This window comes from Streptomyces asoensis, assembly GCF_013085465.1.
Classification (GTDB): Bacteria; Actinomycetota; Actinomycetes; order Streptomycetales; family Streptomycetaceae; genus Streptomyces; species Streptomyces cacaoi_A.
On sequence record NZ_CP049838.1, the window covers coordinates 1,825,099 to 2,279,043 of the forward strand.

The window sequence follows — 453,945 nt, forward strand, 5'->3', positions numbered from 1 at the left end:
TCAAGGACACCCACGGCTCGACGATCCGGCTGGCGCCGCCGCTGACCATCACCGGCGAGGAACTCGCCTCGGCGCTGGCCACCTTGGAGAGCGTGCTGACGCGCGACGCCTGAGGGACGCGCCCCGCGAGGGGCGCGGATTCCCGGCCGCGCCGGCGCGCGGCCCTCGCCTCCCGGGTGGCTCGGCCGCTGTCGTGCAGGCAGGGTGAAGATTGAGTCAGGAGGTGGTAGACCACTCTCAGCGACAGAGAGGTCGGCCGTGGGCACACACGACGAGGACGACGTTGCCCGCCGGTGGTTCGACGTGGCGGACACCGCCCCCCTGCTGCTCGACACGCGGGGGGTGGTGACGAGCTGGACCCGGGAAGCCGAGCGCTTGCTGGGGTATCCGGCAGCCGAGGCGGTGGGCAAGGATCTGGCCGGGCTGTTCGCCCACGGGGACGCCGGACGGCTGCCGGACGTCATGGACCGGTGCCGTCGGGACGGCGGCTGGGCGGGGCTGCTGTCCGCCCGCCGCCGGGACGGGCGGCCGGTGCCCGTCATGGCGCGGATCACCTCGGCCCACGAGCCCGGCGGCAGCGCGCGCTGGCTGGCCCTGCTGAACGAGATGGCCGACGCCCCCGGCTGGGACATGAGCCGCGCGGTGCTGGAGCAGATGATCGGCGGCTCCCCGATCGGCATCGCGATGGTCGACACCGACCTGCGTTTCGTGTGGTCGAACGCGGCCCTGACCCAGTTCGGCGGCGGTCCGCCCGAGAGCCGGCTGCGGCTTCGACTGGCCGAGGTCCAGCCGGGGCTGGACTCCGAGGGGATCGAGGCGCAGATGCGACGGGTGCTGGCGACCGGCGAGCCGGTCCTCGGCTACGAGCTCGTGGGGCGGGTGCGGGCGGCGCCGCACCGCGAGACGGCGCACATGCTGTCGTTCACCCGCCTGGACGACGAGCACGGCGGCCCGATGGGCGTCTATTACACGGTCGTGGACATGACCGAGCGGCACCGCGCCCGGCAGCGGCTCGCGCTGCTCGACCGGGCCGGCCGGCGCATCGGCCGCAGCCTGGACATCGCCCGGACCGCTCAGGAGCTGGCGGACGTGGCGGTGCCGGGGTTCGCCGACCTCGCCACCGTGGACCTGCTGGAGCCGGTGCTGCGGGGCGCGGAGCCCTCGCCCGGCCAGGCGTGGGACGGCGCGGACTGCTCCGTCACCCTGCGCAGGGCGGGACGGCGGGCGAACGGCGATCCCGGGGTCGCGACCGGCACCCGCGAGGTCGTGCACCGGGCCGGCTCGCCCGCGGTGCGCTGTCTGGTCGGCGGGCGGCCCTGGCGGGTCGAACGGCTCGACCCGCTCGACCCGCTCGATCCGCTCGCCGAGGAGTGGGTCGCGGGTCTGCCCGCCGGGTCCGAGCCGCCCAGTGCCCTGATCGTGCCGGTCCGGGCGCGTGGCGTCACCCTCGGCGTGGCCACGTTCCTGCGGCGCCACCGGCACGAGCCCTTCGGCGAGGACGATCTGGCCCTCGCCGAGGACCTCGTCTCCCGGGCGGCCGTCTGCGTGGACAACGCCCGCCGTTACACGCGCGAGCGCGACGCGGCCCTGGTGCTCCAGCGCAATCTGCTCCCCCGCCGACTGCCCGAACAGGACGCGGTCGAGGTGGCCGCCTGCTACCGGCCGGCCGACGAGCTGACCGGCCTCGGCGGCGACTGGTACGACCTGATCCCGCTGTCGGGGGCGCGGGTGGCGCTGGTCGTCGGCGAGGTGCCCGGGCACGGCATCGACGCCGCCGCGGCCATGGGACGCGTACGGACCGCCGTGCGCACCCTGGCCGCCCTGGACCTGCCGCCGGAGGAGATCCTCGCGCACCTCGACGACCTGGTCACCCGCATGGACGACGAGGAGGGCGTGGCGGCGGAGACGGAGCCGCCGGAACCGTGGCCGGGCGGTGCCCGGACGGTGGGGGCCGCGTGCGTGTACGTCGTCTACGACCCCATCGACGGGCGGTGCGTGATGGCCGCGGCCGGGCACCCCGCCCCGGCCGTCGTCCTGCCCGACGGCACCGTCACGTTCGTCGAGCTGCCCCAGGGGCCGCCGCTCGGCGCGGGCGGGCCGCCGTTCGAGTCGGCCGAGGTGACCCTGCCGGAGGGCAGCACGCTGGCGCTGCACACCGACGGTCTGCTGGCGCGGGGCGAGCGATGGGCGCTGGACACCGACCGGGAGCGGCTGCGGCAGGCCCTGGAGCAGTCGGCGGACACGCTCGAGCTGCGCTGCGGGACGGTGATCGACGCCCTGGTCCCGGCCCGTCCGTACGACGACGTGGCCCTGCTGATGGCCCGGACCCGGCGGCTGGCCGGCGACCGGGTCGCCGACTGGGAGCTGCCCGCCGACCCGGCGGCGGTGGCCGAGGCCCGCAAGACCGCGAGCCGCCGGCTGGCGGAGTGGGGTCTGACGGAGCTGTCGTTCACCACCGAGCTGGTCGTGAGCGAGCTGGTCACCAACGCCATCCGGTACGCCACCGGACCGATCCGGCTGCGGCTGATCCGCGAGCGCACCCTGGTCTGCGAGGTCTTCGACGGCGGCACCACCGCACCGCATCTGCGCCATCCGCGCGCCACCGACGAGGGCGGCCGCGGGCTGCTGCTGGTCTCGCAGGTCACGCAGCGGTGGGGCACCCGCTTTCTCCCCGAGGGCAAGATCATCTGGGCCGAGCAGTCCCTCACGGATCCCGACGTCTGACCGGCTCCGCGGCGCGACCCACCCACCCCATTCGTCACATCACATGAGAAAATGATGCAAGACCGGCGGATGGGGCGCGGCCATGAACGACACGGCGATCGACTACACGGCGGTGTTCCAGGCCCTGCCGGGCGCGGTGGCGCTGCTGACGCCCGAGCTGGTGTACGCGGACGCCAACCGGGAGTTCCTGCGTGTGTCCGGCCGTAAGCGCGAGCAGCTGATCGGCCGGCACGTCTTCGAGGTCTTCCCCGACAACCCGAACGACGGGGCCGCGAGCGGCATGCGCAACCTGGAGGCCTCGCTGCACCGGGTGCTGGCCACCGGCGAGCGGGAGGCCATGGCGCTCCAGCGTTACGACGTCGAGTCGAGCGAGCGGCCCGGCGAGTGGGAACAGCGCTACTGGAGTCCCGTCAACGCGCCCGTGTACGGGCCGGACGGCTCGGTGGTGCTGCTGGTGCACCGGGTCGAGGAGGTCACCGAGCTGATCCGGGCCCGGGGCCGCCGCGGGACGGGCGGGGGCGGAGCGCCGACGGGCAGCCGGGGCCGCGTCCTGGAGGCCGAGCTGTACACCCGTGCCCGTGAGCTCCAGGAACTCAACGAGCGGCTGCGGCTGGCCCACGCCCGCGAGCGCGAGGTGGCCCTCGCCCTCCAGGAGGCGATGCTGCCCGCCGGCCGGCAGGTCGGACACCACCGGGCCGCCGTGCGCTACCGGCCGGCGGTCGGCGCGCTCAACGTGTGCGGGGACTGGTACGACCTGGTGGACCTCGTAGGCGGCAACCGCATCGGTGTGTCGGTCGGCGACGTCGTCGGGCACGGCCTGGAGGCCGCCGGGGTGATGGGCCAGCTGCGCAGCGCGCTCAGCGCGGCCTCCCGGGTGGCCGCGGGCCCGGCCGAGGCGCTGAACGTCCTCGGGCGGTACGCGCATGTCGTGGACGGCGCCGAATCGGCCACCGCGGTCACCACGTTCATCGACTTCGACCACCACACCATCACCTACAGCAGCGCCGGGCACCCCCCGCCCGCGCTCGTCCACACCGACGGCCGGGTGGAGTTCCTCGACCGGGCCACCGACCCCCCGCTCGACGCCCGGCCCACGCCGCTCCCCCGGCCCCAGGCACGCACCGCCTACGACAGCGGCGCCACCCTCGCCCTGTACACCGACGGACTCGTGGAACGGCGGCGCGAGGACATCGACACGGGCCTGGCCCGCCTCGCCGACGCCCTCGCGCGCCACCGGGAGGCGGACCCGGAGTCCCTGGCCGACGCCGTCCTGCTGGAGCTGCTGCCGCCCGGGGGCGCGACCGACGACACGGCACTGGTGATCGTGCGACTGTGAGCTGTTCGAGAACCCCGAAGCAGGCGGCGCCTCGGACGCTCTCCAGGGAATGCGCCGTGAGCCGCTCCACGAAGTCCCGGCAACGTCGGAGCAGTTCTCCGATCCGAGGGGTTGCATCGAAATCAATGCGACATCTCCGACGTCTCGCCCTCGGTGGATGTGAGAACCGACATGGTTGCGGCAAGATCCGTGGGGATTCGACGAAAAAGCGCCGCGCGCGCCTCCCGACGGCCGCGCGATCGCTTCCCGCTGCTCCCTGCGGCTTGCTGCGCACCGTCCGGGAGCAGCACCCTGGTCAGGCGGCCATCCCACCGATCCGCCGGAGTGAGGAGCGACCCCTTGTTCTACTACGTGCTCAAGTACGTCTTGCTGGGCCCCCTGCTGAGACTGGTCTTCCGACCGCGGATCGAAGGCCTCGAGCACGTGCCGGAGTCGGGTCCGGCGATCGTCGCCGGGAACCATCTGTCGTTCTCGGACCACTTCCTGATGCCCGCGATCCTCAAGCGCCGCATCACCTTCCTCGCGAAGGCCGAGTACTTCACGGGGCCCGGCATCAAGGGCCGGCTGACCGCGGCCTTCTTCCGCAGCGCGGGCCAGATCCCGGTCGACCGCTCCGGCAAGGAGGCCGGCCAGGCCGCGATCCGCGAGGGCCTCGGTGTGCTCGGCAAGGACGAACTGCTCGGTATCTACCCGGAGGGCACCCGCTCGCACGACGGCCGCCTGTACAAGGGCAAGGTCGGGGTGGCGGTGATGGCGCTCAGGGCTCAGGTCCCCGTCATCCCCTGCGCGATGATCGGCACCTTCGAGGCACAGCCGCCCGGCAAGGTGATCCCGACCCTGCACCCCGTGGTGATCCGCTTCGGCAAGCCCCTCGACTTCTCCCGCTACCTCGGCATGGAGAACGAGAAGGCGGTGCTGCGCGCGATCACCGACGAGATCATGTACGCGATCCTGATGCTGTCCGAGCAGGAGTACGTGGACCAGTACGCGGCCGTCGCCAAGGCGGAGGAGGCCGCGGCGAAGGCGGCCAAGGCAGAGAAGGAGCGCAAGTTCCCGCGCCTGCCCTCGCGTTGACGCTCTGTCGGAGTTGATGCTCCGTCAAAATGCCTGAAAGGGCGGCCGGATCGCTCCGGCCGCCCTTCGCTGTCGTACAGGCGGTGTTACGGCTTGGGCGTGGCGTGCGGAGCGCAGGTCACGTCCGCGGTGTCCAGCTTGCCGGTGAGGAGGTAGGCGTCCACCCGGGTGTTGATGCAGGTGTTCACCAGGCCGGTCACTCCGTGGGAGCCGGCGTCCTTCTCGGTGATCAGGCGGGAGCCCTTGAAGCGCTTGTGCAGTTCGACGGCACCCTCGTACGGGGTGGCCGCGTCATCCGTGGACTGCACGATGAGCACCTGCGGCAGGCCCTTGTGGGTCTTGACGTCCACCGGGGTCTGCTGCTGGACCGGCCAGAAGGCGCACGGCAGGTTCATCCATGCGTTGGCCCAGGTCATGAACGGGTAGTCCTTGTTGAGCCGCGTGTTGTCGCTGTTCCACTTCCGCCAGCTGGTGGGCCACTTGGCGTCGGTGCACTCGACGGCGGTGTAGACGGCGTTGCCGTTCTCCGAGGAGATGTTGCCGGCCGTGTCGGTCAGGTCCGGGGCGGCCGCGTCGACGAGCGCCTGGGTGTCTCCCGCGAAGTACTTGCTGAAGACGGTGGCGACCGGGACCCACGAGGAGTCGTAGTACGGGGCGCTCTGGAAGAAGGAGATCAGTTCGGCCGGGCCGACGATCCCGCCGATGGGGTTCTTCTTCGCGGTGGCGCGCAGTTCGAGCCACTTGGCCTGGACGGCGGCGCGGGTGGTGCCGAGGTGGAAGGTGGCGTCGTTGGCGGCGACCCAGTCCTGCCAGTCCTTCCAGCGGCCCTCGAAGGCGACGTCCTGGTCGAGGTTGGCCTCGTACCAGATCTTCTCGCGGGAGGGGTTGACCACGCTGTCGACGATCATGCGACGCAGGTGGCCCGGGAACATGGTGCCGTAGACGGCTCCGATGTAGGTGCCGTAGGAGACACCCAGGAAGTTGAGCTTCTTCTCGCCCAGGGCGGCGCGGATGACGTCCAGGTCACGGACGGTGTTCGGGGTGGTCATCTGCGCCAGCACGGCCTTGCCGCTGCGCTCGGCGCACCCGTCCGCGTACTCACGGGCGAGCTTGATCTGGGCGAGCTTGTCGGCCTCGCTGTCCGGGACCGGGTCGGCCTTCGGCGCCTTGACGAACTCCTGCGGGTCGATGCAGGAGATGGGCGCGGAGTGGCCGACACCGCGCGGGTCGAAGCCCACGAAGTCGTAGGCCTTCGCCACGTTGGTCCAGACGGGCGCCTTGGTGGTGACGCGGCGCGGGAAGCGCAGACCCGAGCCACCGGGGCCGCCGGGGTTGTAGACGAGCGCGCCCTGGCGCTCCCCGGCCGTGCCCGTGTTGCCGATGCGGTCGACGGCGAGCTTGATCTGCTTGCCGTTCGGCTTGGCGTAGTCGAGCGGCACGGTGACCCAGCCGCACTGGATCGGCTTCTCCAGACCCCAGTCGGCGGGGCAGTCCTGCCAGTCGATGCCGGCCTTGCCGGCGCGCTCCGCGGCGATCGCGGCGCCGCGCGCCTCCCTGTCCTGACTCGGACGGCCGCTGGTCGCGCTGGCCGTGGGCGCCGCGAAAGCGCCGGCGAGCATCGTCGCGGCGACGAGTACGCCGGCCGAGCCGAGCGCCGTGGTGCGCTTGTTGGGTCGTATGTCCTTCAAGTGGGAACTCCCCCTACCTGGTTATGGCGGCAGGGGGATCCTTGCGGCTGTGAGGCACCTGAGAAAAGGTGTCGTTGACCTTCTTTGCCAATCCGATAACCGGAAAGGGATGCACCGCTCACCGGATGCCGAGATCGGCGAGCGCTTCGTCCAACGCCCGTCGCAGCCGCAGCGCGTCGGGCGCGACGGCGGTGACAAGAGCGGCCGGCCCGGCCAGCGGCATGACACAGGCGTGCTCGCCGACATTCCGGGCCGCCGTCGGCGTCTCAAGGAACTCCGGCCGTACGACGACGAGTTGGCCCACCGCACGATACCCCGCGAGGACGGCGGGCCCGTCCCAGCCGCCGGGCGCGCCGGGCCCGCAGGCCAGTTCCTGATCGAGGACGACCCGCCCGGCGACCCGCACGGTGAGTCGGCTGGTCAACCTCCCCGGCTCCTCCCCCACCCGGCCCAGCACCTGCTCCTCGCGCAGTACGAGCCGGGCGTCGGCCCCGAGCTCGGCCCGCGTGGTGACGAACAGGTCGCTCCCCTTCACCGAGATCAACTGCTCGGGCAGCCAGCACAGTTCGCCACCGTCGGCGACCGTGAGGCGCACGTCGTAGTGGGCTTCGTCCTTCGCCTGCCCAGGCAGGGCGATGGTGGCGGCGGCCGAACCGACGTGCAGCCGGGCGTCGCTCCCGACCTCGGCCTCGACGGCGAAGCGGTCACCGCCGAGAGGTCCGCTCATCGCGCCGACGAGCATGACGCGTGCCTCGCCGCCGGTGCCCCGGGTGCGCCGCAGGGCGAGCGGTCCGTCGCTCTCGAGGACGGGCAGGGAGGTCCCCCCGCGTCCGTCGGCCCTCGCCCCGATCCGCGCGGTGGCGTGCACTCCGCTCATGTCACGCCGTCCAGGCGGCGAACTGCGCCCGCACCCACGCGGCGACGTCGGTGACTCCGCTCTCGCTCCGCAACGACTGGAAGACGACCGGCAGTTCGGCCCGCTGGGCCTTGGCGTCGGCGGCCATCCGGGCGAGGTCGGAGCCGACGTACGGCGCCAGGTCGGTCTTGTTGACGACGAGCAGGTCGGCGGTGGTCACACCGGGCCCGCCCTTGCGGGGGATGTCGTCCCCACCCGCGACATCGATGACGAAGATCTGGGCGTCCACGAGGCCCTTGGAGAAGGTGGCGGTGAGATTGTCCCCACCGGACTCGACGAGGATCAGGTCCAGCGGCCCGACCTCGTCCTCCAGGTCCTCCACGGCCTCGAGGTTGGCGGAGATGTCGTCCCGGATCGCGGTGTGCGGACAGGCGCCCGTCTCGACGGCCGTGATCCGCTCGGGCGGCAGCACGGCTTCCCGGAGCAGGAACTCGGCGTCCTCCCGGGTGTAGATGTCGTTGGTGACGACAGCGAGCGAGAGCTCGTCCCGCAGCGTCCGGCAGAGCGCTGCGACGGTGGCGGTCTTCCCGGACCCGACGGGACCGCCGAGCCCGATACGGAGGGCGCGCCGCGATCCGTCCGTACGGTGCGCGTCGGCACTGACGGCGGCGGGACCGTGGGGGGTGTGGTCGAGATGCATGACTACGGCTCCTCGGATCAGCCCGTCCGGCGTTTGAGGACGAGGCCCTTTCAGGGCCGAACGGGGGTCTGGGGGCGGAGCCCCCAGGGTCGGGAAAGGGAAGGGGCGGCGGGGGCGGCTGCATCGGTCAGCGGCTCCGCCGCGGTAGCTAGGAGGCGAACAGCCGTACCGGCCAAGCGGCGTGAACCTCCGCCCCGATCTCCAGCAGCGGCGCCGAAGCCGCCGGCAGCACGTCGACACCCTCCGTCGGCACAGCCGCCCCGGCGGACACCGCCCGGTCGACCACCAGGTCCAGCTCCGGCGCCAGCCGAGCCAGCACCGCCGTCGCCTCGAAGGGGTCGAGGCTCAGCAACCGCACCACGGCGGTGGCCGGTCCGCTCACGCTCTCGTAGACCGAGCAGTACGCCGCGTCCTCCGCCCCGAGCCCGGCCGCCCGCGCGGTCAGCCCCAACACCACCGGCTGATGCGCCCCCTTGGGAAACTCCCGGGCCAGGGCGTCGAGTTCGGCGCTCGGCCAGGCCGCCCGGGCGGCCCGCATCAGCTGCCGGCCCAGCTTCCTGGCGGTCAGCCGCAGCGCCGGGGACGGGGTGCGGGCGTCCGCCGCCACGTCCAGCCGCGCCGGGTCCGCCCCGGCCGCGGCGGCGGCCGCCAGCGCCGCGGTCACCAGCCCCGCGGTGTGCAACCTCCCGCGGAGAAAGGCCTCCAGGCTCGTCGCGCCGGAGATCCGTCCCGCCTTGACAGCCTCCTCCGCCCCGCCGGAGTGCGCGTGGCCTCCGGCGGGGAAGCGGCCGTCGGCCAGGACGAGCAGTGCTGCCCTTGTCACATCGATGTCCTCAGAACCGGATCAGAACAGGATCAGAACAGGAAGTAACGCTGCGCCATGGGCAGTTCGGCGGCCGGAGTCGCCTCGACCAGCTCCCCGTCGATGTGCACGGCGAAACTGTCGGGGTCGACCTGGACGCGCGGCCGGGCGTCGTTCTCCCGCATGTCCGCCTTGGTCACACCGCGCGTGGACTCGATGGCGACGAACTTCTTACCCAGCTGCAAACGCTCCGGCAGTCCGTCCTCGATCGCGAGCGGCGCCACGAAGTTGAACGAGTTCGACGCGGGTGCCCGGCCGATCGCGCCGTACATCGGACGCGGCAGGATCGGCTGCGGCGTCGGGATCGAGGCGTTGGCGTCGCCCATCTGCGCGTACGCGATCTGCCCGCCCTTGATGACGAGGTGCGGCTTGACGCCGAAGAACGCCGGCTCCCACAGCACCAGATCGGCGAGCTTGCCGCCCTCGACCGAGCCGATCTCGCGGGCCAGGCCCTGAGCGAGCGCGGGGTTGATCGTGTACTTGGCGATGTAGCGGCGTACCCGGTGGTTGTCCGCCCGGCCGTCGCCCGGCAGGGAGCCCCTGCGCCGCTTCATGACGTGCGCCGTCTGCCAGGTCCGCAGGACGACCTCGCCGACCCGGCCCATGGCCTGCGCGTCGGAGGAGATGATCGAGATCGCCCCGAGGTCGTGCAGGACGTCCTCGGCCCCGATCGTCGACGGCCGGATCCGCGACTCGGCGAACGCCAGGTCCTCGGGGACCGCCGGGTTGAGGTGATGGCACACCATCAGCATGTCGAGGTGTTCCTCGGCGGTGTTCACCGTGTACGGCCGCGTCGGGTTCGTGGAGCTCGGCAGCACGTGCGGCTCGGAGACCACGGTCATGATGTCCGGCGCGTGCCCGCCGCCCGCACCCTCGGTGTGGTACGCGTGGATGCCGCGTCCGGCGATCGCGGCGAGCGTGTCGCCGACGAACCCGGCCTCGTTGAGGGTGTCCGTGTGGATCGCGACCTGGATGCCCGTCCGGTCGGCGACGTTCAGGGAGGCGTCGATGACGGCCGGCGTCGAGCCCCAGTCCTCGTGCAGCTTCAGGCCGAGCGCCCCGCCCCGGATCTGCGACAGCATCGCGTCCTGCGAGACGGTGTTGCCCTTGCCGAGGAAGCCGATGTTCAGCGGGTACTGCTCCATCGCCTCCAGCATCCGCGCGAGGTGCCACGGGCCGGGCGTCACGGTGGTCGCCTTCGAGCCCTCGGCCGGCCCGGTGCCCCCGCCGACCAGCGTGGTGACACCGGCGGACAGCGCCTCGTCGGCGATCTGCGGACAGATGAAGTGGACGTGCGCGTCGACCGCGCCGGCGGTCAGGATCCGTCCGTTGCCGGCGATGATCTCGGTCTCCGGGCCGATGACCAGGTCCGGGTGGACGCCGTCCATCGTGTCGGGGTTGCCGGCCTTGCCGATGCCGGTGATCCGCCCGTCGCGGATGCCGACGTCGGCCTTCACCACACCCCAGTGGTCGACGATGACCGCGCCCGTGATGACGGTGTCTGGCGTGCCGTCTGCGCGCGTAGCGCGCGACTGCCCCATGGACTCACGGATGACTTTGCCGCCACCGAAGACCGCCTCGTCACCGGCGAGCCCGGGGCCGCCGGAACGATCCTCCTCGATCTCGATCAGCAGGTCGGTGTCGGCGAGTCGGATGCGGTCGCCGGTCGTCGGGCCGAACAGGTCGGCGTACGCGGCACGCGAGATCTCAGGCATCGAGGGCACCTCCGGTCTCCCCGCGCAGACCGGGCACGACACGGGCGCCGGCGAGGGGGACGAGTTCGACGTCGACGGGGATCCCGGGCTCGAAGCGCACGGCGGTGCCGGCGGCGACGTTCAGCCGCCGGCCGCGCGCGGCGGCGCGGTCGAACTCCAGGCCCGGGTTGGCCTCGGCGAAGTGGTAGTGGGAGCCGACCTGGACGGGCCGGTCGGCGGCGTTGAGGACGGTGAGCCGGGTGACCTCGCGGCCCTCGTTGTAGACGACCGGGTCCGCGGCGAACAGGATCTCTCCGGGAATCATCGAGGCCCTCTCAGACGATCGGGTCGTGGACGGTGACGAGCTTGGTGCCGTCCGGGAAGGTGGCCTCGACCTGGACGTCGTGGATCATCTCGGGGATGCCCTCCATGACGTCGTCGCGGGTCAGCAGCTTGCGGCCGGAGGACATGAGCTCGGCCACCGTGCGGCCGTCACGCGCGCCTTCGAGGATGTGCGACGTGATGAGGGCCACGGCCTCCGGGTGGTTGAGCTTGAGCCCGCGGGCCCGGCGCTTCTCGGCGACGTCGGCCGCCACGTGGATCAGCAGCCTCTCCTGCTCGTGCGGGGTCAGTTGCACGTCCCACCTCACATCCTCGCTCCGGACCGTGCGGGGCCCGGTTGCCGCGGCCGCCGGGGAAAGACCCTGGTGGCATGGATCGGCAGGCTAGTTGGACCGCATTTCAAGCAAGTTAACCGACCTGTGATCGATTCAGGCCCCCGACAGCGGGGCCGACACGCTCATCAACGCGCGTAGGCCGTCACGCAGCACCTCGACCGGAGCGGGTCCGAACAGCGACTGCTGGACGAGGAAGCCCTGCACGGTGGCGATCATCGTGCGCGCCACATGGTCCGGCGACACATCGGACCGCATCATCCCGGCCTCCTGGTAGGCGACGACGATCCGCGCCCACGCCTCGCGCACCCCGCCGTAGCCCTCGCTCAGGATCGCCGCCAGTTCGGGGTTGCGCAGCGTCTCCGTCCAGACCTGGATCACCAGGCGGGGGAAGGCCGGCTGCCCGTCGACGGTCAGGGCCTCCCGGGAGGCGTGGACCCTGCCGAGGACCGAGGAGACCAGGATGTCGGGAGCCGGCGGCGGAATGTGCCGGCTCTCCTCCTCGAAGCTCTCGCGGACCTCGCCGAGCACCTCGCCGACGATCGCGGCGATGAGCTCCTCCTTGCCGCTGAAGTAGCGGTACACCGCCCCGGCGGACAGGTCGACCTCCTTCAGCACGTCCTGCATCGAGGTGGCGTGGAAGCCGTTGCGGGCGAAGCAGACCGACGCGCCGTCGAGGATCTGCCGGCGGCGGGCGTCGAGGTGTGCCTGGGATACACGGGCCATGGGGCCAAAAGTAAAACGAACATTCCTTCTTGACAAGACGCCGATTGCGGCGGGACGGTGTTGGCGAGCCTAAAACGAACGATCCTTCTTTTTACCGCTCACGCCAACCCGACCCGCCACCGACCCCACCCGCCCGAAACGCCGTCCCGTCCGCTCCAGGGAGAGCCCCATGTCCGCCACCCGGCGCCTGATCGCCGTCGTCCTGCTCGTCCCGAGCCTCGCCGCCGTCGCCCTCTGGGCCTTCGCCTGGCCGGCCGCCCGTACCGCGCCCCGCGAGCTGCCGCTCGGCGTGGCCGGCCCGCCCGCCGCTGCCGCGCAGCTGGAGAAGCAACTGACCCGGCACGAGGGCGCCTTCGAGATCCACCACTACGCCGACGGAACGGCCGCCCGGGAGGCCGTCGAGGACCGGACCGTATACGGCGCGGTGGTCGTCACGGCCGAGGGGTCCGAGCTGCTGACCGCCTCGGCCGCGAGCCCGCTCGTCGCCCAGTTGCTCCAGCAGACGGTCGCGCGGCAGGCGGCCGCCTCGGGCGCCCAGGTGAAGACGGTGGACGTGGTGGCGGCTCCGGCCGCCGACCCGCGCGGCTCGGCCCTCGGCGCGAGCGTGCTGCCGCTGGCCCTCGCCGGGATCGCGGCGGGCGCGGTGGTGTCCCTGCTGGGGCTGCGCGGGGTCCGTGCCGTGATCGGGCTGGTCGGCGCCGCCGCCCTGGTCGGGCTGGTCGCGGCGACGCTGGCGCACAGCTGGCTCGGGGTGCTCACCGGTGACTGGTGGGCGGAGGCCGCGGTGCTGGGGCTCTCGACGCTGGCGGTGAGCGCGGCGGTGGCGGGCTGCGCCGCGCTGCTCGGCACGCCGGGCATCGGAGCCGTGTCGTTCGTGGTGATGTTCCTCGGGAACCCGTTCTCCGGGGCGGCCTCGGCACCGCGGATGCTGCCGGAGCCGGTCGGGGCGATCGGCCAGTGGCTGCCGCCGGGCGCCGGTACGACGCTGCTGCGCTCGGTGTCGTTCTTCGACGGAGCGGCGGCGACCGGCCCCGCGCTCACGCTGGCCTGGTGGGCCGCGCTGGGCCTCGGGGCGGTGCTGCTGGGCGCCCAGCTGAAGCCGGGACCGGCCCGGGCCGAGCCGGCCACCGAGGCGCGGCAACCCGCGCTGGTCGCCTGACCCGTCCCGTCGCCCGACTCGTTCCACCGGCCGTGCACCCCGGATCCGGGGCTGCGCGGCCTTTCGCATGCCTACGGCCTGTGCGTCCTACGACGGATTCGGCCCCCGGTACTCCGCCGTGACCCCGAACCGGTGCTGTTCGCGAGGAGCGGACGCGACCTCGCGCACGGTGGTGACCGAGCTGATCACCGGCTCCTCCGCGGCCTTGTCGAGTTCGTCGAGTCGCTCCAGGTCAGCGGCGGAGACGAGGGCGACGAGAGGCTTGCCGTGGCGTGTCACGACGACACGTTCACCGCCGTACACCACGCGGTTGATCAGGTCGGCGAGTTCAGCCCTGGCTTGCGTCACCGGAATCTCGTAGGCCATACCCCCATTCTAACGTCACGTACGTCCTGTACATTTTTTACAGATACCGTCGGACGCAGAAGTCAGACGCAGAAAAAGGGGCTCCGATGAACCGACCGTCCGCCCGTCATGTCCTGCCCGAGTTCACCGAGCGCACGAGCTTCGGGCACCGGACCATGGATCCGTACTCGAAGCTGCTGGAGGAGCGGATCGTCTTCCTGGGGACGCAGATCGACGACATCTCGGCGAACGACGTGATGGCCCAGTTCATGTACCTCGAGCACAAGGACCCGGACCGGGACATCGCGCTGTACATCAACTCCCCCGGCGGCTCCTTCAGCGCGATGACGGCCCTCTACGACACGATCCGGTTCGTCACCTGCGACGTGGAGACCACCTGCCTGGGCCAGGCGGGTTCGTCCGCGGCGGTGCTGCTGGCGGCGGGCACGCCGGGCAAGCGGTACGCGCTGCCGGGCGCGCGGATGACGATCCGCCAGCCGTCCCTGCCCGAGCCCGTCGAGGGACAGGCGAGCGACCTGGCGATCCAGGCCGAGGAGCTGGCACGCACCCGCGCGAGCCTGGAGGAGATGCTCGTACGGCACACCGGGCGGACGCCGGAGCAGGTGACCGCGGACATCGAGCGGGACAAGTTCCTCAGCGCCCAGGAGGCCGTGGAGTACGGCCTGGTGGACGGGATCATCCCCAGCCGCAAGGCCTCGGCCGGCGCGTCCGGCGGGAGGTGAGCCGCCGATGGTGCCCGAGCTGCCGCCGCTGCCCGCGCTGACCCGCGCGGAGGCCGAGCTGATCGACGGCTACCTCGACGTGGTCGACATGCTCGGCCGGATCAACCCCGCCCACCACGGCGACACCTACCGCGGACTGCGCGCCGCCCAGGCGCTGGTGACCAAGGCGACGGCACTGCGCGACGCGCTGACGCTGATGCACCAGCGGGGCGAGAGCGAGCTGCACGCGCCGACGCTCGCGCGAGCGCTGCGCGTCCTCGACGGAGAGCGCCGCACCGCGCGCGTCACGCTGCCTCCGCTCTCCGACAGTTGACCCCACCGGTCCACCTCCGGTCCGGACCGCTCACGCCCAGGACGTGACGACCGGACCGGAGTTGAAACGGCCCAGAAGAGGTACCCCCGTTCAGCGGAGCGTCTACTGCTCCCCTGGACGCTCCGAGGTTGCGCAAAAGGGCGTTCCTCGGGCGGAATAACGGGCTCCACCGCAGGTGGGAGGCCCTGGGGCTCCTTGACACCTGATCACCCATCAGGGTGTCCACCCGAACGGGTGAGTGGTGAGTAACCCCACAAATCCCCGGTTCCGTTGGGATTTTCGGACATCGGTGAGCCAAGATCCCTGACTGACGACAAGCCCCCGCCACAAGCGGCGGGGCGGTCCGGGCGGACGCCGAGTCCTGCCGCCGCCCGGATGACCGGTCGACAGGAGTGCATCGGCAGGAGTGGAGGACCCAAGCACGACGGGTCGCCGGAACGGTCACGCCATGACCGGACCGAGCAGCCCTTGGGGTGAAGCCGCAGCAGCGGCCGGGCAACTTCGCCAGCCCGAATCCGACAGGTCATCCTTCACAGGCGGCTGACGAAGGGTTGCGCATGACTGCGCTCAATCGTGTCCCGTCGCTCATGGCCCGGGCCGGTACGGCCTCGGCTTTCGCCATCGCCGCCGTGGGCGGCTCGGTCGTGGTCCCGGGGCTCGCCCCCGACGCCGCGGCCGCCACACCGGCGACGAAGGCGCTCCAGATCGCGGCCTCCAAGAAAGGTGCCCCGTACAAGTACGGGGCCACCGGGCCGAAGAGGTTCGACTGCTCCGGGCTCACGCTGTACTCGTTCAAGAAGGCGGGCAAGAGCCTGCCCCGGACGGCGGCCCAGCAGTACAACAAGACGAAGCACATTTCCTCGTCGAGCCGCAAGGCGGGCGACCTCGTGTTCTTCCACTCGGGCTCGAACGTGTACCACGTCGGGATCTACGCGGGTAAGGGCAAGATCTGGCACTCGCCGAAGACCGGTGACGTGGTGAAGCTTCAGAAGATCTGGACCAAGAGCGTCTGGTACGGGCGGGTCCGCTAGGGCCTGCCCGGGTCACGGGCTGGTTTCCCGGGGTGGTGGGGGCGTCCTGACGCGCCTTCACCGCCCCGGGGCCTCACCCTCCGCCGGGGCCGCCAGGGCACCGGCCACCGGCTCCGTGGCCGGGACGGCCCACGGGAGCTGGACGATGACCGTCTTGCCGCCCTCCCGGGTGGGCCGCACTCTCAGCCTGCCGCCGCACTCCGCGGTCAGCCAGCGAATGATCACCATGCCTCGGCCGTTGTCCTGCTGGACGGCGGCCGGCAGTCGTTTGGGGAAGCGCGGGTGGCTGTCGGTGACCCCGACGCGCAGGTGTTCGTCACGGTCGAGGACCAGGTCCACCGTGAAGGTGGGTGACTGCCCGAAGGTGTGCTGTACGGCGTTGGTGGCGAGTTCCGAGACGATCAGCCGGACGGCGTCGGCCATCTCCGTGTCCGCCGGCAGACCCCATTCCCCGAGGACGCCGGCCACGAAGACACGGGCCGCGGAGACCGAGGCGGGATCGCTCCGCAGAGTGACGGATGCTTCCAGGTGATCTGCCATGGCGACGTCGACCCTTTCCCACGGGACCGGGAGCCCGACACGGTGCGGATGGTTCGAGTACGGTCCCGGACTGGTGCTTCTTCGCCAGACTGCCATTACCGCGCCGGTCACGGGTGGGATCCACCAGGATATGCATATATCTGTCGCCCAATGCGGTGAACTCTGCGACGGCAGAGCGTATTTGGTCGGCCCGATAGGAGTAAGGAGGAGCCCATGCAGCACGGTCCCGCGGTTCGCCGCCGAAAGCTGGGCGCCGAACTGCGCAATCTGCGCGCCCAGGCGGGCCTCACCAGTGGTGAGGCGGCCCGGCTCGTGGGCTGGCACCAGTCCAAGGTGAGCCGCATCGAGACCGGTATCAGTGGATCGAAACCGGCCGATGTGCGATTACTCCTCGACGCCTACGGTGTCACTGATCCGCAACTGCGGGAGCTGATGCTGGCGTTGGCGGGCACCAACGGCAGTGGCGGTCGGGACCACTGGTGGCACGCCTACCGCGGGGTGCTGCCGCCCACCTACCGGGACTTCATCAGCCTGGAGTCGCAGGCGAGCGCGATGCGCACCCTGGAGACGACGGTGGTACCGGGGCTGTTGCAGACGCCCGAGTACGCGCGCGCGGTGACCAGGGCATCCGTGGAGGGGGGCGACGAGGACCAGCTCGACACCCTGGTGGAGGTACGGCTGGCCCGCCAGGACGTACTGCGCGCGCAGCCGCCGCTGGAACTGTGCGCGGTACTGGACGAGGCGGTGCTCCGGCGGGAGGTGGGCGGGCCCGAGGTGATGACACGACAGCTGGGTCGGCTCGTGGAAGCCGCCCGATTGCCCCAAGTACGGCTCCAGGTGCTGCCGTTCGCCGCCGGAGCGCATATCGGGGTAACCGGCCCTTTCGTTATCTTCTCATTTTCGCGCACTTCTGATCTGGATGTGGTTGTTCTCGACCACTTGACGAGTAGCCTCTATCTCGAACGGAAAGAAGACCTCCAGGCCTACACCGAGGCCTTCAACGCCCTTCGGGCGCACGCCCTTTCGCCCGGGGACTCATCGGATTACATCGCCGCGATAGCAGACGGCGCGTAAGGAGGCACCATGTCCGCAGTACCGCGGAACGTACCTTCCAGTACCGATCCCGACCGTCTCCCGGATGTGCGGTGGCTGCGCAGCAGCTACAGCACGGGAGCGAACAACTGTGTGGAGACCGCCCGGCCGGCCTCCGGCCCCCTGGCCGGTCTGCTCGCCGTACGCGACTCCAAGGACCCGGCCGGACCCGCCCTGCTCTTCTCCCCCGAGAGCTGGTCGGGCTTCACGGCCGTGTTCACGCGGGTCCGCTGACCGGACCGTCATCGTCAGAGGCGGTCCACGGCCGTGTCACGCCGACTCATGGTCGTGTTTCGCCGATCACCTGTACAGCGCGTTCCAGCTCGGCCCCGGAGAGGTCCGCACGCGCGGTCAGCCTGAGGCGTGAGATGCCGTCGGGCACGGAGGGAGGACGGAAGCAGCCCACGGCCAGGCCTGCCGACCGGCAGTCCGCCGCCCAGCGCACGGCCCCCTCCGGGGACGGCGCACGCACGGAGACGACCGCGGCGTCCGGACGCACCGCTGCCAGGCCCGCGGCCGTCACGCGGGCGTGCAGCTCGCCCGCCACCGCACGCGCGCGTGCCGCGCGCTGCGGCTCCCGGCGCAGCAGCCTGAGGGCGGCCAACGCCGCGCCCGCCGCCGCCGGGGCCAGGCCCGTGTCGAAGATGAACGTCCGGGCCGCGTTCACCAGATGCTCGATCACCCGCGCGGGACCCAGCACCGCGCCGCCCTGGCTGCCCAGCGACTTGGACAGCGTGACCGTGACGACGACGTCGTCGGCGCCCGCCAGGCCCGCCGCGTACGGAGCGCCCTGTCCGCCCTCCCCGAGCACACCGAGCCCGTGGGCGTCGTCGACGACCAGTCCGGCGCCGTACTCGCGGCAGGCGGCCGCCAGGGCGGCCAGCGGGGCGGCGTCGCCGTCGACCGAGAAGACCGTGTCGGAGACGGCCACGGCCGGGCCGTCGTGCGTGCCGAGCGCCTTGCGCACCGCGTCCGGGTCGGCGTGCCCGACGACCTGGGTGGTGCCGCGGGCCAGCCGGCAGCCGTCGATCAGCGAGGCGTGGTTGCCCGCGTCGGAGACGATGAGCGACCCGTGCGGGGCCAGCGCGGTGACCGCGGCCAGGTTGGCCGCGTACCCGGAGGAGAAGACGAGGGCCGCCTCGAAGCCGCAGTGCTCGGCGAGCTCCCGCTCCAGCTCGCCGTGCAGCTCGGTGGTGCCGGTGACGAGCCGGGAGCCGGTCGCGCCGCCGCCCCAGGTCCTGGCCGCCGCCGCGGCCCCCTCCGTGACCTCGGGGTGACGGGCGAGGCCCAGGTAGTCGTTGCTCGCCAGGTCGAGGAGCGGCGAGTCGGCCGGGCGGGGCCGCAGGGTCCGTACGAGTCCGGCCCGGCGCCGCAGCTCCGCCTGCTCGTCGATCCAGCCGAACGCCATGGGTCCTCCGGGCTTTTGTAGGTAGCGGACAGACACTAGCGGCCCGACCGCCTACCCACGGTGTGGCAATACCCACACGTCGAACCCGGTGTGTTGTGTGATCCCTACCTTGGCCCGGAGCGGGTGCGTAGGACAGGATCGGCTCTCATGGACCTGCTGAACACGCTGGTGGACAAGGGGCTTCGGCGCGAGCTGCCGACCCGCGAGGAAGCGCTGGCCGTACTGGCCACTTCCGACGACGACGTGCTGGACGTGGTGGCCGCGGCCGGCCGGGTGCGCCGGCAGTGGTTCGGGCGACGGGTGAAACTCAACTACCTCGTCAACCTCAAGTCGGGGCTGTGCCCCGAGGACTGCTCCTACTGCTCCCAGCGGCTCGGCTCCACGGCCGGGATCCTGAAGTACACCTGGCTCAAGCCGGAAGAGGCCTCGCAGGCGGCGGCGGCCGGGCTGGCGGGCGGGGCCAAGCGGGTCTGTCTGGTGGCCTCCGGGCGTGGTCCGACGGACCGTGACGTCGACCGGGTCGCCGGCACCATCAAGGCGATCAAGGACCAGAACGAGGGCGTCGAGGTCTGCGCCTGTCTCGGCCTGCTCTCCGACGGCCAGGCCGAACGGCTGCGCGAGGCGGGCGCCGACGCCTACAACCACAACCTGAACACGTCCGAGGGCACGTACGGGGAGATCACGACCACGCACACGTACGCCGACCGGGTGGACACGGTGCAGAAGGCGCACGCGGCGGGTCTGTCGGCGTGCTCGGGTCTGATCGCCGGCATGGGAGAGTCCGACGAGGACCTGGTGGACGTCGTCTTCTCGCTGCGCGAGCTCGACCCGGACTCCGTTCCGGTCAACTTCCTCATCCCGGTCGAGGGCACCCCGCTCGCCAAGGAGTGGAACCTCACCCCGCAGCGCTGTCTGCGCATCCTGGCGATGGTGCGGTTCGTCTGCCCGGACGTCGAGGTGCGCATCGCGGGCGGCCGCGAGGTCCATCTGCGCACGATGCAGCCGCTCGCCCTGCACCTGGCCAACTCGATCTTCCTGGGCGACTACCTCACGACCGAGGGCCAGGCCGGCCAGGCCGACCTGGAGATGATCGCGGACGCCGGATTCGAGGTGGAGGGCGCGGAGCAGGTGACGCTGCCCGAGCACCGGGCGGCGGCGGGCGGTGGCTGCGGGTCCCACGAGGGCGGTGGCTGCGGCTCGCACGAGGGCGGTGGCTGCGGCTCGCACGAGAACTCCGGGTGCGGCTCGCACGAGGGGGGCGGTGTGTGCGGCTCCGCCCCGGCCGCGGCCCCCGCCCCGGCTCCGGCCGCTGCGGTCGGCGAGGCCCGTACGGACCTGGTCGCCGTGCGCCGGCGTGGCGCCGGTACCGATCTCGCGCCCAATGCCTGAGCTGCCCCCGCTCGGGGTGCCCGAGCTGCTGGAGCTCGACCGGCGGCACGTGTGGCATCCGTACGGTCCGATGCCCGGCCGGGTCGAACCGCTCGTCGTGGAGTCGGCGAGCGGGGTACGGCTGCGGCCGGCGGACGGCTCGGGTGACCTGGTCGACGGCATGGCGTCCTGGTGGTCGGCGATCCACGGCTACAACCACCCGGTGCTCAACGAGGCCGTACGCGAGCAGCTGGGCCGGATGAGTCATGTGATGTTCGGCGGGCTCACCCACGAGCCCGCCGTACGTCTGGCGAAGCTCCTTGTCGACATGTCGCCCGACGGTCTGGAGCATGTCTTCCTCGCCGACTCCGGCTCGGTGTCGGTCGAGGTCGCGGTGAAGATGTGCCTCCAGTACTGGCGCTCGCTGGGCCGCCCGGCCAAGGGACGCCTGCTGACCTGGCGCGGCGGTTACCACGGCGACACCTGGCAGCCGATGTCCGTGTGCGATCCCGAGGGCGGGATGCACGACCTGTGGACCGGGGTGCTGCCCCGGCAGGTCTTCGTGGACCCGCCTCCGGTGGAGTTCGAGGAGGCGTACGCCGACCTGTTGCGCGAGACGATCGGGCGGCACGCCGACGAGCTGGCCGCGGTCATCGTGGAGCCGGTGGTGCAGGGCGCGGGCGGGATGCGGTTCCACTCCCCCGGCTATCTGCGGGTGCTGCGCGAGGCGTGCGACGCGCACGACGTGCTGCTGGTGTTCGACGAGATCGCGACCGGGTTCGGGCGTACGGGCGCGCTGTTCGCGGCGGAGCACGCCGCGGTGACACCGGATGTGATGTGCGTCGGCAAGGCGTTGACCGGCGGTTATCTGACGATGGCGGCGACGCTGTGCACGTCCCGGGTGGCCGACGGGATCTCGCGGGGCGAGGTGCCGGTCCTGGCCCATGGGCCGACGTTCATGGGCAACCCGCTCGCCGCGGCCGTCGCCTGTGCCTCGATCGAGCTGCTGCTCGGGCAGGACTGGCTCGCGGAGGTCAAGCGGATCGAGGCGGGGCTGCGGGACGGCCTCGCCGCGGCGGCGGAGATTCCGGGCGTGCGGGACGTCCGGGTCCTCGGCGCGATCGGCGTCGTCCAGCTCGACCACCCGGTGGACATGGCGGCCGCCACCCGGGCCGCGGTGCGCGAGGGTGTCTGGCTGCGGCCGTTCCGCGACCTGATCTACACGATGCCGCCGTACGTCACCGGTGACGCGGACGTGGCACGGATCGCGCGCGCGGTGTGCGCCGCGGCGCGGGAGGGATGAACATGCCGATCCTGGTGATCACGGGGACGGGCACGGAGGTCGGCAAGACCGTCACGACGGCCGCGGTCGCCGCGTCGGCGCTCGCGGCGGGGCGGTCGGTGGCCGTCCTCAAGGCCGCGCAGACCGGCGTACGAGCGGACGAGCGCGGGGACGCCGACGAGGTGGCCCGGCTCGCGGGCGCGGTGACGACGGTCGAAGTGGCCCGCTATCCCGAGCCGTTGGCTCCGGCGACGGCGGCCCGCAGGGCGGGCCTGGCGGCGGTGCGGCCGCAGGACGTGGCGGATGCGGCGCAGAAGCTGGCCGCCGAGCACGACCTGGTGCTCGTCGAGGGGGCGGGCGGGCTGCTCGTACGGTTCGACGAGGCGGGTGGGACGCTGGCCGACGTGGCGCAGCTGCTGCGGGCGCCGGTGCTGATCGTGGCCTCGGCGGGCCTCGGCACGCTGAACACGACGGAACTGACGGCTCGTGAACTGCGGGCACGGGGGGTGGAGTTGCTGGGGGTCGTGATCGGCAGCTGGCCCGACTCCCCCGATCTGGCGTCCCGTTGCAATGTCGTGGATCTGCCGGAGGTGGCCGGGGCCCCGCTGCTGGGGGCGCTGCCGTCGGGGGCCGGTGCTCTTGCACCTGCCGATTTCCGTACCGTGGCGCCCGGTTGGCTGGCGCCACGGCTGGACGGGACGTGGGAGGCGGAGGCCTTCCGGGAGCGGACCGGTTCGGGGCTCTAGCCGTCGTCCGCGTCCGCGAGCAGCCGGACGAGTTCGATGCGGGAGCGGATGCCGAGGCGGGTGAAGACGCCTCGCAGATGGTGGTCGATGGTGCGGGGGCTGAGGGCGAGGCGGGCGGCGATCTCGCGGTTCGTGGCGCCGTCGGCCGCCATCCGGGCGACCAGAAGCTGCTGGGCGGTCAGGTGGATCGTCGGGCGCCGGTCGCCACGGGTGGGGGCGGCGGGGGCGCCGAGCGCGCGCAGTTCGGCGCGGGCGCTCTCGGCGCAGTGCGGGGCGTCGAAGGACTCGAACGCCTCCATGGCGCTGTGCAGCCGGTCGCGGGCCTCCGTGCGGAGGCGCAGCCTGCGCAGCGCGCTGCCGAACAGCAGTTCGGTGCGGGCCCGTTCGAAGACTCGGGTTCCTTCGGCGTGCAGCCGGAGGGCCGTGCGGTAGTGCTCGACGGCGTCGGCGCCCGGCGTGAGCAGGGCCCGGCAGCGGGCGCTGAGAGCCAGGTCGTCGGCGCTGCCGACGGCACGGGCCCAACGGTCGTAGTCGGCGTGCGCGGCGCGCGCCACGCGGGTCTCGCCGGTGCGGACGGCTGCCTCGACATAGTGCGGGGTGGCCAGGTGGCGGATGGCCCGGTGGCCGTGGCCCGGGCCCGAGGCGGCGAGTGCCCGCAGCCGGGCCGCGGCGGCGTCGAAGCGGCCGGAGCCGAGGTCGAGGAAGGCCAGCGCCCACTGCGCGAGGGCGGCGGGCAGGCCCAGGGCGTGGGCGAGGGCGTAGGAGCGGGCTGCCGCGGCCCGCTCCCGGCACAGGTCTTCGTCGCCGGTGAGCGCGGCGAACATCGCCAGGGCGGCCTGGAGATGGCAGGCGCCGTTGTCCTGTCCGGTGGCGTACGCCTGCCGCAGGGCGTCCAGCGTGGCGGCCTCGGCGGCGCGCGGGCGGCCGGTCCAGAAGTCGGCGTAGGCGCGGAACTCCATGGCCTGGGACACGGCGGCGGTGACGCCCCGGGCTCGGGCCGCGGCGGCCGCCCGGACCGTGGCGGTGGCGGCGCGGGTGTGGTCGCCGAGCATCAGGGCGGCGATGCCCGCGTGCAGGAGGAGGGTGGGGTCACCGCCCGGACCGCACCGTCCGGCGGTGGCCTCCAGCAGGTGGCGCGCGTCCTCGTACCGTCCGTCGACGGCCGCGGCGATCCCTCCGAGCACACCCGGCGGATCGATGCCCGACTGCCCTGCGACGAGCGTCGCTTCACGGCATCGACGGAGATCGCCGGTGTAGACGGCGGCTTCGGCGGCTCGGGCCAGGAAGTGGGTGACGGGGGCGGTGGGGGCTGAGCCCGCCGCCTCGCCGGACTCGCGCGAAGGGACGGCGGAAGGGCCGGAGGAGGCGGTGGTGTCGCTCCGTCCCGGTGGCGGGGCACCGGGCGCGGGTCGCGCCCCGGCCGCCCGTGCCGCCCCGGCCAGCAGCGCGTCGAACGCCTCCCCCGCGTGCCCGGTCCGCAGGGCGAGGATGCCGGTGAGGGCGTCGGCGTCGGTGCGGGCGGCCAGGGTGCGGGACCGGTCGCCGTCACCGCGGTGCCAGGCGTCGGTCGCCGCGTGGGCGAGGAGTCGGGACCGTTCGCCCGGGTCCGTGCAGAGCGCGGCGGCGCGTTCGGCGAGGGCGCCCGAGAGCGCCGGGTCGCCGGCGGCGCGCGCCCGGTCGGCCGCCGCCGTCAGTTCCGCGGTGAGCCGCGCGCTGGGCCCGAGCGCGCCCGCGCCCCGGTGCCAGGACCGCCGGGGCGTCTCCGCCGCGCCGTGCAGGACGCGGGCGAGCAGCCGGTGGGCGTCACGCCGGTCGGCCGGGGCGGCCGTCTCGTACGCGGCGATCCGGGTCCAGGCATCGCGGAAGCCGACCCCGCCGGCCGTGGCGTAGGCGATGCCGGCCGCCTCGGCCGCCTCGAGGGGCCGGGTGTCGAGGCGGGCGGCGGCGACGGCGCGCAGGAAGGCGTGGGTGGCGACCGGGTACTGGTCGGCGGCCGCCAGCAGGAGCACCAGCCGGGTGCCGTCGGGCAGCGCACGGACCTCGCGGCGGTGCGCGCGCAGCGTCTCGGGGGCGAGGTCGGCGGGGTCGGCGGGCAGCGGGTCGAGGCCGGCCGCCTGCCGTTCGGTCAGCCGCGCGACGAGTTCGGCGGCGGCACGCGGGTCGCCGTATACGAGGCGCAGCACGCGCACGCGGACGCCTTCGGACAGCGCCGGGGCCGGGCGCGGGCCCACGTCCGGCGGCGCCGGTGGCGAAGTGCGGTCCAAAGACGGGGGGTTCACTCGTGTCACCACACAACTGACGTTACTGGCGGGTTACTTGAACCGTAAAGACTGGCGATTTCACCGATGCGGCGCGCGTAGACCCGCCGGACACTCCTGGCAACCCCACACGTTTCAGGAGGCATCATGCAGCGCCACAAGCGTCGCATCGCCGCGGCACTCTCGGCCGTGGTCTCTTCGCTCCTTCTGTCACTCTCGTTCTCCGCCCCCACAGCCCACGCCGCGACCCACAATCCGATCGTCTTCGTGCACGGCATCAGCAGTTCCTCCAGCAGCTGGGACGACTGGGTCGCCGACTTCAAGGCCGACGGCTACACGGCCGCCGAGCTGGACGCCTGGACCTACAGCTGGTCCCAGTCGAACGCCACGACCGCCTCCCAACTGGCCACCGAGATCAAGAACGTGCTGGCGAGAACCGGCGCGTCCAAGGTCGACGTCGTCATCCACTCCATGGGCGCGCTCAGCTCCCGCTACTACCTCAAGAACCTCGGCGGCACCGCGTACGTGGACGACTTCGTCTCCGTCGCGGGCACCAACCACGGGACGTCGGTCGCCTCGTGGTGCAGCTGGCTCTACACCTCCTGCGCCGAGATGGTCACCGGCAGTTCGTTCCTCACCGCGCTCAACTCCGGTGACGAGACCCCGGGCAGCGTGAGCTACGCGACCTACTGGTCGAACTGCGACGCGGCCATCGACCCGGACTCCTCGGCACTGCTGAGCGGGGCCACCAACGTCGGCGTCGGGTGCATCTCGCACAACGACATGAACAACGATCACGGCGTGTACGAGCAGGTGCGCGACTTCATCCAGTGAGCCGTTCGCCCGAAGACCGTTGGTCCGGCGAGCCGTTTTCCATCCGGTGAGCCGCGCGACAGCGACAGCGTGGGTGCGGCGGGCCTGCACGGGGGAGAATCCCGGTAGGCCCGTCCTGCCCGGGAGGTCGCCATGCCCCTACGGTCCACCGGCTCCGGCAAGGTGCCCGGTGATCCCGTCCACCACCCGCTGTTCGCCCGCTGTTATGCCCGGCTCGGCACGGCCGCGGAGACCCGCGGCGGTCTGGCCGCCGTACGCGACCAACTGCTCACGGGGCTGTCCGGCCGGATCATCGAGATCGGTGCGGGCAACGGACTGAACTTCGCGCACTACCCGGCCGCCGTCTCGGAGGTCGTCGCGATCGAGCCGGAACGCCACCTGCGCACGCTGGCGCTGGAGGCGGCCCTGCGCGCGGAGGTGCCGGTGGATGTCGTGCCGGCCGTGGCGGAGGCGCTGCCGGTGAAGAGCGAGGCCTCCGACGCGGCGGTGGTCTCGCTGGTGCTGTGCAGTGTGCGGGACGTCCCCCGCGCGCTCGGGGAGTTGCTGCGGGTGCTGCGGCCCGGCGGCGAGCTGAGGTTCTTCGAGCACGGCCCGGGCGGCGGTCCGGTGATGCGGTTCACCCAGCGCGCGCTGGACCGCACGGTGTGGCCGACCCTGGCCGGCGGCTGTCACCTCACCCGGGACACCCTCGACGCCCTGCGCGAGGCAGGGTTCGAACCGGGCCCGTACCGCCGGCTCTCCGTGCCGGAGAAGGGCCCGAAACTCCCCTCCTCGTACTGCGTTCTCGGTAGGGCCCGTCGCCCCTCATAGGCTCCACCGGCGCAGTTCCCGCGCGATGTCGGACACCGACGCGTCCCCGGTCTTGACCAGGCGGGCCAGGTCGCGGACCTGTTCGGGCGAGGTGGCGACCTTCAGACCGCTGGCGACGAGATAGGCGTACGCGACGGCGCAGGCGAACAGGGCGTTGGAGCGCTCCAGCGCGGGGACGTGGATGAGGAGCTGGAGCAGCGCGGCGGCGCGGGCCGGCGCGTCGTCGTAGACGGGGACGTCGAATATCTCGGCCTGGTGGCGCGCCACGGCCGCCACCAGTGCCCCCCAGTCGGTGACCTGGGGGTCCCCCGGGGTCTTCTGTTCGGCGAGCATGAGAAGCCAGGCGAGATCGATGCGGAGGTCGCTCAAGGGATCAGCGGCGACCTTCGCGCGTGCCGCCCTCGCGGTCGGCGCCGAACTCCTCCACGAACACGGCCTCGTACTGCTTCATGAAGTCGCTGGCGGCCTCGACGAACGTGTGGCCGACTTCACCGGCGTCCTGTCTGACCAGCTCTTCTATGTAGCGGTTGACGCTCATGCCACGGGCCGTGGCGCGCTCGCGGGCGGCGCGGGCCGTGCCCTCGTCGACGCGTACGTTCAGCTGGGTCTTCGCCATACCTCGACGCTAGCGCCGCATTGCTAGCAACGGCAAGGGCGGCCGGGAGGCGAAAAGGGATACCGGGTGTGCGCCGGGTCACACTACGCTCGGCCGGACAGAAACATCACCACGCGGTCGGCACGTCCATTCGAGCGAGGAGGCAGCCTTGTCCACACCTGCTGCGGAGCACGCCCCCGGTCTGGCTTCGGCCGGCGGGATCGCGGCCCGCGCCCGCGGTCTGACCAAGGCGTACGGCTCGGGCGAGACCACGGTGCTCGCCCTGGACTCGGTGGACGTGGACATCGCGCGCGGCCGCTTTACCGCCGTCATGGGGCCGTCCGGCTCCGGGAAGTCCACCCTGATGCACTGCCTCGCGGGCCTCGACACGGTGTCGGCCGGCCAGGTGTGGATCGGCGACACCGAGATCACGGGGCTGAAGGACCGGGAACTGACCCGGCTGCGACGGGACCGGATCGGGTTCATGTTCCAGTCGTTCAACCTGATCCCGACGCTGAACGCGGCCGAGAACATCACCCTGCCCATGGACATCGCGGGGCAGAAGCCCGACCAGAAGTGGCTGGACCAGGTGATCGACACGCTCGGCCTGCGGGACCGGCTGAAGCACCGGCCGTCGCAGCTGTCCGGCGGCCAGCAGCAGCGCGTGGCCTGCGCCCGGGCGCTCGCCTCCCGCCCCGAGCTGATCTTCGCCGACGAGCCGACCGGCAACCTGGACTCGCGCGCCGGGCTCGAGGTCCTCGCGTTCCTGCGGGAGGCCGTCGACCAGCTGGGGCAGACCGTCGTCATGGTCACCCATGACCCCGGCGCCGCCGCCCACTCCGACCTGGTGCTCTTCCTCGCGGACGGGCGGATCGTGGACGAGATGGAGCGGCCGACGGCGGACGCGGTGCTGGAACGGATGAAGCGCTTCGACGTGATCCGCGCCCAGTCCGACGGCGAGAGCGGCGGCGCCGACATCCCGGCCACCGACGCGGACGCCACCGCCCCCGGCACCGACGCCAAGGAGAAGTGATCCGGTGCTGAAAGCCACCCTCAGGAGCTTCCTCGCGCACAAGGGGCGGCTGCTGCTGTCCGCGCTCGCCGTCGTCCTCTCGGTGGCGTTCGTCGCGGGCAGCCTGATCTTCTCCGACACGGTGACGCGCACCTTCGACCGGCTCTTCGCGTCCACATCGGCGGATGTGACGGTCGGGCCCAGCGACGACCTGAACGCCTCCGTGCCGACCGGCGCGGTACAGACCGTGCCCGCCTCCCTCGCCAAGGAGGTGGCCCGCGTCGACGGGGTCGCGTCGACCCACGCGGACGTGAGCGTGGAGAACATCACGGTCGTGGACGACGAGAACAAGTCCGTCGGGCCGACCACGGGCGCGCCCACCATCGCCACCGACTGGTACGTCACCGACCGCAGCCCGGTGAAGCTGACCTCCGGCCACGCCCCGCAGGGCGCGGGTGAGGCCATGCTCGACGCCGACACCGCCGACAAGAAGCACGTGAAGATCGGCGACACACTCACCGTGATGGCCCAGCCGGGCACGTTCAAGGTGAAGATCGTCGGCATCGCCACCTTCACCACCACCAACCCGGGCGCGGCCCTGGTCTTCCTCGACCCCGCGACCGCCGCCAGGCAGCTGCTCGGATCGCCGGACAAGGCCACGAGCATCTCCGTCGACGCGGCGCAGGGGGTGAGCGATTCGGCGCTCGAGCGGCGCGTCGCCGCCGCGGTCGGTACCGGGCCGTACGACGTGAAGACCGCCGACGAGCAGGCGAAGTCGTCGGCGGAGGCGCTGGGCGGGTTCCTCGACGTGATCAAGTACGTGATGCTCGGCTTCGCCGGGATCGCCGTCCTGGTCGGTGTGTTCCTGATCGTCAACACGTTCTCGATGCTGATCGCCCAGCGCACCCGTGAGCTGGGCCTGCTGCGCGCCCTGGGCGCCGACCGCCGTCAGGTGCGCCGCTCGGTGCTCACCGAGGCGGTGCTGCTCGGTCTCGTGGGCTCCACGCTCGGCCTCGCCGCCGGCATCGGCCTGGCGGCCGGGCTGATCAAGCTCATGAGCGCGTTCGGCATGAACCTCAAGACCACCGAGATGGTCGTCGGCTGGGCGACCCCGGTGGCGGCGTACGTCGTCGGCGTCGGCGTCACCTTCGTGGCGGCCTACCTCCCGGCCCGGCGCGCCGCGACCGTGTCGCCGATGGCGGCCCTCGCGGACGCGGACATCGCCGGAGTGGGGCGGCCGCTGAAGGTGCGCGCGGTGGTGGGCGCGGTCGTCGGCGCGCTGGGTGCGGCGGCGCTCGCCGGCTGTGTGAGCTCCTCGAAGACGGCGTCCGCGGCGTCCCTGCTGGGCCTGGGTGTCGTGCTCACGCTCATCGCCACCGTCATCGCGGGACCGCTGCTCGTCCGTCCGGTGATCCGCGTCCTCGGCGGTGCCTTCCCCGCGCTGTTCGGCTCGGTCGGCCGGATGAGCCAGCGCAACGCCCTGCGCAATCCGCGCCGTACCGGTGCCACGGCGGCCGCGTTGATGGTCGGCCTCGCCCTGGTGGGCGGGATGTCGGTGGCGAGCGCCTCGATGTCCAAGTCCTTCGACCAGCAGATCGACAAGACGCTGGGCGCCGACTTCGTCGTCCAGAACGCCAACTTCACGCCGTTCTCCCAAGAGGTCACGGACGCGGTGCGCGACACCGAGGGCGTCGGACTCGTCGTACGGCAGCGGTTCGCGCCGATCGCCGTACGGCTGCCCGACGGCAAGCGCGTCGAGACGACCGCCTCCGGTTACGACGACCGGGTCGACGACGTCGCGCACATCACGTACACCGAGGGCGACACGGCGGCCGCGCTGGCCGACGGCGCCATCGGCATGGACGTCGACTTCGCCAAGGACCACGGGGTGCGGCTGGGCAGCGTGCTCCCGGTGGAGTTCCCCGGCGACCGGACCACGTCGCTGAAGGTCGGCGCGCTCACCGACCAGGACGCCGGCGACGGGTTCGGCATGCAGGGCGGGCTGTTCCTCGGGATCGCCACCGTCGAGAAGTACGTGCCCGGCGGGCAGGACTCCGCGTTGTACGTGAACGCGGCCTCGGGCACGAGCGGCGACCAGCTGCGTCCCCGCCTGGAGAAGACGCTCGACGCGTATCCGCAGGTACAGGCGCGTGACCAGGCCGACTACAAGAAGCTGGTGCACGACCAGATCGCCGTGCTGCTGTACCTGGTGTACGCGCTGCTCGGGCTCGCGATCGTCATCGCGGTGCTCGGTGTGGTCAACACCCTGGCGCTGTCGGTGGTGGAACGGACCCGGGAGATCGGGCTGCTGCGTGCGATCGGGCTGGGCCGGCGTCAGTTGCGCCGGATGATCCGGCTGGAATCGGTCGTGATCGCGGTGTTCGGCGCGGTGCTGGGCCTGGCGCTCGGGCTGGTGTGGGGCGTGTGCATACAGCAGGTGCTGGAGCTTCAGGGCATGAAGGCCCTCGCCATCCCGTGGGGCACGATCGTCGCGGTCGTGGTGGGTTCCGCGGTCGTCGGTGTCGTGGCGGCGCTGCTGCCCGCCTTGCGCGCCTCCCGGATGAACGTGCTGGCCGCGATCGCGCACGAGTGACGCGAACCCGGCGCGGACTCGGATCACTTACCACTCAAGAGTGGCCATGTACCGGCGGCTGGCGTCGGGCCGCGAGGAGCCGGCCGAGCTCAACCTGCTCGTCCCGATGGTGACCATCACCGACGACCGCGAGGCCGGGCTCCAGCCGCTCGTCGACCACCTGCCGGACCTGACCATGGAGCAGGCGCTGGAGCTGCCCATGACCCTGGTCGGCACCCTGGACCAGATCACCGCACAGCTACGGGCGCAGCGCGAGCGGTACGGGTTCTCGTATCTGACCGTCATGGAACCGGAGATGGAGGCGTTCGCGCCGGTGATCGCCGAGCTGCGCGGCGAGTAGCGGTCCACGACCGCCCGCCCGCCGACCATGGAACGCCCGCCTGCCGTCCGCGGACCGTCGGCGGGCGTCCGCATGCTGGAAATTCGCGTTCCGTCCGGTTTCCCGCGTGGTGGGATCGATCCATGAGCGATCTACGGATACGGGCCGCCGGCCCCGAGGACCTGGACACCGTGCTGGCCTTCTGGAAGACCTCCGCCGAGGGCACCAGCATCAGCGACGACCGGAGCGGGGTGGAGCGGCTGGTCGCGCGCGATCCGGGGGCGCTGATCCTGGCCGAGCGGGGCGGTGAGCTGGCCGGGACGGTGATCGCCGGGTTCGACGGATGGCGGTGCCATCTGTACCGGCTGGCGGTGCACCCGGAGCGCCGCCGCCAGGGCATCGGATCGGCGCTGCTGGCCGCCGCGGAGGAGCGGTTCGTGCGGCTGGGCGGGCGCCGTGGGGACGCGATGGTGCTCACCCGCAACGAAACGGCACATCATGCCTGGCGCGCTGCGGGGTACGCGCCCGAGGAGAAGTGGCGGCGCTGGGTGAAGCCGCTCAGCGACTGACCGGAGCCCCGCAAGGGCTCTTTTGCCGATCCTTTACCATTGGGGGACTGTGCGGACGACCCGCGCAGTCCCCTGATGACTTCATGAAAGGTGTGAGCGTCCGCCCATGGGCGAGCCTCCCAGTACCCTCACGCGACATCGCGCGTCCCTCCCCGCCCTGCCCGATCATGGGACGGAGGTGACCCGATGACCGAAGTCCTGCTCCTCCTGGTCGCGATCCTGCTGTCGCTCGCGTGCGGCGCCTTCGTCGCCGCCGAGTTCTCGCTGACCACGGTCGAGCGCAGCGAACTGGAACGGGCGGTGGAGCGCGGCGAGCGCGGCGCTCCCGGAGCGCTCAAGGCCGTACGGAATCTCACCTTCCAGCTGTCCGGCGCCCAGCTCGGCATCACCGTCACCAACCTGGTGGTCGGCATGCTCTCCGAGCCGTCGATCGCCAAGCTGATCGCCGGGCCGCTGGAGTCGCTCGGCCTGTCGAGCAGCACGTCGAGCTCCGTCGCGCTGGTGCTGGGTACGGCCCTGTCGACCGTGTTCCTGATGGTCGTCGGCGAACTCGTGCCCAAGAACTGGGCGATCTCCTCCCCGCTGGCCGTCGCCAAGCGCGTGGGCAACGCGCAGCGCTGGTTCAGCGCCGCCTTCCGGCCCTTCATCACCCATCTCAACAACACCGCGAACCGCATCGTGCGCCGCTTCGGCGTGGAGCCCACCGAGGAACTCGCCGCCGCGCGCGGCCCCCAGGAGCTCGCGGCCCTGGCCCGGCACTCCGCGAAGGAGGGCGCCCTGGAGGCGGACACCGCGGAGTTGTTCGTGCGCACGCTGAACCTGGCCGATCTGACCGCGGAGAACGTGATGACCCCGCGCGTCCAGGTCATCGCCCTCGACGCGGCGGCGACCTGCGAGGACGTGGCGAACGCGACCCGGGCGACGGGCCTGTCCCGGTTCCCGGTGTACCGCGGCAACCTCGACTCGGTGGTCGGCACCGCGCACATCAAGGACGTGCTGGCGATCCCGGCGGAGCGCCGACCGCGCGTACCCGTCTCGGAGCTCATGCGTGAGCCGCTCCTCGTGCCCGAGTCGCTCACCGTGGACCGGCTGCTGGACCGGCTGTCCGGCAAGCGGACGATGGCCGTGGTCATCGACGAGTACGGCGGCACGGCGGGCGTGGCGACGCTGGAGGACATCGTCGAGGAGGTCGTCGGCGAGGTCCGCGACGAGCACGACCCGCACGAGACGTCCGACCTGGCCGCCGCGGGCAAGGACGACGAGGGCCGCGCGCTCTACTCGGCCGACGGCGCCGCCCGCACCGACCAGCTCGCGCGCGTGGGCCTGCACACCCCCGAGGGGCCGTACGAGACGCTCGCCGGCCTGCTCGCCACCGAGCTGGGCCGGATACCGGCGGTCGGCGACACCGTGGAGGTCGCGGGCTGGCGCATGGACGTGGTGGACGCCTCGGGCCGACGGGCCGCGCGCGTGCTGTTGCACGCGCCGCTCGCCCCGTCCGAGGGCTTTGAACAGGAGGCCGGGAAGTGATCGCCGTCCAGTTGCTGATCGCACTGGCGACCCTCGTCGTCAACGCGTTCTTCGTCGGCGCCGAGTTCGCGCTGATCTCCGTACGCCGCTCCCAGATCGAGCAGTACCTCGAAGGCGGCGCGAAGGGCGCGCAGGGCGACCGACGCGCCAAGAGCGTGCTGTGGGGCCTCCAGCACGTGTCCGCCCTGATGGCGGCCGCGCAGCTCGGCATCACGCTGTGCACGCTGATCCTCGGTGTGGTCGCCGAACCCGCCATCGCGCACCTGCTGGAACCGGTGTTCCACGCGGTGGGCGTGCCCGCGGGCGCGGGACACGCGGTGTCGTTCGTGATCGCGCTGGCCGTGGCGACCTATCTGCACATGCTGCTCGGCGAGATGGTGCCGAAGAACATCGCGCTCGCGGAGCCGGTGCGCAGCGCGCTGCTGCTGGGACCGCCGCTGGTCACGCTGGCCCGGGCGCTGCGCCCGGTGATCTTCGCGATCAACGCCTTCGCGAACGGCCTGCTGAAGCTGCTGCGGATCGAGACCAAGGACGAGGTCGCCGCGGCCTTCTCGGACGCCCAGCTCGCCCAGATCGTCAAGGACGCGGGTGAGGCGGGTCTCATCGACGACCGCGCCCTGGAGCGGCTGCACGACGCCCTGGAGCTGGGCCGGCGCCCGGTGCGGGATGTCGTCCTGCCGCTGGAAGGGGTCGTCTACGCGCGCGTGGGCGTCACTCCGGAGGAACTGGAGCGGCTGGCGGCGGAGTCCGGGTTCTCCCGGTTCCCCGTGGTGGACGAGGGGCGCCGGATCGTCGGTTACCTGCACGTGAAGGACGCGCTGGACGCCTCGCCACGGGACACGGCGTTCCGGCTGGGCGACATGCGGCCCATCGCGCGCGTGCGGGAGGCGACACCGCTGGACGACGTCCTCACCGCGATGCGGGGCACCCGTACGCATCTGGCGGCCGTGCTCGGCTCCGACGGGCGGCTGTCCGGTCTGGTGACCATGGAGGACGTGTTGCGGGAGCTGTTCGGGCAGCGGGCGTGAGGGCGCGGAGGGACCGTAGGTGACCGACCGCCGGGTATGAGACTCGGGCTACCATCGATGTCGCCATGCAGACGAATCCCACACACACCAGCCTGGTCGCCCTCGGCGACTCCTTCACCGAGGGCATGTCGGACCTGCTGCCCGACGGCTCCTACCGAGGGTGGGCGGACCTCCTCGCCGCGCGGATGGCCGCCCGCGCCCCCGGCTTCCGGTACGCCAACCTGGCGGTGCGCGGAAAGCTGATCGGGCAGATCGTCGAGGAGCAGGTGCCGGTGGCCACCGCGATGGGCGCCGACGTGATCACCCTGGTCGGCGGCCTCAACGACACCCTGCGCCCCAAGTGCGACATGGGCCGCGTGAAGGACCTGCTGACGGAGGCCGTGGAGCGCCTGACCCCCGCGTGCAGGGAGCTGGTGCTGATGCGCAGCCCGGGCCGGCAGGGGCCGGTCCTGGAGCGGTTCAGGCCGCGCATGGAGGAGCTGTTCGTGCATGTCGAGGAGCTGGCGCAGCGGCACGGCGCGCTCGTCGTCGACCTGTACGGCGCCCCGTCCCTCGGCGACCCGCGCATGTGGGACATCGACCGGCTGCACCTGACGGCGGAGGGCCACCGCCGGGTCGCGGAGGCGGTCTGGCAGAGCCTCGGGCACGACCCCGAGGACACCGAGTGGCACACGCCGATGGCGGCCACGCTGCCGCCGGGCTGGGCCGCCCGCCGCGTCGCGGACGCGCGGTTCGCCCGGCAGTACCTCCTCCCCTGGATAGGCCGCCGCCTGACCGGCCGGTCCTCCGGGGACGGCCTGCCGCCGAAACGGCCCGATCTGCTGCCGTACGAGGGTCAGGCGTAGGCGATTTCCGGCGGGGTGACGCCGGTCTCGTAGATTCCGCCGAACGAAACCTTGGCGCTGGCCTGCACGAATCGCCAGTAGAATCCGTACACGTGACTTCCGCTCCCGCCAAGCCCCGTATCCCCAACGTCCTCGCCGGACGCTACGCCTCCGCCGAGCTCGCCACGCTCTGGTCGCCCGAGCACAAGGTGAAGCTGGAGCGTCAGCTCTGGCTCGCCGTGCTGCGGGCTCAGAAGGACCTCGGGATCGAGGTGCCGGATTCGGCGATCTCCGACTACGAGCGTGTCCTGGACACCGTCGACCTGGCCTCCATCGCCGAGCGCGAGAAGGTCACCCGGCACGACGTGAAGGCCCGGATCGAGGAGTTCAACGACCTCGCCGGCCATGAGCAGGTCCACAAGGGCATGACGTCCCGTGACCTGACGGAGAACGTCGAGCAGCTCCAGATCCGGCTCTCGCTGGAGCTCGTCCGCGACCGCACGGTGGCCGTGCTGGCGCGTCTCGGCAAGCTGGCCGGCGAGTACGGCGAGCTCGTCATCGCCGGGCGCTCCCACAACGTGGCCGCGCAGGCCACGACCCTCGGCAAGCGGTTCGCGACCGCCGCCGACGAGCTGCTCGTCGCGTACGGACGGGTCGAGGAGCTGCTCGGGCGCTACCCGCTGCGCGGCATCAAGGGCCCGGTCGGCACCGCCCAGGACATGCTCGACCTGCTCGGGGGCGACGCCGCCAAGCTCAGCGAGCTGGAGGACCGGATCGCCGGTCACCTGGGCTTCTCGCAGGCGTTCACGTCCGTCGGCCAGGTCTACCCGCGGTCGCTGGACTACGAGGTCGTCACCGCGCTGGTGCAGCTCGCGGCGGCCCCCTCCTCGCTGGCGAAGACGATCCGGCTGATGGCCGGGCACGAGCTGGTGACCGAGGGGTTCAAGCCCGGCCAGGTCGGCTCCTCGGCGATGCCGCACAAGATGAACACCCGCTCCTGCGAGCGCGTCAACGGCCTGATGGTCATCCTGCGCGGCTACGCGTCGATGACCGGCGAGCTGGCGGGCGACCAGTGGAACGAGGGCGACGTGTCCTGCTCGGTGGTGCGCCGGGTCGCGCTGCCGGACGCGTTCTTCGCGCTCGACGGTCTGCTGGAGACGTTCCTGACGGTGCTCGACGAGTTCGGCGCCTTCCCGGCGGTCGTCGCCCGGGAGCTGGACCGCTACCTGCCGTTCCTCGCCACCACCAAGGTGCTGATGGGCGCGGTGCGCGCGGGCGTCGGCCGTGAGGTCGCGCACGAGGCGATCAAGGAGAACGCCGTCGCCTCGGCGCTGGCGATGCGCGAGCAGGGTGCCGAGCGCAACGAGCTGCTGGACAAGCTGGCCGCCGACGAGCGGCTCCCGCTCGACCGTGCCCAGCTGGATGCGCTGATGGCCGACAAGCTGTCCTTCACGGGTGCCGCGGCGGCCCAGGTGGCCACGGTCGTCGGCCGGGTCGAGGAGATCGTGAAGCAGCGTCCGGAGGCGGCCGGCTACACCCCGGGAGCGATCCTCTGACGCGCTTCACCCAGGCGGAGCTGGAGGCCGCCCGCGACCGTCTCGTACCGGACGTCGTCGCGGGCGGCCTGCGCGTGCTGTTCTGCGGCATCAACCCGGGCCTGATGACGGCGGCCACCGGCCACCACTTCGCCCGCCCGGGCAACCGCTTCTGGCCGGTGCTGCACCTGTCCGGCTTCACCCCGAGGCTGCTGAAGCCCGCCGAGCAGCAGGAACTGCTGTCCTACGGGCTCGGCATCACGAACGTGGTGGCGAGGGCGACCGCGCGGGCCGACGAGCTCACGGCGCGGGAGTACCAGGACGGCGGGCGGCTGCTGGCGGAGAAGGTGACCCGGCTGAAGCCCCACTGGCTGGCGGTGGTCGGCGTGACCGCGTACCGGGCGGCCTTCGACGACCGCAAGGCCGCGGTGGGCCCGCAGGAGCGGGTCATCGGGGACACCCGCGTGTGGGTGCTGCCGAATCCCAGCGGGCTGAACGCGCACTGGACGGCGGCGACGATGGCGGAGGAGTTCGCGCGGCTGCGGGTGGCGGCGGAGGACTGAGGGCCTCGTGCCGGGGCGTCCTGCCGGGGCCTCAGGGCGGGTCGGTCTCGGTGACGACCAGGAGGAGCTGGATCTCGTCGCACGGGTCGAGATCGGCGACGCCCAGGGCCACCCAGCGGCCGTGCTCCTCCGCCCGCCAGAGGTACACGTCCCCCACCCGGAGGCTCAGCTCGGCCCAGGGCTCGGGTATCTCCTCGGTCCCGGTCCGCAGCCGGACCGTCTGAAGCCCGACGTGGTCCGGATCCCCCCATCTCACCGTCAGTCTCCCGGCCAGGTGCTCCTTCTCCTCGTGGAACCGCTCCACCTCCGCGAGACGCACCGCGGCGTCGGCGACCGCGAGGCCGTGACTGGTCACCAAGGCCGTCGTACCGCGACCGGGCCCGAGGTACCTGTCGATGTCCATGAGCTCCAGTAAACCCGCCACCACTGACAATTGGCGGGCCGTCAGCCGGCCTACCGCTCAGGCATCCCTTCGCTGCACCCTCCACGCCCCTGCCGCGACCGCCGTCGCCGCCCACAGGGCCGTCACCGCGAGCCCCGTCCACGGGCCCAGAGCCCCCTCCCGCCTGCTGTGGAGCACGACTTGGCCGGCTCGGTCGGGCAGCAGGTCAGCGACGTTCCCGCTCATGTCGCCGACGACGAAGGACACGATCAGCAGGAACGGGACGAGGATGCTCAAGGCGGTCGTCCCGCTCCGCAGCACGGCCGTCAGGCCCGCCGCGAGCAGCGCCATCAGCGTCAGGTAGACGGCACAGCCCAGCGCGCCGCGCAGACAGTCGGCGGTGCTCAGCCCGTCGGCCTTCTCCCCCAGTACGGCGCTGCCCACGACCACGGTGATCAGGCCGGTGGTGAGACCGACGGTCAGTACCGGCAGGGCGATCGCCGTCAGCTTGGCGGCGAACCAGCGGCCCCGGTGCGGCACCGCGGCCAGGGACAGACGCAGTGCGCCGCCCTGGAACTCGCTCGCGACGGCCGTCGTCGCGAAGGCGATCGCCGCGATCTGACCGAAGCTCACGCCGAAGAAGACGGAGAAGAGTGGGTCGAGGTCCTCGGCATCCGTGCCGGTCGCGGCGTCCGCCGAGGACGCCGAGGACGCCGAGAACGCGGAGACCACCGAGAACGCGACGGTGGCCGACAGCACCGCGCACAGGCCGCCGACCAGCGAGCGCAGCGTACGGATCTTGATCCACTCGGCGTGGAGTGCGGGCGTGAATCCCATGGTCAGGCCTCCTGGGGCCGGGCCGCGAACTCTGCTTCGGCGGCGGTCAGGTCGAGGTAGGCCTGCTCCAGCGTGCCTTCCTCCGCGGTCAGTTCGAGCAGGGGGACGCCGGCGTCGGACAGGAGGCGGCCGATGTCGTCCACGCGCGCGTGGTGCACCGTCCAGTGCCCGTCCGCGTGTTCCTCCGCGTCGTGGCCGTGGCGGGCGAGGGCGCTCGTCAGCGCCGTGGGGTCGGTCGTACGGATGCGTACGCGGGGCCGCACGCGCGCGTCGATGAAGTCCCGCATGGGGGTGTCGGCCAGCAGGCGGCCCCGGCCGAGGACGACGAGGTGGTCGGCGAAGGAGGCGGTCTCGTTCATGAGGTGGCTGGAGACCAGTACGGTGCGGCCTTCCGCGGCGAGCCGCCTCAACAACCCGCGGATCCAGACGATGCCTTCGGGGTCCAGGCCGTTGGACGGCTCGTCGAGGAGCACCGATCCGGGGTCTCCGAGCAGCGCGGCGGCGATGCCGAGTCGTTGGCGCATGCCCAGGGAGTAGGTCCGCACCCGGCGCCGCGCGGCCGGGGCGAGGCCCGTCTCCGCCAGCACCTCCTCGACCCGGCGCACGGCGATGCGGTTGCTCGCCGCCAGGGCACGCAGGTGATCGCGCCCGGTCCGGGACCCGTGCGCGGCCTGTGCGTCGAGCAGAGCGCCGACGTGGCGCAGGGGTTGCCGCAGGGCGGTGTAGGCCTGGCCGCCGATGGTGGCGGTGCCCGAGGTGGGCCGGTCCAGGCCGAGGACGAGGCGCAGGGTGGTGGACTTGCCCGCGCCGTTGGGGCCGAGAAAGCCGGTGACACGGCCGGGCCGGACGCTGAACGTGAGGCGGTCCACGGCCCGTCGGGGGCCGTACTCCTTGGTGAGGTCTCGTACGTCGATGCTGGTCATGGCCATCACTCTCGCCACTGACCAAGGCCGGGTCCTCCCCCGCCGGTGGGGAGCGTCTCCCCCGCTCGGGGGAGGACCGTTGTCGGTGCCGCCTGCCACGATGGTCGGCATGGGCCGCTTCCTGCGCCCGCTGCTGCGGGGGACGACATACACACGACTGCTGCATCTGTGGGTGCCGATGCTGGTCGTGAGCGTCTGGATGTTCATCGACCCGTCGAGGCCGTGGGTGCCCGCGCTGCTGCTCGTTCCGGTGGGGCTGATCCCGGCGGTGCGGACGGGCGAGGGGGTCCAGGCCCGGCTGCTGCTCCTGCCGGGCGACGCTCACGCCGGCTTCTCCGTGGCGCCGTCGGCGACCTGGCGGGACCGGCTGCGTACGGTGCTGTGGCTGGAGGCGCGGATGGCCCTGGGCGCGGCGGCGATGTTCGCTTGCGTCTGGTTGCCCACCCTGGTCTACGACCTGGCCGCCGGCGCGGGCGGGCCGGTTCCGGACGACCTGCCCGGCCTGCACGGGGTGGCCCCGCACTGGTGGCCGGCCCTGCTCGTCCCGCTCCCCCTCCTCGCCCTGTACGGCGCCGTGGTGGGCCTGGGCGAGTTGGTGACCGTCGTCGCGCGCGGGCTGCTGGGTCCGTCCGCCGCCGAGCGGCTCGCCGCCCTGGAGGAACGCACGGAGCAGTTGCTCGAACGCAACCGCATCGCCCGGGAGTTGCACGACTCCATAGGGCACGCGTTGACGATCGCGGTGGTGCAGGCGGGCGCGGCGCGGGCGGCGGGCGACGCGGAGTTCACCGACCGGGCGCTTGCGGCCATCGAGGAGAGCGGCCGGTCGGCGCTCGCGGACCTGGAGCGGGTGCTCGGCGTGCTGCGGGAGCCGGGACGGCCGGTGAGCGACAGGCCGACGCTGGCGGAGGCCGACCGGCTGCTGGAGTCGGCGCGGGCGTCCGGGGCGAAGGTCGACGCCGAGGTGACCGGGCCGCTGGAGACGGTGCCGGGGCCGGTGTCCCGGGAGGGCTATCGCATCCTCCAGGAGTCGCTGACCAATGTGCTGCGGCACGCGGGGTCCGTTCCGGTGCGGGTCCGCGTGGGGGTCGCCGACGATCTGCTGCGCCTGGAGGTGCGCAACCCGCTGACGGCCCGCATACCCGGCCCGGGGCGTGGCAGCGGGCTGCGGGGCATACGGGAGCGGGCCGCCCTGCTCGGCGGGCGGGCGTCGACCGGGCCGGACGAGGGGGACTGGAGAGTGCGGGCGGAGTTGCCCCTGCGCTGATCTACGCTGGCCGGATGCCGGTCACCGTGCTCCTCGTCGACGATGAACCCCTGGTGCGGATGGGGCTGCGTGCCGTGCTGGAGGCGCAGTCCGACATCGAGGTCGTCGGGGAAGCGGCCGACGGGGCGGCGGTGATCCCGCTGGTGCGGCGACTGCGGCCGGACGTGGTCGCCATGGACGTACGCATGCCGCTGATGGACGGCATCGAGGCCACGCGCGCGGTGCTGCGGACGGTCGACGAGCCGCCGAAGATCCTCGTCGTGACGACCTTCGAGAGCGACGAGTACGTCTACGAGGCGCTGCGCGCGGGCGCGAACGGGTTCCTGCTGAAGCGGGCCCGGGCCGCCGAGATCGTGCACGCGGTGCGTCTGGTCGCCGAGGGCGAGTCGCTGCTGTTCCCGGCGTCGGTGCGGCGGCTGGCCGCCGAGTACGGCGACCGCGGAGGCAATCGGGCGGCCCGGGACACCCTGGAGCGGGCGGGGCTCACCGAGCGGGAGGCCGAGGTACTCCGGCTGATGGCGCGCGGGATGTCGAACGCGGAGATCGCCGCCCGGCTCGTCGTCGGGACGGAGACGGTCAAGTCGCATGCCGGCGCGGTGCTGGCGAAGCTGGGGGCGCGGAACCGGACGCAGGCGGTGATCACGGCGTACGAGTCGGGGTTCGTCGCACCGGGGTGAGCGCGCGCCGGTAGATATCGGTACGGATTCCTTACTCGCCGGGGTCCGTCCCGCCGAGTACGATCCGCCCAACACGCGCACGAGCTGGAAGGACGGACGTTGGGGCAGCTGACCGGCGGGGATCCCTCGCTGCTGCGAAGGATCAATTCCGCGGTGGTGCTGCACGCGCTGCGTGCCGCGGACTGCGCGACGCTCACGGAGATCACCCGCGTGACGGGCCTGTCCCGGCCGACCGTCGAGGGGGTCGTCGAGGACCTCATCGGGGCGGGGCTCGTCGTCGAGAAGGCGGCCGACGAGAGTGTCGCGCGGCGGCAGGGGCGGCCCGCGCGGCGGTTCCGGTTCCGGGCGGAGGCCGGGCACCTGCTGGGGCTGGAGATCGGCTCGCACCGGGTGGCCGCGCTGCTGTCCGACCTGGACGGCCGGGTACTGGGCGCGCAGGCCAAGGAGGTCGACGAGGCGGCACCGGCGGACGAACGGCTGGAGCGGCTGCGTACGGCCGTCGCCGAGCTGCTCCGCCGGGCGGGCGTCCCGCGCAGCTCGCTGCGGGCGGTGGGGGTCGGCACGCCCGGGATCGTGGAGGCGGACGGGACGGTACGCCTCGGCACCGCGCTGCCCGAGTGGACGGGGCTGCGGCTGGGTGAGCGGCTGAGCCGTTCCTTCAAGTGTCCGGTGCTGGTGGAGAACGACGCCAACGCGGCGGCCGTGGCCGAGCACTGGAAGGGGTCGGCCACCGAGTCCGACGACGTCGTCTTCGTGCTGGCCGGGCTGAGCCCGGGCGCCGGCTCGCTGATCGGGGGCCGGCTGCACCGGGGGTACGGCGGGGCGGCCGGGGAGATCGGCGCGCTGCATCTGCTGGGCCGGGAGGTGACGCCGGAGACGCTGCTGTCCATGACGGACGAACCGTTGCATCCGCTGGACGAGCAGGCGGTCGCCGAGGTGTTCGCGCAGGCCCGTGAGGGCGACGAGCAGGCCCGGGCGGCGGTGGACCGCTTCATCCAGCGGCTCGTGCACGACGTGGCCGCGCTGGTCCTTGCGCTGGATCCGGAGCTGGTCGTGGTGGGCGGCTGGGCGGCCGGTCTGGACGGTGTGCTGGAGCCGCTGCGGAACGAGTTGGCGCGCTACTGTCTGCGCCCGCCGAAGGTGGCCCTGTCGCTGCTGGGCGAGGCGGCGGTGGCGACGGGGGCGCTGCGGCTCGCCCTCGACCATGTCGAGGAGCAGCTGTTCGCGGTCGAGGGGACGGTGACGGCGCGGCGGTGACCGGTCGTCAGCGGTGAAACGCGCCGCGCCCCGGTGGAGTTCCGGGGCGCGGTGGAGGTGTCCGCCCGATGACCGGGTGCAGGCCGTTCAGGGAGCCTGCCGTATCCGGCCCGCGGCGGACGGGGTGTTCAGGAGGCCTGGCGCTCCGGACCGTGGTGTATCTCCACGCCGCCGGACGCGCCGAACGTCAGCCGGCAGGTGTCCGCGCGGTAGGTCGCGACGGAGAGCGCCGCGGTGCGTCCCCCGGCGAAGAAGCGGGTGGTGACGACGAGGACGGGGGCGCCGGGGAGGCGGTCGAGTTCCCGGGCGTCGTCCGCGCGGGCCGAGCCCAGCTCCACGGCGCGGTCCTGGCCCTCCAGTTCCAGGCGCTGGAGCTCGCGCAGCACCGCACGCGCGCGTGCCGCCTCGGAGGGGGTGTCGATCGCGGTGAGGTCGGGCACCGACGTCACGGGGACGTAGAGCAGTTCGGCGGCGACGGGCTGGCCGTGCGAGACGCGCGAGCGGCGCACGATGTGCACGGCCTGGTCGCGCGCGGTCTCCAGGGCGGTGGCGACGACCGCGGGCGGAGCCGCGAGCGTGCAGTCGACGGCCTGCCAGCCGTCGTCGCCCGTGCCCGGCCAGACCTGCTGGTCGCTGCCGACGGCGACGCCCATGCGCGGCGGCGCGACGGTGGTGCCGACGCCCCGGCGGCGCTGGAGCCGGCCCTCCAGTTCGAGCTGCTCCAGTGCCTGGCGGAGCGTGGCGCGGGCGACGCCGAAGCGGGCGGCCAGGTCACGCTCGTTGGGCAGGATCTCGCCGACGGTGAATTCCGAGTCGAGTGCCTCGCTGAGCACGGTCTTGAGATGCCAGTACTTCGGTTCCGGTACCGATTCCAGCTGCGTGGTCCCCACCCTGTCCTCCGCAATCGCCGTGGTCCGGCGGCGTTTTTCGCGCCCTTGTTTATTAAAGGTTGTTGTACTTCTCTGCGACCATAGGGCGGCCCCCACCCTTGGTCAAGACCAATCCTCGATCCCTCTCGAGGCCGACAGGCGTACGACAGAAAAGCGTTCACGGGGCGTTCGTACGGGCGCGTTTTCGTGACACTCCGGCAAGGTCCGCTTAGTAAAGGCCGCCCTGAGGCGGAGGGGGCCGCGCGGTTCATCCCCAGGGGCTACCCGTCGGTAGCTATTGCTGACAAGCTGTCTACGGCGTCCGCCGGCCGGTCCACGGCCAGTCCAGACGAGGAGCTCCCCATGTCCGCCACCGTCTCCTTCACGGTCCCCTCCCCCAGTGGCCCGCTGCCCGTCACCGTCTCCTACGCGCGCGTGGGCCGGGGCGAGCCGCTGCTCCTGCTGCACGGCATCGGACACCACCGGCAGGCCTGGGACCCGGTGGTGGACATCCTGGCCGCCGAGCGCGAGGTCATCGCCGTGGACCTGCCCGGCTTCGGCGTGTCCCCGCCCCTGCCGGACGGACTGGCCTACGACCTGCCCACGACGGCCGCCGTGTTCGCCGCCTTCTGCGAGGCGCTGGGGCTCGACCGACCCCACGTCGCGGGCAACTCCCTCGGCGGTCTCCTCGCCCTGGAACTGGGCCGCGAGAAGCTCGTACGGTCCGTCACCGCACTGTCGCCCGCCGGATTCTGGTCGCAGGCCGAGCGGCGCTACGCCTTCGGCGTCCTCCTCACCATGCGGCAGATCTCGCGCCGGATGCCGCTGCCCCTCGTCGAGCGGATGGCGAGCACGGCGGCCGGCCGTACGGCTCTCACCAGCACCATCTACGCCCGCCCGAGCCGCCGTTCACCCGAGGCCGTGGTCGCCGAGACGCTGGCCCTGGCCCGGGCGACCGGGTTCGACCAGACCCTGCGGGCCGGCGCCACCGTCCGGTTCACCGACGACCTCCCCGGTGTCCCGGTCACGCTCGGCTGGGGCACCCGCGACTGGCTGCTCGTGCGCCGCCAGGGCGTCCGGGCCAAGCGGATCATCCCCGCCGCGCGCCTGGTGCGCCTGCCCGGCTGCGGTCACTGCCCGATGAACGACGACCCGGCGCTCGTCGCGCGCGTGATTCTCGACGGCAGCCGCTGAGGTCCTGGGGGCACGCCTCAACACCCCGGCCCCCAGGGCGACTCCGGCCCCGACGAGGGCGCTCCCCACGCCCTGGGCGGGGCCGTAGGAGCCCGTTCCGACGAGCGGGGCGGTGCAGGCGGCCGCCACCGGGATGAGCCCGGAGAAGAGCGTGGCGCGCTCCGCGCCGATCCGCTGCATGCCCATGTACCAGCACACGAAGCCGACGACGGTGACGACGGCGGCCTGCCACAGGAGCGCGGCGGCCTCCGCGCCGTCCGGCCGCCGCAGCCACGCGCCGCCGTCGAGCAGCAGACCGGTCGCGGCGGCCTCGGCCGCGGCGATCCCGCACACCGTGGCGGACAGCAGCCGTGGCCCCAGAACCCGCAGGACGGGCACGGCCAGGACCGCGAAACCGACCTCTCCGGCCAGTGCGCAGACCGAGTAGGCGATGCCCGCGCCGTCCGTGCGGCCCCAGCCCTGCACCGTGAACGCGCCGACGGCGACCAGCGACGCCCCCATCAGCACCGGACGGCGGGGCCGCCGCCCCTCCAGCAGCGGGACGACGACCGCCACGACGACGGGCGCGCAGCCCACGAGGACGCCGGGGACGGCGGGTTCCGCCGAGCGCTCGGCGGCCAGTACGGCCACGTTGAAGCCGACCATCCCGACAGCCGCGAGCAGCGCAAGGCGCAGCCACAGACGGAGGGTGAGCGCGCGCAGCCGGGCCCCGGCCCCCGCCCCGGCCAGGGGTACGAGCAGCAGACCGGCGAGGCCGTAGCGCAGGGCCTGGCCGCCCGCGTACGGATAGGCGCCGAGGACGCTGTTGGCGGTGAATGACCCTCCGACGAGGAGACAGGCGAGCGCGGCGAGCAGGGACCCGCGCAGGGTGGTCGCGTTCATGCAGGTGACGCTAGGAACTGCGGCGGTCCCGGTTAAGGTCCACTTCCATGACGCCATCGGGGACCAATCCCGTCCCGCAGCCCGGGTCGGCGGCCTGGGAGCTGCTGCTGCCGGCCGCCTCGGCCCCGCCGCGCGCGCGTGGCCGTGCGCTCCAGGCCGCCCTGCGGGACGCGGTCCGCTCGGGGCGGCTCGCGCAGGACACCCGGCTGCCGTCGAGCCGGGATCTCGCCGCCGATCTCGGCGTCTCGCGCGGGCTGGTGACGGAGGCGTACGAGCAGTTGACGGCCGAGGGATACCTGCGCAGCGGCCGCGGAGCGGGAACCTGGGTGAGCGGTGCCGTCCGGGCGGCCCGGCCACGCGCGCGTGACCTCGCTCCGCGTCCCCCGGGCGTGAGGGCCGACTTCGTGCCGGGCACGCCGGACCTGTCGCTGTTCCCACGCGCCGCCTGGGCCGCCGCGCAGCGGGGTGTGCTCGCCGAGCTGCCCCATCACGCACTCGGCTATCCCGACCCGCGCGGGCTGCCCCGGCTGCGCACCGCGCTCGCCGAACTCCTCGCCCGCCGCCGGGGCGTGGTCGCCGATCCGGAGCGCCTCGTCGTCGTCTCCGGGGTGGCCCAGGCGACGGCGCTGCTCGGTCTCGCGCTGCACGCGCGCGGGACGGACGCCGTCGGCGTCGAGGACCCCGGGAGCCCCCAGCACAGCACCCTGTACGCGGCGGCGGGCGTCACCTCCGTACCGCTGGCGCTCGACGCCGAGGGGCTGGCCGTGGACCCGCTCAGGTCGTCCGGGGTACGTGCGGTGGTGACGACGCCGGCGCACCAGTTCCCCACCGGGATCGCGTACTCCGCGCGGCGGCGCGCCGAACTGCTCGACTGGGCGAGGTCCGTGGACGGCTTCGTGATCGAGGACGACTACGACGGCGACTTCCGTTACGACCGCGCTCCCGTGGGCGCGCTCCAGGGTCTGGACCCCGAGCGCGTGGCCTACACCGGGTCGGTCAGCAAGTCGCTCGCACCGGGACTGCGGCTCGGCTGGCTGCTCGTTCCCGAGGCGCTGGCCGAGGAGGTCGTCGAGCGCAAGCGGACGATGGACCTCGGCCATCCCACGCTCGACCAGGCGCTGTTCGCCCGGTTCGTGGAGCGCGGCGACTACGACCGTCAGCTGCGCCGCTGCCAGCGGGCCTACCGGGAGCGCCGGGACGCCCTGGTGGGCGCGCTCCGGGAGCACTTCCCCGGGACGCGGGTGTCCGGGATCGCGGCGGGACTGCATGTCATCGCCGAGTTTCCCGGGCGGTACGGGCCGCGGGAGCGGTTCCTCGCGCGGACGGCCGCGGCAAGTGTCGAGGTGCGTGCGCTGGCGGAGTACGCACACGCGCGTGCCGTGCGGGGCACGCACCTACGTCTCGTCCTCGGCTACGCGCAGATGTCGCCCGCGCGCATCCGGGACGGCGTGCGGCTGATGGCGGAGGCCGTCGCGGGCGGGTGACGCAAGCGGGTGACGCGGGTCGTGCGCATCGGGTCCCGTGTGCGTGCGGCCAGTTGTTCACCTGTGGTTTCCGTGTGCGCTGCGGCGCACCAGTAGTTGTGGCTGTGCACACCGGCCCGTTCCCGCCCCTGGAGGCCCTTCCATGTCACCCAGTCCGTTTCCCGGGCGCCGCGGCGTCCTGCGCGGCTCGCTCGCCGCTTCCGCGGCCCTGGCCCTGCCCGCCGCCGTCGGCGCGGCGCCCGCTTTCGCGTTGTCCGGGCGGCCCAGGGCGGGTTGGGGTGTGCAGGCCGGGGACGTGACCTCCGACTCCGGGCTGGTGTGGGTGCGCTCCGACCGCCCGGCGCGGATGATCGTCGAGACCGCGGCCACCGAGTCGTTCCGGGGTGCCCGCCGATGGCACGGTCCGCTGCTCGGCGCCGGTACGGACTTCACCGGCACGACCCGGCTGCACGGGCTGCCCGCCGGCGAGCAGATCCACTACCGCGTGCTGCTCGCCGACCCGGACGACCCGCGGCGCACCGGGGAGCCCGTGACCGGTACCTTCCGCACCGTGTCCGCGGGGCGTCGGCGCGGGGTGCGCTTCCTGTGGTCCGGGGACCTCGCGGGCCAGGGCTGGGGCATCAACCCCGAGCTGGGCGGCTACCGCATCTACGACGCGATGGCGAAGCTCGATCCCGACTTCTTCCTGTGCAGCGGCGACAACATCTACGCCGACGGCCCGATCACGCCGACCCAGGCGCTGCCCGACGGCACCCTCTGGCGCAATGTCACCACCGAGGAGAAGTCCAAGGTCGCCGAGACCCTCGCCGAGTTCCGCGGCAACTTCCGCTACAACCTGCTCGACGAGAACCTGCGCCGCTTCAACGCACAGGTGCCGTCCATCATCCAGTGGGACGACCACGAGGTCCGCAACAACTGGTACCCGGGCGAGGTGATCGCCGACTCCGACGCCCGGTACACGGAGAAGAGCGTCGACGTGCTCGCGGGGCGCGCCCGGCGGGCGTTCGGCGAGTACTTCCCGATCTCGACCCTGCGTCCGGGCGCCAGGGAGGGCCGGGTCCACCGGGTCGTGCGCCACGGGCCGCTGCTGGACGTGTTCGTGCTGGACATGCGGACGTACCGCAACGCCAACTCGCCGGACGACCAGACCGTGGACCCGCAGGGCATCCTCGGCGCCGAGCAGCTGGAGTGGCTGAAGCGGGAGCTCTCCCGGTCGCGCGCGGTGTGGAAGGTGATCGCCGCCGACATGCCGCTCGGCCTGGTGGTGCCCGACGCCACCGAGGGCAAGGCGAACATCGAGGCCGTCGCGCAGGGCGACCCGGGCGCACCGCTGGGCCGTGAGCTCCAGATCGCGGAGCTGCTGCGGTACATCAAGCACCGCCGGATCACCGGCACGGTGTGGCTGACGGCCGACGTCCACCACACCTCGGCGCAGCACTACCAGCCCTCGCGGGCCGCGTTCACCGACTTCGAGCCGTTCTGGGAGTTCGTCTCCGGTCCGCTCAACGCGGGCGCCTTCCCGGCCAGCGCGCTGGACAACACCTTCGGTCCGCAGCGGGTGTTCGTGAAGGCGCCGACCGCCTCGAACGTGTCGCCCGCAGGCGGCTACCAGTTCTTCGGCGAGGTCGACATCGACGGCGGCAGCGGGGAGCTGACGGTGCGTCTGCGCGAGCAGGACGGGACCGTGCTGTTCACACAGGTGCTCCAGCCGGGACGGGTCGGCCAGTAGTCCGCCGTCCCGTACCCTCGGACACGTGCCGCGCACCGGCGTCATCCCCCGGTGCGCGGCGCGGTCGTGACGCCTCGTACACGGCGTGATCGTAGAAGAATTAACAAATCGGGCATTGGTAACCTTTACCCATCAGTCACAAACCGTTCGTGATCACGCAACACCGTTCCTCCACAGTGGCTGCATGACTCGAGACATGTCTGATGTGACGCGTGCGAAACGCGGACGCCCGGTGCACCACTGGCGACGGGACGTGGTGGAACTCGCCGCGCTGTTCACAGCGGTCGCGGTGGCCGACGGGGTGGCGAACCTGGTGGGACACGGACCCGACGGTCCGGCGCTGCTGGCCGTCTCCGCTGCGGTGCTCGTCGCCACGGCCGGCTTCCACACCTGGTGGGCACGGCGCCACGGTCACGCGCCCCCGACGGGCGATACCGACGCCCGGCCGCGCTCCGAGGAGCCGCAGGCCGGGCCGTCCGAACTCCCCTCCCAGGTCACCGAGGAGAGCGCCCTGTGGCGGATGCGGACGACGGTGAAGGACGCCCCGGGGTCGCTGGCCGCGCTCTGCGCGGCGCTCGCCGGCCACCGGGTGGACATCCTGAGCCTCCAGACGCACCCGCTGGGCGAGGACACCGTGGACGAGTTCCTGCTGCGCGCCCCGGGCGCCCTGGCGGCGGCCGAGATCACCCGGGCCGTGGCACTGGCGGGCGGCAGCGGCACCTGGATCGAGCGGGCCGACGCCCACGACCTGGTGGACGCGCCGACCCGGGTCCTCGGCCTGGCCACCCGCACCGCCCTCGACGCGGCTGAACTACCCTTGGCGCTACGTCAGTTGCTGGGTCGCTGCACGATCCGTTCGCTGCCCGCCGCGTCGGGCGGCAGCGGTCGCGGGCCGGAGGGCGTGCCCGTGGAGGGCGTACTGGAGGACACCGTGATGCGCCTGCGGGCGCCGGAAGGCGGAGTGATCACCGTGGAGCGGCCGTACCTGCCGTTCACCCCGACCGAGTTCGCACGCGCGCGTGCACTGGTGGAGCTGGACGCCCGGCTCGGCCCGCGGGTGCCGAGCGGCCAGGACGTGCTGACGCTGCCCGAGGGCAACGCCATCACCGTGCGCCGGGCCGACACCGGTGACCTGGCGGCGGCGAAGGCCATGCATGAGCGGTGCTCCTCGCGCACGCTCGGGATGCGCTACCACGGGCCCGTCGGCGACGCCGACCGCTACCTCAGGCACCTGCTCAGCCCCCGCTTCGGCCGCACCCTCGCTGTGCAGACACCGTCGGGGCGCGTCGTCGGCCTCGGCCACCTGCTGTGGGACGGTGACGAGACGGAGGTCGCCCTGCTGATCGAGGACCGGTGGCAGCGGCGCGGCATCGGCGCCGAACTGCTCGGCCGGCTGGTGGCGATGGCCGTCGAGGCGGGCTGCGAGAGCGTCTACGCCGTGACACAGGCCTCCAACACCGGCATGGTCGCCGCCATGCGCGGTCTCGACCTGCCCCTCGACTACCAGATCGAGGAGGGCACCCTGGTCATCACCGCCCGCCTGGACGCCGCGAACCGGGCCCGGGCCGGATCCGGGCGGTACGACGAGCGCGTCGCACGCGACTGAGCCACGGGGCACCGCGCGGCCCGGCGGTTCGACAACACCGCCGGGCCGTCCGCACACGGTTCGCCGCACAAGGATCGCCGCTACGGTTCGCGGCCTACGGATCGCCGCGTACGGTCACACGACGGCGGCTCCGCGCTCGACCGGGTCGGCCGTGGCGCCCGCGCCGAGCGCGCCTCGCAGGTCCCCCCACAGGTCCTCGACGTCCTCCAGGCCGACCGAGAGCCGCAGCAGCCGATCGCTCACGCCCGCGCCCCGGCGCTCCTGCGCGTCCACGATGCGATGGCTGATGGACGCCGGGTGCTGGATGAGGGTGTCGACGCTGCCGAGGCTGACGGCCGGGGTGATCAGACGGACCCCCGCGATCACCTCGTGCGGGTCGCCGTGGACCTCGAAGGCGATCATCGCGCCGCCGATCCGCGGATAGTGGACGCGGGCCACCCGCGGGTCGGCGGCCAGCCGCCGGGCCAGATCGGCGGCGGTCGCGGAGGCGGCCCGCACCCGCACCGGGAGCGTCGACAGGCCCCGCAACAGCAGATAGCCGGCCAGCGGATGCAGGACGCCGCCGGTGGCGAACCGTATCTGCCGAAGCCGCCCGGCGAACTCCTCGTCGCAGGCCACCACGCCCCCCAGCACGTCCCCGTGTCCGCCCAGGTACTTGGTGGCGCTGTGCAGGACGAGCCGCGCGCCTCGCTCGGCGGGGCGCTGGAGCACGGGCGTCGCGAAGGTGTTGTCGGCGAGCAGCGGGACCGAGCCGCAGGCGTGGGCGACGGCCCGCAGGTCGACCTCGGCGAGCGTCGGGTTGGCCGGCGTCTCGACCATGACAAGACCGGTGTCCGGGCGCAGCGCGTCCGCGATCCCGGCCGGGTCGGTCCAGGTGACCTCCGAGCCGAGCAGCCCGGCGGTCAGCAGGTGGTCGCTGCAACCGTAGAGGGGGCGTACGGCGACGACGTGCCGCAGCCCCGTCGAGGCGCGCGCGAGCAGCACCGCGCTCAGCGCCGCCATCCCGCTGGCGAACGCGACCGCGCTGTCGGTGCCCTCGAGGCGGGCGAGGGCGGTCTCGAAGCGGGCGACCGTCGGGTTGCCCAGGCGGCCGTAGACGGGCGGCCCCTCCGGCTCCGCGCCCGTCGCGGCGAACGCGTCGATGCGGGCGGCCTCGGCGCGGCTGTCGAAGGAGGGGTAGGTGGTGGACAGGTCGATCGGCGGGGCGTGCAGGCCCTGGCGGGCCAGGTCGTCCCGCCCGGCGTGCACGGCCTCGGTGGCCAGTGCGCGGGGCGCTCTCGACGGGGTTCGGCGTACGTCGTCGTACGCGTGCGTGCTCGCTGAGGCTGAGTCCATGGACCGCAGGGTGAACATCGAACGGGGCGCGGTAATCGAACACCGTGCTACGTTCGGCCAATGGCTGAATCCGTCGTACTGGACCCGGTCGATCTCCAGCTGCTGCGGCTGCTCCAGAACGACGCCCGGACCACCTACCGCGACCTCGCGGCGCAGGTCGGGGTCGCGCCGTCGACCTGCCTGGACCGGGTGACGCGACTGCGCCGCTCGGGCGTGATCCTCGGTCATCAGCTGCGGCTCGATCCGGCCAAACTGGGGCGTGGCCTCCAGGCCCTGCTGTCGGTACAGGTCCGGCCGCACCGGCGGGAGCTGGTGGGGCCCTTCGTGGAGCGGATCCGGGGGCTCCCGGAGGCGCTCACCGTCTTCCACCTCACCGGACCCGACGACTATCTCGTCCATGTCGCCGTCGCGGACATGGCCGATCTACAGCGACTGGTGCTCGACGAGTTCACCTCGCAGCGGGAGGTGGCCCGGGTCGAGACGCGGCTGATCTTCCAGCAGTGGGAGTGCGGACCGCTGCTGCCGCCGACGACTTCGGGACAAAACGCGTGACGTGCGCCACCGCCTCGTACGAGGATGGAGCCCATGTCACAGACCAGCAGCCCGCTTCCCCGCGAGGTCGCCGACGCGTATGTCGACGACCTCATCGCCCTCGACCCGGTGACCGGTACCTATCTCGGCGTGCAGGAGAGTTCGAGCCGTCTGCCCGACTACTCGCCCACCGGCCAGGAGGCGCTCGTGCAGCTCGCGCGGGACACCCTGGCCAGGCTCGACGAGGCGGAGCGGCGGCCCGGCGCGGAAAGTGACATCGAGCGCCGGTGCGCGCGCCTGCTGCGCGAGCGCCTGACCGCGGAACTCGGTGTGCACGACGCCGACGAGGCACTGCGCGCCGTCGGCAACATGGCCACCCCTCCGCATCATGTGCGCGAGGTGTTCACCGTGACGCCCACACAGACCGACGCGGACTGGGCGGCGATCGCCGAGCGGCTGCGCGGGGTGCCGGCGGCCCTCGCGGGCTACCGCGAGTCCCTGGCGCTGGGTCTGGAGCGCAAGCTGTACGCCGCGCCGCGGCCGACCGTCACCTTCGTCGGACAGCTCACCGAGTGGTCGGACACGGACGGCGAGGGCCACGGCTGGTTCGAGGACTTCGTGTCCACCGGGCCGGACGCGCTGCGCGCGGAGCTGGACGAGGCCGCCCGTACGGCGACCGCGGCCGTCGTGGAGCTGCGGGACTGGATGCGCGACGTGTACGCGCCGACGATCGAGAGCGCGCCGAACACCGTCGGCCGGGAGCGGTACGCCCGCGCGTCCCGCTACTTCAACGGCACCGACCTCGACCTCGACGAGGCGTACGCGTACGGCTGGGCGGAGTACCACCGGCTGCTCGCCGAGATGAAGAAGGAGGCCGAGAAGATCCTGCCGGGCGCGGAGACCCCCTGGGTCGCTCTGGCCCATCTCGACGAGCACGGCAAGCACATCGAGGGCGTCGACGAGGTCCGCGACTGGCTCCAGGGCCTGATGGACCAGGCGATCGAGACGCTCGACGGCACGCACTTCGAACTCGCCGAGCGGGTACGGAAGGTGGAGTCGCGGATCGCCCCGCCCGGCGGCGCGGCCGCGCCGTACTACACGCCCCCGACGGAGGACTTCTCGCGGCCGGGCCGCACCTGGCTGCCGACGATGGGGCAGACCCGCTTCCCGGTCTACGACCTGGTCTCCACCTGGTACCACGAGGGCGTCCCCGGTCACCACCTCCAGCTGGCGCAGTGGGCGCACATCGCCGGGAACCTCTCCCGCTACCAGGCCTCCGTGGGGCTCGTCAGCGCCAACGTCGAGGGCTGGGCGCTGTACGCGGAACGGCTGATGGACGAGCTCGGCTTCCTCACCGACGCGGAGCAGCGGCTCGGTTACCTGGACGCGCAGATGATGCGGGCGGTGCGGGTCATCGTCGACATCGGCATGCACCTCGAGCTGGAGATCCCGGCGGACTCCCCCTTCCACCCGGGTGAGCGCTGGACCCCGGAGCTGGCCCAGGAGTTCTTCGGCGGGCACAGCAGCCGCACGGCGGACTTCGTGGAGAGCGAGCTGACCCGCTATCTGACCATCCCCGGCCAGGCGATCGGCTACAAGCTCGGCGAACGGGCGTGGCTGCTGGGCCGGGAGAAGGCCCGCGAGCGCCACGGCGACGCCTTCGACCTCAAGTCCTGGCACATGGCGGCCCTTTCGCAGGGTTCGCTGGGCCTGGACGACCTGGTGGACGAGCTGGCACAGCTCTGAGACACGCTTCGGGGCCGGGCGATGGCATGCCTCCGCCCGGCCCCGAACGGGCGGTCAGCAGCCGCAGTTCTCCGCGTCGACGGGCGCGGTGAGCGGATCGGCGCCGGCGCGCCGCTCGCGGCCCTCCCAGGTCTCGTACGCGAAGCCCTCCCGCGCCCAGTACTCGAAGCCACCGAGCATCTCCTTGACCCGGTAGCCGAGTTCGGCGAGCGCGAGGGCGGCGCGGGTGGCGCCGTTGCAGCCGGGCCCCCAGCAGTAGGTGACGACCGGCACCTCCCGGTCGAGGAGCTGCGCGGCCTGCTCGGCGATGAGCGCGGTGGGCAGGTGGACGGCGCCCGGGATGTGCCCCTGGTCCCAGGACTCGGTGGAGCGGGAGTCCAGGACGACGAAGCCGGGGTCACCACCGGCGGCGAGGGCGGCCGCCACGTCGGAGACGTCGGCGTGGAAGGCGAGGCTCGCCCGGAAGTGGGCGGCGGCCTCGGCCGGGGCCGCGGGGGCGACGCCCAGGACGGGGTTGATCGTGGTCGCGGCGGCCGTGCCGGTCGTGGCGGTGAGCGGGGTCATGGGGGTCATCGCGGGGCCCTCCCGAGGGGTTCCGGCTGGTCACTGCTTTCGATGACCAGAAATCTACGACCGGTGATCCCTCTCCCTGAAGAGACATTCCCCGGCCTGAACCTTGCCCCGCCGGGGATTCCCCTGCTATCTCTCGCTCATGACCGCGTATTCCCCGGACGCCACCGACTGGCGCATTCTCGAGGTCCTCCAGCGCGAGGGCCGGGCCAGTTTCGCCGAACTGGCACGTGCCGTGGCGATGTCGGCGAGCGCCGTCACCGAGCGGGTGCGGCGGCTGGAGGAGGCGGGCGTCATCCAGGGGTACGCGGCTGTGGTGGACCCCGAGCGGCTGGGGCTGCCGATCCTGGCCTTCGTGCGGCTGCGCTACCCCAACGGCAACTACAAGCCGTTCCACGACCTGGTGGCCGTCACCCCCGAGATCCTCGAGGCACACCATGTGACGGGCGACGACTGCTTCGTGATCAAGGTCACCGCCCGTTCGATGCGGCACCTCGAAGAGGTGTCGGGCAAGATCGGCGCGCTGGGGTCGGTGACGACCAGCGTCGTCTACTCGTCGCCGCTCCCCAGGCGCCCACTGGGCCGGTAGCCCCGCTGCCGCACCACCGACCCCGATCTCCCCTTGACGACCTCGAGCTGGGCGTGGATCCGCCGCCGCAGGTCGGCGACATGGCTGACGATGCCGACGCTGCGGTCGCGTTCGCGCAGCGAGTCGAGGACGTCGAGGACCTCGTCGAGCGTCTGGTCGTCGAGGCTGCCGAACCCCTCGTCGATGAAGAGGGTGTCGAGGCGGACCCCGCCCGCCTCGTCGGTCACGACGTCGGCGAGACCGAGGGCGAGGGCGAGCGAGGCGAAGAAGGTCTCGCCGCCCGACAGCGTGGCCGTGTCCCGCTCCCGCCCGGTCCAGGCGTCGACGACATGCAGTCCGAGCCCGCTGCGGCCGCGCCCGGCCCGGTCGTCGGAGTGCACGAGGGTGTAACGCCCCGAGGACATGCGCTGGAGACGGACGGTCGCGGCGGCGGCCACCTGCTCCAGGCGGGCGGCCAGGACGTACGCCTCCAGGCGCATCTTGCGCTCGTTGTCGGCGGAGGTGCCGGCGGTGAGACCGGCCAGGCGGGCCACCCGGTCGTACTCCTCGCGCAGCGGCCCGAGCCGGCGTACGCCGTCGCTCGCGCGCGCCGAGAGCTGATCGAGCTCGGCACAGCGGCGGGCGGCGGCGTCCTGGGCGGAAGCGGCCGTGCGCAGCCGCTCGGCCGCGGCGGCCGCCGACTGTTCCGCGGCCGCGAGGTCGGCGGGCGGCTGCTGGGCCGCCGCCACGGTGTCGGGTTCGGCGAGGACGGCCCGTACGGCGGCCTCCTCGGTCTGCCGGGCGTCGAGCCGCCGCTGGAGCTCACGGTGGGCGGTGTCGTCGAGGAGGGCGTCGGCGGCGGCCCGCGGGGTGTCGAAGCCGGCCCGGAACGCGGCTTCGTCGAGACGGCCGTCGGCTGCCTTGAGACGCTCGGCGCTCCCCTCGGCGACGCGGGCGGTGTCGGCCGCGTCGGTGAGCCGCGCCGCCAGCCCCTCCAGTTCGGCGGCCCGCGCTGCGACGCTCTCCGCGGACCCCCGGGCCAGCGTCAACTCCTCCTCCAGGTCGGCCCGTTCGCGCTCCAGGCGCTCCCGGTGGCCCACCCGGGACGCGGTCCGCACCGCGGCCTCGCGCTGCGCCGCCGTACGGCGCTCGTGCTCCTGCTCGGCCTGGCGCAGCTCCTCACGCGCGGGGTGCAGCGCGGAGGCTTCCCGGCGCGCCTGCGCGTAGCCCTCCTCCCCCTCCTGGGCTTCGGCGGCGAGCCGGTCCGTCGGGGTGTCGCCGGCCTCGGCGGTGGCGGCGGCGAGCGCCTCTCGTACGAGGCCCAGCTCGCGTTCGTCCTGGGCGTGCCGTTCCTCCGCGCGCCGGGAGGCGGTGAGCGCCCGTTCCTCGGTCTCGCGGTCGACGTGTCCCGCGATCCTGCGGGCGGGCGCGGGGTGCTCGGTGGCGCCGCAGACGGCGCACGGTGTCCCGTCGGCGAGGGTGGCGGCCAGTTCGGCGGCGATGCCGTTCAGGCGCTGTTCCTTGAGGTCGAGCCAGTGTGCGCGGGCCGTCTGTGCCTGCTCGCCGGAGGCGAGGGCCCTGTGCTGGGCAGCCTCCAGGTCGCGGGCCAGCTCGTCGCGCAGCCGGGCCGCCTTCAGGCGCCGTTGCATGGGCTCGCGCCGGCCGTCGAGCTGTTCGGCGCGGGCCGCGGCCTCCTGGGCGGCCTCGATGCGGGCCTGGAGACCCGCGCGGACGGCGTCCCAGTCCGCGAGCCAGGCCTCGGTCTCCGTCAGGACGTCCTCGTCGTCGCGCTCCCGCCGGTCCAGGTCGGCCCGCTCGGCCACGAGACCGGCCAGCCGTCGCTCGCCCCGGCGGGCCGACTCCAGCCCGCCCAGCTCCTCGGCGGCCCGGCGGGCGGCGGCGGCGAGCCCGGCGGCTCCGGCGTCCGCGAACCGCCGCGGAAGCAGGTCCCGCGCGCGTGCCGCCCGCGCGGACGCCCCGGTGTGCTCGATGTCGGCGGCCTCGCGCAGTTCCAGCACCGGCGCCACCGACTCGGCCTTCCGCGCCCGCTCCATCCGCGCCTGCGCTTCCCGATGGTCGCCCGCCCGCTCCTCCAGCACGGCGGCCCGCTCGCGCGCGTCGGCGAACCGCCGCTGGAGCCGCGCCCGTTCGCGTACGTCCTCCAGGGCACGCTCGGCGGCGGCCTGCGCGGACTCGGCGGCGAGGCGGCCGCAGTGGGCGGTCGTCAGCAGCTCACGGGAGGTGCTGCGAGCGACGGCGGCCGCGGCCAGCACCGCCTCGGCGAGCCCCGGGTCTCCCGGGGCGAACTCGGGCAGCTCCATGGCGTCCCCGGCGACCTGCTGCATCCGGTGCGCGTCGGCGAGCAGGGCGGAGTCGCCCTCACGCACGCGTGCCTCGGTGGTGCGGCGGCGCTCGACGAGCCGCTTCTCGACCTCGGCGAACCGCCGGGTGTCGAAGAGGCGGCCCAGCAGCCGGCCGCGCGCCTCGGCGTCGGCCCGCAGGAAACGGGCGAAGTCGCCCTGGGGCAGCAGCACGACCTGGCAGAACTGCTCGCGGCTCATGCCGAGCAGCTGGGTGATCTCCTCGCCGATCTCCTGGTGGGAGCGACTGAGGTCCTTCCAGGCGCCGGCGACCGCGTCGTACTCGCGCAGCCAACTCTGCGCCTTCTCGACCGTCGTGCCCGTGCCGCGCTTCTTGGGCCGCTCCCAGGGGGGCTGCCGGGTGACCTCGAGGCGGCGTCCCGCGACGGTGAGTTCGAGGGTGACCTCGGTGCGGGCGCCGGGCGCCGCGTGGTCGCTGCGCAGGGTCAGGCCCTGGCCGCTCTGCCGGGCGCCCGGCACGGAGCCGTACAGCGCGTAGCAGACGGCGTCCAGGACGGAGGTCTTGCCGGCGCCCGTCGGCCCGTGCAGCAGGAAGATTCCGGCGGCGGAGAGCTCGTCGAAGTCGACACTCTGAGGGTCGCCGAAGGGGCCGAAGGCCGTCAGGTCGAGCCGGTGCAGCCTCACCGCGCCACCTCCCGTACCGCGTCGTCCGCGCGCACCGCGTCGAAGGCGTCCCGCAGCACGCCCTGCTCGCGTGCGTCGGGGCCCGCCCCGCGCACATGGGCCACGAAGTCCTCGGCGATCTCCTGGTCGCTGCGGTCGGCGAGGCGCCGGGCGTACGACACGTCGGGGTCGTCGGGTGCGCGCTCGGGGGCGAAGACGAGGCTGAGCGTGTGCGGGAAGCGCTGGGTGAGCCGGGCCATGGGGTCGGCCGGGCGGGCGGCGTCGGTGAGCGTCGCCTCGACCCACGCCTCCTCGTGACGGGTGAGGGCGGGGTCGGCGAGCAGCTCCTCCAGGGGGCCGCGGACCCGGGCCAGCGCGCGCGGCACCGGGCAGTCGATCCGCTCGGCGTCGAGCTCCCCGTCGGCGCCGAGGTCGACGAGCCACATGGTCTTGCGGTGCTCGCTCTCCGAGAAGGAGTACGGCAGCGGGGAGCCCGAGTAGCGCACGCGCTCGGTGATGGCCTGGCAGCCGTGCAGGTGCCCCAGTGCGGTGTAGTCGACGCCGTCGAAGACCCCGGCGGGCACCGAGGCGACCCCGCCTACGGTGATGTCCCGCTCGCTCTCGCTGGGCTCACCGCCGGTGACGAAGGCATGGGCGAGGACGACGGAACGCGTCCCGCGCGCGCGTGCGGCGAGGTCGGCGCGGACCCGGTCCATCGCGGCGGCCAGCACGGTCTCATGGCCGGCCTTCTCCACGCCGAACTCGTCCTTGACCAGGGCGGGTTCGAGATAGGGCAGACCGTAGAACGCCACGTCCCCGTGGGCGTCGGCGAGCACCACGGGCGTCCCGGCGGCGGCCGGGTCGGTGCGCAGATGGATACCGGCCCGCCCGATCAGCCCGGCTCCGACCCCGAGCCGGCGGGCCGAGTCGTGGTTCCCGGAGATCATCACCGTGGGCACTCCGAGGCCGGCGAGCCGGTGCAGGGCGTCGTCGAACAGTTCGACCGCGGCGAGCGGGGGCACCGCGCGGTCGTACACGTCTCCCGACACGACCACCGCGTCGACCTCGCGCTCACGCACGGTCGCGACGAGGTGACCGATGAACTCGGCCTGGGCGCCGAGCATGTTCACCCGGTGGAACGCCCGGCCGAGATGCCAGTCGGAAGTGTGCAGGAGCCTCATGATCCCCGAGACTAACGGCCGGGTCTGACATCACGGGCGGTTACTCCCGTATCGCACCGTCATACCGACCGACATAAAGGGTTGTTACGGACATTTCGCCCGCACGTTCGCTCAACGCTTCACGAGTCGCCGCTTCACGAGTCGCCGCTTCACGAGTCGCCGCGTCACGAGTCGCCGCGTCATGTGCCGCGCGTCAGACCCCGGGGCGTCACGCGTCCCCGTAGGCCTCCCCGCCCAGCTCGAACCCCGCCGTCCCCGCCGTGGCGTCCGCGAGCCAGGCGCGGAAGGCGTCCACGTCGGCGTCCGGCAGGCCGATCTCGATGGTGACCTCCTCGCCGTAGCGGACGTCCCGTACCGCGCGTCCCGTCGAGTGCAGGTCGTTCTGGACCTTGCCGGCGCGCTGGTGGTCCACGGTCACCGTGGCCAGCCGGAAGCGGCGGCGGGTGAGGGTGCCGAGGGTGTCGAGGGCCTCGCCGACCGCGCCGCCGTAGGCCCGGATGAGACCGCCCGCGCCGAGCTTGACCCCGCCGTAGTAGCGGGTGACGACGGCGACGACGTACCGCATGTCGCGGCGCAGCAGCATCTGGAGCATCGGGACGCCCGCCGTGCCGCCGGGTTCACCGTCGTCGCTCGCCTTCTGGACGGAGGCGTCGGCGCCGATGACGTACGCCCAACAGTTGTGGGTGGCGTCGGCGTGCTCCTTGCGGACGGACGCGATGAAGTCCTGGGCCTCCTGCTCGGTGGCCGCCGGGGCGAGGGCGCACAGGAAGCGGGAGCGGTTGACCTCGGTCTCGTGCACGCCCGCGTGGGCGACCGTCCGGTACTCGTCCTGCATCCGGCCAGCCTATGCGGTGATCGCTGAGTCGCCGTCGCCGGAGGGGCGGGCGACGATGTGCGGGATGACCAAGGGTGGTGACCGTGGAACGTGGCCCGACCGATCGCAGGGAGCGCGCAGCATGACCGGCACCCGGGTGAAGGGCAGCAACGCGGGTCCGCCGTCCTCCCGGTGGCGGACCTGGCTCCTGGAGGGGCTCAGCGAGCAGACCGCCCGCCATCCGGGCCCGCACGCCGCCCCGCAGCCGGAGCAGAAGGGCCACCGCTGGTGGCGCGTGATGTGCCTGACCGGTGTCGACTACTTCTCCACGCTCGGCTACCAGCCGGGCATCGCCGCCCTCGCGGCCGGTCTGCTGTCCCCGCTCGCGACGCTCGTGCTGATCGTGCTGACGCTGCTCGGCGCGCTGCCGGTGTACCGCCGGGTGGCGCACGAGAGCCCGCACGGCGAGGGCTCGATCGCCATGCTGGAGCGACTGCTGCCGTGGTGGTCGGGGAAGATCCTGGTGCTGGTGCTGCTGGGGTTCGCGGCCACCGACTTCATGATCACGATCACCCTGTCGTCCGCGGACGCCGCCGCGCACGTCGTGGAGAACCCGTTCGCCCCGCACTGGATGGCCGACGGCAACGAGTGGATCACGCTGCTGCTGGTCGGCGCGCTGGGCGCGGTGTTCCTCAGGGGCTTCCGCGAGGCCATCGACATCGCGGTGCCGATGGTGGCTTCCTATCTCGCGCTCAATCTCGTGGTGCTCGGCGCCTCCGCCTGGGAGATCCTCACGCACCCCGTGCGGATCGGCGACTGGACCGATGCCATGACCGCCGAGCACTCCTCACCGTGGGCCATGGTCGGCGTGGCCGTGCTGGTCTTCCCGAAGCTGGCGCTCGGCATGTCCGGCTTCGAGACCGGAGTGGCGGTGATGCCGCAGGTCAAGGGTGATCCGACGGACACCTACGCGAAGCCGAGGGGGCGGGTGCGGGACACCCGCAAGCTGCTCACCACGGCCGCGCTGATCATGAGCTGCTTCCTGCTGCTGTCCAGTCTGGCGACGACGATCCTCATCCCGCAGGACGACTTCGAGAGCGGCGGCCCGGCGAACGGCCGGGCGCTGGCCTACCTCGCGCACGAGCACCTGGGCGAGGCCTTCGGCACGGTCTACGACATCTCCACGATCGCCATCCTGTGGTTCGCGGGCGCCTCCGCGCTGGCCGGTCTGCTGAACCTCGTCCCTCGCTATCTGCCCCGCTACGGCATGGCGCCCGAATGGACGCGCGCGGTACGCCCCCTGGTGCTGGTGTTCATGGCGGCCGCCGTCCTCATCACCCTGTGGTTCAACGCGAACGTCGACGACCAGAGCGGCGCCTACGCCACCGGAGTGCTGGTGCTGATGCTGTCGGCGGCGTTCGCGTCGACCGTGGCCGTGCACCGGCAGGGTCGCCGCCGGGCCGCGCTCGGTTTCGGCGCGATCACTGCCGTGTTCGCCTACACGCTCGTCGCGAACGTCATCGAGCGACCGGACGGCATCAGGATCGCGGCGATCTTCATCTTCGCCATCCTGGTCACGTCGTTCGCCTCCCGGTTGCGCCGCGCCTTCGAACTGCGCGTCGCCGAGATCACCTTCGACGAGGTGGCGGCCCGGTTCGTGGACCGGGCCGCGCGGCACGGCCCCCTCCAGCTCATCGCCCATGAGCCGCGGGAACACAGCACGCGCGCGTACCGCTCCAAGGAGTGGGAGCAGCGCGAGCACACCCCGATCCCCGGCGGCGGTCCGGTGCTCTTCCTGGAGGTGTTCGTGCGGGACTCCTCCGACTTCACGGCGGACGTCACCGTGCGCGGCGACGAGAAACACGGGGTCCGCCGGCTGCGCGTCTCCGGTCCCACGGTGCCCAATGCCATCGCCGCGGTCCTGCTGGAGCTGCGCGACCGCACCGGTCAGGTGCCGCACGCGTACTTCAGCTGGACCGAGGGCAACCCGGTCGGCCAGCTGATCCGGTTCCTCGTCTTCGGCGACGGCGAGGTCGCCCCGGTCACCCGCGAGGTGCTGCGCCGCGCGGAGCCCGATCCCGGGCGGCGGCCGCGCGTGCACGTCGGCTAGCCCTCCTGCGGCTTGCCGCCTCTCGGCACGGTCATCGACGTCAGCAGGGCCGTGCCCGGGGTCAGGGACCGCCAGCCGGGCCCGTACCAGGTCAGGACGGCGATCGCCGACGTCGGGAACTTCAGCCGCACCTCGTCCAGGGCGTCGGCAGGGCCGTCCCCGGCCAGGTCGAGGACCAGTTCCTCCAGGCCGGGGTTGTGCCCGACCAGCAGCAGTGTCCCGACCTCGGCGGGTGTCTCGTGGACGACCTCCAGGAGCTCGTGGACGTCGGCCCCGTAGAGCCGCGGGTCGAAGCGCACCGGGGCCGGGGTGTGCCACTCGGCGGCTGCCAGCTCCCAGGTCCCGCGGGCGCGGGCGGCGGTGGAGCACAGGGCGAGGTCCGGGACGCAGCCGGCCTCGGCGAGCGCGCGGCCCGCGGCCGGCGCGTCCCGTAGGCCGCGCGGGGCGAGCGGCCGCTCGTGGTCGGGGACGCCGTCCGGCCACGCCGACTTGGCGTGCCGCAGCACCACCAGCCGGCGCGGCGGTGTCCCCCCGCCGGGCCCGTTCACGCCGGGGCTCCGACGTCGCGGGTCAGTTCGAGGCCGAGGAGACGGTCGGCGTAGGCGTAGCTCTCGAAGCGGGCGCCGTCCGGCAGCTCGGGCCCGGCGTCCTCCACCCACCGCAGCACCCGCAGCACCTCGGGCAGGTCCAGGTCGTCCTCCCAGGCGGCGCGCAGCCGTCCGCGCACCTCGTCGGGAACCGGCCGCGAGGGCCGCCCTGCCCACCCGGCGACGGCTCGCCGCCAGCCTACGAGGCTGTGGCGGGCCTCGCCCAGCACGTCCGCGTCGAGCCGCAGAGGCTCGGTGCGGGGCCGGGAGAGAAGGGCGAGCCGCAGAACGGCGGGGTCGGTGTCCGCTCCCCCGAAGACCCGGCCCGACCCCGGTCCCCCGGGCACCGCGCCCTCCGCCGGCGCGACGGCGACGCATACCCCGTCGGGGGTTTGGCCGCCCTCCTCCACCACGTGCAGGATCTGCGCCTCGCCGACTCCGGCGCCCGCGCCGAGGTCGCGGCCGCCCTCGAAGGGGTGCATGCCGAGGGCGGTGGCGCCCGCCCGGAGTTCCGCCTGATCGCGTTCGCCGGACAGCAGCGCCCACACGGGCGTTCCGCCGAGTTCCAGCGCGCGGACGAGCAGATCGGCCACGAGGAGGATCCGGAGCGATCCGGCCCCGTACCCCGAGGCATGCGCCTCCACCCGGGTCAGGCCACGGCGGACGGGGGCGGCGACGACGGGTTCGCCGGTTCGGGTGTCGATGATGCTCAGCACGAGGCGAGCCTAGGCGGGCGGGCGCGACTTCGCAGGCAGGGGCCGGAATCAAGGCCCGGCGCGAGCTGTTGTAGGCGAGGACTGTTCCTTTCCGATCCCCAGGAGGCCGCCGGTGCACGGCGACGAGGCAACGATCCGCAAGATCCTCACCGGGCTCGGCGACACCTGGGCCGTCGTGGGCCTGTCGACGAACCGCGGGCGGGCGGCCTATGGAGTCGCCGAGGTGCTCCAGCGCTTCGGCAAGCGGGTCGTACCCGTCCACCCGAAGGCGGAGACGGTGCACGGGGAGCAGGGGTACGCCTCCCTCGCGGACATCCCCTTCGAGGTGGACGTCGTCGATGTCTTCGTCAACGGCGAACTCGCGGGTGCCGTCGCGGACGAGGCGGTCGCCAAGGGTGCGAAGGCGGTGTGGTTCCAGCTCGGCGTCGTCGACGAGGCGGCCTACGACCGTACCCGGGCCGCGGGCCTGGAGATGGTCATGGACCGCTGCCCGGCGATCGAGATCCCCCGGCTGGGCTGACCGGCCGGTGTCCTCCCGGCCGTGTCGGAGGGCCCGCCCATAATGTGCGGGTGACCACCAACTCCCCTTCCCCCCACCACACTCCCGTCGTCGTCGTGGGCGCGGGCCCCGCGGGTCTCACCGTCGGCAACATCCTGCGGGCCGCGTCCGTCGACTGCGTCGTACTGGAGACGGAGAGCCGTGAGTTCATCGAACGGCGGCCGCGCGCCGGAGTCATCGAGGAGTGGGCCGTCCACGGACTGCGGCAACGGGGCCTGGCGCAGAACCTGTTGGCGCGGGCCGAGCAGCACTCCGCGTGCGAGTTCCGCTTCGGCGGCGAGCGCTACCGCTTCTCCTACACCGAGCTGACAGGCCGTCACCACTGGGTGTATCCCCAGCCGTTGCTGGTGACGGATCTCGTCCACGCGTACGTCGACGTACGCGGCGGCGACGCCCGTTTCTCGGTGCGCGACGTCGAGCTGCACGACCTCGACACGGCCTGCCCCTCGGTGTCGTACACCTGCCCCGACACCGCTGAACGGCAGGTGCTGACCTGCGACTTCGTGGTCGGCGCCGACGGGGCGCGGGGGGTCAGCCGGGCCGTGCTGGTGCCGGAGCAGGCCCGGATCGCGCGGCACGACTACGGCATAGGCTGGCTGGCGCTGCTCGCCGAGGCGCCGCCGTCCTCCGACTGCGTCCTGTTCGGTGTCCATCCGAACGGGTTCGCCGGGCACATGGCCCGCAGTCCCGAGGTGACCCGGTACTACCTCCAGTGCCCGCCCGGCGACGACCCGGAGAACTGGTCCCACGACCGGGTCTGGTCCGAGCTGCACCAGCGGCTCGAAGGCGCGGGGGCCCCGCCGCTCACCGAGGGGCGGCTGATCGAGAAGCGCGTCCTCGACATGCACGACTACGTGGTCGAGCCGATGACGTACGGGCGGCTCTTCCTGGCCGGGGACTCGGCCCACCTCGTCGCGCCCATCGCCGCGAAGGGCATGAACCTCGCCCTGCACGACGCGTTCCTGCTGGGCGACGCGCTGGTCGCCTACCTCGACGGCGGTGACGGCGACGGCCTGGACGAGTACTCGCAGGCGTGTCTGCGCCGGGTGTGGGACTACCAGGAGTTCTCGCAGTGGCTGTCCGAGGTCTACCACGGGACCGCGGCCGGCGACCCGTTCCGCGCGGGCACGACGTTCGCCCGGCTGCGCCGTCTGTTCACGTCTCCCGCCGCCGCTGCCGCCTTCGCGGAGCAGTACCTGGGAACGGCCGAGCACTACTGAGTCAGTCGTGCAGCGGCTCGTCCCCGAGCCGGTGGTCCGCCACGTTCAGCGCCTCGTCCACCAGGCGGCGCAGATGGCCGTCGGAGAGCGAGTAGACCACCCGGCGGCCCTCCTTGCGGGTGCTCACGAGCCCGGCCAGCCGCAGCCGCGCCAGATGCTGGCTGACCGCCGGCCGGGCCGCTCCGACGCCCTCCGTCAGCGTCGTCACATCGGCCTCGCCGGCGGTCAGCGCGTGCAGCAGGGCGAGCCGGGTGCGGTCGCCGAGCAGGGCGAGAAGCTCGGCGGCGAGGGCGAACTGCTCCTCGCCGGGTGTGCGCGGATGCGCATGGTGTGCAGGTGACAGGTGCATGCGTGCGCTCATACGCACATAATGGCGGTGTGGGCGGACGCGCGTCCACCTCGGCGCACCGGAAGGAATCGACGTGAGCGAGCGGCACGACCACGAGCACGGACACCGGCACGACCGCGGGCACCATCACGACCACGCCCACGAGCACCCGCACCACCACTCCTCACCCGCCTCCCCTTCTCCCTCTTCCTCCCCGGGCCTGCGCCACCGAGTCGCCCACCTCCTCACCCCGCACTCGCACGAGAGTGCCGACAAACTGGACCCGGCACTGGAGTCCTCGGCCCGGGGCATGCGCGCGCTGTGGGTCTCGTTGGCGGTTCTGGGTGTGACGGCCGTCGCGCAGGCGGTCGTGGTCGCGCTGTCCGGGTCGGTGGCACTGCTCGGCGACACGGTGCACAACACGGCGGACGCACTGACGGCCGTACCCCTGGGCATCGCCTTCGTACTGGGCCGGCGGGCGGCCACCCGGCGCTTCACCTACGGCTACGGGCGGGCGGAGGACCTGGCGGGCATCGCGATCGTGCTGACGATCGCCGCGTCGGCGGCCTTCGCGGGGTGGACGGCGGTCGAGCGGCTGATGAACCCGCGCCCCGTCGAGCAGGTCGGCGCGGTCGCCGTGGCCGCGCTGGCCGGCTTCGCGGGCAACGAGTGGGTCGCGCGGTACCGCATCCGGGTCGGCCGCTCGATCGGCTCGGCGGCGCTGGTCGCGGACGGGCTGCACGCCCGCACGGACGGGTTCACCTCGCTGGCGGTGCTGCTGGGCGCGGGCGGCTCGGCGCTGGGGTGGCAACTCGCGGACCCGGTCGTGGGGTTGGCGATCACGGCGGCGATCGCGCTGGTGCTACGGGACGCGGCGCGTGAGGTGTTCCGCCGGGTGATGGACGCCGTCGACCCGGCGCTGGTCGACCGGGCCGAGCACGCGCTACGAAAGGTCGAAGGGGTCCGGGCGGTCGGCGAGTTGCGGCTGCGCTGGATCGGGCACCGGCTGCGGGCCGAGGTGGCGGTCGTCGTGGACGGCGAGGCGACGGTACGCCAGGCCCACGCGATCGCCGTGGCGGCCGAACACGCCCTGCTGCACGCCGTACCGCGACTGACGGCCGCGCTGGTCCACGCGGATCCGGCGCCGGTGCCGGGCGAGGACGACCCGCATCTGGCCCTCGCCCATCACTCGGCGGCCTGAGCTCAGGCCACACCGAGCCCCTCCAGCACCACCGCGCCCGGCAGTTCGGCGAACGCCTTGCCCGGCACCAGCAGCTTTCCGCGCCGACGGCCGCTGCCCACCAGGACGTACGGCAGGTCGACGACGGCGGAGTCCACCAACACCGGCCAGTCGGCGGGGAGTCCGATCGGCGTGATGCCGCCGTACTCCATGCCGGTCTCCCCCACCGCCGTGTCCATCGCCGCGAACGAGGCCTTACGGGCGCCGAGTTGACGGCGCACGACCCCGTTGACGTCGACCCGGGTGGTGGACAGCACGACGCACGCGGCGAGGGTCGTCTCGCCACCCCGCTTGCCGGCGACCACCACACAGTTGGCGGACTGCTCCAGCAGCTCCCGGCCGTAGTGCTCCACGAAGACGGCCGTGTCGGCCCACTGCGGGTCGGTGTCGACGTGGACGAACCGGTCGGCGGGCACGCTGCCGCTCCAGCGGCGTACGGCGTCGGCGACCGGGCCGACCAGCTCGTCGAGGCAGTCGGGGGCGGGCGTGGCGGTGTCGAAGTGTCCGATGGGTGCGCGCATGACCGCACGCTAACAAGAGCCGCCCGCCCGCAGGCACGACGTCTCACTGCACGGGCGGCACCGAGACGGCCATCACCATCTCCATCGGGACCGCGCCCCGGTTGCCGTAGACGTGCGGGACGTTGGCCTCGAACGAAGCACTCGCGCCGGTCGGGACGCGGTGCTCCTCGCCGTCCACGGTGAGCGTGAGTTCGCCCGCGGTGACATGGACGAGCTCGACGGTGCCGAGGGGGTGGGGTTCGGAGGGGCTGCTCTCCCCCGGCATCAGCAGCCAGTCCCACATCTCCAGCGGTCCGGGCGCCTCCGTGCCGGCGAGCAGCCTGTTGTAGCTGCCGGCGTCGGTGTGCCACAGCCGTACCGCCTGATCGGCCGGGACGATACGCACCTTCGCGCCTCGCTCGTAGTCGAGGAGGGTGGTGACGCTGATGCCGAGCGCGTCACCGATCTTGACGACCGTGCCGATGCTCGGATTGGTGCGGGCCTGTTCGATCTGGATGAGCATCCCGCGGCTGACACCGGCCCGTGCGGCGAGCACGTCCAGGGTGAAGCCGCGCACCGCGCGCCAGTGCTTGACGTTGCGCGCCAGGGACTGGGTCAGGAGTTCGAGGTCCGACACGTTCCGTCCACTTCGGGAGTCCAATATTCTGGATGCCAGGATTCACTTCCCTGTACTACGGTGGGGTGCACCTGATCGTGCACCGAACTGTACTGCGAGGGACCCCGTGACAGCACTTTTCGCCCTGGCCACCAGCCTCCTGTGGGGCCTGGCCGATTTCGGCGGCGGGCTGCTGACGCGCCGGGCCCCGGCGCTCACCGTGGTCGTGGTCTCGCAGTCGATCGCGGCCGCCGTCCTCGGGGCGATCGTGGTCGCCACCGGGGGCTGGAGCGAGGCCGGTCCCCGCCTGTGGTTCGCGGTCGCGGCCGGGCTGGTGGGCCCGGTCGCCCTGTTCTCCTTCTACAAGGCGCTGGCGCTCGGGCCCATGGGAGTCGTCTCCCCCCTGGCCACCCTCAGCGTGGCCGTGCCGGTCTCCGTCGGGCTGGTCCTCGGCGAGCGGCCGGGACTCGTCCAGGTGGCGGGCATCGCGGTCGGGGTGATCGGGGTCGTCCTGGCGGGCGGCCCGCAGCTGAGGGGCGCCCCGGTGCAGCGGCAGGCCGTCCTGCTCACGCTGGTCGCGGCGCTCGGCTTCGGCACGGTGTTCGTCCTGATCACCGAGGCGTCCACGACCGTCACCGGACTGTTCCTCGCCCTGTTCGTGCAGCGCGTGACCAATGTGGCCACCGGCGGCGCGGCGCTGTACCTGGCCGTCCGGCGCGGCGCGGCCGCGCTTCCCGAGGGCGGTCTCGCCCGGTCCTCGCTGCCGGCGTACGGGTTCGTCGGGCTGGCCGACGTCGCCGCGAACGGGACCTACGCCGTCGCCGCCCAGCACGGCCCGGTCACGGTGGCCGCGGTGCTCGCCTCGCTCTACCCCGTGGTGACCGCCCTCGCCGCGCGCGGCTTCCTGCGGGAGCGGCTGCGCGCGGTCCAGGCGGCGGGCGCGGGCCTTGCCCTGGTGGGCACACTGCTGCTGGCGACCGGGTGACCTAGGGTTCCGGCCGGGCCAACGCGGCCGCCGTCTCCTCGTCCAGTTCCGACAGCGCGACCAGCTGGTCCGAGGTGACCCCGTCCGGGATCGGCACCGGCGCCGGGGTGCGCAGCGGCGGCTGCCAGCCCTCGGCGGGCGTCCAGCGCCGTACGACCTTGGCGGGCGCCCCCGCGACGACGCTGTGGTCGGGCACCGTGCCGCGCACCACCGCACCGGCCGCGACGACGACGTTCCGTCCGATCCGCGCGCCCGGCAGGATCACGGCCCCCGTGCCGATCCAGCACCCCGGGCCGATCTCCACGGGCTCCATGCGGGGCCACTGCTTGCCGATGGGCTCGTGCGGATCGTCGTAGGAGTGGTTCGTGGACGTGACGTAGACATACGGACCGAAGTAGCAGTCGCTGCCGATGGTGACCGTGGTGTCGGCGATGACATGGCTGCCCCGGCCGAGCACCACGCCGTCGCCGAGACGCAGGATCGGGTCGGGGCCGAGATCCAGGTCGGGCATCAGACCGGCGGTCAGGGTGACCTGTTCACCGACGATGCAGTGCGCGCCGAGGTGGATCCAGGGCTCCCCGAAGACCGTGCCGAGCGGGAAGGCGAGCCGGGTGGCCGGGCCGATCGAGCCGAAGCGGAAACGTCCGGGGTGCTCTGCCGTGACGGAGCCCGTGCGCTGCACCCACGCCCAGCCCGAGTGGACGGCGCGCTGCACCAGTCGGCGCCGCCATGACGAGAACGTGTTCCAGGGCTTCGGCACCCGCTCACCGTACTCAGCGCGCGGTGCGGCCATACGCCCACAGCCCTGTGATCTTCGCCCCACCGGGTGGCGTACCGTGCGGTGGGACGACCGACACGAGGAGACGGTGATGACGCACAAGGCGCTGATCGTGGGCATCGGCGGCAGGGAACCGAAGATCGACGCCGAGGCGTTCGTGGCGCCGACGGCCTCGGTGATCGGGGACGTGACGCTGGAGGCGGGCGCGAGCGTCTGGTACGGGGCCGTCGTGCGGGGCGACGTGGAGCGGATCACCGTCCGGGCGAGCGCCAACATCCAGGACAACGTGACGCTGCACGCCGACCCCGGCTTCCCCGTGACGATCGGCGAGCGGGTGTCCGTCGGCCACAACGCCGTGGTGCACGGGGCGACGGTCGGGGACGACTGCCTCATCGGGATGGGGGCGACCGTGCTCAACGGGGCGGTGATCGGGGCGGGTTCGCTGGTCGCCGCGCAGGCGCTCGTGCCCCAGGGGATGGAGGTCCCGCCGGGATCGCTGGTCGCGGGGGTACCGGCCAAGGTCAGGCGGGAGTTGACCGAGGAGGAGCGGCAGGGTGTGACCCTGAACGGCACGCTGTACGCGGACCTGGCCAAGGCCCACGGGAAGGTGCACGAGTAGGGCGGCCCCGCCTACTCGGCGGCGGCGGGCACGGTCTCCGCTTCGGCCTCTCCTGAAGCGCTCTGCATCTTCTTCGCCTTGCGCTTGAGGATCAGCATCGACGTCAGGCCGATCAGCACCGCGAGCACCAGGCCCAGGTACGAGAACTTCTTCAGCCAGGACTCCGCCACGACACCCACGTAGTAGATGACCGCCGTCGTGCCGCCCGCCCAGACGATGCCGCCGAGGACGTTGGCGACGAGGAACTTCCAGTACGGCATGTGCAGCACGCCCGCGAGCGGGCCGGCGAAGATACGCAGCAGGGCGACGAAACGGCCGAAGAAGACGGCCCACATGCCCCACTTCTCGAAGGACCGCTCGGCGGTGGCGATATGCCCCTCGCCGAAGTGCCTGGGGAACTTCCCGCCGAGCCAGGCGAGCAGTGGACGTCCGCCCTTGCGGCCGATGGCGTAGCCGATGGAGTCGCCGATCACGGCGCCCGCGGTGGCGCACGCGCCGAGGACGACGGGGTTGATACCGCCGTGCTGGGACGACAGCAGCGCGGCCGAGACCAGGACGATCTCACCCGGCAGCGGGATGCCGAGGCTCTCGAGTCCGATGACCAGCCCGACCAGGGCGTAGACGGCGGCCGCGGGCACCGTGTCGAGCCATTCCTGCACGTGCACCGCGGGTTCCTCCCGTTTGACGTCCCTGGGCAGCCTTGCCTCTTCGGGAAGCCTACCGGGTCGGCCGGACCCGGCCCGTCGCGTGGTGTAGCCCGCTACACCACGGATCCGGGGGTGGGGTCCCTCGTGACGACGGCGCCGCCACGTGATCGTGGTGGAGGAAGAAGACACCGTGCCCCCAACGTTCCTGAAGGGACCCCGCCATGGCCGTGAACCGCCGACGCGGACGCCGTACTGCCGTCATCGCCACCGCCGCGGCAGCCTTCGTGCTGACCGCCGGCCTGCTCACCGGCTGCGAGTTCGACGACTCCGTCGACTGCCTCTCGAACGCCGACGACATCACGGACAGCATCACGGCGATCAACAAGGCCGGAGCCGAGGCCATCGAGGATCCGACGAGGACGGAGGACTCCATCGACACCATCGAGAAGAACCTGGACAAGATCAACGACAAGTCGGACGACAGCTCGTCCGACGACAGCAAGGTCGACAAGGCGGTCGACAACCTCCAGCAGGCCGTCGAGGACTACAACCAGGACATCCTCGACGGCGACCGGCCCGACTCCGCCGAGATCGACAAGGCGGCCTCGGAGTTGAGGGACGTCTGCACCTCGTAGCCGGTCGGTGCGGCCAGTCGGTCATCTCGGCGAGAAGTGAAGAAGGAAGGAGGGGCCACTCCCCTCGGGCGGCCCCTCCTTCCGGTTCCCGGCTCAGTGACCGAGGACCCCGGTCACGTCCGCGACGACGTTGCCCAGCGCGTCGGACACCTCGGCGGGCGCCGGGAGCGCGTCAAGGAGCGTCGCGGGGACCGGCGGCGCGGCCGGGCCGGCCGGCGGGTCGCAACACTGCACCTGGGCGACCCTCGTCTCGAACTCCGGCGCGGCCGGAGCCGTTTCGGCGGGCCCCGGTGCGGTGTCCGGGGCGAGGGGCCGGTCACCGCGCGGCGCCGGGAGGTCCGGGGAGCCGGGTGTGCCCGGACCGGGCGGCTCCGGCGTACTCCGCGGCTCCGGACCGGGCGCCCCCGGCGCCGCCCCGGCCGTGTCGAACACCCACCGCTGTCCGCCGGAACCGTCCCGCTCGGTGACGACGACGGCCGCTCCCGACGTGCCTGCGGCGCGCGCGACGACCAGCCCGTCGTCCCGCCGCAGCAGGAGTTCCCCGCGGACGGTCAGGTCGAAGAACGTCTCACCGGCGTGCACCAGACAGCTGACCAGGGCGGTCGTCCGGCGGCCGGGGTCCGCGGCCAGGCAGAGCGTCGGGTCGGCCGCGCTGCGCAGCAGCCCGTCGTCCTGGTACGACCACTGCTGGGACGCGGCCTGTGAGCACTCCGCGAGGACGATCCCCGCACCGGGCCGGGCCAGGCCGCGAGCGGCGTCGAGGCAGAGCTGCGTGTCCGGGCTGCGCAGCCTGCCGTGCGCGACCTCGGCGGACCGGGACGCGGAGGCGGCCGACGGGGATCCGGAGGGCGAGGGGTCGTCGGAGCCGCCGGGCAGACCCCGTGCGCCGGTGGCCGGGGTGCCGGTCCCGCCGGCGGGTGCGCCCCAGGTGGCCCCGGGGGCGGGGACACCGTTGTCGTCGGACCAGCCCTTGGCCACGAAGACGGTCGCGATCAGCGCGAGCGAGGTCAGACCCACGCCCACCAGGACGGCCTTGGGCCGCCGGCCCGGCAGGTCGAGCAGTCCCGCCGAGGTGGTGCGGTGCCGGCCGCCTGCGACGGGCGGGCGCTGCGCGGCGGGCCCGGCCGGCACCGCGGGCCCGGCCGACGCGTCGGCGGAGGCCGGGCGTCCGGGACGCGAGTCGAGGTAGCGGCGGGCGCCCCAGCCCAGCACGGTCTCGGCGAGCAGCACATCGAGGCCGTCGTCGAAATGGCTGAGCTGTTCGGCGGCGTGCCGGCAGAAGCGGCAGTGCGCGAGATGCTGCCGGACATCGGGCAGCAGGGTTCCGCCGCGGCGCAGCGGAATGTCGAGGAGACGGTTGTAGAAGCGGCATTCGCTCGTCGGCGCGAGTTCCCGGTGCGCGCGTACACAGCCCGCCCGGAATTGTTCCCTCGCCTGTTCCAGGGCGGCTGCCGCGGAGAGGGCGTCCACGCCCGACAGACCGGCCGGTACGGATATGGGTTCCGCCTCCACCTCCGTGTGCCACAACAGGCATTGGGAGGCGGCCGGGAGCAACTGGAAAGACCGCTCGGCGAGTTGCCGCCTTTCGGCGGTCACCGCCCGCGCGGCACGCAGTCCGCGGCCGCCGACGGTTTTCCGCAGCTCCGGCAGAACGTCGGCCACGCCCTCGGCGCCGGCCCATTTCCGGACCGTCTCCCGTACGGCGACGAGGAGTTGGGGACGCAGGGCGCCGCCGGTGCGCCCGTCCGCGAGCCGGCCCAGCACCTCGTGGAACGCGGCGGCGGCCACGAGCCGCGCCGTGTCCTCGGTACCGGCCAGGCAGACGGTCGCGTAGTCGTGGGCCGCCCGCCAGTGGCGGGCGAACAGCAGGGCGACCGCGCCGGCACGTCCGTCGTCACCGGCGGGCCGGTCGGCCAGCCGGGCGGCGAGTTGGGGGTCGGAATCCCCGGGGATCCAGCCGGGGCGGGGCGGGTAGGGCGGGCGTGGGGGGTTGGGGGATTGCACGGAACCATTTCCTTCCAAGCCGACGAACGGCACGGAAAAGCACGGTGTCGGAAAGCAGGTGCCCGATTGGTGCATACCTTTGGCCTGACCAGGCACGTTGGCCTGATCCGGCCCATCCGTAAGGGGAGGCTCACCTTCGCACACGCGCCTCACAGGAAACAAGGAGTTCGAGTGACCCAAGTTCAAAGCGCGGGAATTTCAGATAAGTTACCGGCGGTAGCCGTACCCGCATTCGAAAAAGCGCCCGGATCCACAGACTCAACTTGTGTAAGCGCAAAGCCGGATGACACACCGAATCTCCAACTTCCGGCCCCGGCATGACCCGCGCTCCGGCGCAGGGGCGGCCCACAGGAATCTCAGAGGTGACTCCCGGGGTACTCCCATCCCCGTGGGACACCATGATCCGTATGAGCGCCCCCCACTCCGCACCCAGTGTTCGCAAAGCGGTCGTCCCGGCCGCCGGACTCGGTACCCGCTTCCTGCCCGCCACCAAGGCGACGCCGAAGGAGATGCTGCCAGTGGTCGACAAGCCGGCCATCCAGTACGTCGTCGAGGAGGCGGCCGCCGCGGGTCTGGACGACGTCCTGATGGTCACGGGCCGGCACAAGCGGGCCATCGAGGACCACTTCGACCACGCCTTCGAACTCGAGCAGGCGCTCGCCGCCAAGGGGGACACCGTCCGGCTGGACGCGGTGCGCGATCCGGCCCGGCTCGCCGACATCCACCACATCCGGCAGGGCGACCCGCTCGGGCTCGGTCACGCGGTGCTCTGCGCCCGCAACCACGTCGGCGACCAGCCGTTCGCGGTGCTGCTCGGCGACGACCTCATCGACCCGCGGGAGACGCTGCTCAGCAGGATGCTCGAGATCCGCGACCGGTACGCCGGCAGCGTCGTCGCCCTGATGGAGGTCCCGCCGGAGCAGGTCCACCTCTACGGCTGCGCGGCCGTGGAGCCGTCCGGCGAGGACGGGGTGGTGCGCGTCACCGGTCTGGTGGAGAAGCCCGCGCGCGAGGACGCGCCCAGCCGGTACGCGGTCATCGGACGGTACGTCCTCGACCCGGCCGTCTTCGACGTCCTGGAGCGCACCGCACCAGGCCGCGGCGGTGAGATCCAGCTCACCGACGCCCTCCAGGAACTCGCCGCGGGCGGCACGGTGCACGGTGTGATCTTCTCGGGCCGCCGCTACGACACGGGCGACAAGGCGGACTATCTGCGCACGGTCGTCCGCCTGGCCTGCGACCGGCCCGATCTCGGGCCGGAGTTCGTCGCCTGGCTGAAGGAGTTCGTGGCGGGCCTGGAGGACGGCGACGCGGACCGGGAGCGGCCGGCGGCCTGACCGGCGCGTGGCGGACGGTGCCACAGGGGCCCCGGTGTCGCCGCGACCGGGGCCGTCGTCCTCGTAGGGCGCCGCTCGGCCGATCGGCCGATCAGCTGTTGGGACGCAGGGTCCAGGTCACCGTCATCTCGCCGGTGACGGCCCCGTCGGCGCGGCGGATCTCGATCGCGACCGGGAACTCGGGCCGCTCCCCCGCGTCGAGCTGCGCGACGACCTCGACGGCCGGGCGGCCCAGCGTGGCGGTGGCGGTGACCGCCCCCATGGCCAGCTTGCGGTACGCGATCTCGGCGCCGACGGCGAGCGGAACGGCACGGGAGAGCTGGTCGCCGAACGCGGCGAGGACGATCGCACCGCTGGCGGACTCGCCGAGCGTGAACATCGCCCCGGCGTGCGGCCCGCCCACGTGGTTGTGGAACTCACTCTGGTCGGGCAGGGCGACCACGGCCTTCTCCGGACCGGCCTCGAGGAACTCGAGGTTCAGGGTCCGGGCCATGGGCACCGTGGCGGCGAGCATCTCGCCGATGGACATCTGGTCTGCGCTCATGACCACGATGTTACCTGTGAGTAGCTTCGGCTGGCCAGACCGGCGTGCCGATCGCCGTACGACCTCGCGGTCCTCCGGCGCCGTGGGGGCCGCCGACGAGGTCCCGGATGCCGCAATCCGGAAGTTCAGGGGCACAGTTCGCGTGTTTCAGCCCTCCGCGTCCTGATTCGGTACGTCCCTGACAAGGGGCGGTGACCGAATCGTGTCCCGGACGGCACTAGGGTTTCTGGCCATGTGGCCAGGACAGCAGCCGCCCGGGGGAGAGCAGAACCCGCAGGCGCAGAACAATCCGTACCAGCAGCCGGGATACCAGCAGCCGAATCCGTATCAGCAGCCCGGCTACCAGCAACAGCCCGACCAGCAGCCCAACCCCTACGCGCAGCAACCGCAGTGGGGCGCCCCGTCGCCCGCCGGCGCGCCCACGCCGCCGCCCGGCGGAGGCGGCGGAGGCGGCAACCGGACGAAGCTGATCGCCGTCGTCGCGGCCTCGGCCGTCGTCGTGGCCGCCGGTGTCACCGGGTTCCTGGTGCTGGGCGGCGACGATGACGACCGGGTCGACGCGAGCAAGGGCAGCGCGAGCCCCACGGTCTCCACGTCCGGATCCGCCTCGGCTTCCGGCTCCTCCTCGACGGGCACGGACGACAACCCGCGCAGCAACGAGACCGCGAAGGCGACCATCGCCGGCTGGAAGGTCGTGGTGAACCCCAAGTGGGGCATCGCCTTCGACGTGCCGGCGGACTGGGAGGTCCAGTCGCCGGGGCTCAGCCAGGGCTTCGAGTGGGAGGACAAGGAGCAGTCCGACGGCTACGACCAGATCCTTCAGGGGGGCACGGCCGAGTTCAAGTCGAAGTGGTGCTCCACGGACGCCGACAAGGACGGCAAGACCGACGACACCCCGCTCGCCGTGGTCGGCAGCAAGGGCGCCGAAGGCGCCAAGAACACCGACGAGATCGCCATCAACACGCCCGCCTGGTGGGTCTTCGGCGGCTACACCGAGCCGGACAAGAAGAGCCTGACCTTCGACAAGAAGGCCACCGCCTTCACGACCGCCTCCGGGATCGTGGGCAGCTACGCCTGGGCCCAGTCGACGAACACGCCCCAGAAGGGCAAGTGCGACAGCGACGGCAAGGCGATCACGTTCGGCTTCAAGAACTCCAACGGCGACTACGTGTCGTGGAACCTGTACGGGGCCAAGGGCGTGAAGGACGAACTCCCGAAGGCCACGATCATGCAGATCCTCAGCACCGTACGGCTGAACGGGACACCGACGCAGAACTAGCCGCGACCGGATCACCGGCCGCGCACCGCGGAACCCCCGCGAGGACAGCCGGCCGGTGACCGGTCCGGCGGTTCTCGGCGGGGCGCTCGCGCCGCTGTGGCGGTACCCGCCGCTCAGCCGATGCCGAACGCGCCCTCGGGTGGTTCGGGGGACGGTACGGCGTCCTCGTCCCGCACCGGGCGGGCGTCGCCGATGAAGCGGCGCAGTCCGGGGCCGTGCTCGACCCGGGCCGGGAAGGCGTCGGAGGCGGTGCGGCGGGCCAGGGTGGTCACGTCGACCGGGTGGTGCGAGGCGACGAGCACCGCGTTGCCGAACCGGCGGCCGCGCAGCACGGCGGGCTCGGCGATGAGGGCGAGTTCCTCGAACACCGCCGCGAAGTTGGCGAGTTGGGACCGCAGGAAGCCGAACGGCGCCGCGTCGGCGAGGTTCGCCAGATAGACGCCGTCGCCGCGCAGGACCCGTCCGGCCTCCTGGGCGTAGGTCAGGGTCGTCAGATGGGCGGGGACGCGGGAGCCGCCGAAGACATCGGCGACGAGCGCGTCGGCGGAGCCGTCCGGGGCCGCTTCCAGCCAGTCCCGCGCGTCGGCGGCGTGCAGCGCGACGCCGGCTCCGGCCGGGACCGGCAGGTGCTCGGCGATCAGCTCCAGCAGACCGCGGTCGAACTCGACGACGTCCTGCCGGGAACCCGGCCGGGTCGCGGCCAGGTACCGGGGCAGGGTGAGCGCACCGCCACCGAGATGCAGGACGTCCAGGGGCCGCCCCGCCTCGGCGACGGTGTCCAGGACGTGCCCGAGGCGCCGCGCGTACTCGAACTCCAGGTACGTCGGCTCGTCCAGGTCGACGTACGACTGCGGCGCCCCGTCGACGGTCAGCAGCCAGGCCCGCTCCCGGTCGACGTCGGGCATCAGCTTGGCGGTGCCGTGGTCGACGACGCGGGAGACGGGTATGGGCTCGTCGTTCACCGTCCCATTGTGCCTGCGGGGTGCCTACGGGCCACGCCCCCGAAGGGACACGGCCCCAAGGCCCCGCGCGCACGTCGGCCACGGACACCGGCCGCCCTCACAGCACGGCTGTCACGGTCCCCGCCCCCACGGTCCGCCCACCCTCGCGGATGGCGAAGCCGAGACCGGGCTCCAGCGGAACCTCACGTCCCAGCTCGACGGTCATGCCGACCGTGTCCCCGGGCCGCGCGACCGGGATCTCGCCCAGATCCACGTCTCCGACGACGTCCGCCGTACGGATGTAGAACTGCGGCCGGTAGCCGGTCGAGACGGGCGTGGTCCGGCCGCCCTCCCGCCCGGACAGGACGTACACCCGCGCCGTGAACCGCCGACTGGGCACCACGCTCCCCGGCGCCACCACCACATGGCCCCGCCGGACGGCGTCCCGGGGCACGCCGCGCAGCAGCAGTGCCACGTTGTCCCCGGCCTGCGCCTCCTCCATCGGCTTCCCGAAGGTCTCGATCCCCGTCACCACCGTCTCGACACCGGCGCCCAGCACCTGCACCTGGTCCCCCAGGCGGAGCGTCCCGCGCTCCACGGCGCCGGTGACGACCGTCCCCCGGCCGGTGATGGTGAGCACGTTCTCCACCGGCAGCAGGAACGGCGCGTCCAGATACCGCTCGGGCATGGGCACATAGGTGTCCACCGCGTCGAGCAGCGCGTCGATCGACGTCGTCCAGCGGGGGTCGCCGGCCAGGGCCCGCAGCCCCGACACCCTGACGACGGGCGCGGAGTCGCCGCCGTAGCCGTGCTCGGTGAGCAGGTCGCGGACCTCCAGTTCGACGAGGTCGATGAGCTCCTCGTCACCCGCGTCGGCCTTGTTGAGCGCGACCACGATGTGGTCGACGCCCACCTGGCGGGCGAGCAGGACGTGTTCGGCGGTCTGCGGCATGATCCCGTCGAGCGCGGAGACGACGAGGATCGCCCCGTCGAGCTGCGCGGCCCCGGTGACCATGTTCTTGACGTAGTCGGCGTGGCCCGGCATGTCGACATGCGCGTAGTGCCGGGTGTCGGTCTCGTACTCGACGTGCGCGATGTTGATGGTGATACCGCGCGCGGCCTCCTCCGGGGCCCGGTCGATACGGTCGAACGGCACGAACGTTCCGGTGCCGCGGTCGGCGAGGACCTTGGTGATGGCGGCGGTCAGGGTGGTCTTGCCGTGGTCCACGTGCCCCATGGTGCCGATGTTGAGGTGTGGTTTGGTCCGCACGTAAGCGGTCTTGGGCATGGCTGTACCTCGAAGCGTGTCCGTAGGAAGTGGGGACCCCGGCGAACTGGCCGACCCTCCCCCTGCGGGGTCCGCCGGACGATCCGGAGAGGGTCAGCTTCGGGCGCCGTCGACAGCGGCCACGAGGAGTGGGACGGCAGCCTTCGGCGTATCCGCGACCGCGGATGCTGCGAGAAGGAAGGCGTACCGGAACATGGTGTCGATGATCGCCGACGGTTCGTGCGGCGTCGAATGGTTTTCGCCGGCGTCGGTGCGGACGAACCGCTAGGGCGCGTCCCCGATGTTCTTCAGTGCCTCACGTACCGTCAGCGGCGCGAAACGTCCCCGTTCGCGGGCGACGAAGGCGCGGACGGCCGCCGGATCGGTCTTGGCGTACTCGCGCAGGGACCAGCCGATGGCCTTGCGGACGAAGAAGTCCGGGTGGCCGGACTGGCGCCGGCAGTAGGCGAAGAGACGGTCGGTGTCGGTGCGTTCCTTGTAGCGGAGCTGGTGGAGCAGGGCGGTACGGGCGACCCACAGGTCCTCGTCGACGATCCAGACGTCCATGTCGGCGCCGAGCCGGGGGTCGGCCTCGACGAGCGTGCCGACCACGTGCGCGGCGAGCAGGTCGACCGTGTCCCACCAGGACGTCGTGGTCACCAGTCGGCGCGCCACGGGCAGGAACGCCGAGGACAGGCGTGGCGCGTACCGGCGCAGGTAGTCGACGGCGAAGTAGTGGTACTCGCGCTGCGGCAACGCCCAGCAGCGCAGCGCGATCGCCGTGCAGTCGGCCTCGTCGGGGCGGGGCGTGCCCGCCAGGACGGTGCGGGACAGGGCCCGGCGGGCGGGGGTGGGGAGGCCGAGGAAGGGGGCCACGTCCTTCATGTACGCGCGCATGGCCGCCGCCCGGCCCGGGTCGGCCGCGGCGCCGTACGCGGTCGTCAGCCGCTCCAGCACGAGGTCGGCGAGAACGCTGTCCGGCACGCCGATCGCGTCCGCACCTGTGACCGTCATGAGACGAACCATACGGCGATCACACATGTCCGTCGGTTAGTGTCGCGGGATGCTCGATGCCACCACCCGCTCTGGGGGCACCGCCACGGCCTCTCCCCGGGCCACCGCCACGGAGCTCGTCGTCCCCACGCTCGCTCCGGTGCCCGTCATCACGCCCGTCGCTCCGGCGGTCGACGCACCCGGCGGCCTCGCCGCGCGCTGCGCGAGAGTACTGCGCTCGCCCTGGTCCCGTTTCGCGCTGCTGGTCACGCTGCTGGCGGCGGCCGCGTCGAGCGTGCTGCTCTTCGAGCCGCAGAAGCTCCTCGCGGACGGCTGGCCACCCCAGTTGGGCGGTGTCACGGCGGCCGCGGTCTTCGCGGTGGCGTACGGACTGTGCACGGTGGCGTTCGTGCCCCGACCGCTGCTGAACCTGGCCGCGGGCGCGCTGTTCGGCTCGCAGTGGGGCATCACCGCGGCGCTGGCGGGCACGGTGCTGGGGGCCGGGATCGCCTTCGGGCTCGGTCGGATCCTCGGGCAGGACGCGCTACGACCGCTGCTGCGCGGTCGGCTTCTCAAGGCGGCGGACGGCCAGTTGAGCCGGCACGGCATGCGCTCGATGCTGGCGGCCCGGCTGTTCCCGGGGGTGCCGTTCTGGGCCGCGAACTACTGCGCCGCCGTCTCCCGCATGGGCTGGCTGTCCTTCCTGGTGGCGACCGCGCTGGGCTCGATCCCGAACACCGCCGCCTACGTCGTCGCCGGGGCCCGCGCCTCCTCCCCGACCTCGCCGGCCTTCCTCATCGCCATGGCCTGCATCGCCCTGCCGGCGCTGGCCGGCACGGTGGTGGCCTGGCGCAAGCGCCACCACCTGCGTCGCCCGTAGCCGCGTACAGCCGCCGGCAGCCACCGGCTCCAGCCCCTGTCCCCCGCCCGGTTACACGGATTCCAGCACCATCGCGTTGGCGAGCCCGCCCGCCTCGCACATCGTCTGAAGTGCGTAGCGGGCGCCGCGTTCCCGCATCGCGTGGACGAGCGTCGTCGTCAGCCGGGTGCCGCTCGCGCCGAGCGGGTGTCCGAGCGCGATCGCGCCGCCGTGCACATTGACCTTGGCGAGGTCGGCGCCGGTCTCCTGCCGCCAGGCCAGGACCACGCTGGAGAACGCCTCGTTGACCTCGAAGAGGTCGATGTCGTCGAGCCGTAGCCCCGCCCGGCGCAGCACCTTCTCGGTCGCCGGGATCACGCCGGTCAGCATCAGCAGCGGATCCGAGCCGGTGACGGCGAAGCTGTGCAGTCGGGCGAGCGGGCGCAGGCCCAGGCGGGCGGCGGTCTCGCCGGAGGTGATCAGCACGGCCGAGGCGCCGTCGTTGACCGGGCTCGCGTTGCCCGCGGTGACGTTCCACTCGATCTGCGGGAAGCGCTCGGCGAAGGCCGGGTCGTAGTAGGCGGGTTTGAGGCCGGCGAGGATCTCGGGGGTGCTCCCGGGCCGTACGCACTCGTCGCGCGAGACGCCGTCCAGGGGCGCCACCTCGGCGTCGAAGAGCCCCTGCGCCCAGGCCTCGGCGGCCTTGCGGTGCGAGGAGACGGCGAAGGCGTCCATCTGCTCCCGCGTGATCGACCACTTGGCGGCGATGAGCTCGGAGCTGATGCCCTGCGGGACGAGTCCCTCCGGGTAGCGCGCGGCGACGCCGGGGCCGAAGGGGTCCCTGCCGGGCGGCACGTTGGACCACATCGGCACCCGGCTCATCGACTCGACACCGCAGGCGACCACGAGGTCGTACGCGCCGGAGATGACGCCCTGGGCCGCGAAGTGCACGGCCTGCTGGGAGGAGCCGCACTGCCGGTCGACGGTGGTCGCGGGGACCGTTTCCGGGAAGCCCGCCGAGAGCAGCGCGTAGCGGGTGGTGTTCATGGCCTGCTCGCCGACCTGGTCGACGGTGCCGCCGATCACATCGTCGATCAGTGCGGGATCGACGCCGGAGCGGTCGACGAGGGTGCGCAGGGTGTGGGCGAGGAGTTCGACGGGGTGGACGTGGGCGAGGGAGCCGTTCGGCTTGCCCTTGCCGATCGGGGTGCGTACGGCTTCGACGATGACTGCGTCACGCATGTGCGGTGCCTCCATGACGAGCACGAGCGGGAAAACTACCGGTGAGTAGGAAATCCGAACTCACCATAACCCCGAGAGTTGGAAAATCCAACCGACCTAGATTTGCTTTTCCAACCCTCCCCTAGACTGGCCGTCATGGCCGCCTCCAAAGACCCGCGCCCCTGCTCGATGGCCGACGCCCTCGCCCTCGTCGGCGAGAAGTACTCCCTGCTCGTCCTGCGGGAGGTGTGCCTGGGCAACACCCGCTTCGAGCAGCTGGTGCGCAACATCGGCGCCCCGCGCGACATCCTGGCCACCCGGCTGCGCCGCCTCGTCGACGCCGGGATCCTGACCAGGCGTGCCTACAGCGAGCGTCCGCAGCGCTTCGAGTACCGGCCCACGCAGGCGGGGCTCGAACTGGAGCCGGTCCTGATGACACTCATGGCGTGGGGCGACCGCCATCTCCGTAAGGACGACGATCGCCCCATGGTGTTCGAGCACGTCTGCGGCAACGAGCTGGTCCCCGTGGTCACCTGCACGTCCTGCGGCGACCAGGTCCGCCACGAGGACGTACGCGCCCACCCGCAGGCTCCGGGCTGGACAGTGGCGGGCCCGTCGGCCGCCTGAAGCCGCACCGGCCGAACGCACGGACGCACGGACGCACGGACGACGATGGGAAGCCGGGTGGACAGGGGGCGCCGGCGGCATGCGCGGCCGGTCCTCGCGGGCTGTGTCGTCCAGGGAGCACAGGCGGCGCCGGAGCCGGGCCCCGCGGCGGTCGAAGTCACCGTGGTTCGCGGCGACCCGGCTCTCGAACGAGCACGCGCCCGCGGACACCGGTCACGTGTCCGCGGGTCATGGGACGGTCCTCAGGCTCCCAGCTTCCGGATCTGCGCGGTGACCAGTTCCGTCGGCACCTCCGCCGCGGAGCCGTTGCCGGCGGCGGTGTAGAAGAGGACGACCGTGGCGCCGCTGCGCACGACCACGAACGCGTCCGCGCTGTCCCCCTGGGTCTGGAGGCCGAAGGCGACGGCGTCGTCGCCCGTGTCGGGGGCGGTGGCGGCCTTGACGGTGGTGCGGGCGGGCACGCCTCCCTCGTAGGCGGTGCACTTCTTCAGGGCGGCGCGCAGGCCGTCGAGGATGCCCTCGGCGTCGGACTGGTCGTAGGCCATGAGGCCGATGGTGGTGGCGGAACCCGCGGTGGGGCCGGCTCCCCCGAAGGCGAGGAGTCCGACGAACGCCTTGGGGCCCGGGTCGGGCGAGGCGGTGCGCATGTTCTCCAGCGGCTGGCAGTCCGCGGGCCGGGCGGTGGAATCGCCGTCGGGTTTCACGGGGAAGTCGGTGATCTGGTAGCCGTCCACGTCCCCGCCGACCAGCGCGGCGGACTTCAGCTGAGCCTCGCCGAGCGGTTCGGCGGGCGCCTCCGACGCAGAAGCCGAAGCCGACCCCGATCCGGATCCCGATCCGGATGCGGATGCGGATGCGGACCCCTGTGCGGCCGCGGAATCGGTGGCTTTCGCATCGGAATCGCCGCTGCCTCCGCCCCCGCATCCGGCCACCAGAACCGCCGTGAAGAGGGCCGCCGCCATCACTCTGATCCGCACCTGCTGACTCCCCGCTCTCGACATCAGTCGATTGGATCATTCCGGCAGGGAAGCCGCAGGGGGATCACGGAATCTACGTCAGCCGATCCCCCGCGCGCTGATGACCCGGCACTACGGCAGCGCGTACACGTCCAGCCACCCGCACATCCCGAACTGCCCTTGGGACGAGGGCTGTTCGGCCCGGACGGCGGCCTCGGCGAGATAGGACACATCGCCGTCCGAGAGCCGGTCGAGCTGCTCCCCCGTGGCCAGCGCGGCCGCCCGCGCACCACGCAGCCAACGCTCACGCCACTCGGCGAGCCGGGGCTCCACCAGCGCGGCGGCTGACCGGTGGAAGGCGGCCAGGGCGGCCGGACCGTCCGCCGCCTCGCGCAGCGCCCGGTAGCCCTCCAGCGCGAGGTCGCGCCGGGCACGGGCGATCCGGGCCTGTTCCTCCCGGGAGGCTTCGGCCGGGATCACGGTCGCGGCGGCGTACGCCTCGGGGTCGGTGAGGTACTCCGGCGGCAGGGTGAGCACCGCGTCGCCGGCCTCCGGCAGCCCGCTGTTCTGCATCAGGACGGTGATGCGCAGGTCGTCCTCGTTGACCAGCCGGTGGATGGTGCCCGGCGTGAACCAGGCGACCGTGCCGGGCGCGAGGGGTGTGACCTCGTACCCGGACGCCGTCAGGGTCTGCACCGCGCCATGCCCAGCCGTGACGACGTACCCCTCCGAACACGTCAGGTGCATATGGGGAGTTCCGCCGTGCAGACCGTCGGCTGCGGGCCAGTCGTACACACGCAGATGCGAGACGGCGACCCCGCCGGGCAGTCCCCCGTACTCGCTCACCACGGATGTGCCTCCAGGTACTTGGCGATCTCCTCCCGCTCCCAGACGCCGTCGGCCACCACCACGCGGTAGCGGCGGGTGAGCGTGTCGCCGGGGGCGAGCTCGAGCTCGTCGAAGAAGGACCAGGAGGGGGCGATGCCCGCGAAGGGCTCGTTGCGGACGAACCAGTGGGCGGGGTGCGCCCCTCGGGCGCCGGAGTGGTCGTTCTCGGGCGCGTGCGCGAAGACGACGGTGGCGTGACCGTCGGCGCCGTCGTGCTCGCCGGAGAGAGCCAGCCAGGGGCTCTGCGAGGCCATCAACCCGGGGCCCTCGCCGTCCGGGCCGATGATCCGGCCGTCCCGGAAGGCGCGCGGGCCCCGCCAGAACAGGCCCGTGTATCCGGCCAGTTCGCGCCCGGCGGTGGTCGGGCTGCCGAAGCGGAGCGGCTCGTCCCGGCGGTTGGTGACGGCGCTGGTCCAGGTCAGCGCCCAGGACCCGGCGTCCGGGTCGACGTCGTGCACCTCGATCCGGCGCGCCTCCTCCGCCCACAGCTCACCGCTGTACGGATGCCAGGTCAGGCGCTCGGCGATGACCACCCGGCCGCCGGCCGCCGACACCTCGTCGAAGCCGACGTGCGCCATCGAACCGACCCGCTCGGGGAGTTCGAGATACCCCTCGCCGTGCACGTACGAGTTGCCGCCCCACAGGTTGGCGCCCGAGAGGTGCGAGGCGGTCAGCGACAGCCCCTTGTGCCAGCGGTGGTCGTTGGGCCGGTAGTCGGTGACGACGTCACCGGCGAGGGTCCGCAGCGGGTGGATGTACGGCCTCGGCGCCTCCCACGCCGCCTCGGGGCGGTAGACGTAGGCGAGCAGCTCGACGCCGGTGGCCGGGTCGGTCACCGTGACGCGGTCGCCGTGCGCGTGGACGAGCCGCAGATCGCCGGTCACGCGGGCACCTCCGCGTTCGTCTCCGCCTTCATCGCAACCGTGGCCGTGGCCGGTGCCCAGCCGGGGGCGCCACCGTGCAGGGCCGTGTAGTACGGATCACCCGGCCCGATCTCACCCCGTCGCACCGTCGTGTCGGTGAACGCCGACTTGTACAGCGCGCTGATCAGCTCCAGGCTGGTGCGCCCGTCCGCGCCGCTGCTGCGCGGCCGCCGGCCGGCGCGCATGCTCGCGACCAGCTCGCGCAACTGCGCCAGGTGCGAGCTCGGGACGTCTGCGCCGAAGTCCTGCCAGGCCGCCGCCAGGTCGCCGGAGACGTCCGGGGCGGGCGTGATGTGCCAGTTGGCGTTGGAGTGGCCGTAGAGGTGGGTGAGTTCGACGGTGGCGCGCTCGCAGTCGATACGGATGCGACTGACCTCGTCGGGACTCAGGACGCTGTTGACGACCGTCGCCATGGCCCCGCTCTCGAAGCGGACCAGGGCGGTGGACACGTCCTCCGTCTCCACGTCGTGCACGAGCCGGCCGGCCATCGCGCGCACCTCGCTCCACGGGCCGAGGAGGTCGAGCAGCAGGTCCATCTGGTGGATGCCGTGGCCCATCGCCGGGCCGCCGCCCTCGGTCTGCCAGCGCCCACGCCAGGGCACGGCGTAGTAGGCGGTGTCGCGGTACCAGGTGGTCTGGCAGTGCGCGACCAGCGGCCGCCCGAGGGCCTGCTCGGCGAGCAGCCGCCGTACGTGCCGGGTCCCGGATCCGAAACGGTGCTGGAAGACGATCGAGGAGTACGGCCCCGCCGCGGCGCCCTCCTCCGCCTCCACGGCGTCGTAGTCGGCGAGGGTCGGCACCGGCGGCTTCTCGCACCACACCCAGGCGCCGGCCCGCAGCGCCGCCACACTCTGCTCACGGTGCAGGGTCGGCGGGGTGCAGATGGTCACCAGGTCGGGGCGCTGCTCCGCCAGCATCCGCTCCAGGTCGGTGTACGCGTGCGGAACCCCGCTCTCCGCGCAGAAGGCCTCGACGGCGGTGGCATCGATGTCAACGGCGGCCACGACCTCGGCCTCACCCTCGGCGGCGAGCTGCTGGAGGGCGGGCAGATGGGAGCCGCGCCCGATCGCGCCGATACCGACGATGGCGGCCCGGACACGGCGGCCGGCGAGCGCGGCAGGCAGCGGAGTGGATGGGGGCATGGGCGTGATCAGCACTCCTCCGACGTACGGCCGAACGACCGAGCGGGCCAGCAACCGAGGGGGAAGCGTGCAGTACCTGCACACAGCAAGCGCTTTCCCATCGGCAGCAACGTATGCGGCGGCCGGGCGACCGGTCAACCATGGGGACACCTGTCCGACGTACCGATCCGCACGTGAGCCGCGGGGTGGCGGGGGTGGCTGGGGCGAGGTCGGGCGGGAGGGGAGGCGCGGGGCGGTCGCGTGGGAGCGGTGCGCCGGGCGGGGGCGGCGGCTTCAGTACCGGTCGGCGGAGAGACGTGGCACGGCCCGGCGGCGAGGGCGGCGTGCCGCCCGGCGAACGGGCGCGGCGCCGGTCGGGAGGATCGGGAGGAGCTGCGCGTGGCGGTCGCCCGAGAGCCGCGTGCCGTCGGGTGGCGAGAAGCTGCGCGTGGCGGTCGCCCGAGAGCCGCGCGCCATGGGATGGCGGCCGTGGTGCGGGTCGGGAGGTCAGGCGCGTGCCGGTCGGGAGGGGAGTCGCGTGCGGATGCCCGTCGTGTGAGGGTTTTTTGTCGCTTGCGGGGAGGAGGTCGGTGCCGTCGGCGCCAGAGCCCGCGCGACGCCTGCGAAACCCCTGTGCCGGGCCTGTCATCCGGGAACGCTACGCTTCCCCCGGCACACACCTGATCACCTGATCATCGCGCGCGACGGGCCGACCGTCGCCGTCGCCCTCTCCGATCGGCACTTGGACTCCGTAACCTCATGTCTTGGTTTGAATCCCTCATCCTCGGACTCGTCCAGGGGCTGACCGAGTTCCTCCCCGTCTCCTCCAGCGCGCACCTGCGGCTGACCGCGGCGTTCTCCGGCTGGAAGGACCCCGGCGCCGCCTTCACGGCGATCACGCAGATCGGCACGGAAGCCGCGGTGCTGATCTACTTCCGCAAGGACATCGGCCGGATCATCTCGGCGTGGAGCCGTTCGCTGTTCAACAAGACGCTGCGCAAGGACCACGACGCCCAGATGGGCTGGCTGGTGATCGTCGGCTCGATCCCGATCGGCGTGCTCGGCGTGACGCTCAAGGACCAGATCGAGGGCCCGTTCCGCGACCTGCGGATCACCGCCACGATGCTCGTCGTCGTCGGCATCGTGATCGGCATCGCCGACCGGCTGGCGGCCCGCGACGAGACGGGCGGGAAGCACCGCGCGCCCAAGCAGCGCAAGAACCTGGAGAACCTGGGCGTCAAGGACGGCCTGATCTTCGGCCTCTGCCAGGCCTGCGCGCTCATCCCCGGCGTCTCGCGTTCCGGCGCCACCATCAGCGGCGGCCTGTTCATGGGCTACAAGCGCGAGGCCGCGGCCCGCTACTCCTTCCTGCTGGCCATTCCGGCCGTACTGGCCTCCGGTGTCTTCGAGTTGAAGGACGCGGTGGAGGGCGGTCACGTGGCGTGGGGGCCGACGATGTTCGCGACGGTGATCGCCTTCGCGTCCGGTTACGCGGTCATCGCCTGGTTCATGAAGTTCATCAGCACCAAGTCCTTCATGCCGTTCGTCTACTACCGCGTCGTGCTCGGCATCGTGATCATCGCCCTGGTCGCGACGGGCTCACTGAGCCCGCACGCGGCGGAGTCGGCGGGCTGACCGCTACCGCTCCACCCCCTGGGGCTGCGCGTAGCCGCACGGATCGGCCCTCTTGCCCGAACCCGCCGGAGAGCCGCCGGAGTTGATCGATCAGTCGTGACCAACCCCATATCCGTGCGCGTAGCCGTCCGGTAGCGCAGTGTCAGTGCTTGCGCCTAGGCTTGGCCCATGTCCCCCAACTCTGTGCCCTCTGGTTCCGTGCGGTCCGCTGCCGAATTAAATGAGCGGATCCGGGCCCTTTGGCTGCGCGCGGGCGGTTCGCTCTCCGCCCAGGAGCGGGCGGAGTACGAGCTGCTGGTCGTGGAGTGGGCCATCGCGATCCGCGGCGAGGTCGTCAAGGCGGCCTGAGCCCAGAACTCCCTCCCCCTTCCCTCCTCCCTTCCCTCCTCCATTCCCCCCTCCCTCCGCTCTTCCTCCCGCTCCTCCGTGTCGTCCCGTGTCGGGCCCGCGACCGTCCGTTACGCTCGCGTCGCCACAACGGTCACGATCTTCATGGAGGGCAGCACGGCGAGGATCAAGCGTGAGCGCCTCGTCAGAACGCTGACGTTCTGGCTGCGTCCCGCCTTCGCATTGCGCGTCATCAACCGGTTCCAGAAAATCGTGGGCTTCGACCGGTCGATGGCCCTGGCATCCAGCGCGCTGACCGCACTGGTCCCGCTCTCCATCCTCATCGGCGCCGTCGCGAGCAGCTTCGTGCACTACGACGCCGCGGAACAGATCATCAAGCGCTACCACCTCACCGGCGCGGGCGCTACGGCTGTCAGCTCCCTCTTCTCCCCCGCGGAGGACAGCAGCGCGAGCGTGGGCGTCTTCGGTGCCGTGTTCCTGACGATCTCGATCCTCAGTTTCGCCCGGGCCGCGCAGCGGCTCGTCGAACAGACGTGGGAACTCAGCCCGCTCAGCGTGCGCAACACCCGTAACGGCCTGTGGTGGATCCTCAGCCTGGCCGGCTACGCACTGTGCACCGCCTCGCTCACCGCGCTCCTCGGCGAAGGCGAGCTGGGGCTGGTCGCCGCGGTGTGCGAGGTACCGGTGACCGCCGTGTTCCTCGTCTGGAGCGGACGGCTCCTGTCGGCGAAGCGGATCGACTGGCCGGACCTCGTCCCCTTCGGCGTCACGGCCGCCGTTCTGACAGCCGCCTATTCGGTGGGGGCGGCCATCTACCTGCCGCGGCTGTTCAACTCGTACGCCGCACGCTACGGGGTGGTGGGAGCGGTCTTCGCGATGATCTCCGCGCTCTTCGCCGCCATGCTGGTCATGGTCGGATCGTCGGCGCTGGGGCGGGAGGTACGAGACGAACTCGACCGGATCCGCCAGGGCCACCGCCCTTCCGACCATGAGGTCCGCCGACAGTGGGACACCCTGGTCGAACACACCCGGTCACGGTGGCGCAAGGCGCGGGGACAGATTTCTCGCCATCAGCCCAAGGACCCCGACCGCTGAGAGCCCGGCAACGCCCTGGCCGGGTCCCGGACGGGACCGGACGGGGACCGGACGGAGACCGGACGGGGACCGGACGGAGACCGGACGGGGACCGGACGGAGACCGGACGGGGACCGGACGGGTCCGAAAAGGGACCGGACGGGTCCCGAACGGGCCTGCCCAAGCCACTGCCTGTCCCGGCGCCGATTACCGGTGAGGCTCCCGCCACGGGCAGGATGGTCACCATGACCGAGATCCACACCCCCCGCCTCCTCCTCCGCCGCTGGAACGACGACGACCTCGTGCCCATGGCCGACATCAACGCGGATCCGCACGTCATGCGCTGGGTCGACGACGGCTCGGTCCTCGACCTGGACCGCACGGCGGAGGCCATCGAGCAGTGGGAGGAGGAGTGGGACGAGGAGGGCTTCGGGCTCTTCGCCGTGGAGCTGCTCGCCTCGGGCGAACTGGCCGGCTTCACGGGCCTGTCCATGCCCGAGTTCCTGCCGGAGGTGATGCCCGACGTGGCGATCAGCTGGCGGCTCGGATCCCAGTTCTGGGGCCAGGGGTACGCGTCCGAAGCCGCCCACGCGACGCTGGAGTTCGCCCTCCAGGATCGCGGCCTCGACCGCGTCATCAGCATCAACCGGATCGGTGACGACGCCTCCGAGAACATCAGCCGCAAGCTCGGCCTGGCGCCGGAACGCGAAACGGTGCACCCGGTCCACGGCTTTGCGCTGCACGTCCACGCCATCGACCTCACCGAGTTCCATGGGTGACTGAGCCCTGGGCAGGCCGCGCGACTCGGCCGTGTCTCGCTGACGTACCGCGCGGGCAGCTCTCGCCTCGACCCGATCAACTCACCCCGGCGCGGCCAGGCCGGCGGCCCCAGGATGTCGGGAACGGCCATGACGAGACAAGGTGAAGCGTGGTTGATCGTTGGGGTGTTCCTCCTGTGGGCCCGGGTGCCGCGCCCGAGAAGTGGTTGTGGCGCGTCGGCTTCGTCGGCCTTCTCATCGGGGCTCCCGGTGTGGCGGTGGGCTGTTTCGAAGGGTTTGACGACGGCACGGACGCCGGTGCCTTCGCCTGGATCATGACCTTCTTCGGCTGCCTGCTGGTGGGCGTCACGGCAGGGGTCGGTCTGTTTCGTCGGTTCGATCCCGAGTCGAGGAGGGAGCGCCGTCGGGGAATCGCCGTCAGACGTTCCCGGCAGGCACCTCTGGCTGCCTCGGATCTCACCTATGAGTCCCTCCTCGCAGCGGCCGTGCGCTCGACAGCCGAGGTTGTACCGCAGCGGCCGGCAGCAGTGATCGACAACAGGGGGCGGTTGGCCTGGTGGCGCAACCGCGACCTGCTCTCGGCTTTCGACCTTCCCCCCATCGCCGCCTGGACCGTCTTCATTGCCCTTGCCGGATTCGCCGGCGTGCTGCACATCGTCGGCGGGGTCGGCCGTGGCTGCGTCTTCCTCGCGTTCTCGGCCTGCGGCCTGGCGGCCATCGTGTCCCAGGGCAGGCTCGCCCGTGACTTCGCCCGTGTGGCCGTCGGCGAGCATGTCCGCCCGATGCGCTGGCTGCTGCTGCGCGAACCGGACGCGGGCGAGGCCTATTTGGTGCTGTACAGGGCCGACGGCGACCCCGACGAGGCTCCGCCGATGCTTCTGCGGCTCGCCAAGAAGCGGCAGGCCCGACACCTTCCCCCGGCGGGCGTCGCGGACGTCCACGGCTTGCTCCGTCCCGTCACCGTGCTCGTGCCGTGGATCGACGGCTCACCTGTGTGGACCCGCCATCCCGTGACCGCACTCGACTTGACGACTGAGCGCGACCGAGGGCGACTGACGTATCTCAAGGGATCCGAGCCCCGCGGCCGGTAGACGCGCTTCGCGAGCGGGGCCGACGGCAATGAGCACAGAGCGAGAGCCCGGGGATCGACTCGCATCGTCCCTCAGCCCCGAAAAACCCGTCCCGCCTCCCGATCCGACGATCTACTCTGCTGCCTCATGCTTTGAGCCGGGGCGGAGGGCTCGGGCGAAGCTTCTGAGCCGACGGGAACCCGCGCGCTCAGCCAGTCAAACGGGTGGGAAAGACAGTGGTTCGCCAATCACGGGTCGGCATTGCTATTGCCATGCTCATGACCTTCTCGACGCTCGCCGCATGCGAGTCAGGGCAGGGCTCCCGGGCAGACGCGACATCGGCAGAGACCAGGCCGGCCGGCGCAGAGGACAAGCCGTTGGGCAAGGCGGACCTGGAACGGGTAGCGATCACGAACACGGATCTCGACGGCTACGAGGTCGAACAGATCCTGGCTGCTCCCTCGGCGTCTCGCAGGACGGCGGATCCCGCCGAATGCGCGCCCGTCGTTCAGGCGACGGGGGGAAGCAGCGGCTTCACAGCCACCGCGCGCATCGGCCGGATGATGTCCCCGAAGGAGCACGGCCCCGGGACATCCATGATCCTTGCGTCACACAGCACCGGGGATGCCGCGCAGGTGATCGACGCACTCCGCACGGCCGCCAAGCGCTGCAAGACCTTCCTGGACCTCGGGGTGGGCTTCCGGTACGACGACGTCGCACTCCAGCCCGACCCCGGCTACGGCGATGAATCCGTGTCCCTGAGGCTCACACAGCTCGCGGCGGACAACGAGGACGACGAGCCCGTCCGAGTCCCCTACGCGGTGGTGGCCGTTCGACAAGGGGCGACGGTCGCCATGTTCTACGAGTTCAACCGCCCCGGAGGGACAAGGGGCGAGGACCCGGCTGTCGTACCGGAAGAGATCATCAGGACACAGCTGAACAAGCTCAGCAAGCCGGCAGTTTCCCAATCACCGTAGTCATGTACCGACTTGGAGATCCGCAGGGTGCGACGGGGAGGTACGAACGCGCCTTTGCCACACCCTGTTGGGCTCGCCCGCGTCGATGCGCCGCGCCGTGGCAGCCGCTTCGGCGTGGCGTGCCAGTCGCGCCTCCGGCCAGACGATTGATGATTGACGCCTTGCCTTGGGCGCCCGCGCCCGGGTGGTTGCGAGCCCACGTCGCGAGTTGGTCAGCGTTGAGCGATGCTGTCGTTGCTCCCAGGGCATGACAGGTCGGGGGATGCGTCGGGAGTGCTCGTCCGGATCGGGGTCGCGGTCCCGGGCAATCTTCTCCTCCGTGACGGCGTCGAAGAGGCCGTGACCATCGCGGGAAACGACCATCAGTGTCCGTACGCCCACGCCTGAAAGGATCCGGCCAGTGCCGGACAGGACGGGGTTGTGGAATCCATGACGGAAGAGGAGTCGCGCCAGAGGCAGCGGGCGCGCTTCGAAAGACTGGCGCACGTGGTGGTGGAACCGTTGCACCGGTATCTGCTGCGACGGACGAGCGCCGACATGGTCGACGACATCCTGGCGGAGGCGATGCTGGTGCTGTGGCGCCGTATTGACGACATCCCCGGCCTGGGGTCGGCGCCGGCTTCTCTGCCCGACCCCGATGACGTGCTGCCGTGGTGCTACGGGGTGGCGCGGGGCTGCCTGGCGAATGCCCGGCGTGCCGACGGGCGCCGGCTCCGGCTGGTGGAGCGGTTGATCCGGACGCAGGAGCAGCAGCCGGCCGGGGTCGCCGACCACAGCGATCTGCACGCCGCGCTCGCCGCCCTCGGGGCGCTGGACCGTGAGGTGGTGCGGCTGTGGGCGTGGGAGGGGCTGGCGCTCCGGCAGATCGCGGAGGCGACCGGGCTGACGTCCAACGCCGTGAGCATCCGGCTGCACCGGGCGAAAAAGAAACTCGCCGAACAACTGAGGCGAAAGCAGGACGAACCGTCCGGACACAAGAGAGATGAAGGAAGGAGCGGTCAGTGAATGACGACGAGTTGCTGGCCCGGCTGAAGTCCGCGGACCCGGCGCTGACCCCACATGCTCCGCCGCCCGACATCGACCGACTTGTGGAGGACATCTTGACCACCGACACCGCGTTCCAGACCGGCAATACGGTCCCCGTGAAGACCGCTGCGCGACGGAGCCGCCGCCAGTTCCTCGGACTCGCGGCGGCTGCCGGTCTGCTTCTGCTCGGCGGCGGCATCGCCGGAGGAGTCATGGCGAACAACGACAACGGGCACTCGGCCTCGACCGGCCCACTGACACTCACCACCCACAGCGGCTTCGGCAGCCAGAAGTGTGTGACACCCAGCCCCGACACCCTGCGTGGGTACCCGACCCTCTTCGTGGGAACGGTCACCTCCATCAAGGGTTCCACGGTCACCTTCCGCGTCGACCACTGGTTGAAGGGCGGCGACACGGAGACGGTGGTGCTCGACAGCGATGCGAGCCGGCCGGAGGCGCTGACGTTCTCGGAAGGTGAGCGCTACATCGTGGCCGCCGAGAACGGCGTCGTCCCGGTGTGCGGTGCGAACGGGGCCTCGGACGAGATCGTCGATGAGCTCCGCCAGGCATTCGGGAAGTAGCGGACACCAGCTGCACGGACGATACGAGCCCACCGACGGCCGCGGTGGGCTCGGGCCGGTTCAGAAAGTCGGTTCCTCTATTGGTATGACCGCGTTCGCGTCGTTATGGTCGGTTCGCAACTCTTTGGGTCAGGGCGCGCGCCGCACGCCCTTCGGCGCCCGTCCCTCAGGGGGTGCGGCACAGGCACGGGTCGTGGCTCAGGAGGTGGCGTTCCAGGAGTGTGCGACGTCGATGACCACGCGATCATCCAACTGCGTCACCCGGAACGGCAGCCGCGCACGCACGCCGACCCCGATCAGCACATCATCCTCAAGGGCATCGGCGTAGCGAGTGTCCTTGAACGTCTGGTAGCCCGTGATGTCCACTCCGGGCAGCGGTTGCCCGTGCTGCCCCGGGTAGGACTGCGAGCCGGTCGACGGGTCGTAGTTCGGGCCCACGGAGATCTGGAGGATCGCCCCGCCGTCGACGGGGATCTCCCCCGTACCGGGCGTGGTCAGCTTGTCGACGTACTTGACGCGGTAGCCGATCGGTCCGGCCGCCGAACCCTTGAAGTCGAGGACCATGCGGTCGAAACACTCGTGCTGAGCGGTCCTGATGTTCGCCAGCGGGGGCTTGTAGTCCTCCGTCGGCGACACGCGCTTCTCGAGGCTCCCCCACCCGGTCTCACACACTGCCGACGCGCCGGTGTCGGCCTGCGCCGTCCCCACCGTTCCTGCGATCCCGGCTCCCGCCAGCATGAGAGCTGTCAGTGTGGTTCCGAGTCGTCGCATGGTTGCTCCCAAAGATCGAGTACACGTGTACGGCGCGAAGGCCTGCCCACCAGAACAGGCCTCAGGAGGCCGCGGTGGTTCAGACTGGGCCCGCAATGTGATCGAACCTGGCCCGGACCATCACGAAAAGGCAACAGTCAAGCGACCGAGGAAGCACCCCCGCGACCCCGTTGAGGCCCGGATCGTCTGGCGCTCCCGTTGGCGTACGCCGCAATCCGCGCCGGAGCCGCCCGACTCAACCGTGCGCCGCCTGCCGATTCGCCGGTGACCAGAAGAACACGGTGATGAGGGTGAGCGGTGAGCTAACGCCGCAGGTGGGCCAGCTCCTCCTCCCCCACCGGATACGGCCGCTCCTCCGGCAACAGCGCGGTCGCGCGGCCGAGTTCACCGGCCCGCACCTGCGCGTGTACTTCTCTCACCAGCGGCGTCACGTCCTCGATCCCGACGATCCACTCGTCGGCGTACCGCACGGTCGCCTCGCCCGCGAGCCCCAGCTGAAAGACCGGTACGGAAGGGCGTCGAAGTGCAGGTCCCGCTCCGGATCCCACTGCACCCGTGCCGGAGCCTGCTTCAACTGCCGCTTCCACTCGGCCTGGTCGGCATGCAGTTCCGGCACGTAGTGCGAGAGACACGCGTGCCGCAGCGCCCACTCGAATCCCTCGCGGGTGATCTCCACGGCCAGAACGGTCTCCTGACCCTCCTTCAAGCCCCACCACAGCGGTACATCATCCACAAGAAGCTGGGCTTGATCCACGTCAAGCCTTGCTCGCAGACCTTTCGACGGTGGTCCTTCGGCCGAGTGGCGCCTGAAGTTGCTCGTCGGACCGCGCCCGCTGGAGAGTCGGCTTCCAGCATCACGGCAAGTCCACAGGCTGACAGCTGATCGTTGCGGTGGCCTCGCCACTGACAGTCAGCGCGCACGCCGGCGTCACAAGCCTGCCAAGGTGAGGATGCGGTGCATATGTCGGGGCGGCAGGTTGGGATTGCCTGCTGCGGCGGTAGCGACCGATTCCGATGAGTCGTCCAACAGCTGCGTCAGGTCGCGGGTGGGAAGCCGGGGATGGGTCACGATCGCGCGACGCACCGTGTGATCGGGATCGGCGGCCAGGCGACGGACGAGTTCCACCGGCAGGTTGAGGTCGCGCGGGGCCAGCCGCCGCATCCTCGGGTCGGGATCTGTGGCCAAACGCCGAAGGACGTCGGTCGGGAGGGGGAAGTCATCGGCGGGACGCCACCGGGTCCTTTTCTCCGGACGGTAGCTGCGATCGATGCGTTCGGCGGTGGCGGGGTCGATCCGGCCGCGGGCATGCAGAGCCATCGTCGTGCGGACGCTGCTCTCCTCGTCGTCGAGTAGCCGGGCCACGGCCGGAGCAGGGAGGAAGTCGGACAGCGCGGCGGAGGCGCGGAAGCAGGCGTAGGGCGAGTCCACGTACGGCAAGGGGTCAACCGTCACCCATGGCAGACGCAATGTCCGGAGCTCCTCGCGCGCCAGCTCGCTCATGAACTGCCCTTCAAGGGCGTTGTCGTCCAGCACCTGGAGATCGGTGTGCCAGTCCACCAGGGGCACGGTGGACAAGATCTGTGCGTGGATCGTGGCGCGGGTCGACTCAGGGGTGTCCTGACGGGCGAAGATGCGGAGCGTGACCCGCGGGTTGGGGTCCTCGGCAAGCATGTCGCGCAGCGTCGGCAGGAGGTCGGGGTGCTCCGCGAGTTCCTTGCGCACCTCCTCGTCCGGGTCGTCGGCCAGCCAACGGGCCGTGTCGGCATCCAGAGTGCAGTGACGCACCGCCCCGGCGCGCGTGACCGGGTCGGCCAGCAGCTCCGGGAGCAGGTCGGCAGGCGGAACCGGATGGGGAAGCCGCCGGTAGTAGGTCGCGCAGGCTCCCGCGCGCACCGCGTCCTCGGCATCCGTCAGTAGGAGCCGACGCGCAGGTTCCGGGGCCTGTGTCCACCATTGGGCAAGCGTCGCCCGGACCTTGGGGTCCGGGTCGGCCACCAGCCTGGCGCGCAGATCCGTCGGCATGTGATCGCGTTCCGCCAGTCGCTCGCGCACCCGCAGGTCGGGGTCGCTGAGCAGCCGCTCGAACAGCTCTCGTGGGGCGTCGTCCGCGCCGACCACTACGGCCGCGCGTATCGCCGGATCCGGGTGCTCGGCGAGAGTCATCCGAAAGGCATGCGGGAGGCTGCGGTTGAGCGCGAGCGAGTACACGAGCCAGTGGTCGTCGACGGCGATGATCTCGGCGATCATGTCGTCGGTGAGGTCCGGGCGCTTGGCAACGCTGCCAAGGCCGTTGCGGTAGGCGAAGAGGCGGCGGATGAACTCGGGCGGTAGCGCGGGGTTCTCCGCGAGTCCCTCCACCACCTTGCCGAGATGAACCGGATGCGGCGCGACGTCCGACACGGCAAGCGACCCTTCTGGCTCGGCGAGCTGGCCGCCGATTTTCTCATACGCGGTCGCCTCATGCGCTCCGCAAAGGCAGGTGGGAAACCGCCCGGCCCGATGTAGCCACCGTCCCCGACCTGCGCAGGTTCCGGTACCTGATCCTCTAAACCACCTGGCAGGACGCCATCCTCGTGCCCGGAGTCACGCAGTGTGGTGCCCCCTCCGGTGAGCGCAAGCCGTTGCGGGAGCCGGTCTCCAGCGTGCCGCACCCCATGTTGTTCCTCACCGTGGCGGACGCCTCGCTGCCGGCTGCGCGGCAGAGCAGGTGAGTCAGCGGCCGCTTTCCCGACCGGTACCGGTCACCGGAAGCTCGGCCCGTGAACCTGTCGCCAGATGGGTGAGCACATCCTCGGCTACCGGATACGGCTGCTCCGCGGGCAACAACGCGGATGCCCGCCCCAGTTCACCGGCCCGCACATGCCCGTGGACCTCCCTCGCCAGCGGAGTCACATCCTCGATGCCGACGATCCACTCGTCCGCGTACCGCACGGTCGCCTCCCCCGCGAGCCCCAGCTGGAGGGAGCGGTGGGGCAGGGGATCGAGGTGCAGATCCCGCTCCGGATCCCACTGCACGCGTGCCGGCGCCCGCTTCAACTGCCGCTTCCACCGGGCCTGATCACCGTGCAGGTCCGGCACGTAGTGCGACAGACACGCGTGCCGCAGAGCCCACTCGAAGCCCTCCCGGCTGATCTCCACCGCGAGGACAGTCTCCTGACCCTCCTTCAGACCCCAGCCGCAGCGGTACATCATCCACAGGAACGACGGCTTGATCCATGTCAAGCGGCGTTCACAGTCCTCAAAGTGCGACACCATCTCACTGGAGTCGGGGGTGCAGGCTCGAAGGGTCCTGGGATGATTGCGTGCATGCCAATGGACTGGTCTCGTTTCGAGCACGCATATGGCTCTGCAGCCGATCTGCCGCAGCTCCTTGAGCAGGTGGGTGATCCCGAGCTGGCTGACGAGGCTTGGGAGGAACTTGCGTCTGCTCTCTACCACCAGGGTTCGGTCTACACGGCCAGCTTCGCGGCCCTGCCCGCTCTGGCCGACATCGCCGCGGACCGTATCCCCGGTGATCGCCGGCTGGCGCTGCTGCTCGCTGGTCGTATCGTCTCCGCAGAGCAGCAGGTTCACGAGCCGGGCTACGTTCAGACGCACTACCCGGACGCGGTGGCCGAGTTGCACGGGCTGACTCTTCAGGGCCTGCGGGCAGAGCCGTTCGAGGGAGATGAGGAGGACTATCTCTACGCGCTGGAGGACCTGTTGGCCTTCGAGGGGGTACCGGTATGGCGGTGCTGCCTGCTTCGTAACTCCTACGAGGTGCAATGCCCGGCCTGCTCGCAGCACCTGAAGATCGACCTCTATGCGCAGCCGCCCTGCACTCGTCGCCTGGACCCGAATGAGCGTGTGCGATTCATCGGCGACCAGGGTCCGCCCCTCACCGGGATCCATCCCACGGTGCCTGCCGACCTACCACCGCTGGGGGCTCGACTGTATGCCATGGCCGTAGAAGCCGGGCAGTCGACGGTCGCCGAGCACTTGACCCATCTCCATGGCCGAGCAACATGTCCTGACTGCACTCCAGAGTTCTCCGTGCCGCAGCAGATCGAGGCCGCGGTGCGTAGCCGCACCCCCACGCTCCGAGCCACGACCAACCCCGCCTGTCACGGCGAGCAGTAGTCGGCGTACCGGACTGGAGAGACCCTCAACGCGTTCGAGGATTGATGCAGGCCAGAGGGCAGGCGCGTGTCCCTGAGGTCTGTGAACGCGCCTTGATGATCCATGTCAAGCCGCGTCCACAGACCTCCTTGCTGCCGATGGCACCTCGAGGGACCAACGCTGAGGAGGGCGACGATGCGGGCACGGCAGGCCGGTACAGCCTTGGAGACCATCTCACGTGGCTGGTCCGAAGGCTGTCATGCGGAAGCCACCACCTCGCCGGCCATGACCTGGGGAGGGTTGGGAAGCAGTGACGCCAGGTTGTCCCGCACGAAGTCCGCAGCCCTCGAGATCGATTCTTCGGCACCGGCCTGGTCCTGGAAGACGCTGGTGGAGACCATCACTCCCTCCCCGGTATCGATCCAGTAGTAGGCCACGAAGCCGGAGACCTGGCGCATGAGCGGCACGAACCCCTCGTTCACGAGACGTGCCGCCTCGGCCGAATCGGTCACCCCTTCGTACCGTCGGACTGCTGCGTACATCCCCAAGCTCCTCACGCCATCTGGGTTCGGTCCTCTGCTGAGACGTCGTACCCCTGCGACGGCCGTCTGGCTCATGGGGTGTCCGCCGATCACCTGAAGGATCGCCTCGGGTGATCCGAACGGCGGCCGCCGGCCAGGACGCAAGGCCCTGCGCAGGTGCGCCACGAGACAGCCTCGACGTGGAGCAGAGCAGCCTGGGTCGGTACCTTCCCCTGCCATTGAGGCCGTGACATGAAGGGCTCTGGGACGGCGACGCTCGCGACGAGTCGAGCCCGGTTCGGTCAGGCTTCAGCACCACTGCGGCTGTGGCCGGTCCGGCGAGTCCACAGGGACAGATCACTGCTCGTCGCTACGGCAAGGGTCTGCCCGGAGGGCGAGAAGCCGACGGCTCGGAGCTCGGAGTAGTTGGAGTGGAAGATGTGCCACCACTGCTCACCGTACGGACCGGAGTGAGGCAGTCCGCTGCCACGGGAGAGCAGGACACGCTCATTGGGCCAGGCCGGGGCAACGACCTCCAGAGCCCAGCCGCCCGCGGTGGAGGTGTGCAGGCCACCCCCGAAGAGCCCGGCGATGCGCACTCTGCTTCCGGCGACGGGTCCCAAGCCAGAGCACGACAGATCGGCGTCAGCGTCAGGGGTGCTGTCCTCGGGGGCGGGGTCGCGGTCCCGGGCGATCTTCTCTCCCGTGACGGCGTCGAAGAGACCGTGACCGTCGTGCGAGACGACCATCACCAAGTCGTCTCCGGTGTCCGGATGCGACGCGAAACCGATCCCGAGTAGTCCGCCGACAGCGACGTAGGCGATGTGCTGCCAGGGCTCGGGCGCTGGTAGTACGGGGGCCGCGAGGAGCCTTTTCCGCATCGCCTGCTGGTACGCGGAGAGCTCCGACTCACAGTCCGGCTGCTCGACCAGAGCTTCCTTCTTCGTCCAATTCATCACGCGGCTTGATGATCCACGTCATGCGTTCGCGGCTCCACGTCGAAGGAAAGCGGCCGTTGCGGGCTGCTGCGTTGCCGATCCTCGGGTGGTACGCCTGGTAGACGGTGATCGTGGACTCGGAGTGGGTCGCGCGGATGCGGAACTTGGGTTCCTGCTCGACGGGGCGGTCGTTCGAGGCGCTCAGCGCAGTCCCTGTGCTCGGCACGTTCGGGTTCTCGTTGTTGTTCGGGTTCTCGTTGTTGTTCGGGGCGTTCACGGCAGCAGCCTGACCGCCGCTGCGTCCACGCGGCCACCGAATTACCGGATCGATCCCCGCACAGACCTTGGCTGAGCAGCCCCCATGCCCAACACTCGGGCCATGACGCAGCGTGTGGAGCTCGCCGCCGTGATGGACCGGTTGGCCGTCGACGGTTTGGTCACCGACTACGCGGTGGCGGTCGACGACGGAGACTGGACGGCGTACCGGGAACTGTTCACGTCGGACGGGCGGGCGGACTACCGCTCGGCCGGTGGTATCGAGGGGGACGCCGGGAACGTCGCCTCATGGCTGGCGGAGAACATGCGGGTGTTCGCGATGCGGCAGCACCTCATCGTCAACCGCCGGGTGCGCTTCGGGGTCCTGGAGCAGGACACGGGCGACACGGCCCGGGTCCAGGCCGACTACGTCAACCCGATGCGGCTGGCCGCCGACCACGACGACTCGGCGGCCGGTGCGCCGGACTTCGTCTGTGGCGGCAGGTACTCCTTCGGTCTGCTGCGGACGGACAACGGTTGGCGGGTGCGTGAGGTCGTCGTCCAGGAGAAGTGGCGGCGCCTGCCCGGCTGAGCCGGAAGCGGCGGCAGAGGCCGAGGCAGAAGGAGAAGGAGAAGGAGATAGAGAAACAAAGAAATAAATACACAGCAGGAGCGGCAGCGCGCTTCAAGATCCCTGGGCCGAAAAGAGCCCCCTGTCGGAGATCGTCCCGGGCGCGCACACTGGAGGCACCCCCGAGCGGGTAGGGAGGTGCCGTATGAAGACGTTCGGACACTGGCTCACCTACCCCTGGCGGCGTACGGCCGTCGCGGCTCTCGCGGGCGCGCTGCCCGTGCTCGCGTTCCCCGCGCCGGCCCTGTGGTGGTGGGCCTACCTCGCGCTCGTCCCGTGGATCCTGCTCGCCCGCTCCGCGCCGACGGGAAGGCGGGCCGCGTACGACGGATGGAGCGGCGGGTTCGGGTTCATGCTGGCCATGCACCACTGGCTGCTGCCGAGCCTGCATGTGTTCACCCTGGTCATCGCCGCGCTGCTGGGCGCCCTGTGGGCTCCGTGGGCGTGGCTGGTCCGCCGGTTTCTCACCGCGGACGTGATCCCCAGCCGCGGACGGGTGTTCGCCGCGCTGCTGGTCCTGCCCTCGGCCTGGCTGGCGATCGAGCTCGTGCGCTCCTGGCAGGGGCTCGGCGGGCCGTGGGGCATGCTCGGGGCCAGCCAGTGGCAGGTGGAGCCCGCGTTGCGGCTCGCCTCCGTCGGCGGCGTGTGGCTGCTCAGCTTCCTGGTGGTGGCGGTCAACGTGTCGGCCGCCGTGCTGGTCTCCGTGCCGGCGTCCCGGGCGCCGGCCGTCGCCGGTCTCGTCGCCACCGCCGCCACGGCCTCGGCCGCGTGGATGTGGGCGCCGCGTCCCGACGCCGACGGGCAGGCCCGGATCGCCGTCGTGCAGCCGGGGGTGATCGACGGCCCCGACAGCCGCTTCGACCGCGAGGAGCAGCTGACCCGGCGGTTGGTCGGGCAGGACGTGGACCTGATCGTCTGGGGCGAGAGCAGCGTCGGCTACGACCTCGACGACCGGCCCGACCTGGCCCGGCGCCTGGCGGAGTTGTCGCGCGTCACCGGCGCCGACATCCTCGTCAACGTCGACGCCCGCCGCTCCGACCGGCCCGGCATCTACAAGAGCTCGATGCTCATCGGGGCCGAAGGCCCGACCGGCGACCGGTACGACAAAATGCGGCTGGTGCCGTTCGGCGAGTACATACCGGCCCGTTCCCTGCTCGGCTGGGCCACCTCCGTCGGCAAGGCGGCAGGCGAGGACCGGCGGCGCGGCACCGAGCAGGTCGTGATGGAAGCCGGGCACGGGCTGCGCATCGGGCCGATGGTGTGCTTCGAGACGGCGTTCCCCGACATGAGTCGGCACCTCGCAGGGGACGGCGCGGACGTGCTGGTCGCGCAGTCGTCGACCTCCTCCTTCCAGCAGAGCTGGGCGCCCGCGCAGCATGCCTCGCTGGGCGCGCTGCGCGCCGCGGAGACCGGGCGGCCGTTCGTCCATTCGACGCTCACCGGCGTCTCGGCCGTGTACGACGCGAGTGGCCGGCGGGTCGGCTCGCGGCTGGGCACGGAGGCGAGCACGACGGCCGTCTACGACGTCCCGCTCGCCGACGGCGTCACCCCGTACGTCCGCTACGGCGACTGGCCTGTCCATGGGGCCCTGCTGGTGCTGCTGGTCCTCGCGCTCACGGAGGGGGCGCGGACGGTCAGGCCGCGGCGGACCGCTCCCGCACCGCTCGTACCACCCGCTCGCACAGCTCATGAGTCGCCAGCGCGTCCCTGGCGCTGAGCACCTTGCCCGCCCGCACGGCGTCCAGGAAGGCGAGGACCGCCTGCTCGATGCCGCGCTGCCGGGCCACCGGCACCCAGTCGCCGCGCCGCCGCACGGTCGGCTGCCCCTTGTGATCGATCACCTCGGCGAGGTTGACGACCTGGCGCTTGGTGTCCTGCCCCGACACCTCGAGGATCTCCTCGTTGGACCCGCTGAGCCGGTTCATCACACCGAGCGCGGTGAAGCCGGGCCCGGCGAGCTGGAGGACGACGTGGTGCAGCAGGCCGTCCTCGACGCGGGCGCGCACGGTCACGTCGTCGACCGGGCCCGGCGCCAGGAAACGCAGCGTGTCGACGACGTGGATGAAGTCGTCGAGGATCATCGTGCGCGGTTCCTCGGGCAGCCCGACGCGGTTCTTCTGCATGAGGATCAGCTCGCGCGGGTGGTCGGCGCACTGGGCGTAGCCGGGCGCGAGGCGCCGGTTGAAGCCGACGGCGAGGGACACGTTCCGCGCCTCGGCGAGCGTGACGAGCCGCTCGGAGTCGGCGAGTTCGTACGCGAGGGGCTTGTCCACGTACGTCGGGACGCCCGCCTCCAGCAGCCGGGAGACGATCTCGGGGTGGGCGGCGGTGGGGGCGTGCACGAAGGCCGCGTCGAGGCCGGCGGCGAGGAGCGCGTCGAGGTCGTGGTGGCGCTGCTCGCGCGGCAGGCGGAGGCTGTCGGCGACCCGGTCGAGGGTGGCCGGCGTGCGGGTCTGGAGGTGGAGCTCGACCCCGAGCAGCGCGCCGAGCACCGGCAGATACGCCTTCTGCGCGATGTCGCCGAGTCCGATGCAGCCGACCTTCACGGGCGCTCCCTCGCTACCTGTCCCACGCTGCCCGGCCCACTGCCCGGCCTACCGTGTACGGCAGCATACGGGGCCCTTCCCCGGCCGCCGTCCGCCGGTCCGCGATGCGCGCGGACACCCGGCCCGGAGGCGGTGCAAGGGATTCCGGGGGCGCTGCTCAAGGGCAGGTACGGCGGCTCCGTCCAGTGAAGGTGTCATCGGCGAGTGACGTCAGCGCGGGCGGGCCCGCTCCCTCGTACGGGGTGCGAGATCACCCGTGCGGGGCAACCTCCGCTTCTGCGCTGTTGCTCGGGTGGGCGGAACCAGCAGAGTTGCGCGGGTGCATCGAACGACGACGACTACCGCAACGCTCCTGGTCACCGTGGCCGTCTCGGCCCTCGCGGGATGCGTGACCGTCCAGCGCCCGGCCGTCCCCGGCCCCGTCCTGGCACCGTCCCGGCCGTCCGTGCCGCGGCCGGAGGGGCGGGCCGAGGTGCAGGTCGTGCAGGCTCCGGCCCGTGAGGCGCTGGAGATGGTCGGGCCGTCCCGGAAGCCGGAACCGGATGCGCCGACGGCGCCGACGCAGCGGCGGCGGACGGCGGCGGTGCCGGGGGCCGGCGGCGCCGGACAGCCGCCCTCGTCCCGTTCCCGTCCGCACACCCGGCCGCCCCACCCGCAGGCCCGGCGGCACGCGCTGCCGCGCGTGGAGATCCCGGACGTGGAGGAGGAGGTGCGCCGGAACACCGACGTGTGCGCGCTCGGCAGGACGTACGGCGGATGGCAGGGCGACAGCCCGGAGGCGGCGATCTGCGAGCAGGCCTACGGGCGGTGAGGCGTCACGGGCCGGGGGCGTCGGAGGGCGACCACCCCGCCGGTCTCACCACTCCCGCTCCCACTCGCCCCGCCCTTCCCACTCGCCTTCGCCTTCGCCCTCCCCCAGTCTCAGTTCCATCCGGCTGATCGCCGCCCGTACGCCGTCCCCGTAGCTGTCTTCCCTCAGTGCCACGGCCGCCGTACGGGCCCTGCGTACGTGGGTACGGGCGGCCTCGGCGCGGCCGAGTTTGACGTAGTCCGCCGCCAGGTTGAGGTGCAGCGACGGATAGAGCGCCCGCATCTCGACCGAGCCGGCGTGCTCCTCCGCCGCCGTCAGCGCCCGCAGGTCCCACGCCAGCTCGTCCGAGGGGTCGTCGTGGGTGTCGGCCAGGTAGTGGGCGAGGGTGCAGCGGTGCAGCGGGGCGCCGTCCTCGCCGAGCTCCGTCCACAGGTCGAGGAGTCGGCGCCGGGCCTCCTCGCGATCTCCCCCGTGGTGCAGCATCACGACCTGCCCGATCCGCGTCAGCAGGGCGTCCGGCACCGTCTGCCCCTGTCGCTCCGCCACCGCGGCCTCCTTGCGTCGTTGCGACGACGCTAGCCGCAGGCATCCGCAATCCCGGTCAGGCGGCACCGTGCCGGTCCGCGGAGGAACCGGCCCGGCGGCAGGCAGCAGGAGGCAGACTGAAGGCGCCTCAGGTCGGACTGGGTCGGGCTGGGGCAGGTGGAGTCGGGTCAGACCTGGTCGGCCAGGTTCGGGATCGTCCAGTCGATCGGCTCGTGGCCCTGCTGTGCCACCGCCTCGTTGATCTGCGTGAACGGGCGGGAACCGAAGAACTTCTTCGCCGACAGCGGCGAGGGGTGGGCGCCCTTGACCACGATGTGCCGGGTCTCGTCGATGAGCGGGAGCTTCTTCTGCGCGTAGTTGCCCCACAGGACGAAGACGGCCGGGTCGGGCCGGTCGGCCACCGCGCGGATCACCGCGTCCGTGAACTTCTCCCAGCCCTTGCCCTTGTGCGAGTTCGCCTCGCCGGAGCGGACCGTGAGGACCGCGTTGAGCAGCAGGACGCCCTGCTGCGCCCACGGCATCAGGTAGCCGTTGTCCGGGATCGGCGTGTCCAGCTCCGCGTGCAGCTCCTTGTAGATGTTCCGCAGGGACGGCGGGATCTTCACTCCCGGCCGCACCGAGAAGCACAGGCCGTGCCCCTGGCCCTCGCCGTGGTACGGGTCCTGGCCGAGGACGAGCACCTTCACCCGCTCGTACGGCGTCGCGTCGAGCGCGGCGAAGACCTCCTCGCGTGGGGGGTAGACGGGACCCGCCGCCCGCTCCTCCTCGACGAACTCCGTCAGCTCCTTGAAGTAGGGCTGCTGGAGCTCGTCGCCCAGAACCCCGCGCCAGGACTCGGGCAGCATGGCGATGTCGGTCACGTCAACGTCCTTGCGTCGTGCGGTCACTTGCAGAACACAGAACCTACAGGCGACCACTGACAACCGGCCTCACGGACCGGCCCCACGGACCGGCCCTGCGGACCGGCCCACCGACCGCCTACCAGCTGGTCTTCCGCGTCAGCTCCCACATCATCATGATCGTCGACGGGTCCAGGGACCGCTCGCCGCCCGAGACGTCCTCGGACGAGGCCAGGTACTGCTTGCCCTGCCACAGCGGCAGCAGCCGGGCGTCGTCGACGAGGATCTGCTGGGCCTCCTCGAAGTCCTGCACCACGTTGGCGCGGTCGCTCTCCCCGCGGGAGCGGGGCAGCAGCACCTGTGTGATCTCCTTCGCCGGGTAGGGCGTGCCGAGCGCGTTCTGATCGCCGACGAAGGGGGCGATGAAGTTGTCCGCGTCGGGGAAGTCCGGGGCCCAGCCGCGCCCGAACACCGGGTACTCGCCCTTCTGGTAGCCGACCACGTAGGTGTTCCAGGGGCGGCTCTTCAGCTTGACCGAGAACAGGCCCGAGGCGTCGAGCTGCCTCTTGATCTCCTTGAACTCCAGGGCGGTGTCGGAGCCGTAGCGGTCGGTGGTGTACCAGAGGGTGAGCGGGACGGTCTCGGTGATCCCCGCCTCGGTGAGGATCTTGCGCGCCTTGGCCTTGTCGGGGTCACCGAAGGAGTCGAAGAAGCCGGTGGTGTGGCCGGTCAGGCCGGACGGGACCATGGAGTACAGCGGCTCGACCGTGTCCTTGTAGACCTCGTGGGCGATCGCGGCCCGGTCCACGACCTGGGCCACGGCCCGGCGCACGGCGACCTTGTCGGACCACGGGTCCTTGGGGTTGAACACCAGGTAGTTGATGTTGCTGCCGGCGCCCTCGATGAGCTGGAGGCCCTCGTTGGCGGCGCTCTTGCCGTCCAGGTCGACGATGTCGTCGGCGGCGAGACCCTGGTAGGTGATGTCGATGTCCTTGCCGCGCAGGGCCTTGACCATCTCGCCGGAGTCCTGGAAGTAGCGGATGGTCACCGCGTCGTTCTTGCGGTCGGCGAAGCCCTTGTAGTTGTCGTTCCGTACCAGTACGGCCTGCTTGCCCTCTTCGTAGGACTGGAGCCGGTACGGTCCGGAACCGACGATGCCGTCGTCCTTGCGCAGGGCCTTCGCGGAGTAGTCGTCGGGGTCGACGATGGACATGCCGGGGGTGGCGAGCACGAAGGGGAAGGTGGCGTCGGCCTTGTTGAGCCGGAAGAGCACCACCTGGTCGCCCTTCGTATCGACGCTGTCCAGGCTGCCCAGGAGTCCGTTGGGGCCGGTGTCGGCGTTGATCGTCCTGATCCGGTCGATCGAGTACTTCACGGCCTTCGCGTCCAGCGTGTCGCCGTTGGAGAACTTGAGGCCGTCGCGCAGCTCGCACTTGTACGTGCGGTTCGAGCTGTCCGTGAAATCGCAGGACTTGGCGGCGTCCGGCTGGGGACTCGTCGCTCCGTTGGGGTAGCTCAGCAACGTTTGGTAGATGTTGCGGAACAGCTCCCAGGAGCCGTCCCAGGCGGCGGCGGGATCGAGCGTGCTGGGAGCACTGGTGGTGCCCACGACGATCGGTCCGGCATCGTCGGAGCTCTCCTCCCCCAGGAGGCTGCATCCGGCCACCAGGGATATGGACACGATCGCCGCCATCTGCTGCAAGGATCGGTTCCGGTTGAACACGCGCACGCTCCTCGATCTGCCATGCCAAGGGTTGGCAGACCATACCGCAGCCCCGCACGCCGTGAACCCGCACCCTTGAAGCATTCTTGATCACTTCGGGGTGACTACGTTGTCATCGCCCGTGCGACGCCGGAACGACGACACGGGCGCCGTTTCCGTCAAGAAACGGCGCCCGTGTCGGTGTCGAATTCACGCCACGCCGGGATCAGCCCACGCCGGCGTTGAGGAAGATTCCGCCGTCGACGACGAGCGTCTGGCCGGTGATCCAGTCCGACTGCTCCGAGGTCAGGAACGCGGCGGTGCCGCCGATGTCGGAGGGCACGCCGAGCCGGGCGAGCGGGTAGGCGGCGGCCGCCTCCTCCTCGCGGCCCTCGTACAGGGCCTGGGCGAACTTCGTCTTCACCACGGCCGGGGCGATCGAGTTGACCCGCACACGCGGCGCGAACTCGTGCGCCAGCTGCTGGGTCAGGTTGATCATCGCGGCCTTGCTGATGCCGTACGCGCCGATGAAGGGCGAGGCGGAGAGTCCCGCGACGGAGGCGATGTTGACGATCGCGCCGCCGTTGTCCTTCTGCCAGGCGTGCCAGGTCCGCTGCGCGAAGCCCAGCGCGGAGACCACGTTGGTCTCGAAGACCTTGCGGGCCACGTCCAGGTCGAGGTCGGCGATCGGCCCGAACACCGGGTTCGTGCCGGCGTTGTTGACCAGGAAGTCGAGGCGGCCGAAGGCCTCCATGGTGCGCTCGACGGCAGCGGCCTGGTGCGCCAGGTCGTGCGCCTTGCCGGCGACGCCGATGACCCGGTCGGCGCCGAGCTGCTCGACGGCCTCCTTGAGCGCGTCCTCGTTGCGGCCGGTGATGCAGACCCGGTCGCCGCGGGCGATGAGTGCCTCGGCGACGCCGTAGCCGATGCCGCGGCTGGCGCCCGTGACGAGGGCGACCTTGCCGGAGAGTGCGGGCAGTTCAGTCATGTTCGTGATCCCCAGTGATCCCTAGTGCTCCCTGATGGCCTTTAGTCGAGCGGTCCGCCGGCGACGTACAGCACCTGACCGGAGACGAAGCCGGCGGCCTCGTTCGTGAAGAAGGCGATGGCGTTGGCGATGTCGTCGGGCTCGCCGACGCGCGCGACCGGGATCTGGGTGGCGGCCGCGGCCTTGAACTCCTCGAAGCCCATGCCGACCCGGGCGGCGGTCGCGGCGGTCATGTCGGTGGCGATGAAGCCGGGGGCGACGGCGTTGGCGGTGATGCCGAACTTGCCGAGCTCGATGGCGAGGGTCTTGGTGAAGCCCTGGAGACCGGCCTTGGCGGCGGAGTAGTTGGCCTGGCCGCGGTTGCCGAGCGCCGAGGAGGACGACAGGTTGACGACCCGGCCGAAGCCGGCGTCGACCATGTGCTTCTGGACGGCCTTGGTCATCAGGAAGGAACCGCGCAGGTGCACGCCCAGGACGGTGTCCCAGTCGGCGACGCTCATCTTGAACAGCAGGTTGTCGCGGAGCACGCCCGCGTTGTTGACGAGGATCGTCGGCGCGCCGAGCTCCTCGGCGATACGTGCGATCGCCGCCTCGACCTGGGCCTCGTCGGAGACGTCGGCGCCGACCGCGATGGCCTTGCCGCCCGCCGCGGTGATCTTCTCGACGGTGTCCTTGCAGGCGGCCTCGTCGAGGTCGACGACCGCGACCGCACGGCCTTCCGCGGCCAGCCGTACGGCGGTGGCGGCTCCGATGCCGCGCGCCGCGCCCGTGACCACGGCGACCCGCTGCTCAGTGGTGGACATTGCTGGTTCTCCTCGCCCTTGAGAAAATCTGGATGCGCCCGAGTGGTGAGCGACCGCTTAGTACCTTCGGCAGACGTGACGCTAGAAGCCCTGGCACCCGGTGTCAACGCCACACGGCGCGGGTGTGATCCATTACCTCACCAGCAGTTCCAGCAGCCGCTCCGTCTCGGCCGCGGGATCGGTGGTGAGCCCCGTGTGGACCGGGCCCGGCTGGACGATCGTCGAACGGGGCGCGATCAGCCAGCGGAAGCGCCGTCCGGCGTCGTCGTGCGCCGCCTGGCCGGCCGACGCGCCGCCCGTGCACACGCCCTCGACCGCCCGCAGGGCGGCCCGCACCCCGGTCACGTCCGCGTCCGGGTCCAGCGCCAGCAGCCTCGCCTCGTCGAGGTGGGTGCGGGCCCCCACGTAGTCCTGGCCGCGGCAGTACACCAGCACGCCCGCGTTGATGCACTCGCCGCGCTCGACGCGCGGTACGACGCGCAGCAGGGCGTACTCGAAGACGTCCCGGTCGCCGCCCTGGCCCGGCCGGATGATGTGGCGCTCGTTCACTTGGTCCCCTTGATGCGGTCGTGGATGACGGCGGCGCGGGCGAGCAGGGGGGCCGCGTAGGCCCGGCGGAGCGCGTCCGGGGTGTCGAAGCCGGGCTCGTCCGTCAGCCAGACGTCGGGGATCTCGGCGGTGACCTCGGCGAGGAGGTCGGCGGTGACCAGCGGCGCGAGCTCCGCCGCCGCGGCCGCGACGTCCGGTCCGAACGGGGTGAGCGCGTGGTCGGAGGCGTCGTAGGGGCGGGCCGCGGAGGTCTCGGCGGTGGGCCAGTTGTGCTGCCAGATCATGGTGGCGCCGTGGTCGATGAGCCACAGGTCGCCGCGGCGCATCAGCAGGTTGGGGTTGCGCCAGGACCGGTCGACGTTGTTCACCAGCGCGTCGAACCAGACGATGCGGCCGGCCTCCTCGGAGGTCACCGGGAAGGCGAGCGGGTCGAAGCCGAGGGCGCCGGAGAGGAAGTCCATGCCGAGGTTGGTGCCGCCGCTGGACTTCAGCAACTCCTGTACCTGCTGGTCGGGTTCGCCGAGCCCCAGCACCATGTCGAGCTCCACGGTCACCAGGCGGGGCACCCGGAAGCCGAGCCTGCGGGCGAGTTCGCCGCAGACGACCTCGGCGACGAGCGTCTTGCGGCCCTGCCCGGCACCGGTGAACTTCAGGACGTACAGACCGAAGTCGTCGGCCTCGACGAGTCCCGGCAAGGAGCCGCCCTCACGCAGGGGGGTGACGAAGCGGGTCGCGGTGACTTCCTTGAGCATCGCCCCAGGCTACTGGGCCTGGGGCGATGCGGGGCCGACAGCTCCGCGACAGCTCTGGCTTACGCCGCACTCATCTCGAACGGGTCAATATCTCGACACTGTCCGGACTTGGCGGGGGCGCTGAACGAGCGGCGCCCGCGGCTCGTACCTCTCGGCAGATCCACGCACCCCCTGGAAGGGAACCTCCAGCATGACCAGCGCATCGATCAAGTCCGCGTCGGGGCCTGCCCGCCGTACCGTCGTGGCAGCCGCCGGAGCCGCGGGGCTCTCCGTCGCGCTGACCGCGTGCGGAGGCTCCGACGACGACTCGTCGAGCTCGTCCGCCTCGGCCGGCACGTCGGGTTCCACCGGGTCCACCGAGGCCGTGAGCACCGGCGGCACGGGGGGCGGGGACAACGCCGCGGCCGGCGCCGCGCTCACCACGACCGCCGACATACCCGAGGGCGGTGGCAAGGTCTTCGACTCCGAGAAGGTGGTCGTCACCCAGCCGACGGCGGGCACGTACAAGGCGTTCTCCGCCGTCTGCACCCACCAGGGCTGCGCGGTGAAGAGCATCACCGACGGCGTGATCAACTGCCCCTGTCACAACAGCAACTTCTCGATCACGGACGGCAGCGTGAAGAGCGGACCCGCGCAGAAACCGCTGCCCGAGGTGGCGATCACCGTCAGCGGCGCATCGATCACGCTGGCCTGACGGCCGGCCGCCGGAGGCAGGCCAGCACCTCGTCCGTGGTCGTGACCGTAGCGACCAATGCGAGGGTGTGGCGGATCATCGCGGGGGTGTAGTCGGCAGGCACCCCGGCGATCGCGTCCGACGGCACGACGGCCGTGTAGCCGCGGTTGACGGCGTCGAAGACGGTGTTCGGGATCGCCACGTTGGCCGAGACCCCGGTCACCACCAGGGTGCGGCAGCCCAGGTTGCGCAGCAGGGCGTCGACATCGGTGCCCTGGATCGGCGACAGCCCGTGCAGCCGCCGCACGACCAGGTCCTGCTCGGCGACCTCGATCGGGGGCGCCAGGCTGGTCGCGTCGGTGCCGGTGAGCTGCTGGACGGGAAGGCGCTCGGCCGCGCGGAACAGCCGGGCGTTGCGGTTGGCGCCCCGGCCGTCGGGGCGGCGCTCGGCGACGGCGTGCACGACCTGGACGCGGCTCGCGTGAGCGGCGGCGACCAGCCGGGCGACGTTGTCGAGGGCCCCCGACTCCCGTGCCGCACGGGCGAGCTGGGGCAGCGCGGCACCGGGCCCGACGACGCCCTGCTGGCACTCCACCGTGATCAGGACGGTGCCGGCAGGGTCGAGGAGGGCGCTGAGCTGTTCGTACGACGGCATGACTCCCCCTGGCGTCGGTGTGGAGCGGGCGACAGTAACCGCCATTGCGCGCAGAAGGAAGAAGACCCATGCTTTCCTGACGGGATTTCAGGAGAGCGGCACGTACCCACAAGAAAAGAATGAGGGGGCCGGATGACCGTCACTCAGCGCCGGGGCCGGAAGATCATGATGTCGCCGGGTGAACTGGACGCGTTCCTCACCCTCCAGCGCACCTGCCGGGTCGCGACCGTGTCCACCGACGGCGCCCCGCATGTCAGCGCCCTGTGGTTTCTCTGGGACGGCACCGCGTTGTGGCTGTACTCGGTCGTGCGCAGCAAGCGCTGGGCGGACCTGAACCGCGATCCGCGGGTTGCGATCGTGATCGACACGGGCGAGGAGTACGACGCGCTGCGGGGCGTCGAGCTGTCCGGCGTCGTGGAGTTCGTGGGCGAGAGCCCGCGCACCGGGGAGCTGTGCGCCGAACTCGACGCCGTGGAGACGCTGTTCGCGCGCAAGAACTTCGGCCTGGACGCGATGCCGCACGACGGCCGGCACGCGTGGGTGCGGCTGACGCCGACGAAGATCGTGTCCTGGGACTTCCGCAAGCTGGGCGGTGTATAGGGCCGTTCAGCCCACGGCCTTCCCCGCGGCCTTGAGTGCCGCGACCGCCGCCCGGATCGACGGGCGGCGGTCGGCGTCCGCCCGCCAGAGCACGTACACATGCCGGCGCACCCGCTGCCGCAGGGGGACCGTCACGACGCCTTCGGGCACCGGGTGACGTCCGAGCAGCGGCGCGATGCAGACGCCCAGTCCGGCGGCCACCAGCCCGAGTTGGGTGTGCGTCTCGGCCGCCCGGTGACCGACGATCGGCTCGACGCCCCGTGAGCGCAGCGTGAACATCAGCCACTCGTGACAGAACTCGCCCTCGCCCCAGGTGATCCACTCGTCCTCGGCGAACTCCCCCAGATCCACCTCGTCCCGGTCCGCGAGGGGGTGCCCGGCCGGCATCGCGACATCGGCGGGATCGTCCAGGATGGGCGCCTTGACCAGGCCGTCCGGCACCGGCATCGGCTTGTTGTACCAGTCCAGGACGACGGCCAGGTCGAGGTCACCGCGGACCACCCCGGCGACGCCCCGCTCCGGTTCCAGTTCGCACGAGCGCAGGCGCAGCCCCGGGTGCGCCTTGCGCAGCTCGGCGAGCGCGACGGGGAACAGCCCGCGTGCCGCGGTCGGGAACGCGGAGAGCCGCAGCTCCCCCACCACCTGTCCGCGCTGGGCCTCCAGATCGGACTGGGCGAGCTCGACCTGCGAAAGGATCCGGGACGCGTGGTCGGCGAGCAGCCGCCCCGCGTCCGTGAGCCGTACGCCTCGCCCCTGCTTGGCGAGGAGCCGCTGCCCGACCTCCCGTTCCAGCTTGGCCATCTGCTGCGAGACGGCCGAGGTGGTGATGTGCAGGCCCGTGGCGGCGCCACTGACCGACCCGTGCCGGGCCAGGGCGTCGAGGGTGCGCAGGCGCTCCAGGTTCAACATGTAAGCGATGCTACGAGGTATCGCTCGAATATTCTCGATTGTGTGACGGGACGACGTCCAGCATCGTTACGCTCATGACTGCTGTCACCGCCCCCGCCCGGACCTCCCCGCAAGCCCCCGCCCGCCCCCGCCGCACTCTCGACTGGCGACTGCGCTTCGGCGTGCTGTCGCTGATCTGGGGCTTCAGCTTCCTGCTCATCAAGGTGGGCACCGACGGCTACGCACCCTTCCAGGTCACCCTGGGCAGGCTGCTGTTCGGTACGGCGGTCCTGGCGGTCGCGATGGTGGTGAAGCGCGAGCGGCTGCCGCGCGGGGCCCGCACCTGGGCGCATCTGACGGTGGCGGCGTTCCTTCTCAACGCCCTGCCCTTCTCCCTCTTCGCCTACGCCGAGCTGACCATTCCCTCGACCCTGGCCGGGATCTGCAACGCGACCTCGCCCCTGTGGGGCATGGCCCTGTCCCTGGTGGCGCTGTCGGAGGACCGTCCGACCCGGCTGCGCGTCGCGGGTCTGGGCCTCGGCTTCCTGGGCGTCCTGACGGTCCTGGGCGCCTGGCAGGGCTTCCACGGCCTGGACGCCCGGGGCACGGCCCTGGCCCTGCTGGCCTCGCTCAGCTACCCGATCGGATGGATCTACCTCCGCCGCACCCTGGCGGACACCGGTTCCTCGGCCCTGTCGATGACCGGCGGGCAGCTCCTGCTGGCCACGCTCCAACTGGCCGTGGTCACCCCGCTGTTCACCTCCTTCCCGAGCCACTTCCCGCTGGTCCCGCTGCTCGCGACGGCCGCCCTGGGCGCGCTCGGCACGGGCCTCGCCCTGCTGATCCAGTACGGCCTGGTCGCGGAGGTCGGCCCCACGACGGCCCAGATGGTCACCTACTTCATCCCGGTCATCGCGACGGCCGCGGGCGTCGCGATCCTCGGCGAGCCGCTGAGCTGGTCGACCCCGGTGGGCGCGGCGATCGTCCTGGCGGGAGCGGCACTGACCCAGGCGCGCGGCAGATCCTGAACCCGGGGGCACGGTGTCCGGCCCCCGAGCGCGGGGGCGGCGCCGACCTGCGGCTCCGCCGCGTAGCCGCGACGGCCGGGCCCCCGCCGACCCGATCGGCGCGGGCGGCAGCGCCCTGCGGCACCGCCGGGTGGATGCGAAACCCACGACGACCCGGCACCCGTCGAGACCGCTCCGCGCAGCGCCTTCGCGCCCTAGACGTACCCGCGGGTGCCGCCCACCCGTACCGCGGAGGCGACGGCGTCCGCCAGTGGGCCGACCTCGTCCCGGGCCAGCGTCGAGACGGTGATGCGGATCCCTGGTGGGGCCTCGATCCGGAACCGTGCCCCGGGGGCGACGGCCCACCCCGCCTGGAGCAACCGGGCGACGGCCCCCGTCTCGTCCGGCACGGGAATCCACACGTTCATCCCGCTGCGGCCGCGCGCCTCGACCCCCCGCTCGGCCAGCGCCGTGATCAGCGCGTCCCGCCGGCTCCCGTACGCCTCGGCCACCGCCCGCGCGTCCACCGCCCCGTCGGCCCACAGCCGCAGCACCGCCCGCTGGGTGATCCGGCTGACCCACCCGGGTCCGAGCCGCTGCCGCCCGCGCACCCGGTCGAGGGTGACCTCGTCCCCGGTGAGCACGGCGAACCGCAGGTCGGGTCCGTACGCCTTGGCCACCGAGCGCACGAACGCCCAGTGCCGGGTGACGCCCGCGAGGGGGTGCAGCGGGAGGTCGACGATCCCATGACCGTGGTCGTCCTCGACGAGCACGGTCCGCGGGTGTGCCCGCAGCACGGCACGCAGGGCACGCGCGCGTGCGGCACTCACCGCCGCGCCGGTCGGGTTCTGCGCCCGGTCGGTGACGATCAGGGCGCGCGCCCCGGCCTCCAGGGCGCGACGCACCTGCTCGGGCAGCGGGCCGTCGTCGTCGACGCCGACCGGAACCGGGCGCAGCCCGAGCGCCGGGACGAGGTCGAGCAGGGAGCCCCAGCCGGGATCCTCGACGGCCACGGTGTCGCCCGGCCTCACATGCGCGGCGAGGACGCGTTCGATCGCGTCCAGCGAACCGGAGGCGACGGCCACGGGCCCGGCCGGCACACCGTCCGCGTCCAGTTCGGCCCGCGCCAGCCGCGCCAGTTCGGGTTCCAGCGCAGCGTGCCCGTACAGGACCGGTTCCCGGTCGCCCTGCGCGGCGGCCCACGCGAACGCCGGCGCCAGCGGTGGCAGCAGCGCGGTGTCCGGGTTGCCGGCGGCCGCGTCCCGTACGCCCTCCGGCACCTCGACCCGGAGGAACTCGCGCCCGGTCGTGGCGGGCTTCGACCGCACCCGGCTGCCCCGTCGGCCGTCGGTCTCGATCACCCCGCGCTCCCGCAGGGTGCGATAGGCGGCCGCGACGGTGTTCGGGTTCACCCCCAGTGCGGTCGCCAACTCCCGCATGGGCGGCAGCAGTTGCCCAGGACCCAGCTCACCCGTACCCACCGCCGCCTCGATGCTCGCGGAAATGTCCGCTGCACGCCGGCCTTTGATCGGATATTCTCCTAGCACAAAGCCTATTATGCACTAGTGCAATGGAGAACGCCATGCAGGGGACCCCGGAGACGACGACACGGACCGCCGCCTACACCCCGACCGACCGCACGATCCCCACGCGGTCCGCGCAGAAGGCCTCGTACGACAGGGAGCTCGTGCACGCGATACTCGACGAGGGCTACGTCTGCCACCTCGGTTTCGTCCGCGACGGCGCGCCGGTCGTGCTGCCGACCCTGTACGGCAGGGTCGGCGAGACGCTCTACGTGCACGGCTCCACGGGTTCGCGTCCGCTGCGGATGACGGGCCAGGCGGACCCGGGGCTGCCGGTGTGCCTGACGGTGACGCATGTCGACGGTCTGGTGCTGGCCCGCTCGGCCTTCCACCACTCGATCAACTACCGCTCGGTCGTGGTGCACGGCATCGCGTACGACGTGACGGACCCGCAGGAGAAGCTCACCGCGCTCGACGCCCTCGTCGACCATGTCGTCCCGGGCCGGGCCGCCGACTCGCGCCCCGCGAACAAGAAGGAACTGGCGGCGACCGCGGTGATCCGCCTCGACCTGAACGAGGTGTCGGCCAAGACCCGCACCGGCGGGGTGAACGAGGAACCGGAGGACCTCGCCCTCCCCCACTGGGCCGGTGTGCTCCCGCTGCGCAAGGGTTACGACGCGCCCCTCCCGGAGGCCGACCTCGCCCCCGGCACCGTCCTCCCCGACTACCTCGCGGTGCCGTGATGCTCATCCACCCCTGGGACGCGCCCCACGACGACGGCGAGTGGCGCGACTGGCTGTCCGTCCACGACTTCGGCCAGCTCGCGGTCAACGGCCCGGCGGGCGAGCCCCCGTTCGTCCAGCCCCTGCACTTCGCCTACGACCCCGACGCGGGCGAGGCCGTCACCCATCTGGCCCGGCCCAACCCCCTGTGGCCCGCCCTGGAGGCGGACCCGACCGTGATCCTGAGCGTGGTCGACGACTATGTGTTCGTACCCGGCCCGTGGCAGGCACCGCCGGGTGCCCCCGCCGAGCACGGCACCCCGACGAGCTTCTACGCGGCGGTCCAGCTCCGCTGCACGGCCCACATCGTGGACGATCCGACCGCCAAGGCCGAGCTGCTCGAACGCCAGTTGGGCCACTTCCAGCCGGAGGGCGGCTCCGCCCGGCCCACGGTCGGCGAGGCGCCGTACGGCCGTCTGCTCTCCGGCATCCGTGGTGTCCGGCTCGAGGTGACCGGCGTACGGGCCAAGTTCAAGTACGCGGCCCACCGGCCGAGCGAGACCCAGGACCGCATCGCCGCCGGCCTGGCCGCCCGGGGCGGCCCACGCGACGCGGCGGCCGGCGAGCACCTGTCACGACGACGCCGGACATGACCGCCCGAGGTGACGTACGGGACGGCGCGAGAAAAGGCGGGAGCCCGGCCCCGCGCCCGCCCGCGGCACCTCTCCCCCTCTCTCCCCCTGTCGCCGGAACGCCCTGTGACTCCACGGGTGCGGGACCGGTGACCGGACGGCCCGCCTCAGGCGCCCGCGGGCGGAGGAACGAACACGTTCGAAGGCGTGATCGGGAGCCTAGGCAGCCGTCCCGCGGGCCGACAGCTCCCTTTCGGGACTGCCGCCGGCCACCGGCTCCGAGGCGCCCTTGGCCGGCGCGGACGACTGCGCGATGAAGGCGCCCAGGAGAACCACCGCCCCACCCACGATCTGCGGCGCCGAGAGGTGCTCGCCGAGCAGCACCCATGCCAGGACCGTCGCGATGACCGCCTCCAGACAGGCCACCACGCCCGCGACCTGGGGAGAGAGCCGGCGCACGGAGACCACGCCGGTGACGTAGGCGACCACCGTCGCGATGAGCACGATCCAGGCGAGCAGCAGCCAGGCGGGGACCTCGGTGCCGTTCATGCCGGCGGTGTGCGCGAGCACGGACCAGTCCATGCCCCAGGGGCGGGAGACGGCGGTCAGGACGACGGCGCCCACGAGGAGGCCGTACGCGATGACGCCGAGCGGATCGGGGGCGTCGTCCCCGGAGTCGCTGCCCTGGTCGGACAGGACGAAGTAGCCGACCTGGCAGCAGGCGGCCGCGAGCGCGAGCAGCAGCCCGAAGGCGTCGAAACTCAGCCCCGACCAGACCTCGACGACACAGGCCAGCCCGCCCACCGCGAGGACCACGCCGAGCGCGGCGGCGCGCGTCACCGGCCGGCGCTGCACGAACCGCACCCAGCCGAGCACCAGCGCGGGCGCGAGGTACTCGACGAGCAGCGCGACACCGACCGGGATGCGGGAGATCGCGGCGAAGTAGAACGCCTGCACTCCCGCCACGCCGAGCAGACCGAACCCGGCGAGCAGCGCCGGGCGGGTGCGCAGCAGGGCGCGGTGTCGTACGGCGAGCGGCAGCATCACCAGGGCCGCGCCGGTCACCCGCAGCCACACCACGTGCAGCGGATCGAGGCCCGCCTCGATCAGCGGCTTGGCCGCGACCCCGGATCCGCCGAAGGCGATGGCCGACCCGATCGCCAGACCGAGCCCGATGCCCTTCCCGCTCTTGCCCTCACTGCTCACAGACATATGCACCGGCACATGATGACAGGCGACGACATGAGCGTCATCCCCGTTGACACCTGTCTCATCGGCTGGACGGCCCCGGACGGCGGGCGAGGGCGGTCGGGGCGGGGTCGGGGCGGTCTCAGTAGGCGCCTTCGCCGCCTCCGGCGCGGGCCTCGCGCTCCTGCGGACCGTCCTCGATCCGTGCGCGCAGCGCGTGGACGTCGACGGCGGCGCGGGTCAGCACCTCGACGGCCCGCGCCTGCGGGTCCGCGACGATCGCCGCGAGCAGGTCGACGCCCCGGGCCGGCGCTCCGTCGCGCCGGGCGGCCCGCACGCACGCGTGCTCCAGCGCGGCCGCGGCCAGCGGGGAGAAACCCTCGACGACCGTGACGACGGGCAGGGTCCCGGAGTCCTCGACTCCGCTCTGCCAGCGCAGGCCATAGCCGATGCTGCGCTGGACAAGGTAACCGAGCAGCCGGGCGAGCTGGGGTCCGCCGTCGAAGGCGGCGCGCACCTGAGGGTCCTGCTCCAGGAGCGAGTGCAGCAGGTGGGCGGTGTCGATCTGCCGGTCCCCGTCCCGCACCGCCCTGCGGCGGGCGGCGGCGAGCGCCGCCGCGGGCTCGGCGGCGAGCCTGGGGTCGTCGTCCATGCCGTGCGCCACCGGGTGCTGGGGCGACTGCCGGGAAGTACGGGATTGCACCACCCCACCCCATCAGTCCCGGCCGGGTGCGGTCATCCCCGGCGGGGAGCATCTTCGCGTCCCACACAGAGCGGACCCCGGCCGTCGGAATCTCCTCCCTACGGATGAGATCAGGCCGTTTCCCCATCCAGGGCGCGCGCCGACTTGCAAGTGACCCTGCCGGGGTATGTCGACGCACTCCTCCACATTTCCTGACGGTTCGTCAGTATTGAATGTTCGAGGCCCTGGAGCTACGTTCCGCGACACCGCAGCCCCAGTTGCCCGACACGAAGAGGCAGCCCCAGTTGCCCGACACGAAGAGGTGGTCGCATGGCCGAAGTCAGCGCGGAGGCACGCATCCAGGCACCGGCCGAGAAGGTGTGGGCCCAGCTCACCGACTGGTCGGCGTACGGGGAGTGGAACGCGACCCACACCAACTTCCCCAAGGGCGGCCCCGAGATCCTCGAAGTGGGCGCGACCTTCCAGGAGAACATGAAGCTCATGGGGTTCCCGGCCGAGGTCGAGTGGACCGTGGCGGAACTGGAGCCCGCCCGGGTGCTCGCCATCCGCGGGAAGGGCCCGATGGCGGTGTCCGTGGCCACCCGCTACACCCTGACCCCCGAAGGGGACGCCACGACGGTCCGCATCGACGGCGAGTTCACGGGCGCGGCCGTGTCGCTGATGGCGGGCAGACTCAAGGACTCGGGCACGGCCGCGCTGAACGAGTCACTGCGCAAGCTGGGCGGACTGATCGTCTGACCGACCGGGCGAGGCGCCCGGCACACGAAGGCGCCCCGCGGATGACTCCGCGGGGCGCCTCGGCATCGCCGTACGGCGATCAGTCCTCGTCGGCGAGGATCAGGTACAGCTTCTTGCGGGCGTCGTTGATGACCGTGAGCGCCTTCTCGCGCTGCTCCTTGCTGCCGGTCTTCCAGACCTGCCCGAAGGCCTCCATCAGACCGAAGCCGGCCTGGCGGATCTCACTGAGAGCCTCCCAGTCGACCCCGCGCGAGGCCTCCTCCCAGGGGGCCTCCGGGCCCTCCTCGGCGGCCGTGCGACCTTCGTCGGTGAGCGAGAACAGCTTCTTGCCGCCTTCGCTCTCACTGCTGATCAGCCCCTCGTCCTCCAGCAACTGGAGGGTGGGGTACACCGAGCCCGGGCTGGGCTTCCACGCCCCGCCGCTGCGCTCGGCGATCTCCTGGATCATCTCGTAGCCGTGCATGGGCCGGTCCTTGAGCAGGGCCAGGATCGAGGCCCGTACGTCACCGCGCCGCGCCCTCCCCCTGGGTCCGCCACGCCCTCGTCCGCCCCAGGGGCCACCGAAGCCCGGCCCGAAGCCGGGACCGCCGGGGCCGAATCCCGGACCACCCGGACCACCCGGGCCACCCGGACCGAAGGGCCCGAAAGCCGCCCGTCGTCCGTCGAAGCCGCCGCGGCCGCGCCGGGGGCCGTCCTGACCATGTCCACGCTCGAATCCGTGGGTACGCATCGCAAACCACTCCTTCATTCCATCGTTGATCTGTCGCGATGCGTCAACGATATATCGGAACAGTTCGCTTGGCAAGGACTCGGGCCGTCCGGGGTGCGGACGCCGTCTAGGGTGCGGACATGACATCCCGCAGCCCCTCGCACCGCACCCCGGACACCTATCTCTCCGAACTGTTCTCGCTGGACAGCCGGGTCGCCGTGGTGACCGGCGGCAGTTCCGGCATCGGCCGGGCCATCGCCGGCGCCCTCGCCCGGGCGGGGGCGGGCGTGGTGATCGTGGCGCGCAAGGAGGCGGAGCTGGCCGCCACGGTCGACGAGCTGACGGCGGACGGCTGCCGGGCGGCCTGGGTGAGCGCCGACCTGAGCACCCGCGACGGGGTGCGCGCCGCCGCGGAGCAGGCGGCCGGGGTGTACGGCGAGCCCGACATCCTCGTGAACTGCGCCGGGATCAATCTGCGGCCGCCCATGGGCGAGCTGGGCGAGGAGGTGTGGGACGCCACGATGGCGGTGAACCTGGAGGCGCCCTATCTGCTGGGCCTGCGGTTCGGGCCCGGTATGGCCGAGCGCGGCTTCGGACGGATCATCCACATCAGCTCCCAGCAGGCACACCGCGCGTTCGTCCAGAGCGGCGCCTACGGCGTCTCGAAGGGGGCCCTTGAGTCGCTGGCCCGCTCCCAGGCCGAGGCGTGGTCGCCGTACGGCGTCACCTGCAACACGCTGGTGCCCGGCTTCGTCCTGACCCCGCTCAACATGCGGTTGCAGTCCGACCCGGAGAAGGTGGCGGCGCTGGCCGCGCGCACGATGGTCGGGCGCAACGGCCTGGCCGAGGACTTCGCCGGAGCCGCCGTGTTCCTGGCCGGCCGCTCCTCCGGCTATGTGACCGGGCAGGCGCTCTTCGTCGACGGTGGCTTCTCCGTGCACTGATGTCCTGCACTGATGTCCACGGCCGCCCTGCGGTGCCGAGCCCGGCACCGGACAGCGGGCGGCCGTGCGCGTCAGGCCGCCTGCGGGACGAAGTGGACGATCTCGTCCCCGCCGGGCTGCACCACGCCGTACGTGTTCTCGGGGACCTTGTTCCAGGCCCCGGGCAGATCACCCAGGGGCTCGGAGACGATGAGACGGGTCTCGTCGGAGACCTCGCGCAGGAAGGCCAGGTCGGGGTGGAGCGAGCGGAGCGTCTCCACCCGGGTGCTGTAGAACAGCGAGCGTGAGGCTCCCTGGCTGGAGTAGCGGAAGGCCCACAGCCGTTCTCCGTCGGTCACGGCCACCGTCATCTGGACCGGGAACTCCACCCCGTGCGCATGGCCGGTGCGTTCCACCAGGCCGACCATCCGCGCGACGGCGCCCGGCGGATCCTCCTCCAGGCCGAGGGTCAGGGCCAGGAAGAACATCATCTCCGAGTCCGTCGACCCCTCGATGTCGAGGAACAGCTGCGGGTCGACGGAGAGGGCGAGGTCCCGGCGCATCCGGTGGAAGTCGGCGATGGCGCCGTTGTGCATCCACATCCAGCGCCCGTGCCGGAACGGGTGGGAGTTGGTCTGCTGCACCGCCGTGCCGGTCGAGGCCCGGATGTGCGCGAAGAACAGCGGTGAGCGGACGTGACCGGCGATCTCCCGCAGATTGCGGTTGCTCCACGCCGGGCCGATCTCCCGGACGACCGCGGGGCTCCCGTCTTCCGCGTCGCCCCCGTACCAGCCGACGCCGAAGCCGTCACCGTTCGTCGTCTCCACGCCCATCTTGGAGTGCAGGCTCTGGTCGATCAGCGAGTGCGTCGGCCGGTAGAGGATCGTTTCGAGCAGGACAGGAGTTCCCGAGTAGGCGAGCCAACGGCACATCGTCTACCGCCTTCCTGATGATGCGGACGGGACGGCCCCGCCCGGTCAGTCCGCGGGCCTGTCCGGCTTCACCACGCACAGTGCCCAGATGATGAACCCGGAGAAGGCGATCATCACGACGGACCAGACCGGGTAGTACGGCAGGGAGAGGAAGTTGGCGATGACGATCAGCCCGGCGATGGCCACGCCGGCGACCCGCGCCCACGTCGCCGACTGGAACAGTCCCAGGCTGACGATCACCGCGACCACGCCCAGGGCGAGGTGGATCCAGCCCCAGCCGGTGAGGTCGAACGCGAAGACGTAGTTGGGGGTGGAGACGAAGACGTCGTCCTCGGCGATTCCCATGATGCCCCGGAAGATGTCGAGCACTCCGGCGAGCATGAGGGTGACGGCGGCGAAAACCATCAGGCCTTCGGCCCAGTGCTGTTTGGCCGTGTGCCGCTTGGCCGACGACGCGTGGGTGGGGTGTGTCGCTGTCATCCCGAAGCCTCGATTCGGTCGCGTTTGGGCTCGGTGTCGCTCGGTGTCGTTCGGTGTGCTCAGTGGCGGGAGCCGCTCAGCACCATTTGCTTGGCCCGGTTGTACTCCTCGTCCGTGATGTCACCGCGGGCACGGATCTCGGACAGCTTGGCGAGTTCGTCGACGCTGCTGGTGGGCGCCGCGCCCTTGGCGGTCTCGCGGACATAGCTGTCGAAGGCCTGCTGCTGATCCCGCGCCTGCTTGATCTCGCGGCGTCCCATGTTCTTGCCCCGCGCGATCACGTAGACGAAGACGCCCAGGAAGGGCAGCAGGATGCAGAACGCCAGCCAGCCGGCCTTGGCCCAGCCGCTGAGGTCGTCGTCGCGGAAGATGTCCACGACGATCCGGAACAGCAGGACGAACCACATGACCCACAGGAAGAACACCAGCATGGTCCAGAAGGCGCTCAGCAGCGGATAGTCGTAGGCGAGGTACGTGTCCCCACTCATGTCTCTCCTCCGTTCCGGGCCGGGGCCCGACATGGCGTGGTGTGCCGTTCTCAGCTTGCGCGGACAGGGTCCCGGCGGCCTCACCCGCGGCGGGTGAGCGCGCCGGCTGTCTCAGACCGTCCCCGCGGGTGCCCCCGGCCCCGCCGGGCGCGCCCGGCGCAGCGCGGCCCGCCAGGCGAAGGCGACCGCCGCCTCGACCAGGCCGAGCAGGACGAGCCACAGGCCGAGCAGCCGGGTCAGCGCCCGGGCCGACTCGGTGGGCAGGGCGAGCACCACGATCCCCGCGACGATGGCGAACACGGCGGCGCCGATCACTACGCCCCGGTGGGGCAGGTCCTTGGTGGCGAGCGCCGTGTAGAGGGTGAGGATGCCGGACACCAACCAGAGGACCCCGACGATCAGCGAGAGCGTCGCGATGGTCTGCAACGGGTTCCTCAGGCACAGCACCCCGGCGACGACGTACAGCACCGCCAGCAGGAGCCCGGTGAGGCGTTCGCCGTGGTCCTCCCTGGCGAAGGCCGCGACGAACCGGAAGCCGCCGATCACCAGCAGGTACAGGCCGATGAGGACCGCAAGGACGTGCAGGGTCTCGTCCGGCCAGACCAGGATCAGGATGCCCGGCACGAGCGTGGCGACCGCCGAGCCGAGGATCCACGTCCAGGAGCGCCCGAGTACGGCCAGTGTCTCGGCGGGATCGCCCCCCACCGGCCCGGAAACCGGCCCGCCGGGCGGCCGGTCCGGTCCGCCGGACAGCGGGTCCGGTCCGGGGTGCGGTCCGGGGTGCGGTCCGGGGTGCGGTGCGGGGTGCGGTGCGGGATCAGGCGAAACGCTCATGACTCCTCCTCGCGCCCGGCCGGGGACGACGGCCTCCCGCTCGTCACTCCGGCAGTTGGCGCATCTCCAGGACCCGCAGGCCCAGGGACTGGCAGCGGGCCAACAGCCCGTACAGGTGCGCCTCGTCGACGACGTACCCGAACAGGACGGTCTGACCGGACATGACCACATGGTCCAGCTCCGGGAACGCCCCGGTCAGCGCCTCCGACAGGTGCCCTTCGACACGGATCTCGTAGCGCATGAGCTGCTCTCCCCGGGATGGCCTGGGATCGGCGGACTGCGCACTCACCCCTGCGATCGTCCGTCCTCGCGGGGCGTCCGGCCTCACCCACCACGGGCGATCCGGCACGGCCCGGCGTGCTCGGTCACAACAGTTTCAGCTCACGGGCGCGGCGCACCGCGTCGTTGCGGCGGTTGACCGCCAGCTTCCGGTAGGCGCTCTTGAGGTGGGTCTTGACCGTGTTCACGGAGACGAACAGATCGGCGGCGATCTCCTCCGTCGACATCGTCAGGGCGAGCCTGCGCAGTACGTCGAGTTCGCGTCCGCTCAGCGTCTCCACGACCGGGAGCGGCCGGCCGTCGGACGCCGGCCCGCCGGGGGTGAGCCGGCCCCCGGCCGGCACCCGCGGTGACACCGTGTCCAGGAACGGGCGGATCCATGGGCCGACCTCGAGGAAGGGCCGTCGCAGCCCGTCCCGCCGCGCCTCACGCAGGGCCTGGGCGACCAGCCTGCGCGAGGTGGCCGCGTCACCCGCCGCGTCCGCCACCTGCGCGCGCACCAGGGTGGCCCGGACGGTCACCGCGGGGCCCACGCGACCTTCGGGCCGTACGCCGTCGAGGAGGTCGATCGCCGTCTCCGGCCGGCCCGCCGCGAGCTGGGCCCGCGCGGCCCCGACCGCGTACGCCGACTGCTCGTCGGACACCGCCTGCCACACCTCGACGGCCGTCTCCGGTCGGCCTTCGGCCAGATGCGCGGCGGAGACGACGAGCGCCGTCTGGCCCTCCGCCCAGGGGGAGATCACGGCGGCCGGCACAGCGCGTTCCGCCGCTTCGAGGGCGGCTCGGGTGTCGCCGCGGGCCAGGTGCAGACGGGCGGTGGCGATGGCCCGGCCCGCCTCCATGACGGGGTCCCGCAGCGCCGGGTCCGACTCGGCCGCCTCGTCGAGGAGCGTCCGTGCCAGGGTCAGGTCGTCACGGTCCACGGCGACGGCGGCCAGCACCAGCCGTCCCATGCCGGAACCGGACGGCTTGGGCAGACCGTGCCGCTCCGTCTCGGTCACCGCCGCCCGGGCCTTGCGCTCCGCCCTGCCGGGCCAGCCGTTCAGATAGTCGATCAGGGCCAGCCGGCCCAGCGAGTCCTCGCGGGCGAGCGCGGTCGAAGCCTCGGCCGACGACCCGGCGACCCTCGACAGGACGGCGCACGCGTCCTCGAACCGCCCGGCCCACAGACGCGCCGAGCCCAGATGGGCCAGCAGCAGCGCGGTGAGCTCGGGATGCCTCTCCAACAGGTGGGCCGGCGCCCGGTCGCACAGCGTCTCGGCCGCCGCCGCGGCCCACTCCGCCCGGCCCGGCGCGCCGGTCAGCCGGGCGGCCAGCGCCTCGAGCAGGGCACAGCTCAACCGGGCCGCCACGAGGTCGGGCGCCTCGCCGGGACTCCACTCGGCCGTCAGGGCCTGTTCCGCCGCGTCCCCCGGCCCGGCCGTCAGGCCCAGTTCGGCCGTCAGCCGCTGCTCCGCGTGCCGCAGATGCGTCAGCCCCCGGTCGAGATCGCGCCGGGACAGCTCCCGGGCGGCACGGACCAGGTCCGTCGCGGGGCTCGCGGCCTCCGGCGCCATCCGGGAGAACAGCTCGGCGAGTTCGTCCGAACGCAGACCGGTGAAGAGCCAGCCGATGGCAAGGTCGTCGATCAGGGCGCCCGCGGTGAACTCCCAGTCGCCGGCGGCGGCGCCCTGGCCCAGCGTCTCGGTGAGGGACCCCGAGCCCCGCAGCCAGTGCGCGGCCCGCCGGTGCAGTTCGGGCTCCAGGCCGGGCTCGCGCATCCGCAGATGGGCCCGGAGGATCTCGCCGAACAGCGGGTGGAGGCGGTACCAGTCCTGCCCGAGGTGCTCCACGAACGCGTTCTCGCGGTACAGGCCGGCCAGGATGGGCCCGGCGTCGGTGCGCTCCGTCAGCGCGTTCACCAGCTCCGGGCGGAACCGGTCGAGGACGCTGACCCGCAGCAGGAGGTCCTGTGTCTCGGGGGGCTGCCGTCTGAGCACCTCCGCCAGCAGGAAGTCGGCGACGGTGGTGCGGTCGGCCTCGAACTCCTTCAGATACGTCTCCGGATCCGGGTCCTGCCGCGCGGCGAGCGCGCACAGCCGCAGGCCGGCGGCCCAGCCCCCGGTGCGGTCCACGAGACCCTGGGTCGCGTGGGCCGGCAGCCGCAGCCCGTGCAGCTCCAGCAGCTCGGCCGCCTCCTCGGTGGTGAAGGCCAGCTCCGCGCCCCGGATCTCCGTCAGGTCACCGGCCGCCCGGTAACGGTGCAGCGGCAGCAGCGGCTCGGTACGGGAGACGAGGATCAGGCGCAGGCCGTCGCCGGCGTGGTGCAGCACGAACTCCAGCTGCTCCGCGATCTCCGGGTCGATCACCCGGTCGTACTCGTCGAGCACCACGATCGCGGGCCGGTCCAGGGTGCTCAGTTCCGCGGCGAGCCGCGCCAGCAGTTGGGGGGTCACCCGGCTCGCGTCCGCGGGGCAGCCGATCTCGGCGGGCAGGGACGTGCCGGAGGCGCGCAGCGCCTGGAGCAGGTACGCCCAGAGCATCCCGGGGCCCTGCGCCGCCGCGTCCGTGGTGAGCCAGGCGACGGGCCGGTCGCGTGCCGCGGCCCAGTCGGCGACGAGCAGCGTCTTGCCGGCGCCCGCGGCGCCGTTGACCATGGTCAACGGTGTGCGCAGCGCCTGGTCGAGATGTCTGACCAGCCGCTCGCGCCGCAGGAACGTCACCGGCCGGGCCGGTACGACGAACCGGGTGCGCAGAAACGGATCCCCTTGGGGATCGGCGGCCGACGCCGTCGGATCGGTATCGCTCTCCTCGAGCCCAGCCATGGCGCTCACCGCCACTGGTCGTCAGGTCATGGGTAGCGCTCGTCCTCAGCATCCCAGGGTTCCGCCCCGGGTGCCCTGCGAGCGACCCGCCCGAGACGCTCGACGTGCTGGCGGCGGGGAAACGGAACCCGGCCACAGCGTGTTGGCGGCACGGGCACCACAAACCTGGCCACGAAGTGCCGGCTGCGGGAACCGACGGCAGACCCGCCCCAGCGTGCTCGCGGCGGGGGCAGCCGAAACCGGGCCACGGCGTATGCGCGGCGAGGGTCGGCAAAAACCGGGCCAGGACTCGCGGATTGGCCTTGGCCGACGGCTTCGCCCACCGCCTACCGTCACCGGCATGCGCATTCGAATCGTCGACGCCTTCACCGACCGCCCCTTCACCGGCAACCCGGCCGGGGTCCTGCTCCTGGACGCCTTCCCGGACGACAACCGGCTCCAGAACGTGGCTCTGGAGGTCAACCACGCCGAGACGGCGTTCGCCCACCCGCTCCCCGAGGGCGGCGAGGCGGACTGGGCCCTGCGCTGGTTCACCCCCGTCGCCGAGGTCGACATGTGCGGCCACGCCACGCTCGCCACGGCCCACGTCCTGCACACCACGGGCGCCCATGAGGGCCCGGTGCGCTTCGCCACCCGCAGCGGCGTCCTCGTCGCGACGCCGGCCGAGGACGGTTCGATCACCCTGGACTTCCCGACCGCCCCGCTGACCGGGGTCGAGATCCCGGCCGGCGTCGCCGAGGCCCTGGGCGCCGAGCCGCTCGCCTGTGTCGACACCGGCCCGCACGTCGGCGACCTGCTGGTCGAGCTGGCCGACGAGAAGACCGTCCACGCCCTGAGGCCCGACCACAAGGCCCTGGCCGCCCACTCCCGCCGCGGCATCGTCGCGACCGCCCGCGCCGAGAACGCGGACCTGGGATACGACTTCGTCTCCCGCTGCTTCTTCCCGAACCTCGGCATCGACGAGGACCCGGTGACGGGCAGCGCCCACACCGCCCTGGCGCCCTACTGGGCCGAGCGGCTCGGCCGCACCGCGCTCACCGGCCTCCAGGCCTCGCCCCGGGCCGGCCGGGTCCGTACCGAACTGTGCGGCGAGCGCACCCTGCTGAGCGGCCGCGCGGTCACGGTCATCGAGGGCGAGCTGCTCGCCTGAGCGCTGTCCGGCGGGGAGGTGCGGGCCGGCTCACGCCGTCGGCAGCCACCCCACCTTTCCCGCCAGCAGCGCGTATCCCACGAAGGCCCCGATGTCGAGCAGGGAGTGCGCCACCACCAGGGGGCCCACCCGACCCCAGCGCCGGTAGAGACAGACGAACACCACGCCCATCACCATGTTGCCGATGAAGCCGCCGATGCCCTGGTAGAGGTGGTACGAGCCGCGCAGCACGGAGCTGGCCACGAGCGCGGTGCCCGGCGTCCAGCCCAACTGGCCCAGCCGGCGCAGCAGATAGCCGACGACGATGACCTCTTCGAGGATCGCGTTCTGCATCGCGGACATGATCAGCACCGGGTACTTCCACCACACGTCCGGCAGCGCCTCCGGCACCACCGTGAGGTTGAAGCCGAGGCCGCGTGCCGCCAGGTAGAAGGCGATGCCGGTGCTACCGATCACCGCCGCGATCGCCGCCCCGCGACCGAGGTCCGGCCAGGGCCGGGTGCGGTCGAAGCCCAGGGTGCGCAGTCCCTGTCCCTCGCGCAGCAGGAAGTGCGCGACGAGGGCCACCGGGACGAGCGCCGAGGCGATCCCGAACAGCTGCCAGGCGAGATCGAGCCATGGACGGCCGGGCGCGGCCGAGGCGTTGAGGGTCGCCGCCTGGTCCTTCAAGCCGCCCGGCTTGGTGACCGATCCGACAAAACTGATCAGGGCGGACACCCCGCTCGCACCGAGCGAAACCCCCAGAACGAGCAGTGTCTCGTCGCGGAAAATCCGTCGCGAGAGCTGCTCCCGCGGAAAAGAATCAGCCACCTACCCTGCCTCCACCTGCACACTTGCCTCCAGTTGCGTGAACCCGCCGCATCCCCACCCCTGCCTCGCCAGGGTCTCGAAAGAAGTTACGAAGATCGTGCGTGACAGGCCGTCGGGGGACGGGCGCCGTACGGGGCGTACCTCCCCTTCGCAGGCCGTGCGGCGGAAATCCGCCACGGGGCCGGCAGGGAGGGGCACCACCGTCATGGGACGTCACAGCTTGCCCGATCAGTACGGGGCGGGCGGCAGCGCCCCCCGTCCTCGGCTCCGCCGCCGCACCGTGGCCGTCGCGACCGCCCTCGTCCTCACGATCGCCGGGGCGCCGCGGCCGCCGTGCGCAGCGGCCTGCTCTCCTTCGGCTCGGCCTGCCGCGACCACCTCGTACGGCTGACGGTGGCCGCCTCCCCGGACGTGGCCCCGGCGCTCACGGTCGCGGCGAAGCAGGCCAAGGACAGCGGCCTCACCTCCGACGGACAGTGCCTCGCGGTCGGCGTCACGGCGCGTGAGTCGTCCAAGGTCGCCGCGACGCCGACGGTGGGCAAGGACCCGAGACCCCCGCCCGCCACCGCCCCACCCAGGGACGCGGAAACCGACCCGGACCGAATCCCCACCCGCCACCGCCCCACCCAGGGACGCGGGGAACTGCGCGACCAGCCCCCACCGCCCCGCAGCCGGCGAACCACCGAAAGCCCCAGAACCTCCTGAACCTCACCCCAAGGACGCAGGCTCGGGCAACCCCACGGGCCACGTATGCACCGGCTCCCCGAGATGCATCAGCTCCGCGTACCGCCGCGTGGTCGCCGCCAGCGCCGCGTCCCGTGACAACCCGGCCTCCACCGCCCGGTGGAACGTCGCCACCTGCCAGGTCGCCCCGTTGGTCCGCCGCCGGCACCGTTCCTCGATGACCCCCAGATAGAAATCACGATCGGCGGGCTCCACCCCCCACCCGTCCAGCCCGGCCTCCGCCAGCGGCAGCAGCTCGTCCCGTACGAGACTCACCGCGTCCACCTCGGCCACGCCGCCCAGCCGCCCCCGCCGCGGCCACTGGAGCCGCGCGTCGATCCCGTACCGGCAGGCCGCGTCGAAGTTGGCCTCGGCCGCCTCGAACGGCAGCCGGGACCACACCGGTCGGGACTCCTCCGCCAGGGCCCGGACCACGCCGTAGTAGAAGGCCGCGTTGGCGACCACGTCGGTCACGGTCGGCCCGGCGGGCAGGACACGGTTCTCCACCCGCAGGTGCGGGACGCCGTCGGCGATGCCGTAGACGGGCCGGTTCCAGCGGTAGACCGTACCGTTGTGCAGGACGAGCTCGGCGAGCGAGGGCACCCCGCCCGCGTCCAGGACCTCCAGCGGGTCCTCCTCGTCGCAGATGGGCAGCAGCGGCGGGAAGAACCGCAGGTTCTCCTCGAACAGCTCGTACGCCGAACTGATCCACCGCTCCCCGAACCATGTCCGCGGCCGTACGCCCTGTGCCTGGAGCTCCGGTGGCCGGGTGTCGGTGGCCTGCTGGAACAGCGGGGGCCGCGACTCCCGCCACAGCTCGTGGCCGAACAGGAAGGGCGAGTTGGCGCCGACGGCGATCTGCGCGGCGGTGACCGCCTGCGCGGCGTTCCACACCGCGGCGAAGCGGGCCGGCGTGACCTGGAGGTGCAGCTGCACGGAGGTGCAGGCCGCCTCCGGCACGATCGACTTCGAGGTGCACGACAGCCGCTCGACCCCTTCGATCTCGAGAGCGAAGTCCTCTCCCCTGGCGGCCACGATCTGGTCGTTGAGGAGGGTGTAGCGGTCGACCTCGGAAAGGTTCGACGAGACCAGGTCGTCCCGGTCGAGCGTGGGCAGAATACCGATCATCACGATACCGGCGTCGACCTCGCTCGCCTTTCGATGGGCATATGCCAGTGACGTACGGAGTTCTTCGGCGAGCCGGTCGAATACCCGGCCACCCAAACGATGTGGGGCTATGTTCACTTCCAGATTGAACATGGCGAGTTCTGTTTGGAAATCTCGGCTCGCGATCCTCTCCAGCACTTGCCCATTCAGCATTCTCGGCTGGCCGTCGGCACCCGCGAGATTCAGTTCGATCTCGAGCCCCATGAGGTTCTTGGGGCGGTCGAAGCGCTTCTGGGCCAGGAGCCGCTCGAGCCCCGTCAGACACCGCCGGAGCTTGTCCCGGTAGTGCTGACGATCGGACAGGTCGAACGCGCCTGCCACGACCTTTTCCCCCATCGAAGCGTCCCTCCTCGCGTGGGCGGGCCGGCGATCCCGGCCGCCGGATGATCCGGGTCAGGTGGGATGATGCCCAGCCGGGCCGATCGATAACGTCCCCGCACGGCCCGGCACCCGCTACGCTGACCGAAAGCCACCGGCGGTGACCGCTGGCACATTCACGGGGCATGCGGCCGAAGGCCCTTTCACGAAATATGGAACTCGTGAAAAACGCCGACAGGAATACGCCGACCGCTCCAGGCACATAAGCCGAGGTCATCGCCGCGTACCCCGCTCTGAATCGGGATGATTCACCCCTGTCGCCGACCGAATGAACCCTTGCCGAGTGTCCCGGGATCGACTAGACGAAACACAGTCTGAACACATGTCGTATAAACTCCGCGAACAAGGCAGAGAAGGTTGGCGCCCACAGTCGAAGGAGCCTGTCGTCGAAGTGACGGCAGGCCGCTCGCGCACCCCCGCACCCCCAGACTCCGGCCCCCGCCTCTCCGACCTGTTCGAGAGCTAGCTGACAGCGCCGTCCGCCCACGCCCTCGCGCCACCGTGCCTGTCGAATGAGAGGCGACCCACCATGCCTTTGCATGTCCCCCCGGCTCCCGCGCCCGCCCTTCGCTCCGTCCTCATGGCACTCGGTTCCCCCACCGCGGTCCGCGAGGCTCGTACCCCCTCCCTGCGCACCGCTCAGGGCGACGTCACTCCCGAACTCCCGCTGCCCCTGCACGTCCTGGACCGGATCGCCCCCGAAGGCGTGGCCGCGACCCGGCTGGCCGGCTGGCGCTTCCTGATCCGCTGCGGCGACCGCGCCGTGGCGGCGGCCGAGACCCGGCTCACCCCGGACGGCTGGGCGTTCTCGCACTTCTTCGAGGGCCCCTACATCGCCTCCACCGAACGTGCCCTGCGCCAGGCCGAGTCGACCGCCCAGCCGTTCCAGGCGCGGCTGCTGTCGGTGCCCGGGCTCTACATGCTCACCCTCTGGCTGCACGGAGACAGCGCCTCGGACGGCACCACGGGGCATCCCGCCCCCACCGACCTCCTGGTGCCGCTGGCCCCGGCACCGCCCGGTATCGCCGCACACCGCGCACACCGGGTCGCCGAGTTGCTTCCCCTGCTCACCCTCCGTGTCACCCCCGCGACGCCACCGCTGCTCGGTTCACCTGCCTGACCGCTGGACCGGTCGACCCCGCACCCCGTACCCCGTCACCGCGGCCCCGGTGGCGGGGTACGGTGCGGTCCGGTGACCCGAGAACCTCCCGGGCGCCGTCCGGACTAGCCCCATCCGGCCACCAGGAACCACCCGAAGTGACAGTGCGGTTGAGATGAACCGCCCGCGCGGGTGATGCGTCATGAACCTGTGAGAAGCGGTGCCGCCAAATCCCTGCGGATCGACCTCCGTGGGGCAACACTGGGTTCCGACGGACTTATCACAACGGGGGGCGGCCATGAACGACGTTTCACGCCGCGGAACAGACACCACAGCCATCTCAGACCTCACGCCAGAGCGGAAGTTCCCATCCATGTGCCAGCACCAGCCACCGTGCCCGACAGCGACCTCAGCCGACCGGGAGTCCGCGCGCCTCATGGCGCACCACCCGGAGCAGGGCTGGAGCCTGCTGTGCAACGGCGTCCTGCTCTTCGAGGACACCGGTGAGCTCCTGCCGGACGGCCGGGTCATCGCCCCCCACCGGGTCGTGACCGCCGCCTGAGCACCGGCCGGACGGCGCGGGACCGCCGTCCGCAGACATGAGGGGCCGGCCCGCGGGTACCACCGCGAACCGGCCCCGACGCGCGTTCAGGGCCGCTCACTCCCCGTAGTCGCACCGTCTCGGCGTGGTGCGTCCTCCTGTATCTCTTCCCACGGCAGCGCATGTTCCGGAAGACTTCTGGAAGTTTCGGCGCAGCGTCCGGAACCACGCGACGGAGGTGGGGAAGTGACAGCGGACGACACCGTGCCCGCGTCCCGGGGCAGAATCACGATCACGGAGATCGCCCGCCAGGCCGGCGTCTCGGTGCCGACCGTGTCCCGGGTCGTCAACGGCCGCTCCGACGTCTCGCCGGGAACCCGGGCCCGGGTCGAGGACCTGTTGCGGCTGCACGGCTACCGCAAGCGCCCCGCCGCCGCCCGCACCCGGGCCGCACTGCTCGACCTGGTATTCAACGACCTCGACAGCCCCTGGGCGGTGGAGATCATCCGAGGGGTCGAGGAGATCGCCCACGCGGCCGGGGTGGGCACCGTGGTGTCGGCGATCCACGGCCGCTCGGGCGACGCCCGGGAGTGGATGCGCAACCTGCGCGCCCGCGCCTCCGACGGCGTCATCCTCGTCACCTCGGCCCTCGAACCCACCCTGCACGAGCAGTTGCGCATCCTGGGCGTCCCGCTGGTCGTCGTCGACCCGATGGGCTCCCCCGCCGTCGACACCCCGACCATCGGCGCCGCCAACTGGGCGGGCGGCCTGGCGGCCACCGAGCATCTGCTGTCGCTGGGCCACCGAAGGATCGGCCTGATCGCCGGCCCGCCCCGGCTGCTGTGCTCCCGCGCCCGCTACGACGGCTACCGGGCCGCTCTGGAGGCGGCCGGTCTCACCGTCGACGAGACCCTCGTCGTGCCGGGCGACTTCCGCCCCGAGTCGGGCTTCACCGGCTGCACCGCCCTGCTCGGTCTGCCCGAACCGCCGACCGCCGTGTTCGCGGCCAGCGACCAGATGGCGCTCGGCGCGATCGAGGCGCTGCGTCGGCGCGGCCTGCGGGCCCCGGAGGACATGAGCGTGGTCGGTTTCGACGACCTTCCGGAAGTCCGCTGGTCCGCCCCGCCGTTGACCACCGTCCGCCAGCCCCTCGCCGACATGGGCAAACTCGCCGCCCGCACCGTCCTGAGCCTGGCCCGCGGCGAGCGCCCCGACTCGCCGCGGGTGGAACTGGGCACGGAGCTGGTGGTCCGCTCGAGCACCGCGCCGCCTCGCGGCGCTAGCTGAGCGCCTCCCGGATCGCCTGGTAGGCCGGCTTCGGCGCGAGCTGCTCGTCCCAGGGCAGCGCCGCGCCCTGGCCGGGGAAGAACGCCGGGATCCACGAATACTTGTCGGTGTAGTCCCAGACCGTGATGCCGACGCACCGCCGCACCTCTAGGCACGCCTCGGTCATGTCCCGGTACCAGTCGGCCTGTTGGGCCAGCTTCTCGTCGGTCGCGGGCAGCAGCATCCGTACGTCGACCTCGGTGAGCGCGGTGTCCAGGCCGAGCCGTGAGAAGCGGCGGAGGTTGTCCTCCAGCGTCGTCGGATAGCCGTACTGGAGGGCGAGATGCGCCTGGAGGCCGATGCCGTCGAGCGGGACGCGCCGGGCCTTCAGCTCCTTGGCCAGGGCGTAGTAGGCGTCACTCTTCGGGCCGACGGCCTCGATGTTGTAGTCGTTGAGGTAGAGCTTCGCCTTCGGGTCGGCCTGGTGGGCCCATCGCAGGGCGTCGGCGATGTAACCCGGGCCGAGCGTCTTGTAGAAGACCGTCTCGCGGTAGGTGCCGTCCTCGTTGAACGCCTCGTTGACGACGTCCCAGGCGTAGACCTTGCCCCGGTAGTGGCGCACCTCGGTCTGGATGTGGTTCTTCAGGACGGCCCGCAGCTCGTCCGCCGTCCACTCCTTGCCGGTCAGCCAGCCGGGCAGCTGGCTGTGCCAGACGAGGGTGTGGGCGCGGACCTTCTGGTGGTGGTCGCGCGCGAGGTCGACGATCTCGTCGCCGGCCGTCCAGTCGAAGACGCCCTGCTGCGGCTCGGTGGCGTACCACTTCATGCCGTTGCCCGGGGTGATCATGTCGAACTCCTCGCCCAGGATCTTCGTATAGGCGGTGTCGGTGAGTTCGGGGTTGTCGGTGGCGCTGCCGAAGTAGCGGCCGTGGCGCTGCGCGAGGTCGGCGAGGGTGGTGCGCGGCTTTCCGTGCGCCGGGCCCTCGTGCGCCTGAGCGGCCGGTCCGGTGGCGACACCGGAGGCGACCAGGACGGCTGCGAGGGCGCCGGCGAGTCTGAGCCGGGTGCGGGCGGCGGTGCTGGGCATGGTGCGACTCCTCACGGTAGGGGTGAGCCGTACGGGTCCGCGGGCGCGCGTCATCCCTTCGTGGCGCCGGCGGCGAGACCGCCGACGAGCTGGCGCTCGGCGACGGAGTAGAACGCCAGGGCGGGCACCATGGCGAGCACGAGGTAGGCGAAGACGCGCGCGTACTCCGCGGAGTACTGGCCCTGGAACTGCTGGACGCCGATCGGGATGGTCCACCAGGTGGGCTCGTTGAAGACCAGCAGCGGCAGCAGGAAGTTGTTCCAGCTGCCGACCACGGCGAGCACGGAGACCGTGCCGAGGGCGGGCCTGGCCATGGGCAGCAGGATCCGCCAGAAGAACGTGAGGGGCCCGCAGCCGTCGAGGGTGGCCGCCTCCTCCAGCTCTGCGGGGATCTCCCGGAAGAACCCGCGCAGGACGACGATGGTCATCGGCAGCCCGAACGCGGCCTGCGGCAGGATCACGCCGAGCGGGTTGTCCAGCAGGTGCATCGAGCGCAGCAGCAGGAACAGGGGCAGCGCCGCCACCGCGAAGGGGAACATCAGCCCCATCGTGAACAGGGTGAACAGCATCTCCCGGCCGCGGAAGGCGAACCGGGCGAAGGAGAACGCGGCCAGCGCGGACACCGCGACGACCACCACGGTCGTACCGGCCGCGATGAGCGTACTGCTGCCGACGAGCTGCCAGAAGGAGCCGGAGCCGAGGATGTCCGTGTAGTTGGAGGTGACCCAGGGGTCGGGCAGGCCGATGGGGTTGCGGGAGAGCTGGTCGGTGGACTTGAAGCCGGACAGCACGGCGTAGCCGAGCGGTACGGCCATCACCGCGCCGACGAGCCCGAGGACGAGGTGCAGGGGAAGCGTCCGGCCGGTCCCGCGGGTGCTCCGGCCGGTCTCGCGGGTTTTCACGCGCCGCCTCCTCGCATGGTCGTGGTGGCGCCCTGGAGGTCCCGGCGGAGCACGAACCGCTGGTAGGCGAGGGCGAAGACGAGACTGATGCCGAACATGGCCACACTGATCGCGCTGGCGTAGCCGACCTGGTAGCGCTTGAAGCCGTACTGGAACATGGTCACGGCCATCGTCTCGGAGTGGTGGTCGGGGCCGCCCGCGGTGACCACCCACACCAGGTCGAAGAGCTGGATCGAGCCGATGACCGACAGGAAGACGCTGATCCGCAGGGTCGGCGCGAGCAGCGGCAGGGTGACGTTGCGGAAGCGCTGCCAGGGACCCGCTCCGTCGATCAGGGCGGCCTCCGTCAACTCGGCCGGGATGGACTGGAGTCCGGCCAGGTAGAGCATCATGTGGAAGCCGAAGTACTTCCACGTCATGACCAGGAAGAGGGTGGCCATGACGGTGGAGGGGTCGGCGAACCACTGGCCGCCCACCCCGTCCAGACCGATCGCCCCCAGGACGTGGTCGGCGAGCCCGTCGTCCGGAGCGAAGATCATGCTGAACAGCACGCCGGTGATCGCCTCGGAGAGGATGTACGGCGCGAAGAACAGCATCCGGTACACGGCCCGGCCGCGGATCTTCTGGTTGAGCGCGACCGCGAGGGCGAGCGCGAACGGCAGCTGAAGGACGAGCGAGAGCCCGACCAGGAGCAGACAGCGCCACAGGTCGCCCAGGAACACCGGGTCCTGGAAGAGCCGGGTGAAGTTGTCGCCGCCGATGTAGTCGTCGGGCATGCCGAAGCCGCCCCAGCGGAAGAACGAGGCGTACAGCGCGAACAGCATCGGCAGCAGTACGAGCGTGCCGAACAGCACCAGCGCGGGCACCTGGAAGCCGACGGCGGTGAGCCAGTGCCGCGCCCGCCGCCGGGTCCGGCTCCGGCTCGAGCCGGGAGACGGGGGCGGCGGGCCGACGTCCGGGCCGCTGCGCTTGTCCGGAAGGAAGGTGGAGGTCATCGCCTGTTACTGCTCTTCCTTCGCGACCTTGGTGATCGACTCGGTGACCTGCTGAGGCGACTTGGACCCGGCGATGAGGGCGGCGACGCTGTCGTTGACCTCCTGGCCGAGGGCCGGCGCATAGGCCTGGTCGAGGTAGAGCTGGAAGCCGGTGGCGGCCTTCAACTGGGCCTGTACGGCCTTGATGTTGGGGTCGGCGATGGCGCTCTCGGCGGCCGGTACGACGGGCAGCACCCCGGTCTTCTTGACCAGTTCGGTGTCCGTGGCGGCGGTGGCGAAGAACTTCAGGAAGTCGACGGCCGCCTGCGGAGCGTCCTTGCGCAGGGCGTGCCCGCCGCCTCCGCCGAACACCTCGGTGATCACGCCCTGGCCGCCGTCGACCGCAGGGAACGGGAAGAAGCCGAGGTTCGCCCCGAGCCCCTTGCCCGCGTCGGCCTCCACCACCGGCGCCCACTGGCCCATGAGTTCCATCGCCGCCTTGCCGTTGCCGACTGCGGCGGCCTGGCCGGTGGGGCTGGAGTAGGCGGCGCCGAGGAAGCCCTTCTGGAACGGCTTGAGGTCGACGAGGTCCTGGAGGTGCTGTCCGGCCTGGACGAACCCGTCCCCGGTGAAGTCCTTGTCGTCCCCGGCCTTGCTCAGGGCGTCGACACCGGCGGTGCGCATCGCGAGGTACGCCCAGTAGTACATGCCGGGCCACTTCTCCTTGCCCGCCAGCGCGAGCGGGGTGATCCCGGCCGCCTTCAGTTTGCGCACCGCGTCGAGGAAGCCGCTCCAGGTGGTGGGGGGCGCGCTGATCCCGGCCTGCTGGAAGAGCGCCTTGTTGTACCAGAACCCGATCATGCCGATGTCGAACGGGACGCCGTAGGTCTTCTTGTCGAGCAGGTAGGGCTCGCGGGCGACCGGGAGCAGGCCGTCGCCCCACTCCTTCGTCCTCTCCGTGAGGTCCTCGACGAGCCCGGCGTCGACCTGCTGCTTCAGGACACCGCCGCCCCACGTGTGGAAGATGTCGGGCAGCTTCCCGGAGGCGGTCAGCGCCGTCATCTTCGACTTGTAGGCGTCGTTCTCCAACTGCACGATCTTGATCTTCACCTTGGGGTTCTGGGCCTCGAACTGCTTGGCGAGACCGGCCCAGACGTCCTTGGTCGGCTGGGTGGTGGAGATGTTCCACCACTCGATGGTGGTCGTCCCCGACGACCCTCCGTCCGAGTCGCCGCCGCAGGCGCTCAGTGCCGTCATGCTCAGACCGGCCGCGGCGGAGGCCGCCAGAAAGCCGCGGCGGGAGAGTGCCGGGTCGCCCATCATGCGCTCCTTGATAGATCGAAAGTTTCGAACCAGATCCAGAAAGCTTCGCTGCTGCCGCACCCTAGAGACACCCTCCGACGGGTGGCAACCCCTTGAACACAGGGAATCCGGGGGTCTTTTCACGAGAGAAGGCTCAGCGAGGCGTCGAGACGCATCGAAACATTCGGATCAATCGACGAACATTACGAAGCAGGCGGGGGTGATGATCCGGCGGCCGGAATCAAACCCGACGGCGTGTCACGCTGCGTGTCCACCCCACGACCAGTCTTAACGGAAGCTTGACGCCGTCCCGCCCATGATCCAGGGGCCTGGGCGTCACTCTCCGCTTACGCTGATTCCGCCGTCCGCGTGATGGCCGAAACCACACGCCGATCCGCACATCAGGAGCGCCCCGATGGCCACCACCGAGCACCCTCCTCCCGGTCGCCTGCGTTCCTGGATGCTGGAGGGCCTGTCCGACATGGGCAAGGGCCACACTCACCAGGCGGCCCCGGACACCGAGGCCGCGCCCGAGCACAAGGGCCAGCGCTGGTACCGGGTGATGTGCCTGACCGGCGTCGACTACTTCTCGACCCTCGGCTACCAGCCGGGTATCGCCGCCCTCGCGGCCGGCCTGCTCTCCCCGGTGGCGACGATCGTGCTGGTGATCGTCACCCTGGCGGGCGCGCTGCCGGTCTACCGGCGCGTCGCCGAGGAGAGTCCGCACGGCGAGGGCTCGATCGCGATGCTGGAACGGCTGCTGTCCTTCTGGAAGGGCAAGCTGTTCGTCCTGACCCTGCTCGGGTTCGCCGCCACGGACTTCCTGATCACCATCACCCTGTCCGCGGCGGACGCCTCGACCCACCTGGTCGAGAACCCGCACCTGACCAGCACCCTGCACGACCGGCAGATGGTGATCACGCTCGTCCTAGTCGCCCTGCTCGGCGCCGTGTTCCTCAAGGGCTTCCTGGAGGCCATCGGCGTCGCGGTAGCGCTGGTCGTGGTCTATCTCGGTCTGAACGTCGTCGTCGTGGCCGTCGGTCTGTGGCATGTGGTCACCGAGGGCCATGTGGTCACCGACTGGGCCGACGCGCTGACCGCCGAGCACGGCAACGTGTTCGCGATGATCGGTGTCTCCCTGCTGGTCTTCCCCAAGCTCGCGCTGGGCCTGTCCGGCTTCGAGACCGGCGTCGCGGTCATGCCGCACGTCCAGGGCGACCCGGACGACACCGCGGAGAACCCCAAGGGCCGCATCCGGGACACGAAGAAGCTGCTGACGACCGCCGCCCTGATCATGAGCGTCTTCCTGATCGCCACCAGCTTCATCACCACGGTGCTGATCCCGGAGAAGGAGTTCGAGTCCGGCGGCCAGGCCAACGGACGCGCCCTCGCCTACCTGTCCCACGAGTACCTGGGCAACGCCTTCGGCACGGTGTACGACGTGTCGACGATCGCCATCCTGTGGTTCGCCGGCGCCTCCGCGATGGCCGGGCTGCTCAACCTGATGCCCCGCTACCTCCCCCGCTACGGCATGGCCCCGCACTGGGCCCGCGCCGTCCGCCCCATGGTGATCGTCTTCACCCTCGTGGCCTTCCTGGTCACCTGGATCTTCGACGCCGACGTCGACGCCCAGGGCGGCGCCTACGCCACCGGCGTCCTGGTCCTGATGTCCTCGGCGGCGATCGCGGTGACCATCGCCGCCCGCCGCGCCCGGCAGCGGGGCTGGACGGTCGGCTTCGCCGTGGTCTCGGCGGTCCTGCTCTATGTGACCGTCGTGAACGTCATCGAGCGCCCCGACGGCGTGAAGATCGGCGCCTGCTTCATCGCGGGCATCATCCTGGTCTCGCTGCTGTCCCGGCTGGCCAGGGCCTTCGAGCTCCGAGTGACCAGCGTGACCCTGGACTCGATGGCGGAACGTTTCATCCGGGACATGGCCAGCCGCAAGATACGGTTCATCGCCAACGAGCCCGACCAGCGCGACAAGGCCGAGTACCGCGACAAGATCGAACAGATCCGGCAGGACAACGACATCCCCGGGGAGGATTTCGTCTTCGTCGAGGTCACCGTCGTCGACCCCTCCGAGTTCGAGTCGGGCCTGACCGTACGCGGCGAGGTCCTGCACAACCGCTACCGCGTCCTGACCCTGGAGTCCTCCTCCATCTCCAACGCCCTGGCCGCGCTGCTGCTGCACACCCGTGACTCCACCGGCTGCATCCCGCACATCTACTTCGAATGGACCGAGGGCAACCCCTTCGCCAACTTCCTGCGCTTCTTCCTCTTCGGCCAGGGCGAGGTCGCTCCGGTCACCCGGGAGGTCCTGCGCGAGGCCGAACCGGACCGCGACCGACGCCCCCGCGTCCACACGGGCTGACCCGCCCCCGGGCCGTCGTCCGACGTGTCCTGACGCCGCCGGACGACGTATACCCGCGCATAACCCGCATAAGGGGCTCGGCGGCCTACCGTTGACGCTCATGAGCCTGAGCATCCGCAATCAACTCCCCGGCACCGTCACCGCCGTCCATCCCGGCGAGGTGATGGCCACCGTCAAGATCCGTCTGGACGGCGGCCAGGACCTCACGGCGGCCATCACGCTGGAGGCCGTGAACCAACTCGCCCTCGCCGCCGGCACCGCCGTCCGCGCCCTGGTGAAGTCGACGGAGGTCTCCCTGGCCACCGGCCGGGTCGACGGTCTCTCGATCCGCAACCAGCTCACCGGCACGATCACCGGCCTCGTGACGGGCGGGGTCATGGCCTCGGTGAAGGTCTCCATGGACGGGGGCGAACTCACCGCGGTGATCACCAAGGAAGCAGCCACCGACCTGGGTCTCTTCGTCGGCTCCGACGTCGTCGCCCTGATCAAGGCGACCGAGGTGTCCCTGGCGACGGCATAGCGCGCGTGAGGGCCCCCGCCCGGAACGGACGGGGGCCCTCAACGCACCGGCTCAGTCCTCGTACGCGTCCAGCGGCGGGCACGAGCAGACCAGGTTCCGGTCGCCGAAGGCCTGGTCGATCCGGCGCACCGGCGGCCAGTACTTGTCGGCGGCCGACACACCGGCCGGGAAGACGGCCTCCTCACGCGTGTACGCGTGCTCCCACTCCCCGCCCAGCGCCGCCGCGGTGTGCGGGGCACCGTGCAGCGGGTTGTCCTCGGCCGGCCATTCGCCCGCTCCGACCTTCTCGATCTCCGCACGGATGGCGATCATCGCCTCGCAGAAACGGTCGATCTCGATCAGGTCCTCGGACTCGGTCGGCTCGATCATCAGCGTCCCGGCCACCGGGAACGACATCGTCGGCGCGTGGAACCCGTAGTCGATGAGCCGCTTCGCGACGTCGTCGACGCTCACGCCGGTCGCCTTGGTCAGCGGCCGCAGGTCGATGATGCACTCGTGCGCGACCAGCCCGCCCGGCCCGTTGTAGAGCACCGGGTAGTGCGGCTCCAGCCGCTTGGCGATGTAGTTGGCGCTCAGCACGGCCACCTGCGTGGCCCGCTTGAGCCCCTCGCCGCCCATGAGGCGCACATACGCCCACGAGATCGGCAGTATCCCGGCGGAACCCCAGGGAGCCGCGGAGATCGGCCCCACCCCGGTGTCCGGCCCGGCGGCGGGCTGAAGCGGGTGGTTCGGCAGATACGGCGCCAGGTGCGACCGTACGGCGACGGGTCCGACGCCCGGGCCGCCGCCCCCGTGGGGGATGCAGAACGTCTTGTGCAGGTTCAGATGCGAGACGTCACCGCCGAAGTGCCCCGGCTTGGCGAGACCGACGAGCGCGTTGAGGTTGGCGCCGTCGACGTACACCTGCCCGCCCGCCTCGTGCACCTGGGCGCAGATGTCGGCGACATGCTCCTCGAACACCCCGTGCGTCGACGGGTAGGTGATCATCAGCACCGACAGCTCGTCCCGGTGCCGCTCGATCTTCGCCCGCAGGTCCTCGACGTCGATCTCGCCGTCCTCGGCGGTCTTCACGACGACGACCTTCATGCCCGCCATCACGGCGCTGGCCGCGTTCGTGCCGTGCGCGGAGGACGGGATGAGGCACACGGTCCGCTGCTCGTCCCCGTTGCCCCGGTGGTACCCGCGGACGGCGAGCAGCCCGGCCAGCTCGCCCTGCGACCCGGCGTTCGGCTGGAGCGACACCTTGTCGTACCCGGTGACCTCGGCGAGCCGCTCCTCCAGCTCGCGGATGAGCGTCAGGTAGCCCTCCGCCTGTTCGGCCGGCGCGAACGGGTGCAGCTGCCCGAACTCGGGCCAGGTGACCGGCTCCATCTCGGTGGTCGCGTTGAGCTTCATGGTGCAGGAGCCCAGCGGGATCATGCCCCGGTCCAGCGCGTAGTCCCGGTCGGCGAGCCTGCGCAGATAGCGCAGCATCGCGGTCTCGGAACGGTGCTGGTGGAAGACGGGGTGCGTCAGGACCGCGTCGGACCGCAGCAGCCCGGCGGGCAGGGAGTCGGCGGTGGCCGCGTCGAGCGCCTCGATGTCGCCGTCCACCCCGAAGGCGGCCCAGACGGCGGACACCTGCGCCCGAGCGGTCGTCTCGTCGCAGGCGATCGACACCTGGTCGGCGTCGACGAGGTGCAGGTTGACCCCGAGTTCCCGCGCGGCGGCGACGACCTCGGCGGCCTTCGCCGGCACCCGCACGGTCAGCGTGTCGAAGTACGACCCGTGCACGACCTCGACACCACCGGCCTCGAGCCCGGCGGCGAGGATCGAGGCGTATCGGTGCGTGCGCCGGGCGATCGCCCGGAGCCCGTCGGGACCGTGGTAGACGGCGTACATCCCCGCCATCACCGCCAGCAGCACCTGCGCCGTGCAGATGTTGCTGGTGGCCTTCTCGCGCCGGATGTGCTGCTCGCGCGTCTGTAGCGCGAGCCGGTAGGCCTTGTGTCCGTCGGCGTCCACCGACACGCCCACCAGCCGCCCCGGCAGGCTGCGCGCGAACTGCTCGCGGACGGCCATGTACCCGGCGTGCGGTCCGCCGAAGCCCATCGGCACACCGAACCGCTGCGTCGTACCGACCGCGATGTCCGCCCCCAGCTCGCCCGGCGACTTCAGCAGCGTCAGCGCGAGCAGATCCGCGGCGACGGTGACGAGCGCGCCGAGCCCGTGCGCCTGGTCGACGAGCGCCTTGAGGTCACGTACGGCACCGGAGGCACCGGGGTACTGGACGAGCACGCCGTTGATCTCCCGCGCGGCGATCTCCGCGGGAATCCCGTCGCTCAGGTCGGCGACGACGATCTCCACGCCCGTCGGCTCGGCGCGGGTCTCGATCACGGCGATGGTCTGCGGCAGCGCGTCCGCGTCGATGAGGAAGAGGCCCTTCTTGTTCTTCCCCATGCGCCGGGACAGCGCCATCGCCTCGGCGGCGGCCGTGCCCTCGTCGAGCAGCGACGCTCCGGAGGTCGGCAGCCCGGTGAGGTCGGCGACCACGGTCTGGAAGTTCAGCAGCGCCTCGAGCCGACCCTGGGAGATCTCCGGCTGGTACGGCGTGTAGGCCGTGTACCAGGCCGGGTTCTCCATGACGTTGCGCAGGATGACGGGCGGCGTGAACGTCCCGTAGTAGCCGAGTCCGATCATCGAGTCGAGGACCTGGTTGCGGTCGGCCAGCGAGCGCAGCTCGGCCAGCACCTCGGCCTCGGTGCGCGCTCCCGGCAGGTCCAGCGCGTCGGCGTTCTTGATCACATCCGGGACCGCTGCGGCGGTGAGCTCGTCGAGCGAGCCGTAGCCGACCTGTGCGAGCATCTTGGCCCGCGCCTCGAGGTCGGGCCCGATGTGGCGCTGTTCGAAGGAAATTCCCTGCTCGAGCTCTGCGAGCGGAATGCGTTGGGCGGTCATTACGGAGGCCTCCTGGTCTGACACGACCTTCGAGGGTCACCACGGTGGGTACCCGGACGGCCTCCCCCTCTGTCATCTCAACCTGAGAGCTTCACCGGGTCGCCCGAGGGCACCCGGCTTTCACCGTCGGTGAGAGCGGAAGCCGTCGACGCCGTCGGCACCCGCCCTGCTTTCCAGAGTGACCTCGTCCGTGCGGTACGTGAGCCTGAGAGATTCCGGGGAGGATTTGCTCCTTCGGCGCCTCCGGTGATGTCCGGAGGACTCTCCCGCGCGGTGTCAGCAGCCGTTGTCAGACTACCAGCGGGGTCAACGAGACTCGCTCGAGTGGCCACTCGTCCCAATGTGCTCTTTTGTAGTGCTTACGGATGAGTTGCGACCAAGTGGAGGGCCCGTGCAGACCGACATCGATCCGCGCAACCTGATCGGCCGCAAGGCATTCGACCGCAACGGCACCAAGATCGGCACCGTCGACGAGGTCTACCTCGACGACGCCACCGGAGTGCCGGAGTGGGCGGCCATACGCACCGGTCTGTTCTCCCGCGACGCCTTCGTCCCCCTGGAGCCCAGCCAGCTGGTCGAGGGCACCCTGCACATCCCCTTCGACCGGGCCCTGATCAAGGACGCTCCCGACTTCGGCGTGGGTCGCCACCTCTCCCCGGAACAGGAACTCCAGCTCTACCACCACTACGGCCTCGACGTGGGCGCCGCTCCCCCGCTCCCCGACCACGACTTCGGCCGACTGGCGGGTACGGACGACAGCTGAGCCCCCTCAGCCACAGGCCTGTATCAGCGCCCCCAGAATCCCGGCAGGGTCGTACAGCGGCCGGGCGCCGTCCGTGATGACTCTTCGTGTGCCGGCGTCGACCGGATCGGTCCGCGCCCAGTGGGCAGAACCGACGCCCACCTCGACCTCCAGGCCGGAGGCGGTCACATACCGCCATTCGGTGACAGGCCCCCGTTCCCGGACCCGGGCCACCTCGCCCAGGGCCAGCTCACGCCCCCACCCGTCGTCCTCCGCGTACCGGGCGGGCGCCGTCGACAACACCACGAGGTCCACGTCCGGGTCGGGACGCGCGCCCCCGCGCGCAATGGACCCGACGAGCAGCAGCCCCACCACGTCGCTCCGGTTCCCGGCCCACCGGGTGACCCGGTCCACCACCCGGCGCATCTCGGCTTCGCGCTCCGGCGACACCCCGGCCGGGTCCGCGAACCGGCCTCCGTGCAGCTTCATTCAGCTCCCCATCCGTCACCGGTGTCACCTCGCGGGACACCGCCACCGCTCCGGCCCACCCCACACTTCGAACCGCTTCACTCTGTGTAACTGATCCGCCTCACGCAGAGTTCCCGGACTCGACCTCCGACGGCTTGGCCTCCGGATGCGGCGCTCCTGCCGCCGGCCCGCCGTCGTCACCAGGTCTTCGTCGCACCAGCGGCAACGGATCCGCCGGCTCCAGCCCCGGATCGTCGGTCCTGAAAGTGCGTACCCGTCCCGGCTCCGACTCGGGCGTCTCGAAGCGCACGGTGACCCGGCCCAACCCGCTGCCCTGCACCCATCCGTGTCCGAGCTCGGCATGCCGCACATCGTGTCCTGGGCGCCACTGGTGCTCGACCGGCACCGGAATCTCGCCGACGGGCTCGTCCGCGAGTTCCTCCTCGGCCCCGTCCGCCCGGTCCTCAGCGGCCTGCGCGAACAGATCCTCCTGCGTGAAATCCGCCAGTCCGCTGACGCCCACCCCGAGCAGCCGCACCCCACCCGTCGTGTCCACCGAGTCCAGCAACCGGGCCGCCGCCTCCCGGACCACCCCCGGATCATCGGTGGGCCCCCGCAGGGTCTCGGACCGGGTGAGCGTGGAGAAGTCGTACCGCCGCACCTTCAGCACGATGGTCCGCCCCGACAGACCGGCCCCCCGCAGCCTGCGCACACACCGGTCCGCGAGCCGCTGCACCTCCAGCTCCACCCGGACCCGGTCGTGGATGTCCACGTCGTACGTGTCCTCGACCGACACCGACTTGGCCTCCCGCTCCGCCACCACGGGCCGGTCGTCGCGGGCCAGCGCCATGGCGTACAGCGCGTGCCCGTGCGCCTTGCCCAGCAGCCGCACCAGCTCGTCCTCACCGGCCTCGGCGATCTCGTCGATCGTGGTGATCCCGGCCCGCCGCAGATGGTCCCCCGTCGCCGGGCCGACCCCCGGCAGGGTCCGCACCGACAGCGGGCCGAGCAGGGCCCGCTCGGTCCCCGGCTCGATGAGCACCAGCCCGTCGGGCTTCGCCTGCTCCGAGGCGATCTTCGCCAGCATCTTGCAGGAGGCCAGACCCACCGAACCCGTGAGCCCGGTGACGGCCCGTATGTCCGCGCGCAGCCTGATCCCCGCCAGCCGCGCCGACTCACTGTCCCAGGCCGCTCCCCCGGCATCCAGGTCCACGAAGGCCTCGTCCAGGCTCAGCGGCTCCACCAGCGGCGACAGCGCCCGCAGCAGCCCCATGACCTGCTCGCTGATCGACCGGTAGAACGCGAAGCGCGGAACCAGATACGCGGCGTTCGGGGCCCGCCGGCGCGCCTGGGCCATGGGCATCGCCGAGTGCACTCCGAAGACCCGCGCCTCGTAGGAGGCGGTCGCGACCACTCCGCGAGGCCCCAGACCGCCCACGACCACGGCTTTCCCGCACAGGCTCGGCTTGGACGCCTGCTCCGCCTGCGCGAAGAAGGCATCCATGTCGAGATGCAGGATCGTGGGCGCGTTTCTCACATGTCCGATGCTGCACCACGCCACTGACAATGACGTCGTACAGCCGCCCCTCGCGCTCCTGGAGGGGTTTCAGACCGCCCGGTTGCGCCGACGTGCCAGTTCGTCCGCCGGATTGTGCCCGACGAGCGTCTCCCCGGTGTCGACACGCTCCCCGTGCAACTGCGACAGCGCGCTCTCGACGTCCCGCCACACCACGCCCACGGCGATCCCGAAGATGCCCTGCCCGCCCTGGAGCAGCGCGTGGACCTCGTCCGGCGAGGTGCACTCGTAGACGGTGGCGCCGTCGCTCATCAGCGTCATGCGCTCCAGGTCACTGAACCCGCGCTCCCGCAGATGCTGCACCGCGGTGCGGATGTTCTGGAGCGACACCCCGGTGTCGAGGAACCGCTTGACGATCTTCAGGACGACGACGTCCCGGAAGCTGTACAGACGCTGCGTGCCGGACCCGTGGGCGGGCCGCACGCTCGGCTCGACCAGCCCGGTGCGGGCCCAGTAGTCCAGTTGCCGATAGGTGATGCCCGCGGCCGCGCAGGCCGTCGGACCGCGATAGCCGATCTGCTCGGACGCCATGGATGTCGCCCCTCCGCTGCTCGGCACGGCCGCCGGACGCTGCGGAGCGTGATCGGCCGCGCTGCTCTGCTGGGGGTATCCCCTGCTCGAGCGTGCTGGAGAGCCCGGGGAAGGGTACGGACCGCTTCCCCCGACACCGAGTCCGGGGGCACCCCCAGCCGTACCGTCGCCGCTGCTTCTCACGCCGACCTCCGTCCTTGACCTGCCCTGTCGACGGTAGGCAGTCACCAGGGGTGCGTCAACGATCGCCACACTCGGCACGCCGAGTGATAATCACCCTGAGAGTGGTTTCCCGCACCCCACCGCGGGGAAAGGCTAGCCGAATGCGCTGAGAAGTAGCCGTAGGACGCTCTCACTCGCCGTTGGCATTTGCCGAAAACGGGGCGGGCGTCCCCGTGCAGGACGCCCGCATTCCGCGCATGTGCCGACTACTGGTTGCTGGTGCCGAAGTCCTCGGGCGAGATCTGGTCGAGGAACTCGCGGAACTTCTCCACCTCGTCCTCCTGCTCGTCCGGGATGGCGATCCCCGCGTCGTCCAGGACCGTGTCACTGCCGTAGATCGGTGTCCCCGTGCGCAACGCCAGCGCTATGGCGTCCGAGGGACGCGCGCTCACCTCGACCCCGCTGGCGAAGACCAGCTCCGCGTAGAAGACGCCCTCCCGCAGGTCCGTGATGCGCACCTCGGTGAGCTCCTGGCCGACGGCCTCCAGCACGTCCTTGAACAGGTCGTGGGTCAGCGGTCGCGCGGGAGCCATGCCCTGCTGGGCGAAGGCGATCGCCGTCGCCTCACCCGGTCCGATCCAGATGGGAAGGTAACGGTCGCCTCCCACTTCACGCAGCAGCACGATCGGTTGGTTGGAGGGCATCTCGACCCGGACACCTACGACATCGAGCTCGTTCACACAGCAACCCTAGGCCGTGCCCGGGACGTTTGGGTAGTCGGGCCGGGAACGGGTGACCGATCCGCCCAGGGCGAAACCGCCCGCTCAGGGCAGCCGCACCCCGAGCGCCGTCTGCACCAACGCCGCGTGCAGCCGCACCGTGAGCCCCGCGAGTTCCTTCGTACGGGCCTGCGCGTGGGCCCTGGTCTGCGGATTGCGGTGGCGCTTGAGCGGGGCCACCACCTGGTCCACGAGGCCGGCCTCACGATCGGCCGCAGCCTTCATCACCCGCAGGTGCCGGGGCTCGATCCCGAACCTGCCCAGCTCGGCGACGAGCGCTGCCACCGTGGCCGCCTCGGCGTCGTAGACCCCGTCCTCCAACGGCACGACGAGACCGTACGACTCCCACTCCTTGAGCTCCGGCTCGCCGATTCCCGCGGCCGCCAGCAGCTCGGACCGGCCGATCCTGGCGACGGTGGGCCCCTCCGACGCCTCCACAACGGCCTCACCGTCCCGCTGCCGGCCCACGGTCGGCAGCGGCGCGGCCTCACCGCGCTCCATGGCGTCCAAGTGCTCACGGATGACCTTGAGCGGCAGATAGTGGTCCCGCTGCATCCTCAGGACGTGGCCGAGGCGCTCGACGTCCTGCACACTGAACTTCCGGTACCCCGAAGGGGTCCGCTGCGGCTCGATGAGCCCTTCCGACTCCAGGAAACGGATCTTGGAGATGGTGACTTCGGGAAACTCGTCACGCAGCGCGTTCAGCACGGTGCCGATGCTCATCGAACCACCGTCCGCGGAGGCGGTGCCGTGTCCGACACCGCCCCTCGGTGTTTGAAGCATGGACCTTCCCTGGGGAGTCCCCCCGGACGGTGCCCGGGGGCCGGTCAGTAGCCCCGCTGGCTCGCGTAGAAGACCAGCCGGTACTTGCCGATCTGCACCTCGTCACCGTTCGACAGAGGGACCTCGTCGATCCGCTCCCGGTTGACGTACGTGCCGTTCAGACTGCCGACGTCCGCCACCTTGAACGTGCCGTCCGGGTTGCGCCGGAACTCCACATGGCGACGCGAGACCGTCACGTCGTCCAGGAAGATGTCGCTCTGCGGGTGACGACCGGCCGTCGTCAGGTCGCCGTCCAGAAGGAAACGGCTGCCCGAGTTCGGGCCGCGCCGCACGACCAGCAGGGCGGAACCCAGCGGCAGCGCGTCGACCGCGGCCTGCGCCTCGGGCGAGAGCGCGGGCAGCTGCGTCTGACCGGTGACCTCGGCGTCGTAGGCCTCGAGACCGGAGATGGAGATGGTGGAGGTCGTCTCCGACGCACGCTCGGGCGTCAGCCCGGGGCGCAGCGGCGCGCCGCAGTTGGAGCAGAAGCGGCTGTTCTCCGCGTTGCGGTTACCGCACCTCGTACACACCAGGGCCGACATAGGGGAAAACCCTCCACCCGTACTTGAGGTTGACGGTTGGCCGAAACCTATGCCGCCGGACTGCGCAGGGTCAACCGACGCCGCGCCCTGGCCGCCGGAAATGTCGCCGCCCGGACCAGCCACCTGATCCCTGAACAGCGGCCGCTGACCCTCTGCGTCAGGCTGTGCGCGATGGCGAGCGGTCGCGTTTTCGCTACCCTCTCGCGCGCTCTTGCCGAACAACTTCGCAAACAACTTCACGGGCGATTCCCCTTGACCGAAACAGACCCGCCCGTGGGGCAGGACGAACCCTGACTGAATACACCGGTCGACCCGGACATCTTCACAACGTCCGTGTCCACCAGACAGTTTCCACCACGCACCACCCGATCGGTGCGTCGACCCCCCGCAACCTCATGCCCCTGCCGGACGCCCCCCATGCACCCCCGGTTCACTGGCCCGACGACCGAGCGTAGTCAGGCTGCTTCGCCGCTCGCAAGGCATCCACAACGATCTTGTTCGACCGCTCGACGGTCACGGTGGCCTGCTCCTTCTCGAGAGTCTGCACCACTCCTCCAGGGATGTTCAGCGCCGGCTCAAGATCCTGCGGGTTGCCGATGACCTTGAAACGAAAGGGCGTGTTGATCTTGTTCCCGTCGACGCTCACGCTCTTGCCCGAATCCGTCAGAAACGTGCCGGCGACGACCCGCACCCCGTTCACCTGGATCGCCTCGGCCCCGGCCGCGCGCAGCTCCTGGATCGCGTCGAGCAACATGTCAGCCTCGACCGTCCCCTTCGTGTCCTCGATGGTCATCGTGATGCCCGGCCCCTGCGCAGCCACCGTGCCCGCCAGAATGCCGAGTTGTTTCTCCTTCTCGACCGTCTGCTTCCGGGCCTCCTCGGCCTGGTCGGAACTGTTCTCCAGCTCCTGCTGCTGCTTCTCGAGTCCCTGCTTCTCGTCCTCAAGACGCTGACTGCGGTCATCCAGTTCATCGAGGATGCGTACGAGATCTTCCTGACGCGCACCGCGCAGCGCGTTTCCGCTGTCGCTGTTGGAGGCCACCTGCACGGCCAGGCCGAAGCCCAGGCCGAACAGCAGCAGGGCGACGATGAGTTGGGCCCTGGACACCCGCGGCGGCCAGATGCCCTGCACCAGCCGCTGCCGGCCGGTCACCACGGGCTCGGCCGGCTTCTCGGCCGCTCCGTCCGCGGACGACGTCACCGGGACCTCGTCGGGCAACTCCTTGCGGAGCCTGTACTCGGGCGTCTCGTCCTGGTTGCTCATCGACCTCACGCCCGGAAGACATGCCGACGGATCGCCGCGGCGTTGGAGAAGATCCGGATGCCGAGGACGACCACGACCCCGGTGGACAGCTGCGATCCCACGCCCAACTCGTCACCCAGGAACACGATCAGCGCGGCCACCACCACGTTCGACAGGAACGACACCACGAACACCTTGTCGTCGAAGATGCCGTCGAGCATGGCCCGAAGCCCGCCGAACACGGCGTCCAGCGCCGCCACCACGGCGATCGGCAGATAAGGCACGACAGCCGCCGGAACCTCGGGCTGGACCAACAGGCCGGCCACGACTCCCACGACGAGGCCCAGTACGGCGATCACGATGTGCCCTTCTCAGTCTTCGGCTGCGCTGTACGTACGATCACACTCGGTGCGGCGGGCAGCCGGACGTCGTCCGCCACGGAGATGGCCGTCCGGATGCCGTAGTTCTCCTGCAAGGCGTTGAGATACAGACCGTCGGCGCTGTTCTGGAACCTGGTGCTCAGGTTCTTCCCGTCCCCCACCGCGAGCACCGTGTACGGCGGGACCAGCGGCTTGTTGTCGACCAGTATCGCTTCACCCGCGGCCCTGATCGCCGACAGCGCCGTCAGCCGTTGTCCGTTGATGGAGACGGCCTCGGCGCCCGACGCCCACAGTCCGTTGACCACGCGCTGCATGTCACGGTCCCGGACCCGCCCGGTGTCGTTGAAGCCGGAGGTCTCACGCGGGTCACCGTCACCGCCCGTGGTGGCTTCCTTGGCGTCGTCCACGACCAGCTTGACGCCCGGCCCGTGCACCTCGACGGCGCCCGACAGAATGCCCACCAGATCCGCCTGGTCACTGCCGCCACTCTGCTTGAGCGCCTCCTGCTGCCGGCCACTCACGTCGTCGCGCAGCTTGTCGACAGTGCTCTCGAGCTTGTCGGCCGCGTCGGTCTCACGATCGATACGGTCGATGAGCTCCTCGCGCTCCTTCGCGACGACCGGCGCCGCGACCCGCGCCTGCGCCGCACCGACGGTGACCACGAGGGCCGCGAGCACCAAGCCCACGGCGAGACCCAGCTTCGCCCGAACCGTCCTGGGCAGGCCACCGGCGCCCTCGGCCTGCTTACGGGCGGCGGCTTCGGCATAACCGTCGTCGAGGCTGTGGTCCATGACGTTGGTGAGCAGCGACATGGACGCGTCCGGGCGCGACACGCGCGCGGGTGTGCTCCGAACGGGGGGCTGCTGCGGCATGCCGCACATCGTCGCACGTCGCGCCCAGTACCTCCGAATGGCCCCACCGGCGTGCCGGACAGGCCCCCTTGGGGACACTTGTCCGGCACGCGCGCGTGCGCGTGGTTCAGCGTCCGGCGCTGTCCACGACCGCCGACCACTCGTCGAGCAGGGCCTGCGCGGACGCGTCGTCCGGCCCCTCCGCCCACAGGTGGGTGACGGCCTCGGCCGGGTCCGGCAGCACCATCACCCAGCGCCCATCCGTCTCCACCACCCGGACACCGTCGGTGGTGTCCACGAAGCGGTCTCCGGCCACCTCCACGACCCGCCGCATCACGAGGCCCTTGACCGCCCACGGGGTCGCCAGATCCCTCTTCAGGACGTGCGCCCGCGGAATCCGCGCGTCGATCTGGCTGAGAGTGAGCTGCGTCCGCGCCACCAGCCCGATCAGCCGCACGAAGGCCGCCGTACCGTCGAAGACGCTGCTGAACTCCGGGACGATGAAGCCGCCCTTGCCGTCCCCACCGAAGATGGCCGTCTCGTCCCGCCCGACCCGGGTGAGGTCGTCCGGCGAGGTCGTCGTCCACTCGACCTGCGTCCCGTGATACGCCGCCACCTGCTCGGCGATCCTCGTCGTGGTCACCGGCAGGGCGACCCGCCCGCTGCGCCGCTCGGCGGCCACCAGGTCGAGCAGCACCAGGAGCGCCCGGTCGTCCTCGATGATCCGGCCCTTCTCGTCGACGAGGGAGAGCCGCTCACCCACAGGGTCGAACCGCACGCCGAACGCGGCCCGCGACGAGGCCACGATCTCTCCGAGCCGGATGAGCCCGGAGCGCCGCTGGTCGCCCGTCTCGGTGGGCCTGGCCTCGTTCAGACCGGGATTGACGGTCAGCGAGTCCACCCCGAGCTTCCCCAGGAGACTCGGCAACACCAGCCCAGCGCTGCCGTTCGAGGCGTCCACGACGACCTTCAGCCCGGATTCGGCGATCCCCGTCGTGTCCACGTTCCGCAGCAGCGACCCGGTGTACGAGTCGAAGACGCTGGCCGGGAAATACAGGTCTCCGATCTCTCCCGGGAACGCCCGCCGGTACTCCTGTCGCGCGAACACCCGGTCCAGCTTGCGCTGACTGCCCTGCGACAGGTCCGCGCCCTGCCCGTCGAAGAACATGATGTCGACGGAATCCGGTACCCCGGGCGAGGTCCGGATCATGATCCCGCCGGCACTCCCCCGCGCCGTCTGCTGCCGCGCCACGGGCAGCGGTACGTTCTCCAGGTCCCGTACGTCGATGGCGCTGGCCTGAAGCGCGGAGATGACCGCCCGCTTCAGCGCACGGGCACCACGCGAGTGGTCCCGGGCCGTGGTGACCGTGGACCCCTTCTTGAGCGTCGTGGCGTAGGCCCCGGCGAGACGCACGGCCAGTTCGGGCGTGATCTCGACGTTCAGGATTCCGGACACCCCACGGGCACCGAACAGGTGCGCCTGCCCACGGGACTCCCAGATCACCGACGTATTGACGAACGCGCCGGCTTCGATGGTCTTGAAGGGGTAGACCCGCACATTGCCCTGAACGATCGATTCTTCACCGATCAGGCATTCGTCGCCGATGACAGCGCCGTCCTCGATCCGGGCCGCCCGCATGATGTCGGTGTTCTTCCCCACGACACAGCCACGGAGATTGCTGTGCGGACCGATGTACACGTTGTCGTGCACGACGGCCTTGTGCAGGAAGGCCCCGCTCTTCACGACGACGTTGGATCCGATGACCGTGTGCTCGCGGATTTCGGCGCCGGCCTCGACCTTCGCGTAGTCACCGATGTAGAGAGGGCCACGAAGTACAGCGTCGGGATGCACCTCGGCGCCTTCGGCCACCCATACGCCGGGCGAGATCTCGAAACCGTCGATCTCGACGTCGACCTTGCCTTCGAGCACGTCGGCCTGGGCCTTCACATAGCTCTCGTGCGTGCCCACATCTTCCCAGTAGCCTTCGGCGATGAAGCCGTAGACCGGCTTGCCCTCCTTCATCAGCTGCGGGAAGACATCACCGGACCAGTCGACGGGCACATCGGCCTCGACGTAGTCGAAGACCTCCGGCTCCATGACGTAGATGCCCGTGTTCACGGTGTCCGAGAAGACCTGGCCCCAGGTCGGTTTCTCCAGGAAACGCTCGACCTTGCCCTCTTCGTCGACGATGGTGATACCGAATTCCAGCGGATTGGGCACACGCGTCAGACAGACGGTGACCAGTGCGCCCTTTTCCTTGTGGAAAGCGATCAGCTCGGTGAGGTCGAAGTCAGTGAGGGCATCACCGGAGATGACGACGAAGGCGTCGTCCTTCAACGCCTCCTCTGCGTTCTTGACGCTTCCGGCGGTACCGAGTGGCTTCTCCTCGTTGGCATAGCTGAGCTCCATTCCGAGCTCTTCGCCGTCACCGAAGTAGTTCTTGACCAGCGACGCCAGGAACTGAACAGTTACGACGGTCTCGTTGAGCCCATGCCTTTTGAGCAGCCTCAGAACGTGCTCCATGATCGGCCGGTTGGCCACCGGCAGGAGCGGCTTGGGCATGCTCGAGGTCATAGGGCGAAGGCGTGTGCCTTCGCCTCCGGCCATCACGACGGCCTTCATGTCGGAAGCGTCCTCCTATAGAGACGACTGTCTAGCCGACTTCACCCGTCCAGATTGTCCCGCACTTTTCGTCCGCGGGCCATCGAGCCACTGCGCAGCTGCCAATCGGCGAGGTCAGTCGGCCACGGCGTCCGCACGAACCAGGCGGCGGACCTGTACCACGTAGAGGACTCCTGCCCACCAATAGAGCGTTGTACCCCATCCTGCGAACGCCCATCCGAAAATGGCAGCGAGTGACGCCAGCCAGCCACTTCCGTCACTGAGCAGAAGCAGCGGGAAGGCGTACATCAGGTTGAAGGTGGCCGCCTTCCCCAGGAAGTTCACCTGCGGCGGCGGATAGCCGTGCCGCCTGAGGATGCCGACCATCACCAGCAGAACCAGCTCGCGGGCCAGAAGTACAGCGGTCAACCAGACAGGAAGAATCTCCCGCCAGGTGAGACCGACCAGCGTCGAGAGAATGTAGAGCCGGTCCGCAGCAGGGTCGAGGAGCCGGCCGAGGCTGCTGATCTGGTTCCAGCGCCGAGCGAGCTTGCCGTCCAGATAGTCGGTGATCCCGCTGAAAGCCAGCACGAGGAGAGCCCAGCCGTCGCTCTGCGGGCCTCCGAACTCGGGCCGGAGGATCAGCCACAGGAACAGGGGTACGCCGACGAGACGCGCCATGCTGAGGATGTTGGGGATGGTGAGGACCCGGTCTGTCTGGACACGGGTCTCCTGGACCTCCACCCGGGGGCCTCCAGTGGGAAATGAGCCAACGATGCCCCCTGACCTTACCCCAACGCAAAAAAGCTCTGGCTCTCGGGCTGTAAGCCCAAGAGCCAGAGCTCTAAAGGTAGTTCGGCGGTGTCCTACTCTCCCACAGGGTCCCCCCTGCAGTACCATCGGCGCTGTAAGGCTTAGCTTCCGGGTTCGGAATGTAACCGGGCGTTTCCCTCACGCTATGACCACCGAAACACTATGAAACTGTCCAGCCGCACCATGCCGTGACCATGGCATGGGGCCGTTCGTGGTTTCAGAACCAACACAGTGGACGCGAGCAACTGAGGACAAGCCCTCGGCCTATTAGTACCAGTCAGCTTCACCCATTACTGGGCTTCCACATCCGGCCTATCAACCCAGTCGTCTACTGGGAGCCTTAACCCCTCAAGGGGGTGGGAATACTCATCTCGAAGCAGGCTTCCCGCTTAGATGCTTTCAGCGGTTATCCCTCCCGAACGTAGCCAACCAGCCATGCCCTTGGCAGAACAACTGGCACACCAGAGGTTCGTCCGTCCCGGTCCTCTCGTACTAGGGACAGCCCTTCTCAATATTCCTGCGCGCGCAGCGGATAGGGACCGAACTGTCTCACGACGTTCTAAACCCAGCTCGCGTACCGCTTTAATGGGCGAACAGCCCAACCCTTGGGACCGACTCCAGCCCCAGGATGCGACGAGCCGACATCGAGGTGCCAAACCATCCCGTCGATATGGACTCTTGGGGAAGATCAGCCTGTTATCCCCGGGGTACCTTTTATCCGTTGAGCGACGGCGCTTCCACAAGCCACCGCCGGATCACTAGTCCCGACTTTCGTCCCTGCTCGACCCGTCGGTCTCACAGTCAAGCTCCCTTGTGCACTTACACTCAACACCTGATTGCCAACCAGGCTGAGGGAACCTTTGGGCGCCTCCGTTACTCTTTAGGAGGCAACCGCCCCAGTTAAACTACCCATCAGACACTGTCCCTGATCCGGATCACGGACCCAGGTTAGACATCCAGCACGACCAGAGTGGTATTTCAACGACGACTCCACAACCACTGGCGTGGCCGCTTCAAAGTCTCCCACCTATCCTACACAAGCCGAACCGAACACCAATATCAAACTGTAGTAAAGGTCCCGGGGTCTTTCCGTCCTGCTGCGCGAAACGAGCATCTTTACTCGTAGTGCAATTTCACCGGGCCTATGGTTGAGACAGTCGAGAAGTCGTTACGCCATTCGTGCAGGTCGGAACTTACCCGACAAGGAATTTCGCTACCTTAGGATGGTTATAGTTACCACCGCCGTTTACTGGCGCTTAAGTTCTCAGCTTCGCCAAGACGAATCTTGACTAACCGGTCCCCTTAACGTTCCAGCACCGGGCAGGCGTCAGTCCGTATACATCGCCTTACGGCTTCGCACGGACCTGTGTTTTTAGTAAACAGTCGCTTCTCGCTGGTCTCTGCGGCCACCCCCAGCTCGAGCAGCAAGTGCTCTCACCAGACGTGGCCCCCCTTCTCCCGAAGTTACGGGGGCATTTTGCCGAGTTCCTTAACCATAGTTCACCCGAACGCCTCGGTATTCTCTACCTGACCACCTGAGTCGGTTTAGGGTACGGGCCGCCATGAAACTCGCTAGAGGCTTTTCTCGACAGCATAGGATCATCCACTTCGCCACAATCGGCTCGGCATCAGGTCTCAGACTATATGAACGGCGGATTTGCCTACCGTTCGTCCTACACCCTTACCCCGGGACAACCACCGCCCGGGATGGACTACCTTCCTGCGTCACCCCATCACTCACCTACTGCAAGTCTGGTTCGCCGGCTCCACCACTTTCCTTTCCCCGAAGGGTCCGGAACGGCTTCACGGACTTAGCATCGCCTGGTTCGATGTTTGACGCTTCACAGCGGGTACCGGAATATCAACCGGTTATCCATCGACTACGCCTGTCGGCCTCGCCTTAGGTCCCGACTTACCCTGGGCAGATCAGCTTGACCCAGGAACCCTTAGTCAATCGGCGCACACGTTTCTCACGTGTGTATCGCTACTCATGCCTGCATTCTCACTCGTGAACCGTCCACAACTACCTTCCGGTGCTGCTTCACCCGGCACACGACGCTCCCCTACCCATCACAGCGGGCGTTGGCCCTATTGCTGCAATGACACGACTTCGGCGGTACGCTTGAGCCCCGCTACATTGTCGGCGCGGAATCACTAGACCAGTGAGCTATTACGCACTCTTTCAAGGGTGGCTGCTTCTAAGCCAACCTCCTGGTTGTCTGTGCGACTCCACATCCTTTCCCACTTAGCGTACGCTTAGGGGCCTTAGTCGATGCTCTGGGCTGTTTCCCTCTCGACCATGGAGCTTATCCCCCACAGTCTCACTGCCGCGCTCTCACTTACCGGCATTCGGAGTTTGGCTAAGGTCAGTAACCCGGTAGGGCCCATCGCCTATCCAGTGCTCTACCTCCGGCAAGAAACACACGACGCTGCACCTAAATGCATTTCGGGGAGAACCAGCTATCACGGAGTTTGATTGGCCTTTCACCCCTAACCACAGGTCATCCCCCAGGTTTTCAACCCTGGTGGGTTCGGTCCTCCACGAAGTCTTACCTCCGCTTCAACCTGCCCATGGCTAGATCACTCCGCTTCGGGTCTTGAGCGTGCTACTGAAACGCCCTATTCGGACTCGCTTTCGCTACGGCTACCCCACTCGGGTTAACCTCGCAACACACCGCAAACTCGCAGGCTCATTCTTCAAAAGGCACGCAGTCACGACGCACCGAGTAAACTCGATGCGCGACGCTCCCACGGCTTGTAGGCACACGGTTTCAGGTACTATTTCACTCCGCTCCCGCGGTACTTTTCACCATTCCCTCACGGTACTATCCGCTATCGGTCACCAGGGAATATTTAGGCTTAGCGGGTGGTCCCGCCAGATTCACACGGGATTTCTCGGGCCCCGTGCTACTTGGGTGTCTCTCAAACGAGCCGCTGATGTTTCGACTACGGGGGTCTTACCCTCTACGCCGGACCTTTCGCATGTCCTTCGCCTACATCAACGGTTTCTGACTCGTCTCACAGCCGGCAGACTGTGAAAGAGAGATCCCACAACCCCGTACACGCAACCCCTGCCGGGTCTCACACGTATACGGTTTGGCCTCATCCGGTTTCGCTCGCCACTACTCCCGGAATCACGGTTGTTTTCTCTTCCTGCGGGTACTGAGATGTTTCACTTCCCCGCGTTCCCTCCACACTGCCTATGTGTTCAGCAGCGGGTGACAGCCCATGACGACTGCCGGGTTTCCCCATTCGGAAACCCCCGGATCAAAGCCTGGTTGACGACTCCCCGGGGACTATCGTGGCCTCCCACGTCCTTCATCGGTTCCTGGTGCCAAGGCATCCACCGTGCGCCCTTAAAAACTTGGCCACAGATGCTCGCGTCCACTGTGCAGTTCTCAAACAACGACCAGCCACCCATCACCCCGAAACCCTACGGTTTCGAGTGCACTGGGGCCGGCACTGAAGGCAGCCATACGGCCATACCCTCAGACACCCAACAGCGTGCCCGGCACCCTCGCCACTCATGATCAGCTTTCCACGCTCCGAAGAGCAGTACTTGCAGCCCGAGATGACTGAGAATGCCGAATAATCAACGTTCCACCCATGAGCAACCAGCATCGGACGTACGCCGATGTACTGGCCTCTGAACCGGCCCCCGAAGGGACAGGCTTAGAAGTGCTCCTTAGAAAGGAGGTGATCCAGCCGCACCTTCCGGTACGGCTACCTTGTTACGACTTCGTCCCAATCGCCAGTCCCACCTTCGACAGCTCCCTCCCACAAGGGGTTGGGCCACCGGCTTCGGGTGTTACCGACTTTCGTGACGTGACGGGCGGTGTGTACAAGGCCCGGGAACGTATTCACCGCAGCAATGCTGATCTGCGATTACTAGCAACTCCGACTTCATGGGGTCGAGTTGCAGACCCCAATCCGAACTGAGACCGGCTTTTTGAGATTCGCTCCACCTCACGGTTTCGCAGCTCTTTGTACCGGCCATTGTAGCACGTGTGCAGCCCAAGACATAAGGGGCATGATGACTTGACGTCGTCCCCACCTTCCTCCGAGTTGACCCCGGCAGTCTCCTGTGAGTCCCCATCACCCCGAAGGGCATGCTGGCAACACAGAACAAGGGTTGCGCTCGTTGCGGGACTTAACCCAACATCTCACGACACGAGCTGACGACAGCCATGCACCACCTGTACACCGACCACAAGGGGGGCACTATCTCTAATGCTTTCCGGTGTATGTCAAGCCTTGGTAAGGTTCTTCGCGTTGCGTCGAATTAAGCCACATGCTCCGCTGCTTGTGCGGGCCCCCGTCAATTCCTTTGAGTTTTAGCCTTGCGGCCGTACTCCCCAGGCGGGGAACTTAATGCGTTAGCTGCGGCACCGACGACGTGGAATGTCGCCAACACCTAGTTCCCACCGTTTACGGCGTGGACTACCAGGGTATCTAATCCTGTTCGCTCCCCACGCTTTCGCTCCTCAGCGTCAGTAATGGCCCAGAGATCCGCCTTCGCCACCGGTGTTCCTCCTGATATCTGCGCATTTCACCGCTACACCAGGAATTCCGATCTCCCCTACCACACTCTAGTCTGCCCGTATCGAATGCAGACCCGGGGTTAAGCCCCGGGCTTTCACATCCGACGTGACAGACCGCCTACGAGCTCTTTACGCCCAATAATTCCGGACAACGCTTGCGCCCTACGTATTACCGCGGCTGCTGGCACGTAGTTAGCCGGCGCTTCTTCTGCAGGTACCGTCACTTTCGCTTCTTCCCTGCTGAAAGAGGTTTACAACCCGAAGGCCGTCATCCCTCACGCGGCGTCGCTGCATCAGGCTTTCGCCCATTGTGCAATATTCCCCACTGCTGCCTCCCGTAGGAGTCTGGGCCGTGTCTCAGTCCCAGTGTGGCCGGTCGCCCTCTCAGGCCGGCTACCCGTCGTCGCCTTGGTGAGCCATTACCTCACCAACAAGCTGATAGGCCGCGGGCTCATCCTTCACCGCCGGAGCTTTCAACCTCCACCCATGCGAGTGGAAGTGCTATCCGGTATTAGACCCCGTTTCCAGGGCTTGTCCCAGAGTGAAGGGCAGATTGCCCACGTGTTACTCACCCGTTCGCCACTAATCCCCACCGAAGTGGTTCATCGTTCGACTTGCATGTGTTAAGCACGCCGCCAGCGTTCGTCCTGAGCCAGGATCAAACTCTCCGTGAATGTTTACCGGTAATCCGGTCGACACCACGAGAGCGGAACAGCCAGGCGGAATAAGCCCGGCCGTTCACAGCGTCCTCGCTGTGTTTTGTTTCAAAGGAACCTCATCCTCGGCTATCACTGCCGGGGACGGGGTATCAACATATCTGGCGTTGATTTTTGGCACGCTGTTGAGTTCTCAAGGAACGGACGCTTCCTTTGTACTCACCCGAGAGACTCTCTCAGGCTTTCCTCCGGGCGCTTCCCTTCGGTCTTGCGTTTCCGACTCTATCAGGGTTTTTCCGGCCCCCTGACCACCGTTCCGCAGACATGCGAAAGATGATCCAGAGATAGGATCTGACAAGTTGGGTGCTGCTCGGTAAGCGCGCTTGATCGCGTCACTCACCCTCAAGCAGGAGTACGACTGTACACGGGGCCGCGGAGACGCTGCAAATCGACTACGCTAGTGGTCTAGACCACGGATCGGGTGCTCTCGTGCGGAACCGGTACTTCATATGACATACCCTGCTGCACAGTGCGCCGACCTGGACATGCAGTGACGGCCCATATACATCTCCACCCCTGGGAGGCTTCCCATGACCACCGTGACGTCCCCTCTAGTAGGACGCGCCATCGGACTGGCGGCCGTGCCGGACCCGGTCTTCTCCGGGGCCATGGTCGGCCCGGGCACGGCGATCGACCCGGTGCGTGAGCCTTCCGAGGCCGTCGCACCCGTGGACGGAGTCATCGTCTCCCTCCACCCGCACGCCTTCGTCGTGGTCGACTCCGAGGGGCATGGGGTACTCACCCATCTCGGAATCGACACCGTGCAGCTCAACGGCGAGGGCTTCGAGCTCCTGGTGAACAAGGGCGACACCGTGACGCGCGGGCAGAGCATCGTGCGATGGAACCCGGCCGCGGTCGAGGAGGCCGGCAAGTCCCCGGTGTGCCCGGTCGTCGCCCTGGAGGCCACCGCCGACTCGCTCGGCGAACTCCGCGACGACGGCGACGTCAAGGCCGGCGACGTCCTCTTTTCCTGGCAGTAGTACTGACGCCGTCATACCGACGGCGCGCAGGACAACCACCGCGGCGGCGGGACCCGCCGCACTATCGGAGACGGGTGAGATGGAGACAACGCTGCGAGGCGTCGGCGTGAGTCACGGTGTGGCGATCGGCGAGGTTCGGCACATGGGAACGGCGGTGCTCGAACCGCCAGCCAAGCAGATCCCGGCAGAGGAGGCGGAGCGCGAACAGGGGCGCGCCCGCAAGGCCGTGGAAGCTGTGGCAGCCGATCTGATGGCGCGCGGCAATCTGGCGGGGGGCGAAGCCCAGGCGGTGCTCGAGGCGCAGGCCATGATGGCCCAGGACCCCGAGCTGATGGTCGACGTGGACCGGCGTATCGCCGTCGGAAGCACGGCCGAGCGGGCCGTGTACGACGCGTTCGCCGCCTACCGTGAGTTGCTGGCCGGAGCCGGCGAGTACCTCGCCGGTCGCGTGGCCGACCTCGACGATGTGCGGAATCGTATCGTCGCCCGTCTGCTGGGCGTTCCGATGCCCGGTGTCCCGGACAGTGACGAGCCCTACGTGCTGGTGGCCCGGGACCTGGCGCCCGCCGACACCGCGCTGCTGGACCCGACGCTCGTGCTCGGTTTCGTCACCGAAGAGGGTGGGCCGACGAGCCACAGCGCCATCCTGGCGCGCGCGCTCGGCGTGCCGGCCGTCGTGGCCCTGCCGGGTGCCGGTGAGCTCGCCGAGGGGACGGTGATCGCCGTCGACGGCAGCACCGGCGACATCTTCGTGAACCCCAGCGAAGAGAAGAAGGCCCAGCTCGAGGCCGCGGCCGCCGTTCGCAAGGCGGCACTGGCCGCCTCGACCGGCCCGGGTGCCACCGCCGACGGTCACAAGGTGCCGCTGCTGGCGAACGTCGGGGGACCTGCCGATGTGCCGGCCGCCGTGGAGGCCGGCGCGGAAGGTGTCGGGCTCTTCCGTACGGAGTTCCTCTTCCTCGACGACAGCAAGAGCGCACCGTCCGAGGAGAAGCAGGTCGAGGCCTATCGGCAGGTGCTCGAGGCGTTCCCCGAGGGACGAGTCGTCGTGCGTGTGCTGGATGCGGGCGCCGACAAGCCGCTGGACTTCCTCACTCCGGCCGACGAGCCCAACCCGGCTCTGGGCGTGCGTGGGCTCCGGACCCTGCTGGACCACCCGGACATCCTGCGGACCCAGCTGACGGCGTTGGCGAAGGCGGCCGAGGGGCTGCCCGTCTACCTCGAGGTCATGGCGCCGATGGTGGCGGACCGCGCTGACGCGAAGGCGTTCGCGGACGCCTGCCGCGAGGCGGGGCTGCGGGCGAAGTTCGGCGCGATGGTGGAGATCCCGTCGGCCGCTCTGCGGGCTCGTTCGATCCTGCAAGAGGTGGAGTTCCTTTCGCTGGGCACGAACGACCTCGCGCAGTACACCTTCGCCGCCGACCGGCAGGTGGGTGCGGTGTCCCGGCTACAGGACCCGTGGCAGCCCGCGCTGCTGGACCTCGTGGCACTGTCCGCCGAGGCGGCACGGGCCGAGGGCAAGAGCTGCGGTGTGTGTGGCGAGGCCGCGTCCGATCCGCTGCTCGCGTGTGTGCTGACGGGGCTGGGAGTCACCTCTCTTTCCATGGGGGCGGCGTCGATTCCTTACGTGCGGACCGCGCTGGCCAAGTACACGCTGGCGCAGTGTGAGCGTGCCGCGGCCGCCGCGCGTGCGGCGGACAGTGCCGAGGAAGCACGCGACGCGGCGCAGGCCGTGCTCTCCGGCGAGTAGTCGGTTCCGGCCGGCGATCGGTCGGTGATCAGGGGCGCTCCGCCTTCGGGTGGGGCGCCCCTGCTGTGTGTGAGCGTCCTTTCGTCTCTAGAGGTCAGTGGCCGTGGCCCGGTGTCTTTCCCTCCTGGCCGAGGTCCGGCGGGAAGCAGTAGTCCACGTTTGACTCGGGTGAGATGAGGTCGCCGGACTCCACGTCGGTGCAGTACGCGTCGAAGACCTCTCCGGCGGTCAAGGGTTCGAGGCCGTCGCCGCGCAGCCGCCACCCGTAGATCCGGTCGGAGGTGTCGTGGGCGGTGGTGCGCATGACCAGGCCGCCAGGGCTCTGGGTGGCGAGGCCCAGGGCGAGGACGGTGGTGAACTCGAGCGCTTCGGCCTCGTCGAGTTGGTTGGCGCCCTCGGGCTCCTCGTCCGCGTGCAGGACGGCGACCAGTGTCTCGGGTGTGCCGGTCACGCTGCACACGAGGTGCCGGTTGCCGGGTGGCGCCGTGTCGAGGATGCGGGCCACGAGATTCGATGCGCGGGTGAAGGCGGCGCGGCCGATGTCCTCGCCGCAGGTCGCGCAGGCCCCTAGGCGGCCGAGCAGGGTGGCGGCGTACTCCCAGGTCGCCTGGCGTACGGCTTCGTCGACGAGGGCGGGCAGGAGGTCGGCGAGGGGCTGGCCCTCGTAGGGGATGGTGGGGCCCGTGGTGGCGAGTTCGGCCGTGAAGCGGGTGCGGTTGGCGGGGATGTCGGGGTCGAGTCCCCTGCCGGTGCAGTACTCGGCGTATTCCTGTGGGTCGAAGAGGGCCACGGTGGTGTGGGTGCCCTGCATGGCACGTGTCTTCAGGAGGTCTTCGACCTGTTGGAGGTAGACGGCGTGGTCGTCGAACGTGAAGGTGCGATAGCGCCGCATGGCACGGAAGTCGTGTTCGTCGGTGAGCAGGCCGATGGTGCCGGCGATCTCACGGCGCAGGACGCGGCGCATGGTCTGGTGGTCGGTGTGTGCCATGTTTCCCCCTGTGTGCACAGTCGATCGATGCTCACTCACAGTAACCGGGGGCACTGACAACAGGCCCTGCGTGATCGGTTCGCGGGCCCGGAGGCACAGAAACACGCAGGTCACGGGGATGTCATGGTCGCAGGCGAGAGGTCGGCCTCGGACTTCGTAGGGGAACCAGGAAGGTCCGAGGCCATCTACGGCGGCTCAGGCCCGCTTGCGGGCGAGGTCCTCGTAGAAGTGCAGGAGGTCGAGGTTGTCGATGGAGCCCGGGTTGACCGCCTTTTCCAGTGGAGTGCCCTGGAGGAGGCGTTTGACCGGGACCTCGATGCGTTTGCCGGTGAGGGTGTGCGGGACTCCGGGTACCTCGATGACCTCGTCGGGGACGTGGCGCGGCGAGAGCTGTTCGCGGATGGCCTGTTTGATGCGGCCGAGGAGGGCCTCGTCGAGTGCGGCTCCCGGGGCGAGGTGTACGAAGAGGGGCATCCAGTAGCCGCCGTCGGGCTGCTCGATCCCGATGACCAGGGATTCCTTGATCTCGGGGAGCCGTTCGACGACCTCGTAGATGTCGGCCGAGCCCATGCGGACGCCCTGGCGGTTGAGCGTGGAGTCGGAGCGGCCGTGGATGACCACGGAACCGCGTGAGGTGACGGTGATCCAGTCGCCGTGGCGCCACACGCCTGGGTAGGTGTCGAAGTAGCTGTCGTGATAGCGGCTGCCGTCGGGGTCGTTCCAGAACCGGACCGGCATCGACGGCATGGGGTTGGTGACGACGAGTTCGCCCACCTCGTCGATCACGGGGTGACCGTTCGCGTCCCAGGACTGCAAGTCGGTGCCGAGGCCGGGTGCCTGGAGCTCGCCGGTGTGGACCGGGAGGGTCGGGACGGCGCCTGCAAAGCAGGAGCACACGTCCGTGCCGCCGCTGACGGAGGCGATCCACAGGTTGTCGCGGACCTCGTCGTGCAGCCAGCGGAAGCCGTCCGGCGGGAGCGGGGATCCCGTGGTGGCGACGCACTGGACCTTGGAGAGGTCGAAGTCGCGGGCCGGGTGTACCTCCGCCTTGCGGCAGGCCATGACGTACGCGGCCGAGGTGCCGTAGAGGGTGGCGCCTGTGCGTTCGGCGATCCGCCACTGTGCGCCTGTGTCGGGATAGCCGGGGCTGCCGTCGTAGAGGACGATCGTCGTGCCGGTCAGCAGGCCGGAGACGAGGAAGTTCCACATCATCCAGCCGGTCGAGGTGTACCAGAAGAAACGATCTTCGGGGCCCAGGTCGCAGTGCAGGCCGAGTTGCTTGAGGTGCTCGACCAGGATGCCGCCCTGGGACTGGACGATGGCCTTGGGCAGACCGGTCGTACCGGAGGAGTAGAGCACCCACAGGGGGTGGTCGAAAGGGACCTGCTCGAAGACGGGTGCCGCGTCCGCTGCCGTCAGGGCCGACCATTCCAGGGCTCCCTGGGGCGGCTCCGTGCCCAGCAGGGGGATGTGGACGACGGCGCGCAGGGTGGGCAGTTCGGCGCGGAGTTCGGCGACGACGTCACGGCGATCGTGCTCCTTGCCGCCGTAGCGGTAGCCGTCGACCGTGAACAGGACGACGGGTTCGACCTGCTGGAAGCGGTCGAGGACGCTGCGGGCGCCGAAGTCGGGGGCGCAGGAGGTCCAGACACCGCCCACTGCGGCCGTCGCGAGGAGGGCCACGACGGCCTGCGGGATGTTCGGGAGGTAGCCGCTGACCCGGTCACCGGGGCGGACGCCGAGGGCGCGCAGTTCGCCGGCCAGCGAACCGACCTGGCGGCGCAGCTCCGACCAGGTCACCGGGCTCGGTTCATGGGTCTCGTCGACGTACAGCAGGGCCGGTTCGGCCGGGCGGGTGGTGGCCGCGCGCAGCGCGTGCTCGGCGTAGTTCAGCGTCGCTCCGGGGAACCATTGGGCGCCGGGCATGGAGCGGTCGCCCAGCACGCGCGCGTAGGGCGTCGAGAACCGTACGTCGAACCACTCCGTGACGGCTTTCCAGAACGTCTCCAGCTCGTCCACGGACCAGCGGTGCAGTGCCGGATATCCGCCTTCGGACGGGGCTCCGTGCTGCTCGGCCGCCCAGGCCTGGAACTTCGTGACCTGGGCCTGGGCGATGCGCTGCGGATCGGGCCGCCAGAGCGGCTCGGGGTTCTCGGTCGGCATGGGGCGGCTCCCGGGCTGTACGCGTCGTGTGCGTCGACCGCGCACGAGCTGGGGTAGTGCGCGTGACGCGGCTGACACGGACGATGCCATGTGATCGACTTCTGCACCAGGGTGGGCTCCCCACAGTCCGTCTCGTGAAGATGTGGCCTCACCACGGGTGAACGGCAGTTGAACGACCCGCGCGCGCAACGCGGTCAGTGACAGGGTGAACAGCATGGACGGTCGTGACCTGGTGCGTTCGATGAAGGCGGTCGGTTCCGCGGGAGCTGCCCAGGGATTGCGGACGGTGCGGGCAGCTTGGCGCAGGAACCGTGCCGACGCCGCCGGGTTGCCGGTGCGGGGGCCCGAGCGCGCGCGGGTGCCGGGTGCGGTGCAGGAGGTGGAGCCGGGGCCCGGTGGTGGGACGCTCCGGTTCAGTCGCTCCGAGCTGAGGATCCGCGTCGCCGTGAACGGCGCGGTGTTCTGGGGTTGGGACGGTGCCGAGCCCGAGCCGTCGTACGCGCTGGCCGGCCGCTGTCCTGAGCCGGATCCCCGAGCGGTGCTGGAGCCCGACAAGGACGGCGGGTGGCGGGTCGTCGCCGAGCGGGTGACGGTCGTGGTCTCACGGCTCGGTGCCATCGAGGTGTGCACGCCCGGAGGCGTGATGCTGCGGCGTGAGCTGCCGCCCCGGTGGTGGGAACCGGAGGAGGGTGGCCCGGCGCGCTGGATGCAGCGTTCGGAGGTGACGGCGGACGCGCGCTTCTTCGGTCTCGGCGGGCGGGCGTCCGGGCCGCGGCTGCGCGACGGGACGTACCGGCTGTGGAACACGGATCCCGGGCGCGCGTTCGGCCGCGGGGACGATCCGCTCCCTCTCACGATGCCGGTGCAGCTGGTGGTGGCCGACGCCGCCACTCACCTGGTGTTCCACGACACCACCTGGGACGGCACGGTCACGCTGCGGGAGGGCGAGGAGGGAGCCGGCTCCGGGCACGACCGGCCCGGGGCGTGCGAGGTGCGGATCGACGGAGGTCCGTTGCGCTGCTGGGTGGTGGTGGGTACCCCCGCGCGCGTGCTGCTCGCGTGGGTCGCGCTCACCGGGGCGCCCGCGCTGCCGCCCGCGTGGGCGCTCGGTCATCAGCTCGCGGGCCGGGGCCTCGGGAACGAGGAGGAGGTGCGCCGGACCGTGGCGGGCCATCAGGAGCACGGTCTGCCGCTCGATGCCGTCCACCTCGGCATCGATCACTACGCCGAGCGTCAGGTGTTCACCGTCGACCAGGAGCGCTTCCCGAAACTGGCGGTGTTCTCCGAGGAACTGCGACGGGACGGGATACGCCTGGTGTCGGCCGTCGGCCCGGCGGTCAAGGCCACGCCGGGCAACGCTGTGTACGACGACGGGGTGGCCGAGGACGCGTTCGTGCGGGACGCGTCGGGCCGGCTCGTCAAGGCGGTGGCGTCGCCCGGGGAGGCCGTTTTCCCGGACTTCACGCACGCGCGCGTGCGGCAGTGGTGGGGAGGTCTCCACGCGGAGCGGATCGCGCAGGGGTTCGCCGGCTTCTGGCACGACATGAACGAGCCGACGGTGTTCGCCGCCTTCGGGGAGTCGACGTTGCCCCGCTCGGCCCGGCACGCCCTGGAGGGGCGCGGGGGTGACCATCGCGAGGCCCACAACGTGTACGGCCTGTGCATGGCCTCGGCGGCCTACGAGGGGGTGCGGGAACTGGTTCCGGATCAGCGTCCCTTCGTCTTCTCGCGGTCCGGCTGGGCGGGCGTGCAGCGCTACGGCGGCACCTGGTCCGGGGACGCCGCCACGGGCTGGCCGGGGCTGCGGGCGTCGCTGTCGCTGGTGCTGGGGCTCGGGCTGTGCGGAGTGCCGTATTCGGGCCCGGACACGGGCGGCTGCGACGGCGGTCCGTCGCCCGAGCTGTATCTGCGCCGGCTCCAGCTGGGCGCGTATCTGCCGCTGTTCCGCACGCACGCCGGCATGCGGGCGGGGCACCGGGAGCCGTGGGAGTTCGGACCCGAGGTGTTGGAGCACGCGCGTGTGGCGCTCGTCGGGCGTCGGCGGCTGTTGCCGTACTTCGTGACGCTGGCGCATCTGGCCCGGCGTACCGGGGCCCCTTATGTGCGTCCGGTGTGGTGGGGGGCGCCCGGCAACCGGGCGTTGCGGGACTGCGAGGACGCCTTTCTGCTGGGTGACTGCCTCCTGGTGGCGCCGGTGCTCGGTCCCGGCGGCGACCGGCGAGCGGTGCAGTTGCCGCGGGGGCGCTGGTACGACACGGCGACGGGGCGGGCGTACAAGGGGCCGGGGCAGGTGCTCGTGGATGCCCCTCTGTCGCGTATCCCGGTGCTCGCGCGAGCGGGTGCCGTCATACCGGTGCGCGGAGACGACGGCCGGCTGGAGTTGGAGGTGTGGGCGCCGGTGCGGGGGCGGACGGGTGGCGGCGTGGTCGTGCGGGACGCGGGCGACGGCTGGGACGAGCCGGAGGTCGAACGGTACGTCGCCCGCTGGGAGGGGCCGCGGGTCGTCGTCGAGCGGGAGGGTGAGGACGGCGTGCGCGTGCCGTCCCACCCGGTGCGGGTACGCGGGCTCGACGAGCGGTGAGCTCAGATGTAGCGGCCCTCGAAGAACGCCCGCACGGCGAGCGTGTGCAGGGGGAAGGCGAGCTCCTCCGGCCTGTGCAGGAGATGCCAGCCCTCGGTCTCGTCCGTGGGGGCGGTCGCCGGGAGACGGTCCGCGGGGCGTTCCGGCAGCAGACCGAACAGCAGCAGGTGGCCGTCGGGAGAGCTCATGGCGTCGGCCAGCCGCACGTCGCGGGGCGCGGCTTCGATGCCCGTCTCTTCCTTGAGTTCGCGCGCGACGGCCTGGCGCCAGTCCTCGCGGTCGTCTATGTAGCCGCCGGGCAGTGCGATGCCCCCGCGCGCGGGGGCGATGGTTCGGGTGATGACGACCAGGGCGGTGCCCTTGGTGTCGTACACGGGCTGGAGCGCGACGGCGACCGGCAGCGGGTTGCGGTAAGCCACGGTGGCGCAGGCCGGACAGGTGCGGGGCCAGCCTGTGACGCCCTCCCCGTAGGGCGCTCCGCAACTCGAACAGTGGGAGTCGCGCGCGGAGTTCGAAGTGGAGTGCAGAGTTTCGGACACGCGGCGGAGCGTATCCGATCTTGGGGAGGGCGTCGTACGGAGGCTGCTCAATGCCCCTGGGCGAGAGACCTGGCGGACACGGGGAAGTCGAAGTAGGTGTCGGGGTAGGGCTCGGGCTTGAAGGTGTAGTGCCACCACTCCTCGGCGAGGTTCACGAAGCCGAGGGCTTCCAGGGTGCTCTTCAGGAGCGTCCGGTTGGCGCGCTGCCGCCCTTGGATACGCGGGTCCAGGGTGTGGGCCAAGGTGTCGAAGCAGTCGAATCCGGTGCCCATGTCGACCGAGTTGTCGGGGAAGCGCTGCTGTTGTGGCGCGTAGCACGGCACGAGGGGTTCTCCGGGCACGTAGGGCCTGGTCGGGGTGGCGGGGAGCTTCACGATGGTCAGGTCCATGGTCGAGCCGCGGCTGTGCCCGGACTTCTCGGCGATGTAGCCGTCCTCGAACAGACGGGACTTGTCGACGTTCGGGTAGAACTCCCGCTTCGTCGTCTCGTCGTTCAGGTCCTCGGCCCAGCGGACGAAGTGGTTCACGGCGCGCTGGGGGCGGTAGCAGTCGTACACCTTGAGTGTGTATCCCTGGCTCAGCAGGTTCGTCTGGGCCTGGTGCAGGGCCTCGGCGGCCGGCCGGGTGAGGATGCAGATCGGCTGCCGGTAGCCGTCGATGCGCGCCCCGACGAAGTTGTGCGGGGTGAAGTAGCGCATCTCCTGAAGGATCGTCGGGTCCACGGTTCTCAGGGCCACGAAGTCCGCTGGGGCCACGGGGTCGGCGTTCGCGCGCGCGGTCGTGGAGGCGGCGGTCACGGTCAGCAGGGCGACGAGCACGGCGACGACACCGCGTACTGCGCCGGAGAGTCGTGTCATGTCTCCTGCCCTGCCCATTTCACCACGCCCGTGACACACTTCTGACGTTCCGTCAGACATGCTGTCGGGAGGGGTCATGTCACGCACACGCACACCCGTGGTCACGGGATGGTTCGTCGGGGACGGGGACGACTTCAGGCTGCTCGGCACGCGCTGCTCGGCATGCGGGTCGGTCTTCTTCCCGCGCGAGGACACGCACTGCCGCAACCCGGGCTGCCGGGGCGGCGACCTGGAGGAGGTCCCGCTTTCGCGGCGGGGGCGTGTCTGGTCGTACACGGACAGCCGGTACCGTCCTCCGTCACCCTATGTGACCGATCCGGAACTTCCGTGGGAGCCGTACGCGTTGATCGCTGTGGAGCTGGAGTCCGAGCGGATCGTGGTGCTGGGGCAGGCGGTTCCCGGGGTCACCGTCGCCGATCTGACGGTGGGCATGGAGGTGGAGGTCGTCCCGGGTGTGCTCGACGAGGACGCGGAGACGACCTGGACGACCTGGCGATGGCGGCCGACGGGGGTGGCGTGATGACGGCAGAGGTGGCGGTGCTCGGCGCCGGGATGCATCCGTGGGGCAAGTGGGGGCGTGGCTTCGTCGAGTACGGCGTGAAGGCGGCGCGCGCGGCCCTCGCGGACGCCGGTGTGGACTGGCGGGACGTCGGTTCGATCGTGGGCGCGGACACGGTGCGTGGCGGCTATCCGGGATATGTGGCCGGGGCGACGTTCGCCAAGGCCCTGGGGTGGCAGGGCGCCCGCGTCGCGAGCGTGTACGCGGCCTGCGCGTCGGGAGCTCAGGCGATCAACACGGCCCGGGCCCAGATCCTCGCGGGCCTGGCGGACGTGGTGCTGGTGGTGGGGGCCGATGCCGCCCCCAAGGGCTTCTTCCGGCCTGCGGGCGGGGACCGGCCGGACGACCCGGACTGGCTGCGGTTCCGGGTGCTCGGCGCGACCAATCCGACGTACTTCGGGCTGTACGCGCGCAGGCGCATGGCCGTGCACGGGGACACGCCCGAGGACTTCGCGCAGGTCAAGGTGAAGAACGCCGCCATGGGCGCGCTGAACCCGAACGCGCGCTACCGGAAGCGGGTGACGGCTGAGGAGGTCGCCGCCTCAGCGGTGGTCGCCGACCCGCTGCGGCTGCTGGACATCTGCGCGACGTCGGACGGCGGGGCGGCGCTGGTGCTGTCCAGCATGGAGTTCGCCCGACGGCACGGGGCGGCGGAGCCGGTGCGGATCAGGGCGGTGTCCACCGTGACGCCCCGGTACCCCAACACGGTGCTGGATCTGCCGGACATCGCGACCGATTCCGCGGTGGGGGCGGAGCCGGCCGGTGAGCCCTTCCGGGCCTCGATCGCCCGAGCGGCCTACGAAGAGGCGGGCATCGGGCCCGAGGACCTGTCTCTCGCCGAGGTCTACGACCTGTCCACCGCACTGGAGCTGGAGTGGTACGAGGATCTGGGGCTGTGCGGCGAGGGCGAGGCCGCCAAGTTGCTGCGGGAGGGCGTGACGGCGCCGGGCGGCCGTATACCGGTGAACCCGAGCGGTGGACTCGCCTCCTTCGGAGAGGCGGTGCCCGCGCAGGCGATCGCCCAGGTCTGCGAGGTCACCTGGCAGTTGCGGGGGCAGGCCGGCGATCGCCAGATCCCGGACGCGCGCGTGGCCGTCACGGCGAACCAGGGGCTGTTCGGGCATGGTTCGGCGGTGGTCGCGGTGCGGTGAGCAGGACCCCGGCGCCTCCGTGTCACGCGTCTCACCCGGCTCCTCTCACCCTCCGTGTTCACTCCGGAATCCTGTGTGAACGTCTCATGAACTGCGCCTGGGCGCACGCCCGCAGCGCAATCATGCTGCCGTGCACTCCTGGACGGATACTCTCCGCTTCGCCTTCCAGCCGGTGGTCAACCTGACCACCGGAGGGGTCGCGGGGCTGGAGATACTCGCCCGCCCGGAGGCCGGCGACATCTTGGCGCAGGCTCGCCGGGATCCCGAACTCGACGGCCGACTGGCCGTGTTGGCGGTTCGCTCGGCGGCCCGCAAGGAAACCCTGCTGCCTCTTCACGTGAACGTGTTCGCCGGCACTCTGGCCGATCTCGGTGGGCTCACCGCGCTGCACGACGCCGTACGCGAGGCAGGGCGGATGCCGTGGGAGGTCACGCTCGATGTCGTTCCGCCCTACACCCACGTCCCGCAGCCCGCGCTTCTGGAGGCCCTGGCGGCACTCCGGGACCAGGGTTTTCGCATCAGCGCGGACGGGGTCGGGGACGGGGACGCACCGCTGCGGCTGCTCGTCGACATCGCGCCGGACCTGGTCAAGCTCGACGCCTCGCTCCTGGCACGGCCCGCGGCGGTAAGAGCGATGCGGACGCTGTGCGACGAGTTGGGGGCGCTGCTCGTCGTCGAGGGCGTGGAGACCGAGCTCCAGTGCGCGGCCGCGATGTCGGCGGGGGCGCAGCTGGCCCAGGGCACGCTCTTCGCGCCGCCGAGCCGGTTGCCCGCCGCCGACGTGTACGTTCCGCCGCTCGGTCCCGGCATCATGCCGGCGCTCCGGTCGGGGCCGTCGGTGCGGGAGTTCGTCCGGCCGACCGCGCTGCTGCCCGCGACCGCCTCCGCCGGTCAGGTACGGGCGCTACTGACCGGCTCGCCGGACGTGTCCGGGGTGCTGCTCGTGGACCGCACGGGGGTCCCCGTCCGGTCGGTGCACCGGTCGCGCTTCCTGCTGTCGATGTCGGGGCGCTACGGCCATGCCCTGTACGCGGACCGTCCCGCGGCCAAGCTCGGTGATCCGCCGCGGACGGTGGGCGTCGACGCGACGGCGTGGGAGGTGCTGGACGTGGTCGCGGTCGGCGACCGGGACCGTACTTCCGACGATGTGGCGGTCGTCGACCGCAACGGGCGCTGCGTGGGTGTCGTCCGGCTCGCGGACCTCGTACGGGCGTTGGCCGAGAGCCGGGTCGAGGAGGCGGCCGGCCTGAATCCGCTGACGCGGCTGCCCGGTTCGGACACGATCACCGGGGAGGTGGACCGGCGGATCGCGGAGGGGCGCATGTTCGCGCTGAGCTGGCTGGACATCGACCACTTCAAACAGGTCAACGACGGGGCCGGGTTCGCGGCGGGTGACGAGCTCATCCGGTCGGTGGGACGGGCACTGGAGATGACGGCGTCAGGGAACGCGCGCGTGGGCCACATCGGCGGAGACGACTTCCTGGTGCTGGCCGATCCGGAGAGCTTGGAGCCGCTGGTCTCCACCGTGCTGGACGTGCCGTGGTCGGCGGGCGGGCGCCCGGTGACGCTGTCGCTGGCCACGGTTCTGTGCCGACCGGGCAGCGTGACTGATCACCGCCAGGCGGCGGCGTGTCTGGCGCCCCTGAAGAAGGCTGCGAAGTCATTGCGAGGGGCGAGCTGGGTGGTCGGGCACGCGGGACTGGCCGGATACCGGATCCGGCGCGGGTCGCAGCCGATGGCCCCTGCGGGGACGGGGGCGGCGGGGGCGGAGCCGGGGGTGGGCTGAACTGACGTCGGCGGCCGCACGAGCGGCTGAACCGGGGGGCGGCCGCTACGAGATGATGACCCGCTGGTGGGCTCGGCGACGTCCGCCTGTCCTCCCGGGGTCGGCGTCGGCCAGAGGGGGCAAGCCGGGGCGGCCCGACGCTTGGTGCCCCGCGCGTCGGGTGGCGCAGGCCGTCTTCCGCGTCCCCAACCGTTGCCGTCGGCCTCCTTGACGCTCCCTGGGTGCCGGTGAACACTTCCCGGTGTCAGCCGACATCGCCGTACATTCTCGGCGTATCCAGGCACGCGCCACGCGTGCTCCCGAGGGAAGGCCCACTCCCCCAGGGGCGATTCGGCTACGACGGCACGCTCGTCACGGACGCCGGGCGGGGCGCGGGATCTCCCTGCTCCGGTCGCAGCAGCCACGGGAACCGCACCCTGCACGGAGCACCGGGGTCGAATCCGCCCCGGGCCGGGCCTAGGAGCCGCCATGAGCAACGGCGACATATTCGTCGGCGAGGTCATCGGTACCGCGATCCTCATCCTGTTCGGCGCGGGAGTCTGCGCCGCCGTCACCCTCAGGCACTCCAAGGCTCGGGCCTCGGGGTGGATCGTGATCGCCTTCGGCTGGGGGTTCGGCGTGCTGGCGGGCGCCTACACCGCCGCGCCGCTGTCGGGCGGGCATCTCAATCCGGCCGTGACCCTCGGCATCGCCGTCGACACGGGCGAGTGGGGCAAGGTGTGGGTGTATCTGCTGGGGCAGATGGTCGGTGCGATGCTCGGGGCCGTCCTCGCGTACCTGGTGTACCTCGCGCAGTTCCAGGCGAACGTCCAGCGCGAAGGCACCGCTGAGGGCACTGCCGAGAGCCCGGCCGAGGAGCCGACGCCCACCCTGGGCATCTTCTCCACCATCCCCGAGATCCGGAATCCGGTCGCCAATCTGATCACGGAGATCATCGCCACGATCGCCCTGGTCCTGCCGGTCCTCGCTTTCGGGCTGACCGAGGGCCTGGGCGAATCCGGAATCACGGTGCTGATCGTCTCCCTGCTCGTCGTCGGCATCGGTCTGTCCCTCGGCGGCCCCACCGGCTATGCCATCAACCCGGCACGCGACCTCGGGCCCCGCATCGTCCACACCTTCCTGCCCATCCCGAACAAGGGCACCTCGGACTGGGGTTACGCCTGGATCCCGGTCGTCGGCCCGCTGGTCGGCGGAGCGCTCGCGGGGCTCCTCTACAACGCGGCCTTCTGAGCAGACGTCCGACCACCGCCGCAGTCATCCACGCAGCCTTCTGAACCAGCCCAAGGGGTAGCCATGACGGACAACGCCGAGAAGTACGTCGCCGCGATCGACCAGGGCACCACTTCCAGCCGCTGCATCATCTTCGACCGGAACGGCGCGATCGTCGCCGTCGACCAGCGCGAGCACCGCCAGATCTTCCCCAAGCCCGGCTGGGTGGAGCACGACGCCACGGAGATCTGGTCCAAGGTGCAGGCCGTGGTCGCCGGGGCGATCGCCAAGGCCGGGTTGCGCGCCGACCAGATCAGCGCCCTCGGGATCACCAACCAGCGCGAGACGACCGTGCTGTGGGACCGCGCCACCGGCAAGCCGGTGCACAACGCGATCGTGTGGCAGGACACCCGCACCGCGGGACTCTGTGGCCGACTTGGGGGATCCGACGGGCAGGACCGTTTCCGCGAGCAGACCGGGCTGCCGTTGGCCAGCTACTTCTCCGGGCCCAAGGCGGCCTGGCTGCTCGACAACGTGCCGGGTCTCAGGGCGCGCGCCGAGCGCGGTGAGATCGCCTTCGGCACGATCGACTCCTGGCTCATCTGGAACCTCACCGGCGGGACCGACGGCGGCCGGCACGTCACCGACGTCACCAACGCCGGGCGCACCATGCTGATGAACCTGGAGACCCTCCAGTGGGACGCCTCCATCCTGTCCGCGATGGACGTGCCCGAGGTCATGTTGCCGGAGATCAAATCCTCCGCCGAGGTGTACGGCACGGCCGTGGGCCAACTCGGCGGTGTGCCGGTCGCCTCGGCGCTGGGCGACCAGCAGGCGGCGGTGTTCGGTCAGGCCTGCTACGAGGTGGGCACGGCGAAGAACACGTACGGGACGGGCAGCTTCCTGCTGCTCAACACCGGCAACCGGCCGGTGCCGTCGAAGAGCGGGCTGTTGACGACGATGGGCTACAAGATCGGCAGTGAGGCGCCTGTCTACTGCCTGGAGGGTTCGATCGCCATAACGGGTGCGCTCGTGCAGTGGTTCCGAGACCAACTGGGCATCATCCGTACGGCTGACGAGATCGAGAGCCTGGCGGCGAGCGTCGACGACAACGGCGGTGCCTACATCGTCCCCGCCTTCTCGGGGCTGTTCGCGCCGTACTGGCGCTCCGACGCGCGTGGTGTCGTCACCGGCCTCACCCGCTATGTCACGAAGGGGCATCTCGCGCGTGCGGTGCTCGAGGCGACGAGCTGGCAGACGCGCGAGGTCGTGGACGCCATGTTCCAGGACTCCGGGGTACAGATCACGACCCTGAAGGTGGACGGGGGCATGACCAAGAACAACCTGCTCATGCAGCATCAGGCGGACGTGCTCGGCGTGCCCGTGATCCGGCCCCGGGTCTCCGAGACGACCTGCCTGGGCGCGGCCTACGCCGCGGGGCTCGCCGTCGGCGTGTGGAACGACCTCGACGAGCTCAAGGCGCACTGGCAGAAGGACGCCGAGTGGACTCCGGCGATGGACGCGTCGGTGCGTGACCGCGAGTACCACAACTGGCGCAAGGCCGTGGAGAAGAGCTTCGGTTGGCTGGAGGACGGCGAAGGCTAGTACGCGCGCGTACGTCCCCCTCGAGCCACGGCCCGTACCCCTGTCGGCGGGGGTACGGGCCGTGCGACCGTGCGGGCGTCTCAGGTGGTGATCGCCTGGCGGCGTTCGGCCCCGAAGTCCATCGCGTGCTGCACGACGCCGACCAGAACGTCCCGCACCGATCTTCGGTCCCGGGCGTCGCACAGCACCACGGGAATGCCGTCATCGAGGTCCAGGGCACCGCGGACGTCCTCCTCCGGGTAACGGGCGGCGCCCTCGAAGCAGTTGACGGCGATGAGGAAGGGAATGGAGCGCCGTTCGAAGTAGTCGACGGCGGCGAAGCAGTCCTCGAGCCGGCGGGTGTCGGCGAGCACGACGGCACCGAGCGCGCCCTCGGAGAGCTCGTCCCACATGAACCAGAACCGCTCCTGTCCGGGCGTCCCGAAGAGGTAGAGCACCAGGTCCTCGCGCAGGGTGATGCGCCCGAAGTCCATGGCGACGGTGGTGGTGTGTTTGGCCTCGACGCCGGTCGTGTCGTCGACCGGGCGGCCCGCCTCGGTGAGGTACTCCTCGGTACGCAGCGGCCTGATCTCGCTGACGGCCCCGACGAGGGTGGTCTTGCCCACGCCGAAGCCGCCGGCCACGAGGATCTTGAGCGTGACGGGTTCGACCGGGGGCTTGCCGCGCTCAGAACGCCCGAAGATCATCGATCACTTCTCCTGCTTGATGGCTTGACTGGAGGTTCTCCGAGCGGTCTGTGCGTCGGCGGCCGGCCGTCCGGGCGGCGCGCGACCATGTCGGTGAGGGCGCCGCCCCGGTCCGCCGGGAACCGCCGACCGGTCACGTCCTCACCTCGCTTCCGCGCTGCTCACAGCGCTCGGAGGCCGTTGATCACGTCGCGCAGAATACTCTCGTCCGGCAGTTCGGCAGGAGGTACCGGCCGGTTCACGTGGACGAACTCCGCGTCCACGAGGTCGCCGACGAGAACCCGGACCACGCCGATGGGCAGATTGAGTTCGGCGGCGAGTTCGGCGACCGACTGCGGTGCCTCCCGGCACAGATCCACGATGTCCACGTGCTCCGGGGACAGCGACGGATCCGTGTCGGCTTCCTCGGCGTGGGGCTCGGCGACGACCAGCGCGATCAGGTCGAGACGGTGCTGGACCGCACTGGTGGTGCGGCCACGCGTCATGGCGTACGGGCGGACGACCGGTCCGGCCTCGTCGTCGAACCAGTGACTTCTTCCCTGACCGTCTGTGCTCATGCCATCCCACTACCCGCCCGAGGGCAGATCGGTGCGTGGGGTGGTGGCCAGATGTACGCCGACCCGCTTGACGAGGAGTGTCATCTCGTACGCCACGAGCCCCACGTCCGAGTCGGCGTCCGAGAGGACGGCGAGGCAGCTGCCGTCACCCGCGGCCGTGACGAACAGGAAGGCGTCGTCGAGTTCCACGACGGTCTGGCGGACGCTGCCGGCCTCGAAGTGACGGCCGACGCCCTTGGCGAGGCTGTGGAATCCGGAGGCGACGGCGGCGAGGTGCTCGCCGTCCTCCCGGGACAGGTCCTTGGACACCCCGGTCGGCAGGCCGTCGCCGGAGAGGACGACGGCCTTGCGGATGCTGGCGACGCGGTCGACGAGTTCGTCGAGGAGCCAGTTCAGCTCGCCGTTGCCGGTGGTGATGTGGCCGGTCGCCTTCGGTGCGGTCATCGACCGTCCCCCTTTGTCGTTCCTTGTGGTGCTGCGCCGCTGTGGGCGTCGTCGCCCTCGGCGTTCTCTACGCGACCGCGCTGCCAGCCGCGCTGGAGCGAGGCCATACGGCTGCGTACCTCGTCGGCGTCCCGGTCCGCGGGGTCGGCCCGGTCCTCGGTGCGCGGGGCCGGACCCTGCCGCAGTTGCGGGGCCAGGTTCGCCTGGCGTACGCGCCGGGGCAGCGCACCCGTGCCGGACCCGCTGCCGTCCGTCCGGCCGGGCGCCGGGTCGCCGGGCCGGGCGGACGTGGTGTCCGCGCGCTCGGGCGTGCCGCCGGGACCGCCGGGCCGGGCCGTGGCCTGGCGCGTGCGCTGAGGAAGGGCGGGGGGCTGGGTCGGCTCCGGTGCGCCGTGGCCGGGTCGCTCGGGCAGCGGAGGGCGCTCGGTCGTGCCACCGCTACGGGGGATCTGTGCCGTCATGCCGCGGCGGCGCGAGGGCAGCGGTGCCGGGCCGTCGCTCTCCACCCGGCGGGGGCCGGGCCTGGCCGGGGGTTCCGTGTCCGTCTCGGCGCGCCGGGGCCGCTGTTCCGGGACCGGGCGACCGTGCGAGCTGACCAGCTTGGGCACCCGACGACCGGGCGGCAGCGGTACGGGACCGGCCGGGTCGTCGGCGAGGGGCCCCTGGGGTTCGCCGGGGCTGTCGGGCAGCCTGTGGTGCTGGTCGACGGTGTTCGGGGCCGGCTCGTCCTCGGCGCGGGTGAGGGAGCGCCGCGGTCGGAACAGGCCACCGCCGTCGTCGTCCTCGTCCAGGGTGGCCGGGAAGTCGCCGAGGGCGTCCAGGCCGACGGGGGCCTCCAGTTCGACCGGACCGTCGAGCATGGAGGCGGGCACTCCGGGAAGCTGCATCGAGGCCGGGGAGAGGGCGGTCCTGCGGGTCTCCGCGGAGTCGGCCTCCTTCGGGGGCCGGGGACGGTCGAGCCGGAAGCCGATGCCGTTGGTGTCGGGGACGTCGTCGGTCAGCAGCGCGTCGGGGATGAAGACGATGGCCGTCGTCCCCCCGTAGGGCGAAGGCTGCAAGGAGACGCGGACGTTCTGCCGCTGGGCGAGCCGGCTGACCACGAACAGCCCGAGGCGGTCGGTGTCGGACAGCTCGAATTCCGGTGTCTCGGCGAGCCGGAGGTTGGCCTCCAGGAGGGCCTCGGGCGCCATGCCGAGGCCGCGGTCGTGGATCTCGAGGGTGAAGCCGTTGGCGACCCGGTCGCCGAACACCTGGACCGCGGTGTGCGGCGGGGAGAACACCGTGGCGTTCTCCAGGAGTTCGGCCACCAGGTGGGTGAGGTCGGCGACGGCCGGGCCGGTGGCGGCGAGGCGCGGCAGTCGGCGGACCTCGATGCGTTCGTAGTCCTCCACCTCGGCGACGGCGGCGCGCACGATGTCCATGAGCTGCACGGGCCTGCGCCACTGCCGGGAAGGGGCGGCGCCCGAGAGGATCACCAGGCCCTCGGCGTGCCGGCGCATGCGGGTGGTGAGGTGGTCGAGGCGGAAGAGGTCGGCGAGTTCCTCGGTGTCCTCGGTGCGGCGCTCCATGGTGTCGAGCAGGGTCAGCTGCTTGTGCAGCAGGACCTGACTGCGGCGGGCGAGGTTGACGAAGACCTCGGAGACCCCGGCCCGCAGTTCGGCCTGTTTGACGGCGGCCTCGACCGCGGCGCGCTGGAGGGTGTTGAGGGCCTGGCCGACCTCGCCCAGCTCGTTCCTGTCGTACTCCAGCCGCGGTACCTCGGTCTCCACGTCGACCTGTTCGCCCGCGGACAGGCGGCGCATCACACTGGGCAGCCGCACGCCGGACGCCTCGTGGGCCTCCAGCCGGAGCTGGCGCAGGTCGCGGATGAGGCCACGGCCGATACGTACGGACAGGACCAGGGAGACCAGCAGGGCGACCAGTCCGAAGACACCGGCGACGACCGCCTTGACGATGACCTCGATCGCGACCGGGCGGACCCGGTCCTGGTAGCGGTCGTTGGCCTGCTCGTCCAGGGTGCCGAGCTCGAGGAGAACGTTTCCGGCCGCGGTGTCCCAGTTCTTGGCGCTGACGCCCCGGGGCATGTCGCCGGGTGCGGTGCCGACGACGGCCTGTTCGACGGTGCGCAGCGGAGCGGTGGTGGCGTTCTTCCAGAAGCTCTCGTAGCGCTCGCGCTCCGCGGTGGGCAGTTGGGCGAGGCTGACTTCGTAGACCACCTCCCGCTGGGCCTCGAGGTCGGAGACATCGCGGATCTCCTCCCGGCTGAGCCGGCCAACGACCAGGGCGGAGCCGAGCAGGGCGTCCTCCTGGGAGAGCAGTTCACGGGCTCGGGCGACGCTGACAAGCGCTCGGTACTGCTTGTCCATCTCCACGCTGTCGACGACGTCCAGCTTGGCCAGCAGGGCGTAACAGGGGTCGATCAGCTGGGTGTAGAGGGCGAGGGCCTGCGCTCGGGTGACGGTGCCCTCCTCGACGCTTCGGCGCAGCGAGTCGACGCCGTCGAAGGCGTCGAGCACCGCGGTCAGGCCTTCCCCGTCGTCCTGGTCCAGGACGTCGCGCACGTCCGGGTCCTGGGCGTTCCCGCGGATCTCGGCGAGTGCCTCGTCGGTGGCGGTCCGGGTGCGGCGCAGCGCGGACAGCGCGTCGGAGGCACGGGGGTCGGCGAGGTAGACGAGGGTCTGGCGGCGTTCCTGCTGAACGACGCGGACGGTGTCCTCGATCGGATAGCCGACGTTCTCGACGAGGGACGACACGGTGAACAGGCGGCTCGCCTCGCGTCCCGTGAGTACCGTGGCGAAGCCCCAGACGGCGGTCAGGGACACCAGCGGCACGAGAAGCAGCGCCACGATCTTCCGGCGGATCGACTTCCCGCGAAAGCGCATGGCCTCCCCCAGCTCGAACCCCCACCGGCAGGGGGTACGCATGTGCGTCAACAAACGGCGCGAGCCTACTACCGACGCACAGCGAACTCGAAGAGCTGTCCGGAAGCTGAACTTCCGCCCCGACGGCGAGACATGGTGTGTTGTCCGGTAATTACGGGAGATTGTCTCCCCGGATCCGCTCCTTGGGACCCGGCCGGATCCGGTCGGCTGTGCACACGAGTTGGCCAGAATTTTTCGTAACTTGGGAATCTTCAGGGCACGTCGTTCGTCCTACTCATTGGGAATTGGGGGCGGAATCGGCCACACGAGCCGTTTGCCGCACCTGGGCGGCGTAAAACAGCGCAAGCCGGGCAGCCACTGGGGAGCCGGGTCTTCGACTCGGAGGCGAGCGGTCTGCTGGCGGTGGGGAGTGACACAGTGATGGGCACGGCGGAGCGGCGTGAGGCGCCCGAGGAGAACGCGGCGGTGGGCAGTACGGCACTGCGGGATCCCGAGGCCCCGGATCGCGACATTCCGGCGAACGGACACGTGGTAGCGGAGCGGAGCGACAGCGCGGCGGACAGGCGCGGGCCGAAGGGCCGTGGCACCCCCGCGGAAGCCGGGGACCCGGCGCACGAGGTCCGGCGGACCGGCGGGGGCGACACCCGCAGCAGGTCCACCACGGCACAAGCGCGGGCGGCCTACCGCCCGTTGTGGGTGGAGGAACCTGCCCGACGGCGCCGGATGCCCGACCCGGTACGTACGGCGGCGGTGCGCGCGGTGCTGGTCATCGCCGTGACGCTGATACAGGCGATGGTCGCCTTCCTGTGCACCCTGGCCGGATCCTGGCTGGCGTTCCCCATGGTGATCAGCAGCGTGGTCAGTACGGTGCTGGCCACCTGGGGCGCGTTGGACGTCTGGGTGACCCGACAGGTGTGGAACCAGCGCAACGGCGTGGTGTCGACGCCGAGCAGCACCGCGCGTTCGCTGCGGCGTGAGCGGCGGCGGGCGCGTCGGCAGGCACTGGCCACCGAGCGCGCACAGGAACGGATACGCAGGCAGGGCGGGACCGGGCAGCTGTCCCACTCCTGAGGCGGTCGGCGCGGCCTGACCAGGGAGCAGTGACCGGCTCCCCGGTCAGGCCGCGTCCGTTCACAGGGCGAGCGCGGAACTTCGAGGCGTGTGAACGGACTCGACCGGCGATGATCTCGCGGGCTCGACGCGCTGGTGGTGTGCTGGTCTCCTACGAGCGCCAGGAGTCCGCCGATGACGACAGCCGAGCATTCGCCAGGCCCCCAGCAGGACGACGCCGAGCTCGCCGAGTTCGGCTACAGACCCGAGCTCAAGCGAACCCTGGGCAACTTCCACACCTTCGCCGCGGGCATCAGCTACATCTCGATCCTGACCGGCACTTTCCAGCTCTTCTACTTCGGCTACGGCAGCGGCGGTCCCGCCTACTGGTGGTCCTGGCCGATGGTGTTCGTCGGTCAGTTCGCGGTCGCCCTGTGCTTCGCGGAACTCGCCGCCCGCTACCCGGTCGCGGGGTCCGTCTACAACTGGTCGAAGAAGATCGGCAATCCGCATCTGGGCTGGCTGGCCGGCTGGATGATGTTGACCGCCTCGATCGTGTCGATCGCGGCCGTGGCGCTGGCCTACCAGTTGACGCTGCCGCAGATCTCCTCGACCTTCCAGTTCGTGGGTGACGGCACCGGCAAGTACGACGTGGCGACCAACGCGGTCGTCCTGGCCACCGTGTTGATCCTGTTCACCACGTTGGTCAATGCGTTCGGCGTCAAGCTGATGGCGACGATCAACACGGCCGGTGTGTTCATCGAGTTGATCGCGACCGTCGTACTGATCGTCCTGTTCGCCGTCCACATCACCCGCGGCCCCCAGGTGGTCATGGAGACCAACGGAACGGGAGCGGGTTACGGGGCCGGCTATCTCGGCGCGTTCCTCGTGGCCTCGCTGGCCTCGGCGTACGTCATGTACGGCTTCGACACGGCCGCGTCGCTCGGCGAGGAGTCCATCGACCCGTCCCGCAACGCGCCCCGCGCGATCATCCGGGCGATCGTCGCCTCCTTCGTCCTCGGCGGACTGATCCTGTTGCTCGCGCTGATGAGCGTCTCCAGCCTGAAGGGCGACAAGCTGTCCACGGACGGGCTTCAGTACGTCGTGCTCGACGTGCTCGGTCCGACGGCCGGCAAGGCGATGCTGTGGTGTGTGCTGATCGCCGTCACGGTGTGCGCCCTGGCCGTGCACACGGCGGCGATCCGGCTGGCGTTCGCGATGGCCCGCGACAACAACCTGCCCGGGTCCTCGCGGCTGGCCAAGTGCCACCCGCGCTTTCAGACCCCGGTGCTGCCGACCGTGATCATCGGTGTGCTGGCGCTGGCGATCCTCGTGGTCAACATCCACCAGCCGCAGATCTTCACGGTCGTCACCAGCATCGGCATCATCATGATCTACCTCGCCTACCTGGGCGTGACCGGCCCGATGCTGGTGGCGCGGCTGCGCGGCAAGTGGCAGCCGGCGAGCGACGGGAAGTTCTCGCTCGGCCGCTGGGGGCTGCTCGTCAACATCGTCGCGGTGGTGTGGGGCGCGGCGATGACGACCAACCTGATCTGGCCGCGCGCCTCGGTCTACAACGCGGCGGCGCCCTTCCACTGGTACCTCCGGTGGGGCGCCGTCCTGTTCGTCGCCGTGATCGCGGGCGGTGGCTTCGCCTACTACTGGTTCGTGCAGCGGCATCGAACCGGTGTCCTCGAGGACCACCGCCTGGCGGACAGCTGATCAACCGGCGTTCGGGGCAGGCCGCTTGTACATCCGGGTGGCCGTGATCTCGCTGCGCACCTGCGCCGCTTCACCGTCTCCGGCCGGGGCCTGCTGCGGCAGACCCGGCCGGAGGTGTTCCTCGACGCTGATGTACTTCAGGCCCGCCCGCAGATCGGCGTCGTTGCGCAGCCGGATGACCAGGGGGAACTCCGCCAGCGCCGTCGTGTCGAACAGGCCTGTGGTGTAGAGGAGCTGCACCCCGAGTGCGTCCGAGACCGCGCGCTGGAGCTCCAGCAGATAGGTCGCGTTGGCGCGCCCGATGGGGTTGTCGAGGAACAGCGTGCCGGCGTACCGGTGCTTGTCCCGGCCCCGGTCGTTGCTCCTGAGCGCCGCCATCGTGCAGTACAGGGCGATGGCCGCGGTGAGCAGCTGCCCGCCGGAGAACACGTCGCCCATCTGACCGACGGGGACCCGCTCGGCCCGCAGTACGGCGTCCGGCTTGAGGATCTCGACGGCGACGCCCTTGGGCTGGAGGGCCGCGCCGACCCCGCGCAGCAGCAACGACATGCCGTCGCGCCGCAGGTCGGAGTTCTTCTTCACAGCGGCCCGGGTCGCCTCGTCGATGACCTCGCCGAGCCGCTCGGTGAGGGTGCTCTGGTCGGGCTCCTCGAAGCGGATGCGCAGGAACTCCTGGCCGGACCACTCGCCGAGCCCCTCGGGCAGCCGGGAGAGCCGCTGGGCCGAGCGCAGGGTGGCGAGCGCGGACTCGACGAGCCCGCGCAGCCGGTCCACGATCGAGTCCCTGTTGCGCTCCAGCTGCTCCAACTCGTCCGTCAGGACACGCAGTCGGGGCGCGAAGGCGTTCGCCCACTTCTGCGCGTGCTCGGGCAGCGCGGAGGCGGGCAGCTCACGGATCTGCTGGCGGGCCGGGGTGCGGACCTGCTCGTAGCGCGTGGAGTTGGCATGCCGGACGAGGATGTCACTGGCCTCGCGGACGGCGGACTCGGCGGCGGACAGGTCGGCGGCGCAGCCGCGCAGCGAGCGGCGGGCCTCGGCGGCCGACTGGCGGGCCTCCTCCAGGGTGCCGGGGTAGGGCTCCGCCTCCTCCTGCTCCTCCTCGGGGGTGTGTTCGCGCAGCAGGTCCCGGAGCATCGCGGCGATCTCGTCGAAGCCGCCGGCCGCGTCCTCGGCGGCGCGATGGCCGGCCAGGAGTTCGGCGTGGGCCTCGCGGGACCGGCTCAACGCCTCGGTACGGGCGGCGAGTTCGGTTGTCGCGGTGCGCAGCAGCGCCTGGGCGTGCTCGGCGTCGCGCGGCTGGAGCTCCTCGGGCAGCTCGGTGTGGGCCTCGCCGTCCTCGGGGGCGTGCCGCTCGGTCTCGCCGCGCAGCCGCCCGAGCTGCTCGCTCGCGGTGGACACCCGGGTCTCCAGGAGCTGCACCAGCTCCTCCGCGCGCGCGGCGGCGGCCTGCCGGGACGGCCCGTCGGAGCCGTCGGGCGACTGGAGCAGCTGCTCCGCCCGTGTGCGGACCTTGTTGCTGAGCCGGTCCAGCTCGGTGCGGGCCCCGCTCTCGTCGCTCTCCGCGCGGGCCTGCTCGGCCCGCAGGTCCGCGCCGACGCCGACCTTCTCGTACAGCTGGGACGCCGCCCGGTAGGCCTCGCGGAGGGCGGGCAGGGACGCCTTGGACGCGTCCGGCTCGCCCTCCGGTACGTCGTCGGGGGCGCCGGCGATCTCGGCGCGTTCGGCGCGCAGCGCACGCGCGGTGCGGCGGGCGTCGTCGGCGGCGCGCTGGGCGGCGCGCCGGTCCTCGTCGGCGGCGCGGGCGCGCTCCAGGCAGGTCTGGGCGCGGGCCTCCGACTCGGCGGCCTCGTCGGCGAGTTCACGCACCTTGACCTGCCAGCCGGCTCGCTCACGCAGCCGGAAGGCGAGCCCGGCCAGGGCGTCGGCGGCTCGCCGGGCCTTCTGCGCGGCTTCCTGGCGCTCGTCGCGCACCTGGGCCGCCTCGGCGGCGATCTCGTCGGCCTCCGCGCGCACGGTCCGTGCCTCGGACAGCTCGGCCTCGGACTCCTCGGCGAACGCGCGCGCCTCCGCGGCGGACCCCGCCAGTTCGGTGAGCCGCCCGGCGGGACAGCCGGTACGCCAGGAGGCCAGCCGGGCGGTCAGCTCCCGGTCCTTGCCGAGCCGCGCCGCGAGCCGGCGGATGTCGTCGTCCCGCTCGGTCGTCCGCGCGCGCAGCGCCTGCCGTTCCTCGTCGGCGGCGTGCTCGTCGTGCATGGCCGGGTTCGGCGGGACGAGGAAGACGTCACCGCTCTCCGCGTCGGCCGCCGGGGTCGGCGCCAGCAGGGCGGCGGCCGTACCGACGGCCACGGCCGAACGGGGCAGCAGCGCCGCGGCACCGAGCGCCTCACGCGCGCGTGCGTGCGAGGCGGGGTCGGTGATGATCACGCCGTCGACCAGTTCGGGCCGGGCGGCGAGCACGCGCGCGTGGTCGGCGGGGTCGACGGCCTGCGCGAGGTAGCGCCAGCCGGGCAGGGCGGGGATGCCGTGCTCGCCGAGGAACTCGACCGTGGCCAGCACGTCCGGGCCGGGCGGCAGCAGCCCGCCGTCGCCGAGCGCGCCGAGGATGCGGGAGTCGTCGGCGGCCGCGGTCCGCAGCTCGAAGAGCTGCCGTTCGGCGGAGGAGACGGCGTCGTCGAGGAGGTCGCGCAGTTCGTCGGCGCAGCGGTCGAGGTCCTCGGGGGTCAGCAGGGAGTCGTCGTCCGGCTCGGCGTTCTGCCGTGGCTGTGGGATCCGGGGGCGTGCCCCGCCGCCGGTCAGCCCGAGCAGCTCCGCGAGCCGTTCCTCACCGGCCAGGGACTCGGCGAGCCGCAGTTCGGCCTCGCACGACCGGTGCGCGGCCGTCGCGGCGTCGGCGGCCCGGGCCGCGGTGAGCTCGGCGCGGGACTCCGCGGAGGCGGCCTCGCGCGCGTGTTCGGTGGCTCTGCGTGAGGCGTCACGCGCGGTGTCCCAGGCGGCGACGGCCGTCTTCTCGGCGTCGCTGGCGGCGAGGGCCGCGCGGGCGGGGTCGGCGTCGGGCGCGCTGTCGTCGAGCCAGCCCGCGCGTACGGCCTCGGCGGTCTCCTGCTCGACCTCGGAGAGGCGCTGGCGCAGGTGGCCGACCTCGCTGCGGGCGCGCTGGGCGTCGGTGGCGGCGGACGTCGAGTCCCGGTGCGCGGACTCGCCGACCTCCTGGAGTGCCGCCGAGCGTTCCTCCTCCTCGTTGGCGAGGGTCTCGGCGTTCTCGGCGGCCGCGTGCAGGGCCCGTACGAGGTCGACGGCGGCCCTGGCGCGGGCGGCGAGCGCGGGGGCGGCGTCGCGTTCGGCCTCCTGGATCGCGGCGGAGACGCGCGCGACCCGGTCGGCGGCGGCGCGGTGGCGCAGCACGGCCTCGGCGGCCTGCCAGGCGGAGTGCAGGGTGCGGGCGTCGGCGAGTTCGCGCTTCTGCGCGGCGGCGGACTTCTCGGCGCCGGCGAGCGCCAACGAGGCATGACGGTAGGCGAGTTCGGCGGCGATCAGCGCGCTGCGCTCGCGCGCGCTCTCGGAGTGCGTGACGGAGTAGGCGGCGGCCGTGACCCGCTGGGCGAGATCACCGGCCCGCGCCTTCTCCCGCAGGCCGCGCGCGGACAGCCGCCGGGCCAGCGCGCGGGTGCGGCGCTCCGCGCCGGCGTGGATGTCACGCGCGCGTGCCCGCGCCTCGGCGGCCTCGACGATCCGGCCGAGCAGGTCCACCGAACCGGCGGTGAAGTCCCGTTCGGCGATCAGCTCGGCGCGGCGGCCCAGCTTGTTGCCGAAGCCGCTGACCAGGTCGGCGAGCCCGTCGGTGTCCCGGGTGTCGGTCACCGCGCGCAGCAGCAGGTCGGTGAAGTCGGAGTCCTTCTTGACCGCGAAGAGGCCGGCGGCCTCACCCTCGTCGGCGTTCATCTCCCGCTGATAGCGGAAGAGTTCGGGGTCAAGGCCGAGCTCGCCGAGGTGCTCGATCCACCGGTCGTGGATCTCCTCCCAGTGCACCTCCAGGTGCGGATACGCCTTCCCCGCCTCGGTGAGGGCGTCCCGGAACCCCTTCATGGTGCGCCGGCGCCCCTGCGCGCCGGAGGCGCCCTCGACGGGCGGGCGTACGGCGGTGGACTCGGCGACGGGCAGGTTGTCCAGGCTCAGCCCGGGCCCGGGCCGGAACGAGTACCAGGCCTCCGCGAACTTCCGCGGGTCGTTGGACACCTGCCGCCCGCGCCACTCGCTCGCCTTGCCGACGACGACGCACTCACCGGTGAGCACGTGCTGCCACTCCAGCGCCACGTGTCCGCAGTCGTCGGCGAGCAGGAACTTCCGCAGCACACCGGAGCTGGCGCCGCCGAGCGTGTTGCGGTGGCCCGGCAGCATCACCGAGAAGATCAGCTTGAGCAGGACGGACTTACCGCCGCCGTTCTCCAGGAAGAGCACGCCCGCGGGCGCCGGCCGGCGCGGCGGACCGACCGGCTCCTCCTCGAAGAACTCCGCCTGGGTGGGTGCGGGGTCGGGCACGATGTCGCCCACTCCCCGCAGGTCAAGCACGGTGTCGGCGTAGCGCGCACCGGCAGGCCCGATGGAGTAGAGGCGGACCCGGGACAGCTCGTACATGGCGGACTCTCGTAAGTCTTCGGCAGATCGGGGGGAGGCGCTTCAGGAGCTCAGGGGCCCGAAGACCCGTGAGCTCAGAAGCTCAGAAGCTCAGAAGCTTCAGGAGTGGAACGGCAGGCCGGCGTCGGCCACCAGGTCCAGGTCGTCGGTCTCCTCGGCGGGCAGCAGCGTCGGCGAGCCGTCGGTGACCGGGACGACGCCCAGCTCCAGCAGCTCGGCCATCGCGGCACCGCCCGCCATGTCACGCACCTGGAGCTGGTAGCGGGCGGTCGTCCGGTAGGTACCGCCGCTGTCGTCACCGGTCCGCTGGAGGAACCCGGAGTCGGTGAGGAACGCGACGGCCTTGCCGACGATGCCGGTCGTCGAACCGGCGAGTCTGCGCGCGTCCTTGGTGGCGCCGGTGGAGCTGCGTCTGGCCCAGATCCGCCAGGCGGCCTCCAGGCCGGGCGCGTCGGTGGCGGGGTCGGTGTTCTCGCCCTGCTCGTCCGCCCGCTCCTCCAGCCGGCGGCAGGCCTGGCGGACGAAGGCGTCCACTCCGTTGACGCTGACCCGGCCGATGTAGCCGTCGTCGGCCAGATCCTCGGGCCGGGGGAACGCCATCGCGGCGACGGAGAGGTGCGCGAGACCGTGCAGGAACCGGTCGCCGCCGTCGGCGGACGTACGACGCGCGTAGTCCCCCATCCGCACGGCGAACACCGAGTCCTCGGCGGCGGTCACCGCCATCCCCGCGCGCGGGGAGACCTCCAGCACGATCAGCCCGAGTCCGGTGGCCACGGCGTCGGCGAGCCGCGCGAACGCCGGGTCCTCCCGGTACCGCCGCAGCAGCTCCGCGTACTCCTGGTCCCGTGCGGGCTGCAACTTGGGCAGCAGCCCGAAGGCGACGAGCCGCGCCGCGTCGGCGGCGTCGGCGGGGGTGACGGCGGCGTTCACCGCCGGGGCGGGGGCCTCCGTATCGCTCCACTCGACGTGCTCGGTCACAGCTTCGGCTCCTTGGTGTTCTGGTTCTGGTACTCGTCCATTCGCTTCCCGACCCGGCTCATGCCGCCTCCGTGCGGTCCGCCGCCATCCCCGCGGCGTCCAGCAGGGCGGTACCGACGATGAGATCGGCTCCGCCGAACCCCGGGTCGTCCAGTTCCTTGCCGTCGTCCACGGCGAACAGCAGCTTCTCCTCGCCCTGGCGGTAGGCGGTGCCCACGGCCGGGCTGGCGGCGTGCACGGCCAGCAGTGCCACCAGGTAGGCCAGTTCTTCACCGTCCTTGGCGCGCGCCTCCTCGAGGAGTCCCGACAGCCGTCGTGGCGCGTCCGCCGGCAGGTCGAGCAGCTCCTTGGCCATCGCCAGCTGTTCCTCGCTGAACCGGCTGTCGTCCGGCGTCGCGATGAGGTCCGGCTCCGGCATCTCCGCGCCCAGGTGCTCCCGCTCCACCGGCGGCGTCAGCAGCAGGTCGACGAGATCACCCACCCGCACAGACACCGGCGTGCGCAATCCGGTCCCGCGGGCGAAGAACGCGTCGGTGACCCGGACCGCCTGCTCCAGCGGCAGCGGCAGCACGGGGGTGACGAGGTGCCCGAAGAGGTCGATCCCCGACGAGGTCATGGGCGTGGCGAAGGCCTGTCGGTCCTGCTCGGCACGGAACAGCGGGCCGGCCTCCAGCAGCCGGGACTGCAACTGGGTGTGCCGGCGGATGCAGTCCTTCACGATGTCGACGAGTTCGGCGGCCCGCCGCTTGTTCTCCGCGTCCTCGATCTCGTCGCGTGCCTTGCGGATGTTGGTGAGGATCGCGTTCTCGTGGCGGTAGCGGTCGGCGACGTGGTCGAGGGCCTCGGCGATCATGTCGGGCACGGCGTTGAGCCAGTCCACCGCGCGCACGTTGCGCCGGGTTGCCTCGAGGGCGCGGCGCAGCGTCTCCGAGTACTGCACGGTGCGGTAGCGGGCCTGCTCGGCGGCCAGTTGGGCGTCGGCGAGACGGCCGCGGCGGATGAGCACCTCGAGCTTGACCTCGGCGGCGATCTGCGCGCTGGTGACGTCGGTGTCGAGGGCGCCGACGAGGACGTTGACCGCCTCGTCGGTCGTGCGGAGGTAGACGGCACCGCCGTAGCCGGGGACCTCTTCGATCAGCTTGAAGTCGTAGTCGCGGCGCACATATGTGCCGTCCGGCGCGAAGGTGCCGTACGCGGCGCGGAAGCCGCGGTCGACGCTGCCGACGTTGATCAGGTTCTCCAGGACCCAGCGGGCCACCCGCTCGTGCTCGGCGACGGGCCGCCGCGGGGCCTGGGCGGCGATGCGCGGCATGAGGCGCGCCACTATCTGGTCGTGGTCGGCGCCGGTGTCGAAGTCCATGTTGAGCGTGACGAGGTCGATGGCGGCGAGGGCGATCTCCGCCATGCCGTAGACCGAGTACTCACCGGCGAGGTTGGCCTTGCGGGCGTCGAGATCGTGGATCGGCGCGGTGCAGGCGAGCGCGCGCAGCCGCCGCGCCAGCCCCTCGTCGGCGGCCGGGCCCGGAGCGGGGCGCGGCGCCGCGCTGAGCTGGGGCGGAACACGGTCCGTCGACGCAGGCGAAGTCACGGTGCACAGACTAGGTCCTCGGTCTGACATCGACCCAAACGACGCAGAAGCGACCCCCGTCACAGAGCCACGAGAGAACCTCAGCCCTCGGTGGGGGATTCGTCGCCCATCCGCCGCCGGTAGACCTCGACCACCCGCTCCAGCGAGTCGGCCAGGTACACCTCGAGCAGCTTCTCCGCCTCGGTCCTGTCCCCGGCCTGGAGGGCCTGGAGGATCTGGCGGTTGCGCTGGAGGTACGGCTCGTGCAGCCGGCGCGGCTCGTCGACGAGGTGGAAGGCGAGGCGCAGCTCGGCGAAGACGCTGCGCATCAGCTCATCGGTGCGAACGCTTCCGGCCAGGGCCACCAGTTCGCGGTGGAAGTGGAAGTTGGCGGTGCCCAGTCCTTTCCAGTCACTCTCGACGGCCGCGACCTGCCCCTCGGTGACGCTCGCCCGGAGGCCGTCCAGCGCGTACGGCGGCTCCCCCAGCCCGCGTACGACGGCGCACTCGACGAGCGCGCGCGTGCGGTAGATGTCCTCGACGTCCTCGACGGTCAGGACCCGGACGAACACGCCCCGGTTCAGCTCGTGGACGAGCAGGCGCTCATGGGTGAGCAGCCGGAACGCCTCGCGGAGCGTGTTACGGGAGACGCCGAGCGCCCCGCCGATGCTGTCCTCCGACAGCCGTGTCCCGGGCGGGAAATAGCCCTCGGCGATGCGGCTTCTGAGGATGTCCGAAACCCGTTCGGCCGTGCTCGTACGGCCCAGGAGGGCGCGGTCGTCGGCCAGTCCCGCCAGCTGCTCTGCCATGCCCGGAATTCAACCGCAGACACGAGAACGAAACAACATGGGTATTGAAGGATCGTTCAACGATCCTCTACCTTCCTTCCATGGCACCGCCGTCCCCGCCGCGGCGACCCGCCCCCGCACGGCACAGCTCACTCCCCGCACCCTCCGTCCTCCCTCAGCGAGGTGCCCCATGAGCACGCCCCTTCCACCCCGGACCCCGGCCACCGACACCCGACCCGCCGGCGCGACACCCGCTCCCGACGACGGCGCCCTGGCCTGGCTGCGCGCCCTCGGCCCGCGCGGCCGCCGCGCCTTCGCCGGCGCGTTCGGCGGCTACGCCCTCGACTCCTACGACTACTTCACGCTGCCGCTGAGCATGGTCGCGCTGGCGGCGTACTTCGGTCTGGACAGCGGCCAGACCGGCCTGTTCACCACCGTCACCCTGGTCGCCTCGGCGATCGGCGGCGCCGTGGCGGGGGTGCTGGCCGACCGGATCGGCCGGGTCAGGGCCCTGATGATCACGGTGATCACGTACGCGGTCTTCACCGTCGCCTGCGGCTTCGCGCCCACCTACGAGACGCTGCTGGTCTTCCGGTCCCTCCAGGGCCTCGGTTTCGGCGGCGAGTGGGCGGTCGGCGCGATCCTGGTCGCCGAGTACGCGAGCGCGAAGCACCGGGGCCGCACCCTCGGCGCGATCCAGAGCTCGTGGGCCGTCGGCTGGGGCCTCGCGGCCCTCACGTACACGCTGGTCTTCTCGTTCTTCGGCGACGACATCGCCTGGCGCGTGATGTTCTGGACGGGCGCCCTGCCCGCGCTGCTCGTGGTGTGGATGCGGCGCCGGGTACAGGACGCGCCGGAGGCCGTCGCCGCCCGCGAACAGAGCGCCGGGAAGGGCTCGTTCCCGGCGATCTTCAAAGGGCCGCTGCTGCGGACGACGCTCTTCGCGGGCCTGCTCTCGACCGGTGTGCAGGGCGGCTACTACACCCTGGCGACCTGGGTGCCGACGTATCTGAAATCCGAGCGCGGCCTGTCGGTGGTCGGCACCGGCGGCTATCTGACCTTCCTGATCTCGGGCGCCTTCCTCGGCTACCTCACCGGCGGCTACCTCACCGACCGGCTGGGCCGGCGCCGCAACATCTGGCTGTTCGCCCTGCTGTCGGCGGTGTGCATCCTGGCGTACGCGAACATCCCGAGCGGCGCGGACACCGTGCTCCTCGTGCTCGGATTCCCGCTCGGGTTCTGCATGTCGGCGATCTTCAGCGGTTTCGGGTCCTACCTGAGCGAGCTGTACCCGACGGCCCTGCGCGGCACGGGACAGGGCTTCACGTACAACACCGGCCGCGCCGTGGGCGCCGTCTTCCCCACCACGGTCGGCTACCTCGCCGACAGTTGGGGCGTGGGCGGCGCGCTGGTGTTCGGCGCGATCGGCTACGCAATCGCCGCCCTGGCGCTGCTGGGGCTGCCGGAGACCCGCGGGAAGGAACTGGAGTGAACCGTCCGATCCTCACGCAGGACCGCCGTACGCCCTCCGTCGACGACCGTCCCGTCACCCTCCTCGACGAGCACGCGCACGCGTGGAGCCCCGCCACCGCCCGGGCCCGCTTCCGGGCGGGCCTGGCGGGCCCCACGGCCGGGGTCGCGGGCGGCCACACCCAGGTCAACCTGATCTCGGTGCCCGCGGACTGGGCGTACGACATGCTCCTGTTCTGCCAGCGCAACCCGAAGCCCTGTCCCGTCCTCGACGTCACGGACGCCGGCTCCTGGACGACCGTCCTCGCCGAGGGCGCCGACCTGCGCACCGATCTGCCGCGCTACCGGGTCTGGGCGGACGGGGAGCTGGTGGACGAGCCGACGGACGTGCGCGCGTACTGGCGTGACGACCTGGTGTCGTTCCTGATCGGATGCAGCTTCACCTTCGAGTGGGCGCTGTCCGGGGCCGGCGTCCCGATCCGGCACGTCGAGCAGGGACGCAACGTCCCGATGTACGTGACGAGCCGGCAGTGCCGGCCCGCGGGGCGGCTGCACGGCCCCATGGTGGTGTCCATGCGTCCGGTGCCGCCGCAGCACCTCGCGGCGGCCATCCGGGAGAGCAGCCTGCTCCCGGCGGTGCACGGCAGCCCCGTACACTGCGGCGATCCGTCGGGACTGGGCATCGACGACCTCGGCCGGCCCGACTTCGGCGACCCCGTGGAAGCCGCGCCGGACGACATCCCGGTGTTCTGGGCCTGCGGTGTGACCCCGCAGGCCGCGGTGATGGCCTCGCGCCCGCCGTTCGCCCTCACCCACGCCCCGGGACAGATGTTCCTCACCGACGCCCGCGACGAGCAGTACCGCGTGGCTTGAGAAGGAGATACGAAGGAACCATGACCGCGACGACCGCGATCGATCTGAACGCCGACCTCGGCGAGGGCTTCGGCCGCTGGCAGCTGACCGACGACGAACAACTGCTGTCCGTCGTCAGCAGCGCCAACGTGGCCTGTGGCTTCCACGCCGGGGACGCGGTCACCATGCGGCGGGTGTGCGACCTGGCGGCCGAGCGAGGCGTGACGATCGGCGCGCAGGTCTCCTACCGGGACCTGGCGGGGTTCGGGCGGCGCGCCATGGACGTGCCGCCCGCCGAACTGGCCGCCGAGGTGGCGTACCAGATCGGCGCCCTGGAGGTGTTCGCCCGGGCGGCGGGCGCGCGCGTGGCGTACGTGAAGCCGCACGGCGCGCTCTACAACCGGGTCGTGCACGACGAGGAACAGGCCGGCGCGGTGATCGACGGGGTGCTCCTCGCCGACGCCGCGCTGCCCGTGCTCGGGCTGCCCGGCTCACGCCTGCTGGAGCTGGCCCGGGGGGCGGGACTCCCGGCCGTCCCGGAGGCCTTCGCGGACCGCGCGTACACCGAGGAGGGCACGCTCGTGCCCCGTGGGCAGGCCGGGGCCGTGGTCACCGACCCGGACGCCGTCGTGGAGCGGTCGGTGCGCCTGGCCCGGCTCGGGCAGGTCACCTCCCACGCGGGATCGTCCATCGAGGTACGCGCGCGTTCGCTGTGCCTGCACGGCGACACGCCCGGCGCGGTGGAGCTGGCCCGCCGGGTCCGGCGTGGCCTGGAGGAGTCGGGCGTACGAGTGGAGGCCTTCGCATGAGCGTGCGCGTCCTGCCCGTCGGCGACGACGCCCTGCTGGTCGAGCTGGCGTCCGGCGCGGAGGCCGAGGCCCTGCACGCGGAGCTGCTGCGTCGCCGCGCGGCGGGCCTGCTCCATGCCCGCGAGATCGTCCCGGCGGCCCGCACCGTCCTCCTGGACGGTCTGACCGACCCCGGCCGGCTGGCGTCCGAGCTGGCCGCGTCCGTGGTACCGCCCGCTCCCCCGCGTGAGCAGGCGGCCGTGGAGATCCCGATCCGCTACGACGGCCCGGACCTGGCCGAGGTCGCCGCCCACTGGGGCGTCCCTGAGGAGGAGGTGGCCCGCATCCACGCGGCCACCGAGTTCCGGGTCGCCTTCTGCGGGTTCGCGCCCGGCTTCGCCTATCTCACCGGTCTGCCTCCGCGCTACGACGTGCCGCGCCGGGCCACCCCGCGCACCGCCGTGCCGGCCGGTTCGGTGGCGCTGGCGGGGCCGTACACGGGTGTGTACCCGCGTTCGTCGCCGGGCGGCTGGCAGCTGATCGGCAGCACGGAGGCGGTGCTGTGGGACCACGCGCGCGTGCCGGCCGCGCTGCTGTCGCCGGGCACGCGCGTGCGCTTCGTCCCGGTGGGGCCGGTGGGGCCGGTGGGGCCGGTGGGATCGGTGGGCACCTCATGAGCGACCGCGCCGTCTCCGTCGTCCGCGCCGGGGCGCTCACCACGGTGCAGGACCGGGGCCGCCCGGGACACGCGCATCTCGGCGTGCCCCGTTCCGGCGCTCTCGACGCGCCCGCGGCGGCCCTCGTCAACCGGCTGGTGGGCAACCCGCCCGATGCGGCCGTCCTGGAGACGACGCTCAACGGCTGCGCCCTCAGGCCGCGTTCCGACGTGACCATCGCGGTCGGCGGCGCGCCCTGCCGGGTCACGGTGGACGGCCGGCCGGTCGCCTGGGGCGCGCCCGTGCGGGTACGCGCCGGCACCCTCCTGGACATCGGACCGGCCGTCTCCGGGGTACGCACCTACGTGGCCCTGGCAGGCGGCATCATCGTCGAGCCGGTCCTCGGCAGCCGGTCCACGGATCTGCTCTCGGGCCTCGGCCCCGCGCCGCTCACGGACGGCACCGTCCTGCCCCTGGGGCGCGAACTCGTCCCGCACGCGCGCGTGGACGTCGCCCCGCAGCCGGCGCCGCCGGCCGAACTCGTCCTCCGGGTGACGCTCGGCCCACGGGACGACTGGTTCACGCCGGACGCGCTCCGCGCCTTCACCTCGCGGATCTTCCTCGTGTCCTCGGCGAGCAATCGCATCGGGCTGCGCACCGAGGGACCCGCCCTGGAGCGCGCCCGGAGCGGTGAGCTGGCGAGCGAGGGCATGGTCCTGGGCGCCGTACAGGTTCCGCCCGCCGGCCGGCCGGTGGTCTTCCTGGCCGATCACCCGACCACCGGTGGCTACCCGGTGATCGGGGTCGTCCGCGCGGCCGATCTCGCGGCCGCGGCCCAGGCCGTGCCCGGAACGCCGGTCCGCTTCGTGGCCGTACGCCGAAGGTGACGCGGGTGGCGTCGGCCGCTGCGGGCTTCAGGCGGCGTCCGGCTGCCGCTCCGCCACGGAGAGCGCGGCGAGCGCCGCGGACACCGCCGCGGAGGCCCGCAGATCGAGGCGGGCGCTCGTCCCCCGCGCGCGGTGCCGCAGCTCGTCGGCGGCCAGCGTGAGCAGTTGCGGGAGCAGGTCGGTGCAGCGCCGGGCCACCCAGCCGGTGCCAGCGGTCGCCAGCCACCACAGGCTCGCCGAGGTCGTCGGCGCCGGGAACTCGGGCTCGGGCGAGGGCGCGGAGCCGGTCGCGAGGCCCGCCTCCGCCAGCACCGCGTGGAAGCGCACCGCCAGTTGCCGGTGCCCCCGTTCCCCGGGGTGGAGCCGGTCCGCGCTCCACATGGCGCGGTCCGTCAGCCAGGCGCCCTCCGCGGCGTGCAGGTGGACGGCGCCGTACCGTTCGGAGAGCGCGTGGACGACGGCGTTGACCGCGCGCTGCCGCCGGGCCAGTGGTCGGGCGAGAACCCCGGGCAGCCCGAGGGTGCCGCCCGGGTCGGGCAGGCACGCGGTGAGCAGGACCGCGCCCTGCTCGGCGAAGGCGCCGTAGACCGTGTCGAGCCGGGCGGCAACGGCATGGATGTCGAAGGTGCAGCGCAGAGTGTCGTTGACACCGACGACCACGGAGACGACGTCGGGCCGCAGCTCCAGCCCGGCCGGGAGCTGCCGTTCGAGCACGTCCCGCGTCTGCGCGCCGCTGACCGCGAGATTGATGAACTCCACGGGCTCCACGGGCTCCACGGGCTCCCCGGGCTCCACGAGCGCCTCGACCCCCGCCAGCACTTCGGGACCCGCGAGCACCTCGGTCCCCGCAAGCACCTCGGTCCCCGCAAGCCCCACGAGCCGCTCCTCGGTCCCCGCGACACCCGCAAGCACCTCAGGCCCCTCAAGCACCTCGGGCCCTGTATGCCCCGCAAGCCCCTCGGACCCCACAGGCCCCTCGGTCCCGGCGCCCCCCGCGAGCCCCTCGACCCCCGCAAGCCCCTCGGCCCCGGTCGCCCGCGCGGAGCCCTCGGTCTCGCCGGCCAGCCCGTGGGCGAGCAGCGCGGCCCAGCCGCGCCATCCCTCGCCCACGGGGTCCCCCACGCCCTCGGTGAGCGAGTCACCGAGGGCGACGAAGCGGACGCGTCTCATCCGAGTCCTCCGGGCACGAAAGGACGAACAGGTGCGGTCACCGGTGCCGTGACCGACACCGGCGCGTCGTGCGCCGCGAGGAAGGCGTCGACCGCCGTACCCCAGCCGAAGCACTCCGCACGCGCGCGTGCGGCCTCCCGGCGGGCCGCGAGGGGACGCTCCAGGAGGTTCTCCACGGCGTCCGCGAACGCCGCCCCCCGGTCGGCCGCCGTGGCCCCCGCGGCGCCGATCACCTCGGGGAGCGCCGAGGAGGCGCTCGCGACCACGGGGGTCCCGCACGCCATGGCCTCCAGGGCGGCGAGCCCGAACGTCTCCGCGGGCCCCGGGGCCAGACACACGTCGGCCGAGGCCTGCAAGGCCCCCAACGCGCCTCGGTCGGAGACGTGCCCCACGAACGTCACGGGCAGCCCGCGCTCGCGTGCCCGTTGCTCCAGCCGCGGCCGCAGCGGTCCGTCGCCCGCGACGACCAGAACCGCCCGCGCACCGCGCCGCAGCAACGCCTCCAGGGCGTCCAGCGCCGTACCGGGGCGCTTCTCCACGGACAGGCGGGTGCACATCACCAGCAGGGTCTGGTCCTCGCGCGCGTGACGGGCCCGCAGCCCGGCGTCACGCAGGGCGGGGTGCCGTTCGACGAGGTCGACGCCCAGCGGCGCCCGCACGACGTTCCGCGCCCCGATCCGCACGAACTCCCGCTCGGCGAACTCGGTGGTGCACACCACGCGCGCGTACGTGTGCGCCGTACGGAGGTTGAGCGCGTCGGCGGCGCGCCGGGCCGCCCCTTCCGGCACGCCCCAGGTGCGCAGGACGCCGTCGGCGGTCTCGTGGGAGACCATCACTGCGGGAACGCGGGCCCGCCGGGCCCACTTGCCGGTCCAGCGCAGTGTCGTGCGGTCGGAGACCTCCAGGCGGTCGGGGGCGAGTTCCTCCAGCAGGCGGGCGACCCGCCGTTTGTCGGTGAGGACGCGGTAGCCGCCGGTGCCGGGCAGCAGCGGCCCCGGCAGGGTGATCACCCGCCCCTGCTCGGTCCGGCGGTCGCTCTCCCGCTCGCCGGGCACGATCAGGACCGGCTCGTGGCCGGCCGCGCGATAGCCCTTGCCGAGTTCACGCAGGGCCGTGCGCAGCCCGCCCGAGGCGGGGGCCACGAAGTTGGCGAGCCGCACGATCCGCAGCGGCCCGGCACTCGTGGAGGTGGGGCGGGCCAGGCCACTTCCGCCGTCGGCGCCGCTCATGCCGTTCGGGCCGCTCATGCCGCCACCACCAGTCGACGCGCGGCGAGCACGTCCTCGTAGTGGCCGATGAGCCGGTCGCCGATGGCGGCCCAGGTGCGTCCCTCGACCGTGGCCCGCCCGGCGGCGCCGTAGGCGGCCCGCCGCGCGGGGTCGGCCACCAGCGCCGCCACCGCGTCCTGCACGACGGTGGCGTCCCGGGGCGGGACGAGCAGGCCGGTGCGCCCGTGGGCGACCAGGTCCAGGGGGCCGCCCGCGGCGGGGGCGACCACCGGCACACCACTGGCCATGGCCTCCTGCACCGTCTGGCAGAAGGTCTCGAAGGGGCCGGTGTGCACGAACACGTCCAGCGAGGCGAAGATCCGGGCGAGTTCGTCGCCGGTGCGGTTGCCCAGGAAGACCGCGCCCGGCAGGGTCTCCTCCAGGCCGGGCCTGCTCGGTCCGTCGCCCACCACCACGACCCGGACGCCCGGCAGCCCGCAGACGCCGGCCAGCAGCTCGACGTGCTTCTCGGGGGCGAGCCGTCCGACGTAGCCGACGATCAGCTCGCCGTTCGGGGCGAGTGCGCGGCGCAGTGCCTCGTCGCGGCGGTCGGGGCGGAAGCGCAGGGTGTCCACGCCCCGCGGCCACAGCTTCACCCGGGGCACCGCGTGCGTGTCCAGGTCGTGCAGGGCCGCGCTGGAGGGGGCGAGGGTGAGGTCGGCGGCGGCGTGGACGGACCGTATCCGGCGCCAGGCGGCTGCCTCGCCGGCGCCCATGTAGGTGCGGGCGTAGCCGCCCAGGTCGGTCTGGTAGACGGCGACGGCGGGGATACCGAGCCGGGCGGCGGCCGCCATGCCCCGGACGCCGAGGATGAAGGGGCTGGCCAGGTGGACCATGTCGGCCCGGTGCTCGGCGATGGCGGCGGCGACGCGTCGGCTGGGGAGGGCGACGCGGACCTGGGGGTAGCCGGGGAGCGGAAGGGAGGGGACTCGGACGACGGGGCAGGGCGCTTCGGCGTCCGGCCCGGTCCCGGCGGCGGTGGCCGGGGCGACGACGACGGGGGCGTGACCGCGATCGACGAGGTGTCGGGCGGTCTGGAAGGCGCAATGGGCCACGCCGTTCACGTCGGGGGGAAAGGATTCGGTCACGATGACGACACGCATACCCGTGTTGTCGCCGCCCCGGACGTGGACGCGTCAAAGTGGATCTTTCCGAACGACAAACGTCCCGTGAGCGTTGTGCTGCGCACCCGGTACTTGCCCGCCGCGTACCGCGCAGGTCAGACGGTGTCCATGCCGGTCCGCTCGGCAGGCCATCGGGTGTTCATCTGCCGGGCCGGCCGCCGCCAGGCTCCCCTCGGGCGGCGGCCTGTCCCGACCTTCACATCGCGGACGCGGCGTCCGGTCCGATCCGGCTCCGCACGGCAGTCTGGACCTCCGCCTCCTCGGCCGGATCGGCGGCGAGCCGGCGCAGGCGCTCCACGACCCGGGCGTCGCCGGTCTCGGCGTGCCGGGCGGCGATCTCGCGGGTGCCCTCCTCGCAGTCCCAGAGGCACTCGACGGCGAAGCCGGTGGCGTAGGAGGGGTCGGTGGCGGCGAGTGCGCGGGCGCAGCGCCCGCGCAGATGGGACGAGGCCGTCTCGCGGTAGATATGGCGCAGCACGGGTGCCGCGCAGACGATGCCGAGCCGTCCGGCGCCGTCGACGAGGGTCCACAGGCTCGGCGCGTCGCAGCCCTCGCCGCGTACGGCCTCGCGCAGGGCGCCGAGGACGAGGTCGCTGTCCTGGGTGCCGCCCCGGCAGGCGAGCATGCGGCCGGCCGCGGCGCCCAGGGGGTCGGGCCGGTGGGCCCAGCCGCGGGCCCGGTCCACGGCGGCGATGCTGCGCATGCGCTCGAAGGCGTCGACGGCGGCTTCGACGACGGGCGTCGAGCCGGTGACCACGGCCTGTTCGATCAGGAGGAGGGCGTCGGGGTCGTCGAAGTCGGCGAGGTAGCGCAGGGCGGTGCACCGGGCTCCCTCGGTACCGTCCTTGGCCGCCTGCACGATCTCGGCGCGGTCCTCGGGCCCGGCCACGGCGGAGAGGCAGCGGGCGGCGGGGACATGGAGCGCGGCTCCGCGTTCGACGCCCTGCTGGGCCCATTCGAAGACGGCCTGGACGCTCCAGCCGGGGCGGGGTCCGCTCGGACTCATCTGCCGTTGCCAGCGGTCGAAACAGCCGGCTTCCTGAGCGGCACGCACGCGCGTGGAGACGTACTCGCGGGGATCCTCGGCCCACAGCCGCCAGGGCCGTGGCTCGAAGGCGTCCCGTACGGCGGCGGCGAGTTCGGCCTCGCCCTCGGTATCGGTGGCGAACCGTGCGAGCACGGGTGCCGCGAGGGCTCGCAGACCGGCGTCGTCGTCCCGCAGGGCGAGTTCGTCCAGGGCCCAGGCCCAGTTGGCTCCTGAGGCCGCGTACCGGCGCAGCAGGGCCAGGGCCTCCCGCCTGCCGTAGGAGGCGAGGTGGCCGAGGACGGCAAGGGCCAGGCCCGTGCGGGACTCCTCGGTGTCGAAGGAGTCCTCGACGTCGAAGAGGTGGGCCTCGATCTCGTCCAGCTCGCCGTGCAGATCGAGGTAGAGACGGGCGTAGTAGAGGGAGCGGTTCTCCACCTGCCAGTCGTGGCGGGGGTCCCGCAGCACACAGTGGTTCAGCGCCGCGAGCGCCTCGGCTCGCGGAGCGGTGAGCGCGTGCAACGTGCCGTCGCCGCGGCCCCTCTGGAGCAGGCCGAGCAGCGTACCGCTGGGCGCTATGACCGGATCGAACATGGGAAACAGCCTCACATCAAGCGTCGACGCAACCGGGGACGTGCATTACCTGGCCGCGTGACAACACGTCGGGGCGCCCGCCGTTTCCTGCTTGCTGTAGACCATTTTCCTCTGCCTCTCGTCGGTGGCCCATGCGGACCGCGTCACGGCCCGCGCGGTGCGGCAACACCTGCCCAGCCATCGCGTCCGTGAATCACGACGTCATGATGACCCGGCTGTTCTACCTGCCGCGACCGAAATTTCCGGCGGCCTTGTACCGCCTCCCCCGTGGTCGTTGATTTACCTGGTCAGGAACTCCCGTTGACCTGCTCAGGACCGTCGGCTCAGTGCACGCCGAACAGGTCCAGCAGCTCGGCCCTGCCGAACATGCGAGCGGTGTCGACGGCCGACGGGGTCCCCTGGGAGGGGTCGGCGCCCGCCTCCAGCAGGACCCTGATGACGTCCGTCTCACCCTTGAAGGCCGCCCCGGCGAGCGGGGTCTGACCTCGGTCGTTGATCCGGTCGGCCTCGGCGCCGCGGGCCAGCAGGGCCCGGACCGCGTCGGCATGGCCGTGGTACGCGGCGAGCATCACCAGGGAGTCGCCGCGGTCGTTGGTGAGGTTGGCCGGAACGCCCGCGTCGACGTACGCCACGAGCTCCTCGGTCCGACCCCCGCGGGCCAGATCGAAGATCTTGGTCGCCAGCTCCACGACCTCGGGGTCGGGGGCTTCGCTCATCGGCCGGTCCGCCTCTCACTACAACCGTTCAGGTGAATCGCCAGCGTACTGGCTCGTCGGAAACATGGCCGATCCCGTCGGCGGCAAAGATCACGGGCAGACCCGTTCGACGCAACTCTCCTGCTCAGGCAGCCCACCAGGCCTTCCGCCAGCCGGGGGAAATCGGCCGTATTTCACCCAGTTGCACCTTTTATAGTATGGATACATCCTGTGATCCTGGAAGTACTCATGGTGACTGTCCCCCGCGAACCAGGAGAACCCAAATGATCCTGTCCATGTCAGGCGTAGTCCTGCTCGGCATCATCGTCTTCCTCTTCTTCCGCAAGGCCGGGCTCAAGGCGTCGCACGCCGTGGTCTCGGCCCTGTTCGGGTTCTACATGGCCAACACGGCCATCGCCCCGAGCATCAAGGCAGGCGGCGAGAGCCTGGCAAGCCTCCTCGGCGGCATCAAGTTCTGACGCCGCCCGTCCCGTCCGTACGCACCTCACAGGAGACAGCAGTGGCCCGGCGCCCCCTTCCCAGCATCCTGAGCACAGGCAGCGCGCAGATCGCCCGGAGCCGGGAGCTGGCCCGGACGGCGGCCGACAGCGCCACCGATGTCCTCCATCCGCTGATCACGATCACCCGCGGACTGCGCCGGCTGGCCTCGGCCGGGCGGCGCAGGTGGGCCGAGACCCCCAAGGACAAGCGCGGACCGCTGCTGTTCCTGGTGGCCTCGTTGATCCTGGTCGTGGTGCTGGTGCCGTACGGCCCGCTGCTCGCGGTCATCACCCTGATGGCGGCAGCGGCCTGGCAGGGCAGGGACCGCAACCCACCGGCTCCCGATGGCCCCGACGAGTCGCAGATCCAGCGACTCGAGGTGCTCTACGAGGCCCTGGTCCCGCACTTCTCGACGGCCGACGACCCCGCTCCCCTGTACGCCCACGGCGGCGACTGGGAGACCGTCTTCCCGACGCTGGAGTTCGACGACTCGGGCCGCGTGACCCTCCTCGTGATCCGCTACCCCGCGTTCTTCCCGGACGGAGAGGCCGCCCCACGCGCACGGATCGAGCAGCTGCTCGCCGCGAAGTCCGGCCGTGGCCGCGAGTACCTCTTCGTCTGGGACGAGGAGGGCAACGAACTCACCCTCAGTGTCCTCACCCCCCTCCCCACGGACTTCACGGCCCAACGCTTCGTCACCGCCCCCGGCGAGACGGTCCTGGGCTTCACCGACCCCTCCCGGGTCCAGCGCACGCTCCCCCTCGCCCACGACGAGGACCGGCACGACGTACCGCCGGTCGTCTGGCGCACCGGCATCCGCTCCACCGAGCCGCACCTGCTGGCGGTCGGCCAGCCCGGCAGCGGCACCTCCACCCTGCTGCGCTCCATCGCCCTCCAGGCCCTCCAGCACGGCGGTGACGTCCTGGTGATCGAGGGCGGCAGCACCGGCGAGTACGCCTGCCTCACCGGCCGGGACGGCGTCCTGGGCGTCGAGGTCGGACTGGCCGGGGCGCTGGCCGCCCTGGAGTGGGCCGTACACGAGACGGAGCGTCGGCTCATCGCCGCCAACCATGCCCGGCAGGCGGGCGACCCGCCGCCGGACGACACCAGACACCCGTTGTGGATCCTTCTGGACCGCCCCACCGCCTTCACCCACCTGGCCGACACGGACGGACGCAAGGACCCGCAGTCCCTCCTCCAGGTCCCGCTCCGGCACGGCCGCGCGGTCGGGGTCACGGTGGTGGTGGCCGAGCAGTTCGACGCCCTGGACTCCCTGAGCGACGCCGTACGGCAGCACACCCGCGCGCGGGTCACGCTCGGGCCGACGTCGAAGCAGCAACTGGAGGCGGTCCTCGGCGTGCCCCCGCACACCACGCCCGTCGACGACACGCCGCCGGGACGCGGATACGCCCGGCTCGGATCGGGGCCGGTGCACCGGCTCCAGGTGCCGGCGACTCCGGACCCGTACGACGACGCGACGAGCGACGCGCATCGGCAGGCGGTGCTGGACCTCCTGCCGCCGCGCTCCACGCCTGCCGACACGGAGACGTTGCCGCCGGTACCGGTCGAGGTCGTGCTCAGCAAACCGGCGGACACGGACGCCGAGGCCACGAAGGCGCCGGGTGCCGACGCCGTGGCAGCCGACGCCGTGGGCGCGGAGCAGGTGTCGAGCGCGGGCGGGGGCGGGTGACCGCCCCCGCCCGCGCGTTCCGCTAGGCGACGAACGTGCGCGGCCCCTCGGCGCCCACCGTCCCCCCGCTCTCCACGATCCGGGCCGCGGCCGCCAGGCGGGCGGCCGCCTCCACCGCCACCGCGCCTCCCACGGTGAACGGCAGCCGCACATACCCCTCGAAGGCGCCGTCGACACCGAACCGCGGTCCGGACGGCACCCGCAGGCCCACCCGCTCCCCCGCCTCGGCGAGCCGTGACCCGGAGAGCCCCCCGGCCCGCACCCACAGCGTCAGTCCGCCCTCGGGCACGGCGAACTCCCACTCCGGAAGCTCCCGGCGCACCGCCGCGACCAGGTCGTCCCGGTTCTCCCGGGCCTGGTGGCGGCGCAGCTCGACGGCCTGCTCCCAGCCGCCGGTGCTGAACAGCCAGTTCACCGCCAGCTGCTCCAGCACCGGTGTGCCCAGGTCGGCGTAGGCGCGCGCCGCGACGAGGCTGCGGATCACGTCCGGGGCCGCCCGCACCCAGCCGATGCGCATCCCGGCCCAGAAAGCCTTGCTCGCCGACCCCACCGTGATCACCGTCGACCCCGCGGGATCGAAGCCGCAGACGGGCCGCGGCATCTCGACATCGTCGTCGAGCCACAGTTCGCTCATGGTCTCGTCGGCGACCAGCACGGTCCCTGCGGAACGGGCCGCCTCCACGAGCCGGCGCCGCTGGTCCTCGTCGGCGAGCGCGCCGGTCGGGTTGTGGAAGTCGGCGACGACATACGCGATGCGCGGCGCGGCCTCGCGCAGGACCTGGCGCCAGCGGTCCATGTCCCACCCGGCGAGCCCCTCGGCCATCGCGACGGGCACCAGGCGCGCGCCCGCCTCCCGCATCAGCTGGAGGATGTTGGCGTAGGAGGGCGACTCGACGGCGATGCGCTCGCCGCGCCCGCCGAACAGATGACAGATGGCGTCGATGGCGCCCATCGCGCCGGTGGTGACCATGATCTGCTCGGGCATCGTCGGAATCCCGCGCGCGGTGTACCGCTCGGCGATCATCGACCGCAGCGCGGGCAGGCCCGCCGGATAGTCGCCGTGCGTGTGGGCGTACGGCGGCAACTCCTCCAGCGCGCCCCGCACGGCGCGGGTGAGCCAGGGCTCGGGCGCGGGCAGCGCCGCGCAGCCCAGGTCGATGATCGAGCCGAGCGCCTCGGGCGGCAGCGGCTCCAGGCCGCGCGCCGGAACCGGGTTGCCCGCCGGGACGGCCGTCCAGCTGCCCGCGCCGCGCCGGGACTCCAGGAACCCCTCGGCGCGCAGCGCCTCGTAGGCGGCGGCGACGGTCGTACGGCTCACGGACAGGGACAGCGCCAGTTCCCGTTCCGCGGGCAGGCGCGCGGCGACGGGGACGCGGCCTTCCAGCACCAGCAGCCGGATGCCGTCGGCGAGCGCCCGGTAGGCCGGCGGTCGGCGCGATCCGGGGCCGGCCGGGCGGTCCTGCTGGGATTTGAGCAGCCGCGCGAGCTGTGCGGCCCCCACCGCCGAGGTCCACTGCGCCATGATTACCAGTCCACCTTCCCCGAATTGGCCATGGATGCCATGCGCTTCCAAGCCACAGAGTGTCACGAGTCAGGCCACTACGACCACCAGGGGGATCCCTTGTCCGAGCCGCCACCGCAGGAAACACCCCCGCGGGATCCGCACGGCCACCTCGCCCGCCGATTGATCCAGCTGTACGCGGGTCTCGCGCTCTACGGCGCCAGCTCCGCCCTCCTGGTGCGGGCGGGCCTCGGCCTCGAGCCCTGGAACGTGCTGCACCAGGGTCTCGCCGAGCTCACCGGCCTGACGATCGGCGTCGTGTCGATCATCGTGGGCGCGGCGGTGCTGCTGCTGTGGATCCCGCTGCGCCAGCGCCCGGGCCTCGGCACGGTCTCCAACGTCTTCGTCGTCGGCCTCGCGATGGACGGCACGCTCGCGTACGTCCCCGAAGCACACGGCCTCGCCGTCCAGGTGCCGCTGCTGCTGGCCGGGATCGTCCTCAACGGGGCGGCCACCGGCCTCTACATCGCGGCCAGCTTCGGGCCGGGCCCGCGCGACGGGCTGATGACGGGGCTGCACCGGCGTACCGGGCGTTCGATCCGGCTGATGCGGACGGCGGTGGAGGTGGCGGTCGTGGTGACCGGGTTCGCCCTCGGCGGCACCATCGGCGTCGGCACCCTGCTCTACGCGGTGACGATCGGTCCGCTCGCTCAGCTCTTCCTGCGGATGTTCGCCGTTCCCGCTGCATCGGGCGGCAGCACGGTCGTTGCCACCGGGACACCCGAGGGAGCCATACTGCGTCCGTGACCAGCCTCATGACCCACCCGTATCTCGACCATCCGGGGCCCATCCCGTTCGCCCACCGCGGTGGGGCCGCGGACGGTCTGGAGAACACCGCCGCGCAGTTCCGGCGCGCGGTCGAGGCGGGTTACCGCTATATCGAGACCGATGTGCACGCCACGCGGGACGGCAAGCTCGTCGCCTTCCACGACGCGACGCTGGACCGGGTGACCGACGGCGCGGGCCGCATAGCCGACCTCCTCTGGTCGGACGTACGGCACGCGCGCGTGGCGGGCAAGGAGCCGGTGCCGCTCTTCGAGGAACTCCTGGAGACGTTCCCCGAGGTGCGGTGGAACGTCGATCTCAAGGCGGAGCCGGCGCTGCACCCCCTGCTCAACCTGATCGCACGCACGGGCGCGTGGGACCGGGTCTGCGTCGGCTCGTTCTCGGAGGCGCGGATAGTCCGGGCCCAGCGGCTGGCCGGGCCGCGCCTGGCGACCTCGTACGGCACCCGGGGCGTGCTCAACCTGTGGCTGCGGTCCTGGGGCGTGCCCGCGGCGCTGCGCCGCTCGGCGATCGCCGCGCAGGTGCCCGAGAGCCGGTCGGGCATCCAGGTCGTGGACCGTCGCTTCGTCCGAGCGGCCCACGCGCGCGGGCTCCAGGTGCACGTGTGGACGATCAACGATCCGGATCGGATGCACCGGCTCCTGGACCTCGGGGTCGATGGCATCATGACCGATCACATCGACACGTTGCGCGAGGTCATGGAGGACCGCGGCGTCTGGGTCTGACCTCGGGCCCCTCGCCCGCGCGCGGCTGCGGCAGCGGGAAGCGAGGGCACGGGTGGACATCGACACCGTGCGGACGGCGGCGTCCGACGAGGCCGCCGAACGGCGGCGCGAGCAGCGCGGCTGGTATTTCTACGACTGGGCGTGCTCCGTCTATTCGACGAGCGTGCTCACCGTGTTCCTCGGCCCGTATCTGACATCGGTCGCCAAGCGAGCGGCGGACGCCGACGGGTACGTGCATCCGCTGGGCATCCCGGTGCGGGCCGGTTCCTTCTTCGCGTACTCGGTGTCCCTGTCGGTGATCGTGGCCGTGCTGGTGATGCCCCTGGTGGGTGCGGCCGCCGACCGCAGCGGCCGCAAGAAGCCCCTGCTGGGCGCCGCCGCCTATGTGGGCGCCGCGGCCACGACCGGCATGTTCTTCCTGGGCGGCGACCGCTATCTGCTGGGCGGCGCGCTGCTGATCGTGGCGAACGCGGCCCAGTCCGTGGCGATGATGCTCTACAACTCCTATCTGCCGCAGATCGCCCCGCCCGAGGAGCGCGACGCGGTCTCCTCCCGGGGTTGGGCCTTCGGCTACGCGGCGGGCTCGCTGGTCCTGGTCGTCAACCTGGTGCTCTACCTCGCCCACGACTCCTTCGGTGTCTCCGAGTCGATGGCCGTGCGGATCTGCCTGGCCTCGGCCGGCCTGTGGTGGGGCGGCTTCACGCTGATCCCGCTGCTGCGGCTGCGCGACCGGCCGACCCCCGCCCAGGAGGCGACCGCCCAGAAGGATCAGACGGCTCGGACCGCTCGGACCGCCCGTACGGCTCCTGGACTGCGTCAGCTCGCAGCGACGGTCCGCGACATGCGCCGCCACCCGCTGACCCTCGCCTTCCTCCTCGCGTACCTGATCTACAACGACGGCATCCAGACCGTGATCTCCCAGGCCTCGGTCTACGGCTCCGAGGAGCTCGGCCTCAGCCAGTCCACGCTGATCGGCGCCGTCCTGCTGGTGCAGGTGCTGGCCGTGGCGGGCGCGCTGGGCATGGGACGTCTGGCCCGGACGTACGGCGCGAAGCACACGATCCTCGGCTCACTGGCGGCCTGGACGATCACCCTGGGCGCCGGCTACTTCCTGCCCGCCGGGGCGCCGGTCGGCTTCTTCCTGCTGGCGGCCGCGATCGGCCTGGTCCTCGGCGGCAGCCAGGCGCTGTCCCGCTCCCTCTTCTCCCACCTGGTCCCGCCCGGCAAGGAGGCCGAGTACTTCTCGGCGTACGAGATGAGCGACCGCGGCATGAGCTGGCTCGGCCCGCTGCTCTTCGGGGTCACCTACCAGGTGACCGGGAGCTACCGGGACGCGATCATCTCGCTGGTGATCTTCTTCGTCGTCGGGTTCCTGCTGCTCGTCCGGGTGCCGGTACGGCAGGCGATCAGCGACGCGGGGAATCCGGTGCCCGAGAAGATTTAGCACTCAAGGCGAAAGGGCGGTAGTGTACGCGTTTGGCCTGCCAGGCGTACCGTTACTGCGCGTCAAAGATGCCGAAACGCTGGGTGACATCTCCTTTCAGATGTGACAAACCGGGCGCCGGTGGGTACTGCACTGGTTGACAAGACCGCGGCTACGACGGCGACGCATGACCCGGAACGGGACTCCGAACGGGAATCTTTACCGCCGACCGGACGTTGACCGGATGACGACGACAGCGACACCTGTCCTGTGGGCGACAAGCCCGGGAGGCACGATTCATGAGTGAGCGAGCTCTTCGCGGCACGCGCCTCGTGGTGACCAGCTACGAGACGGACCGCGGCATCGACCTGGCCCCGCGCCAGGCCGTGGAGTACGCATGCGAGAAGGGGCACCGGTTTGAGATGCCCTTCTCGGTCGAGGCGGAGATTCCGCCGGAGTGGGAGTGCAAGGTCTGTGGAGCCCCTGCACTCCTCGTGGACGGCGACGGCCCTGAGGAGAAGAAGGCCAAGCCCGCGCGTACACATTGGGACATGCTGATGGAGCGGCGGACCCGCGAGGAACTCGAAGAGGTCCTCGAGGAGCGGCTCGCCGTTCTGCGGTCCGGGGCGATGAACCTTGCGGTGCATCCCCGCGACAGCCGCAAAAGCGCATAGCCCTGCGGGGCTGTGACCTGCTTCACAGCGCACGACAACGACCGCGGGCGCCGTACGTATCTCACGTACGGCGCCCGCGGTCGTCGTGCTGCCCGCCGCGAGTGGGGGCGATCGGCTCCCCGGGGGTGCCCCCCTGGTTCTGCTCCCTGGCCGATCAGGCCCCCTGGATCACTGCTCGTCCCTGATGACCTCGCCCTGCACGACCTTGCCGTCCGGGCGGTGGATACGGGCCTGCTGGAACGCGTCCCCCAGGGTGCCGGGCGTGCCCGCGGCAGCCCTCAGCTTGCGCTCCCCGTAGCCGCTGACCGCCTTCTGGACCGGCGGGAGCAGCAGGAGCAGGCCGATCACGTCGGAGGCCAGGCCCGGGATCATCAGGAACAGGCCGCCGAGCATCGTGAGGCCGTTGCCGCCGCCCCGGCCGGAGGAGACCGTGCCGCGCTGGAGCGCCTCGTTCAGGTTCTGGAAGGCCCGGCGACCGGCCCGCTTGATGACCACGGCGCCCAGGACGAAGCCGGCGACCAGGAGCAGGAGGACCACCAGCCCGCTCGTCGCGCCCGCGACCACGGTCAGCAGCCAGATCTCCAGCACCAGCCAGGCGGCGAGCGCCAGCGGCAGGAACGTCCGAAGACGGGAGCGGCGGGGCTGGGCGGGGGGCTGAGCGGGTGTCGGGTACGCGGGGGTCGGAGAGCCAGTCGTCATGCTCCCAGTGTGCCCGGAACAGGCTCAGAGCGGCATAAGGGGACGATCAGCCGTCGCTGTGAGACTTGGCGGGCGCCTGTGGACGCTCCGGCCGCCCGGCGCTCCGGCCAGTGATCTTGCCGACCCGCTCCCCCACGCCCCAGGCCGTGACCCGCCACAGGGCCTCGACGAGGATGTCGCGGCTCATCTTGGAGTCGCCGTGCTCGCGCTCGACGAAGGTGATGGGGACCTCGATGACATGGAAGCCGGCCTTGACGGCACGGCGGGCGAGGTCGACCTGGAAGCAGTACCCCTGGGAGGCGACCTCCTCCAGACCGAGGCCCTCCAGGGTCTCGCGGCGGAAGGCGCGGTAGCCGCCGGTGATGTCGCGCAGCGGGAGGTCGAGGGCGAGGCGGGAGTAGAGACTGCCGCCGCGGGAGATGACCTCACGGGACCTGGGCCAGTTCACCACCCGGCCGCCCGGCACCCAGCGGGAGCCCAGGACCAGATCGGCGCTCTTGAGCGCGGTGAGCAGGCGGGGCAGCTCCTCGGGCTGGTGGGAGCCGTCGGCGTCCATCTCGATCAGCACGCCGTAGCCGTTCTCCAGGCCCCAGCGGAAGCCCGCGAGGTAGGCGGCGCCGAGGCCTTCCTTGCCCTTGCGGTGCAGCACCTGGACCTGGTCGTCACCCACGGCCAGCTCGTCGGCGAGCTTGCCGGTGCCGTCGGGGCTGTTGTCGTCGGCCACGAGGACGTGAGCCTCGGGGACGGCCTTGCGCACCCGGCCGACGATGGTCTTGATGTTCTCCGCCTCGTTGTAGGTCGGGATGATCACCAAGGCCGTGCCGAGCGGACCGAACTGCCTTCCCCGGTCCTGTGCCGCGAGGGTCCCGTCGCCGTCGTTCACTACTGCCCCTTCAAGTCCGTACGCAGGGGACCACCATAGTGGCCGCCGTCTGCGATGACGTGACGGGACGTACGTAGGTTGTGTCCGACCCGCGAAAGCGGGGTAGGAAAGTACCTTTGGGCTCGTATGTGCGCACCTGCCACCGTGGGGGTGAGCGCAAGCCGGGTGAGCGCGGACCTGCTGCGGATGGGGGCCCGGCGCTCTTCGGGCCGGCCCGGGACCCGCTGGCTGCGGGTCGACCGAAAGCCGTTGTCTACTGAGCGCCCGGGCCCCATCCGGGTCACACCTCCCCGACCGGCCGGAACGTTCCCTCGTTGCGGCGCGGGCGCTGAGCCTGGCTGCCAGTGGCGGTGCGCCGGTACGGCTCACCGTCCCTGACCCAGCGGCGCCGCGGCGAGTGCGCGGGCGTTCCCCGGGTGGGGCGTCCGGTGGTGGACTCCGCCGAACCTACCGGCCCCCCGCCATCGGCTGTCAACAGCGGCTTGACCTGCGAATCTTCTGTCAATGCCCAGGTCAGCGCGGAGAAGACACCGGGCGTATGTCGGCAGGCGGACGGGTGATCTTCCCCGGGCCGACCCGGGAGATCACTCGCTCGGCCGCAGGAACACCGTCCGGCCGCCCACCACCGTGCGCAGGCACACCGGGAGTTCACCGCCGGGGGTCAGGTCCGGCAGGCCCGGGGTGCCGGAGCGGGGGTCGGTGGACCAGCGGGCGACCCGGTCGTCGGGGGCCTGGACGACCAGTTCGTCCGTACGCCAGACCGCGTAGTCGGCGGGTGCGCCCGGGACCAGGACGCCCGCGTCGTCGCGGCCGATCGCGCGCCAGCCGCCGCGCGTGTGGGCGGTGAACGCGGCGCGGGCGGACACCCGGTGCTCGGGGGTGCGGTGGAAGGCGGCGGCGCGGACCGTGCCCCAGGGGTCGAGGGGAGTGACCGGGCTGTCGGAGCCGAAGGCGAGCGGGACACCCGCGCGCAGCAGGGCCGCGAACGGGTTCAGGGTGCGGGCCCGCTCGACGCCCAGACGCCGGGCGTACATGCCCTCCTCGCCGCCCCACAGGGCGTCGAAGGCGGGCTGGACGGAGGCGGTGAGGCCGAGTTCGGCGAAGGCGGCGATCGTCTCGGGCGTGAGCATCTCGGCGTGTTCGACGCGGTGGCGGGCGGCGCGGATCCGGGCGAGGCCGACCTTCTCCGCGGCGGCGCGCACACCCTCGACGACGGCGGTCACGGCGGCGTCGCCGATGGCGTGGAAGCCCGCCTGGAGGCCGGCCTCGGTGCAGGCCGTCACATGTGCGGCGACCTCGACGGCGTCCAGGTAGGCGGTGCCGGTGTGATCGGCGTCCGTGTAGGAGGCGTGCAGACAGGCGGTGTGGGAGCCGAGGGCGCCGTCGACGAACAGGTCTCCGGCGGCGCCGAGCGCGCCCAGCCGCCGGGCCTTCTCGACATCCTGCTCGGCCCAGTAGCCGACGACCCGGGGGCCGGGCTCCTCGGCGGCGAGCCGCAGCAGGTCCGTGAAGTCGTCCTCGGAGGAGATCTCGGGTCCCGCGCACTCGTGGACCGAGCCGATACCGAGGGAGGCGGCGTGCGCGAGAGCGGTCCGCTGGGCCTCGGCGCGCTGGGCGGGCGTCACGGCTGCGAACGCGGCGGCGCGGACGGCGTGGTGGGCTTCGCGGGTGAGCGGCCCGCCGTCCGCGAAGCCCGGCTCGGTGCGGGCCCTGGGCGCCAGTTCCAGCAGGGCGGTGGTGACCGCGGCGGAGTGGACGTCGATCCGGCTGAGGTAGAGCGGTCGGCCACCGGTCGCCTCGTCCAGTTCGTCCCGTCGGGGCGGCCGGCCCTCCGGCCAGCGGGAGGCGTCCCAACCGTGCCCGAGCAGCACCTTGTCCTGCGGACGGGCCACCGCGAAGGCCTGTACGAGGGCGAGGGCGGCCGCCAGGGAGGGGGCGGAGGAGAGGTCGAGTCCGGTGAGCGCGAGGCCGGTGGACGTGGTGTGCACATGGGCGTCGGTGAACGCCGGGGTGACCAGGGCGCCGTCCAGGTCGACCACCTCGTCGACGCCGTCCGCGAAGGCGTCGGCGGCGCCTTCGGAGCCGACCCAGGCGACCTGGCCGCGTTCGACGACCATCGCGGTCGCGAACGGATCGGCGGGGCTGTGTACCTCTCCTCGGCGGAGCAGGACGGTCTTCGGCTCGGCGGTGCGCTCACTCATGGGGACAGTCTCGCGTCTCGCCTCGGCCGCTCGGCACGGGACCCCTCGGATCCGCTCGGATCCGCTCAGATCCGGGGCGGCCGGGCCTCGTACGGGGTGGACAGCACGACCGTCGTGCGCGTCGAGACGCCGGCGAGCGCCCGGAGCCGCCCGAGCAGCTCCTCCAGCTCGTGCGGGGTGGCCACGCGTACCTTGAGGATGTAGTTCTCGTCACCGGCCACGCTGTGGCAGGCCTCGATCTCCGGTACGCCGGCCAGCCGCTCGGCGATGTCGTCGGGGGCGCTGGGGTCGAACGGTTTCACCGAGATGAAGGCGGTCAGGGGCAGCCCGACGGCCTCGGAGTCGACGACGGCCGCGTATCCGCGGATGACGCCGCGCTGTTCCAGTCGGCGCACCCGTTGGTGCACGGCTGAAGTGGACAGGCCCGTGGCCTTGCCCAGATCGGTGTAACTCATCCGCCCGTCCTTGACGAGCAGCTGCACGATTTGTCGGTCCAGCTCCTCCATGACGCAAGAACTTACCGTGCGCGTGATCTCCGCGTATACCTATGCAGCCCAGGTCATAGCCGGTTTGTGATGTGACCGAGAGCCGACGGCGGCAGGGCTCGGGCCGTTCGGGGCTCGACCGGTGCACGAGGCACCTGCAAGCGGCATGTGACGAATGCCACAGCACTCGCCAACTCTTCGTGATGTCCTCGTGATTACCGCCGAGACGGGGCGGGAAGTGCTTGCTGTGGTCGAGGCCGCAGTGCCTTCACGGCCCAGCCCGAGGGGGAGAATCCCATGCAGAGTCTTAAGCGCCCTGGTCGCACCGCGCCCAAGCGGCTCCAGTCAGTCGTCGAGCCCGAGCCGGAGGGCGTCGAACCCGACGCGGACTACTCCGACAGCTTCGACGTCGACGACGCCGACCACTTCGACGCGTACGACACCTTCGAGATGTACCGGGTGATCTGCCCGGACTGTGCGCAGCCCATCGCGCTGCTGGCGGACGAGGAGGTCCTGCCGGAGCACGCGCTGTGTGCCTCGCCGTGGAACCCCTTCGGACTCACAGTCTGTGCCGGGACGGGACGGGGGGCCTCCGAGGCCCGGCCCGCGGACGAGTCCGCGGAGCCCCAGGAGCAGGACACCGCGCTCCTGTTGACGCTCCCTCAGGGGCTGGACTGGCGCACACAGCCCTTCTCGCACGTCGGCGGCCCGGGCTCGCGCCCGATGCGCGTGCCGACGATGCGCCGCCTGGCCGCCTGAGCGCCGCTTCCGCGCCCGTCTCACCGGCTCGACTCCCGTAGCTGCCCTGCACCATGGCCGGCAGGTCGCCGTGGTGCAGGACCAGTGCGTCCGGAGCGGCCGGGAGACCGGCGCGGACGAGGTGCGCCTGCCGGTGGGTGATGCGCGGCAGGGCACGGCAACCTTGGCTCCCCGTAAGGGATCTGACGGCACGCCAGATGCTGCCCGATCCGATCGGACACGGGCCGAGCCGGGACCGGGGGCACTCCCCGAACTCACGCTCGACCGTTCCTGCCGGTGACCTGTTCCGTGGCTTCGCGTTGCCCTGGTATGACCCCCACCCAGTCACTTGCGCCCGGGCGTCACCGCCAGCTCTTCGTCCCCGCGCGTCCGGAACCTGTTCGGGCAGAATCGGTTCCGCTGGCCCCGCCGCCCGCGCAGGACCCGCCCATCTACCGCGACCTCCTGCGCACCTGGGCCGACCGGGGCCGCACCCTGCCGGGGCGCGACGACCCGGAGTGGGTACGGCTGGCGGCCCCGCAGGTGCGGCCGGGGCAGTTCAGCGGGTGTCCGGACCCAGTAGGTGACGGGCGATGACCATCCGCTGGATCTGGTTCGTGCCCTCGACGATCTGGAGGACCTTGGCCTCGCGCAGGTAGCGCTCGACGGGGAAGTCGGCGGTGTAGCCGTACCCGCCGAGGACCTGGACGGCGTCGATGGTGACCTGCATGGCCGCGTCGGTGCAGTGGAGTTTCGCCATGGCCGCCTGCCGGCCGAACGGCCGTCCGGCGTCCCGCCGCCGCGCGGCCGCCAGGTACAGCGCCCGGCCCGCCTCGATCCGGGTCGCCATGTCGGCGAGCAGGAAGCGCAGCCCCTGGAAGTCGGCGATCGGCCGCCCGAACTGCCGTCGCTGCCCCGCCCAGGCGACGGCCTCGTCGAGGGCCGCCTGGGCGAGGCCGACCGCGCAGGCCGCGATGCCGAGCCGGCCCGACTCCAGCGCGGCCAGGGCGATCGCGAAGCCCTGCCCCTCGTCGCCGATGCGCCGGGCGTCGGGGATCCGTACGCCGTCGAGGTGGACCTGGGCGGTGGGCGAGCCCTTCAGCCCCATCTTGCGCTCGGGGGCCGCGACGCTCAGTCCCGCGGCGTCGCCGGGCACCAGGAACGCGGTGATCCCCGACGCGCCCGCGGCGCCGGTACGGGCCAGGACGGTGTAGAAGTCGGCGAGCCCGGCGTGGGTGATCCAGGCCTTGGTGCCGGTGATCACCCAGTCCCCGCCGCTCTCCCGCACGGCCCTGGTCCGCAGCGAGGCCGCGTCCGACCCGGAGGACGGCTCGGAGAGGCAGTACGCCCCGAGCTGCCCGCCGCCGAGCATGGCGGGCAGGTGCGCGGCCCGCTGGGCGTCCGTGCCGTAGGCGGCCAGCGCGTAGGAGGCCAGCGTGTGGACGCTGACGCCCAGCCCGACGGTGAGGCGGGCCGTGGCGAGCTCTTCGACGACCTGGAGGTACACCTCGTAGGGCTGGTCGCCGCCGCCGTGCGCGGAGTCGTACGGCAGACCGAGCAGCCCCGATGCCGACAGCAGGGTGAACAGCTCGCGCGGGAAGCGCCCGGCGTCCTCCTCCTCGGCAGCGGCCGGTGCGATCTCGCGTCGGGCGATGTCACGCACCAGCGTCATGAGTTCCCGGGCCTCGGCCGTGGGCAGGGAACGGTCCACCGGGGACGGCACGCGGTCGGGCATGGCGGCTTCCTCCTCCCGGACTGACCAGCGGCTTCGCGCTGTGAGTATGCCCGCGGGACAGCGCCGCCGCACGGGCGGACAGCCGGCGGAGCGGCAGGACGAGCGTCGGCGGGACGACAGGACGGACCGTCGGCCGATTGGTCCGAACCATTGACCGAAGTGGTCTAGTCCTCCTACCGTTTCGCTCCAACGCTTCCCCGCGTTCATGCCAATCGGCGTGCGATCCCCTCCCTGTCCCCTGCGAGGAGACACCCGATGCACACCCCGCTCCGCCCCCGCCCCCGCCCCCGCGCCCGGTTCCGGACGCTGCTGTCCGCCGCCTGTTGCGCCGCGCTCGGCGCCGCCCTGCTCGCCGGCGCGGGCACCGCCACCGCCGGCGAGCCCCGCCCCGCCGAAGCCCGCACCACCGGCTCCAAGGTCGTGGGCTACTTCACCGACTGGGGCATCTACGACCGCCAGTACTACGTCAGGAACATCGAGACGTCCGGCTCCGCGGACCGGCTCACCCACATCAACTACGCCTTCGGCAACGTCGCCGACGGCAAGTGCGCCCTCGGCGACTCCTGGGCGGACACCGACAGGCCGTTCACCGCCGGGGAGTCCGTGGACGGCGTCGCCGACACGGCGGACCAGCCGCTCAGCGGCAACTTCAACCAGCTGCGCAAGCTGAAGAAGCTGCACCCGAAGCTCAAGGTCATCTGGTCGTTCGGCGGTTGGAGCTGGTCGGGCGGGTTCGGCGAGGCGGCCAAGGACCCGGCGGCCTTCGCCAGGTCCTGCCACGACCTGGTCGAGAACTCACAGTGGGCGGACGTCTTCGACGGCATCGACATCGACTGGGAGTACCCGAACGCCTGCGGCCTCACCTGCGACACCAGCGGCCGCGAGGCCTTCCGGGACGTCATGAAGGCGCTGCGCGCCGAGTTCGGCAAGCGCGAGCTGATCACAGCGGCGATCACGGCGGACGCGACCGGCGGCGGCAAGATCGAGGCGGCGGACTACGGGGGCGCGGCGCGGTACGTCGACTGGTACAACCCGATGACCTACGACTACTTCGGCGCGTGGGCGGCCACCGGCCCCACGGCACCGCACTCGCCGCTGACCTCGTACCCGGGCATCCCGCAACAGGGCTACGACACCGCCGCCACGATCGCCAAGCTCAAGAGCCTGGGCATCCCGTCACGCAAGCTGCTGCTCGGCATCGGCTTCTACGGGCGCGGCTGGACCGGCGTCACCCAGGCGAAGCCGGGCGGCACGGCCACCGGTCCCGCGGCGGGGACGTACGAGGACGGCAACGAGGACTACAAGGTCCTCAAGGTCAAGTGCCCGGCGACCGGCACGGTCGGCGGCACCGCCTACGCCAAGTGCGGGAACGACTGGTGGAGTTACGACACCCCCGCGACCATCGCGACCAAGATGAAGTACAAGTCCAGGCAGGGGCTGGGCGGCACGTTCTTCTGGGAGCTAAGCGGGGACACGGCCAACGGTGAGCTGATCCGCGCGATCAAGTAGCCCGGTTCATGGGGCACTCGGGGCGGAGGACCACGAGCCTCCGCCCCCGGTGCGTCCGCCTCGCGTATCCGCCACGCGTATCCGTCTTGCGCGTCCGCCTCGTGCGTCAGTCCTCGCGGCGGGCCGACTTCGGCGCGGCGAAGGCGGGGTCGAGTTCCTCGATGGCGCGCAGGGAGCCGCCCAGGGTCTTCACCAGCAGATCGCCCATGATCTCGCGGGAGAGTTCGGGGCGGGCGATCCACTCCAGGGTGGCGCCCTCGACGCTGCACACCCAGGCGAGCAGGCCCATGCGGGGCAGTGCCGGGATGTCGCTGGTGCCGTACGCGCCCTCGGCGATGGTCGCCACGATCGCCGCGCGCACCCCGTCCCGGATGGCGTGCACCTCGGTGTCGAAGCCGACGCCGCCGCTGACGATCGTGCGGTAGGCGGCCGTGTTGTGCTCGGCGTAGCGAAGATAGCTGTCGATGGTGCGGTGCACCCGGTCCACCTGGGGCAGTTCCAGGCCGCTCGCCGCGAAGGTGACCAGATCGGCGACGGAGTCCTGGATGATCGCCAGGTAGTAGCCGCGCTTGGACTGGAAGTAGTAGTAGATCAGCCCCTTGGCGACATGCGCCTGCCGGGCGATGTCGTCCATCGAGAGCGCGTCGTAGGACGTGTCGGCGAACAACTTCCGCCCGATGGAGATGAGTTCGGCGCGGCGCGCCAGTGAGCGCTCGGTGCCGCGTGCCCGGGGGCGGGCAACTTCGCGCTGTTCACTGATATTCAATTTCGACCCTGGTCTCGGGCGGTCGGCGGGACATCCGCAGTATGTCAGGTCAACCGTGCGTCAGGTCACGCCAGTCACAGCAGTCCGAGCTGGGTGACCAGCATCGCGACGACCGCGACGAGGACCCAGCCCATGAGGTGCTCGAGGACCTTCGGGCCGTCGGTCTCGGGGCCGCCGGTGCGGGCGCGGGAGGCGGTGGCTGTGGCTGCGGCTGTCTGTGCGGTCATGGTGTCTCGCTGAGGTCGGACGTACAGGGCGGTTCCCCCCACCGATCCGTCCACCTTGCCACCCGCCGGGGCTTTTGCGGCGGAGACCTTGCTCACACGGGAACCCCCACCGCCGTGAGGGCCTTGCACTGGCGGGCGGTCGGACGCGCCGGGAAGTAGAGGTAGCAGACGCCTCCGGTGCCGGACGCGACCTTGCCGCTCGCGTTGTACCGCTTGGTCCTGAGCCAGATGTTCTCGAACTCCCGCCGCCGGTACACGCGCCGCACCGCCGTGTCGTCCGCCGAGAACGGGTCGTTGGCGATCACATCACCGTCGGCCGTGAAGCCGATCACGGTCATCAGGTGCCCGGAGGTGCCGTACCCCGCGCCCGTGAGCTCCTCCTTGAGGAAGGACTGGGACGTTATGGCCGGGATCCCCGCCGCGATCAGCGTCTCCAGGTCGGTGAGCGAGCGGAGCCGGGTGACCACGCCCTGGAGATCCTTGAAGGTGGCCGCGTAGGCGGCGTTGAACGGCCAGTTGCCGCAGCCGGCGTACTGGTGGTCGTACGTGTGCCTGGCCGCGTGGCAGACCTGCGGGTCGGCGTAGGACGAGTCGACCCACGCCAGCTGCTCGGCGGTGAGCCGGCCGCCCCAGTACTCGACGATCATCTGCGAGGAGGTGGGGCTGCACCAGGCCTCCCCGCCGCTGTCGTACTCGGGGTACTGGCCCAGGTGGATCTCCTGGGAGTAGCGCGGGACGGTCAGCTCCTGCGCGAGGCCGGGCACGGAGGCCGGGACGGTGAACCGGTCCGGGACGTCGGAGCCCATCACGCCGAGCCGCCACACGGTCGGGGTGAGCCTGGTGCCGGGGCGGCGGTACAGCGTGAGGCGCAGGCGGCAGGAGGCGAGGCGCAGGCCGGTCGAGGCGTCGTCGATCGCGAAGGTGTCGGTCCAGACGGTGCTCCGGCCGTCGGTCTGGTCGTCGACCGAGGTGCGCTTGATGTCCTGGTCGCCGGAGGCCCAGCGGCCCATCACGTACCAGGGGGTGTCCGTGCCGTCGGAGTACGTGCCCTTCAGCTCGACCTGGAGCCAGGTACCGGCCGGGGTGCTCGCGTTCCAGGAGGCGATCACCTCCGTCGAGGGGACGGCGAGCGTCTGGACCGGGGACGTCCAGGTCGCGTACTCCCAGGTGGCCGTGGTCTTGGTGTGCGGGTCGGTGTAGTCGACGGTGCCGAGCGGGGTGCCGACGGCCACGCCCGGACGGGGGCCCGCCACGGCACGGGTGCCCTTGGCGGAGCCGGCGCGCCAGTCGGCGTACGTGGTCCAGGAGCGGTGGTCGACGGTCCGGGCCGGGGCCGCGTCGGCGGCCGCGGTGTCCGCCGCGTCGGCGGCCGTGGCGGCCGGGGCCGAGCCCCCTGCCACCGCGGCGGCGACCGCGGCGGCGAGGACCGTTCTGCGGGACGGCTGTTCGGCTCTGCTCATGAGCGGAAGACCCCCAGGGTGTCTGCGCGGCTGTGCGCCAACTATGGACGGAGCGGGCCCCGCCTTCCAGCACTTCCGCCCGTGGCACGCCACCAATATTGGTCTGAGCCACCGACGGGACGAGCGGTCGTAGACTTTCGCGCGGTACGACGTCTCCCCTCACCAGCCCCTCTTCGTCCCCGGGAACCGCCATCCGCCAGCTCGCCTCCCGTCTGCGCCGTCTGCCGCCGTCCTGTGGGCCGGTCCGGCTGATCGGCGTCGACGGCCACGCCGGCTCGGGGAAGTCCACCCTGGCCGGGAGGCTGGCCGAGGCGCTGGGGGGCGCGCCGGTGCTGCGTCTCGACGACCTCGCCAGCCACGACGAGCTGTTCGCCTGGACCGGGCGGCTGCTGACCCAGGTGATCGAGCCGTTCGGCCGCGGCAAGACCGCGCACTACGCCCCCTACGACTGGCGCGCCCGTCGCTTCGGCCCGCCGAGGCCGCTGCCCGCGGCCCCCGTCGTCCTGATCGAGGGGGTCGGCGCCGGCCGCCGTGCCCTGCGGCCGTTCCTGGCGTGTCTGCTGTGGATGGACATGCCACCCGAGGAGGCCTGGGCGCGCGGACGGTCCCGGGACGGGGAGGAGCAACGGGAGTTCTGGGACGGGTGGGTCGCGGCCGAGATCCGTCACTTCGCCGACGATCCTTCGCGCCCCCATGCCGCCCTGCTGGTGCGGCAGTTGAGGCAGGGGTACGAGGTGCTGCCGGGGCCGGTGGGAAACCTTGGACCACGCCAGGATGTCACCCACCGTGACGGACCACCCGCGATGTGGTGAACGCGTGAAGGGCCCCGCGTTCGAACTTCGCCAACTGCTTCAACTGTGCTTGACCGACGGCCCGTACAGGACTTACGTTCTGAATGTGCGGCAATCGCAGCCGCCCTCGGACGCGAAGCCCCCGGTTGTTCCCCCGTGATCGGGGGCTTCGTTCTGTCCTCATCCCGCCCGACGCCCCCTTTCCGGCCGCGCCACGGCACGATTCGCTCACCCAGGGTCACCGCGCGGGATGCGCCCCGTCCGCTCCCACCTCGCCGAACGGCCTGTGCGGCACCCTACGGCGAGCGACTCCCACGCAGGTACGATGCCCTCGGTGCGACCTGGGCGACTGCCTCGCGCACCTTGCAACTCCGGTCCGCGGCACAGCGGTTCGACCAAGGCAGCCGAAGGGCGACGCCCGGCGGCACACCGACGGGGGCACGGTTTGTGGGGGACGTGATGGACTTCGGCACGCAGGGCCCCGACGCCCCGGCCGACCTCGCCTGGCTGCGAGGCGTGGACGCCTACACGATGGGCGCCTATCCACAGGCGGAGGAGGAGTTCCGCACCGCGGTGCGGATCGATCCCGGGATGGCCGACGGCTGGCTCGGACTGCACGCGCTGCGCGTCGACACGACGACCGCGCTGCTCAGGATGTTCCGGCACCGCGAGCGCTTCGGCGAGCAGCGGACCCGGCACCGCCGTACCCTCAACTCCTGGTACTGGCTGGGCTGGTGGGTGCAACCGGTGCTGGAGAGCCCGCGCGACCTGCTGCTGGCGCACGCCTCGCACTGGCTGGACGGCCGCCATGTGCCCGAACTGGACCGGGCCCTCGCCGGGCTGCCACCCGTCGACACCGATCACCAGGTCCGCTTCCTGCACGCCTGCCGCGCCTATCTGGTCAAGGACTGGGAGCAGCTGGTCCGGCACACCGACCCGCTGCTCGACGACCCCCTGCTGGGCATCGAGGCCGGTCTGTTCGGCGGGATGGCCCGGGTCCGCCTGGAGATGTACGGACAGGCCGAGCCACTGCTGTCGTCGGCCCTGATGCGCTGCCGCAGCGAGCAGCCGCAGCGCAAGGAGCTGCGGTACTGGCTGGCCCGGGCCCATGAGGGAACGGGCCGCTCGGCGGCGGCTCTCCCCCTGTACCGGGCGGTGCACCGCGTCGACGCCGCCTTCATGGACACCTCGGCCCGGCTCGCCGCGATCGCCGAGGGCGACGGATACGACGATCCCGCCGACTTCGCGGCGATCACGCTCACCGGGGTCGGGCAGGACATGGTGGACGGCCCGGACGGCTTCGACCCGCTGTTCGGCACCGAGGGCCGGGATCTGCGGCTCACCGAGCCCTCCGATCTGCCGCCCGTCGTCCCGCTGCCGTCGGTGGCCGACCCGGCGGTGCGGGAGAAGACCGTCGTCCCCTCGTCACTGCCGGCCGGGCCCACCGATCCCGTGTTACTCGAGGAGGCGCTCGCCGAACTGGAGGGCATGGTCGGCCTGGAGCCGGTGAAACGCCAGGTCAAGGCCCTGTCCGCGCAGCTCAACATGGCGCGGCTGCGGACCGGCCAGGGCCTTCCGGTCCAGCCGCCGAAGCGCCACTTCGTCTTCTCCGGTCCTTCCGGCACCGGCAAGACCACGGTGGCCCGCATCCTCGGCCGGGTCTTCTACGCCCTCGGCCTGCTGGGCGGCGACCATCTCGTGGAGGCCCAGCGGGCCGACCTGGTCGGCGAGTACCTCGGCCAGACGGCCGTGAAGGCCAACGAACTGATCGACTCCGCCCTCGGCGGTGTGCTCTTCGTCGACGAGGCGTACTCGCTCTCGAACTCCGGTTACGGCAAGGGCGACGCGTACGGCGACGAGGCGCTCCAGGTGCTGCTGAAGCGGGCCGAGGACAACCGGGACCACCTGGTGGTGATCCTGGCCGGCTACCCGGAGGGCATGGACCGTCTGCTGGCCGCGAACCCCGGGCTGTCCTCCCGCTTCACGACCCGTGTCGACTTCCCGTCCTACCGGCCCCTCGAGCTCACCTCCATCGGCGAGGTGCTGGCCGCGGAGAACGGCGACGCGTGGGACGAGGAGGCCCTGGACGAGCTGCGCTCCATCGCCGGGCACGTCGTGGACCAGGGGTGGATCGACGAACTGGGCAACGGGCGGTTCCTGCGCACCCTGTACGAGAAGAGCTGCGCCTACCGGGATCTGCGGCTGTCGACCTATCCGGGCGGACTGACCCGGGACGATCTGTCGACGCTGCGGCTGCCGGATCTGATGCAGGCGTACGGGGAGGTGCTGTCGGGGAGGGGGCCGCAGGATCCGGCGGTGTGACGGATCCCGCGGCTCCTCTCAGCTCGCCAGCGCTTCCTCCGGGGACGGGGGTCCGCCCTGCTCGAGCGGAGCCGTGACCTTGGGGGAACTCCCCCTCGGCTCCGTCAGCCGGATCCCGGAGACCTCCCGGTGCGCGGGGTCGGTGACCTCGCCCACCAGCAGCTCCAGTACGTCCTCCAGGGCGACCAGGCCGAGCACCCTGCCGGACGCGTCGGCCACCTGCGCCAGGTGGGTCGCCGCCCGGCGCATCACCGTCAGCGCGTCGTCCAGCGGCAGTTCGGAGCGGAGTGTCGTCATCGGTCGCCACACCTGCTGCGGCACCGCCCGCTCGGATTCCTCCAGGTCGAGGACGTCCTTCACGTGCAGGTAGCCCATGAAGGCGCCGTTCTCCGCGGCCACCGGGAAGCGGGAGTAGCCGGTACGGGCGGTCAGTCCGACGATCTCCCCGGGGGTGACAGACGGGCTGACCGTCACCAGGGACTCGCGCTTCAGCAGCACGTCCGTCACCGGGCGGGAGCCCAGCTCCAGCGCGTCCTCCAGCCGTTCCTGCTCCTCGGGGTCGAGGAGGCCGGCCTGGCCGGAGTCCTCCAGCAGGCGGTTCAGCTGTTCGCTGGTGACGACGGCCTCGACCTCGTCCTTGGGCTCCACGTGGAAGAGCCGCAGGATGCCCCGGGCGCAGGCGCCGAGGGCCACCGTGATCGGCCGGCAGACCCGGGCGAAGGCGACCAGGCCGGGGCTGAGCCACAGCGCGGCCTTCTCGGGGGCCGCCATGGCGAGGTTCTTCGGGACCATCTCGCCGATGACGAGGTGGAAGAAGACCACGGCCGCGAGGGCCACCACATAGCCCAGCGGGTGGATCATGCCGTGCGGGAGGTGGACCGCCTCGAGGACCGGCTCCAGGAGGTGTGCGACCGTCGGTTCGGCGACCGCGCCCAGGGTGAGCGAGCAGACGGTGATGCCGAACTGGGCCGCCGCCATCATCTGGGGCAGGCGTTCCAGACCGTAGAGGACCTGACGGGCCCGTGCGGTGCCCAGTGGCTCGATCTGGCTGCGGCGGACGGAGACGAGCGCGAACTCGGCGCCGACGAAGAATCCGTTGGCCAGCACGAGCAGTGCGGCGAAGAGAAGCTGGAAGGCGCTCATCGGGTGACCTCCACGACCTGGCCGGTCCGCACCAGGCGGACCCGCTCGGCGCGGTAGTGGCCGACGCGGCGCACGGAGAGCCGCCAGCCGGGCAGATCGGTCCGGTCGCCGACGGCAGGGATCCGGCCGAGCAGGTCGGCGACCAGCCCGGCGACCGTCTCGTACGGCCCCTCGGGGACCTCCAGGCCTATGCGCTGGAGGGTGTCGACACGGCAGCTGCCGTCCACGTCCCAGGCGGGCCTGCCCTCCTCGGGCGGGGCCGCGGCGAGTTCGGGCGTGTCCTGGCCGTCGTGCTCGTCACGGACCTCGCCGACGATCTCCTCGACGATGTCCTCCAGCGTGACCACGCCGGCCGTGCCGCCGTACTCGTCGACGACGACGGCGATGGGCTGCTCGCTGCGCAGCCGGGCCAGCAGGGGCTGGACGGGCAGGGTCTCCGGGACCAGCAGCGCGGGGCGGGCGATACGGCCGAGCGGGGTACGCAGCCGGTCGTGGACGGGGATCGCCAGGGCGTCCTTGAGGTGGACCATGCCGACGATCTCGTCGATCCTCTCGCGGTAGACGGGGAACCGGGACAGGCCGGTGGCGCGGGTCAGGTTGACCACGTCCTCGGCGGTGGCCGACGACTGAAGGGCGCTCACCCGCACCCGCGGGGTCATGACGTGCTGAGCGGTGAGTTCGGCCAGCGACAGGGTCCGGACGAAGAGGTCGGCCGTGTCCTGTTCGAGCGCCCCGGCCTGGGCCGAGTGACGGGCCAGCGAGACGAGTTCACCGGGGGTCCGCGCGGAGGCCAGCTCCGCGGTGGGCTCGATGCCCAGGGCGCGCACCAGCCGGTTGGCGACGGTGTTGAGCGCCGCGATCACCGGCCGGAAGAGGCGGGAGAAGCCGGCCTGCGGGCCCGCGACGAAGCGCGCGACCTGGAGGGGCTTGGACACCGCCCAGTTCTTGGGCACGAGCTCGCCGATCACCATCTGCACGGCGGAGGCCAGCAGCATGCCGACGACCACGGCGACACCGGAGACGGCGCCCTCGGGGATGCCGATCGCGGTGAACGGGCCGTGCAGCAGCTCGGCCAGCGCCGGTTCGGCGAGCATGCCGACGACGAGGGAGGTGATGGTGATGCCGAGCTGGGTGCCGGAGAGCTGGAAGGACAGTTCCTTCAGCGACTCGACGACCGTGTGGGCTCGTCGGTCGCCCTCGGCGGCGGCCTTCTCGGCGTCCGGCCGCTCGACCGTGATGAGGCCGAACTCGGCGGCGACGAAGAAGCCGTTGGCGAGGATGAGCAGGAACGCGGCTGCCAGGAGCAGCAACGGGGTGGTCATGATGCCGCCGCCTCCGAACGAGGTCGGACAGGGGCGGCGCAGGTACTACAGGACGAACCGTCCATCGCCGGAGGGAGTCACTCCTCGGGTAGCAGGAACCCCTGTGCACCCGGCTGGGAGCCACAGGGGTGGAGGCGTAAGGGGAACGCCTCCGTCACCAGATTAATCAAGACAGGGGCTTCAGCGGCAGGGTGGACGGCCCCGAGTCAGCCCTGATCTTGCTCTGTGGACGCCTCGGGGTCCCGGACGGACCGGGCTTCCGCGAGCGTACGCAGGGTGCGCGCGTCGGCGATGGCCTGCTGCTTGTCGATGCCCGGCTGGATACCGAGGGCGGGCAGACTGGTGCCGTCGCTGAGGTTGAGGAACACCCAGGGGTCGCCCGGACGGAGGTTCACCTGGACGATCTCGGCCCAGTCCAGGCGCCGCCTGCTGGCGATGTTCACGACGGTGACACCGGAGTCGTCGGCGACGACCCGCACCCGGGCGAGCTGGGCCAGCACCCAGAAGATGAGGGCGCCGGTGAGGATGAAGCTGAGCCGCTCCCCCGGGCCGAGCTGCTCCAGCAGCATCGCCACGGCGGAGATGACGAGGAGGATCACCACTCCGGCCGTGAGCAACACCACGCGGGTGCGCCCTGGCCGGAAGGTGACGGGGAGGGTCGGCAGGTTGGACATGTTCCCGGCTGAGGTCAGAGGCGGCAGGCGTGGATGGCCGTGGTCAGGATGGCGCGGGCGCCGATGTCGTAGAGGTCGTCCATGATCCGTTGGGCCTCCTTGGCCGGGACCATGGCACGGACGGCGACCCAGCCCTCGTTGTGCAGCGGGGAGACGGTCGGCGACTCCAGGCCCGGGGTCAGCGCGACGGCCTTCTCGAGCTGCTCGACCCGGCAGTCGTAGTCCATCATCACGTACGTCCGGGCGACCAGGACGCCCTGGAGGCGGCGCAGGAACTGCTGCACCTTGGGCTCCTCGACGTCCGCGCCGGTGCGGCGGATCACGATGGCCTCGGACTTCATGATGGGCTCGCCGAAGACCTCGAGGCCCGCGTTGCGCAGTGAGGTGCCGGTCTCGACGACGTCGGCGATGACCTCGGCGACACCCAGTTCGATCGCGGTCTCGACGGCGCCGTCGAGGTGGACGACGGAGGCGTCGATGCCCTGCTCGGCCAGGTGCTTGGCGACGATGCCCTCGTAGGAGGTGGCGACCGTCCGGCCCTGGAGGTCCTCGATGCCGTCGGCCGTGCCCGGCTTGGTGGCGAAGCGGAAGGTGGAGCGGGCGAAGCCGAGCGGGAGGATCTCCTCGGCGTTGGCGCCGGAGTCGATCAGCAGGTCGCGGCCGGTGATGCCGATGTCGAGGCGCCCGGAGGAGACGTAGATCGCGATGTCCCGGGGGCGGAGGTAGAAGAACTCGACGTCGTTGACCGGGTCGACGATCCGCAGTTCCTTGGACTCGCGGCGCTGCTGGTAGCCGGCCTCATGCAGCATCTCCCCCGCGGGGCCTGACAGGGAACCCTTGTTGGGGACGGCGATGCGCAGCATGAGGTCGGCTTCCTTCGCGTGGAACGTGACGATCGGGGCGGATGTGTGCGGTGGTGTCTGAAAAATGTTTACAGGTGGGCGTACACGTCGTCCAGCGAGATTCCGCGGGCGACCATCATCACCTGGACGTGGTAGAGCAGCTGCGAGATCTCCTCGGCGGCTGCCTCCTTGCCTTCGTACTCGGCCGCCATCCAGACCTCTGCGGCCTCTTCGACGACCTTCTTGCCGATGGCATGGACGCCCTTCTCGACCAGTTCTGCGGTGCGGGAAGTGGCGGGGTCGCCGCTGGCGGCCTTCTGCTGGAGCTCGGTGAAGAGCTCCTCGAACGTCTTCTTGGACATGGTGATCCCACCCTAGCCGTTGTGCCGGCCTGCCTACCGCCAGGGTTCGGATACTGAGCGGAGGGTGGCCGCGGTCGCCACCGCCGCCGTCACCGCCTCGTGCCCCTTGTCCTCGTTGGAGCCCTCGAGGCCGGCCCGGTCCAGGGCCTGCTCCTCGGTGTCGCAGGTGAGGACGCCCATGCCGACGGGCACGCCGGTCTCGACGGAGACCTGGGTGAGTCCCTGGGTGACGCCCTGGCACACGTACTCGAAGTGCGGGGTGCCGCCGCGGATGACGACGCCGAGGGCGACGATCGCGTCGTAGCCCCGCCCGGCGAGCACCTTGGCGACGACCGGGAGCTCCCAGCTGCCGGGGACCCTCAGCAGGGTCGGCTCGTCGATGCCGAGGTCGTGCAGGGCGCGCAGCGCGCCGTCGACCAGTCCGTCCATCACCTTCTCGTGCCACTGTGCCGCGATGACGGCGACCCGCAGGTCACCCACATTGCGTACGGACAGCTCCGGTGCGCCCTTGCCGCTCACGTCTCTCCTCTTGCCTCTCGTGCCTTGCCGACTTGCGTTACTGGTTGCCGCAGGGGGACACGGGGGCCGTGTCCAGCCAGGGCAGGTCATGTCCCATCCGGTCCCGCTTGGTGCGCAGGTAGCGGATGTTGTGCTCGCCCGCCTGTACGGGCATCGGCTCGCGCCGGGTGACCTCGATGCCGTGCCGGACGAGGGCGTCGGTCTTCTCGGGGTTGTTGGTCATCAGGCGCACACTGCGCACGCCGAGGTCCTCGAGGATCTGCGCGCCGGCCGCGTAGTCACGGGCGTCGGCGGGCAGGCCCAGCTCCAGGTTGGCGTCGAGGGTGTCGTGTCCCTGCTCCTGGAGCTCGTAGGCCCTCAGCTTGGACAGCAGACCGATGCCGCGGCCCTCGTGTCCGCGCAGATAGACGACCACCCCCCGGCCCTCGCTCTGGATGCGCTCCAGGGACGCGTCGAGCTGGGGGCCGCAGTCGCAGCGCTGGGAGGCGAAGATGTCGCCGGTGAGGCACTCGGAGTGCACCCGGACGAGGACGTCCTCGCCGTCGCCGATCTCGCCGTGGACGAGGGCGACGTGCTCGACCCCGTCGACGGTGGAGCGGTAGCCGTACGCGGTGAAGGTGCCGTGGACGGTGGGCAGCCGGGTCTGCGCCTCGCGGCGGACGGTGGGCTCGGCGCTGCGGCGGTAGGCGATCAGGTCCTCGATGGAGATGATCGTCAGGCCGTGCTTGCGGGCGAACGGGATCAGTTCGGGCAGCCGGAGCATCCGGCCGTCCTCGCCGGCGATCTCGACGATCGCGCCGGCCGGGCGCAGCCCCGCGAGCCGGGCGAGGTCGACGGCCGCCTCGGTGTGGCCGTTGCGGGTCAGCACACCGCCGGGCTTGGCGCGGAGCGGGAAGATGTGTCCCGGGCGGACGAAGTCCGTGGCCTCGGTGGTGCCGCTCGCCAGGAGCCGCAGCGTGGTGGCGCGGTCGGCGGCGGAGATGCCGGTGGTCACGCCGTGGGCGGCGGAGGCGTCGACGGAGACCGTGAACGCGGTCTTCATGGATTCGGTGTTGTCCTCGACCATCTGCGGGAGCTCCAGGCGCTCCAGTTCGTCGCCCTCCATGGGGGCGCAGATCAGGCCGCGGCACTCGCTCATCATGAAGGCGACGATCTCGGGGGTGGCCTTCTCCGCGGCGATGACGAGGTCTCCCTCGTTCTCGCGGTCCTCGTCGTCGACGACCACCACGGGGCGGCCGGCGGCGATGTCGGCGATGGCCCGCTCGACGGGGTCCAGCGCGAAGTCCTCGATGCCGTCCGTGCTGTAGAGGATCGGTGCGGTACTCATGCCGGCGCTCCTTCCAGAGCGGGTTGCGAGGCCTTGCGGGAGCGCAGCCACCAGTCGCGCATGCCCCACAGGACGAGCGCGCCGTAGATGACGTAGACGAAGCCGGAGAAGGCGTAGCCGTTGGCGAAGTTCAGGGGGACGCCGACGACGTCGACGAGGAGCCAGGCGATCCAGAACTCGACCATGCCGCGCGCCTGGGCGTACATGGCGACGATCGTGCCGACGAAGATGTAGGCGTCCGGCCAGGGGTCCCAGGACAGGGACGGGTAGGCCTTGAAGAGCAGCGCCACGGCGACCGTGCCGACGGCGGCGGCGCCGGCCATGACCGCGCGCTCGCGCCAGGTGGCGAAGCGAGGGGTGATGGCGCCGTCCGCGGACGCGCCCTTGCTGCGGTTCCACTGCCACCAGCCGTACAGGGCGACGACCATGACGACGACCTGCTTGCCGGCGCTGCCGGTCAGATGGCCGAAGAAGGCGCCGAAGAGGACGAGCCCGGAGAGGAACTGCACCGGCCAGGTCCACAGCGAGCGGCGCCAGCCGAGGGCGAGGGTGATCAGGCCGAGGATGTTGCCGATCATGTCCGACCAGAGGATGTGCTGGTCGAGGAGGGTGAAGGCCTCGGAGTTCAGCGAGTTCACTGCGCCGCTCCCCGGGTGGCGGTCAGCAGGCGCTCGACGTACTTGGCGACGATGTCCACCTCGAGGTTGACCGGGTCGCCGGCCTGCTTGAGGCCGAGCGTGGTCAGGGCGAGGGTGGTGGGGATGAGGCTGACGGTGAAGAAGTCGGGGCCGGCCTCGACGACCGTGAGGCTGATGCCGTCGACGGTGATGGAGCCCTTCTCCACGACGTACCGGGCGAGGTCGGCGGGGAGGGAGATCTTGATGATCTCCCAGTTCTCGGAGGGCTTGCGCTCCAACACCGCGCCGGTGCCGTCGACATGACCCTGCACGATGTGCCCGCCGAGGCGGTCGCCGACGGCGGTGGGGCGTTCGAGGTTGACGCGGGAGCCGACGCCGAGTGCTCCGAGGCTGGAGCGGTTCAGGGTCTCCGCCATGACGTCGGCGGTGAACTCGTCGCCCTCGTGCTCCACGACGGTGAGACAGACCCCGTTCACGGCGATGGAGTCGCCGTGCTTCGCGCCGTCGGTCACGACGGGGCCGCGCAGCCGGAAGCGGGAGGCGTCGCCGAGATTCTCGACGGCGGTGACCTCACCCAGCTCTTCGACGATTCCGGTGAACACTTCCCGGGTCCTCCTGCCTCTTCGGGCACGGACTCCGGGGCCTGTCGATGACGACAGCAGGTACGGGCAACGACACCGGGGGCGACGCCGGACAGACTCGTCCGCGGACGAGCACGTATACGGCGGCGCGCACGAATGCCCGCCCGCCGCGCACTGCCTCCCATCCGGACTTTAACCGTCGGTCCAGGAATTTCACCTGGTCAACCGGTCGCTGGAAGCGACCGGGTCGCGGACTATAACCGCCGGTTCGGACTTTCACCGACCCCGGAGTGCGCTGCTTTGGTTTACAGGGCCAGTGTGCCACGCCGGATACGCGTCCATACAGGTGAAAGATGTGGGGTGGCTCACAGGTCGTCAATTCGGGTTGCGCCCGGCCCGATTCGAGACCGGTCCCGGCCCGACCCGGGACTGGTCCATACCTATTGACGTACTGGTCTAGTCCTTTCTAGGGTCGGCGGAGTGCGGCCCGGCGGCGGTGACGACGGCCCTTGCCCGCCGCCGGGTCCCTTCGCTCCGGCCGTTCGCCGCGCGTTCCGGCGGGCCGGGACCCCGCCGTGAGCTGCGGGACGTGCGAGCCGTGGCCAACCCGGACAAGCTTGACCGACGGAGGGCGTTCCGGCCTGGAGTGCCCGGTGTCCCAAGGGGCTGAACGGTATGACCACGATCCTCGTGACCGGCGGTACGGGAACCCTTGGCCGACTCGTCACCGAACGGCTGCGGGCGGACGGGCACGAGGTGCGGGTGCTGAGCCGGCACACCCAGCCGTACGCCGTCGACCTGCGCGAGGGCGGGCCGGAACTGGACGCGGCCGTCGCGGGCGTGGACACGATCGTGCACTGCGCGACCACTCCGCGCGGAGACGACGAGCAGGCGGCCGTGAACCTGATCGCCGCGGCGCGGCAGGCCGGGGTGGCACACCTGCTCTACATCTCGATCGTCGGCGTCGACCAGGTGCCGTTCGGCTACTACAAGACCAAGCTCGCCGTGGAGAAACGGCTGGCGGGGTCGGGGCTCGGCTGGACGGTGCTGCGCGCCACCCAGTTCCACGACCTGCTGGTCCAGCTGTTCCAGGGGCTGGCCAAGGTACCGGTGATGGTGCTGCCGGCCGGGGTGAGCGATCAGCCGGTGGAGGTCGCGGAGGTCGCCGACCGGCTCGCGGAGCTGGCCGCGGGCGCGCCGGCCGGCCGGGTCGACGACATGGCCGGGCCCGAGGTCCGCACGTTCGAGTCGCTGGCCCGCGCGTTCCTGAAGGCGAGCGGCCGGCGGTGCGCGGTGGTGAACGTGCCGCTGTGGGGTGCGGCCTACCGGGGCTTTCGCGCGGGCGGTCACCTGGCGCCGGAGCGGGCGGTGGGCAAGGGCACCTTCGAGGACTACCTGGCGACGCGCATCCGCCGTTAGGGCGCCTCGGTCCTGTGCGCCGTTGCGAAAAGCTCCTCCTGGGCGGCGTCGCGGGCCGTCAGCAGGGCCCCGCGCAGCACCGCGCCGCCGCCCAGGACACTGGCGCGCACCTCCGTGGGCAGCGGCGCCATCTGCCGGAGCCGGTGCGTCACCCGGCTCGCGAGCACCTCCCCGCCGGCCTGTCCGACCTCCCCGCCGAGGACCACACAGCCGGGGTCGAGGACGGCGACGACGGAGGCCGCGCCGAGGGCGAGACGGTCGGCCAGGGCGTCGAGAAAACCGGCGGCGGCACCGGTGTCCGGCGCGTCCACCGCCGCTCGCACCAGCGCGGCCGCCACCGGCTCGTCGGAGCGCGCGTGCGCCGTCAGCCCGTACCCCGCCGCCAGCGCGGCGATCGCCGCCGAGCCGGCCAGTGAGTGGAAGCCGCCCTCGCAGTCCGTCGCCGAGGGCAGGCCGTTCGTGCCGGGCACCGGCAGGAAGCCGATCTCGCCGGTGCCGCCGGAGGCGCCGCGGCGCAGTGCGCCGTCCAGGACGACGGCCGCGCCGGTGCCGTGGCCCAGCCACAGCAGGACGAAGGTGTCGCGGTCCCGGGCGGCACCCTCCCGCTGTTCGGCCAGGGCGGCGAGATTGGTCTCGTTCTCGACGAGCGCGTGGGCGTCCGGGAAGCGTTCGTGCAGCGCGGCCACCAGTCGGCGGTGCCACTCGGGCAGGCCGCTGGAGTCGCGCAGTTCGCCGCTGGCGGGGTCGATCAGCCCAGGTGCGCCGATGCCGAGGGTGTGCAGCCGTCCCCACGCCCGGGCACCGTCGCGTGGGGGCGCCCCCACGGCCTCGGCCTCCTTCGCCGCCCGCTCGACCAGCGAGACCGCCTGTTCCACGGCCGTCCCGGTGCCGGTGTCGCCGCCGATCGGCACGGACGCCTCGGCGAGCACCCGGCCGACCAGGTCCGAGACGAGCACCGTGACCCCCTCGGTGCGCACGTCCAGCGCGGCCAGCTGGGCGCGGTCGGCGACGATGCCGTAGAGCTTGGCGTTCGGCCCGCGGCGCTGCTCGCCCGCCTCCCCGACCACCTCGATCAGACCGGAGGCGGTGAGGCGTTCGACGAGGTCGGCGACCGACGGGCGGGAGAGGCCGGTGAGCTGCTTCAACTGCCCTGCCGTCAGTGGGCCTTCGTGCTGGAGCAGCCGGAGGGCGAGCCGGTCGTTGATGGCCCGGGCGGTGCTCGGGGATGCGGGCATGGCGGGAATCCTCCCATGGCCGAGGGGATCCCGATCGGCGGCTGCCGACCGTCGGCCTCTATTTATCAGGCAGGGTTCCTGATAGTTTACGACGGCATCGCGACGGCGCGGCGCGGATCCGGAAGGGACGGGAGAATGAGCGGAGTGGACGAAGTGATCCACGCACCGTCGGAGGTCCGGCGCGCCCGGTACGCCGTGGCGTCCGTCTTCGCCGTGCACGGCGCGGTCACCGGTTCGTTCGCCACCCGCGTGCCGTGGATCCAGGACCACGCCGACGTGTCCACCGGACAGCTCGGGTTCGCGCTCGCCTTCACGGCGTTCGGCGCGGCCTGCGCGATGCCGCTGGCCGGTTCGATCACCCATCGCTTCGGCAGCCGCGCGGCCCTGCGCGGACTGCTCGCGCTGTGGACGCTGTCGCTGACGCTGCCCGCCCTCGCCCCGAACCTGCTGACGCTCTGCCTGGCGATGTTCACGTACGGCGCGTCCGCGGGCATGGCCGACGTGGCGATGAACGCCCTGGGCGTCGAGGTGGAGCGGCTGCTCGACAAGTCGATCATGTCGGGGCTGCACGGCATGTGGAGCGCGGGCGCCCTGATCGGCTCGGCGGGCGGGACGCTCGCCGCGCACCTGGGCGCGGACGCGCGCGTGCACCATGTGCTGGCGGCTGCCGTCCTCACCCTGCTCGGCCTGCTGGCCTGCCGCTGGGTGCTGGATCTGCGGCCCGCCGAGGACGAGGAGCCGCCTCCGCGGTTCGCGCTGCCGCCCCGCTCGGCGCTGCTGATCGGCGCGGTCGGCTTCTGCGCGGTGTTCGCGGAGGGTGCCAGCCTGGACTGGTCGGCCGTCTACCTGCGCGACCAGCTCGACTCGTCGGCCGGGGCGGCGGCGGCCTGCACGACCGGCTTCATGTTCACGATGGCGGTGGCCCGGCTCGTGGGCGACGTGGTGGTGAACCGGTTCGGCGCGGTGCGTACCGTCCGGGCGGGCGGTGTCCTCGCCGCGCTGGGCGGGATGCTGATCGTCGTCGCGGGGCACCCGGCGGTGGCGATGGGCGGGTTCGGGCTGATGGGGCTGGGCATCGCGGTCGTCGTACCGCTGTGCTTCGCGGCGGCCGGGCACAGCGGGCCGAACCCCAGCCAGGCCATCGCGGGCGTCGCGACGATCACCTACACCTCCGGGCTGATCGCCCCGAGCCTGATCGGCGGGGTGGCACAGGCGACCAGCCTGGTGGTGTCCTTCGTCGTGGTGACGGTCCTGGCCTGCGGGCTCGTGCTGTTCGCGGGTGTGCTGCGGGGCGACCGGCGGACCGGCGCGAAGGTCAGTCCGCAGGCCGCAGCAGTGCCCGACCCCCGGCCCTGAAGGCGTCGCTCCACGGCGTGGGGCGCAGGGTGGTCGCGTCGAGTCGCACCAGGACGCGGGTGCCCTGCGCGTACGTGGTGGCTCCGTCCGCCGAGCAGAACCGGAAGCCGTAGGTCAGCCCCGTGGTACCGAGCCGGTCCAGCCAGAGGTGCACGGCGTACGTGCCGGTACGGGTGACCGGGGCCTCGTAGCCGATCAGCAGCTCCTTGACGACGTTGCACGCATCCCCGGCGCTCGCCCAGTCGCCCTCGAAGCGGACCCCGTTGTCCTGCCAGAACTCGGTCCAGGCCCGCTCGACGAGCAGGGGGTAACGGGCGTTGTGCAGCATGCCCAGGGCGTCCAGGTCGTCGAAGTGGACGGTGACGGGCATGAGCCGGCCGTACGACACAGCGGGGGCGCTCGGGGCTTCGGCGGTCACGGCGGGGACTCCTGTGCGGGTATGAGGTGCATGTACGAGGAAACCACCCTCATCGTAAGGGGTCGCTAAGCGGTCGCTCACCCTCCGTTTTCACGTGAGAATGGTCCGGACATCCGCACCCCCAGGAAAGCGAACCCGCACCATGGATCTTGGCGTCCGCTGGAAACTGCACGGCGACGGACGCACCCCGGCGCCCGGCGCGGTGGTCCGTCCCGACGAGCGGCTCACCTGGCCCCGCACGGTGGGCCTCGGTGCCCAGCACGTGGTGGCGATGTTCGGGGCCTCCTTCGTCGCACCCGTCCTCATGGGCCTCGACCCCAACCTCGCCATCATGATGTCCGGCGTCGCGACCGTGATCTTCCTGCTCGCGACCCGTGGCCGGGTGCCCAGCTACCTCGGCTGCTCGCTGTCCTTCGTGGGCGTGGCCGCGGTCATCCGGGCGCAGGGCGGGACGAGCGCCACGGTCACCGGCGCGGTGTTCGTCGTCGGGGTCGCGCTGTTCCTCGTCGGACTGGCCGTGCAGCGGTTCGGGGCGCGGATCATCCACGCCGCGATGCCGCCGATCGTGACGGGCGCGGTCGTGATGCTCATCGGCTTCAACCTCGCCCCGGTCACCGCCACCACCTACTGGCCGCAGGACCAGTGGACGGCCCTGCTGGTCATGGCGTTCACCGGGATGGCGGTGGTCTGCCTGCGCGGTTTCTGGTCCCGCATCGCGATCTTCCTCGGCCTCCTCTTCGGGTACGGCATCTCGTGGGCGTTCGACCGGATCTTCGGCCGGATCCACTCCGCCGACGCGAGCGGCAAGGTCACCGACCACTGGCGGCTCGACCTGTCCGGGGTCGGTCACGCCGACTGGATCGGGCTGCCGTCCTTCCACGGCCCGTCCTTCGAATGGTCGGCGATCCTCGTGGCACTCCCCGTCGTCATCGCGCTGGTCGCGGAGAACGCGGGCCACGTCAAGGCGGTCGGCGAGATGACCGGCGACAACCTGGACGACCGGCTCGGTACGGCGATCTCCGCCGACGGCGTCGGCTCCATGCTGTCCACGGCGGTGGGCGGTCCGCCCAACACCACCTACTCCGAGAACATCGGCGTGATGGCCGCGACCCGGGTCTACTCGACGGCCGCCTACTGGGCCGCCGCCGGGTTCGCCCTCCTCTTCGGCCTGTGCCCGAAGTTCGGCGCGATCGTGGCCGCGATCCCCGGCGGGGTCCTCGGCGGCATCACCGTCATCCTGTACGGCATGATCGGCCTGCTCGGCGCGCAGATCTGGATCAACGCCGGGGTCGACCTGCGCAACCCGCTGAACCTGGTGCCGGCCGCGGCGGGCATCATCATCGGCGTCGGCAACGTCACCCTGGAGTTCACCGACACCTTCTCGCTGAGCGGTATCGCGCTCGGCACGGTCGTCGTCATCACGGGCTACCACGCGCTGCGCGCGTTCGCGCCCGCCCACCTCAAGTCGTCGCGGCCCCTGCTGGACGAGGGCACCAGCAGCTACGACGAGGCCAGTTCGTAGGCGTACGACGGGCTGAACTCGCCGGCCGCCCCCTTGCAGCCGTCCGACTCCCCCGGCAGCTTCACCCACAGATAGGCGTCGATCCGGGCCTCCCCGGTCCGGAAGGTGGGGGCCCGTCCGATGCTCCGCCCGTCGGGGTCGCACCACTCGCCGCCGGCGGGCGCGCCGTTGCCGTTGCGGCTGGTGTCGATGACGGCGCCCAGGCCGGGCGGGCCGCCCAGGGCGTCCAGGACCCGGCGGTCGTAGGCCACCTCGTCGGCCGTGCGGTGGAAGTTGGAGACATTGCTGAAGATCCCGTCGGAGGACGCGGCCGAGGCGGCCCCGGCCTGTTTCAGCAGCGCGGCCTGCTCGGCCGGGGCGTTCCAGCCGGAGTGCCCGGCGTCGTGGTAGACGCGCGCCTTCGGGTCGGCCGCCTTCAGCACGCGTCCCGCGCGGGCCAGTGCGGCGAGACGGCCGGCCCGCCCGGCCTCGTCGAGGCAGTCGATCTGGGCTATCGAGTCGGGCTCCAGGACGACCACGACCTCGCCGGAGCCGAGCCCGGCGGCGAAAGCGTCGATCCAGCCCGCGTAGGCGTCGAGGTCGGGCGCCCCGCCCTCGGAGGCGCCGCCGCAGTCGCGGTCCGGGATCGCGTACGCCACGAGGACGGGCACCCGGCCCTGAGCTGCGGCGCCCGCCGTGACCGCGCGGACCCGTGAGGTGACGGTGTCGGGGGTGTACTCGGTGAACCACACGGCCGCCGGCCGGCTCGCGATCCGGGACTCGATGACGGCGGTGCGCGGATCCGCCGGGTGGGCGCGGACCCAGTCGAGGACCTGGGACCCGGGGTGGCGGTAGAGGCTCGTGGTCACGGCGGCCGCCCGCGGCTTTCGCGCGGTACGGCCGGGCGAGGGCGTCGGCCGCACCGTCGGGTCGGAGGCCGAGGGGGACCCGGACGGGGACGGCGGGTTCGCGGTCGAGGGGGACAGGAGCGTCGCGCTCACCTTCGGGCGGGCCCGGTCGGTGCCGCGTGGGTCGTCGCCGTCGTCCCCGTCGCCGAGTGCGGTCAGCAGCCCGGCCGCGGTGCCCAGGGCCACCACCACCGAGGCGGCCGCGACCATGACACTCCGCCGTCCGGCCCGTCGCTCACGTACGCCTCGCACCGTGCTGTTCCCCTCCCGTGCGACGGGCTCGTTCCCCCGTTCCGGGGAAGCGTCCGGCCCGCCGACACGCGGGCCAGCCTAGGACTGTCACCCTGCCCCCATGCCGCAATCGGAACAGTTCACCACTCCCGTCGGGACAGACCTCGACACGGACCGCACAAGTGTCGACGACGTGCTCGCCCGGATGCGCGCCCTCCACGCGGCCCTGCCTCCCGGGGACGGCATCGCGGTCTTCAACCGCGTCTACCTCGCCGTGACCCAGGAGGTCGACCGGCGCATCGACACGGGCCGGTTCCCGGACGCACGGGCCGCGACCACGCTGGACGTCCGGTTCGCGAAGCGCTACCTGGACGCGGTGGACCAGGGGCCGGCAGACCGGCGGCCACCGGCCTGCTGGCGGCCGCTGCTCCAGTTCCGCCGCCATCCCGGCGTACGCCCGCTTCAGTTCGCGCTCGCGGGCATCAACGCGCACATCGGGCACGACCTGGCGCTCGCCGTGGTGGACGCCTGTCGTAGCCTCGGCTGCGAACCGGCCGAGCTGGAGGACGAGTTCGACCGCGTGGGCGAGCTACTCGGCTCGCTGGAGGAACGCATCCGCGAAGAGCTGATGCCGGGCCCCGACCTGTTGCAGATCGCCGACCCCCTCACCCATCTGCTCGGCTCCTGGAGCCTGGAGCGAGCCCGGGACGCCACCTGGACGACGGCCCGGGCCCTGTGGGCGCTGCGCCGGCTCCCCGACGTGGCCGAGGAGTTCACCGAACGCCTCGACACTGCCGTCGGCTTCGCGGGCCGCATGATGCTCACGCCGCTGTCGGGCCTCGTGTTGTGAGAGGTCGTGTGGTGCGGCGTCGCGCTGTGCGGCCTCAGTCCTCCGGGAGTTCCACCGGCGCGATCTCGTCGTACACGTCGCCCGGACCCGGGTTGGTCGCGTCGGTCGTCCCGCCGAGGTGGTGCATGACGCCCCAGACCGCGTTCAGCGCGGTCTGCACGGCCCCCTCGGCCCAGCCCGCGGTCCAGGAGATGTCGTCGCCGGCGAGGAAGACGCCCCGCTTGTCCTCGGGCAGCCGGTCCTGCATGAAGTGGGTGAACAGGCGCCGCTGGTAGCGGTAGTGGCCGGGCAGGTTGGCCTTGAACGCGCCCATGAAGTAGGGCTCGTTCTCCCAGGAGACCGTCACCGGGTTGCCGATGATGTGCTTCCTGATGTCGACGTTCGGATAGATCTCGCCGAGCGACTTCAGCATGACCTCCATCCGCTCGTTCGCGGACAGCGGCAGCCACTTCAGGCTGTCGTCGCACCAGGTGTACGAGAGGCAGATGACGGCGGGCTTGTCCGGGCCCTCGTCGAGGAGGTAGGTGCCGCGCGTCATACGGTCGGTGAGCGTCATCGACATGACGTCCCGCCCGGTGGGATTCCCCTTGTCGTCGACGGCCTTGTCGAGCCAGAACGGCCGGTCGACGGGGACGAAGAGCTTGCTCGACTCCATGTAGTGGGTGCGCTCGATCGCCGTCCAGTGGTCGATCGGGAAGAGCGAGTCGTCACAGGCGATCTTCGACAGGAGCATCCAGGACTGCGCGGTGAAGATCGCCGCCCGGTAGGTGCGGATGTCGCCGTTCGCGTCCGTCACGGTGATCCGGTTGCCGGCGGTGCGGTGCAGCCGGGTCACGGCCGGGCGGGGCTCGCCGCCCTCGTGCAGGCTCGCCAGCGAGGTGCCGTACGCCCAGTGGACGATCTTCTCCGGCTCGCGCTCCCAGAGGCGCAGCGGCAGCTGCTGGGAGCCGCCGACGATACCGCGGTGGTGGTCGTCGGCCTCGGTGTAGACGACGCGCAGGATCTCCAGGATGGAGTTCGGGAAGTCCGTGTCCCAGCCGCCGGTGCCGAAGCCGACCTGGCCGAAGATCTCGCGGTGCCGGAAGGACCTGAAGGCCTCGGAGTCGCAGAGGAAGCCGTAGAAGGTCTGGTTGTCGAGCTTCTCGACGAGCTTCGCCCAGATCTCGCGGATGCGCGGCACGTCCCGCTCGCGCATGGCCTGGTTCATGTCGGAGAAGTCGGCGCCCTCTTCGAGGCACTTGTTCCAGGCGGCGGCGACATCGCGGTAGACCTGCGGCAGGTCCGCGGCCGTCTCGGCGTAGTGCGACTCGCCCTTGAGGTCGACGACCGTCGACGGGGTCGCCTCCGCGAGCGGGTTGGGGAAGGGCTGGGTCTCCAGTCCCACCAGGTCGATGTAGTGCTGGAGCGCCGTGGAGGACGGCGGGAAGCGCATCGCGCCCATCTCGGCGGTGAGGGAGGGGTCGCAGCCGTCGAAGCCGACGGTGCGCAGCCTGCCGCCGATCCGGTCGGCCTCGTAGACGACCGGCTTGAGGCCCATCTTCATCAGCTCGTACGCGGCCACGATGCCGGACAGCCCGCCGCCGATGACGGCGACCTCGGTGCCGTGCTCGGTCGCGGGGATCTGGCCCAGGCCCGCCGGGTGGGCGAGGAAGTCGTCGTACGCGTAAGGGAAGTCCGGGCCGAACATGGTGATCGGCGGCTGCTGCTCGTCTGCGTGCTCGACGGCGTTGGGCACGGTGGACGTCATGGGGTACGGACTCCTTGCGCGTGGTGACTCGGGGAGAGGCTCAGGGGGTGACAGGTTCGGAGCGGGTGCGGGCCGGGTTCAGACCAGGGACCCGTAGAGACCCGGGCGGCGGTCCTTCAGGTACGGGTTCGCCTCGCGGGACGCGGCCAGGGCGACCGGGTCGGCGTCGGCGAACACCAGCTCCTCGCCGCGTCCGGCGCGGGTGCGGGCGACCCCGTCGGGACCGGCCAGCGTGGAGAGGCCGACGAACTCGAACTCGCCCTCCTGGCCGACCCGGTTGACGTACGCCACGTACATCTGGTTCTCGAAGGCGCGCACCGGGATCACCGACTCGGCGACGAACTGGAAGGGATGCATCTGCGCGGTCGGCACGACGAGGAGGTCGGTGCCGGCGAGGGCGTGGGCGCGGACGTTCTCCGGGAACTCGACGTCGTAGCAGATCATGAGGCCGACGGTGAGGCCGTTCAGTTCGGCCTGGACGACCGGCTGCCCGCCCGGCCGGAAGTGGTCGCGCTCGAAGCAGCCGAAGAGGTGGGTCTTGCGGTAGTTCGCGAGCCGGCTGCCGTCGGCGGAGATCAGCTGGGCGGAGTTGTGGACCGTCTCGCCGTGGCGCTCCGGGTAGCCGTACGCGATCGCGAGGCCGTGCCGGCCGGCGATCTCGGCGACGGCGTCCGCGGACTCCCCGTCGGCGGGCTCGGCGAGGCGGGCGATGTCGTCGCCGATCGCGTAGCCGGTGAGGAACATCTCCGGCGCGACGAGCAGCCCGGCGCCCGCGGCGGCGGCCCGGTCCGCGGCCTCGTCGAGGACCTTCAGGTTCTCGACGACGGAGCCGGGGCGGCCGGAGCTCTGGAGCAGGGCGGTGCGCATGCGTGATCCTCACCGGGCGAAAGGGTGGTTGTGTGGGCCATCTAGACGGTACGGGCGCCCACCCGGGCCGGACAAGAAGGAGCCGTTGCGCGCCGGTGAGCGGATCGTTGCGTGCGCGGACCGCCGGGCGGCGATTCGTTGCGCCCCCTCACTCGCCGCCCCTCGCTCACCCTCCCCACTCACTCACTCCTCCCCCGGGCCACCGTCGACATGATCAACGCCGTCATCAGGTACGGCACCGCGCACAGGGCGAAGACGACGCCGTGCGGGAACGTCGAGCCGAGGGCGCCGTACGCGCCGTACACCGCGATGGTCACCACCTCCGTGCCGAGGCTCGCGACCGAGGTGAGGGTGGCGCGGCCGGTTCCCTCGATGCGCTTCTGGAGCCGGACGTCGGCCAGGACGGTCGCCGACTGGAAGCCGCCGAAGGCCAGGGCGACGAGGGTGACGCCGGCCGGGGTGCCGCTGATCCCTCCGGCGGCGAGGGCGAGCGCGGAGAGGGTGAGCAGCGCGGCGAATCCCCTGCGGCCCAGGCGCTCGGCCGGTCCGGCGAGCAGGCTTCCGGCGGTGACACCGGCCCAGATCAGCACCAGCAGGTGGGAGACGTTCGCCTCCGGTACGCCCGTCTCCCTGACCAGCAGGGGCGTGTACTCGTCGAGGGCGCCCCACACCGCCGTCACGGCCGGGACGAGCAGCAGGGCGCCGCGTACGGAGCGGTCGCGCCGGGCGTCGGCCAGTCCGGCCCGCAAGGTCGCGCCCCAGCTGTCGCCGTCGTCCGGCGGCCGCCGGTGCTCGGAGAAACGGGTCGCCGTCGCGGCGCAGAGCAGACACGCCAGTACGCTGGCCGCACCGACGGCCGGGTATCCGCCGACCGCGAAGACCGGCCCGGCCAGGCCCATCGCCGCCATCACGGCCACCTGGCCCACCGCGTGCGCGCGGCCCATGAGCCGGGCGTACCGGTCCGCGGCGCCGGCCCGGTCCAGCTCCTCGTAGACCAGTGCCTCCAGCGCGCCGGAGCCCAGCGCGCCGCGCGCGCCCCACAGGACGAAGCCGGCCGCGAAGGCCCAGTACGACGGGAACAGCACCCAGAGTGCGAAGCCGGCCGCGCCCAGCAGCGGGCCGATCCACAGCAGCAGCCGTCGGGAGACGGCGTCCGCCCAGGCGCCCGAGGGCACCTCCAGCAGGACGCCGGTCAGCGACCACAGGACGAACAGGGAGGAGATCTGCCCGACGGACAGGCCGCTGTCCGCGAACAGCAGCGCGTACACGGGGTAGAGCAGCACGAACTCGTCGAGGAACGCGTACGCGTACAGCGTGGCGGTCAGTCGACGGACGTCGGAGCCGGTCGTGGATCAATGTCGCCAGGTCATGACACCGATGGTAGACAGTTCACGCCCCGCCGCCCATCGGTTTCCCGGTGATCGCGAAAGTGGTGATCACCGCGGCGTGGTCGGAGGGCCAGTCGTTGTCCTCGACGTCCGGCCACGGCCGGGGGCTGCCGGTGACGTGGGTCCGGGAGTCGAGCACCCTGAGGCCCCGGTGGAGCACGAAGTCGATCCGGTCCTGCGGTTCCGGGCGGCCGCTGCCGTCCTCGTGCTCGGCGTGGACCGGGGACCAGGTGTGCCCAGGCTCCCGTACGGGGTCGGGGTGCGCCTCGCGGTAGGAGTCGGCGAAGCCCGCCTCCTCGGCGACCCTCGTCACCGGCCACCCGACCTCCGGCCGGTCCAGGTGGGAGGGGCTGTTGAAGTCACCGACGAGGACGACGGGCACGCCGGGGCCCGCTCCGATCCGGCGCAGGGCGTCCCGCAGCCGCGCGAGCCGCGCCCCCTCGTGGGCGATCAGCGTGTCCGCGTCGAGCCCGTCGAAGGCGGACTCGTAGGGCCCGTACGGCGCGCAGTCCAGGTGGGCCGTCCACACGTCGACCTCGTCGGCGCCGACCGCGATCCGGACGCCCGCCGCGCCGTAGAAGCCCACGTCGGGGTCGCCGAGGACGGCCGTGATCGGGTGGCGGCTGATGATCCCGAGGTTCTCCCCGGCCCGGTGGTGATACCAGCCGAGGGCTTCGGCGAGCTCCTCGGCGGCGGTGCCGTACGTCTCCTGGAGGCCGACCACGTCCACGTCGGTCTCGGTGAGGATCTTGAGCTGCTTGGCCCGGTGGTCGCGGACCTTCGTGCCGCCGTACCAGAGGTTCCAGCTCATGACGCGCAGCCGGTGCGGCAGCAGCGAGCGCAGCCGCTCGGGGGTGACGCCCTCCAGGCCGGGCACGACGGTCCGGCCGGGCGCCGTCCCGATCGGCGCGAGCGACGGCACCGCCAGCACCGTGCACCCGGCCGCCTCGGCGGAGGTCACACCGGTCTCGGTGTCCTCGACGGCCACACAGGCCGCCGGGTCGACGCCGAGGGCATGGCAGGCGGCGAGGTAGGGATCGGGGGCGGGCTTGGTGTGCTCGGTGTCGTCGGCGGTGACGGTGACGGCGAAGCGGCTCGCGCCGAGCGCGTCCAGCACCGTGTCGGCGACCGCCCGCGGCGACGCGGTCACCAGTGCCGTCGGTACGCCCTCCCGGGCCAGGGCGTCGAGCAGGGCGAGCGCGCCGGGGCGGGGCACGATGTCGGCGCGGACGCGCTCCGCGAACTCCCGGTGGAGCGCCTCGGCGAGCCCCGGCGCCGGCCGGCCCGTGGTGACGGCCAGCCAGTGGGCGGTGTGCTCGACGGGACGGCCGAGCACCTCTGGCCGGTCCGTCTCGGTCAGGGCCCGGCCGGCCACCTGTTCCACCGCCTCCCACCACAGCCGCTCGGTGTCGACGAGCGTGCCGTCCATGTCGAACAGGACGGCCTGGAGGGGGAGTTGCGTCACGGTTGCCTCTTTCGGTGGGGGGATCAGGAAGTACGTTCGGCCACGAGCACCGGGCGTTCGGGCAGCGACACGCCCACCGCGGCGCCCGCGGTGAGCTCGGCGGCCTCGTGGGCGGACAGGTCGGCCTTGACCTCGGTGCCGTCGGCGAGCCGGACGGTGACCCGGACGGCCGCGCCCAGGAAGGAGGTGGCGACCACGCGCGCGTCCCCGTCGTCCTCGGCCCGCACCCGCACCGCCTCGGGCCGCACCAGCACGTCCACCTCGGTCACGGCCGGGATCCTGCCGTCGACGGGCAGCCGACGCCCGAGCACTTCGACGGTCTCACCGTCGAGGTGTCCCGGGATCCGGCTCGTCGTGCCCACGAACTCGGCGACGAAGGCCGTGGCGGGCCGGCCGTACAACTCGGCCGGGGCGGCGCACTGTTCGAGCCGTCCGGCCTGCATCACGGCGACCCGGTCCGCCATGGACAGGGCCTCCTCCTGGTCGTGGGTGACGAACAGGGTGGTGATGCCGAGCTCCTGCTGGAGCCGCCGGATCTCCTCGCGCAGGGTCAGCCGCACCTTGGCGTCGAGCGCGGAGAGCGGCTCGTCCAGGAGCAGGACGCGCGGGCGCAGGGCGAGGGCGCGGGCCAGGGCGACGCGCTGCTGCTGGCCGCCGGAGAGCTGGTGCGGGAACCGGGCGCCCTTGTCGGCGAGGCCCACCAGCTCCAGCAACTCGGCGGCCCGGGAGCGCCGTTCGGCGGTGCGCACCTTGCGCATCCGCAGCCCGAAGGCCACGTTGTCGAGCGCGTCGAGGTGCGGGAAGAGGCTGTACGACTGGAAGACCATCCCGGCGTCCCGGCGGTGGGCCGGGACCCGGGTGACGTCCTCGCCGTCGACCAGCACCTCGCCGGAGTCGGGGTGTTCGAACCCGGCGAGCATCCGCAGGGCGGTGGTCTTGCCGCAGCCGGAGGGGCCGAGCAGGGCGAGGAGTTCACCCGGCCGGACGGTGAGGTCGAGGCCGTCGAGGGCGACGGTCGACCCGAACTCCCGGCGCAGGCCGCGGAATTCGACGGTCGCCGCGCTGGTCGTCTCCGTCGTATTCGTCGTCTTCGTCGCTGTCTTGTCGAGCACGGTCATGGTTCATCCCCGGGAAGTAGGACGGGTGCGCCCGCCGAAACCGGCGAGGACGAGGAGCAGCACCCAGGTCACGAGCAGGCTGAGCACGGACACGGCGACGGACAGCTGGGCCTGCGAGCCGCTGACGTTCACGATCCAGACGGCGAAGGGCTGGAAGCCGAGCAGCTGCGCCACGGTGAACTCGCCGAGCACCAGGGCCAGGGTGAGGAAGGAGGCGTTGAGCAGCGCGCCGCGCAGGTTGGGCAGGACGGCCTGGATCAGCGCCTGCGGCCAGCCGGCCCCGCAGCTGCGGGCGGCCTCGACGAGGGTGCCCACATCGATGGAGCGCAGCCCCGCGTCCAGGGCCCGGTACACGAACGGCAGCGCCATCACGACGTACGCCAGGACGAGCACGACGGGGAAGTCGGGGTTCTGGATCGCCACGAACGTCTGGAACAACGGGGTGCGCGAAAGATGCTCGGGTCCCCACTTCAGCACCGTCCCGATGCCGGCGACGAACGCGATCGGCGGCACGACCAGCGGCAGCGAGCACACCACCTCGACGACCGGGCGCAGCCGGGGCGCGCCCAGCCGCAGCGCCACCATGGCGGGCACCATCAGCAGCAGGACGACGACGATGGTGGCGACGGCCAGCTCCAGCGAGAGCCGGAGACTGGATCCGAAGCCGTCGGTGGAGAAGATCCGGGTGTAGGCGTCGAAGGTGACGCCCTGTCCGGGCACGTCGACGGTGAAGACGACCGACGCGGCCAGCGGAACCAGGAAGTACAGTCCGGCGAGGCCGAGGACTCCCCACCGCCACAGGTTCAGGCGAGCCATCGCGCGCTCCGTCGTTGAAGGGGCAGATACACCGCCATGACCAGGCCCGCGACCAGGACCATGTCGAGGCTGAGGGCGAGCGCCACGTTCTCCTGGCCGACGAGCACGTTGCCGGAGATGGCGTCGGCGATCTGGAGGGTGACCAGCGGGATGGAGCTGCCCACCATGGCGGCGGCGGTGGCGTACGCGGCGAAGGCGCTGCCGAAGAGCAGCACCAGGCCGCCGAGCAGCGAGGGCAGCAGGACGGGCAGGGCGACGTGCCGCCAGTACTGCGCGGGGGTCGCGCCGTTGTTCTGCGCCGCCTCGCGCCACTGGGAGCGCAGCCCCTCCAGGGCGGGGGTGATGGTGAGCACCATCAGCGGGATCAGGAAGTACAGGTAGACGATCACCAGTCCCCAGAAGCTGTACAGGTCCCAGCCCTGGTCGGTGAGGCCGAAGTGCCGGGTCAGCACACCGGCGTTGCCGAGCGTGGCGACGAAGGCGAACGCCAGCGGGACGCCGCCGAAGTTGGCCAGTACCCCGGACGCGGTGAGCACCGCGTCGCGCAGCGCGCGGAAACGGGAGGTCACGACGGCCTGGGCCAGCGGCAGCCCGAGCAGCGCCCCCAGCCCCGCCGACACCGCGGACAGCTTCACGCTGCCGAGCAGGGCCGTCAGATACGCGCCCCGCAGGGAGGCCGTCAGGTTGTCGGCCGTGTACGAGGTGGCGCCCGTGGCCGGGTCCTTGGCGGTGAACGCGCCGTCGAGCATGGCCATGGCGGGCAGCCCGAAGGCGAGCGCGGTGAAGGCGAGCAGCGGGACGACGGCGAGCCACCCGAGGGCACGGCGCCGCCGCTTCACCGGAGCGGCGGCCGCCGTGTCGACCCGTACGGCGGTGGAGGTCATCCGGAGACGGCCTTGGCCCAGCCCTGCCCGAGGACCGTCTTGGCCTTGCTCTGCTGGTCCTCGGTCGGGAAGGAGGGCGTTCCGGAGACCTCGGGCAGCTTGGCCGCGGCCGTCCTGTCGAGGGTGCCGGCCTTCTCCATGGCGGTCATCAGGGCCGGCCGGGCGTACCCCTTGAGCCACAGGTTCTGGCCCTCGGCGCTGTAGAGGTACTCCTGCCACAGCCGGGCGACCGCCGGGTGCGGGGCGTCCTTGTTGATCGCCTGGGAGTAGTACTGGGAGAACTGGCCGTCGCTGGGCACCGACACCTTCCAGTCGACGCCCTTGGACCTGAACTCGTCGGCGTATCCGGCGTTGAGGTAGTCCCAGTCGATGCTGATGGGCGTCTCGCCCTTCTCGACGGTGGCCGGGGTCGACTCGACGGGCGTGTAGTTGCCGTTCTTCTTCAGCTCGGCGAAGAAGTCGAGGCCGGGCTGGATGTCGTCGAAGGAGCCGCCGCTCGCGAGGGAGGCCGCGTAGACACCGCCGAACGCGGAGCCGGACTTGGTGGGGTTGCCGTTGAGGGCGACCTGGCCCTTGTACCGAGGCTTGAGCAGATCCGCGAAGGTGGTCGGGCAGGTCTTGACGCGCTTGGCGTCGCAGCCGATGGAGATGTAGCCGCCGTAGTCGTTGTACCAGCGGGCCTGCGCGTCCTTCTGCCCCTCGGGCAGATCGGCGAACGACGCCACCTTGTACGGCGCGAGCAGCCCCTGCTGGGCGGCGCTCAGCGCGAAGGAGCTGCCGAGGTCGAGGACGTCCGGCGCGCGGTCCTGGCCTTTCCTGGAGGTGACGGCGTTGATCTCGTCCTGGCTGGAGCCGTCGGGGTTCTCCACCGCGACCTTGATGCCGTACTTCTTCTGGAAACCGTCGATGAGGGCGCCGTAGTTGGCCCAGTCACGTGGCAGCGCGATGGCGTTCAGCGTGCCCTCCTTCTTCGCCGCCTTCACCAGGGCGTCGAGGCCGCCGAAGTCCGCGGCGGAGGCGGCGGTGGCGGCGTTCTTGCCGTCGGCGGTGGTGGAGGTGCTGGTGTCGGGGGCGGCGCCACAGGCGCTCAGGGCGAGTACGGCGACGGCGGCGAGGGCACCGCCACGGGCGGCTGTTCTCGGCAGGGGCACGGTCACGGCTTCTCCAGGGGACGCGCGAGAATGCAGGAGATTGAGGAGAACTTGTCTGAACAAGTTGGCCTCAGTACGCACGCCGCTGGTGTCCCCTTCGTAAACACTGGCGAAACCCTGAGCCCCGATTTCACGCACAGTTGCGGTGGAAGCCGAGCAGCGCCGCAGGTCGACTAGGCTGGTCAGGCTGTGTACAGCAGTCGACGCAGAGGGGAAGCATGGCCGCGCGACACGAGGAGATCGCCGACGCACTGCGCCGGGCGATCGACCGCGAGGAGTACGCGGTCGGCGCGCGGCTGCCCGCCGAGACCGACCTCGCCACCCGGTACGGCGTCTCGCGCGGCACGGTCCGCCAGGCCGTCGCGGCGCTGACCGCCGAGGGGCTCATCGGCTCCCGCCAGGGCGCCCGCCGCGTGGTTCTGGCCAGCCGCCGCAGCCAGAGCTTCGCCGAGCTGCGCAGTTTCGCCCAGTGGGCGCGCGCGATGGGCCGCGAGGCGACCGGCCGGGTCGTCTCCCAGGAGTACCGACCGGCCGCCGCCGAGGACGCCGTACGCCTCCAACTCCGCGACGGGACACCCGTGTTGCACGTGCTGCGGCTGCGCGGTCTGGACGGCGAGCCGGTGCTCCTGGAGCGGACCGTGTACGCGGACTGGATCTCCCCGGCCGTCGAGTCCATCGAGCCGGACTGCCCCTCGGTGACCCAGCGTCTCCTCGACGACACCGGCCTGGTCTTCGCCTACGGCGAGCATGTCATCGACGCGGTGGCGGCGGGCGCCCAGGACGCCGAGCTGCTCGCCGTCCGCCGCACGAGCCCCCTGCTGCGCGTCCGCCGGGTCACCACGACCCGCGAGGGCCGCCCGGTGGAGTGGTCGGACGACCGCTACCGCTCGGACGCGGTCAGCTTCAGCGTGCACAACTCGATCGGGAACAACGCGCTGGCCCGCAAGACGGCCGAGTAGGCCGGGCAGTCCGGCGCAGGCCGGCTCGGGCCGGCGGTTCCGCTCAGGTCGGCGAGCCCGCGGAGAAGCGGCGCAACAGCGGCGACAGGACCAGCACGGACTTCGTCCGTTCCACGAACGGCTCCCCCGCGATGCGCTCAAGCACCCGCTCGAAGTGGCGCATGTCGGCGGCGAAGACCTGGGCGACGGCGTCCGCCTCCCCGGTGACGGTGGACGCGGCCACGACCTCCTGGTAGCGCTCCAGGCCCCGCTGGATGGTCTCCGGGGAGGTGTTGCGCCGGCAGTAGATCTCGACGAACCCCTCGGTCTCCCAGCCGAGGGCCGCCGGGTCGACCCGTACGGTGAAGCCGGTGATCGCCCCGGTGGCCCGCAGCCGGTCCACGCGCCGCTTCACGGCGGGCGCGGACAGGCCGACCAGTTGCCCGATGTCCGCGAAGGAGCGGCGGGCGTCCTCGGCGAGGGCGTGCACGATGCGTTCGTCGAGATCGTTCAGCACAGTGGGTTGATCACTTCTCAGATGGTGCGGGCGCTGCGAGGCGGGAGCGGCGGTGGCCGTAAAGGAAGTAGAACACGAGCCCGACCGCCATCCAGACTCCGAAGACCACCCAGGTGACGGCCGAAAGGCTGCCCATCATCCAGACGCAGAGGGCGAGACCCAGGGCGGGCAGTACCGGCGAGAGCGGCACCCGGAAGGTCCGGGGCATCTCGGGACGCGTCCGGCGCAGCACCACGACCGCGATGTTGACCAGCCCGAACGCGAACAGCGTACCGATGCTGGTGGCGTCCGCCAGCTGGCCCAACGGGATCGCGGCGGCCAGCACACCGCAGAACAGCGACACGATCACCGTGTTCACGCGGGGCGTGCCGGTCTTCGGGTGGACACGGGAGAACACCTTGGGCACCAGGCCGTCCCGGGACATCGCGAAGAGGATGCGGGTCTGGCCGTACAGCACGGTCAGGACGACGCTCGCGATGGCGATGACCGCGCAGAAGGCGAGGAGGGTGCCCCAGAAGGACTGGCCGGTCACGTCGCGCATGATCTGCGCGAGCGCGGCCTCGGAGTCGCCGAACCGCTGCCAGGGCTTGGCGCCCACGGCGACGGCCGCGACGAGGACGTAGAGCGCCGTCACGATGACGAGCGACAGCATGATCGCGCGGGGCAGGTCGCGCTGCGCGTTCTTCGCCTCCTCACCGGCGGTGGAGGCGGCGTCGAAGCCGATGTACGAGAAGAACAGCGTCGCGCCGGCCGCGCTGACGCCCGCCATGCCAAGAGGCATGAAGTGCTCGTAGTTGCCGGAGCGGAAACCCTGAACGCCGATGGCGCAGAACAGCACCAGGGCGGCGATCTTCACGGCCACCATGACGGTGTTCGCGCGCGCCGACTCGCGGGCGCCGCCGAGCAGGAAGGCCATGGCGAGCAGGACGACGATGAGGGCCGGCAGATTGAAGATGCCACCGTCCCCGGGCGGCGCCGACAGCGCGTCCGGGATGGTCACGCCGATCGTCCCGTCGAGCAGCTCGTTGAGGTACTCGCCCCAGCCGACGGCCACTGCGGCGACCGACACGCCGTACTCCAGGACCAGACACCAGCCGCAGATCCAGGCGACCAGTTCGCCCATCGTCGCGTACGCATACGAATACGAGGAGCCGGCGACCGGGATGGTGCCCGCCAGCTCGGCATAGGACAGAGCCGAGAAGAGCGCCGTGAGTCCGGCGATCACGAAGGAGAGCGTGACGGCCGGACCGGCCTTGGGCACCGCCTCGCCGAGGACGACGAAGATGCCGGTGCCGAGGGTGGCGCCGATGCTGATCATCGTGAGCTGCCACAGCCCGAGGGAGCGCCTGAGGGACCCTCCCTCGCCCTGGCCACCCTCGGCGACCAGGTGTTCCACGGGCTTGCGCCGCATGAGACGCGCGCCGGGCCCCGGGGACGCGGGGGCGGTCCGACTGCGTTGTTGCGGGGGTGCGCCTTGATCGAGCACGCGCTGACTCCTTCGTCGCTGCCTCTCGGCGTGACGGGAACCGGCGGCACACCTGCGCGAGCAGGAACCCACCGAGCGGGGTCCCCGCCACGCTACGTACAGCGCACGACCCTATGAGCAGGGCCGTCGCGCTAGTAATGCTGCAACCTTGCGCACACACGCAAGATCGTTGCGTTCATGGAACGAGGGTGCACATTCGTTGCGGGCCGGCTGAAAGCGCCCCCATAGGGGCGCGGGGAACTGCGCGACCAGCCAAAGCGGACCCGCACCCGAAGTACGGCCCAACCAGCGGAGCTACCAGCTCGCGTGCAGCGGCTTGCCCTCCGCGTAGCCGGCCGCGCTCTGGATCCCGACGACGGCCTTCTCCGCGAACTCCTCGAGAGAGCCCGCCCCCGCGTACGTGCAGGAGGAGCGGACACCCGCGATGACCGAGTCGATCAGGTCCTCGACACCCGGGCGGGCCGGGTCGAGGAACATCCGCGAGGTGGAGATGCCCTCCTCGAACAGCGCCTTGCGGGCACGGTCGTACGCCGACTCGTCGGAGGTGCGGTTGGCGACGGCGCGCGCGGACGCCATGCCGAACGACTCCTTGTACAGGCGGCCGCCCGCGTCCTGCTGGAGGTCGCCCGGGGACTCGTAGGTGCCCGCGAACCACGACCCGATCATCACGTTGGACGCACCGGCGGCCAGCGCCATGGCGACATCGCGCGGGTGCCGGACACCGCCGTCGGCCCACACGTGCTTGCCGTACTTCTTCGCCTCGGCCGCGCACTCCAGGACCGCCGAGAACTGCGGCCGGCCCACGCCGGTCATCATGCGGGTGGTACACATGGCGCCCGGGCCGACCCCGACCTTGATGATGTCGGCGCCCGCGTCGATCAGGTCCTTGACGCCCTCGGCGGAGACGATGTTGCCGGCGACGATCGGCACCCGCGGGTCGAGCGCGCGCACGGTCCGGATCGCGCTGATCATCGACTCCTGGTGGCCGTGCGCGGTGTCGATGACGAGCGTGTCCACGCCCGCGTCGAGCAGCTGCTTGGCCTTGCCCGCGACATCGCCGTTGATACCGACGGCCGCGGCGACGCACAGCTTGCCCGCCGCGTCGACGGCCGGCGTGTACAGGGTGGCGCGCAGGGCGCCCTTGCGGGTGAGGATGCCGGCGAGCTTGCCCTCCCGGTCGACGGCGGGGGCGTAGCGCCGGTTGGCCGCGTCGAGGGTGTTGAAGGCCTCGCGCGGGTCGATGTCGGCGTCCAGGAGCAGCAGGTCCCGGGACATGACGACCTCGAGCTGCGTGAAGCGATCGACCCCGGTCAGGTCCGCGTCGGTGACGACACCGACCGGGCGGAACTCCTCGTCGACGACGACACCCGCGTTGTGCGCGCGCTTGGGCAGCAGGGCCAGGGCGTCGGCGACCGTCTGGTGCGGGGCGAGCACGATGGGGGTGTCCAGCACCAGGTGGCGGCTCTTGACCCAGCTGATCACGTCGGTGACGACGTCGATCGGAATGTCCTGCGGGATCACCACCAGCCCGCCGCGACGGGCCATGGTCTCGGCCATCCGGCGACCGGCCACGGCGGTCATGTTGGCGACGACCAGCGGGATCGTGGTGCCCGTGCCGTCCGGGGCGGACAGGTCGACAGCCTGACGCGACCCGACCGCGCTGCGGCTCGGCACCATGAAGACGTCGTCGTAGGTGAGGTCGTACGCGGGCTGGATGTCGTTGAGGAAACGCACGTGCTGCACATCCCAGTCGATCAGAGGTGACCCCCGGACAGGTCAGCCAGGGGGAGAAGCACGTACTTCATTCTCCCACGACGGCCGTGATGCGATGCCCGGACAGAACGTCCAAGCAGCTCAGGGGGGTCTTAGGAGGATCCTCCGAGGGCGAGGAGCACGGACAGCGCCGGCACCTGGTCGACCGCCTGGGCGAACACGTCCTGCGCGATCACCCACTCCTGCGGCCGCTCCTCGGCGTACGGCCGCCAGTTCCGTACGACGATCTGGAGCCCGCCGCCCCCGGGCGGGGGCGGGAGGTCGGTGAGGCTGTCGGCGAGGGCGTCCCAGTTGCGTCCGAACCAGTCGGGCAGGCCGAGGGCGTCGGCGCAGCGGTCCATCAGAGCGGACTTGTCGGTCACCCCGTCCAGATCCAGCGTGACCACGAACTGCGTCATCTCAGCACCGCCCGGAACGTGTTGTAGTGATCATCGGTGTAGTAGATCTCGTCGCCCCGCCCGGTGACAACGCGTCGGGCCCCGCGGTCGCGCGAGCCCGGCGTCTCGACGGTGTATTCGTGGTAGTAACCCCGCTTGTGCGCGGGCAGCAGTCCCTCGAAGTTCCCGAAGACGGCGCCGTCCTTGGCGTACGGGAAGGGGCCGCCGTCGTCGATGAGCCGCAGCGTCCGCCGGGCCTCGGCGGGCAGCTCGGACTCCCGGACCGTGGCCAGGCCGCCGGCCCAGGACGGCTCGGCGGCCTGCGCGGCGGCCGGGGTGGAGTCCCGCGGGCCCGGCTGCCCCGACGTACAGCCGGTGAGCAGGGCGAGCGGGAGGAGCAGGCACAGGAGCACGCGGGGGACGAACCGCAGCAGCATGCGTTCGATGCTGTCACGGCCGTCCCCTCATGACCTGCTGCCGGGTCCGGTCAGATCCCGTCCGGGTCCGTCCGGTTGAGGGCGGGCTTCGGTGTCGGCCCCGCCGTCATCAGGTAGTCGGCCGCCGACGTGTCCGTCACCAGGCTGGTGACGAGCCCGGACCGCAGCACCGCGTCGATCGCGGCCGCCTTGCGCTGCCCGCCCGCGATCGCGACGACCTCGGGGACCCGGCGCAGCTGGTCGGTCTTGACGGTGATGCACCGCTCGCCCAGGTCCCGCCCGACCCGGCGGCCCTCGGCGTCGAAGAGGTGCGCGGACATCTCGGCGGCGACCCCGAGCGAGGCGTAGTGCGCCCGCTCCTCGTCGCTGAGCATGTCGTGCACCGTCGAGATGCCCGGCTCCCAGGAGCCGATGGAGACACAGGCGACCGTGACCTTGTCGAAGTACTCGAAGGCCCGGGCGATCCCGGTCTGGTGGCGCAGCGCAGCCGCGGTGGCCGCGTCCGGCAACAGCATCGGCGCGTAGATGGGGTGCGCGTCGCCGCCGGACACCTGGGCGGCGCGGCGGACGGCCTCGACCGAGCCGCGCTCCGCGGTCCCCGCGTCGTAGACACCCGTCAGCTGCACCACCGTGCACGGCGGCAGCCGGTCCAGCGCCGCCGCCATGTGAATGGTGGACCGGCCCCAGGCCAGCCCCAGTACGTCCCCCTCGTCGACCAGTTCGCCGAGCAGGTCCGCTGCCACCTCCCCCAGGTTCTCGGGGTCCGTGGTCTCCTCGGCCTCGGCCGGGGACTCGACCACGACGGCGTGCCTGAGGCCGTAGCGGGCGCGGAGCGCGTCCGAGCGCTCCGCGTCCAGCTCGGCCGGCACGCGGATCTCGATCCGTACGAGATCCCGTTCGAGGGCGGTCTCCAGGACCCGGGCCACTTTGAAGCGGCTGACGCCGAACTCCTCCGCGATCTGGATCTTGGACTTTCCCTCGAGGTAGAAGCGGCGGGCCATGGCCGCCGCCTGCACCAGCTCAGCGGGTCCCATCCGCATGGCTGACCGGCCCGCCGACATACCCGACACGGCGTTCTCCTCACTGCTGTTCACACTCTGGATACGCCGTTCATCCTCGCAGATCCGGCGCAGTTGATCAGCTCTGATGGGAGCCGTTCACATACCTGTCGGTAAGTGGTTGGTTTAGTGTCCACATGCCCACGAGGCGCCGGCGGTCGCCGCCTCCGCCTGAGCCCGCAGGCCACGGACCGCCTCCGCCGGGTCGTCCGCCCCGTATACGGCCGAGCCTGCCACGAACACGTCCGCGCCCGCCTCGGCGCACCGCTCGATCGTCGAGGCCGAGACCCCGCCGTCGATCTGGAGCCACAGGTCGAGTCCGTGCTTGCTGATCAACTCGCGGGTGCGGCGGATCTTGGAGAGCATGATGTCGAGAAAGGCCTGACCCCCGAAGCCCGGCTCGACGGTCATGATCAGCAGCATGTCGAGTTCGGGCAGCAGGTCCTCGTACGGCTCGATGGGCGTCGCCGGCCTGAGTGCCATGGCGGCACGGGCGCCCTTCGCCCGGATCTCGCGGGCGAGTCGCACGGGTGCGGCGGCGGCCTCGACGTGGAAGGTGACGGACGAGGCACCCGCCTCGACGTACTGCGGGGCCCAGCGATCGGGGGCCTCGATCATCAGGTGGCAGTCCAGCGGAGTGTCCGTCGCACGGGCCAGTGACTCTACGACCGGCACACCGAGCGTGAGGTTCGGGACGAAATGGTTGTCCATGACGTCGACGTGGAGCCAGTCGGCTCCGGCGACCGCCTCCGCCTCGTCCGCAAGGCGGGCGAAGTCGGCGGACAGGATGCTGGGGTTGATCTGCACGGCCATGACCCAAGCCTGCCATGCCCTCCGGGGGTTGCGGGCATCGGTCCCGCGGGGGGAGCGTGGTTCGTCGTCCGCGGACCGGCTGTGGCTGATGGCGCGGCTCCCCGCGCCCGCTACGGGACGCGGCCGCACACGGCGGCGACAGAACGGCTCGGAGGGTAGTCATGGCCGAGAACCGCGGTGTCGCGCACCTGGTCTGCGGGCGGCGCGCGAAGTGGCTGGTGCTGGCGCTGTGGCTGGTGCTGTTGTTCCTGACGGCACCCTTCGCCCAGAAGCTCACCGACGCCCAGGACAACGACGCGGCCTCCTGGCTGCCGGGGTCGGCGGAGTCCACCCAGGTGCTGGAGATCTCGCAGGACTTCAGGCCGGAACAGATCCCCGCGGTCGTCGTCTACGCCCGCGACGGGGGCCTGACGGCCGAGGACCGGACGCAGATCACCGAGGACGCGGCTCAGCTCAGGCGGCTCACCGACCACGGCATCCGCGGCGCCGAGACCCGAGGCCCGCTCTACGACCGCCCGACCGATCCGCGAGCCGCCCAGATCTATGTGCCGATCACCATGGACGAGCAGGGCTGGGAGCGCATCGCCCCGGCCGTCGATTCGATCCGTGACGTCGTCGGCAACGGCGGCGCCGGTCTGGCCGTGCACATCACCGGACCCGGCGGTACCTCCGCGGACTTCTCCGAGGCCTTCGAGGGCATCGACTCGACCCTGCTGCTGGCGGCGATGGGGGTGGTCGTCGTCATGCTCCTGATCACCTACCGCAGCCCCACCCTGCTCGTCGTCCCGGTGCTCGCCGTGGTCGCCGCCCTGTTCACCGCGCAGGCCCTGATCTACTTCCTGGCCGAGCACGCGGGCCTGACGGTGAACGGTCAGAGCGCCGGCATCCTCACGGTGCTCGTGTTCGGCGCGGGCACGGACTACGCCCTGCTGCTGGTGGCCCGTTACCGGGAGGAGCTGCGCCGGCACGAGGACCGCCACGAGGCGATGGCCCTGGCGCTGCACCGCGCGGGCCCCGCCGTCCTGGCCTCCGGCGCCACGGTCGTCCTGAGCATGCTGATGCTGCTGGCCGCCGAGATGAACTCCACCCGTGGTCTGGGCCCGGTCGCGGCCATCGGCGTGGCGGTCGCGCTGCTGGCGATGATGACCCTCTTCCCCGCCCTGCTGGTGATCTGCGGCCGCTGGATCTTCTGGCCGGCGATCCCGCACTTCGGCTCCCCGGACCCGACCGAGCGCGGTGTCTGGGCCCGCACGGGCCGTGGCATCGCCCGCCGCCCGCGCATGGTCTGGGCCGTGACGGCGCTGGTCCTGGCGGTCTGCTCGCTCGGTCTGATCCAACTGCGCGCCGAGGGCATCGGCAACGCGGACGCGTTCACCGGCAAACCGGACTCGATCACGGGCCAGGAGGTGTCGGCGAAGTACTTCGCGGCGGGCAGCGGCGACCCGCTGGTCGTCATCGCCGACCAGGCCCGGGCAGGGCAGGTGAAACGCGCGGTCGCGGGGACGGAGGGCGTCGTGCCGACCTCCCTCGGCCTGCCGGCGGGCACGAAACCCGTCCACGACGGCCAGGTGCTGTTCGAGGCGACGATGACCGACCCGGCCGACAGCGAGGCCGCGAAGCAGACCGTGGAGCGGGTCCGGGACGCGGTGCACGAGGTGCCCGACGCCGACGCCAAGGTGGGCGGCGGCACGGCGGCACTCCTCGACATGGACAAAGCGACCACCCACGACAACCTGCTGATCATTCCGCTGGTCCTGGCCGTGGTCCTGCTCATCCTCTGTGCCCTGCTGCGCGCCCTGATCGCCCCGCTGCTGCTGGTCGGGACGGTGATCCTGTCCTTCGCGGCGGCCCTGGGCCTCAGCGCGCTGGCGTTCCGCCACCTGTTCGACTACGCGGGCGAGTCGACGGACTTCCCGCTGTTCGTCTTCGTGTTCCTGGTGGCCCTGGGCATCGACTACAACATCTTCCTGACCACCCGGATCCGTGAGGAGGCCGCCCGCCAGGGCACCCGGCAGGGCGTGGTGACCGGCCTGGCGGCGACCGGCTCGGTGATCACCTCGGCGGGCCTGGTCCTGGCCGGCACCTTCGCGGCCCTCGCCACCCTTCCCATGGTCGCCTTCGCGGAGATCGGCTTCGCGGTGGCCCTGGGCGTCCTCCTGGACACCTTCATCGTGCGGTCGGTGCTCGTCACCTCACTGTTCCTGGACATCGGACCGAGGATCTGGTGGCCGCATCAGGCGGCCCGGGAAAGCCACGCGACCCCGTCGAAGGGCCCCGCTCAGCCGGCCGAGAGCACCGAGACCTGAGAGCCCTTTGCATGACCATGCGAGTTCATGCATAATCTTCCTATGTCCAAGGTCCTCACCTCCCTTCCCGCCGGCGAGCGCGTCGGCATCGCCTTCTCCGGCGGGCTCGACACCTCGGTCGCGGTCGCGTGGATGCGCGACAAGGGTGCCGTCCCGTGCACCTACACCGCCGACATCGGCCAGTACGACGAGCCCGACATCGCCTCGGTGCCCGGCCGCGCGAAGACCTACGGCGCCGAGATCGCGCGCCTGGTCGACTGCCGCGCCGCACTGGTCGAGGAGGGCCTGGCCGCGCTCACCTGCGGGGCGTTCCACATCCGCTCGGGCGGGCGCGCCTACTTCAACACCACGCCCCTCGGCCGTGCCGTCACCGGCACCCTCCTGGTCCGGGCCATGCTCGAGGACAACGTCCAGATCTGGGGCGACGGCTCGACCTTCAAGGGCAACGACATCGAGCGGTTCTACCGGTACGGCCTGCTGGCCAACCCGCACCTGCGGATCTACAAGCCCTGGCTGGACGCGGACTTCGTGACCGAGCTCGGTGGGCGCAAGGAAATGTCGGAGTGGCTCGTCGCCCACGACCTGCCCTACCGGGACAGCACGGAGAAGGCGTACTCCACCGACGCCAACATCTGGGGCGCCACCCACGAGGCCAAGACCCTGGAGCACCTGGACACCGGCGTCGAGACCGTCGAGCCCATCATGGGCGTGCGGTTCTGGGACCCGTCGGTCGAGATCGCCACCGAGGACGTGACGATCGGCTTCGACCAGGGCCGCCCCGTGACGATCAACGGCAAGGAGTTCGCCTCCCCCGTCGATCTGGTGATGGAGGCCAACGCCATCGGCGGCCGCCACGGCATGGGCATGTCGGACCAGATCGAGAACCGCATCATCGAGGCCAAGAGCCGCGGCATCTACGAGGCGCCCGGCATGGCCCTGCTGCACGCGGCCTACGAGCGTCTGGTCAACGCCATCCACAACGAGGACACCCTCGCCCAGTACTACAACGAGGGACGGCGTCTCGGCCGGCTGATGTACGAGGGCCGCTGGCTGGACCCGCAGGCGCTGATGGTGCGCGAGTCGCTCCAGCGCTGGGTCGGCGCGGCCGTCACCGGCGAGGTGACGCTGCGGCTGCGGCGCGGTGAGGACTACTCGATCCTCAACACCGTCGGCCCGGCCTTCAGCTACCACCCGGACAAGCTGTCCATGGAGCGCACCGAGGACTCCGCGTTCGGCCCGGTGGACCGGATCGGCCAGCTCACCATGCGCAACCTCGACATCGCCGACTCTCGCGCCAAGCTGGAGCAGTACGCCACGCTCGGTCTGATCGGCACCGGCAGCCCCGCGATCGGCGCCGACCAGGCGGCCGCGACCGGTCTCATCGGCACCATGACGGAGCTGCCGGAGGGCGGCGCCGAGGCCATCGCCTCCCGTGGCGAGGTCTCCGACGACGACCAGCTGCTGGACCGCGCCGCGATGGAGTTCGGCACGGACTGACCCCCGCGGGGGCACCCGTCCACGAAGAAGGCCGGCCCCACGCCGATGACGTGGGGCCGGCCTTCTTCATGTATCCGTCCGCGCGGGCCTCAGCCGGTCTTCTTGATCAACGCCAGGTACATGGCGTCGGTCCCGTGCAGATGCGGCCACAGCTGGATGTCGGGCCCGTCACCCAGCTCCGGTACGCCCGGCAGCAGCGGGCGCGCGTCGATCAGCTCGGCCTCCGGGTACTGCTTGAGGATGTCGGAGACGACCGCCCGGGTCTCGGCCAGGTGCGGTGAACAGGTGGCGTACCCGACGACGCCCCCGACCCGCACGGACTCCAGCGCGGTGCGCAGCAGCCCGCGCTGGAGCGGCCCGAACCCGTCGAGGTCCTCCGGCCTGCGCCGCCAGCGCGCCTCGGGCCGCCGCCGCAGGGCGCCGAGGCCCGTGCACGGCACGTCCATCAGCACCCGGTCGAAGGAGCCGGGCCGCCACGGCGGCCGGGTCCCGTCGGCGGCGATGACCTGGTAGGGCCCGGGGTTGCCGGCCAGCGCCTTGGCGACGAGCCCCGCGCGGTGCGGCTGCTTCTCGGAGGCGAGCAGCGCGGCCCCCCGCTCGGCGGCGAGGGCGGCGAGCAGCGCGGCCTTGCCACCGGGTCCGGCGCACCCGTCCAGCCACAACGCGTCGGACCCGTCGAGCGGCGCGTTCGCCAGCGCGAGCGCCACGAGCTGGCTGCCCTCGTCCTGCACACCCGCCCGCCCGTCCCGTACGGCGTCGATGGCCCCGGGCTCCCCGCCCTCGGTGAGCCGCACGGCGTACGGCGACCAGCGCCCGGCGACCGAGGCCTCCTCGCGGAGCAGTTCCTCGGTGGTGGCCCGCCCGGGCCGGGCGACGAGCGTCACTTCCGGCCGCTCGTTGTCCGCCGCCAGCAGCTCCTCGATGCCGGCCCGTCCGCCGCCGAGGGAGTCCCACAGCGCGGAGACGACCCAGCGCGGGTGCGAGTGCACGACGGCGAGGTGGTCCTCGGGATCGTCGTCGTAGGGCGGAGCGACCTTGTCGAGCCACTCGTCGAGATCGTGCGCCGCGACCTTGCGCAGCACGGCGTTGACGAACTTGGCGCGCCCGTCGCCGAGCACGACCCGGGCGAGCTCGACGGAGGCGGACACCGCCGCATGGCTCGGGATGCGTGTCCCGAGCAGCTGATGCACGCCGAGGCTCAGCACGTCGAGGACCGGCGGATCGACCTCGCGCAGCGGCCGGTCGACACACGCCGAGATGACGGCGTCGTACGTCCCCTGCCGGCGCAGTGTGCCGTAGACCAGCTCGGTGGCGAGGGCCGCGTCCCGTCCGTCGAACTTGTCGGGTCCCTCCTTCTCGCGTGCCTTGCGCAGCAGCGGCGGCAGCACGAGGTTGGCGTACGCGTCCCTCTCGTCCACGGCCCGCAGCGCCTCGAAGGCGAGGATGCGGACGGGGTCCTTCTGAGGCCGGCGGTAGGGCTTGCCCGGCTTGCGGGAACGGTGGGGCTGGTCGCTCACGAAAAGGTGCTCCGGATTGCAGGATGGAAGGTGCGTCCAGCGTACGTCGGTGGTACGCCGGGCGGGCTTGCCGACTGGGGCTCGCGGACCGGGGGCGGGGCTCACGGACCGGGCGCGGCTTGTGCAGGAGCGTTACGCCCCGACGGCCTCCCCGTCCCCGATCCGGGCGCCCCGGGCCCAGTCGGCGGCCCGCATCGGCTTCTTGCCCTGCGCCTGCACCCACAGCAGCTCGACCGCGTACGAGCCGGTGCCGACGTGCACGCTGTTCTTGCCGACGAGGAGCGCGCCCGGGGCGAGATCGGTCCGCTCGGGAACCGGCTGGACCTGGATGAGCTTGAGCCGCTCCCCGCGGAAGACGGTCCAGGCGCCGGGGGCGGGGGTGCAGCCGCGCACGACCCGGTCGACCCGCAGAGCCGGGGTGGCCCAGTCGACCTGAGCGTCCTCGACGGTGATCTTCGGCGCGAGGGTGATCCCCTCGCCCGGCTGCGGCACGGCCTTCACCGTGCCGTCCTCGATCCCGTCCATGGTCGCCGCGAGCAGCCCGCTGCCGGCGAAGGCCAGCCGGGTGAGCAGGTCACCGCTGGTGTCGGTGGGCCGGATCTCCTCGGTGACCGTGCCGTACACCGGCCCCGAGTCGAGGCCCTCCTCGATCAGGAAGGTGGAGGCGCCGGTGATCTCGTCCCCCGCCATGACGGCGTGCTGCACGGGAGCGGCCCCGCGCCAGGCCGGCAGCAGCGAGAAGTGCAGGTTGACCCAGCCATGGGCCGGGATGTCCAGCGCCACCCTGGGCAGCAGCGCCCCGTAGGCCACGACGGGACAGCAGTCGGGCGCGATCTCCCTCAGCCGCTCCAGGAACTCCGGATCGCGCGGCTTGGCGGGCCTCAGCACTTCGATGCCCGCCTCCTCGGCGCGCTGGGCGACGGGAGAGGCGACCAGCCTGCGCCCCCGCCCGGCCGGCGCGTCGGGCCGCGTGACGACGGCGGCCACCTCGTGCCGCCCGGAGGCGATCAGAGCGTCCAGGGCGGGAACGGCAACCTCGGGGGTACCGGCGAAGACGAGCTTCATGAGTGGGCGGGGCCTCTCGGGCGGGACGGACGACGGGCAACGCACAAGTTTATGACGCCGGCCGGGCAGGCCGCCGACGGGCGGGAGGCCCCACGAGCCGCGCCCTCGGGGGGCGTACGCATATGCCCATACGCCCCCACACCGTGACCAGCGGCGCGAACCCGCGTTGGTCAAGAAAGAGTTGACCACACCTTCTTCAACGCCGGTTCGAGAGGCTTGTTCATGGCCGACCATGCAACCCACGACGCCCAGGCCCGGGCCAGCCTGCACTTGCTGGTGCGGGACATCGAGCGCGTCCGACGGCAGGTGGACGCACTGCGCACCCTCACCGCCCAGCTGGGCAACGTCTACCGCCCCCGCCGCTCCGGCCCGTCCACGGGCTTCGTCGTCTACGGACGCGCCCCCGCCCCCACGGTCCGCCTCGCCCAGGAGCTGCGGGACAGCGTCGAGACCCTGGTCACCGCGGCGGTGGACTTCGACCGTTCGCTCGGCTTCTCGTGGGACGCGGTGGGCTCCGCCCTCGGGGTCACCAAGCAGGCCGTACACCGCCGCTACGGCGCCCGCCGTGCCGCGGCGGCCCAGGCCGCCACCGCCGAGGCCGAGCGACCCGCCGAGCCCACCGGCGCCCGCACGGTCACCGTGAACACGGGCATCCCGACGGTTCCCACGGTTCCCGCCGCCCGCTCGATGCCGACCCAGCCGACGGCGGGCAGCCCGGCCCTGCGCGACGCCGGCAGCCCTGCCTTGCGCGACGCCGGCGCTCCGGCCCTGCTCGACGCCGGTGCCCCGGCCCTGCGCGATGCCGGCAACTCGGCCTTGCGTGACGAGGCGAGGCCGACCGCCTTCCCCGGCCCGCGCAACGGCTGACGCACCGCATCCCGCACCGGGCAGCTCCCCACCCCGACCACCTCCCCCACCCTGCCCTCTCGGCCCACGCCCGAGAGGGCAGTCGCACACCCGGCCCTCCCCCACCCCCACCAGCGCTGATCTGCGCGTCGTCCCTCAGCCGATGTCCGGGGGATCGATCCGTACCCGCACGGCCTCCTCGCCACCCCGCGCCATCCGAGCCGCCTGCGCCGTCTTCAGGGCGGCGGCCAGCGCGGCGCCCCGTCCGGGCGGCACCCGGAGCAGCGCCCGCTCCCACTCCTCCCCGGGTGGCGGCGCCCCCGGCCGCCGAGGCCGCCCCGCCGGGCCCGAAGGCACCGGAACCGGCCCCAGCAGCTCCGCCTCCGGCGGCAGTTCGACGGCCTCCAGGAACGCGGCCACGGCCTCCGCCGTCCCCGACACCGCCGCCATCCGCGACACCGGCGGAAAGCCCAACTCGGCCCGCTCGGAGAGCTCCCGCACCGCGTGCCCCACCGGATCCCATCGCACCAGCGCCTGGACGGGCCGCAGGGTCGGCTCCGCGACGACGACCACGGTTCCCCCCTCCCCCGACGGCCGTACGAGCGCGGCGGCCGCGATCCAGCGGCGCAGCGCGTCCTCCCCGGCCCGCAGGTCGGGCCGCCCGAGCATGGCCCAGCCGTCCAGCAGCAGCGCGGCCGCGTACCCGCCCTCGGCGACCGGCTCGGCCCCGGGCGTGGACACGACGAGCGCGGGCGCCCCCGGCACGGTGTCCAGCACCTGCTCACGTCCCGACGTCCGCACCGGCACGGCGGGAAACGCCCGCCCCAGCTCCTCGGCGGTCCGCCGGGCCCCCACGACCTGGGCCCGCAACCGGAACGAGCCGCACTCCGGACAGTGCCAGGCGCTCTCCTCACGCCCGCACCACCCGCACCACAGCGCACCCCCGTCCCGCGCCTCCAACGGCCCGGAGCAGTGCCGGCACCGGGCGGCGGTCCGGCACTGCGCACACGCCATCCGCGGCACATAACCCCGCCGGGGCACCTGGACGAGCACCGGCCCGTGCCGCAGCCCCTCCCGGACCGCCTGCCAGGCGAGGGTGGGCAGCCGGGCGGCCCGGGCCGCCTCGTCCCGCGCGAGGTCCTGGTCGCCCACGGTGCGCACGAGCGGAGCGCTGTGCCGCACCTGCTCCCGTGCGGCGATCAGCGGCCGCGCCCACCCGCTCTCGACGAGCTGCGCGCCCTCCACGGTGCAGCTCCAACCCCCCATCAGGAAACCGCACTTGTCCTGCGCGGCCCGCAGCAGCAGCACTTCGCGCGCATGGGGCTGCGGCGCGTGCTGCTCGCTGTGGCTGTCGTCCCCGTCGTCCCAGAGCGCGACCAGACCGAGGTCCTGGACCGGCGCGAACATCGCCGCACGCGTCCCGACGACCGCCCGCACGGAACCCCGCCGTACGGCGAGCCACTCCCGATACCGCTTCTCGGGCCCGGCGTCCGCGGTGAGCAGCGCATGCCGCCCCTCCCCCAGCAACGCCGTCAACGCGGCGTCGACCCGCGCGGCGGCCCGCCCGTCGGGTACGACGACCAGTGCCCCGCGCCCCGAGGCGAGCGTCGAGGCGACGGCCCGCGCCAGCTCCTCGCTCCACTCGGGGCCGGGCAGCGCGTTCCACACCGCCCGGGGCGCGCCCCCGGACGCCAGCGACTCGAGGAACGCGCCCCCTCGCTCGTAGCGCCCCCAGGACCCGGTCTCCGGCGCCACCGGCGGCGGCAGCGGCGCCGGGGAGGGCCGCTGCTCGGCGCGCGCGTTGCGCGGCGGCACGGCCAGCTGAAGGACGTCGGCCAGGCTCCCCGCGTACCGGTCGGCGACGGCCCGCGCCAGTCCCAGCAGCTCCTCGCTCAGCACCGGCTCGGGCGACACCACCTGGGCGAGCGCCGCGAGCGGCCCGGAGTAGTCCGACGCGGCGAGCCGCTCGACGAGGAACCCGTCGATGAGCCCCCCGCCCTCGCGCCGCCCTTCCCGCACCCGCCCACGCCCGGCGCCGAACCGCACCCGAACCCGCACCCCCGGCCGGGCGTCGGCGTCCAGCTCGGCCGGCACCGCATAGTCGAAGTACCGGTCCAGATGCAGCACACCCTTGTCGACGAGCACCCGCGCGACCGGCAACTCCTCGGCCAGCGCGGCCCCCCGCCAGGTCCGGGGCTTGGCTCGCGGCGTCTTGGCCTGCCGCACGCTCTCCCGGATCAACGCGAGCTGCTCGGGCGGCGCGCCCTCCCCGGCCGCACCACCGTCCCCCTGCCCGTTCTCGCTGCTCACACCTGCATTCTTACCAAACCCCACTGACAACCGAGGGCGCCCGAAGGCACCCCGGCGTCAACCTTCCGAGTTCAAGCCGGCAGCGGCACGAACCCTGCCGGTTTCACCGCACGCCAAAGGCGCACTCCACCGAAGTAACCGCGACCTTCGCACCGGAAGGCCACCAGCGTACGAATCCCCGATCCGCACCGCGAGCCGATTCCTCTGCTCGCCGGCGCCCCCGAGACGCGCCGAGGCCCGGCCCCCTGGGAGGGCCGGGCTCGGCGCGTCGCTGAGAGGGACGGACTACAGTCCCGCGGCCTTGCGCAGCGCGTCCACGCGGTCCGTGCGCTCCCACGTGAAGTCGGGCAGCTCACGGCCGAAGTGGCCGTACGCGGCGGTCTGGGCGTAGATCGGACGCAGCAGGTCGAGGTCGCGGATGATCGCGGCCGGGCGGAGGTCGAAGACCTCGTCGATGGCCTTCTCGATCTTCTCGGCGTCGACCTTGGCGGTGCCGAAGGTCTCCACGAAGAGACCGACCGGCTCGGCCTTGCCGATCGCGTAGGCGACCTGGACCTCGCAGCGCGCGGCGAGACCCGCGGCCACCACGTTCTTCGCGACCCAGCGCATCGCGTACGCCGCGGAGCGGTCGACCTTGGACGGGTCCTTGCCCGAGAAGGCGCCGCCGCCGTGGCGGGCCATGCCGCCGTAGGTGTCGATGATGATCTTGCGGCCCGTGAGGCCGGCGTCGCCCATCGGGCCGCCGATCTCGAAGCGGCCGGTCGGGTTGACCAGCAGGCGGTAGTTCTCGGTGTCGAGCTTGATGCCCTCGTCCAGGAGCGCCTTCAGCTCCGGCTCCACCACGAACTCGCGGATGTCCGGGGCCAGCAGGGAGTCCAGGTCGATGTCGCTCGCGTGCTGCGAGGAGACGACGACGGTGTCGAGACGGAGGGCCTTGTCGCCGTCGTACTCGATGGTGACCTGGGTCTTGCCGTCGGGGCGCAGGTAGGGGATGGTCCCGTTCTTGCGGACGTCCGACAGGCGCTTCGACAGCCGGTGCGCCAGGAAGATCGGCAGCGGCATCAGGGTCGGCGTCTCGTCCGACGCGTAGCCGAACATCAGGCCCTGGTCGCCGGCGCCCTGGCGGTCCAGCTCGTCCTCGTCGCCCTCGACGCGGTTCTCGTACGCCGTGTCGACACCCTGGGCGATGTCCGGGGACTGCGCGCCGATGGACACCGAGACACCGCAGGAGGCGCCGTCGAAGCCCTTCTTCGAGGAGTCGTAGCCGATCTCGAGGATCTTGTCGCGCACGAGCTGGGGGATCGGCGCGTACGCCTTGGTGGTGACCTCACCGGCCACATGCACCAGACCGGTCGTGATCAGGGTCTCGACGGCGACCCGGGAGGCCGGGTCCTCGCGCAGCAGGGCATCGAGAATGGTGTCGCTGATCTGGTCAGCGATCTTGTCGGGGTGACCCTCGGTCACAGACTCCGAGGTGAACAGGCGACGGGACACAACGCTCCCTGGGGTTGCAGCGGCTGCTGGCTGATCATTGGCGGACGCGACAGGAGCTGCGCCCGGCGTCGTCCGAGAACAGTTTATCGGTCGTGCCCCTCCACCGGGCCACCCGTCTCGCCTCTCGGGAGCGCTGTGACCTGCGGCACGGGCATTCTGCCGAATGCCGAGCACCGTTGGCCAGGGGCGCCACGCCCGAATCGACCGAGCGGAAGGACGACGGGGAAGCGCATCAAACAGTCAGGTCAGCCGTCGCGTCACCAGGTCCCACACGGTTTCGGCCAGGGCCTCCTTGGGCCCGTACGGCACGGGCGTTTCGCTGCCGTCGGTGCCCAGCACGACGGCTTCGTTCTCCTCGGAGCCGAAGGTCTTGCGCTCCCCCACCTCGTTCACCACCAGCAGATCGCAGCCCTTGCGCCGGAGCTTCGACCGGCCGTTGGCCAGGACGTCGTCGGTCTCGGCCGCGAAGCCGACAACCACCTGGTTGGAGCGCGCCCGGTCGGCGGAGACCTCCGCGAGAATGTCCGGATTCCGCACAAGAACGATGGGGTCCGGTTCCCGGCCGTCCTGCTTCTTGATCTTTCCGGCCACGTACGTCTCCGGCCGGAAATCGGCCACGGCGGCCGCCATGACGACCGCGTCGGCGTCCGCGGCCGCCTTCAGGACCGCCTCGCGCAGCTGCACGGCCGTGCCGACCTGAACGACGTCGACCCCGGCCGGGTCGGGCAGGCCGGTGTTCGCCGCGATCAGCGTGACGCGGGCGCCACGGGCGGCGGCCGTGCGGGCGAGGGCGTAGCCCTGCTTGCCGGAGGAGCGGTTGCCGAGGAAACGGACCGGGTCGAGGGGCTCGCGGGTGCCGCCGGCGCTGACCACGACATGCCGGCCGGCGAGGTCGGGTTCGCGCACTCCCCTGGCCAGGACGCGGCGGCAGACCTCGAAGATCTCGGCCGGGTCGGGCAGCCGCCCCTTGCCGGTGTCGACGCCGGTGAGCCGGCCGACGGCCGGCTCGATGACGACGGCGCCCCGGCGGCGCAGTGTCGCCACGTTCTCCTGGGTGGCCGGGTGCTCCCACATCTCGGTGTGCATCGCGGGGGCGAAGACGACCGGACAGCGGGCCGTGAGGAGGGTGTTGGTGAGGAGGTCGTCGGCGAGGCCGTGGGCGGCCTTGGCGAGCATGTCCGCCGTGGCCGGGGCGACGACCACCAGGTCGGCGTGCTGGCCGATGCGGACGTGCGGGACCTCGTGGACGTCGTCCCAGACCTCCGTGGAGACGGGATGGCCGGAGAGGGCGGACCAGGTGGCGGCGCCGACGAAGTGCAGCGCGGACGCGGTGGGCACCACCCGGACGTCATGGCCCGACTCGGTCAGTCTGCGCAGCAGCTCACAGGCCTTGTAGGCGGCGATGCCACCACTGACCCCCAGAACGACCTTGGGCTTGTCCACCGTCTCTCCCCGGACCTCGGAAAACGTACGCCGCGGCTCCCGGCGTACGAGTCCATCAGACACCACAGGCCCGGCAGCCGTGCTGCCGGGCCTGTGGAGAAACCCACTGTGAGCCGAAAATACTACTGAGCGGGGCCCTCAACGGCCTCGGACGTCAGCAGACCGGCGTTGATCTCGCGGAGGGCGATCGAGAGCGGCTTCTCGTGGACGTGGGTGTCCACGAGCGGACCGACGTACTCGAGGAGGCCCTCGCCGAGCTGCGAGTAGTACGCGTTGATCTGGCGGGCCCGCTTGGCCGCGTAGATCACGAGGCTGTACTTCGAGTCGGTGGCCTCGAGGAGCTCGTCGATCGGCGGGTTGATGATGCCCTCGGGCGCGGAGATGGAAGAGGACACGCTCTACCTTCCGATGGATGGGAAAAGACCGGTCGTGATCACAGGCTCGTAATCACACAACATCGACCAAGGCTAGCAGCTCACGCGCGACGTCCTCGACGGAGGTGTTGACCAGGGTCACGTCGAACTCCGGCTCGGCCGCGAGTTCGATCTTCGCCGCCGCCAGGCGGCGCTCGATCACCTCGGGTGGTTCGGTGCCCCGCCCGGTGAGTCTGCGCACCAGTTCCTCCCAGGAGGGAGGGGCCAGGAACACCAGTTGGGCCTCGGGCATGGACTCACGGACCTGACGGGCGCCCTGGAGGTCGATCTCCAGGAGGACCGGCTCGCCCGACTCCAGGCGCTCCAGCACCGCGGTGCGCGGAGTGCCGTAGCGGTTGCCCGCGAACTCGGCCCACTCCAGCAGCTCGCCATTGGCGATCAGCTTGTCCATCTCCTCGTCGGTGACGAAGAAGTAGTGGACTCCGTGCTTCTCGCCGGGCCGCGGCCTACGGGTCGTCGCCGACACCGAGAGCCAGACCTCGGGATGTTCCTTGCGCATATGAGCGACGACCGTGCTCTTGCCGACCCCGGAGGGGCCGGAGAGCACGGTCAGCCGCGGACGTGCGTCCGGGGTTTCGGGGGTCGTCCCCCGGAGTTTTACTGCCATGCAGCGATTATTCCAGCAATCCCGGAGTGCCCGGGACTCCCTCCCCGCGGCACCCGGGAATCAGGAGCCGGTGCTGCCGAACTCACGCTCCAGGGACGCGATCTGGTTGGAACCGAGGCCGCGCACGCGGCGGCTCTCGGAGATGCCGAGTCGCTCCATGATCTGCTTGGCGCGGACCTTGCCCACGCCCGGGAGCGACTCCAGGAGGGCGGAGACCTTCATCTTGCCGATGACGTCGTTTTCCTGACCCTGCTTGATGACCTCGTGAAGCGAGGCGCCGGAGTGCTTGAGTCGATTCTTGACCTCGGCCCGCTCCCGGCGAGCCGCGGCGGCCTTTTCGAGCGCGGCTGCGCGCTGTTCGGGGGTAAGGGGCGGAAGAGCCACGCCTACGTCACCTCGGATGTCGAACTGTCGGATACGGACCGGTGAGGAACCTAGTCGCCCCACACCTGGTGAGTTACGAGCAACACGCGCTGCCCGTTCACTCTCCGTCGGAGACTAGCGGCCAACTCCGCCAGAGTCAGCGAGAACAGAGGAAAAGTCCTGGTCAGCCTCCATCAGGCCGGACATTTAGGACATAGTGCCCCGGATTTGAGGATGTATCCAGACTCAAGTCGCCTCCGAGCCGCCCGACCGAGCCCCCGGTCGGGCGGTCGACGCCCGTCAGGCGGCGTCCACGGCCGCCCTGACCTCTCGCGCGAATCGATCCACGGCGTCACGCAGAGCGACGAGGTCGGGACCGTGACGCAACACACCCCGACTCACGTTCGGTACGACATTGCGCACCGCGGACCCGAAGACCCGCGGGAGGTCGGCCGGGGTCGCCCCCTGAGCGCCGACGCCGGGCGCGAGGAGCGGACCGTTGATGTCGAGGTCATACGTCGAGAGGTCGCCCAGGGTGGCGCCGACGACCGCCCCGAAGGAGCCCAGCGGCTCCTCCCCCACGTTCTCCGCGGCCAGATGCGCCAGCATCGTCGCGCCCACGTCCCGCCCGTCGGCCCGCACCGCGTGCTGGACCTCGCCGCCCTCCGGGTTGGAGGTCAGCGCCAGCACGAACAGCCCGGCGCCGCTCTCGCGCGCCGCCGCCACCGCCGGGGCCAGGGATCCGTAACCGAGGTACGGCGACACGGTGAGGGCGTCGGAGAACAGCGGGGCGTCCTTGTGCAGGAAGGACTCGGCGTACGCGGCCATGGTCGAGCCGATGTCACCGCGCTTGGCGTCCATCACGACCAGGGCACCGGCCGCCCGCGCCTCCTGCACCGTCTTCTCCAGGACGGCGATCCCGCGCGAGCCGAACCGCTCGAAGAAGGCGCTCTGCGGCTTCAGCAGGGCGACCCGGTCGGCCGTCGCCTCGACGACCGTGCGGCTGAACCGCTCCAGGCCGGCGACGTCGTCGTTCAGGTCCCACTCGGCGAGCAGGGAGGCGTGCGGGTCGATGCCGACGCAGAGCGGGCCACGCTCGTCCATGGCCCGGCGCAGCCGCGCGCCGAAGGGCTCCAGGGTCATGCCGTCTTCCTCACGTCGGCGCCGACCGCGTCGGCGAGAGTGGCGTAGGGGCTCGTCCGCAGGCGGGCGGCCAGGCCCTTGTGGATCGCTCGGCCCCAGAAGGGCCCCTCGTAGATGAAGGCGCTGTAGCCCTGGACCAGCGTGGCACCGGCCAGGATGCGCTGCCAGGCGTCCTCCGCGTCCTCCACGCCGCCGACGCCCACGAGGGTGACGCGGTCGCCCACGCGCGCGTAGAGGCGGCGCAGCACCTCCAGGGAGCGTGCCTTGAGGGGCGCCCCGGACAGTCCGCCGGTCTCCTTCACCAGCGAGGGTTCGGACTTCAGACCGAGGCCCTCGCGCGCGATGGTGGTGTTGGTGGCGATGATCCCGTCCAGGCCGAGCTGCACGGCCAGGTCGGCGACCGCGTCGACGTCCTCGTCGGCCAGATCCGGGGCGATCTTGACCAGCAGCGGGACCCGCCGCGAGGTCACCACCCGGTCGGCAGCCTCGCGGACGGCGCTCAGCAGCGGCCGCAGCGCCTCGGTGGCCTGGAGGTTGCGCAGTCCCGGGGTGTTCGGCGAGGACACGTTGACGACCAGGTAGTCGGCGTACGGCGCGAGCCGCTCGGTCGACTTCACGTAGTCGCCGACGGCCTCCTCCTCGGGTACGACCTTGGTCTTGCCGATGTTGACGCCCACCACGGGCTTGAAGACGGGCGTACGGGAGGCCAGGCGCGCGGCGACGACCAGCGAGCCCTCGTTGTTGAAGCCCATCCGGTTGATGAGCCCCCGGTCCTTCACCAGCCGGAACAGCCGCTGGGCGGGGTTGCCGGGCTGCGGCTCACCGGTGACCGTGCCGATCTCGACGTGGTCGAAGCCCAGCATCGACATCCCGTCGATCGCGACGGCGTTCTTGTCGAAGCCGGCGGCGAGTCCGAAGGGGCCGTGCATGCGCAGCCCGAAGGCCTCGGTGCGCAGTTCCTGGTACCGCGGGGCCAGGGCGGCCGCGACGAACGTGCGCAGCACCGGGATCCGGACGGCGAGCCGGATCCAGCGGAAGGCCAGGTGGTGGGCGCGCTCGGGGTCCATCCGCTGGAAGACCAGCCGGAAGAATTGCTTGTACATGGTCATGTCCTCCAAGGAGCCTCGCGAAGAGGTGTCATGAAGAGGGGGACACCGTTTCCGGTGTCCCCCTGAGGGCTGCTAGTCGCGGGCCGCGGTCAGGTGTGCCGCGTGTTCTTGGAGCGAGCGGACGCCCACGTCCCCGTGGTTGAGGGCGTCGATGCCCTGGACGGCGGCGGCGAGCGCCTGGACCGTCGTCAGGCACGGCACGGACCGCGCCACGGCCGCCGTACGGATCTCGTAGCCGTCGAGGCGGCCGCCGGTGCCGTACGGGGTGTTGACGATGAGGTCGACCTCGCCGTCGTGGATGAGCTGGACGATGGTCTTCTCGCCGTTCGGGCCGGTGCCCTCGGACTGCTTGCGCACGACGGTGGCGTTGATGCCGTTGCGCTTGAGGACCTCGGCGGTGCCGGAGGTGGCGAGCAGCTCGAAGCCGTGGCCGACCAGCTCACGGGCCGGGAAGATCATCGAGCGCTTGTCGCGGTTGGCGACCGAGATGAACGCGCGGCCCTTGGTGGGCAGCGGGCCGTAGGCGCCCGCCTGCGACTTGGCGTACGCCGTGCCGAAGACGGAGTCGATGCCCATGACCTCGCCGGTGGAGCGCATCTCGGGGCCGAGCACGGTGTCGACACCGCGGCCGGAGGTGTCCCGGAAGCGGGTCCACGGCATCACGGCCTCCTTGACGGAGATCGGCGCGTCCAGCGGCAGCTCACCGCCGTCGCCGGTCGCCGGGAGCAGCCCCTCGGCGCGCAGCTCGGCGACGGTCGCGCCCAGCGAGATCCGGGCGGCGGCCTTCGCCAGCGGCACCGCGGTCGCCTTCGAGGTGAAGGGGACCGTACGGGACGCGCGCGGGTTGGCCTCCAGGACGTAGAGGATGTCGCCCGCCATCGCGAACTGGATGTTGATCAGACCGCGCACACCGACGCCCTTGGCGATCGCCTCGGTGGAGGCCCGCAGGCGCTTGATGTCGAAGCCGCCCAGGGTGATCGGGGGCAGGGCGCACGCCGAGTCGCCGGAGTGGATGCCGGCCTCCTCGATGTGCTCCATGACGCCGCCGAGGTACAGCTCCTCGCCGTCGTAGAGCGCGTCGACGTCGATCTCGATGGCGTCGTCGAGGAAGCGGTCGACGAGGACCGGCCGGGTGGGGCTGATCTCGGTCGACTCGGCGATGTAGGACGACAGCCGGGTCTCGTCGTAGACGATCTCCATGCCCCGGCCGCCGAGCACGTACGACGGCCGCACCAGGACCGGGTAGCCGATCTCGTCCGCGATGGCCTTGGCCTCGGCGAAGGTCGTGGCCGTGCCGTGCTTCGGGGCCGGCAGACCGGCCTCGGCGAGCACCCGCCCGAAGGCACCCCGGTCCTCGGCCGCGTGGATCGCCTCGGGCGGCGTGCCCACGATCGGCACGCCGTTGTCCTTCAGCGACTGCGCCAGGCCCAGCGGGGTCTGGCCGCCGAGCTGCACGATCACGCCGGCGATCGGGCCGGCCAGCGACTCGGCGTGGACGATCTCCAGCACGTCCTCGAGGGTCAGCGGCTCGAAGTACAGGCGGTCGGAGGTGTCGTAGTCGGTGGAGACGGTCTCGGGGTTGCAGTTGACCATCACGGTCTCGTACCCGGCGTCCGACAGCGCGAAGGAGGCGTGGACGCAGGAGTAGTCGAACTCGATGCCCTGGCCGATGCGGTTCGGGCCGGAGCCCAGGATGATCACCGCGGGCTTCTCGCGGGGCGCGACCTCGCTCTCCTCGTCGTAGGAGGAGTAGAAGTACGGCGTCTTCGCGGCGAACTCGGCGGCGCAGGTGTCGACCGTCTTGTAGACCGGGCGGATGCCCAGCGTGTGACGGACCTCACGGACGACGTCCTCGCGCAGCCCGCGGATCTCGGCGATCTGCTGGTCCGAGAAGCCGTGCCGCTTGGCCTCGGCGAGCAGCTCGACGTCCAGGCGGTCGGCGGCGGCCAGCTCGTCGGCGGTCTCCTTGATGAGGAAGAGCTGGTCGACGAACCAGGGGTCGATCTTCGTGAACGCGAAGACCTCCTCGGGCGTGGCGCCCGCGCGGATGGCCTGCATGACGGTGTTGATACGGCCGTCGGTGGGCCGTACGGCCTCCCGCAGCAGCTCGTCCTTGTCGCCGGGCTCGCCGACGAACGTGAACTGGCTGCCCTTCTTCTCCAGCGAGCGCAGCGCCTTCTGGAAGGCCTCGGTGAAGTTGCGGCCGATGGCCATGGCCTCGCCGACCGACTTCATGGTCGTGGTCAGCGTGGAGTCGGCGCTCGGGAACTTCTCGAAGGCGAAGCGCGGGGCCTTGACGACCACGTAGTCGAGCGTCGGCTCGAAAGAGGCCGGGGTCTCCTGCGTGATGTCGTTCGGGATCTCGTCGAGGGTGTAGCCGACGGCGAGCTTGGCCGCGATCTTGGCGATCGGGAAGCCGGTGGCCTTGGAGGCGAGGGCCGAGGAACGCGACACGCGCGGGTTCATCTCGATGACGATGACGCGGCCGTCCTCGGGGTTCACCGCGAACTGGATGTTGCAGCCGCCGGTGTCCACGCCGACCTCGCGGATCACGGCGATGCCGATGTCGCGCAGGGTCTGGTACTCGCGGTCGGTCAGCGTCATCGCCGGGGCGACGGTGATCGAGTCGCCGGTGTGCACGCCCATGGGGTCGAAGTTCTCGATGGAGCAGACGACCACGACGTTGTCGTGCTTGTCGCGCATCAGCTCCAGCTCGTACTCCTTCCAGCCGAGGATGGACTCCTCCAGGAGCACCTCGGTGGTCGGCGAGAGCGTCAGGCCCTGGCCGGCGATGCGGCGCAGCTCCTCCTCGTCGTGGGCGAAGCCGGAGCCGGCGCCGCCCATGGTGAAGGAGGGGCGCACGACGACCGGGTAGCCGCCGCCGAGCGTCTCGACGCCTGCGACGACCTCGTCCATGGTGTGGCAGATGACCGAGCGGGCGGACTCGCCGTGCCCGATCTTCGCGCGGACGGCTTCCACGACGCCCTTGAAGAGGTCGCGGTCCTCGCCCTTGTTGATGGCCTCGACGTTGGCGCCGATCAGCTCGACGCCGTACTTCTCCAGGACGCCGTTCTCGGCGAGCGAGATCGCCGTGTTGAGGGCCGTCTGGCCGCCCAGGGTGGGCAGCAGCGCGTCGGGGCGCTCCTTGGCGATGATCTTCTCGACGAACTCCGGGGTGATCGGCTCGACGTAGGTCGCGTCGGCGATCTCCGGGTCGGTCATGATCGTCGCCGGGTTGGAGTTGACCAGGACGACCCGGAGGCCCTCGGCGCGCAGGATGCGGCACGCCTGGGTGCCGGAGTAGTCGAACTCGGCGGCCTGACCGATGACGATCGGGCCGGAGCCGATGACCAGGACGGACTGGATATCGGTGCGCTTAGGCACGCTGGCCCTCCATCAGGGATACGAAGCGGTCGAACAGGTAGGCGGCGTCGTGGGGGCCCGCTGCCGCTTCGGGGTGGTACTGGACGGAGAAGGCGGGCTGGTCGAGCAGCTGGAGCCCCTCCACGACGTCGTCGTTGAGGCAAACGTGCGAGACCTCGGCGCGGCCGAACTTCGTCTCGCTGACCTGGTCGAGCGGCGCGTCCACGGCGAACCCGTGGTTGTGCGCGGTGACCTCGACCTTTCCGGTCGTACGGTCCTGGACCGGCTGGTTGATGCCGCGGTGGCCGTACTTCAGCTTGTAGGTGCCGAAGCCGAGGGCGCGGCCGAGGATCTGGTTGCCGAAGCAGATGCCGAAGAGCGGCGTCCTGCGCTCCAGCACCTCGGTCATCAGGGCGACCGGACCGTCTGCTGTGGCCGGGTCGCCCGGGCCGTTGGAGAAGAACACGCCGTCGGGGTTGACCGCGTACACCTCCGCCGCCGAGGCCGTCGCCGGGAGCACGTGCACCTCGATGCCGCGCTCGGCCATGCGGTGCGGGGTCATGCCCTTGATGCCGAGGTCGATGGCGGCGACGGTGAACCGCTTCTCGCCGACCGCCGGGACGACGTAGGCCTCCTTGGTGGCGACCTCCTCGTAGAGGCTCGCGCCCTTCATGTGCGGCTGGGCCTGCACGCGCGCGAGGAGCTCGGTCTCCGAGCGGACCGCCTCGCCGGAGAAGATGCCGGCGCGCATCGAGCCGCTCTCGCGGAGGTGGCGGGTGAGCGCGCGGGTGTCGATGCCGGAGATGCCGACGACGTTCTGCGCGACGAGCTCGTCGTCCAGGGAGCGCTTGGCGCGCCAGTTGGAGGGCACGCGTGCGGGGTCGCGCACGACGTAGCCGGAGACCCAGATGCGGCCCGACTCGTCGTCCTCGTCGTTCCAGCCGGTGTTGCCGATCTGCGGGGCGGTCGCGACGACGATCTGGCGGTCGTACGACGGGTCGGTCAGGGTCTCCTGGTAGCCGGTCATGCCGGTGGAGAACACCGCTTCGCCGAAGGTCTCCCCCACGGCCCCGTAGGCACGGCCGCGGAAGATCCGGCCGTCCTCCAGGACGAGTACGGCGGGAACCTTGGTGGTTCCCCTGGTGGAGGTCGTCATCGTGCGCCTTCCGTTTCCGTCGGGTTCTCGGTCTTGTCGATCATGGAGTTGATGGCGTCGACCCACTCGCCGTGCTCGGCCGCGTGGTCCGAGCGGAAGCCGGAGTCGAGCAGTTTGTCGCCGTGCGCCCAGGTCACCACCAGCAGTCCGCCCTCGGTGAGGACCTTGCCGGCGATGCCCTTGTCGAGCCGGGCCTCGCGCAGTGCGGCGACCGGGACGAAGAAGTCGGTCGCGCCGGGGCGTACGACGTCCAGTCCCGCTGCCGTCAGGGTGAGCTCGACCCGGCTGCGGGTGCCCAGGCCGTGCGCCACGATGCGGTCGAGCCACTGCCCGGCCGTGGTGGAGCCGTGGTAGCGGCCGTTCATGCCCAGTCTCACCGGGCCGGGGTCGTCCGGCGCGGTGGGGAGCTCGGGCAGGTCGCCCTGGAGCGTGCCGCGCCACTTCCAGCCCTCGCGCATCAGCCAGTAGACGAGCGCGACGAAGAGGCCGAGACCGACCACCCAGCCGATCCGCGCGGCCCAGTCGGTCACTTCGGCCGATTCCTTCTCGGCCGCGAGCAGTAGTGCAGCAGATGTCACGTGAGCTTCCCGTCGACGAGCGTGGCCTTGCCCCGGAGCCACGTGTGCGTGACACGGCCCGGCAGCTCACGCCCCTCGTACGGGGTGTTCCGGCTGCGCGAGGCGAAGCCCGCGGGGTCCACCGACCCACGGTATTCCGTGTCGACGAGCGTGAGGTTGGCGGGCTCACCTGCCGAGACGGGACGCCCGTGGCCCTTGGCCTGCCCGATCTGGGCGGGCTTGAACGACATCCGGCTCGCGACCCCGGCCCAGTCCAGCAGGCCCGTCTCCACCATCGTCTCCTGGACCACCGACAGCGCGGTCTCCAGGCCGACCATGCCCATGGCGGCGGCGGCCCACTCGCAGTCCTTGTCCTCGTGCGGGTGCGGGGCGTGGTCGGTGGCGACGATGTCGATGGTGCCGTCGGCGAGCGCCTCGCGCAGGGCGCGCACGTCCCGCTCGGTGCGCAGCGGCGGGTTCACCTTGTAGACCGGGTCGTAGCTGCGCACCAGCTCGTCGGTGAGCAGCAGGTGGTGCGGGGTGACCTCGGCGGTGACGTCGATGCCGCGGGACTTGGCCCAGCGGACGATCTCGACCGACCCGGCGGTGGAGAGGTGGCAGATGTGGACCCGGGAGCCGACGTGCTCGGCGAGCAGGACGTCCCGGGCGATGATCGACTCCTCGGCCACCGCCGGCCAGCCCCCGAGCCCCAGCTCGGCGGAGACGACGCCCTCGTTCATCTGGGCGCCCTCGGTCAGCCGCGGCTCCTGCGCGTGCTGGGCGACGACCCCGCCGAAGGCCTTCACGTACTCCAGGGCCCGGCGCATGATCACGGCGTCGTCGACGCACTTGCCGTCGTCGGAGAAGACGGTGACTCCGGCCGCCGACTCGTGCATGGCGCCCAGCTCGGCGAGCTTGCGGCCCTCCAGGCCGACCGTGACCGCGCCGATGGGCTGCACGTCGCAGTAGCCGTGCTCCTGCCCGAGCCGGTAGACCTGCTCGACCACACCTGCGGTGTCGGCCACGGGGAAGGTGTTGGCCATGGCGAACACGGCCGTGTAGCCGCCGGAAGCGGCCGCGCGGGTGCCCGTGAGCACCGTCTCGGAGTCCTCGCGGCCCGGCTCGCGCAGATGGGTGTGCAGGTCGACCAGGCCCGGCAGCAGCACCTTGCCGCCGGCCTCGACGACCTCGGCGCCCTCGGCGGACAGCCCCGCGCCGACGGCCTCGATGACCGCGCCGTCGATCAGGACGTCCTGCGGCTCACCGCCGAGCACCTTCGCACCACGGATCAGGATCTTGCTCATGGTTCTTACTTCTCCTCGGTGGTGCGGGCGTGGCTGACGGCGGGCTCGTTGCCGCCCAGGAGCAGGTAGAGGACGGCCATCCGGATGGACACGCCGTTGGCGACCTGTTCGACGACGGTGCAGCGCTCGGAGTCGGCGACCTCGGCGGTGATCTCCATGCCGCGGACCATCGGGCCGGGGTGCATGACGATGGCGTGCTCGGGCATCCGCGCCATGCGGTCGCCGTCGAGGCCGTAGCGCCGCGAGTACTCGCGCTCGGTCGGGAAGAACGCGGCGTTCATCCGCTCGCGCTGCACCCGCAGCATCATCACCGCGTCGGACTTGGGCAGCGTGCTGTCGAGGTCGTACGACACCTCGCACGGCCAGGTCTCGATGCCGACCGGCACCAGGGTGGGCGGGGCGACCAGGGTGACCTCGGCGCCGAGCGTGTGCAGCAGGTCGACGTTGGAGCGGGCGACCCGGCTGTGCAGCACGTCGCCGACGATCGTGATGCGCTTGCCGGAGAGGTCCTGGCCGATCCCGGCGTCCCGGCCGACCAGCCGGCGGCGCATGGTGAAGGCGTCCAGGAGGGCCTGGGTGGGGTGCTGGTGGGTGCCGTCGCCTGCGTTGACGACGACCGCGTCGATCCAGCCGGAGGTGGCCAGGCGGTAGGGCGCCCCGGAGGCGCCGTGCCGGATGACGACCGCGTCGACGCCCATGGCCTCCAGCGTCTGCGCGGTGTCCTTCAGGGACTCGCCCTTCGACACCGACGACCCCTTGGCGGAGAAGTTGATGACGTCCGCGGAGAGGCGCTTCTCGGCGGCCTCGAAGGAGATACGCGTGCGCGTGGAGTCCTCGAAGAAGAGGTTGACGATCGTGCGGCCGCGCAGGGTCGGCAGTTTCTTGATGGGCCGGTCGGCGACCCGGGCCATCTCCTCGGCGGTGTCGAGGATCAGGACGGCGTCGTCGCGGGTGAGGTCGGCGGCCGAGATGAGATGACGCTGCATCTGTCAGGCTCCGTAAGGCAGTTCAGGTGGGGAGATCACGGGCGTGCAGGGCACGGCTGTGAGGCGCACGGCACCGAGGGCCGCACGCGCGCGTGCTACTGCTGGGCGGCCGGCTTCACACCGAGCAGCACGGTGTCGCGACCGTCCTCCTCGGCGAGCTGGACCTTGACCGTCTCCCGCAACGACGTGGGGAGGTTCTTGCCGACGTAGTCGGCGCGGATGGGCAGTTCCCGGTGGCCGCGGTCGACGAGGACCGCGAGCTGGACCGCGCGCGGTCGCCCGAGGTCGTTCAGGGCGTCGAGGGCGGCGCGGATGGTGCGGCCGGAGAAGAGCACGTCGTCGACGAGGACGACCAGCTTGCCGTCCAGGCCGTCACCGGGGATCTCGGTGCGGGCCAGCGCACGCGGCGGGTGCATGCGCAGGTCGTCGCGGTACATGGTGATGTCGAGGGAGCCGACCGGAATCCTGCGGTCGGTGATCTGCTCGAGCTTGGCGGCGAGCCGCTGGGCGAGGAAGACGCCACGGGTCGGAATGCCGAGCAGCACCACGTCGTCGGCGCCCTTGGCGCGTTCGACGATCTCGTGGGCGATGCGCGTCAGCACACGCGCGATGTCGGGGCCTTCGAGAACGGGCCGCGCATCGGCTTGCCGGGAGTCCTGCTGAATGTCCTGCTTGTCCATAAGAAACGGACCTCCTTCTCCGCCTCACGGGACGGACCTTAAAGGACGTCGGATTTGCGCCATCCACGGTAGCAGGCCGGGACACCACCCCGATCACCCCCTTGGCGTAATCGGCCGGCGATACCACGGAAGCGTCGGTGTGGACCATTCGGCTTGACTCAGAAGAATCACGCTGCGTAACCTCACAGTGAGTTACCAGCACGCGGCTCGTGCCGCGTCGACCCAGTGCCGGGGAGCTATATGTCCAGCGAATACGCCAAACAGCTCGGGGCCAAGCTCCGGGCGATCCGCACCCAGCAGGGCCTTTCCCTCCACGGTGTCGAGGAGAAGTCCCAGGGACGCTGGAAGGCGGTCGTGGTCGGTTCGTACGAGCGCGGCGACCGCGCCGTGACCGTGCAGCGCCTTGCCGAGCTGGCGGACTTCTACGGCGTTCCCGTGCAGGAGCTGCTGCCGGGCACCACTCCGGGCGGCGCCGCCGAGCCGCCGCCGAAGCTGGTCCTGGACCTGGAGCGACTGGCCCACGTGCCGGTCGAGAAGGCGGGTCCCCTTCAGCGGTACGCGGCCACCATCCAGTCGCAGCGCGGTGACTACAACGGCAAGGTGCTGTCGATCCGCCAGGACGACCTGCGCACGCTCGCCGTCATCTACGACCAGTCCCCCTCGGTCCTGACCGAGCAGCTGATCAGCTGGGGCGTCCTGGACGCGGACGCGCGTCGCGCGGTCTCCCACGAGGAGGGCTGAGCCACAGCGGCCCGGCAGAGCTCAGCAGAAACGTGCCGCCGGGGTGGCCGGAACCTGATGGTTCCGGCCACCCCGGCTTTTTGGTCGGTACATGCCGGAGGGCCCACAGCGTGCGCTGTGGGCCCTCCGGCATGTTTCGCGCCCCGAGGGGCGCGGGGAACCACGCGACGAGCCACAGAGGGCTCGCAGGCCTCCTACGGCCCCGTTCCCCGGCTCTCCCTGCGGAACTGTTCGCTATTCGCGACGCAGAGACGGCTTGAGCTCCTTGAGTCGGCCGAGCAGGCCGTTGACGAACGACGGCGACTCGTCCGTGGAGAACTCCTTCGCCAGCTGCACCATCTCGTCGAGGACGACCGCGTCCGGGGTCTCGTCGACCCAGATCAGCTCGTAGGCGCCGAGACGCAGGATGTTGCGGTCGACGACCGGCATCCGGTCCAGCGTCCAGCCGACCGAGTACTGCGAGATCAGCTCGTCGATGCGACGCGCGTACCCGGCGTAGCCCTCGACCAGCTGCATCGTGTACTCGCTCACCGGCGGCTGCCGGGTGTCGGCCCGGGAGAGCCGGATCCAGTCCGCGAGGACTGTCAGGACGTCGACTCCGCGCTGGTCGCCCTCGAAGAGGATCTGGAAGGCGCGCTTGCGGGCCGTGTTGCGGGCAGCCACGGTTAGCTGTTCACCCGGCCGAGGTAGTCGCTGGTGCGGGTGTCGACCTTGATCTTCTCACCGGTGGTGATGAAGAGCGGGACGTTGATCTGGTGACCGGTCTCCAGGGTGGCGGGCTTGGTGCCACCGGTGGAGCGGTCCCCCTGGAGGCCCGGCTCGGTCTCCTGCACGACGAGCTCGACGGCGGCCGGCAGCTCTACGAAGAGCACCTCGCCCTCGTGCTGCGCCACGGTGGCCGTGAAGCCCTCGATCAGGAAGTTGGCGGCGTCGCCGACGGCCTTGCGGTCGACCATCAGCTGGTCGTAGGTCTCCATGTCCATGAAGACGAAGTACTCGCCGTCCATGTACGAGAACTGCATGTCGCGCTTGTCGACAGTGGCCGTCTCGACCTTGACGCCGGCGTTGAACGTCTTGTCGACGACCTTGCCGGAAAGCACGTTCTTCAGCTTGGTGCGCACGAAGGCCGGGCCCTTGCCGGGCTTGACGTGCTGGAACTCGACGACGGACCAGAGCTGGCCGCCTTCGAGCTTGAGCACCAGGCCGTTCTTGAGGTCGTTCGTGGAAGCCACGGTTGCGGAATCTCCTGGACTGACGTGGACGACCCCGGTGCACGCACCTGCCTAGAGGGCGAGCAGCTCCTTGGTCGTGATGGTGAGTAGCTCGGGTCCGCCGTCCGCCTCGGGGCGCACGACGAGCGTGTCATCGATCCGGACACCGCCCCGGCCCGGGAGGTGGACCCCCGGTTCGACGGTGACCGGCACGCAAGCGTCCAGTTTACCCATGGCCGCGGGAGACAACTGCGGGTCCTCTTCGATTTCGAGTCCGACACCGTGCCCGGTGAGCTCCTGGAGGCCCTCGGAGTGCCCCGCGGAGTCCAGGATCTGGCGGGCCGCGCGGTCCACGTCCCGGAAGGCTGCGCCGGGTGCCAGGGCCTCGCGTCCGGCCCGCTGGGCAGCGAAGACGAGGTCGTACAGCTCGATCTGCCAGTCGGCGGGGGACGTGCCGATCACGAAGGTACGGCCGATCTCACAGCGGTAGCCGCGGTAGCTCGCCCCCAGGCAGACGGAGAGGAAGTCGCCCTCCTCGACGCGCCGGTCGGTGGGCCGGTGGCCGCGCCGGCCGGAGTTCGGGCCAGTGGCGACCGAAGTGGCGAAGGCGGGGCCGTCGGCACCGTGATCGACGAGACGCCGTTCCAGTTCGAGGGCGAGATGCCGTTCCGTACGGCCCACCAGGATGGACTCCAGCAGCTCTCCCAGGGCCTGGTCGGCGATCTCGGCGCCGATCCGCAGACAGGAGATCTCCTCCTCGTCCTTCACCACCCTCAGCTGTTCGACCGCGCCGCCCAGGTCGGCGAGGCGCAGCCCGGGCGCGACGGACCGCAGTTCGCGGTGGCGGGCCACGGTGAGGTGATGCTCCTCCACCGCGAGGGAGTCGCCGCCCTCGCCCACGAGGAGATCGGCGGCGGCCACCGCCGGATCGCCTCCGGGGCGGCGAAGGCAATGGACCCGCAGGGCCTCGTCCGGCCGGCCCTCGCTCGGGCGGTCGTCGGGCGGGCCCGTGCAGACGAGAAGATCCTCACGTCTGCCCAGTAGCAGGACGGCGCCGCGCGGGGCCGCGCCCGCGAGGTATCTCACGTTGGCGGGGCGGGAGATCAGCGCGGTGGCGCTGCCGCTCGCGTTGCAGCGTTCTCTCAGCCGGGTGCGGCGGGACGCGTAGACCTCTGACATGACACGAGCGTAGGAGGAGTGGCCGGATTGTGCCGGTTGGGAGGGCGTTCGGGGGAACGGTCCGGGTCGGACCGGAGCGCTCGGGAGCGCTCTACCACTTCGGCGGGCTCGCGATCGCCCTCGCCAGCACGTCGTCCAGGACCCTCGCCGTCGTCGGGACGTCCAGTTGGGAGTTGTCGATGATGGGGAGGCCGGATCCGTACCAGCCGGCCATGCGGCCGTGGATACGGGCAACCTCCTCGTCGGTGAGGCGGCGGTTGCCGGAGCGTGCGGCGTTGCGCTCCAGGACGACTTCAAGGCCGGGCAGGAGGACGACGGGCAGCAGGCCCGGGCCCACATGCCGTTTCCAGCCGCCCAGGCCCACGGCCGGGCGGTCGGGGAAGATCGCGTCGTCCAGGATGCACGAGATGCCGTTGGCCAGGAAGTTGCGCGCGGCGAAGCCACAGGTGCGTCGGGCCAGGCGGTACTGGGCCTCGGAATGGTCGTTCCACCCCGACTGCGGGTCGGCGAAGCCCGAGCGGACCCATTCCCGTACGTCGTCGAGGCTGACATGGGCCGTGGGCACCCGGCGGTGGTCGGCCCAGAACTTTGCGACGCTCGTCTTCCCGGCGCCCGCCGGGCCGATCAGCAGCACGGCCAGCGTCGTGGCCGTCGGGTCGGGGACGATGGGGGCGGGCGGCGCGCTGGGCATGGGAACGGGGCCGCCCGGCGGCAGCGGGACATGCCCGGTGGTGTCGGTGCCCTGCGGCACCGGTGCGTGCTGCGGGGCGGGCGGGGGCGGCACGGGCGGGACCGGCGGCTGGGGCGCGGGCGGCACCGGGCCCGAGGGGGCGCCGAGGTACCCCGGCTGCTGCTGGGGGGCGCCGCCCGGCTGGTGGGGCGGCGGCAGCGGAGAACCCACTGCGTGCTGCATCCGGTGCCACTCCGTCTCGTACAGGCAATGGGCGCTGGTTGTGAGGGGTGCGGACCCCCTCTTCGCTACTGAACGGTACCGCCCCCGGTCGTCGTTTGGTGAACGGCCGGGGGCGGTCCGAAGTGCCCGGTGCGGAAAGCGAATCGGGCGGAAGGGAAGCGGGCGGACCTACTCGCCCATCCCCGCGCTCCTACTCGCTCACCTCCCCGTACGCGGCCAGCAGTACGGCCGGGTCGGGGCCCTCGAGGACGTTCGGCTTGGCGAGGCCGTCCAGCACGATGAACCGCAGCAGGTCGCCGCGGGACTTCTTGTCGACCTTCATGTTCTCCAGCAGCTTGGGCCACTGGTCGTAGCGGTAGTGCAGCGGCAGTCCCACCGACTCCAGGACCGTGCGGTGGCGGTCGGCCGTCGCGTCGTCCAGCCGGCCCGCCAGGCGGCCCAGTTCGGCGGCGAAGTGCATGCCCACGGACACGGCCGCGCCGTGCCGCCACTGGTAGCGCTCGTTCTTCTCGATGGCGTGCGCCAGGGTGTGACCGTAGTTGAGGATCTCCCGCAGGCCCGACTCCTTCAGGTCGGACGACACGACGTCCGCCTTGACCCTGATGGAGCGCTCGATGAGCTCGGCGGTGTGCGGGCCCGCCGGAGTGCGGGCGGCCTCGGGGTCGGACTCGACCAGGTCGAGGATCGCCGGGTCGGCGATGAAGCCGGCCTTGATGACCTCGGCGAGCCCGGAGACGTAGTCGTTGACCGGCAGGGAGTCCAGCGCGGCCAGGTCGCACAGCACACCGGCCGGCGGGTGGAAGGAACCGACGAGGTTCTTGCCCTCGGCGGTGTTGATGCCGGTCTTGCCGCCGACGGCCGCGTCGACCATGGCCAGCACGGTCGTCGGGACGGCGATCCAGCGCACCCCGCGCAGCCAGGTCGCGGCGACGAACCCGGCCAGGTCGGTGGTGGAGCCCCCGCCGACGCCCACGACGACGTCGGTGCGGGTGAACCCGGACTGGCCGAGCGCCTTCCAGCAGTAGGCGGCGACCTCCGCGGTCTTGGCCTCCTCCGCGTTGGGCACCTGGATGGCGACGGCCTCGTAGCCCTGTTCGGCCAGGTCGGCGCGGAGCGCGTCGCCGGTGCCGGCGAGCGCCTCGGGGTGGATCACGGCGACCCGCTTGACCCGGTCGCCGATCAGCCCGCCGAGCTCACCCAGCAGCTGGCGGCCGACCAGGACCTCGTACGGCTCCGAGCCCGCGCTGCCGCCGACCCGGATCCGCGTTACGGACTCGCTGCTCATGCTTCCTTCAACTCCAAAGCGTCCAAGGCCACTTGGCTGACCTCTTCGGGCGTACGGCCGTCCGTGGTCACGACCGCGGTGGCGACGCCCTCGTAGAGATGGCGACGGGCGTCCATCAGCTCGCGCCACTGCTTGCGCGGATTGACGGCGAGCAGCGGGCGCGCCGTGTTCAGACCGGTGCGCTTGACCGCTTCCTCGACGTCCATGGCCAGGTAGACCACACGCTGCCCGGCCAGCAGCGCGCGTGTGTCCGCGTCCAGGATCGAGCCGCCGCCGAGCGCCAGCACGCCGCCGTGCTCGGCGAGCGCGCGCCGCACGGCCCGCTTCTCGATCGCGCGGAAGGTCTCCTCGCCCTCGTCGACGAAGATCTCCGCGATGCTGCGGCCCGCCTCGGCGACGATGTCGTCGTCGGTGTCCCGGTAGGCGACGCCGAGCCGCTCGGCCAGCAGCTGCCCGACGGTGGACTTGCCGACGCCCATCGGGCCGACGAGGACGACCAGTGGCCCGCTCATCGGATGTGCAGGCTGTCGAGGTACGACCGCACGTTGCGGCGGGTCTCGGTGACGCTGTCGCCGCCGAACTTCTCCGCCACCGCGTCCGCGAGGACCAGTGCGACCATCGCCTCGGCGACGATCCCGGCGGCCGGGACCGCGCACACGTCGGAGCGCTGGTGATGCGCCTGGGTGGCCTCGCCCGTGGCGACGTCCACCGTCTTCAGGGCCCGCGGCACGGTCGCGATCGGCTTCATCGCCGCGCGCACGCGCAGCAGCTCGCCGGTGGTGAGGCCGCCCTCGGTGCCGCCGGAACGGCCGCTCGCGCGCCTGATGCCCTCGGGCGTGGTGATGATCTCGTCGTGCGCCTTCGAGCCCGGCACGCGCGCGAGGTCGAAGCCGTCGCCGACCTCGACGCCCTTGATCGCCTGGATGCCCATCAGGGCCGCGGCGAGGCGGGCGTCCAGCCGGCGGTCCCAGTGCACGTGCGAGCCGAGGCCGACCGGGACGTCGTACGCCAGCACCTCGACGACGCCGCCGAGGGTGTCGCCGTCCTTGTGAGCCTGGTCGATCTCCGCGACCATCGCCTTCGACGCGTCCGCGTCCAGGCAGCGGACCGGGTCCGCGTCCAGCTTCTCGACGTCCGCGGGGGTCGGCAGGACGCCGTAGGGCGCCTTCGCGGCGGCCAGCTCGACGACGTGCGAGACGATCTCGATGCCGGCCGTCTCCTTCAGGTACGACCGGGCCACCGCACCCAGCGCGACCCGGGCGGCCGTCTCACGCGCGGAGGCGCGCTCCAGGATCGGCCGGGCCTCGTCGAAGCCGTACTTCTGCATCCCGGCGAGGTCGGCGTGGCCGGGGCGCGGCCGGGTGAGCGGGGCGTTGCGGGCGAGGCCCGCGAGGATCTCCGGGTCGACCGGGTCGGCCGACATGACCTGCTCCCACTTCGGCCACTCCGTGTTGCCCACCATGACGGCGACCGGTGAACCCATGGTCAGGCCGTGCCGGACACCGCCGAGGAAGGTGACCTCGTCGCGCTCGAACTTCATGCGCGCACCACGCCCATAGCCGAGCCGTCGCCGCGCGAGGTGGTCGGCGACCATCTCCGTGGTGATCGGCACGCCGGCGGGAAGGCCCTCCAACGTCGCGACAAGTGCGGGACCGTGGGACTCCCCCGCGGTCAGCCAACGCAGCCTGCTCAACGATGCTCCTCAGTGCTCGCGCCCTGGTACTGCTCTGCGCACGCGCGTCCATCGCGTACGTCGGTGGCGTGACCGGGTGCGCGGCCCTGGCCCGCCACCTCCGATCCTCCCACGTCCCGGCCCCGGAACCGGTCGCCGGTCCAGCAAGCGGACGGGGGACGGCCGGGGGCGGGCTCACGAGTGGTGCGAGGCCCCGCGGGAGGCGAGGGCGTGCTCGCCCGCCTTGCGCATGGCTTCCACCGGCGCCGGGACACGGCCGGTCATCTGCTCCACCTGGAGGACCGCCTGGTGCACGAGCAGGTCGAGGCCGCTGACGACGGCGCCGCCGAACATGGACCAGCGGGCGGCCAGCTCGGTCGGCCACGGGTCGTAGAGCACGTCGAACAGGGTGGCGGGGCGCTCCGGCACCGCGGCGGCGAGGGCGTCCGTGGCCCCGGCCGGGGTGGTCGCGACGACCAGCGGGAAGCGCAGCGCGTCGGCGGCGTCCGCCCAGTCGGCGATCCGGACCTCGACGTCGAGCCGCTCGCCCCACTGCCGCATCTCGGCGGCGCGGGCCGCGCTGCGGACGTACGCGACGATCTCCCCGGTGCAGACCCTGGTCAGGGCGGCCAGGGCGGAGGACGCGGTGGCGCCGGCGCCGAGGATCGCGGCCGAGTCGACCTGTTCGACACCGCGCTCGCGCAGGGCGGCGACCATGCCGGGGATGTCCGTGTTGTCGCCGAGCCGGCGGCCGTCCTCGGTGAACACGAGGGTGTTGACCGCCTCGACGGAGGCCGCCGTCTCGCTGATCTCGTCGAGCAGCGGGATGACCGCACGCTTCAGCGGCATGGTCAGCGAGAGACCGGCCCATTCGGCGCCGAGCCCGGCGACGAAGGAGGGCAGGGCCTCCTCGTCGACGTCGAAACGGTCGTACGTCCAGCCGGTGAGTTCCATCGCCTCGTACGCGGCGCGGTGCAGCACCGGGGAGAGGGAGTGGACGATGGGGCTGCCGAGTACCGCGGCCCGGCGGGCGTCAGTTGCCCGTGCTGGCATCGAACTTGTCCTTGAGTTTCTGGAACTGTGCGTAGGTCTTGGCGAATTCGGTGTTGTTCTCACCGTCGGTCGCCACGAAATAGATCCAGCCGTCGGTGGTCGGATTCATCGTGGCCTTCAGCGCGTCCTCACCGGGATTGCCGATCGGTCCCGGCGTCAGGCCCCTGTTGGTGTAGGTGTTGTACGGGTCCTTGTTGCTGTTGATCTCGGACTCGCTGATGTTGATCTTGCTCTCGCCCTTCAGGTAGTTGAAGGTCGAGTCGAACTGGAGCAACTGGTTGGTCTGGTCGTTCGTCGGCTTGAGCCGGTTGTAGACGACCTCCGCCATCTTGCGGTAGTCGTCGTGCGTCTTGCCCTCGGCCTGGACGAGGCTGGCGACCGTGATGACCTCCAGCGGGCTTTCCAGCTTGAGCGTCTTGGCCTTGGCCTCGAGGTCGTACTGGCCGTACACCTCGTTGGCGTGGGCGACCATCGACTTCAGGACCGCCTCGGGCTTCATGCCCTTGGCGGCGCCGTACGTCCCCGGGAAGAGGAAGCCCTCCAGTGGGTCCTTGATGTCCTCGTTGTCGTTCGCCCAGGCGGGCAGACCGAGCGTCTTGTACTCGCTCTCCGCCACTTTTCTGGTGGCACCGGAGGCAAGTCCGAGTTTCGTGTCGATGGCCTTGTAGACGGCCACGTTCCGCTGCCCCGGGGTGACCAGCACATTGGCCTGGCTGGCCGGGTCGAGCATCATCTCCACGGCGCTCTTCGCGGACATCTCCTTCTTCAGGATGTACGCGCCCGCCTGGATGCCGCCCGCTTCGGGGTTGTTCGTGACCGCGGAGACGAACGCGTCCACGCTCTTGACGACGCCGGCGTCCTTGAGCAGTCTGCCGATGGCGGCGCCGCCGGAGCCCTTGGGCACCTGGATGCTCACGGTCTGCTTCGTGCCGTCGCCCGTGTAGTCCGGAGCCGCGGCGTAACGATTCTTGTAGTAGTCGTAGCCGAAGTAGCCGACGCCCGCGACACCGCCGCCGAACACCAGCACGACGACCAGGCAGGCACAGCCGCTGCGGCTCTTCTTGCTCTTCGTACCCTTGGCGCCCTTGCCGCCCCGGCCCCGCCGGTCGCCGCGGCCCTCCGGCTCGTCGTCGTCCTCGTCGTCCTCGGCCCCGCCGCCCGCGAAGAAGGCGTGCTCACCCTGATCGGGCCCGGGGTCCCAGTCGGGCTTCTGCTCGGCCTCGGCCTCCGGCACCGGCTCCGGTTCGGGCTCGGCGCGGCGCCGGGCGGGCGGCTCCGGCGGCGGGTACGCCTCCGGAGTGCCGTAGAAGTCGGGCTGTTCGGCGCCGTAGGCCGCGGCCTGCTGACCGTAGGGGTCGCCGGGGTCGGCGGCGTAGGGGACGTGGGCATGGGTGCCCGTGCCGTCCCAGCCGCCCTCCTGATACCCCTCGTGGTAGGCCTGCGGGTTCTGGTGCCCGTACTGCTGGTCCTGAGCGCCGTACTGCTGCTGGTCGTAGCCCTGGTACTGCGGGTCGTACTGCTGCTGACCGTACTGCTGCGCCTGTCCCTGGCCCCAGTCGCCGTACTCCTGCTGCGGCTGCTGCTGCGGGTAGTGGTGGTGCTGTGGCTGGCCGCCGTAGGCAGGCTGATGGCCCGTGGGGGCCTGCTGCCCTTCCCATCCGCCATCCCCGTACAACGGGTCCTCCGGATGCCACGGTTCGGAGCCAGGGCCCCGGCCATACTCAGTCATCGATCCCCTAGAGCCGCGAGGCGGCGATCACGCGGCATTTTCAGGCCCGTCACCGTTCCGTCTCTCTCTGTGCGGCTGCTGTTCGAACACCGCCGCATCGCGCGGAACGTTACCGTATCGCGATCAGATGACCACTTCGACGCCCTCGCCCGGTGCTTTACCTGACACCCGTTCGGATTCCAGCGCCTGCTGAAGGATGATCACAGCGGCTGCCTGGTCGATCACCGAGCGGCCCTTCTTCGCCTTCACGCCCGAGGCACGCAGTCCCTGACTGGCCGTCACGGTCGTCATCCGCTCGTCCACCAGCCGGACCGGGATCGGTGCGATGCCCTTGGCGAGCTGCTGGGCGAAGCCCCGGACCTTGACCGCGGCCGGGCCCTCGCCCCCCTTGAGGGAGCGGGGCAGACCCACGACGACCTCGATCGGCTCGTACTCCTCGACCAGTTGTCCGAGTCGGCGGTGAGCCGCGGGGAGGTCCCGGCCGGGGACTGTCTCCACCGGAGTGGCGAGGATCCCGTCGGGGTCGCACGAGGCGACCCCGATCCGGGCGTCCCCGACGTCGATCGCGAGTCGACGGCCCTTCCTCATCGGCCCGCTCACTTGGCCGTTTCCGCCACGAGCCGCTCGACGGCGTCGACGGCGTCGCCGACGGCGGCCGGGTTCTGGCCGCCGCCCTGGGCGACGTCCGGCTTGCCGCCACCGCCGCCGCCGAGGGTCTTGGCAGCCGTGCGGACCAGATCGCCGGCCTTGAGACCGCGCTCACGGGCGGCCTCGTTGGTGGCGATGACCGTCAGCGGCTTGCCGTTGTTCACCGTGAACAGGGCGACCACGGCGGCCCGGCCGCCCTGGATGCGACCGCGCACGTCGAGGACGAGCCTGCGCAGGTCGTCGGGGGTCGTGCCGTCCGGGACCTGACCGGTGACGAGGGCGACTCCGCGGACGTCCTTGGCGGACTCCACGAGACCGGCGGCGGCCTGGAGGACCTTCTCCGCGCGGAACTTCTCGATCTCCTTCTCGGCGTCCTTCAGCTTGCCGAGCATGGCGGAGACCTTCTCCGGGAGCTCCTCCGGACGGCCCTTGATCAGCTCCTGGAGCTGGGCGACGACCGTGTGCTCACGGGCCAGGAAGTTGTAGGCGTCGACGCCGACGAGGGCCTCGATGCGGCGGACGCCCGAGCCGATCGACGACTCGCCGAGCAGCTTCACCAGGCCCAGCTGGGAGGTGTTGTGCACATGGGTGCCACCGCACAGCTCCTTGGAGAAGTCGCCGATGGTCACGACCCGGACCCGCTCGCCGTACTTCTCGCCGAACTCGGCGATGGCGCCCTGCTTCTTGGCCTCGTCGATGCCCATGACCTCGGCCTGGACGTCCAGGTCGCGGGCGAGGATCTCGTTGATCTTCTGCTCGACGTCGGTCATCACGGTGGTCGGGACGGCGGACGGGGATCCGAAGTCGAAGCGGAAGCGGCCGGGCTGGTTCTCGGAACCGGCCTGGGCGGCCGTCGGGCCGAGGGCGTCGCGCAGCGCCTGGTGCGTGAGGTGGGTGGCCGAGTGGGCGCGGGCGATGGCCGTGCGGCGGCGATGGTCGATCGAGGCGTGGGCCTTGGCGCCGAGCGTGACCTCGCCGACCTGGACGACGCCCTTGTGGACGTACACGCCGGGAACCGGCTTCTGGGTGTCGCGGATCTCGATGACGGCGCCGGTGTCCACCTTGATGCGGCCGGTGTCGCCGATCTGGCCGCCGCCCTCGGCGTAGAACGGGGTGCGGTCGAGGACGATCTCGACCTCGTCGCCCTCGGTGGCGGCCGGCGAGGAGGCACCGTCGACGAGGATGCCGACGATCGTCGACTCGCCCTCGGTGTCGGAATAGCCGATGAAGTCGGTCGCACCGGCCCGGTCGGCGATCTCGCGGTAGGCGCCCACCCCGGCGTGCCCGGTCTTCTTGGCCTGGGCGTCGGCCTTGGCGCGTTCCCGCTGCTCCTTCATCAGGCGGCGGAAGCCGTCCTCGTCCACGGACAGCCCCTGCTCGGCGGCCATCTCGAGGGTGAGGTCGATCGGGAAGCCCCAGGTGTCGTGGAGCAGGAAGGCCTTGTCGCCGGCGAGAACCGTGCCACCGGTCTGCTTGGTCTCGGTGACGGCGGTGTCGAGGATGTTGGTGCCGGCCTTGAGCGTCTTGAGGAAGGCGTTCTCCTCGGCGAGGGCGACCTTCTCGATGCGCTCGCGGTCGGTGACCAGCTCCGGGTACTGCTGGCCCATCATCTCGATGACGGTGTCGACGAGGTCCTTGACGACCGGGCCGGTGGCGCCGAGCAGGCGCATGTTGCGGATGGCGCGGCGCATGATGCGGCGCAGGACGTAACCGCGGCCCTCGTTGCCGGGGGTGACGCCGTCGCCGATGAGCATCACGGAGGTGCGCATGTGGTCGGTGACCACGCGCAGCGAGACGTCCGACTCGTGGGCCTCGCCGTACTCGACGCCGGTCAGCTCGGTGGCCTTCTTGATGACGGCCATCGAGGTGTCGATCTCGTACATGTTCTGCACGCCCTGAAGAATCATGGCGAGGCGTTCCAGGCCGAGGCCCGTGTCGATGTTCTTGCTCGGCAGGTCGCCCAGGATCTCGAAGTTGTCCTTGCCGATGCCCTCGCCACGCTCGTACTGCATGAAGACGAGGTTCCAGATCTCCACGTACCGCTCGTCGTTGACGGCGGGGCCGCCCTCGACGCCGAACTCGGGGCCGCGGTCGTAGTTGATCTCGGAACAGGGGCCGCAGGGGCCGGGGACGCCCATGGACCAGTAGTTGTCCTTCATGCCGAGGCGCTGGATGCGCTCCTTGGGCACGCCGACGACGTCGTGCCAGATGCGCTCGGCCTCGTCGTCGTCCTTGTAGACGGTGATCCAGAGCTTCTCCGGCTCCAGTCCGTAACCACCCTTGTCCTGGGGCGTGGTGAGCAGCTCCCAGGCGTACTTGATGGCGCCTTCCTTGAAGTAGTCGCCGAAGGAGAAGTTGCCGCACATCTGGAAGAACGTGCCGTGGCGGGTGGTCTTGCCGACCTCTTCGATGTCGGGCGTGCGCACGCACTTCTGCACGCTGGTGGCGCGCGACCACGGCGGCTTGACGTCGCCGAGGAAGTACGGCTTGAAGGGGACCATGCCGGCGGGGACCAGGAGCAGAGTCGGGTCGTCCGCGATGAGCGACGCCGAAGGGACGACGGTGTGCCCGCGCTCCTCGTAGAAGCTCAGCCAGCGGCGGCGGATCTCGGCCGACTCCATCAGTGGTCCTCATTCCGGTTGTGCGAGTACGTCGTGTTCTCGATGTGCTCGGGGTACTTGGGGGTACTGCGGTTGTTCTCGATGGCGGTGTACCGCCGGGGCGCGGGGAGTTCGGGGTCGTCGTGGATCCCCAGCGCCTCCCCCAGCTCGGCCTCCCGCTGGGCCATGTTGTCGCGGACGTCGAGCGCGAAGCCCACCGCGCGGTCCTTGAGGCGCGCTCCCGTCTCGAGCGCCTTGTTGGCCGCGGTCGCGGCGAGGCTCTCGGGGGTCAGCTGCTTCAGCTTGCGATTGACCTTGGTGGTGGCCCAGACACCGGCGGCGACGCCCGTGGTGAACCAGAAGGTACGGCGGAACATCGCTGGTCTCAGTCCCTCTTTCCACGGGGCTTGCGCTTCTCCCGCCGGGAGACCGTTCGGCCCACGATCACGGTCCGCCGGGGCTCCCTGGCGGGCACGTCGTCCTTGCGGCCGCCGAGGGCCCGGCGAACGCCGTAGCCGAAGGCGGCGACCTTCACCAGGGGGCCACCGAAAGTGGAGGCGACCGTGGTGGACAGCGCCGAGGCGTTCGAAGTGACTTCCTGGACGTCGGTGGCGATCGCGTCGACCCGGTCGATCTGGGTCTGCGCGGAACGCACCGCCGCGGAGGCGTCGGCCAGCAGCGGGACGGCCTGCTCGGTCACGTCGGCGACGAGTTTGGTGGTCGCCCTGAGCGTCTGGGCCAGCCTCGCCAGCGCGACGGCGAGGAAGGAGACCAGGATCGCCCAGAACACGGCCACCAGGATGCCGGCCACCTCTCCACCGGACACTGCGCACCCGCTCCCTGTCTGACGAACACCTATCTCTGGAGGCGAGCCTATCGCGCCGACGCCGGCGTTCCGTACCGGATTAGGCGTGCGAAAGCCCGCCGTCCCACCTGCCCCGAAGGGCAGGGAGACGACGGGCCTTGGCGCAGAAGTCCTACGACCGCCGCAGACCGATCCGGAAGGGGATCAGCGGGCGTAGTACTCGACGACGAGCTGCTCGTCGCAGATCACGGGGATCTCCTTGCGGTTCGGCTCACGGTCCAGGCGGAAGGCCAGGGCGCGGAGGTTCACCTGGAGGTAGCGCGGGGTCTCGCCGTCGGGGGCGAAGCCGCCCTCGCGGGAGATCGAGAACAGCGTCTTCTCACGGCTGCGCTCGCGCACCATGACGACGTCGTCCGGCTTGACGCGGAAGGACGGCTTGTCGACCTTCTGGCCGTTGACCTCGATGTGGCCGTGGACGACCATCTGGCGGGCCTGGTAGATCGTGCGGGCGATGCCCGAACGCAGGACCAGCGCGTCGAGACGGCGCTCGAGCTCGATGATCAGGGCCTCACCGGTCTTGCCCTGGACCTTGGAGGCACGCTCGTAGGCGCGGACGAGCTGGCGCTCGGACACGTCGTACTGCGCGCGCAGACGCTGCTTCTCGAGCAGACGGACCTTGTAGTCCGAGTTCTGCTTGCGGCCGCGGCCGTGCTCACCCGGCGGGTAGGGGCGGGCCTCGAAGTACTTGACGGCCTTCGGGGTCAGCGCGATGCCGAGGGCACGCGACTTCTTGACCTTGGGACGGGGCTGGTTCGCCACGATCTCTCACTTTCCAGAATTTCCGGCTTGTCAGAGTTAAGGGAGGTCGCATCCGCAGCCGGGGAAACCCGTCGGGTCCGCGTGGAACCTGTCGGGCAGCCGCTCCCCTGGTCTGGGCACATACGTGCAGCACGCGAGTTGCCCACCGACCGTTCCCGGAATTCCGGGTGGTGATGGGCTGCCCGCGACACCTTCGACGGTGCGCGACGCTCCTGGAGCGAGGTCCGAGGACCGGTGCTCCGGCCGACTGTCCTGTTCTGACTGCACGGGACGCGGCACTTCGGGCGAGTCTACAGGGTGCTCAGGACCCGTCGCGACCGAGGTGCTGCCGGGTCCACTCGACCGCGTCCGCATAGCGGGCCTCGGCGCCGTGCCGGGTGGGCTCGTAGTACTCACGGTCCTTGATGGCGTCCGGGGCGTACTGCTGGGCGGCGATGCCCTCGGGCAGGTCGTGCGGATACACGTACCCCTGCGCGTGCCCCAGCTTGGCGGCGCCCTTGTAGTGCCCGTCGCGCAGATGCGGCGGCACCGGGCCGGCCAGTCCCTTGCGTACGTCCTCCAGGGCGGCGCCGATCGCGGTCGTCGCGGCGTTGGACTTGGGTGCCAGGGCGAGGGCGATGGTGGTGTGGCTGAGCGTGAGGGCGGCCTCGGGGAAGCCGATCATGGCGACGGCCTGGGCGGCGGCGACCGCGAGGGGCAGCGCGCCCGGGTCGGCGAGGCCGATGTCCTCGCTGGCGGAGATCATCAGGCGGCGGGCGATGAAGCGGGGGTCCTCGCCGGCCTCGATCATGCGGGCCAGGTAGTGCAGGGCCGCGTCGACGTCCGAACCCCGGATGGACTTGATGAGGGCGCTGGCGACGTCGTAGTGCTGGTCGCCGTCACGGTCGTACTTCACCGCCGCGCGGTCGACGGTCTGCTCCAGGGTCTGGAGGCTGATGTCGGTCTCGTCCTGGTCCAGGGCGGCCCCGGCGGCGGCCTCCAGGGCGGTGAGGGCGCGCCGGGCGTCGCCGCCGGCGATGCGCAGCAGATGAGCCTCGGTGTCCTCGGGGAGGGTGAGAGCGCCCTTGAGGCCGCGATCGTCGGTCAGGGCGCGCCTGACGAGGTCGCGGAGGTCGCCGTCCGTCAGGGGCTCGAGGGTCAGCAGGAGGGAACGGGAGAGCAGGGGCGAGATCACCGAGAAGTACGGGTTCTCGGTGGTCGCCGCGATCAGCGTCACCCAGCGGTTCTCGACGGCCGGCAGGAGGGAGTCCTGCTGGGCCTTGCTGAAGCGGTGGATCTCGTCGAGGAAGAGGACGGTCTCCTTGCCGTAGCCGCCGATGGCGCGGCGGGCGCCGTCGATGACCGCGCGGACCTCCTTGACGCCCGCGGTGATGGCCGACAGTTCGACGAACCGCTTGTTGGTGGCCTTCGAGACGACGTACGCCAGGGTCGTCTTCCCGGTGCCGGGCGGCCCCCAGAGGATCACCGAGGAGGGCCCGGCCGGGCCCGTGGCGCCCTCGCCGACCAGGCGGCGCAGGGGTGAGCCCGGCTTCAGCAGGTGCTGCTGGCCCACCACCTCGTCGAGGATGCGCGGGCGCATCCGGACCGCCAGGGGGCTCCCGGCGGGGTCCTTCTCCTGGCGGTCTTCTGCTGCGGCGGTGAACAGGTCGGGCTCCACACGTCGGAGCCTACGTCAGAGGTCTGACAGTGACGTCCGACGCCTGTCCGGTACGGGGCTCAGGCCCAGAGGTCCGCGCCCCAGCGGGTCAGGATCAGCATGCCGATGATGCCGACGTGGGTGACCGGCAGGACCCAGGTGAACTCGCCGAGGAAGCGCTTCAGCCAGCCCGGGGCGGGCAGGAGGTCGTTGCGCACGTTGAACGAGGTGACGTACCAGAACATGGTGATCGTCGCGACCCAGGCCAGCGAGCACCACAGGCACAGGGCGTTGATCTTGTACAGGGACTGGTACTGGAGCCAGGTGCAGAAGGCGACGCCGAAGAGGGTGCCGAAGTTGAAGGTCAGCCAGTACCAGCGCGGGAACGCGACCCGGGTCAGCAGGCTCATGCCGACACAGATCACGATGCCGTAGGCGACGAGGCCGAGCATCGGGTTGGGGAAGCCGAAGGCGGCGGCCTGCTTGCTCTCCATGACGCTGCCGCAGCTGATGATCGGGCTGATGCTGCAACTGGGCGTGAAGGTCTCGCCGGCGACCTTGGCCTCGAGGATCTTGAACTTGTCGAGCGTGATGACCCAGGCGGCCAGCAGACCGGCGGCACCGGTGATCAGCAGCAGGATCGCGAACGCACGGCTGCCGCCCACGGTCCGGGGCTCGGTCGCGGTGACGCGCCCGGGCTCGGACTCCGTGGAGACGTCTTTGACTGTCGTCTTGCTCATCACGCCGATCCGTCACTTGAGAGTTGGACCATCTTCGGGCAGGGGCCATTGTGCCGCACCGGGCCGGGTGCGCACCGTTCGGTGCGCATAAGGAAGTACGTACGGCCGCCCCCCGGCGTTCGGTTCCGGCCAAGGCCAGGCGCACACCGGCACGCGCGCGTGAGGTTCGGACGACGACACCCTCCGGAGGACGAACGGGCGGCCGCCAGGTTGACGTTCCGGCGCATGACGATCCAACGCATGACGTTGTGACGTTGTGGCGCATGACGAAGGCGCCGGGTCGTCCGACCCGGCGCCTTCCTGGGGCTTACGCGCCCGCTAGCCCAGCTTCGACTCCAGTTCCGCCACGATCTCGTTGACGCCGATCGCCGTCTGCTCGCCGGACTCCATGTCCTTGAGCTGGACGACGCCCTCGGCGAGGTCGCGTTCGCCGGCGACGATCGTGTAGCGGGCCCCGCTGCGGTTGGCGCTCTTCATGGCGCCCTTGAGCCCCCTGGAGCCGTAGGAGAAGTCCGCCGCGACACCGAGCTTGCGCAGTTCGGTGACCTTCGCGAAGAGGACCCGGCGGGCCTCCTCGCCGAGCGGGACGGCGAACACGGAGGTCGCGGCGGGCAGCTCCAGCTCCACGCCCTCCGCCTCCAGCGCCAGCACCGTACGGTCGACGCCCAGCGCCCAGCCCACCGACGGCAGCGCGGGGCCGCCGATCATCTCGGAGAGACCGTCGTAGCGGCCGCCCCCGCCCACCGCGGACTGGGAGCCCAGTCCGTCGTGGACGAACTCGAAGGTCGTGCGGGTGTAGTAGTCGAGGCCGCGGACCAGCTTCGGGTCGTCCTCGAAGACCACGCCCGCCGCCGTGATCAGCTCACGGACCTCCTCGTGGTACGCCTTGCACGCGTCGCAGAGGTAGTCGCGCAGCAGTGGCGCGCCCCCGAGCTGCTTCTGGACCGCCTCGCGCTTGTCGTCCAGGACCCTCAGCGGGTTGATCTCCGCGCGGCGCAGCGTGTCCTCGTCGAGGTCAAGGCCCCGCAGGAAGGCCTGGAGTGCCTCCCGGTACACCGGGCGGCACTCCTTGTCGCCGAGGCTGTTGAGGAGGATGCGGAAGTTGCGCAGCCCCAGCGACCGGTACGCCTGGTCGGCCAGGATGATCAGCTCGGCGTCCAGCGCCGGGTCCTCCGCGCCGATCGCCTCGGCACCGACCTGGGAGAAGTGCCGGTACCGGCCCGCCTGCGGCTTCTCGTACCGGTAGTACGAGCCCGAGTACCAGAGCTTGACCGGCAGGTTGCCCTGCTTGTGCAGGTTCGCCTCCAGGGCGGCGCGCAGCACGGACGCCGTGCCCTCCGGGCGCAGGGCCAGCTGGTCGCCTCCCTTGGTCTCGAAGGCGTACATCTCCTTGCTGACGATGTCGGTGGACTCGCCCACACCGCGCGCGAACAGGTTGACGTCCTCGAAGCCGGGCGTCTCGACATAGCCGTAGCCGGAGTTGCGCAGCGGGGCGGCGATCGCCTCGCGTACCGCGAGGAACTTCGCGGAACGCGGCGGAATCAGGTCGTACGTGCCCTTGGGGGCCTGAAAGGTACTCACGGAAGGTCTCTCGTCACATTCCTCGTCGGGGAGGGGTGTGCGAACCCGCTCCCTGGCCGCCGGCCGCCACCTGCCGCAGATACGGGTTGGTGGCGCGCTCCTGGCCGATGGTCGTCTGGGGGCCGTGGCCGGACAGCACCACGGTCGAGTCCTCGAGCGGCAGGCACACGCGGGCCAGCGAGTCGAGCATCTCGGCCATGTCACCGCCGGGCAGGTCGGTGCGTCCGATGGAGCCGGCGAACAGCAGATCCCCGGAGAAGAAGACCGACGGGACGTCGGCCGTCTCGGGCATCCGGAAGGTCACCGACCCCCTGGTATGGCCCGGCGCATGGGCGACGGAGAACTCCATACCCGCCAGGTCCAGCCCGACGCCGTCGGTCAGTTCACGGACGTCGTCCGGCTCTCCCACGGTCAGCTCGCCCATCAGCGGCATCCCGATGGACCGGCCGAGCGCCTTCTCCGGGTCGCTCATCATGTAGCGGTCCTCGGGGTGGATCCAGGCAGGTACGTCGTGTGCTCCGCACACCGGGACGACCGAGGCCACGTGGTCGATGTGGCCGTGGGTGAGGACGACGGCGACGGGCTTGAGCCGATGCTTCCTGATCGCTTCCTCGACTCCTGGGGCCGCCTGGTGGCCCGGGTCGATGATCACGCACTCCTCACCGGCGGCGGGGGCGACGAGATAACAGTTCGTCCCCCAGGCCCCGGCGGGGAACCCGGCAATGAGCACGATCGTCCTTCGTTTGTGTCGATACGCGTGGGCTTCTGGGCGGCTGCGCCAGTGGTCAGAGCCTACCGGCGCTGCCGATTCCTCAGCGAACCCATATACGGTACGGGGCACACGCAGGCGGTCGGCTCACAAGACGCACGCGTCCCAGTCGACGTACGAGACGCACGAGGAGAGAACTCGGTGGTCACCCAGGAACAGCGGAAGCGTCAGCTCGCCCGGGAGAAGTTCTTGCGGCAGCAGCAGCGGCGCACCTCCGCGCGACGCAAGGCTCGCGCGCGCAACTCGGTGATCGCGTCGGTGCTCGGCGTGATCATCATCGGCAGTGTGGCGCTGTACACGACGGGCGTCCTGAAGGACGACGACAAGGCGAACGCGAGCTCGGAGACGACGCCTTCCCCGACGCCCAGCGCCGTCAAGGACCCGTGCGAGAAGGCGGCCGCGGGCTCGGTCAAGACGCAGACCTGGAAGAAGGAGCCGGCGGTCACGATCGACAAGTCGGCGAAGTACACGATGACCCTCGCGACGACGTGCGGGGACATCGGCATAGCGCTCAAGGCGAAGGCCGCGCCGCACACGGTGAACTCGTTCAGCTTCCTCGCCGGCAAGGGCTACTTCGATCACACCAAGTGCCACCGTCTCACCACCAGCGGCATCTACGTGTTGCAGTGCGGCGACCCGACGGGCAGCGGCAGCGGCGGTCCCGGCTACACCATTCCGGACGAGAACCTGAAGGACACCAGCCTCAAGAACAACATCTACCCGGCGGGCACGATCGCGATGGCCAACACCGGTCAGGCGCACACCGGCGGCAGCCAGTTCTTCCTCGTCTACCAGGACAGTCAGCTGCCGCCCAGCTACACGCCTTTCGGTACCGTGTCGGCCGACGGCATGAAGGTGCTGGCGAAGATCGCCGCCGCCGGCGAGAACACGGGCGCGGGTGACGGAGCCCCGAACGCGACGGTCGTGATCAACAAGGCGACGGTCACGAAATCCTGACGGCGATCCGGCGGCTAAGGGGCGGTCAACTGCGCAATTTCGGTCGCGCTGGATGCGGACAGGCGGCCCGCCGGTCGCCTATGTTGGCCGTGACGAAACTGTGGACGATGCCCAGGGGCGCTGAAGCCCCTCGGAGGCATCATGTGGAGGAGGCGCTGTGAGCAGCGACCCGTGGGGCCGCGTCGACGAGACGGGGACCGTGTACGTGCGTACGGCCGACGGCGAGCAGGTGGTCGGTTCCTGGCAGGCAGGCTCCCCAGAGGAGGCGCTGGCCTATTTCGAGCGCAAGTACGAGGGCCTGGTTGTCGAGATCGGCCTCCTCGAGAAGCGAGTGAAGACCACCGATCTGTCGACGAAGGACGCCCAGGTCGCGATCGACCACATCCGCGAACAGGTCGACGCGCACCACGCGGTCGGTGATCTCCAGGCACTGCGGGACCGGCTGGACAAGCTGGTGGCGACCGTCGAGTCGCGGCGCGAGGAGCGCAAGCAGCAGCGGGCCAAGCAGTCCGACGAGGCCCGCAAGGCCAAGGAGGACCTGGTCACCGAGGCGGAGCAGCTGGCGCAGTCCGACCAGTGGCGGGCCGCCGGTGAGCGGCTGCGGTCGCTGGTGGACACCTGGAAGGGTCTGCCGCGTCTCGACCGCAAGTCGGACGACGAGCTGTGGCACCGGTTCTCGCACGCGCGCTCGGCGTTCTCCAAGCGCCGCAAGGCGCACTTCGCGCAGCTGGACGCGCAGCGCGAGGAGGCCCGCCGGACCAAGGAGCGGCTGGTCTCCGAGGCCGAGGCGCTGTCCGGTTCGTCGGACTGGGGTCCGACGGCGGCCCGCTACCGCGAGCTGATGGCGGAGTGGAAGGCCGCGGGCCGCGCCCAGCGCGAGCACGAGGACGACCTCTGGAACCGCTTCCGCGGCGCCCAGGACGTCTTCTTCGCCGCCCGCAGTTCGGTGTTCGCCGAGCGGGACGCGGAGCAGACGGAGAACCTGAAGCTCAAGGAGGAGCTGGCCGAGGAGGCCGAGAAGCTCCTGCCGATCGGTGACCTGAAGGCGGCGCGTGCCGCCTTCCGCTCGATCAACGAGCGCTGGGAGGCCATCGGCCATGTGCCGCGCGACGCCCGGCCGAAGGTCGAGGGCCGGATGCACGCCGTGGAGCGGGCGATGCAGGAGTCCGAGGAGACCGAGTGGCGCCGGACGAACCCGGAGGCACGCGCGCGTGCCGCGGGTCTGACCGGTCAGCTCCAGGCCGCCGTGGACAAGCTGCGCACGCAGATCGACCAGGCCCGCGCCCAGGGCAACTCCGCGAAGGCCGACAAGCTGGAGCGTGAGCTGGAAGGCCGCCAGGCGCTGCTGGACCAGGCTCTGAAGGGCCTCCAGGAGTTCGGCGGCTGATCCCGGCTCCCGACCCGCCCGGTCGACATTCGACGAGAGGCCCCCGTACATCGCGTACGGGGGCCTCTCGCGTGCTCGGCTACGGCCGGCGCGCCGATGTCACCCGGTACACGTCGTAGACGCCCTCCACGCCGCGTACGGCCTTCAGGACGTGCCCCAGGTGCTTGGGGTCGCCCATCTCGAAGGTGAAGCGGGAGGTGGCCACCCGGTCGCGGGAGGTCTGGACCGCCGCGGACAGGATGTTGACGTGCTGGTCGGACAGCACCCGCGTGACGTCCGAGAGGAGACGGGAGCGGTCCAGGGCCTCGACCTGGATGGCGACCAGGAAGACCGAGGACTGGGTGGGCGCCCACTCGACCTCGAGGATGCGCTCCGGTTCGCGGGACAGGGACTCCACGTTGACGCAGTCGCTGCGGTGAACCGATACGCCACTACCGCGCGTGACGAAGCCGATGATCGGGTCGCCGGGTACGGGCGTACAACAGCGGGCCAGCTTGACCCAGACGTCGTCGACGCCCTTGACGACCACACCGGGGTCCTGGTTGCTGCGCCGCTTGCGACCACGGGTGCGGGACGGGACGGTCTCGTCGATCTCCTCGGTGGCCGCCTCCTCGCCGCCGAGGGCCTGCACCAGCTTCTGTACGACGTTCTGCGCGGCCACATGGCCCTCGCCGATCGCCGCGTACAGCGAGGAGATGTCCGGGTAGCGCATCTCGTGCGCCAGCGTGACCAGCGAGTCACCCGTGAGGATGCGCTGGATAGGCAGATTCTGCTTGCGCATCGCGCGGGCGATGGCGTCCTTGCCCTGCTCGATGGCCTCGTCGCGGCGCTCCTTGGAGAACCAGGCCCGGATCTTGTTGCGGGCACGCGGCGACTTCACGAAGTTCAGCCAGTCCCGGGACGGCCCGGCCCCGGCCGCCTTGGAGGTGAAGACCTCCACCAGGTCGCCGTTGTCCAGGGTCGATTCCAGCGGGACGAGGCGTCCGTTGACGCGGGCTCCTATGGTGCGGTGGCCCACCTCGGTGTGCACCGCGTACGAGAAGTCCACGGGCGTGGCGCCGGCCGGCAGCGCTATCACGTCGCCCTTCGGCGTGAAGACGAAGACCTCGTTGCGCGACAGGTCGAAGCGCAGGGACTCCAGGAACTCGCCGGGGTCCTCGGTCTCCTTCTGCCAGTCGAGGAGCTGTCGCAGCCACGCCATGTCGTTGAGGTGGTCGTCCTTGCCGGTGGTCCTCGGCTGGTCCGAGCGCACCTTGGAGGCACCGGCGACGGCCTCCTGCTTGTACTTCCAGTGCGCGGCGATGCCGTACTCGGCGCGGCGGTGCATGTCGAACGTACGGATCTGGAGTTCGACCGGCTTGCCGTTGGGGCCGATGACCGTCGTGTGCAGCGACTGGTACATGTTGAACTTGGGCATCGCGATGTAGTCCTTGAACCGGCCGGGGACCGGGTTCCATCGCGCGTGCACCGTGCCGAGGGCGGCGTAGCAGTCCCTGACCGTGTCCACGAGGACGCGGATGCCCACCAGGTCGTAGATCTCCGCGAAGTCGCGGCCGCGGACGATCATCTTCTGGTAGACGCTGTAGTAGTGCTTCGGGCGGCCGGTCACGGTCGCCTTGATACGGGCGGCGCGCAGGTCGGCCTGGACCTCGTCGGTCACTATGGCCAGGTACTCGTCACGCTTCGGTGCCCTCTCGGCCACCAGCCGTACGATCTCGTCGTACATCTTGGGGTAGAGGATCGCGAAGGCGAGGTCCTCCAGTTCCCACTTGATGGTGTTCATGCCCAGCCGGTGGGCGAGCGGCGCGTAGATCTCGAGGGTCTCGCGCGCCTTCTTCTCCTGCTTCTCGCGCTTGAGGTAACGCATGGTGCGCATGTTGTGCAGCCGGTCGGCGAGCTTGATGACCAGGACGCGCGGGTCCTTGGCCATGGCGACGACCATCTTGCGCACGGTCTCGGCCTGCGCGGCCTCGCCGAACTTGACCTTGTCCAGCTTGGTGACGCCGTCGACGAGCAGGGCGACCTGGTCGCCGAAGTCACGGCGCAGGTCCTCCAGGCCGTACTCGGTGTCCTCGACGGTGTCGTGCAGCAGGCCCGCCATGAGCGTGGCCGGGTCCATGCCCAGCTCGGCGAGGATCGTGGTCACCGCGAGCGGGTGCGTGATGTACGGGTCGCCGCTCTTGCGCTTCTGACCGCGGTGCCACCGCTCGGCGACCTGGTAGGACTTCTCGATCTGGCGCAGCGTCGCCGTCTCGATCTTGGGGTCGTTGCTGCGCACTATCCGCAGCAGCGGTTCCAGGACCGGGTTGTACGGGTTCTGGCGCTGGACGCCGAGCCGGGCGAGGCGGGCGCGGACACGGTTGGAGGAGCCGGAACGGGCCGGAGGCTGCGCGGCGGCCGGACGGCCGGCGGGCACGGCCGCAGAGCCTTCGGGCTGGGCCGGCTTGGGCCGGGGCTGCTCGGCCGGCTTGTCGACGGGCGCGGATCGGTCGTGCTCGACCGCCCCCCGGCTGTCGTCCTTCGCGTGCGACGCGGGCGTGGCCGCGGGACCCGAGGCGGACTCGGGCTTGGCGGCGGTCAGGTGCTGGGCCTCGTCTGGCAAGAGGACTCCTCGTGCGCGATCCGGGTCCCCGGTCAGGCTCCGGAGCACCCATCGTAGCGATCCTGAGCTCCAGGATCGCCTCCAGGCCGATGTGAGGGCCGTCTACCGGAGAAACACAAGGGGCGGGCTCCGGATTCCTCCGGGCCCGCCCACTTGGCGTACGACGGTTCTGGGATCGCGCTCAGATCGTGAGCAGCGCCTCCAGAGGCGCTCCGCCGAGGGCCGCCTCCAGGCGGGGACGGCCGTCGAGGAAGCCCAGCTCCATCAGGACGGCGACGCCCGCGACCTGGGCGCCCGCTCGGTGGATGAGCTGGATCGACGCCTCGGCGGTGCCGCCGGTGGCGAGGACGTCGTCGACGATCAGCACACGGTCGTCGGCCGACAGGTCCTCGGCGTGCACCTCGATCTCGGCCGAGCCGTACTCCAGGTCGTAGGCCTGGCCGAGGGTGGCTCCGGGGAGCTTGCCCGCCTTGCGTACGGGGATGAAGCCGAGGCCGGCCCGGACGGCGACCGGGGCGCCCAGGATGAAGCCCCGGGCCTCCAGGCCGACGACCTTGGTGGCGCCGGTGCGCTCGGCGATCCCGGCGAACGCGTCGGTGAGCGCGGTGAACGCCACCGGGTCCGCCAGGAGCGGGGTGATGTCCTTGAACATCACCCCCGGCTCCGGGTAGTCGGCCACGTCACGGATGCGGCTGTGGAGCAGCGTCGTGATGTCGGTGAGCTCGGTCATCGGCGCTTCCCGGACGGACGCCCACGGCCCCGGCCCCGAGAGGCGGGCTGGTTGCGCGGCCCGACGACCGCGGCTTCGGCGTCCTCCGGCTCGTCGCCGTAGGTGTCGTCGCCGCGGGTCTGCACGGGCGCCTCCTCGGCCGACGCCTGGGCGCGCTTGGCCAGGACACGCTTCTTCAGCGCCTTGATCTGCGGCTCGCGCTCCTTGAGGTCGGCGACGAGCGGCGTGGCGATGAAGATCGAGGAGTACGCACCGGCCGCGAGGCCGACGAACAGCGACAGCGAGATGTCGTTGAGCGTGCCCGCGCCGAGGAAGCCGCCGCCGATGAACAGCAGCCCCGCCACCGGCAGCAGCGCGACGACCGTGGTGTTGATGGAGCGGACCAGGGTGCCGTTGATCGACCGGTTGGCGATCTCGCTGTAGGTGAAGCGGGTCTGCTTGGTGAGGTCCTTCGTCTGTTCCTTGAGGGAGTCGAAGACCACGACCGTGTCGTACAGCGAGTAACCGAGGATCGTCAGCAGACCGATCACCGTGCCGGGCGTGACCTCGAAACCGACGAGGGCGTAGATGCCGACCGTGATGGTGATGTCGTGGATCAGAGCGACGAGGGCCGCGATGGCCATGCGCCACTCGAAGGCGATCGCCAGATAGATCACGACCAGGACCATGAAGATCGCCAGGCCCTGCCAGGCCTTGCTGGCGATCTGGTCGCCCCAGCTGGGACCGACCAGTTCGGCGGTGATCGACTCCGGGTCGGCCTTGAAGTCCTCGGCCAGGTCGCTCTTGATCTCGTTGGACTGCTTGATGTCCATGCCGGCGATCTGGATGCGCAGCGTGCCGTTGCCCAGCTTCTGCACGACCGCGTCGTGGCCGGACGCCGACTTCGCGTACTCCTCGGCCTGGGAGACGGAGACGCTCGTCTTCTCGGTCGTGAAGACGGCGCCGCCCTGGAAGTCGATGCCCATGTTCAGGCCGCGCACCGCCAGGCCGACGATGGCCGTGATGGTGATCAGGATCGAGATGCTGTACCAGAGCTTGCGGTGGCCGATGAAGTCGTAGCTGATCTCGCCACGATGCAGCCGGGCGCCGAGGTTACCGAGTTTCGACATCGCTCAGGCCTCCTTCGTCTCGACGGGGCCGGCGGCAGGGCCGCCGGGACGGCGGGTGCGGCGCAGCGGCGGCTGGGCACCCAGGCTCTTCGGGTCGAGGCCGGACCACTTGTGGCCGCTCGCGAAGAACTTCCGCCGAGCGATGAGCGTCATCAGCGGCTTGGTGAAGAAGAAGACCACGACCACGTCCAGGACGGTGGTCAGGCCCAGTGTGAACGCGAAGCCCTGGACCTTGCCGACCGTGACGATGAAGAGCACCGCAGCGGCGAGGAACGACACGAAGTCGGAGACCAGGATGGTGCGCCGGGCACGCGGCCACGCCCGCTCGACGGCGGGGCGCAGGGTACGGCCCTCGCGGATCTCGTCCCGGACGCGTTCGAAGTACACGATGAACGAGTCCGCCGTGATGCCGATGGCGACGATGGCGCCACAGACGGCGGGCAGGTTCAGCGCGAAGCCGATGGCCGGGCCGAGCAGCGCCATGAGCACGTAGGTGAGGGCCGCGGAGACCAGCAGCGACGCGAGCGCGATCAGCGCCAGGCCGCGGTAGTAGGCCACCAGGTAGATCACGACCAGCAGGAGACCGATGGCGCCGGCCAGCAGACCGGCGTGCAGCTGGTCACCACCGAGCGCCGCCGTCACCGTGGTCACGCTCTGCTCCTGGAAGGAGAGCGGGAGCGCACCGTAGGACAGCATGTTGGCGAGGCCCTGGGCCTCCTCCTGCGTGAAGCTGCCCGAGATCTGGGCCTGGCCGCCGGTGATGGAGTTCTGCACGAACGGGCTGGAGACGACGTTGCCGTCGAGCACGATGCCGAACTCGTTCTGCGGCTGGGTGTTCTGCGCGAGCTGGCCGGTGATGGTGGCGAACTTCTTGGCGCCGGACTTGTTGAAGTCCATGGTGACCTGCCAGCCGGCGGCGGTCTGCGTGTCGTAGACGGCCTGGGCCTTGTCGACCTCGGTGCCGTCGACGGCGGCCGGGCCGAGCAGGTACTTGTACCAGACCTTGTCGATCTCACCGCAGGCCACGGTCGTGTCCTCGGGCTTGACGCCCTCGCCGGCCTTGGCCCGGACCGACTCCTTGGAGCAGTCCAGGGCGGCGTACTTGGCCTGGAGCGCGGCGTCGTCCGCGGTGACGGCGGCGCCGCTGCTCGCGGAGGCCGACGGGCTGGCGGAAGAGCTCGCCTTGGCGCTGGCGGAGGCCGACGGGGTCGAGTCGGCCTTCAGCGCGTCGGTGACGGCGCGGCCCTGCGAGGTGGCGGAGGCCGACGGGGAGGACGAGGAGGTCGCCTTCTCACCCGTGCCGGAGGCGCTCGCCGAGGGGCTCGGAGAGGCACTGGAGGAGCCGCTCGGGGACGCGCTCGGCGAGGCGGCGGCGGAGCCGGTGGCCTCCTGGGCCAGGACCGGACGGAAGTACAGCTTGGCGGTGGTGCCGACCTGCTCCCGGGCCTTCTCCGAGTTGGTGCCCTTGGGGATGTTCACGATGATGTTGCGACTGCCCTGGGTCTGCACCTCCGCCTCGGAGACGCCCAGCCCGTTGACACGGCGGTTCATGATCTCGACCGCGGTGTCCATGTTGGCCTTGTTGATCGCTGATCCCTGGTCCGACTTCGCCTCCAGCGTGATGCTGGTACCGCCGGCAAGGTCGATGCCGAGACGCGGAGTGGTGTGACCGGAGGCGAACATGCCTGCGGTGAGCCCCACGATGGCGATCAGGATCAGGGCCAGCGAGCGCCCTGGCTTGCTCTGGGCACTCGCGCTCCGGCCCTTCTTAGGTGCTGCCACCTTCTCGTACTCCCTCTCGGGCCACCTCGCGCCGGGTCAGCGCGGCGGCGGCCATGACATGGTGTCGGGATCCCCTGGCGAGATGCGCGTGCCCCGGCGCGGACGGGCGGGACCCGTGCGCGCCGGGGACGGGGCTACTTCTTCGCGTCGGAGTCGCCGTCGGTCTTCTTCGGCTCTTCGGCGGCCTCGGCCTGCTCGGCGTCGGCGTCCTTCTCCTGCACCTCGTCGGTCGCGTCCTTCTTGCCGAGGTCGACGGCCTTGTCGTCGGAGGCGGCGGCAGCGTCGTCGACGGAGTCGTCGGTCTCGGCGGACTCGGTGAGGGAGGAGGCGTCGTCCGGGACGACGTCGGAGTCGGACTTCAGGTCGTGCTCGATGCCGTGGACGATGCGGTTGTACTCGTCGTCGGTCAGGACGGCACCGATGGAGTTCTTCGCGAAGAGCAGGTCGACGCCCGGACCGGCGTCGAGGAGGACCGTGTCCTCGTTGACCTCCTTCACCGTCGCGTACATGCCCCCGATGGTGCGGACACCACTGCCGGGCTGCATGTCGTTTCGCATGGCGGCGGCCTGCTGCTGCTTCTTCTTGGCCGACCGGGTCATCAGGAACATGGCCCCGATGAGCACGATGAACGGGAGGAGGGTCACAGGACTCACGGGACGGACTTCCTTCGGACGACCGCGATGGTGGAGCGGCCTGTTGGATGGGGGTTGTGTGCTGCCGACAACGGCGGCATCGGCGGAGTCTAAGCGAGTCCGCGCGCATGGAACAACGCTCAGCATGGCACCTGGGTTCCTGACCCGGCCAACACCTCCGCCGCAGTCCTCCGCGTCACGCCCCGAACAGGTCCTGTTGTCCACTTCCCTGAGCCGGGGTGAGGCCGAGGTGCGCCCACGCGGCCGGGGTCGCCACCCGCCCTCGAGGGGTACGGGCGAGCAGTCCCTCCCTCACCAGGAAGGGCTCGGCCACCTCTTCCACGGTCTCACGCTCCTCCCCCACCGCCACGGCGAGGGTGGACAGACCGACCGGGCCGCCGCCGAACAGCTTCAGCAGGGCCTCCAGGACCCCGCGGTCGAGACGGTCCAGGCCGCGGCCGTCCACCTCGTAGACCTTCAGCGCGGCCTCCGCGATCGCGCGGGTGATCCTCCCGTCGGCCTTGACCTGCGCGTAGTCGCGTACGCGGCGCAGCAGGCGGTTGGCGATCCGGGGGGTGCCGCGGGAGCGGCCGGCGATCTCGGCGGCGCCGTCGGTGTCGATCTCCACGTCGAGGAGGTCCGCGGAGCGGTGGATGACGCGCTGGAGTTCGGCTGGCTCGTAGAACTCCATGTGCGCCGTGAAACCGAAGCGGTCGCGCAGCGGGGGCGGCAGCAGGCCCGCGCGCGTGGTGGCGCCGACCAGCGTGAACGGGGGCAGCTCGAGCGGGATGGCGGTGGCGCCGGGGCCCTTGCCGACGATGACGTCGACGCGGAAGTCCTCCATCGCCATGTAGAGCATCTCCTCGGCCGGCCGCGACATGCGGTGGATCTCGTCGAGGAAGAGGACCTCGCCCTCCTGGAGGGAGGAGAGGATCGCCGCGAGATCGCCCGCGTGCTGGATGGCGGGGCCGCTGGTGATGCGGATCGGGGCGCCCATCTCGGCGGCGATGATCATCGAGAGGGTGGTCTTGCCGAGGCCCGGGGCACCGGAGAGCAGTACGTGGTCGGCGGTGGCGCCACGCGCGCGTGCGGCGCGCAGGACGAGGTCGAGCTGTTCGCGGACCTTCTCCTGGCCGATGAACTCGCCCAGGTCCTTGGGGCGCAGCGCTGCCTCGACGGCCTGGTCCTCACGGTCGGCGACAGAGCCGACCAACCGCTCCGGGGCGGTCTCTTCGGTCGTGTCGTCCCAGTTCACTGACGTCTCTCCTAGCGGGCGCGGTTCAGGGTCTGAAGGGCGGCCTTCAGGAGGTGGCCCACCTGGGGCGCGCCGTCCGCGGCCTCGGCCTGCGGGGTCACGGCGGCGACCGCCTCGTCGGCCTCGCGGGTCGCGTAGCCGAGGCCGATCAGGGCGGCGTGCAGCTGGTCGCGCCAGCCGCTGGTGACCGGTGCGCCGACCACGGGGGCGCCGAGCGGCTCACCCAAGCGGTCCTTCAGTTCCAGCAGCAGCTTCTGGGCGCCCTTCTTGCCGATGCCCGGCACCGCGATGAGGGCCTTCTCGTCACCCGTGGCCACCGCGCGGCGCAGGGCGTCCGGCGCGTGGACCGCCAGCATGGCCTGGGCGAGCCGGGGGCCCACCCCGCTCGCCGTCTGGAGCAGCTCGAAGACCTGGCGCTCGTCGTCGTCCACGAAGCCGTACAGGGTCAGCGAGTCCTCCCGTACGACGAGGGAGGTGGCGAGCTTGGCCGACCGGCCGAGCCGGAGCGTGGACAGCGTGTTCGGCGAGCACTGGATGGCCATGCCCACGCCACCCACCTCGACCACGGCGGTGTCGGGAGCGAGTGCGGCGACGGTGCCGCTGACGAAGGCGATCATGCCGTACGGCCTTTCGGTGTCGTCTGTGCTGTGGCCGTGTGCAGGGCGACGGCCCGCTGGAGTCGGTTCTGCGCGGGGCCGCGCCAGATGTGGCAGATGGCGAGCGCGAGGGCGTCGGCGGCGTCGGCGGGCTTGGGCGGCGCGTCGAGCCGCAGCAGGCGCGTGACCATCGCGCCGATCTGGGCCTTGTCCGCGCGCCCGCTGCCGGTGACGGCGGCCTTGACCTCGCTCGGGGTGTGCAGGGCGACGGGGATGCCGCGGCGGGCGGCGCACAGCATCGCGACGGCGCTGGCCTGGGCGGTGCCCATGGCCGTGCTGACGTTGTGCTGGCTGAACACCCGCTCCACGGCGACGTATTCGGGGCGGTACTCGTCGAGCCACCGCTCCATGCCCTGTTCGATGCCGACGAGGCGCTGCCCCAACTCGGCGTCCGCGGGCGTCCGTACGACACCCACGCCGAGCATGGTGAGCGGCCGGCCCGCGACCCCCTCGACGACACCGACGCCGCATCGCGTCAGTCCGGGGTCCACCCCCAATACCCGCACGCGCCTTCCCCTCTTCGCGGCTGAACCGTCGCTGCGGTCCGTGGCCGGTGATCTCTGACTCTCGCCAGGCTATCCGCTGCCACCGACAACGACGTCGGGCCGGTAGGACGTGTCCCACCGGCCCGACGGATCCGCTCAGTTCGCGGCGGCGCTACGCGTCGACCTTCTCCATGACCTCGTCGCTGACGTCGAAGTTGGCGAAGACGTTCTGCACGTCGTCGCTGTCCTCGAGCGCGTCGATCAGCCTGAAGATCTTCCTCGCGCCCTCCTCGTCCAGCTCGACCTGCATGGTCGGGACGAAGTTGGCCTCGGCGGAGTCGTAGTCGATGCCGGCTTCCTGGAGGGCGGTGCGGACCGCGACCAGGTCGGTGGCCTCGGACAGGACCTCGAAGGACTCACCGAGGTCGTTGACCTCCTCGGCGCCCGCGTCGAGGACCGCGCCGAGCACGTCGTCCTCGGCCAGCTCACCCTTGGGGACGATGACGACGCCCTTGCGGTTGAAGAGGTACGACACCGAGCCCGGGTCGGCCATGGAGCCGCCGTTGCGGGTCATGGCGACGCGGACGTCGGAGGCGGCGCGGTTGCGGTTGTCGGTGAGGCACTCGATGAGCACCGCGACGCCGTTCGGGCCGTAGCCCTCGTACATGATCGTCTCGTAGTCGGCGCCACCGGCCTCGAGACCGGCGCCGCGCTTCACCGCGGAGTCGATGTTCTTGTTCGGGACCGAGCTCTTCTTGGCCTTCTGAATGGCGTCGAACAGCGTCGGGTTGCCGGACACGTCCGCGCCACCGGTACGGGCCGCGACTTCGATGTTCTTGATCATCTTCGCGAAGAGCTTGCCGCGCTTGGCGTCGATCACGGCCTTCTTGTGCTTCGTCGTAGCCCATTTAGAGTGGCCGGACATCTGCCTGTCTCCTTCGCGTAACCCAACCTGGACGAACTCCCCGGGCCTGCGGAGCCTGAGGGGACCCCCAGATCCTACAAGGACTCCGCTGACCGGTTCGCGCGCACCATGTCGACGAACAGGGCGTGCACACGGTGGTCGCCGGTCAGTTCCGGGTGGAACGACGTGGCGAGCGCGTTGCCCTGGCGGACCGCGACGATGTGGCCCTCGTGCTCGGCCAGCACCTCGGTCGCGGCACCGACGGACTCGACCCAGGGGGCGCGGATGAAGACGCCCTCCACCGGATCGCCCGCGATGCCGTTCACGTCGAGGGCGGCCTCGAAGGACTCGTTCTGTCGTCCGAACGCGTTGCGGCGCACGATCATGTCGATGCCGCCGACGGTCTCCTGGCCCGAGCGCGGGTCGAGGATCTTGTCGGCGAGCATGATCATGCCCGCGCAGGTCCCGTAGACGGGCATTCCGGCCCGCACGCGCGCGCGGAGGGGCTCCATCACGCCGAAGAGGACGGCCAGCTTGGAGATGGTGGTCGACTCACCGCCGGGGATGACGAGACCGTCGACCTCGGCGAGTTCCTCGGGCCGCCGCACCGGCCTGGCCACGGCGTCGGCCGCGGCCAGGGCGATGAGGTGCTCCCGGACGTCGCCCTGGAGTGCAAGGACGCCTATGACAGGGGCTTCGTGGCTCATGGGAGTGGTTACCAGCCGCGGTTGGCGTAGCGCTCGGCCTCGGGCAGGGTGTCGCAGTTGATGCCGACCATGGCCTCGCCCAGGTTCCGGGAGGCGTCCGCGATGATCTTCGGGTCGTCGTAGAAGGTGGTGGCCTTCACGATGGCGGCGGCGCGCTTGGCCGGGTCACCGGACTTGAAGATGCCGGAGCCGACGAAGACGCCCTCGGCTCCGAGCTGGCGCATCAGCGCGGCGTCGGCCGGGGTCGCCACGCCACCGGCGGAGAACAGCACCACGGGGAGCTTGCCGAGCTCGGCGACCTCCTTGACCAGCTCGTACGGGGCACGCAGGTCCTTGGCGGCGGCGTACAGCTCGTTGTTGTCGAAGCCGCGCAGCCGGGCGATCTCGTTCTTGATCTGGCGCAGGTGACGGACGGCCTCGACGACGTTGCCGGTGCCGGCCTCGCCCTTGGAGCGGATCATCGCGGCGCCCTCGGCGATGCGGCGCAGGGCCTCGCCCAGGTTGGTGGCACCACAGACGAAGGGGGTGGTGAACGCCCACTTGTCGGAGTGGTTGACCTCGTCGGCCGGAGTGAGGACCTCGGACTCGTCGATGTAGTCGACGCCGAGCGACTGGAGGACCTGGGCCTCGACGAAGTGGCCGATCCGGGACTTCGCCATCACCGGGATGGAGACCGCCTCGATGATCTCCTCGATCATGTTGGGGTCCGACATCCGGGCCACGCCGCCGTCCTTGCGGATGTCGGCCGGGACCCGCTCCAGCGCCATGACGGCGACGGCGCCCGCGTCCTCGGCGATCTTCGCCTGCTCGGCGTTGACCACGTCCATGATCACGCCGCCCTTGAGCTGCTCGGCCATACCGCGCTTCACGCGCGCGGTGCCGGTCTCGGGGGTCTGGTTTTCGGAGATCGTGCTGGACACGGGGTGACCTCACTCGTAGGAAAAGGGGGCTTCGGCAGCAACGAGGAAACGCGAGTGGACCAGTCCACAGCAAGGGCCAATGGAAAGCCCGTGGATCCTTTTCGGCCGATCATGCCGTCGGCCATGGGTTCAGGCCGCGCGGTCCGCGAGGGCGGGTGGCGGTTCGTCGTCCATCTCGAACGCCAACGGGAACGGGGCGTGGCCGGCCAGCCGGAACCAGCGGACCTTGCGGTGCTGGCGCAGTCTGCGGACCGCGCCCACGGCGTCGTTGTGGAAGCGGCGGGCCATGGGGACCCGGCGGACTGCCTCGGTGAGCTCACGGGCCGCCGCGTCTCCGCCGGGCGCCTCGCGTACGACGTCCAGTTGCCGCGCGTCCTCGAAGACGGCCCGCAGGGCCTGGCTGAGATCGCTCTCGGCGACCTCCCGCTGCTCCTCCTCAGCCTGCCGCGCCGCGTGCGCGGCCTCGTACAGGACGATCGAGGCGGCAGGGTCGAGCACCTTGGAGGTGGCCAGCTCCTGGGCCACGGACGCCCGGCGCAGCAGCTGTGCGTCCAGCGCGGCGCGGGCGGCGTCGATACGGGCGTGCAGCCGGTCCAGCCGTCCCGCCGTCCAGCTCAGGTACAGGCCGATCGCGACGAGAACGACCAGGGTCCAGATCAGGGTTGCGGTCACGGGCGGCAAGGCTACCCGTGACCTTCACGGCGGCGGGGCGGGTCAGTCCCGCGCCAGTCCGAGCCGGGCCCGCAGACCCGCCGATCCCCGGTCGTCGTCGGCCGCCACCGCCGCCGCGCCGGCCGTCACCGTCTCGTACACCGACAGGATGTCCGCGCCGACGGTCGACCAGTCGAAGCGGCGTACGTGCGCGCTGCCCCGCTCCCGCAGCCCGGCTCGGCGCTCCGGGTCGCCCAGGAGCCGTACCGCCGCCTCGGCCAGGGCGTCCGCGTCCTCGTTGGCGAACAGCTCGCCGGCCGCTCCCTGGTCGAGGACCTGGGCGAAGGCGTCCAGGTCGGAGGCGAGCACCGGGGCCCCGGCCGACATGGCCTCGACGAGGATGATGCCGAAGCTCTCACCGCCGGTGTTGGGCGCGACGTACAGGTCGACGCTGCGCAGGAAGCGCGCCTTGTCCTCGTCGCTGATCATGCCGAGGAACTCCACACGCGCGTGCAGCTCCTTCGGCAGGTTCTCCACCGCCTCCTTCTCGTCGCCGCGGCCGGCGACCAGCAGCCGGGCGTTCGGGCGCTCGGCGAAGATCTTCGGCAGCGCCCCCATCAGCACGGGCAGGCCCTTGCGGGGCTCGTCGATGCGCCCGACGAAGCCGATCGTGTCGCCCTGCCACTCGGGGTTGGGCTCGGCCTTGGCGAAGAAGTCGACGTCGACGCCGTTGGGGATGACGACCGCGTCCCCGCCGAGGTGCTCCACCAGCGTGCGCCGGGCGTACTCGCTCACCGCGATCCGCGCGCTGATCTTCTCCAGGGCGGCCTGGAGGATGGAGTACGCGGCGATCATGGCGCGCGAGCGCGGGTTGGACGTGTGGAAGGTGGCCACGATCGGGCCCGAGGCCGCCCAGCAGGTCAGCAGGCCGAGCGACGGCGAGGTCGGCTCGTGGATGTGGACGACGTCGAACGACCCGTCGTGCAGCCAGCGCCGCACGCGCGCGGCGGACAGGAAGCCGAAGTTGAGGCGCGCCACCGAGCCGTTGTACGGCACCGGGACCGCGCGGCCGGCCGAGACGACGTACGGCGGCAGCGGGGTGTCGTCGTCGGCCGGGGCCAGGACGGACACCTCGTGGCCGAGCCGGATGAAGTACTCGGCGAGGTCGCGGATGTGGAACTGGACGCCGCCCGGCACATCCCAGGAGTACGGGCAGACGATGCCGATTCTCACGCGGGGTCCCCGTCCGACGGGCGGGGTTCCAGGTCCGCGAGCCACAACCGCTGCAACATGTGCCAGTCCTCCGGGTGGTCGGCGATGCCGGTGGCGAAGGCGTCTGCCAGCGACTGTGTCATGACAGACGTCTTCTCGGCCCGCGTACCTGACTGGGGTACCTCGACCGGGGGATGCACCCGGCCCCGCATGACGGGCGAGTCGTCGTACCAGAGCGTGACGGGGAGCAGCAGCGCGCCGGTCTGCTGGGCGAGCAGGGCGGGTCCGGCGGGCATCGTGGCGGTGTCCCCGAAGAAGTCCACCTCGACCCCGGAGGCGGACAGGTCGCGCTCGGCGACCAGGCAGACCAGCCCGCCGTCGCGCAGCCGCCGGGCCAGGGTCCCGAAGGCGGTACCGCCGCTGTGCGGCAGCACCTCCATGCCGAGGCCCTCCCGGTAGGCGACGAACCGGTCGTACAGCGTCTCCGGCTTGAGGCGCTCGGCGACGGTGGTGAAGGGCGTCCGGAGCTCGGTGGTGACCCAGGCGCCCGCCAGGTCCCAGTTGCCCATGTGCGGCAGGGCCAGGATGACGCCCCGGCCGGAGGCGATCCCGTCGGTCAGGTAGTGCACGTCCTTGACGGCGAAACCGTTGCTGATGCGCTCGGCGCTCCAGGCCGGCAGCCGGAAGGACTCCATCCAGTACCGCAGATAGGAGCGCATCCCCGCGCGCGAGAGCTCGGCCAGGCGCTCGGGGCTCGCGTCCGGCACCACGCGCGCGTAGTTGCTCTCCAGCCGTCGCACACCCTTGCCGCGTCGCTTCCACGCGAGGTCGGCGACGGTGCGGCCGAGGCGTACGGCGACGGGCTCGGGGAGCTTCTTGACGGTGCTCCAGCCGAGGCCGTACAGCGCGTCGGTCAGGCGCTCCTGGGCGCTCACTTGGCGGCCTCGCTCCCCTGCGCCTCGTGTCCCTGGGACTCCGTGTCCTCCTGGGCCTCCTGGGCCTCCTGGGCCGCGGCGGCCTCCGCCTCGGCCGACTCGCGCCGGACCGTGACGACCCGCTGGATCAGGGTGACGAGACTGCCGACGGCGACGATCCACAGCGCGATCGGCAGCAGCACCTGGATGCCGGGCACGCCGAACGTGTGCAGACCCGCCAGACCGGCCGCGACCAGGGAGATCACCAGGCGCTCGGCGCGCTCCACGAGCCCGTTGACGGCGACGGGCAGGCCGATCGACTCGCCCCGGGCCTTCGTGTACGACACCACCTGGCCGCTGGCCAGACAGAAGATCGAGACGGCGCACAGGACGTTGTCGTCGCCGTTGCCCGCGTACCAGAGCGCGAAGCCGCCGAAGATCGCGCCGTCGGCGACCCGGTCGAGCGTGGAGTCGAGGAAGGCGCCCCAGCGGCTGGTCCGGCCCAGCTGGCGGGCCATGTTGCCGTCGACCAGGTCGGAGAAGACGAAGAGCGTGATCACGATCGTGCCCCAGAAGAACTCGCCCCTGGGGTAGAAGACCAGCGCGCCCGCGATCACGCCGGCGGTGCCGAGGAGCGTGACCGTGTCAGGGCTCACACCCCGGCGGATGAGAAACGCGGCGAACGGTGTGAGGACACGCGTGAAGAATGCACGCGCGTACTTGTTCAGCATGGCCTTCCCGAGGGTCGGTGTCGCCGCGCGGCCCCTGCTGGCCGCCGGCTGGCCCATCGTAGCCACGCGCGCGTGTGTGCGACGGTCGGGCACCCGGACCCCCGTGTCACGGCCCGACGGCATCCGGGTCGCGTCCGCCGTATGGACGCGCCGTGACCGGAGTGGAAAGCTCGAAGGACCGCGGGCGTCGCCGGAGCCGCCATCGCACGCGGGGCCGCCGTGCCCGCGCCCCCAGTGACCTCACCGTGTTCGGGAGGCAAGGAAAATGGGCGACAAGGCGAATGCACATCCCGGAGCCGCCGGCAGGGCTACAGCGGCCGACCACCCCGCGTCCGTACGGAATGTGGTGCTGGTCGGCCACTGCGGATCGGGCAAGACGACATTGGTGGAGGCTCTCGCGCTGACGGCGGGAGCGGTGAACCGGGCGGGCCGCGTGGAGGACGGCGGCACCGTCTCCGACTACGACGAGATCGAGCACCGGCAGCAGCGCTCGGTACAGCTCTCCCTGGTGCCCGTGGAATGGGACGGCATCAAGGTCAACGTCCTCGACACCCCCGGATACGCCGACTTCGTCGGAGAACTCAGGGCCGGTCTGCGCGCCGCGGACGCGGCCCTTTTCGTCGTCTCGGCGTCGGACGGCGTGGACGGCTCGACCCGGATGGTGTGGGAGGAGTGCGCGGCCGTCGGCATGCCGCGCGCGATCGTCGTCACCCACCTGGAAGCCGCCCGCGCGGACTTCGAGGAGATGACGCGGATCTGCGCGGAGGCCTTCGGCGGCGACGACCCGGACGCGGTCCTCCCGCTGTACCTGCCACTGCACGGGCCCGAGGGGCCGGACGGGCACGCGCCCGTGACCGGACTGACCGGACTGCTGTCCCGGAAGCTGTTCGACTACTCCACCGGCGAACGCAAGGAGTCCGAGCCGGGCGAGGACCAGCTGCCGGACCTCGAGACGGCCCGCAACCGGCTGATCGAGGGGATCATCGCCGAGAGCGAGGACGAGACCCTCATGGACCGCTATCTCGGCGGCGAGCAGATCGACGTCAAGACGCTGATCGAGGACCTGGAGCGGGCCGTCGCGCGCGGCACGTTCTTCCCCGTCCTCGCGGCCGCCCCGGCCGCCGAGGGCGCCCGGCAGGGCCTCGGCACGGTCGAACTGCTGGAACTGGTCACCAGGGGCTTCCCGACCCCCCTGGAGCGCCCGGCGCCCCGCGTGACGACGATCGACGGCGAGCCGCGCGAGCTGACCTCGTGCGATCCGGACGGGCCCCTGGTCGCGGAGGTCGTGAAGACCTCGTCCGACCCCTACGTGGGCCGCGTCTCGCTGGTCCGGGTCTTCTCCGGCACCCTGCACCCCGACGAGACCGTCCATGTCTCGGGGCACGGCCTCGCCGACCGCGGCCACGAGGATCACGACGTCGACGAACGCATCGGCGCCCTGTCCGCGCCGTTCGGCAAACAGCAGCGGAACCTGACGCACTGCATCGCGGGCGACCTCGCGTGTGTGGCGAAACTCGGCCGCGCGGAGACCGGCGACACCCTGTCCGCCAAGGGCGACCCGCTCCTCATGGAGCCCTGGCAGATGCCCGACCCACTGCTGCCGCTCGCCATCCAGGCGCACAGCAAGGCCGACGAGGACAAGCTCTCGCAGGGTCTGGGCCGGCTGGTCGCCGAGGACCCGACGATGCGCCTGGAACAGAACCAGCACACCCACCAGGTGGTCCTGTGGTGTCTGGGCGAGGCCCACTCGGACGTGGCCCTGGAGCGGCTGCGCTCCCGCTACGGGGTCCAGGTCGACGTCGTCCCGCACAGGGTCCCCCTCCGGGAGACGTTCGCGGCGAAGTCCGGCGGACGCGGACGGCACGTCAAGCAGTCGGGCGGACACGGCCAGTACGCCATCTGCGAGATCGAGGTGGAACCGCTGCCCGGCGGCACGGGCATCGAGTTCGTGGACAAGGTCGTCGGCGGCGCGGTGCCCCGGCAGTTCATCCCGTCCGTCGAAAAGGGGGTACGGGCGCAGGCGGCCAAGGGGGTGGAGGCCGGGCATCCGCTGGTCGACATCCGGATCACCCTGCTGGACGGCAAGGCGCACTCGGTGGACTCCTCCGACGCCGCGTTCCAGACGGCCGGCGCGCTGGCGCTGCGGGAGGCGGCCGCCGAGGCGCGGATCCATCTGCTGGAGCCGGTGGCCGAGGTGACCGTCCTGGTCGGCGACGCGTACGTGGGCGCCGTGATGAGCGATCTGTCGGGGCGGCGCGGGCGGGTGCTGGGCACCGAGCAGACCGGCGGCGGGCGCACCCTCGTCAGGGCCGAGGTGCCCGAGATCGAGATCGGCCGGTACGCGGTCGACCTGCGCTCCCTCTCTCACGGCACGGCACGCTTCCAGCGCGCGTACGCCCGGCACGAGCCGATGCCGGCACAGGTCGCCGAGAAGGTCCGCCAACAGGCACAGAGCGGCTGACGGTTGATGCCCGCTGGCCCTCAAGTGGCCGGTGGGGCACCGTAGTGGAACGTTTCCCTCCGATTCGGCGGGCGGCTTCGGCCGTCCGCCGACGGATGTCACCGCCTGCGGATACGCTGATGACCTGATCAACAGGTGTGCGAAGTACGGAAGTCGGGAAAGCCGCAGAAGCGGGAGCGGCGGCGATCGGGGGCGGGAATGACCGTTGACAGCGGTTACGCGGACATCTTCGGACCACAGGTGCCGCAGACGGGCGACGGCGGGCAGACGCCGACCTTCGCCCTGGCCTCGGCGGCCTACCGGGACAACCCGGTCGAGGACATCAAGAAGGCCGACAACGAGTGGCACCAGACCGCGGTCAATCCCGGCCGCAGCTGGGCCAAGATCTTCCGGCCCAACCTCGGCGAGGCGTTCTCCCAGGCGGTGATCGACCGCATGCTGGGCGTCGGCCGCAAGCCGCTCATCCAGTCCTTCGGCAGTGAGCCGCAGGCCGTCGTCGAGCACTGCCTCGCGGCCAACCGCATCCGCCGCGAGCGCGACCAGAAGCTGACCGGCGTGATGCTGCTGTGCGGTGTGCTCTTCCTGCCCGGGCTGCTGGTGTGGCTGCTGGTCTTCCAACTGCGGGCGACCATGGGGAGGCTGGACAACAAGCGGGTCTCCGGCGTCGGCACCGGCCTGCTCGTCGCCGTGGGCGCCCTCGCCGTGCTCTTCCTGGTCAAGATGCCGTTCGGCGGCCTCGTGGGCTGGTACGCGCGCGGGTGCGTCGTGGCGCCCGTGGCCGGCTGGTTCCTGGCCAAGCGGATCTGCGAGGGCACCGCGACGGACCTGCGCGAGCGCTGGGACGGCCTGCTCGCCGGCAGCAGCGTCGGCGCCAAGGTCCCCGAGGCCGTGCCGACCAGCCCGAACCAGACGGCGGCCGAGCAGCTGCGCCAGTCCCTGGCCCGGCTCAGCGCCGAACAGCAGTCCAACTCGGTCTTCTACGCCGGTCCCAAGGGCATACTCGGCATGGGCACACGCTGGGGCGCCTGGCACCTCGCCGAGGAGCTGGCACCGCTCGACCCCGTGAAGGGCGTCCACGAGTTCCGCAGCTGGACGGTCGTCCGGGCCATCCACGACCAGCTGAAGCTGCTGCCCAGGCAGAGCCTGAAGACCGGCGGCTTCCCGCCGCCCTCGGTCCGGCACTGGATCGTCACCCCGGTCGGCGAGAACGCCAAGGCGGTGGCCCGGCCGGAGGGCACCGACGTCGAGGCGTACCAGGTCAAGCCGAGGGCCATAGAGGACATCTGCAACAACCAGCAGTTCGGCGGCGGCGACCGGCACTACCTGGGCGTCCAGTGGCCGCTCTGGGACGGCCAGTTGATCATCACCATGCTGATCACGGTGACGGTGCTGCACGAGACGCTGCGCATCGAGGTCACCGGGCACGCCCTGGGCCCGGTGAACGGCCTGTTCACCACGAAGTCCGAGGCTCCCACCAAGGAGGTCGCCAAGAGCGTCCGGTTCTGGGAGACGCGGACGGTCAAGCTCCCGCTGGTCACCCCCGACGAGGTGGTCCGGCTGGCCGCGCGGGCGACGATCAGCTGGTACCCGCCGCTGCTGAAGTGGCTCGGCGGTTCCATCGGCCTGCCCGAGCCCTTCGGTCTGCGGCACGCCTGGGCCGACCAGCCCTGGCGGCACCGCTTCATGGCCGACGACGCGCTGCGCGCGGCCACTCCGGTGCTGCGTGTGGTGCACACGGCCGCGATCAAGGTGCTCAAGGAACACGACGTGGACATCGACAAGTTCAGCTCGCGCTCGTCGGCTCTCAGCGGTGCGGTTCAGGACGTGTCACCGCGTAAGGCCGACAGCTACGACGCGTAGGCCTCCGGCGGTTGGCCGGAGTCGTGCGGGTGTCTTGGGGCGCCGTGCCCCTGGGGGCTGCGCCCCCAGACCCCCGCTTTCGGCCTGGACGGCCTCGTCCTCAAACGCCGGACGGGCTGGATTGCCCGGGCCGGGCCGGACAGCCGCCGGACGGGCTGGAATACCCGGGGGCCGGGCTGGAGGTCCCGGTCGGGGCCTCCGGGCAAGCCGCTAGGCCGATGCCGGCCAGGCCTCTGCGAGCATTTTTCTCGTGTCTGCCAGGAGTTGCGGGAGTACACGCGTGTGGCCCACGACCGGCATGAAGTTCGTGTCGCCGCCCCAGCGGGGCACGATGTGCTGGTGCAGGTGGGCGGCGATGCCGGCGCCCGCCACGGTCCCCTGGTTCATGCCGATGTTGAAGCCGTGCGCGCCTGACGCCAGGCGCAGGGCCGTCATCGCCTGCTTCGTCAGTTCGGCGAGCTCGGCGGTCTCCGGCACCGTCAGGTCGGTGTAGTCGGCGACATGCCGGTAGGGGACGGTCATCAGGTGGCCGCCGTTGTAGGGGTACAGGTTCAGCACCGCGTACACGTGCTCCCCGCGCCGGACGACCAGCCCGTCCTCGTCGGACTTGGCCGGGATCGAGCAGAAGGGACAGCCGTCGTCGGCACCCGGGCCGGTCGGCTTGTTCTCACCCTGGATGTAGGCCATCCGGTGGGGCGTCCACAGACGCTGGAACGCGTCCTGCGTGCCCACTCCGATCTGCTGTTCCGGCTCACTCGTCATGCAAGGCAGCATATTGCTTCGCCCATTCGCGGCGTGTCGGCGGGGCTGCGGGAAAAGCCTCGCGGGCCAAGCTTGGCCGATGGAAGAAGACAGCCGTCTGGCCCGCTGGGAGCAGAGCACCGAGGTCCCCCTCGCGCTGGCCTCCCTGGCCTTCCTCATCGGGTACGCCATCCACGTCCTCGCCCAGCACATCACGGACGGCTGGCGGGACCTCTCCTTCGCCGTGATGCTGATCGCGTGGGCGATGTTCGGCGTGGACTACGCGGTGCGCTGGCGGCTCAGCGGAGAGCGGCTGCGCTTCGTGCGCACCCACTGGCTGGACGGACTGGTCGTCCTGCTCCCCCTGCTGCGCCCGCTGCGGATCGTCAAGCTCTACGAGGCCGTGCAGCGCCGGCACGGGGAGCCCCGGTTCTCGCTGCACGCGCGTGTGATCACCTACGCCGGGCTGTCCACGGGACTGCTCGGCTTCGCCGGCGCGCTCGCGGTCTACGACCAGGAACGCGGGGCGCCGGGCGCGAACATGAAGACCTTCGGCGACGCCCTCTGGTGGACCTGCGAGACGCTCACCACGGTCGGCTACGGCGATGTCACCCCGGTCACCAGGGGAGGCCGGCTGATCGCGGTCGGCATGATGGCGTGCGGGCTGGCGCTGCTGGGTGCGGTGACCGGGTCGTTCTCGTCGTGGCTGATCCAGGTGTTCTCGCAGGAGGGCGACACCCAGGACACCCGGCACGGCGAAGGGCCCCCGGAGAGATGAACTCCCCGGGGGCCCGCGCACGACAGGGTCAGATCTGCGTCCGCTCCTCGACGACCTTCGCGATCTTCGCGATGGCCTCGTCGAACGGGATGCCGTTCTCCTGCGAGCCGTCGCGGTAGCGGAAGGAGACCGAGCCGCCCGACATGTCCTCGTCGCCCGCGATGACCATGAAGGGCACCTTCTGCTTCTGGGCGTTGCGGATCTTCTTCTGCATCCGGTCGGAGGAGGAGTCCACCTCCACCCGCAGGCCCTTCTTCTTCGCGGCCGCGGCGAACTTCTCCAGGTACTCGACGTGTCCGTCGCCGATCGGGATGCCGATCGCCTGGACGGGGGCCAGCCACGCCGGGAAGGCGCCCGCGTAGTGCTCCAGGAGCACCGCGAAGAACCGCTCGATCGAGCCGAAGAGGGCACGGTGGATCATCACCGGGCGCTGCTTCGAGCCGTCGGGGCCGGTGTATTCGAGGTCGAAGCGCTCCGGCAGGTTGAAGTCGAGCTGGACGGTCGACATCTGCCAGGTGCGGCCGATGGCGTCCTTCGTCTGGACGGAGATCTTGGGGCCGTAGAAGGCGGCGCCGCCCGGGTCGGGCACGAGCGGGAGGCCCTGCTTCTCGGCGACCTGGCGCAGCGTCTCGGTCGCCTCCTCCCAGACCTCGTCGGAGCCGACGAACTTCTCCGGGTCCTTGGTGGACAGCTCCAGGTAGAAGTCGGTCAGGCCGTAGTCGCGCAGCAGGCCGAGGACGAAGGTGAGCGTCTTGTCGAGCTCCTCCGCCATCTGCTCGCGGGTGCAGTAGATGTGCGCGTCGTCCTGGGTGAAGCCGCGCGCGCGGGTCAGGCCGTGCACCACGCCCGACTTCTCGTACCGGTACACGGTCCCGAACTCGAACAGGCGCAGCGGCAGCTCACGGTAGGAGCGGCCACGCGCGTCGAAGATCAGGTTGTGCATCGGGCAGTTCATGGGCTTGAGGTAGTAGTCCACGCCCTCGTCGAGCTGCATGGGCGGGTACATGCCGTCGGCGTACCAGTCCAGGTGGCCCGAGGTCTCGAAGAGCTTCCCCTTCGTCGCGTGCGGGGTGTAGACGAACTCGTAGCCCTCCTCCTCGTGACGGCGGCGCGAGTAGTCCTCCATGACCCGGCGGATGATGCCGCCCTTGGGGTGGAAGACGGCGAGGCCGGAACCGATCTGCTCCGGGATCGAGAAGAGGTCCAGCTCGCTGCCCAGCTTGCGGTGGTCGCGCTTCTCGGCCTCGGCGAGGAAGTCGAGGTGGGCCTTCAGCTCCTCCTTGGAGGGCCAGGCGGTGCCGTAGATGCGCTGGAGCATGGGGTTCTTCTCGCTGCCGCGCCAGTAGGCGGCCGCGTTGCGCATCAGCTTGAACGCCGGGATGTTGCGGGTGGTGGGCAGGTGGGGACCGCGGCAGAGGTCCTTCCAGCACAGGTCACCGGTCTTGGCGTCCAGGTTGTCGTAGATCGTCAGCTCGCCGGCGCCGACCTCGACGTCCGCGCCGTCGTCGGTGGAGGCCGAGCCCTTGATGCCGATCAGCTCGAGCTTGTAGGGCTCGTCGGCGAGCTCCTCGCGGGCGGCCTCGTCGGTGACCACGCGGCGGGCGAACCTCTGCCCCCGCTTCTGGATCTCCTGCATCTTCTTCTCGACGGCCTTGAGATCCTCGGGCGTGAACGGCTTCTCGACGTCGAAGTCGTAGTAGAAGCCGTCCTTGACCGGCGGGCCGATGCCCAGCTTGGCCTCGGGGAAGAGCTCCTGCACCGCCTGGGCCATGACGTGCGCGGTGGAGTGGCGCAGGATGTTCAGGCCGTCCGTGGAGGAGATCTCGACGCCCTCGACCTCCTCGCCGTCGACGAGCACGTACGACAGGTCCCTGAGCTCGCCGGCCACGCGCGCGGCGATGATCGAGCGCTCGCCGGCGAAGAGGTCGGCGGCCGTGGTGCCCGTCGTCACCGTGCGCTCTTCCCGCTCGGAATCGCGTTGGATGATCACACGGACGTCCGACACCGGTATCTCCTGACTGAAGGTGGGTGCGGCGCCATACCCTGGGCGCGCGCAAGAGGCGATGGTACCGACCCGCACCCGCCGACCGCGAAATCAGTCCCCCGGCTGTTCCCCTTCGCAGTCTTCCTCGAAGTAGTCCGTGCCCGCCGCGTTCCCCTGCATCGATTTCATCAGCCGGTCCCGCTCGGCCTCGTCGACCAGCACGGGTACGACCCCGCAGGCGCCGGAGAGCCTGCGGAACCCGCCCCTGCTCTCCAGCCGGCCCTGCACCCGTACCGGCAGTCCGACCAGGTGGGCCTGCCCGGCGATGCGGTAGTCCTCCTCGTCGAGGGTGAGCCGGACGTGCGGGATCTCGGCGCCGGCCAGCACCCGCAGCCGTACGCTGCCTTCGCCGCGCGGCCCCGACCTGCGCATCCGGACGACCGCGCCGGTGATCCGCACGGGCACGGAGGGCTCCGCACGGAGATAGCGGGCGCCCGCCTCGCGCAGTACGGACAGGTCGCCGGGCGAGAACTCGACCGGTTCACCGCCCGCGGCGCACGCCTCGGGGACCCCGGCGGCCGGCGCCCACTCGACGGCGATGCGGGCGCCCTCGGTGCCCCGGACGAGGGTGATCAGCGCCTCGGTGAGCTCACGGCTGGCGCCGGCCTCCACGGCGCCGTCGAAGGCGTCCATGCCCCCGGTGGCCCGCTGGTAGTCGATGGCCTCACGGACCGCGTACAGGGCCTGGTGGAGGCGGACGGCGAGGGGGCGGGCGGCCGCGACGGGCACGAAGGCCGTCAGACGGCGTCCACCGGGCGCGGAGCCGACGAGGACGCTCTCCAGCGCCGCGAAGGCCGCGCGCCGGTGCCGGGCGCCGTAGTAGCCGACGCGCGCGCGCGTGGCGAGCGCGCCGGCCAGCAGCATCTGCCGGGCGGCGGCCCGCAGCTGTTCGTCGACGGGCCAGGACGCGGCCCCGGCGGGCCCGGCCGGCGTGTCCCGCCACCAGCGGATCTCGTCGCTCGGGACGGCGAGCCCGACGAGCACCTCACGCGCGGAGGGCATGCCGCTGCGGGCCAGCGCGAGCAGCGCCTCGCCGAGCAGGTCGTCGCTGTCGGGGAAGGCCCGGCTCTCCGGCACGAGCAGGCTGGTACCGCCGCCGCCCGGTCCTGGCGGGGTCCAGCGGCCGTAGCGGCCGACGGCGCCGCCGCGCCGCTGCCAGCCGTGCCGGCGCAACAGGGCGCCGAGGACGGCCGGGTCGACCTCGCCGGGCTCGGGCGCCTGGTTCCAGTGGGCTTCGGGGTGCGGCCGTACGGCCCGCAGTGGCTCGTCGAGGGGGCGGTGGGTCATGGTCTGCCTCCCGTCCCGGCCCGCGTCATGATCTCGCACAGCGCCCGGTCGTCGAAGATGCGTGTGGTCGGTATCCGCACGGTGGTCCGGGTCCGGCCGGTGATCGGGTGGCCGGCGAGATTGACCCAGTAGCAGCAGTGCCGCAGTTCGAGGCAGTCGTGGCCGGCACGCAGCCACTGGTCCTGGGACCGCGGGACGAGCATCACGACGAGGATCTTGTGCACCGACACCGGGGTGCGGGCGAGCTTGCGCAGGTGGTCGTTGTCGAGCGTGAAGGAGAAGAAGCGGCCGGGCGGGTTGGGCCGGATCTGGTAGGTCGCCTTGAGCTGCACCTTTATGGTGACCTCGTCGTCGACGGTGTGCCCGGGAGCGCTGTGGCTGACGTGCCAGTCGATGCCGTTGTCCGGGAACGGCTGGGACAGCGAGCATCCCGCCGCCGCCGCGACGGCGTGCAGATAGCCCACCTGGAGTGTCTCCATGCAGGCGGTGGTGGCGAGCGTGCCGCGATGAAGCCCCTCGCGTTCGGGCAGCAGCCCGCCCCGCTCGGGCTGCGCTATCGCCATGACCAACAGCCTTCCACGCAAAGCCAGTCCCCGTGACGGGCCGCTGAACTGCGATGACCCGTACTCGTGTTGTGTCCTTCCGGCGTACGCCGCAAACAGCCCGGGTATCACCAAACAGGCAGAAGACGGGGCGTCAGCTGCCGTGGGTGAACGAGGGGTTGTGTGGGTATGACGTACTGGTACGAGGGGCCTCTGGCCGCCTTTGACACGGAGACGACGGGCGTCGACGTGGAGACCGACCGAATCGTGTCGGCCGCCCTCGTCGTCCAGGACGCGCCGGGGGTCCGGCCCAGGGTGAGCCGCTGGCTGGTGAACCCGGGCGTGCCGGTGCCGGCCGGGGCGACGGAGGTGCACGGGCTGACGGACGATCACCTTCAGCGCAACGGCCGCTGGCCGGCGCCGGTGATGTTCGAGATAGCCGAGCTGCTCGCCGAACAGGCCGCCGCGGGACGCCCGTTGGTGGTGATGAACGCGCCGTTCGACCTGACGCTGCTCGACCGTGAGCTGCGCAGGCACCGGGCCTCCGCGCTGGACAACTGGCTGGGCGCGGCCCCGCTGCGGGTGCTGGACCCGCGGGTCCTCGACAAGCATCTGGACCGCTACCGCAAGGGCCGGCGCACGCTCACCGACCTGTGCGCGCACTACGACGTGACGCTGACCGACGCGCACGACGCGGCGGCGGACGCGCTGGCCGCGCTGGAGGTCGTCCGGGCGCTGGCCCGGCGGTTCGCGGCCCGGCTGGAACGCCTGTCCCCCGCCGAGCTGCACACGCTCCAGACGACCTGGCACGCGGCTCAGGCGCGCGGGCTCCAGGCGTGGTTCGCGCGCAGCGGTACACCGGAGACGGTGGACACCTCCTGGCCGCTGCGCCCGGAGCTGCCGGCGGCGGCCTAGGCCGGGGCGCCGACACAAAAAAGCCGGTCCGCGTGATGCGGACCGGCCTTTCCCGGTGGGCGATACTGGGTTCGAACCAGTGACCTCTTCGGTGTGAACGAAGCGCTCTCCCACTGAGCTAATCGCCCGGGAACGCACCGAACAATACAGGTCTTCGCGGGCTTCCTTCAAACCGCTTGCAGGTACCCGGCCAGGCCGCGCCGTCCGGCCCGCATCATCAGCCGGTGGTTGAGTCGGAACACCGGCCGGCCCGGGACGGCGAACCGCCGCAGCAGCGGCTTGTCGACCTGGACCACCTGGTCGTAGCGGGCGAGGGTGCCGGAGCCTTCGGCGGTGACCGTCCAGCGCGCCCAGCCGTCGATGTCGCCCGTCATCGCGATCTCCAGGACCCCGGCCGCCGCGTCGCGCCGCACCTCACGCGCGGTGAAGGTCAGGTCGTACGGGAGGAGGGAGCGGACGCGGATGACGGCGGTCGCGCTGTCGACCCGGTTCACCTCGCGCACCTGGCGCCACCAGCGCGGGTAGTCCTCGGCCCGCTCCAGCTCTTCGTACACGCGGGCGGGCGGCGCGGGCAGGGCCCACAGGCTGTGGAAGCGGTAACGGGTCCAGTCCATGGGCCGAGTGTGCCCGCGCGGGGGTCGGGGCGACGGCATTTGAGTACGTTCTGAGTACGTGCGCTCATGCTGTCGGGCGTGATGCGGACCACACTCCGGGACATGACGTATTTTCCGCCCCCGGCCGAGGAGCTGCGGTTCCTCGACAGCGAGCTCCGGCAACTGGACGCCCGCCGGGCCCAGTTGCTGGCCCGCCGCGCCTGGCTGATCACGATGCTTCAGCAGGCGGTACAGCCGGCCCCGCCGGTGTGGCCCAGCCGGCAGGCGCAACCCGGCCCTTCCGCCCGCCCCGAGGCCACCGCCCCTGGTGTGCAGAACGTCCTCCTCCTGCTCGGCGGGATCCTGCTCACCATCGCGGCGATGGTGTTCACGCTGGTCAGCTGGGGGCATCTGGGGATCGCCGGCCGCTCCCTGGTGCTGGGCGCGGTCACGCTGGCGGTGCTCGGCGCGCCCGTGGCGCTGCTGCGGCGGGGGCTGCGTTCGACCGCCGAGTCGGTGGCCGGCCTCGGCCTCGCGCTGACCGTGCTGGACGCCTACGCCCTGCACGAGGTCGTGTTCACGGCGGCGGACGGTACGACGTACGCGGCGGCGGCTTCGACGGCGCTGGCGGCGCTGTGGGCGGCGTACGGCACGGCGCTCACCGCGCTGCCGGGCTCGGCCACGCTGCGGCTGCCGCACCCCGCCGCCCTGGCGGTCGCCCAACTCCCCCTGGTCCTCTGGACGATCGCGCTCGGCGGCGGCCCGCTCACGGCCACGGCCGCGGTGCTGCTGACGACGGCGTTCGACGCGGTGGTCGCGCTCCGGGTGTCCGAGCGGCCGGTGCGTGTCGTCGCCCTGGTGTGCGGGTTCGGCACGGGCGGCTGGGGGGTCCTGGCGGCCGGTCTGCTCTGCCTGGGAGCGGCCGGTCCGAGCGCCGCCGCCCGTGCGGCGGCGCTCCTCCTCCTGGCGGCGGTGATCGCCCTGGGGGTGGCCCGGTTCGCGCCGCGGCCGGGGCTCGCGACGGGGATGGCGACGACCGCCGCCCTGTGTGCGGTGGCCGGCCCGGTCGGTGTCCTGCGGGTGTCGGTACCCGGTGACTGGGTGGTGCCGGCCTGTCTGGCCTGCGGAATCGCGCTGTTGGCCGCCGCGCGGGGCCCGGCGGCGGTGCGCCGGGGTGTCGTCCTGGCGTCCGGTGTCGTCCAGGCGGGTGCGGTGCTGTGGGCGGTGCCCGCCGTGGGCGTCACGCTGCTGGGACCGGTGGCGTGGCTGCGGCACATCTGGGCCGGGGCCCCGGCCGACGCCCGGGCCGCGGTGACGGTCGACGCCTTCTGGCCGCCGTACGCCGTCACGGTGCCGCTGGTCCTCGTCGCGGTCGCGGCTGTTCTGGCCACGGCGGTCCGCAGCGAGGAGTGGCGCCCGCAGGCGCTGACCGCCGCGCTGACGCTGACCTGGGCCGCGGTGCTCGTCACGCCCACGGCTCTGGAGCTCCCCTACCTCGTCGGCCTGTTGATCCAGGGGCTCACCGTGCCGGCGCTGCTGGCACCGGCGCTTCAGGGGGCGGCGGCACGGACGGCCACCGGCCTCGCCCTGCTCACCTCCCTCGGCCTCGCCTTCCTGTCGCTGGCCACGGAGCCGGCGACCCTCGCCGTTCTCGCGTCGCTGACCGTGGTGTTCGCGGTGGCCGCGTGGCGCGGTCGGCAGGCGCCGGTGTCCGCGGCGGCCGCCCTGGGCTGGGCCACGGCCCTGGCCTGCGCCGTGGGCGCGTCCGCCGGCTGGCGACCGGAGATCGTCGCGCTGCTGGTGCTCGTCGTCCCGGTGGCAGCGGCCCTGCTCGCGGCACGGCTGGACAACTCCGTGACGACGGTGACGATCGAGGTGACGGGGGCCGTCGCCGGGCTCGTCGCCATCGGTCTCGCGGTGGCCGACCCGCCGCTGCTGGCTCTGGTGCTGTCCCTGTGCGGGGTGATCGCGGCGGGCACGGCCGTACGTCCGGACCGCCGTCATGTCGGCTACGCGGCCGTCGCCCTCTTCGTGCTGGCCTCGTGGGTCCGGCTGGCGGCCTGGCAGGTGGGACTCCCGGAGGCGTACACGCTGCCGGTCACGGTCCCGGCGCTGCTCGTCGGAGCGCTGCACCGGCGCCGCGACCCGGCCGCGTCGTCCTGGACGGCGTACGGTCCCGGTCTCACCGTGACGCTCCTGCCGAGCCTCGCCACGGCCTGGAGCGACGTCGAGTGGACGCGCCCCCTGCTGCTGGGCGCGGCCGGGCTGCTGCTCACCCTGCTGGGCGCCCGGCACCGGCTACGGGCCCCGCTCGTGCTGGGCGGCTCGGCGCTCGCCCTGGTCACACTGCACGAGCTCGCCCCGTACCTGGTCCAGGTGACCGACGCGCTCCCCCGCTGGGTGCCTCCCGCCCTCGCCGGGCTGCTGCTGCTCGCACTCGGTGCGACGTACGAGCAGCGGCTGCGCGATGTCCGGCGGGTGCGGGACGTCCTGGGGCGGATGAACTAGCCGTCCGTCACGGCATCCTGTCGCCGAGCAGCGCCAGGTTCTCGATGGCGGCGAGGCCGTACAGGGCGGTGTCGTTGGTGGACACCCAGGCGGCCTCGCCGCCCGCGACCAGGGTGGCGGGGCCGCTCAGCGGCTCCGTCTTCCACGGCGAGGACTCCATGTAGCCGTCGGAGCTGTAGAACTTCGTCCACGCCCGCTTGGCGAGCACCTCGTCCCCGGTCTGGACGGCGGCGTACGCGTCGAGACGTGAGTGGCCCTGGAAGAGCAGCAGGGTGCCGAAGTTGCTGCCGTAGCGCGCCGCCTGTTCCGCCTTGGTGGCGTTGAAGTAGCGGCAGTAGTCGAGGTACGCCTCCTTGAACTTCGGTATGTCGACCAGGTGGATGAGTTCGGCGCACAGTTCGTTGAGGCCGAAGACGGCCGACAGGTGCGAGACGCCGACGACCGGGGTCGTGGCCACCGCGAACCTGCCGGTGTCGAGGTCGTACAGGCCGCTGCCCTGCACGAAGCCGTTGGGCTGGGCGCCGATGGTCTCCATGGTGGACAGGACGCGGGCCTTCGCCTTCTCCCACTTCGGGCCCTTGCGCTCCCACTCGGTCAGCCACGCCGACACCAGACCGCTCCAGTCGGTGCCGAAACCGATCGACAGGGCGTGCCGGTCGGGGGTGTACGGCTCGGTGCGGATCTTGCGCAGCGGGTCCAGGGCGAGGAAGGTCTCGTCGGAGTCGACGTTGGCGTGCATGAGGTCGCCGACGCGTTCGTCCGCCGTGAGGAAGTAGTAATAGCGGCGGTAGGTGGTGTTGGCGATGCGCTGCTGCTTGGCGCTGTCGGCGTAGTGCTGCACGCCGTGCCGGGTGCCCAGGCCCGCCCACTGGCCGAGGTGGTAGACATCGACCTCACCGGTGTGCCGGGTCATCGCCTCGGCGAAGCGGAAGATGTCCGCTCGGCCGCTGCGCAGATAGGCGAACCAGAGCCAGAGGTCCGGCGACAGCTCGGAGTTGTCCCAGGCGTAGCCGCCGATGTCGTACCGCCACTGGTGCCTGACGGTGTCGTAGGTGTGCATGATGTCGCCGTAGTCCCAGAAGCCGTACCAACGGCGCTGCTCCACCTGGTCCTTGTAGTAGGTGAAGAGGAAGTCGAGGTGGTCCTCGATCTTCGCCTTGGCGGGAGTGGAGCGGTCCGGCTCGGCGTACAGGCCCGGGCCGAACACCTTGGCCTTGATGAGCTGCTTGGGCGGGGCGGCGAGCTGGGGCAGCACCCGTACGGCCTCGACCTGTTCGGCGAGCTTCTCGGGGGCGGGCGTCGACTCGTTGGCCCAGAAGAGGAGTTCGGAGGTACGGGCGATGCCGTAGGGGGTGCCGAAGCCGGGCTCGTAGTCCTCGTAGGTGATGTTGAGGCCCTCGAGCTGTTCGGGGAAGGTGTCCTGGCCCATGCCGTCGTGGTAGAAGCGCAGGTCCATGGGCTGCGCCTCGGGCGACCAGAGCCAGAGGGTGACCTCGGCCTCGTCGGTGTGCGCGTCGCGGATGTCGAGCTGGGCGGGGTGCTTCTCCCAGAAGTCCCGGAGGCCGAAGGAGAAGCCGCCGCTCGCCCCGCCGACGTATCCGAAGCCGGAGGCCCGCTTGCCCCCGCCGGCGCCGATCCAGCCGTAGCCCTTCTTGGTGCGCTTGCGCAGCGCGAAGCCGTCCGCCGACAGCTGGGAGAGGGTGTAGTCGCCCCACTCGGGGATGTACTGGAGGCGGGTGGTGACCCGCTGGTCCCAGGTGGCGGGGTCGGGAAGCTTCTGGCCGGCGTACTGGGCCGCCTGCACCGCCGCGCCGGGGTCACGGCGCAGACCGGTGATGCCCTTGACCGCCTCGCGCAGCAGGCCGGTGCCCTCGCCGCCGATGCGGATGTGGCGGTCGTATGACTCGTCGCGCATAGGGACGGTGAAGCGGACGCCCAGCCCCCGGATGAAGTCGCCGCTCGCCTTGCCGGGCTCCTGCTTCCCGTCGTAGGTGATGGTGTGCACCATGCGGAAGGAGTCGGCGCCCGCGTAGAAGTAGAGGCGGATGGAGAACGGGAGCCAACTGCGGCTGCCCTTGCGGTGTTTGCCGTCGATGCGGACGACCGCGCGGACCGGTCCGGTCTGCTCGACGGTGACGCCGTCGATGGCTCCCTCGAAGCGTTCGGTCTTGACGGTGCCCTGGTCCTCGTCCTCGATCTCGGGCTGCCGGATCAGGACCAGCCGGCCGTTCTTGGCGATCTCGGTGGAGCCGCGGGTGACGGACTTGATGAGCGTGGCGCCCGACTTGCCGATCTTCGCGGTGATGACGCCCGTCGACACGACGATGGTGCCGCCGCTCTTGTCGACGGTGACCTTCTTGGCGGGCGCGGCCGGGGCGCCGGCGGCGAGGGTGAGCTTGCCGGAGCCCGAACCGACCGCGTGGGCCGTCCACTTCAGCGAGCCGTCCGGCCAGTAGGCGAGAGGCCAGGACTGTACGGGGACGTCCTTGCCGTCGGCGTCCGTCAGCGCGAAGGTCTGGTCCTCCTGGTACGTGCCCATGGGCCAGGGCACGCCGAGCGTGGAACCGGGGGCGGCGCCGATGCCGCCGTCCTCCAGCCAGTCCAGGGTCACGGGATCGGCGTCGGCCGCGGCGGCTCTGGGCGCGGCCTGCGCGTCCTTGGCGCCCAGGGCCCAGCTGAACTGAGCGGCGGCTCCGGCGACGGCGGCCGCCTTGAGGAGGGACCTACGGGGGATGGGAGACATGGGATGCAGCCTTTCCTTTCCGTGCGGGTGCAGGGGTGGTCAGGGGCATGACAGAGATAGGCACGGCGCCCGGGGCGCCGGCCTTGTGCGAGGGCACGGCCGTCAGCGGTGCCGGTACCGCTCCTCGACGGCGACGGCCGACGCCGCGACGGCCCCGAGGACGGGGACCGCCAACGGCGCGACGAACCAGGCGGACAGGGTGACGACGGCCAGCCCGCAGACGACCAGGAAGGAACCGGCGGGATCGAGCACGGTCCGCCGCCCGGCCTCCGCGAGCAGCGCCCGCCAGGCGCGGCCCGGAGTCCAGACGGCCGCCGCCCGCAGCAGGGCCACGGCAAGCCCGATCAGGGCGAGGATGCCGACGGCCCCGACGAGCGGCCCACCAGGAAGCCCGGCCCGTGCGGCCAGGACGTCCACCCAGACCGCGGCGGCCGCCGCCCACCCGGCGAGCCCGACGGCCCACCCGCCGCGCACGGCCGCCCGGAAGTCCGCGACGAACTCCCGCCACCCGCCGACCTCGTGGGTCGTGCGACGGCGCAGATGCCGTGCGCCGGCGGCGAAGGCCGCGGGGTAGGTGACGACCCCGAGACAGGCCACGGTGATCCACACTCCGGTGAGCAGACACTCGGCGAAGACCGCGAAGCGCTCGCCGAACACGGACTCCTTGCGCGGGGAGCGGGCCTTCACGCGTGCTTGCGCCATGGTGACCGCCTCAGCCCTTCAGTCCGGAGGTCGCCATGCCGTCGATGAGATAGCGCTGGAAGGCCATGAAGAAGGCGATGACCGGCACCAGCGCCACCAGCGACATCGCGATCATGCTGCCGTAGTTGGAGATGCCCTCCTGGTCGCGGAACATCATCAGGCCGAGCGAGACGGTGTACTTGGAAGGGGTGTTGAGATAGATCAACGGCCCCATGAAGTCGTTCCACGCGTTGATGAACGTGAAGATGGCGCTGGTGATGATGGCGGGGCGGCTCAGCGGCAGCACGATGGACCAGTAGGTCCTCAGATGCCCACAGCCGTCGAGCTTGGCGGCCTCGTCCAGTTCGCGCGGCAGCCCGCGCATGAACTGCACCATCAGGAAGACGAAGAACGCCTCCGTGGCCAGGAACTTCCCCGCGACGAGCGGCACGACCGTGTCGATGTAGCCGAGGTTGCGGAACAGCACGTACTGCGGGATGAGCAGCACGTGGTACGGCAGCAGCAGGGTGCCGATCATCAGAGTGAACAGCAGGTTCCGCCCGGCGAACCGGATCTTGGCGAAGGCGTACGCCGTCAGCGAGCTGGAGAGCACCACACCGACCACGGCCAGGCCCGCGTACATCAGCGAGTTGGTGAAGAAGCTGGTGATGGAGATGCCGGAGATACCGTCGGCGAGCCCGGAGAAGTTCGCCCAGACCGGCTCGGTGGGCAGCAGGTCGAGGCTGGCGATGATGTCCTTGCTCGGCTTGAACGAGGCGCCGAGCACCCAGACCACCGGGTAGAGGACGACCGCGAGCACAAGGATCGCGCCCACGTGCCAGACGAGGGATCCAACGCGCCGCCGCTCGTTCGCGGGGCGCACGGCGGGGCTGGTGGCACTGGTCACTTGGCGGCCTCCTCGTAGTGCACCCACTTCTTCTGCGACCAGAACAGGACCGCCGTGACCAGCGCCACCGCGACCACCAGCGTCCAGGCCATCGCGGAGGCGAAGCCCATCTGGGCCTCCTTGAAGCCCTTCTGATACAGGTAACAGGTATAGACGAGGGTGGCGTCGGCCGGTCCGCACCGGGTGTCGGAGACGACGTACGCGGAGCCGAACACCTGGAACGCATGGATGGACTCCAGCAGCACGTTGAAGAAGAGCACCGGGGAGATCATCGGCAGCGTGATGTTCCAGAACCGCCGCAGGGGGCCGGCCCCGTCCATCTCGGCGGCCTCGTACAGCTCCTGCGGCACCTGCTTCAGCCCCGCCAGGAAGATGACCATCGGCGCACCGAACTGCCAGATGCTCAGAGCCACCAGGGAGTACAGGACATAGTCCGGGTTGCCGATCCAGCCGCCGACGTCGAGCCCGAAGATCTTCTGCGTACGGTCCACGACGGCGTCGTCGGAGAACAGCGCCCGCCACACGAAGCCCACGGAGACGCTGGCCCCGATGAGTGACGGCATGTAGAACGCGGCCCGGTACAGGGCCTGTCCGCGCCGCTTCTGCGCGAGCAGCAGCGCCACGCCGAGCGCGAGGAGCAGCTTCAGCGGCGTGGCCACGACGACGTACTTCAGCGTGACCTCGACCGACTTCTGCCAGCGCGGGTCCTGGAACATCGTCGTGAAGTTGTCGAGCCCCACCCACCGGGGCGGCGTGAACAGGTTGTAGCTGGTGAACGCGTAGTAGAGCGACGCGATCATCGGCCCCGCCGTGAGCAGCAGGAAACCCGCGATCCACGGCGACATGAAGAGATAGCCGGCGAGGTTCTCGCGGCGCCGCCCGCGCCGCCCGGCGGCAGGAGCGGCGGACCGCTTCTTCGCCGGGCGCGCGGGCGCTTCCTTGACGAGCGTCATGGTGGTACGTCCCCTCAGCCCGCGAACGCGGCCTTGGCCTCGCTGAACAGCGCCTTCGCGGCGTCGGCCGGCTTGGTCTTGCCCTGGGCGACCTCACCGCCGATCCGCAGGAAGGCCGCCTCGATGACGTCCGCGCCGGACGGGTGCGGGGTGATCTTCCCGAGGACGCCGGCCTTGGCGACCTCGTCCTCGTAGGCCGAGACGCCCTTGTTGTTGGGGTCGGTCGGCTTGAAGGCGTCGTACTGCTCCGTGGTGGCGAGGATGCCGCGGTCGTAGCCCATGATCTTGCCGACCTCGGGGTCGTGGACCATGAAGTCGATGAACTGGGCCGCTTCCTTCGGGTGCTTCGTCCCGGAGAAGGCGCTCAGCATCAGCGAGCCGAGGTACTGGCCGGTGTCCTTGCCGTCCGTGGTGGGGATCGGCGCGAGCCCGTAGTCCGACTCGCCCTCGCCCTGGTAGCGGATGGAGAAGTTGTCCCAGGTGAACTCGGACGCTGCGAGGCCCGCCGAGAGACCGGACTTCGGCTTGACCTGCTCGATCTTCTTCGGGTCGGCGACAAGGCCGGACTTCACGCGCTTGTAGCCGTCCGCCCACCACTGCGTCACATCGTCCTCGGTGAAGCCGAGATCGCTGTCGGTGAAGAAGGCCTTGCCGTTCTGACGCAGATACAGGTCGTACAGGTACATGATGCTGAAGTAACCGGTGTCACCGGCGATCTTCAGCTTGTCCTGGATCGTCTGAAGCGCGTCGAAGTACTCGTCCCAGGTCCACCCGAACTTCGCCTCGACGCCCGCCTTCTCGAAGGCCTTCAGGTCGATGACGAGCGACATGGTGTTGGCGCCGACCGGAATGCCGATCTGCTTGCCGTCGACCTGACCGTTCGCCAGCACGCCGTTGCGGAAGTTCTCCAGGCTCAGGTTCCCCGCGTCCGCCTGCGTCTTGAGATCCATCAGAACACCGCGCTTGTCGTACTTGCGCAGAAAGCCGACCGCATTCTGGAAAACGTCCGGCGGATTCCCGCCGGAGGCCTGGGTCTGGAACTTCTCCCAGAACGCCTCGTAGTCGGTGAATTCGGGCTTGATCTTGATCTTCGGGTACTTCTTCTCGAAGAGCGCGATCGTCTTCTTGATGGCGATGGTGCGCGGCTCGCCACCCCACCACGCGTAACGGATCGTGACCGTCCCGTCCGCCGACGTACCGTCGCCTCCCCCGCACCCCGTGGTCGCGGCCAGGCCCAGTGTGGCCGCCGTCGCCCCCGCGGCCTTCAGGATCGTTCGCCTCTCAACATTCCTGCTGGTTCCCACAGTCGGGCCCTCCCCGCAGCGTCGTTGCCGCTTGCATGAATCGTTTCAAGAAAGCGCTTGCTGGCACAAGGTACGAGGGGGTTGAGAGAGCGTCAATGATTCGGACAGGAATTTCTTGTGCGCGGGCTCTGCGGCGAACTGCGCCCCTGCGGGTGGCGCGGTCTCGCCGACAGGACGAACACGCAGGTGAGGGGCGCCTGTTCGATGCACCGAACCGCTGACCGGTCGTCGGAAGATCACGCCAGGGGGCTGAAACCCGCCTGCGGGAAAGGAAGTCGACCGAGGCGCGGGGGGCTGCCGGGACGAGGGAATGGAGGGGGTGACGTGCGTCGGCGAGACGCTCGGGAGGTGTGGCGGCGCGACCGCTCAGGAGGAGCGACGCGGGGCCGGCAGGAGGGGCGGGCGGGAGCAGGCGTGGCGAGCGGGGCGTGCGATGGCACAGGAGGCAGCGACGGGGGCGGGTGCGCGTCGGCAGCGGGTGGTCCGAGGAGGTGGCGCGGCCGGGCTTGACGGTCCGGAGAGGCGACACGGCCGGACTCGAAAGGCCGGAGAGGCGACACGGCCGGACTCGAAAGGCCGGAGAGGCGACACGGCCGGACTCGAAAGGCCGGAGAGGCGACACGGCCGGACTCGAAAGGCCGGAGAGGCGACGGACACAGCCGGGCTTGACGATCGGAGAGGGGCGCGGCCGGGCTTGACGGTCGGAGGGATCTCCGTGGGCATGGGCGTGATGCCGACCGCCGCACGCACGAACGACGTCGGCCCGTCTGCGTTCTCGCAGACGGGCCGACGTCCCGGGTGGGCGATACTGGGTTCGAACCAGTGACCTCTTCGGTGTGAACGAAGCGCTCTCCCACTGAGCTAATCGCCCGGACGCAGGAAGAACATTACCCCATGTCAGGGGGTGGCTGTGACCACGGCCGACCCGCCCCCGCGCCTCCGCGGCGGGTCACTGGTCCTTGATCTTCCAGGGCATCTCGATGCCGAACTTCCACAGGTAGACACCCATCAGGACGCCGATGATCACGAGACCGATCGCGGTCAGGGTGATGTTGCGGCGGCGGACCTTCGGGTCGAGCGCGCGCTGGGCCGCCTCGGTGACCTTGCGCTTGGTCCAGCGGAGCACCAGCTGCGCCCAGACGAACTCGGTCGCCCAGATCGCCATGCCGCCGAAGATCACCACCCAGCCGGGTCCGGGCAGCGGCAACATGATGATGCCGGCGACGACCACGGCGAGGCCGATCACGAAGACCCCGACCTGCCAGCTCAGGTGCAGCATGCGGCGCGCCTTGACGAATTCGGGCGCCCTGGAGCCGAGCCCCTGGTCCTGCGGCTCCTCCGCCGCTCCGCCCGGCTTCGACCTCTCCACCGCCACGACTGCCTCGCCCGACTCGTCACTCCCCGTGTTCATACAGCCTGACCTTACCCGAGAGAATCCGGTCACCGGAATGGTGGTACCGGGCGAACGCACTGTCGGCCGGAAGAGTTACGTAAAGGCACGCAAAACACTCAGAGGGGTTTACAACGGCACCGTAGGTGGCATGTCGATTTCGCCGACGTGCGAATCCCCGAGCGCACACTGAGCGAAAGGCCCTGGCGCTTATGAACACCACGGTCAGCTGCGAGCTGCACCTGCGCCTCGTTGTGTCGAGCGAGTCCTCCCTGCCTGTCCCCGCAGGCCTGCGGTACGACACGGCCGACCCCTACGCCGTGCACGCCACCTTCCACACCGGTGCCGAGGAGACCGTCGAGTGGGTGTTCGCCCGCGACCTGCTCGCCGAGGGCCTGCACCGGCCCACGGGCACCGGCGACGTCCGTGTCTGGCCGTCGCGCAGTCACGGTCAGGGCGTCGTCTGCATCGCCCTGAGCTCTCCCGAGGGCGAAGCCCTGCTCGAGGCCCCTGCGCGGGCCCTCGAGTCCTTCCTGAAGCGGACGGACGCCGCCGTGCCCCCTGGCACGGAACACCGGCACTTCGATCTCGATCAGGAGCTCTCGCACATCCTGGCGGAAAGCTAGGGCGAGGCTCACACCGAGCTGCCCGGCGCCGTCCACTCGGGGAGACGGCTCGGGCCAGGACAACCGAATAGGGCATGCGCCGACGCCGTGCCACGGGCCTCCCGTGGGGCGGCGTCGGCGTGCGCGCAGCGCGTCCGGGCGGGACTCCCCCGGCCTCCCGGCGCCGGACGCCCGGGTATCCGGGCCACGAGTGGCCGTTGCTCGACGGCCCGGTGCGGCTACCATCGGCCAGCATCGGCGGGCGCTCGCCCGACCCCCAGGCCAGGGAGCGAAATGTGCTGATCACCCACGACACCCGGTGTGCACTCGATGCCGTGGTGGAACTGGTGAACACCGCACCGGAGGACGACACGGCTCCGGACGCGCTGCCGGATGTCGCCGCCCTCGCGGATTTCGTACGAAAGCACGAGATCAGTGACGTCGGCGCGCTGTCGGAGTTCGACCTGTCCGCGGTGCGCAAGATCCGTGGACGGTTCGCCGGGATCTTCGCGGCGTCGGACCCGCGGGCCGCCGCCGGGCTGATCAACGAGCTGGTCGCCGCCGCGGGCACCACGCCACGCCTCACGGATCACGACGGCTACGACTGGCATGTGCACTACTTCGCGCCCGGTGCCTCCGTCGCCGACCATCTGGCGGCCGACTGCGGGATGGCCCTGGCGTTCTTCGTGGTGGCCGGGGAGCAGGAGCGGCTTCGGCGCTGTGAGGCCCCGGACTGCCGGCGCGCCTTCGTCGACCTGTCCCGCAACCGGTCCCGCCGGTACTGCGACAGCCGCACCTGCGGCAACCGCCTGCACGTGGCCGCCTACCGGGCGCGCCGCAAGGAGGCGGCGGGCTGAGGCCGGCCCCACCACGCGGGGGTCCCTCTCGCGGTTCCTTGGCGTCCCTCGACGCCCTTGATGTCATTCGGTGCCGACGCGGCCCCGGCGGGTGACGCCGGGGACCGCGGGTACGGCTCAGAGCAGCAGCAGATCATGCAGCGAAGCCATGAGCAGCAGACACCCGATCACCGCTAGAAAGATCATCAGCGGTGGCTGGGAAAGGGCGAAGAGGCACCCGCGCGGCTCGTCCTGCGGCGGCGCGGCGTCGCTCTGTGTCGTGTCCAGCATCTCGCGGGCGATGATGACGCAGGTGACGCCCCTCGCGCGATCACCCGCCCGGAATGAGCGGGAGTGCGCCGGATTCCGTGATGTCGCTGTCCTGCCGTGATCACTTCCGCGCACGGGCAGGCCGACTGTGTCGTTTCAAACGCCCGGGCCACCCCGCAGCCACGGGTCTATCGGGCCTGGTTCATATGCCGTGCTTCTTCAGGATGGCCTCGATGTCGCTGAAGTCTTCGGCGCCGCCGGTCGCACGGGGTGCGGCCGCGGGACGGGACGCCGGGCGGGAGGCCTGGCCCAGGGAGGGCGCGGAGGAGGCGGGTGCCACCGCCTCGGCCTGCGCGGAGCGGGCCGCCGCTCTGCGCTCCTTGCGGGTGCCGCCGCGGCGGCGCTCGACGGCTCGGGTGGTGGCGAACAGGGCCCAGGCCCCGCCAAGCACGGCGAAGCCCGCCCAGGCCGTCGGGCTGAAGGCGGTGTCGGCGGCCCATTCGACGACGCCGGTCATCACGAGGCCCAGCGGCACCAGGGCGTAGGCGGCGATGCGGGCGGCCGCCAGGAAGCGCTTGCGGTAGGCGGTGACCGCCGCGATGCCCAGGCCGGCCGCGGCGACGGCGGAACAGACGGTCTCGGCAATCATCCGGTCCTCCAGGCGTGGACTCACTCGGACAGAGGTCACATCGACTCGGCACCGCGGCCTGCGGGCCCGCGCCTCGTCCCTTCCATCCTGCACCTGCGCACCGCTCGCGGGCCATGCTCCGGCCGGACATCAGGGACATCTCCGGGTCGGCTCCTCCGCAGGTGCCGCACCGGCGCGCCCCTCCGGTACCGCCGAGAGCTCCGTGCCCGGGTGACCGGTGGTCCGGATTGGGGCGGCGGGGCAGTGACTGGAAGACTGGCGTCATGAACGACTCGTCCCAGACCTCCGCCTCCGCCCCCGGCACGGCGGCCGCCCGTCCCCCCGTCGTCCTCGACGTCTGGTGCGAGCTCCAGTGCCCGGACTGCCGCGGCGCCCTCGACGACCTGCGCGCCCTGCGCGAGCGGTACGGCGACCGGCTGGAGCTGCGGCTGCGGCACTTCCCGCTGGAGAAGCACAAGCACGCCTTCGCCGCCGCGCAGGCCGCCGAGGAGGCCCTGGAGCAGGGCCGGGGATGGCCGTACGTCGAGGCCGTGCTGGGCCGGGTCGAGGAGCTGGACCGTGGGGGAGAACCCTTCCTGGTCGAGGTCGCCGGTGAACTCGGGCTCGACGCCGAGGAGTTCGACACCGCGCTGATCGACGGCCGGCACATCCTGATCGTGGACGCCGACCAGGCCGAGGGCAAGGCGATCGGCATCACCGGCACCCCGACGTACGTCATCGGCGGCGAACGTCTCGACGGCGGCAAGAGCCAGGAGGGGCTGCGCGAGCGCGTCGAGGAGATCGCCGACCGGCTGCTGGCCGAGCAGGCCTGAGGCGCACTCCGCGCGGGCCGGTTCAGAGCAGGTTCTTGTACATCGAGTAGCCCACGGGCAGATATCCGAGCGATTCGTAGAGCCGCTCGGCCGGGGGGTTGTCGGCGAAGACGTTGAGGCCGAGAACGCGCTTGTCCGCCGCGATCGCCTGGGCCTCGGCCAGCAGCATCAGGGAACGTCCGTGGCCCCGGCCCCGGAAGGCCTCGTCGGCCTCGACGTCGTACACGAACGCCTTGCCGCCGACGAACGCCACCCAGAGCGTGCCGACCCGGGTGCCCTCCTGCTCCAGGACGCTGAACAGCATGTTCTCCGTCGCCCGGCCGTGCGGCAGCAGCAGTTCGTGGTCCCGCCGCGACCTGGCCCACGCCTCGTCCTCGGGCACCCCGCGATCCGCCAAGTCCTGGGCGTAGGCCGCGACGCCGTGCTCGAGCCAGGGCAGGTACTCGGCCTCCGTCATGGGCCTGCCCCGGCTGCCCGCGGGCAGTCGGGGAGCGGTCGCACCCAGAGGCTTCTCCATGCCGCGGTTGCGGTGGACGTAGCCGAGCGCCGTCGCCAGCCGCAGCGCGGTTCCCGCGTCGGCGGGCACCCTGAGCTCGATCCGCCGGCAGCCCCAGCTCCTGGCCACCTCCTCGGCGGCCAGCGCGGCCACCGTGCCCCGGCCGCGCCCGCGGTCCGGTTCATCGATGCGCAGGTCGGCGATCTGGGCGACGAGGGGGCCGAAGACGGGGGACGTCGAAAGGTGGACCGCTCCGACGGGACGGCTGTTCACGCAGACCTGATAGTGGCGCGACAGCGCCCCCTCGGCGGTGCGCTGAAGCGGCTCGGTCGGCCGCAGGGTCGTGGTCACCAGGGCTTTCTACCCACCCCGGCGAAAAACGTCAGCCTGTTTTCCGGGCCCTTACGGGTCGAGGTCGTCGGCGGCGCGCTCGGCGAAGATCCGCATCGCCTTGGCGGTCACCGGCCCCGGCGTGCCCGGCAGTTCGCGGTCGTCGACGCGGTGAACGGCCTGGACGTCCCGCAGCGTGGAGGTGAGGAAGACCTCCTCGGCCCGCTCCAGCACGTCCAGCGGCAGGTCGGTCTCCTTGGCGCCGGTCCACTCGACGGTCAGCTCGCGCGTGATGCCCGCGAGGCAGCCGGAGGCGAGCGGCGGGGTGTGGATCTCGCCGTCCAGGACGACGAACACGTTGGACCCGGTGCCCTCGCAGAGCTGCCCGACCGTGTTGGCGAACAGCGCCTCGGTGGCACCGTGTTGGTGGGCGCGGGCCAGGGCGACGACGTTCTCGGCGTACGAGGTCGTCTTCAGGCCGGTGAGCGCGCCGCGTTCGTTGCGGGTCCAGGGGACCGTGACGACGGCCGTGGAGTCGGCGCGCCGGGTGGTCTCTCCGAGGGCGACGACGAGGGTGGGGCCGTGTTCGCCGCGGTCGGAGCCGAGCGGGCCGTAGCCGCCGGTGTAGGTGATGCGCAGCCGGCCGAGCGGCATCGGGTTGGCCTCGAGGACGGCGGCGCAGGCGCGGCGGACCTCGTCGTGGTCGGGGTCCGGCAGGCCGAGACCGCGCGCGGAGCGGGTCAGCCGGTCGAGATGGCGGGTCAGCGCGAACGTCACGCCGTCCACCGCCTTCACCGTCTCGAAAATGCCGTCGCCCACGGTCAGTCCGTGGTCGAAGACGGAGACGCGGGCGGACTCGGTGTCCGTCAGCCCGCCGTCGAGCCAGATCTTCACGTCAGTCCCTCTCCCTTGGCCTCGTACGTTCCCGACGCTACCGCGAGCAGTCGGGAGGCCTTCAGCTCGGTCTCCTCCCACTCGGCCTCGGGGTCCGAGCCCCAGGTGATGCCCGCGCCGGTGCCGAAGCGCAGCACGGCCGAGCCTCCGGGGGCGCGGTCGATCCAGAAGGTGCGGATGCCGACGGCCAGCTCGCCGGTCCCCCGGTCGGCGTCGACCCAGCCGATGCCACCGCAGTACGGGCCGCGCGGTGCCGTCTCCAGCGCGTCGATGATCCGCAGGGCGCTGGACTTGGGGGCGCCGGTGACCGAGCCGGGCGGGAAGGCCGCGTCGAGCAGCTCCGGCCAGCCGGCGCCGTCGCGCAGATCGCCGCGGACCGTGGACACGAGGTGGACCAGACCCGGGTGCTTCTCGACGGCGCACAGGTCGGGGACGGTCACGCTGCCGGTGGCGCAGACCTGACCGAGGTCGTTGCGGACGAGGTCCACGATCATCACGTTCTCGGCGTAGTCCTTCTCCAGGAGGTCCGCCTCGGTGCGTCCGGTGCCCTTGATGGGCCCGGACTCGACAACCCGGCCGTCTCGGCGCAGGAAGAGCTCGGGCGACGCGGTGGCCGTCTCTATGCCGTGCGCCGGGAGACGAATCGTTCCTGCGTACGGCGCCGGGTTGCCCCGGGCCAGCAGGGCGGTCAGCGCGTCCACGTCGGCGTCGGACGCGACCGGCGCGGTCAGGACTCGGCAGAGGTTGGCCTGGTAGACCTGGCCGGCCGCGATGTGCTCCCGGATGCGGCGCACGCCCGTCGTGTACGCGGCGCGGTCGAGGGACGACGTCCAGTCACCGACCGAGGGCCCTCGCCACGCCCCTGGCACGGGAGCGGGCACCGGCTCCTCGCGTACGTCGGCGAAGCGCGCGCAGACCGGACGGCCCTCGAAGTCGGCGCAGACGGCCCAGAAGCCGGCGGCGTCGAGGGCCGCGGGATCGCTGGTCACGTCGAGGAGGCCGGTGGCGACACGGGTGCCGAAACGGGCGAGAGGAGGGAGGTCGAGCACGTGGTCGAGTGTATGGCGGGTCACTCGAGAGGTGGGCCGGGCATGTCCCGCATGTCCCGGCCGGGGGCCCTGACCAGGTCCGCGAGCAGACACAGCGCAGCACGCTGCACAAACGCGTTTTTGTACTGGCCCGGGAATCCGCTAGAGTTCAACACGTCGCCGGGACGCGAGAGCCGACCGAAACGACATGCGGACGTAGCTCAGTTGGTAGAGCGCAACCTTGCCAAGGTTGAGGTCGCCAGTTCGAACCTGGTCGTCCGCTCGCAGGAAGCAGGAAGAGGGGGATCATCCCGAACCCCCGCACTCCTGGTGGAGTGGCCGAGAGGCGAGGCAACGGCCTGCAAAGCCGTCTACACGGGTTCAAATCCCGTCTCCACCTCCAAGGACGATTAGCTCAGCGGGAGAGCGCTTCCCTGACACGGAAGAGGTCACTGGTTCAATCCCAGTATCGTCCACTGGATCTGCTCGAAGATCCGAACCCGCGCGATTAGCTCAGCGGGAGAGCGCTTCCCTGACACGGAAGAGGTCACTGGTTCAATCCCAGTATCGCGCACGCATCGCACACGCCCCCTCGGGTCGTGATCCCGAGGACGATTAGCTCAGCGGGAGAGCGCTTCCCTGACACGGAAGAGGTCACTGGTTCAATCCCAGTATCGTCCACACACCAAGAGCCCCCGGCCGCCTTCGCGGTCGGGGGCTTCTTGTCGGTGCCGGTTCAGCTGGAGAACAACATCCGGCCGAAGCCCTTCTGGCGGTGGTGCCCGCCGTGGTGGCCGCCGTAGTGACCGCCGCCCTGCGGAGCACCCCAGGCGGGCGCGGCCGGGGCGACAGGGGCAGCCGGGTACGCCTGCGGGGCGGCCGGGGGCGGCGGGCCCGGCTGGGACCACTGGGACTCCAGGCGGGTCAGCGCCTCCAGCTCGCCGTAGTCGAGGAAGATCCCGCGGCAGTTGCTGCACTGTTCGATCTGGACGCCGTTGCGGTTGTACGTGTGCATTTGAGCGTGACACTTCGGGCACTGCATGGTTCGGCTCAACTCCTCGCCGGTCGGTGCTGTTTCGCGTACCGCCAGGACAGACACTGTCCGGCTGCGGTCGGTTGCACCCTACTTCGCCCGGCCGGCCGTCAACTGCGGGGGGACGGAACCCATTCGGGCACAGGCGTCGACCAGGCACTGTTCGACCTCGTCCAACACCCGCCCCTCAGCGAGCGACTTCGTGACAGAACGTGCCGCGGTCTGCACGGTGAGTGCGCGCGCCGGGACGTCGAGGGCGGCCCAGGGGTCGCCGTCCCCGGGGACGGCGGGGCCGCCCTCCGCGCGGTAGGCGGCGAGGAAGCGGGTCCACTCGTCGGGCGGGAGCAGACCGCAGGCGTACCAGGCGGCGGGGCGGGCGAGATCCCAGGCCGGAACGCCGACGCCGAGATCGTCGACGTCGATCAGGCGCCAGGGCCCGTCGGGTGCCGGATGGCGGACGAGCTGGCCGAGGTGGAGGTCGCCGTGGCAGAGCGTGATGGTGTCGGGCATGGGGGCTTCGGCGCGGGCCCAGGCGGGCAGCGCGCGCCAGGCGCTCAGGACGGGGGCGACGGCGGGGTGCGGTCCGGCCGCGCGGAGGCGGGCCACGGCGTGGGCGGCCTTGGCGGGACCGCGCATCTGCGGGAGCGCGGTCGGAGCGGGGACGCGGTGCAGACGGGCGAGCAGGGTGCCCGCGGCCTCCCAGGGGGCCAGGTCGGGATCGTCCGGGTCCACCGGCGTGCCGTACGGCCAGAAGGTCACCAGACGGCCGTGGAGTGCGGCCGGAGCCGGCGTGAGCGGCGGGAGGAGGATGTCGGGGATCCGGGCGGCGAGGGCGAGGCGCGGGGCGAGTCCGGCCGGGTCGGTGTCGGGAGCGTGCGCCTTCGCGACGGTGTCGGCGTGCCGGACGACGGTGGCGTCGGGGCGGTCGGCGAGGGTGGCCGCGCCGCAGGCGCAGGCCGACGTGGCCTCGTGCGCCTTGGCTCCGGCTCGGCGGGCGAGCTCGGCGAGCAGGGGGTGCGCGGTCACGGGGCTCCCTGGGCGGCGGCGTGCGGGTCTTCCGCGAGGGTACGCAGGTAGGGGTCACCGGAGTCGCGGGGGCCATCGCAGTCGCGGGCAGCCGGGGATAGCGTCGCGGGCGGCCGGGAGAGGCGTCGCGGGCGGCCGGGAAAAGCAATGCAGGCGCAGCTCCCCAGCTGCGCCTGCATTTTTTGCCGTCCGCCGCACCCCCGTCCCCACGGGGTTTCATGGGTGGATGTCCCCGCCCGGACCGCTCTTCCGGGCCTGGGGTCGCCGCTCAGCGCCCCAGCATCACTCCCACGGACGACGCCTGTGTGGCCACTGTCTCCCAGCCGTCGAAGACGACGAGGAGCAGGACCGCCAGGGGAAGGGCCATCAGCGTCGCCACCAAGGGGTGGCGGCGGCCCGTGCGACGAGGGCGCGTACCGCGTCCCTGTGCGCGGATCATCGTCCGCGGTGCCGTAAGAGCCATGGTCCCTCTCCTGACCTGATCAGTTGTCGTTGGCAGCGGCGGGTGTCTGACCTCGGGGGACGAGTGCTGCACCCGCCGCTTGACCTCAAATCTAGGCGCGGGGCGACCACCGGGCGTCATGCCCTCGTACCGATTGCCGGGCCTCCCGGAGGATGAGCCATGACCTGCGGAGTACTCCCCTGGGTGGAGAGATGGTCCTAGGTCTCAGGGTCTTCCCGGAGGGGCTCTCCGGTCCGGGCCGGATTCCCGCGCCGCCCCAGGACGTGGGGCAGGGCCTCCGGCCGTGACTTCGCTCACTCCACCGCTCCCTGTCGTGCCGCCGTCGCCCCTCACCGGCCCGTCCGGCGGGCCTTCACCCCCCGGGTCCGCCTCCCGTCGGCGACATCGGTGCCGGTCGGCGCACGGCCATCTGCCACGGGTTCAATCCACCTCTGCTGAGCGGCGGTTGGGGTTGTCGGGTCGCCAAGGCGTGCCTGTTCGCAGGGTCTCTGATCACCCTTCACATTCCCCACCGGGCACTGACAATCGATCGGTACGAGAGGGCGCGGCCTCTGCGCGCGAACGGCCGTGGAAACGTAAGCTGTGCCACGTCACACGGACCGGGCAGCGGGGATGAACATGGCGATGATGCGCCTGAGGCGCGAGGACCCGCGCGTCGTCGGCTCGTTCAGGCTTCACCGACGGCTCGGCGCGGGTGGGATGGGCGTCGTCTATCTGGGTTCCGACAAGAAGGGGCAGCGGGTCGCGCTGAAGGTGATCCGGCCCGATCTGGCGGAGGACCAGGAGTTCCGGTCGCGGTTCGCGCGCGAGGTCTCGGCCGCTCGCCGGATCCGGGGCGGATGTACGGCGCGGCTGGTCGCGGCGGATCTGGACGCCGAGCGGCCGTGGTTCGCCACCCAGTACGTGCCCGGGCCCTCCCTGCACGACAAGGTCAACGACGAGGGGCCGCTCGGGGCCGCCGAGCTGGCCTCGATCGGAGCCGCGCTGTCGGAGGGGCTCGTCGCCGTCCACGAGGCCGGGGTCGTGCACCGGGACCTGAAGCCCTCCAACATCCTGCTCTCCCCCAAGGGCCCGCGGATCATCGACTTCGGCATCGCCTGGGCGACGGGCGCCTCCACGCTGACGCATGTCGGCACCGCGGTCGGCTCCCCCGGGTTCCTCGCGCCCGAGCAGGTGCGCGGGGCTCTGGTCACCCCGGCCACCGACGTGTTCTCGCTCGGTGCCACGCTCGCCTACGCCTCGACGGCCGATTCGCCCTTCGGGCACGGCAGTTCCGAGGTGATGCTGTACCGCGTGGTGCACGAGGAGCCGCTGCTGCACGGTGTGCCGGACGCGCTGGCCCCGCTGGTGCGGGCCTGTCTGGCGAAGGACCCGGAGGAGCGGCCCAGCACCCTCGATCTCTCCCTGCGCCTGAAGGAGATCGCGACCCGGGAGGCCCAGGGGCTGGCGGACGCGCGTCCTCCGGCGCCTCGGGCGGCCGAGGCGGATCGCCCGACGGGGCGACTCTCCGAGACCGGTTACCCGGAGCGCACGCTGCGCCAGCAGGCCGGACCCGGTACTCCGCCGCCGCGGAACGGGGCGCCGCCCGCCCGCGGTTCGGTTCCTTCGCGGGGCGGAGCGCCGGCTCGCGGAGGCAACGCCGCACGGGGTGGAAGTGCCTCGTCGTCGCGGTCGGGGGCCCGGCCGGCTCCCTCGCGCAACACCCGCCCCGGCAGCGGCAACCGGCCTGCGTCCCGCGGCGGGGCCCGGCGCCCGGGGACGAGGACCACGGGAACCGGGCGGCGGCCCGCCAATCCGCGGCTGCTGCGCCAGCGGCTGTTCGTGTTCGTGGTGGTGACCCTGCTGGTCGCGCTCGGCATCGCTGTCGTCCAGGGCTGCCAGGGGCCGGCGCGCGGGCTCGGCGGCGACGACGGCGTCGTACGGCAGGAACAGCAGCACCTCCGTCCGCAGCCGGGCGACCCGCTCGGGGACTGACCCGGAGCTGAGCCCGCGGGCGGCCGGGAAGGTGGGCGGGACCGTGTCAGGCGGCGATGGGGATGATGCCCAGGGGCTCGGTGGTGGGCTGCGGTGAGCCGCCGGCCGGTTCGACGGTGATTCCCACGGCGACGGCGTCGGCGGGCGAGCCCTTCAGGACGTGGGAGCCGTTCGGCGCGCTGCCGGTCACCAGGCCCGCCGAGCGGACGTCGCCCGCCTCGGCCGCGTACCAGAGCTCGTAGACCTTGCCCCCGGTCAGGGCGGGAAGACCGTAGGCGGCGAAGACCGCCCGGGCCTGGTCGAGGGAGACCACGACGGCGGCGGCGGTCCCGCCGGTCAGGCTTCCGGAGTGGACGGTGGCGTCGGGTGCGGTGAGGACCTCAGTGATCGCGGCGCCCGCGGCGCGGGCCTGCTGCTCGGCCCGGGCCGCCTGGGTACGCACGTCGTCCGCCTCGACGTGCTGCCGGACGGCTATGCCGCCGAGCACGGCAGCCGCCGCGATGCTCACGGCGAGCGCGAAGCGCAGCACCCGCCGGCCGGGGGCCCGCGAGCGATGCGGGACCCGGTCCTGACGGGTGTGGGCGACGGCCTGAAGGGTGCGTGCGCGGGCCTGCGGAGTCACCGGGACGTTCTGCACCGAGGCGCCGAGCCGGGCGGTGGCCTCCAGGAGATCGACGGCCTCCCGACGGCACTGGTCGCAACCGGCGAGATGGTTCTCGAACGCGGTTTCCTCGGCGGGCGGCAGGGCGTACAGAGCGTACGCGCCGATGGCCAGGTGGCGATCCTCCGCAGGTGTCATACGTCGGCCTCCAGACAGGCGCGCAGCCGCCGGAGCCCCGCGCGCATTCGGGATTTCACCGTTCCTTCGGGAGTGGAGAGAGCGTCGGCGACCTCGAGGTAGGTCAGGCCCTGGTAGTAGGCGAGCATCAGCGGCACGCGCTCCTGGCGGGCCAGCGCGGTGAGACAGCGGTGGAGCCGCCGCTGCTCGTCATGGTCCTGGACGATCTCGGCCACTTCGTCGAAGGGACGCTCCGGCGCGAGGATGCCCGTGCGGTGTTCGCGGTCCGCGCCCGCCTGCGCGGAACGTACCCGGTCCACCGCCCGGCGGTGGGCCACGGTGAGAACCCAGGCTTTCGCCGTTCCCCGCTCGGGGCTGTAGCGGTCCGCGGTGCGCCAGACCTCGATCATGACCTCCTGGGTCACCTCCTCCGCCTGAGCGACGTCCCGCAGGATCCGGCAGGCCAGTCCCATGACGCTGCCGGACAGCGCGTCATAGACACCGGTGAACGCGTCATGGTCGCCGCCGGCCACGCGGGCCAGCAGGTCCTCCACCCGGGCGTCCGGATCGATGTGCGGCAAAGCCCTGCTCCCCTCGTGCCTCGTGCTGGGTTCGGACGGCCCGCCCGCGGCGTGTGCGGAGGGAAGGGACCTGCACCGGGAGGCTTCTCACAGCTCCGGGGACGGGCCGCGCGCGGATCCCAGGTCGAGCAGGACGTGTACGGTCTTGCCGCCGATGGCGGGGACCAGCCTGATCTGTCCGCCCAGCCCGCGGATGACCCCCATGCCGAAGCCGCCGCGCTCGTCACCGTCCGACCGGCGGTGGAGCTCGGGAAGCTCCTCGCTGTGGTCGGCGACGGCGATGTCCAGTCGGCCGTCGCGCACCGTCAGCGTCAGCATGCAGGGACCACAGGTATGGCGGACCGCGTTGGTCACCAGTTCGGAGACGACGAGGACCGCGTCCGGCACGCGATCGACCGGGTCGGTCGCCTTCAGCCAGCTCTCACTGACCTGACGAGCGAGGGACGGGGCCCGCCGGGAGTGCGGCAGGGCGACGGCACAACGCGCCGTCGTCGGCGGTGCCGTCGGCAGTGACATGGTGGTGGACATGAGGGCTCCCCTGGAACGACTCGTCGGGGACGGCTTTTGGTCGCAGGGGATTCGTAGCCGCACAGCACGCGGATGCCGCCGTGGTGTACACGAAAGCCTCAGGTTCTCACCCGACCGGGCGAGCGGAGAGTCCGCGCATCGCGTGGGCGCCCCCGGCCCTTATCTTTCCGCTACATTTTTCGGCTTTGTAGTCATCTGTCCGGCTTTCAGGTCCGAATCCCCCGCGTCCGGCACAGCGAGACGAGGAACGGCGTTCCTCGTCGAACGTGCTCTTCGCTGAACGTTCGAGGGAGATGTGTCCGATGACCGCTTTCCTGCGAGCCCGACGCCTGGTGGCCGGAGCCGCCGCGACGGGCCTACTGGCCGGAGGGGCCTTGCTCGGCATGTCCGGCGCGGCGACCGCGGCTCCCGCTCCCGCTTCCGCCCCGACCGTGGTGACCACCGACCACGACGGTAAGTGCCACTGGGTGAAGGGCCACTGGGAGAAGAAGTGGGTGAAGGGCCACTGGGAGAAGAAGCGGGTCAATCACAAGACCTGGCACCACGGCCACTGGGACAACCACTACACCTACAAGTGGGTCTATGTTCCCGGCCACTGGGACCACCAGTGGGTCAAGGCGCACTGGGAGTGCCACCACCGCTGACCGCGGGCACTCGCGGGTGAGGGCCGGACGCACCGTGTCTTCCGGCCCTCGTTCCGCGGCTGTGTCCGGCGCTCAGGCGGACCTCGGCCGGGTCGCGTAGAACGCGACGGCGGAGGCGGCCGCCACGTTGAGGGAGTCGATCCCGGCGGACATGGGGATGCGCACCCACTCGTCCGCCGCGCGGAGAGCGTACGTGGAGAGTCCGTGCCCCTCCGAGCCCAGCATGATGGCGCTCTTCTCGAAGCGTGCCGGGTGCAGCTCGTCGAGGGGGGTCGCCTTCTCGTCCGGGGTCATGGCGAGGATGTCGTACCCGGCGTCGCGCACGACGTCGAGCCCGGCCGGCCAGGCGTCGAACCGGGCGTAGGGAACCGAGAAGACGGCACCCATCGACACCTTGATCGCCCGCCGGTAGAGGGGGTCCGCGCAGTCCGGTGACAGCAGGATCGCCTTGATGCCCAGAGCGGCGGCGCTGCGGAAGGCGGCCCCGAGATTCGCGTGATCGACGAATCCCTCGAAGATGGCGACGCGCTGACCCGCGTCGTCCGGCGGTTCCACGGGGTGGTCGTCGGCCGGCTCCGGGACGACGGTCCGGCGGGCGGCCTGGAGGAGTTCGGCCGCGGCCGGCAGCGGCTTGCGCTGCATGGAGGCCAGCGCGCCGCGGTGGACGTGATAGCCGGTGACCCGTTCGGCGAGCTCCGGGCTGACGGCGTAGACCGGTGCCGGGAGCTCGTCGATGACATCGCGCATGACGTCGACCCACTTGGCGGAGAGCAGCATGGAGCGCATCTCGTACCCGGCGTCCTTGGCCCGGCGGATGACCTTCTCGCCCTCGGCGATGAACAGGCCCTCGGCGGGCTCGCGCTTGCGGCGCAGCTCGACGTCGGTCAGGCCGGTGTAGTCGCGCAGGCGCGGGTCGTCAGGGTCCTGAACGGTGATGAGATCGGCCACAGGGGTGATACTGCCTTGTCCTGGGTGTGGTGCCAACGGCTCGGAACGGTTGTGTTACCCGCGGTTACTCGGAGCTCCGCGGGCCGACGGCGACGACCGCGCCGACGACGATCACCGCCGGGGGCCTGACCTCCTGCGTACGGACCGCCTCGGCGACCGTCGCGAGGGTCGCGTCCACGCGGCGCTGGGCGGCCGTCGTGCCCTCCTGGACGAGGGCGACCGGGGTGTCGGGCGACTTGCCGTGCGCGACGAGCGTCTCGGCGATCTTCCCGATCTTGTCGACGCCCATGAGGATCACCAGGGTGCCGGTGAGCTTCGCGAGGGAGGGCCAGTCGACCAGGGAACGCTCGTCGTCGGGGGCGACATGCCCGCTGACCACCGTGAACTCATGGGCGACGCCCCGGTGGGTGACCGGGATGCCGGCCGCTCCGGGCACCGAGATCGAGCTGGAGATGCCCGGCACGACCGTGCAGGCGATGCCGGCCTCCGCGAGGGCCTGGAGCTCCTCCATGCCACGGCCGAAGACATACGGGTCGCCGCCCTTGAGACGGACGACCGACTTGCCCTGCCTGGCGTGCTCGATCAGCGCGTTGTTGATGGCTTCCTGGGCCATGAACCGGCCGTAGGGGATCTTCGCCGCGTCGATCACCTCGACGTGCGGCGGGAGTTCGGCGAGGAGGTCGCGCGGGCCGAGCCGGTCGGCGATGACGACGTCCGCCTCGGCGAGGAGGCGCCGCCCGCGGACCGTGATCAGGTCCGGGTCGCCGGGACCGCCGCCGACCAGCGCGACACCGGGGGTCCGGGTGCGGTGGTGAGGGGCGACGAGGGTGCCGTCACGCAACCCCTCGACGACCGCGTCACGGATGGCGGCGGTGTGGCGCGGGTCGCGGCCGCGGGCGTCGGTGGTGAGCACGGCGACCGTGACCCCCTCGCTGTGGCCGGTCGCCGGGGTCCAGGCGGTCGCGGCGTCGGCGTCGTCGGAGCGGACGCACCAGACGCGGTGCGCCTCGGCTTCGGCGGAGGCCCGGCCGTTCGCCTCGGGGTCGCTCGTGGCGATGAGGGCGTACCAGGCCTCGGCGAGGTCGCCGTCGGCGTACGGGCGCTTCGACCAGGTGATCTCGCCCGCGTCCGCCATCGCCTCCACCGAGGGGGTCGCTCCGGGGGACACGAGGTGGATGGCGGCGCCTGCCGCGATCAGGGCGGGGAGGCGGCGCTGGGCGACCTGGCCGCCGCCGAGGACGACGACCCTGCGGCCTGCGAGACGGAGGCCTACGGGGTAGGCGGGGTGTTCGGCCATGAGGGTGCGGCTCCTCGTACGGGCAGAGAGCAGAGGGTGGGCGCTGCGGCTCTGGAGCGGCCCTGACGTGCGCATTTTAGAGGTGACTTCAGCATGCGGCGGGGCCGGGGGCGGCACAAGCGCGTGCCCCCGGCCCCGGAGCGGGCCCTACTTCTCGGTGACGCCCGCCGAATCGAACGTCGCCACCTCGTGCATCGCCCGGGCCGTGCTCTGCACCAGCGGCAGGGCGAGCAGGGCGCCCGTTCCCTCGCCGAGGCGGAGGTCCAGGTCGACCAGGGGGCGCAGGCCCAGCTTGTTCAGGGCGGCCACATGACCGGGTTCGGCGCTGCGGTGGCCCGCGATGCAGGCCGCGAGGACCTCGGGGGCGATGGCACGGGCGACCAGGGCGGCGGCACCGGCGCTGACGCCGTCCAGGATCACCGGCGTACGCAGGGAGGCGCCGCCGAGGAGCAGGCCGACCAGCGCCGCGTGTTCGAAGCCGCCGATCGCGGCCAGGACGCCGATGGGGTCGGCCGGGTCCGGCTGGTGGACCTCCAGGGCGCGGCGCACGACCTCGGTCTTGCGGGCGAGGGTCTCGTCGTTGATACCGGTGCCGCGGCCGGTGACCTCGGCCGGGTCGGCGCCCGTGAAGACCGAGATGAGGGCCGCGGACGCCGTGGTGTTCGCGATGCCCATCTCGCCCGTGAGCAGCGCCTTGTTGCCGGCCGCGACCAGGTCGCGGGCGGTCTCGATGCCGACCTCGATGGCCTGCTTGGCCTCCTCGCGGGTCATCGCGGGGCCGGTGGTCATGTCGGACGTACCCGCGCGGATCTTGCGGGGCAGGAGACCGGGGGTGGCGGGAAGGTCGGCGGCGACGCCCACGTCCACCACGCAGACCTCGGCGCCCACCTGGGTGGCGAAGGCGTTGCAGACCGCTCCCCCGCCGAGGAAGTTGGCGACCATCTGGGCCGTCACCTCCTGCGGCCAGGGGGTGACCCCCTGCGCGTGCACCCCGTGGTCGCCGGCGAAGATCGCGACGGCCGCGGGCTCCGGGATCGGCGGCGGGCACTGCCGGGACAGCCCCGAGAGCTGCGCGGAGATGATCTCCAGCATGCCGAGCGAGCCCGGCGGCTTCGTCATCCGCTTCTGCCGCTCCCAGGCCTCGCCGAGCGCCTTGGCATCGAGCGGGCGGACGCTGGCGACGGTCTCGGCGAGCAGGTCGTGCGGGTCCTCGCCGGGCAGCGCGCGACGGCCGTACGTCTCCTCGTGGACGACCCACGACAGCGGACGGCGCTTGGCCCAGCCGGCCTGCATCAGCTCGGGTTCGTCCGGGAACTCGTCGACGTAGCCGACGCACAGGTACGCGACCACTTCGAGGTGCTCGGGCAGGCCCAGCGCGCGGACCATCTCGCGCTCGTCGAAGAAGCTGACCCAGCCGACGCCCAGTCCCTCGGCGCGGGCGGCGAGCCAGAGGTTCTCGACCGCGAGCGCGGAGGAGTACGGCGCCATCTGCGGCTGGGTGTGACGGCCGAGGGTGTGGCGGCCGCCGCGGGTCGGGTCGGCGGTGACGACGATGTTCACCGGGGTGTCGAGGATGGCCTCGATCTTCAGTTCCTTGAACTGCTTCGCCCGGCCCTTCGGCAGCGACTTCGCGTACGCGTCACGCTGACGGGTCGCCAGTTCGTGCATCGCGCGCCGGGTGTCGGCGGAGCGGATGACGACGAAGTCCCAGGGCTGCGAGTGACCGACGGAGGGCGCGGTGTGGGCGGCCTCCAGGACGCGCAGCAGCACCTCGTGCGGGATCGGGTCGGCGCGGAATCCGTTGCGGATGTCCCGGCGCTCACGCATGACCTTCAGGACGGCCTCGCGCTCGGCGTCGTCGTACGCGGGCGCGGCGGGGCCGGTGGACTCTCGAACTTCTTCCACTGGGGCCGGGCTCTCTTCCTGGTCGGCGGCCCTGGTCTCCAGGTCCTCCGGGCTCTGTGCGACATCGGGGTCGATGCCGGTCTCGGGCTCCGTGTCCGGGGTCGCCGGGGCGGGAGCGGGGTCGGCGCCGCGGGGGGCGGGGACCGTGACGGTGGGCAGGGCGGCGCCTGTATCGGCGGCCTGCCGCTGTTCCGTCACCGCGTGGGCGGTCTGCTCCTCCGTGGGGAGCACGAGGGGGTGCGGCGGGGTGGGGGCGAGGTGCGGGGTGGTGGGCACCATGCCCTCGACCGGGACGAACTCGCCCAGGGGCTGGTTCGCCAGGGGCTGGTTCGGCGGCGCTGACCCGTCCGGCGGGTTCGGCTGCTCCTGCTGGGGAGCCAGGGGGGCGGCGGGCGACGCGGGGACGGTCACCGACTGCTGGACAAGCTGCGGGTGCGGGTGCTGCGCGTGCGCGTGCTCCTGCTGGGGCGGCTGCGGGGTGGCGGTGGCGTCCACGGGGACCGCTACCGCCACGGGCTCGGGGGAGAGCGGCGCGGGGGGTGTCTCGACGGGTGACTCCGCCGTCGGCGGTTCCGGTTGCGGTTCCGACGCCGGCTGCGGTTCCGGCTCCGGCTCCGGCTCCGCGAGGATTGCGGCGGGGGCGGGCTCCGGCTGGTCGGCCGGGGTCCCGGCCTCGATCGCGGGTTCGGCTTCGGCTGCGGCTTCGGGTTCGGCTTCGGCTGCGGCTTCGGCTTCGGCTGCGGGTGCGACCTCGGGCTCGGGCTGCGGGGCCGTCTCGGGAACAGGTGCTTCCGGGATGTGAGACGCGGGGGCCGTGATGTGGGCGGCCGGGGCGAGGGTCTCGTCCGAAGCCTCCATCTCCACCTCCGGCTGCGGCTCCGCTTCCGGCAGCGGTGTCGGCCGGACGTCCTGGGTCGGCTCGACGTGCTGCTCCGGAGCAGGGGCGAGTTCCGCCTGCGGGGCGGTCGGCTCGACTGAGGCTGCGGCGGCGGCCTCGGCGGACGCCACGAAGGCGTCGACGAGCAGGACGGCCTCGGGAGCGGCGGCGGGCGCGGGGGCGGGGGCGGGGGCCTCCGGCACGGAGGATGTCTCGGGCGCGGGGGCCTCGGCCACGGAGCCGGGCAGCTCCTGGGCGGGTGCCGCCGGTTCGGGCACGTCAGGGATCACGGGCGCGGCGGGCTCGGGGGCCTGAGCGACTGCGGGCGCAGGCGTGGGCTCAGCCGGGGTGGGATCGAGGACCACGACGGGATCCGGCACGGGGACTTCGGCAGCGGCGGCGCCGGGCGCGGGGACGAACTCCGCGACCGGGAGCGCCTCCGCCGCGGGCGCCTCGTAGGCCTGGGCCGGCGTGTCGCCGAGGTCCGCGAGAGGCTCCTGGGGCCCTTGGGGCTCTTGGCCCCCTTGCGACTCCTGTTGCTGAGGTGCCTCGACCGGGCTCGCCTGCCCGACCTCGGGCGCCTGAGCGACGGCCTCCGCGTCAGGAGCCTCCGCAGGCTCTGGCACCTCGGCGAGCTCTGCCGTCTCGGCGGGCTCTGTCACCTCGGCCGGCTGCGCCACTTCGGCTGCCTGGGCGGCCACGGCCGGGTCGGCCGGCGGGGTGCCTTCGGCGACGACCGGCTGCTCCGCGTACGTGACCTCGGGGCCCTGTGCGGCTTCCGGTGCCTGCGCCGCTTCCACCGGCGCGTCGAAGGGCGGCACGGCTCTGACGTCCGCGGTCCCGTCGTCTCCGGAGAGGGGGACGTCGGCCGCGTGCTGCCCGGCCTCCGCGACCGCGGCGGCGGGTGCCTGCTCCGCCTCCGCCATCATCGCGGCTCCGAGCAGCTCACCGGGGTCGACGACCCCGTAGGACTCGGCAGCCTGCTCCGCCACGGGCACCTCACCGCCGACGGCCTCGGCCTCCTGGGCCTCCTGGGCCTCCTGGGCCTCCTGCGGGGCGGTCGCGGCGATCGCCTCGGTCGCCACCCGGGCCACGACGGCCTGGGCCACGCCGACCGGCTCGCGCTGCTGCGCTGCCGCGACCGCCGGCGGAACAACCGTTTCCGCAGCCGTGGCCCCGTGCGCGACCGGCGGCTGCGCGGCGCCCCAGGGAGACGCGCCCTGCGGGGGCATCTCGCGCAGGTGCGGAACGTCGAGGTACTCGGGGCCGGACGCGGACGGGCCGGACTGCCGTACCGGCGCGCCGGCGGGGCCGCGGTCGGCGAGGGAGCGGACCGGGCTCGCGGAGGCGTCGGGGATCGGCGGGCCGAGATGCAGCGGGCGGCGCGGGGCCGCCTGGGGCGCCGACGGGCCGGGGAGGCGGACGGCGCTGAGGTCGACAGAACCGCTGTCGCGGCCGGCCGTCTCGTGCGGGCCCGGCTCGTGCACCGTCTCGACGACCGGCTCCGGCGCGGGCGGTGCCACCTCGTTGCCCCACGCGCTCTGGGCACCCGGCAGCAGCAACAGGTCTTCGTCCTCGGCGGTGGTCTCGGAGAGGTAGGTGTACGCACCGTGCGCGGGGGCGCCCGGCTGTTCCACCATGCCTACGCTCTCCGGCAACCCCTCGCCCGGGACCTGGCCGGTGTCGGTCATGCGTACCCCTCGCCCATCGGTTAGTGCTTCTACGACCAGCTCACCCGGAGCGGCGCACCGACCGCCCCGTAGTGAAGAACGAGCGTCCGCGCCCAGCGGCACGAACGACCCGCCCGAAAAAGCGACAAAGCCATTCAGTGGCATTGTCCCGGCCGTAGTCGCGTCGCGACAGCTTGATCCGCGACGCCCCGCTGTGGACTGCGCCACGTTGCGCGCCCTCCGGTTCTGCCGTACCACACCCACCCCAAAAGGGATGCGTTTTCCGGACATTGACCGACGAACAGCCGGGCGCCCGGAAGCGGTACGACGATCGGCCAGCCTACCGCGCGCGGTACGACAACAGGATCACGGGGAGGGCGCGCCGGGTCACGTCAGGCGGTCGGAAAGGTCCCGCCCGTCGCCCGTCCGACACGGACCCCCTCACCGGTCCCTCACTTCTCCCTCACCCGGCCCTCACCTGCCCGTCGGCCTCAACGAGGCGACGCGCGCCGCACGATTTCTCCGGTGAGGAGGAACGCGACGCTCCGTTCCCGTTCCGTCCAGACCCGCGTGTCGAGTTCGACGGACTGGACGAGGGAGCACTCGACGCGGTAACCGTGCTCGGACAGGTCGCGGCCGACGAGTTCGGCGGCGTCGCGGGTCCCGGCATGGGTGACGATGCGCTGCGGGCGGCGGTCGGCGACGGCGGAGACCACGGCCGCTCCCCCGCCGCCGACCCGTACGACGTCGGGTTCGGGCAGGTTCTCCAGGACGTGCGGGGCGGTGCCGTGGACGATCTGGAGCTGGACGCCGTGGCGGCGGGCGGAGCCGTCGGTGCGGGCGCACGCCTCGAGGTCCCGGTCGACGGCGATGACGGCGGCGCCCGCCCGTGCCGCCTCGGTCGCGAAGGCGCCGCTGCCGCAGCCGATGTCCCAGACGAGGTCGCCGACGCGTGGGCCGAGCCGCGCGAGTTGGGCGGCGCGCAGCAGCTCCGCCTCACCCTCGCCGAGTCCGCCGCCGTACGCCTCGGCGGGCAGGGCCCAGCCGCGCGGGCCGGTGCCCGGGTCGCGGCCGGCGATCCAGCCGCTGTCCCCGGAGACGACCGGCCCGGTGGGACCGCCGATGACGATGACGACGTTGGGGTCGCGCCAGGTGTGGTCGGCGGCCTTGTCGGAGGTGACGACGCTTACCTGTTCGCGGGTGGTGCCGAGTTCCTCGCAGACGACGAACGTGCGGTGCACGCCCTCCATGAGCAGGCCGAGCTCGGCGGGGCCGGCGCCCGGGGAGGTGAGGACGGCGACCTTGGTGTGGGCGCGGCAGACGTTCACGGCGCGGCGCAGGGTGCGTCGGTGGGCGACGACCACGTGGGCGTCGTCCCAGGGCATCCCGGCCCGGGCGAAGGCGGCGGCGACGGCGGAGACGGCCGGGACGACCTCGACCTCCAGGCCGAACTCGGGTGCGCGCAGGGTCCGTACGACGCCGAAGAAGCCCGGGTCGCCGTCGGCGAGCACGACCGCGGTGCCGCGGTGACCCGCGATGCGGCGGGCGGCGAGGGAGACGCTGCCGAGCCGGACGCGTTCCGCCGCGGGCGGCACCTCGGACAGCGCCAGGTGGTGGGGGGCGCCGGCCACCAGCGTGGCGGCACCGAGGGCGGAGCGGGCCGCGGCGGTCAGCGGCGAACCGTCCCATCCGATCACCGTGACGCGGTCGGCCATCGTCGTCAGTCTCCCCCGGGGTTCACGCAGGTAGCGGGCTCCGTGAGGGTACCTGGTCGGTGGGTCACGGCAATGGTGGTGGCACCGGCCCGGGGGTCAGTTCCAGTCGGTGTACGACGTGAAACCGCCGCTCTCCGCGAAGTGCTCCCCGGGACCCTCCAGGTCCTCCGGGAGGAGGCTCCACACGATGTAGTCGGTGCGCACCTCGTTCCACCTGCCGTCCTCGGCCCGGACGCGCGCTATGCAGGCGCCCCGCAGGACGCCCTCGCTGATACAGCCGATCTTCTGCGCGACCTGCTGGGAGGCGGTGTTGTCGGCGGCCGTGCGCAGCTCGATGCGCTCGAACTTCTGGTCGCCGAACAGCCATTGGGCGGTGGCCAGCGCCGCCTCGGAGGCGTAGCCCTCGCCGCGCGCCCAGGGCGCGATGATGTACGACAGTTCGGTGGAGCGGACGTGCCAGTTGGTCTTGGCGAGCTGGATGACGCCGACCAGGCGCTGGGTGAGGAACTCGGTGACCGCGAGGTCGAGGCCGCGGCCCTCGGTCCGTTCGGTGGGCGCGTACTCGGTGATCCAGCGGCGGGCGGCCGCCTCGTCGTAGGGCTGGGGCACGGCCGTCCAGGCCGCGACCTGCTCGTCGTTCATCATGTCGGCCAGGGCGGGCACGTCGTCCTCGTCGAGGGGACGCAGCACCAACCGCTCCGTGCTGATGGAGATGGTGGGGAAGGTGCTCGTCATGCGCCGCTCCGTAACCTTCGAAACTTCGGGGTGTGACCTGCCGACCCGTCAGGGTCCGCTGAACTGCCCAGCATGCAGCATGTGCCCCCGGAACCACACCACGGGGTCCACACCGGGTGAAGGAGTGGACCCCGGGCGCGACGGCCGGTCCCCCCGGCCGTTCAGGGTGTTCAGAACGAGGCGATGACGGAGCCGTCGTACTTGTCCTCGATGAACTTCTTGACCTCGGCGGAGGTGAGGAGCTTGGCGAGCTTCTTCACCCGCGGGTCGTCCTCGTTACCGTCCTTGACGGCGAGGAAGTTGCCGTACGGGTTGTCCTTGGCGGACTCCAGGACGAGGGCGTCCGACGCGGGCTTCAGGTCGGCCTCGATGGCGTAGTTGCCGTTGATGACGGCGGCGTCCACGTCGTCCAGGGAGCGCGGGGTCTGGGCCGCCTCCAGCTCCTTGAACTTGAGCTTCTTCGGGTTCTCGGTGATGTCCGCGGGGGTCGCGTCGTTGCCCACGCCGTCCTTGAGGGTGATGAGCTTGTTCGCGGCGAGCAGCTTGAGGGCGCGGGCCTCGTTGACGCTGTCGTTGGGGACGGCGACCGTCGCGCCGCTCTTCAGGGCGTCGGCGCTCTTGACCTTGTGGGAGTAGAGGCCGAGCGGCTCCAGGTGGACCGTGACGACGGGCACGATGTGGGTGCCGTTCTTCTTGTTGAAGTCGTCGAGGTACGGCTGGTTCTGGAAGTAGTTGGCGTCGACCGAGCCGTCCTCCGTCGCCGTGTTCGGCGTGACGTAGTCGGTGAACTCCTTGACCTCCAGGTCGAGTCCCGCCTTCTTCGCCAGGTTGTCCTTGACGAAGTTGAGGATCTCGGCGTGCGGGGTCGGGCTCGCGGCGACGGTCAGCGGGCCGCTGGTGTCGGAGGCGGCGTCCTTGTCCGAGCCGCAGGCGGTCAGCCCCAGGGTGAGGGCGCCGACGGCGAGGGCTGCGGTGGTGAACTTGGCGGTGTTACGCACGAAAAGTGCCTTTCCTGAGGGTGTTGCGACCCGCGTGGGGTGTGCGGGGGAACTATGGGGATGGCCCTGGGTGGGCTCAGGCGACCTTGCTGATGTCCGCGGCGGCCGGCTCCTTGGCCTTCAGGAGGCGGAGCTTCGGCGCGGGGCCCGAGCTTCCGCCGCGGCGGTGCAGGGAGCGGGCCGCGTAGTCGCCGGCGAACTGGATGAGCGAGATGACGACGGCGAGGATCGCCACCGTGATCCACATCAGCTGGGTCTCGAAGCGCTGGTAGCCGTAGCGGATGGCGATGTCGCCGAGACCGCCCGCGCCGACCGTGCCGGCCATGGCGGAGTAGCCGATGAGGGCGACGATCGTGGTCGTGGTGCTCGCGATGAGCGAGGGCAGGGACTCCGGCACGAGGACCTTGCGCACGATCGTCCAGGTGTTGCCGCCCATCGCCTGCACGGCCTCGACGAGTCCGCCGTCCACCTCGCGGACGGCCGTCTCGACCAGGCGCGCGAAGAACGGGATGGCCCCGATGGCGAGCGGCACGATCGCGGCCTCGCGGCCGATCGTCGTCCCGGTGATCGTGCGGGTGAAGTTCATCAGCGCGACCATCAGGATGATGAACGGCAGCGAGCGGGCGATGTTCACGACCTGCCCGATCACCTTGTTGGCAACGAGGTTCTGCAACAGGCCGCCCCGATCGGTCAGGACCAGCAGGACACCGAGCGGGAGGCCGCCGACGACGGCGATGAGCGTGGACCAGCCGACCATGTAGAGGGTGTCCCAACACGCCTGGGACAGCAGGGGCTGCATCTCGGACCAGGTCACTTGGCACCGTCCTTCACCAGCACGGGCTCCTGGGCCGCGTGGTCCACGACGTCGATCTGGAGGCCCTGTTCACGCAGGAAGCCGATCGGCACCACGTTGTCCTCGTAGCGGCCGGGCAGTTCGATGCGCATGCGGCCGACCTGGAGCCCGCCGACGGTGTCGATGGCGGCGCCGAGGATCGAGATGTCGATGTTGTAGGTGCGCGACAGCTGGGAGATGACGGGCCGGGTGGCGGCCTCGCCGTGGAAGGTGACGTCGACGACGGTGCGGTCCTCGCCGGTGGCGTCGCCGCCGACCGGGAAGAGCGCGCCGGCCAGCTCGGATCCGGGGGTCGCGAGCAGTTCGCCGACCGTGCCGGACTCGACGACCCGGCCGTTCTCCATCAGCGCGGCGGAGTCGCAGATCGACTTCACCACGTCCATCTCGTGCGTGATGAGCAGGACGGTCAGGCCCAGCTGGCGGTTCAGGTCGCGCAGCAGCTGGAGGATGGAGCGGGTGGTCTCCGGGTCGAGCGCGCTGGTGGCCTCGTCGGAGAGCAGCACCTTGGGGTCGCCGGCGAGCGCGCGGGCGATGCCGACACGCTGCTTCTGACCGCCCGAGAGCTGGGCCGGGAAGGACTTCGCCTTGTCGGCGAGACCGACCAGGTCGAGCAGCTCCAGCGCCTTGCGGGAACGTTCCTGTCCCGTGACGCCGAGGATCTCCAGGGGCAGTTCGACGTTGTCCTGCACGGTCCGCGAGGACAGCAGGTTGAAGTGCTGGAAGACCATGCCGATCCGGCTGCGCGCCTGCCGCAGCTCCTTGCCGGCCCGGGGTCCGCGCCCGGCGAGCGCGGTGAGGTCCTGTCCGGCGACGGTGACCGTGCCGGCGGTGGGACGCTCCAGGAGGTTGATGCAGCGGATGAGCGAGGACTTGCCGGCGCCGGACTGGCCGATGACGCCGTACACCTCGCCTTCGCGGACGTGGAGATCGACGCCGTCGAGGGCGGTGACCTCACGGCCGCGCGAGCGGTAGACCTTGGTCAGGCCCGTGGTGGTGATCACGTGGATTTCCGTCACTGTCGAGTGCGCGGGCGTGGGTGTGCCCGGGGCGCACGGATGCAGGCTGTCAGGGACGCGACACGGCTCTCGCTGTGGCGGGGAACCGGGGAGAAACATGTGCGCGGGGCGCGGCTACGTCATGTACGGCGGACTTGCGGCGCACGGACATGCCACGGCGTCTCGCTTCGGGGCGCGAGCTCGGGGGTGGTGCGGGGGCCCTCTAGAAGGCGCACATTCGACACATACAACGAGCACCGGGCGTCATGGTCGCCTCGGTCGCAAGGGTGCGGCTGCTCGTAGTGGTCATGAGCATCAGTAAAGCAGAAGTACGGTCCTGACCAAGACCCCGCCGTCCGTATGCCGGACAGCCGTGGACGGTGTGCGGCTCCGCCCCGGCCGCGTACGGAGATCTCCGCTCCCCCGTCGGTGACCAGCGCCGACAAGGCGGACCGGCCCTTCGTCAGGTGGTCGGTGTCGGGCTCGTGGCCCCGGCGGGCTGTGGCCAACGCCACGGTCGGCGCAGCGGCGTGGCCGGCGGGCGCCGGGCACGGTCCGGCACTCCGCGCCGGGGCACGGGGCCGATCGCGGGACGCCTGATACGCCGTAATAAGGTCACTGCATGCTTGATGCCCTGACGCTGGTGACCGGCGTCGCCGCGTTGCTGCTCGCCGCCTGGTGCGGCTGGGCCGCCTACCGCGACCAGCCGACGAAGGACTGGCATTTCATCGGGATGGCCGTGGTCTCGCTGCTGGCCGTGATCCAGCTGGTGGTCGGGATCGTCCAACTGGCGCGGGGCGAGAAGCCGGAACAGGGCACGACGATCTTCGTGGCGTATCTGCTCGGCGCGGTCGCGTGCGTTCCGGCGGTGGGGTTCATGTCGCTGTCCGAGCGGACCCGCTGGGGTTCGGTGACGGCCGCCGCGGGCGGTGTGGTGCTCGCCGTGCTCGAGGTGCGGCTCTACGACATCTGGGGAGGCTGAGATGGCGGCGGTGGACGACAGGCCGGAACGGCTCATCAGCGGGCCCGGGATGCTCCTGGTGTGGTTCTACGGCGTGATGGTGGTCGGGGCGGTGTCGCGGTCGGCGTACCAGATCGCGACCGAGTTCGACCGAGCGCCGCTGGCCTACGCGCTGTCGGCCGTGGCGGGCGTGGTGTACGGATTCATCACGTACTCGCTGGTGCGGGGCGGCGAGACCGCCCGCAGGGCGGCGCAGGTGTGCTGCGCCGCCGAGCTGGCGGGGGTGCTGATCGTCGGTACCTGGACCCTGGTCGAGCCGTCGGCCTTCCCGGACTCGACCGTGTGGTCGCAGTACGGGATGGGGTACGTGTTCATCCCCGTGCTGCTGCCGCTGTCCGCCCTGTACTGGCTGCGGAAGTCCCGCACCGCTACGCGGTCTACGCCGTAGCCGCGTACTCTCCGGCCTGCTTCTCCAGGACGATCATCATTACGCCGTCCGTGCCCTGCGAGGTGCCGACCGTCTCGTAGCCGACCCGGCGGTAGAGGCGGAGGTTGCCCTCGCTGCGGTGGCCGGTGAAGAGGCGGAACTTCTTGGCGCCGCGCTCCTCGGCCAGCGCCGCCTCGGCCGCGCGGAGCAGCCGCGCGCCGATGCCGTGACCCTGGAGGCGCGGGTGGACGCAGAGTTTGCCGATGGCGGCGGCGCCGTCCTCGGTGAGACTGCCCCGTACGGAGCCGACCACCTCGTCGCCCAGACGGGCCACGAAGACGCAGTCGGCGGCGAGTTCCTGCCGGACCGAGTCGAGGCTCTGGACGAGCGGGGCGATGCGGTAGTTGGCATACAGCGCGGCTTCACTCTGGAAGCACAGGTACTGCAATCTGAAGATCTGCTCGGCATCCTGCTCGGTCGCCACCGAGATGGTCACGCTCATGCCCATGTGCGCACGCCTCCCGCTCACCTGATCGCCTGTGGTCCTTCACTCCTATCCCCGCACTTCGCGGGCCGCAACCTCCGGCGCCAGCAAACGCCGTAGACATCCCAGACATCTGGAACGTTCCGGTCCGAGACTGCCCTGTGAGATACCCAACTCCCCCGCGATCTCGCGGTAGGTGAGGTCCCGGGGCGAGAGAAGCGCCTGGAGGAGAGGGGAGCAGCGGCCGGGCAGCCGGTGCACCGCCTCGCGCAGGGCCCGGTGCCGGGCGTCGGTGAGGGCGAGCTGCTCGGGGCCGCGGTCGAGGTCGTCGGCGGGGTCGCTCTCGTACGGCTGCTCGCGGCGGGTCGTACGGCGGGTGCGGCGGACCTCGGCGCGGACGGCCCTGCGCAGCCAGCCCTGGGGGTCGGGGGGCGGGCCGTCGGTGGCGAGGTGCTCCAGCAGGCGGAGCCAGACCGCCTGTTCCAGGTCGCCGGGTTCGGTCCCGGTGGCATGCGCCTCGGCGGAGGCCTCCGCGGTGAGGAGCGGGTGCAGGGTGGTGAGCAGGTCGTGCGTCATATGCCACACGATGCGGCCGCCCGGGCGGCTGGTTGCCCGGGCGGCCGACTGTCACTCCAACGGGGACTCAGGCGTTGACGAAGTCCGCGCGGGCCAGCACTCCGGTGTCCGGGTTGTCCGTGAAGACACCGTCGATGCCGGTCGCGAAGTAGGTGCGGAACGCGCCGAAGGAGTCGCCGTAGGCGTCCGCGTCCGTGCCCTTGCGGAAGCTCGTGGGCAGGAAGGGGTTCTCGTTGCGCATGGTGTACGGGTGCAGCACCAGGCCGACCGCGTGGGCGTCCTTCACCAGCGTGGTCGGGGTGGTGAGGTTGCCGGCGGCGTCCTTCGGGATCACCAGGTCGAGGGTCGGGCCGATGCCCTGGGCGTAGCCCGCGATCTCCCGGAGGCCCGCCCGGGTGACCAGGTCGGCGACCGTGCGCGGGTCGCCCGCCTCGACGAAGTCCCAGGGGCGCGAGGTCGCGCCGGACAGCAGCACCACGAGGGGGTTGTCGACCAGCTTGTTCAGGCGCTGGATGCTGCTCGGCTCGAAGGACTGCACGATGACCGGCGAGTTCTTCCGGTCCTTGCCGTGCTTGTGCAGCAGCTTGGCGACCCGCTCCTCCAGGCCCAGGCCCAGCTTGCGGAAGTAGGTGGGGTGCTTGGTCTCGGGGTAGATCCAGACCTGCTTGCCGCGCTTGCGGGTCTGCTCGTCCTGCCACTTCAGGACTTCCTCGAAGGTGGGGATCTCCCAGCGGCCGTTGTAGAGCGTGTTGTGCGGGCGGTTGGCCGGGATGCGCTCGATGGCGCGCAGGGTCTTCAGCTCGGCGAGGGTGAAGTCCTCGGTGAACCAGCCCGTCGTGGAGACGCCGTCGAGGACCTTCGTGGTCTTGCGGCCGGCGAACTCCGGATGGTCGGCGACGTCCGTGGTGCCGCCGATCTCCGGCTCGTGACGGCACACCAGGTGGCCGTCCTTGGTGGGAACGAGGTCGCCCGCCTCGACGATGTCGGCGCCCAGGTCGAGGGCGAGCTGGTAGGAGCCGAAGGTGTGCTCCGGCCGGTAGCCGCTGGCACCGCGGTGCCCGATGATCGTCGGCACGGGCAGGCTCTTCAGGCCCTTGCCGGAGCGGGACGAGTCCGCGGCTCTCGCCGTGCCCGACAGACCGAGGACCGTTCCGGTGGCACCGAGCACGGCGGCGCCGAGGAGCGCCCGCCGTCCGGTTCCGCCCGCGCTCGCCTGCTGGTTCGACTCCTGCGTGCCCTGCGTGCCCTGCGTGCCCATGAGGGGCCTCCTGCCGTCGGCTCGTCCGTGCGGCCCGATCGTAGGGGCGTGGACATGACCGTCGGGAGACCTCGGCCCTAACACGCGGGTGACGGCGGATGGCATGTGCCGTACGGCCATCCGGCCGGTTCCGCGCGGTAGTTCCCTTCGTTCCGGGCAGATGACAAGCAGGCGACGATGCCGCCGTACAGGTAAACGTACGTCAACAGTGCGTAAGACCTGGGTGACCCGATGTGCGTCAGCCCCGCCGCCGCGAGTATCGTCCTCACCTGCACAGACTCATACCGTTTTCCCTTGACATCGGAGGGCTCGTTGTCCCGCTTCGTGCTCATCAAGGCAGTACTCGGACCGGTCATGCGCCTGATGTTCCGCACCCGGGTCGAGGGCGCGGAGCACATCCCTGGCGACGGCCCCGTCATCCTGGCCGGCAACCACCTCACGTTCATCGACTCGATGATCCTGCCGCTCGTGTGCGACCGGCAGGTCTTCTTCATCGGCAAGGACGAGTACGTCACCGGCAAGAGCCTCAAGGGCCGGCTCATGGCCTGGTTCTTCACCGGGGTCGGCATGATCCCGGTGGACCGCGACGGCGGCCGCGGCGGTGTGGCGGCGCTGATGACCGGGCGGCGGGTGCTGGAGGAGGGGAAGGTCTTCGGCATCTACCCCGAGGGCACGCGGTCCCCCGACGGCCGGCTGTACCGGGGGCGGACCGGTATCGCCCGGCTGACGCTGATGACCGGGGCGCCGGTCGTTCCCTTCGCGATGATCGGCACGGACAAGTTGCAGCCGGGCGGGGCGGGGATGCCCCGGCCGGGGCGGGTCACCGTCCGGTTCGGCGAGGCGATGGAGTTCTCCCGGTACGACGGGATGGACCGGGACCGGTATGTGCTGCGGGCCGTGACGGACTCGGTGATGACCGAGGTCATGCGGTTGTCGGGGCAGGAGTACGTGGACATGTACGCCACCAAGGCGAAGGCCGCGTAACGCCTCCGGCGGGGTGCGTTGTCGGGTGCGGGTGCGTTGTGGCTCGTCGCGCAGTTCCCCGCGCCCCTCACGTCGGGGGACTTACCCGGCGTTCTCCAGGCGCTGTCCTCCGAGCAGGAACCACGCCGCCACCGCCGTCGCCAGCAGGACCACCGCGCCCACTCCGGACGCCACGGTCAGGCCGTCGACGAACGCCTCCCGCGCCGACGACAGCATCTCCTCGGCCGTGTTCGGCGACATGTGCCCCGCCGCCTCCACCGCGCCGCCCAGTGACTCGTGCGCCCCTTCCGGCGTGTCCGCAGGGGCCGCGAAGCCCCTGTACACGCCCGTCACGATCGAGCCGAGTACGGCGATGCCGAGGGCCGCGCCGAGTTCGTACGCCGTCTCGGAGACCGCGGACGCCGCTCCCGCCTGGTCCTTGGGCACGGAGCCCAGGATGACGTCGGCGGTCACGGTGAAGGAGAAGCCCGCGCCCACGCCGACCACCAGCAGGGCGGCGCCCAGCAGGGGGTAGCCGGTGGACTGGCCGATCGTCGTCAGGGCCGCCAGCGCGAGGCCGATCGCGGCGAGGCCGCCGGAGACCACGGCCCGTACCGAGAAGCGGCGGGCCGCCCGGCCCGCGATCAGGCCGGCCACCACCGCGCCGACGGCGGCGGGCAGTTCGGCCAGACCGGCCTCGAACGGGCGCCTGCCCTGGACGAGCTGGAGGTACTGGGAGAGGAAGAACACCAGGCCGGACAGACCCAGGATGGTCAGCAGATCGGCCAGGACCGCGCCGCTGAAGCCGCGGTTGCGGAACAGGCGCATGTCCAGCAGGGGGGCCGGCAGGGTCAGCTGGCGGCGGACGAACCCGTACAGCGCGGCCGCGCCCAGCAGGCCCGTGCCGAGCGAGACCCCGGTGAAGCCGTGCGTGGCGGCCTCCTTGACGGCGTAGACGACACCGATCATGCCGACCAGGGACAGCAGCACGCTGGGCAGGTCCCACGGGCCGGGGTTCGGGGTGCGGGACTCGGGGAGCGTCCGGATGCCGACGACGACCAGGACGACCATCACGGGCAGGTTGATGAGGAAGACCGAGCCCCACCAGAAGTGTTCGAGGAGGAAGCCGCCCACGATGGGACCGACGGCGGTGCCGGCGGAGGCGGTCGCGCCCCAGATGCCGACCGCGAGGCTGCGCTCGCGCGGGTCGTGGAAGAGGTTGCGGATCAGGGCGAGGGTGGCGGGCATCAGGGTCGCGCCGGCGACGCCGAGCAGGGCCCGGGCCGCGATCATCGTCTCCGGGGTCGTCGCGTAGGCGTTGAGGACCGATATCAGCCCGAACGCGGTGGCGCCCATGAGCAGGATCCGCTTGCGGCCGATGCGGTCGCCGAGGCTGCCCATCGAGACGAGCAGGCCGGCGATGACGAAGGAGTAGACGTCGCCGATCCAGAGGAGCTGGGTGCCGGAGGGCTCGAGGTCCTCGCTGATGTAGGGGGTCGCGAGACCGAGGACGGTCGCGTCGACGGCCACCAGCAGCACGGCGAGCACGAGGACGGAGAGCGCGAGCCAACGGTCCGGACGCTTCACCGCCCCGGTCGTGGTCGCCGGCCGCAGGGTGCTGGTCATGATTCCTCTATCTGTGATGCGGAACTCTGTGGAGCGGGGTTCTGTGGTGCTGGGCTGTGTGGTGCCGGGTTCTTAGGTGCCGGGCTGTGCGGTGCCGGACTCTGCGCTGCCGGGTTCTGCGCTGCCGGAGGCCTCAGCGCGCCGCCGAGCAGCAGCTCGACGATCATGTGCTGGAAGTCCTTGGGGGCGCCCTTGCCGCTCTGCACCATCCAGGCGCCGGAGGCCAACAGGCCGAACAGCGCCTCGGTGAGCCAGGCGGGCGTGAGGTCGATGCGGAACTCGCCGCTCAGTTGTCCGCGCCGGAACAGGTCCGAGATCCGGTCGTCGATCCGGGTCCAGCCGTGGTGCAGTTCCTCGCCCTCGAACAGCTGGTTCTCGGTGTAGAGGAAGGCGAGCAGGCCGGCGGCCGGTTCGATCTCCTGGACGAGCCGGCGTACGGCGTCGCGCGCGGGGGCCTCGTCCAGCCGCGCCGCGTCCAGAGCGCTCTCGCACTCCGCGATACCGAGGGCCTCCAGGGCCCGCACCAGCGCGTCGCGGCCGGCGAAGTGACGGTGCAGTGTGGCCCGGCTGATCCCGGCCGCCTTGGCGACCTCGTCCATCGTCGCCGTGGATTTGCGGGTCAGCAGGGCCGCGGCAGCACGCAGCACTTGATCACGATCGACAGCCATGAGACAAGAGTAACCCAGATGAGACAGTGATGTCTCACCCTGGGCGTGCGTGCATCACTCAGGCGTGCTCACTGCTCATGGCCGACGGGCCGGCGGATACCTCAGTGCCAGGGCAGGCTGCCGCGCCGCTCCCAGTACGCCCGCGGCTCCTCCGCCAGCCCGGCCAGCCGGTCCACCTGGTCGTCGTCGAGGTCCACGACCGCCGCGTGCAGGTTGGAGGCGAGCTGGGTGGCGGTCGCCGCGCCGGAGAGGACGACGCCGGCCCAGGGCTGCCGCAGGACGAGCGCGAGGGCGACCGCGTCGCAGCCGAGCGACGTCTGTGCCGCCACGGACTTCAGGGCGTCCGGCGCATGGGGCTGCGCGAGGCGCCCGTTGGCCATGCCCTCCTTCACGATCACCGTGAGCCCGGCGTCATGGGCCTCGGCGAGGGCGGGGCCGGCCGAGGTCTCCAGCGCGTTGTACGTCGACTGGACGGTACGGAAGAGGGGCTCGCCGTCGACCGTCACGGCGAGGGCGGCGCGGATGGCGTCGGCCTGGGCGGGGCCGCTGGTGGAGAAACCGACGGTGACGCCCTGCGCGGCAGCCTCGGCCAGCTTCGCGTGGAGTTCCTTGTCGGTGAGGGCGGGACTGTCCGGGGTCACCGAGTGGATCTGGTAGAGGTCGAGCCGGTCGCCGAGCAGTTCCGCCGTCTCGGCGCGCTGCCGTTCGTACGTCGGGAGCCCGTGGTCCTTGACCTCGTGCCGGTCGGCGTCCGTGGTCCAGTCGGCGGTGTAGGTGTAGCCCCACTTGCTGCCGACCACGATGTCGTCCACGTCGGGCCTGATCTTCAGCCAGTCGGCGAGGAACTCCTCGGAACGGCCGTAGGAGCGGGCCGCGTCGAAGTAGCGGACGCCCTGGGCGTAGGCGGCGTCGAGGAGTTCGTGGGTGCGGGCGCGCAGCGTCTCGACGCTGCGCTCCTCTCCGAGGTCGTGGTCCCGGCCGAGGTTGATGTAGCCGGGACGGCCGACGGCGGCGAGACCGAAGCCGATGTGGCAGGTGGGGGTCGTTGCGGTGGCCAGGCGGGCGAAGGGCATCGCGGGCTCCGTAGGGTCGGCTCCGGTTCGGCTCCTGACCAACGTAACCCGTGACGACCTTCGCCCAAGGGCTCGGTTCGTTCGGCGCCCCGGCGGGTGCGGGTGCGCCGTGGGCTTGTCGCGCAGTTCCCCGCGCCCTTTCAGGGCGCCGCGCCTACCGCTTCTTGGCGGTGGCCCACTCGTGCTGAGCCGCCACGTCCGCCTTCACCTCTGCCAGCTGGATCGCCACCGCGCTGGGCGCCGTACCGCCACGGCCGTCGCGGGAGGCGAGGGCACCGGGGACGTTGAGGACGGAGCGCACCTCGGGGGTGAGGTGGGCGGAGATCTTCGCGAACTGCTCGTCGGTGAGGCCGTCGAGCTCCTTGCCGTCGGCCTCGGCGACCTTGACGCACTCGCCTGCGACCTCGTGCGCGACCCGGAACGGCACGCCCTGCTTGACCAGCCACTCGGCGATGTCGGTGGCGAGCGAGAACCCGGCCGGGGCCAGCTCCTCCATGCGCTCGCGGTTGACGGTGAGGGTGGCGACCATTCCGGTGAAGGCGGGGAGAAGGACCTCGAGCTGGTCGCAGGAGTCGAAGACCGGCTCCTTGTCCTCCTGGAGGTCACGGTTGTAGGCGAGCGGGAGGGCCTTGAGGGTCGCCATGAGACCGGTCAGGTTGCCGATCAGGCGGCCCGACTTGCCGCGCGCCAGCTCCGCGATGTCGGGGTTCTTCTTCTGCGGCATGATCGACGAGCCCGTGGAGAACGCGTCGTGCAGCGTCACGAAGGAGAACTCCTTCGTGTTCCAGATGATGATCTCCTCGGAGATCCGGGAGAGGTTCACGCCGATCATCGCGGTGATGAAGGCGAACTCGGCGACGAAGTCGCGGGACGCCGTGCCGTCGATGGAGTTGCCGACGCTGCCGTGCTCGAAGCCGAGGTCCTTCGCCACCGCCTCCGGGTCCAGGCCGAGGGAGGAACCCGCCAGGGCGCCGGAGCCGTACGGCGACACGGCGGTGCGCTCGTCCCACTGACGCAGGCGTTCCGCGTCCCGGGACAGCGACTGCACATGTGCGAGGACATGGTGGGCGAAGAGCACCGGCTGGGCGTGCTGGAGGTGGGTGCGGCCGGGCATCGCCACGTCCGGGTGGGCCTCCGCCAGGCCGATCAGGGCGTCCTGGAGCTCGGCGATCAGGCCGCCGAGAATCCGGGCGTGGTCGCGCAGGTACATCCGGAAGAGGGTGGCGACCTGGTCGTTGCGGGAGCGGCCCGCGCGCAGCTTGCCGCCCAGGTCGGCGCCGAGGCGCTCCAGGAGGCCGCGCTCCAGAGCGGTGTGGACGTCCTCGTCGGCGATGGTGCCCACGAAGGAACCGTCGGCGACATCCGCCTCGAGCCGGTCGAGGCCCGCGATCATCCGGGACAGCTCGTCCTCGGTGAGCAGGCCCGCCTTGTGCAGCACGCGCGCGTGGGCACGCGAACCGGCGATGTCGTAGGGCGCGAGGCGCCAGTCGAAGTGGACGGAGGCGGACAGCTTCGCCAGGGCCTCGGCGGGACCGTCGGCGAAACGACCGCCCCAGAGCCTTACGTCACCGCTGTTGCTGCTCACTTGTGTTGCTCCTCACCACTGCGCTCCACGACATGCATGAGTATGCAGTGCTCTGCATGATTCGTCAATTCGACCCCGGGTGGCCGTACGGTTCCGGATCCCGAGAAGTTTTTGAAAGGAGTTTGAACGACAGCAACCGCTTACCCGTACTCACGACTGAACGCCGGCGCCGCGTTTGTACACCCACTCCTGACCCAAGTGAGGCATCCGCATGTCCAGGGCTCTTCCGAAGTACAACAAGCGTCGCGTGGTGGTCATCGGCGCGGCCGTCGCTCTGGCGCTGTCCGGCGCGGTCGTCGTCAATTCCGCCCTCGCCGGGGAGTCGTCCAAGAGCAGCGGCTCCACCGACGCCAAGACGCTCGCCAGCCCCGGCACCATCTCGTGCCCGGACGTGGCCTCCCAGCTCCCCGCGATCCCCGCCTCCGCGCAGGCCGAGGTCGACCGCAACCTGGCCCTGCTCCAGACGCAGATCGACGAGGCCAACAAGCGGCTGGTCGACACCGTGGGCCAGGGCGGGGCGAACTTCGTGCAGAACGCGATCCTCGGCCCGCTGGAGGACAAGCGGGTGTCCACGATCGACCGCATCGCCATCTCGATCGGCCGCCAGGGCACCAAGCCGCAGGGCCTCGACGCGCTCGCACCGTGCGCCCTCGACGCGGGCGGCGTCGCGGACACCGGCGAGGACACCGGCGAGGACGCCGCCGCGGGCGACGAGGCCGAGGCCACCCCCGGCGCGGAGGAGACCGCCGCCGAAGGAGCGGGCGACGGCGCGGCGGAGACGGGCGACGACACCGGCGCCGACGCGGCCGGCGTGGGCACCATCAGCTGCCCGGACGTCGCCTCGCAGCTCCCCGCGATCCCCGCCTCCGCGCAGGCCGAGGTCGACCGCAACCTGGCCCTGCTCCAGACGCAGATCGACGAGGCCAACACCCGCCTCCAGAACACGGTCGGCCAGGGTGGCGCCAACTTCGTGCAGAACGCGATCCTCGGCCCGCTGGCCGACAAGCGGGTGTCCACGATCGACCGCATCGCCATCTCGATCGGCCGCAAGGGCACCAAGCCGCAGGGCCTCGACGCCCTGGCCGCCTGCACGTTGAACAAGTGACGTGACAGGCACGGTGGCCGCCCCGAGAAGCGCCGGCCGGGGCGGCCGCTGTGGCGTGTTCACACCCCACGCATTTCGTTATTTCCTTAGACACACGAAAGGCTTTCCCGGATAATCGTTAGACATGGGAAAGACCTACGAGCGCATCGACGGCAGGCTCCGCACGTTCATCGAGGAGCAGCCCCTCTTCTTCACCGCCACCGCCCCCCTGTCCGGCGACGGCACGGTGAACCTCTCCCCCAAGGGCCTCAAGGGCTCGTTCGCCGTTCTCGACGAGCTCACCGTGGCGTATCTCGACTTCGCCGGCTCCAACGCGGAGACCATCGCACACCTGCGGGAGAACGGCCGGATCACACTGATGTGGTGCGCCTTCCAGGGGCCGCCGAACATCGTGCGGGTGCACGGCCGCGGCGAACCCGTCTTCCGCGACGACCCCCGGTTCCCGGAGCTCCTCGCCCGCTTCGCGGACCTGGACCCGACCCCGCACGGCTTGCGCGCGATCATCGTCGTGCACGCCGAACTCGTGCGGGACACCTGCGGGTACGCGGTGCCCTTCATGACGTACGACGAGGACCGCGAGCTGCACGCCAAGCGGTTCGCGCGGGAGGACGACGAGTCGCTCAGCGCGTACTTCGCGAAGAAGGAGTACATCGCCACGAGCATGGACGGACTGCCCGGACTGCCGTTGCCGCTGAGTCCGATTTGACGTGCATATGCTGTCTGTACAGACAGTCAACACTTGGGCTCCTTGGGGTATTTGACGGAATTCCCCCTTCCGCCGCACTCGTCCCCTAGCGTGGCTCACGCCTGCGCGCTGTCGCGCAGGCGTGAACTCATGGGGGAAACATGTTCCGACCCGCACGCGAACCACAGAGCAAACGCCATGTCCGCTCCTCGTTCTACGTCGTAGGCGAGGGCATCCTCGCCGAGTCCCGGGACGGCGGTCCGGTGGAGCCGCTGGCCGCCTCCACCGTGGCGGACCTGCGCAAGTTCCGCTTCTCCCGGCTGGGCCCCCGCTCCAGGCCGGCCCAGCAGCTCGACCGGAACACCCGCATCGAGCTGGCCAAGGCGATGACGGACCCCGAGCGGGACCAGCCCGACCAGCCGGGGGTCCCGTCGGGGTTCACCTATCTCGGCCAGTTCGTGGACCACGACCTCACCCTGGACGCCACCGCGGTGCGCCTGGAGGACGAGATCACGGTGCGCCAGCTCCTTCAGGGCCGCTCCCCGGCCCTCGACCTCGACTCCCTCTACGGCCTCGGGCCCGACCACCGCTTCGACCGCCGGTTCTACGAGGACGACGGGATCCGGCTGAAGTCCGGCACGACCCAGGGCATACCGAACGACCCCTCCATCGTGGGCCGCCCCCTCACCGGGTTCGACCTGCCCAGGCAGGGCTCGGGCTCGCTGAAGTCCGAGCGGCGCCGGGCGCTGATCCCGGACCCGCGCAACGACGAGAACCTGGTCGTCGCCCAGGTCCACGCCGCCTTCATCCGGTTCCACAACCGGGTGGTGGCCGACCTGGTCGGCAAGGGCGTGTCGAGCGCGGTCCTCTTCGAGTCGGCACGCGAGACGGTCGTCAAGCACTACCAGTGGATGCTGCGCCACGACTTCCTGCGCAGGATCGTCGACCCCGAGATCGTCGAGGACGTGTTCGGCAACGGCCGCCGGGTGTTCGAGCCCTCGCCGGGCGAGTACGACCTGCCGACCATGCCGATCGAGTTCTCCGTGGCCGCCTACCGGCTGGGGCACAGCATGGTCCGCGGCCGCTACAACTGGAACCGGATCTTCGACCGGGGCCGGGGCACGCTCGAGCTCCTGTTCCAGTTCAGCGGCACCAGCGGCATCCTGTCGCCGCCTCCCGCCGACCCGGCGGACCCTGAGTCGGGCGACTTCGAGCGTCTGCCCACCAACTGGATCGCCGACTTCCGGCGGCTGTTCGCCTTCCAGGAGGCGGTGCCGGAGCGGACCGACCTCCTCGTGCCCGAGGCGCAGTTCAACCTCGCCAAGCGGATCGACACCCTGCTGGTCGACCCGCTCGCCAACCTGCCGCTCGGCTCCTTCGGCGGACGCGGTCAGGCCAAGCCCCCGGAGGCCGAGCTGAACCTCGCCTTCCGCAACCTCACCCGGGCCTCGATGCTGCGACTCGCCACCGGACAGCAGATGGTCGAGCACTTCATCGACCGCAAGGTCGACGTGGAACCGCTGACCGCGGCCGACTTCGCGCAGGGCGGCGGCGCACAGCTCTCCGCCGGGCTCGCGGAAACGGTCGCCAAGCACACCCCGCTGTGGTTCTACATCCTGCGTGAGGCCGAGGTGAGGGGCGACGGCAAGCTGACCGGCGTCGGAGGCCGCATCGTCGCCGAGGTGTTCCACCGGGCCATCGAGGGCAGCCGGCACTCCATCGTGCGCGACCCGTTCTGGCGTCCGTTCCTCAGCCCGGTCGGGGAGCGCAACTCCCAGGACGTCTTCGAGATGACCGACCTGCTGCTGTACGCCTTCGAGGGACGGGCGGACCAGCTCAACCCGCTGGGTCCGGTGACCTGAGCGGCCGGTGCGGGTGGGCCGGCGCCTCGCACGGTCGGCCCACCCGGCCTGCCGGTGCCGCCACCCGCGCTTAGCGTCTGATCATGCGCCCTCGTGCCGTCGCCACCGCCCTCGTCTGCGCGTCCCTCGGCCTGCTCGGTGCCGCTCCGGGCACCGGGGCCGCCAAGCCGCTGCCCGCGCGGATGGCGGACACCGGCGGCGGCACCCAGCTGATCACCGCCGTGGCCCCGAGCGCCGGTTCCACCTCGGGCACGCTCACCTGGTGGGACCTGCGGAACGGGCGGTGGGTGCCGGCCGGTTCCACGCCGGCCCGGTTCGGCGCGAAGGGCCTGGTCGAGGGCGCCTCACGCCGGCAGGGCACGAACACGACACCGACAGGCCTGTACGGCCTCCCCTACGCCTTCGGCATCCGGTCGGCGCCGCGCGGGACGTCATACGTCTACCGCCCGGTACGCCAGGGCTCCTGGTGGTGCCAGGACAACACGTCCCGCGCCTACAACCGGTGGACCGAGCCGCGTCCCGCGGACTGCCGCGCGGCCGAGTCCGAGCACCTGGTCACGTACCGCGCGCAGTACGCGTACGCGCTGGTCATCGGCTTCAACTACGGCAAGCCGGTGCGCGGCCGCGGGGCGGGAATCTTCCTGCACGTCAACGGACGCGGGGCGACGGCCGGTTGTGTGTCGGTGCCGGCGGGGGCGATGCGGCGGCTGCTGGCGTGGGCCCGGCCGGGGAAGCGACCGCACATCGCGATCGGCACGACGGGCGGCCGGACGGCGATCACCCGGTACTGAGCGGCCTCGCGACGATTTCCGGTGGTCGCGTCCGGTGACGCTCTCCGCGGATCGCTGAACACTCCGCCACCGTGGCCCGTATCTGAGGGCCAAGGGTCCGTATCCACGGAGGAACAGTGACCACGACGATCGCCGGCGGCCGTGCCGCCCGCCGCCAGACGATGCGCCGCATCCGCCCGCGCCGCTCCCCGGCCGTCCCGTTGCTGCTCGCCGTATGGGCGGGCGCGGCGGGTGTGCTGTGGCTGTGGTGGGCCAACACGCCGAACATCGCGGACGACAACAGCAGGATCCTCAACGCGGGACGGATCACCGGGCTGCTCGCCGGGTACCTGATGGCGCTGGTGGTGCTCCAGATGGCACGGGTGCCCGCGCTGGAGCGGCGGGTGGGCTCGGACCGGGTCGCGCGCTGGCACGCGATGAGCGGCCGGTACACGCTCTGCCTGGTCTTCGCGCATGTGTTCCTGATCATGTGGGGGTACGCGCTTCAGGCAGGCAAGACGCTGGGGGACATCGTCCAGCAGACGATCGACTCCATCAACCAGCTGCCGGACATGGGCAAGGCGGCGATCGGCACCGGTCTGTTCCTGCTCATCGGGCTGGTGTCGATCGGACCCGTGCGCCGCCGGATGCCGTACGACACCTGGTACCACATCCATCTGATGACGTACGCGGCCGTGTTCCTGACGTTCTGGCACCAGATCACCTCCGGCAACGACTTCGCGATCGAGCCGACCGCGAAGACCGTCTGGTACGCGCTGTACGGGTCGGTCACCGCGCTGGTCGTCTGGTACCGCGTCATCGTCCCGGTCCGGCTGAACCTGCGGCACCGGCTGCGCGTCGAGGCGGTCATCGAGGAGACGCCGGGCATCGTGTCGGTGCTGATCGGCGGGCGCAAGCTGCACCGGATGGGCGCGGAGGCCGGGCAGTTCTTCCGGTGGCGGTTCATGGCGCCGGGGATGCGGTTCAGCTCCCACCCGTACTCGCTGTCGGCGGCCCCCCGTCCGGACCTCCTGCGGATCACCGTCAAGGCGATCGGCGACCACAGCGCGGCGCTGCGTGAGCTGACGCCCGGCACGAAGGTGTGGGCCGAGGGTCCGTACGGTGCGATGACGGCGTCCCGGCGCAGCCGCGGCAAGGTGCTGCTGGTGGCCGGCGGGGTCGGCATCACGCCGATGCGGGCGCTGTTCGAGACGCTGCCGGGCGGGGCCGGTGACATCACCCTCCTCTACCGGGCCAACAGCACGCAGGATCTGGCGCTGTGGGACGAGCTGGCGAAGATCGCCGACGAGCGTGGGGCGCGGCTGATGTACGCCGTCAACAGCCCCGACGGGGAGCGCCCCGACATCTCGGCGGAGTCCCTCCAGCGGAAGATCCCCGACATCGACAGCCACGACGTCTTCATGTGCGGACCCAACGGCTTCGCCCAAGGGGTGTACGAGGCGCTGCGCGGCGCCGGGGTCCCCGCCCGCCGCATCCACCACGAGTCGTTCGAGATGTGAGCGACCCGTACTCACGGGAACCTCGCCACCAACGGGAATCAGGAGCTCAGGAGAGATGAGGAAGAACCACCCTCTTCGGCGCGTCGTACTGGCCACCGCCGCCACTGTGTCCGGGGTCGTGCTGCTGCTGTCGCTGAAGCCGTCGTCCGACCCGGGCGCGGCCCAGGCGGCGGGCGCGGGTGCGGCGGCGCAGGAAGCGGCGCAGGGCGGGTCCGGGGCGGTCGTGTCGGGGACGATGACCGGTGACGCGGCGCAGACGCAGTACGGGGCTGTGCAGGTCCGGATCACCGTCGTCAACAACAAGATCACCAAGGCGGAGGCGGTCCAGGCACCCAAGGGCGGCACCAGCGACCAGAAGACCGCGCTCGCCGTCCCGAAGCTCAACGCCGATGTGGTCGCCAAGCAGAGCCCGGACATCGACACGGTGTCGGGTGCCACGTACACCAGCGAGGGCTACAAGAAGTCCCTCCAGTCGGCGATCGACAAGGCGAACGCGAGCGCCGGGTCCGGGTCCGGGTCCTCCCAGGGCTCCGGCAGCGCGCAGGCGTCCGGCACCTTCACCGGGGACGCGGCCCAGACGCAGTACGGCGCGGTCCAGGTCCGGATCACGGTCGCGGGCGGGAAGATCACCAAGGCCGAGGCCGTCCAGGCACCCAAGGGCGGCACCAGCGACCAGAAGACCGCGCTCGCCGTCCCCAAGCTCAACGCGGCGGCCGTCGCGGCCGGCAGCGCCGACATCGACACCGTCTCCAGCGCGACCTACACGAGTGAGGGCTACAAGAAGTCCCTCCAGTCGGCGCTGGACAAGGCCAAGGCGACCGCGGGTTCGTCGTCCGGGTCGGGCGACGCGGGGGCCTCTTCGGGGGCCGCGCAGGCCAAGACCGTCACCGGCAGCGTCGCGCAGACCCAGTACGGCGCCGTCCAGGTCCGGATCACGGTCGCCGGCGGGAAGATCACCAAGGCCGAGGCCGTCCAGGCACCCAAGGGCGGCACCAGCGACCAGAAGACCGCGCTGGCCATCCCGAAGCTCAACGCGGCGGCCGTCGCCGCCGGCAGCGCCGACATCGACACCGTCTCCAGCGCGACCTTCACCAGCGAGGGCTACAAGAAGTCCTTGCAGTCGGCGCTGGACCAGGCCGGTGGCTGACACCGTGGCCGAGTCGGCGGCGGCCCCCGCCGTGCTGCGTCACGCGGAGGAGGTCATGGGGACCGTCTTCTCCTTCGACGTCCGCGGCGGGGAGCCCGAGGCGGTGCGGGCGGCGCTGGAGGAGGCGATCGCCTCGCTGCACCGGGTGAACGAGGTGTTCAGCACCTACCGCGAGGACAGCCAGGTGTCCCGGCTGGTACGCGGTGAGCTGACCGTCGAGGAGTGCGATCCGGAAGTGGCCGAGGTGCTGGAGCTGGGCGCCGAGGCGGAGCGGGTGAGCGACGGCTGGTTCAGCATGCGCTACCAGGGCCGGCTCGACCCCACCGGCATCGTGAAGGGCTGGGCCGCCGAGCGCGCGGCCCGGCTGGTCGCGGCGGCGGGTGTGAGCGGGGTGAGCGTCAACGGCGGCGGGGACGTGCAGTTGCTGGGCGTCCCCGGGCCCGAGCGGCCGTGGCGGGTCGGGGTGTCGGACCCGCTGCGCCCCGGCGGTCTCGCCGCGGTGGTCTCGGCGGCGGGAGCGGACGAACTGGCGGTTGCGACCTCCGGTACGGCAGAGCGGGGCGCCCATATCGTGGATCCGCGAACGGGCCGCTCCGCGGTGACCGACCTGGTCGCCGTGACGGTGGTGACCCCCCAGCTGACCTGGGCGGACTGCTGGGCGACAGCCGCGTTCGCGATGGGCTCGCGGGAGGCGCTGGGCTGGCTGGAGTCCCTGCCGGACGTGGAGGCGCTGCTGATCACGGCGGGCGACGAGGTGCGCTGCACGGGAGGCCTGGCCGGCCGGCTCGGCTGAGCTGTGGCCGGCCGGAAGTGGGTGGCGCCAACCCGGCGCCGATGGGCTGCCGCCGCGCCCCGTGCGGCCCCGGGCGGCACGGATGGGCGCGGTTTACGACGGCAGCTGAGCGGCGCGCGGGAGTGCGGCTCCCCGAGGGAGTGGGGCCGTGTCGATATGTGGCTCCGCCGCGTGGGCGCGACCGGCCCCCGCTCACCCACAGTCGGCGAACAACCCGAAGAAACCCCCTCGGCGAACGATCAGTGACCGTTCTGAGCAAGCCGCAGCAGGTGATCGGCCAAAGCCTGCCCGCCCGTCGGCTCACGGCTGATCAGCAGCAGGGTGTCGTCACCCGCGATCGTCCCGAGGATGTCGTGCAGCTCGGCCTGGTCGATCGCCGAGGCGAGGAACTGGGCCGCACCCGGCGGGGTACGCAGCACCACGAGGTTGGCGGACGCCTCCGCGGAGATCAGCAGCTCCTGCGACAACCGCCGCATCCGCTCTTCCTTCGCCGACTCCCCCAGCGGTACCCGGGGGGTCCGGAAACCCCCCTCACTGGGCACCGCGTAGATCAGGTCGCCGTCGTTGTTGCGGATCTTCACCGCGTTCAGCTCGTCCAGGTCCCGCGACAGCGTCGCCTGGGTGACGCTCAGCCCGTCGTCGGCCAGCAGTTTCGCCAACTGGCTCTGCGACCGCACCGGTTGCCGGTTGAGGATGTCCACGATCCGGCGGTGACGCGCGGTACGGGTCTGCGGCACGGCGGGGCCGCCCGCGCCCGGCTGCTCATGGTCCTGCGCCTGACTCATCGTCGTCTCATTCTCCGGTTCTCCGGATCGTCACTCTCCGCTCGCCGCGGCTGCGTCGAGGATTCCGGGCAGCGCCCCGAGGAACGCCTCCACCTCGTCGTCGCCGAGGTTCAGCGGCGGCATCAGCCGGACGACGTCGGGGGCGGGCACGTTCACCAGGAATCCGGCCTCCTGAGCCGCCGCCCGCACCTGGGGCGCGCGGGGCTCGGTGAGCACGATACCCAGGAGCAGGCCCGCTCCCCGGACATAATCGATCAACGAGTGGCCCGCACCCTCGATTCCGGTCCGCAACTTCTCGCTCTGCCGCTTGACGTTCTCCAGCAACCCCTCGTTCTCGATGGTGTCGAGAACGGCTAGTCCGGCGGCGCAGGCGACGGGGTTGCCGCCGAAGGTGGTGCCGTGGTGGCCGGGCTGAAGCAGCTCGGCGGCCCGCCCGAAGGCGATCGTCGCGCCCAGCGGCAGTCCGCCGCCGAGGCCCTTGGCCAGCGTCACGACGTCCGGCAGGACACCCTCGTGGGCCTGGTACTCGAACCAGTGCCCGGTCCGGCCGACGCCGGTCTGCACCTCGTCGAGGACCAGCAGGGCGCCGGTCGCGGCGGTGATCGCGCGGGCGGCCTTGAGATAGCCGACGGGCGGCACCACGACACCCAGTTCGCCCTGGATCGGCTCGAGGACGACGAGCGCCGTCTCCTCGGTGACCGCGGCGGCCAGCGCCTGCGCGTCGCCGAACGGCACATGGGTGACGTCGCCGGGCAGCGGCAGGAACGGGTCCCGCTTGCCGGGCTGGCCGGTGAGCGCGAGGGCGCCCATGGTCCGGCCGTGGAAGGCGCCCTCGGTGGCGACGACGTGGGTCCGTCCGGTCAGCCGGCCGATCTTGAAGGCGGCCTCGTTGGCCTCGGCGCCCGAGTTGCAGAAGAAGACCCTGCCGTCCCGGCCGAAGTGCTGGAGCAGCCGTTCGGCGAGCGTGACGGTCGGCTCGGACATGAAGAAGTTGGAGATGTGGCCGAGGGAGCCGATCTGCCGGCTCACGGCCTCGACGACGGCCGGGTGGGCGTGGCCGAGCGCGTTGACCGCGATACCGCCGACGAAGTCGAGGTACTCCTTGCCGTCGGCGTCCCAGACCCGGCTGCCCGCGCCGCGCACGAGGGGCAGCAGCGGGGTGCCGTAGTTGTTCATGAGCGCGCCCTGCCACCGCGCGGTCAGTTCCTCGTTGCTCATGACGGCTCCCCCTGTGCGTCCGGCTGTGCGGCCGGCTCTGCGTGCGGCTTCTCGTCGGGCACGACCATCGTGCCGATGCCCTCGTCGGTGAAGATCTCCAGCAGGATCGAGTGCTGGACCCGCCCGTCGATGACGCGGGCGGTGTTCACGCCGTTGCGTACGGCGTGCAGACAGCCCTCCATCTTCGGGACCATCCCGGAGCTCAGCTCCGGCAGCAGCTTCTCCAGTTGGGAAGCGGTGAGGCGGCTGATCACCTCGTCGCTGTTCGGCCAGTCCTCGTAGAGGCCCTCGACGTCCGTGAGGACCATGAGGGTTTCGGCGCCAAGTGCCGCAGCGAGTGCCGCAGCCGCCGTATCAGCATTGACGTTGTAGACATGTCCGTCGTCCTGGGAGCGGGCGATCGACGAGACGACCGGGATGCGGCCGTCGGCGAGCAGCGCCTCGATGGCGCCCGTGTCGATCGCGGTGATCTCGCCGACCCGCCCGATGTCGACCAACTCGCCGTCGATCTCGGGCCGGTGCTTGGTGGCGGTGATGGTGTGCGCGTCCTCGCCGGTCAACCCGACGGCGAGCGGCCCGTGTTGGTTCAGCAGCCCGACCAGCTCGCGCTGGACCTGTCCGGCGAGCACCATCCGTACGACGTCCATGGCGTCCTCGGTGGTGACCCGCAGACCGGCCTTGAACTCGCTGACGATGCCGTGCTTGTCGAGGGCGGCGCTGATCTGCGGGCCGCCGCCGTGCACGACGACGACATGGAGGCCGGCGTGCCGCAGGAAGACGACGTCCTGGGCGAAGGCGGCCTTCAGGTCCTCGTCGATCATGGCGTTGCCGCCGAACTTGATGACGACCGTCCTGCCGTTGTGCCGGGTCAGCCAGGGCAGCGCCTCGATGAGGATCTGGGCCTTGGGCAGGGCGGTGTGCTTACGAGTAGTGCTCATGACGAGTACGCGCTGTTCTCGTGGACGTAGTCGGCGGTGAGGTCGTTGGTCCAGATGGTGGCCGTCTCGGAGCCGGCGGCGAGGTCGGCGACGATGTGCACCTCGCGGTAGCGCATGTCGACCTTCTCGCGGTCCTCTCCTACGCCACCGTTCTTGCAGACCCAGACGCCGTTGATGGCGACGTTGAGCCGGTCGGCCTCGAAGACGGCCCCCGTCGTGCCGATCGCGGAGAGGACCCGGCCCCAGTTGGGGTCCTCGCCGTGGATCGCGCACTTGAGGAGGTTGTTGCGGGCGATGGAGCGGCCCACCTCGACGGCGTCGTCCTCGCTCGCCGCGTTGACGACCTCGATCTTGATGTCCTTGCTGGCGCCCTCGGCGTCCCGGATCAGCTGCTGACCGAGGTCGTCGCAGACGGTCCGTACGGCGGCGGCGAACTCCTCGTACCCCGGGGCGACTTCGGAGGCGCCGGAGGCGAGCAGCAGCACGGTGTCGTTGGTCGACATGCAGCCGTCGGAGTCGACGCGGTCGAAGGTGACCTTGGTGGCGGCGCGCAGCGCCTTGTCCAGGGTCTCGCTGTCGAGGTCGGCGTCGGTGGTGAGGACGACCAGCATCGTGGCGAGGCCGGGGGCGAGCATGCCCGCGCCCTTGGCCATGCCGCCGACGGTCCAGCCGTCCTTGGAGACGACGGACGTCTTGTGGACGGTGTCGGTGGTCTTGATGGCGATGGCGGCCTTCTCGCCGCCGTGCTCGGAGAGTTGACCGGCGGCGGTCTCGACCCCCGGCAGCAGCTTGTCCATCGGGAGCAGGACGCCGATGAGCCCGGTGGAGGCGACGGCGACCTCACCCGCGCCCAGACCCAGCACCTCGGCGACCTTCTCGGCGGTCGCGTGCGTGTCCTGGAAGCCCTTCGGCCCCGTACAGGCGTTGGCGCCGCCGGAGTTGAGGATCACGGCGGACAGCCGGCCGCTCTTGAGGACCTGCTCGGACCACAGCACGGGCGCGGCCTTGACACGGTTGGACGTGAAGACGCCGGCGGCCGCGCGGCGGGGCCCGTCGTTGACCACGAGGGCCAGGTCCGGGTTGCCGTTCTGCTTGATCCCGGCGGCGATGCCCGCCGCCGTGAATCCCTTGGCTGCCGTGACGCTCACGGTGCGACTCCGATCGTGGAAAGCCCGGTGCTCTCGTCGAGTCCGAGGGCGATGTTCATGCTCTGGAGGGCGCCGCCCGCGGTGCCCTTGGTCAGGTTGTCGATGGCGCTGATGGCGATGATCCGGCCTACGGCGGCGTCGTACGCGACCTGCACCTGAACGGCGTTGGAACCGTGGACGGACGCCGTGGCGGGCCACTGCCCCTCGGGGAGCAGGTGCACGAAGGGCTCGTCGGCGAAGGCCTTCTCGTAGGCGACGCGGACGGAGTCGGCGGTGACGCCGGGCTTGGCCTTGGCGCTGCACGTGGCGAGGATGCCGCGGGACATCGGCACGAGGGTGGGCGTGAAGGAGACGGAGACCGGCTCCCCCGCCGCCGCACTCAGGTTCTGGATCATCTCGGGTGTGTGCCGGTGGACGCCGCCGACGCCGTACGGGGAGACGGAGCCCATGACCTCGGAGCCCAGCAGATGCGTCTTGGGCGACTTGCCTGCGCCCGAGGTGCCGGAGGCGGCGACGATCACGGCCTCCTGCTCGGCCAGGCCCGCCGCGTACGCCGGGAAGAGCGCGAGCGAGACGGCCGTGGGGTAGCAGCCCGGGACCGCGATGCGCTTGGACCCCGTGAGCGCCGCGCGGCCGCCCGGCAGCTCGGGGAGGCCGTAGGGCCAGGTCCCGGCGTGCGCGGAGCCGTAGAAACGCTCCCAGTCGCCCGCGTCCGTCAGCCGGAAGTCGGCGCCCATGTCGACGACGAGCACCTCCGGGCCGAGCTGCTCGGCGACGGCGGCGGACTGGCCGTGCGGCAGGGCGAGGAAGACGACATCGTGGCCGGCGAGGACCTCGGGGGTGGTCTCCTGGAGGACCCGGTCGGCCAGCGGCAGCAGGTGCGGCTGGAGTGCGCCCAGTCGCTGGCCCGCGTTGGAATTGCCGGTCAGGGCGCCGATCTCGATCTCGGGGTGCGTGAGGAGCAGGCGCAGCAGCTCTCCGCCCGCGTACCCGCTCGCTCCGGCCACCGCCGCACGTACCACCATGACACTCCTCCTCCTGGATGGCATGACTATACGTTTCGCTGCACGTTTATGCAATCCATGCAGGGGCGGGGCCCGGAGCGATCTTTGCCCAGGCCGTGGGGCTGCGTAACCTCGACCCGGTGATCGCCATGACACCGATAACCAGCCTGGACCTGACCGGCTTCACCGAGCGTGAGCCGGGGGTGTGGACCGACGCGGCGGGACTCGTCCTGTCGGTCCACTTCTTCCCGCTGATCCCGGACCTGCCCGCCCCGCTGCACGAGCCGCAGCGGCTCGGGGCAGGGCTCGCGCAGCTCGTGGCCGGGGCCGGTGGCGGGCTGATCGAGGCGGCGCCCGGCTCCGTGGACGGCGTCCCGGCGGTGCGCCAGCTGGTCAAGATGCCGCTGGGCAGCCGGCCCGGGCAGGCGTTCCTCGGCTCCTGGACCGTGCCCAGGGCAGGGTCCAGCACGGTCGTGAAGGTGCAGGCCGCCGAGGGCGCCACGACCGGGATGCGGGAGGCCATGATCATGGCGCAGGTGGGCCCGGCCGAGTACTTCCGGCCCCACCCCTACGCGGGCGGACAGCCGGGCGGCCTGCCGTACCACGTCGGCGACCACGAACAGTGGGACGCCCGGTTCCCCGACCATCCGCTCACCCTCGTGCGCGCGGCTCTGCACCGAATCACGCCCACGATCACCTTCGACGACCGCTTCAAGGCCCTGCCGCCGTTCGGCGGGCCGGCCGCCCCGCAGTCGCTGCCCCACCTGCCGCCGCCCAAGCGCGGCTGGTTCCGGCGCCGCAAGGACGCCTGAGGGGCATGGGAGGCCCGGCGGGTGCGGGCCTCCGTCGCCCGCACCCGCCGGAATCCGCTATCGCTGCCTGATCCTCAGGAAGGTGATCGAGTTCGCCGGGAAGGTGTAGGTGAACTCGCGGGCCACCCCGGTGAAGGTGGAGGTCACCGGTGCGACCGGGGTCTCGGTCTCGGTGTTGATCGCGTCCGGCGCGGCGGCCAGCGTGGTCACCTTCGCCTTGGACGCGACCTTGGCGCCACCGAGGTCGATCGCCGTACGGGCGTCCGTGGACTGGGCGTTGACGACCTTGACGATCAGATCGCCGGTCTTCTTGTCCTTGGTGACGACCTGGCGGAACGGCTCGGCCGGCTTGTCGTCGGTGAAGCTGCCCCATTCCTGGCCGTCGAGGTAGAGGGTGACCTGGCGGCCCCGCACCTTGACGTCGATGTCGTAGGCGCGGCCCGTCTCGACGGACCCGGCCTTGGAGATCAGCGTCGACTTGCCGCCGTCCACGGCCTGCTCGACGGCGGACTGGGTGTTGTTCCAGCCGCCGAGGTTCCACCAGTAGTAGTTGCCGGTGTCCTTGACGCCGAAGGCGACGAGGAAGCCCTCCTTGCCGGACTTCTTGGTGGCCTTCACATGCAGGTCGTAGTCGTGCCAGCCGGCGTCACCGGCCGAGACCATAGTGTTCTCGGCGGCGGTGTCGGTCTGCACGTACTGCCCGTCCTGGAGCGACCAGCTGCCGCCGCCCGTGTGCGTCCACTTCGAGGCGTCGCCGGAGAAGTCGTCGCTCAGCAGCGCGGTGCCGGCCGCGTCGGTCACCTTCACATCGTCGTACGCCGCGCTGGTGGCCCAGGTCGACAGGCCGACGGCGCCGGTGACGGGGCCCTGGAGGGACGGGGTCCCGGTGGCCGTCGACGGCACCACCCGGTCGCCGACGTTCGTCATGAACAGCTTCTGGACTTCGTAGTTGGCCGAGTTCCAGGAGGCGTGGTTGTTGAGCCACACCATGTCCGGGCTCCACTGCACATAGTCCTCGTTCGCGAACAGCGGCGCGTAGGAGGCGAGCTTGACGACGTCCGCGTTGCGCTCGAGGCCGGTCATGAAGGCCGCCTCGGCCAGCCCGTTCTTGAAGGCGTTGCCCCAGGAGGCGTACTCGCCGAGGAAGACCTTGGGGCCGCTGCGGTCGTAGGTGTCGTAGCGGTCGTTGTTCTGGAGGAACCACTGCGGGCTGTTGTAGTAGTGCTCGTCGACCATCGCGACATCCGCGTCCCGGTTGAGCTGCCAGGCCGTGTCGAAGGTCGAACCCGCGTCGTCGGGACCGGAGTTGGAGATCACGGTGATGTCCGGGTACTTCGCCTCGATCGCGGCGCGGAACTGCTCGAAGCGGGCGAAGAACTCGACGGGCAGGTTCTCCTCGTTGCCGACCTCGAGGTGCGTGAGATGGAAGGGCATGGGGTGACCCATCCGGGCGCGCTTCCTGCCCCAGGTGGAGGTGACCGGGCCGTTGGCGAACTCGACCAGGTCCAGGGTGTCCTGGATGTGGCGCTTCAGGAGCGCGTCGTCGACGACGGCCTTGTTCTGGCCGCAGCCGGTCACCAGAGCCGGCACGACGGGCAGCGGCATCGCGCCGATGTCCTCGGCGAGGCGGAAGTACTCGTAGTAGCCGAGGCCGTAACTCTGGTTGTAGCCCCAGAAGTTGGAGTTGGTGGCGCGCTCCTCGACGGGTCCGACGGTGTCCTTCCACTGGTAGGAGCGGGCGCGCTGCCAGCCGGAGGCCTCGCTGTAGTCCTGCATGGAGCCGGTGTTGACCAGACAGCCGCCGGGGAAGCGCACGAAGCCCGGGTCCAGGGCGGCGATCTTCTCGGCGAGGTCCTTGCGCAGGCCGTTGGGCTCGCTCCGGTAGGTGTCACGGGGGAACAGGGACACCATGTCGAGGGCGGCCGCGGCCGAGGAGGCCACCGACAGGCGACCGTCACTGCTGGTGCGGGCTGCGGTGAAGGCCGCCCGGTACTGGACCCAGCCGCCCCTGCGGACGGCGACCTTGCGGGCGGTGGCCAGCGCGCCGTCGGCGTCCTGGAGGCTCACGGTGAGGGTGCTGCCGCTCTCGGCGCGAGCCCACACCGAGAAGTCGTACTTCTTGCCCTGCTCGACCCGGACACCGGTGTTGTAGCCGGCGTTGGTCACGGAAGAACCGGCGGCCAGGGAGAGGTAGTTGCGGTTGCGGTCGTTGAGACGGCCGGCGTCGTCCAGGACCTGCGCGGTGCCGTCGACCGTCCAGGAGGTCAGCGGGGTGTACGACCGGTTGTCGACGGTGGAGTACTCGAAGGACCGGTTCTGCACGAGTTCGGCGTACAGGCCGCCGTCGGCCGCCCGGTTGATGTCCTCGAAGAAGACGCCGTACATCGTGTCGTCGATCTTCGCGCCCTTGGCGGTGGGATCGACGGTGATGGCGTAGTCGGTCACGGTCTCGGCGTGCGCCGGGGCGGGGACGAGGGCGGTGGCCGTCAGGAGGGCGGTGGTGGTGAGACCCAGTCTCCAGCGGGTGCGGGTGGTGCTGCGTGACATGAATACTCCGCGGCTCGGTAAGGCGAGTTGTTCGAAATATCAGACGGTGATCAGCACTTCGAACGGCAAGATAAGGAGGGGGCCAGGACGCGTCAATGGGGCGTGCAGCAGCGAAAGTGTCGGAAGCGAGGAACGCATGGACGAGTTCCGGCCAGTACCGGACGCCCTGGCCTACCTCCGGGGAAGCTGGCGGGTCACCCGGTCGGTACGGGACCGGACGAGCGGCGCCGAGGGCCGCTTCGACGGGGTCACGGTGTTCAGCGCACTGGACGAGGGCGGGGGCGGGGGCGGGGGCGGGAACGAGGGCGGGCTGCTGCACCGGGAGTCCGGTACGTTCGTCTGGCTCGGGGTCCCCCGGCCCGCCGAGCGCACCCTGCGCTTTCTGCCGGGGCCGACGCCCGGCACGGCGGACGTACGGTTCGCCGACGACCGCCCCTTCCACGACCTGGACCTGACGACCGGGCGGCACATCGCCGACCACCCCTGCTCCGCCGACCTCTACCGGGGCGAGTTCACCGTCCGGGACGCGGACCACTGGCGGACGGCCTGGCGCGTGGCGGGCCCCGCCAAGGATCTGCTGCTCACCACCGACTACGCGCGGGTGGGCTGAGCCGAGGCCCCTTCGAGGCGGAGGTTCCAGCGACCGGCCCGGCCGGTGACGGTGGTCGTCGACAGCGGACGCACATCGATGTTCCAGTACGTCGCGGGCGGCGCCTTCAGCGCGTACACCAGGGCCGCGCGGATCACGCTCGGCTCGGCGACGGCGACGATGCGGCCGCCGTCGCCCACCGGCCGGGTGTCGAGCCAGCCGGCGACCCGGGAGATGAACGCCAGCAGCGACTCACCGCCGTGCGGGGTGGCGAGCGGGTCGGCGAGCCAGGCGTCCACCGCCTCCGGCTCGCGGGCCATCGCCTCGCCCAGCGTGAAACCGCGCCAGCGGCCCATGTCGCAGTCCCGCAGGGCGAGCTGCACCAGCGGGGCGTAGCCGAGGGCGTCCCCGGTGGCACGGCTGCGCGGGGTCGGTGAGCAGTAGCGCAGCTCGGCGGCCGCGAGCGGCAGCAGAGCGTCGGCCACGCGCAGCACCTCAGCCCAGCCGTCCTGGTCCAGCGGCCGGTCGTCCTCGAAGCGTTCCGCGAGCAGCGAGGAGCTGCGAGCGGCGGCGACGAACGTGACCCGAAGTGGCATGCGGTGATGGTGAGCCGCGTAACTGCGCAGGTCAAGGGGTGTCGGCCGACGGCCGGAAGAAAACTTACCGACGAGTCAGGACCTGCCGGACAAGTCCCCAGAAAACAATGTCCCCTGCACGATGTCCCGATCGCGACGTCTCCGTCCCGACTACCCGGGCCCGCCGATCGGCTCCTGCCGGCCTGCTCACGCCGACCCCGTCACGCCGGCCCGGGCTTTGCGAAGATCAGTGCCATCCACTGGTCCGGCTTCTCCAGGGCCTCGAAGCCGACCTGCCGGTAGACCCCGTGCGCGTCGTGCGTGGCGAGCAGGATGCGGCGCAGCCCGTGCGCCCGCAGGTGATCGCGGACGGCGGCGACGAGAGCCGTCCCGAGACCCTTGCCGCGCGCCGCCGGGTCCACGTAGACGTCGCACAGCCACGCGAACTCCGCGAGGTCGGTCACGACCCGCGCGTAGGCGACCTGCTCCCCCGACGCGCTGTCGTAGACGCCGAAGTTCAGCGAACCGGCGATCGCCCGCTCCTGCCTCTCCCGCTCGCGTCCGAGCGCCCAGTACGCGTCCGTGGACAGCCAGTGGTGCACACGCGCGACATCGATGCGGGCGGAGTCGGCGGAGATCTCGTAGCCCTCGGCGAGGGGCGGAACGGCGTTCATGGCAGTCATGGCCGGATCCTCACAGGACGGCGTTCATCATGTCGAACGCTTTCCGGGGAACACCTCGTCGCACGCGGCCCGCAGCCGCCGCACCCCCTCCGCGATCTCCTCCGTCCCGGCGACGGCCGCGAAGCTCAACCGCACATGGGCGGCCGGGGGTTCGGCGCTGAAGTAGGGGCGGCCGGGGGTGAGGGCGACCCCCGCGCGCAGGGCGGCGGCCGTGAACGCGCCCTCTCCCCCGGCGCCCTCGGGCAGCCGCAGCCACAGGTGGTAGCCGCCGGACGGGATGTGCGGGAGGGCCAGTTCGGGCAACCGCAGCCGCAGCGCGGCGGTCATCGCGTCCCGCCTGACCCGCAACTCGGTGGCGATGGACCGCAGATGACGCGGCCAGGCGGGCGAGCCGACGAGTTCGAGGGCCGCTTCCTGGAGCGGTCGGGGCACGAAGAAGGTGTCGACGACCTGGATGGCGCGCAGCCGTTCCAGGACCGGGCCGCGGGCGGCCAGCGCACTGACCCGGAAGCTCGGCGAGGTCGCCTTGGTCAGCGAGCCGACGTGCACGACCACGCCGTCGGGGTCGTCGGCGGCGAGCGGACGCGGCAGCTGCCCGGCATCCTCGTGCGCGAGCCGCCGCACGAAGTCGTCCTCGACGACGAACGCGCCGGCTTCCCGGGCGATGCGCAGCACCTGCCCGCGCCGGTCGGGGGCGAGGACGGCTCCGGTCGGGTTCTGGAACAGCGGCTGGCAGACGAACACCCGGGCGCCGGTCGCCCGGAACGCGTCGGCGAGCAGCTCGGGCCTGACCCCGTCCGGGTCGACCGGGACCGGTACGGGGCGCAGTCCCGCCGCCCTGGCGATCGCGAGCATGCCCGGGTAGGTGGGCGACTCGACGAGCACCGGCGCCCCGGGCGGGGCGAGGGCGCGCAGGGCGGTGGTGAGTGACGTCTGGCCACCGGCGCTGACCAGCACCTCGGCCGCGGTGATGGAGCCACCGATGGTCCGCGCGAACCACGCGCGCAGTTCGGGCAGGCCCTCCATGGGCGGCCGACCCCATGCTCCCGGCCGCCGACCGGCCCGGGCCAGGGCCGCGGCCATCGCCCGCTCCGGCTGGAGCGAGGGATGCAGATAGCCGCCGTTGAACTCGATCACGCCGGGTGGCGGGGCGGCCAGCGACACGGTGACGCCGGAGGCGTCCACCGAGCGCGGGACGAGGTCGGCGGCGCCGTCCGCGCTCAGCGCGACCTCCTGCCAGGAGGTGTCGCCCGCGGGGGCGGCGGTCGTACGCGCCGGCCGGGCCCGGAAGGCGCCCGCGCCGGGCCGGGTGACCACCAGCCCCTCGGCGGCCAGCTGCGCCAGTGCCCGCGAGACGGTCACCGGGCTCACCCTGAACCGTTCGACCAGGGCCCGGCTCGACGGGAGCTTTCCACCGGGAGAGTAGCGGTCGAACTCCCGCCGCAGCTGATCCGCCAGCTCACCCACACTGCTACGCTCTTGCATGAGGACACAGAGTAGCGCTACTGACCGGCCCGCGATAGCGGTCAGCACCCCGGCCGACAGCTCCGCCGGCACCCCACAGGCGAGTGGCCTCGGTACCCTGCTGGCCGCCCTCGGTGTCGTCGCCTTCTCGCTGACGTTCCCCGCGACCGCCTGGGGTCTGGAGGGGTTCGGCCCCTGGTCGCTGGTCTCGGTGCGCAGCGTCCTGGCCGCGCTGATCGCGGGCGGGTGTCTGCTGGCCCTCCGCGTTCCGTTGCCCGCCCGCCGGCACTGGGCGGGACTCGCCGTCGTGGCCGCCGGGGTCGTCGTCGGCTTCCCGCTGCTCACCACGCTCGCGCTGCGGACGTCCACCACCGCGCACGCCGCCGTCGTGGTCGGCCTGCTTCCGCTGACGACCGCGTCGCTGTCCGCCCTGCGTATGGGGACCCGCCCCTCCCGCACCTTCTGGGCGGCCGCGCTGGCGGGTGCCGCCGCGGTGGTGGCGTTCACCGTGCAACAGAGCGGCGGGGCCCTGACCACCGCCGATCTGTATCTGTTCGGGGCGCTGCTGGTGTGCGCGGCCGGCTACACCGAGGGCGGCCGGCTGGCCCGGGTCATGCCGGGCTGGCAGGTGATCGGCTGGGCGCTGGTGTTCTGCCTGCCGCTCACGGTGCCCGGCGCCGCGCTCGCCCTGGCCCATGAACCCGCCCACCTGACCGCGCACAGCGTGGCCGGGCTGCTGTGGGTCGCGGCGGGCTCGCAGTTCCTCGGCCTGGTCGTCTGGTACCGGGGCATGGCGCTCATCGGCATTCCGAAGGCCAGCCAGTTGCAGTTGGCCCAGCCCCTGCTCACACTGGTGTGGTCGGTGCTGCTGCTGGGCGAGCACCTCACGCCCGCCGCTCCGCTGACGGCCGCCGCCGTGCTCGTCTGCATCGCCGTCACGCAGCGGGCGCGCGGCTAGTCACGGCAGACGCACCGCCGCACCCGGAGGAGGCCCCGCAGATGCGCGCAACCAAGGGCGACCAGTTCGTCCAGCACGGCAGGGTGGTCGGCCAGCACGACAAGGTCGGCGAAATCGTCGAAGTCATGGGCCAGGGAGGAAATCCCCCGTACCGCGTCCGCTTCACGGACGGGCATGTGGGCGTGTGCTCGCCCGGCCCCGACACCGAGATCCGTCACAGGACGGCCGAGGAACAGCGGTAGATCAGCGCGGGGGCTCCGCCGGCTGCCGGTAGTGGTCGGCGACCACCCGCGCCATCGCCCCGATCCGATCGGTCCGCACGTCCTTTGCGGCGAAGAAGACATGCCCGCGCACCTGTGGGTGAGCGGCGGCCAGCTCGAGGTGGGCCGACAGTTCGGCCGGGTTCTGCCAGGCCGCGGGCTGTGCCGGGTCGCCGGCCCGGTACAGCGCCTCGCCGAGATAGAGGCGGGTGCGGCTGCCCTTCGCCACCTCCGCCCACCAGGGCACGAGCTTGGCGTAGTCGGCGACCGAGAGCCCGATGTTCCAGTAGAGCTGCGGGACGATGTAGTCGATCCAGCCCTCCCGCACCCACTTCCGGGTGTCCGCGTGGATGTCGTCGTACGACTGGAGCGCCCGCGTGTCCGAGCCGCGCGAGTCGGTGGCGGCGTTGCGCCACACCCCGAAGGGGCTGATCCCGAACTGGGTGTCGGGTCGTACCGCCTTGATCCGGGCGGCCGTCTCCAGCACCAGTTTGTCGACGTTGTCGCGCCGCCAGGCCGCCCGGCTGGGGAAGGCGCCGCCGTAGGTGTCGTACGCGGCCTCGTCGTCGAAGCTCTGGCCGGCCACCGGGTACGGATAGAAGTAGTCGTCGAAGTGCACGGCGTCCAGGGGGTACTTCTTCACGGCGTCGAGGATCGCGTCCTGGACGAAGGCGCGGACCTCGGGCAGCCCCGGGTTGTAGTAGAGCTTCCCGCCGAAGGAGACCACCCACTGCGGGTGTCGGCGCGCGGGGTGGGAGGCGACGAGCTTCGAGGGGTCGTCATGGGTCGCGACCCGGTAGGGGTTGAACCAGGCGTGCAGCTGTAGTCCCCGCGCATGCGCCTCCGTGACGGCCGTACCCAGCGGGTCCCAGCCCGGTGACCTGCCCTGGGTGCCGGTGAGCACCTGCGACCACGGTTCGTACGGGGAGGGCCACAGCGCGTCCGCCGTGGGCCGCACCTGGAAGATCACCGTGTTGAGCCGCCGGCTCACCGCCAGATCGAGCATGGCGATCAGTTCGGCGCGCTGCGCGGCGGCGGTCAGGCCGGGACGGGACGGCCAGTCCCGGTTGGTGACGGTCGCCAGCCACATCCCCCGCATCTCGGTCGCCGCCCGCCGTTCCCTCGCGGGAGCGGCCGCCGCGCCCGTCGTGGTGAACGTCGACAGCGCTGCCAGCGCGAACGCCCGCCGGGTCAGTCGCCCCATCGCACACATCCCCACACACTCTGCGGATCCGCTCGGTCACGGATCGTTTCGCGCTCCAGCATGCCTCCACCCCGGCGATCGATCATCGATACTTGCTAGTAACGTGCACGATCGGAGCAGGGCGACCGGGACCCGGCAGACCTGCCCCGGCCATCTGAGTCATCGCGGCGAAAGGGACTGATGTGACGGGCACCCCAGCGGGAGATCTCTCACGGGTCGGAGTGGTGGGCTGCGGCCAGATGGGGGCGGGCATCGCAGAGGTCTGCGCCCGCGCCGGTCTCGACGTCAAGGTCGCCGAGACCACCGGCGAAGCCCTGGAGATCGGCCGTACACGGCTGTTGAACTCCCTGGCCAAGGCCGCCGAGCGCGGCAAGATCTCCGAGGAGGAGCGGGACGCCACACTCGCGCGCCTCAGCTTCACCACCGACCTCGGCGAGTTCGCCGACCGTGACCTGGTCATCGAGGCCGTGGTCGAGAACGAGCAGGTCAAGACCGAGATCTTCCAGGTCCTCGACCAGGTCATGACCCGTCCGGACGCGATCCTCGCCTCCAACACCTCCTCCATCCCGCTGGTGAAGCTGGCGGTCGCCACCTCGCGGCCCGACCATGTCGTCGGCATCCACTTCTTCAATCCGGCTCCGGTGCAGCAGCTCGTCGAGCTGATCCCGGCGCTGACCACCTCCGAGGGCACGCTCAGCCGGGCCCAGCTGTTCGCCGAGAAGGTGCTGGGCAAGCACGCGATCCGCGCCCAGGACCGGTCCGGCTTCGTCGTCAACGCGCTGCTGATCCCCTACCTGCTCTCCGCGATCCGGATGTTCGAGACGGGCATCGCCAGCCGCGAGGACATCGACAACGGCATGGAGATGGGCTGCGCCCACCCGATGGGTCCGCTGAAGCTGTCCGACCTGATCGGCCTGGACACCGTCGCCTCGGTGGCGCAGAGCATGTACGACGAGTACAAGGAGCCGCTGTACGCCGCTCCCCCGCTGCTCCAGCGCATGGTCGACGCGGGCCGGCTGGGCCGCAAGACGGGCTCGGGCTTCTACGCGTACTGATCACCCACCGTGTTCCCCACGGGCCCGGCGCTCCTCGGAGTGCCGGGCCCGCGGCATTCACACGCCGTGTGCGACACGGGTCCGCATATGCCCCGCGCACACTCTCCCCTCCGGCCCACCAGGCGAGTTCACTCATCATGTGCATGCAAGGGATGTGAGACGACTACGGAAAGGAGCGGACACGTGACCGCCGACCCCGAGCATCCCGTGGTTCATGGAGAACTCGCAGAGTTACGTCGCCGACTCGATGTGGCCTACGCCCGCGTCGAGGGCGGGCTGGCCCTGCTGTCCCACCGCACCGAGGAGACCGCCAAGGAACTGGACGAGCTGAACACCCGCATGATCTCGCTGGAACACGCGCGCTGGCCACTGCCCTCGCTCGCGGCGCTCACGGCTCTGGGAGCGCTGGTCGCGACGTTCTGGCAGGCGCTGGCCCACTGACGCTCGGCCGGTCCACGGCGCCGGTCCACGGCTAGCCCTCGGCGAGCCTGAGGTGGTGCAGCAGCATTAACGCGGCCACCATGTTGGCGGCCGGGACCTCCCCCCGGGCGACCAGGTCGGGAACGACCTTGAGGGGGACCCACTCCCTGCGGTCCGACTCGAAGTCGTCCACCGGGTGTCCCACGTACTCGCCGTGGTCCGACCAGTAGATGTGATGGACGGCGTCGGTGAGCCCGTTGGACGGCTCCACGCTCATCAGGTGGCGCAGCGGCCCCGGCCGCCAGCCGGTCTCCTCCTCGAGTTCCCTGGCGGCCGCGCCGGCGATGTCCTCGCCGTCCTCGACCACTCCCGCCGCGAGCTCCCATCCCCAGCTGTCGGTGATGAAGCGGTGGCGCCACAGCAGGAGAACCTCGTTGGCCCGGTTCACGACGGTCGCCACCGCGACCGGCCTCAGCCGTATGAGGAAGTGGTCGAGGTGCCGGCCGTCCGGCAGCTCCACATCCGCCAGGTTGACGCTGAACCAGCGGTTTTCATACACAGTTTGTTCGTTCTGTTTCGTCCACTGCACGGTTCTGCCACCTTCCGTCGAGTGAGTGGCAATATCGCAGCAGGAACTGTGCAGCGTCGGCGTAGCTGCCGGTGTCGGTGCCTGTGTGGGTGTCATGTGGGTGTCGGTGGTCGGATACCCCGTCTGTGCCCCGCCTAGAGCGGTACGCGCAGTGCCCCGTCGATGAGTTCGGCGGCCTCGGCCGTGCCCGCGCAGCCGCTGCGCACCAGATGTTCGCGCACCGCCCGGAGTCTGTCGCGCAGGCGCTGGGACTCCATTCCCCGGGCCTGTTCGGCCATCTGCACCGCGGTGACCACCGCCTTGTCGGTGTTGCCCTGGCGCAGTTCGATCGTGCTGAGCATGGCGAGCCGGTGCACCCGCCCCCGGTCGTGCGCCGGGGTGTCGACGGCGGCCGCGGCGTGCTCGGCGGCGGCGGCGAGGTCGCCGAGGCTGAGCAGCGCCTCCGCCACCTGGACGTTGACCAGGCCCGGTTGGACATAGCCGGTCTCGTCGGGCTCGTGTCCGCGCCGGATGTGATCGGCGGCGGTCTCCGCACGCCGGATGCACGACAGGGCGCTCGTGCCGTCGCCGAGGTGGGCGTACGCCTTGGCCTGCATCGCGTACAGGTCGGAGGCGAGAGCGGGCGTGATGTGCCGGCCCGCCGCCCGCAGCGCGGCCTCCGCGAAGGCGACTGCCTGCCGGTACTCCCGCATGAACAGCGACTGGTTGACGAGGAGGGCGATGACGTACGCCCCGAGTCCCCGGTCCCCACTGGCCTTTGCCAGTCGCAGCGCCTGGTGGAAGTAGCGCTGGGCCAGACCGTGCGCGTCCGAGTCGTACGCGCAGATCCCGGCGACCGCGACCAACCCGCCGGTGGCCCGGTGCAGTTGACGGCCCGTCTCGTCGGTGTAGCTGCCGCGCAGCAGGGGCGCCGCCTCCGCGTTGAGGAAGCCGACGATACGGCTGCGGGTCGCGATGCCGCCCGCCTTGCGGTACATCTGCTCGTAGTGCGCGCGGGCGGCCCGCAGCATCTCGATGTCGGCCGAGGTGACACGATGCCGGCCGCCCCGGGAGACGTCGACGTCCTCCGGCGGGTTCTCCCACTCCCACACCGGCATCACGGCCGGCGTGCCGGTCACGGCGGGCGCCCCCAGGAGGTGCGGGCGTTGCTGCTCGTCGGAGCGCCACAGGGCGGTGGCCCGCTCGACGAAGCCGGAGAGCGAGGTGCCGTGCGGGGCGGCCTGTTCGCCCGGCACGCCGAGGCCGATGTCGTCGAGGGTGACCGGCCGGTGCAGCCGCCCCGCGAGCACCTCGCAGATCAGGTCGGGCACCTGGCCCCGCGGCCGCTGGCCCTTCAGCCAGCGGGCCACCGCGGTGTGCTCGTACCGCAGGGCGAGTCCGCGGGCCCGTCCGGCCTGGTTGACGTGGGCGGCGAGGCCCGCGTGCGAGACGCCCGCCTCGTCCAGGATCGCGTCGAGCAGAGTGTTGGGCTGCATGGGTGCCCCCCGGTGCCTCGGTGCCGTCAGAGTAGTGGGTCCGTCCTCACACGGGGTGTGAACGGAGTACGCGCATTCGCAGGGTGCGCGCGCTGTCGCGGAGCGTTCGCGGTCGGTTGACTGGAATGCCTCGCAAGAGGTTCGCCGGGCCGTCGGCTCCCCCTCATAAAGCGACGGCCCGGCGATTCGCTCCGCGGGTCGGGCGGGGGACTATCGGCGCGTTGTCGGCTGCGGGTGTGTGGTGGCTGGTCGCGCAGTTCCCCGCGCCCCTGGGGTGGGTGCGGGAAGCCGCCCGTTCTGAAGCACCAGTAAGGCGATGTCGTCGGTCGGTACGGCCGTCGTGTGACGGAGAAGTGCCGTCAATACCGCCCGCAGGATCTGCTGGGCGGTGACCGGGTGGTCCCGTACGGCCTTCTCCAGTGTTTCCGGCAAGGAGAAGAACCTGCCCCGTGCGTCCCTCGCGTCCTCCGCGCCGTCCGTGAAGAGGACCAGGGACTCGCCTCGCCGGAGTTGCCCGCAGGGCGTGGCGGACAACTCCGCCGGCAGGGGGAACGGGCCCAGGGGCGGCAGGGGATCCGCCCGCGACAACGGCCGCACGCTCGTGCCGCTCAGCAGATACGGCCACGGATGCCCGCAGTTCAGGACGTGCAGCTCGCCGTCCTCCCGGATCTCGAGCACCAGCACGGTGACGAACTCCTCCGTCACCGTGGCGTCGGGGGTGTCACGGGCCCGTTCGCGCAGATGCCGCTCCAGGGCACGCTCCAGGCGGCGCAGGACGCGGCCGAGGTCCCGCTCGTCGTGGGCCGCCTCGCGGAAGCTGCCGAGGAGGGCGGCGACGGTACCGAGCGCGGGTAGCCCGTGCCCGCGGACGTCGCCCATCACTACCCGCACGCCGTGCTCGGTGGCGATCACCTCGTACAGGTCACCGCCCACGCTCGCGCCCCGGTCCGCGGAGAGCTGGGCGGCCGCCACGTTCAGCCCGTCGACGCGCGGCGGCGGCGGACGCAGCAGCACGCTCTGCGCGACCCCGGCGACCCGCCGAGCCTGCTTCAGCTCACGTACCAGGGCCTGGCGCATGTGGAGTATCAGCCCGGTGCCGACGGCGAAGAAGACGGCACTGGTGACGATCCTGGCCATGAGCCCGTCCTGTCGGGCCAGCGGACAGGACAGTTTGTAGGTGATCGCCAGAGCGCCCCAGGCCGTGGGCAGCCCCAGCGAGAGGGCCCGGCGTAACGGCCGCCTGATGCCGAACATGTCGTTGGTCCCCCGTCCAGGCCCCGACAACGCAGATCGGACCGGCCCCGAAAGGCCGGTCCGATTCTGTCGAGGTCATGGCCCGGAAGACCAGATCACCAGGAGATCTCACCCGAAGGAGTGAGGTAACCGAGGAAGCGCCCCCCAGGACGCGGGGAACTGCGCGACCAGCCACGACGGCGTCGCGGTCGGCCGGAACCGCAGCTCCCCCGACGCCTAACCGCGCAGCACCGCTCCCGTACGCTCGCCCGCCAGGGCAACCGCCGCATCCCGCGCGGCCGACGCCTCGTCGACGGTCAGCGTCCGGTCGTCCGCACGGAAGCGCAGCGCGTACGCGAGCGACTTCCGCCCGTCACCGAGCTGCTCCGCGTTCTCGTACACGTCGAACAGCCGGATCCCCTCCAGCAGTTCACCCGCGCCCTCACGCAGCGCGGCCTCGACCTCGGCGTGCGGGACGAACCTGTCGACGACGAGGGCGACGTCCTGCGTGGCCACCGGGAAGGCCGAGATGCTCGGCGCCTGGGGCGTGTCGTCGCCGACCTGCTCCAGCACGTCCAGGTCGAGCTCCATCGCGGAGGTGCGCGAGGGCAGCCCCAGTGCCTTCAGCACCCGCGGGTGCAGCTCACCGGCATGGCCCACGACGCGCTCGGCACCGTCGACGACGACCAGCAGCTCGGCGCACCGGCCCGGGTGCCACGGCCCGTACTGGCCGCTGCGGACGACCAGTTCGGCCCCGGCCTCGCGGGCGACGGCACGCGCCGCCTCGACGGCGTCGGCCCAGTCCGCCGGACGGCCCTTGCCCCACCAGCCGGCCTGCTCGCGGGCGCCCGCCAGGACGACGGCGACATGGCGTGGCTGCGCGGGCAGCACGGCGTCCAGCGACGCGATCTCCTCTTCGGTGGGGCGGCGGTCGACGGGCAGGTGCCCGGCGACGCGCTGCTCCTCCTGCGGGAGGAACACCAGCCCGGTCTCGAAGAGCGCCAGGTCGTGCGAGCCCCGGCCGTCGTTGCGGCGCAGGGCGGCCAGCAGGCCCGGCAGCAGCGACGTACGGAGCGCGGGCTCCTCGTCGTTGAGCGGGTTCGTCAGCCGGACGACACGGCGGGCCGGGTCGTCGGCGTCGAGGCCGAGCTGGTCGAAGACCTGCTCGCCGATGAACGGGTAGTTCGGCGCCTCGACATAGCCGGAGCCGGCCAGGGCGCGGCCGACGCGGCGGTGGAGACGCTGGCGGTGGGTGAGACCCCGGCCCGAGGGCGGCTTGGGCAGCGTGGAGGGCAGGTTCTCGTAGCCCTCCAGCCGGATGACCTCCTCCGCCAGGTCGTTGACCTCGGCGAGGTCGGGCCGCCAGGACGGGACGGTGACGATCAGCTCGTCCTGCCCGTACACGTCGCAGCCGATCTCCTGGAGGCGGCGGACGACGGTCTCCCGGCCGTACTCCACGCCCGCGACCTTGTCCGGGTGGTTCGCCGGAACGCTGATCGTGTGCGGGGCGGACGGGGCGATGATCTCCGTGACGCCCGCGTCGGCCGTACCGCCCGCGAGCAGGACCAGCAGGTCGACCGTGCGCTGCGCGGCGGCCGCCGCGGCCTGCGGGTCGACACCGCGCTCGAAGCGCCTGGACGCCTCGGAAGACAGCTTGTGCCGACGGGCCGTACGCGCGATCGACACCGCGTTGAAGTGGGCGGCCTCGATGACCACGTCGGTCGTCGAGGCGCCCCCGTTCTCGGCGGCCTCGTGATCGGCGATCTCGGTGTTGGCGCCGCCCATGACACCGGCGAGGCCGATGGGACCGCGGTCGTCGGTGATCACCAGGTCCTCGGCGTGCAGCTCGCGCGTCACCCCGTCGAGGGTGACGATCTGCTCGCCCTCCCCGGCCCGGCGCACGCCGATGGTGCCCTGGACCAGCGAACGGTCGTAGGCGTGCAGCGGCTGGCCGAGCTCCATCATCACGTAGTTGGTGATGTCGACGGCGAGCGAGATCGGGCGCATGCCGACCTTCTGGAGCCGGCGCGTCAGCCAGATCGGGGAGCGCACCTCGGGGCTCAGACCGGTGACGGTGCGGGCGGTGAAGCGGTCGCAGCCCATCGGCTCGGAGACCTGCACCGGGTAGCCGAAGGCGTTCGGCGCCGGTACGTCGATCAGCGCCGGGTCGCGCAGCGGCAGACCGTAGGCGATGGCGACCTCGCGGGCGACACCCCGGATGGACAGGCAGTCGCCGCGGTTGGCGGTGACGGCGATGTCCAGGACCTCGTCGACCAGCTCGAGCAGCTCGATGGCGTCCTTGCCGACCTCGGTCTCCGGCGGCAGCACGATGATGCCGTGGCTGCCGTCGTCGCCCATGCCCAGCTCGTCGCCGGAGCAGATCATGCCGTGGGAGGTCTTGCCGTACGTCTTGCGCGCGGCGATCGCGAAGTTGCCGGGGAGGACCGCGCCCGGGAGCACGACCACGACCTTGTCGCCGACGGCGAAGTTGCGTGCGCCGCAGACGATCTCCTGGGGCTCGCCGGTGCCGTTGGCGGTGCCGACGTCGACGGTGCAGAAGCGGATCGGCTTCTTGAAGCCCTCGAGCTCCTCGATGGTGAGCACCCGGCCCACGACGAGGGGACCCTTGAGGTCGGCTCCGAGGGGCTCGACGGTCTCTACCTCGAGGCCCGCCGACACGAGCTTGGCCTGCACGTCACGGCCGGTCTCGGTGGCCGGCAGGTCGACGTACTCCCGCAGCCAGGAAAGCGGGACCCGCATCAGATCTCCATCCCGAACGGCCGGGTGAACCGGACGTCACCCTCGACCATGTCTCGCATGTCTTCGACGTTGTGGCGGAACATCAGCATCCGCTCGATGCCGAACCCGAAGGCGAACCCGCTGTACTTCTCCGGGTCGACGCCGCAGGCGGCCAGCACCTTGGGGTTGACCATCCCGCAGCCGCCTAGCTCGATCCAGCCCTCGCTGGAACAGGTGCGGCAGGGGCGGTCGGGGTTGCCGACGGACTCGCCGCGGCAGACGTAGCACACCATGTCCATCTCGGCGGACGGCTCGGTGAAGGGGAAGAAGTTCGGCCGCAGCCGGGTCTTCATGCCCTCGCCGAACAGCGACTGGACCATGTGGTCCAGGGTGCCCTTGAGGTCGGCCATGGTCAGGCCCTCGTCCACGGCCAGCAGCTCGACCTGGTGGAAGACCGGGGTGTGCGTCGCGTCCAGCTCGTCGGTGCGGTACACGCGGCCGGGGCAGATCACGTACACCGGCAGCTCACGGCCGAGCAGCGAGCGGATCTGGACCGGCGAGGTGTGGGTGCGCAGCACGACACCGGACTCGGTGCCGCCCTGCGGGCCCTGCACGAAGAACGTGTCGGCCTCGCCGCGGGCCGGGTGGTCCGGGCCGATGTTGAGCGCGTCGAAGTTGAACCACTCGGCCTCGACCTGCGGGCCCTCGGCGACCTCGTAGCCCATGGCCACGAAGACGTCCTCGATGCGCTCCGACAGTGTGGTGAGCGGGTGGCGGGCGCCGGCCGGCTCGCGGTCGTACGGCAGTGTGACGTCCACCGCCTCCTCGACCAGCACGCGCTGGTCGCGCTCGGCCTCCAGCTCCTCCTGGCGGGCGGCGAGGGCCTTGTTCACGGCGCCCCGGGCCTGGCCGACCAGCTTGCCGGCGGCCGCCTTGGCGTGCGGCGGCAGAGCGCCGATCTCGCGGTTGGCCAGGGCCAGCGGGGAGGTGCCGCCGGTGTGCGCGACCTTGGCCTCCTGGAGCGCGTCGAGGGAGTCCGCGGCGGCGAAGGCGGCGAGCGCCCCGTCCCGCATGCGCTCGATCTCTTCCGGTTTCAAGGCCTCGACCTCTACTGGGTCGTACGACTTATTCGGTGCCGACATCTCTTCCCGTGCTTCCGGTTGGCTGGCTGAAGGTCCCCGTCACCGACTCACGCAGAGGTCAGAGGGCCGTCCATGGGACACAAGGGTGCCAAAGGCCGAGTCTAACGGGGTGGAGGTATACGGATGCGCCCGCGGGCTGCCCGGCCGGTTCTCAGGTGAGATATGCCGGGATGCTCACGGGCAACGTAAATCGGAACTCGGCGCCGCCGCCGGGAGCGCGGCCGACCGTGATGATGCCGCCGTGGGCTTCCACGATGCCCTTGACGATGTACAGCCCGAGGCCCGTGCCGCCGCGCTTGCTGCCCCGCCAGAAGCGGGTGAAGACGCGGTTCATGGACTCCTCCGGGATGCCTGCGCCCTCGTCGCTCACGGTGACCGACGTGCCGGTGTCCTCTCCCTCACGGGGGGACGCGGCGGGCGTGACATCGATCGTGACGGTTCCCTCGCCGTGGCGCACCGCATTTTCGAGGAGGTTGCTGAGCACCTGGTCGACCTTGTCGGGGTCGGCCCACAGGGCGGGCAACGGCTGTTCGATGCGCAGCAGGAACCGGTCGGCGGGCTGCCCGGCGGCGACGTAGGCCTGGATGTGCCGGCCCACGGCCGCGCCCATGTCGACGGGCTGGCGGCGCACCTCCAGCCGTCCCGAGTCGATGCGCGAGATGTCGAGCAGCTCGGCGATGAGGCGGGTGACCCGGTCCGCGTCGGCGTCGACGGTCTCCAGCATCAGCCGTTTCTGGTCGTCGGTGAACCTCGACCACTTGGCGAGCAGGGTGGCGGTGAAGCCCTTGACCGAGGTGAGGGGCGAGCGCAGCTCGTGGGCGACGGTGGCGATCAGCTCGGCGTGGCTGCGTTCGGTGCGGCGGCGGGCCTCGGTGTCGCGGATCGAGACGACGACCCGGCGGACCGGTCCGGTGGGTTCGGCGCGGACGTACCGCACCGTGACGAGCACCTCGCGTCCGCCCGGCAGCAGCAGGTTGCGCTCGGGCTGTCCGACCCGGATGGCGAGGCCGCCGTAGGGGTCGGTCAGCTGCCACCAGCGGCGGCCTTCGAGGTCCTCCAACGGCAGAGCCTTCTCGAGCCGCTCTCCGAGGGCGTCCGCGGCGGAGACGGCGGTGATGCGCTGGGCGGCGGCGTTGAAACAGACGACGTGCCCGTGTTCGTCGGCGACCACGAGCCCGTCGGGCAGGTCGTCGGGGTCGATGCCGAGACCGGCGAGGTCACCGGCCGGCCGGGGTGCGGAGGCGTCGGGACCGGCCTGCGCATCCCGTGTACCGCTCATGCCGACGCTCATTCCCCGTACCCCACCTCTCAGACGGCTGAGGGGCCCCCGAGCTGGTCACCCTACTAGCTCTCGGTGACGGAGCGGCACCCTCCGGAGGCGCGCTGTGCACGGGCCGATGCATACAGACATACGGCGGCGGCGGTCGCGAGGTTCAGGCTCTCGGCCTTCCCGTGGATCGGGACCCGCACGACGGCGTCCGCGAGCTCCCGGGTCTCCTCGGGAAGCCCCCAGGCCTCGTTCCCGAACACCCACGCCGTGGGCCCGCCCATCGTCCGGTTGTCCAGCTCGTCGTCGAGGTCGTCGTCCCCGGCGCCGTCGGCGGCGAGGATCCGCACCCCGGCGTCCTTCAGCCCGGCCACGGCCTGTTCGACGGGGACCCCGACCGCCACGGGGAGGTGGAAGAGGGAGCCGACGGAGGCGCGGACGGCCTTGGGGTTGTAGAGGTCGACGGAGGCGTCGGTCAGCACGACGGCGTCGGCGCCCGCGGCGTCCGCGCACCGCAGGACGGTGCCGGCGTTGCCGGGGTCGCGCACATGTGCCAGTACGGCGACCAGCTTCGGCCGGGCGGCGAGGATCTCCTCGAAGGGCGTGTCCAGGAACCGGCAGATCCCGACCAGCCCCTGCGGGGTCACGGTGGTGGAGATGTCCTCGATGACCTGTTCATCGGCGAGGTGCACCCGGGCGCCGACGGCCCGGGCCTCGCCGATGATGTCGGCGTACCGCTCGGCCGCCTCGACGGTGGCGAACAGCTCCACGAGGGTCGCTTCGCCGCCGGCCCGGTGCGCGGCCGCCTCCCGCACGGCCTGCGGCCCCTCCGCGAGAAACAGCCGTTCCTTGCCCCGGAAGTTCCGCTTGGCGAGCCGCCGGGCGGCGGAGACCCGGGGGGAGCGGGGCGAGATCGGCTCGGGGCTGGCGGAGGGCATGGGGAGATCACCTTCGTTTGTGCTCGTGGGGGGACTGCAACCCCCCTAGGGGCCCGGGGAACTGCGCGACCGGCCAACCGACAGCCCGCACCCGAACGACCGCCGGAACGGGCAAGCAGCAAAGGACCCGCAGGCTGAAACCTGCGGGTCCTTCAGTCACGTCGGCCGAAGCCGGCGCAGCGTCACGCGGCCTTGGGCGCGTTCACGTCCGCCGGGAGGGCCTTCTGCGCGACCTCGACCAGCGCGGCGAACGCGGTGGCGTCGTTCACGGCCAGCTCGGCCAGGATCTTGCGGTCGACCTCGATGTTCGCGGCGTTCAGACCCTGGATGAAGCGGTTGTACGTGATGCCGTTGGCGCGGGCAGCGGCGTTGATGCGCTGGATCCACAGCCGCCGGAAGTCGCCCTTGCGCTTCTTGCGGTCGTTGTAGTTGTAGACCAGCGAGTGGGTGACCTGCTCCTTGGCCTTGCGGTACAGGCGCGAACGCTGACCGCGGTAGCCGGAGGCCGCCTCGAGGATCGCCCGGCGCTTCTTGTGGGCGTTGACTGCCCGCTTGACGCGTGCCACTTGTTTAACTCCTTGTAGCGGGGCCGTGGTTGGACTCACACGACCCGGAATCGATTGGGTCCCGGTCTGAGGTCAGGCGCGCGTCACGCGCCCGACGTCACTTGCCGAGAAGCTTCTTGATCTTCGCGGCGTCGCCCGGGGCCATCTCGGCGTTGCCGGTGAGGCGGCGCGTCACGCGGGACGACTTGTGCTCGAGCAGGTGGCGCTTGCCGGCACGCTCACGGAGCACCTTGCCGGAGCCGGTGATCTTGAAGCGCTTGCTGGCACCGCTGTGCGACTTGTTCTTCGGCATAGCGCCGTTCTCTCCTCGTCGGTGGCGTTCCGGTGCCCGGTCGTGAAACCGGGCACGGTGGAACGTCGCTTGTATCGGTTACGTCCTTGGGACTCGCGTCCCGCGGATCACGCCTCGGCGGAAGCCTCGGCAGGGGCCTCGACGTCAGCCTCGGCGCTCACGACGTCGGTGTCGACATCGCCCTCGGCGTTGACGGCGTCGGCGTCCGCGGCGTTCTGCGAGCGACCCGGGTTGGCCTTCGCTTCGGCCTTGCGGGCCTCCTGCGCCTGACGGGCCTCGGCCATCGCCTCGGTCTTCTTCTTGTGCGGACCGAGAACCATGATCATGTTTCGGCCGTCCTGCTTCGGGTTCGACTCGATGAACCCGAGGTCCTGGACGTCCTCCGCGAGACGCTGGAGCAGTCGGTAGCCCAGCTCGGGCCGGGACTGCTCACGACCGCGGAACATGATCGTGATCTTGACCTTGTCGCCCTGCTTGAGGAACCGAACGACGTGACCCTTCTTGGTGTCATAGTCGTGCGGGTCGATCTTCGGCCGGAGCTTCATCTCCTTGATGACCGTGTGCGCCTGGTTCTTGCGCGCCTCACGGGCCTTCATGGCCGACTCGTACTTGAACTTCCCGTAGTCCATGAGCTTGCAGACCGGCGGACGGGCGGTCGCCGCGACCTCGACCAGGTCCAGGTCGTACTCCTGGGCAAGCTCCAGTGCCTTGGCCAGGGGAACGATGCCCACCTGCTCGCCACTGGGACCGACAAGTCGCACCTCTGGAACGCGAATCCGGTCGTTGATGCGGGGCTCGGCGCTGATGGATCCTCCTAGATAGCACCACACGGCAGTCTGGCGAACGGCCGCGTAACGTCTTGGTTGTTAGTCCTGTAACCACGCCGAAGCACAAAAAATGCCCCGAACGATCACATGCGGGGCTCCAAGCACTACCGGAGCACCGCCGCGTGAACGCGGGGCGCACTACCGGGCGACTCCATCGTCCGTACGGAACGATGGTGGCCGCCTGACCGGGGTGACCCGCCGTCCGTGAGGACAGTCGGGTGGGAGTTCGGAGCCTCCACTTGTGGGCCGGGCCCGCCTGCTGAGGGGCACGCGTGTCCGACCGGTCGTTACACGAGATTAGCAGCCCGCGCCAGGAACGGCCAATCGAGCCTCGGTACGGAGACCTGGCCGGCCTGCGCCTATCGTGTGGGGCATGAGTGAGACCTCCCCCGCCGGCTCCGCCGAGACGCCCGGCACCCCCGACTTCGACGAGATGACCCGCGACATCGCCGAGGTCCCCGCCGTCGAGGTGATCGTGACGGTCGCCGTCAACCTGATGAGCGCCGCCGCCGTGAAGCTGGGGCTCACCGAGGAGGGCGACAAGTACAAGGACCTCGACGAGGCCCGCAAGCTGATCCACGCCCTCGCCGGCCTGCTGGACGGCAGCGCGACCGAGATCAGCTCCTTCCACGCGGCGCCGCTGCGCGACGGTCTGAAGTCGCTCCAGCTGGCGTTCCGCGAGGCGTCGCTCGTCCCGGACGAGCCGGGCCAGGGCCCGGGCGAGAAGTACACGGGCCCGATCTACGGCTGAGCCGACTTCTCCGCTGAGCCGGCGCAGCCGCCGCTTCAGCTCTTCACGTACAGGGGCTCGCCCGGAGGCGTCGTCCCGGCCGGCAGCAGTGCCAGGTCGAGGCCGCGCACCAGGCGGGCCCTCAGTGTCTCGTCGGCGGCGAGCCGCCCGGCCACCGCGCGGGCGGCCTCGGCGGGGACGGCGGCCGGGTCGAGGACGAGGGCGAGGGTGCCGTCCGCCTGCCCCGGCCCGAGGTGGGCGCTGAGGACCTCCGGTTCGGCGGCCACGGCGGCCCGTACCGCCGCCCGCACCGCCGGATCGGCGAGCGGGTCGATCGACGTACGGCCCTCGGCGAGCGCCAGCAGCGCCGGCCCGGTCAGTTCGAAGGCGACCGGTCCGGCCAGGTCGAGGACGACCGTGTCCGCCTTCTCATGGGCGGCGGCCTGGAGCGCCTGGTGCAGGGGTACGGCGACCGGGCGGGCTTCGGGGTCCCAGCGGGCGAGGGAGTCCGTGGACGTGAAGGCGGGCAGCGCGGTGCGGGCGCCCGCCTTCAGCGTGGGCACGGCCATGTCGCTGGTCTTCTCGCGGCGCAGTCCCTTCTCGTCCTCCTCCACCTCGCCGAGCACGGCCACCACGGGCACGAGGAGCCGGGCGCCCTTGAGGGCCGCCAGGACCGGGCCCACGGCGGTGCGGTCCTCGGCCCAGGCGGCGAGCGCCGCACTCAGCCGGGGGTCGGCGGAGCCGTCGTCGTCGGAGAAGCCGGAGTCGGGAATGTTCTTGTTCGCCACGGTCGTCGACCCTATCGGGGGGATGATGCTGCGCTTGTGCGGGGCCCGAAACACGGCGGTGACGCCTTTCACGGGATTCTCAGACATCCCTGACGTGCCTCTAACCTCCGTCTAACGGAGCGCACAGTCGCGGCCCCCAGCATCGACGGTCATGGAGTCCTCCAGAGCACGTCGTGGCCGCCGCGCTCATCCCTCCCGGCGCCGTCCGCTCCTCTACACCGCGCTCGCCGCGGTCGCCGTCCTCGGGGCGACCGCGGGCGGGACCGTCTATGTGAAGGCACAGGCGCACTCGGGTACGGGAGCCGTATCGTCGTCCTCCGCGACGCCGTCGGCGTCCGGGTCGGGGAGCGGGTCGGGGAGCGGAAAGGTGTCGGTGGAGACGGTGGCGGCGCCCGAGGTCGACCACGACGCGCTGCTGGCGTCCGCGATGAAGTCGGTGACCGTGCCGGGCGACGCGGCCGTGTCCGCGGCCGTGCTCGACCTGGACTCCGGTGACGACGCCACGTACGGCGAGAGCGCCTTCGACACGGCGAGCATCGTCAAGGTGGACATCCTGGCGACGCTGCTGCTCCAGGCACAGGACGCGGACCGGTATCTCACGGCGGCCGAGAAGACGTATGCCACCGCGATGATCGAGAACAGTGACAACGACTCGGCGTCGGCGCTGTGGCGGATCATCGGGAAGGCGGAGGGGCTCGACGCCGCGAACGAGCGGTTCGGGCTGACGGACACCGCGGGCGGCGACGACATGCTGTGGGGCCTGACGCAGACCACGGCCGCCGATCAGCTCATCCTGCTCCGGCAGGTCTTCGGGGACGACTCGGAGCTGAGCGAGGCGTCACGGACGTACCTCCAGGGCCTGATGGGGCAGATAGCCGTCGACCAGCGCTGGGGAGTCTCGGCAGCGGCCGACGGGTCCTCGTGGGCACTGAAGAACGGCTGGCTGGCGCGCAGCACGACCGGACTGTGGGACATCAACAGCATCGGCCGGGTGACCGTCGACGGCCACGACTGTCTGGTGGCCGTGCTGTCGAACGGCAACGCCACGCAGACGGCCGGGATCTCGCTGGTCGAACAGGTGGCGCGGGCGGCCGTGTCGACGTTGCGGGACGGTGGCGCTTCGGCGTCGGCCTCCGCGTCGGCCTCGCCGTCCGCCGCCGACTAGCCGCCGACCAGCCGGAGAAACCCGTCACGGCTGGAGCGCCTCGTCACGGCTGGAGCGCCTCGTAGGCCTCGGGCCGGTCGCGCTCGCGGCGGCCGCGCCACAGGAAGACCGCCGTCACCAGCAGCACTCCCCCGGCACCGCCCGCGAGCAGGCCCGCCCAGCCGGCCGGGTCGTCGTCCGCCTTCGGCTCGTCCGGGCCGGAGCCGAAGTACTGCTCGCCGTAGGCCGCGGACTGAAGGCCCTCCGGCTTGAGGTCGGCGGCGGCGGTGATCGCGGCGGCCGGGTCGATGAGCCCGTAGCCGCGGGAGTCGTCGCGCCCGCCGGTGGGGGAGTTGCGGGCGGTGTCCTCCAGGAGCTTCTTGATCTGGGCCGGGGTGAGCCCGGGGTGGGCGCCCTTGATGAGCGCCACGGCCCCCGATACGAAGGCGGAAGCGGCGCTGGTCCCCCATCCCTCGTAGTACTTGTGGTCCGGGTCGGCGATGACGACGTCGACGCCGGGCGCGCTGACCGTGGCGTACCAGCGGCGGGTGGAGAAGGAGGCGCGGGTGCCGTAGCGGTCGACGGCGGTCGCGGCGATGACGCCCGGGTAGGCGGCCGGGTAGGAGATGTGGTCGCCCTTCTCGCCGCCGTTGCCGGCCGAGGCGACGACGACCGAGCCCTTCTTCAGCGCGTACTGGACGGCCTCGTCCTCGGCGGGCTCGGGGTGAGCGGAGGCGGAGTCGTCGCCGAGGGAGAGGTTGATGACGTCGGCACCCTGGTCGGCGGCCCAGCGGATGCCCTCCGCGAGGGCGTTGCCGCGGGTGTTGCGGGCCTTGGTGCGCTGCGGGTCGCCGTCCTCCAGGATCACGCGGACGGGCAGGATCTTCGCCTCCGGGGCGATGCCGAGCACGCCGTCGGCGTTGCCGTTGCCATGGCCGTGACCGGCGATGATGCCGGCCATCGCGGTGCCGTGGCGGGCCCACGCGCGGTCACCCGGCCCGGCGCCGAAGCCGACCATGTCCTTGCCGGTGAGCACGTTGCCGGTGAGGTCGGGGTGGTCGGCCTCGACGCCGGTGTCCAGGACGGCGACGGTGATGCCCCCGCCCTTGGTGGTCTGCCAGGCCTCCTCGGTGTGCAGTGCCTCCAGGGCCCACTGCTTGGCACGGATGCCGTCGGCGTAGGCGGTGGAGGGCGGCACGAGGGCGACGGTGGCGGCGAGGAGACAGCACAGGAGCCCGGCCCTGCGGGTCGTACGGGTCGTACGGGTGCTCATGAGGGCTGCTCCGAGGGCGTGACGGCGGTCTTGCGCAGGCCGCGCTCGATGCGGTCGGCGAGGCCCTGGGCCTCGTTGCCGAGGCCCGCCTGGGCGGGGGCCGTGGTGGCGCCCGCCGCGGTGGCCACCGGGGCGGGCTGCGGGGTGTCCACCACGCGGCCGTCGGCCCAGCCGGAGACGGCGTAGACGACGACGGGGGCGTCGGTGAGGACGGAGACCGTCCAGGCGGCACGTTGCTTGTCGCCGAAGGCGGCGGCGACGGTGCCCTTCGCGGCGTACGGCCGGGGCATCAGATCGGTCCGCTCCGCCAGCTTCTCCTTGGTGAAGCGGGTGTCGAGCGAACGCATGGCGGCCGCGTCGGCCGTGGTGAACAGCAGACCGACGGTGGTCACATAGCTCTGGGTGGCGTCGGTGTAGGTGGCCCGCAGGAGCCGCTGGCAGCCGACCGGCGCGAGGGCCTTGAGCAGCAGCGGGTCGAAGGCGTCGGCGCAGCCGCCGTCCGGGGCGACGGCGATCCGCGTCCAGGTGCGGTCGGCGCCACCGGGACCGGCGCCCTGACCGTCGACCGTGGGCGGGAACAGCTGATCGACCGGCACGTTGTGCCACAGACCGCCGGCGGTGGTGTAGGTGCTGCGCTCGGCGGCGTCCGCAGAGTCCCCGACCAGCCAACTGCCGGTGACCGCACCGCCGATGAGCCCCATGCCGAGGACGACACAGGCGGCGGCCGCGGCGACGCGTCCCCGTCGGCCGAAGGTCCGGGGCGTGTCCCTGTACACCTCGGGCCGCGCGAAGGTCACCACGGGACGGGTGGCACCGAGGGTGCCGCCCGGGGTCATGGGAGCGCTCCAGGAAAGGGACGGATCGGGGCCGCTCGCCACCCCCGGGCCGCCGTCGGTCCGCTGCGGAGTATCCGGCGCGGGGGGTGCGGCAGGGGCGGGCGGTACGACGAACTCGGGCTGCCGCACGGCCGCGCCGGGGCTCCACGCCGGCCCGTCGTCCGCCACCGCCGGGACCGCCCGGGACTCACCGCGCAGACCGTCCCCGGCGCCCTCCGCCTCCGTCTCCCGCCGACTCCGCCCGGGCGCGGGCACCCAGCTGCGGGGCAACGGCGACCAGGCACTGTCGGACGCGGACCCGGCCGAGGGGGCACCCGACGAGCCCGCGGGGCGGGAGGGTGGCGGCGGAACGACGGGACGGGACTGCGGCGGGGCAACGGGCCGGGAAGGCGGCGGCGGAACCGGGCGGGTACCCGAACCGGCGGGGTGAGTGCCCGAGCCCGTGGAGAAGAAGTCGCCCGCGGCGGCAGGCCGGGAGCCGCCCGAGCCGGTGGGGTACGCGCCCGAGCCCGCGGAAAAGAGGTCGCCCGAACCGGCGGGACGGGAACCGTCCGCGCCTGCGGGACGGGAGCTGCCAGGACCGGCAGGACGGGAACCGTCCGGACCGGCGGGACGCGAGCTCTCCCATCCGGCGGGACGACCGCCCTCGGAACCGGCGGGACGGGGAGCGTCCGAACCGGCGGGACGCGAGCTGCCCGGACCGGCGGGCCTGGAGCTCTCCCATCCGGCAGGACGGGAACCGTCCGGACCGGCGGGACGCGAGCTCTCCCATCCGGCGGGACGACCGCCCTCGGAACCGGCGGGACGGGGAGCGGAGTTGGCCCCGGGAGGGGGGCTCTCGGGAGCGGTGGGACGCGGGGGGCCGTCGCCGGAGGGTCGGGAGCCGTCGGGGCCGGTGGCCTCTCCGTCGGCGGGACGGGGGGCAGGCGTACCGGCGCGGGGGGTGGCGCCGCCCGGGCCCGCGGGACGGGAGTCCTCCGAGGAGGCGGGACGGGCGGGCCGGGGGGCGCGGCGGAAGTCGTGGGGCGGGGCCGGACGGGGGACGTGGGGGGCGGCCGGGCGTTCCTCGGCTCGCGCGGGCGTCCCGGTGTCGTCGCGTCGTGGGGCCGGGGCGGGGCGGGCCGGCTGCGGCGGGATGTCCGGGAAACGGGCCGACGCGGGCGGCGGGGGCGGGGTCATGGCGTCCGTGTGCTGGGCCCGCAGGTCGGTGAAGCGGGGGGCGGTGCGGGCAAAAAGGGAATCCGTGCCCGAGGAGGGGAAGCCGTCCCCGGCCGTGCCCTCGCCCCGGGCGGCCGTCTGCGCTCCGGCCGAGCCGGGAGTCACCCCACGTGTGGCCTCCCGCTCAGCCGGCTGCTGCGGCGCGGCGGGCTCCTGCGGCTCCGCTTCGGGGGTCGCCCGGCGCGCGGGATCGCCTTCCGGCCGCTCGGCGGAGGCCCGGCGGGTGCTCTCCCGGTCCGTCGGGGCCGTCGGGGGCTGGGACGGGCGGGGCGGGGTGGCCGGGCGGGGCGGGACACCGGGGTGGGGCGGCACGTCGGGGCGCGGGGGGACCGAGGCGCGGCGTGCTTCCGTACTCATGCGCCCCCCGTTTCCTCGTCCCCGGGCCGTCGTTCTGTACGCGGGCGGTCGGTCTCGTGCCCGGGCGGCCCGGCGCGGACGCGGCAGTCCGCTCTGGGCACGCATACCCGCACGGACGGACCGGCATCCCGACACGGTTGCCCGGCCGGAGCCGTCCTCCGTGCGTGCGCGTCACTCTACGGCTTGTCGCCGGGCGAACGGGAACCAGTCCGCGACGCCCGGGGCTTCTGCCCGGAACGTCCCCCTACCCTGCGGTAATCCAGTCTGGCAGGCTTCGTTCATGACTGCGCGCGCCGCCGACCGGGCCCGTTACGACCGGGCCACCGCCCATCTCGACGCCCCTCTCGCCCTCGTGGACCTGGACGCCTTCGACGCCAACGCCGAGGACCTGGTCCGCCGGGCCGGCGGCAAGCCGATCCGTGTCGCCAGCAAATCCGTACGCTGCCGGACGCTGCTGGAACGCGTCCTGGCGAAGGACGGCTTCGCCGGCATCATGTCGTTCACCCTCGCCGAGTCCCTGTGGCTGGCCCGGTCCGGGTTCGAGGACATCCTCCTCGCCTACCCGTCGGCCGACCGCACCGCCTTCGCCGAACTGGCCGCCGACCCCAAGCTCGCCGCCGCCGTCACCGTCATGGTCGACGACGTCTCCCAGCTCGATCTCATCGACGGCGCGCGCGGCGAAGGGCGCGAAGTCATCCGGGTCTGCCTGGAGTTGGACACCGCGCTGAAGCTGCTCGGCGGCCGGGTCCGGGTCGGCGCCCTGCGCTCGCCGCTGCACTCCCCCGCCCAGGTCGCCGACGTGGCGAGGGCGGTCGCCCGGCGGCCCGGTTTCAAGCTCGTGGGGATCATGGCCTACGAGGGGCACATCGCCGGGGTCGGCGACGCCGTCGCCGGGCGGCCCTTCCGGTCCCGGGCCATCCGCCTGATGCAGGCCACCGCCCGGCGCGAGCTCGCCGAGCGCCGCGCCGCGGTCGTGCGCGCGGTGCGGGCCGTCGTACCGGATCTGGAGTACGTCAACGGCGGCGGCACCGGCAGTGTGCAGCACACCGCCGCCGAGGACGCGGTCACCGAGATCGCGGCCGGGTCGGGACTGTACGTGCCGCGTCTGTTCGACAACTACACGTCCTTCAGCGGCCGTCCGGCGGCTCTGTTCGCCCAGCCCGTCGTCCGGCGGCCGGGCGTGGGGATCGTGACCGTCCTCGGCGGCGGGTATCCCGCGTCCGGTGCCGCGGGGCCCGACCGGCTGCCCGTGCCGTACCTGCCGGAAGGGCTGCGTTACGACCCCCAGGAGGGGCCGGGCGAGGTGCAGACGCCGCTGCTCGGCTCCCCCGCCGACGATCTGCTGATCGGCGACAAGGTGTGGTTCCGGCACGCGAAGGCCGGTGAGCTGTGCGAGCGGTTCGACGTGCTGCACCTCGTCGAGGGGGACGCGGTGACGGCGACCGTGCCGACCTACCGGGGTGAGGGACAGACCTTCCTCTAGGCCGGCCGGCGCGAGGCGTCCTAGAGCGGGGTGACGTACGCCCCGGAGATCCCGCCGTCCACCAGGAAGTCGGAGGCGTTGACGAAGGAGGAGTCGTCGCTGGCCAGGAAGGCGACGGCGGCGGCGATCTCCTCGGCCTCGGCGAACCGGCCGACGGGAATGTGGACCAGCCGGCGGGCGGCCCGCTCCGGGTCCTTGGCGAACAGCTCCTGGAGCAGCGGGGTGTTGACCGGCCCCGGGCAGAGGGCGTTCACGCGGATGCCCTCCCGCGCGAACTGCACGCCCAGCTCACGGGACATGGCGAGGACGCCGCCCTTGGACGCCGTGTACGAGATCTGCGAGGTGGCGGCGCCCATCCGGGCCACGAAGGACGCCGTGTTGATGATGGAGCCCCTGCCCTGGCGCCGCATGTAGGGGATCGCGGCCTTGCAGCACAGGTAGACGGAGGTCAGGTTGACCTCCTGGACGCGCTTCCAGGCCTCGAGGCCGGTCTCCAGGATGGAGTCGTCGTCGGGCGGGGAGATGCCGGCGTTGTTGAAGGCGATGTCGACGCTGCCGTAGGTGTCGTAGGCGGCCTGGAACAGTGCCTCGACCTGCTCGGGGTCGGTGACGTCGACCTTCACGAAGGTGCCGCCGACCTCCTCGGCGGCGGCCTTGCCGCGGGTCTCGTCGACATCGCCGCAGACGACGTGCGCGCCCTCGGAGGCGAGCCGGCGCGCGGTGGCGAGGCCGATGCCGCTGCCGGCTCCGGTGATGACTGCGGTGCGGCCGACCAGACGGCGGCAGATGATCTCGTCAGGCGATGCGGTCACTGTGCGGGGCCCTCCGTGCTGATGAAGACGTTCTTGGTTTCGGTGAAGGCGGTCAGGGCGTCCGGACCCAGTTCACGGCCGACGCCGGACTGCTTGTAGCCGCCGAAGGGGGTCCAGTAGCGGACGCTGGAGTGGGAGTTGACGGACAGGTTGCCGGCCCGGACGGCCTGGGAGACGCGCAGCGCCCGGCCGACGTCCCGGGTCCAGATGGAGCCGGAGAGGCCGTAGGGGGTGTCGTCGGCGAGCCGGATCGCGTCCGCCTCGTCGGTGAAGGGGAGCAGTACGGCGACGGGGCCGAAGATCTCCTCGCGGGCGGCGGGCGAGTCGGGCGCGACGCCGGTGAGAACGGTCGGCGGGAACCAGAAGCCGGGGCCGTCGGGTGCGGTGCCGCGCAGTGCCTCGGCGTCGTCCGGGACGAACGACCGTACGCGGTCCACCTGTTGCCGGGAGATCAGCGGGCCCATCCGGGTCTTCTCGTCGGCCGGGTCGCCGACCGTGACGGCGGCCAGTTCCCGCGCCAGGTGGTCGGCCACCTCCTCGTAGACCGATTCCTGGACGAGGACGCGGGTGCGGGCGCAGCAGTCCTGGCCGGAGTTGTCGAGGAAGGAGAACGGGTCGACCGCGGCCTTCAGGTCGGCGTCCGCGAAGACGATGTTGGGGCTCTTGCCGCCGAGTTCCAGGGTGACCGGCTTGACCTGCCGGGCGCAGCGCTCCATGACCTCACGGCCGGTGCGGGTGGAGCCCGTGAACACGATCTTCGCCACGCCCGGGTGGTCGACGAGTGCGCGGCCGGCGACGGCTCCATGGCCGGGCAGTACCTGGAACAGGTGCTCCGACAGGCCGGCCTCCAGGGCCAGTTCGGCCAGGCGCAGGGCGGTGAGCGGGGTGGTCTCGGCGGGCTTGAGGACGACGGCGTTGCCTGCCGCGAGGGCCGGGAAGGAGCCCCAGGCGGCGATGGGCATCGGGAAGTTCCAGGGGGCGATCACCCCGACCACGCCCAGCGGCTCCTGGAAGGTGACGTTCCAGCCGCCGGGTACGGGGATCTGGCGGCCCAGGAGGCGTTCGACGCCGCCGGCCGCGTACAGGAGCAGGTCGCGGGCGTTGCCGGCCTCCCAGCGGGCGTTCCCGAGGAGGTGGCCGGCCTCGCGGACCTCGAGGAGCGCCAGTTCCTCGACGTGTGCGTCGACGACGTCGGCGAAGCGGCGCAGCAGCCGGGCCCGGTCGGCCGGGGCGGCGGCCGCCCAGGCCTTCTGGGCGGTGCTCGCGCGGGCGACCGCGCGGTCCACGTCGGCCGCGTCGGCGGCCGGGACGGTGGCGACGATCTCCTCGGTGGCCGGGTTGAGAACGATCAGCTCGTGCGCAAGCGACTGCGGGTCGGACAGGGCGGGACCGGACAAGGAAGGGCCTTTCGCGGGCGGGTGCACGGGCGGGTGCGTCAGAGACGTTCGAAGGAGCGGCGCAGCTCCCAGTCGGTGACCGCCGCGTCGAAGGCCTCCAGCTCGACGCGTGCCATGTTGCGGTAGTGCGCCACGACCTCCTCGCCGAACGCGGCCAGCGCGATCGGGCTGTTCGCCCAGAGTTCGGCGGCCTCGCGGAGGGTGGTCGGCACGTGTGCGTACTCGGCGGTGTAGGCGTTGCCGGGACAGGCCTCGGGCAGCTCCAGCTTCTGTTCGATGCCGTACAGGCCGGCCGCGACCAGGCCCGCGACCGCGAGGTGGGGGTTGACGTCGCCGCCGGGCAGTCGGTTCTCGAAGCGCATCGAGCGGCCGTGGCCGACGACGCGGAGGGAGCAGGTGCGGTTGTCGTATCCCCAGGCGACGGCGGTCGGGGCGAAGGAGCCCGGCTGGAACCGCTTGTAGGAGTTGATGTTGGGGGCGTAGAGGAGGGAGAAGTCGCGCAGGGCGGCGAGCTGTCCGGCGAGGAAGTGCCGCATGACGTCGGACATCCCCCCTTCCCCGTCACCGGCCATGACGTTGGTGCCGTCGGCGTCGGTGAGCGAGAGGTGGATGTGGCAGGAGTTGCCCTCGCGCTCGTTGTACTTGGCCATGAAGGTCAGCGAGACGCCCTCCTGGGCGGCGATCTCCTTGGCGCCGGTCTTGTAGATCGCGTGCTGGTCGCAGGTGACCAGGGCCTCGTCGTAGCGGAAGGCGATCTCGTGCTGGCCGGGGTTGCACTCGCCCTTGGCGGACTCGACGGTGAGTCCGGCGCCGGCCATCTCGTTGCGGATGCGGCGCAGGAGTGGCTCGACCCGGCCGGTGCCGAGCACCGAGTAGTCGACGTTGTACTGGTTGACCGGGGTGAGGCCGCGGTAGTTCGCGTCCCAGGCGGCCTCGTAGCTGTCCTTGAAGACGATGAACTCCAGCTCGGTGCCGACCTGGGCGGTGAAACCGTGCCCGGCGAGGCGCTCCAGCTGGCGGCGCAGAATCTGGCGCGGCGCGGCGACCACGGGCGAGCCGTCGTTCCAGGCCAGGTCGGCGATGAGCAGGGCGGTACCGGCGTTCCAGGGCACGCGGCGCAGGGTCGACAGGTCGGGCCGCATGGCGAAGTCGCCGTAGCCGCGCTCCCAGGAGGACATGGCGTACCCGTCGACGGTGTTCATCTCCGTGTCGACGGCGAGGAGGTAGTTGCAGCCCTCGGTGCCGTGCTGGAGGACCTCGTCGAGGAAGAATCCGGCGGCGAACCGCTTGCCCTGGAGACGCCCTTGCATATCGGGGAAGGCCAGGACGACAGTGTCGATCTCACCGCTCGCGACGTGAGCGTGCAGCTCTTCGACACTGAGCGGGGGTGTGCGGTCTGCCACGGGAGGGCCTCCTTCGGCTTCCCCGGCTCCTTCGTCTTCTTCGGGCGGGCCGGGAGCCATAAGGTATTGCGGAGAACCATTGCTTGGGAAGGGGGCACGGCCAGATGTCGGTGGACGCTGACGGCGGACCGGACGACCGGCTGACGCCGGTACTGCGGCCGGTGCGGGCCGGGAACGGCTTCGAGGAGGCGCTGGAGCAGATTCTCCAGGTGGTGCGGCTGGGCCTGGTACCGGGCGGCGAACGGCTGCCGGCCGAGCGGGACCTGGCGGAGCGGCTCGGGATCAGCCGGGTGACGCTGCGCGAGGTGCTGAAGGTCCTCCAGGACCAGGGCCTGGTCGAGTCCCGCCGGGGCCGCTACGGCGGAACGTTTGTGCTGCCGCGTACGGACGCCGGCGGCGAGGACGAGCTGCGGCGGCGGATCGCGGAGGTCGACATCGAGGACGTGCTGCGCTTCCGCGAGGTGCTCGAGGTAGGCGCGGCGGGCCTGTGCGCGACGCACGGGCTCACGGACGAGCAGGCGGAGCGCCTGCGCGAGGCGCTGGCCCGCACGGCGGACGCGCCGCTGGCCGACTACCGCCGACTGGACACGATGCTCCACCTCACCCTGGCCGAGCTGTGCGGCTCGCCCTCGCTGACCGCGCAGTACGCGGCGGTCCGGGCCACGGTGAACGACCTGCTCGACTGCATCCCGCTCCTGGTGCGCAACCTGGAGCACTCGCAGCGGCAGCACCTCGCGCTGGTCGAGGCGGTGCTGGACGGGGACGCGGACGGGGCGCGGGAGATGATGCGGGAGCACTGCGCGGGGACGGCGGCCCTGCTCAGGGGCTTCCTGACGTGAAATGGTATGGATACGGTCCATTGTGGGAGTGGGAGGGCACATGACGGACGGCTCACGGCCGCTGATCGGCGTCAGCACGTATCTGGAGTCCGCGGCGCGCTGGGGCGTGTGGGCGCTGGACGCCGCGCTGCTGCCCGTCGGGTATCCCCGGCTGGTGCAGCGGGCCGGCGGGCTGGCCGCGATGCTCCCGCCGGACGCTCCCGAGCACGCGGCGGCGACGGTGGCCCGCCTCGACGGCCTGGTGATAGCGGGCGGCCCCGACGTCGAACCGGTCCGCTACGGCGCCGAGCCGGACCCCCGCACGGGGCCGCCGGCGCGGGAGCGGGACGCCTGGGAGCTGGCCCTGATCGAGGCGGCGCTGGCGGCGGACCTCCCGCTGCTGGGCATCTGCCGGGGCATGCAGCTGCTGAACGTCGCGCTCGGCGGCACCCTGACCCAGCACATCGACGGGCACGCCGAGGTCGTCGGCGCCTTCGGCCGGCACCCGGTCAAGCCGGTCCCCGGCACGCGGTACGCCGCGGCCGTCGAGGAGGAGACCTCCGTACCGGCCTACCACCACCAGGCCGTGGACCGCCTCGGCACCGGCCTGATCCCGTCGGCGTACGCGACGGACGGCACCGTGGAGGCGGTGGAACTACCGTCCGCGTCCTGGGTACTGGGCGTCCAGTGGCACCCGGAGATGGACGAGGACGTACGGGTCATGCACGCCTTGGTAAGGGCGGCACAACCCAGCCCGTCCGACGTTTGAGGACGAGGCCGTTCAGGCCGAAGGGGGTCTCGGCAGCGGCGCATCCACCCAGCCCGTCCCGACGTTTGAGGACGAGGCCGTTCAGGCCGAAGGGGGGTCTGGGGGCACCGCCCCCAGGGTCGGGAAGGGAAGGGGCGGCGGGGGCGAGAGAACCTACCCCCGAGTGAGCGACAACAGCTCCCGCGCCGGCCCCGCAGGCCGATGCCCCGTGGGCCACACCGCCCGCAGATCGCGCGCCAGCGCAACCCCCTCGACCGGCACCTTCACCAGCCGCCGCAGCCCCAACTCCTCACCGACCGCCAGTTCGCTCAACACCGCCGGCCCCGCCCCACTGACCGCCGCCGCCTTGACCGCGGTCGTCGAGGACAGCTCGATCAGCGGCCGGGCCAGGCCACCCAGCGCCGTGTCGAGCACCTGCCGGGTCCCCGAGCCCTTCTCACGCAGGATCAGCGGCGTCGAGGCCAGCTCGGCCGCGGGCAGCGGCCGCCGCCGGCGGGCCCACGGGTGGGCGGGCGCGACCACGACGATCAGGTGGTCGTGGGCTATCACGGCGGAGTCGAGGCCGGGCGGCACCGTGAGGCCCTCCACGAAGCCGAGGTCCGCCTCCCCGGAGAGCAGCCGCTCGGCGACGGCCGCCGAGTTGCCCGCGAGCAGCGACACCGCCGTGTCCGGCCGCCCGGCGCGCAGCGCGAGCAGCCAGCCGGGCAACAGGTACTCGGCGATCGTCATGCTCGCCGCCACCCGCAGCCGCGAGTCACGGCGGACCCGCAGCGCCTGCGCCCCCGCGTCGAACGCCCGTGCCGCCTCGACGACCCGCCCCGCCCAGTCCGTCACCAGCGCGCCGGTGTCCGTGAGCCGGGAGCCGCGCGGCGAGCGGTCCACCAGGGCCACCCCCAACTGGCGTTCCATGGACCGGATCCGGCTGCTCGCGGCCGGCTGTGTGATGCCGAGCTCCCGCGCGGCCGCGCCCAGGCTGCCCAGCCGTGCCACCGCCAGCAGCAGCTCCAGCGCGCCCAGATCCGGGACGCGATGCGCGATCGAACCCGATGCGGTGTCCGCGGGCTGTTCCTCGACACTCCCCATAAGCCCAGCTTATGCCCCCATAGAGTCATACTCCCTGGTCGCGGGCGGACGCCCGGGCGACCGTGGAGTCATGGTCACCGCCGCCCAGCCCCTGTACGCCCTCCCCCGTGTGCGCGCCGGCGCCGTCCGTCACCTCGGACCGAACTGGTACGCCACGGTGATGGGGACCGCGATCCTCGCCACGGCGGGAGCCGCGCTCCCCGTCCGCCCGCCGGGGCTGCGGCCGCTCCTCACCGCCTGCTGGGTTCTCGCCCTCGTCCTTCTCCTGGCCCTGCTCGGCGCCCGCGCCCTGCACTGGCGCCATCACCGCGACCAGGCCCGCGCCCATCTGCTGGATCCGGCGACGGCGCCGTTCTACGGCTGCCTGGCGATGGCGCTGCTCGCCGTCGGGGGCGGCGCCCTCACCGTCGGCCGGGACTGGATCGGCATCCGGGCCGCGGTCGCCCTCGACGCCGTGCTGTTCACCGTCGGGACGGCCGTCGCCCTCGCGGCCGCCGTCTCCGTCCCGTACCTGATGGCCGTACGCCATCGGGTACGGGCGTCGCAGGCCACGCCCGTGTGGCTGCTGCCGCTCGTCGCGCCCATGGTGTCCGCCGCGCTCGGGCCGCTGCTGGTGCCGTATCTGCCGGCCGGACAGCCGCGGCAGACGCTGCTCCTGGCGTGCTTCGCGCTGTTCGGACTGAGCCTGCTCGCCACGCTCGTCATGCTGCCGGTCGTGTTCGCGCGGCTGGTGACCGGCGGGCCGCTGCCCCTCGTCCTCACTCCGACCCTGTTCCTCGTCCTGGGGCCGCTCGGGCAGTCCACCACCGCCGTCGGAAAGTTCGCGGAGGTCGCTCCGGGGGTCCTGCCCGGCCCGGACAGCCGCGGTCTCGCCGTCCTCGCCGTGCTGTACGGGGTGCCCGTCATGGGGTTCGCGCTGTTCTGGCTGTGTCTGGCCACCGCGCATGTGGTGCGCGCCCGCCGGCACGGGATGGGCTTCGCGATGACCTGGTGGGCGTTCACCTTCCCGGTCGGCACCTGTGTGACCGGAGCGGCGGCGCTGGCCCGGCACACCGGGCTGGTCGCCTACGACGTGCTCGCCTGCGCGCTGTACGTCGTCCTCGTCGCCGCGTGGATCGTGGCCGCCACGCACACCGTCCGCGGGCTGCTCAGCGGTGTGCTGCTCGCAGCGCCTCGCCCAGCACCTTCGGCGCCTCGGCGAGCGACGGGCCGTACCACGTCAGGTGCCGTCCGCTGAGCAGCGCGCAGGGCAGACCGGGGAAGGCCTCCGGGCCGTCGTCGGCGGTGAAGCGGTAGGGCTCGTCCGGCAGCACGACCAGGTCCGGTGCGGCGGCGATCAGTTCCTCGACCGGGATCCGCGGATAGCGTTCGGCGTGCCCGGCGTACAGCTGGTCGACGCCGAGGCGGGCCAGCGCGTCCCCGGCGAAGGTGTCACGGCCCAGCACCATCCACGGGCGGCGCCAGATCGGTACGACGGCCGTCCGACGGCGGGTGGGCGGCAGCGGCGCCGCCCACGCCTCCTCCGCCTCGTCGAGCCACTTCGGCCGCGACGGCACCCCGCACGCCCGAAGTACCCGCGCCAGCTCACCGAAGGCCTGCGGGACGTCCCGGATGTCGGTCACCAGGACCTCGAGGCCGGCCGTGCGCAGCGCCGCCAGGTCCGGTTCCCGGTTCTCCTCCTCGTTGGCGATCACCAGGTCGGGGGCGAGGGCGACGATCCGGTCGACCCGGGGGTTCTTGGTTCCGCCGATCCGGGTGACGTCGAGGCCCGCGGGGTGGGTGCACCAGTCGGTGGCGCCGATCAGGGCGCCGGGCACGGAGGAAGCCACCGCCTCCGTGAGCGACGGCACCAGCGAGACGATCCGCACTACCGCTTCCGGCCCCGGTCCCGGTCCCGTACCGCCTCGATGTGCTCCGCCACGGCGACGACGACCACCCGGGTGTCCGGCACGGTCGCCCGCCAGCGGTGACGGACCCCGCCGGTGAGGTACAGGGTGTCGCCGCGGCCGAGGCGGTAGGCGCGGCCCTCCGCCTCGATCTCCACGGCGCCGTCGGCCACGTACATCAACTGGTCGTTGCGGTACTGGAATTCACGGCCCGCGTCATGGTCGCCGGTGAACTCCGAGGCGTGCATCTGGTGGTGACCGCGCACCAGGGAACGGGAGCGCGGCTCCGGCTCCGGCTCGGGCCCCGGACCCGGCTCGGTCACCTCGGCGCGCACGACGTCCACGCTGCACGCGGGGTCGGCGGCGGCGAGGAGCTCGACGGCCGTGGTGCGCAGGGCGTCGGCGACCTTCTCCAGGGAGCTGGTGCTGGGCCGCGCGCGCTCGTTCTCGATCTGGCTGAGGAACGGGACCGACAGGCCGCTGCGCTCGGCCACGACGGCGAGGGTGAGCTCCAGGGAGCGGCGTCGGCGCCGCACGGCCGCACCCACGCGCAGGGGCTGTTCTTTGTGGTCGCCCATCGCTCCGGCTCCCTCCTTAGCTCGTCGGTACCGTGACGTCCTCTACGCCCTCTGAGGAGTTGTCTGCACCCTACGCATGTTCGGCAAACCGTTTCATGCGCCCGTCACATCGAGGACACCTGGCGTAACGCCGGACCTCACAGTTCGCGCCAGTCGATCGGACCCCGGACACGCCGGGCACGGGCCCGCCCTCCGGTTCTCCGGTTCAATGCGCGAACGGCCGCGCATGTTCCCGCTCGTCCCCGGCTTCGAGGGACTTCGGTTCGGGCATGGGCGTAGCTCTCCGTACTTGGCCGGATCCTTGCCGTGGCAGGGCGGCGGACGGACGGGGCCGGACCAGCGCCGTGGCGGGGCGGAAACAGCGGGGAACACACGGGAACGACACGAGGGGCGGGCCCCGACGCGGGCCCGGAGGCCGAACGTCGGTGCCCGCCCCTCGTCGGGCGGTCGCGGTGCTGTCAGGTCACCGGGCCGCCCGGCTTTCCTGCCCCGAATCGGCGACCGGTACCCACTTCTCGACCAGACCTGGATTCTCCTTCAGCCAGGTCCGGACCGCGTCCTGCTCCTTGCCCTTGCCGGCCTTCTGGATCCGCGCCTCCAGACCGGTGAGCTGGGCCTCGGTCATCCTGAAGTCCTTCAGCCACTTGCCGACCTCGGGGTTGTCGGCGGCGAAGTCCTTGCGGGCGACGGTGTGCACGCCGTCTCCCTTGCCCCAGGCGCCCTTGGGATCCTCGAGCTTCTTCAGGTCGTAGTCGCTGTACGCCCAGTGCGGCGACCAGAGGGTGACGACGATCGGCTTCTTGGCGGCGTACGCGCGCTTGAGTTCGGCGAGCATCGCCGGGGTGGAGCCGTCGACGACGGTGTAGGCGCCGTCGAGGCCGTACTGCCCCAGGACCTTGTCCTTGAGCAGACCCATCATCCCGGCGCTGGGCTCGATGCCGGTGATCTTGCCGTCGAACTCGGCGGCGTGGCTCTTCAGGTCCGCCAGGGAGCCGACGTCCTTCACGTACGAGGGGACGGCGAGCTCCAGGGAGGTGGGGCCGTACCAGGAGCCCAGATCGTCGAGCTGTTCGCCGTACTTCTTCCAGTACTCGTTGTGGGTGGTGGGCAGCCAGGCGTCGGTCTGGAAGTCGATCTGCCCGGTGGCGACGCCGGTGTAGAGGGGGCCCGCGGTGTACTGCGTGGTGGTGACGTCGAAGCCGCGTTCCTCCAGGAGTTCCTTCCAGAGGTAGGTGGAGGCGATGCCCTCGTCCCACGGGATGTAGCCGATCTTGACCTCCTTGCCCTTGCCGATGTCCGTGGCGGAGGCCTCGGCGGTACCGGAGGAGGGGCCGAAGACGTTCATGCCGCCGGCGACCAGGGCGAGCACGACCACGCCGACCACAGCCACGGCCGGGCGCGGACGGTACGTCCACACCGTGCCGCGGGCCTTGGCGGCGGCGCGGCGGCCGAGCGGGGAGATCCGGGTGCCGAGGGCGCCGGTCATCCGGTCCAGGTAGATGGCGAGGACCACGATGCCCAGGCCCGCCTCGAAGCCGAGGCCGATGTCGAGCTGGCCGATGGCCTCGTTGACGGCGCCGCCGAGGCCGCCGGTGCCGACCATGCCGGCGATGACGACCATCGACAGGCCCAGCATGATGACCTGGTTGATGCCCGCCATGATCGTCGGCAGGGCGAGCGGCAGCTGCACGCGCAGCAGGGTGTCGCGGGGCGTCGTGCCGAACGCTTCGGCGGCCTCGACGAGTTCGGCGTCGACCTGGCGGATGCCGAGCTCGGTCATCCGGACGCCCGGGGCGAGCGCGAAGATCAGGGTGGCGATGACGCCCGCGGGGACGCCCATGCCGAAGAACAGGATGGCCGGGATCAGCAGGACCATCGACGGCATCGTCTGGAGCAGGTCCAGGACGGGGCGGAGGGTGGCGCTGACGGCCTTGGAGCGGGCGGCCCAGATGCCCAGCGGGAGGGAGACCGCCAGGGCGATCACCGTGGCCACGAGCACCAGGGAGAGCGTCGACATCGCCTCGTCCCACAGGCCGAGGGAGTCGATGAGGGCGAATCCGGCGAAGGCCAGGACGCCCGCGACGAGGCCGCGCAGCCACCAGGCGAGCACCGCGAGGATGCCCGCGAGGAGGAGCGGCTCAGGGGCGGTGAGGACGGTGTCGAGACCGTCGTACATGCCTTCGACGACCGTCTTGATCGCGTCGAAGAGCCAGGACATGTGGGTGACGAGCCAGTCGACGCCGGAGTCGACCCAGTCGCCGAGGTGGAGCCTAGGCACGGGTCAACACCTTCCTCCCGCCGTCGCGCGGACTGTCGCAGGCCGTCACCTGGCCCTGTTCGTCGCCGAGGAAGCGGACGAGGCGCTCTCCCGACACGACGCCGACGAGTTTCCGCTTCCCGTCGAGGACGGCAACCGGATGGGTCAGGCGGGCGCTGAGCGCGCACAGCGCGGCGAACGGGGTGTCGGAAGTGGCGGTCTCGCAGCCGCAGTCGGCCTCGTCGCCGCGCACGACGGTGTCCATCACGGCGGAGGCGGTCAGCACGCGCGAGCGGTCGACGTCCTGGATGAAGGAGGCGACGTAGTCGTTCGCGGGGCGGATCAGGATGTCCTCCGCCGTGCCCGTCTGCACGATGCGGCCGTCGCGCATGACGGCGATCCGGTCGCCCAGCCGCATGGCCTCGTTGAGGTCGTGGGTGATGAAGACGATGGTCTTCTTCAGCGTCTGCTGGAGCGTGAGGAGCTGGTCCTGCATGTCGCGGCGGATCAGCGGGTCCAGCGCGCTGAAGGACTCGTCCATCAGGAGCAGGTCGGCGTCGGTGGCGAGGGCGCGGGCCAGGCCGACGCGCTGCTGCATGCCGCCGGACAGCTCGTCCGGCCAGGACTTCTCCCAGCCGGCCAGACCGCAGAGCCGCAGCGCCTCGACGGCGCGCTCCTCGCGCTCGCGGCGGGGGACGCCCTGGACGGCGAGGCCGTAGGCGGCGTTGTCGAGGACGCTGCGGTGCGGGAAGAGCGCGAAGTGCTGGAAGACCATGCTGATCTTCTTCGCCCGGACCGCGCGCAGTTCGCGGTCGGCGAGGGCGGTGAGGTTCTGGCCGTCGAAGAGGACGCGTCCGGCGGTCGGCTCCAGCAGCCCGTTGAGCATCCGCAGCAGGGTGGACTTGCCCGACCCGGACAGGCCCATCACGACGAAGATCTCGCCCGGTTCCACCGCGAAGGAGGCGTCGATGACGGCGGCCGTGGTGCCGTCGGCGCGCAGCTCCTCCCGGTCGGCTCCCTCCCGGAGCCGCTCGACTGCCTGCTGCGGTCGTCTGCCGAACACCTTGTGCAGATGCTCGGCCTCAAGCCTGGAGGACACGCGTACCTCTCGTCGGGGACAGGAATCGGAGCACTCGGCAACAGCAAACAGTTGAAAACGCAACCGGGCATTGCTCCGAGGCCGCCCCTGCCCTGGTCCGATGGGGGCAAACGTACGAGTGGTTCAGTTCACAGCAGGTTTCACAAGAGGTTCACTCGTGCCACGGGAGTGAATACGCACCGGATACCCGGGCACTCGTGCGGCATGATGCGAGGCGTGACCGGACGACTGATGCTCCTCGACACCGCCTCGCTCTATTTCCGCGCCTACTTCGGCGTCCCGGACTCCGTGAAGGCGCCGGACGGCACTCCGGTGAACGCCGTACGCGGACTGCTGGACTTCATCGACCGGCTGGTGAAGGACCACCGGCCGGACGAGCTGGTCGCCTGCATGGACGCCGACTGGCGCCCCCAGTGGCGGGTCGACCTGATCCCCTCCTACAAGGCGCACCGCGTCGCCGAGGAGCGCGAGACGGGGCCGGACGAGGAGGAGGTGCCGGACACCCTCTCGCCGCAGGTGCCGATCATCGAGGCGGTCCTGGACGCGCTCGGCATCGCACGGGTGGGCGTCGCCGGCTACGAGGCGGACGACGTGATCGGCACGTTCACCGGGCGGTCGAAGGGCCCGGTGGACATCGTCACCGGCGACCGCGACCTCTACCAGCTGGTGGACGACGCCCGCGGGGTGCGCGTGCTGTACCCGCTGAAGGGCGTCGGCACGCTCCAGCTCACGGACGAGGCGTGGCTGCGCGAGAAGTACGGCGTCGACGGGAGCGGGTACGCGGATCTGGCGCTGCTGCGCGGCGACCCGAGCGACGGCCTGCCGGGCGTGCCGGGCATCGGCGAGAAGACCGCGGCCAAGCTGCTGGCCGAGTTCGGCGACCTGGCCGGGATCGTGGCGGCGGTCGACGACCCCCGGGCGAAGTTGACCCCGTCGCAGCGGAGCCGACTGGACGAGTCACGGCCGTATCTCGCCGTCGCGCCGAAGGTGGTCAAGGTCGCCGACGACGTGCCGCTGCCGGACGTGGACACCGCTCTGCCGCACGCGCCGCGGGACGGAGCGACACTGGAGGCACTGGCGCGGCGCTGGGGACTCGGCGGCTCGCTCCAGCGGCTGCTGACGACACTGGGCGCCCCGCCCGCGTAACCATTGTTCTCGCGTCGAGGAATGACAAGGGCACAGGCCGAGAGTCATCCTCTGCATGAGATCTGGGTGAGAGGTGGGTCGACCTCTCGAACAAGGAGGGCATCACCGGGGGGAGAGATGCTAACTTAGGTAAACCTAACCATACCCTCATGGGAGGCCGTCATGGCAGAACGTCCGGCACGGAAGCCGCGGAAGCCCCACTCCGCGCAGGTCGTCCGCACCGAACGGCTCACCCCCCATATGCAACGCGTCGTCCTCGGCGGCGAGGGCCTGGCCGACTTCACCGCGGGCACCTGCACCGACCACTACGTCAAACTGCTCTTCGGCCCCGAGGGCGTGACCTACCCCGAGCCCTTCGACCTGGAGCGCATCCGCGCCGAGTTCCCCCGTGAGCAGTGGCCCGTGACCCGCACGTACACCGTGCGCAACTGGGACGCCGAACTCCGCGAGCTGACCCTGGACTTCGTGGTCCACGGCGACGAGGGCCTGGCCGGGCCGTGGGCGGCGCGCGTCCAGCCGGGCGAGACCGTCCGCTTCATGGGCCCCGGTGGCGCCTACGCGCCCGACACCGCCGCCGACTGGCATCTGCTGGCCGGCGACGAGAGCGCCCTGCCCGCCATCGCGGCCGCCCTGGAGTCGCTGCCCGCCGGCAGCGTCGCCCACGCCTTCATCGAGGTGTCGGGCCCCGAGGAGGAGCAGAAGGTCGACTCCGACGTGGAGGTCGTCTGGCTGCACCGCGGCGACCGGCCGGTCGGCGAACGGCTCGTCGAGGCCGTACGGGCACTGGAGTTCCCCGAGGGCCGCCTGCACGCGTTCGTGCACGGCGAGGCAGCCTGCGTGAAGGAGCTGCGCAAACTCCTGCGCGTCGAGCTCCAGATCCCGCGCGAGGACCTGTCGATCTCCGGCTACTGGCGGCTCGGCCACAACGAGGACGGCTGGCAGGCCTCGAAGCGGGACTGGAACGCGCGCGTGGAGGCGGAGCAGGAGGGCGCGGCACCGGCCGCGTGACCCGGCGGAAGCGGCCCGCACTCGTGGCGCGGGCCGCCCCTGCGACCCCGTGAGGGGCCGCGCCTGCCCGCTGCTACACCGACCGCTGGTACGACCGGAACGTCCTGATCGAGAGCCACACGGCCGCCGTCGCGAGCCCGAGAAGCGCTCCGCCGCGCAGGAGCACGGCGCCCCAGTCGGGATCGGCGGACAGGGCCGAACGGCCCGCGACCATCGCCCAGTCCAACGGGTTGAAGCGGGCCACCTGCCGTATCCAGCCGGGCATCCGGTCCGGCGCCATGAACGCGCTGGAGAGGAAGGTCAGCGGCAGCAGCAGGAACGTGTTGACGCCGATGATCGACTCCCGCTCCCGCACCAGCATGCCCAGGGCGTTGGACAGCGCCCCGAAGACCGTGCCCAGCAGCACCGAGGCGACGACCAGGACGACGACGCCCACGACCCCGCCCGGGTACTCCGCACCGCCCGCCAGCCCCAGCAGCACGATGACGGCCGACTGGAGAGCGGTGACGATGCCGTTGTGGACGACATTGCCGTTCATCAGCGCGGCCCGACTGGCCGGGGTGGTCAGAAAACGGTTGAGGGTGCCGCGCTGGATCTCCTCCAACGTGCCCATGCCCGCCCACAGGTTGGAGGCGAGCGCGCTCATCACGACCACGCCCGGCACCAGGTAGTCGAGGTAGGAGGCCGTACCGAAGCCGCCCAGCGCCACGACGTTCTTGAAGAGGCTGCCGAAGAGGAACAGCCAGATCACCGGCTGGATCAGCGTGATCACGGCGTACGCGGGCTGGCGGGCGAACACCATCAGCTGGCGTTGCGTCATGTACCAGGTCTGGACGATCGCGGTGCTCATCGCGCACCCCCGGCGAGGACGAGGGCGTCGGCGGTCCCGCTCTCGGCCTCGGCGTAACGACGGCCCGCGTACCGCAGGTAGACGTCGTCGAGGGAGGGCCGGGCGACGGTCGCGGTGGCGACGGCCACGCCGGCCCGCTCCAGGGCACCGAGCAGCGCGGGCACCGCGGCCGCTCCGTCCTCGGCCCGGACACTGACCCGTGGCCCGTCGAACACCACCTCGTGGACGCCCGGCAGCCCGCCCAGGGCGCCCTCCAGCAGCACACGACCGCTCTCGCCCAGCGCGGTGCGCAGCTCCACATGCACGGCGTCGCCGCGGAGTTCACCCTTCAGGGAGTCGGGAGTGCCCGTGACGACGATCCGGCCGCGGTCGACGATGGCGACGCGCTCGGCGAGCCGGTCGGCCTCCTCCAGGTAGTGCGTGGTGAGCAGGATGGTCAGCCCCTCCTCGCCGGCCAGCCGGCCGATCTCGTCCCACATCGCGGTGCGGGCCTCCGGGTCCAGACCGGTGGTGGGCTCGTCGAGGAACAGCACCTCGGGCCGGTGCACCAGACCGAGCGCGACGTCGAGCCGGCGCCGCATACCGCCGGAGTAGCCCTTGACCGGGCGGCGGGCGGCCTCGCTGAGCGCGAAACGCTCGAGCAGCTCGTCGACGCGCCGGTCGAGGGCGGCGCCCCGCACGCCGTAGAGCCTGCCCTGGAGGCGGAGGTTGTCGCGGCCGGTGGCGACCGGGTCGGCGCCGGAGTTCTGGGCGACCACGCCGATCGCGCGGCGCACCCGGTCCGGGTGGCGCAGCACGTCGTGCCCGGCGACGGTGGCCGACCCGGAGTCGGGGCGGGCGAGAGTGGTGAGGATCTTGACGGCGGTGGACTTGCCGGCGCCGTTGGGGCCGAGCAGCCCGAAGACGGTACCGGGCTCGACGGTGATCTCGAGGCCGTTCAGCGCGGTGACGCCACCGGGGTAGGTCTTGACGAGTCGACGCGCCTCGACCGCGGGCGCGCTGGTGTTGCTCATGACGGTGCTCCTTCGTGAGCGGACAGGACTACTGATCCGCGTGAAGAGCGCCGGGCTATCCTGGGTGTGCCGCACCTCGATGGCCCGGAGCCGCTTCACCGCGGATTCCGTTCGGGGTTGGGGACCCCGGCGGAGCTGCTGCAACAGCCCTGCCGGGGTCGTTTCTCAAGAGGTGAATTCCGTCGGCAGCTCCCCCGTCTCGTGGAAACGCCGCCATTGCTCGACGCCGGGCAGGGAGCCCTTCCTGATCTCCTCGAGGAATCCGCCGACCCACTCGGCCTGCGCCTCGACCATGTGCAACTGGTACTCGACCTCGACGAGGAAGAGCCTCGGCAGCGTCTCGTAGAGCTTCTCGAGGGCGCCCCGGCCGCTGGCCACCTGGACCTCCAGCGAGCTCAGCCGGGTCTCCAGCAGGCGCACCACGTCATCGGGAGGCAGCGCCGCCATCAGCGAGAGCGCCGTCTCGAAGATCGGGTACTCCTTCGCGGGGATGGCGATCAGGTCGGACAACCACTCGGCCATCTCCTCGCGCCCGGCCTCGGTGAGCCCGTAGACCGTGCGCTCGGGGCGGTTGCCCTGGCGTTCCACACCGGTCACCTCGACGAAGCCGTACTTCTCGAGGTTCTGCACGACGGTGTAGAGCGAGCCGTAGTTCGTCTTCGTACTGGTGTCCTTGCCCTGGCTGCGCAGGGTCTGGGCGATCTCGTACGGATGCATCGGCTTCTGCCAGAGCGTCGTCATCACGGCGAGCGCCAACGGATTGCTGAGCTTGCGGCGTTTCCTCGCCACGACGACCACCTCGCTTCACGACGAGCAGTTCATTCCGAACGGTTCGCTTCCGAATATCCGTAGCCGAACATATCGCGAGTCGTGAGGCGAGGCAATAGACGCGATGTAACGCGATCGAGTGAAGCATGCGAGGACGTGAGGACTTGGGCCCGCCCCGGACACGGCTGCGTGACGCGCACGAAACAGCGCGTCCCTAATTTCTGTCGCCCGACAGGAATTACGTTCCCTCTGGGCCCAAGGCAGGTTCCGCCGTGACGACAACAGCCCCTTCCGACGTACGCCCCGACCCGCCGCACTCCCCCGGCGCGGACGACGGCTCCCTCGCCGAGTTCGGCTACCCCCAGGAGCTGCACCGCAGCCTGGGCCGGTACGCCTCGTTCGCCGCCGGGTTCTCCTTCATCTCCGTCCTGACGACCGTCTTCCAGTTCTTCGCCTTCGGGTACGCCTTCGGCGGCCCGGTCTTCTTCTGGGCCTGGCCGGTCGTGCTGGTCGGTCAGTTGCTGGTCGCCGCGTGCTTCGCGGAGCTGGCGGCGCGCTACCCGATCTCGGGCGCGATCTACCAGTGGTCGTCGCGGCTGTCGACGCCCTCGTTCGGCTGGTTCGCCGGCTGGATCATGGTGATCGGGCAGATCGTCGTGGTCGCCGCGGCCGCGCTGGCGCTCCAGATGGTGCTGCCGGCGATCTGGTCGGGCTTCCAGCTGATCGGCACCGACCCGGCACCCACCTCGCCGGACGGCGCGGCCAACGCCGCGCTGCTCGGCGTGCTCCTGCTGGCGCTGACCACGTTCGTGAACGTCGTCGACAACCGCGTGATGTCCGTGATCAACCGGGTCGGCGTGACCGCCGAGATCATCGGCGCGGTACTCATCGTCGTGCTGCTGCTCACCCACTCCGAGCGGACCCCGAGCATCACCTTCCACACCGAAGGGGCCGCGCAGAACGGCCTGTTCGGGGCGCTGCTCGTCGGATCGTTCACGGCCGCGTACGTGATGATCGGGTTCGACAGCGCGGGCGAGATGAGCGAGGAGACGCACCACCCGCGGCGCACCGCGCCCCGCACGATCCTCACCGCGCTCGGCGCGGCCGGCCTGCTCGGCGGGCTGATCGTGCTGGGCGGGCTGCTGGCCGCGCCCAGCCTCACCGACGGACGCCTCGGGGTCGACGGCCTCAGCTACGTCCTCACCAGCAGCCTCGGCGACGGGGTCGGCAAGGTGCTGCTGGCGGACGTGGTGGTCGCGATCGCGGTGGCCACGCTCGCCATCCAGACGGCGGCCTGCCGGATGCTGTTCTCCATGGCCCGCGACGGACAACTCCCGTTCTCCGGCCGCCTCGCGCGCGTGAACCCCCGTACCGGCATGCCGAGCGCCCCGGCGCTGGTGGTCGGCGTCCTCGCGGCGGCCCTGCTGCTGCTCAACTTCGCCTCACCGGACGCCTTCCTGGCCATCGGCACGACCTGCATCGTGATGCTGTACCTGGCGTACGCGATGGTCACCGGCCCGCTGCTGGTGCGTCGGCTGCGCGGACAGTTCTCCTCGGCCGGCACGGACGAGACGGGCGCCCGCCTGTTCTCCCTGGGCCGCTGGGGTGTCCCGGTGAACGCCCTCGCGCTCCTCTACGGCCTGCTGATGACGGTCAACCTGGCCTGGCCGCGCGCGGCGGTGTACGACCCGGCGGGCGGCCACTGGTACTTCCAGTGGTTCACCGTGCTGTTCCTCGGCGCGACACTCGCGGCCGGTGTGGCCTTCCGGGCCTACCGCAGGCGGTCGCCGGCACCGGCCACGGCGGTACCGGAGACGGCGGCCGCGTAGACCCGGCGGGCGCGTCGGGCCTGACCGTCAGACACACAGGACGGACGGGTGCGTCAGGCCGCCAAGCGTGTCGGACGGGCATGCGCGCGAAGCGGGCATGCCCGTCACGCCAGCCGCCGGACACGGCCACGCGCAGGAGCTTGGCGAGCCGCCGCGCCGGACGGTTCGCCGCCGTCGGCCCGAGCGTTGCCGAGGCGTGCGACCTCCGGCTGTACTCGTCGGATCCTGCTTGACCTACGATGACGCGGTGAAGTTCGTGATGGTGCCGGGTGGCTGGCAAGGCGGATGGGTGTTCGACTCGGTGGCCGCCGAGCTGCACCGGGACGGTCACCACGTCGAGGCGGTGACCCTGTCGGGGTTGGAGTCGGACGGCCCAGTCGATGTGGACCGTCCGCCGAACCTCGACACCCATATCGACCAGGTGGCCGAGATCATTGACCGTAGCGACGAAACGCCCCTCGCACTGTGCGGGCACAGCTACGGCGGGATGGTGATCGCCGGTGTCGCGGATCGGCTCAGCGACCGCATCGATCAGCTTGTCTTCATCGACGCCTACGTCCCGGACGACGGGGATTCGTGTTGGTCGTTGACCAGCGACAGCTTCCGGGAGTCGTTCATAGCCGGCGCCCGCGCCGACGGTCGATGGGTCGCAGTCCCTGATGGGCTCGACCCTCGCGCGCGACCGCACCCGATGGCGAGCTTCGTCCAGTCGATCAGGCTGGGAGGCAACGCCAGCCGCGCGTTCGGCCGTACGTACATCAGTGGTGGAGCGTGGGCAGGCAGCCCGTTCGTGACCCTGACCGAACGGTTGCGCAACGACTCGGGCTGGCGGGTTCACGAGATTCCCGTCGGTCACAACATCGCCCGCCGCGACCCGCATGGCCTCACGGCCGTTCTCAGCGCCTTGCCGCCCGACTCCTCCTGACCCTCATCCGCTCACTTCTCCCAGATGAACACCCGGTTCACCACCTACCGGAACGACACCGCGCCAAGTCCTGCGATAGCCCTCGCGAAGAGGCCCGCCGACAAGGGCGAGGATCTGTGATGCGGCGTCGATCATGGGCGTCGGGTCTCCCGACGTGCACAGCCGCAGGTGTCCTTCGAGCAGGGCGGCCCCACGTTCCCCGTCCGCCTCCAGAAGGCGCCGCGGCAGCCACTTCCCGCCGCCGATCCACGCCTGGTGGTAGTCGCAGAGCAGATCTGCCGCCGCAGTGAGAACGAACCCGGCCACCGCCAGACGCTCGATCCGGTCGCCGGCATCGGCGAGGTCGTCCAGAGCATTCGTCAGCCCATACCTCTTCGTCTCGACCACCTCCGGTGCCGCCGCCGGAGGACCATTGCGGAGGTCCGCCTCGGCACGGGCACGGGCGCGGCCGGCCTCCCCGGCGACATCGACCAGGACGAGACCCGTGGCGTACACGCTCTGGAGGACCGCACGACGTGCAGCGACGTCCGCAGCAAAGAGATCCGCGAGACCGGCACGGGTGTGGATGAAGAGCTCCACGACACGTCCCTCGAACCGGATCGTCTCCCGGCAGGTCTCGCCCTTGTCCCCGATGAGCACCGCGATGTCCAGGTCACTGCTGGCAGTGGCTCGCCCCGCGGCCACCGACCCGCCGAGGACCGCGGCAAGCGCATCGGGGAAACGGTCACACACGAGGCGTCGGGCCTGGTCGATGGGGTCCGCGTTCACGGCAATCAGGGTTTCAGGAACCTTGATCGATGGCGACCAGGTTTCCGTCACCACGGCTTCACGGCTACGAACCGTGACGGCCCCGAGCACGCGCCACTGGGTGCGCCTGGCTCAGTCGCCCTGTACGCGCGCGTGGAGATGCATGTCGTGCCAGCCGTCCTGATGGAGGGCGGCACTGCGCCTGGTGCCCTCCAGAAGGAAGCCGGCCTTGCCCGCGACCCGGCAGGAGGCCTCGTTGGCGGTGGCGTGCATCAGCTCCAGGCGGTGGAAGCCGATCTCGTCGAAGGCCCAGCGGGTGAGGGCGGTCGTGGCCCGGGGGGCGACTCCCCGGCCACGGGCCGCCCTGGTCGTCCAGTACGCGACCTCGGCCACGCCCTCGGCGAGCAGGATGCCCCGCAGCGCCACCCGCCCCAGCAGTTCGTCGCTGTCCGCGTCGACGACGGCCCACTGGGCGTTCCGCTCCTCCGCCCAGCTCGTACGCCACTCCTCGATCCAGCCGGCGACCTCCTCCTCGGAGTCGGCGGCCCTGATGTGCCACTGGTGCATGGCGGGGTCCTGGAAGGCGGCGTACACGGCGGGGGCGTCCTCGGCCCGCCACGGGCGCAGGAGCAGTCCGTCGCCGCTGCGGAGCACGGGCTGCGGGGCCCCCGAGAGGGTTCCGGCGGGCAGGACGACGTCGGCGGTGAAGGGCATGAGCCGCATCCTGCCAACGGTCCACGGCCCGACCAACGGGTTTTCCGGCCCGTAGGCTTGACCCCGATGAGACGCCGTACGCCGCCCCCGCCCTCCCCGCTGCCGCAGCGCGACGGGATCGACCCGGTACGGGTCCGGTTGCCCGGCGAGGGCGCCTGGGCCACCGTGCGGGAGCACCTGGTGGAGCGGCTGGGCCCGGCGCGCGCCGGGGTCGCGGAAGGGATGCTGGAGGCCGGGCTCGTCGTCGGCGCCGACGGGCGGGCGGTGGCGCCGGACGCGGCCTACGTACCGGGGATGTTCGTCTGGTACCACCGCGAGCTGCCGCCCGAGGTGCCCGTGCCGTTCCCGCTGGAGATCGTGCACTGCGACGAGCACATCGTCGTCGTCGACAAGCCGCACTTCCTGGCCACCACCCCGCGCGGCAGCCATGTCACCGAGAGCGCGCTGGCCCGGCTGCGGCGGGAGCTGGACATCCCCGCGCTCGGCGCCGCGCACCGGCTCGACCGGCTCACCGCCGGGCTCGTGCTGTTCACCGTGCGCCCCGAGGAGCGCGGCGCGTACCAGTCGCTCTTCCGCGACCGCCGGGTGCGCAAGGTGTACGAGGCCGTCGCGCCGTACGACCCGGAGCTCGCCCTGCCCCGGACCGTGCGCAGCCGGATCGTCAAGGAGCGCGGGGTCCTGGCCGCCTACGAGGTGGCGGGCGAGCCGAATGCCGTGAGCCGCGTCGAGCTCGTCGAGCACGGTGCGCGAGGACTCGGCCGGTACCGGCTGCTGCCCGCCACCGGGCAGACCCATCAGCTGCGTGTCCATATGAACACGCTCGGCGTGCCCATCCTCGGCGATCCGCTCTACCCCGAGGTGGCCGCCCCCGTGCCGGCCGGTGACTTCCGGCGCCCGCTTCAGCTGCTGGCGCGGGAGCTGGAGTTCACCGATCCGGTCACGGGGACGGAGCACCGGCTGCGGAGCGGTCGGGTGCTCGAGGCCTGGACGTCGTACGACGGCTGGGCCGCCGCTCCGTCGGCGGGCGCCGCTCAGTAACCGCGCCACCAGGACAGGAAGCGCCGCCAGGCGTTGGGCCTGCGGACCGGCCCCGTCGACTGCGGGACGGGCGGCGCGGAGTGCGGCGCGGAGTGCGGCGCGGGCGCCGGGGCGGGCGCCGGCTCGGGGGCAGGCGCCGGCGCCGGCGCAGGCCGCGGCTGGGTGCTCACCGGCCGCGTCAGACGCTGCGGCGGGATCGGGGCGTGGCTCGGCTTGTGCTTGACGTCCTGCTGGTCCTTCGGCTCGAACCGGACCGGCAGCTCCACCAGGTGCCGCGAGGCGATCGACATCGTCCACCGCAACTCGTCCTCTTCGCAGTCGAGTTGCACGTCCGGCAGCCGCATCAGCAGCGCGTCGACGCCGACGTCGGCGATGGCGCGGCCGATGTCCTGGCCTGGGCACTCGTGCGGACCGCTGCCGAAGGCGAGGTGGGAGCGGTTGCCCTGCATGTGGGCGGACAGGTCGGGGCGTACCCGGGGATCCACGTTGCCGGGCGCGGGCGCGAAGAAGAGACCGTCGCCCCGGCGGATGCGCTGGCCCCCCAACTCCGTGTCCTGCTTCGCGAAGTAGCCGAAGATGGTGCTGAACGGGGGCTCGTCCCACAGGGACTGCTCGACCGCCTCCGCCACCGTCATCTGGCCGCCGTTGAGCTGGGCGAGGAAACGCGGGTCGGTGAGGACCATGCGCAGCGCGTTGGAGAGCAGGTTGACGGTGGCCTCGTAGGCGGCGAAGAGCACCAGGCGCAGATGCTCCCTGACCTCGTCGTCGGTGAGACCCGCCGGGTGGCCGATGAGGTGGCTGGTGAAGTCGTCCTCGGGGTTGGCCCGGCGGCGGGTGGTGAGCCGGGCGAGCGCCTGCACGACGTACTCGTGGCTGGCGAGCGCGGTCTCGCTGCCCTTGAGCGCGTCACGGGCGGAGTGCACCATCTTGTCGTTGTACTCGTCGGGCATGCCGAGGACATGGCACATCACGGCCATCGGCAGGTGCTCGGCGAAGTCGCCGACCAGGTCGGCCCGACCCTCCTCGCAGAAGCGGTTGACCAGGCGCTGGCTGGAGCGGTTGATGTAGCGGCGCACACTGCGGTCGTCGATGGTGGCCATGGCGGCGGTGACCGCGCCGCGCAGCCGCTTGTGCTCGTCGCCCTCGGCGTGGGCGCAGATGGGCTGCCAGGCCATGTGCGGCATGAGCGGGTGGTCGGGCCTGACCTTGCCGTCCAGCATCTGCGACCAGATGCGGCTGTCCTTGGTGAACTGCGACGGGGTGCGCACCATGCGCAGGTTCTCGGCGTGCCCGAGGACCATCCACATCGGCAGGTCGTCGTGGAGCAGGACCGGCGCCACGGGGCCGTGTTCCTCGCGCAGCCGCTCGTACAGTTCGTTCAGGTCCTCCGCGCCGGGGCCGTAGAGGCGGGCCAGTCCGCCGGGGCCCCGGCCGTGCGCGGGGCAACCGGGCGGCGGGTCCAGGGCGAGGTCGTGCGGACCGGTCGGGGTGGGGTGTTCGGGAGTCACAGGGGGTCGCTCCGAAACTGTGCTGAATACGGTGTCTTCAGGGGATGTGGTGCCGTGCGGGTCAGGCGAGACTGCGGGTCAGAGCCAGGGAGTGCAGGAAGCGCATGAGGGTCATCAGGACGTCGCGGCTGGAGGCGCGGCGGCGGACGTCGCACTCCACGATCGGGATCTCGGGCGGCAGGTCGAGGGCCGCGCGCAGGTCGTCGATGGGGTAACGGGGCCCGTCGGGGAAGGTGTTGACGGCGACGACGAAGGGCACGCCGCCCTCCTCGAGCCGGCCCATGACCTCGAAGCTGACCTCGAGGCGGCGGGTGTCGACCAGGACGACCGCGCCCAGCGCGCCCTCGAACAGTCCGTTCCACAGGAACCAGAAGCGTTCCTGGCCGGGCGTGCCGAAGAGGTAGAGCACGACCTGTTCGGTGATGCGGATCCGGCCGAAGTCCATGGCCACGGTGGTGGCGGTCTTGGTCTCGGAGCCGTAGTTGTCGTCGACCCCGATGCCCGCCTGGGTCATGGTCTCCTCGGTGGTCAGCGGCCTGATCTCGCTGACGGAGCCGACCATGGTGGTCTTGCCGACGCCGAAGCCGCCCACGATGACGATCTTCGCCGCGGCCGTGGTGGTGTGCGGCAGATGGTCCTCGGCCCGTGGGCCGGGGATCGTGTCAGAGCCGTTGAAGTCCATGCATCACCGCTTCGAGAAGGGAACGGTCGGGGAGCTGCTGCCGGACGATGGGGGCGCGTGCCTGTACGAGTTCGGCCGCCAGCATCTCGGTGAGCAGCACCGTCACCACGCTGAACGGCAGGCTGAGGTAGGCAGAGATCTCGGCCACCGACAGCGGGGCGGCGCACATCCGCAGCACCGCCGTCTGCTCCGGGGTGGCCGACGAGGGCGGTTCGGCACGCGCCACGACTAACGTGACCAGGTCGACGGGTGCGCGCTCGCCGTCCGCGCCCGTGATGATGTACAGCCGCTCGGGGTTCTTGCCCTCCCCCTCCGCCCCCTCCTTCGAGTCCGACGGGAGCGGCAGGGGCGGCAGGGGCGGCGGGGGCGGTTGTGGCAGGGGTTGTCGCCGACGGCGTTGCGGAGGAGTCATACGCTCTGCCCGTTGCGCCGGGGCGGACTGGTCAGATGGGCGCCGATGCGGACGACGAGGTCGCGCATCATGCCGCTCATCCGACTGGCCTCGCAGCGCACGTCGGCGAGGACGGCGAGGTAGGCGTTGGCGCCGGCCGACATCATGTAGAAGTAGCCGCCGCTCAGATCGATGACGACCATGTCCATCTCGCCGGTGCTCGAGTGGATCTCCTGGCCGACCGCGGCGGCCAGGCTCTGGAGGCCCGCACAGGCGGCGGCGACCCGGTCGGCGGCGTCGGGGTCGCCGGCGTAGCGGGCGATGCGCAGTCCGTCGGCCGAGAGGACCACGATCATCTCGATGCCGGGAACCCCGTCGTAGAGCTCCTTGAGCAGCCAGTCGAAGTTTTGGCGCTGCTGGATCACGTGAGGTCCCCTTCATCGTCGGCCTCGGGCTTGGCCTTGTCTTCGATCAGGTGCAGATATGCGGTGGGATTGCGGGTGAAGTCGGTGGGGTGCACGCCGGGCGGGGCCGCTTTGACCAGGCCCTCCCAGAAGGCCTCGAACGCCAGGCCGGGCTCCCGCTTCTTCTGGGGCTCCGGCTCGGGCTCCGGCCGGCGCTGTGCGAACGGGTCGGGCTTGCCCAGGCGCTCGGCCTCCTGAGCGGCGTACGCCTCGGCGTAGCGCTGGGTGATCGGGATCGTGGTCTTGCTGCGCCGCTGCGGCAGCCCCTGATCGGTCCACTCGGTGACCTCGGGCACCTCGTCGTCGGTCAGCGATACTCCGGCCGGGATACGCGCGTTGGTGGGGCGGCGCTTCTTGGGCGGGCGCTTGGGGCCCTCGCCGATCTGGCTCAGGTCGATCTGCGGTACGGCGGTGGCGCCGATGCCGTGCGCGAAGCCGGGAGCGGGATCGGAGGTCTGCATCTCGCTCGGCACGATGAGGACGGCCCGGACGCCGCCGTAGGCCGAGGTGCGCAGTGAGACCTGGAGGTTGAACGACGTGCACAGACGGCCGACGACCGCGAGACCCAGGCGCGGGGTGCCGCCGACGTCCTGGATGTCGACGCCCGCCTTGGCCTGCTCCAGCATGCGTTCGGCCTTGGCGCGGGCCTCTTCGCTGAGGCTGACGCCGGCGTCCTCGATCTCGATGGCGATGCCGGTCTGCACCTCGACGGCGTTGACGTGCACCTTGCTCTGCGGGGGCGAGTAGCGGGTGGCGTTGTCCAGGAGTTCCGCGAGCGCGTGGATGAGCGGCTCCACGGAGAGGCCGCGGATGTTCACCTTGGCGATGGAGTCCAGCTGGATGCGGCGGTACTCCAGGATCCGGGACATGGCGCCGCGCAGCACGCTGTACAGCGGGACCGGCTGGGGCCAGTTGCGGCCGGGCCGGCCGCCGCCGAGCACACCGATGGAGTCGGCGAGCCGGCCGATCAGCGAAGTGCCGTGGTCGATGCGCAGCAGGTCGTCGAAGACCTCGGGGTTACGGCCGTGGTCCTCCTCCATCTCCCGCAGTTCCGCGGACTGTTGGTGGACGATGGCCTGCACCCGGCGGGCGATGCTGACGAAGGAGCGCTGGGCCGAGTCGCGCAGCGACTCCTCGTGGTCGACGATGTCGAGGATCTTCCTGACCACGGCGCGCTGCGCGTCGTCGAGGTCACGGAAGTCGGGATCACCCTGGCTGAAGTCGCGCATCACCTCCCTGGGGGAATTTCCGGCCCGCAGCCACTCCACGGTGTTGGGCACGAACTCCTCGGCGAGGCGGCGGTTCTCCTCCGCGTGGCCGGCCACCCGCCGTTCCAGGTACGCGACGCGCTGGTCCCGCTCCGCGCGCAGCTCCCGCAGGCGCCGCCCACGGCGCACCGACTCGGCTCCCGCCGCGATCACCAGGAGGGTGGCGACGGCTCCGCAGACGCCGACGGCGAGCCGGGCCTGCGTCGCCACGAGGGCGACGGCGGCTCCGGTCGCCGCGGCCATCAGTATCGCCGGCAGCAACAGCACGCGCGCGTAGGGAAGTTCTCGGCGACCGGGTGGGGACTGAACACTCACCATGTGGGCACCCTCTGTAGGGATCTGTCGGCATCTTCGGGAAGTTTGGGAACAAGCGCACGAATACGCCTCAACTCGGTGCGCCGCGGGCGAGCTTAGTCCGACCGGATCATCGCCGTGTCATATTCCGCAACCGCCTGAAACCACTTCCGTACGTGGAGTAGCCTCAGCCCATTTACACGCACGGCATTCGTTCGAACACGATGCGTGACGCCGGACGGGCGTGCGAAACAGTTCACCGGGACGGATGAGACGAGCACCCGCGAGCGGCTCGGGCGGTGTTCAGTTCCCCGCGATACGCAGCGCCGCGTCGGCGGTGGCGCGGGCGAACTCCGAGACCGAGCGGTCGGGATCCGAGCGGTGCACGAGGATGACACCCTCGATGAGCCCGAAGACCAGGTCGGTGCGGAGATCCAGCGCGCTCTTCGCGAGCGCGCCGCCCGCCGCCGTGGTGGCGATCAACTGACGGTAGGCGTCCTTGAGTTCGGCGCGCACGGCATGGAAGCCGGCGAACCGCTCGGTGCGCACCTCGGGCAGCAGATAGAGGCCGCCGAGGTTGTGCGAGCCGCCGCACAGCAGCTCGACGTCGGTTCGGCACAGCTCCCAGAGCCGGGCCTCGGCCGTCCGCGCGTCGTCCGCGAGCAGCTCACGGGCATAGGTCAGCGAGGGCGTGACCGTCGACTCCAACAGCGCGGCGAGCAGCTCCTCCTTGCCGGAGACGTAGTGGTACATGGAGGCCTGGCGCATGCCCGCGCGTTCGGCGACGGCCCGGGTCGTGGTGGCGGCGTAGCCGCGCGTGGTGAACAACTCCGCGGCGGCCACGAGCAGTTCGGCGCGCGGGGCGAGCCCGCTGTCCGGGCGCTGCGCGGCCCGCGGGCGGCCCACTCGACGTCCGCTGCTCGTCCCCATGCGTTCGATCCTCGCACACGGCCCCGGACGGCGATCTTCGGACGACCCGGTGAGGAGTCGGTAACCGCCCCGCAACCGGCGGGCAACGGCGGCGACCCGCCCCGGACCTAATTTCTGTCGGGCGACAGAAATACCGCGACAGCGACGGAACCGAGCTGCGGAGGTCCGCAATGGCGGCGACAGCGACCACATACGGAGCACGCGCCCACGCCCGGGCGCAGGAGGGCGCCCGCGCCGAGGCCATGCCGGTCGTCCCGGCCCGGGACTGGCAGGACCCGCCCTGCGAGGCCGGCCACCTGGTGTGGGCCGAGACGGTCGCGGGCGGCAACTACACCCACCGGGTCCTCGCGCGCGGCACCGAGCTGCGCCTGACCGACCTGCACGGCGACGCCTGCGCCCATCTGCTCCTTCACGTGGACGGCCGGCCCTGGGAGCGGCTGAACGTCGCCGACACGGTCAAGGTCCAGTGGAACGCCTACCTCGGCGAGGGCGTGCTGCTCCTGTCCGACCAGGGCCGCGTCCTCGCCTCGGTCGTCGCCGACACCGCCGGGCGGCACGACGCCCTGTGCGGCACCTCCACCCTCGTACGCAACACCGAGCGCTACGGCGACGGCAGCCCGCAGTCCGCCTCCCCGGCCGGCCGGGAGCTGTTCAAGCTGGCCGCCGCGAAGAACGGCCTGGAGCCCCGCGACCTGCCGCCCTCGCTCTCCTTCTTCCAGGGGGTGGAGGTCCGGGACGACGGCACGCTCGACTTCACCGGCTCGGCGGGCCCCGGCGGCAGCGTCACCCTGCGCGCCGAACAGGACGTGACGGTCCTGATCGCCAACGTGCCGCACCCGGCCGACCCCCGGCCCGGGTACGTCAGCACCCCGCTGGAGGTCCTCGCCTGGCGGGCGGCGGCCACCCGGCCGGGCGACCCGCTGTGGGACGCCACGCCCGAGGGCCGCCGCGCCTTCCTCAACACCGCCGAATTCCTCACCGCGAGGGGGCTCGCATGAGCACGGACACAGAGGTGGCGGCCCGCGCCTCCTGGTCGTCGATCGTCCGCGAGGGCGAGACGCTGACCATCACCGACCTGCACGGCAACCAGGCCGTCGACTTCCTCGTGTACGACGCCCACGACACGTCCGTGCGCTACAGCGCGCCCGACACGATCCACGCCCAGGGCGGCATCTTCCTCACCACCGGCAGTGTGCTGATGTCCAACGAGCACACCCCGCTGATGACGGTGACCGCCGACGGCGTGGGCCGCCACGACACCGTAGGCGGCGCCTGCTCCAAGGAGTCCAACACCCTGCGCTACGGCCACCACACCTACGCGCAGCACGCGTGTGTGGACAACTTCCTCGCCGAGGGCGCCCGGCACGGCCTCGGCAAGCGGGACCTGGTCTCCAACATCAACTGGTACATGAACGTGCCCGTCGAGAAGGACGGCACCCTCGGCATCGTCGACGGACTCTCCGCGCCGGGCCTCTCGCTCACGCTGCGCGCCGAGCGGGACGTCCTCGTGCTGGTCTCCAACTGCCCCCAGATCAACAACCCCTGCAACGGCTTCGAGCCGACGGCGGTGCGGATGACCATCGACGAGGCGGGCGCGGCATGACCTTCGACAAGCTGCTGGTCGCCAACCGCGGCGAGATAGCCGTCCGCGTCATCCGCACCGCCCGCGAACTGGGCCTGCGCACGGTCGCGGTGTACTCCGACCCCGACCGGTCGGCACCCCACGTCCGGCTCGCCGACGAGGCCGTACGGCTCGGCCCGGCCCCCGCGAAGGAGTCGTACCTCGACGCCGACCTGGTCCTGGGCGCCGCCAAGGACACCGGCGCCGGCGCGATCCACCCGGGCTACGGCTTCCTCTCCGAGGACGCGGCCTTCGCGCGCCGCTGCGCCGACGCGGGGATCGTCTTCGTCGGTCCGACACCCGAGCAGCTGGAGCTGTTCGGCGCCAAGCACACCGCTCGGGCGGCGGCGGAGGCGGCGGGGGTGCCGCTGGCCCCCGGCACCGGGCTCCTGGCGGACCTGCCCGAGGCGCTGGAGCAGGCCCGGCTCATCGGCTATCCGGTCATGCTCAAGGCCACCGGCGGTGGCGGCGGGATCGGCATGTCGGCCTGTGGCTCGGCCGCCGAACTGACCGACGCCTGGGAGCGCGTCCAGCGTGTCGCCGCCGCGTCCTTCTCCTCCGCCGGCGTCTTCCTGGAACGGCTCGTGGAGCGCGCCCGCCATGTCGAGGTGCAGGTCTTCGGCGACGGCGCGGGAAAGGTCGTCGTCCTCGGCGACCGGGACTGCTCCCTCCAGCGCCGCAACCAGAAGGTCGTGGAAGAGGCCCCGGCCCCCGGCCTTCCCTCGGGCATACGGGAGCAACTGGCGTCGAACGCACGTGACTTGTGCGCCTCGGTCGGCTACCGATCCGCGGGCACCGTCGAGTTCGTCTACGACGCGGCCCGCGAGGAGGCCTACTTCCTGGAGGTCAACACCCGCCTCCAGGTGGAGCATCCGGTCACCGAGGAGATCTACGGCGTCGACCTGGTCGCCTGGATGCTGCGCCTGGCGCGCGGTGAACAGGACGTCGTACGCGATCCGGGCGCGCCCCGCGGCCACGCCGTCGAGGCACGCCTCTACGCGGAGGACCCCAGCCGCGACCACCGGCCCGGCGCCGGCCTGCTGACGCGGGTCGAGTTCCCGGCCGGGGTGCGCGTCGACGGCTGGGTGGAGACAGGCACCGAGGTGACGACGTCGTACGACCCGATGCTCGCGAAGGTGATCGCGTACGGCTCGGACCGGGCGCACGCGCTGCGACGCCTGGACGAGGCACTGGCCCGGACCCGCGTCGACGGCATCGAGACGAACCTCGGGCTGGTCCGGGCGGCGCTGTCCGACTCCCGGTTCGTGACGGCGGCCCACTCGACGGCAACCCTCGCCACGGTCACCGACCCGACCCCCCGCGTCGAGGTCGTCTCCGGCGGCACCCTCACCACCGTGCAGGACTGGCCCGGCCGCACCGGCCACTGGCAGGTCGGCGTCCCGCCGTCCGGCCCGATGGACGACCGCTCGTTCCGCCTCGGCAACCGGGCGCTCGGCAACCCCGAGGGCGCCCCGGGCCTGGAGTGCACCCTCCAGGGCCCGGCCCTGCGCTTCACCCACGCCACCACGGTGTGTGTGACGGGCGCGCCGGCCCCGGTCACCGTGGACGGCACGGCGGTGGCGCGGTGGGAGCCGGTGACCGTGCCGGCCGGGGCCCTGCTGGAGATCGGCGCGCCCAGCGAGCACGGCCTGCGGACGTACGTCCTGTTCGCGGGCGGCCTGGACGTCCCCGCCTTCCTGGGCAGCGCGAGCACGTTCACGCTGGGCCGGTTCGGCGGCCACGGCGGGCGGGCGCTGCGCACGGGTGACGTCCTGCACGGCGGGACGGTCGCCGACGGCACCGCGGTGCCCGTCCCGGACCGCCCGGAGTTCGCCCGGGTCTGGCACCTCGGCGCGGTCGAAGGCCCGCACGCGGCACCGGAGTTCTTCACCGAGGACGACATCCGCGACTTCTACGCCGCCGACTGGAAGGTCCACTTCAACTCGGCCCGCACCGGTGTGCGCCTGGTCGGGCCCAAACCGCGCTGGGCACGCACCGACGGCGGCGAGGCAGGTCTGCACCCGTCCAACATCCACGACACCCCCTATTCCGTCGGCGCCGTCGACTACACCGGCGACATGCCGGTGCTGCTCGGCCCGGACGGCCCGTCCCTCGGCGGGTTCGTGTGCCCGGCGACGGTGATCAGCTCGGAGCGCTGGAAGCTGGGCCAGCTGCGCCCGGGCGACACGGTCCGCTTCACGCCGGTGGGCGTCGACGGCGCGCCGCGCCCCGAGATCGTCGACGGGGGCGTGCTGGCCCGGGACGGCGACGTGACCTACCGGCGCAGCGGCGACGACAACCTGCTGGTCGAGTTCGGACCGCTCCAGCTGGACCTGGCGCTGCGCATGCGGGTCCACGCGCTGATGGAGGCGGTGGCCGCGGCGGACCTGGCCGGCGTCACCGATCTCACCCCCGGCATCCGCTCCCTCCAGATCCGGACGGACCCCGGCCGCCTCCCCCAGCATGAACTCCTCGCGGTGGTCCGGGAGATGACGGCCGCCCTCCCGCCCTCGGACGAACTGGTCGTCCCCTCCCGCACCGTGCACCTCCCGCTGTCCTGGGACGACCCCGCGACCCGCGAGGCCATCGCCCGCTACATGGCGGGCGTCCGCGACGACGCCCCCTGGTGCCCCTGGAACATCGAGTTCATCCGCCGGGTCAACGGACTGGACACGCTGGCGGACGTCTACGACACGGTGTTCGCCGCGGAGTACCTGGTCCTGGGCCTCGGAGACGTCTACCTGGGCGCCCCGGTCGCCACCCCGCTCGACCCGCGCCACCGTCTGGTGACGACGAAGTACAACCCCGCGCGCACCTGGACGGCCGAGAACTCGGTGGGCATCGGCGGCGCGTACCTCTGCGTCTACGGCATGGAGGGCCCCGGCGGCTACCAGTTCGTGGGCCGGACGACCCAGGTCTGGTCGCCCTGGCAGCAGCGCGGCGCGTTCGAAGCGGGCTCGCCCTGGCTGCTGCGCTTCTTCGACCGGATCCGCTGGTACCCGGTCGACGCGGACGAACTCCTCGACCTACGGGCCGACATCATCTCGGGTCGCTTCGTGCCGCGCATCGAGGAGGGCACCTTCTCGCTCGCCGAGTACCAGACCTTCCTCGCCGAACACGCCGGCCCCATAGCGGAGTTCAGGTCCCTCCAGCAGACCGCGTTCGCGGCGGAGCGGGACGCCTGGGAGGCGGCCGGCGAGTTCGCGCGGGCAGCGGCCGCCGAGGCGCCGGCCGCTCCCCCGGCCGAGGTGGCGATACCGCCGGGCGGCCGCCTGGTCGAGGCCGAGTTCGCCGCCTCCGTCTGGCAGTTGAACGTGTCGCCGGGCGACCAGGTGACGACGGGGCAGCCGCTGCTCGCCCTGGAGGCGATGAAGATGGAGTCCAGGGTGCACGCGCCGGTCGACGGCGTGGTGGCACAGGTCCTGGCCCGACCCGGCGACCAGGTCGAGGCGGGGACGGCACTGCTCGTCCTGGCCCCGGTCGCGAGCTGACCGAGCCGATCGACCCGACACCACGCAAGGAGCACGCATGTCCACGACTGTGTCCCGCGTCCGCGCCGCCTACGCCCGCATCGAGGCCACGGACCGCCCGGAGATCTGGATCGACCTTCGGCCGCGGGCGGACGTCGAGGCGGAGGCCCGCACGCTCGACGAACGGCTGGCGTGCGGCGAGCGCCTTCCGCTCGCCGGCCGGCTGCTCGCCGTCAAGGGAAACATCGACGTGGCCGGACTGCCCACCACCGCGGGCTGCCCGGCGTACGCCTACCGGCCCGCCGACGACGCCCCGGTCGTCGCCCGGCTCCGTGCGGCCGGCGCGCTGGTACTGGGCACCACGAACCTGGACCAGTTCGCGACCGGCCTGGTGGGCACCCGCTCCCCGCACGGCGCGGTGCGGGGCGCCGTCGACCCGTCGCGGGTGAGCGGCGGCTCCAGCTCCGGTTCGGCCGTCGCGGTGGCTCTCGGCATCGTCGACCTCGCCCTGGGCACGGACACGGCGGGTTCGGGGCGGGTCCCGGCCGCCTTCAACGGCATCGTCGGCCTCAAGCCCACCCGCGGACTGGTCCCCACGGAGGGCGTCGTCCCGGCCTGCGCCTCGATCGACTGTGTGACGGTGTTCGCCCGCACGCTCCCCGAGGCGGAGCGGGCCCTGGCCCACATGGCGTCGCCGGCCGGCCGCGCCCTCCCCTCGCTCCCCGCCCGCGACCCCGGCCCCTGGCGGATCGCGGTCCCGCCCCTCGACCAGCTGGGCGAGCTGGACCAGGGCTGGGCGGCGGCCTACGAGGCAGCGGCACGACGGCTCGAGGCGGCCGGGGCCGAGATCCGCAGCATCGACCTCACCCCGTTCACCGAGGCCGCCGCGATGCTCTACGAGGGCGCGTTCGTCGCCGAGCGCTACACCGCCGTGGGTACATTTGTCGACAAGTTGATCGCAGAGGGCGGTGAGGGGCTGGACCCGACGGTCGCCGGCATCATCACCCGGGCCCGGGACATCCCGGCCCACCGGCTCTACACGGACACCGAACGCCTGACGGCCCTGCGCACCCGCGCCCTGGCCGAACTGGCCGACTCGGACGCCCTGTTGCTGCCCACCACCCCCGGCCACCCCACCCTCGCCGAGGTCGCCGCCGACCCGCTGGGCGCCAACGCCCGCCTGGGCCGCTTCACCAACTCCACCAACCTCTTCGACCTGGCGGCGGCGGCCGTCCCGGCCGGCGAGGTGAACGGCCTGCCCTTCGGCGTGATGCTGGTCGGCCCGGCCTTCACGGACGACCGGCTGGCCCGGATCGCGGACCTGCTGCGACCCGAGGTGTACGTGGCGGTGGCGGGCGCCCATCTGACCGGCCAGCCCCTCAACCCCCAGCTGCTGTCCCTGGGCGCGGTGCTGGACCGGACGACCACGACGTCCCCGGTCTACCGCCTGCACGCCCTCCGCACGGCCCCGCCCAAGCCGGGTCTCGTGCGGGTGGGCGAGGGCGGCGCCGCGATCGAGGTGGAGATCTGGCGCCTCCCGGCGGAGGGTCTCGGCAACCTGCTCGCCGCTCTCCCCCGCCCGATGGCCCTGGGCAGCGTCGAACTCGCCGACGGCACCCAGGTCCCCGGCTTCCTGTGCGAACCGGGCGCCCTCGGCGACGCGGCGGACATCACGGCGTACGGGGGCTGGCGGGCGTATCTCGACCAGCGCTGAGGTGAGCTGCCGAGGGGCGCGGGGCCGTATCGACATGCGGCTCCGCCGCGCGGGCGCGACCGGCCACGCACGACCCGCGCCCGCCGGACGGCATCACCCCACCGACGAATAGGCGACAACACCCCGCAGCAGCTCGTCGACCGCCTTCCGGGCGTTCTTCGCCACCGTCGAGCCCCCGGCCGAGGCGGGAGCCGCCGCCGCGATCTGCCCCAGCACGTCGATGACCTGCTTGCACCAGCGCACGAAGTCACCGGCGGGCATCTCCGCCTCGCGCAACACCTCGTCGAGGCCCTTGCCGGAGGCCCACATATAGGCCGACCAGGCGAAGCCGAGATCGGGCTCGCGCTGCCCCACGCCCTCGGTCTGGCTGATCCGGAAGTCCTCCTCCAGGGCGTCCAGCCGGCCCCAGATGCGCACCATCTCGCCGAGCGCGGCCTTCGCCTTGCCCGAGGGCAGCTTCGGCGCCATGGCGTCGTCCCCGGCCCGCGACTCGTAGACCAATGCCGAGACACAGGCGGCCAGTTCGGCGGGGGCCAGCCCCTCCCACACGCCCGCGCGCAGGCATTCGCTCGCGAGCAGGTCGAGCTCGCCGTAGAGCCGGGCGAGCCGCTTGCCGTGCTCGGTGACCTCGTTGCCCCGCAGATAGTCGAGCTCGGTCAGCAGCGCCACGATCCGGTCGAACGTACGGGCGATCGTGTTGGTGCGTCCCTCGATACGACGCTCCAGCTGCGAGGTGTCCCGCAGCAGCCGGTGGTAGCGCTCGGCCCAGCGGGCGTGGTCCTCACGGTCGGAGCAGCCGTGGCAGGGGTGCGCGCGGATCGCGGTGCGCAGCCGGGCGATCTCACGGTCGTCGGCGGCCTGCGAGCGCTGCTTGCGGGCCCGCTCCGGCGGGATGTGCCCGGCCTTGGTGCGCAGCGCGGAGGCGAGATCGCGGCGGGACTGCGGCGAGCGCGGGTTGAACGACTTCGGGATCCGCATCCGGTCCAGCGCCTCGACCGGCACCGGGAAGTCCATCGAGGCCAGCCGCTTGACCTGCCGCTCGGCGGTGAGCACCAGCGGACGCGGCCCGTCGTGCTGCTCGAAGCCGCGATGGCCGTTGGCCCGGCCGGCGGGCAGACCCGGGTCGAGCACCAGCGCCAGCCCGGCGTACTTGCCGGTGGGCACGTGGATGACGTCCCCCGGCTTGAGCTTCTCCAGCGCCACGGCGGCCTCGACGCGCCGCTGGCTCGCGCCCTGCTTGGCCAGTTCGGTCTCGCGGTCCTTGAGGTCGCGGCGCAGCCCCGCGTACTCGTCGAAGTCGCCGAGGTGGCAGGTCATGGAGGCCTTGTAGCCCTCGAGCCCCTCCTCGTTGCGCTGCACCTGCCGGGAGATCCCGACCACCGACCGGTCCGCCTGGAACTGCGCGAACGAGGTCTCCAGCAGCTCGCGCGAGCGGTGCCGCCCGAACTGCTCGACCAGGTTGACCGCCATGTTGTACGACGGCTTGAAGCTGGAGCGCAGCGGGTACGTGCGGGTGCCCGCGAGCCCGGCGAGGTGCTCGGGGCTCATCGCGCGCTGCCACAGCACGACGGCGTGCCCCTCGACGTCGATGCCCCGTCGGCCGGCGCGGCCGGTGAGCTGGGTGTATTCGCCGGGGGTGATGTCGGCGTGCTGCTCGCCGTTCCACTTGACGAGCTTCTCCAGCACCACAGAGCGAGCGGGCATGTTGATGCCGAGGGCGAGCGTCTCGGTCGCGAAGACGGCCTTGACCAGGCCGCGTACGAACAGCTCCTCGACGACCTCCTTGAAGGACGGCAGCATGCCCGCGTGGTGGGCGGCGATGCCGCGCTCCAGACCCTCCAGCCACTCGTAGTAGCCGAGGACGTGCAGGTCCTCGTGGGGGATGGCGGCGGTGCGCTCCTCGACCAGGGCGCGGACCTCGGCGCGCGCCTCCTCGTCGTTCAGCCGCAGCCCGGCGTACAGGCACTGCTGGACGGCGGCCTCGCAGGCGGCACGGCTGAAGATGAAGGTGATGGCGGGCAGCAGCCCCGCGGCGTCGAGCCGCTCGATGACCTCCGGCCGCCCCGGCGTCCACACCCGCGACCGCTGCCTGCGCTCCCGCTCACGGTCGGCCTCGCGCATGTTGCGGCCGCGCCTGCGGTCCTGGTACGAGGGCCGGCTCGCCTCCATGCGGGCCAGCCGTGTGAGGTCGGGGTTGACGGCTCTGCGCTGGCCCTCGCCCTCCTCGAACAGGTCGTACATCCGCCGCCCGGCGAGCACGTGCTGGAACAGCGGCACGGGCCGGTGCTCGGAGACGATCACCTCGGTGTCGCCGCGCACGGTGTCCAGCCAGTCGCCGAACTCCTCGGCGTTGGACACGGTCGCCGACAGCGAGACCAGGGTGACCGACTCGGGAAGGTGGATGATCACCTCTTCCCACACGGCGCCCCGGAAGCGGTCGGAGAGGTAGTGCACCTCGTCCATCACCACGTATCCGAGGCCGAGGAGGGTCTGCGAGCCGGCGTACAGCATGTTCCGCAGGACCTCGGTGGTCATCACGACCACCGGGGCGTCGGAGTTGACGCTGTTGTCGCCGGTGAGCAGACCCACCTTCTCGCTGCCGTAGCGTCGGCACAGGTCGGAGTACTTCTGGTTCGACAGCGCCTTGATGGGCGTCGTGTAGAAGCACTTCTTGCCCTGCTGGAGGGCGAGGTGGACGGCGAACTCGCCCACGATCGTCTTGCCCGAGCCGGTGGGGGCGGCCACCAGGACGCCCTTGCCCGCCTCGAGTGCCTGGCAGGCCTCGATCTGGAAGGGGTCGAGACCGAAGTCGTACATCTCGCGGAAGGACGCGAGCGAAGTGGCCTGCTCGACAGCGCGCTTACGTGCTGCCGCGTACCGCTCGGCCGGTGAGAGATCCTCTGTCATCGTGCTTTCGAGCGTACCGGGCCGCACTGACAACAGGACGATCATTATCCGGATCCGGTCTTGCCAAACCTCGGTACGCCCAGCTCACGGGCGCACGGGCGGCCCGTTTCAGGGGCCTATGACCCGCACCGCGCCCGGCA

413 protein-coding genes, 7 tRNA genes, 3 rRNA genes, 6 pseudogenes and 3 riboswitches (2 of these 432 cut by a window edge) are annotated in these 453,945 nt (G+C 71.4%); of the genes and pseudogenes, 154 read left to right on the forward strand and 275 right to left on the reverse strand.

The annotated features are described in order from the left end of the window. From rocD to G9272_RS08015, 4 genes are all read left to right on the forward strand, one after another. Positions 1-113: the end of an ornithine--oxo-acid transaminase gene (rocD, locus tag G9272_RS08000; protein WP_171395891.1), read on the forward strand. Its footprint begins 1,117 nt before the window's first position; the window shows 113 of its 1,230 coding nt (coding positions 1,118-1,230); its start codon lies beyond the left edge, outside the window; it ends in the stop codon at positions 111-113. A 145-nt stretch (positions 114-258) separates the two neighbouring features. Beyond that, positions 259-2,724, forward strand: a complete 2,466-nt coding sequence (locus G9272_RS08005; protein WP_171395892.1) for a SpoIIE family protein phosphatase — start codon at positions 259-261, stop codon at positions 2,722-2,724. 82 nt (positions 2,725-2,806) lie between these two features. Next, positions 2,807-4,060, forward strand: coding sequence for a PP2C family protein-serine/threonine phosphatase (locus G9272_RS08010; protein ID WP_171395893.1), 1,254 nt, complete (start codon positions 2,807-2,809; stop codon positions 4,058-4,060). Positions 4,061-4,399: 339 nt separating this feature from the next. Next, a complete protein-coding gene (locus tag G9272_RS08015) occupies positions 4,400-5,134 on the forward strand; it encodes a lysophospholipid acyltransferase family protein (RefSeq protein ID WP_171395894.1) in 735 nt (244 codons plus the stop codon). Between the two features lie 86 nt (positions 5,135-5,220). Here the strand turns inward: G9272_RS08015 and G9272_RS08020 are convergent, their stop codons facing one another. The 8 genes from G9272_RS08020 to G9272_RS08055 form a co-directional block, all read right to left on the reverse strand. Next, the gene (locus G9272_RS08020) at positions 5,221-6,753 is read right to left on the reverse strand and encodes an alpha/beta hydrolase (protein WP_437184362.1); all 1,533 of its coding nucleotides are present in this window, start codon (positions 6,751-6,753) and stop codon (positions 5,221-5,223) included. Positions 6,754-6,940: 187 nt separating this feature from the next. Beyond that, positions 6,941-7,699, reverse strand: a complete 759-nt coding sequence (locus G9272_RS08025; protein ID WP_171395896.1) for an urease accessory protein UreD — start codon at positions 7,697-7,699, stop codon at positions 6,941-6,943. 1 nt (position 7,700) lies between these two features. Then, entirely contained in the window at positions 7,701-8,378 is a 678-nt protein-coding gene (gene ureG / locus G9272_RS08030) for an urease accessory protein UreG (RefSeq protein ID WP_171395897.1), read from the reverse strand. 148 nt (positions 8,379-8,526) lie between these two features. Further along, complete coding sequence (locus G9272_RS08035) at positions 8,527-9,201, reverse strand: urease accessory protein UreF (RefSeq protein ID WP_171395898.1); 675 nt, start codon at positions 9,199-9,201, stop codon at positions 8,527-8,529. Positions 9,202-9,233: 32 nt separating this feature from the next. Continuing rightward, on the reverse strand, positions 9,234-10,955 hold the full coding sequence (locus tag G9272_RS08040) for an urease subunit alpha (RefSeq protein ID WP_171395899.1): 1,722 nt from the start codon (positions 10,953-10,955) through the stop codon (positions 9,234-9,236). Continuing rightward, positions 10,948-11,259 carry an urease subunit beta gene (locus G9272_RS08045; RefSeq protein ID WP_020131633.1) on the reverse strand — a complete coding sequence of 104 codons (312 nt, stop codon included), beginning with the start codon at positions 11,257-11,259 and terminating at the stop codon, positions 10,948-10,950. Before G9272_RS08045 ends, G9272_RS08040 begins: the two co-directional genes overlap by 8 nt. Before the next feature lie 10 nt (positions 11,260-11,269). Then, on the reverse strand, positions 11,270-11,572 hold the full coding sequence (locus G9272_RS08050) for an urease subunit gamma (protein WP_010988499.1): 303 nt from the start codon (positions 11,570-11,572) through the stop codon (positions 11,270-11,272). A 132-nt stretch (positions 11,573-11,704) separates the two neighbouring features. Next, entirely contained in the window at positions 11,705-12,334 is a 630-nt protein-coding gene (locus G9272_RS08055) for a TetR/AcrR family transcriptional regulator (protein WP_171395900.1), read from the reverse strand. A gap of 169 nt (positions 12,335-12,503) precedes the next feature. Between G9272_RS08055 and G9272_RS08060 the strand changes: the two genes are divergently transcribed. Beyond that, complete coding sequence (locus G9272_RS08060) at positions 12,504-13,493, forward strand: ABC transporter permease (protein ID WP_171395901.1); 990 nt, start codon at positions 12,504-12,506, stop codon at positions 13,491-13,493. 87 nt (positions 13,494-13,580) lie between these two features. Here G9272_RS08060 and G9272_RS08065 read toward each other — a convergent pair whose 3' ends face one another. After that, complete coding sequence (locus tag G9272_RS08065) at positions 13,581-13,859, reverse strand: type II toxin-antitoxin system Phd/YefM family antitoxin (RefSeq protein WP_020131637.1); 279 nt, start codon at positions 13,857-13,859, stop codon at positions 13,581-13,583. Between the two features lie 86 nt (positions 13,860-13,945). On the opposite strand from G9272_RS08065, the gene G9272_RS08070 reads away from it, so the two are divergent. The 3 genes from G9272_RS08070 (at position 13,946) to G9272_RS08080 (ending at position 15,925) form a co-directional block, all read left to right on the forward strand. Further along, complete coding sequence (locus G9272_RS08070; protein WP_171395902.1) at positions 13,946-14,581, forward strand: ATP-dependent Clp protease proteolytic subunit; 636 nt, start codon at positions 13,946-13,948, stop codon at positions 14,579-14,581. 7 nt (positions 14,582-14,588) lie between these two features. Then, complete coding sequence (locus G9272_RS08075) at positions 14,589-14,894, forward strand: hypothetical protein (protein WP_142269183.1); 306 nt, start codon at positions 14,589-14,591, stop codon at positions 14,892-14,894. Positions 14,895-15,277: 383 nt separating this feature from the next. After that, positions 15,278-15,448, forward strand: a riboswitch (cyclic di-AMP (ydaO/yuaA leader). Between the two features lie 3 nt (positions 15,449-15,451). Continuing rightward, on the forward strand, positions 15,452-15,925 hold the full coding sequence (locus tag G9272_RS08080) for a C40 family peptidase (protein ID WP_171395903.1): 474 nt from the start codon (positions 15,452-15,454) through the stop codon (positions 15,923-15,925). 57 nt (positions 15,926-15,982) lie between these two features. Here the strand turns inward: G9272_RS08080 and G9272_RS08085 are convergent, their stop codons facing one another. Next, positions 15,983-16,465, reverse strand: coding sequence for an ATP-binding protein (locus G9272_RS08085; RefSeq protein WP_171395904.1), 483 nt, complete (start codon positions 16,463-16,465; stop codon positions 15,983-15,985). Positions 16,466-16,678: 213 nt separating this feature from the next. On the opposite strand from G9272_RS08085, the gene G9272_RS08090 reads away from it, so the two are divergent. Together G9272_RS08090 and G9272_RS08095 are read left to right on the forward strand one after the other, a co-directional pair. Next, positions 16,679-17,539 carry a helix-turn-helix domain-containing protein gene (locus G9272_RS08090; RefSeq protein ID WP_171395905.1) on the forward strand — a complete coding sequence of 287 codons (861 nt, stop codon included), beginning with the start codon at positions 16,679-16,681 and terminating at the stop codon, positions 17,537-17,539. Positions 17,540-17,548: 9 nt separating this feature from the next. Continuing rightward, on the forward strand, positions 17,549-17,791 hold the full coding sequence (locus G9272_RS08095; RefSeq protein WP_171395906.1) for a DUF397 domain-containing protein: 243 nt from the start codon (positions 17,549-17,551) through the stop codon (positions 17,789-17,791). A gap of 46 nt (positions 17,792-17,837) precedes the next feature. Here the strand turns inward: G9272_RS08095 and G9272_RS08100 are convergent, their stop codons facing one another. After that, positions 17,838-18,965: an 8-amino-7-oxononanoate synthase gene (locus tag G9272_RS08100; RefSeq protein WP_171395907.1), complete on the reverse strand. Its 1,128-nt coding sequence runs from the start codon at positions 18,963-18,965 to the stop codon at positions 17,838-17,840. 147 nt (positions 18,966-19,112) lie between these two features. Here G9272_RS08100 and bioB point away from each other — a divergent pair, with 147 nt between their 5' ends. From bioB to bioD, 3 genes are read left to right on the forward strand one after another with little or no spacing between them, the layout of a single operon-like run. Beyond that, complete coding sequence (bioB, locus tag G9272_RS08105; RefSeq protein ID WP_171395908.1) at positions 19,113-20,354, forward strand: biotin synthase BioB; 1,242 nt, start codon at positions 19,113-19,115, stop codon at positions 20,352-20,354. Further along, complete coding sequence (locus tag G9272_RS08110; RefSeq protein WP_171395909.1) at positions 20,347-21,636, forward strand: adenosylmethionine--8-amino-7-oxononanoate transaminase; 1,290 nt, start codon at positions 20,347-20,349, stop codon at positions 21,634-21,636. Before bioB ends, G9272_RS08110 begins: the two co-directional genes overlap by 8 nt. 2 nt (positions 21,637-21,638) lie before the next feature. After that, positions 21,639-22,361 carry a dethiobiotin synthase gene (gene bioD, locus G9272_RS08115; protein WP_171401901.1) on the forward strand — a complete coding sequence of 241 codons (723 nt, stop codon included), beginning with the start codon at positions 21,639-21,641 and terminating at the stop codon, positions 22,359-22,361. Here bioD and G9272_RS08120 read toward each other — a convergent pair. Then, positions 22,358-24,652 (reverse strand): LuxR C-terminal-related transcriptional regulator, encoded by a 2,295-nt coding sequence (locus tag G9272_RS08120; protein WP_437184261.1) that lies wholly within the window; start codon positions 24,650-24,652, stop codon positions 22,358-22,360. The genes bioD and G9272_RS08120 overlap by 4 nt on opposite strands. A 114-nt stretch (positions 24,653-24,766) precedes the next feature. Here G9272_RS08120 and G9272_RS08125 point away from each other — a divergent pair, with 114 nt between their 5' ends. Next, the gene (locus G9272_RS08125) at positions 24,767-25,453 is read left to right on the forward strand and encodes an esterase/lipase family protein (protein WP_171395910.1); all 687 of its coding nucleotides are present in this window, start codon (positions 24,767-24,769) and stop codon (positions 25,451-25,453) included. A gap of 132 nt (positions 25,454-25,585) precedes the next feature. After that, a complete protein-coding gene (locus tag G9272_RS08130; RefSeq protein WP_171395911.1) occupies positions 25,586-26,263 on the forward strand; it encodes a class I SAM-dependent methyltransferase in 678 nt (225 codons plus the stop codon). Here G9272_RS08130 and G9272_RS08135 read toward each other — a convergent pair. Further along, positions 26,258-26,632 carry a fic family toxin-antitoxin system, toxin component gene (locus G9272_RS08135; protein ID WP_171395912.1) on the reverse strand — a complete coding sequence of 125 codons (375 nt, stop codon included), beginning with the start codon at positions 26,630-26,632 and terminating at the stop codon, positions 26,258-26,260. The two genes, G9272_RS08130 and G9272_RS08135, sit on opposite strands and share 6 nt — an antisense overlap. Positions 26,633-26,636: 4 nt before the next feature. Beyond that, on the reverse strand, positions 26,637-26,879 hold the full coding sequence (locus tag G9272_RS08140) for a toxin-antitoxin system, antitoxin component (protein WP_062646439.1): 243 nt from the start codon (positions 26,877-26,879) through the stop codon (positions 26,637-26,639). Between the two features lie 148 nt (positions 26,880-27,027). On the opposite strand from G9272_RS08140, the gene G9272_RS08145 reads away from it, so the two are divergent. The 9 genes from G9272_RS08145 (at position 27,028) to mug (ending at position 36,828) form a co-directional block, all read left to right on the forward strand. Further along, positions 27,028-27,891 carry an ABC transporter ATP-binding protein gene (locus G9272_RS08145; RefSeq protein ID WP_171395913.1) on the forward strand — a complete coding sequence of 288 codons (864 nt, stop codon included), beginning with the start codon at positions 27,028-27,030 and terminating at the stop codon, positions 27,889-27,891. A gap of 4 nt (positions 27,892-27,895) precedes the next feature. Beyond that, positions 27,896-30,463, forward strand: coding sequence for an ABC transporter permease (locus G9272_RS08150; protein ID WP_171395914.1), 2,568 nt, complete (start codon positions 27,896-27,898; stop codon positions 30,461-30,463). Between the two features lie 40 nt (positions 30,464-30,503). Next, positions 30,504-30,803 carry a hypothetical protein gene (locus tag G9272_RS08155; RefSeq protein WP_216377813.1) on the forward strand — a complete coding sequence of 100 codons (300 nt, stop codon included), beginning with the start codon at positions 30,504-30,506 and terminating at the stop codon, positions 30,801-30,803. A gap of 122 nt (positions 30,804-30,925) precedes the next feature. Next, positions 30,926-31,351, forward strand: a complete 426-nt coding sequence (locus G9272_RS08160) for a GNAT family N-acetyltransferase (RefSeq protein ID WP_171395915.1) — start codon at positions 30,926-30,928, stop codon at positions 31,349-31,351. A 186-nt stretch (positions 31,352-31,537) separates the two neighbouring features. Beyond that, positions 31,538-32,878 (forward strand): hemolysin family protein, encoded by a 1,341-nt coding sequence (locus G9272_RS08165; protein ID WP_171395916.1) that lies wholly within the window; start codon positions 31,538-31,540, stop codon positions 32,876-32,878. Beyond that, positions 32,875-33,906, forward strand: coding sequence for a hemolysin family protein (locus G9272_RS08170; protein ID WP_171395917.1), 1,032 nt, complete (start codon positions 32,875-32,877; stop codon positions 33,904-33,906). Before G9272_RS08165 ends, G9272_RS08170 begins: the two co-directional genes overlap by 4 nt. Positions 33,907-33,971: 65 nt before the next feature. After that, positions 33,972-34,751 carry an SGNH/GDSL hydrolase family protein gene (locus G9272_RS08175; protein WP_171395918.1) on the forward strand — a complete coding sequence of 260 codons (780 nt, stop codon included), beginning with the start codon at positions 33,972-33,974 and terminating at the stop codon, positions 34,749-34,751. A gap of 92 nt (positions 34,752-34,843) precedes the next feature. Continuing rightward, the gene (gene purB / locus G9272_RS08180) at positions 34,844-36,286 is read left to right on the forward strand and encodes an adenylosuccinate lyase (protein WP_171395919.1); all 1,443 of its coding nucleotides are present in this window, start codon (positions 34,844-34,846) and stop codon (positions 36,284-36,286) included. After that, the gene (mug, locus tag G9272_RS08185) at positions 36,283-36,828 is read left to right on the forward strand and encodes a G/U mismatch-specific DNA glycosylase (RefSeq protein WP_171401903.1); all 546 of its coding nucleotides are present in this window, start codon (positions 36,283-36,285) and stop codon (positions 36,826-36,828) included. The genes purB and mug overlap by 4 nt, the downstream gene beginning before the upstream one ends. 31 nt (positions 36,829-36,859) lie before the next feature. Here mug and G9272_RS08190 read toward each other — a convergent pair whose 3' ends face one another. From G9272_RS08190 to G9272_RS08200, 3 genes are read right to left on the reverse strand one after another with little or no spacing between them, the layout of a single operon-like run. Next, entirely contained in the window at positions 36,860-37,231 is a 372-nt protein-coding gene (locus tag G9272_RS08190; RefSeq protein ID WP_171395920.1) for a hypothetical protein, read from the reverse strand. Between the two features lie 57 nt (positions 37,232-37,288). Continuing rightward, the gene (locus tag G9272_RS08195; protein ID WP_171395921.1) at positions 37,289-38,047 is read right to left on the reverse strand and encodes an ABC transporter permease subunit; all 759 of its coding nucleotides are present in this window, start codon (positions 38,045-38,047) and stop codon (positions 37,289-37,291) included. A 2-nt stretch (positions 38,048-38,049) separates the two neighbouring features. Beyond that, positions 38,050-38,970: an ATP-binding cassette domain-containing protein gene (locus G9272_RS08200; protein ID WP_171395922.1), complete on the reverse strand. Its 921-nt coding sequence runs from the start codon at positions 38,968-38,970 to the stop codon at positions 38,050-38,052. A gap of 109 nt (positions 38,971-39,079) precedes the next feature. On the opposite strand from G9272_RS08200, the gene G9272_RS08205 reads away from it, so the two are divergent. From G9272_RS08205 to G9272_RS08215, 3 genes are all read left to right on the forward strand, one after another. Then, entirely contained in the window at positions 39,080-40,234 is a 1,155-nt protein-coding gene (locus tag G9272_RS08205) for a sensor histidine kinase (protein ID WP_171401904.1), read from the forward strand. Between the two features lie 14 nt (positions 40,235-40,248). Beyond that, a complete protein-coding gene (locus tag G9272_RS08210) occupies positions 40,249-40,911 on the forward strand; it encodes a response regulator transcription factor (protein WP_171395923.1) in 663 nt (220 codons plus the stop codon). 99 nt (positions 40,912-41,010) lie between these two features. Then, positions 41,011-42,168: an ROK family transcriptional regulator gene (locus tag G9272_RS08215; protein ID WP_171395924.1), complete on the forward strand. Its 1,158-nt coding sequence runs from the start codon at positions 41,011-41,013 to the stop codon at positions 42,166-42,168. A gap of 128 nt (positions 42,169-42,296) precedes the next feature. Here the strand turns inward: G9272_RS08215 and G9272_RS08220 are convergent, their stop codons facing one another. Continuing rightward, a complete protein-coding gene (locus G9272_RS08220; protein ID WP_171395925.1) occupies positions 42,297-43,058 on the reverse strand; it encodes a GntR family transcriptional regulator in 762 nt (253 codons plus the stop codon). 342 nt (positions 43,059-43,400) lie between these two features. Between G9272_RS08220 and G9272_RS08225 the strand changes: the two genes are divergently transcribed. Beyond that, a complete protein-coding gene (locus tag G9272_RS08225; protein ID WP_171395926.1) occupies positions 43,401-44,231 on the forward strand; it encodes an alpha/beta fold hydrolase in 831 nt (276 codons plus the stop codon). Between the two features lie 45 nt (positions 44,232-44,276). Here G9272_RS08225 and G9272_RS08230 read toward each other — a convergent pair. Beyond that, positions 44,277-45,170, reverse strand: a pseudogene (locus tag G9272_RS08230) (EamA family transporter); the annotation flags it as partial. Between G9272_RS08230 and G9272_RS08235 the strand changes: the two are divergent. From G9272_RS08235 to G9272_RS08245, 3 genes are all read left to right on the forward strand, one after another. Continuing rightward, a complete protein-coding gene (locus G9272_RS08235) occupies positions 45,161-46,597 on the forward strand; it encodes a PLP-dependent aminotransferase family protein (protein ID WP_171395927.1) in 1,437 nt (478 codons plus the stop codon). The pseudogene G9272_RS08230 and the gene G9272_RS08235 sit on opposite strands and share 10 nt — an antisense overlap. 142 nt (positions 46,598-46,739) lie before the next feature. Next, entirely contained in the window at positions 46,740-48,326 is a 1,587-nt protein-coding gene (locus tag G9272_RS08240; protein ID WP_171395928.1) for an alkaline phosphatase D family protein, read from the forward strand. Positions 48,327-48,558: 232 nt separating this feature from the next. Then, entirely contained in the window at positions 48,559-49,932 is a 1,374-nt protein-coding gene (locus G9272_RS08245; RefSeq protein ID WP_171401905.1) for a GNAT family N-acetyltransferase, read from the forward strand. 114 nt (positions 49,933-50,046) lie between these two features. Here the strand turns inward: G9272_RS08245 and G9272_RS08250 are convergent, their stop codons facing one another. Then, positions 50,047-51,267 (reverse strand): trans-sulfuration enzyme family protein, encoded by a 1,221-nt coding sequence (locus G9272_RS08250; RefSeq protein WP_171395929.1) that lies wholly within the window; start codon positions 51,265-51,267, stop codon positions 50,047-50,049. A 60-nt stretch (positions 51,268-51,327) separates the two neighbouring features. On the opposite strand from G9272_RS08250, the gene G9272_RS08255 reads away from it, so the two are divergent. Together G9272_RS08255 and G9272_RS08260 are read left to right on the forward strand one after the other, a co-directional pair. Beyond that, positions 51,328-51,819, forward strand: a complete 492-nt coding sequence (locus tag G9272_RS08255; protein ID WP_171395930.1) for an Lrp/AsnC family transcriptional regulator — start codon at positions 51,328-51,330, stop codon at positions 51,817-51,819. A gap of 33 nt (positions 51,820-51,852) precedes the next feature. Then, the gene (locus G9272_RS08260) at positions 51,853-53,544 is read left to right on the forward strand and encodes a DUF885 domain-containing protein (protein WP_171395931.1); all 1,692 of its coding nucleotides are present in this window, start codon (positions 51,853-51,855) and stop codon (positions 53,542-53,544) included. A gap of 54 nt (positions 53,545-53,598) precedes the next feature. On the opposite strand, the gene G9272_RS08265 is transcribed toward G9272_RS08260, so the two are convergent. Further along, positions 53,599-54,117 carry a rhodanese-like domain-containing protein gene (locus tag G9272_RS08265; protein WP_171395932.1) on the reverse strand — a complete coding sequence of 173 codons (519 nt, stop codon included), beginning with the start codon at positions 54,115-54,117 and terminating at the stop codon, positions 53,599-53,601. A gap of 139 nt (positions 54,118-54,256) precedes the next feature. Between G9272_RS08265 and G9272_RS08270 the strand changes: the two genes are divergently transcribed. After that, complete coding sequence (locus tag G9272_RS08270; RefSeq protein ID WP_171395933.1) at positions 54,257-54,703, forward strand: Lrp/AsnC family transcriptional regulator; 447 nt, start codon at positions 54,257-54,259, stop codon at positions 54,701-54,703. Here G9272_RS08270 and G9272_RS08275 read toward each other — a convergent pair. From G9272_RS08275 to G9272_RS08285, 3 genes are all read right to left on the reverse strand, one after another. Beyond that, positions 54,664-57,687, reverse strand: coding sequence for an AAA family ATPase (locus G9272_RS08275; protein ID WP_171395934.1), 3,024 nt, complete (start codon positions 57,685-57,687; stop codon positions 54,664-54,666). The two genes, G9272_RS08270 and G9272_RS08275, sit on opposite strands and share 40 nt — an antisense overlap. Then, positions 57,684-58,847: an exonuclease SbcCD subunit D gene (locus G9272_RS08280; RefSeq protein ID WP_171395935.1), complete on the reverse strand. Its 1,164-nt coding sequence runs from the start codon at positions 58,845-58,847 to the stop codon at positions 57,684-57,686. Before G9272_RS08280 ends, G9272_RS08275 begins: the two co-directional genes overlap by 4 nt. Before the next feature lie 208 nt (positions 58,848-59,055). Then, on the reverse strand, positions 59,056-59,682 hold the full coding sequence (locus G9272_RS08285) for a YigZ family protein (RefSeq protein ID WP_171395936.1): 627 nt from the start codon (positions 59,680-59,682) through the stop codon (positions 59,056-59,058). A gap of 121 nt (positions 59,683-59,803) precedes the next feature. Here G9272_RS08285 and G9272_RS08290 point away from each other — a divergent pair, with 121 nt between their 5' ends. Next, on the forward strand, positions 59,804-61,771 hold the full coding sequence (locus G9272_RS08290; RefSeq protein WP_171395937.1) for an APC family permease: 1,968 nt from the start codon (positions 59,804-59,806) through the stop codon (positions 61,769-61,771). Here the strand turns inward: G9272_RS08290 and G9272_RS08295 are convergent. Continuing rightward, the gene (locus tag G9272_RS08295; protein WP_171395938.1) at positions 61,768-62,319 is read right to left on the reverse strand and encodes a SixA phosphatase family protein; all 552 of its coding nucleotides are present in this window, start codon (positions 62,317-62,319) and stop codon (positions 61,768-61,770) included. The two genes, G9272_RS08290 and G9272_RS08295, sit on opposite strands and share 4 nt — an antisense overlap. Further along, a complete protein-coding gene (locus G9272_RS08300) occupies positions 62,316-63,074 on the reverse strand; it encodes a hypothetical protein (protein WP_171395939.1) in 759 nt (252 codons plus the stop codon). The genes G9272_RS08295 and G9272_RS08300 overlap by 4 nt, the downstream gene beginning before the upstream one ends. A 112-nt stretch (positions 63,075-63,186) precedes the next feature. Here G9272_RS08300 and G9272_RS08305 point away from each other — a divergent pair, with 112 nt between their 5' ends. Then, positions 63,187-63,594 (forward strand): CoA-binding protein, encoded by a 408-nt coding sequence (locus tag G9272_RS08305; protein WP_171395940.1) that lies wholly within the window; start codon positions 63,187-63,189, stop codon positions 63,592-63,594. Positions 63,595-63,644: 50 nt separating this feature from the next. Further along, positions 63,645-64,853: a 4-hydroxybenzoate 3-monooxygenase gene (locus G9272_RS08310; protein ID WP_437184262.1), complete on the forward strand. Its 1,209-nt coding sequence runs from the start codon at positions 63,645-63,647 to the stop codon at positions 64,851-64,853. A gap of 1 nt (position 64,854) precedes the next feature. On the opposite strand, the gene G9272_RS08315 is transcribed toward G9272_RS08310, so the two are convergent. After that, the gene (locus tag G9272_RS08315) at positions 64,855-65,214 is read right to left on the reverse strand and encodes an ArsR/SmtB family transcription factor (RefSeq protein ID WP_171395942.1); all 360 of its coding nucleotides are present in this window, start codon (positions 65,212-65,214) and stop codon (positions 64,855-64,857) included. Positions 65,215-65,275: 61 nt separating this feature from the next. Here G9272_RS08315 and G9272_RS08320 point away from each other — a divergent pair, with 61 nt between their 5' ends. After that, positions 65,276-66,382 (forward strand): cation diffusion facilitator family transporter, encoded by a 1,107-nt coding sequence (locus G9272_RS08320; protein WP_171395943.1) that lies wholly within the window; start codon positions 65,276-65,278, stop codon positions 66,380-66,382. 2 nt (positions 66,383-66,384) lie between these two features. On the opposite strand, the gene G9272_RS08325 is transcribed toward G9272_RS08320, so the two are convergent. After that, a complete protein-coding gene (locus tag G9272_RS08325) occupies positions 66,385-66,942 on the reverse strand; it encodes a YbaK/EbsC family protein (protein ID WP_171395944.1) in 558 nt (185 codons plus the stop codon). 43 nt (positions 66,943-66,985) lie between these two features. Next, positions 66,986-67,558, reverse strand: coding sequence for a helix-turn-helix domain-containing protein (locus G9272_RS08330; RefSeq protein WP_171395945.1), 573 nt, complete (start codon positions 67,556-67,558; stop codon positions 66,986-66,988). A gap of 106 nt (positions 67,559-67,664) precedes the next feature. Here G9272_RS08330 and G9272_RS08335 point away from each other — a divergent pair, with 106 nt between their 5' ends. Next, positions 67,665-68,522 (forward strand): DMT family transporter, encoded by an 858-nt coding sequence (locus G9272_RS08335; RefSeq protein WP_171395946.1) that lies wholly within the window; start codon positions 67,665-67,667, stop codon positions 68,520-68,522. Position 68,523: 1 nt separating this feature from the next. On the opposite strand, the gene G9272_RS08340 is transcribed toward G9272_RS08335, so the two are convergent. Beyond that, on the reverse strand, positions 68,524-69,315 hold the full coding sequence (locus G9272_RS08340) for an acyltransferase (RefSeq protein WP_171395947.1): 792 nt from the start codon (positions 69,313-69,315) through the stop codon (positions 68,524-68,526). Positions 69,316-69,391: 76 nt separating this feature from the next. Here G9272_RS08340 and G9272_RS08345 point away from each other — a divergent pair, with 76 nt between their 5' ends. Next, a complete protein-coding gene (locus tag G9272_RS08345) occupies positions 69,392-69,919 on the forward strand; it encodes a gamma carbonic anhydrase family protein (protein ID WP_171395948.1) in 528 nt (175 codons plus the stop codon). An 11-nt stretch (positions 69,920-69,930) separates the two neighbouring features. Here G9272_RS08345 and G9272_RS08350 read toward each other — a convergent pair whose 3' ends face one another. Continuing rightward, entirely contained in the window at positions 69,931-70,584 is a 654-nt protein-coding gene (locus tag G9272_RS08350; protein WP_171395949.1) for a DedA family protein, read from the reverse strand. 203 nt (positions 70,585-70,787) lie between these two features. Here G9272_RS08350 and G9272_RS08355 point away from each other — a divergent pair, with 203 nt between their 5' ends. Beyond that, on the forward strand, positions 70,788-71,201 hold the full coding sequence (locus G9272_RS08355; protein ID WP_171395950.1) for a hypothetical protein: 414 nt from the start codon (positions 70,788-70,790) through the stop codon (positions 71,199-71,201). A 93-nt stretch (positions 71,202-71,294) separates the two neighbouring features. Here G9272_RS08355 and G9272_RS08360 read toward each other — a convergent pair whose 3' ends face one another. Then, positions 71,295-73,205 carry an RICIN domain-containing protein gene (locus G9272_RS08360; protein ID WP_171395951.1) on the reverse strand — a complete coding sequence of 637 codons (1,911 nt, stop codon included), beginning with the start codon at positions 73,203-73,205 and terminating at the stop codon, positions 71,295-71,297. Positions 73,206-73,603: 398 nt separating this feature from the next. On the opposite strand from G9272_RS08360, the gene galU reads away from it, so the two are divergent. After that, positions 73,604-74,542 carry a UTP--glucose-1-phosphate uridylyltransferase GalU gene (gene galU / locus G9272_RS08365; RefSeq protein WP_171395952.1) on the forward strand — a complete coding sequence of 313 codons (939 nt, stop codon included), beginning with the start codon at positions 73,604-73,606 and terminating at the stop codon, positions 74,540-74,542. Between the two features lie 91 nt (positions 74,543-74,633). Here the strand turns inward: galU and G9272_RS08370 are convergent, their stop codons facing one another. Then, the gene (locus tag G9272_RS08370; RefSeq protein ID WP_171401906.1) at positions 74,634-75,071 is read right to left on the reverse strand and encodes a DUF4442 domain-containing protein; all 438 of its coding nucleotides are present in this window, start codon (positions 75,069-75,071) and stop codon (positions 74,634-74,636) included. Positions 75,072-75,318: 247 nt separating this feature from the next. Between G9272_RS08370 and G9272_RS08375 the strand changes: the two genes are divergently transcribed. After that, entirely contained in the window at positions 75,319-76,365 is a 1,047-nt protein-coding gene (locus G9272_RS08375) for a hypothetical protein (protein ID WP_171395953.1), read from the forward strand. A 113-nt stretch (positions 76,366-76,478) separates the two neighbouring features. Here the strand turns inward: G9272_RS08375 and G9272_RS08380 are convergent, their stop codons facing one another. The 3 genes from G9272_RS08380 to G9272_RS08390 all read right to left on the reverse strand — a co-directional run bounded on the left by G9272_RS08380 (position 76,479) and on the right by G9272_RS08390 (position 79,587). Beyond that, a complete protein-coding gene (locus G9272_RS08380) occupies positions 76,479-77,270 on the reverse strand; it encodes a spermidine synthase (RefSeq protein ID WP_171401907.1) in 792 nt (263 codons plus the stop codon). Positions 77,271-77,424: 154 nt separating this feature from the next. Next, positions 77,425-78,594 carry an elongation factor Tu gene (gene tuf / locus G9272_RS08385; protein WP_171395954.1) on the reverse strand — a complete coding sequence of 390 codons (1,170 nt, stop codon included), beginning with the start codon at positions 78,592-78,594 and terminating at the stop codon, positions 77,425-77,427. 264 nt (positions 78,595-78,858) lie between these two features. Beyond that, a complete protein-coding gene (locus G9272_RS08390) occupies positions 78,859-79,587 on the reverse strand; it encodes a DNA alkylation repair protein (protein WP_171395955.1) in 729 nt (242 codons plus the stop codon). A gap of 49 nt (positions 79,588-79,636) precedes the next feature. Here G9272_RS08390 and G9272_RS08395 point away from each other — a divergent pair, with 49 nt between their 5' ends. After that, positions 79,637-80,446: a TVP38/TMEM64 family protein gene (locus G9272_RS08395; RefSeq protein ID WP_171395956.1), complete on the forward strand. Its 810-nt coding sequence runs from the start codon at positions 79,637-79,639 to the stop codon at positions 80,444-80,446. A 51-nt stretch (positions 80,447-80,497) separates the two neighbouring features. On the opposite strand, the gene G9272_RS08400 is transcribed toward G9272_RS08395, so the two are convergent. Then, positions 80,498-81,667 carry a thiolase family protein gene (locus G9272_RS08400; RefSeq protein WP_171395957.1) on the reverse strand — a complete coding sequence of 390 codons (1,170 nt, stop codon included), beginning with the start codon at positions 81,665-81,667 and terminating at the stop codon, positions 80,498-80,500. Between the two features lie 135 nt (positions 81,668-81,802). Between G9272_RS08400 and G9272_RS08405 the strand changes: the two genes are divergently transcribed. Beyond that, entirely contained in the window at positions 81,803-82,273 is a 471-nt protein-coding gene (locus G9272_RS08405; protein ID WP_171395958.1) for a winged helix-turn-helix transcriptional regulator, read from the forward strand. 242 nt (positions 82,274-82,515) lie between these two features. Here the strand turns inward: G9272_RS08405 and G9272_RS08410 are convergent, their stop codons facing one another. The 4 genes from G9272_RS08410 to G9272_RS08425 all read right to left on the reverse strand — a co-directional run bounded on the left by G9272_RS08410 (position 82,516) and on the right by G9272_RS08425 (position 86,182). After that, entirely contained in the window at positions 82,516-83,250 is a 735-nt protein-coding gene (locus tag G9272_RS08410; RefSeq protein WP_171395959.1) for a hypothetical protein, read from the reverse strand. Positions 83,251-83,361: 111 nt separating this feature from the next. Continuing rightward, positions 83,362-84,078: a cupin domain-containing protein gene (locus G9272_RS08415; protein ID WP_171395960.1), complete on the reverse strand. Its 717-nt coding sequence runs from the start codon at positions 84,076-84,078 to the stop codon at positions 83,362-83,364. Next, on the reverse strand, positions 84,072-85,001 hold the full coding sequence (locus G9272_RS08420) for a PmoA family protein (protein WP_171395961.1): 930 nt from the start codon (positions 84,999-85,001) through the stop codon (positions 84,072-84,074). Before G9272_RS08420 ends, G9272_RS08415 begins: the two co-directional genes overlap by 7 nt. Then, positions 84,998-86,182, reverse strand: coding sequence for a Gfo/Idh/MocA family protein (locus tag G9272_RS08425; protein ID WP_171395962.1), 1,185 nt, complete (start codon positions 86,180-86,182; stop codon positions 84,998-85,000). Before G9272_RS08425 ends, G9272_RS08420 begins: the two co-directional genes overlap by 4 nt. 738 nt (positions 86,183-86,920) lie before the next feature. On the opposite strand from G9272_RS08425, the gene G9272_RS08430 reads away from it, so the two are divergent. The 8 genes from G9272_RS08430 to G9272_RS08465 all read left to right on the forward strand — a co-directional run bounded on the left by G9272_RS08430 (position 86,921) and on the right by G9272_RS08465 (position 93,651). Then, complete coding sequence (locus tag G9272_RS08430) at positions 86,921-87,796, forward strand: undecaprenyl-diphosphate phosphatase (protein WP_171395963.1); 876 nt, start codon at positions 86,921-86,923, stop codon at positions 87,794-87,796. A gap of 168 nt (positions 87,797-87,964) precedes the next feature. Further along, positions 87,965-88,144: a hypothetical protein gene (locus tag G9272_RS08435; RefSeq protein WP_142269239.1), complete on the forward strand. Its 180-nt coding sequence runs from the start codon at positions 87,965-87,967 to the stop codon at positions 88,142-88,144. Positions 88,145-88,288: 144 nt separating this feature from the next. After that, a complete protein-coding gene (locus G9272_RS08440) occupies positions 88,289-89,239 on the forward strand; it encodes a hypothetical protein (RefSeq protein ID WP_253267756.1) in 951 nt (316 codons plus the stop codon). A 224-nt stretch (positions 89,240-89,463) separates the two neighbouring features. Beyond that, on the forward strand, positions 89,464-89,997 hold the full coding sequence (locus G9272_RS08445) for a GNAT family N-acetyltransferase (RefSeq protein ID WP_171395965.1): 534 nt from the start codon (positions 89,464-89,466) through the stop codon (positions 89,995-89,997). Between the two features lie 527 nt (positions 89,998-90,524). Continuing rightward, on the forward strand, positions 90,525-91,088 hold the full coding sequence (locus G9272_RS08450) for a hypothetical protein (RefSeq protein WP_171395966.1): 564 nt from the start codon (positions 90,525-90,527) through the stop codon (positions 91,086-91,088). A 251-nt stretch (positions 91,089-91,339) separates the two neighbouring features. Further along, positions 91,340-92,044, forward strand: coding sequence for a hypothetical protein (locus G9272_RS08455; RefSeq protein ID WP_171395967.1), 705 nt, complete (start codon positions 91,340-91,342; stop codon positions 92,042-92,044). A 429-nt stretch (positions 92,045-92,473) separates the two neighbouring features. Continuing rightward, positions 92,474-93,049, forward strand: coding sequence for an RNA polymerase sigma factor (locus G9272_RS08460; protein WP_253267757.1), 576 nt, complete (start codon positions 92,474-92,476; stop codon positions 93,047-93,049). Further along, entirely contained in the window at positions 93,046-93,651 is a 606-nt protein-coding gene (locus tag G9272_RS08465) for a twin-arginine translocation signal domain-containing protein (RefSeq protein ID WP_171395969.1), read from the forward strand. Before G9272_RS08460 ends, G9272_RS08465 begins: the two co-directional genes overlap by 4 nt. Positions 93,652-93,849: 198 nt before the next feature. On the opposite strand, the gene G9272_RS08470 is transcribed toward G9272_RS08465, so the two are convergent. The 4 genes and pseudogenes from G9272_RS08470 to G9272_RS08485 all read right to left on the reverse strand — a co-directional run. Then, positions 93,850-94,422, reverse strand: coding sequence for an AMIN-like domain-containing (lipo)protein (locus G9272_RS08470; protein WP_171395970.1), 573 nt, complete (start codon positions 94,420-94,422; stop codon positions 93,850-93,852). Positions 94,423-94,724: 302 nt separating this feature from the next. Further along, positions 94,725-95,277 (reverse strand): annotated as a pseudogene (locus tag G9272_RS08475) (DUF4291 domain-containing protein). A gap of 73 nt (positions 95,278-95,350) precedes the next feature. Beyond that, positions 95,351-96,823, reverse strand: a complete 1,473-nt coding sequence (locus G9272_RS08480) for a hypothetical protein (protein WP_171395971.1) — start codon at positions 96,821-96,823, stop codon at positions 95,351-95,353. 312 nt (positions 96,824-97,135) lie between these two features. Further along, positions 97,136-97,648, reverse strand: a pseudogene (locus G9272_RS08485) (DUF4291 domain-containing protein); the annotation flags it as partial. Between the two features lie 81 nt (positions 97,649-97,729). Here G9272_RS08485 and G9272_RS08490 point away from each other — a divergent pair. Continuing rightward, positions 97,730-98,542: a hypothetical protein gene (locus tag G9272_RS08490; RefSeq protein WP_171395973.1), complete on the forward strand. Its 813-nt coding sequence runs from the start codon at positions 97,730-97,732 to the stop codon at positions 98,540-98,542. A 236-nt stretch (positions 98,543-98,778) separates the two neighbouring features. Here the strand turns inward: G9272_RS08490 and G9272_RS08495 are convergent, their stop codons facing one another. The 3 genes from G9272_RS08495 to G9272_RS46400 form a co-directional block, all read right to left on the reverse strand. Next, positions 98,779-99,063 (reverse strand): hypothetical protein, encoded by a 285-nt coding sequence (locus G9272_RS08495; RefSeq protein ID WP_171395974.1) that lies wholly within the window; start codon positions 99,061-99,063, stop codon positions 98,779-98,781. A 281-nt stretch (positions 99,064-99,344) separates the two neighbouring features. Beyond that, positions 99,345-99,998, reverse strand: a complete 654-nt coding sequence (locus G9272_RS08500) for a hypothetical protein (RefSeq protein WP_171401909.1) — start codon at positions 99,996-99,998, stop codon at positions 99,345-99,347. Further along, on the reverse strand, positions 99,952-100,257 hold the full coding sequence (locus tag G9272_RS46400; RefSeq protein WP_437184263.1) for a DUF4291 family protein: 306 nt from the start codon (positions 100,255-100,257) through the stop codon (positions 99,952-99,954). The genes G9272_RS08500 and G9272_RS46400 overlap by 47 nt, the downstream gene beginning before the upstream one ends. A gap of 102 nt (positions 100,258-100,359) precedes the next feature. On the opposite strand from G9272_RS46400, the gene G9272_RS08510 reads away from it, so the two are divergent. Together G9272_RS08510 and lnt are read left to right on the forward strand one after the other, a co-directional pair. Beyond that, the gene (locus G9272_RS08510) at positions 100,360-100,827 is read left to right on the forward strand and encodes a nuclear transport factor 2 family protein (protein ID WP_171395975.1); all 468 of its coding nucleotides are present in this window, start codon (positions 100,360-100,362) and stop codon (positions 100,825-100,827) included. 184 nt (positions 100,828-101,011) lie between these two features. Beyond that, the gene (gene lnt, locus G9272_RS08515; RefSeq protein ID WP_171395976.1) at positions 101,012-102,583 is read left to right on the forward strand and encodes an apolipoprotein N-acyltransferase; all 1,572 of its coding nucleotides are present in this window, start codon (positions 101,012-101,014) and stop codon (positions 102,581-102,583) included. Here the strand turns inward: lnt and G9272_RS08520 are convergent. Further along, positions 102,501-103,412, reverse strand: a complete 912-nt coding sequence (locus tag G9272_RS08520) for a Gfo/Idh/MocA family protein (RefSeq protein WP_171395977.1) — start codon at positions 103,410-103,412, stop codon at positions 102,501-102,503. The genes lnt and G9272_RS08520 overlap by 83 nt on opposite strands. A 319-nt stretch (positions 103,413-103,731) precedes the next feature. Between G9272_RS08520 and G9272_RS08525 the strand changes: the two genes are divergently transcribed. Continuing rightward, a complete protein-coding gene (locus tag G9272_RS08525) occupies positions 103,732-104,223 on the forward strand; it encodes a hypothetical protein (protein ID WP_253267758.1) in 492 nt (163 codons plus the stop codon). Positions 104,224-104,268: 45 nt separating this feature from the next. Here the strand turns inward: G9272_RS08525 and G9272_RS08530 are convergent, their stop codons facing one another. From G9272_RS08530 to G9272_RS08560, 7 genes are all read right to left on the reverse strand, one after another. Then, a complete protein-coding gene (locus tag G9272_RS08530; protein WP_171395978.1) occupies positions 104,269-104,769 on the reverse strand; it encodes a hypothetical protein in 501 nt (166 codons plus the stop codon). Between the two features lie 167 nt (positions 104,770-104,936). Then, on the reverse strand, positions 104,937-105,629 hold the full coding sequence (gene ung, locus G9272_RS08535; RefSeq protein ID WP_171395979.1) for a uracil-DNA glycosylase: 693 nt from the start codon (positions 105,627-105,629) through the stop codon (positions 104,937-104,939). 118 nt (positions 105,630-105,747) lie between these two features. Further along, complete coding sequence (locus G9272_RS08540; RefSeq protein WP_171395980.1) at positions 105,748-107,331, reverse strand: ABC transporter substrate-binding protein; 1,584 nt, start codon at positions 107,329-107,331, stop codon at positions 105,748-105,750. Between the two features lie 205 nt (positions 107,332-107,536). Further along, on the reverse strand, positions 107,537-108,298 hold the full coding sequence (locus G9272_RS08545) for an SDR family oxidoreductase (protein ID WP_171395981.1): 762 nt from the start codon (positions 108,296-108,298) through the stop codon (positions 107,537-107,539). A 41-nt stretch (positions 108,299-108,339) separates the two neighbouring features. Continuing rightward, positions 108,340-109,101 (reverse strand): 3-oxoacyl-ACP reductase FabG, encoded by a 762-nt coding sequence (fabG, locus tag G9272_RS08550; protein WP_171395982.1) that lies wholly within the window; start codon positions 109,099-109,101, stop codon positions 108,340-108,342. Positions 109,102-109,233: 132 nt separating this feature from the next. Next, a complete protein-coding gene (locus tag G9272_RS08555; RefSeq protein ID WP_171395983.1) occupies positions 109,234-109,650 on the reverse strand; it encodes a DUF3037 domain-containing protein in 417 nt (138 codons plus the stop codon). Continuing rightward, positions 109,647-110,402 (reverse strand): HipA family kinase, encoded by a 756-nt coding sequence (locus G9272_RS08560; RefSeq protein WP_171395984.1) that lies wholly within the window; start codon positions 110,400-110,402, stop codon positions 109,647-109,649. The genes G9272_RS08555 and G9272_RS08560 overlap by 4 nt, the downstream gene beginning before the upstream one ends. A gap of 190 nt (positions 110,403-110,592) precedes the next feature. Here G9272_RS08560 and G9272_RS08565 point away from each other — a divergent pair, with 190 nt between their 5' ends. After that, positions 110,593-111,096 (forward strand): Rieske (2Fe-2S) protein, encoded by a 504-nt coding sequence (locus G9272_RS08565; RefSeq protein WP_171395985.1) that lies wholly within the window; start codon positions 110,593-110,595, stop codon positions 111,094-111,096. Here G9272_RS08565 and G9272_RS08570 read toward each other — a convergent pair. After that, complete coding sequence (locus G9272_RS08570) at positions 111,083-111,730, reverse strand: cysteine hydrolase (RefSeq protein ID WP_171395986.1); 648 nt, start codon at positions 111,728-111,730, stop codon at positions 111,083-111,085. The two genes, G9272_RS08565 and G9272_RS08570, sit on opposite strands and share 14 nt — an antisense overlap. Positions 111,731-111,862: 132 nt before the next feature. Between G9272_RS08570 and G9272_RS08575 the strand changes: the two genes are divergently transcribed. Beyond that, positions 111,863-112,330, forward strand: coding sequence for a pyridoxamine 5'-phosphate oxidase family protein (locus G9272_RS08575; protein ID WP_171395987.1), 468 nt, complete (start codon positions 111,863-111,865; stop codon positions 112,328-112,330). 6 nt (positions 112,331-112,336) lie between these two features. Here the strand turns inward: G9272_RS08575 and G9272_RS08580 are convergent, their stop codons facing one another. After that, complete coding sequence (locus G9272_RS08580; RefSeq protein WP_171395988.1) at positions 112,337-113,239, reverse strand: LysR family transcriptional regulator; 903 nt, start codon at positions 113,237-113,239, stop codon at positions 112,337-112,339. Positions 113,240-113,313: 74 nt separating this feature from the next. Here G9272_RS08580 and G9272_RS08585 point away from each other — a divergent pair, with 74 nt between their 5' ends. Further along, on the forward strand, positions 113,314-114,246 hold the full coding sequence (locus G9272_RS08585; protein ID WP_171395989.1) for a DMT family transporter: 933 nt from the start codon (positions 113,314-113,316) through the stop codon (positions 114,244-114,246). 194 nt (positions 114,247-114,440) lie between these two features. On the opposite strand, the gene G9272_RS08590 is transcribed toward G9272_RS08585, so the two are convergent. Further along, positions 114,441-115,772: an aminotransferase class I/II-fold pyridoxal phosphate-dependent enzyme gene (locus G9272_RS08590; protein ID WP_171395990.1), complete on the reverse strand. Its 1,332-nt coding sequence runs from the start codon at positions 115,770-115,772 to the stop codon at positions 114,441-114,443. 35 nt (positions 115,773-115,807) lie between these two features. On the opposite strand from G9272_RS08590, the gene G9272_RS08595 reads away from it, so the two are divergent. Beyond that, positions 115,808-116,491, forward strand: a complete 684-nt coding sequence (locus G9272_RS08595; protein WP_171395991.1) for a pyridoxamine 5'-phosphate oxidase family protein — start codon at positions 115,808-115,810, stop codon at positions 116,489-116,491. Beyond that, positions 116,491-117,123 carry an FMN-binding negative transcriptional regulator gene (locus tag G9272_RS08600; protein WP_171395992.1) on the forward strand — a complete coding sequence of 211 codons (633 nt, stop codon included), beginning with the start codon at positions 116,491-116,493 and terminating at the stop codon, positions 117,121-117,123. The genes G9272_RS08595 and G9272_RS08600 overlap by 1 nt, the downstream gene beginning before the upstream one ends. Positions 117,124-117,321: 198 nt before the next feature. Here the strand turns inward: G9272_RS08600 and G9272_RS08605 are convergent, their stop codons facing one another. Both G9272_RS08605 and G9272_RS08610 read right to left on the reverse strand, forming a co-directional pair. After that, positions 117,322-118,326 carry an EamA family transporter gene (locus G9272_RS08605; protein ID WP_171395993.1) on the reverse strand — a complete coding sequence of 335 codons (1,005 nt, stop codon included), beginning with the start codon at positions 118,324-118,326 and terminating at the stop codon, positions 117,322-117,324. A gap of 106 nt (positions 118,327-118,432) precedes the next feature. Further along, positions 118,433-118,993 (reverse strand): Clp protease N-terminal domain-containing protein, encoded by a 561-nt coding sequence (locus G9272_RS08610; RefSeq protein WP_437184264.1) that lies wholly within the window; start codon positions 118,991-118,993, stop codon positions 118,433-118,435. Between the two features lie 309 nt (positions 118,994-119,302). On the opposite strand from G9272_RS08610, the gene G9272_RS08615 reads away from it, so the two are divergent. After that, positions 119,303-119,731 (forward strand): type II toxin-antitoxin system Rv0910 family toxin, encoded by a 429-nt coding sequence (locus G9272_RS08615; protein WP_171395994.1) that lies wholly within the window; start codon positions 119,303-119,305, stop codon positions 119,729-119,731. Positions 119,732-119,810: 79 nt separating this feature from the next. On the opposite strand, the gene G9272_RS08620 is transcribed toward G9272_RS08615, so the two are convergent. Further along, positions 119,811-120,461, reverse strand: a complete 651-nt coding sequence (locus tag G9272_RS08620; RefSeq protein WP_171395995.1) for a PadR family transcriptional regulator — start codon at positions 120,459-120,461, stop codon at positions 119,811-119,813. A 119-nt stretch (positions 120,462-120,580) separates the two neighbouring features. On the opposite strand from G9272_RS08620, the gene G9272_RS08625 reads away from it, so the two are divergent. Then, the gene (locus G9272_RS08625) at positions 120,581-121,384 is read left to right on the forward strand and encodes an SDR family NAD(P)-dependent oxidoreductase (protein WP_171395996.1); all 804 of its coding nucleotides are present in this window, start codon (positions 120,581-120,583) and stop codon (positions 121,382-121,384) included. A gap of 71 nt (positions 121,385-121,455) precedes the next feature. On the opposite strand, the gene G9272_RS08630 is transcribed toward G9272_RS08625, so the two are convergent. The 6 genes from G9272_RS08630 to G9272_RS08655 form a co-directional block, all read right to left on the reverse strand. Then, entirely contained in the window at positions 121,456-122,295 is an 840-nt protein-coding gene (locus G9272_RS08630) for a class II glutamine amidotransferase (protein ID WP_171395997.1), read from the reverse strand. A 45-nt stretch (positions 122,296-122,340) separates the two neighbouring features. Next, positions 122,341-122,775, reverse strand: a complete 435-nt coding sequence (locus G9272_RS08635; protein WP_171395998.1) for a DUF7144 family membrane protein — start codon at positions 122,773-122,775, stop codon at positions 122,341-122,343. A gap of 59 nt (positions 122,776-122,834) precedes the next feature. Beyond that, positions 122,835-123,263: an SHOCT domain-containing protein gene (locus G9272_RS08640; RefSeq protein WP_171395999.1), complete on the reverse strand. Its 429-nt coding sequence runs from the start codon at positions 123,261-123,263 to the stop codon at positions 122,835-122,837. Positions 123,264-123,374: 111 nt separating this feature from the next. Then, positions 123,375-124,097, reverse strand: a complete 723-nt coding sequence (locus tag G9272_RS08645) for an HdeD family acid-resistance protein (protein ID WP_253267759.1) — start codon at positions 124,095-124,097, stop codon at positions 123,375-123,377. A 43-nt stretch (positions 124,098-124,140) separates the two neighbouring features. Further along, positions 124,141-124,338 carry a hypothetical protein gene (locus G9272_RS08650; protein ID WP_171396000.1) on the reverse strand — a complete coding sequence of 66 codons (198 nt, stop codon included), beginning with the start codon at positions 124,336-124,338 and terminating at the stop codon, positions 124,141-124,143. 124 nt (positions 124,339-124,462) lie between these two features. Continuing rightward, positions 124,463-127,180 (reverse strand): LuxR C-terminal-related transcriptional regulator, encoded by a 2,718-nt coding sequence (locus G9272_RS08655; RefSeq protein ID WP_171396001.1) that lies wholly within the window; start codon positions 127,178-127,180, stop codon positions 124,463-124,465. A gap of 340 nt (positions 127,181-127,520) precedes the next feature. Between G9272_RS08655 and G9272_RS08660 the strand changes: the two genes are divergently transcribed. Continuing rightward, a complete protein-coding gene (locus G9272_RS08660; RefSeq protein WP_171396002.1) occupies positions 127,521-128,330 on the forward strand; it encodes a PhzF family phenazine biosynthesis protein in 810 nt (269 codons plus the stop codon). A gap of 30 nt (positions 128,331-128,360) precedes the next feature. Here the strand turns inward: G9272_RS08660 and G9272_RS08665 are convergent, their stop codons facing one another. Beyond that, positions 128,361-129,140, reverse strand: a complete 780-nt coding sequence (locus G9272_RS08665; protein WP_171396003.1) for a CPBP family intramembrane glutamic endopeptidase — start codon at positions 129,138-129,140, stop codon at positions 128,361-128,363. Positions 129,141-129,345: 205 nt separating this feature from the next. Here G9272_RS08665 and G9272_RS08670 point away from each other — a divergent pair. Next, positions 129,346-129,689: pseudogene (locus G9272_RS08670) on the forward strand (hypothetical protein); the annotation flags it as partial. Positions 129,690-129,848: 159 nt separating this feature from the next. Here the strand turns inward: G9272_RS08670 and G9272_RS08675 are convergent. Further along, positions 129,849-131,366 carry a glutamate-cysteine ligase family protein gene (locus tag G9272_RS08675; protein WP_171396004.1) on the reverse strand — a complete coding sequence of 506 codons (1,518 nt, stop codon included), beginning with the start codon at positions 131,364-131,366 and terminating at the stop codon, positions 129,849-129,851. 571 nt (positions 131,367-131,937) lie between these two features. Between G9272_RS08675 and G9272_RS08680 the strand changes: the two genes are divergently transcribed. From G9272_RS08680 to G9272_RS08690, 3 genes are all read left to right on the forward strand, one after another. Continuing rightward, entirely contained in the window at positions 131,938-132,528 is a 591-nt protein-coding gene (locus G9272_RS08680) for a hypothetical protein (protein ID WP_171396005.1), read from the forward strand. Positions 132,529-132,880: 352 nt separating this feature from the next. Next, positions 132,881-133,069, forward strand: coding sequence for a DUF5999 family protein (locus G9272_RS08685; protein WP_171396006.1), 189 nt, complete (start codon positions 132,881-132,883; stop codon positions 133,067-133,069). 225 nt (positions 133,070-133,294) lie between these two features. Then, positions 133,295-134,335 carry a LacI family DNA-binding transcriptional regulator gene (locus G9272_RS08690; RefSeq protein WP_171396007.1) on the forward strand — a complete coding sequence of 347 codons (1,041 nt, stop codon included), beginning with the start codon at positions 133,295-133,297 and terminating at the stop codon, positions 134,333-134,335. Here G9272_RS08690 and G9272_RS08695 read toward each other — a convergent pair. The 4 genes from G9272_RS08695 to G9272_RS08710 all read right to left on the reverse strand — a co-directional run bounded on the left by G9272_RS08695 (position 134,328) and on the right by G9272_RS08710 (position 138,597). Beyond that, positions 134,328-135,401, reverse strand: a complete 1,074-nt coding sequence (locus G9272_RS08695) for an endo-1,4-beta-xylanase (protein WP_171396008.1) — start codon at positions 135,399-135,401, stop codon at positions 134,328-134,330. The genes G9272_RS08690 and G9272_RS08695 overlap by 8 nt on opposite strands. Positions 135,402-135,451: 50 nt before the next feature. Beyond that, a complete protein-coding gene (locus G9272_RS08700) occupies positions 135,452-136,216 on the reverse strand; it encodes a carbohydrate ABC transporter permease (protein WP_253268185.1) in 765 nt (254 codons plus the stop codon). A gap of 83 nt (positions 136,217-136,299) precedes the next feature. Further along, on the reverse strand, positions 136,300-137,298 hold the full coding sequence (locus tag G9272_RS08705) for a carbohydrate ABC transporter permease (protein WP_171396010.1): 999 nt from the start codon (positions 137,296-137,298) through the stop codon (positions 136,300-136,302). A gap of 6 nt (positions 137,299-137,304) precedes the next feature. After that, on the reverse strand, positions 137,305-138,597 hold the full coding sequence (locus G9272_RS08710) for an extracellular solute-binding protein (protein ID WP_171396011.1): 1,293 nt from the start codon (positions 138,595-138,597) through the stop codon (positions 137,305-137,307). 397 nt (positions 138,598-138,994) lie between these two features. Between G9272_RS08710 and G9272_RS08715 the strand changes: the two genes are divergently transcribed. Both G9272_RS08715 and G9272_RS08720 read left to right on the forward strand, forming a co-directional pair. Then, a complete protein-coding gene (locus G9272_RS08715; RefSeq protein ID WP_171396012.1) occupies positions 138,995-140,950 on the forward strand; it encodes an APC family permease in 1,956 nt (651 codons plus the stop codon). A 100-nt stretch (positions 140,951-141,050) separates the two neighbouring features. Beyond that, on the forward strand, positions 141,051-141,470 hold the full coding sequence (locus G9272_RS08720) for a TOBE domain-containing protein (RefSeq protein WP_171396013.1): 420 nt from the start codon (positions 141,051-141,053) through the stop codon (positions 141,468-141,470). 51 nt (positions 141,471-141,521) lie between these two features. Here G9272_RS08720 and gcvP read toward each other — a convergent pair whose 3' ends face one another. Then, a complete protein-coding gene (gene gcvP / locus G9272_RS08725; protein ID WP_171396014.1) occupies positions 141,522-144,407 on the reverse strand; it encodes an aminomethyl-transferring glycine dehydrogenase in 2,886 nt (961 codons plus the stop codon). Positions 144,408-144,590: 183 nt separating this feature from the next. After that, positions 144,591-144,686: riboswitch (glycine riboswitch) on the reverse strand. A 112-nt stretch (positions 144,687-144,798) separates the two neighbouring features. Here gcvP and G9272_RS08730 point away from each other — a divergent pair. Further along, positions 144,799-145,170 (forward strand): PRC-barrel domain-containing protein, encoded by a 372-nt coding sequence (locus G9272_RS08730; protein ID WP_171396015.1) that lies wholly within the window; start codon positions 144,799-144,801, stop codon positions 145,168-145,170. A 6-nt stretch (positions 145,171-145,176) separates the two neighbouring features. On the opposite strand, the gene G9272_RS08735 is transcribed toward G9272_RS08730, so the two are convergent. The 14 genes from G9272_RS08735 to G9272_RS08800 form a co-directional block, all read right to left on the reverse strand. After that, positions 145,177-145,638 carry a nucleotidyltransferase domain-containing protein gene (locus tag G9272_RS08735; protein ID WP_171396016.1) on the reverse strand — a complete coding sequence of 154 codons (462 nt, stop codon included), beginning with the start codon at positions 145,636-145,638 and terminating at the stop codon, positions 145,177-145,179. Positions 145,639-145,738: 100 nt separating this feature from the next. Further along, complete coding sequence (locus G9272_RS08740) at positions 145,739-147,154, reverse strand: DNA polymerase IV (protein ID WP_171396017.1); 1,416 nt, start codon at positions 147,152-147,154, stop codon at positions 145,739-145,741. A gap of 69 nt (positions 147,155-147,223) precedes the next feature. Further along, entirely contained in the window at positions 147,224-147,907 is a 684-nt protein-coding gene (locus G9272_RS08745; protein WP_078616156.1) for a MerR family transcriptional regulator, read from the reverse strand. A 245-nt stretch (positions 147,908-148,152) separates the two neighbouring features. Further along, the gene (locus tag G9272_RS08750; RefSeq protein WP_004934251.1) at positions 148,153-148,626 is read right to left on the reverse strand and encodes a bifunctional nuclease family protein; all 474 of its coding nucleotides are present in this window, start codon (positions 148,624-148,626) and stop codon (positions 148,153-148,155) included. Positions 148,627-148,710: 84 nt separating this feature from the next. Further along, the gene (ftsR, locus tag G9272_RS08755) at positions 148,711-149,448 is read right to left on the reverse strand and encodes a transcriptional regulator FtsR (protein ID WP_171396018.1); all 738 of its coding nucleotides are present in this window, start codon (positions 149,446-149,448) and stop codon (positions 148,711-148,713) included. A gap of 44 nt (positions 149,449-149,492) precedes the next feature. Continuing rightward, on the reverse strand, positions 149,493-150,377 hold the full coding sequence (locus G9272_RS08760) for an FHA domain-containing protein (protein WP_171401913.1): 885 nt from the start codon (positions 150,375-150,377) through the stop codon (positions 149,493-149,495). Between the two features lie 82 nt (positions 150,378-150,459). Next, on the reverse strand, positions 150,460-151,293 hold the full coding sequence (locus G9272_RS08765) for a DUF881 domain-containing protein (RefSeq protein WP_171396019.1): 834 nt from the start codon (positions 151,291-151,293) through the stop codon (positions 150,460-150,462). Positions 151,294-151,298: 5 nt separating this feature from the next. Continuing rightward, the gene (locus tag G9272_RS08770) at positions 151,299-151,631 is read right to left on the reverse strand and encodes a small basic family protein (protein ID WP_020133151.1); all 333 of its coding nucleotides are present in this window, start codon (positions 151,629-151,631) and stop codon (positions 151,299-151,301) included. Then, positions 151,628-152,464, reverse strand: coding sequence for a DUF881 domain-containing protein (locus tag G9272_RS08775; RefSeq protein ID WP_253268186.1), 837 nt, complete (start codon positions 152,462-152,464; stop codon positions 151,628-151,630). Before G9272_RS08775 ends, G9272_RS08770 begins: the two co-directional genes overlap by 4 nt. A gap of 166 nt (positions 152,465-152,630) precedes the next feature. Beyond that, on the reverse strand, positions 152,631-155,126 hold the full coding sequence (locus tag G9272_RS08780; protein WP_171396021.1) for a mannose-1-phosphate guanyltransferase: 2,496 nt from the start codon (positions 155,124-155,126) through the stop codon (positions 152,631-152,633). A 114-nt stretch (positions 155,127-155,240) separates the two neighbouring features. After that, positions 155,241-155,849: a CDP-alcohol phosphatidyltransferase family protein gene (locus G9272_RS08785; protein ID WP_171396022.1), complete on the reverse strand. Its 609-nt coding sequence runs from the start codon at positions 155,847-155,849 to the stop codon at positions 155,241-155,243. 109 nt (positions 155,850-155,958) lie between these two features. Next, positions 155,959-156,075: ribosomal RNA gene (gene rrf, locus G9272_RS08790) — 5S ribosomal RNA — on the reverse strand. 90 nt (positions 156,076-156,165) lie between these two features. Beyond that, positions 156,166-159,288 (reverse strand): 23S ribosomal RNA (locus G9272_RS08795). 319 nt (positions 159,289-159,607) lie between these two features. Further along, a 16S ribosomal RNA gene (locus G9272_RS08800) occupies positions 159,608-161,133 on the reverse strand. The 16S, 23S and 5S rRNA genes sit together here, the layout of an rRNA operon. Positions 161,134-161,705: 572 nt before the next feature. Here G9272_RS08800 and G9272_RS08805 point away from each other — a divergent pair. Continuing rightward, positions 161,706-162,155, forward strand: a complete 450-nt coding sequence (locus G9272_RS08805; protein WP_171396023.1) for a PTS sugar transporter subunit IIA — start codon at positions 161,706-161,708, stop codon at positions 162,153-162,155. 79 nt (positions 162,156-162,234) lie between these two features. Next, a complete protein-coding gene (gene ptsP / locus G9272_RS08810; protein ID WP_171396024.1) occupies positions 162,235-163,905 on the forward strand; it encodes a phosphoenolpyruvate--protein phosphotransferase in 1,671 nt (556 codons plus the stop codon). Positions 163,906-163,999: 94 nt separating this feature from the next. Here the strand turns inward: ptsP and G9272_RS08815 are convergent, their stop codons facing one another. Continuing rightward, on the reverse strand, positions 164,000-164,893 hold the full coding sequence (locus tag G9272_RS08815) for a hypothetical protein (protein ID WP_171396025.1): 894 nt from the start codon (positions 164,891-164,893) through the stop codon (positions 164,000-164,002). A 195-nt stretch (positions 164,894-165,088) separates the two neighbouring features. Further along, a complete protein-coding gene (locus G9272_RS08820) occupies positions 165,089-167,056 on the reverse strand; it encodes an acetoacetate--CoA ligase (RefSeq protein ID WP_171396026.1) in 1,968 nt (655 codons plus the stop codon). A gap of 214 nt (positions 167,057-167,270) precedes the next feature. Here G9272_RS08820 and G9272_RS08825 point away from each other — a divergent pair, with 214 nt between their 5' ends. After that, positions 167,271-169,637, forward strand: coding sequence for a glycoside hydrolase family 31 protein (locus tag G9272_RS08825; protein ID WP_171396027.1), 2,367 nt, complete (start codon positions 167,271-167,273; stop codon positions 169,635-169,637). A gap of 2 nt (positions 169,638-169,639) precedes the next feature. Here the strand turns inward: G9272_RS08825 and G9272_RS08830 are convergent, their stop codons facing one another. Both G9272_RS08830 and G9272_RS08835 read right to left on the reverse strand, forming a co-directional pair. Then, positions 169,640-170,176 carry an NUDIX domain-containing protein gene (locus tag G9272_RS08830; protein ID WP_171396028.1) on the reverse strand — a complete coding sequence of 179 codons (537 nt, stop codon included), beginning with the start codon at positions 170,174-170,176 and terminating at the stop codon, positions 169,640-169,642. A gap of 47 nt (positions 170,177-170,223) precedes the next feature. Next, entirely contained in the window at positions 170,224-171,033 is an 810-nt protein-coding gene (locus G9272_RS08835; protein ID WP_171396029.1) for a M15 family metallopeptidase, read from the reverse strand. Between the two features lie 97 nt (positions 171,034-171,130). Between G9272_RS08835 and G9272_RS08840 the strand changes: the two genes are divergently transcribed. The 5 genes from G9272_RS08840 to glpK all read left to right on the forward strand — a co-directional run bounded on the left by G9272_RS08840 (position 171,131) and on the right by glpK (position 177,343). Then, positions 171,131-171,553 carry a Zn-ribbon domain-containing OB-fold protein gene (locus G9272_RS08840; RefSeq protein WP_171401914.1) on the forward strand — a complete coding sequence of 141 codons (423 nt, stop codon included), beginning with the start codon at positions 171,131-171,133 and terminating at the stop codon, positions 171,551-171,553. Beyond that, positions 171,553-172,743, forward strand: a complete 1,191-nt coding sequence (locus tag G9272_RS08845; RefSeq protein ID WP_171396030.1) for a lipid-transfer protein — start codon at positions 171,553-171,555, stop codon at positions 172,741-172,743. The genes G9272_RS08840 and G9272_RS08845 overlap by 1 nt, the downstream gene beginning before the upstream one ends. A gap of 130 nt (positions 172,744-172,873) precedes the next feature. Continuing rightward, positions 172,874-174,529, forward strand: a complete 1,656-nt coding sequence (locus tag G9272_RS08850) for a GGDEF domain-containing protein (RefSeq protein ID WP_171396031.1) — start codon at positions 172,874-172,876, stop codon at positions 174,527-174,529. A 468-nt stretch (positions 174,530-174,997) separates the two neighbouring features. Continuing rightward, a complete protein-coding gene (locus G9272_RS08855; RefSeq protein WP_171396032.1) occupies positions 174,998-175,759 on the forward strand; it encodes an MIP/aquaporin family protein in 762 nt (253 codons plus the stop codon). Between the two features lie 63 nt (positions 175,760-175,822). Then, positions 175,823-177,343 (forward strand): glycerol kinase GlpK, encoded by a 1,521-nt coding sequence (gene glpK / locus G9272_RS08860; protein WP_171396033.1) that lies wholly within the window; start codon positions 175,823-175,825, stop codon positions 177,341-177,343. An 80-nt stretch (positions 177,344-177,423) separates the two neighbouring features. Here glpK and G9272_RS08865 read toward each other — a convergent pair whose 3' ends face one another. The 4 genes from G9272_RS08865 to G9272_RS08880 all read right to left on the reverse strand — a co-directional run bounded on the left by G9272_RS08865 (position 177,424) and on the right by G9272_RS08880 (position 181,912). Beyond that, positions 177,424-178,029: a GTP-binding protein gene (locus G9272_RS08865; RefSeq protein WP_171396034.1), complete on the reverse strand. Its 606-nt coding sequence runs from the start codon at positions 178,027-178,029 to the stop codon at positions 177,424-177,426. 161 nt (positions 178,030-178,190) lie between these two features. Then, on the reverse strand, positions 178,191-178,586 hold the full coding sequence (locus tag G9272_RS08870; RefSeq protein ID WP_171396035.1) for a DUF742 domain-containing protein: 396 nt from the start codon (positions 178,584-178,586) through the stop codon (positions 178,191-178,193). 9 nt (positions 178,587-178,595) lie between these two features. Beyond that, positions 178,596-179,030 (reverse strand): roadblock/LC7 domain-containing protein, encoded by a 435-nt coding sequence (locus G9272_RS08875; protein ID WP_171396036.1) that lies wholly within the window; start codon positions 179,028-179,030, stop codon positions 178,596-178,598. Further along, on the reverse strand, positions 179,027-181,912 hold the full coding sequence (locus G9272_RS08880; RefSeq protein WP_171401915.1) for a sensor histidine kinase: 2,886 nt from the start codon (positions 181,910-181,912) through the stop codon (positions 179,027-179,029). Before G9272_RS08880 ends, G9272_RS08875 begins: the two co-directional genes overlap by 4 nt. A gap of 420 nt (positions 181,913-182,332) precedes the next feature. Between G9272_RS08880 and G9272_RS08885 the strand changes: the two genes are divergently transcribed. Both G9272_RS08885 and G9272_RS08890 read left to right on the forward strand, forming a co-directional pair. Beyond that, a complete protein-coding gene (locus G9272_RS08885) occupies positions 182,333-182,983 on the forward strand; it encodes a hypothetical protein (protein WP_171396037.1) in 651 nt (216 codons plus the stop codon). A 174-nt stretch (positions 182,984-183,157) separates the two neighbouring features. Beyond that, the gene (locus tag G9272_RS08890; protein WP_171396038.1) at positions 183,158-184,684 is read left to right on the forward strand and encodes an APC family permease; all 1,527 of its coding nucleotides are present in this window, start codon (positions 183,158-183,160) and stop codon (positions 184,682-184,684) included. Here the strand turns inward: G9272_RS08890 and G9272_RS08895 are convergent, their stop codons facing one another. From G9272_RS08895 to G9272_RS08910, 4 genes are all read right to left on the reverse strand, one after another. After that, on the reverse strand, positions 184,685-189,316 hold the full coding sequence (locus G9272_RS08895) for a hypothetical protein (protein ID WP_171396039.1): 4,632 nt from the start codon (positions 189,314-189,316) through the stop codon (positions 184,685-184,687). A 99-nt stretch (positions 189,317-189,415) separates the two neighbouring features. Then, positions 189,416-190,294: a hypothetical protein gene (locus tag G9272_RS08900; protein WP_171396040.1), complete on the reverse strand. Its 879-nt coding sequence runs from the start codon at positions 190,292-190,294 to the stop codon at positions 189,416-189,418. A 58-nt stretch (positions 190,295-190,352) separates the two neighbouring features. Continuing rightward, positions 190,353-191,882 (reverse strand): hypothetical protein, encoded by a 1,530-nt coding sequence (locus G9272_RS08905; RefSeq protein WP_171396041.1) that lies wholly within the window; start codon positions 191,880-191,882, stop codon positions 190,353-190,355. A gap of 80 nt (positions 191,883-191,962) precedes the next feature. Then, positions 191,963-192,670 (reverse strand): GntR family transcriptional regulator, encoded by a 708-nt coding sequence (locus tag G9272_RS08910; protein ID WP_171396042.1) that lies wholly within the window; start codon positions 192,668-192,670, stop codon positions 191,963-191,965. A gap of 169 nt (positions 192,671-192,839) precedes the next feature. On the opposite strand from G9272_RS08910, the gene G9272_RS08915 reads away from it, so the two are divergent. From G9272_RS08915 to G9272_RS08935, 5 genes are read left to right on the forward strand one after another with little or no spacing between them, the layout of a single operon-like run. Then, positions 192,840-194,141 carry an MFS transporter gene (locus tag G9272_RS08915; protein ID WP_171396043.1) on the forward strand — a complete coding sequence of 434 codons (1,302 nt, stop codon included), beginning with the start codon at positions 192,840-192,842 and terminating at the stop codon, positions 194,139-194,141. Beyond that, positions 194,138-194,992: a putative hydro-lyase gene (locus tag G9272_RS08920; protein ID WP_171396044.1), complete on the forward strand. Its 855-nt coding sequence runs from the start codon at positions 194,138-194,140 to the stop codon at positions 194,990-194,992. The genes G9272_RS08915 and G9272_RS08920 overlap by 4 nt, the downstream gene beginning before the upstream one ends. Positions 194,993-195,012: 20 nt before the next feature. Then, the gene (locus G9272_RS08925; protein WP_171396045.1) at positions 195,013-195,780 is read left to right on the forward strand and encodes a LamB/YcsF family protein; all 768 of its coding nucleotides are present in this window, start codon (positions 195,013-195,015) and stop codon (positions 195,778-195,780) included. A gap of 2 nt (positions 195,781-195,782) precedes the next feature. Further along, entirely contained in the window at positions 195,783-196,436 is a 654-nt protein-coding gene (locus G9272_RS08930; RefSeq protein ID WP_171401916.1) for a 5-oxoprolinase subunit B family protein, read from the forward strand. Then, the gene (locus G9272_RS08935) at positions 196,433-197,302 is read left to right on the forward strand and encodes a biotin-dependent carboxyltransferase family protein (RefSeq protein ID WP_171396046.1); all 870 of its coding nucleotides are present in this window, start codon (positions 196,433-196,435) and stop codon (positions 197,300-197,302) included. The genes G9272_RS08930 and G9272_RS08935 overlap by 4 nt, the downstream gene beginning before the upstream one ends. Positions 197,303-197,329: 27 nt before the next feature. Here the strand turns inward: G9272_RS08935 and G9272_RS08940 are convergent, their stop codons facing one another. From G9272_RS08940 to G9272_RS08965, 6 genes and pseudogenes are all read right to left on the reverse strand, one after another. Further along, a complete protein-coding gene (locus G9272_RS08940; RefSeq protein WP_437184363.1) occupies positions 197,330-198,121 on the reverse strand; it encodes an SGNH/GDSL hydrolase family protein in 792 nt (263 codons plus the stop codon). A gap of 237 nt (positions 198,122-198,358) precedes the next feature. Continuing rightward, positions 198,359-198,472, reverse strand: a pseudogene (locus G9272_RS46165) (SGNH/GDSL hydrolase family protein); the annotation flags it as partial. Next, the gene (locus G9272_RS08950; RefSeq protein WP_171401918.1) at positions 198,469-199,701 is read right to left on the reverse strand and encodes a glycosyltransferase; all 1,233 of its coding nucleotides are present in this window, start codon (positions 199,699-199,701) and stop codon (positions 198,469-198,471) included. The pseudogene G9272_RS46165 and the gene G9272_RS08950, both read right to left, overlap by 4 nt. 14 nt (positions 199,702-199,715) lie before the next feature. Continuing rightward, complete coding sequence (locus G9272_RS08955; RefSeq protein ID WP_171396047.1) at positions 199,716-200,843, reverse strand: glycosyltransferase family 4 protein; 1,128 nt, start codon at positions 200,841-200,843, stop codon at positions 199,716-199,718. A 217-nt stretch (positions 200,844-201,060) separates the two neighbouring features. After that, positions 201,061-202,482: a HEAT repeat domain-containing protein gene (locus G9272_RS08960; protein ID WP_171396048.1), complete on the reverse strand. Its 1,422-nt coding sequence runs from the start codon at positions 202,480-202,482 to the stop codon at positions 201,061-201,063. A 323-nt stretch (positions 202,483-202,805) separates the two neighbouring features. After that, on the reverse strand, positions 202,806-203,198 hold the full coding sequence (locus tag G9272_RS08965; protein WP_171396049.1) for an ankyrin repeat domain-containing protein: 393 nt from the start codon (positions 203,196-203,198) through the stop codon (positions 202,806-202,808). A 263-nt stretch (positions 203,199-203,461) separates the two neighbouring features. On the opposite strand from G9272_RS08965, the gene G9272_RS08970 reads away from it, so the two are divergent. Together G9272_RS08970 and G9272_RS08975 are read left to right on the forward strand one after the other, a co-directional pair. Next, a complete protein-coding gene (locus G9272_RS08970) occupies positions 203,462-203,656 on the forward strand; it encodes a hypothetical protein (protein ID WP_171396050.1) in 195 nt (64 codons plus the stop codon). A gap of 41 nt (positions 203,657-203,697) precedes the next feature. After that, entirely contained in the window at positions 203,698-205,368 is a 1,671-nt protein-coding gene (locus G9272_RS08975; RefSeq protein ID WP_171396051.1) for an ATP-binding protein, read from the forward strand. A 22-nt stretch (positions 205,369-205,390) separates the two neighbouring features. On the opposite strand, the gene G9272_RS08980 is transcribed toward G9272_RS08975, so the two are convergent. Then, entirely contained in the window at positions 205,391-206,890 is a 1,500-nt protein-coding gene (locus tag G9272_RS08980; protein WP_171396052.1) for a PLP-dependent aminotransferase family protein, read from the reverse strand. A gap of 99 nt (positions 206,891-206,989) precedes the next feature. On the opposite strand from G9272_RS08980, the gene G9272_RS08985 reads away from it, so the two are divergent. The 4 genes from G9272_RS08985 (at position 206,990) to G9272_RS09000 (ending at position 210,537) form a co-directional block, all read left to right on the forward strand. After that, the gene (locus G9272_RS08985) at positions 206,990-207,676 is read left to right on the forward strand and encodes a YczE/YyaS/YitT family protein (RefSeq protein ID WP_253267761.1); all 687 of its coding nucleotides are present in this window, start codon (positions 206,990-206,992) and stop codon (positions 207,674-207,676) included. An 8-nt stretch (positions 207,677-207,684) separates the two neighbouring features. After that, positions 207,685-208,440 carry a glycerophosphodiester phosphodiesterase gene (locus G9272_RS08990; protein ID WP_437184364.1) on the forward strand — a complete coding sequence of 252 codons (756 nt, stop codon included), beginning with the start codon at positions 207,685-207,687 and terminating at the stop codon, positions 208,438-208,440. A gap of 52 nt (positions 208,441-208,492) precedes the next feature. Next, positions 208,493-209,884, forward strand: a complete 1,392-nt coding sequence (locus tag G9272_RS08995; RefSeq protein WP_171396054.1) for an MFS transporter — start codon at positions 208,493-208,495, stop codon at positions 209,882-209,884. A 278-nt stretch (positions 209,885-210,162) separates the two neighbouring features. Then, positions 210,163-210,537 carry an RNA polymerase-binding protein RbpA gene (locus G9272_RS09000; RefSeq protein ID WP_020128921.1) on the forward strand — a complete coding sequence of 125 codons (375 nt, stop codon included), beginning with the start codon at positions 210,163-210,165 and terminating at the stop codon, positions 210,535-210,537. A gap of 168 nt (positions 210,538-210,705) precedes the next feature. Here the strand turns inward: G9272_RS09000 and fxsA are convergent, their stop codons facing one another. From fxsA to G9272_RS09020, 4 genes are all read right to left on the reverse strand, one after another. Then, complete coding sequence (gene fxsA / locus G9272_RS09005) at positions 210,706-211,236, reverse strand: FxsA family membrane protein (RefSeq protein WP_171396055.1); 531 nt, start codon at positions 211,234-211,236, stop codon at positions 210,706-210,708. Positions 211,237-211,282: 46 nt separating this feature from the next. After that, entirely contained in the window at positions 211,283-212,119 is an 837-nt protein-coding gene (locus G9272_RS09010; RefSeq protein ID WP_171396056.1) for a polyprenol monophosphomannose synthase, read from the reverse strand. 584 nt (positions 212,120-212,703) lie between these two features. Continuing rightward, positions 212,704-214,320 carry an amidohydrolase gene (locus G9272_RS09015; RefSeq protein ID WP_171396057.1) on the reverse strand — a complete coding sequence of 539 codons (1,617 nt, stop codon included), beginning with the start codon at positions 214,318-214,320 and terminating at the stop codon, positions 212,704-212,706. Positions 214,321-214,385: 65 nt separating this feature from the next. Beyond that, positions 214,386-214,826 (reverse strand): Lrp/AsnC family transcriptional regulator, encoded by a 441-nt coding sequence (locus G9272_RS09020; protein ID WP_171396058.1) that lies wholly within the window; start codon positions 214,824-214,826, stop codon positions 214,386-214,388. 276 nt (positions 214,827-215,102) lie between these two features. Between G9272_RS09020 and G9272_RS09025 the strand changes: the two genes are divergently transcribed. Next, positions 215,103-215,564, forward strand: a complete 462-nt coding sequence (locus G9272_RS09025) for a hypothetical protein (protein WP_171396059.1) — start codon at positions 215,103-215,105, stop codon at positions 215,562-215,564. 538 nt (positions 215,565-216,102) lie between these two features. Here G9272_RS09025 and G9272_RS09030 read toward each other — a convergent pair. Next, positions 216,103-217,278 (reverse strand): acyl-CoA dehydrogenase family protein, encoded by a 1,176-nt coding sequence (locus G9272_RS09030; protein ID WP_171396060.1) that lies wholly within the window; start codon positions 217,276-217,278, stop codon positions 216,103-216,105. A 255-nt stretch (positions 217,279-217,533) separates the two neighbouring features. Between G9272_RS09030 and G9272_RS09035 the strand changes: the two genes are divergently transcribed. Further along, positions 217,534-218,787, forward strand: a complete 1,254-nt coding sequence (locus G9272_RS09035; RefSeq protein WP_171396061.1) for a glycoside hydrolase family 18 protein — start codon at positions 217,534-217,536, stop codon at positions 218,785-218,787. A gap of 106 nt (positions 218,788-218,893) precedes the next feature. Here G9272_RS09035 and G9272_RS09040 read toward each other — a convergent pair whose 3' ends face one another. From G9272_RS09040 to G9272_RS09050, 3 genes are all read right to left on the reverse strand, one after another. After that, the gene (locus G9272_RS09040; protein WP_171396062.1) at positions 218,894-219,553 is read right to left on the reverse strand and encodes a TetR/AcrR family transcriptional regulator; all 660 of its coding nucleotides are present in this window, start codon (positions 219,551-219,553) and stop codon (positions 218,894-218,896) included. 74 nt (positions 219,554-219,627) lie between these two features. Then, complete coding sequence (locus tag G9272_RS09045) at positions 219,628-219,780, reverse strand: SCO1431 family membrane protein (protein ID WP_171396063.1); 153 nt, start codon at positions 219,778-219,780, stop codon at positions 219,628-219,630. Between the two features lie 92 nt (positions 219,781-219,872). Then, positions 219,873-221,240, reverse strand: a complete 1,368-nt coding sequence (locus tag G9272_RS09050) for a peptidase C39 family protein (RefSeq protein WP_171396064.1) — start codon at positions 221,238-221,240, stop codon at positions 219,873-219,875. 191 nt (positions 221,241-221,431) lie between these two features. Between G9272_RS09050 and G9272_RS09055 the strand changes: the two genes are divergently transcribed. Together G9272_RS09055 and G9272_RS09060 are read left to right on the forward strand one after the other, a co-directional pair. Then, positions 221,432-222,052, forward strand: coding sequence for a uridine kinase family protein (locus tag G9272_RS09055; RefSeq protein WP_171401920.1), 621 nt, complete (start codon positions 221,432-221,434; stop codon positions 222,050-222,052). 438 nt (positions 222,053-222,490) lie between these two features. Then, entirely contained in the window at positions 222,491-224,353 is a 1,863-nt protein-coding gene (locus G9272_RS09060) for an AAA family ATPase (RefSeq protein ID WP_171396065.1), read from the forward strand. A gap of 18 nt (positions 224,354-224,371) precedes the next feature. Here G9272_RS09060 and G9272_RS09065 read toward each other — a convergent pair whose 3' ends face one another. The 9 genes from G9272_RS09065 to G9272_RS09105 all read right to left on the reverse strand — a co-directional run bounded on the left by G9272_RS09065 (position 224,372) and on the right by G9272_RS09105 (position 231,782). After that, entirely contained in the window at positions 224,372-225,496 is a 1,125-nt protein-coding gene (locus G9272_RS09065) for a hemolysin family protein (protein ID WP_171396066.1), read from the reverse strand. After that, the gene (locus tag G9272_RS09070; protein ID WP_171396067.1) at positions 225,493-226,818 is read right to left on the reverse strand and encodes a hemolysin family protein; all 1,326 of its coding nucleotides are present in this window, start codon (positions 226,816-226,818) and stop codon (positions 225,493-225,495) included. Before G9272_RS09070 ends, G9272_RS09065 begins: the two co-directional genes overlap by 4 nt. A 206-nt stretch (positions 226,819-227,024) precedes the next feature. After that, the gene (locus G9272_RS09075; RefSeq protein ID WP_171396068.1) at positions 227,025-227,492 is read right to left on the reverse strand and encodes a PH domain-containing protein; all 468 of its coding nucleotides are present in this window, start codon (positions 227,490-227,492) and stop codon (positions 227,025-227,027) included. A 14-nt stretch (positions 227,493-227,506) separates the two neighbouring features. Continuing rightward, the gene (gene hisG, locus G9272_RS09080) at positions 227,507-228,355 is read right to left on the reverse strand and encodes an ATP phosphoribosyltransferase (protein ID WP_171396069.1); all 849 of its coding nucleotides are present in this window, start codon (positions 228,353-228,355) and stop codon (positions 227,507-227,509) included. A gap of 68 nt (positions 228,356-228,423) precedes the next feature. Continuing rightward, positions 228,424-228,696, reverse strand: a complete 273-nt coding sequence (locus tag G9272_RS09085; RefSeq protein WP_085208505.1) for a phosphoribosyl-ATP diphosphatase — start codon at positions 228,694-228,696, stop codon at positions 228,424-228,426. Positions 228,697-228,729: 33 nt separating this feature from the next. Then, on the reverse strand, positions 228,730-229,215 hold the full coding sequence (gene ribH / locus G9272_RS09090) for a 6,7-dimethyl-8-ribityllumazine synthase (protein WP_020128903.1): 486 nt from the start codon (positions 229,213-229,215) through the stop codon (positions 228,730-228,732). 37 nt (positions 229,216-229,252) lie between these two features. After that, on the reverse strand, positions 229,253-230,542 hold the full coding sequence (locus tag G9272_RS09095) for a bifunctional 3,4-dihydroxy-2-butanone-4-phosphate synthase/GTP cyclohydrolase II (RefSeq protein WP_171396070.1): 1,290 nt from the start codon (positions 230,540-230,542) through the stop codon (positions 229,253-229,255). After that, positions 230,539-231,180 (reverse strand): nicotinamide mononucleotide transporter family protein, encoded by a 642-nt coding sequence (locus G9272_RS09100; RefSeq protein WP_171396071.1) that lies wholly within the window; start codon positions 231,178-231,180, stop codon positions 230,539-230,541. Before G9272_RS09100 ends, G9272_RS09095 begins: the two co-directional genes overlap by 4 nt. Continuing rightward, the gene (locus G9272_RS09105; RefSeq protein WP_171396072.1) at positions 231,177-231,782 is read right to left on the reverse strand and encodes a riboflavin synthase; all 606 of its coding nucleotides are present in this window, start codon (positions 231,780-231,782) and stop codon (positions 231,177-231,179) included. The genes G9272_RS09100 and G9272_RS09105 overlap by 4 nt, the downstream gene beginning before the upstream one ends. Positions 231,783-231,928: 146 nt before the next feature. Next, a riboswitch (FMN riboswitch) is annotated at positions 231,929-232,059 on the reverse strand. Positions 232,060-232,436: 377 nt separating this feature from the next. On the opposite strand from G9272_RS09105, the gene G9272_RS09110 reads away from it, so the two are divergent. Continuing rightward, a complete protein-coding gene (locus G9272_RS09110) occupies positions 232,437-233,180 on the forward strand; it encodes an SDR family oxidoreductase (protein WP_171396073.1) in 744 nt (247 codons plus the stop codon). Here G9272_RS09110 and G9272_RS09115 read toward each other — a convergent pair. After that, on the reverse strand, positions 233,177-234,415 hold the full coding sequence (locus G9272_RS09115; RefSeq protein ID WP_171396074.1) for an ROK family transcriptional regulator: 1,239 nt from the start codon (positions 234,413-234,415) through the stop codon (positions 233,177-233,179). The two genes, G9272_RS09110 and G9272_RS09115, sit on opposite strands and share 4 nt — an antisense overlap. A gap of 135 nt (positions 234,416-234,550) precedes the next feature. Here G9272_RS09115 and G9272_RS09120 point away from each other — a divergent pair, with 135 nt between their 5' ends. Then, positions 234,551-235,771 carry an MFS transporter gene (locus tag G9272_RS09120; RefSeq protein WP_171396075.1) on the forward strand — a complete coding sequence of 407 codons (1,221 nt, stop codon included), beginning with the start codon at positions 234,551-234,553 and terminating at the stop codon, positions 235,769-235,771. Here G9272_RS09120 and G9272_RS09125 read toward each other — a convergent pair. Then, positions 235,731-236,189: an acyl-CoA thioesterase gene (locus tag G9272_RS09125; protein ID WP_171396076.1), complete on the reverse strand. Its 459-nt coding sequence runs from the start codon at positions 236,187-236,189 to the stop codon at positions 235,731-235,733. The genes G9272_RS09120 and G9272_RS09125 overlap by 41 nt on opposite strands. Before the next feature lie 142 nt (positions 236,190-236,331). Between G9272_RS09125 and G9272_RS09130 the strand changes: the two genes are divergently transcribed. Beyond that, a complete protein-coding gene (locus G9272_RS09130) occupies positions 236,332-237,711 on the forward strand; it encodes a uracil-xanthine permease family protein (RefSeq protein WP_171396077.1) in 1,380 nt (459 codons plus the stop codon). On the opposite strand, the gene G9272_RS09135 is transcribed toward G9272_RS09130, so the two are convergent. Continuing rightward, on the reverse strand, positions 237,690-238,808 hold the full coding sequence (locus tag G9272_RS09135) for a glycoside hydrolase family 6 protein (RefSeq protein ID WP_171396078.1): 1,119 nt from the start codon (positions 238,806-238,808) through the stop codon (positions 237,690-237,692). The genes G9272_RS09130 and G9272_RS09135 overlap by 22 nt on opposite strands. A 142-nt stretch (positions 238,809-238,950) precedes the next feature. Between G9272_RS09135 and G9272_RS09140 the strand changes: the two genes are divergently transcribed. Then, complete coding sequence (locus tag G9272_RS09140) at positions 238,951-239,679, forward strand: DUF5995 family protein (protein WP_301272124.1); 729 nt, start codon at positions 238,951-238,953, stop codon at positions 239,677-239,679. Between the two features lie 34 nt (positions 239,680-239,713). Here G9272_RS09140 and G9272_RS09145 read toward each other — a convergent pair whose 3' ends face one another. From G9272_RS09145 to G9272_RS09180, 8 genes are all read right to left on the reverse strand, one after another. After that, on the reverse strand, positions 239,714-241,426 hold the full coding sequence (locus G9272_RS09145; RefSeq protein ID WP_171396079.1) for a flavin monoamine oxidase family protein: 1,713 nt from the start codon (positions 241,424-241,426) through the stop codon (positions 239,714-239,716). A gap of 78 nt (positions 241,427-241,504) precedes the next feature. Then, the gene (locus G9272_RS09150; RefSeq protein ID WP_171396080.1) at positions 241,505-242,293 is read right to left on the reverse strand and encodes a carbon-nitrogen hydrolase family protein; all 789 of its coding nucleotides are present in this window, start codon (positions 242,291-242,293) and stop codon (positions 241,505-241,507) included. Between the two features lie 179 nt (positions 242,294-242,472). Further along, a complete protein-coding gene (locus tag G9272_RS09155) occupies positions 242,473-243,618 on the reverse strand; it encodes an MFS transporter (RefSeq protein WP_171401922.1) in 1,146 nt (381 codons plus the stop codon). A 64-nt stretch (positions 243,619-243,682) separates the two neighbouring features. Beyond that, a complete protein-coding gene (locus G9272_RS09160) occupies positions 243,683-245,146 on the reverse strand; it encodes an HAD-IA family hydrolase (RefSeq protein WP_171396081.1) in 1,464 nt (487 codons plus the stop codon). A 23-nt stretch (positions 245,147-245,169) separates the two neighbouring features. Beyond that, on the reverse strand, positions 245,170-246,264 hold the full coding sequence (locus G9272_RS09165; protein WP_171396082.1) for an ABC transporter ATP-binding protein: 1,095 nt from the start codon (positions 246,262-246,264) through the stop codon (positions 245,170-245,172). Between the two features lie 3 nt (positions 246,265-246,267). Continuing rightward, entirely contained in the window at positions 246,268-247,080 is an 813-nt protein-coding gene (locus G9272_RS09170; RefSeq protein ID WP_171396083.1) for an ABC transporter permease, read from the reverse strand. Next, positions 247,068-247,964 (reverse strand): ABC transporter permease, encoded by an 897-nt coding sequence (locus G9272_RS09175; protein WP_171396084.1) that lies wholly within the window; start codon positions 247,962-247,964, stop codon positions 247,068-247,070. Before G9272_RS09175 ends, G9272_RS09170 begins: the two co-directional genes overlap by 13 nt. After that, a complete protein-coding gene (locus G9272_RS09180) occupies positions 247,961-249,121 on the reverse strand; it encodes an ABC transporter substrate-binding protein (RefSeq protein ID WP_171396085.1) in 1,161 nt (386 codons plus the stop codon). Before G9272_RS09180 ends, G9272_RS09175 begins: the two co-directional genes overlap by 4 nt. Before the next feature lie 212 nt (positions 249,122-249,333). Here G9272_RS09180 and G9272_RS09185 point away from each other — a divergent pair, with 212 nt between their 5' ends. Continuing rightward, positions 249,334-250,074 carry a GntR family transcriptional regulator gene (locus G9272_RS09185; RefSeq protein ID WP_171396086.1) on the forward strand — a complete coding sequence of 247 codons (741 nt, stop codon included), beginning with the start codon at positions 249,334-249,336 and terminating at the stop codon, positions 250,072-250,074. Positions 250,075-250,117: 43 nt separating this feature from the next. Here G9272_RS09185 and G9272_RS09190 read toward each other — a convergent pair whose 3' ends face one another. From G9272_RS09190 to rpe, 7 genes are all read right to left on the reverse strand, one after another. Further along, entirely contained in the window at positions 250,118-250,570 is a 453-nt protein-coding gene (locus G9272_RS09190) for an Lrp/AsnC family transcriptional regulator (RefSeq protein ID WP_020128883.1), read from the reverse strand. A 10-nt stretch (positions 250,571-250,580) separates the two neighbouring features. Then, entirely contained in the window at positions 250,581-252,056 is a 1,476-nt protein-coding gene (locus tag G9272_RS09195) for an amino acid permease (protein WP_171396087.1), read from the reverse strand. Between the two features lie 294 nt (positions 252,057-252,350). Beyond that, the gene (locus G9272_RS09200) at positions 252,351-253,799 is read right to left on the reverse strand and encodes a GuaB1 family IMP dehydrogenase-related protein (protein WP_301272125.1); all 1,449 of its coding nucleotides are present in this window, start codon (positions 253,797-253,799) and stop codon (positions 252,351-252,353) included. A 122-nt stretch (positions 253,800-253,921) separates the two neighbouring features. Beyond that, entirely contained in the window at positions 253,922-254,227 is a 306-nt protein-coding gene (locus G9272_RS09205; RefSeq protein ID WP_171396088.1) for a barstar family protein, read from the reverse strand. Continuing rightward, a complete protein-coding gene (locus G9272_RS09210; RefSeq protein WP_171396089.1) occupies positions 254,224-254,643 on the reverse strand; it encodes a ribonuclease domain-containing protein in 420 nt (139 codons plus the stop codon). Before G9272_RS09210 ends, G9272_RS09205 begins: the two co-directional genes overlap by 4 nt. 50 nt (positions 254,644-254,693) lie before the next feature. After that, the gene (locus G9272_RS09215; RefSeq protein WP_171396090.1) at positions 254,694-255,737 is read right to left on the reverse strand and encodes a sugar-binding transcriptional regulator; all 1,044 of its coding nucleotides are present in this window, start codon (positions 255,735-255,737) and stop codon (positions 254,694-254,696) included. A gap of 90 nt (positions 255,738-255,827) precedes the next feature. Then, entirely contained in the window at positions 255,828-256,514 is a 687-nt protein-coding gene (gene rpe / locus G9272_RS09220; RefSeq protein ID WP_171396091.1) for a ribulose-phosphate 3-epimerase, read from the reverse strand. A 161-nt stretch (positions 256,515-256,675) separates the two neighbouring features. Between rpe and G9272_RS09225 the strand changes: the two genes are divergently transcribed. After that, positions 256,676-258,820, forward strand: a complete 2,145-nt coding sequence (locus G9272_RS09225; RefSeq protein WP_171396092.1) for an MMPL family transporter — start codon at positions 256,676-256,678, stop codon at positions 258,818-258,820. A gap of 42 nt (positions 258,821-258,862) precedes the next feature. Beyond that, positions 258,863-260,317: an argininosuccinate synthase gene (gene argG / locus G9272_RS09230; RefSeq protein ID WP_171396093.1), complete on the forward strand. Its 1,455-nt coding sequence runs from the start codon at positions 258,863-258,865 to the stop codon at positions 260,315-260,317. Between the two features lie 89 nt (positions 260,318-260,406). Here argG and G9272_RS09235 read toward each other — a convergent pair whose 3' ends face one another. After that, positions 260,407-261,834, reverse strand: a complete 1,428-nt coding sequence (locus G9272_RS09235; protein WP_171396094.1) for an RsmB/NOP family class I SAM-dependent RNA methyltransferase — start codon at positions 261,832-261,834, stop codon at positions 260,407-260,409. A gap of 132 nt (positions 261,835-261,966) precedes the next feature. Further along, positions 261,967-262,899 carry a methionyl-tRNA formyltransferase gene (gene fmt / locus G9272_RS09240; protein ID WP_171396095.1) on the reverse strand — a complete coding sequence of 311 codons (933 nt, stop codon included), beginning with the start codon at positions 262,897-262,899 and terminating at the stop codon, positions 261,967-261,969. A gap of 222 nt (positions 262,900-263,121) precedes the next feature. Here fmt and G9272_RS09245 point away from each other — a divergent pair, with 222 nt between their 5' ends. Beyond that, positions 263,122-263,766, forward strand: coding sequence for a hypothetical protein (locus G9272_RS09245; protein WP_171396096.1), 645 nt, complete (start codon positions 263,122-263,124; stop codon positions 263,764-263,766). A 135-nt stretch (positions 263,767-263,901) separates the two neighbouring features. On the opposite strand, the gene G9272_RS09250 is transcribed toward G9272_RS09245, so the two are convergent. The 14 genes from G9272_RS09250 to pyrR all read right to left on the reverse strand — a co-directional run bounded on the left by G9272_RS09250 (position 263,902) and on the right by pyrR (position 280,694). After that, positions 263,902-266,055: a primosomal protein N' gene (locus tag G9272_RS09250; protein WP_171396097.1), complete on the reverse strand. Its 2,154-nt coding sequence runs from the start codon at positions 266,053-266,055 to the stop codon at positions 263,902-263,904. Between the two features lie 285 nt (positions 266,056-266,340). Continuing rightward, entirely contained in the window at positions 266,341-267,549 is a 1,209-nt protein-coding gene (gene metK, locus G9272_RS09255; protein ID WP_171396098.1) for a methionine adenosyltransferase, read from the reverse strand. A 240-nt stretch (positions 267,550-267,789) separates the two neighbouring features. Further along, positions 267,790-268,992 (reverse strand): bifunctional phosphopantothenoylcysteine decarboxylase/phosphopantothenate--cysteine ligase CoaBC, encoded by a 1,203-nt coding sequence (gene coaBC, locus G9272_RS09260; protein WP_171396099.1) that lies wholly within the window; start codon positions 268,990-268,992, stop codon positions 267,790-267,792. A gap of 122 nt (positions 268,993-269,114) precedes the next feature. Further along, the gene (gene rpoZ / locus G9272_RS09265) at positions 269,115-269,387 is read right to left on the reverse strand and encodes a DNA-directed RNA polymerase subunit omega (protein WP_003988945.1); all 273 of its coding nucleotides are present in this window, start codon (positions 269,385-269,387) and stop codon (positions 269,115-269,117) included. Between the two features lie 52 nt (positions 269,388-269,439). Further along, positions 269,440-270,033 (reverse strand): guanylate kinase, encoded by a 594-nt coding sequence (gene gmk / locus G9272_RS09270; protein WP_171396100.1) that lies wholly within the window; start codon positions 270,031-270,033, stop codon positions 269,440-269,442. A 60-nt stretch (positions 270,034-270,093) separates the two neighbouring features. Then, positions 270,094-270,417 carry an integration host factor gene (locus tag G9272_RS09275; protein ID WP_003977346.1) on the reverse strand — a complete coding sequence of 108 codons (324 nt, stop codon included), beginning with the start codon at positions 270,415-270,417 and terminating at the stop codon, positions 270,094-270,096. A gap of 279 nt (positions 270,418-270,696) precedes the next feature. Then, entirely contained in the window at positions 270,697-271,539 is an 843-nt protein-coding gene (gene pyrF / locus G9272_RS09280) for an orotidine-5'-phosphate decarboxylase (protein ID WP_171396101.1), read from the reverse strand. Then, entirely contained in the window at positions 271,536-272,642 is a 1,107-nt protein-coding gene (locus G9272_RS09285; protein WP_171396102.1) for a quinone-dependent dihydroorotate dehydrogenase, read from the reverse strand. Before G9272_RS09285 ends, pyrF begins: the two co-directional genes overlap by 4 nt. A gap of 78 nt (positions 272,643-272,720) precedes the next feature. Further along, positions 272,721-276,032, reverse strand: coding sequence for a carbamoyl-phosphate synthase large subunit (gene carB, locus G9272_RS09290; RefSeq protein WP_171396103.1), 3,312 nt, complete (start codon positions 276,030-276,032; stop codon positions 272,721-272,723). Then, positions 276,025-277,167, reverse strand: a complete 1,143-nt coding sequence (gene carA / locus G9272_RS09295; protein WP_171396104.1) for a glutamine-hydrolyzing carbamoyl-phosphate synthase small subunit — start codon at positions 277,165-277,167, stop codon at positions 276,025-276,027. The genes carB and carA overlap by 8 nt, the downstream gene beginning before the upstream one ends. Continuing rightward, a complete protein-coding gene (locus G9272_RS09300) occupies positions 277,164-277,745 on the reverse strand; it encodes a PH-like domain-containing protein (RefSeq protein WP_171396105.1) in 582 nt (193 codons plus the stop codon). Before G9272_RS09300 ends, carA begins: the two co-directional genes overlap by 4 nt. Next, on the reverse strand, positions 277,742-279,028 hold the full coding sequence (locus G9272_RS09305; RefSeq protein WP_171396106.1) for a dihydroorotase: 1,287 nt from the start codon (positions 279,026-279,028) through the stop codon (positions 277,742-277,744). The genes G9272_RS09300 and G9272_RS09305 overlap by 4 nt, the downstream gene beginning before the upstream one ends. 5 nt (positions 279,029-279,033) lie before the next feature. After that, entirely contained in the window at positions 279,034-280,014 is a 981-nt protein-coding gene (locus G9272_RS09310) for an aspartate carbamoyltransferase catalytic subunit (RefSeq protein ID WP_171396107.1), read from the reverse strand. Positions 280,015-280,109: 95 nt separating this feature from the next. Beyond that, positions 280,110-280,694, reverse strand: coding sequence for a bifunctional pyr operon transcriptional regulator/uracil phosphoribosyltransferase PyrR (gene pyrR / locus G9272_RS09315; RefSeq protein ID WP_020128859.1), 585 nt, complete (start codon positions 280,692-280,694; stop codon positions 280,110-280,112). A gap of 240 nt (positions 280,695-280,934) precedes the next feature. Here pyrR and bldD point away from each other — a divergent pair, with 240 nt between their 5' ends. Continuing rightward, positions 280,935-281,435 carry a transcriptional regulator BldD gene (gene bldD, locus G9272_RS09320; protein WP_020128858.1) on the forward strand — a complete coding sequence of 167 codons (501 nt, stop codon included), beginning with the start codon at positions 280,935-280,937 and terminating at the stop codon, positions 281,433-281,435. 234 nt (positions 281,436-281,669) lie between these two features. Here bldD and nusB read toward each other — a convergent pair whose 3' ends face one another. The 18 genes from nusB to G9272_RS09410 all read right to left on the reverse strand — a co-directional run bounded on the left by nusB (position 281,670) and on the right by G9272_RS09410 (position 300,036). Continuing rightward, entirely contained in the window at positions 281,670-282,098 is a 429-nt protein-coding gene (nusB, locus tag G9272_RS09325; RefSeq protein WP_171396108.1) for a transcription antitermination factor NusB, read from the reverse strand. Between the two features lie 2 nt (positions 282,099-282,100). Next, a complete protein-coding gene (gene efp, locus G9272_RS09330; RefSeq protein WP_020128856.1) occupies positions 282,101-282,667 on the reverse strand; it encodes an elongation factor P in 567 nt (188 codons plus the stop codon). Positions 282,668-282,718: 51 nt separating this feature from the next. Further along, a complete protein-coding gene (locus tag G9272_RS09335; protein WP_171396109.1) occupies positions 282,719-283,825 on the reverse strand; it encodes an aminopeptidase P family protein in 1,107 nt (368 codons plus the stop codon). 91 nt (positions 283,826-283,916) lie between these two features. Next, complete coding sequence (locus tag G9272_RS09340; RefSeq protein ID WP_171396110.1) at positions 283,917-284,738, reverse strand: Pro-rich N-terminal domain-containing protein; 822 nt, start codon at positions 284,736-284,738, stop codon at positions 283,917-283,919. Between the two features lie 190 nt (positions 284,739-284,928). Further along, positions 284,929-286,023: a 3-dehydroquinate synthase gene (gene aroB / locus G9272_RS09345; protein ID WP_171396111.1), complete on the reverse strand. Its 1,095-nt coding sequence runs from the start codon at positions 286,021-286,023 to the stop codon at positions 284,929-284,931. Next, a complete protein-coding gene (locus G9272_RS09350; protein ID WP_171396112.1) occupies positions 286,020-286,535 on the reverse strand; it encodes a shikimate kinase in 516 nt (171 codons plus the stop codon). The genes aroB and G9272_RS09350 overlap by 4 nt, the downstream gene beginning before the upstream one ends. Further along, the gene (gene aroC / locus G9272_RS09355; RefSeq protein WP_020128851.1) at positions 286,532-287,716 is read right to left on the reverse strand and encodes a chorismate synthase; all 1,185 of its coding nucleotides are present in this window, start codon (positions 287,714-287,716) and stop codon (positions 286,532-286,534) included. The genes G9272_RS09350 and aroC overlap by 4 nt, the downstream gene beginning before the upstream one ends. A 174-nt stretch (positions 287,717-287,890) precedes the next feature. Then, entirely contained in the window at positions 287,891-288,748 is an 858-nt protein-coding gene (locus G9272_RS09360) for a shikimate dehydrogenase (protein WP_171396113.1), read from the reverse strand. Beyond that, the gene (gene mltG / locus G9272_RS09365; protein WP_171396114.1) at positions 288,729-290,477 is read right to left on the reverse strand and encodes an endolytic transglycosylase MltG; all 1,749 of its coding nucleotides are present in this window, start codon (positions 290,475-290,477) and stop codon (positions 288,729-288,731) included. Before mltG ends, G9272_RS09360 begins: the two co-directional genes overlap by 20 nt. Positions 290,478-290,600: 123 nt before the next feature. Then, positions 290,601-291,065: a Holliday junction resolvase RuvX gene (ruvX, locus tag G9272_RS09370; protein ID WP_171396115.1), complete on the reverse strand. Its 465-nt coding sequence runs from the start codon at positions 291,063-291,065 to the stop codon at positions 290,601-290,603. Positions 291,066-291,073: 8 nt separating this feature from the next. After that, positions 291,074-293,746 (reverse strand): alanine--tRNA ligase, encoded by a 2,673-nt coding sequence (gene alaS / locus G9272_RS09375; protein WP_171396116.1) that lies wholly within the window; start codon positions 293,744-293,746, stop codon positions 291,074-291,076. Beyond that, the gene (locus G9272_RS09380) at positions 293,746-294,102 is read right to left on the reverse strand and encodes a hypothetical protein (RefSeq protein WP_171396117.1); all 357 of its coding nucleotides are present in this window, start codon (positions 294,100-294,102) and stop codon (positions 293,746-293,748) included. Before G9272_RS09380 ends, alaS begins: the two co-directional genes overlap by 1 nt. A gap of 8 nt (positions 294,103-294,110) precedes the next feature. Continuing rightward, positions 294,111-294,551: a DUF948 domain-containing protein gene (locus tag G9272_RS09385; RefSeq protein ID WP_171396118.1), complete on the reverse strand. Its 441-nt coding sequence runs from the start codon at positions 294,549-294,551 to the stop codon at positions 294,111-294,113. A gap of 183 nt (positions 294,552-294,734) precedes the next feature. Further along, complete coding sequence (rpsD, locus tag G9272_RS09390; protein WP_020128844.1) at positions 294,735-295,349, reverse strand: 30S ribosomal protein S4; 615 nt, start codon at positions 295,347-295,349, stop codon at positions 294,735-294,737. Between the two features lie 301 nt (positions 295,350-295,650). Next, the gene (locus G9272_RS09395; RefSeq protein WP_171396119.1) at positions 295,651-297,006 is read right to left on the reverse strand and encodes a replication-associated recombination protein A; all 1,356 of its coding nucleotides are present in this window, start codon (positions 297,004-297,006) and stop codon (positions 295,651-295,653) included. 59 nt (positions 297,007-297,065) lie between these two features. After that, positions 297,066-297,725 (reverse strand): vitamin K epoxide reductase family protein, encoded by a 660-nt coding sequence (locus tag G9272_RS09400; RefSeq protein ID WP_171396120.1) that lies wholly within the window; start codon positions 297,723-297,725, stop codon positions 297,066-297,068. A 318-nt stretch (positions 297,726-298,043) separates the two neighbouring features. Beyond that, entirely contained in the window at positions 298,044-299,306 is a 1,263-nt protein-coding gene (hisS, locus tag G9272_RS09405) for a histidine--tRNA ligase (protein ID WP_171396121.1), read from the reverse strand. Between the two features lie 13 nt (positions 299,307-299,319). Then, complete coding sequence (locus G9272_RS09410) at positions 299,320-300,036, reverse strand: MBL fold metallo-hydrolase (protein WP_171396122.1); 717 nt, start codon at positions 300,034-300,036, stop codon at positions 299,320-299,322. Positions 300,037-300,216: 180 nt separating this feature from the next. Between G9272_RS09410 and G9272_RS09415 the strand changes: the two genes are divergently transcribed. Continuing rightward, entirely contained in the window at positions 300,217-301,032 is an 816-nt protein-coding gene (locus G9272_RS09415; protein ID WP_171396123.1) for a peptidylprolyl isomerase, read from the forward strand. A 157-nt stretch (positions 301,033-301,189) separates the two neighbouring features. After that, a complete protein-coding gene (locus tag G9272_RS09420; protein WP_171396124.1) occupies positions 301,190-302,419 on the forward strand; it encodes a DUF349 domain-containing protein in 1,230 nt (409 codons plus the stop codon). A gap of 79 nt (positions 302,420-302,498) precedes the next feature. Here G9272_RS09420 and G9272_RS09425 read toward each other — a convergent pair whose 3' ends face one another. The 15 genes from G9272_RS09425 to pgsA all read right to left on the reverse strand — a co-directional run bounded on the left by G9272_RS09425 (position 302,499) and on the right by pgsA (position 317,766). Next, complete coding sequence (locus G9272_RS09425) at positions 302,499-305,021, reverse strand: RelA/SpoT family protein (RefSeq protein WP_171396125.1); 2,523 nt, start codon at positions 305,019-305,021, stop codon at positions 302,499-302,501. A gap of 181 nt (positions 305,022-305,202) precedes the next feature. Then, positions 305,203-305,751 carry an adenine phosphoribosyltransferase gene (locus tag G9272_RS09430; RefSeq protein ID WP_171396126.1) on the reverse strand — a complete coding sequence of 183 codons (549 nt, stop codon included), beginning with the start codon at positions 305,749-305,751 and terminating at the stop codon, positions 305,203-305,205. After that, positions 305,748-306,860: a protein translocase subunit SecF gene (gene secF, locus G9272_RS09435; RefSeq protein ID WP_171396127.1), complete on the reverse strand. Its 1,113-nt coding sequence runs from the start codon at positions 306,858-306,860 to the stop codon at positions 305,748-305,750. Before secF ends, G9272_RS09430 begins: the two co-directional genes overlap by 4 nt. 3 nt (positions 306,861-306,863) lie before the next feature. Beyond that, entirely contained in the window at positions 306,864-308,642 is a 1,779-nt protein-coding gene (gene secD, locus G9272_RS09440) for a protein translocase subunit SecD (protein WP_171396128.1), read from the reverse strand. A 134-nt stretch (positions 308,643-308,776) separates the two neighbouring features. After that, on the reverse strand, positions 308,777-309,295 hold the full coding sequence (yajC, locus tag G9272_RS09445) for a preprotein translocase subunit YajC (protein ID WP_171396129.1): 519 nt from the start codon (positions 309,293-309,295) through the stop codon (positions 308,777-308,779). A gap of 175 nt (positions 309,296-309,470) precedes the next feature. Further along, a complete protein-coding gene (ruvB, locus tag G9272_RS09450; RefSeq protein WP_171396130.1) occupies positions 309,471-310,529 on the reverse strand; it encodes a Holliday junction branch migration DNA helicase RuvB in 1,059 nt (352 codons plus the stop codon). Positions 310,530-310,540: 11 nt separating this feature from the next. Beyond that, entirely contained in the window at positions 310,541-311,146 is a 606-nt protein-coding gene (gene ruvA / locus G9272_RS09455; RefSeq protein ID WP_171396131.1) for a Holliday junction branch migration protein RuvA, read from the reverse strand. Continuing rightward, positions 311,143-311,691, reverse strand: a complete 549-nt coding sequence (gene ruvC, locus G9272_RS09460; protein WP_171396132.1) for a crossover junction endodeoxyribonuclease RuvC — start codon at positions 311,689-311,691, stop codon at positions 311,143-311,145. Before ruvC ends, ruvA begins: the two co-directional genes overlap by 4 nt. A 151-nt stretch (positions 311,692-311,842) precedes the next feature. Beyond that, positions 311,843-312,595 (reverse strand): YebC/PmpR family DNA-binding transcriptional regulator, encoded by a 753-nt coding sequence (locus G9272_RS09465; RefSeq protein WP_171396133.1) that lies wholly within the window; start codon positions 312,593-312,595, stop codon positions 311,843-311,845. A gap of 74 nt (positions 312,596-312,669) precedes the next feature. Beyond that, positions 312,670-313,281, reverse strand: coding sequence for a pyridoxal 5'-phosphate synthase glutaminase subunit PdxT (pdxT, locus tag G9272_RS09470; protein ID WP_171396134.1), 612 nt, complete (start codon positions 313,279-313,281; stop codon positions 312,670-312,672). A gap of 8 nt (positions 313,282-313,289) precedes the next feature. Further along, a complete protein-coding gene (pdxS, locus tag G9272_RS09475) occupies positions 313,290-314,201 on the reverse strand; it encodes a pyridoxal 5'-phosphate synthase lyase subunit PdxS (protein ID WP_171396135.1) in 912 nt (303 codons plus the stop codon). Between the two features lie 129 nt (positions 314,202-314,330). Continuing rightward, entirely contained in the window at positions 314,331-314,873 is a 543-nt protein-coding gene (locus tag G9272_RS09480) for a hypothetical protein (protein WP_171396136.1), read from the reverse strand. A 42-nt stretch (positions 314,874-314,915) separates the two neighbouring features. Further along, entirely contained in the window at positions 314,916-316,085 is a 1,170-nt protein-coding gene (locus tag G9272_RS09485; RefSeq protein WP_171396137.1) for a glycosyltransferase family 4 protein, read from the reverse strand. Continuing rightward, a complete protein-coding gene (locus G9272_RS09490; RefSeq protein ID WP_171396138.1) occupies positions 316,082-316,999 on the reverse strand; it encodes a phosphatidylinositol mannoside acyltransferase in 918 nt (305 codons plus the stop codon). Before G9272_RS09490 ends, G9272_RS09485 begins: the two co-directional genes overlap by 4 nt. Continuing rightward, complete coding sequence (gene pgsA, locus G9272_RS09495; RefSeq protein WP_171401924.1) at positions 316,996-317,766, reverse strand: phosphatidylinositol phosphate synthase; 771 nt, start codon at positions 317,764-317,766, stop codon at positions 316,996-316,998. The genes G9272_RS09490 and pgsA overlap by 4 nt, the downstream gene beginning before the upstream one ends. Before the next feature lie 208 nt (positions 317,767-317,974). Between pgsA and G9272_RS09500 the strand changes: the two genes are divergently transcribed. Continuing rightward, positions 317,975-320,170 (forward strand): elongation factor G-like protein EF-G2, encoded by a 2,196-nt coding sequence (locus tag G9272_RS09500; protein ID WP_171396139.1) that lies wholly within the window; start codon positions 317,975-317,977, stop codon positions 320,168-320,170. Between the two features lie 198 nt (positions 320,171-320,368). Continuing rightward, a complete protein-coding gene (locus tag G9272_RS09505) occupies positions 320,369-322,030 on the forward strand; it encodes a hypothetical protein (protein WP_171396140.1) in 1,662 nt (553 codons plus the stop codon). A 210-nt stretch (positions 322,031-322,240) separates the two neighbouring features. Here the strand turns inward: G9272_RS09505 and G9272_RS09510 are convergent, their stop codons facing one another. Continuing rightward, complete coding sequence (locus tag G9272_RS09510; protein ID WP_171396141.1) at positions 322,241-322,804, reverse strand: HIT family protein; 564 nt, start codon at positions 322,802-322,804, stop codon at positions 322,241-322,243. 67 nt (positions 322,805-322,871) lie between these two features. On the opposite strand from G9272_RS09510, the gene G9272_RS09515 reads away from it, so the two are divergent. Continuing rightward, a complete protein-coding gene (locus tag G9272_RS09515; protein ID WP_171396142.1) occupies positions 322,872-323,549 on the forward strand; it encodes a potassium channel family protein in 678 nt (225 codons plus the stop codon). 28 nt (positions 323,550-323,577) lie between these two features. Here G9272_RS09515 and thrS read toward each other — a convergent pair whose 3' ends face one another. The 3 genes from thrS to G9272_RS09530 form a co-directional block, all read right to left on the reverse strand. Then, positions 323,578-325,554 (reverse strand): threonine--tRNA ligase, encoded by a 1,977-nt coding sequence (gene thrS / locus G9272_RS09520; RefSeq protein ID WP_171396143.1) that lies wholly within the window; start codon positions 325,552-325,554, stop codon positions 323,578-323,580. Positions 325,555-325,644: 90 nt separating this feature from the next. Then, a complete protein-coding gene (locus tag G9272_RS09525) occupies positions 325,645-326,880 on the reverse strand; it encodes a hypothetical protein (protein WP_171396144.1) in 1,236 nt (411 codons plus the stop codon). Beyond that, positions 326,877-327,443, reverse strand: coding sequence for a DUF4365 domain-containing protein (locus G9272_RS09530; RefSeq protein WP_057606934.1), 567 nt, complete (start codon positions 327,441-327,443; stop codon positions 326,877-326,879). The genes G9272_RS09525 and G9272_RS09530 overlap by 4 nt, the downstream gene beginning before the upstream one ends. Before the next feature lie 168 nt (positions 327,444-327,611). Between G9272_RS09530 and G9272_RS09535 the strand changes: the two genes are divergently transcribed. Next, complete coding sequence (locus G9272_RS09535; RefSeq protein ID WP_171396145.1) at positions 327,612-328,337, forward strand: exonuclease domain-containing protein; 726 nt, start codon at positions 327,612-327,614, stop codon at positions 328,335-328,337. A 56-nt stretch (positions 328,338-328,393) separates the two neighbouring features. On the opposite strand, the gene G9272_RS09540 is transcribed toward G9272_RS09535, so the two are convergent. Together G9272_RS09540 and G9272_RS09545 are read right to left on the reverse strand one after the other, a co-directional pair. Further along, positions 328,394-328,465, reverse strand: a tRNA-Val gene (locus G9272_RS09540). Between the two features lie 39 nt (positions 328,466-328,504). Beyond that, on the reverse strand, positions 328,505-328,951 hold the full coding sequence (locus G9272_RS09545; RefSeq protein ID WP_171396146.1) for an SRPBCC family protein: 447 nt from the start codon (positions 328,949-328,951) through the stop codon (positions 328,505-328,507). A 66-nt stretch (positions 328,952-329,017) separates the two neighbouring features. Here G9272_RS09545 and G9272_RS09550 point away from each other — a divergent pair, with 66 nt between their 5' ends. Continuing rightward, positions 329,018-331,438: an SCO7613 C-terminal domain-containing membrane protein gene (locus G9272_RS09550; RefSeq protein ID WP_171396147.1), complete on the forward strand. Its 2,421-nt coding sequence runs from the start codon at positions 329,018-329,020 to the stop codon at positions 331,436-331,438. A 7-nt stretch (positions 331,439-331,445) separates the two neighbouring features. Here the strand turns inward: G9272_RS09550 and G9272_RS09555 are convergent, their stop codons facing one another. From G9272_RS09555 to G9272_RS09585, 7 genes are all read right to left on the reverse strand, one after another. Next, positions 331,446-334,181 carry a Tat pathway signal sequence domain protein gene (locus tag G9272_RS09555; protein ID WP_171396148.1) on the reverse strand — a complete coding sequence of 912 codons (2,736 nt, stop codon included), beginning with the start codon at positions 334,179-334,181 and terminating at the stop codon, positions 331,446-331,448. A 102-nt stretch (positions 334,182-334,283) separates the two neighbouring features. Further along, a complete protein-coding gene (locus tag G9272_RS09560) occupies positions 334,284-334,883 on the reverse strand; it encodes a hypothetical protein (protein ID WP_171396149.1) in 600 nt (199 codons plus the stop codon). Between the two features lie 10 nt (positions 334,884-334,893). Next, positions 334,894-335,769: a carbohydrate ABC transporter permease gene (locus tag G9272_RS09565; protein ID WP_171396150.1), complete on the reverse strand. Its 876-nt coding sequence runs from the start codon at positions 335,767-335,769 to the stop codon at positions 334,894-334,896. Then, positions 335,766-336,722, reverse strand: a complete 957-nt coding sequence (locus G9272_RS09570) for a carbohydrate ABC transporter permease (RefSeq protein WP_171396151.1) — start codon at positions 336,720-336,722, stop codon at positions 335,766-335,768. Before G9272_RS09570 ends, G9272_RS09565 begins: the two co-directional genes overlap by 4 nt. Before the next feature lie 14 nt (positions 336,723-336,736). Further along, entirely contained in the window at positions 336,737-338,026 is a 1,290-nt protein-coding gene (locus tag G9272_RS09575) for an ABC transporter substrate-binding protein (protein WP_171396152.1), read from the reverse strand. Positions 338,027-338,825: 799 nt separating this feature from the next. Then, a tRNA-Val gene (locus G9272_RS09580) sits at positions 338,826-338,897 on the reverse strand. A gap of 78 nt (positions 338,898-338,975) precedes the next feature. Then, a complete protein-coding gene (locus G9272_RS09585) occupies positions 338,976-339,437 on the reverse strand; it encodes a TIGR02611 family protein (RefSeq protein WP_171396153.1) in 462 nt (153 codons plus the stop codon). A 191-nt stretch (positions 339,438-339,628) separates the two neighbouring features. On the opposite strand from G9272_RS09585, the gene G9272_RS09590 reads away from it, so the two are divergent. Together G9272_RS09590 and G9272_RS09595 are read left to right on the forward strand one after the other, a co-directional pair. Beyond that, positions 339,629-340,042 (forward strand): SsgA family sporulation/cell division regulator, encoded by a 414-nt coding sequence (locus G9272_RS09590; protein ID WP_004002642.1) that lies wholly within the window; start codon positions 339,629-339,631, stop codon positions 340,040-340,042. A gap of 275 nt (positions 340,043-340,317) precedes the next feature. Beyond that, positions 340,318-340,878, forward strand: coding sequence for a CGNR zinc finger domain-containing protein (locus tag G9272_RS09595; protein ID WP_171396154.1), 561 nt, complete (start codon positions 340,318-340,320; stop codon positions 340,876-340,878). A gap of 117 nt (positions 340,879-340,995) precedes the next feature. Here the strand turns inward: G9272_RS09595 and G9272_RS09600 are convergent, their stop codons facing one another. Further along, positions 340,996-341,148 carry a hypothetical protein gene (locus G9272_RS09600; RefSeq protein WP_020128804.1) on the reverse strand — a complete coding sequence of 51 codons (153 nt, stop codon included), beginning with the start codon at positions 341,146-341,148 and terminating at the stop codon, positions 340,996-340,998. Positions 341,149-341,329: 181 nt separating this feature from the next. After that, entirely contained in the window at positions 341,330-341,776 is a 447-nt protein-coding gene (locus G9272_RS09605) for a hypothetical protein (protein ID WP_171396155.1), read from the reverse strand. 263 nt (positions 341,777-342,039) lie between these two features. Between G9272_RS09605 and G9272_RS09610 the strand changes: the two genes are divergently transcribed. Further along, positions 342,040-342,588 (forward strand): DsbA family protein, encoded by a 549-nt coding sequence (locus G9272_RS09610; protein ID WP_171396156.1) that lies wholly within the window; start codon positions 342,040-342,042, stop codon positions 342,586-342,588. 22 nt (positions 342,589-342,610) lie between these two features. Here the strand turns inward: G9272_RS09610 and G9272_RS09615 are convergent, their stop codons facing one another. The 3 genes from G9272_RS09615 to G9272_RS09625 are packed head-to-tail and all read right to left on the reverse strand — an operon-like array spanning position 342,611 to position 345,357. After that, on the reverse strand, positions 342,611-343,438 hold the full coding sequence (locus tag G9272_RS09615) for a GNAT family N-acetyltransferase (RefSeq protein ID WP_171401925.1): 828 nt from the start codon (positions 343,436-343,438) through the stop codon (positions 342,611-342,613). 48 nt (positions 343,439-343,486) lie between these two features. Then, positions 343,487-344,308, reverse strand: coding sequence for an aminotransferase class IV (locus tag G9272_RS09620; RefSeq protein ID WP_171396157.1), 822 nt, complete (start codon positions 344,306-344,308; stop codon positions 343,487-343,489). Further along, entirely contained in the window at positions 344,305-345,357 is a 1,053-nt protein-coding gene (locus G9272_RS09625; RefSeq protein WP_171396158.1) for a chorismate-binding protein, read from the reverse strand. The genes G9272_RS09620 and G9272_RS09625 overlap by 4 nt, the downstream gene beginning before the upstream one ends. A 189-nt stretch (positions 345,358-345,546) precedes the next feature. Between G9272_RS09625 and G9272_RS09630 the strand changes: the two genes are divergently transcribed. From G9272_RS09630 to G9272_RS09650, 5 genes are all read left to right on the forward strand, one after another. Next, positions 345,547-345,619, forward strand: a tRNA-Gly gene (locus G9272_RS09630). 46 nt (positions 345,620-345,665) lie between these two features. Further along, positions 345,666-345,739: transfer RNA gene (locus G9272_RS09635), tRNA-Cys, on the forward strand. A gap of 1 nt (position 345,740) precedes the next feature. Continuing rightward, a tRNA-Val gene (locus G9272_RS09640) sits at positions 345,741-345,812 on the forward strand. Positions 345,813-345,838: 26 nt separating this feature from the next. After that, a tRNA-Val gene (locus tag G9272_RS09645) sits at positions 345,839-345,910 on the forward strand. Between the two features lie 35 nt (positions 345,911-345,945). Next, positions 345,946-346,017: transfer RNA gene (locus G9272_RS09650), tRNA-Val, on the forward strand. 55 nt (positions 346,018-346,072) lie between these two features. Here G9272_RS09650 and G9272_RS09655 read toward each other — a convergent pair. The 3 genes from G9272_RS09655 to G9272_RS09665 all read right to left on the reverse strand — a co-directional run bounded on the left by G9272_RS09655 (position 346,073) and on the right by G9272_RS09665 (position 347,858). Continuing rightward, positions 346,073-346,378, reverse strand: coding sequence for a zf-TFIIB domain-containing protein (locus G9272_RS09655; protein ID WP_171396159.1), 306 nt, complete (start codon positions 346,376-346,378; stop codon positions 346,073-346,075). Positions 346,379-346,459: 81 nt separating this feature from the next. After that, positions 346,460-347,395: a phosphotransferase family protein gene (locus tag G9272_RS09660; protein WP_171396160.1), complete on the reverse strand. Its 936-nt coding sequence runs from the start codon at positions 347,393-347,395 to the stop codon at positions 346,460-346,462. A gap of 268 nt (positions 347,396-347,663) precedes the next feature. Then, positions 347,664-347,858 (reverse strand): hypothetical protein, encoded by a 195-nt coding sequence (locus tag G9272_RS09665; protein WP_054239472.1) that lies wholly within the window; start codon positions 347,856-347,858, stop codon positions 347,664-347,666. A gap of 612 nt (positions 347,859-348,470) precedes the next feature. On the opposite strand from G9272_RS09665, the gene G9272_RS09670 reads away from it, so the two are divergent. Beyond that, the gene (locus tag G9272_RS09670) at positions 348,471-349,832 is read left to right on the forward strand and encodes a serine/threonine-protein kinase (protein WP_171401926.1); all 1,362 of its coding nucleotides are present in this window, start codon (positions 348,471-348,473) and stop codon (positions 349,830-349,832) included. A 46-nt stretch (positions 349,833-349,878) separates the two neighbouring features. Here G9272_RS09670 and G9272_RS09675 read toward each other — a convergent pair whose 3' ends face one another. The 3 genes from G9272_RS09675 to G9272_RS09685 all read right to left on the reverse strand — a co-directional run bounded on the left by G9272_RS09675 (position 349,879) and on the right by G9272_RS09685 (position 351,719). Then, a complete protein-coding gene (locus G9272_RS09675) occupies positions 349,879-350,631 on the reverse strand; it encodes an anti-sigma factor (protein ID WP_171396161.1) in 753 nt (250 codons plus the stop codon). Continuing rightward, positions 350,628-351,191 carry an ECF RNA polymerase sigma factor SigK gene (gene sigK / locus G9272_RS09680; RefSeq protein WP_171396162.1) on the reverse strand — a complete coding sequence of 188 codons (564 nt, stop codon included), beginning with the start codon at positions 351,189-351,191 and terminating at the stop codon, positions 350,628-350,630. Before sigK ends, G9272_RS09675 begins: the two co-directional genes overlap by 4 nt. Positions 351,192-351,278: 87 nt before the next feature. Beyond that, positions 351,279-351,719, reverse strand: coding sequence for an ATP-binding protein (locus tag G9272_RS09685; protein ID WP_171396163.1), 441 nt, complete (start codon positions 351,717-351,719; stop codon positions 351,279-351,281). Positions 351,720-352,021: 302 nt separating this feature from the next. Between G9272_RS09685 and G9272_RS09690 the strand changes: the two genes are divergently transcribed. Further along, positions 352,022-352,363 (forward strand): hypothetical protein, encoded by a 342-nt coding sequence (locus tag G9272_RS09690; protein ID WP_171396164.1) that lies wholly within the window; start codon positions 352,022-352,024, stop codon positions 352,361-352,363. Positions 352,364-352,435: 72 nt separating this feature from the next. Here the strand turns inward: G9272_RS09690 and G9272_RS09695 are convergent, their stop codons facing one another. The 8 genes from G9272_RS09695 to G9272_RS09730 all read right to left on the reverse strand — a co-directional run bounded on the left by G9272_RS09695 (position 352,436) and on the right by G9272_RS09730 (position 364,362). After that, on the reverse strand, positions 352,436-353,311 hold the full coding sequence (locus G9272_RS09695) for a TrmH family RNA methyltransferase (RefSeq protein WP_171396165.1): 876 nt from the start codon (positions 353,309-353,311) through the stop codon (positions 352,436-352,438). 64 nt (positions 353,312-353,375) lie between these two features. Beyond that, positions 353,376-354,608, reverse strand: coding sequence for a uroporphyrinogen-III C-methyltransferase (gene cobA, locus G9272_RS09700; RefSeq protein WP_171396166.1), 1,233 nt, complete (start codon positions 354,606-354,608; stop codon positions 353,376-353,378). A gap of 147 nt (positions 354,609-354,755) precedes the next feature. Further along, a complete protein-coding gene (gene cobT, locus G9272_RS09705) occupies positions 354,756-359,081 on the reverse strand; it encodes a nicotinate-nucleotide--dimethylbenzimidazole phosphoribosyltransferase (RefSeq protein ID WP_171396167.1) in 4,326 nt (1,441 codons plus the stop codon). A 470-nt stretch (positions 359,082-359,551) separates the two neighbouring features. Beyond that, positions 359,552-360,775 carry a precorrin-6y C5,15-methyltransferase (decarboxylating) subunit CbiE gene (gene cbiE, locus G9272_RS09710; RefSeq protein WP_171396168.1) on the reverse strand — a complete coding sequence of 408 codons (1,224 nt, stop codon included), beginning with the start codon at positions 360,773-360,775 and terminating at the stop codon, positions 359,552-359,554. 96 nt (positions 360,776-360,871) lie between these two features. After that, the gene (locus G9272_RS09715) at positions 360,872-361,510 is read right to left on the reverse strand and encodes a GNAT family N-acetyltransferase (RefSeq protein ID WP_171396169.1); all 639 of its coding nucleotides are present in this window, start codon (positions 361,508-361,510) and stop codon (positions 360,872-360,874) included. A 170-nt stretch (positions 361,511-361,680) separates the two neighbouring features. Then, on the reverse strand, positions 361,681-362,508 hold the full coding sequence (locus tag G9272_RS09720; RefSeq protein WP_171396170.1) for a MetQ/NlpA family ABC transporter substrate-binding protein: 828 nt from the start codon (positions 362,506-362,508) through the stop codon (positions 361,681-361,683). Positions 362,509-362,584: 76 nt separating this feature from the next. Continuing rightward, a complete protein-coding gene (locus tag G9272_RS09725) occupies positions 362,585-363,322 on the reverse strand; it encodes a methionine ABC transporter permease (protein WP_171396171.1) in 738 nt (245 codons plus the stop codon). Continuing rightward, the gene (locus G9272_RS09730) at positions 363,319-364,362 is read right to left on the reverse strand and encodes a methionine ABC transporter ATP-binding protein (protein ID WP_171396172.1); all 1,044 of its coding nucleotides are present in this window, start codon (positions 364,360-364,362) and stop codon (positions 363,319-363,321) included. The genes G9272_RS09725 and G9272_RS09730 overlap by 4 nt, the downstream gene beginning before the upstream one ends. A 616-nt stretch (positions 364,363-364,978) precedes the next feature. On the opposite strand from G9272_RS09730, the gene G9272_RS09735 reads away from it, so the two are divergent. Together G9272_RS09735 and G9272_RS09740 are read left to right on the forward strand one after the other, a co-directional pair. Then, complete coding sequence (locus G9272_RS09735; protein WP_171396173.1) at positions 364,979-365,338, forward strand: hypothetical protein; 360 nt, start codon at positions 364,979-364,981, stop codon at positions 365,336-365,338. A gap of 1 nt (position 365,339) precedes the next feature. Next, positions 365,340-365,765 (forward strand): hypothetical protein, encoded by a 426-nt coding sequence (locus G9272_RS09740; RefSeq protein WP_171396174.1) that lies wholly within the window; start codon positions 365,340-365,342, stop codon positions 365,763-365,765. On the opposite strand, the gene G9272_RS09745 is transcribed toward G9272_RS09740, so the two are convergent. From G9272_RS09745 to G9272_RS09755, 3 genes are all read right to left on the reverse strand, one after another. Further along, on the reverse strand, positions 365,755-366,252 hold the full coding sequence (locus G9272_RS09745) for a GNAT family N-acetyltransferase (protein ID WP_171396175.1): 498 nt from the start codon (positions 366,250-366,252) through the stop codon (positions 365,755-365,757). The genes G9272_RS09740 and G9272_RS09745 overlap by 11 nt on opposite strands. A 45-nt stretch (positions 366,253-366,297) precedes the next feature. Further along, positions 366,298-366,804 carry an RNA polymerase sigma factor gene (locus G9272_RS09750; protein ID WP_171396176.1) on the reverse strand — a complete coding sequence of 169 codons (507 nt, stop codon included), beginning with the start codon at positions 366,802-366,804 and terminating at the stop codon, positions 366,298-366,300. Positions 366,805-366,871: 67 nt separating this feature from the next. Beyond that, entirely contained in the window at positions 366,872-368,062 is a 1,191-nt protein-coding gene (locus G9272_RS09755; RefSeq protein WP_171396177.1) for a glycerophosphodiester phosphodiesterase, read from the reverse strand. 312 nt (positions 368,063-368,374) lie between these two features. On the opposite strand from G9272_RS09755, the gene G9272_RS09760 reads away from it, so the two are divergent. After that, on the forward strand, positions 368,375-369,046 hold the full coding sequence (locus G9272_RS09760; protein WP_171401927.1) for a lysophospholipid acyltransferase family protein: 672 nt from the start codon (positions 368,375-368,377) through the stop codon (positions 369,044-369,046). Between the two features lie 81 nt (positions 369,047-369,127). Here the strand turns inward: G9272_RS09760 and G9272_RS09765 are convergent, their stop codons facing one another. The 4 genes and pseudogenes from G9272_RS09765 to argH form a co-directional block, all read right to left on the reverse strand. Continuing rightward, positions 369,128-370,651 (reverse strand): MFS transporter, encoded by a 1,524-nt coding sequence (locus tag G9272_RS09765; RefSeq protein ID WP_171396178.1) that lies wholly within the window; start codon positions 370,649-370,651, stop codon positions 369,128-369,130. A 122-nt stretch (positions 370,652-370,773) separates the two neighbouring features. Beyond that, positions 370,774-371,319 (reverse strand): annotated as a pseudogene (locus G9272_RS09770) (TetR/AcrR family transcriptional regulator); the annotation flags it as partial. A gap of 101 nt (positions 371,320-371,420) precedes the next feature. Continuing rightward, on the reverse strand, positions 371,421-372,392 hold the full coding sequence (locus tag G9272_RS09775; protein WP_171396180.1) for an aldo/keto reductase: 972 nt from the start codon (positions 372,390-372,392) through the stop codon (positions 371,421-371,423). A gap of 154 nt (positions 372,393-372,546) precedes the next feature. Further along, complete coding sequence (gene argH, locus G9272_RS09780) at positions 372,547-373,977, reverse strand: argininosuccinate lyase (protein WP_171396181.1); 1,431 nt, start codon at positions 373,975-373,977, stop codon at positions 372,547-372,549. 211 nt (positions 373,978-374,188) lie between these two features. Here argH and G9272_RS09785 point away from each other — a divergent pair, with 211 nt between their 5' ends. The 7 genes from G9272_RS09785 to G9272_RS09815 all read left to right on the forward strand — a co-directional run bounded on the left by G9272_RS09785 (position 374,189) and on the right by G9272_RS09815 (position 381,859). After that, on the forward strand, positions 374,189-375,082 hold the full coding sequence (locus G9272_RS09785; protein WP_171396182.1) for a hypothetical protein: 894 nt from the start codon (positions 374,189-374,191) through the stop codon (positions 375,080-375,082). Positions 375,083-375,206: 124 nt separating this feature from the next. After that, complete coding sequence (locus G9272_RS09790) at positions 375,207-375,788, forward strand: pyridoxamine 5'-phosphate oxidase family protein (RefSeq protein WP_171396183.1); 582 nt, start codon at positions 375,207-375,209, stop codon at positions 375,786-375,788. Positions 375,789-375,928: 140 nt separating this feature from the next. Continuing rightward, the gene (locus tag G9272_RS09795) at positions 375,929-377,629 is read left to right on the forward strand and encodes a peroxidase family protein (protein WP_171396184.1); all 1,701 of its coding nucleotides are present in this window, start codon (positions 375,929-375,931) and stop codon (positions 377,627-377,629) included. Between the two features lie 83 nt (positions 377,630-377,712). Continuing rightward, positions 377,713-378,420: a L,D-transpeptidase family protein gene (locus G9272_RS09800; protein WP_171396185.1), complete on the forward strand. Its 708-nt coding sequence runs from the start codon at positions 377,713-377,715 to the stop codon at positions 378,418-378,420. A gap of 116 nt (positions 378,421-378,536) precedes the next feature. Continuing rightward, positions 378,537-379,919, forward strand: a complete 1,383-nt coding sequence (locus G9272_RS09805) for a ferredoxin reductase family protein (protein ID WP_171396186.1) — start codon at positions 378,537-378,539, stop codon at positions 379,917-379,919. A gap of 55 nt (positions 379,920-379,974) precedes the next feature. Continuing rightward, the gene (locus G9272_RS09810; RefSeq protein WP_171396187.1) at positions 379,975-381,066 is read left to right on the forward strand and encodes an FMN-binding protein; all 1,092 of its coding nucleotides are present in this window, start codon (positions 379,975-379,977) and stop codon (positions 381,064-381,066) included. Continuing rightward, complete coding sequence (locus G9272_RS09815; RefSeq protein ID WP_253267764.1) at positions 381,059-381,859, forward strand: FAD:protein FMN transferase; 801 nt, start codon at positions 381,059-381,061, stop codon at positions 381,857-381,859. The genes G9272_RS09810 and G9272_RS09815 overlap by 8 nt, the downstream gene beginning before the upstream one ends. Positions 381,860-382,098: 239 nt before the next feature. Here the strand turns inward: G9272_RS09815 and G9272_RS09820 are convergent, their stop codons facing one another. From G9272_RS09820 to argC, 5 genes are read right to left on the reverse strand one after another with little or no spacing between them, the layout of a single operon-like run. Continuing rightward, positions 382,099-382,644: an arginine repressor gene (locus G9272_RS09820; protein ID WP_171396188.1), complete on the reverse strand. Its 546-nt coding sequence runs from the start codon at positions 382,642-382,644 to the stop codon at positions 382,099-382,101. 30 nt (positions 382,645-382,674) lie between these two features. Then, positions 382,675-383,862, reverse strand: coding sequence for an acetylornithine transaminase (locus G9272_RS09825; protein ID WP_171396189.1), 1,188 nt, complete (start codon positions 383,860-383,862; stop codon positions 382,675-382,677). Then, on the reverse strand, positions 383,859-384,800 hold the full coding sequence (argB, locus tag G9272_RS09830) for an acetylglutamate kinase (RefSeq protein WP_020132359.1): 942 nt from the start codon (positions 384,798-384,800) through the stop codon (positions 383,859-383,861). The genes G9272_RS09825 and argB overlap by 4 nt, the downstream gene beginning before the upstream one ends. After that, the gene (gene argJ, locus G9272_RS09835) at positions 384,797-385,948 is read right to left on the reverse strand and encodes a bifunctional glutamate N-acetyltransferase/amino-acid acetyltransferase ArgJ (protein ID WP_171396190.1); all 1,152 of its coding nucleotides are present in this window, start codon (positions 385,946-385,948) and stop codon (positions 384,797-384,799) included. Before argJ ends, argB begins: the two co-directional genes overlap by 4 nt. Continuing rightward, positions 385,945-386,973, reverse strand: a complete 1,029-nt coding sequence (gene argC / locus G9272_RS09840; protein WP_171396191.1) for an N-acetyl-gamma-glutamyl-phosphate reductase — start codon at positions 386,971-386,973, stop codon at positions 385,945-385,947. The genes argJ and argC overlap by 4 nt, the downstream gene beginning before the upstream one ends. 128 nt (positions 386,974-387,101) lie before the next feature. On the opposite strand from argC, the gene G9272_RS09845 reads away from it, so the two are divergent. Next, the gene (locus tag G9272_RS09845) at positions 387,102-387,764 is read left to right on the forward strand and encodes a hypothetical protein (RefSeq protein ID WP_171396192.1); all 663 of its coding nucleotides are present in this window, start codon (positions 387,102-387,104) and stop codon (positions 387,762-387,764) included. Between the two features lie 57 nt (positions 387,765-387,821). Here the strand turns inward: G9272_RS09845 and G9272_RS09850 are convergent, their stop codons facing one another. Continuing rightward, on the reverse strand, positions 387,822-390,311 hold the full coding sequence (locus G9272_RS09850) for an alpha-L-arabinofuranosidase C-terminal domain-containing protein (protein ID WP_171396193.1): 2,490 nt from the start codon (positions 390,309-390,311) through the stop codon (positions 387,822-387,824). A 136-nt stretch (positions 390,312-390,447) separates the two neighbouring features. Here G9272_RS09850 and G9272_RS09855 point away from each other — a divergent pair, with 136 nt between their 5' ends. Further along, positions 390,448-390,921 carry a DUF6314 family protein gene (locus G9272_RS09855; protein ID WP_171396194.1) on the forward strand — a complete coding sequence of 158 codons (474 nt, stop codon included), beginning with the start codon at positions 390,448-390,450 and terminating at the stop codon, positions 390,919-390,921. On the opposite strand, the gene G9272_RS09860 is transcribed toward G9272_RS09855, so the two are convergent. The 3 genes from G9272_RS09860 to G9272_RS09870 all read right to left on the reverse strand — a co-directional run bounded on the left by G9272_RS09860 (position 390,903) and on the right by G9272_RS09870 (position 393,715). Continuing rightward, positions 390,903-391,496 carry a histidine phosphatase family protein gene (locus G9272_RS09860; protein ID WP_171396195.1) on the reverse strand — a complete coding sequence of 198 codons (594 nt, stop codon included), beginning with the start codon at positions 391,494-391,496 and terminating at the stop codon, positions 390,903-390,905. The two genes, G9272_RS09855 and G9272_RS09860, sit on opposite strands and share 19 nt — an antisense overlap. A 200-nt stretch (positions 391,497-391,696) precedes the next feature. After that, positions 391,697-392,149, reverse strand: a complete 453-nt coding sequence (locus G9272_RS09865) for a GNAT family N-acetyltransferase (RefSeq protein WP_171401929.1) — start codon at positions 392,147-392,149, stop codon at positions 391,697-391,699. A gap of 36 nt (positions 392,150-392,185) precedes the next feature. Next, complete coding sequence (locus G9272_RS09870; RefSeq protein WP_437184265.1) at positions 392,186-393,715, reverse strand: PLP-dependent aminotransferase family protein; 1,530 nt, start codon at positions 393,713-393,715, stop codon at positions 392,186-392,188. Between G9272_RS09870 and G9272_RS09875 the strand changes: the two genes are divergently transcribed. Further along, positions 393,642-394,580 (forward strand): DMT family transporter, encoded by a 939-nt coding sequence (locus G9272_RS09875; protein WP_171396197.1) that lies wholly within the window; start codon positions 393,642-393,644, stop codon positions 394,578-394,580. The genes G9272_RS09870 and G9272_RS09875 overlap by 74 nt on opposite strands. Before the next feature lie 41 nt (positions 394,581-394,621). Continuing rightward, positions 394,622-394,822 (forward strand): DUF1918 domain-containing protein, encoded by a 201-nt coding sequence (locus G9272_RS09880; protein ID WP_020132326.1) that lies wholly within the window; start codon positions 394,622-394,624, stop codon positions 394,820-394,822. A gap of 1 nt (position 394,823) precedes the next feature. Here G9272_RS09880 and G9272_RS09885 read toward each other — a convergent pair whose 3' ends face one another. Next, the gene (locus tag G9272_RS09885) at positions 394,824-396,044 is read right to left on the reverse strand and encodes a glycoside hydrolase family 10 protein (protein WP_171396198.1); all 1,221 of its coding nucleotides are present in this window, start codon (positions 396,042-396,044) and stop codon (positions 394,824-394,826) included. Between the two features lie 182 nt (positions 396,045-396,226). On the opposite strand from G9272_RS09885, the gene G9272_RS09890 reads away from it, so the two are divergent. Then, positions 396,227-397,099 (forward strand): 3-hydroxybutyryl-CoA dehydrogenase, encoded by an 873-nt coding sequence (locus G9272_RS09890; protein WP_171396199.1) that lies wholly within the window; start codon positions 396,227-396,229, stop codon positions 397,097-397,099. A gap of 183 nt (positions 397,100-397,282) precedes the next feature. Then, positions 397,283-397,540 carry a hypothetical protein gene (locus G9272_RS09895; protein ID WP_171396200.1) on the forward strand — a complete coding sequence of 86 codons (258 nt, stop codon included), beginning with the start codon at positions 397,283-397,285 and terminating at the stop codon, positions 397,538-397,540. A 31-nt stretch (positions 397,541-397,571) separates the two neighbouring features. Here the strand turns inward: G9272_RS09895 and G9272_RS09900 are convergent, their stop codons facing one another. The 10 genes from G9272_RS09900 to infC all read right to left on the reverse strand — a co-directional run bounded on the left by G9272_RS09900 (position 397,572) and on the right by infC (position 408,590). Continuing rightward, entirely contained in the window at positions 397,572-398,108 is a 537-nt protein-coding gene (locus G9272_RS09900) for an NUDIX hydrolase (RefSeq protein ID WP_171396201.1), read from the reverse strand. Positions 398,109-398,242: 134 nt separating this feature from the next. After that, positions 398,243-399,583 carry a transcriptional regulator gene (locus tag G9272_RS09905; RefSeq protein ID WP_171396202.1) on the reverse strand — a complete coding sequence of 447 codons (1,341 nt, stop codon included), beginning with the start codon at positions 399,581-399,583 and terminating at the stop codon, positions 398,243-398,245. A gap of 210 nt (positions 399,584-399,793) precedes the next feature. Then, positions 399,794-400,837: a PP2C family protein-serine/threonine phosphatase gene (locus G9272_RS09910; protein WP_171396203.1), complete on the reverse strand. Its 1,044-nt coding sequence runs from the start codon at positions 400,835-400,837 to the stop codon at positions 399,794-399,796. A gap of 216 nt (positions 400,838-401,053) precedes the next feature. Next, positions 401,054-403,576, reverse strand: a complete 2,523-nt coding sequence (pheT, locus tag G9272_RS09915; RefSeq protein ID WP_171396204.1) for a phenylalanine--tRNA ligase subunit beta — start codon at positions 403,574-403,576, stop codon at positions 401,054-401,056. Next, positions 403,576-404,697, reverse strand: a complete 1,122-nt coding sequence (gene pheS, locus G9272_RS09920) for a phenylalanine--tRNA ligase subunit alpha (protein ID WP_028807257.1) — start codon at positions 404,695-404,697, stop codon at positions 403,576-403,578. Before pheS ends, pheT begins: the two co-directional genes overlap by 1 nt. Before the next feature lie 151 nt (positions 404,698-404,848). Next, positions 404,849-405,988, reverse strand: coding sequence for a sensor histidine kinase (locus tag G9272_RS09925; RefSeq protein WP_171396205.1), 1,140 nt, complete (start codon positions 405,986-405,988; stop codon positions 404,849-404,851). Positions 405,989-406,041: 53 nt separating this feature from the next. Then, entirely contained in the window at positions 406,042-406,902 is an 861-nt protein-coding gene (locus G9272_RS09930) for a TrmH family RNA methyltransferase (RefSeq protein WP_171396206.1), read from the reverse strand. Positions 406,903-407,084: 182 nt separating this feature from the next. Further along, positions 407,085-407,468 (reverse strand): 50S ribosomal protein L20, encoded by a 384-nt coding sequence (rplT, locus tag G9272_RS09935; protein ID WP_020132316.1) that lies wholly within the window; start codon positions 407,466-407,468, stop codon positions 407,085-407,087. Positions 407,469-407,565: 97 nt separating this feature from the next. Next, entirely contained in the window at positions 407,566-407,760 is a 195-nt protein-coding gene (gene rpmI / locus G9272_RS09940; RefSeq protein ID WP_003977225.1) for a 50S ribosomal protein L35, read from the reverse strand. Between the two features lie 107 nt (positions 407,761-407,867). Further along, on the reverse strand, positions 407,868-408,590 hold the full coding sequence (infC, locus tag G9272_RS09945; protein WP_171396207.1) for a translation initiation factor IF-3: 723 nt from the start codon (positions 408,588-408,590) through the stop codon (positions 407,868-407,870). A gap of 370 nt (positions 408,591-408,960) precedes the next feature. Here infC and G9272_RS09950 point away from each other — a divergent pair, with 370 nt between their 5' ends. Then, on the forward strand, positions 408,961-409,338 hold the full coding sequence (locus G9272_RS09950; protein WP_171396208.1) for a DUF1844 domain-containing protein: 378 nt from the start codon (positions 408,961-408,963) through the stop codon (positions 409,336-409,338). Positions 409,339-409,373: 35 nt separating this feature from the next. On the opposite strand, the gene G9272_RS09955 is transcribed toward G9272_RS09950, so the two are convergent. Further along, positions 409,374-410,105 carry an SseB family protein gene (locus G9272_RS09955; protein ID WP_171396209.1) on the reverse strand — a complete coding sequence of 244 codons (732 nt, stop codon included), beginning with the start codon at positions 410,103-410,105 and terminating at the stop codon, positions 409,374-409,376. Positions 410,106-410,256: 151 nt separating this feature from the next. Between G9272_RS09955 and G9272_RS09960 the strand changes: the two genes are divergently transcribed. Continuing rightward, on the forward strand, positions 410,257-411,270 hold the full coding sequence (locus G9272_RS09960; protein ID WP_171396210.1) for a serine hydrolase: 1,014 nt from the start codon (positions 410,257-410,259) through the stop codon (positions 411,268-411,270). A gap of 43 nt (positions 411,271-411,313) precedes the next feature. Here G9272_RS09960 and mycP read toward each other — a convergent pair whose 3' ends face one another. Next, complete coding sequence (gene mycP / locus G9272_RS09965; protein ID WP_171396211.1) at positions 411,314-412,522, reverse strand: type VII secretion-associated serine protease mycosin; 1,209 nt, start codon at positions 412,520-412,522, stop codon at positions 411,314-411,316. After that, positions 412,519-413,628 (reverse strand): hypothetical protein, encoded by a 1,110-nt coding sequence (locus tag G9272_RS09970; RefSeq protein ID WP_253267765.1) that lies wholly within the window; start codon positions 413,626-413,628, stop codon positions 412,519-412,521. Before G9272_RS09970 ends, mycP begins: the two co-directional genes overlap by 4 nt. 1,585 nt (positions 413,629-415,213) lie before the next feature. On the opposite strand from G9272_RS09970, the gene G9272_RS09975 reads away from it, so the two are divergent. Beyond that, entirely contained in the window at positions 415,214-416,416 is a 1,203-nt protein-coding gene (locus G9272_RS09975; RefSeq protein ID WP_171396212.1) for an amino acid deaminase/aldolase, read from the forward strand. 20 nt (positions 416,417-416,436) lie between these two features. Here the strand turns inward: G9272_RS09975 and G9272_RS09980 are convergent, their stop codons facing one another. The 3 genes from G9272_RS09980 to G9272_RS09990 are packed head-to-tail and all read right to left on the reverse strand — an operon-like array spanning position 416,437 to position 420,028. Further along, complete coding sequence (locus tag G9272_RS09980; protein WP_171396213.1) at positions 416,437-417,228, reverse strand: 3-oxoacyl-ACP reductase; 792 nt, start codon at positions 417,226-417,228, stop codon at positions 416,437-416,439. After that, positions 417,225-418,625, reverse strand: coding sequence for an aldehyde dehydrogenase family protein (locus G9272_RS09985; protein ID WP_437184266.1), 1,401 nt, complete (start codon positions 418,623-418,625; stop codon positions 417,225-417,227). Before G9272_RS09985 ends, G9272_RS09980 begins: the two co-directional genes overlap by 4 nt. A gap of 38 nt (positions 418,626-418,663) precedes the next feature. Continuing rightward, entirely contained in the window at positions 418,664-420,028 is a 1,365-nt protein-coding gene (locus G9272_RS09990) for a glutamine synthetase family protein (protein ID WP_171396214.1), read from the reverse strand. A 104-nt stretch (positions 420,029-420,132) separates the two neighbouring features. Between G9272_RS09990 and G9272_RS09995 the strand changes: the two genes are divergently transcribed. After that, entirely contained in the window at positions 420,133-420,867 is a 735-nt protein-coding gene (locus tag G9272_RS09995; RefSeq protein ID WP_171396215.1) for a FadR/GntR family transcriptional regulator, read from the forward strand. A gap of 40 nt (positions 420,868-420,907) precedes the next feature. Next, on the forward strand, positions 420,908-421,615 hold the full coding sequence (locus G9272_RS10000; protein WP_171396216.1) for a gamma-glutamyl-gamma-aminobutyrate hydrolase family protein: 708 nt from the start codon (positions 420,908-420,910) through the stop codon (positions 421,613-421,615). 153 nt (positions 421,616-421,768) lie between these two features. Here the strand turns inward: G9272_RS10000 and G9272_RS10005 are convergent, their stop codons facing one another. After that, entirely contained in the window at positions 421,769-422,698 is a 930-nt protein-coding gene (locus tag G9272_RS10005; RefSeq protein ID WP_171396217.1) for a LysR family transcriptional regulator, read from the reverse strand. Between the two features lie 70 nt (positions 422,699-422,768). On the opposite strand from G9272_RS10005, the gene G9272_RS10010 reads away from it, so the two are divergent. Beyond that, the gene (locus G9272_RS10010; RefSeq protein ID WP_171396218.1) at positions 422,769-423,935 is read left to right on the forward strand and encodes a TDT family transporter; all 1,167 of its coding nucleotides are present in this window, start codon (positions 422,769-422,771) and stop codon (positions 423,933-423,935) included. Here G9272_RS10010 and G9272_RS10015 read toward each other — a convergent pair. The 4 genes from G9272_RS10015 to G9272_RS10030 all read right to left on the reverse strand — a co-directional run bounded on the left by G9272_RS10015 (position 423,847) and on the right by G9272_RS10030 (position 428,518). Next, positions 423,847-424,566, reverse strand: coding sequence for a helical backbone metal receptor (locus tag G9272_RS10015; protein WP_171396219.1), 720 nt, complete (start codon positions 424,564-424,566; stop codon positions 423,847-423,849). The two genes, G9272_RS10010 and G9272_RS10015, sit on opposite strands and share 89 nt — an antisense overlap. Beyond that, a complete protein-coding gene (locus G9272_RS10020; protein ID WP_171396220.1) occupies positions 424,566-425,162 on the reverse strand; it encodes a helix-turn-helix domain-containing protein in 597 nt (198 codons plus the stop codon). Before G9272_RS10020 ends, G9272_RS10015 begins: the two co-directional genes overlap by 1 nt. 463 nt (positions 425,163-425,625) lie before the next feature. After that, complete coding sequence (locus G9272_RS10025; RefSeq protein WP_171396221.1) at positions 425,626-427,440, reverse strand: ABC transporter permease/substrate binding protein; 1,815 nt, start codon at positions 427,438-427,440, stop codon at positions 425,626-425,628. Further along, positions 427,433-428,518 carry a quaternary amine ABC transporter ATP-binding protein gene (locus tag G9272_RS10030; protein WP_171396222.1) on the reverse strand — a complete coding sequence of 362 codons (1,086 nt, stop codon included), beginning with the start codon at positions 428,516-428,518 and terminating at the stop codon, positions 427,433-427,435. The genes G9272_RS10025 and G9272_RS10030 overlap by 8 nt, the downstream gene beginning before the upstream one ends. Before the next feature lie 207 nt (positions 428,519-428,725). On the opposite strand from G9272_RS10030, the gene G9272_RS10035 reads away from it, so the two are divergent. Both G9272_RS10035 and G9272_RS10040 read left to right on the forward strand, forming a co-directional pair. Continuing rightward, the gene (locus G9272_RS10035; RefSeq protein ID WP_253268190.1) at positions 428,726-429,664 is read left to right on the forward strand and encodes a 5'-3' exonuclease; all 939 of its coding nucleotides are present in this window, start codon (positions 428,726-428,728) and stop codon (positions 429,662-429,664) included. A gap of 162 nt (positions 429,665-429,826) precedes the next feature. Further along, positions 429,827-430,672: a siderophore-interacting protein gene (locus tag G9272_RS10040; RefSeq protein ID WP_171396224.1), complete on the forward strand. Its 846-nt coding sequence runs from the start codon at positions 429,827-429,829 to the stop codon at positions 430,670-430,672. Positions 430,673-430,745: 73 nt separating this feature from the next. Here G9272_RS10040 and G9272_RS10045 read toward each other — a convergent pair whose 3' ends face one another. The 3 genes from G9272_RS10045 to G9272_RS10055 all read right to left on the reverse strand — a co-directional run bounded on the left by G9272_RS10045 (position 430,746) and on the right by G9272_RS10055 (position 433,324). Further along, a complete protein-coding gene (locus G9272_RS10045) occupies positions 430,746-431,522 on the reverse strand; it encodes an ABC transporter permease (RefSeq protein WP_171396225.1) in 777 nt (258 codons plus the stop codon). Next, positions 431,519-432,535: an ATP-binding cassette domain-containing protein gene (locus G9272_RS10050; protein ID WP_171396226.1), complete on the reverse strand. Its 1,017-nt coding sequence runs from the start codon at positions 432,533-432,535 to the stop codon at positions 431,519-431,521. Before G9272_RS10050 ends, G9272_RS10045 begins: the two co-directional genes overlap by 4 nt. A gap of 165 nt (positions 432,536-432,700) precedes the next feature. Beyond that, complete coding sequence (locus G9272_RS10055) at positions 432,701-433,324, reverse strand: PadR family transcriptional regulator (protein WP_253267766.1); 624 nt, start codon at positions 433,322-433,324, stop codon at positions 432,701-432,703. A 251-nt stretch (positions 433,325-433,575) separates the two neighbouring features. Here G9272_RS10055 and G9272_RS10060 point away from each other — a divergent pair, with 251 nt between their 5' ends. Continuing rightward, complete coding sequence (locus G9272_RS10060; protein WP_171396227.1) at positions 433,576-435,132, forward strand: amino acid permease; 1,557 nt, start codon at positions 433,576-433,578, stop codon at positions 435,130-435,132. A gap of 247 nt (positions 435,133-435,379) precedes the next feature. Then, positions 435,380-436,057 carry an alpha/beta fold hydrolase gene (locus G9272_RS10065; RefSeq protein WP_253267767.1) on the forward strand — a complete coding sequence of 226 codons (678 nt, stop codon included), beginning with the start codon at positions 435,380-435,382 and terminating at the stop codon, positions 436,055-436,057. A gap of 3 nt (positions 436,058-436,060) precedes the next feature. Here the strand turns inward: G9272_RS10065 and G9272_RS10070 are convergent, their stop codons facing one another. Together G9272_RS10070 and G9272_RS10075 are read right to left on the reverse strand one after the other, a co-directional pair. Continuing rightward, positions 436,061-436,915 carry a nucleotidyltransferase domain-containing protein gene (locus G9272_RS10070; RefSeq protein ID WP_367398545.1) on the reverse strand — a complete coding sequence of 285 codons (855 nt, stop codon included), beginning with the start codon at positions 436,913-436,915 and terminating at the stop codon, positions 436,061-436,063. A 21-nt stretch (positions 436,916-436,936) separates the two neighbouring features. Next, complete coding sequence (locus G9272_RS10075) at positions 436,937-437,518, reverse strand: GNAT family N-acetyltransferase (RefSeq protein ID WP_171396228.1); 582 nt, start codon at positions 437,516-437,518, stop codon at positions 436,937-436,939. A gap of 66 nt (positions 437,519-437,584) precedes the next feature. Here G9272_RS10075 and G9272_RS10080 point away from each other — a divergent pair, with 66 nt between their 5' ends. Then, on the forward strand, positions 437,585-438,556 hold the full coding sequence (locus tag G9272_RS10080; protein ID WP_171396229.1) for an RluA family pseudouridine synthase: 972 nt from the start codon (positions 437,585-437,587) through the stop codon (positions 438,554-438,556). On the opposite strand, the gene G9272_RS10085 is transcribed toward G9272_RS10080, so the two are convergent. From G9272_RS10085 to G9272_RS10110, 6 genes are all read right to left on the reverse strand, one after another. Further along, positions 438,550-440,064: a cytochrome P450 gene (locus tag G9272_RS10085; RefSeq protein WP_171396230.1), complete on the reverse strand. Its 1,515-nt coding sequence runs from the start codon at positions 440,062-440,064 to the stop codon at positions 438,550-438,552. The two genes, G9272_RS10080 and G9272_RS10085, sit on opposite strands and share 7 nt — an antisense overlap. 61 nt (positions 440,065-440,125) lie before the next feature. Then, positions 440,126-440,746, reverse strand: coding sequence for a GTP-binding protein (locus G9272_RS10090; protein ID WP_171396231.1), 621 nt, complete (start codon positions 440,744-440,746; stop codon positions 440,126-440,128). After that, the gene (locus tag G9272_RS10095; protein ID WP_171396232.1) at positions 440,727-441,158 is read right to left on the reverse strand and encodes a DUF742 domain-containing protein; all 432 of its coding nucleotides are present in this window, start codon (positions 441,156-441,158) and stop codon (positions 440,727-440,729) included. Before G9272_RS10095 ends, G9272_RS10090 begins: the two co-directional genes overlap by 20 nt. After that, complete coding sequence (locus G9272_RS10100; protein WP_062646899.1) at positions 441,155-441,562, reverse strand: roadblock/LC7 domain-containing protein; 408 nt, start codon at positions 441,560-441,562, stop codon at positions 441,155-441,157. Before G9272_RS10100 ends, G9272_RS10095 begins: the two co-directional genes overlap by 4 nt. Continuing rightward, complete coding sequence (locus G9272_RS10105; protein ID WP_171396233.1) at positions 441,559-443,187, reverse strand: sensor histidine kinase; 1,629 nt, start codon at positions 443,185-443,187, stop codon at positions 441,559-441,561. The genes G9272_RS10100 and G9272_RS10105 overlap by 4 nt, the downstream gene beginning before the upstream one ends. A 279-nt stretch (positions 443,188-443,466) precedes the next feature. Beyond that, positions 443,467-444,093 (reverse strand): TetR/AcrR family transcriptional regulator, encoded by a 627-nt coding sequence (locus tag G9272_RS10110; RefSeq protein ID WP_171396234.1) that lies wholly within the window; start codon positions 444,091-444,093, stop codon positions 443,467-443,469. Between the two features lie 170 nt (positions 444,094-444,263). On the opposite strand from G9272_RS10110, the gene G9272_RS10115 reads away from it, so the two are divergent. From G9272_RS10115 to atzF, 4 genes are read left to right on the forward strand one after another with little or no spacing between them, the layout of a single operon-like run. After that, the gene (locus G9272_RS10115; RefSeq protein ID WP_171396235.1) at positions 444,264-445,091 is read left to right on the forward strand and encodes an urea amidolyase associated protein UAAP1; all 828 of its coding nucleotides are present in this window, start codon (positions 444,264-444,266) and stop codon (positions 445,089-445,091) included. Beyond that, positions 445,088-445,696, forward strand: a complete 609-nt coding sequence (locus tag G9272_RS10120) for an urea amidolyase associated protein UAAP2 (RefSeq protein ID WP_171396236.1) — start codon at positions 445,088-445,090, stop codon at positions 445,694-445,696. Before G9272_RS10115 ends, G9272_RS10120 begins: the two co-directional genes overlap by 4 nt. Beyond that, positions 445,693-449,205, forward strand: coding sequence for a 5-oxoprolinase/urea amidolyase family protein (locus tag G9272_RS10125; RefSeq protein WP_171396237.1), 3,513 nt, complete (start codon positions 445,693-445,695; stop codon positions 449,203-449,205). The genes G9272_RS10120 and G9272_RS10125 overlap by 4 nt, the downstream gene beginning before the upstream one ends. A gap of 37 nt (positions 449,206-449,242) precedes the next feature. Next, positions 449,243-450,898 carry an allophanate hydrolase gene (atzF, locus tag G9272_RS10130; protein WP_171396238.1) on the forward strand — a complete coding sequence of 552 codons (1,656 nt, stop codon included), beginning with the start codon at positions 449,243-449,245 and terminating at the stop codon, positions 450,896-450,898. A gap of 93 nt (positions 450,899-450,991) precedes the next feature. On the opposite strand, the gene G9272_RS10135 is transcribed toward atzF, so the two are convergent. Next, complete coding sequence (locus tag G9272_RS10135) at positions 450,992-453,850, reverse strand: DEAD/DEAH box helicase (RefSeq protein WP_171396239.1); 2,859 nt, start codon at positions 453,848-453,850, stop codon at positions 450,992-450,994. A gap of 63 nt (positions 453,851-453,913) precedes the next feature. Further along, on the reverse strand, positions 453,914-453,945 hold the 3' portion of the coding sequence (locus tag G9272_RS10140; RefSeq protein WP_171396240.1) for a diacylglycerol kinase. It continues 859 nt past the right edge of the window; only the last 32 of its 891 coding nucleotides appear in the window; its start codon lies off the right edge, out of view — the gene reads right to left on this strand; it ends in the stop codon at positions 453,914-453,916.

What these genes read in the sequence shown, in the direction of transcription:
- G9272_RS09065 (WP_171396066.1), bottom strand. Translation starts at nt 225,496, where the DNA reads ATGAGCGCCTTCCAGCTTCTCTTCGCCGCACTGCTCGTGCTGGCCAAC.
- ruvA (WP_171396131.1), bottom strand. Translation starts at nt 311,146, where the DNA reads ATGATCGCCTTCGTCAGCGGCACCGTCGCCGCACTCGCTCCCGACACC.
- bioD (WP_171401901.1), top strand. Translation starts at nt 21,639, where the DNA reads ATGCCGATCCTGGTGATCACGGGGACGGGCACGGAGGTCGGCAAGACC.
- G9272_RS08200 (WP_171395922.1), bottom strand. Translation starts at nt 38,970, where the DNA reads ATGACCAGCATCGACGTACGAGACCTCACCAAGGAGTACGGCCCCCGA.
- G9272_RS09825 (WP_171396189.1), bottom strand. Translation starts at nt 383,862, where the DNA reads ATGAGCAACGAGGAACTGACCGCGCGGTGGCAGGGCGCGCTCATGAAC.
- G9272_RS09745 (WP_171396175.1), bottom strand. Translation starts at nt 366,252, where the DNA reads ATGGGCATGAGCGTGACCATCTCGGTGGCGACCGAGCAGGATGCCGAG.
- G9272_RS10110 (WP_171396234.1), bottom strand. Translation starts at nt 444,093, where the DNA reads ATGGGGACGAGCAGCGGACGTCGAGTGGGCCGCCCGCGGGCCGCGCAG.
- G9272_RS09950 (WP_171396208.1), top strand. Translation starts at nt 408,961, where the DNA reads ATGAGTGAGACCTCCCCCGCCGGCTCCGCCGAGACGCCCGGCACCCCC.
- G9272_RS09810 (WP_171396187.1), top strand. Translation starts at nt 379,975, where the DNA reads ATGAGGAAGAACCACCCTCTTCGGCGCGTCGTACTGGCCACCGCCGCC.
- G9272_RS09350 (WP_171396112.1), bottom strand. Translation starts at nt 286,535, where the DNA reads ATGAGCGGGCCACTGGTCGTCCTCGTCGGCCCGATGGGCGTCGGCAAG.
- rpmI (WP_003977225.1), bottom strand. Translation starts at nt 407,760, where the DNA reads ATGCCGAAGAACAAGTCGCACAGCGGTGCCAGCAAGCGCTTCAAGATC.
- G9272_RS08345 (WP_171395948.1), top strand. Translation starts at nt 69,392, where the DNA reads ATGACGCACAAGGCGCTGATCGTGGGCATCGGCGGCAGGGAACCGAAG.
- G9272_RS08075 (WP_142269183.1), top strand. Translation starts at nt 14,589, where the DNA reads ATGGTGCCCGAGCTGCCGCCGCTGCCCGCGCTGACCCGCGCGGAGGCC.
- G9272_RS09675 (WP_171396161.1), bottom strand. Translation starts at nt 350,631, where the DNA reads ATGACACCTGCGGAGGATCGCCACCTGGCCATCGGCGCGTACGCTCTG.
- G9272_RS08990 (WP_437184364.1), top strand. Translation starts at nt 207,685, where the DNA reads ATGACCCACCCGTATCTCGACCATCCGGGGCCCATCCCGTTCGCCCAC.
- G9272_RS08060 (WP_171395901.1), top strand. Translation starts at nt 12,504, where the DNA reads ATGTCCGCCACCCGGCGCCTGATCGCCGTCGTCCTGCTCGTCCCGAGC.
- glpK (WP_171396033.1), top strand. Translation starts at nt 175,823, where the DNA reads ATGACGGACAACGCCGAGAAGTACGTCGCCGCGATCGACCAGGGCACC.
- ftsR (WP_171396018.1), bottom strand. Translation starts at nt 149,448, where the DNA reads ATGCTTCAAACACCGAGGGGCGGTGTCGGACACGGCACCGCCTCCGCG.
- G9272_RS09095 (WP_171396070.1), bottom strand. Translation starts at nt 230,542, where the DNA reads ATGAGTACCGCACCGATCCTCTACAGCACGGACGGCATCGAGGACTTC.
- G9272_RS09665 (WP_054239472.1), bottom strand. Translation starts at nt 347,858, where the DNA reads ATGGCTCTTACGGCACCGCGGACGATGATCCGCGCACAGGGACGCGGT.
- G9272_RS09015 (WP_171396057.1), bottom strand. Translation starts at nt 214,320, where the DNA reads ATGAGTGAGCGCACCGCCGAGCCGAAGACCGTCCTGCTCCGCCGAGGA.
- G9272_RS08425 (WP_171395962.1), bottom strand. Translation starts at nt 86,182, where the DNA reads ATGCCCCCATCCACTCCGCTGCCTGCCGCGCTCGCCGGCCGCCGTGTC.
- G9272_RS08080 (WP_171395903.1), top strand. Translation starts at nt 15,452, where the DNA reads ATGACTGCGCTCAATCGTGTCCCGTCGCTCATGGCCCGGGCCGGTACG.
- G9272_RS09285 (WP_171396102.1), bottom strand. Translation starts at nt 272,642, where the DNA reads ATGTACAAGCAATTCTTCCGGCTGGTCTTCCAGCGGATGGACCCCGAG.
- G9272_RS09785 (WP_171396182.1), top strand. Translation starts at nt 374,189, where the DNA reads ATGTCCAGGGCTCTTCCGAAGTACAACAAGCGTCGCGTGGTGGTCATC.
- G9272_RS09685 (WP_171396163.1), bottom strand. Translation starts at nt 351,719, where the DNA reads ATGTCCACCACCATGTCACTGCCGACGGCACCGCCGACGACGGCGCGT.
- tuf (WP_171395954.1), bottom strand. Translation starts at nt 78,594, where the DNA reads ATGCCCAAGACCGCTTACGTGCGGACCAAACCACACCTCAACATCGGC.
- G9272_RS09910 (WP_171396203.1), bottom strand. Translation starts at nt 400,837, where the DNA reads ATGTTCGGCATCAGGCGGCCGTTACGCCGGGCCCTCTCGCTGGGGCTG.
- G9272_RS09030 (WP_171396060.1), bottom strand. Translation starts at nt 217,278, where the DNA reads ATGCCCGACCGCGTGCCGTCCCCGGTGGACCGTTCCCTGCCCACGGCC.
- G9272_RS09550 (WP_171396147.1), top strand. Translation starts at nt 329,018, where the DNA reads ATGCTGTCGGGCGTGATGCGGACCACACTCCGGGACATGACGTATTTT.
- G9272_RS08375 (WP_171395953.1), top strand. Translation starts at nt 75,319, where the DNA reads ATGTGGCCAGGACAGCAGCCGCCCGGGGGAGAGCAGAACCCGCAGGCG.
- G9272_RS08205 (WP_171401904.1), top strand. Translation starts at nt 39,080, where the DNA reads ATGGGCCGCTTCCTGCGCCCGCTGCTGCGGGGGACGACATACACACGA.
- G9272_RS08890 (WP_171396038.1), top strand. Translation starts at nt 183,158, where the DNA reads ATGACGACAGCCGAGCATTCGCCAGGCCCCCAGCAGGACGACGCCGAG.
- G9272_RS08125 (WP_171395910.1), top strand. Translation starts at nt 24,767, where the DNA reads ATGCAGCGCCACAAGCGTCGCATCGCCGCGGCACTCTCGGCCGTGGTC.
- G9272_RS09130 (WP_171396077.1), top strand. Translation starts at nt 236,332, where the DNA reads ATGGATCTTGGCGTCCGCTGGAAACTGCACGGCGACGGACGCACCCCG.
- G9272_RS08640 (WP_171395999.1), bottom strand. Translation starts at nt 123,263, where the DNA reads ATGAGTGGGGACACGTACCTCGCCTACGACTATCCGCTGCTGAGCGCC.
- G9272_RS08500 (WP_171401909.1), bottom strand. Translation starts at nt 99,998, where the DNA reads ATGAATTGGACGAAGAAGGAAGCTCTGGTCGAGCAGCCGGACTGTGAG.
- G9272_RS09750 (WP_171396176.1), bottom strand. Translation starts at nt 366,804, where the DNA reads ATGACGCACGACCTGCTCACCACCCTGCACCCGCTCCTCACCGCGGAG.
- G9272_RS08885 (WP_171396037.1), top strand. Translation starts at nt 182,333, where the DNA reads ATGGGCACGGCGGAGCGGCGTGAGGCGCCCGAGGAGAACGCGGCGGTG.
- G9272_RS09905 (WP_171396202.1), bottom strand. Translation starts at nt 399,583, where the DNA reads ATGCAGCCCAACACTCTGCTCGACGCGATCCTGGACGAGGCGGGCGTC.
- hisG (WP_171396069.1), bottom strand. Translation starts at nt 228,355, where the DNA reads ATGCTGCGCATCGCCGTCCCCAACAAGGGTTCCCTGTCAGGCCCCGCG.
- G9272_RS09530 (WP_057606934.1), bottom strand. Translation starts at nt 327,443, where the DNA reads ATGGCGATAGCGCAGCCCGAGCGGGGCGGGCTGCTGCCCGAACGCGAG.
- G9272_RS08780 (WP_171396021.1), bottom strand. Translation starts at nt 155,126, where the DNA reads ATGAAGGCCGTCGTGATGGCCGGAGGCGAAGGCACACGCCTTCGCCCT.
- mltG (WP_171396114.1), bottom strand. Translation starts at nt 290,477, where the DNA reads ATGACTGAGTATGGCCGGGGCCCTGGCTCCGAACCGTGGCATCCGGAG.
- G9272_RS08875 (WP_171396036.1), bottom strand. Translation starts at nt 179,030, where the DNA reads ATGACCGCACCGAAGGCGACCGGCCACATCACCACCGGCAACGGCGAG.
- G9272_RS08165 (WP_171395916.1), top strand. Translation starts at nt 31,538, where the DNA reads ATGACCGAAGTCCTGCTCCTCCTGGTCGCGATCCTGCTGTCGCTCGCG.
- G9272_RS08895 (WP_171396039.1), bottom strand. Translation starts at nt 189,316, where the DNA reads ATGTACGAGCTGTCCCGGGTCCGCCTCTACTCCATCGGGCCTGCCGGT.
- G9272_RS08235 (WP_171395927.1), top strand. Translation starts at nt 45,161, where the DNA reads ATGACGCCATCGGGGACCAATCCCGTCCCGCAGCCCGGGTCGGCGGCC.
- ruvX (WP_171396115.1), bottom strand. Translation starts at nt 291,065, where the DNA reads ATGAGGAAGGGCCGTCGACTCGCGATCGACGTCGGGGACGCCCGGATC.
- G9272_RS08065 (WP_020131637.1), bottom strand. Translation starts at nt 13,859, where the DNA reads ATGGCCTACGAGATTCCGGTGACGCAAGCCAGGGCTGAACTCGCCGAC.
- G9272_RS09765 (WP_171396178.1), bottom strand. Translation starts at nt 370,651, where the DNA reads ATGACCAGCACCCTGCGGCCGGCGACCACGACCGGGGCGGTGAAGCGT.
- G9272_RS08495 (WP_171395974.1), bottom strand. Translation starts at nt 99,063, where the DNA reads ATGTACGCAGCAGTCCGACGGTACGAAGGGGTGACCGATTCGGCCGAG.
- G9272_RS10005 (WP_171396217.1), bottom strand. Translation starts at nt 422,698, where the DNA reads ATGGGGAGTGTCGAGGAACAGCCCGCGGACACCGCATCGGGTTCGATC.
- G9272_RS09535 (WP_171396145.1), top strand. Translation starts at nt 327,612, where the DNA reads ATGACGTACTGGTACGAGGGGCCTCTGGCCGCCTTTGACACGGAGACG.
- G9272_RS10040 (WP_171396224.1), top strand. Translation starts at nt 429,827, where the DNA reads ATGGCAGAACGTCCGGCACGGAAGCCGCGGAAGCCCCACTCCGCGCAG.
- G9272_RS10010 (WP_171396218.1), top strand. Translation starts at nt 422,769, where the DNA reads ATGGTCACCGCCGCCCAGCCCCTGTACGCCCTCCCCCGTGTGCGCGCC.
- G9272_RS09070 (WP_171396067.1), bottom strand. Translation starts at nt 226,818, where the DNA reads ATGACCACCCCGTTGCTGCTCCTGGCAGCCGCGTTCCTGCTCATCCTC.
- G9272_RS10045 (WP_171396225.1), bottom strand. Translation starts at nt 431,522, where the DNA reads ATGAGCACCGCGATCGTCCAGACCTGGTACATGACGCAACGCCAGCTG.
- G9272_RS09885 (WP_171396198.1), bottom strand. Translation starts at nt 396,044, where the DNA reads ATGGGGCGACTGACCCGGCGGGCGTTCGCGCTGGCAGCGCTGTCGACG.
- G9272_RS08695 (WP_171396008.1), bottom strand. Translation starts at nt 135,401, where the DNA reads ATGCCCAGCACCGCCGCCCGCACCCGGCTCAGACTCGCCGGCGCCCTC.
- G9272_RS09310 (WP_171396107.1), bottom strand. Translation starts at nt 280,014, where the DNA reads ATGCAGCGTCATCTCATCTCGGCCGCCGACCTCACCCGCGACGACGCC.
- aroB (WP_171396111.1), bottom strand. Translation starts at nt 286,023, where the DNA reads ATGAGCAGCGAGTCCGTAACGCGGATCCGGGTCGGCGGCAGCGCGGGC.
- G9272_RS10115 (WP_171396235.1), top strand. Translation starts at nt 444,264, where the DNA reads ATGGCGGCGACAGCGACCACATACGGAGCACGCGCCCACGCCCGGGCG.
- argB (WP_020132359.1), bottom strand. Translation starts at nt 384,800, where the DNA reads ATGAGCACTACTCGTAAGCACACCGCCCTGCCCAAGGCCCAGATCCTC.
- G9272_RS08225 (WP_171395926.1), top strand. Translation starts at nt 43,401, where the DNA reads ATGTCCGCCACCGTCTCCTTCACGGTCCCCTCCCCCAGTGGCCCGCTG.
- G9272_RS10135 (WP_171396239.1), bottom strand. Translation starts at nt 453,850, where the DNA reads ATGATCGTCCTGTTGTCAGTGCGGCCCGGTACGCTCGAAAGCACGATG.
- G9272_RS08470 (WP_171395970.1), bottom strand. Translation starts at nt 94,422, where the DNA reads ATGCGACGACTCGGAACCACACTGACAGCTCTCATGCTGGCGGGAGCC.
- G9272_RS09060 (WP_171396065.1), top strand. Translation starts at nt 222,491, where the DNA reads ATGGACTTCGGCACGCAGGGCCCCGACGCCCCGGCCGACCTCGCCTGG.
- G9272_RS10090 (WP_171396231.1), bottom strand. Translation starts at nt 440,746, where the DNA reads ATGGACTTCAACGGCTCTGACACGATCCCCGGCCCACGGGCCGAGGAC.
- G9272_RS08400 (WP_171395957.1), bottom strand. Translation starts at nt 81,667, where the DNA reads ATGCGTGACGCAGTCATCGTCGAAGCCGTACGCACCCCGATCGGCAAG.
- atzF (WP_171396238.1), top strand. Translation starts at nt 449,243, where the DNA reads ATGTCCACGACTGTGTCCCGCGTCCGCGCCGCCTACGCCCGCATCGAG.
- fabG (WP_171395982.1), bottom strand. Translation starts at nt 109,101, where the DNA reads ATGTCCACCACTGAGCAGCGGGTCGCCGTGGTCACGGGCGCGGCGCGC.
- G9272_RS08805 (WP_171396023.1), top strand. Translation starts at nt 161,706, where the DNA reads ATGACCACCGTGACGTCCCCTCTAGTAGGACGCGCCATCGGACTGGCG.
- ptsP (WP_171396024.1), top strand. Translation starts at nt 162,235, where the DNA reads ATGGAGACAACGCTGCGAGGCGTCGGCGTGAGTCACGGTGTGGCGATC.
- G9272_RS08765 (WP_171396019.1), bottom strand. Translation starts at nt 151,293, where the DNA reads ATGAGCAACCAGGACGAGACGCCCGAGTACAGGCTCCGCAAGGAGTTG.
- G9272_RS09515 (WP_171396142.1), top strand. Translation starts at nt 322,872, where the DNA reads ATGGAAGAAGACAGCCGTCTGGCCCGCTGGGAGCAGAGCACCGAGGTC.
- G9272_RS09715 (WP_171396169.1), bottom strand. Translation starts at nt 361,510, where the DNA reads ATGACGAGCACCTTCCCCACCATCTCCATCAGCACGGAGCGGTTGGTG.
- G9272_RS08570 (WP_171395986.1), bottom strand. Translation starts at nt 111,730, where the DNA reads ATGCCGTCGTACGAACAGCTCAGCGCCCTCCTCGACCCTGCCGGCACC.
- galU (WP_171395952.1), top strand. Translation starts at nt 73,604, where the DNA reads ATGATCCGTATGAGCGCCCCCCACTCCGCACCCAGTGTTCGCAAAGCG.
- G9272_RS08020 (WP_437184362.1), bottom strand. Translation starts at nt 6,753, where the DNA reads ATGCTCGCCGGCGCTTTCGCGGCGCCCACGGCCAGCGCGACCAGCGGC.
- cobT (WP_171396167.1), bottom strand. Translation starts at nt 359,081, where the DNA reads ATGACCGACACCGGCCAGGTCCCGGGCGAGGGGTTGCCGGAGAGCGTA.
- G9272_RS09035 (WP_171396061.1), top strand. Translation starts at nt 217,534, where the DNA reads ATGCACACCCCGCTCCGCCCCCGCCCCCGCCCCCGCGCCCGGTTCCGG.
- G9272_RS09610 (WP_171396156.1), top strand. Translation starts at nt 342,040, where the DNA reads ATGAACGACTCGTCCCAGACCTCCGCCTCCGCCCCCGGCACGGCGGCC.
- G9272_RS08815 (WP_171396025.1), bottom strand. Translation starts at nt 164,893, where the DNA reads ATGGCACACACCGACCACCAGACCATGCGCCGCGTCCTGCGCCGTGAG.
- G9272_RS08130 (WP_171395911.1), top strand. Translation starts at nt 25,586, where the DNA reads ATGCCCCTACGGTCCACCGGCTCCGGCAAGGTGCCCGGTGATCCCGTC.
- G9272_RS10095 (WP_171396232.1), bottom strand. Translation starts at nt 441,158, where the DNA reads ATGACTCCTCCGCAACGCCGTCGGCGACAACCCCTGCCACAACCGCCC.
- G9272_RS09000 (WP_020128921.1), top strand. Translation starts at nt 210,163, where the DNA reads ATGAGTGAGCGAGCTCTTCGCGGCACGCGCCTCGTGGTGACCAGCTAC.
- G9272_RS08025 (WP_171395896.1), bottom strand. Translation starts at nt 7,699, where the DNA reads ATGAGCGGAGTGCACGCCACCGCGCGGATCGGGGCGAGGGCCGACGGA.
- G9272_RS08645 (WP_253267759.1), bottom strand. Translation starts at nt 124,097, where the DNA reads ATGAGCGTTTCGCCTGATCCCGCACCGCACCCCGCACCGCACCCCGGA.
- G9272_RS09655 (WP_171396159.1), bottom strand. Translation starts at nt 346,378, where the DNA reads ATGCAGTGCCCGAAGTGTCACGCTCAAATGCACACGTACAACCGCAAC.
- G9272_RS08625 (WP_171395996.1), top strand. Translation starts at nt 120,581, where the DNA reads ATGACATCCCGCAGCCCCTCGCACCGCACCCCGGACACCTATCTCTCC.
- G9272_RS09925 (WP_171396205.1), bottom strand. Translation starts at nt 405,988, where the DNA reads ATGAGCGTCGGCATGAGCGGTACACGGGATGCGCAGGCCGGTCCCGAC.
- G9272_RS08955 (WP_171396047.1), bottom strand. Translation starts at nt 200,843, where the DNA reads ATGCGTGTCGTCATCGTGACCGAATCCTTTCCCCCCGACGTGAACGGC.
- G9272_RS10080 (WP_171396229.1), top strand. Translation starts at nt 437,585, where the DNA reads ATGAGACGCCGTACGCCGCCCCCGCCCTCCCCGCTGCCGCAGCGCGAC.
- G9272_RS08870 (WP_171396035.1), bottom strand. Translation starts at nt 178,586, where the DNA reads ATGAGCACAGACGGTCAGGGAAGAAGTCACTGGTTCGACGACGAGGCC.
- G9272_RS08565 (WP_171395985.1), top strand. Translation starts at nt 110,593, where the DNA reads ATGACCAGCGCATCGATCAAGTCCGCGTCGGGGCCTGCCCGCCGTACC.
- G9272_RS08160 (WP_171395915.1), top strand. Translation starts at nt 30,926, where the DNA reads ATGAGCGATCTACGGATACGGGCCGCCGGCCCCGAGGACCTGGACACC.
- G9272_RS10020 (WP_171396220.1), bottom strand. Translation starts at nt 425,162, where the DNA reads ATGGGCGACCACAAAGAACAGCCCCTGCGCGTGGGTGCGGCCGTGCGG.
- G9272_RS09755 (WP_171396177.1), bottom strand. Translation starts at nt 368,062, where the DNA reads ATGGGCACGCAGGGCACGCAGGGCACGCAGGAGTCGAACCAGCAGGCG.
- G9272_RS08915 (WP_171396043.1), top strand. Translation starts at nt 192,840, where the DNA reads ATGAGCACGCCCCTTCCACCCCGGACCCCGGCCACCGACACCCGACCC.
- G9272_RS08055 (WP_171395900.1), bottom strand. Translation starts at nt 12,334, where the DNA reads ATGGCCCGTGTATCCCAGGCACACCTCGACGCCCGCCGCCGGCAGATC.
- lnt (WP_171395976.1), top strand. Translation starts at nt 101,012, where the DNA reads ATGAAGACGTTCGGACACTGGCTCACCTACCCCTGGCGGCGTACGGCC.
- G9272_RS08380 (WP_171401907.1), bottom strand. Translation starts at nt 77,270, where the DNA reads ATGCCCGACGTCGACCGGGAGCGGGCCTGGCTGCTGACCGTCGACGGG.
- G9272_RS08430 (WP_171395963.1), top strand. Translation starts at nt 86,921, where the DNA reads ATGTCTTGGTTTGAATCCCTCATCCTCGGACTCGTCCAGGGGCTGACC.
- G9272_RS09820 (WP_171396188.1), bottom strand. Translation starts at nt 382,644, where the DNA reads ATGAGTCAGGCGCAGGACCATGAGCAGCCGGGCGCGGGCGGCCCCGCC.
- G9272_RS08290 (WP_171395937.1), top strand. Translation starts at nt 59,804, where the DNA reads ATGACCGGCACCCGGGTGAAGGGCAGCAACGCGGGTCCGCCGTCCTCC.
- G9272_RS09860 (WP_171396195.1), bottom strand. Translation starts at nt 391,496, where the DNA reads ATGCCACTTCGGGTCACGTTCGTCGCCGCCGCTCGCAGCTCCTCGCTG.
- G9272_RS09135 (WP_171396078.1), bottom strand. Translation starts at nt 238,808, where the DNA reads ATGGTCGCGGCCGCCTCGGTGGTGGTGGCCCTGGGCACCGCGGCCGGG.
- G9272_RS08010 (WP_171395893.1), top strand. Translation starts at nt 2,807, where the DNA reads ATGAACGACACGGCGATCGACTACACGGCGGTGTTCCAGGCCCTGCCG.
- G9272_RS08615 (WP_171395994.1), top strand. Translation starts at nt 119,303, where the DNA reads ATGGCCGAAGTCAGCGCGGAGGCACGCATCCAGGCACCGGCCGAGAAG.
- G9272_RS08775 (WP_253268186.1), bottom strand. Translation starts at nt 152,464, where the DNA reads ATGTCGCTGCTCACCAACGTCATGGACCACAGCCTCGACGACGGTTAT.
- G9272_RS08460 (WP_253267757.1), top strand. Translation starts at nt 92,474, where the DNA reads ATGACGGAAGAGGAGTCGCGCCAGAGGCAGCGGGCGCGCTTCGAAAGA.
- G9272_RS08910 (WP_171396042.1), bottom strand. Translation starts at nt 192,670, where the DNA reads ATGGCAGAGCAGCTGGCGGGACTGGCCGACGACCGCGCCCTCCTGGGC.
- G9272_RS08110 (WP_171395909.1), top strand. Translation starts at nt 20,347, where the DNA reads ATGCCTGAGCTGCCCCCGCTCGGGGTGCCCGAGCTGCTGGAGCTCGAC.
- G9272_RS08370 (WP_171401906.1), bottom strand. Translation starts at nt 75,071, where the DNA reads ATGTCCATCGGCGAGATGCTCGCCGCCACGGTGCCCATGGCCCGGACC.
- G9272_RS08825 (WP_171396027.1), top strand. Translation starts at nt 167,271, where the DNA reads ATGGACGGTCGTGACCTGGTGCGTTCGATGAAGGCGGTCGGTTCCGCG.
- G9272_RS09690 (WP_171396164.1), top strand. Translation starts at nt 352,022, where the DNA reads ATGACCGCTTTCCTGCGAGCCCGACGCCTGGTGGCCGGAGCCGCCGCG.
- gcvP (WP_171396014.1), bottom strand. Translation starts at nt 144,407, where the DNA reads ATGACCGCCCAACGCATTCCGCTCGCAGAGCTCGAGCAGGGAATTTCC.
- G9272_RS09735 (WP_171396173.1), top strand. Translation starts at nt 364,979, where the DNA reads ATGCTTGATGCCCTGACGCTGGTGACCGGCGTCGCCGCGTTGCTGCTC.
- G9272_RS08980 (WP_171396052.1), bottom strand. Translation starts at nt 206,890, where the DNA reads ATGGCGCAGTGGACCTCGGCGGTGGGGGCCGCACAGCTCGCGCGGCTG.
- G9272_RS09210 (WP_171396089.1), bottom strand. Translation starts at nt 254,643, where the DNA reads ATGCTGCTGCGGTTCGTCCCCCGCGTGCTCCTGTGCCTGCTCCTCCCG.
- G9272_RS10105 (WP_171396233.1), bottom strand. Translation starts at nt 443,187, where the DNA reads ATGGTGAGTGTTCAGTCCCCACCCGGTCGCCGAGAACTTCCCTACGCG.
- pyrF (WP_171396101.1), bottom strand. Translation starts at nt 271,539, where the DNA reads ATGACCCTGGAGCCCTTCGGCGCGCGGCTGCGCCGGGCCATGGACGAG.
- G9272_RS08865 (WP_171396034.1), bottom strand. Translation starts at nt 178,029, where the DNA reads ATGATCTTCGGGCGTTCTGAGCGCGGCAAGCCCCCGGTCGAACCCGTC.
- G9272_RS10035 (WP_253268190.1), top strand. Translation starts at nt 428,726, where the DNA reads ATGCGAGGCGTGACCGGACGACTGATGCTCCTCGACACCGCCTCGCTC.
- G9272_RS08685 (WP_171396006.1), top strand. Translation starts at nt 132,881, where the DNA reads ATGTGCCAGCACCAGCCACCGTGCCCGACAGCGACCTCAGCCGACCGG.
- G9272_RS09875 (WP_171396197.1), top strand. Translation starts at nt 393,642, where the DNA reads ATGAGGACACAGAGTAGCGCTACTGACCGGCCCGCGATAGCGGTCAGC.
- G9272_RS09525 (WP_171396144.1), bottom strand. Translation starts at nt 326,880, where the DNA reads ATGACCCACCGCCCCCTCGACGAGCCACTGCGGGCCGTACGGCCGCAC.
- pheS (WP_028807257.1), bottom strand. Translation starts at nt 404,697, where the DNA reads ATGTCGGCACCGAATAAGTCGTACGACCCAGTAGAGGTCGAGGCCTTG.
- G9272_RS08455 (WP_171395967.1), top strand. Translation starts at nt 91,340, where the DNA reads ATGCTCATGACCTTCTCGACGCTCGCCGCATGCGAGTCAGGGCAGGGC.
- G9272_RS09175 (WP_171396084.1), bottom strand. Translation starts at nt 247,964, where the DNA reads ATGACCTCCACCGCCGTACGGGTCGACACGGCGGCCGCCGCTCCGGTG.
- secF (WP_171396127.1), bottom strand. Translation starts at nt 306,860, where the DNA reads ATGTCGAAACTCGGTAACCTCGGCGCCCGGCTGCATCGTGGCGAGATC.
- G9272_RS08095 (WP_171395906.1), top strand. Translation starts at nt 17,549, where the DNA reads ATGTCCGCAGTACCGCGGAACGTACCTTCCAGTACCGATCCCGACCGT.
- G9272_RS08710 (WP_171396011.1), bottom strand. Translation starts at nt 138,597, where the DNA reads ATGGGCGACCCGGCACTCTCCCGCCGCGGCTTTCTGGCGGCCTCCGCC.
- G9272_RS09865 (WP_171401929.1), bottom strand. Translation starts at nt 392,149, where the DNA reads ATGAACGCCGTTCCGCCCCTCGCCGAGGGCTACGAGATCTCCGCCGAC.
- rpe (WP_171396091.1), bottom strand. Translation starts at nt 256,514, where the DNA reads ATGGCCGTGCAGATCAACCCCAGCATCCTGTCCGCCGACTTCGCCCGC.
- G9272_RS08650 (WP_171396000.1), bottom strand. Translation starts at nt 124,338, where the DNA reads ATGCGCTACGAGATCCGTGTCGAAGGGCACCTGTCGGAGGCGCTGACC.
- G9272_RS09115 (WP_171396074.1), bottom strand. Translation starts at nt 234,415, where the DNA reads ATGCCCGCATCCCCGAGCACCGCCCGGGCCATCAACGACCGGCTCGCC.
- G9272_RS09740 (WP_171396174.1), top strand. Translation starts at nt 365,340, where the DNA reads ATGGCGGCGGTGGACGACAGGCCGGAACGGCTCATCAGCGGGCCCGGG.
- G9272_RS08355 (WP_171395950.1), top strand. Translation starts at nt 70,788, where the DNA reads ATGGCCGTGAACCGCCGACGCGGACGCCGTACTGCCGTCATCGCCACC.
- fmt (WP_171396095.1), bottom strand. Translation starts at nt 262,899, where the DNA reads ATGAAGCTCGTCTTCGCCGGTACCCCCGAGGTTGCCGTTCCCGCCCTG.
- G9272_RS09855 (WP_171396194.1), top strand. Translation starts at nt 390,448, where the DNA reads ATGGACGAGTTCCGGCCAGTACCGGACGCCCTGGCCTACCTCCGGGGA.
- G9272_RS09170 (WP_171396083.1), bottom strand. Translation starts at nt 247,080, where the DNA reads ATGGCTCGCCTGAACCTGTGGCGGTGGGGAGTCCTCGGCCTCGCCGGA.
- G9272_RS09845 (WP_171396192.1), top strand. Translation starts at nt 387,102, where the DNA reads ATGACACCGATAACCAGCCTGGACCTGACCGGCTTCACCGAGCGTGAG.
- G9272_RS09545 (WP_171396146.1), bottom strand. Translation starts at nt 328,951, where the DNA reads ATGGACTGGACCCGTTACCGCTTCCACAGCCTGTGGGCCCTGCCCGCG.
- G9272_RS08250 (WP_171395929.1), bottom strand. Translation starts at nt 51,267, where the DNA reads ATGGACTCAGCCTCAGCGAGCACGCACGCGTACGACGACGTACGCCGA.
- G9272_RS08210 (WP_171395923.1), top strand. Translation starts at nt 40,249, where the DNA reads ATGCCGGTCACCGTGCTCCTCGTCGACGATGAACCCCTGGTGCGGATG.
- G9272_RS09185 (WP_171396086.1), top strand. Translation starts at nt 249,334, where the DNA reads ATGGCCGCGCGACACGAGGAGATCGCCGACGCACTGCGCCGGGCGATC.
- G9272_RS10075 (WP_171396228.1), bottom strand. Translation starts at nt 437,518, where the DNA reads ATGCCCTTCACCGCCGACGTCGTCCTGCCCGCCGGAACCCTCTCGGGG.
- G9272_RS08630 (WP_171395997.1), bottom strand. Translation starts at nt 122,295, where the DNA reads ATGTGCCGTTGGCTCGCCTACTCGGGAACTCCTGTCCTGCTCGAAACG.
- G9272_RS09560 (WP_171396149.1), bottom strand. Translation starts at nt 334,883, where the DNA reads ATGGCGCAAGCACGCGTGAAGGCCCGCTCCCCGCGCAAGGAGTCCGTG.
- G9272_RS08735 (WP_171396016.1), bottom strand. Translation starts at nt 145,638, where the DNA reads ATGAAGCTGCACGGAGGCCGGTTCGCGGACCCGGCCGGGGTGTCGCCG.
- cobA (WP_171396166.1), bottom strand. Translation starts at nt 354,608, where the DNA reads ATGGCCGAACACCCCGCCTACCCCGTAGGCCTCCGTCTCGCAGGCCGC.
- G9272_RS08440 (WP_253267756.1), top strand. Translation starts at nt 88,289, where the DNA reads ATGGAGGGCAGCACGGCGAGGATCAAGCGTGAGCGCCTCGTCAGAACG.
- G9272_RS09245 (WP_171396096.1), top strand. Translation starts at nt 263,122, where the DNA reads ATGGCCGACCATGCAACCCACGACGCCCAGGCCCGGGCCAGCCTGCAC.
- fxsA (WP_171396055.1), bottom strand. Translation starts at nt 211,236, where the DNA reads ATGACGACTGGCTCTCCGACCCCCGCGTACCCGACACCCGCTCAGCCC.
- G9272_RS09960 (WP_171396210.1), top strand. Translation starts at nt 410,257, where the DNA reads ATGGAGTCCTCCAGAGCACGTCGTGGCCGCCGCGCTCATCCCTCCCGG.
- G9272_RS08925 (WP_171396045.1), top strand. Translation starts at nt 195,013, where the DNA reads ATGACCGCGACGACCGCGATCGATCTGAACGCCGACCTCGGCGAGGGC.
- G9272_RS08960 (WP_171396048.1), bottom strand. Translation starts at nt 202,482, where the DNA reads ATGTTCGATCCGGTCATAGCGCCCAGCGGTACGCTGCTCGGCCTGCTC.
- G9272_RS09790 (WP_171396183.1), top strand. Translation starts at nt 375,207, where the DNA reads ATGGGAAAGACCTACGAGCGCATCGACGGCAGGCTCCGCACGTTCATC.
- G9272_RS09075 (WP_171396068.1), bottom strand. Translation starts at nt 227,492, where the DNA reads ATGTCCAACCTGCCGACCCTCCCCGTCACCTTCCGGCCAGGGCGCACC.
- G9272_RS09380 (WP_171396117.1), bottom strand. Translation starts at nt 294,102, where the DNA reads ATGTTCCGCCGTACCTTCTGGTTCACCACGGGCGTCGCCGCCGGTGTC.
- G9272_RS09335 (WP_171396109.1), bottom strand. Translation starts at nt 283,825, where the DNA reads ATGTCAGAGGTCTACGCGTCCCGCCGCACCCGGCTGAGAGAACGCTGC.
- G9272_RS09150 (WP_171396080.1), bottom strand. Translation starts at nt 242,293, where the DNA reads ATGCGCACCGCCCTGCTCCAGAGCTCCGGCCGCCCCGGCTCCGTCGTC.
- G9272_RS08835 (WP_171396029.1), bottom strand. Translation starts at nt 171,033, where the DNA reads ATGACACGACTCTCCGGCGCAGTACGCGGTGTCGTCGCCGTGCTCGTC.
- G9272_RS09465 (WP_171396133.1), bottom strand. Translation starts at nt 312,595, where the DNA reads ATGTCCGGCCACTCTAAATGGGCTACGACGAAGCACAAGAAGGCCGTG.
- G9272_RS08560 (WP_171395984.1), bottom strand. Translation starts at nt 110,402, where the DNA reads ATGCTCAAGGAAGTCACCGCGACCCGCTTCGTCACCCCCCTGCGTGAG.
- G9272_RS08545 (WP_171395981.1), bottom strand. Translation starts at nt 108,298, where the DNA reads ATGACTGAACTGCCCGCACTCTCCGGCAAGGTCGCCCTCGTCACGGGC.
- G9272_RS09590 (WP_004002642.1), top strand. Translation starts at nt 339,629, where the DNA reads ATGAACACCACGGTCAGCTGCGAGCTGCACCTGCGCCTCGTTGTGTCG.
- G9272_RS09605 (WP_171396155.1), bottom strand. Translation starts at nt 341,776, where the DNA reads ATGATTGCCGAGACCGTCTGTTCCGCCGTCGCCGCGGCCGGCCTGGGC.
- G9272_RS08580 (WP_171395988.1), bottom strand. Translation starts at nt 113,239, where the DNA reads ATGTTGAACCTGGAGCGCCTGCGCACCCTCGACGCCCTGGCCCGGCAC.
- G9272_RS09995 (WP_171396215.1), top strand. Translation starts at nt 420,133, where the DNA reads ATGTCGGTGGACGCTGACGGCGGACCGGACGACCGGCTGACGCCGGTA.
- G9272_RS08600 (WP_171395992.1), top strand. Translation starts at nt 116,491, where the DNA reads ATGCTCATCCACCCCTGGGACGCGCCCCACGACGACGGCGAGTGGCGC.
- G9272_RS08490 (WP_171395973.1), top strand. Translation starts at nt 97,730, where the DNA reads ATGCCAATGGACTGGTCTCGTTTCGAGCACGCATATGGCTCTGCAGCC.
- G9272_RS09975 (WP_171396212.1), top strand. Translation starts at nt 415,214, where the DNA reads ATGACTGCGCGCGCCGCCGACCGGGCCCGTTACGACCGGGCCACCGCC.
- G9272_RS09930 (WP_171396206.1), bottom strand. Translation starts at nt 406,902, where the DNA reads ATGCCCTCCGCCAGCCCCGAGCCGATCTCGCCCCGCTCCCCCCGGGTC.
- G9272_RS08660 (WP_171396002.1), top strand. Translation starts at nt 127,521, where the DNA reads ATGCGCATTCGAATCGTCGACGCCTTCACCGACCGCCCCTTCACCGGC.
- G9272_RS09025 (WP_171396059.1), top strand. Translation starts at nt 215,103, where the DNA reads ATGCAGAGTCTTAAGCGCCCTGGTCGCACCGCGCCCAAGCGGCTCCAG.
- G9272_RS08340 (WP_171395947.1), bottom strand. Translation starts at nt 69,315, where the DNA reads ATGGCCGCACCGCGCGCTGAGTACGGTGAGCGGGTGCCGAAGCCCTGG.
- mycP (WP_171396211.1), bottom strand. Translation starts at nt 412,522, where the DNA reads ATGAGCACCCGTACGACCCGTACGACCCGCAGGGCCGGGCTCCTGTGC.
- G9272_RS09165 (WP_171396082.1), bottom strand. Translation starts at nt 246,264, where the DNA reads ATGACCGTGCTCGACAAGACAGCGACGAAGACGACGAATACGACGGAG.
- G9272_RS08675 (WP_171396004.1), bottom strand. Translation starts at nt 131,366, where the DNA reads ATGGGGGAAAAGGTCGTGGCAGGCGCGTTCGACCTGTCCGATCGTCAG.
- G9272_RS08315 (WP_171395942.1), bottom strand. Translation starts at nt 65,214, where the DNA reads ATGAGCGCACGCATGCACCTGTCACCTGCACACCATGCGCATCCGCGC.
- G9272_RS08395 (WP_171395956.1), top strand. Translation starts at nt 79,637, where the DNA reads ATGCTCGATGCCACCACCCGCTCTGGGGGCACCGCCACGGCCTCTCCC.
- G9272_RS08260 (WP_171395931.1), top strand. Translation starts at nt 51,853, where the DNA reads ATGTCACAGACCAGCAGCCCGCTTCCCCGCGAGGTCGCCGACGCGTAT.
- pgsA (WP_171401924.1), bottom strand. Translation starts at nt 317,766, where the DNA reads ATGGGCCAGCCGGCGGCCAGCAGGGGCCGCGCGGCGACACCGACCCTC.
- G9272_RS08255 (WP_171395930.1), top strand. Translation starts at nt 51,328, where the DNA reads ATGGCTGAATCCGTCGTACTGGACCCGGTCGATCTCCAGCTGCTGCGG.
- G9272_RS08575 (WP_171395987.1), top strand. Translation starts at nt 111,863, where the DNA reads ATGACCGTCACTCAGCGCCGGGGCCGGAAGATCATGATGTCGCCGGGT.
- G9272_RS09140 (WP_301272124.1), top strand. Translation starts at nt 238,951, where the DNA reads ATGCCGCAATCGGAACAGTTCACCACTCCCGTCGGGACAGACCTCGAC.
- G9272_RS08585 (WP_171395989.1), top strand. Translation starts at nt 113,314, where the DNA reads ATGACTGCTGTCACCGCCCCCGCCCGGACCTCCCCGCAAGCCCCCGCC.
- G9272_RS08855 (WP_171396032.1), top strand. Translation starts at nt 174,998, where the DNA reads ATGAGCAACGGCGACATATTCGTCGGCGAGGTCATCGGTACCGCGATC.
- G9272_RS08950 (WP_171401918.1), bottom strand. Translation starts at nt 199,701, where the DNA reads ATGAGCGGCGCCGACGGCGGAAGTGGCCTGGCCCGCCCCACCTCCACG.
- G9272_RS08090 (WP_171395905.1), top strand. Translation starts at nt 16,679, where the DNA reads ATGCAGCACGGTCCCGCGGTTCGCCGCCGAAAGCTGGGCGCCGAACTG.
- G9272_RS08965 (WP_171396049.1), bottom strand. Translation starts at nt 203,198, where the DNA reads ATGAGCGAAGCCCCCGACCCCGAGGTCGTGGAGCTGGCGACCAAGATC.
- G9272_RS09120 (WP_171396075.1), top strand. Translation starts at nt 234,551, where the DNA reads ATGAGCGGAGTGGACGAAGTGATCCACGCACCGTCGGAGGTCCGGCGC.
- G9272_RS08405 (WP_171395958.1), top strand. Translation starts at nt 81,803, where the DNA reads ATGGCCGCCTCCAAAGACCCGCGCCCCTGCTCGATGGCCGACGCCCTC.
- pheT (WP_171396204.1), bottom strand. Translation starts at nt 403,576, where the DNA reads ATGCGGGTCCCGCTTTCCTGGCTGCGGGAGTACGTCGACCTGCCGGCC.
- G9272_RS08265 (WP_171395932.1), bottom strand. Translation starts at nt 54,117, where the DNA reads ATGACCCCCATGACCCCGCTCACCGCCACGACCGGCACGGCCGCCGCG.
- G9272_RS09205 (WP_171396088.1), bottom strand. Translation starts at nt 254,227, where the DNA reads ATGACGCAGTTCGTGGTCACGCTGGATCTGGACGGGGTGACCGACAAG.
- G9272_RS08700 (WP_253268185.1), bottom strand. Translation starts at nt 136,216, where the DNA reads ATGGCCGTACCGCTCGGCTACGCCGTGCTGTCCGGCTTCAAGTCCACC.
- G9272_RS08325 (WP_171395944.1), bottom strand. Translation starts at nt 66,942, where the DNA reads ATGCGCGCACCCATCGGACACTTCGACACCGCCACGCCCGCCCCCGAC.
- G9272_RS09505 (WP_171396140.1), top strand. Translation starts at nt 320,369, where the DNA reads ATGACCGTTGACAGCGGTTACGCGGACATCTTCGGACCACAGGTGCCG.
- G9272_RS08655 (WP_171396001.1), bottom strand. Translation starts at nt 127,180, where the DNA reads ATGGCTGGGCTCGAGGAGAGCGATACCGATCCGACGGCGTCGGCCGCC.
- G9272_RS09430 (WP_171396126.1), bottom strand. Translation starts at nt 305,751, where the DNA reads ATGACCGAGCTCACCGACATCACGACGCTGCTCCACAGCCGCATCCGT.
- G9272_RS09050 (WP_171396064.1), bottom strand. Translation starts at nt 221,240, where the DNA reads ATGAGCAGAGCCGAACAGCCGTCCCGCAGAACGGTCCTCGCCGCCGCG.
- G9272_RS09110 (WP_171396073.1), top strand. Translation starts at nt 232,437, where the DNA reads ATGACCACGATCCTCGTGACCGGCGGTACGGGAACCCTTGGCCGACTC.
- G9272_RS08620 (WP_171395995.1), bottom strand. Translation starts at nt 120,461, where the DNA reads ATGCGTACCCACGGATTCGAGCGTGGACATGGTCAGGACGGCCCCCGG.
- bioB (WP_171395908.1), top strand. Translation starts at nt 19,113, where the DNA reads ATGGACCTGCTGAACACGCTGGTGGACAAGGGGCTTCGGCGCGAGCTG.
- G9272_RS09600 (WP_020128804.1), bottom strand. Translation starts at nt 341,148, where the DNA reads ATGCTGGACACGACACAGAGCGACGCCGCGCCGCCGCAGGACGAGCCG.
- G9272_RS08285 (WP_171395936.1), bottom strand. Translation starts at nt 59,682, where the DNA reads ATGCAGGACGAGTACCGGACGGTCGCCCACGCGGGCGTGCACGAGACC.
- G9272_RS08045 (WP_020131633.1), bottom strand. Translation starts at nt 11,259, where the DNA reads ATGATTCCCGGAGAGATCCTGTTCGCCGCGGACCCGGTCGTCTACAAC.
- G9272_RS08140 (WP_062646439.1), bottom strand. Translation starts at nt 26,879, where the DNA reads ATGGCGAAGACCCAGCTGAACGTACGCGTCGACGAGGGCACGGCCCGC.
- G9272_RS09500 (WP_171396139.1), top strand. Translation starts at nt 317,975, where the DNA reads ATGGGCGACAAGGCGAATGCACATCCCGGAGCCGCCGGCAGGGCTACA.
- bldD (WP_020128858.1), top strand. Translation starts at nt 280,935, where the DNA reads ATGTCCAGCGAATACGCCAAACAGCTCGGGGCCAAGCTCCGGGCGATC.
- G9272_RS09850 (WP_171396193.1), bottom strand. Translation starts at nt 390,311, where the DNA reads ATGTCACGCAGCACCACCCGCACCCGCTGGAGACTGGGTCTCACCACC.
- alaS (WP_171396116.1), bottom strand. Translation starts at nt 293,746, where the DNA reads ATGGAGTCGGCCGAGATCCGCCGCCGCTGGCTGAGCTTCTACGAGGAG.
- G9272_RS09800 (WP_171396185.1), top strand. Translation starts at nt 377,713, where the DNA reads ATGCGCCCTCGTGCCGTCGCCACCGCCCTCGTCTGCGCGTCCCTCGGC.
- G9272_RS08845 (WP_171396030.1), top strand. Translation starts at nt 171,553, where the DNA reads ATGACGGCAGAGGTGGCGGTGCTCGGCGCCGGGATGCATCCGTGGGGC.
- G9272_RS08270 (WP_171395933.1), top strand. Translation starts at nt 54,257, where the DNA reads ATGACCGCGTATTCCCCGGACGCCACCGACTGGCGCATTCTCGAGGTC.
- G9272_RS08085 (WP_171395904.1), bottom strand. Translation starts at nt 16,465, where the DNA reads ATGGCAGATCACCTGGAAGCATCCGTCACTCTGCGGAGCGATCCCGCC.
- G9272_RS09880 (WP_020132326.1), top strand. Translation starts at nt 394,622, where the DNA reads ATGCGCGCAACCAAGGGCGACCAGTTCGTCCAGCACGGCAGGGTGGTC.
- G9272_RS10000 (WP_171396216.1), top strand. Translation starts at nt 420,908, where the DNA reads ATGACGGACGGCTCACGGCCGCTGATCGGCGTCAGCACGTATCTGGAG.
- G9272_RS09145 (WP_171396079.1), bottom strand. Translation starts at nt 241,426, where the DNA reads ATGACGTCCACCGTGCCCAACGCCGTCGAGCACGCAGACGAGCAGCAG.
- G9272_RS08240 (WP_171395928.1), top strand. Translation starts at nt 46,740, where the DNA reads ATGTCACCCAGTCCGTTTCCCGGGCGCCGCGGCGTCCTGCGCGGCTCG.
- G9272_RS09085 (WP_085208505.1), bottom strand. Translation starts at nt 228,696, where the DNA reads ATGTCCAAGAAGACGTTCGAGGAGCTCTTCACCGAGCTCCAGCAGAAG.
- G9272_RS09585 (WP_171396153.1), bottom strand. Translation starts at nt 339,437, where the DNA reads ATGAACACGGGGAGTGACGAGTCGGGCGAGGCAGTCGTGGCGGTGGAG.
- G9272_RS08635 (WP_171395998.1), bottom strand. Translation starts at nt 122,775, where the DNA reads ATGACAGCGACACACCCCACCCACGCGTCGTCGGCCAAGCGGCACACG.
- G9272_RS08720 (WP_171396013.1), top strand. Translation starts at nt 141,051, where the DNA reads ATGAGCCTGAGCATCCGCAATCAACTCCCCGGCACCGTCACCGCCGTC.
- G9272_RS08820 (WP_171396026.1), bottom strand. Translation starts at nt 167,056, where the DNA reads ATGCCGACCGAGAACCCCGAGCCGCTCTGGCGGCCCGATCCGCAGCGC.
- G9272_RS09045 (WP_171396063.1), bottom strand. Translation starts at nt 219,780, where the DNA reads ATGACCGCACAGACAGCCGCAGCCACAGCCACCGCCTCCCGCGCCCGC.
- G9272_RS09670 (WP_171401926.1), top strand. Translation starts at nt 348,471, where the DNA reads ATGAACATGGCGATGATGCGCCTGAGGCGCGAGGACCCGCGCGTCGTC.
- G9272_RS08175 (WP_171395918.1), top strand. Translation starts at nt 33,972, where the DNA reads ATGCAGACGAATCCCACACACACCAGCCTGGTCGCCCTCGGCGACTCC.
- G9272_RS09400 (WP_171396120.1), bottom strand. Translation starts at nt 297,725, where the DNA reads ATGAGCAAGACGACAGTCAAAGACGTCTCCACGGAGTCCGAGCCCGGG.
- G9272_RS09570 (WP_171396151.1), bottom strand. Translation starts at nt 336,722, where the DNA reads ATGACGCTCGTCAAGGAAGCGCCCGCGCGCCCGGCGAAGAAGCGGTCC.
- G9272_RS09510 (WP_171396141.1), bottom strand. Translation starts at nt 322,804, where the DNA reads ATGCTGCCTTGCATGACGAGTGAGCCGGAACAGCAGATCGGAGTGGGC.
- G9272_RS10125 (WP_171396237.1), top strand. Translation starts at nt 445,693, where the DNA reads ATGACCTTCGACAAGCTGCTGGTCGCCAACCGCGGCGAGATAGCCGTC.
- G9272_RS08195 (WP_171395921.1), bottom strand. Translation starts at nt 38,047, where the DNA reads ATGGGATTCACGCCCGCACTCCACGCCGAGTGGATCAAGATCCGTACG.
- G9272_RS08435 (WP_142269239.1), top strand. Translation starts at nt 87,965, where the DNA reads ATGTCCCCCAACTCTGTGCCCTCTGGTTCCGTGCGGTCCGCTGCCGAA.
- gmk (WP_171396100.1), bottom strand. Translation starts at nt 270,033, where the DNA reads ATGGCAGTAAAACTCCGGGGGACGACCCCCGAAACCCCGGACGCACGT.
- G9272_RS08935 (WP_171396046.1), top strand. Translation starts at nt 196,433, where the DNA reads ATGAGCGACCGCGCCGTCTCCGTCGTCCGCGCCGGGGCGCTCACCACG.
- pdxT (WP_171396134.1), bottom strand. Translation starts at nt 313,281, where the DNA reads ATGAGCCACGAAGCCCCTGTCATAGGCGTCCTTGCACTCCAGGGCGAC.
- G9272_RS09555 (WP_171396148.1), bottom strand. Translation starts at nt 334,181, where the DNA reads ATGTCTCCCATCCCCCGTAGGTCCCTCCTCAAGGCGGCCGCCGTCGCC.
- G9272_RS08680 (WP_171396005.1), top strand. Translation starts at nt 131,938, where the DNA reads ATGCCTTTGCATGTCCCCCCGGCTCCCGCGCCCGCCCTTCGCTCCGTC.
- G9272_RS08970 (WP_171396050.1), top strand. Translation starts at nt 203,462, where the DNA reads ATGATCCTGTCCATGTCAGGCGTAGTCCTGCTCGGCATCATCGTCTTC.
- G9272_RS08705 (WP_171396010.1), bottom strand. Translation starts at nt 137,298, where the DNA reads ATGACCTCCACCTTCCTTCCGGACAAGCGCAGCGGCCCGGACGTCGGC.
- G9272_RS08390 (WP_171395955.1), bottom strand. Translation starts at nt 79,587, where the DNA reads ATGACGGTCACAGGTGCGGACGCGATCGGCGTGCCGGACAGCGTTCTC.
- ureG (WP_171395897.1), bottom strand. Translation starts at nt 8,378, where the DNA reads ATGCATCTCGACCACACCCCCCACGGTCCCGCCGCCGTCAGTGCCGAC.
- G9272_RS08070 (WP_171395902.1), top strand. Translation starts at nt 13,946, where the DNA reads ATGAACCGACCGTCCGCCCGTCATGTCCTGCCCGAGTTCACCGAGCGC.
- G9272_RS08190 (WP_171395920.1), bottom strand. Translation starts at nt 37,231, where the DNA reads ATGGACATCGACAGGTACCTCGGGCCCGGTCGCGGTACGACGGCCTTG.
- pyrR (WP_020128859.1), bottom strand. Translation starts at nt 280,694, where the DNA reads ATGGACAAGCAGGACATTCAGCAGGACTCCCGGCAAGCCGATGCGCGG.
- G9272_RS09775 (WP_171396180.1), bottom strand. Translation starts at nt 372,392, where the DNA reads ATGCCCTTCGCCCGCCTGGCCACCGCAACGACCCCCACCTGCCACATC.
- G9272_RS08595 (WP_171395991.1), top strand. Translation starts at nt 115,808, where the DNA reads ATGCAGGGGACCCCGGAGACGACGACACGGACCGCCGCCTACACCCCG.
- G9272_RS08715 (WP_171396012.1), top strand. Translation starts at nt 138,995, where the DNA reads ATGGCCACCACCGAGCACCCTCCTCCCGGTCGCCTGCGTTCCTGGATG.
- G9272_RS09795 (WP_171396184.1), top strand. Translation starts at nt 375,929, where the DNA reads ATGTTCCGACCCGCACGCGAACCACAGAGCAAACGCCATGTCCGCTCC.
- G9272_RS09360 (WP_171396113.1), bottom strand. Translation starts at nt 288,748, where the DNA reads ATGCCAGCACGGGCAACTGACGCCCGCCGGGCCGCGGTACTCGGCAGC.
- G9272_RS09020 (WP_171396058.1), bottom strand. Translation starts at nt 214,826, where the DNA reads ATGGAGGAGCTGGACCGACAAATCGTGCAGCTGCTCGTCAAGGACGGG.
- G9272_RS08100 (WP_171395907.1), bottom strand. Translation starts at nt 18,965, where the DNA reads ATGGCGTTCGGCTGGATCGACGAGCAGGCGGAGCTGCGGCGCCGGGCC.
- G9272_RS08445 (WP_171395965.1), top strand. Translation starts at nt 89,464, where the DNA reads ATGACCGAGATCCACACCCCCCGCCTCCTCCTCCGCCGCTGGAACGAC.
- G9272_RS08880 (WP_171401915.1), bottom strand. Translation starts at nt 181,912, where the DNA reads ATGCGCTTTCGCGGGAAGTCGATCCGCCGGAAGATCGTGGCGCTGCTT.
- G9272_RS08280 (WP_171395935.1), bottom strand. Translation starts at nt 58,847, where the DNA reads ATGAGGCTCCTGCACACTTCCGACTGGCATCTCGGCCGGGCGTTCCAC.
- argC (WP_171396191.1), bottom strand. Translation starts at nt 386,973, where the DNA reads ATGGTGGTACGTGCGGCGGTGGCCGGAGCGAGCGGGTACGCGGGCGGA.
- G9272_RS08040 (WP_171395899.1), bottom strand. Translation starts at nt 10,955, where the DNA reads ATGCCTGAGATCTCGCGTGCCGCGTACGCCGACCTGTTCGGCCCGACG.
- G9272_RS10120 (WP_171396236.1), top strand. Translation starts at nt 445,088, where the DNA reads ATGAGCACGGACACAGAGGTGGCGGCCCGCGCCTCCTGGTCGTCGATC.
- G9272_RS09340 (WP_171396110.1), bottom strand. Translation starts at nt 284,738, where the DNA reads ATGCAGCACGCAGTGGGTTCTCCGCTGCCGCCGCCCCACCAGCCGGGC.
- argG (WP_171396093.1), top strand. Translation starts at nt 258,863, where the DNA reads ATGTCCAAGGTCCTCACCTCCCTTCCCGCCGGCGAGCGCGTCGGCATC.
- G9272_RS09305 (WP_171396106.1), bottom strand. Translation starts at nt 279,028, where the DNA reads ATGAGCAAGATCCTGATCCGTGGTGCGAAGGTGCTCGGCGGTGAGCCG.
- cbiE (WP_171396168.1), bottom strand. Translation starts at nt 360,775, where the DNA reads ATGGCCGACCGCGTCACGGTGATCGGATGGGACGGTTCGCCGCTGACC.
- G9272_RS08510 (WP_171395975.1), top strand. Translation starts at nt 100,360, where the DNA reads ATGACGCAGCGTGTGGAGCTCGCCGCCGTGATGGACCGGTTGGCCGTC.
- G9272_RS10050 (WP_171396226.1), bottom strand. Translation starts at nt 432,535, where the DNA reads ATGAGCAACACCAGCGCGCCCGCGGTCGAGGCGCGTCGACTCGTCAAG.
- G9272_RS09225 (WP_171396092.1), top strand. Translation starts at nt 256,676, where the DNA reads ATGGCCGAGAACCGCGGTGTCGCGCACCTGGTCTGCGGGCGGCGCGCG.
- carA (WP_171396104.1), bottom strand. Translation starts at nt 277,167, where the DNA reads ATGACGACCTCCACCAGGGGAACCACCAAGGTTCCCGCCGTACTCGTC.